Origin of the sequence: Herbaspirillum sp. SJZ107 (assembly GCF_006715485.1) — a bacterium.
In the GTDB taxonomy this organism is placed as follows: domain Bacteria; phylum Pseudomonadota; class Gammaproteobacteria; order Burkholderiales; family Burkholderiaceae_D; genus Telluria.
Map to the genome: position 1 here is coordinate 115,344 of NZ_VFNH01000005.1, position 350,424 is coordinate 465,767.

Here is a 350,424-nt window from a genome sequence, read left to right on the forward strand (position 1 = left end):
GATGGAACGGAGCATGTTGACCTCGCGGCAGGGATGATCATGAATACTAGCGACATCGTTGATCGACGTAAACATATGCATTGATGATTATTCAACAGTCACGACGCGTGGGTGCACTCATGCCGCGCCTGCGCTTCACGGATGCACACTGGACATACCGCCAAAGCTCACTCTGATATGACTGCTTATCCAGCTGCACAACCACTCATCCTGCATTTGGCGCAGTCCGTCGGAAGAGACTAGTCCGTTCGGCGCCAAGGATTTACAGTGATCCCATCGACACAGGAGGATCACATGAACAAAGCTCCCTTCCGCAGACTCGGCGCCACCCTGAAAGGCGCCGCCCACGACATCGCCGTCATGCCCTGGCCGACCCTGCTGGTGTACTGCATCGCCCTGGCGATCATCCTGACGCTGCTGGTCAGCATCCTGCCGCTGGCATTGTTCCTGTTCGCCGCCTTCATGGCCATCAAACTGGTGGTCGTCGCCTTCGTCGTCCATACCCGCCGCGGCCGCCGCGAGCACTACGAACTCTGATAGCCAAGACTGCCATGCGAGCCAGCCAGATCAACCACGTCCTCGACTTTCTGCGCCAAGCCATCAATGAAGCCAGCAAGTGGTGGTGGCGCTTCTTCGACTGGGTGGCGGTGGTCGAATGGCGGCGCCTGTTCCTGACCTGGTTCGTGGTGCTGATGTGCTTCGGCGTACTGAACACGCCGCAGCCGGCGGTCTGGTACATCTTCATTTCCTTCGCCGTGAAAGTGCTGGCGGGCGGCAAGCGAAAAGCCGAGCTGGTGGCGCGCGATGCGACCCTGCAGGCCAACGTCGCCACGCTCGAGCGGCGCCTGATGGAAGCGCAAATGGCGGCGCTGCAGGCCCAGGTCGAGCCGCACTTCCTGTTCAACACGCTGGCGCTGATCGGCCAGCTGATCGAGACCGACGCCAGGGAAGCGGCGCGCGTGCATGCCCACCTGATCGACTACCTGCGCTCGACCCTGCCGCAGATGCGCGCGCGCGACGGCGGCACCCTCGGCAAGCAGGTCGAGCTGTCGCGCGCCTACCTCGCCATCATGCAGGCGCGCATGAAGGAACGCCTCGGCATCAAGTTCGAGGTGCCGCTGTTCCTGCACAGCGCGCCCTTCCCGCCGATGATGCTGCAGACCCTGATCGAAAACAGTATCAAGCACGGCCTGGAACCGAAGATCGAAGGCGGCACCGTCACCGTGCGCGCCCAGGTGGTGGGGTCGACGCTGCAGGTCGAGGTGTGCGACGATGGCGTCGGCATCGATCCGCATGCGGACGACGGCGTCGGCCTGGCGAATATCCGCGAACGGCTGCAGCTGCTGTATGGCGCGCAGGCCGAACTGGCGATCGCCACCCCGCCCGGCGGCGGCGCCTGCGCCACGATCCGCCTGCCCTACAAGATGATGATGGAGGATGCATGAGCAATCCGGTCACCGCCCTGATCGCCGACGACGAAGCGCCGATGCGCGACCTGCTGCGCGCACGCCTGCACGCCGTCTGGCCGGAACTGCAGATCGTGGCCGAAGCCGCCAACGGCGTGCAGGCCGTGGAGCTCGGCAGCCAGCACAAGCCCGACATCGCCTTCCTCGACATCCGCATGCCCGGCCTGTCCGGCATCGAGGCGGCGCGCCAGCTCTACACCCACTCGCACATCGTGTTCGCCACCGCCTACGACCAGTACGCGCTGGACGCCTTCCAGCAAGGGGCGCTCGACTACCTGCTCAAGCCGGTGTCGGCGGACCGCCTGGCGACCACCTGCGCGCGCCTGCGCACGCGGCTGGAGACGCGCCGCGGTGCCAGTCGGGAACCACAAGCTCCGGAGATCGGCCAGCAACTGGCCCGGCTGACGGCGCTGCTGGAAAACAAGGGGCAAGCCAAGCCGAAGAGCGGCTACCTGCGCTGGATCCAGGCCCAGGTCGGCGCCAGCCTGCGCATGGTGAGCACGCGCGAAGTGCTGTTCTTCCAGGCCGACGACAAGTACACGCGGGTGCAGACCGCCACCTCGGAATTCCTGATCCGGAAGACGCTGAAGGAGTTATTGGACGAGCTCGACCCGGACGAATTCTGGCGTATCCACCGCTCGACCCTGGTGCGGGTCGATGCCATCGCCGAAGTGTCGCGCGACGTGCGCGGGCGCCAGATGCTGCGGCTGAAGAATTTCGACGGCGAGCAACTTGAAGTGAGCCGCAACCACAGCTACCTGTTCCAACAGATGTGAAGCGCGCCGGGTGCTGGTAGCATGAGGCCATCCATCCACATCGACAGGAGCCGCCATGCCATCCATCGTCGTACCCTGCCTGCGCTACCGCGACACGCCCGCCGCCATTAATTGGCTGTGCGAGGTCTTCGGTTTCGAATGCCAGCTCGCCATCCCCGGCACCGGCGATGCCGTCGCCCATGCGCAATTGACGCTGGGCGAAGGCATGATCATGCTGGGGTCGGTCAACGACGAAGGCGAATACGGCCGCCTGCTGGCCCAGCCCGACGAGATCGGCGGCCGCGAGACCCAGACCGTCTACCTCCAGGTCGACGATGCCGACCGCGTGTGCGAGCGCGCGCGCAATGCCGGCGCCACCATCCTGCAGGAGCCGGCCGATACCGAGTTCGGCACGCGCGGCTTCCTGTGCCGCGATCCCGAGGGGCATGTCTGGAATATCGGGACCTACAACCCCTGGGATACGGACGCGCTCTTCAAATAAGCGCTTTTACGGGCTTCGTTCGTTAGCCGAAAAGACCCTCGTCCGAGCCGTCGCCATCAAAGAAGCCGCCGCTGCCTTCGTCGGCGCCGCTGTCGAACAGACTCTGCCCGCCGCCGTCACCGCCGCCGAGCGACTGGTCGACGTCGCCCAGGCCGGCCTGGTCGGCCAGGCCGCTGCCCGACTGGTCGCTGAACAGGTTGTTACTGGTATCGTCGCTGTTCAGCAGGTGATTCGCCCCGCCACCGCTCTCATGGTGGCCGAACATGTTTTCCAGGCCCTGGAACAGGAAGCCGCCGGCTGCGACGCCGGCCGCGGTGGCCGCGATCGAGCCGAGCGTGCCGCCGAAGCCGCCACGCAGGAAACCGCCCTGCGGCGGTTGCTGGTATTGCGGCTGATACTGGGGCTGGTATTGCGGCTGGTATGGGTCACGCTGGTACTGCTGCCCCCCGTTCGGATAGGAGGCCGGACGGGAACCGCCGCTGTTGCCCCACTCGTTGGCGTCCAGGAAGCGGCCGTCGCGATCTTGCTGGCCAGAACGCTGACGGTTTACCTGGCTTTCCAGCTCGGCGATCTGGGTCTTGGCATTCTTCAGCGCGGTTTCCACCAGCAGTGCGCGCTGCACCAGCAGGTAAGCGGCGTCGGGCTGCTGGGCGACCGCGCGCTGGATGATGGCGTCGGCTTCGGGATCTTTCTGGATGCCCCGCGCCTGGATCAGCTGGGACAGGAAATCGTGCAACATCTGTGATTCTTGCGGGCTCATGGCATGGCCTCCTCATTAATATCCGGATAAGAGTTATGTTGAGGGCATGATCAGGATTTCAAGGCCAGCCGCATGCGCAACAGTTCAGGTTCCATCAAAAAACCCTGCTTTTCGGCCGGCTCGCCGCCGTGCACGGTCGCCACCGACACGATTTCGAAGCTGTCGAGCAACATCGTCATCGCCACCTTGATTTCCAGCATCGCCAGATACCGGCCGGGACAGGTGCGCGGCCCACCGCCGAAGGGCATCGACACCTTCTTGTCGATGCGCTCGTCGAGCCAGCGCTGCGGGTCGAATTGGGCCGCGTTGGCGACCCGGGCTTCGTCGACGCTGCTGCTGCGCATCACGCACCAGACCAGCGTGCCCTGCCCGATCTGCACGTCGCCGACCGTGGTATCGGCCAGCGCCTCGAACGGCAGGAAGGCGGCGGGCGGCTTCAGGCGCAGCGCTTCGCTGGCGCAGGCCTCGATGAAATCGAGGCTGTCCATCTGCTCGATCGTCAGGGCGTCCAGGTCCGGGGCCACGGCCTGCACTTCCGCGCGCGCCCGCGCCTGCACCTGCGGGTGGGTGTGCAGCAGCCAGATCAGCCAGGCCAGGCTGTTGGAAGTGGTGTCCTCGCCGGCCAGCAGCGTGGTCAGGACGTTGCCCGCGACCTCGCGTGCGCTGACGCCGCTGCCGGCCTGCGCGGCGGCGGCCAGCATCGCTTCCAGCATGTTGCGCGGCTGTTCGGCCCGCGACGGGTCGGCGCGCATGCGCTCGCGGGCGCGTTCGACCAGTTCCGCCGCCGCGCTGCGCACCATCGCCACGCTGCGCTCCAGCCGGTAGTCGCGCGGCAGTTTCAGGTAGCGCCAGTAGGGAAACGGCGCCAGGGTGCGCCGCGCCACCGCCGGCAGGATGGCGTCGAGATTGCGCTGGATGGCGTTGTCGCCGGTTTCGATGGTGTTGACGTCGGTGCCGAAGGCGAGGCCGGCGATGATGTCGATGGTGTACAGGCGCAGCTCGGCGCCGAGGTCGAGGGCGCGTCCGGCCCGTGCCGCCGCTGCCCAGCGCCGCTGCAGGCGCCGCGCCACCTGCACCAGCGATGGAAAATAGGCTTTGACGGCGTGCGGCGCAAAGGCTTGCATGACCATGCGGCGCTGGTTGCGCCAGTCGCTGCCTTCGGCTTCGAACAGCCCGTCGATGCCGCCCAGCTCCTCGGCCACCCGGGCGGTGGCGCTGGGACGGCGGAAGGTGGCGGGCCGCTCGCGCAGCACCTGGGCGATCAGCGTGTGGTCGGCCACCACCAGCATCGGTGTGCGGCCCAGCGCCACCCGGAACAGCGGGCCGTATGCGCGCGCCCAGTGTTCCATGTCCTGGTGCAGGCGCGCGCGGTGCAGCTGGTGCAGGTTGCCCAGCAGCGGCAGCGGACGCGGTCCCGGCAGGTCTGCCAGGCGGCGGCAGGGCCTGGCCAGCGCATCGACGTGGTCTTGCATGGGCATCTCCAGCGAGTGGGATGCCGCTAGTCTAGCAATAAATACAACGGGTAAATACGCGGCTGCCACGCGGGCAGCCTCTACGCTCGACTAGTTTACTTTTGCGATCGACTTCTGCCGAATCACTTTTGCAGATCACGGCCGCCGAAGGCGTTCGGCAGCTGGGCGGCGGCGGTGGTTTCCATCAGGTCGCCCTTCAGGTTGGTCAGCACGACCGGCAGGTCGTTGCCGCCCAGTTCCAGCACCACCTGGCGGCAGGCGCCGCACGGGGCGATCGGGCCTTCGGTGTCGCCGATCACGGCCAGCGCCGTGAAGTCGCCCGGCTGGTAGCCGTGGGCGATGGCCGAGAAGAAGGCGGTGCGCTCGGCGCAGTTGCACAGGCCGTAGGAAGCGTTTTCGACGTTACAGCCGCGGAAGATGCGGCCGTCCCGGCATGCGAGGGCGGCGCCGACCTTGAAGTTGGAGTATGGGGTGTAGGCAAGGTCGCGGGCGGCGCGGGCTTCTTCGATCAGTTTTTGGTAGTTCATGAGTTATCCTAAACGTCGCCCCTGCGAAGGCAGGGGTCCAATTTTGCATGCGTTTCGACAGCACCCAAAACTTGGACCGCTGCCTTCGCAGGGGCGACGCAGTGGTTATTCGAGCGTGAGGGTTGCTACGGACGGATCGTTTTATAGATCATCGGCTGCGCCGCCGGCTTGTCGAGCGCAATGCGATACGCCGCCTGCACCTCGCGCACCGCGCGCTCGGCCGCATCCTGCGTGCGCGCATGCACCAGCGCCAGCGGCTGGCCGGCTTCGATCTTGTCGCCCAGCTCCACCAGCCCGGTCAGGCCGACCGCATAGTCGATCGGATCCTGCGGACGCACGCGGCCGCCGCCCAGGCCGACCACGGCCAGGCCCAGGCTGCGGCAATCGGTCGACGCGGCATAACCCGTTTCGAGCGCCGGCACCGGCACCACGATCGGCGCCCTGGCCAGGTAGGCGTCCGGATTCTCCATCAGGTCGGCCGGGCCGCCCAGTGCGCTCACCATGCGCGCGAAGCGCTCGGCGGCTTCGCCGGCGTCCAGCGCGCGCTGCAGCTTGGCCAGCGCTTCCCCGGTGCCGGCGGCCAGGCCCGAGATCACCAGCATCTCGGCGCACAGCGCCATCGTCACTTCGTGCAGGCGTGCCGGACGCGACTTGCCGGTCAGGTAGTCGATCGCGACGCGTACTTCGACCGCGTTGCCGGCCGCCGGGCACAGCGACTCGTTCATGCCGGTCAGGATCGCCGAGGTGCGCGTGCCGGCACCGTTGCCGACCTGGACGATCGACTCGGCCAGCTCCACCGATTTCTCGTAGGTCGGCATGAAGGCGCCGCTGCCGGCCTTGACGTCCATGACCAGCGCGTCGAGGCCCGCCGCCAGCTTCTTCGACAGGATCGAGCCGGTGATCATCGCCACCGATTCCACGGTCGCCGTGGTGTCGCGGATGCTGTAGAAGCGCTTGTCGGCCGGCGCCAGCTGGGCGGTCTGGCCGATGATGGCAACGCCGACTTCCTTCACCACTTTCTTGAACAGCTCGGGGTCGGGGACGGTCGAGTAACCCGGGATCGAATCGAATTTGTCCAGCGTGCCGCCGGTGTGGCCCAAGCCGCGGCCCGAGATCATCGGCACGAAGCCGCCGCAGGCTGCGATCATCGGACCCAGCATCAGCGAGACCACGTCGCCGACGCCGCCGGTCGAGTGCTTGTCGACGACCGGCCCCGGCAGGTTCAGCGACTTCCACTCCATGACCTGGCCGGAATCGCGCATCGCCAGCGTGAAGGCGACGCGTTCGTCCATGTTCATGTCGTTGAAGTAGACGGCCATGGCGAGGGCCGCGATCTGGCCTTCGGTGACGTCACCGTTGGGGATGCCGCGCACGAAGAACTGGATTTCTTCCTTGGTGAGCGTGCCGCCGTCGCGCTTTTTGCGGACGATTTCTTGGGGTAAAAACATGATCTTGCTCGCTTCAGTGTTATCGCTTAAAACGTCATTCCCGCGGAGGCGGGAATCCAAGTTCTGCTAGCGTAACGCAAACAAAATTGGATTCCCGCCTCCGCGGGAATGACGGTTTTGAGGGTGCGGGTGCTGTCGACGTATCGACAGTGCCCACCCAGTCATACCTTTAGACGCCGTATGGGATCCAGATATTCTTCACCTGGCTCGCATGCTGCAACACCGCACGTCCGCAAGCCTGCTTGGCATCGAACCAGTCGCGGCCCTTGGCGCCGCCGACCCAGGTGCGCTTCAGCGATTCCGACGACAGGCGCTCGACTTCGGCGCAGCCCTCTTCCGAACCGTCGTGGCGCCACACGGCATCGACGTCGAAGTGCGTCGCCAGCGTGCGCGCCAGTTCGTCGCTCGATCCGGTGACGATGTTCAGCGCGCCGCCCGGCAGGTCGGAGGTGTCCAGCACCTGGTACAGGTCCAGCGCCGACAGCGGATACGCCTCGGAAGGCACCGCCACCACGCGGTTGCCCAGCGCCAGCGCCGGTGCCACCAGCGAGATGAAGCCCAGCAGCGGGTTCTCGTTCGGGCAGACGATGCCGATCACGCCGACCGGTTCGTTCAGGGCGACGGCGATGCCGTGCATCGGCGGCTGGTGCGCCAGGCCGTCGTACTTGTCGGCCCAAGCAGCCCAGTAGAACAGGCGCTCGATCGAGGCCTGCACTTCGCGCTCGGCGTTCTTGCTGCCGGTCTGCGCGGCGATGCGGGCGACGAATTCGTCGGCGCGCGCGGCCAGGTTCTCGGCAATGTAGTACAGCACCTGGGCGCGGTTGTGCGCGGTGGCCTTGGCCCAGCCGGACGCCTTGTGCGCTGCCTCGACGGCATTGCGGATGTCCTTGCGGCTGCCCTCGCCCACGTCGGCCAGGAAGCTGCCGTTGGCGCCATTGACCGCGCGGCTGTAGCCGCTGTCCGGGCGTGCCTGCTTGCCGCCGATGTAGAGCTTGGCGGTGCGGTCGATCTGGAACGGGTTGGCGCTGCCATTGCCGGCTTCGACCGGTTTGGACTTGGCCTTGTCGGCGCGGCCCTTGTCGGCCAGCAGCGGTGCTGCCGGACGTGCATCTTCGGCGCGCAGCGTCAGGTACTCGTACATGCCTTCCTTGCCGCCTTCGCGGCCGAAGCCCGATTCCTTGTAGCCGCCGAAGCCGCAGGCCGCGTCGAACTGGTTGGCGCTGTTGATCCAGACCACGCCGGCCTTGATCTGCGGCGCCACGTCCAGCGCCAGGCTGATCGACTCGGTCCAGACGCAGGCGGCCAGGCCGTACACGGTGTTGTTGGCCAGCTGGACCGCTTCGCCCGGGGTGCGGAAGCTCGAGGCCACCAGCACCGGCCCGAAGATCTCGGTCTGGGCCACAGTGGCAGTGGTCGAGGCGCCGGTGATCAGGGTCGGCAGGTACCACGAGCCGGCGGCCGGGGTTGCATGGGCCGGCTGCCAGACTTCGCAGCCCTCGGCGCGCGCCGATTCCACCAGGCCGTGAATGCGCTGCTGCTGCACCGGATCGACCAGGGCGCCGATGTCGGTGGACTTGTCCAGCGGCGAGCCGACGCGCAGGGTCTGCATGCGCGCCTTCACCTTGGCGATGAAGCGCGGGTAAACCGATTCCTGCACCAGCAGGCGCGAGCCGGCGCAGCAGACCTGGCCCTGGTTGAACCAGATCGAATCGACCAGGCCTTCGACGGCCGCGTCCAGGTCGGCGTTGTCGAACACGATGAACGGCGATTTGCCGCCCAGTTCCAGCGACAGCTTCTTGCCGCTGCCGGCAGTCGCCTTGCGGATCAAACGGCCGACTTCGGTCGAGCCGGTGAAGGCGATCTTGCTGATGGTCGGGTGCTTGACGATGGCTTCGCCCACGCGGCCGTCGCCGGTGACGACGTTGAACACGCCCGGCGGCACGCCGGCCATCTGGCACATCTCGGCGAACAGCAGCGTGGTGAGCGAGGTGTACTCGGCCGGCTTGAACACGATGGTGTTGCCGGCGGCCAGGGCCGGAGCCACTTTCCAGGCCAGCATCAGGAGCGGGAAGTTCCACGGCACGATCTGGCCGACCACGCCGACGGCGCGGTAATCGGCGAATTCTTCCGCCTGCAGCTGGGCCCAGCCGGCATGGTGGTAGAAGTGGCGCGCGGCCAGCGGGATGTCGGCGTCGCGCGTTTCGCGGATGGTCTTGCCGTTGTCCAGGGTCTCGAGCACCGCGAACAGGCGCGCATGCTTTTGCAGCAGGCGGGCCAGCGTGTACAGCACGGTGGCGCGGCCATGGCCGCCCATGGCAACCCAGGCCGGATGGGCGCTGCGCGCCGCTTCCACGGCGCGCTCGACGTCTTCATTGGTCGCCTGCGTCACCTGCGCCAGCTCGCTGCCGTCGGCCGGGTTGAAGGTGCCGAAGGTCTCGGCAGGTTCGGTCCACTTGTTGTCGATGAACAGGCCGAAACGGCGGCCATGCTGGTCCAGCCACGCTTGCGCTTCCTTGGTGCTCTCTGGAGCAGGACCGTAATCCATAGTTTGCAGAATCTCTTTAATTGTTGGCATGACGTGTCCGTGTGCTTAAGGTTGCGCGTGGCGGTGAACGGCCGAATAGGAGCCGGTGACGTAGTGCTCCAGCTGGCGCTCGATGTCGGTCAGCAGGCTGGAGGCGCCGATGCGGAACAGGTGCGGCTGCAGCCATTCGTTGCCCAGTTCTTCCTTCATCACGGTCAGGTACTGCAGCGCGGCCTTGGCCGTGCTCACGCCGCCGGCCGGCTTGTAGCCGACCTGGAAACCGGTACGCTCGTAGTAGTCGCGGATGGCGCGCACCATCGTCAGCGACACCGGAATGGTCGCGTTCACGCCTTCCTTGCCGGTCGAGGTCTTGATGAAATCGGCGCCGGCCATCATGCACACCCACGAGGCCTTGGCCACGTTGTCCAGCGTGACCAGTTCGCCGGTGGCGAGAATCGCTTTCACGTGGGCGTCGCCGCACGCCTGGCGGTAAGCCACCATCTCGTCGTACAGCGCCTGCCAGTTACCGGTCAGGACGTGCTGGCGCGTGATCACGATGTCGATCTCGGTCGCGCCCGCGGCCACCGACAGCTGGATCTCGCGCAGCTTGGTCTCGAGGCTCGAGAGACCTGCCGGGAAGGCGGTCGACACCGCGGCGATCGGCAGGCGGCCCTGCAGGATCTCGCCGGCCGGCTTGATCATCTCGTGGTACACGCAGACGGCGCCGGTGGTGAGATTGTCCAGGCCCAGCGCCTGCATCAGGTCGGAACGCAGCGGACGCATCGCCTTGCGGCACAGGCGCTCCACGCGGCCCGGGGTATCGTCGCCCGACAGCGTGGTCAGGTCGATGCACTCGATGGCGCGCACCAGCCAGGCCGCCTGGTATTCCTTCTTGACCGTGCGGCGGTTCGCCAGGCTGGCGGCGCGGCGGTCGGCGGCGGCACGGTTGACCGTCAGGTGGTTGATCCAGCCCAGGTCGAGACCCATGGCCGTGTTGCGTTTGAAATCCAGGTTCTGGGTCATAGCAGTGCGGTTCCGTTAGCGAGGGGTTTGACGCCAAGGTGCTTGGCCAGCGTGGCGCCGATGTCGGAGAAGGTGTCGGCGACCGGCAATTCCTTGGCTTGTGCGGCCGGACCGAAGAACAGCACCGGGATGTGTTCGCGGGTATGGTCGGAGCCGGCCCAGGTCGGGTCGCAGCCGTGGTCGGCGGTGATCACGACCAGGTCGCCTTCCTTGAGCCTGGCGACGAATTCCGGCAGGCGCGCGTCCAGTTCGTGCAGCGCGTTCGAGTAGCCGGCGACGTCGCGGCGGTGGCCGAAGTGCATGTCGAAGTCGACGAAGTTCACGAAGGTCAGCGATTTGTCGGGCGCCGCATTGGGACCATCAGCCGCCACTTCCAGCAGGCGGTCGAACAGGGCCATGTTGTCGGCGCCCTTGATCAATTGGGTCACGCCCTGGCCTGCGAAGATGTCGCTGATCTTGCCGAGGGCGATGACGTCGCCGCCGGCATCTTTCACATGGTCCAGCAGGGTCGGCGCGACCGGCGGCACGGCATAGTCGTGGCGGTTGCTGGTGCGCTTGTAGTTGCCGTTTTCGCCGGTGAACGGGCGGGCGATCACGCGGCCGATGTTGTAGGGCTTGACCAGCTCGTAGGCCGCCTCGCACACCTGGTACAGCCGCTCCAGGCCGAAGTGCTCTTCGTGGGCGGCGATCTGCATCACCGAGTCGGCCGAGGTGTAGATGATGACCTTGCCGGTCTTGACGTGTTCGTCGCCCAGCTCGTTGATGATGGTGGTGCCCGATGCGTGGCAGTTGCCGAGCCAGCCGGCGACGCCGGTGATCTCCTGCAGTTTATCCGTCAGTTCTTGGGGGAACGAGGGCACGGTCTTCGGGAAGTAGCCCCAGTCGAACAGCACCGGCACGCCGGCGATTTCCCAGTGGCCGCTCTGCGTGTCCTTGCCGGTCGACTGCTCGCGCGCGACGCCCCAGGCGCCGGTAAAGCCTTCGCGTTTCTGGAAGCCGGCCGGCCATTCTCCGCTGGCCTTGTGGGCGGCGGCGCCGAGGCCGATGGTTTCCAGGTTGGGCAGAACCATCGGGCGGCCGCTGTCGGCTGCCCACTTGGCGATGTGGCCGAGGGTGTTGGCACCTGCGTCGCCGTATTTGTCGGCGTCGGGCAGTGCGCCGAGGCCGAAGGAGTCAAGCAGGAGGATGAATGCGCGTGACATATAGAGTGATCTCCAGTGTCGCCCCAGCGAAGGCAGGGGCGACGACTCAAAATTAAGCGGTGGTGGTTGCAGGCGTGGTACCGAGACGCTCGACGAACCCATGAATCAGCGTCACCAGGTCCTTGGCCGCAATCGCCGCATACTTCAAGGTCTGCTCATGCGACAGCGGGAACGGCGACAAGCCCTCGGCCAGGTTGGTGATGGCCGACACGCCCGCCACCTTCAGGCCGCAGTGGCGTGCCGCGATCACTTCCGGCACCACCGACATGCCGACCACGTCGGCACCCATGGTCTTGAAGGCGCGGATTTCGGCCGGGGTCTCGAAGTGCGGACCCGGGGTCGCCAGGTAGACGCCTTCGGCCACGGTGATGCCTTTTTCTGCAGCCACGGCGTTCAGCATCGCGCGCAGGTCGGCGTCGTAGGCATTGGCCATGCTGAAGAAGCGCGGGCCGAAGCGTTCGTCGTTCGGGCCGGCCATCGGGCTGCCCGGCAGCAGGTTGATGTGGTCGTTCAGGACGACGACGCTGCCGGCATCGACTTCAGGACGCAGCGAGCCGGCAGCATTGGTCACCAGCAGCAGTTCGCAGCCCAGCAGCTTGAAAGTGCGGACGGCTGAGGTCATTACGCCGGCGCCGTAGCCTTCATAGAAGTGGCCGCGCCCCTTCATGCACACCACCGGCACGCCGGCCAAGGTACCCAGCACCAGTTCGCCCGCATGGCCATGCACGGTGCTGATCGGGAAGCCCGGCAGCTCGGCATAGCCGATCGAGACGGCGTCCGTCATCTGCTCGGCGAGCACGCCGAGGCCCGAACCGAGGATCAGGGCAGCGCGCGGCGTGAAACCCGGCTTGCGTGCACGGATGACCTCGAGGGCTTCGAATGGAGTATTGCTGGACATGGTGTTCCTTGTCGAATGGTTCAATATGGAGGGAAAGTCGGTTGGTGACAGCCGGCGGAAGAGTAAAGCGGAGCAGCGGCTCGCACGCTTTCCGGGAAGCTGGCGCACCAAAATGTTCTAACTATGCATTATCGTGGATTGGTATGGCAAATACCATTTTTCTGGCCGATTTATATGACGAATGTATAAATCAGGGGTAGACTGCATTTATATATGGATAGGACGCGTGTCCAATAATCTTCAGGCAAAAAATTGCTGCGTTGACGCTCACTAAACATATGTTTAACATTATAAACAAATGTTTGAGCCAAAAACTGCCTCCCTGACGCCGTGACAGAACAACCAAAAAAACAACAATTGCTGCAGCTGATCCGCGCGAATCCTTTCATTTCGCAGCAGGAGCTGGCGACCGAACTCGGCCTGTCGCGCTCGGCGGTGGCCGGCTATATCGCCGGCCTGATCCGTGAGCGCAAGCTGCTCGGACGCGCCTACGTATTGCCGGATCACCGCCCGGTGGTCTGCATGGGCGCAGCCAACCTCGACCGCAAACTGCGCTCGCTGGCACCGCTCTCGCTGCATACTTCGAATCCGGCCAGCCAGGCCGAATCCTTCGGCGGCGTGGCGCGCAACATCGCCGAAAACCTGGCGCGCCTGGGCACGCCGGTTGCTTTGTTAACGGCCGTAGGCAGCGATAGCTCGGGCGCCGCCCTGCTGGCCCACGCCGAGTCGGCCGGCATCGCAACCCACGGCGCGCTGCGCCTCGACGATGCCGCCAGCGGCACCTATACCGCGGTGCTGGATGCGAACGGCGACATGGTGGTGGCGCTGGCCGACATGGCCCTGTACGACCGCATGACGCCGGCCTTCGTGGCGGCGCGCGAAGCGCAGCTGGCTGCAAGCGCGCTGGTGGTGGCCGACCTCAACCTGCCACTGGACACGGTCGAGGCCCTGCTGGCCCAGGCGCGCCGCAGCGCGGTGGCGCTGGTGCTGGTGGCGGTGTCGGAGCCGAAGATGGCGCGCCTGCCGCCTGCGCTGGCCGGCGTGCGCCTGCTGATCCTGAATGCCGGCGAACTGGCGGCGCGGGTCGGACGGCCTCTGGAGGACGAAGCGGCCATGGAAGCGGCGATGCGCGAAGTACAGGCGCAGGGCGCGCGCGACGTGGTAGTGACGCGTGGCGCGGCCGGGGTGCTGCTCACCCAGGCGGACGGCGCCATCGCCCGCCTGGAGGCGCCGCAAGCCGAGGTGGTCGACGTCACCGGCGCCGGCGACGCCTTTGCGGCAGCGGTGTGCTGGTCGCTGGTACAGGACGGCAGCGACGACCTGATGCTGGCCTGCCGCCGCGGCCTGCACCTGTCGAAGCTGACCGTCGGCACGCTCGACACCGTCCACTCGGGACTCGGACCGGACAGCCTGGCCGATGCCGATACGATGAACACGAATTTTTTGGAACAAACCTGACCATGCAAGCCTTTCTCCAGTTTTCCCCCGAAGTGCAGGCCGCCCGCGCCGCCGGCAAGCCCATCGTCGCCCTCGAGTCGACCATCATCTCGCACGGCATGCCCTACCCGCAGAACGTGCAGACCGCGCGCGAAGTCGAGCAGGTGATCCGCGACGCCGGGGCCGTCCCCGCCACCATCGCCATCATCGACGGCAAGATCTGCATCGGCCTGTCCGATGAGCAGCTCGAGGTGCTCGGTAACGCCGGCGATGCGCTGAAAGTGAGCCGGCGCGACCTGGCCTACGTGCTGGCGCAAAAGAAGCTGGGCGCGACCACCGTGGCCGCGACCATGATCTGCGCGCAGCTGGCCGGCATCGAGGTCTTCGTCACCGGCGGCATCGGCGGCGTGCACCGCGGCGCCGAGACCAGCTTCGACATCTCCGCCGACCTGCAGGAACTGGCGCGCACGAGCGTCGCCGTGGTCTGCGCCGGCGTCAAGTCGATCCTCGACATCGGCCTGACGCTGGAATACCTGGAAACCCACGGCGTGCCGGTGCTGAGCGTCGGCCAGCCCGGCTTCCCGGCCTTTTTCACGCGCGACAGCGGTTACCAGGCCGACTTCCAGATCGACTCGGCCGACGAGCAGGCCCGCTTCATCCGCACCAAGTGGCAGCTCGGCCTGGATGGCGGCGTGGTGGTCAGCAATCCGGTGCCGGCAGAGATGGCGATGCAGAACGGCGAGATCGACGGCATCATCGCCCAGGCCCTCGGCGACGCCGATGCGCAGGGCGTCAAAGGCAAGGCGGTCACGCCTTTCCTGCTGGCGCGCATCAAGGAACTCACGGGCGGGCGCAGCCTGGCGACCAACATCGCGCTGGTCAAGCACAACGCGCTGGTCGGCGCCCGGCTGGCCGTCGCGCTCAACTAAAAAATATCATGTCGATCGACCTGAAGCAGCTGAAATACTTCCTGGCAGTGGCCGAAGAAAAGAGCTTCAGCCGCGCCGCCGAGCGCCTGCATATCTCGCAGCCGCCGCTGTCGCAGCAGATCATGAAGCTCGAAAGCGAGCTGGGGGTGCGCCTGTTCGCGCGCACCACCCGCACCTTCGAGCTGACGGTGGCCGGCAAGGCGCTGATGCAGGAAGCGGCCGACCTGCTCGGCCGCATGCGCATGACGATCGACACCATCCGCCAGATCGACCGCGGCGAGGTCGGACGCCTGCGCGTCGGCATCGTCGGCTCGGCGATGTGGGGCCCGATCCCGGGCCTGCTCGAACAGTTCCAGAGCCAGTTCCCGCGCGTGACCTGGACCATCCACGAGCTGGGGCCGAACGACCAGTGGGAAGCGCTGCGCGCGCGCCAGATCGACGTCGGCTTCTGGCGCGAGCCGCGGCTCGACGAGGACGTGCTGAAGCACGCCAACCTGCGCCAGGACCTGGCCTTCCGCGAGAACGTGTGCGTGGCGATCAATGCGCGCCATCCGCTGGCGCAGCGCACCAGCATCGAGCTGATCGACATCGCCACCGAACCGATGCTCAGCCTGCACCTGGACCAGTCGGCCGAGCCGCGCTACCTGATCCAGTGCTGCGTGAACGCCGGCTTCCAGCCGACCATCTTCCAGGAAGCGGCCGAGCCGCAGACCCTGCTGGCCATGGTCGGCGCCGGACTGGGCGTGGCGCTGATGCCGGAGACCACCAGCCGCATCGGCTGGCCGGGAGTGCGCTTCCTGCCGATCCGGGAGAATGCGCCGTCGGCCAACCTGTACATCACCTACCCGTCGCAGGACGATGCGCCGGTGGTGCGGGCGTTCCTGAAGATCCTGCACCCGCCCGGCGAATAAGCATCAATGCGTGGCGCCGCCGGCCTCCGCCACGTCGGTTTCCACGCCTACCGCCACCTCGACCGCGATCCGCAGGCCGTCGATGATGTCGTTCAGCGCCATCGACGGCGCCACATCGGCGCGGTCGGCTACCTGCTGCGGCAGGAAGGGCACGTGGATGAAGCCGGCTTTCAGTCCCCTGCCCTGCGCATGCTGCATCAGGCCGTAGAACACGTGGTTGCACACAAAAGTGCCGGCGGTCTGCGAGACCCCGGCCGGGAAGCCGCGCAGGCGCAACGCGCGCACGATGGCCTTGATCGGCAGCGTGCTGAAATACGCGGCCGGGCCGCCGTCGGCGATGGTGGCGTCGACCGGCTGCTGGCCGGCGTTGTCGGGAATGGTCGCATCGTCGACGTTGAGCGCGACCCGCTCGACCGAGATCTCGTGGCGGCCGCCGGCCTGGCCGACCGCGATCACGATGTCCGGCTGCAGCGCGTCGATGGCGTCGAACAGGGCCAGGTTGGCGCGGCCGAACACGCAGGGCAGTTCGCGTGCCGCGACCTGGAAGCCGGGGCCGCTCCAGCCGTCGAGCGCGCGCGCCGCTTCCCAGGAAGGGTTGACGTCGGCCCCGTTGAAAGGTTCGAATCCGGTGAGCAGTACGGTCTTGGTCATTCTTGGCCTCATTGATACATCACATCAGGAAATACAACAGCAGGATATTCACGCCCAGCAGCGGCAACGCGGTCGGCAGCTGGGCCTTGATCACGGCATTCTTGTCCGGCAGGTCGAGCAGCGCCACCGGCACCACGTTGAAGTTGGCCGCCATCGGCGTCATCAGGGTGCCGCAATAGGCACTGAACATGCCGATCGCCGCCATCACGGCCGGATTCGCATGATACACCCCGACCAGCACCGGAATCCCGATGCCGCCCGCGATCACGGGAAAGGCGGCAAAGCCGTTGCCCATGACGACCGTGAACAGTGCCATGGCGCCGCAGAATGCGGCGCACGCGACCAGGCGCGAGTCCATCGGAATGGCGCTGGTCGTGACCGCGGCCACCGCCTTGCCGACGCCGGCTTCGGCGAACAGCAGGCCGAGCACGGCCAGCATGTGCGGCAGCACCACTGCCCAGCCCATGGCATCGATCAGGCGCCGCGCCTCGCGCACGCCCTGCAGCGGCGTCGCGCGGGTGATGCCGCAGGCCAGCGCCAGCGCGGCGATGGCGCCGCAGCCCATGCTGACCAGGGTCAGGTTTTTCGGGTCCAGCAGCGGCTCGGCACCGATGCGCACGTCCTTCAGCAGCGTCGAACCGATCATGGTCACCACCGGGATCGCCAGCGCCGGCACCAGGAGCCGGTGCCCCAGCCGCGCGGCACTGGCGCGGCGCGCTTCCTCCGGCACGGCCCGCGGCTTGCCCGGCCTGACCAGGTTACATCCGGCCAGCAGCGCCATCGCCACCATCAGCACGCCCGCCACCAGCGGCGGCAGGCGCTCGCCGGCCAGGTAGACCAGCGCGTACAGGCCCCAGAACGCGGCCGTCGTGAAGCGCCGCGGATTGCTGCGGTCGCGCAGGTTCATCACCGCGGTGGCGGCGAACAGCAGCCCGACCAGCACACAGAAAAAGTCGAGCGCGATCACGTGCGCATCCCCGCTTCACGGAAGATGCGGCGGTCGAGCCGGCGCAGGTTCCAGGCATGGATGACAAACGCGCTGAGCGCGGTCGGGATACCCCACAGCGCCATGTGCAGCGGATCGACTTCCAGCCCCTCAGCGCGCAAGATCGTCTGCATCAGCACGATCGCGCCGAAGGCCACGAACACGTCTTCGCCGAAGAACAAGCCGACGTTGTCGGTGGCCGCGCTCATCGCCCGGATGCGCTGGCGCAGCGCGTCGGGCAGGCTGCCCACGCGCGCCTCCGCCGCCGCTTCGGCCATCGGCGCGATCAGCGGGCGCACCATGTTCGGATGGCCGCCGACGCTGGTCAGGCCGAAGGCGGCCGCCAGTTCGCGCACGAACAGGTACACGGTCAGCAGGCGCCCCGTGGTGGCCGACTGGATGCGCGCGATGCTGGCCTGCGCATGTTCCTTCAGGCCGGCGCGCTCGAGCAGCCCGATCGCGGCCACCGGCAACAGCAGGATCAGCGGCAGGTTGCGGGTTTTCAGGAAGGCGGTGCCGAGCGATTCCAGGATATGGGTCACCGGGAAGGAAGCCGCCAGCCCGGTGACGGCGCAGGCGGCCATCGTCACCAGTACCGGATGGGCGCGCAGCAGGAAGCCGGCGACGACGACGGCGATGCCGAGCAGCGGCCACAGGTTGATGGCGTTGTGCATGGGGTTCCTGTCATGTTTCAAGTTGAACAATTGTTGTGGAGATATTACCTCAGCATTAGACGTGGGAAGGCCCTCGTTGCGCGCACTCCGCTCAGCCGGCGCCGGCGTCGCTTTGCTGCGCCGTGATCGCCGACATGCACAAGCGCTGCCGGTGCGTTTTGCGTGTGCGCATGACGCCGAATGGGTGCGCTCGCTAAGCTGCGAACGGATTCCCACGCGAGGCTTTGCCATGAAACCGATCACCTCACGCACACCCACCTGGGCCCGGCGCCTGTGCACCCTGCCGCTGCTGCTGACACTCGCGCTCGCCGGCTGCAACGGCGACGTCGGCGTCGGCATCGGCTTCGGCTTCGGCTGGCATTCCGGCCCCGATTACTGGCCGGATCACCCCGACTGGCCCAGCTGGCCGGACCGGCCGCAGGGCGCGACCGGGCTGTTCCCGATCGCCGGCGACATTTGCGGCGTGTGCAGCGTCTCGCGCGACGGCACCGGTTCGCAGGCGCGCTTCGACGGTCCGCAGGGCATTGCCGCCGACGGCGCCGGCAACCTGTACGTGGCCGAGCCGGCCAGCGCCACCATCCGCAAGATCACGCCGCAGGGCGCGGTCACCACGCTGGCGGGGAGCGCCGGCGCGCCGGGCTATGCCGACGGCAGCGGCGGCGCGGCGCGCTTCAACGCCCCGAGCCGGCTGGAAACCGACGCCAACGGCAACCTGTACGTCACCGACACCGGCAACTCGGCCATCCGCAGCATCACGCCGGCTGGCGCCGTCGTCACACTGGCCGGCAACGGAAGTTGCGGCAGCAGCGACGGCAGCGGCGTCCAGGCCACCTTCTGCAATCCGAAGGGCGTCGCGCTCGACCGCTGGGGCAACCTGTGGGTGGCCGACAGCGGCAACCACACGGTGCGCCGCATCGACCGCGACGGCCGGGTCAGCACGGTGGCCGGGGCGCCGGGCGTGTGCGGCAGTGCCGACGGCGATGGCCGCAGTTCGACCGGTAGTGGCGGGGCGCGCTTCTGCGATCCGCAGGACGTGGCCGTGGATTACTGGGGCAATGTGTACGTGGCGGACACCGGCAATTCGACGGTGCGCATGATCTCGCCCGAAGGCAGGGTGTCGACGCTGGCCGGCTTGCCTGGCCAGTGCGCCGCCAACGACGGCAGCCCCGGCGTCTCGCGCCTGTGCTCGCCTTCCGGCATCGACGTCGAGGGCAACGATCTCTATGTGGCCGACACCGGCAACGCGACCATCCGCCGCATCAACCTCGACAACGTGACCAGCACCATCGCCGGCGTGGCCGGGCGCAACGGCATCGTATTGGGCGCCCTGCCCGGCGGCCTCGACCGGCCGATCGGCGTGACGCTGGCGCCGGACGGCTCGATGGCCGTCACCACCCACAATGTGGTACTGAAGCTGCTGGCGGCAAAATAAGCGGCACGGCGCGTACGTCGTTCCCGCGCAGGCGGGAACAACGGGGTGTGTCAGGGACGAACCGGGTTGGCGGCGTCGCTACCGATCACCGTGTTCCACTGGCGCACGCGCCAGCTCGTCACCAGGCCCTGGGCCACATAGGGATCGGCTTTGGCGAAGCGTTCGGCCGCTTCTGGCGAGTCGCCGCTGAACAGCAGGATCGCCTGGTCGGCCGGATCGGCCAGGGCGCCGGCGATCACGATCTCGCCGCGCTCCTGGGCATCCCAGGCCAGCTGCAGGTGTTCGTCGCGGAATTCGCCGCGGCGCGCCAGGTAGTCGGGCGCCAGTTCATAGATCAGCAGGTAATGCATGTGTTAACTCTCCTCAGAATACTCGACCTCGAGCGAGCGCTCATGGTAGCCGAATCCGGCGCACTGCTCCGAGAAGCGTCGACTTCACATTATTGGCAATAATGTTGCTTTTAAGCCACCTTTTGCGCATTCGGGCAGCCTTCGTCGCCCATTTGCGAAGGAACGCACAGAATTATGCAAGATGCAGAGTTAAACTCGTTCCATGGAGACTAGAAACAAAATCGCGGCGGGAATGGCGGGCTTTGCCAGCATGTTGTGGCTGGGCCTGACGGCTGCGGTCGCGGCCAACCAGCGCCGCCTGGTGTTCAACCCGACCGTCGAGCGTGAAGTCAAAAGTCCGCGCAGCAGCGGTCACCGCACCCGTCCTGTGGTGCTGCGTGCCAAGGACGGCACCCGCCTCTGCGGCTGGCTGATGACGCCGCTGGCGCCGGGCCAGCATCCGGCCGTGATCTATTTCGGCGGTCGTTCCGAGGAAGTGTCGTGGGTAGTGCGCGATGCCGGCAAGCTGTTCCCCAACATGGCGGTGCTGGCCGTGAATTACCGCGGCTATGGCGAATCGCACGGCGTGCCGGCCGAGATCCACATGATCGAGGATGGCTGCATGCTGTTCGACTGGATGGCCGGGCGCGTCCACGTCGATCCGCGCCGCATCGCCGTGGTCGGGCGCAGCCTCGGCTCCGGCGTGGCGGTGCAGGTGGCCAAGGAGCGGCCGGCGCACTCGGTGGTCCTGATCACGCCCTACGATTCTATCCTGGCCATCGCCAAGCGCAAGTTCCGCGTGATGCCGATCGAGTACATGCTGCGCCACCGCTTCGAGTCGATCAAGTATGCCCCTTCGCTCAAGGCGCCGACCTATGTGCTGCGGGCCGCCAGCGACGACGTGGTGCCGCACTCGCACACCGACCAGCTGGTCGCCAAGCTGGCGCGGCTGTGCGGCGACGACGTCGTGCCCGACTCGGACCACATGAACATCCCCTACCTGGAAGCGACCCAGAGCCGCATCGCCGGCTTCCTCACCACGCAGTTCGCGATGCCGATCGCGGTGCCGTCGGTGGCCGACGCCATGCTGGCGGCCGCCTCAGCCGACACTGCCGTGCCGGTGCTCAGTGCGCCGGTACTGTCCGCCGCCGTCGCGGCTGCCGTCCTGCCCGTTCTGCCTGTCCTGCCCCTCGCCACCAAATAAACCACGCCCCCCACCACATTCCGCTGTGGTTTTCTGTGAGAAATTGCAGAAAGTTGTCGCCATTTATATTTCAAGTAAATAAATTGCGAAGTAAAATCATATTTGCCACAAATAAACTGGGTAATGCATAGTTGCCAAGTTTGGCTGCGAACGTCTCCGTCATCCGGGTCTGCAGCATGTGGTCGGCATCCCCGGGCTGACACAGTCCGCCGGTAGCGTGCCATGCCCCCACGGTCTTTGCTTTCTTCCAGCTCGACCGTTGCGCCGGGTAGAATAGAGGATTCAGGAGCAATTGATGAGATTCAAGCGGAGTTTGAAGCAACTTGGTATGGCGATTGCGGCGCTCTGCGTGAGCGCCGGCGCGTCGGCCGACATGGCCGGTGCCAAGCTCGCGATCGTCTACGACGCCGGCGGCAAGTTCGACAAGTCATTCAACCAGTCGGCAGCCGAAGGCGTGACCCGCTTCACGAAGGAAACCGGGGTCAAGGTATTTGAAGCCCAGGCCAACTACGATACCCAGGCCGAGCAGGTGCTGCGCGCGCTCGCGCGCAAGAAGCTCAAGCTGATCATCTCGATCGGCTTTTCCCAGACCCAGCCGGTGCAGCGGATCGCGGCCGAATACCCGAACGTGCACTTCGTGATCATCGACGGCAATGCCCAGGGCAAGAACGTCAACTCGGTGCTGTTCAAGGAACAGGAAGGCTCCTACCTGGTCGGCGTCGCCGCCGCCATGGCCTCCAAGACCAGGACCATCAGCTTCGTCGGCGGCATGGACATCCCGCTGATCCGCGCCTTCGCCTGCGGCTATGCCCAGGGCGCGAAAGCCATCGTCCCGAAGATCCAGATCATGCAGAACATGGTCGGCACCACCAGCGCGGCCTGGAACGACCCGGCCAAGGGCGGCGAACTGGCACGTGCCCAGTTCGACCGCGGCTCGGACGTCGTGTTCGCGGTGGCCGGCGGTTCGGGCATGGGCGCCCTGCAGATGGCCAAGGAAAAGGGCAAGCTGGCGATCGGCGTCGACTCCAACCAGAACTACCTGTACCCGGGCACCATGCTGAGCTCGATGGTCAAGCGGGTCGACAACGCCACCTACGAAGCCCTGGTCAAGGCGAACCAGAACCAGTTCACGCCGGGCATCACCTACGAAGGCCTGAAGGAAGGCGGCGTCGACTGGGCGCTCGACAAGTACAACCGCAGCGTCGTCACGCCCGAGATCGAGAAGCGTGTGCTGGCGGCCCGCGAGGACATCGTCAGCGGCAAGATCAAGGTGGTGGACTATCGCGCCGCCGGCTCCTGCCCGCAATAAAGCCCGCAACAAGCCTCACCGTATTTAGTTAGTGACCAAGCGCGCCGCGCCGGAACCCCACCGGCGCGGCGCGCTTTTGAATGAATGACTCCTTTGAATACTCTGTCTACTGAAAACGGAGCGCTATGCAGCCAGCCGTAGAATTCCGCAACATCAGCAAAGCCTTCGGGGCGGTGCAGGCCAACGCCGACGTCAGCTTCTCGATCGCCAGCGGCTCGATCCATGGCGTGATCGGCGAGAACGGCGCCGGCAAGTCGACCCTGATGAGCATCCTGTACGGCTATTACAACGCCGACAGCGGCCAGGTCCTGGTCGACGGCCAGCCGCAGGACATCCGCACCAGCCACGAGGCGATCGCGCTCGGCATCGGCATGGTCCACCAGCACTTCATGCTGGTCGAGAACATGACGGTGCTGGACAACGTCATGCTCGGCAATGAAGGCGGCTTCAAGCTGGCCAGCCAGCGCGGCGAGGTCGAGGCCAAACTGCGCGAGATCTGCGCGCGCTACCGCCTGGAAGTCGACCCGCTGGCCACCGTGCACGACCTCTCGGTCGGCGCCCAGCAGCGCGTCGAGATCCTGAAGCAGATCTACCGCAGCGCCAACATCCTGATCCTGGACGAGCCCACCGCGGTGCTGACCGCCCAGGAAACGGCGTCGCTGTTCGAGATCCTGCGGCTGTTCAAGGAACAGGGCAAGACCATCATCCTGATCACCCACAAGCTGCAGGAGATCATGGACATCACCGACGAGGTGACCGTGATGCGCGCCGGCCGCGTGGTCGGCGCCGTGCGGACGCGCGACACCTCGAAGGAGCAGCTGGCCAACATGATGGTCGGCCGTCCGCTGCAGAGCGAACTGCCGCGCGCCCCGTATAACCCTGGCGCCGAAGTGCTGAAGGTCGCGAACCTGCAGCTGCAGGACGCCAACGGCGTCAAGCTGCTGTCGGATATCGACTTCACGCTGCGCGCCGGCGAAGTGGTCGCGATTGCCGGCGTGTCCGGCAACGGCCAGAGCGAACTACTCGAGATCCTGTCCGGCATGCGCCTGCCGACGTCCGGCAGCGTCGACTTCCTCGGCCAGGCCCTGCCCTACGGCGGCCGCGCGAATGCCGACGGCCTGCCGGCGACCTTCCGCAACCTCGGCATCGGCCACGTCCCGGAAGACCGCCTGCGCGACGGCGTGATCAAGGATTTCTCGGTCATGCAGAACACCGTGTTCGGCTACCAGGATCACGTCAAGAATCGCTGGGGCCTGTTCGACTTCCGGCGCATCGCCCAGCGCTGCGCGCAGCTGATGCAGACCTTCGACGTGCGTCCCAACAACCCGGACCTGCGCATCGGCCTGCTCTCGGGCGGCAACCAGCAGAAGGTCGTGATCGCGCGTGAAGTCGCGGCCAAGCCCAAGCTGATGCTGATCGGCCAGCCGACCCGCGGCGTCGACATCGGTACCATCGAAAGCATCCACACCCAGCTGCTGCGCCTGCGCGACGAAGGCGTGGCGATCCTGCTGTCTTCGGTGGAGCTGGAAGAAGTGCGCGCCCTGGCCGACCGCATCATCGTGATGTCGGGCGGCCGCATTACCGGCATCCTGCCGGTCGACGAATTCGACACCACCCGCATCGGCCTGTTGATGGGCGGCCTGCACAAGTCATAACCGAGCTCACATGAAAAAGACTGAACTCCCACGCTGGGCCACGGGTTTCGTCCTGCCCATCCTGAACCTGCTGTCGGCGCTGATCGTCGCCGGCGTGGTCATCCACCTGCTCGGCGAAAGCCCGCTTGACTCGCTGCGCATCCTGATCGAAAGCGCCATCCTCGATCCGGAAGGCCTGGGCTACACGCTGTTCTACGCCAGCACCTTCATCTTTGCCGGCCTCGCCGTGTCGATCGCGATGCAGGCCGGCCTGTTCAACATCGGTGCCGAAGGCCAGATGTACGTCGGCGGTTTGGGCCTGACGCTGGCCGTGCTGGCCTTCGACGCCAGCCTGCCCGGCTGGCTCCTGATCCCGATGGCGATGGTCGGCGCCGCGCTGTTCGGCGCGCTGTGGTCCTTCATTCCGGGCTACCTGCAGGCCAGGCGCGGCAGCCACGTGGTGGTCACGACCATCATGTTCAACTTCATCGCCGCCAGCCTGATGAACTACGCGATCCTGAAGCTGATCCCGGAAGGCCAGCAGAACCCGGCGTCGCGCGTGTTCGCCGACAGCGCCGCACTGCCGCTGCTGAACAAGGTGCTGCCGGTGTTCGGCGATACCCCGCTGAACATCAGCCTGCTGCTGGCGATCGCCGCCCTGGTCATCTACGGCATCGCCGTATGGCGCTCGTCGTGGGGCTACAAGCTGCGCGCCACCGGCCTGAATCCGCACGCGGCGCACTACGCCGGCGTGAAGATCAGCCGCACCATCGTCGTCACCATGCTGGTGTCGGGCGCGCTGGCCGGCCTCGGCGCCGTCAACTCGGTGATGGGTTCGACGCACTACTTATCCTTGAATTTCCCGGCCGGCGCCGGTTTCGTCGGCATCGCGATCGCGCTGATGGGCCGCCAGCACCCGGTCGGCATCTTCCTGTCGTCGGTGCTGTTCGGCGCGCTGATCCAGGGCGGTTTCGATCTGTCGCTGGAAAAGCCGAACATCCCGCAGGAGACTTTCGTCTTCATCCAGGGCCTGATCATCCTGTTCTGCGGCGCGATGGAGAACTTCTATGCACCGGCGATCATGAAGCTGCTCAACCTGACCCGCACCAGCACTACCAAGGAAGCATAATGGAAGACTTTCACATCGCCAGTATCGTGGTCTCCACGATCCGCAACGCACCGGTGCTGATGTTCGCCGCGATGGCCGGCCTGTTCGCCGAACGTTCCGGCGTGGTCGACATCGGCCTGGAAGGCAAGATCCTGGCCTCGGCTTTCGCTTCGGCTTCGGTGGCGTATGCCACGCAGAACCCGTGGCTGGGCATCCTGGCCGGCGTCGGCGTGTCGGTGGTCCTGGCCATGATCCAGGCTTTTGTTTCGATCACCCAGAAGGGCAACCAGCTGGTGTGCGGCATCGCGATCAACATCGCGATGAGCGGCCTGACCTTCGTGCTGGCCCAGTTCTTCTTCCATGAAGGCGGCCGCACCCCGGACCTGCGCGAAGCGCGCCTGTTCGACGTCAATCTGCCCGGCACGGCTGCCCTGGACAACATCCCCTTCGTCGGCTGGCTGTACGGCCACGTGATCGGCGGCCAGTCGGCGCTGGTCTACCTGGCGTTCCTCCTGATCCCGATCGTGCACTGGGTGATCTACCACAGCCGCTTCGGCCTGCGCCTGCGCGCCTGCGGCGAGAACCCGCATGCGGCCGACGCCGCCGGCGTGTCGGTCGAGCGCACCCGCTACCTGGCGATGCTGGTGGCCGGCGTGCTGTGCTCGTTCTCGGGCGCCTACCTCGCCATCGTCCAGAGCGGCTTCTTCCTGCGCGACATGTCGGCCGGCGCCGGCTACCTGGCGCTGACCACCCTGGTGTTCGGCAACTGGCGTCCGCTGCACACCGTGCTGGGCTGCCTGATGTTCGGCCTGTTCGGCGCGATCCAGATCCAGCTCGAAGGCGTCGACCTGCCGGTGGTGGGCCAGGTGTCGGGTTCGCTGATCCAGATGATTCCGTATGTGGTTACCGTGATCGTGCTGGCCGGTTTCATGGCCAAGTCGGTGGCGCCGAAGGCGGCTGGCAAGCCGTTCGTGAAGTCGCGCTGATCGACCGCCGGTTGGACGCGTGGACGGGAAACCCGTCCACCCTACCCGTAATGCCGGCATCATCGTAGGGTGGACGGCTGCGCCGTCCACGCGTTCAACCTACTCCTGAATACTTCTATCTATTCCGCCGCGCGAGCCCGCGCCGCCGAACGCGCAAACGTCCACGCAAATCCGAGGCCGGCCGAGGTCCCGGTCGACTTCTTCATCAGCGGACTGTCCTGGTTCGCCGCGCCCGAATAGCTTTCGTAACGCACGAACCCGAACACACGCACGTCCGGATTCATGCGCCAGGTCCCGAACAAGCCGGTACGCACCAGCAGCAGCCCGCCATCCGCGCGGTATGCAGGGCGGTCAGCGGTAGCGTACTGCGGCGCGACTTCATAGAAATAGCGGTTGATGCGGCGGTCGCCGAACACGGCGCCGAGCTGGCCCTCCAGGGTCCAGCGCGCGCCTTCGCCGCGCTTTTCCCACACCAGCCGCGGTTCCATGGTCCAGCCCTGGCGGCGCAGGCCCCCACGCCCCTCGATCACCGCGCGCAGCGGCAGCTCGAAACGCATCCTGCCCTGCTCGCCCATGTCGGCGAACTTGTATTTCACGCGCGGACCGAATTCGACCAGCGTGCCCAGGTCCGGCATGCCGCGGCGCGCCTCGACATCCTTGGACCGGGCCGGCAGCGAGCCGGAAAAACCGATGTCGAATTCGACCTTGTCGGTGTTCAGCAGGCGCGCGCCGACGCCGTTCTGGTCGGCGCGGAAGGTCTTGCCGCGGTAGATCACGAAAGGCAGCACCAGGCCGCGGTTGGAGCGGTCGTCGGCGCCGGGATAGGCCGGCGTGCTGAAGCCGGCCGCGCCGATGCCGGCTTCCCACAGCGGCAGGTTGCGCTCCGCCGGCTGGGCGCTCTCGACGGGTTCGGCGGCCTGGACCAGGCAGGCGGGAAGCAGGAAGGTGGCCGCAAGGGCGGCAGGAAGACAGGTTCGCATTGGTGGCGGCGTCAATAACAGGATGGTATGTAAACGCGCCATTCTAACGATGCAGGTCGGCGCACGCCACGCGATGTTGCAAAAAAAGAACCGCCACCGGCTTTGGCGGCCTGTGGCGGTCCTGGCGGAGCGACGAAGCAATCAGGAATTCGGCCAGATCGCCTGCAACACCTGCGCCAGGTGGTAGCCGCCCTTGATCAGCTGGGTCTTGGCGATCGCCGAGCTCGGCACCGGGTAATCGTTCGGCACTTCCAGGTTCCAGGTGTAATAGGTCTCGCCCTTCTTGCTGGTCTGCTGGGTCAACTTGCCGACGGTGACGCCCTTATACGCTTCCTTCGACACGGCCAGCGCGTCGTCGGCCCACTGGTAGGGCCAGGTGGCCAGGTCGCCAGTGGCCGACACGATCGCAGGCTTGCCGTCGATCGCCGCCTGCGCGAACTGGTCCGGGGTCTTGGTGCGGATGCGGCGGAACGCGTAGTTGACGGTGGTGCTGTCCCAGTACGAGTGGAAGGGTTTGGTCAGCGCCTTGGGCACGCCCGGCTTCACCACCGGTGGCGTGTCCGCCGGCGGAATCACGCCGGCGCTGATGCGCTCCAGGTTGGCGTCGTCCAGCAGCAGGTTGTTGCCGCCGCGCGAATCGAAGATCGCGGTCTCGTCGATCTCGGCCGGGCTGGTCGGCACCACGAACTTGCCTTCCTTCGACACGAAAGCGGCGCCCACGTGCAGCGGCTGGTGGATGTCGCCGGTCATGTGGGTGATCAGGATCAGGGCCTGGCGCTTGGTGAACTTGTGCGGGTTGGTGGCCGGGGTGTCCTTGCCCTGCAGGACGGCGATCGCCTGCTTCAGCGTCTGCACGATGTCGTCGTCGGCGGTGCCGACCGCGTGGTCATGGTAGTGATCCAGCTGGAACGGCACGTCGGTATAGTGGTACTCGCTGTGCTTTGGGTTCGCGTTCACGTACTCGACCATGTCCGGGGTCTGCGGGCCGCAGTAGGTGCCCTTCACGCAGTCCGGCCAGTTGGCGATCGATTCCAGGGTTTCGCCCGGCAGCAGGATCGATTTGATCATCTTTTCTGCGGCGCTGCCCTTGAGCAGCTTGTCGGCGATGCTGCCGACGGCGCGATGGCCGTCGTTGCCCCAGGCCGATGCGTCCATTGACGCGAATGCGCTTGCCAGCGCGATGACGAATGCCAGTTTTTTCATTGTCTTTCCTTGATGGGACAGCTGATTATCCAATACTCGCGCGCTCAGCGCACCTTCTTGATGCGCGGCTGTGGCGCCGCCAGCGACGCCTCGCCTGCGCCCTGTTTCAGGTGCGCGATCAATGCATCCAGGTCGCGCATGCCGGTATCCACGCGGCGCGTTCCCGCCGCCAGCGCCGGGAAGTTGTCGCCGCCGTCGGCCAGGAAGTTGTTGGCCGTCACGCGGTAGGTCCTGCCGTCCTCGAGCGGCTTGCCGTCGACCCTGACGCTGCCCGGCACCACGCGCTGGCCCGGCGGACGGGTGCTGTCCCATTGATAGGACAGGCTGCTCGAGACCTGCAGCATGTAGCCGCGCGACCCCTCGCGCTTCCACTGCTGCTCGAGCAGGTCGCGCAGCTGGGCGCCGCGCAGGTCCAGCACCACCAGGGTATTGCCGAACGGGAGCACGGCCTGGGCCTGGCCGAAGCTGACCACGCCGCCCTCGCCCACCTCCAGGTCCTTGCGGATGCCGCCCGGGTTCATGAAGGCGACCTGCGCGCCCTGGCTGCGGGTCGCGGCCAGCGCGGCGTCGGCGATCATGCCGCCCAGCGCCGATTCGCCGTCGTCGTTTTCCTTGCGCGCCACGGCGCCCTTGATGTGCGCCACCGGCTTGGCCAGCGCGGCCTGGCTGCGCGCGCGCACATCTTGAAGATAGAGCGATAGCTGCGGATCGGGTGCAAAAGCGCCCGGCGCCATCACCACGTTGCGCACCTGGATGTCCTCGACCTTGCCCGATACCGGATCGACCGTCATCTTGATGCGCGACAGCAGGTGGCCCATGGCGTCGGCCTGGGTCACCACGCGGCCGTCGACCTTGCACAGGTAGCCTTTATGGGAGTGGCCGGTGAGGACCAGGCGGATCGCCGGGTCCAGCTTTTTCACGATGCCGACGATCGGACCTTCGAGGCCGTCGCAGTTGACCTTGTCGAAAGGTTCGCCGGTGTGGCCGCCCTCGTGGATCAGCACCACGAACACCTGGGCGCCTTGGGCGCGCATGGCCGGCAGCACCTTGTTGATCGAGTCGGCTTCGTCGAGGAAGGACAGGCCCTTGATCGCGGAACCGACCGCCACCGAGGGCACGTCCTGCAGCACCGCGCCGATCAGGCCGACCTTGACGCCCTTGACGTCGACGATGCGCCAGCCCGGCACCAGGTTCTTGCCGCTGGCCTGGTCGACCACGTTGGTGGCGAGATAGGTGAAGCCGGCGCCTTCGAAGCTTGTCGAGATCTGGCACGCCTTGCTCGGGCGCGGCGAATCGCAGCCGCCGTGCTGCTGGCGCAGCAGTTCCTTGCTGCCCTGGTCGAATTCGTGGTTGCCGAGCGCGCTGGCGACGAGGCCCATGCGGTTCATCGCGATGATGCTCGGCTCGTCGGCCCACATCGAGGACAGCGCCGGGCTGGCGCCGACCAGGTCGCCGGCGCCGACGAACAGCAGGTCCTTGTCTTCCTTGCGGAAGGCGGCCAGCGCGCCGCCCAGCACGTCGATGCCGCCCGCCTTGACGGTCTCGGTGCCTGGCTTGCCCTGCGGCGCCAGCTTATAGGCGCTCGCTTCGAGGTTGCCGTGGAAGTCGTTGATGGAGACCAGGTTGAGTTCGACCGGCTTGCCGGCGCGGGATGCGCCGGGTGGCGTGGTACAGCCGGCCAGCGTCAGGGCCAGCGCCAGCGCGCTCAAACCGGCGCGGGCGGGACGGAGATGGATCATGAAGTAGTACACCTTATCTTGTTGCGGACGTGCGCGGTACGTGGTTTGGCGCCCGCGATTATTGCATGTAAGCCCGGGCTGGCGGTCTTTACGGGCCCGCGATTCCGGCCTTCCATAAAAAGAAAAACGGCCGGTGTCGCCACCGGCCGTTCTGCGCATCAAACCAACGCGTTCAGAAGGATCAGAACTCGTAGTTCAGGGTCACTTGCGCGGCCCACTGCGATTCGCCCTTCACCTGGCGGACGTTGTAGTCGTCCACCTGGGTGCGCACGTTGTACACGTACTTGCCGTTTTCGGTACCGGCGTAGTCGACGAAGCCACGGGTGTAGCCGCCCGACGACGAGAACGGCACTTCGTTGATGTGGCCCCACTTCTTGTTCAGCAGGTTACCGACGTTCAGGATGTCCAGCGACAGGCGAGCCTTGTTACGCGAGAACATGCCCGGGATTTCCTGGCTGATCTTGATGTCGAAGCTGTTGGTCCACGGTGCGAAGTCGTTGTTGCGGCCGACGACGCCACCCTTGGCATTGCTCAGCGCCTTGTTGCCGTTGACGACATCCCAGAAACGCTGTTCGTTGGCGTGGCTGGTCGCGGTATCGCCTGCAAAGACCACCTCGCCCGAACCGAAGGCGCTCGGGATGTACATCAGGTCATTGGTGTTGACGTTATCGCCGTTCATGTCGTTCTTGAAGGTCCAGCTGTACGGCTTGCCGGTGCGGCCTTCGTAGAACAGACCGAAGCGGGTCTTCAGGTTCGAGAAGAAGGCCTTCTCGAAGTTGACCACGGCATTGATACGGTTCTTCACCAGGTACGACGAGTTCGCAGCGATGTCTTCGTTCGGGTTGAACGAAGCGCGGGCGCCGTAGTTCGAGCTCGAGGTCGACGAGCTCAGGTTCGAGACTTCGGTCGCGTAGGTGTGGGTGGCGGACACCGACCAGCTCAGGCCCTTGGTCATCGGGTAGCTCAGCGACAGGGTTTCCAGGCGGCTTTCGCCCTTGTCCGTGTTGGTGGCCAGCAGAACGTTACCGTACGACACGTTGCTCAGTGCCTTGGCGGTGTTGGTGCAGCCGGTGGCAACCGAGACCGAGTTGTTGCCCGGGTTCCAGCAGTTACGCGACAGGCCGTTGGCATTCCAGAACAGCGGACGGCCATCGATGCCGGTGGCGCTGGCATTGCCCAGGTTCAGGTTCTGGTAATAGATACCGTCCTTGGTCTTGATGTACAGCGCTTCGGCGCTGGCCACCAGGCCGTACCACGGCAGTTCCATCTCGAAGGCCAGGTTGGCTTTCCAGTTCGACGGCTGGCGCAGGCTGGAATCCAGCAGGTCGACGTTGGCGGTTGCCGGTGCGCCGGTCACGACCTTCTGGGTGTCCGGATTCGGGCTGAAGGTGCCGTCGGCGTTCGGGCAGCGGGTCGCGCCCGAGCCCGAGCAGGTGCTGGTACGGGTTGCGATACCGGCGTTCTGGTACGGGTTGGCCAGCCAGACGTTGGCGGCCGCACCCTGGAACAGGCCGGCGCCGCCGCGCACTTGCATCATGCGCTTGCTGTCGAAGCGGTAGTTGAAGCCGAAACGCGGCTGGAACAGCTTCTGGCCGTCAGGCGTGACGGTGTTGTCGCGGCCGAAACCGCCGGTCTGGCGTGCGGTCGCAGTGGCGCCCGGGACGACGGCGGCAGCCACTGCGGCGTTACGCGGCGGGTTGCGGTCCAGGCCCAGCTGGTCGACACGGAAACCGTAGTTCAGGGTCAGCTGCTTGTTGACGCTCCAGGTGTCCTGCAGGAACAGGCCGGTGTTGTTCATCTCGAAGGCGGCGACGGCGTCGTTCAGCGTGAAGCCGTTGGCAGCCTGCTGCAGCGTGTACGAGGTCGGACGGCCGCGGCGGAAGTTTTCCAGCACGGCGGCTTCGACCTGGGCCAGCGTTGCCGAACCGCAGTTGATGCGGCCACCGGTAATAGCCGGGGAGCTGTAGGTGAAGTTATTGTCGCAGGCAAAGGTGTAGTTGCCGTAGACGTTCTGCAGGAAGGCGTTGTAGATCTTGTTGTTCTGGTAGTCGGCACCGAACTTGATCTCGTGATCGCCCACGGTCCAGTTGGCACCGCCGTAGTAATCCTTGGTGCGGGTGCCCAGCACGTTCTGCTGGCGCGAGTTCTCGGTACCGGCATTGATGAAGCGGTTGCCGGTGCGGGTGCCGCTCGGCGCATCGGTCGGCAGCGGGCCGCTGAACTGGAAGCCCATGGTCGGCAGGCGCGCATTGTTCTTCGGCACCGAATCATAGTCGCGCGAGGACGCCTTGAATTCGGTCGAGAAGGTCGGGGTCCAGTCGGAGAACACCTGGGCGACGACGGTCTCGATCTGCTTTTCCTGGTTGTACAGGAAGGAGTTCAGCGAGATGCCGGTGGCCGAGAAGCTCGGGAATTGCGGTTCGGACTGGCTGGTGCGCTGGTAGCGCAGGTTGGCACGGTGGTTGTCGCTGATGTTCCAGTCGGCCTTGATCATCTGCTCGCGCGAGACCAGCTGGCCGCCGCCGCTGACGGTATTGCCGAGGTCGATGCCATACTGGCTCTTGGCGATGTCCTGCACCGCGGCGATCTCGGCCGGGGTGATGCCGACGGTGGTGCCGGTGCCCTGGCCGATGTAGCCGAAGTCCGGCGAGCTGCGGCTCGACTTGGTCTCTTCGCTCAAGGCGTAGAAGAACAGCTTGTCCTGGACGACCGGACCGCTGGCCCACACGCCCTTGGTGGTTTCCTTCGACTCCGGCGGCTCGGTGTAGTCGCCGCTGGCGATGTTGTAGCGCTTGCCCGACAGGCGGTCGTCGCGGTAGACGTAGTACACGCCGCCGCGCAGGGTGTTGGTACCGGACTTGGTCACGGCGTTGATGTTGCCGCCGGTGTAGCCCTTCTGGGTCACGTCATAGTTGGCGACGTTCACCTGCACCGACTGGATCGCTTCGATCGAGATCGGCTGGCGCGCGGTCGGGCTGCCGTTGGCTTCTAGGCCGAAGGTGTCGTTGATGGCGACGCCGTCGACGGTCATCGAGTTGAAGCGCGAGTTCTGGCCTGCGACCGAGATCTCGCCGCGTTCCTTGTCGGTCTGCGACACGCGGGGGTCAGCACGTGCGAAGTCCTGCAGGTTGCGGTTGATCGATGCCTGGGTCTGCAGCTGGGCATTGCTGATCGAGGTGCCGGCACCCATGTTGTTGCGGCTGAAGATTTCGGCGCGGGCGCGGTTGCCGGCGACGTTCACGGTCTGGATTGCCGGGGCGCCGATGGTGGCGTCCACCGAGGCGGTTTCCGCCAGCGTCAGGAACACACCTTCGCGGCGTTCGGTCTGGCCGTTCTTGGTGATGATGATCGTGTACGGACCGCCGGTACGCAGGCCGCGTGCCAGGTAGCGGCCCTGGGCGTCGGTGGTGACGGTGCTGACCGAACCGGATTCGGTGTGGATGATCTGCACCGAAGCGCCGGCGGTCGGCGCGCCGTCCGGACCGGAGATACGGCCGCCGACTGCCGAAGTCGTGTTCTGCGCGAGGGCCGGAGCGCCCGCCAGAGCAATCGACAGAGCCAGCGCCAGCTTGGTCAGCTGGATCCGTTTTTGATAGACCATTGTGTAAACCCCAAAAAGACTATTAATTGTGTTTAGAAACCGAAGTTTCCCTCTCAGTACTGCAACCCTAGTCCGGCGGCCCTGAGGCGCCGATCTTCTTATCCTGTCAGCCCGCCATTTTTCGGTGCATTTTCATCCGCATATGCACCAGTCAAAAGCAGCGCACGCGATTCTAAATGCCGTATATTTCACCGCCGTTACAAGCACGTTCCCGCTAATTCCGTCTTGTCTTTACTTAACAAAAGTCCAATATGCAGGAAGGCTCTGGGCGTGACAAATACGTTTTCTTTCAAAAATTTATAGCTTGCGCGAATAAGTTGATGAAAAAATAGGCAGTTGACGCATGCAAAGTGCGTTTCCCCTAGGGAAATGGCACGGCGGGATTATAAGCGGTGCATACTTCCTGAAAATCTTTTCGCTTGTTTTTTAGGCAAAGCGTGAGAGAAAGTGTGGGATTTGTAGCGGGAAGGCGACAACGGCCTTATAAGCATATGCAGTACGGGCACAGTCGACAGGTTTTCGGCGTGCAGAAATGACGAGGCCGGCGGCATCGCTGCCGCCGGCCTGGCGAAAAACGGGGCGCCCTGCCCCGCTCGTCAGCGCTTCACGCTGGTGCGTTCGAGTGCTGCCATGCCGGCTTCGAAGCGCGCAAAACGTGCATCGAGCTGGCGCGTCAGGCGGGTCTTGTCGCTTGGGGCCAGGAAGCTGTAGCGGATGCTGTTGTACGACGCCTTCTTCAATTCCGCATAGCTCGGCTTGTAGCGGCTGGCGAACAGCACGTATTCGCCCGCCAGGTTATGCCGCGTCACGCCGGCATCGTCGGTCGAGATCACGTAGGGCACGCCGTATTTGCGGTACAGGGTGACCGGGTGGTTCGCGCCCTGCACGCCATTGATGAAGGCATTCGAGGTCAGGTTGATCTCGACCGGAATGTCCTTGTCGTGCATTGTCTTCATGATCGCCGGCGCGTTCGCTTCATGCGCCAGGTCGATGCCGTGGCCGATGCGCTGGGCGCCGGCGATGTTCAGGGCCTGGTCGATGTGGAATTCCAGTCCTTCCGGCGGCACGTCGCCCAGCGCCAGCTCGCCGGCGTGCAGCGCGATCTTGACGTCCGGGTAGACCGATTTCAGGAAGCGGAACATCTTCATGTGCAGCGTGTAGTCGCGCATCGACACCAGGTTGCTTTCCTGGCCGACGATATTCACGCCGACGATCTTGCCGCCCTTGGCAGCCGACTTGAAACCGGCCAGCATCGAGGAAAACACTTGCGACGGGTTCAGCAGGCGCAGCACGTAGGTCTGGTAGCGCATGGTGAAGTTGTCGTCGTCGATGCCGGCGGCGGCTTCATCGATCCTGGCGACGAAGTCGGCGATCCTGCCATTGAAACCGTCGTCGGCATCGAGCGCATTCATCCAGGCACGCATCTGGGCATCCAGCGCGGCGTCCTTGTCGGCATTCTTCCAGGCCTGGTCGTCGAATTCCTTGTTGACGACGAACGGCGACATCTTGAGCATGGTCTCGATGTAGCTGACGTTTTCCCCGATCGCGCGGTTCTTGATCTCGACCAGGCCTTCGTGGAAGTTGGCGTTCGAGACCGGGCCGAAGTAGCCGAAGGTCTGGAAGAACTGGCGGTCCGGTGGCGGCTGCAGCGCACCGTGGTTGGCGAAGTCCTTGCTCGACCAGCGCTGCAGCAGTTCGCGCCAGGTGGCGTCGTCGGCGTACACCTCGGCCGTCGACAGGCAGTTGCGCGCCGCCGGCGCCTTGGCGCGCTCGGCCTCGATCACGGCCTTGTCGGTCTCGACCCGGTAGGTATGCTTGTTGACGCAGACGCCCTGCTTGTCGAGGAAGTCGACATAGGTCTCGGCGTAGATCGCGCCCGAATAATGGTGATGCAGGTCGCCGCCCTTCGGCATCTGCGAGAAGAACAGGGTCAGCTCGGCCGTCTTCGGTTCGCCGGCAACCAGCGCGGCATAGTGGCGCGCGGTGGCGGCTTCGTTGGCTGCCGGTGCATTGCTGCGTGCGCCGGCATGGGCACTTGCCAGTGCGGCGAAAGCAATCAGCAAACTGCTGCTCAGGGTCTTCTGCATCATGGGGTGTTCTCGACTAGGTCAGTTGGACGGCGTAAAGGCAGGCGACCTCTCGTGTACGCACGCGCCGGCGGCATAGGTGGCGCGGATCGCGCGGTCGTCGCCCAGCAGGGCCAGCGCGAACAGCGTTTCCTCGAGCGACCCGGCATGCGCGGTGCGGCGCGCCAGCAACGGCGTCGCCTTGCGGTCGAGGACGATGAAGTCGGCTTCCGCGCCCGGCGCCAGCGTGCCGATCGTGCCTTCGAGTCCCATGCTGCGGGCTGCACCCAGCGTCGCCAGGTAAAACATGCGCAAAGCCGGGAGGTAGCTGCCTTTCAATCGCGCAACTTTATACGCTTCATTCATGGTTTGCAACATCGAGAACGATGTACCGGCCCCGACGTCGGTACCCAGCGCAACCATCGCCCCGGCGTCGTCGGCGCGTTTCATGTCGAACAGGCCGCTGCCCAGGAACAGGTTCGAGGTCGGGCAGTGGGCGATCGCCGAGCCGGTCTGGGCCAGGCGCGAGAAATCGGTATCGTCGAGCCAGATGCAGTGGCCGAACATCGCGCGCGGACGCATCAGGCCATAGTGTTCGTAGACGTCGAGGTAGCTGCGGCGCTGCGGGAACAGCTGGCCGACCCAGGCGCATTCGTCCTGGTTTTCCGAGACGTGGGTCTGGATGAAGGTGTCCGGATAGGCGCGCGCCAGTTCGCCGGTGGCGGCCAGCTGGGCTTCGGTCGAGGTCGGGGCGAAGCGCGGGGTGATCGCGTACATCGAGCGGCCCTTGTTGTGCCAGCGCCTGATCAGGTCTTCGCTGTCGCGCAGGTCGGCGCTGTCCTGCAGGAAGTCCGGGCAGTTGCGGTCCATCAGTACCTTGCCGCCGGCCATGCGCAGCTTGCGGGCGGCGCTGGCCTCGAAGAAGGCCTCGGCCGATTCCTTGTGCACGCTGCAGTAGACCATGGCCGTGGTGGTGCCGTTGCGCAGCAGTTCGTCGAGGAAGAACTCGGCGCCGGCGCGCGCGTGCGCCGGGTCGCCGAACTGGCGCTCGGTCGGGAAGGTGTAAGTGTCCAGCCACGGCAGCAGGCCCGGCGCCGGCGAGGCGATCATGTCGGTCTGCGGGAAATGCAGGTGGGTGTCGATGAAGCCGGGGGTGATGATATGGCCGCGGTAGTCGGTCACCGGGGTGCCGGGCGCCAGCGTCGGCGCCAGCGTGGCGTAGTCGCCGGCAGCCTGGATGCGGCCGTCCGCGACGAGCAGCAGGCCGTCCTCGATCCAGGTGTGGGCGTCGTCGGCAAAGGCCGGATCGGCGTGGAAGGTCAGCAGGCTCGCACGGTAGGCCTGCAGGGTAGGCGTTGGATTCGACATCAGATTCTTTCTTGTAAAGCGGCGGCTTCCCAGACCATCAGCAGCTGGGCGGCGACGGCGACGGCGATCACGGCCGGCAGCTTGCCTTCGATGCCGGGCACGCCGATCGGGCAGACCATGGCGTCCAGGCGCGCGCGGTCGACGCCGCGTTCGAGCAGGCGGCGTTCGAACTGGATGCGCTTGGTGGCGGAGCCAATCAGGCCGAACCAGTCGTGGCCGGGCCGCTTGAGGATGGTTTCGGCCAGGCGCTGGTCGAGCGCGTGGCTGTGGGTCATGACGAGGAAGCTGGTCCCGGCGGGCGCGTGCTGCGCCAGCGCTTCCGGGGTATCGGTCGCCTCGACCGCGACATTATGCGGTATTTGTGCCGGAAACAGGTCGTCGCGCTCGTCGACCCAGGTCACGCGGCACGGCAAGTCGGCCAGCGCGCGCACGATGGCGGCGCCGACGTGGCCGGCGCCGAACAGCATCAGGTGGGCACGCGGGGCGGCGGCCAGGTCGGCCAGCCAGCGCCGGCCGGTCTCGTCGCGCAGCACGTGGGTGCCCCCGGTGCGGTCGAATGCGGGCACTGCCGGCGCACTGCCGTGGACGACATGGCCGTCGGCATCCAGCAGCGCCGCATCCGGTGTGCCGTCCAGGGCGACCAAACGCCAGCTGTCCTCGCGGCGGCGCGCCGCCAGCGCGGCCAGGTGGGCGCGGTCGGCCAGCTCGAAGGCCAGGTGCACGACGCCGCCGCAGCACTGGCCCAGGCCCGGGCCGAGCGGGAAGCGTTCCAGGCGGCGCCGTTCGCCAGAGGCCAGCATCGCGCGCGCGGTCTCGGCGCCGCGCAGCTCGAGGTGGCCGCCGCCGACCGTGCCCCACTGGCGCACGGCATCGACCAGCATCCTGGCACCGGGTTCGCGCGGCACCGAGCCTTCGACGATGGCGACGGTGACCAGCACGGCAGGCGCCGGCGTCGCGTCGACTGCGCCGTGGCCGGCGCCGGTGGACAGCCAGTCTTCCATTTCAGTTGCCCGTCGCTACGGGGGCCTGCAAGGTGGCAGCTTCGACCGCCGCCACCGCCTTCAGGATTTCCTCGCAGGTCGCCGGCGCATTCAGCGGCGGGTTGACCTTGTGCCCGCCCACACTGGAGACGGCGTCGCGGATCGCGAAGAACACCGAGAACGGCAGCAGCAGCGGCGGCTCGCCCACGGCCTTGGAGCGGTGGATCGAGTCTTCGACGTTGCTGTTCTCGAACAGGCACACGCGGAAGTCTTGCGGGCAGTCCGACACGCCCGGGATTTTATAGGTCGACGGCGCGTGGGTCGTCAGCTTGCCGGCCTCGTTCCAGCGCAGTTCCTCGGTGGTCAGCCAGCCCATGCCCTGCAAAAAGGCGCCTTCGACCTGGCCGATGTCGAGTGCCGGATTGAGCGAGCGGCCGGCGTCGTACAGCGCGTCGGCGCGCAGCAGCTTCCATTCGCCGGTGAGCGTATCCACCACCACTTCGGCCACCGCTGCGCCGTAGGCGAAGTAGGAAAACGGGCGGCCGGTCATGGTCTTGGCATCCCAGGACAGGCCCGGGGTCGCGTAATAGCCGTCCGACCACAACTGGGTGCGCGCCAGGTAGGCTTTCGCCACCAGTTCGCCGAACGGGATTTCATGGCTGCCCACGAATACCGTGTCGGCCGCGAAGCGCACGTCCCTGGCCGCGCCGCCATACTGCTTGACGGCGAAGTCGGCCAGCCGCTCGCGGATCTGGCGCGCCGCATCCTGGGCCGCCTTGCCGTTCAGGTCGGCGCCGGTCGATGCCGCCGTGGCCGAGGTGTTGGCGACCTTGCTGGTGTTGGTGGCGGTGATGCGCACGCGTTGCAAGTCCACGCCCAGCTCATGCGCCACCACCTGCATCACCTTGGTGTTGACACCCTGCCCCATCTCGGTACCGCCGTGGTTCACCAGGATCGAACCGTCCACGTACACGTGCACCAGCGCGCCGGCCTGGTTCAGGTGGGTGACGTTGAAGGCGATGCCGAATTTCACGGGGGTCAGCGCCAGCCCTTTTTTCAGCACCGGGCTGGTACGGTTGTAGGCGTCGATGGCGGCGCGGCGCACGCGATACTCGCTGGTCATCTCCAGCTCGTCCACCAGTTCGTGGATCACGTTGTCGACGATGACCTGGCCGTAGGGCGTGACGTTGCGCTCGCTACCGTCGCCACTGCGGCCGTAGAAATTCAGCTTGCGGATGTCGAGCGCGTCGCGGCCGAGATTGCGCGCGATCTCGTCGAGCACGTATTCCATGGCGATCGCACCCTGCGGTCCGCCGAAGCCGCGGAAGGCGGTGTTCGACTGGGTGTTGGTCTTGCCGCAGGCGGCGCGGATGTCGACGTCGGACAAATAATAGGTGTTGTCGAAGTGGCAGACCGCGCGCGTGGCGACCGGCCCGGACAAATCGGCCGAATAGCCGGCGCGCGACACCATGTCGACTTTCGCCGCGACGATGCGGCCGTCGTCGCTGTAGCCGACTTCGTATTCGTAATGGAAGCAGTGGCGCTTGCCGGTGACCAGCATGTCGTCGTCGCGGTCGGCACGCAGCTTGACCGGACGGCCGCTGCGCCTGGCCGCCACGCTGGCGGCGGCCGCCCACAGCGCCGACTGCGATTCCTTGCCGCCGAAGCCGCCGCCCATGCGCCGGCACTCGACCGTCACATGGTGCGAATGCAGGCCGAGCGCGTGCGCCACCACGTGCTGCATCTCGCTCGGGTGCTGGGTCGAGCACAGCACCAGCATGCCGTCGTTTTCCTGCGGGATGGCGTAGGCGATCTGGCCTTCCAGGTAGAACTGTTCCTGGCCGCCGACATACAGCTCGCCTTTTACGCGGTGCGGCGCCGCTGCGAACGCGGCTTCGGCATCGCCGCGCGCCAGGCGCATCGGCGGCAGCACGTACGATTGCGCGGCGCGCGCCGCCTGCGGGGTCAGGATCGCCGGCAGCTCGTCGTAGCTGACGCTTGCCTTGCGCGCGGCGCGGCGGGCGTTGTCGTGGGTGTCGGCGACCACGATGAAGATCGGCTGGCCGACGTACTGGACCAGGCCGTCGGCCAGGATCGGATCGTCGTGGATGATCGGGCCGCAATCGTTGGTGCCGGGGATGTCGCGCGCGGTGTAGACGTGCTTCACGCCGCGGCTGGCACGGACCGCCGCCAGGTCGATGTCGAGGATGCGCGCATGCGCTTTGCTGGAGAGGCCGAGCGCCGCGTGCAGCGTGCCGCGCACCTCGTCGATGTCGTCGGTGTAGTCGGCCTGGCCGAGCACGTGCAGCCGGGCCGATTCGTGCGGCTTCGATGTGCCGACCGCGGCCCAGGAAGCAGCCAGGTCGGCGGTTTTCAAAACGGGCGTGCCTGCGTCGTTCATCGTCGTCTCCTCAAGCCGCAGTTGCTGCATGTGCAGCGAATGCGTTGACCGCCTCGGGCGGCAGCGGATTGTCCAGGCGCATCTCCAGCCAGAAGCGGCGCAGCAGGTTCTGCGCGGTCTGCATGCGGTAGGTGCTGGACGCGCGCATGTCGGACAGCGGCGCGTAGTCGCCGGCCAGCGCCGCCATCGCGGCCCTGACGGCGGCCTCGTCCCAAACGCGGCCGAGCAGGGCCGCTTCCGCCGCGGCGGCGCGTTGCGGCGTCGCGGCCATGCCGCCGAAGGCGATGCGGGCCTTGGCGACGCGCCCGTCGGCGCCGAGTTCGAGCGCGAAGGCGGCGCACACCGCCGAGATGTCCTGGTCGAAGCGCTTCGCCAGTTTATAGGTGCGGAAGGCCAGCCCCGACTTGGGTAGCGGCACCCGCACCGCGCGCACGAACTCGCCGGCGCGCAGGTCCTTCTGCTGGTAGCCGAGATAGAAATCCTCGAGCGGCATGGCGCGCTCGCCGTCCGGCCCGCGCAGCACCAGTTCGCTCCCCAAAGCGATCAGCCAGGGCATCGAATCGCCGATCGGTGAGCCGTTGGCGACGTTGCCGCCCAGCGTGCCGGCGTTGCGGATCGGCAGCGAGGCGAAGCGCTGCCACAGTTCGGTCAATTCGCGCGGGTAGTGGCGGCACACGGCCGCGTAGGCATCCTGCAGCGTGACGCCGGCGCCGATCTCGATCGCACCATCAACCTCGTCCACGGTTTTCAGCTCGGCCACGTGGCCGAGGTAGATGATGTCCTGCAGCTCGCGCATCTGCTTGGTGACCCACAGGCCGACGTCGGTCGACCCTGCCAGCAGCACCGCCGCAGGATGCGCGGCGCGCGCGGCGGCGAGTTCGTCCAGCGTGCGCGGCGCGTAAAAGGTCTGGCCGTGCGCGCTGTAGGCGGTGCCCCCTTCGCGTTGCAGCGCGCGCAGCTGGTCGGCCAAGGCGGCGCGGTCGAAGCCGACGCGCGGCAGCTCGGTCATGCGGCGGGCGGCGTCGATGATCGGGCGGTAGCCGGTGCAGCGGCACAGGTTGCCGGACAGGGCGTCGTCGATCTCGGCGCGCGCCGGTGGGCATGTGCCCTCCTGTTTCAGGTACATGCCCCACAGCGACATCGCGAAGCCCGGCGTGCAGAAGCCGCACTGCGAACCGTGGCATTCGACCAGCGCCTGCTGTACCGGATGCAGCGCGCCGTCGGCCTGCTGCAGGTCTTCGACCGTGAACAGGGCCTTGCCGTCCAGCGTGGGCGTGAACTGGATACAGGCGTTGACTGCCTTCAGCTGCAGCCCGTCCGCTTCCAGCGACCCGACCACCACGGTGCAGGCGCCGCAATCGCCCTCGGCGCAGCCTTCCTTGGTGCCGGTGCAGTGCAGGTCTTCGCGTAGGTGCTGCAGGACGGTCTGGGTCGGCGCCGCACCGCTCACTTCGTGGACGGCCCCGCGGTAGAAGAATCGGATCGGTGTGGACATGGGGTGCCTCGGGTGGAAACCAGCCTCTGAGATTAACATCGGGGTATCGTTCAATTATAAGACTTTAATGATTTTAAATATCTAAAATTGAATATAAACAAGCTGTGGCCGCCATGTCATTTCTGGTAGGGATGCACGCTTTGCCAGTGGCGTGCGATATCGATCCGGCGCGTGATCCAGACGTGCTGGTGGGTCTGCACGTAATCCAGGAAGCGCGCCAGCGCCGCCGCCCGCGCCGGCCGCCCCACCAGCCGGCAATGCAGGCCGATCGACAGCATCTTCGGCTGGTTCAGCCCGTTCGGGTCGCCTTCGGCATACAGCACGTCGAAGGCATCCTTCAGGTAGTCGAAGAACTGGGTGCCGGAATTGAAGCCCTGCATGGCGGCGAAGCGCATGTCGTTGGTGTCCAGCGTGTAGGGCACGACCAGGTGCGGACGGCGCGCGTGCCAGCCGTTGGCGTCGGTGAAGTCGACTTCGGTCCAGAACGGCAGATCGTCGCCATAGTGGTCGGCGTCGTAGACGAAGCCGCCGTGTTCCAGCACCAGCCTGCGCGTGTTGGGCGAATCGCGCCCGGTGTACCAGCCCTGCGGCGCCTCCCCCGTCAGGTCGCGGATGATGTCGACCGCTTCCTTCATGTGGGCGCGTTCGGTCGCTTCGTCGACGTGCTGGTAGGAGATCCAGCGCAGGCCGTGGCAGGCGATCTCGTGGCCCAGCTCGCGGAAGGCGGCCACCGCTTCCGGGTTGCGCTGCAGCGCCATCGCCACGCCGAACACCGTCAGCGGCAGCCCGCGTTCCTCGAACATGCGCAGGATGCGCCACAGGCCGGCGCGCGAACCGTATTCGTACAGCGATTCCATGCTCATGTGGCGCATGTTGAAGGCCTGGGCGCCGACGATCTCGGACAGGAAGGTTTCCGAGGCCGGGTCGCCGTGCAACACGCTGTTTTCGGCGCCCTCCTCGTAGTTCAGCACGAACTGCAGGGCAACGCGCGCGCCGCCGGGCCATTGCGGATGGGGCGGCGTGCGGCCGTAGCCGACCAGGTCGCGCGGATAGTTGCTCGGTTTACCATCATCGGTATCGTTCATGGGCAGTCCCTGAAAGCGGATATATGCCTCATCATATATTGCAAGATGGACATCGGTATATCATCGGCGACATACGCACCTTCATCCCCCACATATAGGATCTTCCACGATGGGAAAACTCAGCACCCACGTCCTCGATACCGCCCAGGGCAAGCCGGGCGCCGGTGTCCAGCTCGAACTGTACGCGGTCGAGGACGGCCAGCGCCGCCTGCTCAAGCGCGACGCCACCAATCACGACGGCCGCTGCGCCACGCCGCTGCTCGAAGGCGAAGGCTTGCAGGCGGGCCAGTACGAACTGGTGTTCGCCGCCGGCGATTATTTTGCCGCCCAGGGGGTGGCCATGCCCAGCCCGCGCTTCATCGACCGGGTGACGATTGCCTTCGGGGTGGCCGACGCGGCACAGAACTACCATGTGCCGCTGGTGGTGACGCCATGGTCGTACTCGACCTATCGGGGTAGCTGATAGCCGCAGCCCCATGGATTTGCTAATCTGGCTTCGACCGCCAGGAGCAGACCATGTCACTGCACATCGTTCATTTCATCGGCCCCATCAACGCCACCTCGGCCTGCACCGTGCGCAACCTGTGCCTGCAGGCGCTGCAAAGCGGCGCGACCGGCATCGAACTGCACATGTCGACCGAGGGCGGCAACATGACCGCCGGCTTCGCCCTGTCTTTCTTCCTCAAGTCACTGCCGCTGCCGCTCACCACCTGGAACGTCGGCAGCGTCGAGTCGGTCGGGGTGGCGATCTTCCTGGCCGGACAGAAGCGCTATGCCTGCCCCGGCACGCGCTTCCTGATCCATCCGCTGCACTGGGGCTTCGGCAACCTGGTCGCGGCCGACCATGCGCGCATTTCCGAGTGGCGCGATTGCCTGGATTTCGATGCCGAACACTATGCGGCCATCTTCGAAGAGGCGACCCGCGGCGCGCGCGATACGCATGACATCCGTCCCTATCTCACCGGCAGCTCGCGCATCTACACGGCGGAACAGGCGGTCGAGGCCGGCCTGGTGGATGCGGCGCGCCAGGCCCGCCTCCCCGAAGCGGGGGTCACCTCGCACTGGTGGAACTGAGCGCAAGCGGATACGCCGCAGGCTGGCGCAAGCCGGCCGGTCGCCACCAGGACCTGCCTGCGCCCATCGTCAATAATTGTTAATTTGACGATTCATAAATCAACACTGTGTCGATATGACACAACAGAATGTCACTTTTCAGCAGTGGAGGGTGAATATTCACACTTTTTCATTGCTGCAATAGTTTCCGTATGGATACAATCATTTTCAGCAATTCATCGCGCGGCCCAATCCACCGCCGCCATCTTGCCTCACGCAACAATAACTAATTATTCCATCTAGGAACCCAATGAAGACACGTTTCATCGTGGCGGCCCTCGCCTTGCCCCTGGCCGTCTCGTCCGCTTACGCCCAGGACACTTCCGCCGTCCGCATCAGCGGCTTCGGCACCGCCGCCCTGACCTGGACCGATACCGACCAGGCCGAATTCGCACGCCCGAACCAGGCGCGCGGCGTCAAGAAAAGCCCGCGCACCGGCGTCGATTCCAACCTCGGCCTGCAGGCCGACTACGCGATCAACGATTGGCTGTCGGTCACCGGCCAGGGCCTGGTGCGCAAGGATGGCGAGGACGACTACGGCGCCGAACTGACCTGGGCTTTCGTCAAGGCCAAGGTGTCGAACGACCTCAGCGTGCGCGCCGGCCGCCTGGTGCTGCCGACCTTCATGATTTCCGAATACCGCAACGTCGGCTACGCCAATACCTTCCTGCGTCCGCCGTCGGAAGTGTATTCGCAGGTGCCGCTGAACAGCGTCGACGGTGCCGACCTGACCTGGCAGCATGCCTACGGCGACACCACGATCACCGCCCAGCTCGCGTTCGGCCGTGCCAAGACCCTGCTGAGCAGCGGCGTCGATGCCGAACTGCGCCGCGTGCACGGCATCAACCTGACCGCCGAACATGGCCCGTTCACGCTGCGTGTCGGCCGCACCGAAGCCAAGCTGACCGTCGACCAGGCCTCGCTGAATACGCTGGTGGCGACGCTGAACACCGCCGGCAACGCCTACAAGATCAGCCAGCTGAACGACATGGCGCGTGTCGTGGACAACCACAACAAGAAAGGCAGCTTCACCTCGGTTGGCCTGAGCATGGACTGGAACAACATCGTTGCCCAGACCGAGTATGCCAAGCGCAAGATCGATTCCGCCTCGGGCTCGACCGATTCCTGGTACGTGCTGGGCGGCTACCGCTTCGGCAAGTTCCTGCCCTACTACAGCCATGCCGACCTGAAGCCGAAGAGCGACTTCGCCAACACCATCCCGACCAGCTGCGCCGCCGGCGCGCCGGCCGCCTGCACCCAGACCGTCCGCACCCTGAACGCCACCCTGGAAGGCCTGCGCACCAGCACCAACAACGGCGCCCAGAGCACCGACACCATCGGCCTGCGCTGGGACTTCTCGAGCTCGGCCGACCTGAAATTCCAGATCGACCGCGTCAAGCCCGATCCGAAGGGCCTGCTGCTGCGCGCCGCCCCTGGCTTCAAGGGCCCGGTCACCGTCGGTGCCGTCGCCGTCGACTTCGTTTTCTAAGGAGAGCCGCGATGAAACAACTGATCAAAGCAAGCATCGGTGCTGCTGTCCTGGCCCTGTCCCTGCCGGCCATGGCCGAAATCGTCGTGGTCGTGAACCCGAAGGCAGCCGAGTCCTCGCTGACCAAGGACCAGGTGGCCCAGTTCTTCCTGGGTAAATCCACCGCGATGACCCCGGTCGACCAGCCGGACGGCACGCCGGCACGCGCCGAGTTCTACAAGAAAGTGACCGACAAGGATGCTTCGCAGGTCAAGGCCGTGTGGTCCAAGCTGGTGTTCACCGGCAAGGCCACGATGCCGAAGGAAGTCGGCGACAGCGCCGCCGTCAAGAAGGCGGTCGCGGCCGATCCGAAGGGCATCGGCTACATCGAGAAGAGCGCGGTCGATGCGTCGGTCAAGGTGGTCTACTCCGCTTCCTGACCCGTCATCGGTTTTGTGCCCGCCGCCATCGTTCACGATGCCGCGGCGGGTTTGTTCATATTAGGAGTTGGCACCATGAGCATCAAGCGCAGGATCTGGGCACTTCCGGTCGTTTCGACCATCATCTTCGGACTCGGGGTCGCGATCAGCGCCGGCATCGCGAACACTGCCCTGGATTCGATCCGCACCACCGAGCGCGTCGACTACCCGGCGCTGGGCGCCTCGAAAGCACTGGCGGCCGAGATCGAAGGCGTGACCAACGGCTTGCGCGATGCCGTGTCCGAAGGCGACAAGACGCGTATCGCCCAGGTTGGCGAGCAGGCCGCCAAGGTGCGCACGCGCGTGGCCGAGATCGGCAAGATCCCCGGCATGCAGGAATCCGGCAAGCGCCTGGGCAAGGAATTCGAAGATTATTATGCGCCGGCCGTCTCCGCCGCGAAGATCATGCTCGAAATCGAGCAGGGCGATCCGCAGACAGTCGTCACGCGCATGCAGACCGCATTGGGCACGCTGAACGCCGACGTCGCCAAGGTCAACGAACAAGCGCAGCAGAACTTCAAGGACGGCATCGCGCGCAGCGAATCGAGCGTGCGCCGCGCCCTGTCCGCCACCATCATCGCCGCCCTGGTCGTGATCGCGACCCTGATCGCCGTGTCGTGGTTCGTGGTGCGCACCATCTGGCAGCAGCTCGGCGGCGAACCCGAATATGCGCGCGAGATCGCGCGCGCGGTCGCCGACGGCAACCTGTCGATGGACATCCGCGTCGAGGCCGGCGACGGGGCCAGCCTGCTGGCGGCGCTGAAGGACATGCGCGACCGCCTGGCCAACATGGTGGCCGGCATCAAGACCTCGGCCGAGACCATCGCCCTGGCCAGCTCGGAAATCGCCAGCGGCAACGCCGACCTCGCCAGCCGCACCGAATCCCAGGCCAGCCGCCTCGAAAACACGGCGCGTGCGATGGAATCGCTGACCGATACCGTGCGCGCGAATGCCGCCAACGCCAGCCAGGCCAACCAGCTGGTGGTCTCGGCCACCGACATCGCCACCCGCGGTGGCGAAGTGGTGGGCAACGTGGTCTCGACCATGGGCGCCATCAACAGCTCGGCCAACAAGATCGTCGAGATCATTGCGGTGATCGACGGCATCGCCTTCCAGACCAATATCCTGGCCCTGAATGCGGCGGTGGAAGCGGCGCGTGCCGGCGAACAGGGCCGCGGCTTCGCGGTCGTCGCCTCTGAAGTGCGTTCGCTGGCCCAGCGTTCGGCCACGGCCGCCAAGGAGATCAAGGAACTGATCGGCGACTCGGTGGCCAAGGTGAATGCCGGCACCGCGCTGGTCGACCAGGCCGGCGTGACGATGGAACAGATCGTGACCTCGGTGCGCAAGGTGCACGACATCATGGCCGAGATCAGCGAAGCCGGCCAGCGCCAGAGCGAGGGCATCGAGCAGATCGGCGTGGCGATCGACGACATGGACCAGATGACGCAGCAGAACTCGGCACTGGTGGAACAGGCGTCGGCGGCGGCGGAATCGCTGACCGACCAGACCGGGCAGCTGTCGGGGGCGCTGGCGGTGTTCAAGCTGGACGATGGGCGGGTGCTGGACGCGCCGGCCGGCCGTGCCAGACCGACGCTTGCTCTGGCCCGCAACTGAAAAACCGTCGCCACTAATATAAATACATCGCCGGCACACGCCGGTTCTGTACAAACTTGCAAGCCACCTCCCCATGTCATAGAATCGGCCTGATGCGGCGTACCTCTGCCGCACCAGCGCTGGCCCCGCCGCCAGTCCGATGCACGATTCCTCACGGTGAGATTTGGAAACCGTACCGCTCTGGGTGCTCGTCCTGGCACTCGCGCTCCTGATCCTTTGCTCGGCCTTCTTCGCCATGGCCGAAACCGCCCTGATGGCGGCCAACAAATACCGGTTGCGCCACCTTGCCAAGCGCGGCAACCGCGGCGCCGTCACCACGCTGTGGCTGCTCGAACGCACCGATAAACTGCTGGCCCTGGTCCTGATCGCGAATACCCTGATCAACGCCATGGCCACCGCGCTGGTCACCGCGATCGCCATCCTGTTCTTCGGCCACGAGGAAACCGTGATCACCGTGGCCACCGCCGTGGTGGCCTTCCTGCTGATCGTGTTTGCCGAGATTTCGCCCAAGGTCATCGGCGCCAGCTTCCCGGAACGCATATCGCTCGGCTCCAGCCTGGTGCTCAAGCCCCTGATGAAAGTCGGGCGGCCGGTGATCTGGTTCGTCAACCTGTTCGTCAACGCTTTCCTCAAGCTGCTGCGCATCCGCGGCATCGGCAGCCTGCACAGCGATCCGGCGCAAAACCGGCTGTCGATCGACGAATTGCGCTACGTGGTCCTGGAAAGCGGCCAGTACATCCAGCAAAAGCACAAGAGCATCCTGCTGAACCTGTTCGACCTGGAAAAGATCTCGATCGAAGACATCATGACCCCGCGCAGCCAGATCGAGGCCCTGAACCTGTCGCTGCCGGTCGAGACCATCAAGGCCGAGCTGACCACCTGCTACCACAACAAGCTGCCGGTGTATGAAGGCGAGATCAACAAGATCATCGGCATCCTGCACGTGCGCAAGGCGATCGGCCTGCTCAACCAGGAAGACGACCTGAGCGTCGAGCACTTCCGCGCACTGTTGACCGAACCCTACTTCATTCCGCAGGACACCGGGGTGCTGGCCCAGCTCCAGTATTTCCAGGAAAACAAGGAAAGGCTGGGCATCATCGTCGACGAGTACGGCGAGGTGCAGGGCCTGGTCACGCTCGAGGACATCATCGAAGAAATGATCGGCGACTTCACCACCTCGACGCCGGGCGCGGCGCGCACCGATGCCATGGCCTGGAGCGCGAATGGCGAATGCCTGCTGGAAGGCTCGGCGCCGCTGCGCGACATCAACAAGAAACTGGGCCTGGACTTGCCGCTGGACGGCCCGAAAACCGTCAATGGCTTGTTGCTCGAGCAATTGCAGGAAATCCCGGAATTCCCCATCGCCCTCAAGATCGGCCAGACCGTGATCGAAGTTGTGCAGGTTCAAAACCAGGCCATCAAGGTAGTGAAACTGTTGCGTCCGGCAGCGGTCAAACGCTGGCTGGCAGCCTGATCGGGCATTGCCGGCATCCTTCCCGGGAGCGCCGAATGCCTTTCGTAATTCGCAACAAAGCAGGTGCATGCCATTTTGCCTACGTGGTATGTATACCTCTCACCCCATGCCAAACGCTTGACCAATTTGATGCCTACGGGCATCATTTGGAGCATCCACCGAGCTCGTCCGTCCTGCACTGCTCTCCTCCATCGACCGTATCCTCTACCCGTCCCTGACCTTATGGCAGCAGTCCTCCCCAACACCACGACTGGCAGCACGCTGCCCGGGTTGGCGCGCGCCCTGGTCCAGTCGGGACGCCTCAGCCTGCCGCAAGCGGACACTTTCCAAAAGAAGGCGTCCGCCGACAAGGTAGGCTTCATCGATACCTTGCTCGGCTCCGGCACCATCGATGCACGCAGTCTGGCCGTGTTCTGCGCCGAAACCTTCGGCTACCCGATGCTCGATCTGTCGGCCCTCAGCACCGACATGCTGCCGGCCAACGCCATCGACGCCAAGCTGATGCAGACGCTGCGCGTGGTGCCGCTGTCCAAGCGCGGCAACAAGATGTCGGTGGCGCTGTCGGACCCGACCAATTCGCAGGCCCTGGACCAGATCAAGTTCCAGAGCGAAGCGACGGTCGAGCCGGTGATCGTCGCCCACGACGCCCTGCAGGCGCTGCTGGCCAGCCTGGCCAGCAACAACGACCAGACCCTCAACGAACTGGCCGGCGACGACGGCGACATCGAATTCGCCGAGGAAGACACCCAGGCCGCGGCGGCGGCCGAGGCGGCCACGTCGGAGGTCGAGGATGCGCCGATCGTGCGCTTCCTCAACAAGATCCTAATGGACGCGATCACGCTGGGCGCGTCCGACATCCACTTCGAGCCCTACGAAAAGCAGTACCGCATCCGCATGCGCGTGGACGGCGTGCTGCGCGACCACGCGGCGCCGCCGCTGGCGATCCGCGACAAGCTGGTCTCGCGCATCAAGGTGCTGGCCAAGCTCGACATTTCGGAAAAGCGCGTGCCGCAGGACGGCCGCATGCGCCTGGTGCTGTCGGCAACGCGCACCATCGACTTTCGCGTCAGCACCCTGCCCACGCTGTTCGGCGAAAAGACCGTCATGCGTATCCTCGACGCCACCCAGGCGCAGATGGGCATCGACGCGCTCGGCTACGATCCCGATCAAAAGGCCTTATTGATCGACGCCATCACGCGCCCCTACGGCATGGTGCTGGTGACCGGGCCGACCGGTTCCGGCAAGACGGTGTCGCTGTACAGCTGCCTGAACCTGCTGAACAAGCCCGGCATCAACATCTCGACCGCGGAAGACCCGGCCGAGATCAATTTGCCGGGCGTGAACCAGGTCAACGTCAACGAGCGCGCCGGCCTGACCTTCCCGGTGGCCCTGAAAGCCTTCCTGCGCCAGGACCCGGACATCATCATGGTCGGCGAGATCCGCGACCTGGAAACCGCCGACATCGCGATCAAGGCCGCCCAGACCGGCCACATGGTGTTTTCGACCCTGCACACCAACGATGCGCCGTCCACCCTGACCCGCCTCATGAACATGGGCGTGGCGCCGTTCAACATCGCCTCGTCGGTGATCCTGATCACGGCCCAGCGCCTGGCGCGCCGCCTGTGCACCTGCAAGCAGCCGCTCGACGTCGGACGCGACGTGCTGAAGGCGGCCGGTTTCCGCGACGGCGACCTCGACGGCGACTGGAAACCCTACGGCCCGGTCGGCTGCGAACGCTGCCTCGGCTCCGGCTACAAGGGGCGCGTCGGCATCTACCAGCTCATGCCGATCACGCCGGCCATCGAAGAATTGATCCTGACCCACGGCAACGCGATGCAGATCGCGGCCCAGGCCGAGCGCGAGGGCGTGAATTCGCTGCGCCGCTCGGGCTTGATGAAAGTGAAACAGGGGCTGACCAGCCTCGAGGAAGTCCTCGGCTGCACCAACGAATAGGATAGATCATGGCAACTTCTACAGCGCGCATGCGCAGCGGCGCCGGCGCCCAGGTCAAGGAACACGTGTTCGCCTGGGAAGGCAAGGACAAGACCGGCAAGATCGTGCGCGGCGAAATGCGCGCCGGCGGCGAAACCATCGTCAACGTGACCCTGCGGCGCCAGGGCATCATGGTGACCAAGGTCAAGAAGAAGGTCTACCGCAGCGGCAAGAAGATCAAGGACAAGGACCTGAGCCTGTTCACGCGCCAGCTGGCCACGATGATGAAGGCCGGCGTGCCCTTGCTGCAATCCTTCGACATCGTCGGCAAGGGCCACGCCAACCCGTCGATGTCCAAGCTGATCATGGACCTGCGCGCCGACATCGAGACCGGCACCAGCCTGAACAACGCCTTCCGCAAATACCCGCTCTACTTCGACCCGCTGTTCTGCAACCTGGTCGGCGCCGGCGAGCAGGCCGGTATCCTGGAAGACCTGCTGACGCGCCTGGCGATCTACAAGGAAAAGACGCTGGCGATCAAGGCCAAGATCAAGTCGGCGCTGATGTACCCGGTGTCGATCCTGGCGATCGCCTTCATCGTCACCGCCATCATCATGATCTGGGTGGTGCCGGCCTTCAAGTCGGTGTTTTCCAGCTTCGGCGCCGACCTGCCGGCCCCGACCCTGATCGTGATGAGCATCTCGGACTTCGTGGTCCAGTGGTGGTACATCATCTTCGGTTCGATCTTCGGCGCGATGTACTTCTTCTTCCAGTCCTGGCGCCGCTCGCTCAAGATGCAGCAGGCCATGGACCGCCTGCTGCTGCGCCTGCCGATCTTCGGCGACGTGATCCGCAAGGCCACCATGGCGCGCTGGACCCGCACCCTGTCGACCATGTTCGCGGCCGGCGTGCCGCTGGTGGAAGCGCTCGACTCGGTCGGCGGCGCCTCCGGCAATGCGGTGTACCTGGAAGCGACCAAAAAGATCCAGACGGAAGTGAGCACCGGCACCAGCCTGACGGTGGCGATGCAGAATGCCAACGTGTTCCCCAACATGGTGACGCAGATGGTCTCGATTGGCGAAGAATCCGGCGCCCTCGACAACATGCTGGGCAAGGTCGCCGACTTCTACGAAGAAGAAGTCGACGAGGCCGTAGGCGCGCTGTCCTCGCTGATGGAACCGCTGATCATGGTGATCCTGGGCGTGCTGATCGGCGGCCTGGTGATTGCGATGTATCTGCCGATCTTCAAGCTGGGTTCGGTGGTGTAAATCCGGCCGGTTCGGCCGGCCTCTGTCCTTCGAACACCCCGGTAGCGGACTCTCCGCTACCGGGGTGTTGTCATTTTTGCGACCCATTTCGGGTCATTTCTGTGTTGTTTTAGTGCAAGCCGCACCCTTATTGATCGGAATCTAAAAAACAACATTCTTAAGTTAAATTTTTATATACGAGAATTATTTCCGAGGCTATATTTATTTACAACTTGAAGCAATTTCAAGTCTTGCCGGCTGCGAGATGCGGCCGAGACCCACTCTACGAAAGGCCTTCTCCATGCTTCGGAAATTCCCTTCCCCTCGACGCGGCTTCGGCCGGCTGTTCAACGCCATGGCCGTCGCCGCTGCCCTGTGTGCAGCAGCGCCCGCGTCGCAGGCCGGCGTCCTCGATTTCGAAACGCCGCTCGACATGCCGTTCGTCTTCTCCGGCGACGTCATCCAGATGGGTAACTACTACGTCGAGGGTGCGGGGACCGCCGGCTTCGTCGGCGCCATCGGCGGCAACGACAGCTGCCTCGGCCTGCAGTGCCCGGCCAACAACGCCACCAACTACTACAGCGCGGTCGACGACGGCTACCTGTTCTTCGGCATGGTCGACGGTTCGGCCTTCACCCTGAGCAGCCTGCAGGCCAGCTTCATCGGCACCGGCCTGCCGAGCTATCCGTCGATCGCCGCGATCCTGGAAGTCACCGCCTTCGACGCCAGCGGCATCGTCGACGACATCTACCTGTACCTGAACGGCCCGACCGCCGGCGTCTTCAATTTCGCCAATTACGACCTGAGCGGCTTCGGCAAGGGCAAGACCTTCACCGACGTGCGCCTGGTGTCGTTCGCCTGCACCGCAGGCAGCACCACCTGCGACCGCACCAACAACCAGGCCCAGTTCGCCGTCGACAACATCGTCACCGTCAGCGCCACCGACGTGCCCGAGCCGGCCAGCTTCGCCCTGCTCGGCCTCGGCCTGCTGGGCCTGGGCGCCGCCCGCCGCCGCGCCGCCTGAGCGCACGCCACCATCACGACCATCGAGACCACAACATGAATTTCAAAGCTCGTCCCATCGCGATCGCCGCTGCCCTGCTGCTGTCCGGCGCCATCGGCCTGGTCCATGCCCAGGCACAGGAGGTGCGCCGCCCCTACATCGTCCAGCTGCAGGCCGAACCGGCCGCCAGCTACAAGGGCGACATCGCCGGCCTGGCCGCGACCCAGCCGGCCCCCGGCGTGGCGTTCGACTACCACTCGGCGCCGGTACAGGATTACGTGCGCTACCTGAGCGTCAAGAAAAGCGAAGTGCTGGCCACCATCGCCAATGCGCCTATCGTCGCCGACTATGACGTCGTGCTCAACGGCTTCACCGTGATGCTGACCGACGCCGAAGTGCTGGCGCTGAAAAACAATGCCGCCGTCGCCGACATCCAGGCCGACCAGCCGCGCTCCTACGACACCGTCACCACCAGCGCCTTCCTCGGCCTGTCCAAGCCGGGCGGCCTGTGGTCGCAATATGCCGGCGGCTCGCTGGTCAAGGGCGAAGACATGGTGGTCGGCATCATCGACGGCGGCATCTGGCCGGAAAATCCGGCCTTCGCCGACCGCGTCGATGCCGACGGCAAGCCGACCTTCGACAGCAGCGGCACCCTGGCCTATTCGGCGCCGCCGTCCACCTTCACCGGCGGCTGCGTCGCCGGCGAAGGCTTCGACCCGCTCAAGCACTGCAACAACAAGCTGGTCGGCGCCAAGTTCTTCAACGCCGGCTTCCTGGCGTCGGGCCGCACCCGCAACTGGAGCGAATTCGTGTCGCCGCGCGACTCGAACATCGGCAGCAACGGCGTCAGCAGCGGCCACGGCGGCCATGGCGACCACACCGCGTCGACCGCCGCCGGCAATGCCAACGTCCCGGTGACGATGGGCGGTGCCTTCATGGGCCTGGCCAGCGGCATGGCGCCGCGCGCGCGCGTGGCCGCCTACAAGATCTGCTGGACCTATGACAACCCGGCCGAGCCGGACGGCACCAACGCCACCAACAGCTGCTACAACAGCGATTCGATCTCGGCGATCGATGCGGCGGTGCGCGACGGCGTGAACGTCATCAACTACTCGATCAGCGGCTCCCAGACCTCGTCCTCGGACCCGGTCGAGCAGGCGTTCTACCGCGCCTCGCTGGCCAACGTGTTCGTGGCGGCGTCGGCCGGCAACTCCGGCCCGGCGAATGCGGTCGCCCACATCAGCCCGTGGCTGGCCACGGTCGCGGCCTCGACCCACGACCGCTTCTACGTCGCCGATGCCACGCTGGGCAACGGCGCCAAGTACACGGGTGCCTCGACCAACTCGACCCCGGTGCCGAGCACGCCGCTGATCCGCGCGGAAGACGCCGGCGTCGGCGGCGGCAACGCCAACCTGTGCTTCAGCGGCTCGCCGGCCACCGGCCAGGTCATGCTCGATCCGGCCAAGGTCGCCGGCAAGATCGTCATCTGCACCCGCGGCAACAACGCCCGTGTCGACAAGAGCCTGGCCGTGCTGAACGCCGGCGGCGTCGGCATGATCATGGCCGACAACGGCAGCGGCCTGGTCTCGGAAGCGCACTCGGTGCCGACCGTGCACATCAACCAGGCCGACGGCAATGCCGTGAAAGCCTATGCGGTGGCCCAGGGCGCCGCGGCGCGCGCTTCGATCGGCACCTTCTACAACCAGCCGAAACCGGCCCCGGTCATGGCCAGCTTCTCGTCGCGCGGCCCGAACATGGGCGACGCCAACGTGCTCAAGCCCGACATGACCGCGCCGGGCGTGGACGTCATCGCCAGCGTCACGCCGGCGCTGACCCAGGCCCAGCACACCGCCGTCGCCAACGGTTCGCTGGTGCCGCCGCCGGCCTACGAGTCCTACCAGGGCACCTCGATGTCGAGCCCGCACGTGGCCGGCGTCGCCCTGCTGCTGCGCCAGGCGCACCCGAGCTGGTCGCCGGCCGCCGTCAAGTCGGCGCTGATGACCACCGCCTATTCGACCCTCGACGACGGCGTCGCAGGCGCATCCAACGGCCTGCTGCCATGGTCGCAGGGCGCCGGCCACATCGACCCGAACAAGGCCACCGATCCGGGCCTGGTGTACGACGCCGGCAAGGCCGACTACATCCAGTACAACTGCAAGGTCAACAAGGCAACGGTAACGCCGGCGTCCGACTGCACCACCTACGGCACGCTCGACGAAACCTATAACCTGAACCTGCCGTCGATCACGGTCGCCGCGGTCCAGGGTCCGACCACGATCCGCCGCAAGGTCACCAACGTCGGCAGCAGCGGCGCAACCTACCAGGGCACGGTCTCGGTGCCGGGCTTCACCGCCGAGGTCAGCCCGGCGACCCTGACCCTGGCACCGGGCGCGACCGGCAGCTTCACGGTGCGCCTGACGGCCCTGGCCAGCACCGCCGTCAACGTCTGGCGCTTCGGCAGCCTGAGCTGGACCGACGGTGCCCACACCGTCAAGATCCCGGTGCAGGCGCGCGTCGGCCAGGCCGTCACGGCCCCGGCCGAGATCACCAGCGACAAGGTCAGCGGCAGCAAGCTGTTCACCGTGAAAACCGGCTACACCGGCACCATGGCCTACGCCAAGGGCGGCCTGAAGGAAGCCACGGTCGGCCAGCAGGTCAGCCTGACGGCGTCGCCGCTGTCCTCGGCACAGCTGCAAACCGCCTGCGCCGCCGGCAACAACACCGCGTCGGTGCGCGTCTACCCGGTCACGGTACCGGCCAATACCCTGGTCGCCCGTTTCGCGCTGTTCCAGCAGGACAGCAATGCCGGCGACGACCACGACATGGGCGTGCTGGCGCCGAACGGCACCTGGACCTACTCGGGTAACGACGGCAGCGTCGAAGCCGTGCAGCTGCTCAGCCCGGCCGCCGGCAACTACAAGGTCTGCGTGGTCGCCTACGGCAGCAACGTGCCGAACATGGTGCACCGCCTGAATTCGTGGGTGGTGAGCCGTGCCGACGTCAATCCGCGCTTCGTCGTCGCCGTGCCGGGCAAGGTCGTTGCCGGTACCAATACCACGATCGGCATGAGCTGGTCCGGCCTGACCGAAGGCAAGCGCTACGTCGGCGCCGCCCAGTTCATGGACGCGACCGGTGTGGTCAGCGCCACCACCGTGCTGCGCGTCGATACCGGTGTGGCCGCCATCCCGGCGGTGACGGCCGAGAAGGCGGGTATCAAGGAGGCTTCCGTCCAGTAAGCCGTGGGGGCGGCAGCCGCCGCCTGCAGCCAGAAAAACAGCCCACTCGCGTGGGCTGTTTTTTTATGCCGCATCCGGGCCAGGCTGGTTCAAGCGGCAGGTCCCCGCGCGGCACACGGCCCCGGGATCGGGCAGGAAGCGGCAGTCCGACAGTTCGCCGGAAGCGGCAATCTCCGCCAGGCGCTCCTGCCGGAACTGTTCGGCGAGCAGCGCCAGCGCGGCGCCATCGGTACACGCGCTCGACCAGGCCAGGTAAGCCTGCGGTCCGCCGCCCGGGCGCGCGCCGAGCGCCAGCGTGTGGCACTGGGCGGCGTCGGTGCAGGCGGCGTCGCCGACCAGGGCGCGGATGCGGGACAGCGTATCGCTGCTGGGCGGCTCAGGCGTCATCGAACCCGCCCAGCTTGTCGAGCGTGATCGGCAAATCGCGCACGCGCACGCCACAGGCATTGTAGATGGCGTTCGCGACCGCCGCGCTGGTGCCGGTGATCCCGATCTCTCCGATCCCGCGCGCGCCGACCGGGGCATGCGGATCGGGAATATCGGTCCACATGATGTCGATCTCCGGCACGTCCAGGTGCACCGGCACGTGGTACTCGGCCAGGCTCGGATTCATGATGCGGCCGTTGCGCTCGTCGAACTGGGTTTCCTCCATCAGCGCCATGCCCATCCCCATGATCATGCCGCCGCGGAACTGGCTGGTTGCCGTCTTCGGATTGATGACGCGGCCGCAGTCGAAGGCGCCCAGCAAGCGGGTGACGCGCGGCTCGCCAGTCACGACGTTGACGCGGGCTTCGCAGAAGATCGCGCCGAAGGAATGCATCGACCAGTGCATGTACTCCAGCGGCGGCGGCGCGCTGCCCTCGGCGCTGACGGCGTCGCGGCCGGCCTGCTCGAGCAGCGTGGCGTAGCTGGCGAAGCGGCCCGGCTCGTCCGCCTTGCACAGCCCGCTGTTGTGCGCGGCCACCTGTTCCGGCTTCAGGCCGTGCAGCGGCGATTCCTTGCCGGCCAGTGTCAGGAGTTCGTGGACCAGGGCGCGCTGCGCCTCGATGATGGCATGGCCGACAGAGGCCGTCTGCTGCGAGCCGCCGGCCAGGATCACACCCGGCAGGGTCGAGTCGCCATAGGCCACGCTGACGTTTTCGAGCGGCAGGCCGAGGCGCTCGGCCGCCACCATCGCATGCGTGGTCGAGGTGCCCATGCCCATCTCGTGCGCCGCGAATTCCACGCGCGCCCGTCCCTCCTTCGTGAGCGTGATGCGCGCGGCGCCGCCGGGCATGCGGTGGTACGGATAGGTGGCGGTGGCGCAGCCCATGCCGACCAGCCATTCGCCTTCGCGGCGCATGCGCGGCTTCGGCTGGCGCTCCAGCCAGCCGAAGCGCTCGGCGCCCATGCGCCAGGCCTCGACGATGTGGCGCGACGAGAACGGCGTGCCTTCGATCGGGTCTTTCGCGGGTTCGTTGGTGATGCGCAGCTCGACCGGATCGCGTTCCATCAGGGCGGCCAGTTCGTCTACCGCGCATTCGAGCGCAAAGGTGCCGACCGCCTCCCCCGGCGCGCGCATGAAGGTATTGGCCAGGCCGTCCATGCGCACGGTTTCGACGTCGAGCTTGAAGCTGGCGGCCCCATACAGGCATTTGGTCGCCAGGATGAAGGGTTCGGGGAAGTTGTTATGCGCCGCCATCGGCACCACGCCGGTGTGGATGATGGCGTCGAAATTGCCATCGCCATCGGCGCCGATGGCGACCCGCTGCTCGGTCAGCGTGCGGCCGCCCACGACGCGGTACACGCCCTCGCGCGACAGCATGATGCGCACCGGCCGTCCGGCCAGCTTCGACGCCGCCGCGGCCAGCACCTGGTGGCGCCACATCGCCTTGCCGCCGAAGCCGCCGCCGACAAATGGCGAGCTGACGTGCACCTGTTCCTCCTTCAGGCCGAAAACCTGCGCCATCGACCATGCCGTGTGCGCCACGGCCTGGGTCGCATCGTGGATACGCAGGGTGTCGCCCTCCCACGCCACCGTCGCCGCGTGCAGCTCGATCGCGTTGTGGTTGTAGCGCGGCGTCGTGTAGGTCGCGTCGACCTTGTACAGGGCATCGGCCAGCGCCCGCTCGGCATCGCCGACTTCCTTCTTGAGCGGTTCACCCATGAACGCGCCCGGCGCCGAACCCCTGGCCTTGGCCGCGTCCAGCGAGGTGACCGCGGCCTCGGTGAGCCAGGTCACGCGGATCAGCGACTTGGCATGGTCGGCCTGTTCCTGGGTCTCGGCCAGCACCAGCGCCACCGGCTGGCCGTTGTAGTGCACCCGGTCGTCCTGGAACACCGGCAAGCCTTCGCCGGCCGCCGCCTTTTCCGCCGTCAGGAACAGCGGCATCGGTTTCATCGTCGGCGCGTTCTTGTGGGTCATCACCAGCACCACGCCGGGCGCGCTTTCGGCGGCGGTGGTATCGAGCGTGGCGATGCGGCCTTTGGGCACCGTGCTGTAGACCAGGGCCGCATACGCCAGCCCCTCGAGCGGGAATTCGGCCGCGAACGGCGCCCTGCCCTGCACTTTATCCGCACCGTCCAGGCGCGAGACCGGCATGCCGATGTAGCCCTCGCGGTGCTCCAGCAGCGGGTCGGATTTCCCGCCCGGCATCCAGGCATCCGGCGCCAGCTCGACCGCCTTCTTCATGACCTGCTGCGCGGCTTCCTTGATGATGTTCATGGCTGTCTCCCGGTGAGGCTTTCCAGCACGGCGACAATGGTGCGCTGCGCGAGTGCGATCTTGAAGGCGTTGTCACGCAGCGGCCTGGCCGCGGCCAGTTCGGCCGCGGCGGCGGCGCGGAAGCTGTCGGTGCTGGCCGGCTGGCCCTTCAGGGCGTTTTCCGCAGTCCAGGCGCGCCAGGGTTTATGGGCGACGCCGCCCAGCGCCAGGCGCACGTCGCGCACCACGCCGCCGTCGACGTCGATGGCGGCCGCCACCGACACCAGCGCGAACGCATAGCTGGAACGGTCGCGCACCTTGCGGTAACTGGAATGGGCCGCGAACGGCAGCGCCGGCAATTCGACCGCGGTGACGAGTTCGCCCGGCGCCAGCACCGTGTCGAGTTCCGGGTGGTCTTCGGGCAGGCGGTGCAGGTCGGTCAGCGCCAGGCTGCGCGTGCCCTGCGGCCCGTCCAGGTGCACGATGGCGCCGAGCGCGGCCAGCGCCACGCACATGTCGGACGGGTGGGTGGCCACGCAGGCATCCGACGCACCGAGCACCGCATGGATGCGGTTGAAGCCGTCGATCGCGTCGCAGCCCTGGCCCGGCGCGCGCTTGTTGCAGCGCGCGCCGTCGTCGTCATAAAAATAGGTGCAGCGGGTGCGCTGCAGCAGGTTGCCGCCGACGGTCGCCATGTTGCGGATCTGGGCCGAAGCCCCGGCCACGATGGCGCGCGACAGCAGCGGATAGCGGGTGCGCACCGCCGGATGCTCGGCCAGCGCCGTGTTCCTGGCGGCGGCGCCGATCAGCAGGCTGCCGTCGGCGCGCTCCTCGATGGCGGTGGCGAGGCCGGTGACGTCGACCAGCGCCGCCGGGCGCTCGATCGTCTCGCGCATCAGGTCGACCAGATTGGTGCCGCCGCCGAGGTAGCGGGCGCCGGGCGCCGCGCCCAGCCGGATCGCCTCGGGTGCGTCGGCGGCGCGGGCAAAGGTGAAGGGGGTCATGGCGCCTCCCCGACGGTCTCGGTGATGGCGGCGACGATGCCGTTGTAGGCGCCGCAGCGGCACAGGTTGCCGCTCATGCGCTCGCGCACTTCGTCGTGGCTGAAGTCGATCGACGCGGCGGCGATGTCGGCGGTGACGTAGCTCGGCACGCCGCGCCGCAGTTCGGCCGCCATGCCGATCGCCGAACAGATCTGGCCGGGCGTGCAATAGCCGCACTGGAAGCCGTCGTGCTCGACGAAGGCCTGCTGCAGCGGGTGCAGGCCTTCGCTGCCGGCCAGGCCCTCGATCGAGGTGACCGAGCGGCCCGCATACTGCACCGCCAGCGCCAGGCAGGACAGGATGCGTTCGCCGTCGACCAGCACGGTGCAGGCGCCGCAGGCGCCCTGGTTGCAGCCCTTCTTGGTGCCGGACAGCTGCAGGTGCTCGCGCAGCAGGTCCAGCAGGGAAACGCGGGGGTCGTCGGGCAACGGCGTGGCGACGCCATTGATGGTGATGCTCGCGGGCAGGGGCATGACGTACGTCCTTTCGCTAGGGAAAAGCAGGAAACTTCGTGCTTTGACCGGACAGACACCCGGATTACCCTGGGGTTTTACGCAGTCCTTGACCCAGATCGGATGGACATCCTGTTATCAGAACCTGCAGCGCAAGCTCACGCCGACAGCCGGTTACGGCTGGGCGCCGCCTCATGGTAGCGCTTGTTGCCCCGCGCGACAATCAGAACGCCACCAGCGTCTTCAGGCCGAGCACCACCGCATCCGCGTTCTGCGCGCTGCCACCCGGATGCTTGATGAACTGCAGGTTCGGACGCACGCTCAGGGAAGGCAGCGGCGACCAGCTGTAGAACGCCTCGGCTGCCACTTCGTAGCCGTCGCTGACCACCACCGTCGCATTCGGATAAATGCGGTTATGGTTACGCTGGTAGCCGGCGTAGCGGCCATTGCCATGGGTGGCGCCGATGGCCAGACCGACCATGTCGCGCGCACGCTCGCCCACGCCCTTGAGTTCCATGCCGAGTGCCACCTGGCTGTCGGTGGCGGCCGTGAACTTGTCGGCCTGCGACGCATTCAGGAACACGGTGACGCCCCTGCCCCCGGCGGTGCCCGTCACCTGCTGCTGGAAGTTGATGTAGCCGCCGTAGGCGCCGCCGCGCTGCAGGGCGCCTACGTCGGTCGTGCCCAGTGGCCGGCGGTCCTGGTCCAGCATCAGGTCGGCGCTGTCCGAGGTGTTGTACCAGACCCCGACCTTGTAGCTGCCCGGCAGGCCCTTGACGCTCGGCAGCCAGTCGAATTCGACCGGGACCAGGGCGCCGGTGGTGCCGCGCGGATTGTTCGGGTACAGGCCCTGGTGCACGGCGTGGTCGTCGTCGAAATAGGCCGGATTGACCTGGTACACGCCGCCCGCCAGGTAGGTGTGCGCCGAGGTGTTCAGCCTGGCCACGCCGGCCCAGACGCTGACCGGCCAGTTGCCCCAGTAGCTGCCGACGATGTTGCCCGGCTGCGAACCGCAGAACGTCAGGTTCTGGAAGTCGCACGAGAAGCCGGCGAAGTCGCTGCCGATCGGCATGCGGCCGAATTTCAGCCGCAGCCGGTCGTCCAGCAGCGATTGCTGCAGGTAGAAATTGGTCAGGCGCCAGGTCTGGCCGCGGCCGTAGACTTCCTGCACCTGCTGGAAGGTGCCGAGGCCGGCGTCGCTGCTCAGATTGTGGCCGTTACGGTTGGTGATGTCGACGCGGAACCTGGCGCCCTGCCAGCCCCACAGCTTGCCCAGGTCCAGTGTGGAGCCGAACAGCCATTGGTCGCTGTTGCGGATTTTCTTGTCGTCGCCGCCCGACGTGTTGCCTGCGATTTCGGACACGTAGCCGAGGCGGAAGGTGACACCCTGTTCGGCCAGGCGGGTACGCTGGCCGTTCCAGTCGCCGAGCAGGTAGGGACTGCCGTCGAGGTCGGCCGCGGCGGCGGTGTGCGGCGCCAGCATGGCGGTCAGGACGGGGAAGAGAACGGCGACGGCCGAGGCCATCGGGGTGAGGCGCGAATGGATGTTCATGGTGCTTTCGATGCAGTAATGCGGCGGCCCTGCCGGTGTTGCGCAGGGCCGCCTTGATAACGAGGTGGGGTTGTTACTCGATGGGTGCTTATTTGTCCGGCAGGGCGAAGGCCACGACCTCGTCGCCCATGCTGGTGCCGAGCGAGCCGTGGCCGCCGGCCATCACCACCACGTATTGCTTGCCGGTCTTGTCGGACACGTAGCTCATCGGGGTGGCCTGGCCGCCGGCCGGCAGGCGCGCTTTCCACACCACCTTGCCGTTGCTGACGTCATAGCCGCGGATGTAGTAGTCGAGTGCGCTGCTGAGGAAGGTCACGCCGCCGCCGGTGGTCATCATGCCGCCCAGGCTGGGCACGCCCAGCGGCAGCGCGATCGGGACCGGTGCGCTGTCGCGGGTGGTGCCGTTCTTGTGCATCCAGACTTTCTTCATGGTCTTCAGGTCGACCGCGGCCACGTAGCCCCACGGCGGTGCCTGGCAAGGGAAGCCCAGTGGCGACAGGAAGGGCTTGATCTCGACCGCGAACGGGACGCCGCTCTGCGGCTGCAGGCCCATTTCGCCGCCGGTGCCGCCCTTGGCGTTGGCGAGTGCGCGCGGCACCAGGCGTTCCTGGAAGCCCATGTAGTCCGGATTGACGATCAGGATCTGGCGCACCGGATCGACGGTGGCGCCGCCCCATTCGAAGATGCCGAGCGGGCCCGGGGAAATGATCGCGCCCTTGCCCGGTTCGCCGACGGTCTGCGGCGTGAACGGACCCTGGTAGCGGTGGTTCTTGAAGATGATGCGGCAAGCCATCTGGTCGAACGGCGTGGTGCCCCACATGTCGGTTTCGCTGATGTTACGCTCGGGCAGGAAGCTCAGGGCCGAGAACGGCTGGGTCGGCGACACGTGGTCGCCGGCGGCGACGTGATCGGTCGGTACCGGCTTTTCCGGGGCCGGCACCACCAGCGAACCGTCGCGGCGGTCGATCACGAAGATGTTGCCGGTCTTGGTGGTCGCCACCAGCGACGGCACCTTGCCCTTCGGGGTATCGATGTCGACCAGGGTCGGCTGGCCGCCGATGTCCATGTCCCAGATGTCGTGGTGCACGGTCTGGTAGACCCACTTCAGCTTGCCGGTGGCCAGGTCCAGCGCCACGATGGCGCTGTTGAAGCGCTCGCCGTTCTTGTTGCGGCGGCCGCCCCAGGTGTCCGGCGTCTCGTTGCCCATCGGGATATAGACCATGCCCAGCTTTTCGTCGATGCTCGACACGCCCCAGGAATTGGGCGAGTTGCGGACGTAGGTTTCGCCTTCGGTCAGCGGATTGGTCTCGTCCGGACGGGCCGGGTCCCAGTTCCACACCAGCTTGCCGCTTACCGGGTCGTAGCCGCGGATCACGCCAGAAGGTTCGTCGGTCGACTCGTTGTCGGTCACGCTGGCCGCCATCACGACCATGTTCCGGGCGACCGCCGGCGGCGAGGTCGGCATCAGCATGCCGCGCCGTTTCACCGGATGGCCCTTGTACAGGTCGACGACGCCGTTGTCGCCGAAGGATTTGCAGGTCTCGCCGGTATCGGCATTGACGGCGATCAAGGTACCGTCCATGGTCGGCGCCAGGATGCGGCGCGGGCATTCCATGGTGGCGGCGTCAGCGCGCGGCGTGCTGCCCGGCGCCGGCGCGTTCGCGTCCCAGTAGGAGACGCCGCGGCAGATCATGTGCTGGTAGCCGGCGGCGTCGCGGTTGATCTTGGGATCGTGGCGCCAGATTTCCTTGCCGGTGTCCGGGTTCAGCGCGATCACGATATTGTGCGGCGTGCACATGTACAGCATGCCGTTCACCTTGATCGGCGTGACTTCGTTGGCGATTTCGCCCGGATCGGTGGGACCCTTGAAGTCGCCGGTATGGTAGCTCCACGCCTGCGTCAGGCGGCCGGCATTGGCCGGGGTGATCTGGGCGGCGGGCGTGTAGCGGTCGCCGTGGCCCGAGTGGCCGTAGGCGGACCAGTCGCCCGCCGCGACGCCGGCGGTGTCGGCCGCGCCGGTGGCGGCCATGTTCTGCTGCGGCATCTCGCCATGCAGGTCATGGTAATCCTGGCCCAGTGCGATCGCGCCGACCACCAGCGTGGCCGCGACCGATGCGAACAGGGCCTTGCGGCCGGCGTCGGCCCCTGCCGCTTCCTTGCCGAGACGGCGGTCGACGAAGGGCAGCAGCAGCCAGACGGCGGCGGCGAACCAGATATCCAGGCGCGGCAGCAGCTGCCACCAGTCGAATCTGACTTCGACGACGGACCAGACGATGGTGACGATCAGGACCAGGGACAGCAGGCCGAGCGCCGCGCGGCGTCCCCGGAACACCAGCACGCCCGTCGCGGCCAGGCCGAGACCGGCCAGCAGGTAGTACAGCGAGCCACCCAGGCTCGCGAGATAGGCGCCACCGCACAGCAGCACGACGCCGAGAACAACGAAAACCGATCCGGTAACAGCCAGTAACGGCCCGGACCTTGATGAAGTAGACACGGAATTCCTATGGGAAGCTTATTACGGTTGCTATCATAGGCCGCTGGACATAATATGTAAACCGCACGGTTTCGTAAATATATTGAAACACGCGCCTTGCCAGACTCTGCATAGGGGAGACCATGAACAACACAGAACGGCCCAAAGTAGGCCGTCCCATCAGTAATACACCTGAACAATTGCTGGACCGCTTGGTCCAGGCGGCGGTCGACATCCTGAACGAACAGGCCGCCGACGCCGACCTCAGCGTGGCCCAGGTGGCGCAGCGCGCCAAGGTGTCCAAGAAAACCGTGTACACCGTCGTGCCCAGCAAGGAGCAGCTGATCGGCCACGTGATCCGCCACGGTGCCCAGGTCGCCACCACCATGCTGGATGCCCCCGTGGCCGACACGGCCGGTGCGCGCGCGGTGCTCGCATCCTTCCTGAACGAGTGGGTCAGCTTCGCCTGCGGCCCCCAGGCGGTGGGGGCGTATGTGATCGCCATCCGCGAGCGCAGCCGCTACCCGGCGATCGGCGAAGCCTATTACCGCAGCCGCAACGAACACGGGTTGCAGCAGCTCGCCGCCTGGCTGAAGCGGATGCAGGACAAGGACTTCTGCCCGGCCGCCGATCCCGTCATGACGGCCGACCTGGTGCTGACCATGGCCTCGGCCGAGCGCCAACGCGTGCTCGCGCTCGGCATGGACGAGCCGTTCACGCCCGAGGAGCAGGCGCGGCGCATCGAGGCGATCCTGCGCTTCATCTTTTGCGAACGCACCAAGTGAACCGGGACGCTGGCGGGCACGTTTTCGGACGAGGCGGCATAATCGCCGGGTCGCGCCACCCCGGCGCCTGTCTCGAAAGCACATGATGATCAAGCTCAGCGTAATGTATCCCTACCGTCCGGATGCCCACTTCAACCACGCGTATTACCGCGACGTGCACATGCCCCTGCTCAAGGAACGCATGGGCGGCTACTGCAATTCCTACAGCATCGATAAAGGCGTGAGCGGCGTCGCTCCCGGCAGCGCGCCCGCCTATATCGCCATGTGCCACGTGTATTGCGATTCGATCGACGCGCTCATGACCGGCATCGGGCCGCATGCGGCGGAACTCGCCGCCGACATCGCCAATTTCACCAACGTGACGCCGGTGCAGCAGATCAGCGAAGTCGTGGCCTAAGAGCGCCTAACAAGACCTCCAGGGCAAGGCGCAGCGTCGAAGACAGTACGCTAGTACGGCGAGACGATGCAACGCCGCCATGGAGGTTTTGTTTGGCGCTCTAAAAGGTGAGGCTGGCTTTCAGGCCGATGATGAAGGCATTGCTGTTGCGGGTCGTCCCGCCGGGATGCAGGATGTATTGCAGGTTCGGACGCAGGTAGATCGAGGTCGCCGGCACCCACGAGTAATACACCTCGCCCACGTATTCGTAGCTGCGGCCCGCGACCACATCCTGGCCGGTGCGGCCATTGTCCTGCGCCACGGCATCTGCGAAGCGCGGGTTGCTGTGGGTGGCACCGATGGCCACGCCGACCGTGTCCTTCACCCTGCCCTCGAACGGTTCGCGCAGCAGCACCCCCAGCGTCAGCTGGCGGTCCAGGCGCGCCGTCTTGCGGTCGGCCTGGGTAAAGTTGAGGAACAGCGTCGCGCCGCGGCCGTCGGCGACGCCGCTCACCTGCTGCTGCAGGCTGAAGTAGCCGCCGTACTGCCCCTTGCGCTGGAGCGCGTCGAGGCCGGTGAGGCCGCGCGGGTTGCGGTTCACGTCCAGGTACAAATCGTCGCCGTCCGAGGTGTTGTACCAGAGGCCGGCCATGTAGACGCCGGGCAGGCCGTGCCAGCGCGGCTGCCAGCCCGCCTCCAGCGGCATCAGCGCGCCGGTGGTGCCGCCCGGGATATTGGGTGCCCAGCCGTTGCGGCGCTGATACCGGTCGTCCACATACTTCGGGCTGACCTGGTAGGCACCGAACTGGACGTAGCTGTCCACCGTCGGGTGGTACTTGAGGCGCACGCCCCAGCGGCTGGTCGGCCAGTTGACCCAGTAGTCGCCCACCAGGTTGCCCGGCTGCGCGCCGCAGAAGCTCAGGTTCTGGAAGAAACAGGAAAAACTGAAGAAATCCTCGCCCATGGTCAGGCGGCCGAACTTGACCTGGAGGCGGTCGTCGAGCAGCTTCTGGTCCAGCCATAGCTGCGTCAGGTGCCAGGTCTGGCCGCGGCCCCAGACTTCCTGGATCAGCTGGCTGTTGCCGATGCCGGCGTCGGCGCCGAGGTCCTTGCCGTTGCGGTCGGTCATGGTGAACTGGAAGGTGCCGCCATGCCAGCCCCAGCCCTTGTCGAGATCCAGCGTGGTGCCGAAGGTCCATTGGTCGTATAGCGCGTCAGGTGGCGGGTGCCGCCGCTGGCGTTATGGGCCAGTTCGGTGCCGTAACCGAAATTGAAGTCGATGCCGCGCTCGGCCAGCCGGGTGCGCTCGCCGCCCCAGTCGCCCAGCAGCCAGGGCCGGGTTGCGAGGTCCTGCGCGTGGGCGTGGGTGGCGCCCAGCGACGCCGCGGCAAGGATACCGAGCCTGGCCAGTAGATGTCTGGCCAATGCGTGCCTGTCATGCGTAGCCATGGTCGGAAGCTGGTGCCAGCGGGTCTTCACATGACAGGTTGGAGTGCCTCGCAGCCCGAGAGTTCAGATTCAGGGCAGCGCGTAGGCAATCACATAGTCGCCCATCCTGGTGCCGAAGGAGCCGTGTCCGCCCGCGGCGATCACGACATACTGCTTGCCGTCCACCGCATAGCTCATCGGCGTGGCCTGGCCGCCGGCCGGCAGGCGTGCCTGCCACAGCAGCCTGCCGTTGTTGACGTCGAAGGCGCGCAGGTAGTAATCCGCGGTCGCGCTGATGAAGGCGACGCCGCCGGCCGTCACGATCGGGCCGCCCAGCATCGGCATGCCCATCCTGAACGGCAGCGGGACCGGCGCGCTGTCGCGCACCGTGCCGATGCGCTGTTTCCAGACGATGCGATTGGTCTTCAGGTCGATCGCCGCCATGTAGCCCCAGGCCGGCTGCTTGCATGGCAGGCCGATGGGCGAAAGAAAAGGATTCAGCGTCACGCCGAACGGCACCCCGTATTGCGTCTGCAGGCCCAGTTCGGAGCCGCCGCTTTTCGTGCCCGGCTTTGGCTCCACCGGATTGTCGGGGCCGCGCGGCACCAGGGTCGAGACGAACGGCAGCGCGATCGGGTTGGCGATGGCGATGTGGCGGTCGGTGTCGACGGCGAGGCCGCCCCATTCGAACATGCCGAGGTTGCCGGGGAAGACCAGCGTGCCCTGGGTCGAGGGCGGCGTGAAGATGCCTTCGTAGCGCAGCCGGTGGAAGATGATGCGGCACACCAGCTGGTCGTAGATGGTGGCGCCCCACATGTCGGCGCCGCTGAGCGGCTGCGACGGACGGAAGGTAAGCTCGGAAAACGGCTGGGTCGGCGAAGTACGGTCGCCGGGTGCGGCGCCCTGCGGCACCGGCCGTTCGGGCGCGGGCACGACCAGGGCGCCGTTGCGGCGGTCGAGCACGAACAGGTTGCCGGTCTTGGTCGGCGCGTACACGACCGGCACGATGGCACCGTCCTTGGCGGGAATATCGGCCAGCGTCGGCTGCGACGGCAGGTCCATGTCCCACAGGTCATGGTGGACGGTCTGGTAGAACCAGGCCAGCTTGCCGGTCGTGGCGTGCAGTGCCAGCAGGCCGTTGGCGTAGCGCTCCTGCACCGGCGTGCGGTTGCCGCCCCAGATGTCCGGCGTGCCCACGCCCATCGGCACGTAGACGATGTCGAGCGCCTTGTCGTAGGCGGCCGGCGCCCAGGCGTTCGGCGAATTCCAGGTGTAGTGCTCGCCCGGACCCGGAATCCGGTTCGGGTCCGGCGCCGCCGGATCGAAGGCCCACAGCAAGGCGCCGCTGCGAACGTCGTAGCCGCGGATCACGCCCGAGGGTTCGCGCGTCGAGTAGTTGTCTTCGACCGAGCCGGCCACCACGATCACCCTGTCGGTCACGATCGGCGGCGAGGTGGGCATGTACATGTTGCGTGGCTGGTTACTCACCGGCATACCAAGCTGCAGGTCGAGTTCGCCGCGGTCGGCAAAATCGCTGCAGCGGGCGCCGGTGAGCGCATCGAGCGCGTACAGGTGGCCGTTGTTGACCGGCAGGATGATGCGGCGCGTGCAGGCGGCAGCGGCGCCGTCGCTGGCGGGGGCGCCGGCCCCGAGATCGACGTAGGAGACGCCGCGGCAGGTAACGTGCTGGAAGGTCGGATCGGTCTTCAGGCCGGGATCGAATTTCCATTTCAGCGTCCCGGTCCGGGCATCGAGCGCGAACACGATCTGGTGCGGCGAACACAGGTACAGCAGGTTGCCGACCTTGATCGGCGTGACCTCGTCGGTGATCTCGACCGGATCGTTCGGCCCCTTCATGTCGCCGGTGCGGAAGGTCCAGGCCACCTGCAGGTTCTTCACGTTGTCGGGCGTGATCTGCGGCAGCGGCGCATAGCGCGTGCCTCCCTGCGTGCGGCCGTAGGCCGGCCATTCGGAAGCGGCGATGCCGTCCGCCGCCACCGCGCCGGTACGCATGCCGGCGGCCGCCGGCGCGGCAAAGCCGCCGTTCACGGTTTGCGGGTCGTTGAAGCCTGCATACACCAGCACGCCGGCCCACAGCACGAGCGCGCCCAGCAGCGGGAACCGGTCCAGCCCCGGCGCCGCGCGGCGCCAGTATGCGAGCAGCAGCCACACGCCGAACATGACCAGCACACCCGAGCGCGGCGCCAGCGCCCAGAAGTCGGGGCCGGCTTCCCACAGCGACCAGATCGCCGTACCGGCCAGCAGCAGCGCATACAGCCCCAGTGCGCCCGGCCTGCGGCGCACCAGCAGCCACGCCACGCCCAGCAGGACGACGCCGGCCACGACGTAATATACCGATCCGCCCAGCGCCAGCAGCCATGCGCCGCCGGCCAGCAGATACAGTCCCGTCAGCGCGGCGAACCATAGGCTGACCACGCCGACCCACCCCATCGAATCCGTTTCCCTGGACATGCTGACCTCGAACTGTCGTTGCGTCGCGGACGGTTGCTGGCACGGTCGGGCATGGTTTCGGCGGCGCGCGAAGCATGCGAATCGGGTCAGAATATACGGCGTACGCAAAATCCAGCGCGCCGCACGCGGACCGGACCCGGCACAAGACCGCCAGCCGCGCCCGACAATAGTGCGCCGGCGTTCGGCGATATGCGGCAGAATGCCCGATTGAATACGCCTGCATTCCATGTTGAACGATCCGATCTTCGCCGCTGCCTTCGATCATTCTCCGATCGGCCAGTACCTGCTGGCGCCGACGGCCAGGCTCGACATCCTTGCGGTCAACGACGCCTTTTTGCGCTCGGTATCGCGCCGCCGCGAAGATGTGCTCGGCCGTCCCCTGTTCGAGGTGTTTCCCAACAATCCCGACGACCCCAACGACGTCGGCGTGCAGTCGCTGGCCGCGTCGATCGCCACCGCCATCGCCACCCGCAGCAGCCAGAGCATGGCCGCGCAGTACTATCCGATCGAGATGCACAAGGACGGTCGCAGCTGGTTCCAGGACATGTACTGGAGCGCCACCAACACGCCGGTGTACGGCGCCGACGGCACCCTGCTGTGCATTTCGCACACGACGATCGACATCACCGCCCAGGTGCTGGCCGAACAGGCGCTCGAGACGAGCCGCCAGGAAGCCCTGGTGAGCGCACGCAAGGCAGAGGCGGCGCGCGCCTACCTGGCGGGCGTGCTGAGCGCGGCGCCGGTAGGCGTGCTGGTGGTCGCCCGCGACCACACCGTCCTGCACCGGAATCCCGCGCACGAAGCCTTGTTCGGCGCCGGCTACTTTTACGACGACGGCCGCATCGATTTCCCCGCCATGCACGGCTGGTTCATCGACGATACGCAGGAGGGCCGGCGCATCGGCCCCGGCGAATGGCCGCTGGCCCGCGCGCTGGCCGGCGACACCGTCGACCGCTGCCTGTTGAAGGTACTGGTGCCCGGCTCGGCATCCGACTGCAGGATACTGCTGGTGTCGTCGGCGCCCATCCTCGACGATGCCGGCCAGCTGGTCGGCGCGGTGGCGGTGTCGATGGACATCGAAGCGCGCGTCCGTGCCGAGGAGAGCCTCAGGGAAGCGGACCGCCGCAAGGACGAATTCCTGGCCATGCTGGCCCACGAACTGCGCAATCCGCTGGCACCGATCGGCGCCGCCGCCCTGCTGCGCAGCCGCGGCGAGGACGAGCAGCTGCGCAGCATCGGCACCGTCATCTCGCGCCAGGTGGTGCACATGAGCGGCCTGATCGACGAGTTGCTCGACGTCGCCCGCGTGACGCGCGGCCTGATCACGCTCGACCGGGTGACGCTTGACGCCAGCCAGGTCGTGGCCGAAGCGCTGGAACAGGCCCGTCCCGGCATCGAGGCGCGCCGCCACGCCCTGCGCCTCAGCCAGCCGGCGCAGCCGGCGTATGTGTCGGGCGACCACAAGCGCCTGGTGCAGGTGCTGGCCAACCTGCTGCACAATGCCGCCAAGTTCACGCCCGAAGGCGGCACCATCGAGGTCGACCTGGCGGCCGAAGCGGATGCGGTCACGCTCACCATCGCCGACGACGGCCTCGGCATGACGCCCGAACTGCTGGCGCGGGCCTTCGAGCTGTTTGCCCAGGGCGACCATACCCTCGACCGTTCGCAGGGCGGCCTCGGTATCGGCCTGGCGCTGGTCCAGAGCCTGGTGACGCTGCACGGCGGCAGCGTGCGCGCCGACAGCGACGGGCCGGGCCGGGGATCGCGCTTCACGATCCGCCTGCCGCGCATCGAGGCGGCGGCTGCCGTGCCGCCCGGCGAAGCGCAGCCGCTGCTGGACGAGGCAACCGGCACGCTGTCGATCCTGCTGGTCGACGACAACGAGGATGCGGTGATGATGCTGGACATGCTGCTGTCCGCGCTCGGGTACCGGGTCGCCAGCACCTCGAGCGCGCGCGACGGCCTGCGCCGCGCCGAGGCCGAGGCGCCGGACGTCTGCATCCTGGATATCGGCCTGCCCGACCTCGACGGCTTCGCGCTGGCGCGCGCCCTGCGCGCCGGCGAGCGCACCCGGCACGCGACCCTGATCGGCCTCTCGGGCTACGGCCAGGATGCGGACCGGGCCAAGGCCTTCGAGGCCGGTTTCGACCAGTACTACGTGAAACCGGTGGATGCCGAAGCCCTGGCCGCCGCGCTGGCCAGGCTGGCTGCCAAGGCAGGCTAGAGCAGGAAACCGCCGTCCGCGGACGCCGGCGCCAGCCCCTCGTCCGCCGATTCGTCCTTCAGCGCGACCCCGGTCAGGCCGCGCCGGCATGCCTGCGCCAGCAGGTAGTGCAGCTTTGCCGCCGCCGCCTCGTGTCCGAGCCCGGCCGCGCGCACGTTCGAGACGCAGTTGCGGCTCTCGTCGGTCAGCCCCACGCGCGGCGCCCAGGTCAGGTACAGGCCCATGCTGTCGGGCGAACTGAGGCCGGGACGCTCGCCGATCAGCACCAGCACCGCGCGCGCACCGAGCACCTCGCCGGCCTCGTCGCCGACCGCCACCCGCCCCTGCTCGACGATGACCACCGGCGCCAGCGTCCAGCCTTCCTGTTGCACACGCGGCAGCAAGGCGCGCAGGAAGGGCAGCGCATTGCGTTCGATCGCCAGCGCCGACAGGCCGTCGGCCACCACGATGGCCAGGTCGCAGCCGGATGCCCCACCGTGCTGCGCCTGCAGGGCCGCGCGCGCCGCCGGATCCAGCCGGCGGCCGAGGTCGGGGCGCTGCAGGTAGACCTGGCGGCTGCCTGCAGCGCTGTGCAGGGCGATATCGGTTAGTTGCAATTTGGCGAGCCCCCGACGCAGTGCTGCCACATCCAGTGCCTGGTGCACGGCGTCGCGCGCCTGGGCGTGGGCCAGCTGGAAGTCGAGCTGGGATGCGGTCGGCTGGCTGACGCCGGCGCGCCCCAGGGCGATGCGGGCGGCGGTGAAGCGGCGCAGCCCCTGCCAGGGGTTGTCGATGACGGTCGGGTCGGTCATGGCATCTCCTCGATTCAGGAAAGACGCAGGCGCTGCAGCGCCGGCTGGAAGGCCGGCGGCACGCCCTGCCCCGGCCGGTCGTAGCGTTCGGCGATCTGCATCGTGCGCAGCCAGTCCTCGAATTCCGGCGCCGGCCGCAAGCCGAGTACGCGGCGCGCGTACAGGGCATCGTGGAAGGACGTGGTCTGGTAATTCAGCATGATGTCGTCGGCGCCCGGCACGCCCATCACATAGGTGCAGCCGGCCACGCCCAGCATGGTCAGGAGCACGTCCATGTCGTCCTGGTCGGCCTCGGCGTGGTTGGTGTAGCAGACGTCGACGCCCATCGGCAGGCCGAGCAGCTTGCCGCAGAAATGGTCTTCCAGGCCGGCGCGCGCGATCTGCTTGCCGTCGTACAGGTATTCCGGCCCGATGAAGCCGACCACGCTGTTCACCAGCAGCGGCTTGTATGCCCGCGCCACCGCGTAGGCGCGCGCCTCGCAGGTCTGCTGGTCGACGCCGTGGTGGGCGCCTGCCGACAGCGCGCTGCCCTGGCCGGTCTCGAAGTACATCACGTTGTCGCCCACGGTGCCGCGCCCGAGCGCCAGCGCCGCCTCATGGGCCTCGGCCAGCAGCGCCAGGTCGATGCCGAAACTGCGGTTGGCCGCCTCGGTGCCGGCGATCGACTGGAACACCAGGTCGACCGGCGCCCCGCGCTCGATCGCGGCCAGCGTGTTGGTGACGTGGGTCAGCACGCAGCTCTGGGTCGGGATGCGGTAGCGGGCGATGACTTCGTCCAGCATGCCCAGGATGCGCACCACCTGCGGCACATTGTCTGTGGCGGGATTGATGCCGATGACGGCGTCGCCGCTGCCGTACAGCAGGCCGTCGAGCAGGCTGGCGGCGATGCCGGACGCGTCGTCCAGCGGGTGGTTCGGCTGCAGCCGGGTCGACAGCGTGCCGGCCAGGCCGATCGTGTTGCGAAAGCGCGTGACGACGCGGCATTTTCTCGCCACCAGCACCAGGTCCTGGATGCGCATGATCTTGGACACGGCCGCCGCCATCTCCGGCGTGATGCCGGGTGCCAGCGCGGCCAGCGTCGCCTCGTCGGCGGCGTCGCCCAGCAGCCAGTTGCGGAAGTCGCCGACGGTGAGATGGGCGACCGGCTGGAAGGCCGCCGCGTCGTGGCCGTCGACGATCAGGCGCGTGACCTCGTCGTCCTCGTAGGGCACCACGGCTTCGTTCAGGAAGGTGCGCAAGGGCAGCGCGGCCAGCGCCATCTGGGCCGCCACGCGCTCTTCGCTGCTGCCGGCCGCCAGGCCGGCCAGGTGGTCGCCCGAGCGCGCCGGACTGGCCTTGGCCAGCAGCGTGCGCAGGTCGGCGAAGGCGTAGGTGCGGCTGCCTATCGTATGGGTGGTTCGGCTCATGGCATTCCCCTTTTCCTCATTGTAGGCCGCCGCGGCCGCCGGTGCCCGTCCGTTGCGTTGCCGGGTCAGGCGGTCTCGGCCCCGGCCTGCGCCGCCCGCTTGCCGCGCCCGAGCAGGAACACCAGGTAGCCGAGCGCCAGCAGCGCCGCGTACACGCAAAAGATCAGGAAGTTGTAATAGACCATGGTGACCAGGCAGACCACGGCCGCGAACAGCGCGAACCCCGGCAGCCACGGATACAGCGGCGTACGGAACGGGCGCGCCATGCCAGGTGCCGTGCGGCGCAGCTTGAACAGGCTCAGCATGCTGACGATGTACATCGTGATGGCGCCGAACACCGACAGGGTGACGATGTTCGCGGTCAGGGTCTGGCCGCCGAACCGGACCAGGCCGTCGCTGAAGATGGCGGCGATGCCGACCGCGCCGCCGGCCAGGATGGCGCGGTGCGGGGTGCGGAAGCGCGGATGGATGCGCGCCAGGAAGCGCGGCAGGAAGCCTTCGCGCGCCAGGGCGAAGATCTGGCGCGAATAGCCGAGGATGATGCCGTGGAAGGACGCCACCAGGCCGAACAGGCCCAGCCACACCAGCATGTGCAGCCAGTTGCTGTCGGCGCCGACGATGCCCTTCATGGCCTGCGGCAGCGGGTCGTTGATGTTGGCCAGCCGGGTCCAGTCGCCGGCCCCGCCCGCGAACACCATCACGCCGATCGCCAGCGCCACCAGGGTCAGGATGCCGCTGACGTAGGCGATCGGAATCGAGCGCCGTGGATTTTTCGCTTCCTCCGCCGCCATCGCCACGCCCTCGATCGCGAGGAAGAACCAGATCGCGAACGGGACCGCCGCCAGCATGCCCGGGATCGCCGCCGCCCCGAAGCGGTCCTGGCCGGCCCAGCCGCCGCGCACGAAGTTGGCTATCGAGAAGCCCGGCGCCACCACGCCCATGAACACCAGCAGCTCGCCGATCGCCAGCACCGTCATCAACAGCTCGAACGAGGCCGCCAGCTGCACGCCGACGATATTCAGCGTCATGAAGACCAGGTAGGCACCGACCGCAGCCAGCTTGGGGTCGAGGGCCGGGAACTGGACGTTCAGGTAGGCACCGATGGCCAGGGCGATGGCGGGCGGCGCGAACACGAATTCGAACAGGGTGGCGGCCCCGGCCAGGTAAGCGCCGCCGGGACCGAAGGCGGCCTTGCTGTACGCGAAAGGACCGCCGGCCTGGGGAATGGCGGTGGTCAGTTCCGTAAAGCTGAAGATGAAGCAGGTGTACATCAGCGCGATGAAAAGCGCGGTCACGGTAAACCCGAGCGTGCCGGCCGAGGCCCAGCCATAACTCCAGCCGAAATACTCGCCGGAGATGACCAGGCCGACCGCGATGCCCCAGAGCTGCAGGGTCCCGAGCGTCTGCTTCAGTGCCGGCGCCGTCGCCGCCGTGGTGGGTGTCGTCATGTCGCGTTGTCCTCTCGGGTCGGGCCTGCGCTGCGCTGCGTGGTATGTAACCTGCTGCAATGCCAGTGTAAGGAGACGCGGCGGGTTGCGTTAGTGGAAAGTGGCAATCGTGGCCCAACCCTGTGGTACCGCTGCCTCATCCGGGTGCCCAAAGCGGCGAAAACACCCTAGAATAGTTGACTCACGGAATCACACTCACCTTCAGAACCTTATGCTCCCGGAAACCTTTCTCTTTGCAGCCCCCGGCGTCGTCGCCGCGACCCTCGTCGCCGCCCTGTTCGGCTTGCTGATCGGCAGCTTCCTGAACGTGGTGGTGTACCGCCTGCCGATCATGCGCCAGCGCGAATTCGACAACTACATCGCGCACGAGGCCGGCAAGGAATTGCCGCACCAGGACCGCTTCAACCTGATGGTGCCGCGCTCGCGCTGCCCGCACTGCGGCCACCAGATCGGCGCGCTGGAAAACATCCCGGTGATCAGCTGGCTGGTCTTGCGCGGCAAGTGCAGCCAGTGCAAGGCGCCGATTTCGCCGCGTTACCCGGTCGTCGAGGCGGTGACGGGCGCGCTGTCGGCGGCCGTGGTCTGGCATTTTGGCAGCGGCTGGGTCGGCCTGGCGGGCCTGGTATTCACTTACCTGTTGATCGCGATGACGCTGATCGACTACGACCACAAGGAATTGCCGGACGAGCTGACCCTGCCGCTGCTGTGGATCGGCCTGCTGCTGAACCTGAACGGCGACGGCATCGTGCCGCTGCGCGACGCCGTGATCGGCGCCGTGGCCGGCTACCTGGCGCTGTGGTCGGTGTACTGGCTGTTCAAACTGGTCACCGGCAAGGAAGGCATGGGCTACGGCGACTTCAAGCTGCTGGCCGCGCTGGGCGCCTGGATGGGCTGGGCGATGCTGCCGACCATCATCATCCTGTCGTCGGTGGTCGGCGCCGTGGTCGGCCTGAGCCTGATCGTGTTCCGCGGCCGATCGCGTGACAATCCGATTCCTTTCGGACCCTACCTGGCGGGGGCTGGTATGATCGCACTCTTCTACGGCACCCCGCTCACGCGCTTCGCGCAGGGCTACCTGCAGCCCTGACCTTGCGCCGGGCCGGACACACATGACACCAGGCCCAGTTTCCCCCACCTTCACGGTCGGTCTCACCGGCGGCATCGGCTGCGGCAAGACCACGGTCGCCGACCTGTTCGCCGCGCGCGGCGCGTCCATCGTCGACACCGACCAGATCGCCCACGCCCTCACCGCGCCGCACGGCGCCGCCATGCCGGCCCTGCTGGACGAATTCGGCGCCGGCTTCGCCACGCCGGAGGGCGCGCTCGACCGCGCCAAGATGCGCGCCCTGGTATTCGCCGACCCCGGCGCCCGCGCGCGCCTGGAAGCCATCCTGCACCCGCGCATCCGTGCAGCGACCGCCGCCGCCGCCCTGGTGGCGACCGGACCCTACGTCATCTTCGTGGTGCCGCTCCTGATCGAATCGGGCAGCTGGCGCGAGCGCGTGACGCGCATCCTCGCGATCGACTGCCCGGAAGCCACCCAGGTGGCGCGCGTGATGGCCAGGAACGGCCTGGACGAAGCCCAGGTGCGCGCCATCATGGCGGCCCAGGTCTCGCACCCCGAGCGCCTGGCGGCCGCCGACGACGTCATCCTGAACGATGCCGGGGTCGAGGCCCTGCTGCCCCAGGTCGAACGCCTGCATGCCGAATATCTTGCCGAAGCGGCAAGATTGAACGGTTTGCCGAACGGACGTTTGTAATTTTGGCCACGATGGTTCAGAATCATGGGGTTGCCTGCCAGCCTATATTCAAAGGAATGTCATTTTGATCGTCTACGAATACCCATTCAACGAGCGGATTCGCACGTTGTTGCGGCTGGAGGACCTGTACGATAAATTCAAATTCTTTGTCGCCCAGGAGCATCCGCTGCAGCACCACGTGGCGCTCGCGACGATCTTCGACATGCTGGAAGTGGCCGGCCGCGCCGACCTCAAGTCCGACCTGCTGCAGGAACTGGAGCGCCAGAAGCAAAGCCTGCTGAACTATCGCAGCAATCCCAACGTCGCCACCGACATGCTGGATGCCGTGCTGGCCGAACTCGACGCCGTCAGCACGGCGCTGGTCGGCGCCCAGGGCAAGACCGGCCAGAACGTGCGCGACAACGAATGGCTGATGAGCATCCGCGGCCGTACCATCATCCCCGGCGGGGCCTGCGAATTCGACCTGCCCTCCTATTACGCCTGGCAAAAGCGCCCGGCCGCGCAGCGCCATGCCGACATCATCGGCTGGTTCGCGCCGCTGGCGCCGCTGTTCGACGCGCTGTCGCTGGTGCTGCGCCTGTTGCGCAATTCGGGCGGCCCGGTCAAGATGATCGCGGTGTCCGGCAGCTACCAGCAGATGTTGCAGGGCAAGGTCTACCAGATGCTGCGCCTGTCGATGGACGACAGCATGGGGGCGATTCCCGAAATCTCGGCCAACAAGTATATGCTGTGGGTACGCTTCACCACCCAGGGCGGCGACCTGAAACCGAAGCCGCTGGAAGAAGACGTGCCCTTCGAGCTCACGCTCTGCAATTTCTGAACCTTACTTTTTACGTAATTCATTGTCATGACCGTCGTATCCTGTCCAACCTGCGGCAACCAAGTGGAATGGACGCCCGCAAACAAATACCGTCCGTTCTGCTCGGAGCGCTGCAAGCAAATCGACCTGGGCGCCTGGGCCGAAGAGAAATACACGATCCCGGGCACCGCGCCGGGCGAATCCAAGGACGACTCCGTCCCCGACCAGTAAGCCTTCCCTTGCAGGAGGTTTGAAATGCCTCTCGTCACCCTCACCGTGCGCAAGCCGAAAAGCGCCGAGTTCAAATCCAAGGTGCTCGACGCCGTGCACGCCAGCCTGGTCTCGACCGGCATCCCCGATACCGACAAGTTCCAGCGCGTGCTGGAACTCGATGCCGACGATTTCCGCTTCGATCCCGGCTACCCGGACGTGGCCGGCGCGCGCAACGACGATTTCGTCCTGATCGAGATCCTGTGGTCGGTCGGGCGCAGCGTGAAGATCAAGAAGAAGCTGCTGCTCGAATTGATGGACCGGCTGCGCGCGGCGGGGCTGGATCCGGAGAACGTGATGGTGGCATTCAAGGAAACCGCCTGGGAGAACTGGGCATTCGCGGGCGGGCGGATCCTGCATACGTGAAAAGGCTGGCCCTGGCCGCGATCCGCGCTTACCAGCGCTGGCTGTCGCCCTTGAAGGGCTTTTCCTGTGCTTTCCGCGTGTGGAGCGGGGCCGAGAGCTGCTCGGCCTATGGCTACCGCGTGATCGAGCGTTTCGGGCTGCGTTGCGGCCTCGGGCTGCTGGACCGGCGGCTGGCGCTGTGCGGGCACATGCACCGGCGTACACAGGCGGCCCGGGTACCGGCACCGCCCCATCCGCTGCGGCACCGGCAGCAGGGTTTCTGCGACGCGCCCTGCGACGTGCCGGCCTGCGACCTGCCTTCCTGCCATCTGCCGTCCTGCCACGGATCGTCCGCGGCCTGCGACACGGCCGGCAACGTGCTGGATGTGCTGGACGTATGCAATTGCGGTTGCGACACGGGCAATTGCGGGCGCTCGCGCCGCAACGAGGTAACACCGGGCCGCAGTGCGCAGATGGATGCGATTGCCGAGCGTACGCGCGAACAGCAGGCGCGCCGGCGGCGGGAGATGCAGGAACGGCGCGAGTGATGCCCGCTAGGCTTCGTAGCGCACCTGATCCAGCCAGGCCAGCAAAGGAATCGTCGCCGGCAGCAGCGGACTCACCGAATAGGCCCCCTGCCAGGCGAACGCCTGCCCTTCCAGGCTCTGCGGCTCGCCTTCCCAGCTGCGGCTGATATAGAAATACAGGCGCACGTGCGCGTGCTCGTACACGTGCTCGACGCAGCACCAGGGTTCGCCGTCGAGCACCCGGATGCCCAGCTCTTCGAGGAATTCGCGCTGCAGCGCGTGGAAGATGTCTTCCCCGGCTTCGACCTTCCCGCCCGGGAATTCCCAATAGCCGGCGTAGGGCTTGCCTTCGGGCCGCTGGCCCAGCAGCACGTCGCCGTTGGGACGCATCAGGATGCCGACCGCGACGTCGACCGGCTTCTTCAACACCTCGGTCATGCTCAAGCGCCTTCCTGCAGCTTGCCGGCGTAATCCTTGGCGAACTGCCAGGCCACGCGGCCCGAGCGCGAGCCGCGGCCCAGCGCCCATTGCAGCGCTTCCGGACGCGCCGCCTCGATCTGCGCCGGGGTGCAGCCGAAGCCCGCCAGCCAGTGGCCGACGATGTCGAGGTAGTCGTCCTGGCGGAACGGGTAGAACGACAGCCACAGGCCGAAGCGCTCGGACAGCGAGATCTTTTCCTCGACCGTCTCGCCCGGGTGCAGGTCGCCGTCCTCGCCATGCCGGTAGCCGGCGTTATCCGACATCTTTTCCGGCATCAGGTGGCGCCGGTTGGAGGTCGCATAAATCAGCACGTTGTCCGACTGCGCGGCCACGCTGCCGTCCAGCGCCACTTTCAGCGCCTTGTAGCCGGCCTCGCCCTCTTCGAAACTGAGGTCGTCGCAAAAGATCACGAAGCGTTCCGGGCGCCCGGCCACCAGATCGACGATGTCCGGCAGGTCGGCCAGGTCGGCCTTGTCCACTTCGATCAGGCGCAGGCCCTGGCCGGCGAAGCCGTTCAGGCAGGCCTTGATCAGCGAGGATTTGCCGGTGCCGCGCGCGCCGGTCAGCAGCACGTTGTTGGCCGGGCGCTGCTGCACGAACTGGCGCGTGTTCTGCTCGATCTGCGCCTTCTGGCGCTCGACGTGCTGCAGGTCGTCCAGGCTGATGTTCGACGCATGCGTCACCGGCTGCAGATAGTGGCCCCCGCCGGGACCCGAACGGCGGCGCCAGCGGAAGGCGTGGCAATGCTTGAAGTCCGGCTCGCGCGGTACCGCCGGCGGCAACAGGCTTTCCACCCGCGCCAGCAGCGCCTCGGCCCGGTGCAGGAACTGTTCCAGCTGGTTCATGCGCACACCGCCTTACGAACGATAGTCGGCATTGATCGAGACGTAGTCGTGCGACAGGTCGCAGGTCCAGACGGTGGCCTCGGCGCTGCCGCGTCCCAGCAGCACGCGCACCACGATCTCTTCCTTCTTCATCACGCGCTGGCCGTCCTCTTCCTTGTATTCGGGATTGCGGCCGCCGGCCTTGGCCACCAGCACGTCGTCCAGGTACAGGTCCAGCTTGGCCGGGTCGAGGTCGTCCACGCCGGCGTAGCCGATCGCAGCCAGGATGCGGCCCAGGTTCGGGTCGGACGCAAAGAAGGCGGTCTTGACCAGCGGCGAGTGGGCGATCGAATAGGCGACCTTGCGGCACTCCTCGATGTCGGTGCCCTGCTCGACGCTGACGGTGATGAACTTGGTCGCGCCTTCGCCGTCGCGGATGATCTGCTGCGCCAGGTGGCGCGCGATGCCGGTGACGGCGTCGCGCAGCGCTTCGTAGTCCGGGTGCTGCGTCGAATCGACCTGCAGGTCGCCGGCACCCGTCGCCACCAGGATGAAGGAATCGTTGGTCGAGGTGTCGCCGTCGATGGTGATCGAATTGAACGAGCGGTCGGCCGCGTATTTCACCAGTTCGTCCAGCACCGGCTGCGCCACTTTGGCGTCGATCGCCAGGTAGCCCAGCATGGTCGCCATGTTCGGCTTGATCATGCCGGCGCCCTTGCTGATGCCGGTCATGGTGACCATATGGCCGCCGATGCCGGTGGTGAGCGAGGCCGCCTTCGGCTGGGTATCGGTGGTCATGATGCTTTCCGCCGCGTTGAACCAGTTGTCCTGCTTCAGGTTGGCGATGGCGGCCGGCAGGCCGGCGACGATCTTCTGCACCGGCAGCGGTTCCAGGATCACGCCGGTGGAGAACGGCAGCACCTGGCCGGCGTCGATGCCGAGCAGGCGCGCGACTTCGTCGCAGGTGGCGCGGGCGTTGGCCAGGCCCGGCTCGCCGGTGCCGGCGTTGGCGTTGCCGGTATTGACCACCAGCGCGCGGATCGGCTTGGCGCCGCCGGTCACTGCGGCCAGGTTGGCCTTGCAGATCTGGACCGGCGCGGCGCAGAAACGGTTCTTGGTGAAGACGCCGGCGACGGTCGCCCCCTCGGCGAGCTTCATCACGAGCAGGTCCTTGCGGTTCGGCTTCTTGATGCCGGCTTCGGCAAAGCCGAGTTCGATCCCGTTGACGGGTTTCAGTTCGGCGGCAACGGGCAGAGGGGAATTGACGGCCATGGCGTTCTCAAAAGGAAAGATTGTCGAATCCGGTATTGTACCGCCAGCGGCGCACAACGCGCGGACGCACCGACCTGGTCGTGAGCGCCGCAAGGTTGCATTGATTTGGTGACTTTTCCTCAGCCGTCCTTAATAATAAGAAACATTACATTTTGGAATGGCCATCATGATGTCTCCGGTCTTGCGTTCCACTCTGGCGGCAACGCTGCTGGCGGCCCTCCCCGCGCTCGCCGATCCGGCTCCGGCACCGTCCGCGCCGCCGGTACCCACGCCGCCGGCTACCCTGCAGGCGGTACAGGCTGCATTGGCCGACCTGCAGCGCGGCATCGATCCCGGGCTGCCGCTGGCGCAGCAGTTCGAGCACCTGGCGGCGGCGCGGCCGTCGCCGCAGACCGCGGACAAGCTGCGCGCCGCCTTCGGCACCGACCGCCTGTACGCCATCGAGCGCCGTCCGCCGGCGGCCGGCAGGCAGGCCTGGCGCGCCACCCTGTTCCCCTTGAAATACACCTCGCCGCAGGGCACGGGCGTCGACTGGAGCGAAGGCTTGCTCGACATGGCCGTGGAACCCGACGGCAAGACCGTGCGCGGCCATGGCAGCATCGAACGCGTCGCCGTCGAAGACGCCGCCACGCGCATGCACTGGCGCGGCATCGTCTTCGACAGCCGGCAGCAGCGCGGCTATGCCGGCCTGTGGTTCGGCAGCGTCGACGCGCAGATCGCCGCCGCGCAGTTCCAGGACCGCAAGGATGGCGTCGGCATGGACATGAACGCGCTGCGCTTGTCCGCGCGCATGACCGAAAAGCCGAAGACCGTCGACATCGCCTACGACGCCCGCATCGGTTCGGTCGCCGTGGCCGGCGAACAGGTGGACGACATCCGCTTCGCGCTGCGCGTGACCGGCATCGACAAGAAGGCGATGGCCGAACTCAAGGCGCTGCAGGAACGGCAGCAGGCCAGGCAGGAAACTCTGGCCGCGCTGACGCCGCAGCAGCAACTCGCCGTCCTCAAGCCGCTGCTGCGCAGCTTCGGCCAGGCCGCGATGGCGCGCGGCACCGCGATCGAGGTCGACCAGATCGGCGCCAGCTACCATGGCGTGCGGGCCGCCATCAAGGGCCGTATCGCGCTGCAGGGCGCCACGCCGGCCGACCTGGACGATGCCGGGCGCCTGCTGAAAAAACTGGTGGGACGCTTCGAGGTCCGGGTGCCGATGGCGCTGGTGAGCGAGATCGCCGGCACCATCGCCACAAGGCAGGTCGCGGCCCAGGCCGCGCAGCGCGGCGGCAGCGCCGATCCGCAGGCCGCCGCCCAGCTGCGCCAGAACATCACCGATCTCATGGTCGGCAAGCTGGTCGGGCCGGGCTTCGCGCGCCTCGAGAACGACATGCTGGTATCGACGCTGGAGTGGAAGACCGGCGTCCTTACCGCCAACGGCAAGCCGGTCCAGCTGCCGAAGCCGGATCAAGATACGGCCGCTGTCCCGGGCGCCGTGGCGCCCGGCCGGGGCAACTTCCTGCAGGCGCGCCTGGTCGATGGCAGCTGCACCCTGCCCGGCTTCCCGGACGAGGTCACGCGCGCCGACCGCGCGCTGCGCCAGCGCATCGAGTTCACCATCGGCGTCGACGGCCGCGTGAAGGATGCCCAGGTCACGCAGCCGAGCGGCTTCCCGGACTACGACCGCGCCATGCTGCAGGCGCAGGGCCAGTGCACCTACATTCCTGCCCTGCGCGACGGCAAGCCGATCGAACTGCGCTCGGCGCGCGAAACGGTGCGCAGCGCGGGCACCGGCGGCACCGGGCACTGAGGCCCGGTTTGCTAAGATGCGACCACTGACCGGAGGGATTCCATGACCGACAACCAACGCGATGTCGTGAGCGCCTGCTTTTCGCTGGCGATCATCGCCTTCGCCCTGTTCGTGACGCAGCGCTTCGTGCTGCCCCTGCTGTGGGCCGCCATCCTGTGCATCGCCACCTGGCCGCTGTACCGGCGCATGCTGGCGGCCCTCGGCAACCGCGGGATCCTGGCCGCGGCCCTGGTCACCGTGCTCGGCGCGGTCGTCTTCATCACTCCGCTGGCGGTCGGCGTGAGCCAGGCCGCGCACCAGGCGCCGGCGCTGGCCCAGCTGGTCGCCAGCGCCAACACCGACGGCCTGGCGCCGCCTGCCTGGCTGCTGCGCATCCCGTTCGCCGGCAACGAGATCCACGACTGGTGGAGCGCGACGCTCGGCCAGCCGCACGGCCTGGCGCACCTGCTGCAGGACAGCTCGGTCGGGCGCATGCAGTCGGCCAGCGAAGTGCTCAAGCGGGTCGGCAGCAACGTGATGCACCGCCTGATCGACGTGGTGTTCGCCTTCGTCTGCCTGTTTTTCTTCTACAAGGACGGCGCGGCGCTGCAGCGCCAGCTCGATGCCATCGGCGCCCACCTGATCGGGCCGTCGCGCTGGACCCTGTACGCGCTCAAGGTGCCGGTCGCGGTGCGCGCCACCGTCAACGGCCTGGTGCTGGTCGGGCTGGCCGAAGGCGTCCTGCTCGGCATCGGCTACCAGATCGCCGGCGTGCCCTCGGCGGTGCTGTGGGCGGCCGCCACCGGGGTGCTGGCCATCATCCCGTTCGGCGCGCCGCTGGCCTTCGGCGCCGTGGCCGCCCTGCTGCTGTACCAGGGCAATCCGGCTGCCGCCATCGCCATCGCCGTGTGGGGCGCCATCGTCCTGTTCGTCGCCGACCACTTCGTACGCCCGCAGATGATCGGCAGCGCCACCCAGCTGCCTTTCCTGGCGGTCCTGCTGGGCATCCTGGGCGGGGTCGAGACGCTGGGGCTGATCGGCCTGTTCGTCGGCCCGGTGGTCATGACGCTGTTCGTCACGCTGTGGCACGAGGAGAAGCGCTTCCGCGGCGCGCGTTGAAAGTGCTTGACCCTGACGCAGCGTGAGGTTCGAGACTGGTACCACGCTGAAGAAAAGGAGAAGCCGATGCTGAAAGTAGGTGAACTTGCCGCCGCCGCGGGACTGACGGTGCGCACGCTGCATCATTACGACAGCATCGGGCTGCTCCGCCCTTCGGCGCGTTCCGATGCCGGCTACCGGCTCTACGACCGCGATGACGTGGCGCGCCTGCACCGGATCCAGGCCCTGCGCGCATTCGGCATGAGCCTGTCCGACATCGGCCTTTACCTGGACAGCCCGGCCGGCTCGCCGCTGCTGGTCGTCGAACGCCAGCTGGCGGCGCTCGACCGGCAGATCAGCGAAGCTGCGCACATGCGCAGGCAGTTGCTGCGACTGCATACCGAACTGGCGGATGGCGGCCAGCCGGACCTGTCCACGTGGTTGAGCACACTGGAGCAGATGATGGTCTACGAAAAATACTTCACCCAGGACGAGCTGGCACAGCTCCCCATGTACCACGACGACGGCGCCAAGGCGCAGTGGAAGGCGCTGGTCGACGAAGCCGCCGCCCTGATGGGCACGGCAGCGCCCGACTCGCCCGCTGCCGCCGACCTCGCGCGGCGCTGGCTCGACGCCTTCGAGAGCGGCACCGGCGGCAACCGCGCCATGGCCTCGCGCGTGAACGCGATGGCGGCGCGCGAACCGGAAGCGATGCACACCCAGTTCGGCATGTCGCCCGAACTGATGGGCTACGTGATGGCGGCGATCGCCGAACTCAAATATGGCGTATGGAGCAAGTACCTGGCGCCGGACGTGATCGCGCAGATGCGCCGGCACCACGCCGGCCGCGGCAAGGAGTGGGCGCTGCTGGTCGAGCAGGCGCGCGAGGCGATGCAGGCCGATCCCAAGGCCGCCGGCACCCGTGCGCGCGAGCTGGCACGTGCATGGCTGGCGCTGTTCCACGACATGGTCGGCACCGAGCCGGCCACGGTGGATGCCTTCCGCCATGCCAGCGCGACCGAACCGGTGCTGCGCATGGGGAACGGGATCAGCGAGGCGATGCTCGAGTGGCTGCGGCAGGCGATGCCGAAACCGGCAACGCAATGACAATGCAGGAACAAAAAACAATGAAGAAATAAAAAACAATGAAGAAAAAAAAGCGCCCCGCGGGGCGCTTTTTTCTTTGGCTGGTATTACGCCAGCTTGCCGTGGCAAGCCTTGAACTTCTTGCCGCTGCCGCACGGGCAGGGATCGTTGCGGCCGACCTTCATGCCCATGTAGGTGGTGGACGGATCGTCCGGCACCGCGGTGGCGGTCGCGGTGGCCGCCTGCGGGGCCAGCAGCTCTTCCGGCTCGGCCGACGGGTCGAAGTCGGCGTGCTGGTAGTTGACGTTTTCCAGGTGCGCCGCGGCAGCCTGCATCGCCGCTTCCGCCGCCTCGACTTCCTCGCGGGTCTGGATGCGCACGGTCATGATGGTGCGGATCACTTCGTTCTTGATCGCGTCCAGCATGCTCGAGAACAGCTCGAAGGCTTCGCGCTTGTACTCCTGCTTCGGGTTCTTCTGGGCGTAGCCGCGCAGGTGGATACCCTGGCGCAGGTGGTCCAGCGCCGCCAGGTGCTCGCGCCACTGGGTGTCGATGTTCTGCAGCATGACGTTGCGCTCGAAGCCGCCGAAGGCTTCGGCGCCGACGATGCCGACCTTGGCGTTGTACGACGCGTCGGCGGCGGCCAGCACGCGCTCGAGGATGTCGTCGTCGTTCAGGTTCGGCTCGTCCTCCAGCATCTGGGCCAGCGGCACGTCCAGCGCCCATTCCTCGGCCAGCACGTTCTGCAGCGCCGGCACGTCCCACTGCTCTTCGACCGATTCGGCCGGCACGTGGGCGCGCACCACGTCGGTGAACACGCCGGTGCGCAGCGAGGCGATCAGTTCCGAGATGTCGGCCGCTTCCAGGAGTTCGTTACGCTGGGTGTAGATCACCTTGCGCTGGTCGTTGGCGACGTCGTCGTATTCGAGCAGCTGCTTGCGGATATCGAAGTTGCGGGCCTCGACCTTGCGCTGGGCCGACTCGATCGAGCGGGTCACGATGCCGGCCTCGATCGGTTCGCCTTCCGGCATCTTGAGGCGGTCCATGATCGCGCGCACGCGGTCGCCGGCGAAGATGCGCAGGAGCGGATCGTCGAGCGACAGGTAGAAGCGCGAGGAGCCCGGGTCGCCCTGGCGGCCGGAACGTCCGCGCAGCTGGTTGTCGACGCGGCGCGACTCGTGGCGCTCGGTGCCGATGATGTGCAGGCCGCCCTGGGCGACCACGTGGTCGTGCAGCGACTGCCATTCGTCGCGCAGCGTCTGCGACTGGGCGGCCTTGTCGGCATCGCCCAGCGCGGCGTCGGCGTCGATGAACTGGATCTGCTTCTCGACGTTGCCGCCGAGGACGATGTCGGTACCGCGGCCCGCCATGTTGGTGGCGATGGTGATCATCTTCGGACGGCCGGCCTGGGCCACGATCTCCGCTTCGCGGGCGTGCTGCTTCGCGTTCAGCACGTTGTGCGGCAGCTTGGCCTGGTTCAGGATGCCGGACAGCAGTTCCGAGTTCTCGATCGAGGTGGTGCCGACCAGCACCGGCTGGCCGCGCTCGTAGCAGTCGCGGATGTCGTTGACCATCGCGCCGTACTTTTCCTGGGCCGACTTGTACACCTGGTCCTGGCGGTCCTTGCGCTGCGACGGACGGTTCGGCGGAACGACCACGGTCTCGAGGCCGTAGATTTCCTGGAATTCGTAGGCTTCGGTATCCGCCGTACCGGTCATGCCGGACAGCTTGGCGTACATGCGGAAGTAGTTCTGGAAGGTGATCGAGGCCAGGGTCTGGTTCTCGTTCTGGATGCGCACGCCTTCCTTGGCTTCCACCGCCTGGTGCAGGCCTTCGGACCAGCGGCGGCCGGTCATCAGGCGGCCGGTGAATTCGTCGACGATGACGACTTCGCCGTTCTGCACGACGTAATGCTGGTCCTTGTGGTACAGCACGTGCGCGCGCAGGGCGGCGTACAGGTGGTGCACCAGCGTGATGTTGGCGGAGTCGTACAGCGAGGCGCCTTCCGGCAGCAGGCCCATCTGGGTCAGGATCGATTCCGCCTTTTCGTGGCCGGCCTCGGTCAGCAGCACGGTGTGCGCCTTTTCGTCCTTGGTGTAGTCGCCCGGGACTTCGACCTTGCCCTTGCCGTCCGGGGTTTCTTCGCCGACCTGCAGGGTCAGCAGCGGCGGCAGTTCATTGATCTTGTGATACAGGTCGGTGTGGTTCTCGGCCTGGCCGGAAATGATCAGCGGGGTACGCGCTTCGTCGATCAGGATCGAGTCGACCTCGTCGACCACGGCGAAGTTCAGGGCGCGCTGCACGCGTTCCTTGGCGTCGTACACCATGTTGTCGCGCAGGTAGTCGAAGCCGTATTCGTTGTTGGTGCCGTAGGTGATGTCGGAACCGTAGGCCTGCTGCTTGGTGTCGTGGTCCATCTGCGACAAGTTGACGCCGGTCGTGAGGCCGAGCCAGCCGTACAGGCGGCCCATCTGCTCGGCGTCGCGCTGCGCCAGGTAATCGTTGACGGTCACCACGTGCACGCCCTTGCCGGACAGCGCGTTCAGGTACACCGGCAGGGTTGCCATCAGGGTTTTACCTTCGCCGGTGCCCATCTCGGCGATCTTGCCGTAGTGCAGCACCATGCCGCCGATCAGCTGCACGTCGAAGTGGCGCATCTTCATGACGCGCTTGGCAGCTTCGCGGCAGACCGCAAAGGCTTCGACCAGGATGTCGTCGAGGGTGGTTCCACCAGCGACGCGTTCCTTGAATTCCGCGGTTTTCGCTTTCAGTTCGGCATCCGACAGCTTTTCCATCTGCGGCTCGAGCGCGTTGATCTCACGCACGGTTTTTTGGTATTGCTTGATCAGCCTCTGGTTACGGCTGCCGAAAATCTTGGTCAGGAATGACATGCTGTGTTCTTAATAAGTACGCCGCGAGAAGTAAGCTCGAAAAGGCCGGGGATGATATCAAAAGAATATCCCCCGAAGACCGCCTGTGGCAAAAAGCTACCGATTTTATCATGCGATCTGGCCACACTTGGGGTCCACGCCACAGTTCACAAGTGCGTTTCACTAAAAAATATTATCAAATTGCATCGATTTGCGCATCGGCCGGTGCATTTCGCCAACATCGCTTTCCGGGGCCGGCTGTGGTATGTTCGGCGCATGCAGTCCTCTTCCAACCAGCGTCCCTACACCATCTTCGGCACGCGCGATCGCCGCACGGCGTTCGGCGCCACCGACTTCCTGCGCTCCAACGAACGCCTGGCGGCCCTGCTGCCGGCGGCGATGCGTATCGGCAACCTGCAAAAAGACCTGCGCGTGATCCTGCCGCCGATGTATGGCGGCTGTGACGTATTGTCCTTCCAGGACAGCGTGCTGGTACTGGCGGTGCCCTCCTCGGCCGTGGCGGCCAAGCTCAAGCAGCAGTTGCCGAAGCTGCAGGCAGGGCTGCAAAAGAAGGGCTGGCAGGTGGAATCGGTGCGTATCAAGATCCAGGTCGGCCGCGCGGTGGCGGCGGCGCAGCCGCAGGCCGTGAAACGGGTGCTGGAATTGCCACCGACGGCGGTGCAGGCGTTCGAGGAACTGGGGGAGGCGTTGCCGGCGACGGCGCAGAATGCACCCTTGATTGCGGCCTTGCGGCGCTTGGCGGAGAAGCGGAAGTAGATTGTCTTGCCGAAGCCGCGGGATTCGATAACAGCCTGCAGTAAACAACCTCGCCCCTGCGCAGGCAGGGGTCCAAGTTGTTTGGTGTGCCTCGAACTTGGATCCCTGCCTGCGCAGGGACGACGTTGTCTTAATGCGCGTAGATACCGACTTTAACGGCTTGTTCGCCGCCGGGTGAAGACCTCAGGTCAGCGCCCACTCCCGCTCCATCTGCGCCCCGTACGACTGCGGCGCCCGCGATTGCTCGGCAAAGGTCACGACCTCGTAGGCGTCCGGATGCGCCAGCAGTTCGCGCAGCAGCAGGTTGTTGAGGCCGTGTCCGGACTTGTGCGCCTCGTAGCTGGCCAGCAGCGGGTTGCCGACCAGGTACAGGTCGCCGATCGCATCAAGGATCTTGTGGCGCACGAATTCGTCTTCGTAGCGCAGGCCGTCCGCATTCAGGATGCGGTATTCGTCCATCACGATCGCGTTTTCCAGCGAGCCGCCACGGGCCAGGCCCATGCCGCGCAGGCTTTCCACGTCCTGCATGAAGCCGAAGGTGCGGGCGCGCGCCACGTCGTGCACGTACGAGACCTTGCCGAAATCGACGCTCGCGCGCTGCATGGTGCCGTCGACGGCCGGGTGGTTGAATTCGATGAAGAAGTCGAGCTTGAAGCCGTCGTAGGGCGTGAGGCGGGCCCACTTCTCGTTGTTGCCGCTGCCCTGGCGCACTTCCACGGGCTTCAGCACGCGGATGAATTTCTTCGCCGCGGCCTGCTCTTCGACCCCGGCCTGCTGAAGCAGGAACACGAAGGACGAGGCCGAGCCGTCCATGATCGGGATTTCCTCGGCGGTGACGTCGACGTACAGGTTGTCGATGCCGAGGCCGGCGCAAGCCGACATCAGGTGCTCGACGGTCGAGACGCGCGCGTTGCCCTTCGTCAGCACCGACGCCATGCGGGTATCGCCCACGATGTCGGCATTCGAGGGGAACTCGACGATGGGGTCGAGATCGACGCGGCGGAACACGATTCCGGTATTGGCGGCGGCCGGGCGCAGGGTCAGTTCGACCTTGGTGCCCGAGTGCAGGCCGACGCCGGTCGTGCGCACCAGCTGTTTGACGGTTCTTTGTTTAAGCATGGGCCGATTATATAGTGGTGTGCCCGCGTTCGCTGGCGACCGCTCTTTTCGACTTGGCTGAAAAACCACGTTCTCAGGGATGCTCGGCTTCCACGTGTGCGGTTTCGTGGCGAATCAGGTACAAGCCGCTGCCGACGATGATTGCCGCACCGATCAAAGTGGTTTGATCGGGCAAGGTTTGCCACATCAGCCAGTCGATGCCGATGCCCCAGGCCAGCGCCGTGTACTCGAAGGGCGCGACTACCGAGGCTTCGCCGTGGTTGAAGGCTTCGGTGATGGCCAGCTGGGCCAGGAAGCCGCTGACCGACAGCACCGCCAGCAGGGCCAGGTCGCCGGCCTGCACCGGCACCCAGCCGGGCGCCGCCAATGCGCCGGCACCGATCGACATCATCAGCATCAGCCAGAACACCATGTGCTCGCTGCGGTCGGAGCGTGCCAGGATGCGGCCGCTGACGGCCGACACCGCATAGCACACGGCCGACGCCAGGATGGCGAGGCCGCCGAGGGTCAGCATGCCGTCGCCGCTGGGACGCAGGATGACCAGCACGCCGGCCATGCCGACCGCGATCGCGATCCAGCGCGCCGCATTCACCCGCTCCTTCAGGACGAACACCGACAGCGCGGTGATCAGGATCGGGCCGATGAAGAAGATCGAATAGGCCTCGGCCAGCGACAGTTCGCGCACGCCGTAGGCGAACAGCGCCAGCATCACGATGCCGATCGCGGCGCGCAGCAGGTGCAGCGGCCAGCGCACCTGCAGGGCCGACCGCAAGCCGCCGCGCCACAGCAGCCAGGCGCACACCAGCGGCAGCGAGGACAGCGAACGCAAGGCCGCGACCTGCATCGCCGGATAATGGGCGGACAGCAGCTTCATCGTCGTGTCCATGATCGAGAACATGACGACGCCGGCCAGCATCGCCTGGATGCTGCGCAGGTTGCCGCTCAGTTTGCTGCCGGCCTTGACGCTGCCCTTCCCCGTCACGCTCAGCCCAGCTGTTCGAGCAGCTTTTCGGCCGACGACACGTCGAAGCCGCCGGCTTCCAGGTTCAGCTGCTTGACCACGCCGTCCTGCACCAGCATCGAATAGCGCTTCGAGCGGATGCCCATGCCCTTGGCGACCAGGTCGAATTCGAGGCCGAGTGCCCTGGTGAAGACGGCGCTGCCGTCGGCCATCATGCGCACGATCCCGGTCGCCTTCTGCTCGCGGCCCCAGGCGCCCATCACGAAGGCGTCGTTGACCGACACGCACCAGATCTCGTCGACGCCCTTGGCCTTGAGCTGGTCGGCCAGCTTGACGTAACCCGGCAGGTGCTGCGCCGAGCAGGTCGGGGTGAAGGCGCCCGGCAGGCCGAAGATGGCAATCGTCTTGCCTTTCACGAGGTCGGCCACGTTGAAGGTATTCGGGCCGAGCGAGCAGCCTTCGGTTTCGGTCTCGATGAATTCCGCGAGGGTCGCTTCCGGCAGGCGGTCGCCGATCTGGATGGTCATGGTGGAGATTCCTGTGTTGTCGTTATAGGAACCCGCAAGTATGCACTAAAAAAACGAAGGGCCGGTACTGCTTGGTTCAGTACCGGCCCCCGGATCATGGAGTGTGCCGGGTGGTCAGCCCGGCAGGAGTGTTATTGCTTAGTCGGCTTGCTTGCGCAGGAAAGCCGGGATGTCATAGGTCTCGACACCGTTGCGCTGCATGGCCTGCACCTGCTCCGATGCCTGCTCGCGGCGCCACACGGCCGGCTGCTTCATGCCGACGTCGGCAGTACCGGCGATCGAACCCATGTTCACGCCGGCCGCGACCGGCGCGGTGCCGGCCATCATCGGCTGGTTGTAGGTGCCGGTGCGCAGGACCTGCTGCGGCTGGACCAGCGAGATGTTGGCCTTGTTCTTGCCCAGGCCGGTCGCGACCACGGTCACGCGCAGCTCGTCGCCCATCTCGTCGTCGTAGGCGATGCCCTGGGCGATCGCGGCGTCGGGCGCAGCGAAGGCGCGCACGGCGGCCATGACTTCCTTGATTTCCTTACCCTTCAGGCCGCGCGATGCGGTGACGTTCACCAGCACGCCCTTGGCGCCCGACAGGTCGATACCGTCCAGCAGCGGCGACGCCACGGCCTGCTCGGCGGCGATGCGCGCGCGGTCCACGCCCGATGCGGTCGCGGTGCCCATCATGGCCTTGCCCTGCTCGCTCATGATGGTCTTGACGTCGTTGAAGTCGACGTTGATGTGGCCCGGCACGTTGATGATCTCGGCGATACCGGCGACGGCGTTGTTCAGCACGTCGTCCGCATGCTTCATCCAGTCCAGCATCGATTCGTCTTCGTAGATGTCTTCCAGCTTTTCGTTCAGGATGACGATCAGCGAGTCGACGTGCTTGGTCAGCTCTTCGAGGCCGGTCTCGGCCACCTGCATGCACTTGTCGCCCTCGTACGAGAACGGCTTGGAGACCACGGCCACGGTCAGCGCACCCATGTTCTTGGCCACTTCGGCCACGATCGGGGCGGCGCCGGTACCGGTACCGCCGCCCATGCCGGCCGCGATGAAGACCATGTGCGCGCCGCGCAGCGCATCTTCGATGCGGCCGCGCGATTGTTCGGCCAGCTGGCGGCCGATTTCCGGACGCATGCCGGCACCCAGGCCGGAATCGCCGATCTGGATGATGTTGTGGGCGCTCGACGCATTCAGCGCCTGGGCGTCGGTGTTTGCGGCGATGAACTCGACACCGGAAACACCTTTGTTGATCATGTGCTGCACCGCGTTGCCACCCGCACCGCCGACGCCGACCACCTTGATCACGGTGCCCAGTGCTGCGTTATCGACCATATCAAACTCCATGATGAACTCCTAATCTCAAAATGCCGTTCCCAAGCCAAAAACCTCATCGTTCTCAATCAGGCCTGAAGATTGGAAACGCGCCTATATTTTAAAAATATTTACGATCGTTACCAAGAAAAACCGTTACCAAGTGTTTCCATCAACGTAAAAAAATCGACTTTGCGTTGCATTTTGGATGGGACCGCCATCATGGCCTGCCAAACTGTTGCCGCTCATCAGGTTTCTTTCCGCTGCCGCTATCAGAAATTCCCCAAGAACCACTCTTTCATGCGCTGCCACACCGCCTTCACCGAACCATCCTGGCGCGTCACGATATGGCCGCGCAGGTACTGCTTTTTCGCTTCCAACAGCAAGCCGAGGACGGTAGCGTAGCGCGGGCTGCGCACCACGTCCGCCAGTTGGCCCCGGTACTCCGGCGTGCCGAGGCGCGCCGGTTTGAGAAAAATGTCTTCCGCCATTTCGATCATGCCCGGCATGATCGAGGAACCGCCGGTCAGCACGATGCCCGACGACAGCACCCCTTCGTAGCCCGACTCGCGCACCACTTGGTGCACCATCGCGAACAGCTCTTCGACGCGCGGTTCGATCACCGCCGCCAGCGCCTGGCGCGACAGCGAGCGCGGACCGCGGTCGCCCAGGCCCGGCACCTCGAGCGTCTCGCCCGGGTCGGCCAGCACCTGCTTGGCCACGCCGTAGCGGATCTTGATTTCCTCGGCTTCGCCGGTCGGGGTGCGCAGCGCCATCGCGATGTCGCTGGTGATCTGGTCGCCTGCGATCGGCAGGACGGCGGTATGGCGGATCGCGCCATCCGAGAACACGGCGATGTCGGTGGTACCGCCGCCGATGTCGATCAAGACCACGCCGAGTTCCTTCTCGTCGCCGGTCAGGACCGAGTCGGCCGATGCCATCGGCTGCAGGATCAGGTCCGAGACTTCCAGGCCGCAACGGCGAACGCACTTTACAATATTTTGCACTGCGGACACCGCACCGGTGACGATGTGCACGCGCACCTCGAGACGGATGCCGCTCATGCCGATCGGCTCGCGCACGTCTTCCTGGTTGTCGACGATGAATTCTTGGGGCACCGTGTGCAGCAGCTGCTGGTCGGTCGGGATATTCACGGCCTTGGCGGTCTCGATCACGCGGGCGACGTCGGTGGCGGTGACTTCCTTGTCCTTGATCGCCACCATGCCGCTCGAGTTGAACGAGCGGATATGGCTGCCGGCGATGCCCGCGTACACGTTGCGGATCTTGCAATCGGCCATCAGCTCGGCTTCCTCGAGCGCGCGCTGGATCGACTCGACGGTCGCTTCGATGTTCACGACAACGCCCTTCTTCAAGCCCCTCGACTCGTGCTGGCCGAGTCCGATCACTTCGTGGCGTCCATCGGCCATCACCTCGGCCACCACCGCCACCACTTTCGAGGTGCCGATGTCGAGGCCGACGATCAGGTTCTTCGCGTCTTTAGTCATGTTAGCTGTGCCTGCTTAAATTAAATGTGCTTTGTTGTTTTGGTTGGTGCTTTTTTTTGCTTCGCCGCCTTCACCGGCTTGGTGGCGTCGGCGGGTACGCTGAGTGCCGCCGAAGACAGCGCCAGGCCGTTCGGATAACGCATGTCGATGGTGTCGATACGCCCTTCCTGCAGGCGCGCCACCAGCTGCGGATAGATGCTCACCAGCCGCTGCACGCGCCCCTTCAGGGTCGCATTGTCCTTTTCCCGCCCCAGCTCGACGTTCATGCCGTTGTCCAGCTTGACCGTCCAGGCGTAGCGGTTCGACAGGCTGATCGACTCGGGCACCAGCGCCACCTGCGCGAACCAGCCGCGCAGTTCGGCGAAGCGCGCCAGCACTTCCTTTTCGCTGCCGGCCGGACCATCGAACGCAGGCAGTGCGTGGTCCTCGTCGGCCTCGGCCAGGTTGGCGGTGAACACTTCACCCTTCACCGACAGCAGGCGTCCATCCTCGCCCCAGGTGCCGAGCGCCTCGTGCTCTTCCACCGCGACGATCAGCTGGTTCGGCCATTCGCGGCGTACGCTGGCCTTGCGGACCCAGGGCACGGCCTCGAAGGTGGCGCGCACCTGTTCCAGGTCGGAGGTGAAGAAGTTCCCCTTGATCTTCCCCATCACCCCGTTGCGCACCGTCAGTTCGTTCACGTGCTGCAGGTCCAGCCCATACATGCTTTCGACGCGCACCGCGCGCAGCGTGAACATCGGACGCTGCGACAGCCACCACACGCCCGAGGAAATGCAGGCGAGCGCCACCAGCGCGGTGATCGCGCCGGAGGTTGCATTCAGGGCTCGCACGTCATGCCACATCTTGGTTTTTCCTTACTTCTTTCCGTTCGCGGCGACGCCGGTCTTCAGGCTGGCCGAGCGCAGGATCTGCACGCACAGGTCTTCGTAGCTGGTGCCCTCGGCACGCGCCGCCATCGGCACCAGCGAGTGGCCGGTCATGCCCGGCGAGGTGTTCACTTCCAGCAGGAAGTGGCGCCCGTCCGATTCGCGCAGCAGCACGTCGATGCGGCTCCAGCCTTCGCAGCCGAGCGCGCGGTAGGCCTTTTCCACGTCGGCCTGGATGGCGGCGGTGGTGGCGGCATCCAGCGGCGCCGGGCAGTGATACTGGGTGTCGTCGGTGAAGTACTTGTTCTGGTAGTCGTAGTTGCCCTCGGGCGCCACGATCTCGACGATCGGCAGCGCGCGCGCCTGCGCGCCCGTGCCCAGCAGCGGCACCGAGAATTCGCGGCCTTCGATGAACTGCTCGGCCAGCACCAGCTTGTCGTACTTGTGGGCCAGGTCGACCGCCGCCTTGAAGTCTTCCGCGCGGGTGACCTTGGTGATGCCGATGGTCGAGCCTTCCAGCGGCGGCTTGACGATCAGCGGCAAGCCGAGGTCGGCCACCACCTTGTCCAGGTCCGTGTTCTCGTCGATCACCGCGTAAGTCGGGGTCGGCACGCCGGCCGCCAGCCAGACGATCTTGGTGGTGATCTTGTCCATGCCGACCGACGAGGCCATCACGCCGCTGCCGGTGTACGGGATGCCGAGCAGTTCGAGCGCGCCCTGCAGGCTGCCGTCTTCGCCGTAGCGGCCGTGCAGCGCGATGAACACGCGGTCGAATTTTTCCGCTTCGAGTTCGCCGAGCGAACGTTCGGCCGGGTCGAAGGCGTGGGCGTCGATGCCCTTCGACTTCAGTGCCTGCAGCACGCCGTTGCCGGACATGAGCGAGACTTCGCGCTCGGCGGAACGGCCGCCGAACAGGACGCCGACCTTGCCCAGTTCGGCGATTTCGGAAGGAGTCAGAGTATTCAAGATGCGACCTTTTGATTCGAAATCAGTTGTTGCGGAATGCCGCCGATGGAACCGGCGCCCATGGTCAGCACGACGTCGCCGTCGCGCGCCACCTTCAGGATCGTCGCCGGCATGTCGGCGATCGACTCCACGAAAATCGGTTCGATCTGGCTGCCGGTGCGCAGCGCGCGCGTCAGCGCACGGCCGTCGGCGGCCACGATCGGGGATTCGCCGGCAGCGTACACCTCGGCCAGCAGCAGCAGGTCGGGCACCGCCAGCACCTTGACGAAGTCCTCGAACAGGTCGCGCGTGCGGGTGTAGCGGTGCGGCTGGAAGGCCAGCACCAGGCGCCGGCCCGGGTAGGCGGCGCGCGCCGCGGCCAGCGTCACCTGGGCTTCGACCGGGTGGTGGCCGTAGTCGTCGACCAGCGTGAAGCTGCCGCCGTCCGGCAGCGCGACCTCGCCGTAGCGGGTGAAGCGGCGGCCGACGCCGCGGAAGCCGGCCAGGCCGCGCGCGGTGGCCTCGTCCGGGATGCCGATCTCGCGCGCGATGGCGATCGCCGAGCAGGCGTTCAGCACGTTGTGCATGCCGGGCTGGTTCAGCACGAATTTCGTGTCCGGGTAGCCTTCCTGGCGCACCGTGAAGTGCATCTGGATGCCTTCGGCGTGGGCGTCGAGCGCGCGCACTTCGGCGTCTTCCGAGAAGCCGTAGGTAGTGACCGGCTTGGTCACCTGCGGCAGGATCGAGCGCACGTTGGCGTCGTCGATGCACATCATCGCGCGGCCGTAGAACGGCAGGCGGTGAGTGAAGTTCACGAACGCGGCCTTCAGCTTCTCGAAGTCGTGCTCGTAGGTGTCCATATGGTCGGCGTCGATGTTGGTGATCACCTCGATCATCGGCGACAGGTTCAGGAAGGACGCATCCGACTCGTCGGCCTCGGCCACGATGTATTCGCCGGTGCCCAGCTTGGCGTTGGCGCCGGCGCTGGTCAGCCGGCCGCCGATCACGAAGGTCGGGTCCAGTCCGCCCTCGTACAGCACGGACGCCACCAGGCTGGTGGTGGTGGTCTTGCCATGGGTGCCGGCGATGGCGATGCCGCGCTTCAGGCGCATCAGTTCGCCCAGCATGATGGCGCGCGGCACCACCGGGATCTTGGCGGCGCGCGCCGCGATCACTTCCGGATTCGCTTCGTTGACGGCGGTCGAGGTCACGACCGCGTCGGCGCCGCGGATGTGTTCCGCGGCGTGGCCGATCGACACGATGGCGCCGGCATCCTGCAGGCGCTGGCTGGCCGCGTTGGACGCCAGGTCCGAGCCCGACACTTTATAGCCGAGGTTGAGCAGCACCTCGGCGATGCCGCTCATGCCGCTGCCGCCGATGCCGACGAAGTGAATGTGTTTGATCTTGTGTTTCATCTTGCCTTGGTTCCTCGACCTGCCAATTTCTCTAATACGTTCGCGATCGCCTCGTTGGCATCGCGCTTGCCCACCGCCTGCGCCGCCTCGGCCATCGCCAGGCAATCGTCGCGGGTGGTGGTTTGCAGCAGCTGCGCCAAGCGCTGCGGATTCAGTTCGCCCTGCGGCAGGTGCAGGGCCGCTTTCTGCTTGTCCATCCAGATCGCGTTGTCGCGCTGGTGGCTGGTGGTGCTGGCGACGAACGGCACCAGCACGCTGGCGACGCCGGCCGCGGTCAGCTCGGACACCGTGATCGCGCCGGCACGGCAGATCACCAGGTCGGCGTTCGCGTACTCCGCCGCCATGTCGTCGATGAAGTCGACCACGTTCGCCTGCACACCGGCCTGGGCATAGGCCGCGCGCAGGGCGTCGATGTTCTTCTTGCCCGACTGGTGGGTCACGCTTGGCCTCTGGCCTTCCGGAATCAGGGCCAGCGCTGCCGGCACCGCATCGTTCAGCACTTTCGCGCCCAGGCTGCCGCCCACCACCAGGATGTTGAGTACGCCGCTGCGGCTGGCGAAACGGTGGCCCGGGGCCGGCATCGCCAGGATCTCCTTGCGCACCGGGTTGCCGGTGACGACGGCTTTATCGGCAGCTTTGCCGAAATCCGCAGGGAAGCCGAACAGCACGAGCTGCGCGATCGGCGTCAGGGTCTTGTTCGACAGCAGCAGCGCGGCATCCGCATTCACCAGCGCCAGCGGCACGCCGCGCGAGCGCGCCATCATCCCGCCCGGCACGGTCACGTAGCCGCCCATGCCCAGCACCACGTCCGGCTTGCGCTCGCCGATGATGCGGCGGCAGGCGGCAAAGGCGCCCACCATCTTGAAGGCGCCGGTGACGGTGTGGCCCAGGCCCTTGCCGCGCAGGCCGGCGAAGTCGATGCTGTCCATCGCGATGCCGTGCTTCGGCACGATCTCGCGTTCCATGCCGTGGGCGGTGCCCAGCCAGCTGACTTCCCAGCCGCGTTCGCGCATCGACTGGGCGATGGCGATGCCCGGGAAGATATGGCCGCCGGTGCCGGCCGCCATGATCATCAAACGCTTGGTCATTATTGGCGTCCTCCACGCATGCGCACGCGGTTTTCGTAATCGATGCGCAGCAAAATCGCCAGGCCGACGCAGTTGAACAGGATGCCGGAGCCGCCATAGCTCATCAGCGGCAGGGTCAGGCCCTTGGTCGGCAGCAGGCCGAGGTTCACGCCCATGTTGATGAACACCTGCACGCCGAGCCAGATGCCGATGCCCTTCGCGGCCAGGCCGGCGAAATGCTGCTCCAGCGCGATCGCCTGGCGGCCGATGTCGAAGGCGCGCTTCACCAGCCAGTAGAACAGGCCGATCACCGCCAGCACGCCCACCAGGCCGAGTTCTTCGCCGATCACGGCCATGATGAAGTCGGTATGCGCTTCCGGCAGGTAGTGCAGCTTCTCGACGCTGCCGCCCAGGCCGACGCCGAAGAACTCGCCGCGTCCGAAGGCGATCAGCGAGTGCGTCAGCTGGTATGCCTTGTCCAGCGCATTGCCCTCTTCCCACGGGTTCATGTAGGCGAACATGCGCGCGCGGCGGAACGGCGACAGCGCGATGATGCTCGAGAACACCAGCACCAGCACGGCGCCGATGCCGCCGAACCAGACCATGTTGAAGCCGCCCAGGAACAGGATGCCCATCGAGATGCAGACCACCACGCCGAAGGCGCCGAGGTCGGGCTCCAGCATCAGCAAGCCGCCGACCAGGCCCATCGCGGCGGCCATCGGCATGAAGCCCTTGGTCAGCTTGTGCATGTACTGCTGCTTGCGCACCGTGAAGTCGGCCGCGTACAGCACGGCCACGACCTTCATGATCTCGGACGGCTGCATCTGCATGATTTTCAAAGGCAGCCAGCGCCGTGCGCCGTTGACCGACACGCCGACGCCGGGCACCAGCACCAGGGCCAGCAGCACCAGCGTGCCGACGAACATCAGCGGCGCGAAGCGCTGCCACACCACTACCGGCACCCGGAACACGAACAGGCCGGCCACCAGCGAGACCACGATGAACATCGCCTGGCGCACCAGGAAATAACTGTTCTTGCCGCCCAGGTAGGCGAACTTGGGCGAATCCGGCAGCGCGATCGAGGCCGAATACACCATCACCATCCCGAACAGCATCAGCAGGACGACGACCCAGACCAGCGGCTGGTCGTATTCCATCATGCGCGAGGGCCGCGCACGCGTGGCGATGGTCGCATCGTTGGAGGAGCCGCCAAATTTAAAAGGGATCTGGAAGGCCATCAGATGTCCTGCCCCTTCTCGAGCGCGATGTCGCGCACGGCATCCACGAACACCTGGGCGCGGTGGGCGTAATTGGTGAACATGTCCATGCTGGCGCAGGCCGGCGACAGCAGCACCACGTCGTGGCTACGCGCCAGGCCGGATGCGCGGCGCACCGCCGCCGGCAAATCGTCGAGGTCGAAGCACGGCACGCCGGTCGGCTCGATCGCCGCCTTGACCGCCGGCGCGTCGCGTCCGATGAGGAGAACGGCGCGCACGTAGCGCGAGCACGGGCCGGCGAGCGGCGCGAAGTCCTGGCCCTTGCCGTCGCCGCCGGCGATCAGGAGGATCTGGCGGTCGGCTTCGCCGAAGGATTTGCCGAGGCCTTCCAGCGCGGCCACGGTGGCGCCGACGTTGGTGCCCTTGCTGTCGTCGTAGTATTCGACGTCGTCGATGCTGGCGACCAGTTCGACGCGGTGCGGCTCGCCCTGGTATTCGCGCAGGCCGTGCAGCAGCGGCGCCAGCGGCAGGCCGGCGGCGCGGCACAGGGCCAGCGCGGCCAGCGCGTTGGACGCGTTGTGCAGGCCGCGGATGCGCAGCGCGTCGGCCGGCATCAGGCGGTTGATGACCAGTTCGGCCGGTTCTTCCTGCTCATTCAGGGAAGGAGAACGGCGACGCTTCTTCTCCGGCTCTTCCGCCGGATTCGCGTTCGCCAGCCACAGTACGCCGCGCTCGTTCAGCAAGCCGAAGCTGCCCGGGGCATCCGGTTCGCCGGTGCCGAAGGTGTTGACGGCGGCGCCGCTGCCGGCCATGCCCATCACGATCGCGTCGTCGCGGTTCAGCACGCGGACGGTGTCGGCGCCGAAGATGCGTGCCTTGTCGGCGGCGTAGGCCGCCATGCTGCCGTGCCAGTCGAGGTGGTCCTGGGTGATGTTCAGGACCGTGGCGGCGTCGGCGTTCAGGCTGAAGGTGGTGTGCAGCTGGAAGCTGGACAGTTCCAGTACCCACGCCTGCGGCAGGTCGTCGCCGTCGATCACTTCGCGCAGCACGTCCAGCGCGGCCGGGCTGATGTTGCCGGCCACGCGCGTGCTGAAACCGGCGCGGCGGCACAGCAGGCCGGTCATGCTGGTGACGGTGGTCTTGCCGTTGGTGCCGGTGATGGCGATGACTTTCGGCGCATAGCCGCGTTCCGCCTTCAGGGCGGCCAGCGCCTGGGCGAACAGTTCGATTTCGCCCCAGACCGGGATGCCGCGGTCGCTCGCCGCCGGCAGCAGCGCGGCCAGTTCGCGCGACGGTGCCAGGCCCGGGCTGACGGCGACGAAGTCGGCGCCGTCCAGCAGTGCCGGGCCGAAGTCGCCAGCGACGAATTCCACCTCCGCCACAGCGGCGCGCAAGGCCGGCAGGCGCTGCGGCTCGGCGCGGGTGTCGGCCACGCGCACGCGCGCGCCGCAGCGCGCGAGCCACTGCGCCATCGCCAGGCCCGATTCGCCGAGTCCCAACACCAGTGCGGTTTTGCCGTCGTAGTTCATATCAGCGCAGTTTGAGAGTGGACAGGCCGATCAGTACCAGCACCATGGTGATGATCCAGAAACGCACCACGACCTTGGTTTCCTTCCACCCCTTCTGTTCGAAGTGGTGGTGCAGCGGCGCCATCAGGAACACGCGGCGGCCGGTGCCGTAGCGCTTCTTGGTGTATTTGAACCAGCTCACCTGGATGATCACCGACAGCGTCTCGGCCACGAACACGCCACCCATGATAAACAGGACGATTTCCTGGCGCACGATCACGGCGATGGTGCCGAGCGCGCCGCCCAGCGCCAGCGCGCCGACGTCGCCCATGAACATCTGGGCCGGGTGCGCGTTAAACCACAGGAAAGCCAGGCCGGCGCCGGCCATCGCGCCGCAGAAGATCAGCAGTTCGCCGGCACCCGGGATGTGCGGGATGAACAGGTAGCGCGAATAGGTCGCGTTACCGGTCAGGTAGGCGAACAGGCCGAGCGCGGCACCGACCATGATGGTGGGCATGATGGCCAGGCCATCCAGGCCGTCGGTGAAGTTGACGGCGTTGGACGAACCGACGATCACGCAATAGGTCAGCGCGATGAAGCCCCACACGCCGAGCGGATAGCTGATGGTCTTGAAGAAGGGAACGATCAGGTCGGACTTGGGCGGCAGCGACATCGAGAAGCCGGACTGCACCCAGGCCAGGAACAGCTGCCAGACTTCCCACGGCGTCTTGGCCGACACCGAGAACGCCAGGTACAGCGACGAGGCGATACCGATCAGCGACATCCAGAAGTATTTTTCGCCCGAGCGCATGCCTTCCGGGTCTTTGTAGACCACCTTGCGGTAGTCGTCGACCCAGCCGATGGCGCCGAAACCGAGCGTGACCACCAGCACCGGCCAGATCAGGCGGTTCGACAGGTCGCACCACAGCAGCGTCGAGAAGCCGATCGCGATCAGTACCAGCACGCCGCCCATGGTCGGGGTGCCGTGCTTGGCCAGGTGGGTCTGCGGGCCGTAGGTGCGCACTGCCTGGCCGACCTTCAGCGCGGTCAGCTTGGCGATCACCGCCGGGCCGCAGCCGAGGCCGATGGCGATCGCGGTAATGGTCGCGAACACCGCCCGGAAGGTGATGTAGTTAAAGATACGCATCGGACCGACATAGTCCTGGAAATATTGTGCGAGCCAGAGAAGCATGGTGTTAGTGGGCGTCCTTGCCGAGGTTGTGTGGGGTGATCAGGTGTTGGACCACGCGCTCCATCTTCATGAAACGCGAGCCCTTCACCAACACAGTTGCGTCGGATTTGCTGCCCAGTTGCTTGTCCAGTGCTGCCAATAAATCGTCGAACTGCTCGTAGTGTTGCGCTCCCGATCCGGTCATGTGACGCGCAAGGTCACCGGTCGCGAGCACGGTGTCGATGCCGCGCTGCGCGGCATAGGCACCGATTTCTTCATGAAATTCAGGTCCCTGGGTCCCGACTTCGCCCATGTCGCCCAGCACCAGGATGCGCGGGGATGGCGCTTGCGCCAGCACGTCGATGGCGGCGCGCACGGAGTCGGGGTTGGCATTGTAGCTGTCGTCGATCACGACCGCGCCGTTGGCCGCCTGCTTGCGCTGCAGGCGGCCGTTGACCGGCGCAAAGGCTTCCAGGCCGCGCACGATGGCCTCGACCGGGATGCCGGCGGCCAGCGCGCAGGCGCAGGCGGCCAGGGCGTTGCGGACGTTGTGGGTGCCGGCGGCGGCCAGCTTGATCGCGAAGGCTTGGTCGCCGTGGACGATGGCCAGGTCGCTGCCGAAGCTGTTCGCCGTGTACGTGGCCGACACATCGCAGTCATCGCTCAAGCCGAAAGTGAGCACCTGACGGTCCCCAGCCAGCTCGCGCCACAGCGCGGTGTACTCGTCATCGCCCGGGAATACGGCCACGCCATCGGCCGGCAAGGCGGCCAGCACCGAACCGTTCTCGCGCGCCACCGCTTCCACCGTGTGCATGAACTCCTGGTGCTCGCGCTGGGCATTGTTCACCAGCGCCACGGTCGGCGCGGCGATCGCCGCCAGGCGCGCGATTTCGCCCGGATGGTTCATGCCCAGTTCGACCACCGCGGCGTGGTGCATGCCGGTCAGGCGCATCACGGTCAGCGGCACGCCGATCTCGTTGTTCAGGTTGCCCTGGGTGGCCAGGCGCGCATCGACGCCGAAGGCGGCAGCCAGGATAGCCGCGATCATTTCCTTGACCGTGGTCTTGCCGTTGCTGCCGGTGACGCCGATGAGCGGGATGTCGAACTGGCGGCGCCATCCGTTGCCGATGCGGCCCAGGGCCACCAGCGTGTCCGGCACCACCAGGGCCGGCAGCGGGAAACCGGCCGGCAGTGTTTCCACGACCACCGCAGCCACGCCGCGGCCCGCGACCTGGTCGAGGAAATCGTGGGCGTCGAAGGTCTCGCCGCGCAACGCGACGAACAGCGCGCCGGGTGCTGCCTGGCGGCTGTCGGTCGAGACGCTGTCGAAGGAAGCGTCGCGGGTCATCTGCGCGCCATCGATCGATGCAGTCAGTTGTGCGAGCGAGCCGCGCATATCAATTCGTCCTCATCATCGTGAGCCGCGCGGTGAGGGCCAGCGCGGCATGGTCGGCATCGGAAAACGGATTCTTCCGGCCTTTGATTTCCTGGTAGGGCTCATGCCCCTTCCCGGCCAGCAGGATCACGTCCGCCTTGGCCGCATGCTTCACCGCCGACAGGATGGCGGCGGCGCGGTCTTCGATCGCCTGCCACGGCGCGCCCTGCGGGTCCATGCCGGCCTCGACCTGCGCGATGATCGCGCGCGGCTCTTCCGAGCGCGGGTTGTCGCTGGTGACCACCACCTGGTCGGCCATCTGGGCGATGCGGCCCATCTGCGGACGCTTGCCCGGATCGCGGTCGCCGCCGCAGCCGAACACGCACCACAAATGGCCGCCGCGTTCCTGGGCCACCTGGCGCAGCGCGACCAGGGTCTTTTCCAGCGCGTCCGGCGTGTGGGCGTAATCGATCACCACCAGCGGCGCATCCTGGCCGCCGACCTGCTGCATGCGGCCCGGGGCCGGCACCAGCGTTTCGATGGCGTCGACCGCGGCGCGCAGGCTGACGCCCTTGGCCAGCAGCGTGCCCAGCACCGCCAGCGCATTGCTGACGTTGAAGTGGCCGACCAGGCGCGTGCGCGCCAGCGCAGACTCTGCGCCCGACTGCACCTGGAACTCGACCCCGGCCGCGCGGCTGCGCAGGTTGGCGGCGCGCAGCATCTGCACGCCGTCCAGCGCCGCCAACTCGGCTTCCGCGCGCAGCGTGTAGCCGGTCACCGCCACGGCGGGGAAACCGGTGCGCAGGTGCCGGACGATACGAACGCCGGCCGGGTCGTCCAGGTTGACAACCGCGGTCTTCAAACCCGGCCACTCGAACAGCTTCAGCTTGGCCGCTTCGTAGCTGTCCATGTCGCCGTGATAATCGAGGTGGTCGCGCGTCAGGTTGGTGAATACGGCGACGTCGAAGTGCATGCCGGCGGTACGGTTCTCGACCAGGCCGATCGACGACACCTCGATTGCCAGCGCGCCGGCGCCGGCCTGCTTCAGCTTGGCCAGCTCGCCGGCCAGCAGCACCGCGTCCGGCGTGGTGTAGCCAGTGACGTCGAATTCCGGCTCGGCGCGGCCCTGCTTGTCCTGTTTTACCAGGCCCACGCCCAGGGTGCCGATCACGGCCGCCGTTTCATTCAGGCTGGCCAGCGCCTGCGCGGTCCACAGCGCGCACGAGGTCTTGCCGTTGGTGCCGGTGACGCCGACCGTGAACATGGCGGCGTCGGGCTGGCCGTAATACGCATGCGCGATCGGGCCGGCGCCGGCTTTCAGGTCGGCCACCGCCAGGTGCGGCAGCGTCAAGTCGGCCGGCCAGGCGAAATCGCGTTCTTCGTATACCACCGCCGCCGCGCCGTTCTCGATGGCGGAGGCGATGAACTTGCGGCCGTCGGCCGCTTCGCCCGGATAGGCGAAGAACACGTCGCCGCGGCGCACCCGGCGCGAATCGGAAGTGAGGCGGGCGCCGGGCGCGGCGGCGCGCATCCAGTCGCAGATGGCGTTCAGGTCATGGGCCATCAATTACTCTCCTCGAGTGGATGCTCGGGAATGATGATGTCGGTGACGGTCGAATCCGGCGGTACGTTGGCGGCGCGCAGCGCATTGGCCGCCAGCGCGGCGAAGGTCGGTGCGGCGACGGCGCCGCCGGTGTGGAGCGGACCGCTCGCATCGTCGATCATCACCGCGATCACGAAGCGCGGATTCGACATCGGCACCATGCCGGCGAAGTTGCCGACATAGTGGGTCTGCGAGTAGCGGCCGTCGATGACCTTTTGCGCGGTACCGGTCTTGCCGCCGGCGCGGTAGCCGGCGATCTGGGCCATGGAGGCGGTGCCGCCCGGACCGACCACCGATTCCACCATGGTGCGCATCTGCGCCGCGGTCTTCGGCGAAATGATCTGCTGGCCGACCGGCTTTTCCTGCACTTTCTGGAACGACAGCGGGATGATGTCGCCTTCGCGCGCGAAGATCAGCCAGGCGTGCGCCAGCTGCAGCAGCGACATCGAGATACCCTGGCCGAAGGACATGTTGGCCTTGGCCACGATCGGCCACGATTTGTACGGACGCACGCGGCCGGCCGTCGCACCCGGGAAGCCGTAGCGCGGCGCCTGGCCGAAGCCGACCTTGGTGAACATCTCCCACATCTCCTGGGACGACAGCATCTCCGAGATCTTGGTGGTGCCGATGTTCGACGACTTCTGGATGATGGTGCTGACGTCGATCACGCCGTGCGGGTGGGTGTCGCGGATGATGTGGCCGCCGGTCGAATAGCGGCCGTTGCCGGTGTCGAACAGCGTGCCCGGCTTGATCAGGCCCTTGTCCAGCGCCAGCGCCACGGTGAAGGGCTTGAGCGTCGAACCCGGCTCGAAGGCGTCGGTAATGACGCGGTTGCGCAGCTGCTCGCCGGTCAGGTGGGCACGGTTGTTCGGGTTGTAGGTCGGCCAGTTGGCCAGCGCCAGCACCTCGCCGGTGTGGACGTCGATCACCACGGCGGCGCCGGCCTTGGCGTGGAACTTCTCGACCGCGTCCTTGACGCTGTTGAAGGCGATGTACTGCAGCTTGCTGTCGACCGACAGGGTCAGGTCGCGGCCGTCGTGCGGCTCGCGCTGCATGCCGACGTCCTCGACGATGCGGCCCAAACGGTCCTTGATCACGCGGCGGCTGCCCGGCTGGCCGGCCAGCGCCTTCTGCTGCGCCAGTTCCATCGCTTCCTGGCCCATGTCCTCGACGTTGGTGAAGCCGACCATGTGCGCCATCACTTCGCCCTGCGGGTAGAAGCGCTTGTATTCCTTGCGGGTGTCGATGCCGTCGATGTCGAGCTTCTCGATCCTGGCGACGACGTCCATCTCGACCTGGCGTTTCAGGTAGACGTAGCTGCGGCTGGAGCTGAGCTTTTTCAGCAGCTCGGCTTCGGGCATCTCGAGCAGGCGCGCCAGTTCGCGCAGCTTTTCCGGCGGCGTGCCCTTGATGTCTTCGGTGAAGGCCGAGACCGACTTCACCGGCAGCGACGACGCCAGCACCAGGCCGTTGCGGTCGAAGATCTTGCCGCGCGTGGCCGGCAGTTCCTCGGTGCGCATGTAGCGGCTGGCGCCCTTCTTCTGCAGGAACTGGTTGTCCATCGCCTGCACCCACAGGGCGCGGCCGGCCAGCGCGGCGAAGGCCGCGAACAGCACGAACAGGACGACGCGCGAGCGCCAGTCCGGCAGGCGCACCGCCAGCACCGGGCTCTTGGAAAATGCGACGCCCTTGCCGGCGGCGACGCGGGATCCGTTGACGCCGGCTTTCATTTGACGCCTTCCGTCAGGTATTGGGTACGTGCGGGACTCAGGGGAGCCATGTTCAATTCGGTGCGCGCGATCTGTTCGATGCGCTCGTTCTTGCCGAGGGTGGATTGGTCGAGCTGGAGCTGGGCCCAGTCGATGTCGAGCTGGCGCTGCTGGGACGCCAGCTTCTCGATGTCGTTGACCAGGTGGTTACGCTGGTAGCGGGCGTTGACGACCGACAGCGCGCAGCCGACCAGCAGCGTGGTCAGCACGACGTTCAGCTTGCCGCTCATCGCGCGCCCCCGCTGGCGCCCAGGCGTTCGGCCACGCGCAGCACCGCCGAGCGGGCACGCGGGTTGGCCTCGACCTCGGGGCCGGAGGGCTTGGTCTTGGTGACCAGTTTCATAAAGGGCTGCGGCAGGTCGACGGCGCGGATCGGCAGCCGGCGGTCCGGCTGCTCGACGTTCGCCTTCGACGCCAGGAACTGCTTGACCATGCGGTCTTCCAGCGAGTGGAAGCTGATGACCGACATGCGCGCCCCGGGCGCCAGCAGTTCGTAGGCGGCGTTCAGACCTGCTTCAAGGTCCTCAAGCTCTTTATTGACGAAAATCCGGACAGCCTGAAAGGTGCGGGTTGCCGGGTCCTTGCCCTTCTCCCGGGTTTTGACCGCGTTTGCCACGATTGCGGCAAGCTGTCGTGTGCTTGAAATTGGCTCGACTGCCCGGCGAGCAACAATCGCCTTTGCAATCTGAAAAGCAAACCGTTCTTCCCCATAATCCCGAATCACCTTTTCCAGTTGTCGTTCATCCACCCCGGCCAGCCATTCGGCGGCCGAGATGCCCCGTGTCGTATCCATCCGCATGTCCAGAGGACCGTCGTTGCGGAAGCTGAACCCGCGGCTCGCATCGTCGACCTGGGGCGAGGAGATGCCGAGGTCGAGCAGGATGCCGTCGACCTGGGCCACACCGCGTGCCGCCAGCGCCTCGCGCATCGTCGCGAAGCTGTCGTGCACGATCGCAAAGCGCGGATCGCTTATCTGTTCCGCCGTGGCGATCGCCTGCGGATCCTTGTCGAAAGCGATCAAGCGCCCTTGCGGCGCCAGCTTCGACAGGATCAGCCGGCTGTGACCACCGCGGCCGAACGTACCATCTATATACGTACCTGCAGCACGCTCTCCGCTCAGTTCGAGCGCATCGACTGCTTCATCGAGCAGCACCGTTTTGTGCTGCAATGCATGTTGCAATCCGGGCACCGGCATCGAATTCATACGGCGCCTTATTAAAAGGAGAAATTGGAAAGGACATCGGGCATGCCACCGGCAACGGCGTCGGCCTCGTTTTCGGCCAGTTTGGCAGCATCCCAGATCTCGAAATGGGTCCCCATCCCGAGCATCATGACCTCTTTCTCCAGTCCTACCGCAGTGCGCAATTCGGGCGAAATGAGTACCCGGCCACTGCCATCCATCTCGACATCGCAAGCGTTACCGAGGAAAATGCGCTGCCATGCCCGTGCCGACATCGGCCAGGCGGCAATTTGTTCGCGATGTTCTTCCCACACAGGGCGCGGAAAGAACAGCAAGCAACCATGCGGGTGTTTCGTGAGCGTCATACGGCCTTCGCACTGCTGGATCAAGGCGTCCCTATGCTTGGCCGGGATGGACATCCGACCCTTGGCATCGAGATTGATCGCTGACGCGCCCTGAAACACGTATTTACCTAGTTTTGGAGAGTTATCAGTCTGATTATTTTTTAGGGGGCGGAAGACCGGTCGATCTCCCACAAAACTGCACTTTTTGCCACCGTTTCCCACTTTAAGTGAAGCGTTGTCCGTGGTCAAGCGAATTCACGCTTGGAAAACTCGGAAATTGCCAATGAAACCAATGACTTAGCGCACTTACTTGAGACTGGCTCATGTAAAAATGTTGAGCAAAATTAGGTACTTAGGTAATTAAGTGCATGTGCCACCTCATCTACACACATGGGTTTCATGGTTGATTACGCGCAAGCATCTACCGTTGGTTAGCCAGTTTTGCCGTGACAGACCTGTAGCGCACTGTACGGTCGAAAATTGCGGATCGATGCGCTGCGGGTTAGGATGAAACTGTGCCGGCAGAAGAATGCCTCTTCCCGGCATGTGCAAGCAAGCACGCACCAACCCGCAGGAGAACACCGTGAGCATTGCTCTGGCCCGGACCCGCCCCGTCTACGACCTTCACGAGGTCCAGGATGCGCTCGAACGCAACCGCGGCCGCTCGCCCGAGCTCGACGTTTTCTACGAACGCATGCTCGAGACCGGCGCCGAACGCTTCGTCACCACCCCCTCTTCCATCGACGCCCTCGATCCGCTGTTCGAGGAATGCCCGAACTTCGACGAAGTGCTGGACGACCTCGCACGCTACCTGCGCCTGGCCTATGCCGGCAACAAGGCCTTCGGCGGCGCCGGCGTGATGCCGATCCTGCTGCTGGGCGGCCCCGGCGTCGGCAAGACCCATTTCGCCAAGCGCCTGGCGCGCGCCATGCAAACCGATTGCGAACTGATCAGCATGAACGCGCTGTCGGCCGGCTTCGTCATCACCGGCAGCTCGGCCAGCTGGCGCGGCGCCAAGTGCGGCAAGGTGGCCGAGCGCCTGGTGCGCGGCGAGTACGCCAACCCGGTGATCGTGCTCGACGAAGTCGAAAAGGCCAGCGGCTCCACCCAATCCGATCCGCTGGCCGCGCTGTACCAGCTGCTCGAACCCGAGACCGCCTGCGCCTTCCGCGACGAATTCATCGATGTCGACATCGACGCCTCGCAGATCTTCTGGGTGCTGACCGCGAACTCGGTCGAAGGGATTCCGCATCCGCTGCTGAACCGCATGGCCATCTATGAAGTGCCGGCTCCCACGCCGGAACAGGCGGCCGCGATCGCGCAGCGCATGTATACAGGCTTGCTGGGGGAATTGAACCTGGCGGCCTTCGATCCGCGCTTGGGCGATGTGGTGCTGGACAGGCTGGCGGGGGTGTCGCCGCGCGATCTGCGCAAGACTTTACTGGATGCGCTGGGCTATGCGGTGGCTGCCGGGCGCGGGCACGTGACGGCGGCCGACGTGCGGATCAAGGCGACGCCGGGCAAGGGGCGGATCGGGTTTTAAGAGGGCGCGCTGCTAATCCGAGGTCGATCCGATGCAAATGCCTCTTTCGTAATCCCCTGCCGCTCAACTCATCAGCGGAGACGCATCATGTTCGGCACCAGCCATCCCCAGCCCCCGCATCGCAAGGAAGTCGCGATGCAGATCGTGCAGCAGCAGCGCAAGTCCTTCGCCTCCACCGAACTGACGGTCGACATGCCGGACGCCAGCCGCGTTGCGCCGCCGCCGGACGATCTGCCGATCCGCTTCAGCGTCGCCTACACCCTGGGAGAGTATCTGAGCATGGTGCGCGAGCACACCGGCTTCCTGCTGCGCCATGCCGTGCCGGAAGTACGCCGCCGCCGCGTGCTGGTGCCGCTGGCATTGGGGACGGCGGCCTGCGTGCTGGCGCTGGCCGCCCTGCTGGCCGGCGCATCCGGCTGGATGAGCGGGCTGCTGCTGGCGGCCGCGGCACTGGCCTTCGGCAGCCTGCCCGGCACCGTCGGTTTCTGGGTCGTGCTGCTGGCCACGCCCTTTTTCCTGCTGAAAAAGCGGCGCATGCAGGTGTGCGATTTCACGATCGACCGGGCGGCCATCGCGCGCAGCTCGAAAGCCGGGGAATTCCGGCGCGGCTGGAATGAGGTCAAAGGCGTACGCAGCTACAGCCGCGGCTACCTGGTGCTGTTCGAGCGCGGCGCGGTGCCGATTCGGTTCCGCTGCCTGGACGGCGTCCAGCTGGAGCGGCTGCGCGCGTTTGCGCTGGGCCGCTCCGCCGCGGACGGCATCACTCTTCCAGCTTGACGTCCTCGCTCTTGGCATCCTTCATCGCTTCCGGCTCCAGCAGCTCGGCTTCCTTGTTGAAGCGGATGAACACACCCCAGCCGGCCAGCAGCAGGCCGGCCGAGACCAGCACCGCCGCGGCGTGCGGCAGCAGCTCCGGCTCTTCGTGCAGGGCCTTGAAGATGCCGACCAGGCCTTCGATCGACAGCGCCACCACGACCACGACCATGAAGCGCGACAGGTAGCGGCGTACCCGCGTCGGCGCGCTGATGTGGGCGTCCCGCACCACCTCTTCCTCGGTGATGGTCTGGGCGATCTGCAGGGAGACCACGGCGATGGCCAGCAGGCCGATCGCTTCGATGGCCTGCTCGGCGCCCTCTGACGGATCAACGCCGACGCCTTGCCAGCCGGTGTGGATGCCGAGCCAGGTGAGCAGGATCGAGATCAGGACGAACAGCACGGCAAGCAAACCGTGTGCGAATGCAAAAAAACCCTTCAGCAGTTTCAAAGGCAGCTCCAATCCAACGTGCAATATTGTCAATATTGACGATTGTGCCCGATTCTCGCCATGGATAGCCGCACGGCTGAACGGTAGGTGCTTCTTAGTGCTGTTCCGGCACCGCCCACGCGCGCGCATGCGCCACGGCGCGCGCCCAGCGTGCCATCAGTTCCTGGCGCCGCGCAGCCGGCATGCGCGGCTCAAAGAGGCGCTCGGCCCGCCACTGCGCGGCGATTTCCGCGCCCGATGCCCAGAACCCGACCGCCAGCCCGGCCAGGTAGGCCGCGCCCAGCGCCGTGGTCTCGGTCACCTGCGGCCGCACCACCGGCACGCCGAGCAGGTCGGCCTGGAACTGCATCAAGAGGTCGTTGCGGGCGGCGCCGCCGTCGGCACGCACTTCGTGCACGGCGCACTCGGCATCCTTCTGCATCGCCGCCAGCAGTTCGGCGCTCTGGTAGGCGATGGCCTCGACCGCGGCGCGCGCGATGTGGGCGGCGCTGGTCCCGCGCGTCATGCCGACGATGGTGCCGCGCGCGTAGGCATCCCAGTGCGGCGCGCCGAGGCCCGTAAAGGCCGGCACCAGCATCACCCCGCCGCTGTCGGGCACGGACAGGGCCAGCGCTTCGACGTCGGCGGACTGCTTGATGATGCCGAGGCCGTCGCGCAGCCACTGGACAGTGGCGCCGCCCATGAACACGCTGCCTTCGAGCAGGTAATCTGTTTGCCGGCCGAGGTTCCAGCCAACGGTGGCCAGCAGGCGGTTGTGCGAGCGCGGCGGCGCGTCGCCGGCATGCATCAGCATGAAACAGCCGGTGCCGTAGGTATTCTTGACCATGCCGCGCCGGTGGCAGGCCTGGCCGAAGGTGGCGGCCTGCTGGTCGCCGGCGATCCCCGCGATCGGGATCGGGCCGCCGAACCAGGCGGCGTCGGTGACGCCGACCTCGCCGCTGCTGGCCACGACTTCGGGCAGCATCGAGGCCGGGATGCCGAACAGGTCGAGCAGTTCGTCGTCCCAGCGCAGGCTGTTGATATTGAAGAGCATGGTGCGGGCGGCGTTGCCGGCGTCGGTGACGTGGCGCCCGCACAGTTTATAAGCGAGCCAGCTGTCGACGGTGCCGAAGGCGAGTTCGCCGCGCTCGGCGCGCACGCGGGCGCCGGGCACGTTGGTGAGCAGCCATTCGAGCTTGGTCGCGGAAAAATAAGCGTCGAGTTCGAGGCCTGTCTTGCGCTGGATGAGGGTGGCATGGCCGGCGGCGCGCAACGCGTCGCAGCGTTCGGCGGTGCGGCGGTCCTGCCAGACGATGGCGTGACACAGCGGCTCGCCGCTGCGGCGGTCCCACACCACCGTCGTTTCGCGCTGGTTGGCGATGCCGATGGCGGCGACCTCGCCGGCATCGGTGCCGCTCTGCTGCAGCACTTCGCGCGCGCAGGCGAGCTGGGTGTTCCAGATGTCGAGCGGATCGTGCTCGACCCAGCCGGGCTGGGGGAAATGCTGGGGATATTCCTGCTGGGCGAGCGCGACGACCTGGCCCTGGCGGTCGAACAGGATGGCACGCGAGCTGGTGGTGCCCTGGTCGAGGGCAAGGATGTAAAGGCTCATCATCGTCTCCGACCGCTATGAATTATGTGTAAAGCAGGCCGATAGGCCGGATTCTGTGTAGTGGTCTCCCTTGCGGGACGCCCCTATGACAGCCATTCCTCTAGGCGCCGAATTACTCCGGCGCTCAAGCTTCCTACCCGCACGCTCCGCGAGCAACCTCAACGCGTGCCTATTTGGAATTGCTCCAGGTGGAGGTTACCGCGTTTCACCGTAACTGAATACGCTCGTCTCTGTGGCCCTATTCCTCGCCTTATACCGGGCTTGCGCCCGGCTTTCGGCGGACGGCCGTTAACCGTCACCCTGCTCTATGGAGTCCGGACCTTCCTCCCGCCCACGACCTTGCGGCGTGGACCAGCGGCTGTCTGGCCTGCTTCACGGGCAGTATTGTAACCGATCACCGCTGCAAACTTAAGCAACATCAAACCGGGGTCGGCGCGCGGTGGTGAGCTTTGCTGCCATTTCTGACATTTTGTGTCGCCATTTCAAAAGCCGCCGCCGCGGCGCTCGCATAGAATGCCGCATGCCTCTTCGATAAGGATGACCTCACCATGACGCACCCCTCCCGCAGCGGCGGCCAGATCCTGGTCGACGCGCTCCAGGTCCACGGCGTGGACACCGCCTTCGGCGTCCCCGGCGAAAGCTATCTCGACGTGCTCGACGCGCTGCACGATTCGGACATCCGCTTCGTCATCAACCGCCAGGAGGGTGGCGCGGCGTTCATGGCCGAGGCCTACGGCAAGCTGACCGGCAAGCCCGGCATCTGCTTCGTCACGCGCGGGCCGGGTGCGACCAATGCCTCGATCGGCGTACACACCGCATTCCAGGACTCGACGCCAATGATCCTGTTCATCGGCCAGGTCGGCGGCGACTTCATGGACCGTGAAGCCTTCCAGGAAGTGGATTACCGCCGCATGTACGGCCAGATGGCCAAGTGGGTGGCGCAGATCGACCGCGCCGAGCGCGTCCCCGAATACATCGCGCGCGCCTTCCAGATTGCCACCAGCGGCCGCCCGGGACCGGTGGTGCTGGCCCTGCCCGAAGACATGCTGGTGACCCAGGCGCAAGTCGCCGATACCCGCGCCTACCAGCCGGTGCAGGCCGCGCCCGCCGCCGCCCAGATCGCGCAGTTGCGCACCATGCTGGCCGGCGCGAAAAAACCGCTGGTGCTGCTCGGCGGCGGCACCTGGAACGCGCAAGCCTGCGCCGACCTGGTCGCCTTTGCCGAAGCCAATGCGCTGCCGGTGGCCTGCGCCTTCCGCTTCCAGGACCTGCTGGACAACGCGCATCCGCACTACGCCGGCGACGTCGGCATCGGCATCAACCCGACACTGGCCGCGCGCGTGAAGGAAGCCGACGTCCTGATCGCGATCGGCCCGCGCCTGGGAGAGATGACTACCAGCGGCTATTCGCTCTTGAACTCGCCGGTGCCGCGACAGCGCCTGGTGCACATCCACCCGGATCCGGAAGAACTGGGCAGCGTCTACCAGGCCGAGCTGATGATCGCCAGCGGCGCCGCGCAAGCCTGTGCGATGCTGGCGGCGATGGAACCGGTCGACGCATCGGCATGGCGCCACACGGTCGCCGAAGCGAAGGCCGAGCTGAACGCATGGCAGCAGCAGCCGCCGATCTTCAAGGATGGGCAGGCGCCGCTCGACCTGTGGCAAGTGGTGCAGGACCTGCAAACCGCCCTGCCGCGCGACACCATCATCACCAACGGCGCCGGCAACTACGCCACCTGGGCGCACCGCTTCTGGCGCTACGGCCCGATGCGCAGCCAATTGGCCCCGACCAGCGGCGCGATGGGCTACGCGGTGCCGTCCGCCGTCGGCGCCAAGATCGTCGCGCCCGAGCGCACCGTGGTCGCCTTTGCCGGCGACGGCGAATTCATGATGACCGGACAGGAACTGGCGACCGCCGTCCAGTACGGCGCCGGCGTGATCCTGATCGTCTTCAATAACGGCATGTTCGGTACCATCCGCATGCACCAGGAGCGCACGTATCCGGGCCGGGTGTCGGGCACGCAGCTGCACAATCCGGACTTCGCGGCGCTGGCGCAGGCCTATGGCGGCCAGGGCGAGGTCGTGGACGCGACCGCGGACTTCGCGCCGGCGCTGGCGCGGGCGGTCGAGTTCACGACGGCGCGCAAGCTGCCGTTCGTGATCGAGTTGCGCTATGACGGCAACCTGATCACGCCGGGAGCGACGCTGGAGACGATCCGGAAGAATGCGGAAGCGGCGAAGGCAACGTAAAACTCATTGTCGACCCGGCAACCCGCCATCCAATCCCAACTCCGCCGGCCACGGCACCTGCATCCCCGGCGCGCTGAACGGCCCGCCCGACGGCTGCGTCAGGAACAGCGCCACCAGCGCAATAAAGAGCCAGCCGACGATCTTGCCCAGCAGCGCCCCGCTGCCTTTCAGGGCATTGTCGCCGGCCAGCAGGCGCTTGAGAATTCGGGAAATCATCATGGTCACTCCCTGGATGAAGCATCCTTCTTGTGCACGCTCACAAGCTAGCGCAGTCGCCGGCGTTTTGCCAGACCTGCTCCAGCCTGCAAACTGCTGAGCAGCATCCGCGCTACGGATTGCTTCGCTCCGCACAGCCCAGCTGACCATTTTGTGAGCACTGAGCTTGCCTTCCAGTCAGCACGTACGAAGCAACACTTGCTCGCTCTGGTAGAATACGCGCGACCCTTTTCCACATGCCCGCCGCGCGGGCATGGCATGCAGTTCCCTCCCAACACCACACATGTTTAGTTTCTTCAAAAAGAAAAAGCCTGAAGCAGAGAGCGCGGCGCCGCTCGAGTCCGCCGCGCCCGCCGCCGAGCCGGCCGAGGCCGCGGAACAGCCGGGCTTCCTGAGCCGCCTGTTCGGCAACCGCGACGCCGTCCCGGTGCCGGTGCCCGAAGCTGTGCCGGAAGTGCCGCCCGAGCCGGAATCGCCGCCGGCGCGCGACGCCACCAACGTCGACCCGATCGCCGCAAAGATCGCCCAGGACGCCGCTGCTCTCAGCAACGCCTACGAAGGCCAGCTGTTCCCCGAGACCGCCGAGCGGCCGGGCAACGAGGCGGAAAAGAAAAAATCCTGGATGACGCGCCTGAAGGCGGGCCTGGCCAAGACCTCGAACAACCTGTCGCTGCTGTTCGTCGGCGCGCGCATCGACGAAGACCTGTACGAAGAGCTGGAATCGGCGCTGCTGATGTCGGACGCCGGCATGGATGCCACCCAGTACCTGCTGGACAACCTGCGCCGCAAGGTCAAGGAAGACAAGTTGCTGGACCCCGCCGCCGTCAAGGGCGCGCTGAAGGAACTCCTGGTCGACCTGATGCGTCCGCTCGAAAAGCCGCTGGAACTGGGCCGCCACGAGCCGCTGGTGATGATGATCGCGGGCGTCAACGGCGCCGGCAAGACCACCACCATCGGCAAGCTGGCCAAGCACATGCAAAGCTTCGAGCAGTCGGTGCTGCTGGCCGCCGGCGACACCTTCCGCGCCGCCGCCCGCGAGCAGCTGATGGTCTGGGGGCAGCGCAACAACGTCACCGTGATTTCGCAGCAGTCGGGCGATCCGGCCGCGGTCGCCTTCGATGCGGTGCAGTCGGGCAAGGCGCGCGGCGTCGACGTCGTCATGGTCGACACCGCCGGCCGCCTGCCGACCCAGCTGCACCTGATGGAAGAGTTGAAGAAGATCAAGCGCGTCATCGGCAAGGGTATGGAAGACGCCCCGCACGAGGTGCTACTGGTGATCGACGGCAACACCGGCCAGAACGCGCTGGCGCAAGTGAAAGCCTTCGACGATGCGCTGCAGCTGACCGGCCTCGTGATCACCAAGCTGGACGGCACCGCCAAGGGCGGCATCCTGGCCGCGATCGCGCGCACCCGTCCGGTGCCGGTGTACTTCATCGGCGTCGGCGAGAAGCTGGAGGACCTGCAGCCCTTCAGCGCCGACGAATTCGCCGAGGCGCTGCTGGGGTAAGCTCGAGAATGATTGAATTCCTGTCCGTCTCCAAGAAATATTCGGCCGACGCCCTGGCCCTGTCCGACGTCACGCTGAACATCGCCAGGGGCGAGCTGGTCTATCTGGCCGGCCCGTCCGGCGCGGGTAAATCGACCCTGATGAAGATGGTGGCCGCGATCGAGCGCCCGACCTCGGGCCGCGTGACCGTCAACGGCCAGGACATCGGCAAGCTGAAAAAGGCCGGTGTGCCCTTCCTGCGGCGCAACCTGGGCCTGATCTTCCAGCACCAGCGCCTGCTCAACGACCGCAACCTGCTGGCCAACGTGATGCTGCCGCTGATCGTCACCGGCGCGCCCAAGGCGCAGGCGGCGGAACGCGCGCGTGCTGCCCTGGACAAGGTCGGCCTGTTAGAGCGCGCCCGGGCGCTGCCAATGGAACTGTCGGGCGGCGAACAGCAGCGCGTGGCAATCGCGCGCGCGATCGTCAACCGCCCGCAGATCATCCTGGCCGACGAGCCCACCGCCAACCTCGACCGCGCCGCGGCCGACAAGGTGATCGACGCCCTGCACGCCTTTCACTCTGCCGGCGTGACCTGCGTGATCTCGAGCCATGACGAGCAGATCCTCGACAGCGGCGCGCGCGTGATCCGCCTCGAGCATGGCCACGTGATGGACGGCATCGGAGGTGGTGCATGAACATCTGGTTCCGCCAGCATCGCTTCGCCTTCGTCGCGGCGCTCGCCACCGTGCGCAAGTCGCCCGGCAGTTTCCTGTTCAACGTGCTGGTGGTGGCGGTGGCGCTGGCCCTGCCCTTTGCCGGCGTGACCCTGCTCGACAACGTGCGTCCGCTGTCCGAACAGCTGGCGGTCGATCCCGAGATCAGCCTGTTCATGAAGCCCGGCGTGCCGCGCGAAGATGCCCAGGCACTGGCGCCGCAGCTGCAGCAGCTGCTGGCAGGCAACCATGCGAAGATCAGCTTCGTGCCGCGCGAACAGGCACTGGACACGCTAAAGGAAAAGAGCGGCCTGGACGACGTCATCGACACACTGGGCGACAATCCCTTGCCCGACAGCTACGTGATGAAGCTGGACGGTTTTGCCGCAACCAGTACCGCCGAGGCGGCGCGCGTCGACCTGCTGGCCGACCACATGCGCCAGTTGCCGGGCGTCGATTCGGTGCAGGTCGATTCGGCCTGGGTCAAGCGCCTGGCCGCCCTGCTCGGCGTGCTGCGCCTGGCGCTGCTGCTGCTGGCCCTGACGCTGGGCGTGGTGGTGATCGCGGTGGTATTCAACACCGTCCGCCTGCAGGTGCTGACCCAGCGCGAAGAGATCGCGGTCTCGAAGCTGCTCGGCGCCACCGACAATTTCATCCACCGCCCGTTCTACTACACCGGCGCCCTGCTTGGCGTCTGTGCCGGCGCCGTGGCCCTGGGTGCGGTGGCGCTGGCGCTGCGCCCGCTCAACACGGCGGTCGGCGAGTTTGCGCGCCTGTACGCGTCGGACTTCCAGCTGACGGCGCTGCCGGCGCTGGGCATCGTCGGCTTGCTGGCGATCAGCGCCGCACTGGGACTGGTCGGAGCGATGCTGTCGGTACAGCGCCACCTTGCACGCCTGAAATAACGCTTCCTGCAAGCTCGGCCGAGCTTGCTCTTCTGCTAACTCGTCCGCTGCTGGCCAGTCAAACCTGCGGCGGACGCGAGGCATCCGCCTACACCCCTAAGTGCGCCATCCAACAGAACGCCAAGCACTGGTCGCCTAACCTGTCTTCAACGGAATTCAAACGATATATGGGTCACGTTTGAGTTAAATCAACTGCACCGCTCAACTCTGCCCTACAGTTGAAACGCACCTCAATTAGATTCCTAAAAGCAACACTTTAGTGAAACTTAAAGGCGTCATCGGGAACATGGAGGCTTCTAGCACTCACTTCAAGAGAGTGCTAATATAGTGTCCGTACATGACGTTTGGTGGCTCGATAGCACAACGTCTCGCATCCCGTAACAAGCCATACTGTTACGCCTTCGGGGTACGGTGTATGGCAGATTGATGATGCAGTACAGCTCACTCTAAAGGGAAATGACTATGTCCGCACAATCCGCATTGGTTCCTGCTGGCAGCCGTGCTCTGGGACTCGGTTTTAACGGCAACCTCGGCAATATCGACGCTTACATCTCGGCGGTGAACCGTCTGCCAATGCTGACCCATGAGGAAGAGGTCTCGCTGGCCAAAAGTCTGCGCGATGCCAATGATCTGGATGCCGCGCAGAAGCTGGTGATGTCTCACCTGCGCCTGGTGGTGTCGATCGCGCGCGGCTACCTGGGCTACGGCCTCCCGCACGCCGACCTGATCCAGGAAGGCAACATCGGCCTGATGAAAGCAGTCAAACGTTTCGATCCGAACCAGGGCGTGCGCCTCGTGTCTTACGCGATGCACTGGATCAAGGCCGAGATGCACGAATACATCTTGAAGAACTGGCGCCTGGTGAAGGTCGCGACGACCAAGGCACAGCGTAAACTGTTCTTCAACCTGCGCAGCAACAAGCAGGGCCTCGACGCCATGTCGCCGCAGCAAGTTGCCGACCTGGCCAAGATGCTCGACGTGAAGCGCGAAGAAGTGGTCGAAATGGAAACCCGCCTGTCGGGCCGCGACATCGCGCTGGAAGCGCCGACCGACGACGAAGACGACAAGTTCTCGCCGATCGCCTACCTGTCGTCGGACCAGCAGGAACCGACCAAGGTGCTCGAAGCCGAAGAGGTGGTGCGCCTGCAGTCGGAAGGCCTGGAAACGGCACTGGGTAAACTGGATCCGCGTTCGCGCCGCATCGTGGAAGCACGCTGGCTCGCCAACGACGACGGTTCCGGTGCAACCCTGCACACGCTGGCCGAAGAGTTCGGCGTGTCGGCCGAGCGTATCCGCCAGATCGAGACCGCCGCGCTGAAAAAGATGAAAACGGCCCTCGCCGCTTACGTCTGACCCGGCTCCGCAGCAAGCAAGAAGGCACCCAAGGGTGCCTTTTATTTTTTCAGGCCAGCTTGTCCTTGAAGAAGGCGACGGTGCGGCTCCAGGCCAGCTTGGCGGCGGCTTCGTCGTAGCGCGGCGTGGTGTCGTTGTTGAAGCCGTGCTCGGTCCCTGCGTAGACGAAGTGCTGGTAGGCGATGTTGCTGGCCTTCAGCGCGGCTTCGTAGGCGGGCCAGCCGGCCAGGATGCGCTCGTCCTTGGCGGCGTCGTGGATCAGCAGCGGCGCCTTGATGCGCGGGACGTCGGCCGCGGCCGGCTGGGCGCCGTAGAACGGCACTGCGGCCGCCAGCGCCGGTAGTTGGGTGGCCAGGTAGTTGGCCATGCCGCCGCCCCAGCAGAAACCGACCACGCCGACCTTGCCCGTGGCTTGAGGCAATTTACTCAGCATGTCAAAGGCGGCCACGAAATCGGCACGGGTCTTGGCCTGGTCCAGTTTCGGGAACAGCGCGCGCGCCTTGTCCTCGTCGCCTGGATAGCCTCCTAATGGAAACAGCGCATCCGGCGCAAAGGCGATGAAACCCTCGAGCGCCAGGCGGCGCGTGACGTCCTCGATGTGCGGGTTCAGGCCGCGGTTCTCGTGCACCACCAGCACTGCGGGCAACTTGCCCTTGGCCTCCGCCGGCATGGCCAGGTAGCCGCGCAGCTTGCCGTAGCCCTGCGGCGACGGGTATTCCTGGTAGCTGGTCTTCAGGCGCGCGTCAAGCGGCGCCACCAGCGGCGCCGCGAACGAAGGCGACAATTGCGCCAGCAGGGTGGCGGCGGTGGCGCCGCCGACGGCGTAGCGGCCGGCGCGCGACAGGAAATCGCGGCGCGACAATTGGCCGTGCACATAGCCGTCGAAAAGTTTCAGGACTTCGGGGTCGAAGTCGTCTGCAGTCAGTCGGGTCATCGTGGGCTCCGTTGTTTGTTCGACAGCATACGCTCTCTTGCCGGGTCAGGCCATCCTGATCTAATATAGTTAGGTAGCCTACCTAACTCATACATATGATCACCAACCCGGACCCCGCGCAGCTCTCCGAAGACCTGCGCAGCGCCTTGAAAGGCCTGATGCGCGCCATGCGCCGCGACGCCGAGCGCCAGGACAGCGGCCTGTCGCTGCTGCAAACGATGCTGCTGCACAGCGTCGGCGAGCGTCCCGGCATCGGCGTGGCCGAACTGGCGCGCATGCAGCAGGTGCGCAACCCGACCATGAGCGCCCAGGTCAAGGCACTGGAACAGGCCGGCCTGCTGGCGCGCGCTGCGCCCGATTCCCAGGACCGGCGCCGCAGCGGCCTCCAGCTTACCCAGGAGGGCCAGGACCGTCTCGACCAGATGCATGCCCAGCGCATGGACTGGCTGTCGCAGCGCGTCGCCCGCCTTTCTCCGGACCAGATGCGGCAGCTCGCCGCCGCCATCGAACCGCTCACCCTCATCGCCAACACCCAGCCATGACACAGAACGCGCAACTCGACACCCCCGCCGTCCCGGTCACCGAGCGCGAAATCCGCGCCGTCTACTTCGCCCTGATGGCCGTGCTCGGCCTCGGCGCGCTCGACCAGAGCATCGTCGCCACCGCCCTGCCCCGCATCGTCGGCGACCTCGGCGGCATGGCCCATTTGTCCTGGGTCGTGACCGCCTACGTGCTGGCCTCGACCGCCACCATGCCGCTGTACGGCAAGCTGGCCGACCAGTACGGCCGGCGGCCGATGATCTTCACCGCGCTGGCTACCTTCCTGGTGGGCTCGGTGCTGTGCGGCCTGGCCCAGGACATGACGCAGCTGATCGTGTTCCGCGCGATCCAGGGCCTCGGCTCGGGCGGCTTCATGCCGCTGGCCCAGATCATCATCGGCGACCTGGTGCCGCCGCAGGAGCGCGCCAAGCGCCAGGGCTCGATCGCGATCGTGTTCGCGATCACCAGCATCCTGGGGCCGGTGCTGGGCGGCGTGATGACCGATCTGCTGTCCTGGCACTGGATCTTCTTCATCAACCTCCCGGTCGGCGCCTTCGCGTTCTGGTCGATCGCGCGTTCGCTGAGAAAGCCGGTGCGCACCCATGCGCAGCGCATCGATTACTTGGGCTCGGTCCTGCTGACCGGCACCATCGTCTCGCTGCTGCTGGTGCTGGCACTGGGCGGCACCGAATGGCCGTGGGACGCGCCCCAGATCAAGGTCTGCGCCGCCCTCGCCGTGGTGCTGGGCACCTGGCTGGTGTTCCACCTGCGCCGCGCGGCCGAGCCGGTGCTGCCGCCCGACCTGTTCGCCAACCGCGTGTTCAACATCGCCAGCCTGGTGATGGCGCTGACCTTCATGGGCCTGATGGGCGCCAGCGTGTTCTTCCCGCTGTTCTTCCAGCTGGTCATGAACAGCAGCCCGGCCCATTCCGGCATGCTGACCGTGCCGATGATGGTCGGGATGATCATCGCCTCCACCCTCAACGGCAGGGTGCTGGCGAAATCCAACAAGTACAAACAGGTGCAGATCGGGGGCCTGGTGGTGGCGGTGCTCTCGTTCGGCCTGCTGGCATGGGGCATGGACAGCGGCCAGGGCTACCCGGTGATCGAACCGGCGATCTTCATGCTGGGCGCCGGCCTCGGCCTGGTGATGCCGAACATGACCATCGTGGTGCAGTATGCGCTGCCCCCGGCGCGGCGCGGCGTCGGCACCGCGATGCTGACCTTCTTCCGGTCGCTCGGCGGCCTGCTGGGCGTGACCGGCTCGGGCGCGATTTTGGCGCACCAGCTGCATGCGCACGGCATCGCGGCGGCAGCCAGCGCCGGCACCGGCGTGACGCTCGATCCGGCCATGCAGGCGGTCTACCGCCATGCGATCGCCAACATCTTCGGCGCCGGCACCGTGATCGTGCTGGTGGGCCTGGTGGCGCTGCTGTTCCTGCCCGAGGTAAAACTGCCGCCGTCCGAAAAGAAATAAGCCGTCCAGCCGGATGCCGGGCCGGCTGACGACTTTGCTATCATGAACGGACGCAATCATATGGATGGTCCGATGACGCCGTACCGGTTTTTAGCGCAGGGTTGGATGCAGATGCTGGGCGCCGCCGCCGTGCTGGCCCTGGCCGGCTGCGCGGCGGCGCCGGTCCACGATGCCACCTACGTGCTGCAGCCACGCGAGAGTCTCGACCTGGCGCGCGGCGTGACGCTGACCTACGACAGCTTCAGCGACAGCCGCTGTCCCGCCAACGTGCGCTGCATCTGGGCCGGCCGCCTGGCCTTCCGCTTCATCCTGCAAGACCGCGACGGCAGCGAAGAATTCACCCTCGGTCCCGACCAGCCGGTCGCCACGCCGGCCGCCCTGCACGGCGCGCAGGTCGCCCTCGACCTCGGCAGCGTCCCGGCGGCGCGCGCCGGCTCGGCCAGGACGGCCGACCTGATGCCGGTGACGCTGAAAATCACTGCCCCGACGAATCCCCACTCACCTCCCCGCCCATGACCACATCCACCAAAGCGCTCGCCGGCGCCCTGATCCTGTCGATCGTACTGCCGCCTCCCCTTGCCTTCGCCAAGACCCCGGTCTCGACCGGTAGCGGCGGCGCCGTCGCCACCATCAGCGAAAAAGCCTCGGAATCGGCGATCGCCATCCTCAACAAGGGCGGCAATGCGATCGACGCCGCGGTGGCCGCCGCCGCGACGCTCGGCGTCACCGATCCGTTCAGCTGCGGCATCGGCGGCGGCGGCTTCATGGTGATCTACCTGGCGAAAGACAAGCGCGTGGTCACGGTCGACCACCGCGAGACCGCGCCGGCCGCCTTCAGCCCGTCGGTGTTCATGGAGAACGGCAAGCCGATCGACTTCGACACCGCGGTCGCTAGCGGCGCCTCGGTCGGCGTGCCGGGCACGGTGCGCGGCTGGCACGAAGCGCTGGAACGCTACGGCACCATGTCCTTCAAACAGGTGCTGGCGCCGGCCATCAACGTCGCCACCAAGGGCTTTACGGTCAGCGACACCTTCAATCATCTGGTGGCCGACAATGAAAAGAAATTCCAGCAGTTCACCAGCACCAGCCAGCTCTACCTGAGGAACGGCAAGGCGGTCCCAGCCAGCACCCTGCTGAAGAACCCGGACCTGGCCAAGACCTACCGCGAACTCGGCGCCAAGGGCTATAAAGCCTTCTACCAGGGGCCGCTGGCACAGGCCATCGTCGACGCCGTCAACCGGCCGCCGCTCGCCGCCGGCGTCTCGGTACGCACCGGGAACATGACGCTGGCGGACCTCGCCAACTACGAGGCGCGCATCCGCCAGCCGATCCGCTCGACCTACCGCGGCTACGACATCTACGGCATGCCCCTGCCCAGCAGCGGCGGCATCGCGGTGGCCGAGGCGCTCAACATCCTCGAAGGCTATGACCTGAAAGCGATGCCGCGTGCGAACGTCGAACACCTGTACCTGGAAGCGTCGCGCCTGGCCTTTGCCGACCGCAACGCCTACCTGGCCGACCCGGAATACGTGGACGCGCCCGTCGACGGCCTGCTGTCGAAGCAGTTCGCGGCCCAGCGCCGGTCGCTGATCCGTGTCGACAAGGCCGCCGCCGTGGCCGCGGCCGGCGACGCCTTTTTATATGAGAACGACCAGAGCTTCCCGCTGCGCCCACGCCAGGGCGTGATCCAGCAAGAAGGCCTGCACACCACCCACTTCACCGTGTCGGACAAGGAAGGCAACGTCGTCTCCTACACCTTCACCATCGAATCCTGGGGCGGCAGCGGCATCGTGGTGCCGGGCTACGGCTTCCTGCTGAACAACGAGATGACCGACTTCGACTTCACCGGCCCGGCGCCGAACATCCCCGAAGCCGGCAAGCGTCCGCGCAGCAGCATGGCGCCGACCATCGTGCTGAAGGACGGCAAGCCGGCCTTCACCATCGGCAGCCCGGGCGGCGCGACCATCATCACCACCGTGCTGCAGACCATCGTCAACTACATCGACCTCGGCATGCCGATGGACCAGGCCATCGACGCGCCGCGCCTGTCGCAGAGGAACGCCAAGGAAACCTCGGTCGAGCCGGGCTTCACGGGCAGCGTCCAGGCGAAGGCACTGGAAGCGTTCGGCCACAAGTGGGAAGCCAGCCCGCCACCCGAGGAGATCGGGGCGGCGAATGCGATCGTGTTCAACCCGGACGGCACGGTGACGGCGGTGAGCGAGGTGCGCCGCCATGGGATCGGGACCGGGCTGGTGCAGAAACGGGCGCACTGAGCCCATCCGCGGCTTAGCCCAGGCGCCGCGCCGGAAACGCCACCGGCGCGGCCAGCATGCCTTGCCACGAACGGCGCAGCAGGAAGCCGGCCACGGCGAGGGCAACCGCCGCCATCCATGCCCAGACCGGCATGCCGCTGACCCAGGCCAGGCCCGCCGCGGCCATTAGTTCCAGCAGCGCCAGGCCGGCCGCGCGCCAGGCCAGCGCCGGACGCCAGCCACCCTGGCCGGCATGGTCGCCCAGCAGACCCATCATGGCTACCTGGCCGGCCAGGCAGCACAGGCCGAACTGGATCGGCAGCACACCGGGGCCCGCGGCCAGCATGCTGACGCACAGGATCGCCAGCGTCAGCCCGGCCCACAAGCCCAGCCCTCGCCGCAGCAGCTGCCCGGCCAGGCGGCGGTTCAGCAAGGCCGTGTCGCCGGCCAGCGGCGTCAAGCGCAGCAGCGCCTGTTCGCCGCGGGTACGGTCGATCGCCTGGCTGAACGCAGCGGTGCTGAACAGGATCGCCAGCATCAGCATGCCCAGGCCCGCCCCCACGCCATGGGCGGCGGCCCCCTGCTGGGGCGCGCTGCCGGCCTGCCACACCAGCAGGCGGATGGCGATGCCCACCGCCAGCATCACGGCGACCAGGCCGGCCCAGGAACTCCAATGCACGGACGGACCCAGCGCATGCATCAGCATGCGCCCGGGGTTGGCGCGCCGGCGCCCATCCCTGCAATCGCGGCGCAGGGCCGCAGCGTAGGCACGCAGCGTGGCGCCGCCGCCTTCGAGGGAGCGGGTCCCGCCACCGATGCCCTCGAAGCGCGCGAAGTTGCTGCGCAACGCGTCCTGGCGCGCGAAGTGGGCGTCACCCCCGGCCGGATACATCCAGCGCAGCGTCCAGGCGGCAACCGGCACCAGCAACACCGTATATACCGCCATGGCGGGTTCGCCGGCCAGGGTCTCACCCAGCCCCGGCGGCAGCACGCGGCGCGACAGCCAGCCCCAGTTCCCCATGACGATGATCGGCAGCAGCGCGCGCGGGTTGCCGCTCGCGAGCGCCACCGCGAACGACAGCAGATAGGCGCCGGCCAGCGGCAACACGGTCCAGTCGGCAGCCACCGCCGTCAACGCCAGCGTCAGCAGCAGCCAGCCGCCGCCGCTCATCTGCATCAGGCGGCGGCGCTGGCGCGGCACCAGCCGCGCGTGGCTCGCCATATTCATCAGCGCGGATCCGGGCACGAACAACAAGGCCCAGACCAGCGCCACCCAGGCCGTGCCGAGGCCCAGCAGCAGGCGCGCGGCGATCCAGCCATCCAGCCCGCCGCGCACGATGGCGAGCGCCAGGAAGCCGGCGCCGCCGAGCAGCAGCAGGATGGCCAGGCGGCGCATCAGCCGGGGCGCGCCCTCGACCCGCTGCACCGTGGCGGCACGCCACAGGGCGCGGTAGTCTCGCAAGGCACGGGTCATCATCTTCATTGCGCTTCCTTCAGGATGGCTGCAAACAAATCCAGGGCGGTCCTGGGGTCGAGTTCCAACTCGCGCGCCTCGCGCGCGGCGCGTTCCAGCGTCGGGCGCAGCAGCGCCGCGCGCTCGGCCGGCTTGCCGGCGCCGGCGGTGCCGGCCACGATCATGCCGAGCCCGCGGCGGCGCGCCAGCACCCCGTCCATCTCCAGCAGGCCATAGGCCTTGGACACGGTCATCGGGTTCAGTGCCAGCGCCTGGGCGATCTCGCGCACCGAGGGCATCTCGTCGCCGGGCGCCAGCTGGCCGGACACGACCAGGCGGCGTACCTGCTCGACGAGCTGGCGGTAGATCGGATCGGCGGAGCCGGTCGCGATCGAGAACAGGGAGGCGGTATGGGTCGTCATCATCGCCGCTATGATAAGGCCAGGCGGCGCGCCGGGAAGGCCGGCGGCGCCGCCATCATGCGGCGCCAGCCATGGCGCAGCTGCAGGGCCGTGACCACGACGGCGATCGCGATCACCCAGACCGCGAACGGCGTATGCGTCAGCCAGCCTGCGCCGAAGGCGAGGCCGGCCTCCAGCAGCGCCAGCAGGCCGGCCAGCAGCAAGTGGCCCAGGTGCCGTCCGCCCTCGCGCGCATGGTCGCCAAGCACGCTTGTCAGGGCCACCTGGCCGGCCAGGCAGGACAAGCCGGCCTGGAGCAGCAAGGCGGCGCTGCCGCCGATCATGAAGCTCGCCAGCAGGATCGTCGCCGTCAGCATGATCCAGACCGACAGCACGTAGCGCAGGATCTGCGTGGCCAGGCGCCGGTTCAGCAATCCGTGGTCGCCGGCCAGCGGCGTCAGGCGCAGCAGGGCCTGCTCGCCCGGCGTCCTGTTCATCGCCTGGATGAGCTGGGATGTGCTCATCACGATCATCGACACCATGCCGCCCAGCGATCCGGAGGTGATGTAGCCGAGGGCCGAGGCGCCGGCGCGCCAGCCGATGATGAAACGCATGACGGCAGCGATGGCCAGGATGATGCCGATGCTGGCGACCCAGTAGCTCCAGTGCACCCCCGGCCCGAATGCGTGCATCAGCATCTTGCCCGGGTCGGCCCTTTTGCGCCCTTGCGATGCCCCGCCGCAGTCGCGGCGCAGCGCGAAGGCGTACAGGCGCAGGACGCTGGCGCCGGACATCGTGCCGCTTTCCAGGTACTGGGGCCAGTTGCCGCCGTTGCGGACCCACTGCATGCGCTCGATTTGCCGGGCGCGCCGGTCCAGGTGGCCGTCGCCGCCTCGCGGGAACATCCAGCGCATGCACACCGCGGCACCCGCCAGCATCGCTGCCGATGCGGCCAGCAGCCCCGTCGTGCCGGTAAGCGCCTCGACCGCCGCCGGCGGCAAGAGCGTCGAGGTCAGCGGCCAGTTGGCGGCCAGGATGACCGGCACGATTCCTGCCATGTTCCCGGCAAGGATCACGGCGATGCCGAGCACGGCCGTACCCACCAGCGGAAACGCCGCCCAGATCCCCAGGGCGGCCGTGATCAGGCCGGTGTTCAACAGCCAGCCGGCGGCCGCCATCCCCATCAGGCGGCGGCGCTGGCGCGGTATCAGGCGGGCGTTGACCGCGGAATGCAGCATGATCGCCCTGGGCACGAACACCGCGGACCAGGCCAGCATCAGCCACACCGAGGCGATGCCGCCCAGCATGCGCAGTCCGAGGGCGAGGTCCATCTTGTGGCGCGCGATCTGGATGCCCGAGATCACGACGAGGCTCACCGTATTCAGCAGTCCCACCAGGGTCATGCCCTTGATCACCCTGTCGGCGGTGCGCACCATCGTTACCCGCAGGATGGCGCGGTAATCGCCAAGCGCCGCCGTCATTTGGTGACCTCGATGAACAGATCTTCCAGCGTCAGCGCTTCCACCCGCACGCCCGGCTCGCGCGCCAGGCGCTCGACGTCGGCGTTGGGCGCCTGCACGATCACGCTGGCCATGGCGCCGTCCTGGTGGCGCCGCACCTCGCCTGCCAGCGGCGCGGCCGGCAGGTTCGACACCGGGACCAGGATGCGGCGCGCGCCTTCCAGCAGCGCATCGGTCTGGCCCTGCAGCGCGATCTTGCCGTTCTTCAGGAACGCCAGGTCGAAGGCGACGCGCTCCAGGTCGGACAGGATATGGGTCGAGAACACCACCGTGGTGCCGCGCTCGATCACCTGCTCGACCAGTTCACGCAGGAACTCGCGCCGCCCCACCGGGTCCAGCGCCGAGACGGGTTCGTCGAGAATCAACAGGTCCGGGTCGTGCGCCAGCGCGCGGATGATTGCCAGGCGCTGCTGCTCGCCGCCGGACAGCTTCTTGATCTGCTTGCTGCGCATGGCCGCATCGAAGCCCCAGCGCGACAGCAGGCCCTCGACCTTGCCCGTGTTCCAGCGCGGGTACATGGCCTTGAAGTAATCCAGCATCTGCAGCGGCGTCAGCCAGTCGAACAGGTCCGGTTTCTGCGGCACGTAGCCGATCCGCGCCAATACCTTTTCCGACAGGCGGCCGGCATCCTCGCCCAGCACCGCCACGCTGCCGCCGTCGAGCTCGCGCAGGCCGAGCATGCATTCGAGCAGGGTCGACTTGCCGGCGCCGTTGCGGCCCAGCAGTCCGACTACCTGGCCGCGCGCGACCTGCCAGTCGAGGCCGTCCAGCACGCGCTGGCTGCCGAAGTGTTTCGATACCGAAGACATCTCGATGCTGGGGAAACCGGATTGCGAGTTCATGTGCGTCCTTCAGGAGGGTTGCAAACAATATCGACGGTGTAGATGATCATCTAATCTACTGTATTAATTGAGTGATACAGTAAGACAGAGTTACGCTGAGGTCAACAAATATTTACGAACCTGGAGTGACGCCCGTCCGGACAAAAAAAGACGGCTCTGCAAGCAGAGCCGTTAAAGTTTGGGTCCCAAGCACCCAATCGCGCGGACCGGGGAGTCCGCGTGATCTGTCGTCAGGCGCGCTTCATGGGGCACGCGCTGTCATTCTGTAGAGCGATTACAGATGCGGCACGATCTGCGGCATCAGGTCGTCGAAGGTGCGGCCGCTGCCGTTCTCGCCGATCGCATGCATCTTCCATTCGCCGTTGTGGCGGTACAGCTTGGCCATGATCTGGGCCGTGTGCGTGCCCTGCACCGACAGGTCGTAGCGCGCGATTTCCTGCTGGTTGCCGGCATTGATGATGCGGCAGAAGGCGTTGGCGACGGTCGAGAAATTCTGGCCGGTAAAGCTGTTCACGGTGAACACCAGCGATTTCACGCTCGGCGGTACCGCGTTCAGGTCGACCACGATCTGCTCGTCGTCGCCGTCGCCGGCGCCGGTGCGGTTGTCGCCGGTGTGCGTGATGCTGCCGTCACGGCTTTTCAGCTGGCGGAACCAGACCACGTCGACCGGGCGGTTGCTCTCGTCGAACAGCACGACGGACGCGTCGAGGTCGACCGCTTCGCCCTTGCCGCCGCCGAAGCCGAAGAAGCCCTTGCTCTTGGCGACGTCCCAGCCCAGGCCCATCGTCACGCGCGACAGCGCGCCGCCGGCTTCCTTCTCCAGCGAGATTTTCTGACCCTTCTGTAAATTGACGCTCATGATTGTTGACTCCTATATTCGTTGTGCCTGCTTCAGCGCGCCGGCGTCTGCATCCATGCCTTGAATGCATTGCGGTTGCGCGAACAGACGTAAATCTTGCCGCGACCCGAGAAGCGCAGGACGATGCCTTCGCCGCTGGTCTGGCTGTTGATCAGGTTGCCGAGGAAGCCGCTACTCTGGCCGGTCGTTACCGACACCTCGTACTGCAGGGTCGAATCCCAGGCCACCACGTGCGAGTTGTCGATGATCGCGTCCTTGCCGGGTTCGACTTCCAGCTCGTTCATCGAACCGAAGCCGGACACCACCACCTGGCCCGAACCCTGGGTCTCGGTGACGAAGAAGCCGCCGCTCTGGGCGAACAGCGCATTGCCCACGCTCTGGGTGCGCACCTTCAGGTCGACGCCGGAGGCGGCCGCCACGAAGGCGCCGTCGCTGATGATGTACTGCTTCATGCCGCAATCGACCACCTGCATCGCGCCCGGCAGGGTCGGCGACAGCAGGCAGTCGCCGTCGCCGCGGGTCGCCTCGATGTGCTGCTGGAAGAAGGATTCGCCGTTGGCGAAGGTGCGCATCAGCGCGCTGCCCAGTCCTCCCTTCATCTTGCCCTTGAGGTCGAGCGTCGATTCCATCATGACCATCGCATCCGATTCGCAGTAGATGGTCTCGCCGCGCTTCATCGATACGTGCAGGAAGGGATCGACATCCCCGGTTACGGTAAATACTGGCATTTTGAATTCCTTGGTCGTGACCGCCCGCGCAACGGCTGCACGGGCGGCATCGTGGGTCTTAACGTTAGACGTTCACGCCATAGTTCTTGGCGAGGGGGCCGAGGCCGCCGTTGAAGCCCTGGCCGACTGCACGGAACTTCCAGTCCGCGCCGTTACGATACACCTCGCCGAAGACCATGGCCGACTCGGTCGAGCCGTCTTCCGACAGGTCGTAGCGGGCGATCTCGCTGTTGTTGGCGGCGTTGATGCAGCGGATGAACGCCTTGCCGACCATGCCGAAGTTCTGGCGGCGGGTGTCGCCTTCGTGGATGGTCACTGCCAGCACCACGCGGTCGACGTCGGCCGGGACCTTGCTCAGGTCGATGCTCAGGGTCTCGTCGTCGCCTTCGCCGGCGCCGGTGCGGTTGTCGCCCGAGTGGACCACCGAGCCGTCCGAGGACTTGGCGTTGTTGTAGAAGATGAAGTCGGCATCCGAACGCACCTTGCCCGACTGGTTCAGCAGGAAGGCGACGCCGTCGAGGTCGAATGCGGCGCCGTCGGTGGCGCGGACGTCCCAGCCCAGGCCCAGCTTCAGGCTCGACAGGCCCGGCGCTTCTTTCGACAGGTTGACGTTACCGCCTTTTTGCAGACTGATTGCCATGATGGTTTCTCCTTCAGTTATTGTGAACACCTTGGTACTGCTGCAGCGAACTGGTGTTCTGCCATTCGCCGCAGGTTCTTTACATGCTCACGTCACTCGACGTGTGCAACAGCTTTCTTGTCCAGGCCCAGCGCTGCCTGCTTCTTGCGGTAGCGGATCGAGGACCACACCGAGGCGCCGATGAAGGCCACGCCTGCCAGGCCGGTGATCATTTCAGGCACATGGAACTTCATGCTTGCCAGCATGATCAGCGCCAGGATGCCGATCGCATAATGGGCACCATGCTCGAGGAACACGTACTGGTCGAGCGTGCCCTTGTCCACCAGGTACACCGTCAGCGAACGCACGAACATTGCACCGATCGCCAGGCCCAGCATGATGATCACGACGTCGTTGGTGATGGCGAACGCGCCGATCACGCCGTCGAAGCTGAACGATGCATCCAGCACTTCCAGGTACAGGAAGCCGCCGATACCGCCGCGCTTGACCATCTCGCCGACCTCGCCGCCGCCCTCTTCCGAGCCTTCCAGCAGGTTGCTCAGCACATCCACGCCGACGTAGATCAGGATGCCCCACAGGCCCGACATCAGCACCACCATCTTCTGCGCCTCGGTCACCAGCGACAGGCTGGCCATCAGGGCGCCGATCGCGATCATCACCGAGATCGAGGACACCTTGCCCAGCGCGCCGAGTTTGGCTTCGAAGTGGCCCAGCCAGTGGTGTTCCTTCTCGTCGTCGAACAGGAAGTTCAGGAACACCAGCAGCAGGAACATGCCGCCGAATGCCGCCACTTCAGCGTGGTGGTTGGTCAGGTGCTGCGAGTACGCTTTCGGGTTTTCCAGCGCCAGGTTCCAGACGTCCATCAGGCCCAGGTCGGCCGCCACCGCGACGATCACCAGCGGGAACAGCAGGCGCATACCGAACACGGCGATGATGATGCCGACGCCGAGGAACAGTTTTTTCCAGAACTCATCCCAGGTCTTCAGCACCGAGGCGTTGACCACCGCGTTGTCGAAGGACAGCGAGACTTCCATCACGGCCAGGATCGCGGCGATACCCACCGCCGTGACCAGCCCCCCCATGCCGCCATGTTCGTAACCCCACCAGCCGGCCACCGCCAGGCATAGCGCCGTCACGATGAATGAAATTCTGAAATGCTTCATGTTTGATTCACCCCTGCTCTTGTTTTTTATTGACAAGACGCAGTGTAAAGATCAGCATCAAAAGGAAAAAGCGAAGATACTGTGAGTATTACTTCGAAAAAACCTGCTAGCTGAAGAATTCGAGCCTATTTCATGAAGAACGACATCAATTTTCGCCACCTGTATTACTTCTGGGTCGTGGCCAAGGAAGGCGGCATCACGCGCGCCGCCGAGCGCCTCGGCCTGGCCGTGCAGACCATCAGTTCGCAGCTGACCCTGCTCGAACAGGCCTTGGGCAAGGCCATGTTCACGCAGCAGGGCCGGCGCCTGGTCCTGACCGAGGCCGGCCGCGTGGCGATGAACTACGCCGACCAGATTTTCCTGTTGGGCGAGCAGCTGCAGGAAGCACTGAACGAGGCCGACAGCGGACGCATCCGCCTGACGGTGGGCATCTCGGATTCGCTGCCCAAGCTGTCGGCCTACCGCATGCTGGAAGCGGCGACCCAGATGGACCGGGCCGTGAGGCTGGTCTGCTACGAAGACCAGTTCGAGGCGCTGCTGGCCGACCTCGCCCTGCACAAGCTGGACGTGGTGCTGACCGACCGCGAGGTGCGCGCCAGCAGCGCCCTGAAAGTGTTCAGCCACCAGTTGTTCGAAAGCGAGATGGAAGTGGTCGGGACGCCCGCCCTGGCCGAGCGCTACCACGACGGCGACGGCTTCCCCGGGAATTTGAACGGCGCGCCCTTTTTACTACCGGCACGTAATAATGCCCTGCGCGGCAAGATCGACGAATGGTTCGTCCAGCACCACGTGCGGCCGGACGTGGTCGGCGAATTCGAGGACAATGCCCTCCTGAATACCTTCGGCCGGCGCGGCCTGGGCCTGTTCTTCGCACCGGCGGCCCTGGCCACCGAGGTCGAGCAACAGTTCGGCGCGGTCCGGATCGGCAAGGTGCCGAGCGTGCGCGAACAGTTCTACGTGATCTCCAACGACCGCAAGATCAAGCATCCGGCGGTCGAGGCCATCCTCGCGGCGGCCCAGACAGGTGAACTTGGAGCGGGGTAAACGGTAAGCTGTACAATGCCTGCACAGGGATTGCCTTTTAGTTAATTATTAATCTATGCAAAACGTATTATTCGTCGTTCTGGCGCTGGTGTTGGTGGCGCTGAACGGCTTCTTCGTGGCGGCCGAATTCGGTATCGTCACCCTGCGCAAGACGCGCGTCCGCGCGATCGCAAAAACCGGCGGCCTGCGCGGCCGCATCCTGTACAAGGTTCACAGCCAGCTCGACGCCTACCTGTCCGCCTGCCAGCTCGGCATCACCCTGGCCTCGCTCGGCCTGGGCTGGGTCGGCGAACCGGCGTTTGCGCGCATCCTGGAACCGCTGTTCGCGCTGGCCGGCGTCACCAACGAACAGCTGATCCACGGCGTCTCCTTCGTGATCGCCTTCGGCGTGATCTCGTTCCTGCATATCGTGGTCGGCGAGCTGGCGCCGAAGTCGCTGGCGATCCGCATTCCCGAAAAGGTCGGCCTGTGGAGCGCGCTGCCGCTGTACGGCTTTTATTGGGCGATGTACCCGGCCATCTGGCTGCTGAACGCCAGCGCCAACCTGGTGCTGCGCATCGCGGGTCTCTCCGGCGCGGGCGGGCACGAAACGCATTATTCGAACGAAGAACTGAAACTGATCCTGCGCACCGGCACCAGCATGCCGGGCGAAAAATTTACTCACGACGAGCGCCACATCCTGGCCCAGTCGCTCGAGTTCAGCCAGCACTCGGTGGCCGACCTGATGCGGCCGATCAACGAAGTCAGCGCCCTGTACGCCAGCCGTTCGCTCGAGGACAACCTCGACACCATGCGCCGCAACCGCTTCTCGCGCTACCCCTACTTCGACGAGGAAGGCGAGGAAGTGCTGGGCGTGATCCACCTGAAGGACCTGTTCTTCGCCGAACAGGCCGGCAAGGACACCACCGACCTCACCGAATACCTGCGCCCGGTCGAGATGATCTCGGCGCGCACCCCGGCCATCGAACTGTTCCGCCGCTTCCGCACCGGCGCCCCGCACTTCGCGCTGATCGGCGAAAAGGGCAAGCGCCCGGTCGGCTTCATCACGCTCGACAACCTGCTGGGCGCCATCGTCGGCGAGATCCGCGACGAATTCCGCCTCAACGAAAACGACTGGCTCAAGCAGGGCGACGGCACCTACATCGGCAAGGCCAGCCTGCCGATCGTCTCGCTCGAACGCGTGCTCGGCATCGACATCGACAACGAGGCGATGGGCCTGGACGAGGTGGAATCGGTGGGCGGCCTCTTGATGGCGAAGCTGGGCGACATTCCGAAGCAGGGCCAGCGCATCGAGTTTCCGAAGTTCGACGTGGTGGTCAAGAAGACCAACGGGCCGCGGATTCTGCTGGTGAAGGTGATTCCGCAGCTGGCGCGCGGGGCCGATGAGGATGATCTGGATTGATCCGGAGACGTTGGCCCAAGAATTGTAATGACATAACCAACGTCGCCCCTGCGCAGGCAGGGGCCCAAGGTTGCATGAACAGCCGTAGCACATGCCGCTGGCCTGCAACGAACTTGGGGCCCTGCCTGCGCAGGGGCGACGGTTCAAAATGCGCAGGTAACGCGAGGTCAAGCACCATGCACCTGTACCAGGAATTCCCCCCGCATCCCGCCCTGGCCGCCCACGTCGCCTGCCTCTGGACCAGCCGTGCCCTCCCCGCCGCCGCCCCGGTCCGCCACCGCATCCTCCCCGACAACTGCATCGACATCCTGTGGCAAGACCGCGCCCCGCTCGGCTTCGTGGCCGGCATGATGTCGCGCGCGCACCGGGTCGAGATGGCGCAGCCGACGCTGACGCTGGCGGTGCGCTTCCTGCCCGGCGCGGCGCGCGCCTTCTTCGGCCTGCCGCTGCATGCGCTGCAGGACGGCCATCCCGCGCTGGACGACCTGTGGCCGCGTGCCGACGCCGAGGCGCTGGCCGCCGCCCTGTGGGAACGCGAGCGGACAGTGGCGCAGCGGCTGGCCATTCTCCAGCGCGCCCTGCTGGCGCGCCTGCGCGCCGTGGAACCCGGTCCGACCGATCGCCTGGCGCGTGCCGCGGTCGGCCTGATCGACCAGGCCGGCGGCGCCGTCCGCATCGACGACCTGGCGCGCACGCTGGGCGTCTCGCGCCAGCACCTGGCGCTGCAGTTCCGCGAACGCGTGGGCCTGGCACCCAAGACCTTCGCCATGGTCAGCCGCTTCCGCCGCGCCGGCGCCGTACTGCGCCGGCAAACCGGCGCCGTCGACTGGCCCCGGCTGGCCCTCGATTGCGGCTACTACGACCAGTCGCACCTGATCCACGAATTCCGCCTGTTCGCGGACGAGACGCCGGAGCGCTTCGCCCGCCCGCGCGCCTGAATCGGCTTCCATTTTTCCAATACGCCGCGCCGGCGCGATGGCATCATGGGGTTTTACCCGTCAACCGGAGACCGTCATGATCCATGGATTGCGCACCGTGAAATACCCCGTCGCCGACCTCGCCCGGGCCAAGGCCTGGTTCACCGAAGTGCTCGGCGCGGCGCCCTATTTCGACCAGCCCTTCTACGTCGGCTTCAGCGTCGCCGGCTTCGAACTCGGCCTGGTCCCGGATGGCACGCCCGGCACCGCGGGTTCGGTGGTGTACTGGGGCGTGGACGACATCGAAGCCGAAGTCGCGCGCATCGTCGGGCTCGGAGCGAGCGTGCACGAGGAGGTGCAGGAAGTCGGCGAAGGCATCAAGGTGGCGGAGCTGAAGGATCCGTTCGGGAATGTGCTGGGCTTGATCTTGAATCCGCTGTTCGATCCGGCGGCGGTGCGCTGACTGCCTGCGCGTCGTCCCGATACCGGCCCGGCGCCTGCCCCACCAGCCTGCGGAAATCCGACGTGAAGTGCGCCTGGTCGACGTAGCCCAGGTCCAGCGCCAGCGCGCTCAGGTCGAGGTCGCCGCCCTGCGCCAGCCGGTCGGCCGCCTCGTGCAGCCGGTAACGCCGGATCACCCATTTCGGGCTGACCCCGACGTACTCGCTGAACAGCTGCTGCAGGCTGCGCACACCCATTCCGGCCGCGGCGGCCAGCGCCTCGACCCGGGTCAGCCCGGGCGTGCTCTCGGCCGTGCGCAGGATCGCGCCAATGCGCTCCACCTGCGGGTCGGCGGCCGGCAGCCGGGCGCGCAGCAGCGTGCCGGCGGCATCGATCATGGCCATGTCGTCGGGGGCAGCCAGCACCGCGTCCAAGGCGGCCGCATCGTCCCAGCCGAATACCGACGACAGCGGCAGTACCCGGTCGCTGATCGTGTGCAGCGGCCGTCCGAGGAAGGCGCGGAAGGCGCCGGGGCGGAACTTCAGGCCGCATAGCTTGCCGGCGGCCTGCAGCGTGTAATCGAAGGCTCCCGTCACCACGCCGAACACCCCGCTGCGCACGCGGTCGAACACCACATGCACGCTCGGATAAGGCAGCGTGCGCTGCACGAAGGGCGGCTGGCCGCGCAAGTCCCATTCGACGATCCAGACATGCTCGATGAAGGGCGCCAGGTCGGGTGGCGGCAGGTAGCGCTCCATGCGGAACATCCTGCCGGCGAGCGCAGGTGCGACCACGCCCTTGGCGCGGTCCGGGACGGTGGCGGGCGTCGTCATCGATGTCCTCATGCGGTAAGGAATACGGCAGATTCTAGCATTCGCGTTTTTGCAAGACGGCGCCGCCGCCCGCCCCTACCCTGAAGCCTCGCATCCACCGAGGACATCATGAAACCCACCCTGTACCACGCCCCGCATTCGCGCGCCGGTGCCGTCCGCATCCTGCTCGAAGAACTCGGCATCGACTACCACCTGCACCTGCTGGACCTGACACGCAACCAGCAGCGCGCCCCCGCCTACCTGGCCGTCAACCCGATGGGCAAGGTGCCGGCCATCCTGCACGACGGCACGCTGGTCACCGAGCAGCCGGCGATCTTCATCTACCTGGCCGACCGCTACCTGCAGTCCGGACTCGCCCCAGGACTGGACGACCCGCTGCGCGGCCCGTACCTGCGCTGGCTGGCCTTCTATGGATCGGTGTTCGAGCCGGCCATCATCGACCGCGCCCTCGAGCGCGCGCCGGCGCCGCCGTCGCTGTGCCCGTACGGCGACTACGACACCATGCTGGCCACCTTCACGGCCCCGCTGCGTGCCGGTCCCTGGCTGCTGGGCGAACGCTTCTCGGCGGCCGACATCCTGTGGGCCAGCGCGCTGGGCTGGATGACCGGCTTCGGCCTGGTGCCGAAGCTGCCCGAGATCATGGCCTACGTCGAGCGCCTGCGCGACCGTCCGGCAGCACGCAAGGCCATCGCCGCCGATGCTGCGCTGGCGGCGGCGCAGGCGTGACCGGCGCTCGGTAGCTCAGCTGGCATTCTCCTGAACCACCAGCGCCAACTGTACGTCATCGCCGACCTTCACACCCATGCGCTCGCCGAGCGGGCCGACCAGCACCGGCGCGGCGACGGTGCGCGCGCCGATCCGGCAGTCCTCGTCCACGCGCCGCAAGGCACCGAGCGCCCGCGTGAAAGCGCTGTTTCAAGCAGAGCAGCAATGCGCTGGCGCCGGCCCCTGCCAACCAGACGCAAAGCAGGCGCATGGTCAGCTGCGGGGCGGTGGAAGGCGCCTGCCCCAGCGCAGCAGGCAGGCCGGGACTCGCGGCCACGGCTGCCATCTCCATCGGCACCATGTGCCGGTATACCGGCCAGCAGCATAGCGCCACCCCGAGCGCCCTGCGACTTGTCCTGTCAGCGTCGAGCTCGTACACTGAACCATAACGACCCGTCCGCTATTGGCCAAGCGCTCTCCTTCGCCAACCGAACGGTAACTTCATTCAGACACGCAGGCGTCAAATGCTCTCCTTCCGTAATTTCAACAACTCCTTTGTTCACGGAGCAGCAGCCTATTCTGCATATGCGCTAGGGCCATTTATGCACAGCATATCGAGCCTGATATTGGCTGGCCTCATCTGTGTATATGCCGGGTGGTTTCGTCAGGCATATCTCGCGTCGTTCCTGGGTGGCGTGATTGTCGCTGTCGTCAGCTGGACATTTGTGGGAATGTTGAGCTTGCCTGAACCCGGTTTTGGCATATTTTTCATGGTCCCGTTCGCGTTGCTGGTGATCTTGCCAACCGTACTCGCAGGATACGTCATCGGAAAATTTATATTTGCGATAGCGCATCGAAGAGACAAAGGTGGTGAAAGCCATCCTTGATCTACCGCCGCCTTGGCGCTGTAAGAAAAACATGTTCAGTCTGCAGAGTATCAAGGCATGGTTTCTCGCCAGACGGCCAAAGCCGTTGAGTGAACTACTGGCCGTTGAATTCGACGACGCACGCGTCAGGGTGCTTGTCCTTGCGAGACTTGATCCTGTCTGGAATCAGGAATTCTTCTGGGCCGACATCTTGCGCGTTTGCTTCAAGGATGAGGGCCTCTACGCATCGGATTCAATCATTATCCAATTGCACGGACGAGAGAGGCCGGTGGTCGTGCCGAGCGAGGCCAGGGGCGGCTCTGAATTTCTTGGCGCGTTAACGGAGCGCGGCTATTTCCCCCAGGATGTTTGGCGACGTGCACTAGGAGAGACGAGTGGCGCCATGCATTGCTGGCCGCCGCTCGACAGCAAAAAGGGCTGAGCGTCCCACCGCTCTCACGAACCACCGGCTCGCCGCAACCCATGCACGGTCCGGCGCACGGTACTGGACCGGCGCCGCCGGCCTCGCCTATCGTGGCTGCTCCATCACTCCATATACCGTGTCATGCGCTCCCTCCGCTCCCTCATCCTCGCCGCCGCCACCGCCGCCTGCTTCTGCACCCCGGTCCACGCTGCCGACAGCGGCCCGGCAGCCGACGTCGCCGGGATCCGCCAGGTCGTCCAGCAATTCCAGGCCGCGATCATCGCCCACGACGGCAAGACCCTCGGCAGCCTGTTCCTGCAGGAGCACGGCAGCTGGCTGGAGGTATTCGACACAGCGACCTACGAGGACGTCAAAAAACGCCACCCGGACGCAAAGAAGGTCATGCACTCGAGCTGGAAGGAGTTTGCCGACGACATCCAGAAGAGCACGAAAGCTGTCGAGGAACGCTTCTACAACGTGCGCATCGATACCAACGGCGCCGTGGGCTCGGTGTACTTCGATTTCGACTTCATCCAGGACGGCAAGGTCAGCAACCGTGGCAGCGAGACCTGGCAGATGGTGCGCGCCGAGGATGGCTGGAAAATCGGTTCGATGCTGTTTTCGATTGGGCGCTGAGCGATTAAAATTGTCCAGTTGCCAATACACCGGACCTGCCCCGTGAAAGAACAAGCGCCGCCGCTCGTGCCCGTCCTCGCCGCCCTGCCGGTATGCGCCTGCATGGCGATCCTGGGCCTGCCGGCGCTCGGCAACAGCAACGCGACCGCGTTCCGCGCGCTGTTCTTCGCAGCCTGCATGCTGTGGATCTTGCCGCTGGCCCTGATGCAGCGCGCGCTGTGGCGGCGCGAAGTGTCTTGGCGGGTCGCCGCGCCGCTACTGCTGGCAGCCAGCTATGCGATGTCGGTCGTGAACGCCGTGCTCGGGCAGCGCCTGGCGATCGGCCTCGGGCTGGAAAAGGGCTATCACTGGAACGAGCTGGTGCGAGGATTGGACGGCTGCTGGCTGGCCCTGATCGCGTTCTGCGCCATCCACGCGCTCGCCGTCTATTACCTGTCGCTGCAGCGCACCCAGCTGCGCCTGGCCCAAGCCCTCGCGCATGCGCGCGACGCCGAGCTGCGCGCCCTGCGTCTGCAGGTGAATCCGCACTTCCTGTTCAACAGCCTGAATGCGGTGTCGGCGCTGGTGGCGGCCGGCGCCAACCGCGATGCCAACTGCATGCTGTCCAGCGTCTCCGACTTCCTGCGCGCGACGCTGTCCCACGACGGCCGCCACGAACATGCGCTGGCCGAGGAACTGGCGCTGACCGAAGCCTACCTCGACATCGAAAAGGCGCGCCTCGGCGAGCGCCTGCAGCTGGCCATGAAGGCCGGTCCCGACCTGCTCGACGCCGCCGTGCCCTACCTGGTGCTGCAGCCGCTTGCCGAGAATGCGATCCGCCACGGGATAGCGCCCTTGAGCACGCCGGGCCGGCTCGACATCCGGGTCGAACGCGCCGGCGCCGGCCTGCTGGTCGAAGTGGTCAACGACGGCGTGCCGCCGAAGGACACTGCCGCGAGCAAAGGCGGCGGCATCGGCCTGGCCAACGTGGCCGAGCGCCTGCGCCACCTGTACGGCGCCGACCAGCAGCTCGAGGCCGGCTGGCGCGCCGACGGCCGCTTCCAGGTGCGCCTGACGCTGCCGCTGCGCCCCGTGGCGCCCGCGGCCGGCGTGGCCGCACCTGCCGAAAGGATGGCGGCATGAGCCGGCCGATCCGCGTCGCCATCCTCGACGACGAACCGCTGGCCCGGCTGGCGCTCAGGACGCGGCTGGCGCAGCGCCCGGGCTTCGAACTGGTGGCAGAATACGGCGACGGCGACAGCGCCGCCAGCGGTCTCGCAGCCGTGCGGCCCGACCTCGTGTTCGTCGACATCGACATGCCTGGCAAGACCGGCATCGACGTGCTGGCCGGGCTGCCGCGCGCCGAGCGGCCGATGGCGATCCTGCTCACGGCCTACGACGGTTTCGCGCTGCAGGCCTTCGAGCTGGCGGCCATCGACTACCTGCTCAAGCCGGTCGACGACGAGCGTTTCGAGGAAGCGCTGGAGCGTGCGCAGCGCGCCTTTCCCTACCGCTGCACCGGCGTTGCCCAACCCGCGTCCGCCCCCGCCGCCGAATGGACGCGCACTTTCACAGTCCGCGTCGGCAATCGCATCGTGCTGGTCGACAGCGTCGACATCGAACGCATCGAAGCCGACGGCGACTACGCGACCCTGCATGCGCAAGGCAAGACCTACCTGGTGCGCGAGCGCCTGCAGGCGCTCGCGCTGCGGCTCGACCCATCCATGTTCCAGCGCGTGCACCGCTCCAGCATCGTGCGCCTGGACAGGGTGGTCGAGCTGCGCGCCCTGACCAACCGCGACGCCCTGCTGCGCCTGCGCGACGGCACCCTGCTGCGCGCCAGCCGCACCTACATGCCGGCCCTGGTCCAGGCGCTGGAACGCCGCCAGCGGGCCGACACGGCCGTGCCGGCCTGACGCCGCCGGCTGCGCCGACCGTTCATCCAGCCGAATCGACCACTCGTCATATATGGCTCGCCCGGCGCGACCGGCATGGCTAGAGTAGGCGCATCGCCACTCCCCGGAGCCCCGCCATGCTGGACCTGCAGAACGTCACCAAATCCTTCGGCAAGCAGCTGACCGCCGTGTCCGACCTGTCGCTACGCCTGGCGCCCGGGGTGGTCGGCCTGATCGGCCACAACGGCGCCGGCAAGAGCACGCTGATGCAGATGATCGCCACCCTCACCCGGCCGACCGGCGGCCGCATCCTGTTCGACGGCGTCGACATCGCGGCAAAGCCGGAAGCGATCCGCCGCCGCCTCGGCTACCTGCCGCAGGATTTCGGCGTTTACCGCAACGTCAGCGCGCTCGAATTCATGCAGTACTTCGCGGCGTTGAAGGGCGTGCGCGACCCGGCGCGCATCCGCCGCCTGCTGGAACTGGTCAACCTGCACGAGCAGGCCGGGCGCATGGCCAGCACCTTCTCGGGCGGCATGCTGCGCCGCCTCGGCATCGCCCAGGCGCTGCTGAACGACCCCGACGTGCTGGTGGTCGACGAACCGACCGCCGGCCTCGATCCGGAAGAGCGGCTGCGCTTCCGCAACCTGCTGGCGGAGCTGGGTTTCAATAAACTGGTGATCATCTCGACCCACATCGTGTCCGACGTCGAGACCATCGCCGGGCGCCTGGCCATCATGAAGAGCGGCCGCCTGGTGGCCTGCGACACGCCCGACGCGGTCCTCGGCCGCGCGCGCGGCCAGGTGTGGTCGGCCAGCGTCGACGCCGCAGAATACGACGTGCTGCGCGCCACCACCCACGTGCTGCAGGCGCTGCGCCAGGGCGAGCGGATCGCGCTGCGCATCGCCCATCCGACCCTGCCCTGCGCTGGTGCCCTGCCCTCGGAACCCAGCCTGGAAGAAGCGCTCATGGCGCAGCGCTATGCAGTCAATGACACCGTACGGGAGGCGGCATGAATGCCGGCCTGGTATGCACGCTGGCGCTGCTGGAAGCGCGGGTGCGCCTGCGCCGCACGTCGACGCTGGTGACGATGCTGGCGGTGGTGGCCCTCAGCTGGCTGATCGTCTCCGACCCGGCCGGCGGCCAGACCCTGATGGCAATCGGCGGCGCGCGCGTGCGCTATACCAGTGCGATGCTGGCATTGGGCAGCGCGGCCCAGGCCTCGCTGCTGTTCGCGCTGGCCGGCTTCTACCTGCTGCGCGGGCGCATGGCGGAAGACCTGCGCAGCGGCATGGGCGGCGTGATCGGCGCCAGCGCGCTGGGCGGCCGCGCCTTCGTGCTGGGCCGCTGGTGCGGCGGCGTGCTCTACCTGCTGGCGCTGATCGGCGCCTCGATGGCGACCGTGCTGGCCTGCCACCTGGTGCGCGGCGAAGGCCCGATCGAACTGGGGGTCTACCTGTCGACCTACCTGCTGGTGCTGGGGCCGATGGCGCTGTTCACCGCCAGCTGCGCGGTGCTGTGGGACAGCTGGGCACCGCTGATGGGCAAGCGCGGCGACATCCTGTACTTTGCCGTGTGGGCCGGCCAGATGGGCATGCTGCCGGCGCTGATGGCGGGGTCGACCGCGACCACCGTCCCCTTCGACTTCAGCGGCATGAGCGCCGTGATCGCGGCGCTGTCGGCGCAGGTCGACATCACGAACATGTCGCTCGGGATTGCCGACTTCGACCCGAAGCTGGCCCCGCTGACGCTGCCGGCATCGCTGTGGCGGGCCGACATCGTGGGCGTGCGCGCCTTCAGTGCGCTGCTGGCCTGCCTGCCGCTGTGGCTCGCGCTGCCCCTGTTCCACCGCTTCTCGCCGGACCGCGTCAAGCCGGCGCGCAGCCAGGCCCGCCGTTCGCCGCTGGCGCTGCTGAATGGCTGGCTGCGTCCTTTGTCCCGGCTGGCGCAGCCGCTATTCGGGCTGGCCGCGCGCCTGCCCGGCATCCCGGGACAAGCCATGGCCGACGTCGCGCTGACCCTGGGCACGGCCCCCACGGCGATCGCCCTGCTGCTGGCGGCGCAGGTGCTGGCCCTGGTGCTGCCCGCGGCCATGCTGGCGCCGCTGGTGCTCGCTTGTGTCGCCGGCTGGGGCGTGCTGGTGAGCGACCTGGCCACGCGCGACGGTGACGCCGGCTGCGCTGTGCTGGGCGCCGCAGTGCCGGGCGGCGCGGCGCGCCGCTACTGGCGCCAGCTGGGCGCAACCTGCATGCTGGGCCTGATGTTCACCGGCGTGGCGGCGCTGCGCCTGGCCGGCTTCGCACCGCTGCGTGCGCTGGCGCTGCTGTCCGGCCTGTTCGCCCTGGCCGCGTTCGCGACCATGCTGGGCCGCACCAGCGGCAGCGCCCGCACCTTCCTGGTGCTGTTCCTGTTCGGGCTGTACATGGGCGTCCAGATCCACGACGTGCCGATGGCCGACGTGGTCGGCTTCCACGGCACGGCAACGCCGGTGTCGGTGCTGGCCTGGAGCGCGATGGGCGCCGTGGCGGCATGCGCCGGGCACCTGTGGAACCGGCGCCCGGCGCAACTGGCCTAGGCCCTTGTCGTCATCGGCTGCGGCTGCGGCGGCGGCGCAGCAGGCCCAGGCCGCCGAGGCCCGCCAGCAGCAGCGCGGCGCTGGCCGGCTCCGGCACGTCGGCACCGGCGTCGGCCGCGCCGATGGTGGCGGTGATATCGCGGCCGAAGTACAGGTAGGTCTGGTCGGTCGCGAACTGGAAGTCGTTGCCGAAGCCGTTCACGTAGATATAGAAGTCGTTCGTGAGCGCTTCGACGCTGCCGATGGCCCCCGCTTTGCCGCCGAATGCATAATTGCTGCCCCACAGTTCGGCGCCGATCTCGTCGGCCGTGTACACGTGGCTGTCGATGACCAGGTCGACGGCGTCGATCGAATCCACGGCCGCGCCCATGGCAGCGGCCGAGAACAGGATCGAGCCGGTGATCGGTGCGTGCTCGAGGGTGACGAAGTTGTTGGTGAAGCTGCCTACGTTGAAATCCAGTCTGAATTGCGTGGCATGCGCAGCGGTCGAGAGCAGGACGCAGGCGGCACCGGCCAGTGCGGCGGCGATTTTCTTCATTGAGGTCTCCAGTTTTTATCCATTTTTGAAAAAAAACTACGCCAAAAATATTATCTGAAGATCAATTACAAGTCGCGGATTCGTGTGGCGAACGCAGGCTACCTATCAGATCTGATCGGTGCAGGCGGCGCGTCAAGCGTCGAGAGGACGCGCACCCAGCGCTGCCGCCACGTAATCCACGAAACTGGTGATGCGGGCTGCCAGCACCGTGTTGCGGTAGTAGACCGCATTGATCGGCTGGAGCACCTCCAGCGTCCGCTCGGGGAACAGCTGCACCAGGCGGCCGCTGGCGCGGTCCTCGCGCGTCATGAAATCCGACAGGCACACGATGCCGAGGTTGGCCAGCGCCATCTGCCGCAGCGTCTCGCCGCTCGACGACGCGATGGTGGGCCGGATGCGCATGGCGCTGCCGTCGACGTCGTGCAGCGGCCAGTCGTTCAAGGTCTCCGGTTCGCTGAAACCGAGCAGCACATGCCGTCCGAGCTCGCCTGGCGAGGCAGGCATGCCGTGCCGCGCGAGATAGGTCGGACTGGCCAGCACGCGGATGCGGCTGGTGCCGAGCAGGCGCGCGTGCAGCGTCGAATCCTTCAGGATACCGATGCGCAGGGCGACGTCGGTGCGCTTTTCGATCAGGTCGGTGATCCCTTCGTTCGATGCCAGTTCCAGCTCCACGTCCGGGTAGCGGGCACGGAATCCCTCGATCAGCGGCACCAGCACGTGCAGCATGAAAGGCGTGGCGGCATCGACCCGCAGCCGTCCCGCCGGGCGCATGCGCCGTGCCAGCATCTGCTCTTCCGCCGCATCGACCGAATCCAGGATGGCGCGTCCGTGCGCCAGGAAGAGCGCGCCTTCCTCGGTCAATTCCAAGCGCCGGGTGGTCCGGCGCAGCAGGGTCGTCTGCAGCTTCTGCTCGAGCCGGCTCAAGGTACGGCTGGCCGCCGATACCGTCAGTCCGAGCGCTTGCGCCGCGGCCGTGAGCGATCCCGTGTCCACCACGGCCACGAACACCTGCATGTCTTCGAGAGTCGTCTTCATTCTTGATTCAAACGCAAAAGTCTTTGCGTGCAACTGGCCTTAATCTGCAAATATAAATCATGGACAATGGTGCTTTCGAAAAATTGCTAGCAAGCGCTTCAAGGATCCAATGAAATCTTCCACTGCACTACTGGCCCTGGCAACGGGTGCCTTTGCCATCGGCACCACCGAATTCACGCCGATGGGCCTGCTGCCCGTGATCGCCCACGGCGTCGATGTCAGTATCCCGACTGCCGGGATGCTGGTCTCTGCCTACGCGATCGGCGTGATGGTCGGCGCGCCGGTGATGACCCTGCTGTTCAGCCGCTTCGGCAAACGGGCCGCACTGATCTCGCTGATGCTCATCTTTACGGTTGGCAACCTGCTGTCGGCATGTGCGCCGGGCTATACGACCTTGCTCTTGTCGCGCCTGATCACCAGCCTCAACCACGGCGCCTTCTTCGGCATCGGCGCCGTGGTGGCCGCCAGCGTGGTCCCGAAGGAAAAACAGGCCAGCGCGATCGCAGCGATGTTCATGGGCCTGACGGTGGCCAACGTCGGCGGCGTGCCGGCGGCCACCTGGATCGGCCAGCAAGTCGGCTGGCGCATGACCTTCGCCGGCACTGCCCTGCTGGGCCTGGTGACCATCGGCGCGCTGTGGCTGGCCTTGCCCAAGGGTGAGCCGGGTACGCGCCCGGACGTGCGCCGCGAACTGCGGGTGCTGACAAGCCGCGACGTGCTGCTGGCCATGGGCACCACCGTGCTCGGCTCGGGCGCCATGTTCGCGCTGTACACCTACGTTGCGCCGATGCTGGCCGAGGTCACCCATGCCAGCCCGGGCTTCGTGGCGCTGGCGCTGATGCTGATCGGCGTCGGTTTCACCGTCGGTAACAGCCTGGGCGGCCGCCTGGCCGACTGGTCGCTGGACGGTGCCACCAAACTGATCCTGGCCTCGCTCGCGGTCATCATGGTGCTGCTGCCGTTGCTGATGAAAACCCACGTCGGCGCGGCCATCGGCCTGCTGGTCTGGGGCGCCGCCGCGTTCGGCATCGTGCCCCCGGTGCAAATGCGCGTGATGCAGGCGGCGGCCCAGGCGCCGGGCCTGGCCTCGTCGGTGAACGTGGGCGCGTTCAACCTCGGCAATGCGCTTGGCGCCGCGCTCGGCGGTGTCGTCATCAGCCAGGGTCTCGGCTACACGGCGGTGCCGTTCGTGGGTGCCGCGCTGGCGGCTGGTGGCCTGGTGCTGGTCTGGATCGGGAATGCCGGCCAGCGCGATGCGGCCGGCAAGTCGGCAGCTTCGATGTAATTGCGGTATGGCGTGTTCCCGTCGCCGGCCCGGCGCGGGAACCTGGCCGGAAAGCTGCTTGCCGATCTCGGCCGTTCAGGGTATGGCAACTGTCGACCCATTGCAGACTGTCGCGACTGCGAGGTCAAACCGTTTGTTCGTACCGGGCTTTGAGCTCGGCAATCAATAATGGGTTTCCTTCAACTGAAAGTCCAACATAGGTTTCGCTCTCGATCTTGAGTTGCCCTTCATGCCCCGACACCGTCCAGTGCTGTATGTCCTGGGAGCCTGCTAGCCCGCTCCATTGATCTCGAGCGGCGTACTGCAGATCACTCAATGCGCGCTTTAACCGTGCAAAGACGACTTCGTCGTATTCATCGCCAACTACCCATTTTTCTACTTGCATAACTCTCATTTCATGAGGGGTTAGCAGAGTTGCGAACTTCCGCTTCTGGCCGAAAGCGGCCTCAGCGGATAGACCGCGCCCAATGAAAAATTGGCTTGCGAATTTGTCAAATGCTTCACAGCTGCTCCTTCTGCTTCACGATCGGATCCCGGGTATGCGTCCAGCCGCTCATCAGCGAATACCCCACCGCCAGCAGCGTCGGTCCGATGAACAGGCCGACGAAGCCGAACGCGATCACGCCGCCCAGCACGCCCAGTAAGGTCAGCAGGAACGGCAGGCTCGATCCGCGGCTGATCAGCATCGGCCGCACCACGTTGTCGACGCCGCTGATCACGAAGAAGCCCCACACCAGCATGAACACGCCCCAGCCGGTGCTGCCCTGGTAGAACAGCCAGAGCGCCGCCCCGCCCCAGATCACCGGCGGCCCGAGCGGGATCAGCGAGGACACGAACACCAGCACCGACAGCAGGAGTATCGCCGGCACCCCGGCGATGGCGAAGCCGAGCGCCGCCACCAGGCCCTGGGCCAGCGCGGTGCCGAGCAGGCCGTACATCACGCCGCGCACGGTCTGGCTGACGATGCCGCTGACCGCTTCGGCTTCCTCGCCCATGATGCGGCGGGTGGCCGCGGCGATGACGGCGTTCAGGGCGGCGCCGTCGCGGTAGAAGAAGAAGCTGACGAAGGCGGCAAGGCTCAGCTGCACGACGCCGGTACCGAGCATCAGGCCGCCGGCCAGCAGCGCGCGGCGCGCCGGTTCGACCAAGCGCTGGGCCAGTTCCATCATGCTGTCGCGGCTGGCGACCAGCTGGCGCAGGTAGGCGTCGATCTGCTCGCCCAGCAGCGGGATGTCGCGCACCCATTGCGGCGGCAGCAGTTCGCCGTGGTTGAGCGCCGCCTTGACCTGCTCGAAGGCGCCGGCGATGTTGTCGGCCAGGTTCCAGGCGACCAGCGCCAGCGGGATGATCACCAGCAGCGTCAGGCTCAGCGTCATGGTGAGGGCGGCCGGCGTGCGGCGGCCGCGCATGTGCTGCAGCAGCCTCAGATACAGCGGCCAGGACGAGATGACGACGGCGGCCGCGAACAGGATCGCGGCCAGGAAGGGGCGCAGCACGTACAGGCAGCCGAGCGTCAGCAGCAGGATGGCGGCGGCGCGGGCGTAGTTGCGTCCTCGGGCAGGGTGCGGTCGTGGGTCCATGCGGCGCGGATCGTTCCGATCGATGCGCCGGATGGCGCCCTGTCAGGATAATAACTGACGAATGTCGTGGACGATAGGCTCGGCGCCGCCGGCATGGCGGATGAACAGGCGCGGACGGCCTTCGCGGTCGAACACGTAGCTGCCGGCGGTGTGGTCGATGGTGTAGCTGCCGGGCTCCTTGCCCGGCACCTTGGCGTAGAACACCTTGAAGTCCTTGGCCACCTTGGCCGTCTGGTCAGGCGTGCCGCGCAGGCCAATGAAGCGCTTGTCGAAGGCCGGCACGTAGGACGCCAGCAGTTCCTGGGTGTCGCGCTCGGGGTCGAGGGTGACGAACAGGACCTGCACCTGGTCGGCCTGCGGCCCCAGTTTCTGCATCACGCCGGCCATCTCGGCCATCGTGGTCGGGCACACGTCCGGGCACTGGGTATAGCCGAAGAACATGAGCACCACCTTGCCCTTGAAGTCGGCCAGGGTGCGCGGCTTGCCGGTGTGGTCCGTCAGCGTGAAGCCTTTGGCGTAGTCGATGCCGGTGATGTCGGTGTTCTGGAAGCCCTGCTGCGCGGCCGAGGCGGCCGCCTTCCCCGGCGGCTTGCCCGGCATCTTGTCGCACGCCGTGAGGGACACGCCGAGGGTGCAGGCGACAAGCAGGGACGGCAGCAGTTTTTTCATGTCAGAAGCTCAGATATTGTTTCAGGTAGTGGTCGACCAGCAGCGCCGCGAACAGCAGCGACAGGTAGACGATCGACCAGGCGAAGGCCTTGCGCGCGATCTGGTCGCTGTAGTGCTTGTGGATCAGCCAGCCGTAGCGCAGGAACACGGCATTCAGCGCGACCGCCGCCACCAGGTAGAACAGGCCGCTCATGCCCACCGCAAACGGCAGCAGCGTGCAGGCGGCCAGCGCGATCGAGTACAGCCAGACCTGCAGGCCGGTGTAGGCCATGCCGTGCGTGACCGGCATCATCGGCAGGCCGGAGCGCACGTAGTCGTCGCGCCGGTACATTGCCAGCGCCCAGAAGTGCGGCGGGGTCCAGACGAAGATGATCAGGACCAGCAGCCAGGCTTCCATCGGCACCTCGCCCGCGACCGCGGCCCAGCCCAGCGCCGGCGGCATGGCGCCAGACAGGCCGCCGATGACAATGTTCTGCGGCGTATTCGGCTTGAGCAGGATCGTGTAGATCAGCGCATAGCCGACGAAGGTGACGAAGGTCAGCCACATCGTCAGCGGGTTGACCATGGTGTACAGCACGCCCATGCCGAGGCCGCCGATGATGGCGGAGAAGATCAGTGTCTGGGTGGTGCTGAGTTCCCCCATGGCGGTCGCGCGGCGCGCGGTCCGGGCCATGCGGGCGTCGATCTCGGCTTCGATCAGGCAGTTGACGGCGAAGGCGGCGCCGGCCAGCAGCCAGATGCCGATCGTGCCCCAGACCAGCACGTGCCAGCCGGGGAAGCCGTCGGTGGCGAGGAACATGCCGATCACGGCGCAGAAGACGGCCAGCTGGGTGACGCGCGGCTTGGTCAGCGCCCAGTACTGTGCAATCCGGTTGGGTGGTTTGTGGGTGGCGGTCTGGGTAATCATGAATGGCTCGCAGGCGCCGGGGTTTGTCGTCGGGACAAGCGGGGCGCCAGGTCGAGTTGATGCTGTACCTTGTAGTTTAACATGGTCACCAGCAGGACGAGGAGCGCGGCCCCGGCGTTGTGCAACACCGCGATCACCAGCGGGAAGTTCAGGAACACGGTGGCGATGCCGGTCAGCGCTTGGGCGATCACGACCAGCACCAGGTTGCGCGCGGTCTTGTGCAGGCCGGGGATGCGCCAGGCGCGCCAGGCCGTGAAGCACAGCACCAGCACCACCACCGCCGCGAAATTGCGGTGCACCCAGTGGATCGCGGTCAGGGCCGCGAACGGGATGTAGTGGCCGGCGGCGGTCTTGCCGAGCTCGCGCCACAGCGTGAAGCCGTGCTCGAAGTCCATCTCCGGCACCAGCTGGCCGTTACACAGTGGGAAATCGTTGCAAGCCAGCGTGGCGTAATTGGTGCTGACCCAGCCACCCAGCGCCAGCTGCACCAGCAGCACCGCGCCCGACAGCCAGGCCAGCGGACGCAGGCGGCGCAGCGCCTGCAGCGCGCGCGGGTCGGCGGCGGCCGGCGGCGCCAGCAGCTTGTCTTCGCGGCCCCCGAGCCAGACCGCCATCGCCAGCATGGTCATGCCGAACAGCAGGTGCAGGGTGACGATCACCGGCTGCAGCTTCAGGGTCACGGTCCAGGCGCCGAATGCGCCCTGCACGCAGACCCACAGCAGCAGCAGGGTCGGCAGTGCCGGACCGTGGATCGGTCCCTGCATCGGCGGATGCGCCGCCCTGCCCTTGCGCGCGCGCGACCACTGGCGCCAGGACGCCGCCACCAGCACGATGATCAGGAAGCCGATGCCCATCGCCAGGAAGCGGTGGACCATCTCGATCCAGGCTTTCATCTTCGTCACCGGGCCGGTCGGCATCAGGGCTTCGGCGGCGGCGATGTGCGCGTGCGCCAGGAACGGATTGGCTTCGCCGTAGCAGCCCGGCCAGTCCGGGCAGCCGAGGCCCGAATCGGTGAGACGGGTAAAACCGCCGAACACGATCAGGTCGAAGGTGATGAAGGCGATCACCCAGGCCAGCTTGCGGTACTTGTTGACACCGGTCGCGGTCCAGACGAGGGCCAGCGGCACCGAGGCCGCCAGGAAGCCGGTCAGCGCCAGCAATACGAAATTGGATACTTGCATGTTGCTTGTTACAGTGAGTGACTCAGCCGACGGCGGATGCCTTCAGCAGTTTATAGATATCCTTGTACACCTTGCGCGGCTCGGGATCGGCCGGGAAGCGCATCATCAGGTGGCCGAGCGGGTCGATCATGTAGATGTGGCGCTCGGTGCTGTCGCCGGCGTCGACCGGCAGCCAGGCCTTCACTGCCGCCGCGTCCGCACGCAGCATGTGGGTACCGTCGAATTCGCGGATGACGATGGTGTCGAGCGGCTCGCGGTCGAGGATCAGCCAGACCCGCTCGACACGGTTCATCTCCTTGCCCTGCATCAGGCGTAGCTGGCGCATCGTGAACAGCTGCTGCTGGCAGGCCTGGGCGCAGGCACCGGAACCGGTCATCAGCATCACCCACTTGCCCTTGAACCCCTGCAGCGGCATCGGGCGGCCGTCCAGCGTGGTGGTAGTCATGCTCGGTAGGGGATGGGCGCGCTGGTCGATCAGCGTGCCGTAGTTGTTGCGGCGCTCCGGCTTGATCCAGTAATAGCTGATATACGAGGCGATCAGCGGCGCGGCGCACACCAGCAGCACCAGCCACAGCATCCTGCGCCCGCGCCTGGTCCGTTCAGCGCCCGGTTCGCGTGTCAGGTTCGGTTCCACTCTTGCTTCCACGTCGGTACCCCGTTATCACAAAAAATCCAAAGGCCATGGCGGCCAGCGCGTACCACTGGAAGGCATAGCCCTTGTGGCGGTCGACGTCGATGCCCGGCGCCGGCCATTTGCGCACCAGGGGTTCGCCGGCCACATTCGGACCGGTCTGCTCCAGCAGGAAAGGCTGCAGGGACAGGCCGGTGGCACGCGCAAAGCCATCGACTTCCAGGTTCTGCACGATGGCGCCCGGCGCCAGCGCCGGCGGCGTCCCCAGCTGCATTACGCGCGCCGGATGCAGCACGGCGACGCCCTCGATGGTGACGGTGCCGGCCGGCGTGTCGAATTTGGGCATGTGCGCGTAGCCGGCCGGATCGCGCGCCAGCCAGCCGCGCGCCACCAGCACCTGCCGGCGCGAACCCGCTATTGTAAACGGCATCAGCAAAACGAACCCGCTGCGGCCGCCCTGCGGGCGGTTGTCGAGGAATACCGGCCAGTTGGGGTCGAATCGGCCGGTCACAATGACACGCCGGTATTCGATGGCCGCCGGATCCTGCAGTGCCTCGCCCAGCACCAGCGGCGGCGCGGCGGTGCGCTGTGCCAGCTTGTGCTGGAGTGCGGTTTTCTCGAGCGCGCGCCGCGTCTGCCAGTTGCCGAGCGCGATACCGAGGGCCACCAGCACCAGCATCGCCAGGAAAGGGATAGTCCTAAAACGGAAGCGCAATCGCATTACAATTAAATCTTGATAATTCCATATCAGGGCTCGCCATGAAGATCGTCGTCGCCGTCGCTTTCGTGCTCATCATCGGCAGCCTGGCCTCTGCCCTGTTCTTCCTCATGCGCGACAAGGGACGCAGCAACCGCACGGTGCAGGCGCTGGCGATGCGGGTGGGGTTGTCGATTACGCTGTTTTTACTGGTGCTGTTTTCGTACAAGATGGGGTGGATTCAGCCGACGGGCCTGCGCTAGCGTTTCGATAACTCGTACAACTTGGGTCCCTGCCTTCGCAGGGACGACGTGTCAGCTCTTATAACCAATACACGACAACATAAAGCCCCAACCACACCACATCCACGAAGTGCCAGTACCAGGCCGCCCCTTCGAACCCGAAGTGGTTCTCGGCCGTGAAATGCCCGCGCAGCACGCGGTACAGCACCACCGACAGCATGATCGCCCCCATGGTCACGTGGAAGCCGTGGAAGCCGGTCAGCATGAAGAAGGTCGAACCGTAGATGCCCGAAGTGAGTTTCAGGTTCAGCTCGGTGTAGGCATGGTGGTACTCGTAGGCCTGGAAGCCCATGAAGACGGCGCCCAGCAGGATGGTGCAGAACAGCCAGAACGCGGTCTTGCTGCGATGGCCGAGGCGCAGGGCGTGGTGGGCGATGGTCAGCGTCACGCCCGAGGTCAGCAGCAGCGCAGTGTTGATGGTCGGGATCGGGAACGGGCCCATGGTGTTGAAGCCTTCCACGGTGCCGGCCGGGCCGACGTTGCCCCAGTGGCCGGCGAAGTCGGGCCAGATCACCTTGTGGTCGAGGTCGGACAGCCAGGGCATGCTCACCGCGCGCGCGTAGAACAGCGCGCCGAAGAAGGCGCCGAAGAACATCACTTCCGAGAAGATGAACCAGCTCATCGACCAGCGGTAGGACAAATCGATGCGCGCGCTGTACTTGCCGGATTCCGATTCACCGATGGCGTCGCCGAACCAGAAGTACAGCACCACCAGCATCGCCAGGATACCGGCGCCGCACACGCCCGGCCCCCAGCCGGCGCCGTTGACCCAGCCCGAGGCGCCCGCCATCGTGGTCAGCATCGAGATGCCGGCGATCATCGGCCAGCGCGAGGGACCGGGGACGAAGTAATAAGGCGCGCTGTGCGCCGCGCCGTGTGCGGTGGCGGGCGCCGTGCTGTGTGTGGCATTCTGTGGCGAACTCATCCTGCTCTCCTCCATCAAACCTGTTGATATTGTCGAATCCTGTTTTGTTCATGCCCTGGCGACGGCCAGCCGCACCACCAGCATCAGGATGCCGATGAACACCAGCGCCCCGATCAGGCCGCCCACGATCACATAGACCGGGTTCAGGTTGGCCGCGTCGCGTTCGTAATCCTTGCGCTTGCGTACGCCGAAAAAGGACCAGAACACCGCCTTCATCGTGGCGCCGAACGATGCCGGGCGCCGCTCTCCATCGTCCATCGTTCCGGTTCCGTCCTCTATTCCTTGTTTGCCACCTTTTGCGCCGCCACCGCCCCGCCGATCTCGAAGAAGGTGTACGACAGCGTGATGTTCTTCACTTCGCGCGGCAGCGCCGGGTCGATGAAGAATACCACCGGCATCTGGCGCGCCTCGTTCGGTCCCAGCACCTGCTCCTGGAAGCAGAAGCACTCGACCTTCTTAAAATGCGGCATCGCCGACTGCGGCGCATAGCTCGGGATGGCCTGCGCCTTGACCGTGCGCGCCTGCGTGTTCACGACTTCGTACACCACCGTCGCCATCTCGCCCGGATGCACGTCGACGCTGCGCTGGGTCGGGCGGAAGCGCCACGGTCCCTGGGCATTGCCGTCCAGTTCGACGGTGACGGTGCGCGCCAGGTCGACCTGGGTGTTCACCGGCGCCGCCACCGTGCCGTCCTTCTGCGTCAGCACGTTGATGCCGAGCGCCTCGCACACCTGGCGGTAGACCGGCACCAGCGCATAGGCGAACCCGAACATGACGACGGCGATCACCACCAGCTTGACCAGCACGGTGCGGTTGAGAACGCGTTCCTCCTGGCCGGCGTGGGCGTGCATGCGCTATCAGCCCAGCCAGAGCCGCTTGACGAACAGCAGCACGAAGAAGAACAGTGCCAGGCCGCCTACCCAGAAGGCGGTACGCAGGTTCCTTTTGCGGTCGATCATGCCCGACTCCTTACTTGATTGCTCACTTCACCAGCGGCGGATTCTCGAAGGTGTGGAACGGGGCCGGGCTCGGCACGGTCCACTCCAGCCCTTCCGCGCCTTCCCATGGTTTGGCGTCGGCCGGCTGGCCGCCGCGGATGGTCGGCAGCACCACGAACAGCAGGAAGTACACCTGGCTCAGGCCGAAGCCGAAGGCGCCGATCGAGACCACCATGTTCCAGTCGGTGAACACGCCGTTGTAGTCGGCATAGCGGCGCGGCATGCCGGACAGGCCCAGGAAGTGCATCGGGAAGAAGGTGATGTTGAACCAGATCAGCGAGTTCCAGAAGTGGATCTTGCCGCGCAGTTCAGGGTACATGTGGCCGGTCCATTTCGGCGCCCAGTAATAGAAGCCGGCAAACAGCGCGAACAGCGAGCCGGCCACCAGCACGTAGTGGAAGTGGGCCACCACGTAATAAGTGTCCTGCACCTGGATGTCGATCGGGGTCACAGCCAGGATCAGGCCGGTGAAGCCGCCCATCGTGAACACGAAGATGAAGCCGACCGCGAACAGCATCGGCGTCTCGAAGGTCATCGAACCCTTCCACATCGTCGCCACCCAGTTGAACACCTTCACGCCGGTCGGCACCGCGATCAGCATGGTGGCGTACATGAAGAACAGCTGGCTGGTCACCGGCATGCCGGTGGTGAACATGTGGTGGGCCCAGACGATGAAGGAGAGGATCGCGATCGAGGCGGTCGCGTACACCATCGAGGCATAGCCGAACAGCGGCTTGCGGGCAAAGGCCGGGATGATCTGCGAGATGATGCCGAAGGCCGGCAGGATCATGATGTAGACCTCGGGGTGGCCGAAGAACCAGAAGATGTGCTGGTACATGACCGGGTCGCCGCCGCCGGCCGCGTTGAAGAAGGAGGTGCCGAAGTGGCGGTCGGTCAGGGTCATGGTGATGGCGCCTGCCAGCACCGGCATCACGGCGATCAGGAGGTAGGCGGTGATCAGCCAGGTCCAGCAGAACATCGGCATCTTCATCAGCGTCAGGCCGGGCGCGCGCATGTTGAGGATGGTGACGATGATGTTGATCGAGCCCATGATCGACGAGGCGCCCATGATGTGCAGCGCAAAGATCGCCATGTCCATGCCCGGTCCCATCTGGGTCGACAGCGGCGCATACAGGGTCCAGCCGGCTGCGGTGGCGCCGCCCGGTGCGAAGAAGGACCCGGCCAGCAGCAGCGCCGCCGGCGGCAGCAGCCAGAACGAGAAGTTGTTCATGCGCGCGAACGCCATGTCCGAAGCCCCGATCTGCAGCGGGATCATCCAGTTGGCGAAGCCCACGAAGGCCGGCATGATCGCGCCGAACACCATCACCACGCCGTGCATGGTGGTGAGCTGGTTGAAGAATTCGGGACGGAAGAACTGCAGCCCAGGCTGGAACAGCTCGGTGCGGATCATGAGGGCCAGCACGCCGCCCGAGAGCAGCATGACGAAGGCGAACCACAGGTACAGGGTCCCGATGTCCTTGTGGTTGGTGGCGAACAGCCAGCGGCGGTAGCCGTGCGGATGATCGTGGGCGTGGTCGTGACCGTGTTGGTGTTCGTGTGCGTTGTCGAGCGTGCTGGAAGTCATGTCAATGTCCTAAGCGAGCTGAACTTCATGAGCCACCCGATGCAGCAAGGTGACCCTGTCTCCTTGAATCCGAACTGTATGCGTACCGTTTTTTTTGAACCGCTTATTTGCCGCGTGCCGCCAGCACCTCGGCCGGTTGTACGATATTCTCCTCGGCCTTGTTCGTCCAGTTATTACGCGTGTAGGTGATCACCGATGCGATGTCGGTGTCGGACAGCTGCTTCCAGGCCGGCATCGCGCTCGGGTACTTGCCGCTGTGCTTGCCGTTCAGCAGGACGGCGATCTGTTCCGCCTTGTGGCCGAGCACCACCGGCGAACCGACCAGCGAGGCAAACGCGTTCGGCACGCCCTGGCCGCCGGCCTGGTGGCAGGCCACGCAGTTGGCGGCGTAGACCTTTTCGCCCTTGGTCTTGAGTTCGTCGATGGTCCAGACCTTGTTCGGGTCGTCGGCCAGCGCCGCCATCCGTTTCTTCTCGCCGCTGACCCAGGCCGAATAGTCGGCGGCCGACATCACTTCGACGACGATCGGCATGAAAGCGTGCTCCTTGCCGCACAGTTCGACGCAATTCCCGCGGTAGGTGCCGACCTTTTCGGCGCGGAACCAGGTGTCGCGCACGAAGCCCGGAATCGCATCCTGCTTGACCGCAAAGGCGGGAATCGTCCACGAGTGGATCACGTCGTTGGCGGTCAGTACCAGGCGGATCTTCTTGTTCACCGGGACGCGCACCGGATTGTCGACTTCGAGCAGGTAGTTGTCGGTGCGCTGGGCGGTCGGCGCCACGCCCGGTTCGCCGACCTGGGTGCGCGGGGTGGCCAGGTTGGACAGGAAGGAAATGCCCTCGCCCTCGCCTTTCAGGTAGTCGTAACCCCATTTCCACTGCATGCCGGTGACCTTGATGGTCAGGTCGGGGTTCGAGGTGTCCTTCATGGCGACCACGGCGTGGGTAGCGGGCAGCGCCATGCCGATCACGATCAGGAACGGGATGACGGTCCAGGCGATTTCGACGGAGGTGGATTCGTGGAAGGTGGCCGCCTTGTGGCCGCGCGATTTGCGGTGCTTGAACACCGAGTAGAACATGACGCCGAACACGCCGAGGAAGATGATCAGGCAGACCAGCAGCATCCAGTTGTGCAGGCTGTAGATGTATTCGCCGATCCCGGTGACCGGCGGCTGCATGCCGAACTGGAGTTCCACCGGCCGTCCGGTGACCTCGGGTTCGGGCCGCGCCAGGGCCCAGGCCGGCAGGCTGGCCGCAAGCGCAAGACCGGACATCGACACTGTGAATCGCTTTGCATAAGTCATGTCGTCTCCAACCACCTAAAAAAATTTATTGAATTTTCTTAAAACGGTCAGCAATTCCATGAACGAACCGCCGCCGCTCCGAAATCCTTTAGGCAAGCGGCCGCTCCACAGGTCGTACTTGCTTGACTTGCCATGCTTGCAACCAGTTCGACTCGTCGCGTTTATGCTTAAATTTTTAGCGCGTTGACCCTGCCAGTCGAAAAAAGTGTCATTGATTATATCTAAATGGCTAATTTTTATTCAAGGAAAATTACCTCCCCGGCATGGGATGCGCCTGCACGGCCATTCAGGCCTTGGGAGGCCGGTTCTGTGGCTGAAAACGCACGATCGATTCCCCGGCCGCCGTTGTTTTCGGCGCCGGACGGAAAGCGTGGCCATAGATGACCTCGAACGTCAGGCCCAGCTTGCCGTCGCTGCGGCGTCCGGCCTCGAGTGCATCCAGCATGCGCTGCCAGGCCGCCCGTCCGACCAGGCCGCGCCGGCGCGTGGCCAGCGGGTTGCCGCCGAAGGCGCGCACGTCGGCCAGCAGCGCCTGGGCGCTGTCGTAGGTGACCGTGATCTTTTCCATGTCCATCACCGGCGTCGTGAAACCGGCTTCCACCAGCTGGTCGCCGAAATCGTGCATGTCGACGAAAGGCAGCGTGTGCGGCGTCTCGTCCATCGCGGCGAAGGCGGCGCGCAGTTCGATGAAGGTGTCCGGGCCAAAATTGGAAAACATCAGCAGGCCATCCACGCGCAGCACGCGGCGCCACTCCTGGAACACGCGGTCGGGCTGGGAATGCCAGTGCAAGGCCAGGTTGGACCAGACGAGGTCGACCGAGTTCGGCCCCAGCGGCAGCTGGCCGAAGTCGCCAGCGACAAGGTCAATACCGGCTTTGGCCGGCAGCAAACGGCTGAGGAATGAACGCGGCGACTGGGTCGCGCCGGACGCCACCGCCAGCATGGCCGGCACTGCATCCAGGCCCAGCACCTGGGCCGCAGGATATTGTTTTTGCAGTTGGGCGATGTCGACGCCGCTGCCGCAACCGGCGTCCAGTACGCGCTGCGGCGCGGTCTTGACCAGCGACAGGCGGTCGAACATGCGCGAAGCGATCTCGCGGCGCAGGAAATCCGAGGACGCGATACGGGCCGGATCGGCGAACAGCTGGCGCACGCGCGCCATATCGATTGGCGCGCTCATCTTGGAAGGAGTTTGGGGTGAAGCCATGGTCGACTGCAGTCAAATGAGATAATGGCGGCAGTGTACCTGTTTGTCGACAAACAAGCCGATGACCGACCGCCTGCATTTGCCGCCGAGCTTGCCGATAAGTTTGCCAATGAGGCTGCGCCGCCTGCCGATGGCGGTCGTGCGGCGGCTGCTGCCGTCCACCTGCGCGCTGTGCGGCGACGGCTGCGACGGCGTGGTGTGCCCACCCTGCTGCGCCCAGTTCGCGCCGCCGCGCGGCCCGTGCTGCGCGCGTTGTGCGAATCCGCTGCCCGTTTCGCCGCCCCCGCGCAAGCGGGAGCCCGTGGCGAGCGTGCAAGGACAGGACGTGGAGAATTCATTGGCGACAGAGCCGGTCTGCGGCAGCTGCCTGGCCGACCCGCCTGCCTTCGACGCCACCGTCGCCGCGGTCGATTACGCCGCCCCGCTCGACCAGCTGGTGCTGCAGCTGAAATTCGGCGCGCGCCTGCCGCTGGCGCCCTGGTTCGCCGAACGCCTGCGCGACGCCGTGCTGGCACGCCCCGCCATGGCGCTACCGGATGTGCTGTGTCCTGTTCCGCTGGGCCGCCGGCGGCTGGTGGAACGCGGCTTCAACCAGGCACTGGAAATCGCGCGCCCGCTGGCGGCCTCGCTCGGGGTAGCATTGCACCCGAAGCTGGCCGAGCGGACCACGGAAACGACGGCCCAGTCCGGCGTCACGCCGGCCGAGCGCGCCGGCAACGTGCGCGGCGCCTTTGCGGCGGCCGATCCGGACCGCATCGCCGGGCGCCACGTCGGCCTGGTCGACGACGTCATGACCAGCGGCCATACGCTGGCCGAGCTGGCGGCGACGTTCAAGCGCTTCGGCGCGGCGCGGGTGACGAATTTCGTGTTCGCGCGCACGCCACCCCATTTTTAAGGAGAGAGTTTTGTTTCATGTAGTGCTGGTCGAACCGGAAATCCCGCCCAACACGGGCAATATCATTCGCCTGTGCGCCAACACCGGCGCGCAACTGCACCTGGTCGAGCCGCTCGGCTTTCCGCTGGACGACGCCAAGATGCGCCGCGCCGGCCTCGACTACCACGATTACGCGACCATGAAGGTGCACAAGAACTGGGATGCCTTCCTGGCTGATGCGAAACCGGACACGACCCGCATGTTCGCCATGACCACCCACGGCTCCTCGCCGTTCGGCGACGCGGCCTTCCGTCCGGGCGACGTGTTCGTGTTCGGTGCCGAGTCGCGCGGCCTGGACCCGGCTCTGCGTGAATCCTTCCCGCCGGCACAGCGCATCCGCCTGCCGATGATGCCGGGCAATCGCAGCCTGAACCTGTCGAACACGGTGGCGGTGGTGGTGTACGAAGCCTGGCGCCAGAACGGGTACGCCGGCGGCGCCTGAAAAGGCAGCTTCTCAGGGACAGCTCTGCTGCATCATCTGCAGCTGCTCCTCGCGCGCTTCGTGCGAAATGTTCGGCATGGCCTGCTCGGCGATCGCCTGCCGCTCCTGCGGCGTGCGTGCACCCATGAGCTTCCGGTTCAGCTCGCACATGCCGTACCAGCTGCCGGTGCCCGCCCGTTCTCCTGCACCGGACGCGGTGGCCGCGCCCGCGCTGCTCGATCCGGCGCTGGCACCCGCGCCGCGAACAGGCATGGGCCGCTTCTGGCTGGCCATGCCCGGCTGCGACGCCTGGCAGGCCGTCAGCAAGCCCGCAAACATGAGGATGATGGCTTTCATGTGACGTTCGACTTCGCGGCCGCTGGATCGGTTCCACGCAGCGCAGCGCTACGCTAGTCCGCCAGCGCCAGCGGCAATCGCACCTCGGCCACGAAACGGTCGCCCTGCAGGCCGGCCTGCAGCGAGGCCGACGGATGCATCAGGCGCAGCCGGTCGCGCGTGTTCGCCAGGCCGAGGCCGGCCCCCGGGTTGGCCGGCGTGCCGGGGCCGGCCGGATTGGCGACGCGGATGCACAAGGTATCGCCGTCGCGCTCGAAGGCCAGGCGGATGTCGCCGGGCCCCTCGCGGCAGTCGAGGTCGTGGCGCAGCGCGTTTTCGATCAGCGGCTGCAGCAGCAGCGACGGACAGGCCACCTGCTCCAGCAGTTCGCTGACGCCGTCGATGTGGACGCGCAGGCGCTCGCCATAGCGCAGGCGCTGCAGGTCGAGGTAATCGCGCACGAAGCCCAGCTCGTCGGCGACGGTGGCGGTGTTGCGCACGCTGGCCGTGAGCGCATAGCGCAGCAGGTCGCTCAGGCGCCCGATGCCGCCCAGCGCCAGCGTCTTGTCGCCGTCGCGCACCAGCGCGCTGATCGCGTTCAGCGCATTGAACAGGAAATGCGGCTCGAGCTGGGCACGCAGCGCCAGCAGGCGCTGCTCCTCGAGCGCCAGGCGCAGGCCGAGCATGTCTGTCTGCGAGCGCTGCCAGGCCAGCTCGCGTGCCCGCGCCTGGCGCCAGTAGTGAATCGCCAGGATGGCGGCAAAGGTGCCGGTGGTCGAGAACCAGCCGACCAGCAGCATCTTCATCAGCAACTGCCACAGGGCGCCGGCGCTGTCGATCGGCAGGTAGCCGCGCAGCCAGGCCATGTACAGCCACTGGGCCGGCTGGAACACCAGCACCAGGCCAAAGAACAAGCCCACCACGTTGCGCGGCCGTTCGAGCAGCACCGGCCAGCGCCCCAGCGCCAGGCTCAGCCCCGCGCTGAGGACGATCAGCGGCACCGCATATTCGAGGAACCATTTTACGAACAGCGACGGATAGTGGCTGGCGGCGCCCCCGCGCAGGTTGTCGCTGTAGGTCTGCAGCGCGCCGAGGGCGGTGATTGCCGTCCACAGCAGCACCGTGACGGCGATGGTCCGGACGGCGGGCTTGAGGGTGGGCAGGGGGCGATTCATTGCCAAAAGTATAGCAGTGGCGGTCGGCGCCGGGACAGTGGATTGCCCCGGGGCCGTCACATGGATGCGGCGTTTCGTCACGCTGCGGCTGCCTGTCCATGCGGGGCGCTGCAGAATCGGCGCACCGCATCCCAAGGAGCCTGCATGCATCGCCTTCTCACCCTGGTTTTACTCCATATCCTGTGCGGCTGCGCCACGGCGGCCGCTGCTCTCCCTTACGCACTCGACGCCACCGAGGTGCGCGACGTCCACGCCCGGGCGCTCGATCGCGATTACCAGCTGTTCGTCGCCCTGCCCGACTCCTACCGCGCCTCCAGCAAGCGTTATCCGGTGCTGTTCGTCACCGACGCCGCTTATGCCTTCCCGGTGGCACGCAGCATCGCCCAGCGCCTGGCCAGGCACGCCGGGCTGGAAGAAGCGATCGTGGTCGGCCTGTCGTACGCCAAAGGCGACAGTCCCGCGTACAGCCGCCGCCGCGACTATACGCCGACGGTGCCGGCAGCCGGCGGCTACACCTCGGACATGGCGGGCCGCGCACCGGCCTTCGGGGAGGCGGACGGCTACGGGCGCTTCATCGCGAACGAAGTCTTCCCGCTGATCGCCACGCTGTACCGCGCCGACATGCAGCGCAAGATCTTCGTCGGTCACTCGTATGGCAGCCTGCTGGGCGTGCACCTGCTGCTGACCCGCCCCGCCACCTTCGAGCACTACATCCTTGGCAGCCCGTCGCTGTGGTTCGACCGCGGCGTGCTGTTCGGCCGCGAGCAGGCCTACGCCAGCGCACACCATGACATGCGGGCCTCGGTGTATTTCGGCATCGGCGGGCGCGAGACGCTCGCGCCAGGCCAGAAACGTTCACGTTCGGAAGAGGATGCGGACATGGTGGCCGACCTGCGCGAATTCGACGCCGCGCTCAGGGCGCACCGTTATCCGGGCCTGGAAACCCGACTCGAGGTATTCGCGGGGGAGGACCATGCGAGCGTATTTCCGTTTCTGTTCACGCATGGCTTGCGGGCGTATCTGAAGAAGGAACGCTAGGTAAAGCGGCGCCGGGAACGCATCGCCTGTTTACTAAAACAACGTAAACTGCGGCGCTTTTCATTCGGTTGCGCAACCTGGATGCCGGAACATGATTACTCTATTCCGAGCGCCATCCTGTCCAGAGCCCATCCACATGAAAAAAATCCTCTCTCCCGTCGCGCACCTGTTTGCGTATGCGCTGCTCCTTTGCATGGTGTCGGCGCCCGCATCGGCAGCGTCCAATCCGGCTGCGCCGATCAACGTCGCGACCTATAACCTGCGCTACAACAATCCGGGCGACGGCCCCAACGCCTGGCCGGCCCGCAAGGACATGGTCAAGGCGCTGGTCCGCTACCACGAGTTCGACATCCTCGGCACCCAGGAAGGCCTGGCCGACCAGATCGCCGACCTGGCGCAGATGGACGAATACGACCACGTCGGCGTCGGCCGCGACGACGGCAAGGACGCCGGCGAGCATTCCGCGATCTTCTTCCGCAAAAGCCGTTTCGCGCTGCTCGGCAAGGGCGATTTCTGGCTCAGCGAAACCCCGGACCGCCCCTCGTTCGGCTGGGACGCCAAGTGCTGCCACCGCATCGCCTCGTGGGCGCGCCTGCGCGACCGCAGCACGGCACGCGTGTTCTACGTGTTCTCGGTCCACTTCGACCATGAAGGCGAACAGGCGCGCCGCCAGTCGGCCGACCTGATGCTGCGCAAGATCGCGGAGATCACGCGCGGCGAACCGGCCATCTGCGTGGGCGACTTCAATTCGACGCCGGACACCGTGCAGATCCAGACCATGTCGACAACCCTGCGCGACGCCGCCCGGGTCAGCAAGACGCCGCCGTACGGCCCGCAAGGCACCTTCAACGGCTTCCACCTGGATGCGCCGATGCGCGATCGTATCGACTACATCTTCGTCGACGGCCGTTTCGACGTCCTCAAATACGCGGTCTTGAGCGATACTTTCGACCGCCGCTATCCGTCCGACCACGATCCGGTCGTGGCGCGCGTGGTCCTCAAGTAAGGCGTGGCACGGCCGGCGTCATGGATTGGCCGGGATCCGGTTGCGCAGGGGCTGTCCGCGTTCGAAATCGGAGATGCTCTCGATCGTCGTGCGCATGATCTGCCCGATCGCCTCGACCGTGAAGAAGGCCTGGTGCCCGGTAACGATCACGTTCGGAAAGGACACCAGGCGCTGGATCACATCGTCGGTGATGATGGTCGACGACAGGTCCTGGAAGAACAGGCTGGCTTCCTGCTCGTAGACGTCGATCGCCAGGCCGCCGAGCTGGCCGGATTTCAGCGCGGCGATGGCGCATTCGGTATCGATCAGGCCACCGCGGCTGGTGTTCACCAGGATGCAGCCGCGTTTGACGCGCGCCAGCGAAGCGGCATCGACGATGTGATGGGTTTCCGGCGTGAGCGGACAATGCAGCGACACCACGTCGCTGCATTGCAGCAGTTCGTCGATGCCGACGTAACGTCCACCGAGCGTCTCGAAGGCCGGGGACGGGAATTTGTCGTACCCGACCACCGTGCAGCCGAAACCGGCCATGATGCGCGCGAAAATGACGCCGATCTTGCCGGTGCCGATCACGCCGACCGTCTTGCCGTGCAGGTCGAACCCCATCAGGCCATCGAGGTCGAAATTGCCGTCGCGCGTGCGGGTGCTCGCGCGCGCGATCTTGCGGTTCACCGCCAGCAGCAGGCCGACCGCGAATTCGGCCACCGAATGCGGCGAGTAATCGGTGACGCGCACGACCGCGATGCCCAGGCGCTCTGCGGCCTGGGCGTCGATATGGTTGTAGCCGGTCGAGCGGGTCGCGACCAGGCGCGTGCCCTGCGCCGCCAATATGCCGAGCACCTCGGCATCGACGTTATCGTTGACGAATACGCAAACCGCCTCGCAACCCTCGGCCAGCGGGGCGGTGGCGGCCGTCAGGCGGTCTTCCAGAAAGCGCAGTGCATGGCCGGCGCCGGCATTGGCTTCGGCCAGCATCGTTTTGTCGTAGCGGCGTGCGCTGAATACGGCGATCTTCATTTCGGCCTCCGGCTTACGTGCGATGGTTTGCACGCATTTTATGCGATCGTTCCGCCCAGCTGCGGCTGCCGGACAAGGCGTGACAAAGCACGTATTTTCAGCTGCCCTGCTCTGGTAGCCTGACGGCTTCCGGATTTCACCCGAAAGGAACACTATGAAGTTTGTCGTCCAGGCCGCACTGGGCCTGTCGCTGGCCTTCGCCGCCCCCGCATTCGCCGCACCCGCCCCCGCTTCCGCCCCTGCCGCACAGGCTGCGGTCTCCGGCCCCGCGCACGTCAAGGCCGTGCAGGACCTGCTCGGCGCGATGCAGGTCGAAAAGGTGCTGAAGGGTGTCGCCGCGCGCAGCCGCTATTCGAACGACGCCCAGCGGCAGGCCGTGTACGCCAAGATCGACAAGACGCCGCCCGCGGAGGTCTACCAGCGCCTGGCGCCGCAAGTGGCCCCCTTCATTTCGGCCGACACCGCGACCGAGATGACGCGCTTCTATAACACGCCCTACGGCAAGCAGGTCATCCACAGGAAGTACAACGGTAGTTCGCAGATCATGATGCCGGGCATGACGGCGGCCGTGCCGCCGGAAGAAAAGAAGGAGCGCAAGCGCGCCGCCTACGTCCAGGCAAGCAAGGAACTGGCGGCTGCGGAGCCGATGATCGACCGCGAAGCGTTCAAGCTGCTGCAGAAGATCGACAAGGAAAAGCGCTGAGACCGAGGTGCGCTTAACCGAACTGGCGGATCTTGGCGACCAGCTTGCTGGTCGAGCGGTCATGCTGGAAGTCGATCGCGACCGCCTTGCCGCCCTGGGCGATGACTTCCTTCCCTTCCGGGATTTCGTTCATCACGTAATCACCGCCCTTGGCGTAGATGTCGGGGCGGGCTTCCTGCACCACTTCGAGGGCGGTGTCTTCGTCGAATTCGACCACCAGGCTGACCGATTCCAGTGCGGCCAGCACCGCCATGCGGTCGAGCATGGTGTTCAGCGGGCGGTCGTCGCCCTTGCCGAGACGCTTGACCGAGGCGTCGGTGTTGACGGCGACCACCAGCGAGGCACCGAGTTCGCGGGCCTGGGCGAGATAGGTGACGTGGCCGCGGTGCAGGATGTCGAAGACGCCGTTGGTGAGGACCACGGGTTTCGGCAGTTGGGCGATGCGGTCCTTGAGGGTGGCGCGGGTGGTGAGTTTTTGTTCGAAGGTGGGCATGGGATTTCGGTTCGCGGAGCGGGTACGTAAGCGTAGCGGTATCTGGCGCTCAGTATGGGTTCCCGCTTTCGCGGGAACGACGTTGAGGGGCCACGCGCCAATATCAACGTGGTGGCGAATTTTAACCCGCCCCCGGCGCCCCCGGCTCCGGTTCTTCCTCGACCAGCATCGACAGCTCGGCCGGCTTCGACGCGGCAGCGCCCTCGCCCGGCGCCTTGCGGTCGCCCGACAGCTTGATCTGCAGGCGCAGGCCGTTGGCGGAGTCGGCATTGCGCAGGGCTTCCTCGTAGCTGATGTAGCCCTTGTTGTACAGCTCGTACAAGGCCTGGTCGAAGGTGCACATGCCGAGTTCGCGCGACTTGGCCATGATTTCCTTGATGCCGTGGAAGTTCCCTTTGAAAATCAGCTCGCTGATGGTCGGGGTGTTCAGCAGGATCTCGATGGCGGCCTTGCGGCCCTTGCCGTCCTCGGTGCGCACCAGGCGCTGCGAGACGATGGCGCGCAGGTTCGACGACAGGTCCATCAGCAACTGGTTCCTTCTCTCTTCCGGGAAGAAGTTGATGATGCGGTCCATGGTCTGGTTGGCATTGTTGGCGTGCAGCGTGCCCAGGCACAGGTGGCCGGTTTCGGCGAAGGCGATCGCGTGTTCCATCGTTTCGGTGTCGCGGATCTCGCCGATCAGGATCACGTCCGGCGCCTGGCGCAGCGTGTTCTTCAGCGCGTTGTGCCAGGAATGGGTGTCGACGCCGACCTCGCGGTGCGTGATCAGGCAGTTCTTGTTCTTGTGGACGTATTCGACCGGGTCCTCGACCGTGATGATGTGTCCGGCCGAGTTGGCGTTGCGGTAGTCGATCATCGCCGCCAGCGTGGTCGACTTGCCGGACCCGGTGCCGCCGACGACCAGCACCAGGCCGCGCTTGGTCATGACGACGTCCTTCAGCACCTCGGGCAGGTCGAGCTTCTCGAAATTCGGGATTTCAGAGGCGATCGTGCGCACCACCATGCCGACGCTTTGCTGCTGCACGTAGACGTTGACGCGAAAACGACAGACGCCCGGCAGCGAAATGGCAAAATTGCATTCCATCTCGGCTTCGAATTCGGCGCGCTGGCGCTCGTTCATCAGCGACAGGGCCAGCGCGCGGGTGACGTCGCCGCTCAGGCGCTGGTTGCTCAGGGGCTTCATCGCACCCTGGTATTTCATGCTGGGTGGGAAATCGGCGGAGATGAACAAATCGGAACCGCCCTGCTGGTGCATGACGGCCAGCAGCTTGTGCATGTAGGCCTGGGCTTCGGCCGGCCCGAAGGTCGAGGACATGAGGATGCCTTTATGGTAACAAATAAATTCCACCCAGCAACATTACTGGCCCGGCCATTATATCGACTGCTTTAACGGTAAAATACCTTGATGTACCTGTAGTGCGGCAAATGTGTCGTCCCCAACACGTTTTTCCGTATTCCGACCCGATACGTCCATGACCCTGACCGAACTGAAATACATCGTTGCCGTTGCCCGTGCCAAGCACTTCGGCCATGCCGCCGAAGCCTGTTTCGTTGCCCAGCCAACCCTGTCCGTCGCCATCAAGAAGCTGGAGGACGAGCTCGGCGTGACGCTGTTCGAGCGCGGCGGATCGGAAGTGTCCGTCACGCCGCTGGGCGCCCAGATCGTGGCCCAGGCCGAGCGCGTGCTCGAACAGACCGCCGCCATCAAGGAGCTGGCCAAGCAGAACAAGGACCCGCTGTCGGGGCCGCTGCGCCTGGGTGTGATCTACACGGTCGGCCCTTACCTGCTGCCGCCGCTGGTCAGGAACCTGATCGACAACGTGCCCCAGATGCCGCTGGTGCTGCAGGAGAACTTCACCGTCAAGCTGCTCGACCTGCTGCGCCAGGGCGAACTGGACGCCGCCATCATGGCGCTGCCGCTGCCGGAACACGGCATGTCGGTGCAGGCGCTGTACGACGAGCCTTTCGTGGTGGCGATGCCGACAGCGCACCCCTGGGCCGGCCGCGCCGAGATCTCGGCCGAAGACCTGAAGAGCGAAACCATGCTGCTGCTGGGCACCGGCCACTGCTTCCGCGACCAGGTGCTGGAAGTCTGCCCCGAGATGGCGCGCTTCTCGTCCAACCCGAACAACGGCATGCAGCGCACCTTCGAGGGTTCGTCGCTGGAGACGATCCGCCACATGGTCGCCAGCGGCATCGGCCTGACCGTGCTGCCGCGCGCCTCGGTGCCGAGCATGAAGGACCCGAACGGACTGCTGACCTTCGTGCCCTTCAAGGAACCGGCGCCATCGCGCCGCGTGGTGATCGTCTGGCGCAAGAGCTTTACGCGCAAGGCGGCGATCGATGCGGTGGTGAATGCGGTGGCCGATTGCGGATTGCCGGGGGTGGAGATGGTCAAGTTGCAGGCTGCGGCTTGATTCGATAGCGCCAGCACGTCGGATACAATTCGGCTTTGCAATTTTTTCACGCCGAATCCGCCCATGAACAAGCTGGCGCTCTACTTCCGCCTGATCCGTGCCGACAAACCGATCGGCATCCTGCTCCTGCTGTGGCCCACCCTGTGGGCCTTGTGGATGGCGTCCGGCGGCCATCCCGATCCGATGATCGTCGCGATCTTCGTGCTCGGCACCGCCCTCATGCGCTCCGCCGGCTGCGCCATCAACGACTATGCCGACCGCGACTTCGACCGCCACGTCAAGCGCACCGTCGACCGTCCGCTGACCAGCGGCCGCATCAAGGGCTGGGAAGCCGTCATGGTCGCGGCGGTGCTGGCGCTGGTGTCCTTCCTGCTGATCCTGCCGCTGAATGCGCTGACCAAGCAGCTGTCCGTGGTGGCGGTGATCGTGGCCGGCAGCTACCCCTATTTCAAGCGCTTCTTCGCGATTCCCCAGGCCTACCTCGGCATCGCTTTCGGCTTCGGCATCCCGATGGCCTTCGCCGCCGTGCAGAACACGGTGCCGGCGGTCGCCTGGTGGCTGCTGGTGGCGAACATCTTCTGGGCCGTGGCCTACGACACCGAATACGCGATGGTCGACCGCGACGACGACATCAAGATCGGCATGCGCACCTCGGCCATCACCTTCGGCAAATACGATGTGTTCGCCGTCATGCTGTGCTACACGGTGGCGCTCGGCATCGACCTGGTGTGCGGCTGGATGCTCGGGCTGCGTGGGTGGTTCGTGGCCGGCGTCGTCGTCGCGGCCGGCATGGCGGTCTACCACTACACGCTGATCCGCGGCCGCGACCGCATGCGCTGTTTTGCCGCCTTCCGCCATAACAACTGGCTGGGGGCCGCACTGTTCGTTGGCGTCGCACTGGATTATGCTTTACGATAACATTGTCCGAAACACAAACAATGAAGAGGCTCCCACCATGATCGAAAAAATCCCGACCCAATCCGGCACCCGCGACCAACTGCTGTCCGACCTGAAATCCTTTGTCCAGGACGCCGAAGCCTGGCTGCGCAACAGCGGCCAGCTGACCGGCGACGAACTGAAGGCGGCCAAGGCCAAGTTCGAGCGTACCGTCGTCAAGGCCAAGGATGACATCATTCGCCTCGAAGAAGCCGCCGTCGAAAAAGCCAAGGTCGCCTACAAGGCCACCGACGAGTACGTGCACGAAAACCCGTGGAAAGCCGTCGGTGTCGGCGTCGCCGTCGGCGCCGTGATCGGCCTGCTGCTCGGCCGTAAGTAATGGGCATCCTGGCGGCTGCGGGCCGCATCGCCGCGAACGTGGTTGCCATGATCGGCACCCGGCTCGAGCTGGCCGCCGTCGAATTCCAGGAAGACGCGCGCCGCCTGCTTGGCTACCTCGCGTGGACGCTGCTGGCGGTCTTCCTCGCGGGCGGTGCCTTCCTGCTGGTGGCGCTGTTCGTGATCGTGCTGTTCTGGGACGACTACCGTCTGCAGGCGATCGGCGGCATGGCGATCCTGTTCGCGGCCGTGGCGGGCCTGATCGTGATGAAGGTGAAGTCCGGGCTGAACAGCCAGGCCACGCCGTTCTCGACCACGCTGGCCGAACTGCGCAACGACGTCGCCTACATCCGCGGCCACGCCGCCGCCGTGCAATCCGCGCCCGAGGAGGCCACCCATGGCTGATGCAAGCACCAAGCCCAAGCTGGCCGAACGCCGCCGCCAGCTGGTCGAACGCTGCGCCGAGCAGCGTACCGGCCTCGCCTTCGAACTGCAGGCGCTGCGCCCCTCCGCCATCATCGACAACCCGGTGGCCGGCTACGTCGCCAACCATCGCAAGCTGGTGCTGGGCGGCCTGGCCGCCGTGATCGGCCTGGCCTTCACCCGCAAGAAGCGCCTGGGCGGGATCGTCGCCTCGGCGATGTCGGCCTGGCGCGTGGCCCAGGCCGCGCTGGCCACGCTGGCGCATTACCGCCGCTGATTCTCTTCCCTTAGCGTTTCGTCCCGGGCCGCCGCGCTGGTATCGCTCAGCGCGGCAAGCGCCATCGGGACCGCCGACAAGCCCAGGATGAGGCCGCGCTGCCCGCGCGACAGTCCCGGCACCAGGCAGGCCGCGGCGGCGATGAACACGCCGTGCACCACGGCCATGCGGTTATGTTCGCGAAAATCCATCCATCCAAACGCCACCGGCGGCGGGTAGTCCGTCGTGAACTGGGCGCTGCCCTCGGCGATTGCCGCGGCGCCGATCACTGCCGCGGCGCGCGGATTTTTCCTGCGCATCCAGAGTGCCAGCGTGACCATGCCCGGCAGGGCCAGCTGGTCGAAGCGCCGGTGCGCGCGCGGCGAAATCGGCTTGGGAAGATGGGTTGTCATGGGAACAGCCTAGGACAAAAGGCCCGCCGCCGTCGCACGGCTATGAATTAACAATAAAATCAGGCACATCCGTCGAACCAGCGTACATCCAACTCTGCCGTATTCAATCTTCAATGAAGTTTGAAACCGCTTCGTGAGCTGTGTGGCTACGTTGCGTACCCGCTCTGGCCGAACTCGTTTACGTGTACGCTGAGGCAAATCGCAAGCGTACGCGACTACTGTACATTTATACAGTATCATAGCTCCTGTTCGGTTATTGAAGAGAAGCAGCATGACGCAACAGCGCGCAGCCAGAACTGATTACACCGCTGTTCCATTCGATTTTCCATACGAGGCCGGTGGGTCGCACTGGAATCGCTGCATGACCTGGAATATATGCGAGGAACTTGCACTCCACCTCGCAAGCGAGTGTGCCCAAGTCCAACTGGAGTCGGACCGGTCTGTCAGGCCGATCGACATCCTGTTGAAATCATATCGTCTGGTCGAGGCGCTTGGATGGGGCGAACCACCATTATTACGGTGGGTAATCCAGCGCGTCGCGGCCTTGTTGAACTGGCCGACGCCAGACATTGCCCGACAACCATGAGCAGTGCACCAACTTGGTAACAAGTTTTATTCAAAGGAGATTAACGATGAACTTCGAACTGAATTTTCTGGAACACGACGTCTCGATTGCCGAGGACACCTGGACCGCTTTAGTCACGACTGGGAGCGATACGTCGCTTGCGAATGTCCGGGCTACCATCCTGGGCGTTCTGGAGCGGAACGGTACGTTTACCATCGAGGACAGCAATGACCAGGCCGTGCGCCGCATCGAGACGGCTGCTGAATTTGAAGGATTCATGCAGGAAGTCGAGATGCAGCGCACGCAGTTTCAACAGGATCAGGCTCAATAAGATCCAGTTTGGATATGGTGGTTTGCCCGCTTCGTCTACGATTTCTTCATCTATCGCATTTTGGCTAGTGCATGGGCGACGACCGCCATTCCATACGCTGCAAACAGCGCAAGCGAGGCAAGCATCAGATGGAATACCAAGTCGGACCGGGGATTCTGTTTAATCTGACTTGCCGCCACTTCAGGACCATAGTGGATATGCGCCTGCGGACAATCGAGATCCCAGACCTGGATTCTCCTTCCAAACGCGCTAAGTACCGACCTTATCTTGGCGGTGGCCATGCAGCCTTTGAGCTGTTGCCTGGCATCGTCCGTAATCTGCGGCATATTCAGGCCGCCTTTGGGATTGCCGCCCAGAAGGTCCGGAAACGACAACCACGCGGTTTCGCCGTCGCCAAATCGGACTTTGAAATTTGGCGTTCGACTGGATATTTCCGTGATGCTGAAAGTGGCGGTTTTCAGATCGTCCGGCTGCCGCGTAGTCGAATAGTTGAACACGACAACTGAATCGAAACAGGAACCCACAGACATCCAAAGCAACAGGGCCGACAAAAACCAGCAAATGCGCGCAAGCGGCGGCGACAATGGCAAATACTGATCGCCTTGGGTTTTCAAATTTGTTGTTGGCATGGTGGTCGACCCATTGAATGCGCAGCCGATACCGGACGGTCGGTATGGGCTGGTGTGCCGGCTTATCGACCCAATTCGTCGCCCAGCTCGCGTCCGCGCGCCTGCGCCGCCTTCATCGCCTCGATGATCGCCTGTTTCACACCGGCCGCCTCCATGCTGGTGATGGCGGCATGCGTGGTGCCGCCCTTCGAAGTCACGCGCTGGCGCAGCACGGCGAGTTCTTCGTCCGACTGCGCCGCCAGCCGGGCCGCGCCCATGAAGGTGGCCAGCGCCAGCTGCTTGCCTTCTTCCGGCGCCAGGCCCATCTCGGTGGCGGCCTGCTGCATCGCTTCCAGGAAGTAGAACACGTAGGCCGGACCGCTGCCCGACACCGCCGTCACCGCGTCGATCTGGCTTTCGTCTTCCAGCCACAGCGTGTCGCCGACCGCGCGCATGACCTCGTCGGCGAGTTCCTTCTGCTCCGCGTTCACGTCCGCCATCGCCACCATGCCGGTGACACCCTTCTTGATCAGCGCCGGCGTGTTCGGCATCGCGCGCACGATGGCGCCATAGCCGTCCAGCCAGCGCGACAGGTCCGCGCTGCGGATGCCGGCCGCGATCGACAGCAGCAGCGGCTGCCCGGCCAGATGCGGTAGCAAGCTGGCTGCCACTTCGCGCATCTGCTGCGGCTTCACGGCCAGCACGATGACGCTGCTGGCAGCGACCGCGTCGCCGATGGCGGGCGCCGTGTCCACGCCGTACTGGGTGTGCAGCTTGTTCAGGGCCTCCGGGTTCGGATCGACGACGTGGATGTCGCCGGGTTGCGGCACCTTGCCGACCAGGCCGGCGATGAGCGCGGTGGCCATGTTGCCGCCGCCGATGAAACTGATCTTCATGAGATGTCCTGTCTGTTTATTCGTAAGTGCGCGAACCGAAGATCGCGCTGCCGACGCGCACGATGGTCGAGCCTTCCAGCACCGCCGCGCGCAGGTCGCCCGACATGCCCATCGACAGTGTGTCGATGAAGATGCCGGCGTCGATGACCTGCTGGGCCAGCGCGCGCAGCTGCGCAAATGGGGCGCGCTGCAATTCCGGGTCGTCTTCCGGCTCGGGAATCGCCATCAGGCCGCGCAGGCGCAGGTTGGGCAGCTGGGAAACCTCGCGCGCCAGCGCCAGCAGTTCGGATGGATGGGCGCCGCTCTTGGTCGCTTCGCCGCTGATGTTCACCTGCAGGCAGATGTTCAGCAGGCCACGCTCGGCCGGCCGCTGCTCGGACAGGCGCTGGGCGATCTTCAGGCGCTCGACCGTGTGCACCCAGTCGAAATGGGTCGCGATCGGGCGCGTTTTGTTGGACTGGATCGGCCCGATGAAATGCCATTCCAGGGGCGTATCCGGTCGCGCTTTTGCGACAGCGGCGATTTTATCGACGCCTTCCTGCAAATAATTTTCGCCGAAGGCACGCTGGCCGGCATCGACCGCTTCCAGCACCGCTTCAGGGGGAAACGTCTTGGAAACGGCCAGCAGCTGGACGGTGGAACGGGGCCGCGCGGCGGCCTGGCAGGCAGTCTGGATTGTCGCTTCGACAGCTTGCAAGTTCCCGGCGATTGTGGACATAATGGTTTTCTATAGGAAATATTTTTCTACGCCGCAACAACCCGGAATGGGTCTTTCGCAGCACAGGGATTATAAATGGACATCTCGGAATTACTCGCCTTCTCGGTAAAGAACAAAGCCTCGGACTTGCACCTGTCGGCCGGCCTGCCGCCGATGATCCGCGTGCACGGCGACGTGCGCCGCATCAACCTGCCGCCGCTCGAGCACAAGGACGTGCACGGCATGATCTATGACATCATGAACGACGGCCAGCGCAAGCAGTACGAGGAAGTGCTGGAGTGCGACTTCTCGTTCGCGATCCCGGGCCTGGCGCGTTTCCGCGTCAACGCCTTCAACCAGGAACGCGGCGCCTCGGCCGTGATGCGGACGATTCCCTCCAAGATCCTGACGCTGGAAGAGCTGAACGCGCCGAAGATCTTTGCCGAACTGGCGATGAAGCCGCGCGGCCTGGTGCTGGTGACGGGGCCGACCGGCTCCGGCAAGTCGACCACGCTGGCGGCGATGGTGAATCACCTCAACGAAAACGAGTACGGCCACATCCTGACGATCGAAGACCCGATCGAGTTCGTGCACGATTCCAAGAAGTGCCTGATCAACCAGCGCGAAGTCGGCCCGCACACCCTCTCCTTCAACAACGCGCTGCGTTCGGCGCTGCGCGAAGACCCGGACGCGATCCTGGTCGGCGAATTGCGCGACCTCGAGACCATCCGCCTGGCGCTGTCGGCCGCCGAGACCGGCCACCTGGTGTTCGGCACCCTGCACACCTCGTCGGCCGCCAAGACCATCGACCGTATCGTCGACGTGTTCCCGGCCGAAGAAAAGGAGATGGTGCGCGCGATGCTGTCGGAATCGCTGCAGGCCGTGATCTCGCAGACCCTGCTGAAGACCAAGGACGGCAGCGGGCGCGTGGCCGCCCACGAGATCATGATCGGCACCCCGGCGATCCGCAACCTGATCCGCGAAGCCAAGATCGCGCAGATGTATTCGGCGATCCAGACCGGCTCCAGCGTCGGCATGCAGACCCTGGACCAGAACCTGACCGACCTGGTGCGCCGTAACGTGATCTCGTCCGCGGCCGCGCGCTCGGCCGCAAAGATCCCCGAAAACTTCCCAGGTTAATCGAGGAATACGATGGAACGCGACCAGGCCTCCAAATTCATGTTCGACCTGCTGCGCCTGATGGTCAGCAAGGGCGGCTCCGACTTGTTCATTACCTCGGGCTTCCCGCCGGCGATCAAGATCGACGGCAAGATGACGCCGGTGTCGAGCCAGGCGCTCAGCGGCGGCCACACGGCCGACCTGGCGCGCGCCATCATGAACGACAAGCAGGCTGCCGGGTTCGAGCTCTCGAAAGAAGCCAACTTCGCGATCAGCCCGGGCGACCTCGGACGCTTCCGCGTCTCGGCCTTCATGCAGATGGGCTGCGTCGGCATGGTGCTGCGCGTGATCACGACCACCATCCCGAAGTTCGAAGACCTGCAGCTGCCCGAGGTGCTGAAGGACGTGATCATGACCAAGCGCGGCCTGGTGATCATGGTCGGCGCCACCGGCTCCGGCAAATCGACCTCGCTGGCGGCGATGGTCGGCTACCGCAACGAGAACAGCTACGGCCACATCATCACGATCGAAGACCCGGTCGAATTCGTCCACCCGCACAAGAACTGCGTGATAACGCAGCGCGAAGTCGGCGTCGACACCGACAGCTTCGAAGCCGCGCTGAAGAACTCCCTGCGCCAGGCGCCGGACGTGATCCAGATCGGCGAGATCCGCGACCGCGAAACGATGGAACACGCGATCGCCTTTGCCGAAACCGGCCACCTGTGCCTGGCCACGCTACACGCCAACAGCAGCAACCAGGCGCTCGACCGCATCATCAACTTCTTCCCCGAGGAACGCCGCCAGCAGTTATTGATGGACCTGTCGCTGAACCTGAAGGGCCTGATTTCGCAGCGCCTGGTCCCGAAGAAGGAAACCAAGGGCCGCGTGGTGGCAATGGAAATCCTGCTCAACTCCCCGCTCATCTCCGACCTGATCTTCAAGGGCGACGTCCACGAGATCAAGGAGATCATGAAGAAGTCGCGCGAGCTGGGCATGCAGACCTTCGATCAGGCGCTGTTCGACCTGTACGAGCTTGACAAGATTTCGTATGAAGATGCGCTGCGCAATGCGGATTCGGTGAACGATCTGCGCCTGAACATCAAGCTCAACAGCAAGCACGCGAAAAACCGCGATTTCTCGGCCGGGACCGAGAGCCTGGGCCTCGTCTGAGGCAAACGCTGCGCGACGGTGGGCAGGCATCCCGCCCTGCTTTGCCGTACACTCTTGCATTCGTATTAATACAGGATGCAGGAGACACCCATGAACGTTTACGACTTCCAGGCCACCGCCCTCGACGGCAAGCCGGTCGACCTCGCGCAATACCGCGGCAAGGTGCTGCTCATCGTGAACACCGCCAGCAAATGCGGCTTCACGCCGCAGTACCAGGGACTGGAAACCCTGTACCGCGAACTGCATGCACGCGGCCACGGCTTCGCCGTGCTGGGCTTTCCCTGCGACCAGTTCGGCCACCAGGAACCGGGCACGGAAGCGGAGATCGGCGCCTTCTGCGAACAGAACTACGGCGTCACCTTCCCGATGTTCGCCAAGGTCGAAGTCAACGGCGACAATGCGCATCCGCTGTGGAAGCATTTGAAGGGCGAGGCGCCCGGCGTGCTGGGGACCGAAGCGATCAAGTGGAACTTCACCAAGTTCCTGGTCGGCCCCGACGGCAAGGTGGTGCACCGCTACGCACCCCAGACCAAGCCCGAGGACATCGCCGACGAGATCGAGCAGGTATTACAGCAATAAGCGGTAGCGCCTAGCGCAGGAACGGCCCCGCCTTGGCTTGCAGCAGCCGCACCAGCTCCGGCTGCATGTAATCGTAATCGTCCGGAATATCCAGGCAGATCACGCGCTTGCCGTTCAGGTGGTGCCTGAACTTTTTCGACAGCAGGTTGCGGTGCCGCTTTTCCATCACGAAGATCATCGTCGCCCAGGCGATCTGCTCGGGCGACAGCGGCACGTCGGCATCGTTGCCCAGGCCGGCGGAGTCGGTCTCGACGTCCGGCCAGGTCGAGAACACCTGCTCCGCGGTCGGGCTGCGCAGGCGGTTCTGGGTGCAGATGAAGAGTACGCGTTTCATGGAAGTCGTCCTTGCAGGTTCAGCGTTGCTCGAACCAGCGCATGATGCCATCGTATTCCTTCTGCACGTCCGGGAACGGCTGTCCCTGCGCCTGCAGGCTGTGGTTGGCGCCCGGCACGCGGCGGAAAGTCACGTCCCTGCCCTGCGCGCGCAACTGGGCGTACATCGCTTCGGTCGACAGGATCGGCACGCTGTCGTCCTGCATCCCGCTGGCGAGGTAGATGCGGGCCTTGGCGTGCGACAGGTTGTCGCTCGAGGACTGGGCGAAGAAGCTGCTCCAGCGCAGGTAGGTGTGGCCCCAGGCGAATTTGGCGGTGCTGGCCGGATCGGCCTTGATGTCGCTGACGGTGGCATCGAGTTCCTGCAGGCGGCGCAGCTTTTCCGCGTCGGCGGCGTCCGCGCGGTAGATATTGACAGCGAAGTCGAACATCTGCGTCGGCCCGCTGCCGCCCACCAGGGCCACGTCGGTCACCTCGGGCAGCGCGCGTGCCAGGCCGGCCGCCATGGTCGCGCCTTCGGAGATGCCGATCACGAGCACGCGCCGGGCATCGACATACGGCAGCGTCGCCGCATGGTGCACCGCCTGCACCAGCGTGGCAAGCCAGCGGTCGTACGAAAAGTGATCGTTGAAGGCCTTGGGGCAGTCCAGCGCGCCGCCCTGCTGCCCTTGGAGCGGCGCTTCCGGCTGATACGGCTTGTCGACCGCCATCACCGCGTAGCGCCCCTGCTGCGCCAGCGGGACCCAGGAAAAGATGGTCGATGCACGGTTGGGCGTGCCGAGACCGATGAAAGGCGGGATGCAGCCCGATCCCTGGACATACAGCACCAGCGGCGCGCGCTGCGCCGGGCGCGAAATGACGTAGCGGATGTCGGGCGCGCCGTCGCGCTGCAGGGTGAAGCGCGCGCCCTGGGTCTTGCCGAAGTCGATGGCCTCTTCGCGCGCTGCCGGGGCGGCGCAGGCGCCGCCGCAGACCACGGCCAGGACCAGGGCGGCGATGCCTGTCATCGTACGGCGCTGCGTGGTGCTTGGCATGCTTGCTTTCGTGTTCGTGGAAGCCTTCGATAGTGCCATGGAATGGTGCTATCGAAGCTATCGAAAACTCACTGCTCTCAACACAGCTTACTTCTGCGGCGAGAACCGGATCGCCTGTCCGCCACCCGGCGCCAGCCTGACCTGCAGCGCATCCTTGGCCGTCACGGTCTTCTTCTCGATGACGAGGTCGAAGCGGTGCGCGTTGCGGTAGTCGGCCGCATCGCCGTCGCGGTAGATCTCGGCGACGTACTGCTTGCCCGGATCCAGGAACGCCAGCGGCACCGAGACGGTGCGCGCCTGGCCGTCGGTCACCGCTCCCAGGTACCAGTCGTCCGACTTGCGGTCCTTGCGCGCGATGGTCACGTACTCGCCCACCGCGCCGTTCAGCACACGCGTGTCGGCCCAGTCGGTCGGCACGTCGCGGATGAACTTGAAGGCGGCCGGGTACTTGGCGTAGTTTTCCGGGATGTCGGCCGCCATCGCGATCGGCGAATAGATCACGACGAAGTTGGCCAGCTGCTTGGCCTGGGTCGAGTTGAACACCTTGTTGTCGGCGCCGACCAGGCTCAGGACGCCCGGCGTGTAATCCATCGGGCCGCTCAGCATGCGCGTGAACACCAGCTTGACTTCGTGGTCGACCGGGTTCACCGGGTTGCCCCAGGCGTTGTACTCGACGCCGCGCGCGCCTTCGCGCGACAGCCAGTTCGGGTAGGTGCGGCGCAGGCCGGTGTCCTTGACCGGCTCGTGGGTGTCGACGGCGATCCTGTAGCGCGCGGCTTCCGTCACGGCTTTCACGAAGTGGCGCACGCCTTCCTGGGAATCGTAGTTCCCGTAGTGGATGCCGCCGCCCGCACTCGGGAACTGCATGGTGCCCGCTTCGTGCACGTAGCCCGACTTGACGCTGTCCACGCCCAGCTGCGCATACAGCTTGTACGCCGCATCCATCTGCTTTTCGTAGGCCGCGACGTTGCCGCCGGTCTCGTGGTGGCCGATCAGGCGCACGCCCTTCTGCTGGGCGTATTTCGACAGGGCCGGCAGGTCGAAGTCGGGGTAAGCCTGGGTGAAGCTGAAGTCGGCGCCGCCATGGCCCCAGTCGCTTTCCCAGCCCTTGTTCCAGCCTTCGACCAGCACGCCGCGGAAGCCGTTCTGGGCGGCGAAATCGATGTAGCGCTCCGTATTCGCGGTGGTCGCCCCATGCTTCGGTCCCGCGTTCCAGGTGGTCTGCTGCAGGTGCATGCCCCACCACACGCCGACGAACTTGGACGGCTTCACCCACGACACGTCGCCCAGCTTGTTCGGCTCGTTCAGGTTCAGTTCCAGGTCCGACATGTACAGGCCGGCCGCATCGTCGGCGATGCGCATCGTGCGCCACGGGGTCGTGAACGGGCCCTTGCGCACCACGCTCGGGCCGGTGGCCGACGGCGCCAGCTGGGCGCGCAGCTTCTGGCCTTCGACCTTGCGGATCCACATCGAGGCGTAATCGACCAGCGCGGCTTCGTGAAAGGCGATGTGGGTGCCGTCCTCCAGGCGCACGGTCAGCGGGCTGTTGGCGGTGCCGATCTCCTTCAGGGGCGCCTTTTGCACCAGCTCTTCCAGGCCGGGCAGCTCGCCGGCCGGGATCCACCAGGCGGTGGCCGGCTGGGCCACCGCGAATTCGGTCAGCTCGTCGGTGATGGCGACGTCGCGGCCATCCGGTTGCGCCGGGAATTCGTAGCGGAAGCCGACGCCGTCGTCGTAGATGCGGAAGACGATGCTCAAGCCGCGCTTGAGGCGCTTGCTCTGCTCGGCCGTGTCCTGCGCAACCTCGACGCGCAGTTCGCGGTAATGGTTGCGCACATAGCGGCGCTCGCCCCATGGCTGCTCCCAGGTGTCGTCATGGTCGCTGACGCCCTTGTTCACCAGCTTGAAATTGCCGTCCAGCTTGGGGGCGTTGGCCAGGTTGAAACCCAGGCGCGACAGGCCGATGACCTCCTTGCCCTTGCGTTTGACGTCATACGCCAGCTTGCCCATCGGGTCGATCTGCACCTCGACGCTCAGCACATTGCCGGGCGAGGCGGCCGTTGCCACGATTTGCTGGGCCCAGGCGGGCATGGCGATGTAACTTGAAAACATTGCCGCAGCGGCAATCAGGCGTAAACGCATCGGTGTCCCCTATAGCGCCGGAAGTCATGGCAATCCAGCATGATGAAAGAGATGTAATATTACTACAGCTGAGTGTGCTGCCGATGCGTAATCCGATGAAAAATCAGCCGACGTTCAAGCCCATCGCGCGTACCAGTTCGGCCGCCTGGCGCGGCGAGATTGTGGCTCCCGCAAACAGCTTGGCGTTCGACAGTTTCAGGCCACCGAGATCGGCTTCGCGCAGGTCGGCCTGCTCGAAGCGCGCGTCCTTGATGTGGGCGTCGCGCAGGCTGCCGCCTTCGAACACGGCGTCGCGGAAGTCGCAGCCGGCCAGGTCGGCCTCCGAAAAATCCAGGCCGTTCAGCCTGGCCTTGCGGAAGGACATGCGGCGCAGGTCGGCGCCGACCAGCAGGCAATCCTCGAAGCTCAGGCCGAGCTGGCCGACTTCCTCGAAGCGGGCACCGGTCAGCTTGCAGCCGCGGAAGGTGGCGGACGCCAGCTTGGTGCGGCGCCAGCTCGCATTGTTCAGGTCGCAGCCTTCGAAGCGCGCGTCGACCAGGTCGCTCGACTCGAAATCGGCATGGCCGCCGCGGCAGCGCTGCCAGCGCGTGCGCGCCAGGTTGGCGGCATAAAAGGACGCCCCGGCCACTGCGCAATGCTGGAACACGCACTCCTGCAGGTTCAGGCGCGACAGGTCGGCGCCTTCCAGGTCGCAGGCGTCGAACACCAATAAGGCGTCATCCGCCAGCAGCTGTTCGATGCGGTCGCGGGTAATGGTGTCGTTCGAGAGGGTGACGGTCGGGCGGGGCATGGTACGGAATGGCTGAAATCGGAAGGCCACAGCATACACGGCCAGTGCGAAAGGAATGCGCCAATCGTCCGGACTTTCAGGCAAGTCCGCCCCTGCCCCGCTCCCTAGAATGTGCTTCATCCGCTGCCCGACCGGGCGGCTTACCCAAGGAGAAGCACATGAGTCAAGTCTGGTTCATCACCGGCGCCGGCCGCGGTATCGGCGCCCACACCGTCAAGGCGGCGCTGCAGGCCGGCCACCGCGTCGTCGCCACTGCGCGCAGCCTCGAACAGCTGCGCAGCGCCCACGCCGACGCGCCGCAGGAGCGCCTGGCGCTGGCCGCGCTGGACCTCACCAATCCGGCCCAGATCGACGCCGCGGTGGGGGTCGCGCTCGAGCGTTTCGGCCGCATCGACGTGCTGGTCAACAATGCCGGCTACGGCCTGCTCGGGAACTTCGAGGAAGTGCAGGAAGAGGCGATCGAACGCCAGTTCGCCACCAACGTGTTCGGCCTGATGCACGTGATGCGCGCCGTGCTGCCGGTGATGCGGCGCCAGCGCAGCGGCCGCGTGTTCAACCTGTCGTCGATCGGCGGCCTGATCGGCTTCCAGGGCGCGTCGGTGTACTGCGCCAGCAAGTTCGCGGTGGAGGGCCTGTCGGCATCGATCGCGATGGAGGTCGAGCGCTTCGGCATCACGGTCACCGTGGTCGAGCCGGGCTTCTTCCGCACCGACTTCCTCGAGCCGACCTCGGTCAGCTATGCCGCCGCGACCATCGGCGACTATGCGGACGGCGACGCCAAGGATATCTACGGGGCCTACAATGGCCGCCAGCTGGGCGATCCGGCCCGCCTGGGGACCGTGCTGGTGGAACTGGCCGCGATGCCGTCGCCGCCGAAGCAGTTCCTGGCCGGCAGCGACGCCGTCGGCATGGCCACCGGGTCGCTGCAGGGCCGCCTGGACGAGATCCGCGCCTTCGAGGCGCTGTCCAAATCGACCGACCACGCGGCCTGAGTAGGCAAGTGATGAAAGAGGCGTTATGCTGGCTTACATGAACAAGCTCGCCGATGCGATCCCCGCCTCTGGTCCGCCAGCCAGCCCATCTCTTTCCCGGCTGGCGGACCTGCTGCGTGCCCACGCGCCGGTCGACGGCAGCGTCGAGCAGTGCGTGCCCGGCGTCCATGCGATCCGCGCATCGCGTCCCAACGCGGACCTGGTGCACGGCGTGCAGGGCTCGTCCGTGTGCATCGTCGCCCAGGGCGCCAAGACCGTGCTGCTGGGCGGCGAAGCGTATACCTACGACGCGGCGCGCATGCTGGTGTTCTCGGTCGACCTGCCGGTCGCGGCCCAGGTGCTGCAGGCGACGCCCGCCCGCCCCTACCTGTGCTTCCGGCTCGATCTCGATGCGCAGCGCATCGCCGCGCTGACGCTGAAGGTGTATCCGGACGGGCCGCCGCGCGAGCGCGAAGGCCGCGCGCTGTACCTGGCCCAGGCCGGCGATGCGATCGTCGACGCCGCCGCGCGGCTGATGGCGCTGATGGACGACCCGCCAGAGGCTGCCCTGCTGGCGCCGCTGGTGACCGACGAACTGCTGATCCGCCTGCTGCGCAGTCCGATCGGCGGGCGCCTGGCCCAGATCGGGCAGGCCGACTCCGGCACCCACCGCATCGGCCGCGCGGTGGCCTGGCTGCGCGACCATTACGACCAGCCGGTCAGCATCGACGACCTGGCCGGCATGGTGCACATGAGCGCGTCGACGCTGCACCAGCATTTCAAGTCGGTGACCTCGATGAGTCCCTTGCAGTACCAGAAGATCCTGCGCCTGCACGAAGCGCGCCGGCTGATGTCGACGGGGATGGGCGCGAGCGCCGCGGGCGGGCGCGTCGGTTACGTGAGCGCGTCGCAATTCAGCCGCGAGTACGCGCGCCTGTTCGGCAATGCGCCGAGCCGGGACCGGCCGCGCCAGCAGAACGCCGTCTAGCGGGTTTCGATGACGGCGGAAGCGTGGGTGACGCAGCCGCGGTGCACGTTTTCCAGGAAGCGGATCGCCTCGCCCAGGCGGCAGGTGGGCGGCAGCATGCGGCCCAGCGATTCGTCCTCGACCAGCTGGTCGATGCCGTAGGCGACCGCGCGCGAGACGTCGCGCCCGCGCCGGCCGTCGCTGTTGTACAGGGCATCGTAGACGCCGACCTTTTCCCACAGCGGGACGTAGCCGGGACTGATCGAATCCTGGAACGCGACCGATGGCGCCGCATCCTCATCCTGGGAAATCAGCCGAAACACGAAACTCACGGGAAACTCCAACCAACATGAATAGGGGCGCCGATGCTACCACGGCGCCGCACTTCACGTGGTCCGCGTGAAGCCGTCCGCACTCCATGCCTCGCTCCCCACCCCGTGATGCACGAAGAACAAGCCGGCCGGATCGACTGCCTGTTTCACCCTGGCCAGCCGCGCATAGTTGGCGCCCCAGTAGGCATCCTGCCAGCGCTGCTGGAAATAATCGCTTTCCGATACATAAGCCCCGGCATCCGGCGCCGCCTTCAGCAGCGCATCCATCGCGTTGCGGATGCCGGCCGCGCGCTTGCGCGCCCGCGCCGGATCGGCCTTGGCGCCCGGCATGCCGGGAAACGCCGGCTCGCCGCCGCCGGCGATGATGGCCAGCGCGAATGCGTCGAGCACGGCCGGGTTCATCGCGGTGTCGCGCGTGGCGTCCAGCGCATCCCTGGGGGCGCCGGCAATGCCCTTGTTGAAGTGCAGCTCGACCCACCACTGGTCGGCCGCGGCGCACAGTGCATCGACCAGCCTGGCCCTGCTCTCCTTGCCGAGCAGCCCGGCCGGCAGCCAGGCCGACTGGTAGCCGTGGATGAACCAGCCGGCCTGGCCGCGGTCGCCGCTCCAGACGAAATGGTCTTGCGAGGCTTGCGGGCGGTCGTCCATGGTGACGATCCCGGGCGCATATTTCTGGAACAGCTGGGGATCCCAGAAGCGGCGCGCCGGGATCGCGATGACGCGCGGCGCTTCCGAGAAGCTGTACTCCTTGCGCTCCCTCACCCAGGCGAAGAACGGCGCCCACACGGCCTCGGCCTGCGCCTGGGTCAAGTCCTGGAACACCATCGACAGTTTCAGGCGCCGGCCGTCGCGCAGCGAAACCTGTTCGCCCCAGTGTTCGTTGAACAGGCCGTCACCGTAAAAATCGACGAAGCGGGCCACCAGCGCGCGCCAGGCTCCATCGTTGGCGGCAGTGATCTCGCCGGACACGGCGCCGAAGAATGCGGGCAGCGCGTGGGTGCGCAGCGTCAGCCGGGTGACCACGCCGAAGCTGCCGCCACCGCCGCCCTTCAGTGCCCAGAACAGGTCCGGGTTGGTGCAGGCATTGGCGATGCGGACGGCGCCGTCGGCGGTGACGACTTCGGCTTCGATCAGGCTGGCCGCGGCGGTGCCGAAGCGCTTGGAAAAGTTGCCGAAGCCGCCGCCCTGCACCAGCCCGGCCACGCCGACGGTGGTGCAGCCGCCGCCCTGCACGTAGCGGCCGCCGCGCGTGGTGACTTCGGCATAGGCGTCGGCCCACATCGCGCCGGCGCCGACGCTCACCGCCGGCTGGGCGCTGCCCGGCGCGCAGCCCTGGGCGACGAAGGCGTCGTGCATCTGCACCCGGTTCATGGCGCGGGTCCAGACCAGCAGCGAATCGGGCGCGTTGGACGCGCCCATGTAGCTGTGGCCGCCGCCCTTGACCACCAGCCGCAGGTGATGGCGGCGCGCGAAGTTCACCGCCGCCGCGACGTCGCCGGCATCGCGCGCCGCCACCGCGTAGACGCTGGCCTGCGAGGTCCAGGCATCCTGCCAGCCGCTGGTCTGGGTCAGTGCCGGATGGTCGCCGATGAAGTACGGGTTCTTGATGCCTTCCAGCGCCTCGGCGCGCACGGCATCGGCCTGGCCGCGGGCAAAGGGCGAGGCCGGCGCCAGCAGGCGGTCGCCGACTTGCGCGCGCAGGGTCTGCCACTGGCTGGGGCCCGGCCACTGCGGCGTGCCGGGCCGTGCCCGGCTGAAGCCTGCTTGCGCTTCCCGTGCCGCCACCGGGCGCGGCAGGGCCTGCAGCACGCCGGCAGACAGTGAAGCCTTCAACAGATCACGTCGTTTCATCGCATCCTCGTCGTTGGTATGTCAGGCAAGGATGCCGTTCCGGCGCACCGGGAACAACCGGTTTGTGGCGAAGCGGGCGTCAGGCGGGGCGAGCCGGCACCGCCGCGCCGGCCTGCAGGTTCGCATGGGTCCAGAGGTCGCGTGCCAGGCGGCCGAGGAAGACGCCGTTGAACAGGCCGAACAGGACGCAGACCGCGCCCGCGGCCAGCGTGTTCTGGTGCGCCTGCGGGAACACCGCCAGCAGCACCGAGGCGGCGTACTTGGTGAAGAACACCGCCATCATCAGCGCCAGCGGCATCCAGCTGCCGCGCACGCGCACGGTGCCGGCTTGCTCACCCGCCGCGATACGGTCGGCACCGAAGAGCAGCACCGGCGCCAGGGCCAGCGCCACGCCGGCTATCCAGGCGGCCAGCGGGATGCCGTCGAGGCCGAACTTGGCCGAGATGTCCTGCAGCGACAGCACCAGCATCACGACCGGGATGATGCACAGCTTGCGCAGCTCGACCTCGCGGTCGCGGCTGGCGGCCATGCCGCGGTAGACCAGAAAGGCGAGGATGGCCCAGACGTGGATCGGGGTGTGGGACACGATTTGAATCAGCATGGCAGGCTCCGCAAAGTCGGTTGAGGTGGCACGACTTTGCCAGCGGCTGCCGGCCGGCAGACGGAAATGCGACGAAGCGCCCGCCGGCGGCGCGAGATGCAGCCGGCAGGCGCCAGATGCGGGCCGGTGTCAGGCCAGGAAGGAGCGCAGGACTTCCGCGCTGTGGTCCATGCCGTATTTCAGGCGCTTTTCCGCATGCGCCGCAAATTCGGCCGGTGCGCCATTGGCCTGGCTGGCCGCCTTGACGGCGATCGCCTTGCTCGCCACCCCGAAGGCCATTACGGCCTGGTCCCAGGTCAGGCCCGAGGCCAGCGCGTCTTCGACGGCCTTGGCGGCGAGCACGCCGAGCTTGTCGACCAGTCGATTGTCCATGTTCCCCAATGTCAGCATGCCGCTTCTCCTGTCGTTTGCATCACGCCCCGATAGTAAAGCAAAGCCGGCCGAAGGGCCGGCACGCATGCCGCAGGGCTTATTTCTTGCCCGGCTCGCCGACGATCGCCACCGAACCCACGGCCTGGCGCCCGGCCTTGTCCGAGGCTGCCGTGGTGACCATGAACTGCATCCGGCGCTCGGCGCCCGGCTGGACCCAGGTGGCGGACAGCGTGCGCAGCTTGCCGGCCGCGCCGCCCGGATGCTCCTGGCTCTTGCCGCGCTTGGCGACCAGCGGCGCCGGCGCCTTTTCGACCACCTTCGCGAAGGCGCGTTCGACGCTGGCCGGATCGGCGTGGCGCGCATGCAGCGTACACATGCTGTTCCCTGCCGGCAGCGCCACCACGTAATTCCCCAGCTGGCCCTTGTAGGGCACCGGCCAGGCGTCGCCCGGCTGCCCGTTCAGGAAACGCGCCGCGCTCTCGGGCGGCAGCTTGGGCGCCTCGCCGCGCAGCAGGTTGGTGCGCAGGGCCTGGAGGTCGCTCAGGTGGTTCATGCACAGGCCGATATACAGGGTCATGAACCCTTCGGCATTCGGTTCGAGTGCCTTGGAAGCGGGCTTGGGGGCGGCCTGCGCGTTGGCGCCGAGGCCGAGGGCGATACAGGCGGCGAGGATGGAATGCGTTACCTTGATCAAACAGTTGCTCCAGTAAGTGATGGAAGGCACGTGGCTTTATAGCTTGCGCGACGTGCCGGACCGGCGTCAGCCGATGAGGTCATGCGCCGATTCTAAGCACAATCAGATTATTTTGGCGTATGCTCCGGCTATCTTTTTTTACAGGCAGGGCACAAGCATGGGCAATCGCTTATCGAAGATCGCGACCCGCACCGGCGACGACGGCAGCACCGGACTGGGTGACGGCAGCCGCACCGGGAAGGACAGCGCACGCGTCCACGCGCTGGGCGACGTCGACGAACTGAACTCCTTCGTCGGCCTGCTGCTGTGCGAAGACATGCCCCCTGCCCTGCGCGAAGAGCTGGTGTCGATCCAGCACGACCTGTTCGACCTCGGCGGCGAGCTGTGCATCCCCGGCTACCAGATGATCAAGGACGAGCACGTGGCGCGCCTGGACGGCCTGCTGGAAAAATACAATGCCGACCTGCCGGTGCTGAAGGAATTCATCCTGCCGGCCGGCTCGCGCGCGGCGTCTCTCGCCCACGTCTGCCGCACCGTGTGCCGCCGCGCCGAGCGCAGCATCGTGGCGCTGTCGCACACGGACACCATCAACGCCCAGCCGCGCCAGTACGTCAACCGGCTGTCCGACCTGATGTTCGTACTGGCGCGCGTGCTGAACCGCCACGCCGGCGGCAACGACGTGCTGTGGCAGCACGAGCGCAAGCGCGGCTGATGGGGAACGCATGACCGGCAGCACGACCTACGACGTCCGTTTCTACCGCGGTGGCCAGAACTGGCCGATGAACCCCTTCATGTTCCAGGGTGCGGGCCAGGTCGCGATCGAACCCGACTTCGTCACCGTCCGCGGCTGCAGCCACCGCTCGTTCCGCTTTTCGAAGCGCGAGCAGCACCGCCTGCGCATGGCCGACATCATCAACGTGCGGGTCGAGGGCGAGGACGTGATCTTCGACGTGCTCGGCGTGGAGCAGGCGCAGGTACAGGAGCGCGAAGTCGGCTTCAGCGCCGGCAGCCGCGAAGCCGCCCAGCGCCTCGCCGCCGCCCTGCCCACCCGCCGCACGGCCCGGTTCGAGGTCGAGTACGCCGAACGCAACGTGTTCCACGACCGCATCGATTACTGGAGCCCGTCGACGCCGGTGATCTGGTGCCTGCTGGTGGCGAACATCGGCATCTTCTTCCTCATGTGGTTCGTGCGCCAGGGCCATACCGCCTTCAATGCGCAGTCGCTGCTGGCCTGGGGTGCCGGCAAGGATGCCGTGCGCCGCTCGATCCAGCTGGTGTACTGGGGGTCGAACGTCGGCCGCCTGACCCTCGGCGGCCAGTGGTGGCGCCTGTTCACCTCGATGTTCCTGCACGGCAGCCTGCTGCACCTGGCGTTCAACATGTTCGCGCTGTGGCAGGTCGGGCGCCTGGTCGAACGCATCTTCGGCAGCCTGCGCTTTTGCGGACTGTATCTGCTGGCCGGCCTGGCCGGCAGCCTGGCCAGCGTGCTGTGGAACCCGCACGTGAACAGCGTCGGCGCCTCCGGCGCCATCTTCGGCATCATCGGCGGCCTGCTGGCCTTCATCGGACGCCAGAACAGCGGCGTGCCGCCGACCGTGGTCAGCGACCTGCGCGGGTCGATCCTGCCGTTCCTGCTGTTTAACCTGTCGGCGGGCTTCCTGTATCCGCATACGGACAATGCGGCGCATATCGGCGGGCTGGCCGGCGGCTGGCTGGCCGGGCATCTGCTGGCGCGCTCGCTGCACGTGCCGGGCCAGAGCAAGGCACAGTGACATCCTCACCCGGCGTCCTACATCTCGCCGAACAGGGCAACGGCGATCCTGGCCTGCTCCGACTGCTGCATGTCCGTATTGTTCAGGAGGACGACGGCCCGCCCGTTGCCGGGGTCGTAGGCCAACAGGGTCTTGTACCCGCCCATGACGCCCGATTCCCAGGCAAGGGTGCGGGCACCCTGCCTGGTGGCCACCGTCTTGACGCGGCCGCCGAGCGCATAGTCTTCGGACGCGACCTGGATCGCCGACAGCGCCTGGCGTGATTTGTCCGACAGCAGCTTGGGACCATACACGGCGTCGGCCAGCGCGACCAGGTCGCGCGCGGTGCTGACCAGGGTGCCGCTGGCCGCCACCATCGGCGGGGCCGGCGACAGCTTGCGTGCGCCCGAGGCGCCGTAGGCCACCGCCATGCCCACCGCGTCTTCCTCGTCGGGACTCGCAAAGCTCGTATCGCGCACACCGGCCGGCGCCAGCACCAGTTCTTCCACGGTTTCGGTGAACGGTTTCTTGCTGGCCCGTTCGACGACGGCAGCGACAAGAATCCAGTTGGTGACCGAGTAATCCCATTTTTCGCCGGGCGCCGCCTCGAGCGCCCCGGTGCCGAAGCGCAGTGCCGCCGCCACCGGTCCGATGTCCAGCTTGCCGAGCGACGCGTCCTTGCGCAGCGCCGCCGACAAGCCGTTCGGGATGCCGCTGCGGTTCGTCAGCAGCTGGCGCAGCGTCACCGCCCCCGTCGCGGCCGGCAATTCGGGGAGCTGGCGTGCGATCGGCGCATCCAGGTCCAGCTTGCCCATGTCGGCCAGGCGCAGCACGGTGACGGCGCTGATCCATTTCGTGATGGAGCCGATCATGAAGCGCGTGTCCTGGGTGTGCGCCTGCGCCACCTCGCGCACGGCGAGGCCGCTTGCCCGCGTCACCAGCGTGGCGCCGGCATGCTCGCGCACGGCGACCACGCCGCTGTAATCCTTGGGCACATGGCGGTCGATCAGAGGACCGGTTGTCATGCCGCTCAAGGCGGCGCAACCGGACAGCAGCAATACCATCGACGCGAAGAAGACCGGAACAAGCCGGGACGAACGGAAACGCATGCGGACTCCATGAATACTGGGCGAGCCGCCATTGTAGTCACGAATCGTATTGACGGCAGGCGTTTTCAGGCCAGGCACGCCGCCGTTTGCCGTTTGCCGCCGCGCTTGGACTCGTACATGCTCTGGTCGGCCAGATGCAGGAGTTCCTCGGCGCTGCCGCCGTCCCGGCAGCGGATCGCCATCCCGATGCTTGCCGTCACCCGCAGGCTGCATCCGCTGTAGTCGATCGGCTCGGCGATCGCCCTGCACAGCGCGGCGCGGGTGCATTCGACGATGGCGGCATCCTCCTGGCCGGCGAGCGGCAAGGCGACCACGAACTCGTCGCCGCCGATGCGTGCCGCCACGTCCTCGGGACGGATCGTCTTGCGGATGCGCTGGGCGACGACCCCGAGCACGTGGTCCCCGGCAGCATGCCCGTGCTGGTCGTTGACCGGCTTGAAACCGTCCAGGTCGAGGAACAGCACCCCCACCGTGTCGTCCCTGGCGCGGGTGGCCATCAGCTCACCGAGGCAGCGCACGAAGGAGACCCTGTTGGGCAGTCCGGTCAGGGCATCGTGCCCGGCCAGGTGTTCGCTGCGGCGCTTGGCTTCCTCCTTCAGCCGCAAATCGCGCACCAGGGCGTCCTTCAGCAGGAAGGCCTGGCGCGCAAACCGTTCGCGCGTCGTCAGCGCAACGATGCCGACCACGTTGGTCCCGATCAGAAAGCAGACATTCTGCACCAGGGGCACCCAATGTCCGCGTTCCCCCATGCGCTGGAAGCACAGGCCCACCACCACGTAGCTGGCCACCACCGCCAGTCCGGCGATTGCCGCATGCCGCGGACGCAGATAGGACCAGGTGTACAGGCACATCGATACCAGCATCAGGCCGGCGTAGTAGCTGCTCCACGCCAGATCGTCCGGCTGCGACAGCATGAGCAGCGCCTCGACCCCGACGCTCCAGCCCAGATAGACCACGCAGATGACGGCGGGATAATGGCGCTGGAAGGCGTCGCGCCGCAGGTAGGCAAACATGGCGGCCGCCCCGGTCGCCAGCATCACGCCGGCGCGCACCATCCAGGCGCCCGTCAGGTCGCTCGGCAGCGCAACCACGTCGAGGGGAGCAAAGCCCAGGTAGAGCAAGGAGCTCAATCCGCAGGCGATGTAGAAGATGCGAAGTTTTTCGCCCGCCATATCGGCCTGGTAGACCTCTTCCAGCGACGGCGGGAAGTGGCGGGAGATGTTCGGTAATTGTGAAATGAAAGGCACGGACGGAGCGGCAATCGTCAAGACAGGCTGAAGACGTAAGCGTAACCGATGTTGAATTTACAAACTATGTTGCTTTGCATAAATACGACATATGTGACACAAATAATTTGCAGTTTCGGAACAGGCGCCGGTAGTACGGCCAAAAAAAACGCCACCCGGACTTGCCGGTATGGCGTTCAGCGCTGGATCACGATGCCCGAGCCGGTCATGCCGCCCGATCAGGACAGGCCGGCATCCTCGCGATTCACAAGCGCGTCATACTCCTCGGCATACACATAGTCGCCAGCACATACCGCATCGACATAGGTTTTGAACCACGTACCGAAGTCCGGTGCCAGCAAGGTGCGTTCCGCCGCGTCATGCCACATGCTGATGACTTGTCCTGCCTGTCCGGTGGCAGCAGGCGCCAGGTCGATGCAGAAATGGTCGCCGCCACCATTGTGGGTAAAGGGAATCCAGCACGCATTCCACCAGTCGTTGCGGATACCGGGTGCAGGTTCGGACTCGGCGCCGTCGAAATCATCGTCGTCCAGCAGTTCTTTCCACACGCTCCATTGGTCCTGGACCTGATCGCTCGACAGAAACTCGCAACCGTCGAACAGGCCACCCCCGGAATTCGTGCGCTGTCCGTTATGGATCTTGAGACAGGCAACGTAATCCTCAGGCAACTTGACGCCGAGCGCTCGTTCAAGTGAGGCAATCTCTTCGTCGCTGGCCGGCGGATTGAGACATCCCAGGCCTTCTGGCCAGTTCTCTGCCAGCCACGCTTCGAATCGGTCCCATAAATTCTTCATGCAGATTCCATTGAGGTTGTCGAAATGAAAACGCCACCCTCGGCAAGCCGGGGGTGGCGCTCTTGTCGCACATGAAAACGACGCAGATCAGGTGTTGTTCACCACAAGGCGCGGCTCGCCGATCCCGAAGCGCTCGCGGATCGACTTGCCGATGCCGTGCGCGTCCAGGCCCACGGACGCCAGCAGCAGCGCCGGATCGCCATGGTCGATGAACTTGTCCGGCAGGCCCAGCATCAGCAGCGGTTTGACGATACCTTCGGTGGCCAGCGCCTCGGCCACGGCCGAACCGGCACCGCCCATGATGCAGCCCTCTTCCACCGTCACCAGGTAGTCGTGGTCCCTGGCCAGGCGCTTGACCAGTTCGACGTCGAGCGGCTTCACGAAGCGCATGTCGGCGACCGTGGCGTTGAGGTCGTCGGCCGCCTTCAGGCTGTGTGCCACCATCGAACCGAAGGCCAGGATGGCGACGCTCTTGCCCTGGCGTTTCACCAGGCCCTTGCCGATCTCGATCGACGTCAGTTCCTGCTGGATGGCGGCGCCGACGCCGGCGCCGCGCGGGTAGCGCACCGCCGCCGGCCCCGGATAGTGATAGGCCGTGGTCAGCATGGTGCGGCATTCGTTTTCGTCCGACGGCGCCATCACGACCATGTTCGGGATGCAGCGCAGGTAGGCGATGTCGTAGTTGCCCGCGTGGGTCGCGCCGTCGGCGCCGACCAGGCCGGCGCGGTCCAGCGCGAAAGTCACGTCCAGGTTCTGCAGGGCCACATCGTGGATCAGCTGGTCGTAGCCGCGCTGCAGGAAGGTCGAGTAGATCGCGACCACCGGCTTCATGCCTTCGGTGGCCAGGCCGGCGCCGAAGGTGACGGAATGCTGCTCGGCGATGCCGACGTCGAAGTAGCGCTCCGGGTATTGCTGGTGGAAGCGCACCATGCCCGAGCCTTCGCGCATCGCCGGCGTGATGCCGACCAGGCGTTTATCCGCGGCGGCCATGTCGCACAGCCAGTTGCCGAACACTTCGGTGTAGGTGATCTTGGCCGGCGCCGTGGCCGGCTTGATGCCTTCGACGGGGTTGAACTTGCCGGTGCCATGGTACAGGATCGGCTCGGCCTCGGCCAGCTTGTAGCCCTGCCCCTTCTTGGTCACCACGTGCAGGAACTGCGGGCCCTTGAGCTTGCGGATGTTCTGCAGCGTCGGGATCAGCGAGTCGAGGTCGTGGCCGTCGATCGGGCCGACGTAGTTGAAGCCGAATTCCTCGAACATCGTGGCCGGGACCACCATGCCCTTGGCGTGTTCTTCGAGCTTTTTCGCCAGCTCCAGCATCGGGGCCGGCAGCACGCTTTTGCCGACGTTCTTGGCGGCGGCGTAGAACTGGCCGCTCATCAAACGCGCCAGGTAGCGGTTCAATGCGCCCACCGGCGGCGAGATCGACATGTCGTTGTCGTTCAGGACCACCAGCAGGTTGACGTCGTCCTCGACGCCGGCGTTGTTGAGTGCTTCGAAGGCCATGCCGGCGGTCATCGAGCCGTCGCCGATGACGGCGATTGCATGGCGCTTCTCGCCCTTGATCTTGGCTGCCGTCGCCATGCCCAGCGCCGCCGAGATCGAGGTCGACGAGTGCGCGGTGCCGAAGGTGTCGTATTCGCTTTCGTCGCGCTTCGGGAAGCCGGACAGGCCGTTGTGCTGGCGCAGCGTCGGCATGCGGTCGCGGCGGCCGGTCAGGATCTTGTGCGAGTAGGTCTGGTGGCCGACGTCCCACACGATGCGGTCTTCCGGCGTGTTGAACACGTAGTGCAGCGCGATCGTCAGCTCGACGGTGCCGAGGTTGGACGACAGGTGGCCGCCGGTTTTCGATACCGAATCCAGCAGGTAGTCGCGCAGCTCCGTGGCCAGCGGGGTGAGCTGGGTACGCGCCAGTTTGCGCAGGTCGGCCGGGTCGTTGATGGTCTCTAGCAGTTTCATTTATGCCTTCCGCTGCACGATCAGGTCCGCGAGTTCGCGCAGCCGCAGTGCTTGGTCTCCGAACGGCGCCAGCGCCTCATGCGCCTGCTGCCGCAATTGTTCCGCCAGTGCCTTGGATGGCTCCAGCCCCAGAATCGATACGTATGTCGGTTTGTTGGCCGCCGCATCCTTGCCCGCGGTCTTGCCCAGTGTCGCCGAATCGGCGGTGGCGTCAAGCACGTCGTCGACCACCTGGAAGGCCAGGCCGATCGCGCGCGCGTAGGCCGCCAGCGCTTCCTGTTCGTGCGCGGCCAGGTCGCGGCCGGCCAGTGCGCCGAGCAGTACCGACACGCGCAGCATGGCGCCGGTCTTCAGCTGGTGCATGCGCTCCAGCTGTTCCAGGCTCAGCTTGAAACCCACACTATCCAGGTCGATCGCCTGGCCGCCGCACATGCCGGCCGAACCGGCGGCTTCGGCCAGCAGGCGCAGCATCGTTACCAGGCGGGCGGGCGGCACACTGCCGGCGCCGGCCAGCACCTCGAAGGCTTGCGCCTGCAGCGCGTCGCCGACCAGCAGCGCGGTCGCTTCGTCGTAGGCCACGTGCACCGTCGGCTTGCCGCGGCGCAGGGCGTCGTCGTCCATGCACGGCATGTCGTCGTGCACCAGCGAATAGGCGTGGATCATTTCGACCGCACTGGCCGCGCGTGCCGTCGCATCCGGGTCGGCGCCGAACAGCGCGCCGCTGGCATACGCCAGCAGCGGCCGCACGCGCTTGCCGCCGCCCAGTACCGTGTAGCGCATCGCTTCGTGGAGCTTGGCCGGTTCACGGCCGGCCGGCGGCAGGAAGGCGCCGAGGGCGGCCTCGGTCTGCGCCTGGACGTCCTTCATCCAGTCGCCGAAGCCGGCGCGGGATGCCGATACAACGCCGCTCATGCGTCGTCTCCGCCGTCGCTGAAGGGCTTGAGCATCTCCCCTTCCAGCACCTTGACCTGCGCTTCGACCTTTTCCAGCTGGGCCGCGCAATAGCGCACCAGTTCGGAACCGCGCGCGTAGGCAGCGACCGAGGCTTCCAGCGGCAGCGCGCCGCCTTCCATCTGGCTCACCAGCTGGGCCAGTTCGGCCATCGCCTGTTCGAAAGACTCCGGAGCTTGCGTGCCGGCTACGGCGCTCTCCGCGGTTGTTTTATTTGGCATAATGACTTTGATTGTTTCGGGTCCTGGGCAACTTTGCGCGCAGCACGCCAGTCTAATCGCTTATTTTAAACAATCCTACTCGTGCATGACGGTGCAGCAGTCGCCGCAAGCTTGCAAGCAAAGATACATTTTATCGCAAAGCGCCCCCGGATTCATGAAAACGATGCCATTCAGGCAATTTTTGAGCACGCTAGGACCACAACCGCGAGCGGGCCCGAGACTAGTGCCTCTTTACAGGCTATAATCTCCGGTTCTGTCTCCGAATTACCGCATTCCGTTCCTTAAAAGAGCGTAAAAAACCGTAAAGGTTCTACGCTCTGTAATGCTGGTTCTCGGATTCTTTCTCTTCTTTGACTGATTTCTAAAGGGGGGTTGGGATGTCCGATCTGGCTACCCACGCCAAGCTGGCGCGATCAATCGCGCAGCTGCCGGTAAATGTTTACTTCGACCAAGCGCTGCTGCAGCGCGAAATGCAGCAATTGTTCCTGAATGGGCCGCGCTACGTCGGCCACGAACTGATGGTGCCCGAACTGGGCGACTTTGCGACCCTGAAATCGGAGAACGAGGGCCGCATGCTGGTGCGCAACCAGGGCGGCATCGAAGTGCTGTCGAACGTCTGCCGCCACCGCCAGGCGCTGATGTTCAATGGCCGCGGCAATGCCAACAACATCGTGTGCCCGCTGCACCGCTGGACCTACGACCTCAAGGGCGAGCTGATCGGCGCACCGCATTTTGCCGACACGCCCTGCCTGAACCTGTCGAAGACGCCGCTGCAGAACTGGAACGGCCTGCTGTTCGAACAGAACGGCTACCACGTCATGGACAAGCTCAAGAACATGTCGGTGACGAAGGACCTCGACTTTTCGGGCTACATGTTCGACCACGTCGAGGTGCACGAGTGCGACTACAACTGGAAGACTTTCATTGAAGTCTACCTGGAGGATTACCACGTCGAGCCCTTCCACCCGGGCCTGGGCAACTTCGTCAGCTGCGACGACCTGCGCTGGGAATTCGGTCCGGACTACAGCGTACAGACCGTGGGCGTGCACCGCGGCCTGCAGAAATCCGGGTCGGCTGCCTATAAAAAGTGGCAGGAACACATCCTGAGGCTGAACAACGGCCAGCCGCCGAAGTACGGTGCGATCTGGCTGACGCTGTATCCGAACATCATGGTCGAGTGGTATCCGAACGTGCTGGTGGTGTCGACGCTGTGGCCAATGGGTCCGCAAAAGACGCGCAACGTGGTCGAGTTCTACTACCCCGAGGAATTCGTGCTGTTCGAGCGCGGCTTCGTCGAAGCCGAACGCGCCGCCTATATGGAAACCTGCGTCGAGGACGACGAGATCGCCCTGCGCATGGATGCCGGCCGCAAGATCCTGATGGAACGCGGCGTCAGCGAGGTCGGACCTTACCAGTCGCCGATGGAAGACGGCATGCAGCACTTCCACGAGTGGTACCGCAGCCGCCTGCAGGATATCGGGCCGGGTGCCTCGGGAGTTTAATGGTCACCTCGCAAAACCGTAGCGAGCGGCCGCAGGGGTGGCTGAGAAGCGCAGTCGTACGAAAGTACGGCGAGCATCGCAAGCCGGCCCTGCAACGCGCAGTAGGTTTGGCGAGGTGACCATCTGATGCCTGCTTTATGGATGTTGTTCGCCAGCTTCTCGTTCGCCGCCATGGGCGCGGCGGTGAAGCTGGCCTCCCTCACCTACTCCACCTCCGAAATCGTGATGTACCGCGGGATCATCGGCAGCCTGTTGCTGCTGCCGATGATCCACCAACAGCGCGGTACGCTGCGCACACCCTTCCCCAGGGCCCACCTGTGGCGCAGCATCGTCGGCGTGGTCTCGCTGTGGCTGTGGTTCTATGCGATCGCCAAGCTGCCGCTGGCCACCGCCATCACGCTGAACTACATGGCGCCGATCTGGCTCTCCGCCTGGATGTTCTTCAAGGGCTGGTGGCAGGGCAAAGGCTTGAGCGAATGGCCGCTGATCCTGGCCGTGGGCGCGAGCTTCGTCGGCGTCACCCAGGTGCTGCGCCCGGCGGCCGAGACCGACCAGTGGCTGGGCGGCGCCGTCGCCGTGGCCTCCTCCGTCATTGCGGCGATGGCCTACCTGCAGGTACGCCGCCTGGGCCAGATGGGCGAGCCCGAATACCGCGTGGTGTTCTATTTTTCGCTGACCATGGCGATTGCCGGCCTGCTGGGCACCCCGTTCGAGAACGGATTCGCTACCCCACTGCACGCGCATACCTGGCACAGCGCCGGCCTGCTGCTGGCGGTCGGCTTCCCGGCCCTGCTGGCCCAGATGGCGATGACGCGCGCCTACCGCCTCGGCAAGGTGCTGGTGGTGGCCAACCTGCAGTACACCGGCATCATCTTTTCCAGCCTGTGGGGCATGCTGCTGTGGGGCGACGTGTTCGACTGGCACGTGTGGCTGGGCATGGCCGTGATCCTGGCCTCCGGCATCGCCGCGACGTTCTACAATACGCAGAAAACGGCGCGCGGCGCCGTCGTCAAGGACACCGATCCCATCGCCAGCGAATAAGGAGCCCCATATGTATACGACCCTGATCGACCCTGCCACCCTGGCCGCCCACATCATTGACCCGGCCTGGGTCGTGCTCGACTGCCGGCACGACCTGGTGAACCTGGCCGCGGGCCGCGACGCCTATGCGGCCGGGCACCTGCCGCAGGCGCAGTTCGCCGACGTCGAGACCGCGCTGTCGGGCGCGAAGCGCGCTGAAGACGGCGCCTTCCGCGGCCGCCATCCGCTGCCCCAGCGCGAAGCATTCATCGAGCAGCTGCGCGATTGGGGCATCAACGACGACACGCAAGTCGTCGCCTACGACGCCCACGGCGGCATGTTCGCGGCGCGCGTGTGGTGGATGCTGCGCTGGGTCGGCCACGATGCGGTGGCGGTGCTGGATGGCGGCCTGCCGGCCTGGCAAGCTGCGGGCAATGCGCTGTCGACCGAGGTCCCCGCCCCGCGTGCGCGCGGCACGATCGCGCTGCGCGATGCGCTGGTAGCCAGCGTCGACGTGAATGAGGTCTTGCAGAACGTGCAGGACGGCAGCCGTACGGTCGTCGATGCGCGCGCGCCGGACCGCTTCCGCGGCGAGAACGAGACCATCGACCCGGTCGGCGGCCACATTCCGGGCGCGAAGAACCGCTTCTTCAAGGACAACCTGCAGGCCGACGGCCGCTTCAAGGCGCCGGCACAGCTGCAGGCGGAACTGGGGAGCGTCGTGGGCGATCCGGCCCGGGCGATCATGCAGTGCGGCTCGGGCGTGACCGCCTGCCACAACCTGCTGGCGCTGGAAGTGGCCGGCATGAAGGGCGCGGCGCTGTATCCGGGATCGTGGAGCGAGTGGAGCGCCGATCCTTCAAGGCCGGTGGCCACCGGCAGCTGAATCAGCGGCTGTAGTCGTACGGGGCGGGCAGGAAGTCCGCCATCGTGAACAGCACGACCGAGACCACCAGTGCGCCGAGCACGTAACCGAAACGCCACGGTTTTTCGCGCAGCGCCGCGACGCATTGGGCCGCAAGTTGACTGACCAGGCTTGCCATGCTTTTCTCCATTGAACTCAAGTCGGGCTAACGACTCAGCATAAAATGGAAGAAATTAGGCTGTCAATCTTGCGGCGCAATATCCGGCCTGCATGCGGTTAATGCGCCTCAGTGGTCCTCAGTGGCCCTCAGTGGCCATGCGTCAGGAACAGCACGATCACCACCCCCAACCCGATCAGCAGCACCTGCGGAATCGATTCGCGCAGCGTGGCACGGCGCTGCATCTGCGGCATCAGGTCGCTCACGGCGATGTAGATGAAGCCCGAGGACGCGAACACCAGCACGTAGGGCACCAGGTCGCTGGCGTTTTCCAGGGTGTAGTAGCCGAGCAGGCCGCCGGCCACCGCCAGCAGGCTGCACAACAGGTTGAAAATGTAGGCGCGCACGCGCGAAAAGCCGGCGTTCAGCAGCACGATGAAGTCGCCGATCTCCTGCGGGATCTCGTGGGCGATGATGGCCACGCCGGTGACGATGCCCAGTTGCGGATTGGCGAGGAAGGCGGCGGCGATCAGGATGCCGTCGGTGAAGTTGTGCATGCCGTCGCCGATCAGGATCATCCAGCCGGCCTTGCCGGCCTGCTGCGCGTCGTGGCCGTGATGATGGTGGTGGCCGTCGCCTTCGTGGTGGTGCGAGTGGCGCATCAGGGCCACTTTCTCCAGCAGGAAGAAGGCCAGCAGGCCACCGAGCAGGGTCGCGAACAGCTTGTGCGGATCCGCCTTCGACTCGAACGCCTCCGGCAGCGCGTGCAGCAATGAGGTGGACAGCATGATGCCGACCGACAGGCTGACCATGCGCTCGACCACGCGCGAGAGCAGGGTAAATGAAAACACCGCGGCAGCCGTGATGCTGACAACGCCCGCCAGCCCGGTGGCCAGCAGGATGGAGATGAGGACGGGATCGATTTAAGAGCCTCTTCTTATTGATCGTATGCGAGCCGGGCATTGTACCCTCCCCGGCCCGCGTCCGTGCAACTCGGCAGTACTCCCGGCTTCAGGCGACGCCGTGCTGGCGGAACCAGTCCAGGGTACGGTTCCAGCCGTCCTGCGCATCCCGCGCGTTGTAGCTCGGGCGGTAGTCGGCATAGAAGGCGTGGCCGGCATCCGGATAGACCACGAACTCGGAACCGCTGCTGCCTTGCGCCAGCGCGGCCTTCATCCGTTCCACGGTATCGAGCGGGATGCCGGTGTCCTGGGCAGCGTACAGGCCCAGCACGGGCACGCGCAGCGTCGGCGCGACGTCGACCGGGTGGCTGGTCTGCTTGTCGTTGGTGTCGCCGGCGAGGCGGCCATACCAGGCCACGCCCGCCTTCACTTGCGGGTTATGGCTCGAGTACAGCCAGGTCACGCGTCCGCCCCAGCAGAAGCCGGTGATGCCCAGCTTGTCGACGTTGCCGCCGTTCTGCGCAGCCCAGGCGACGCAGGCATCGAGGTCGCCGTTCACCTGGGCGTCCGGCGCCTGCGAGACGATGTCGCGGAACAGCGTCGGAATGTCGGCGATGGCGGACGGGTCGCCCTGGCGCACGAACAGCTGCGGCGCCAGCGCCAGGTAACCCTGCTTGGCGAAGCGGCGCGCGACGTCGGCGATGTGTTCATGGACACCGAAGATTTCCGAAATCACCAGGACCACGGGCAGGTCCGACTTGCCTTCGGGCTGGGCGCGATAGACGGGCACGGCCTGGCCATTCACGGCCAGGTCGATCCAGCCGGCGGTCAGGCCCTCGGTGTCGGTCGTGATCACGTTGGCCGTCGGTGGCGTGGCGGCAGCGAAGCCGGTGCCGCTTTTCTGGGAGTTATCTGTCATGGGGTCGTTTTTCGGTCGGGATAGCAAGGGGGGCTATCTTAGCAGCGGGGCCGGCGCGCTGCTGGCGCACACCTTGTTTCCTGAATGCATGCCAACCGGGTATTGACGCCTCATAAAGTCTTTGGCGGACGCTGCCTTACAGTGCGGCCTGACCTTATTTCTGGAGACACCATGCAACTGAAGCACGTCCTCGCAGCCTGCGCCATCGCCCTTCTGGCTGCCACCGCCACCGCCCCCGCACTGGCCCAGCAAGCGGCCGGCGTCACCCTCGGCCAACTCGGCTATCGCCTGCTCGACCTGGCGCCGGACGATGGCATCGACCCGTGGATCGGCTTCAACAGCCAGGCCGCCCACGGCTACGCGCACCTGTATGACCAGGAAGGAAACGAGATCGCGGGCACGGACATCGACCGTTTCGGCAGCACCGGCTTCGACAATCCTTACGCCAGCCTGCACGCCCGAACCAGTGCCGATGCCGCCAACGTGCTGCTGACGCTGTACAGCGGCTGGGGCTACGTGAGCGCCAACCGCAGTCTGCACTTTTTGCTGTCGCCACATACGCAGGTGACATTCAGCGTGGATGCCGACCTGTGGGCGCGGCCGGAAGCGCCCGGCGTGTCGTGGCCGACCGCGATGGCCGAGCTGTATGGTTCGCTCGATGGATTCAATGACGGGGAGCGCTTTACCGACACCTTCCGGCTCGAGGATGGCGTGCAGCACGGCACGCTGTCGGTGATGGCGGCTTCGCAGGGGGAATGGGCGGAAGGTCGGCTGGCGTTCGACGCGTATGCAGTGGCGGAGTCGCATGGGGTGCCGGTGCCGGAGCCGGAGACGTCGGCGCTGCTGCTGCTGGGTAGTAGTTTGACGGTGCTGGCGCCTGTCGGCAAGCGCAGGAAACGATAGAACGATCATATGCACGTCGTCCCCGCGAAGGCGGGGAACCATGCTGAATAACCGGATTCGGCACCTTGGAAGCAATACATCGCATCACAGCTACTTACTTCTGAAGCGCAGTACGGGTTCCCGCCGACGAGGGGACGATGTGGTTTCTTGCTCTGTGCGTGAAAGCGTTAGAGCGCTTGCTCCCAATTCCGCCCAACGCCCGTGTCGGCCACTAGTGGCACCTTCAGAGTCGCCACGCTTGCCATCAATTCCGGCACCTTCGGCTTGACCAGCTCCAAATCGGCCTCCAGCACTCTTAGTTTCGCCATATATAGCATATAGATGACTATACATCTGCCACGCCATTCACACTCAGTCTAATTCCAGCACCGAATTTTAGATGCACTTTAGGTGACCGGTGTCAGATTATGCAGTTCTCATAAAATGCTTACAGCATAATTTCTAGTAATTTTTTTTCACGCATTGCATAATCTATACACCTTCTGTGCTTAAGGCACTTACATGAAGCAAGCTACCCTAACTATCTTTCTTAATTTTTGATGAGCGCGATGACGACAATTTCCAGACTACCTGAGGTAAGAAGTTTATCTCAAATATTACCTTCCGGAACTGAAGGGGGCAAAGAGTTCGCGCGGATAGTAGATCTACTATTATTCTACGCGGCCAATCGAAATGGCAACTCTGTTAACTTATTTAGTGATCGGGCTGGAGATTATTATGGACTTGATAGCGTTTTAGAAAACCCTCTTAGAAAAGATCGCACTACAGGCTATCAGTACAAATTCTTTCCCTCTCCATTGTCAGCGTCACATCGCGCTGAAATTACAGCCTCACTTAAAAAAGCTATACAAAATCAAAAGTCTCTTAAATTGAAAAGATGGATCTTAGTAACTCCTGACGATTTGACAGAATCAGCAACAAGAAAGGATGGCGGCGATGTAAGCTGGTTCGCCTCATTAAAAGCCTCGTTAGGAGCAAAATTTGAAGTCGAGCATTGGGGCCATCGAAAATTACAAGCACTCTTTATTGATACACCACGTCTATGCCTGTACTACTATCCAGAAATTGTAAACGGCGGAATTGCGCAGCGCAAAAATTTCGTTGAAGTGAGAAAGATTTATGACAACAATATAATTGATGCAAACAGTCGAATAGAATTTATCGGAATGTCAGTCTACAAACCAGAAGCAACGCATGGTGTTCCAATTGAAGATATTTACATTCCAGTTTCAGTGCTCCCTTATTTAGATTCTGGCATTTCGCTAAAGACTGCTAGAACAAATCCGCTATCATTACTTGCGCCAGGCGCACGACATGTAATTCTAGGCGATCCAGGCTCGGGTAAATCGACATTATTGAAATTTTTACTTATGGTTGGGCAGTCAGAAAGACTACAAGGAAGATATCAAGCGAGCACAGATTGTCGTCTCCCTTTACTTGTGACCTTAAGGAAATACGGTGACGAACTAAAGAACAACAAAAATTTACCTCTGCTCGATTATATCTGCCAAACCATTCAAGCGGATCTTAGCATCGCAGACGCGGACAAAGAATTTGTACAATATTATTTGGAGGCAGGGCAGGCAATCGTATTATTCGATGGCATGGATGAACTCCCAGATTCAAGCTTCAAGCAATTAGTTCGCGACCGCATCTCATCATTTTTAAATGCGTATCCTCTGGCAACAGCGATTATTACCTCTAGAATAGTGGGTTATAGCCCTGCCTTCGGATTTAATCAAAACCGCTTTACCCACCACCAGGTGGCACCGTTATTGATTAAAGAAATAGAGTGTTTTGTTCGGGATTGGTACACTGCGCGAGTAGAAAACCGTCAAGCACGAGAAGCTAACATATCTGACTTACTTCGCATTCTCCAAAACCCAAATGCCACGGCAATCCGAACATTATCAGAAAATCCGCTACTCTTGACAATTGTTGCACTTGTTCATCGAATTGATGCCGTATTACCAGATGAACGAGTTGTGCTTTACCAAAAATGTACAGAGACCCTATTAAATACGTGGCACGTTTGGAAATACAAAGCTGGAGAAGATCTTTCTAGAAGAGGCAGAATCGAACGCACTAATCGTCGTAGAATTGAAACTCTTGCACTCTACATGCATAGAAAGTCTGGAGAGACAAAAACAGTATCTAGAGCCATCTTGCCGGAAATGGAAGTTCTTTCCATTCTCACCGAGGATATACTACGTCACGACGATGTGTTAGACATAGAAGAAGCAAAGGATGTGGCAGCAGACTTCCTAAACTTCATCAAACAAAAAGCCGGCTTATTAATCGAAGTTGGGAATAGTGCGTATAGTTTCATTCATCTGACCTTTCAAGAATATCTTGCTGCAACTGCACTGTCAGTTTCATTAGAAATGGATGGCGTTAAAAATTTATGGGAAGCATTATCGCTCCATATCTTTGATCCACGATGGCATGAAGTAATCAGACTGCTTATTGCTGGTTTGAAATCCGATGAAAGCCAAGCGTATATTGTTGAGCAAATATTAAAAATCGAAAAATCAAGTGCCAACTTACATACGGCAGTTTTATTGGGCGGACTCCTCATTGATAGTGTCAAAAGCGCAGAACAAAGCGCAGTTGAGATAACCGCCATTCTCTTTAAATATCTTAACGATTCGACCTCAAAAGAAGTTGGCTCCAACATAGTAACGTTGTTACAAACACTTTCAACAAAATATGTGAGCGAATGGAATGATGCATTTGTTCAAGTATGGCAAAGCGAGCTAAGGCTTAGAAGAGAAATGCTTCTATTGGTTATTGGAATGGGGCTTCCAGACCAACGCTGGCATTTTTTAACCGAGCCTAAACACCTGCCCGTCAGAAGCGATGAATTACAAACATTTTCCTTACTCCTTGGATCAGAGAATTTAACAAGCTCAATCGAGCGCTCATTAAAATTAAGGCTTAACGCCTATCATCAAAGCCTTGCTCAAGCATCACGTAGAGACAGATATGGGAATTTCACCAGCTATGTTGGACAAATAGTTTTTACTCTATGTGGACCTATACTGCGCCAGAAATATTGGCTCGATCTTCAAATAGGAGTTTTCCTAACAATGGGAGGACCATTTCAAGATCTATATTATAACGCCACGCTTTTTAGCTTAGGAACATCAGCTCCCACCTCGCCATTAAAAGAAGCACAACGGAATGCAGTAAGAAATTATTTATCATACTCAGATCCCAAAAGCCGCAGAATTAGCAGCTCACAGGCACACCGTCGCAATTCTAGAGAACACCTTAATGCTCTCCATAAAAAAATTCGGCTCTCTGTAGAAGAATTGAAAGCAGCACTACAAATAAATGTAGAAAGTAAGAGGAAAGAACAACTAGATAAGAGTGAAATCGAGCATAAAAGCCTTCGGACTTTGCGCGAGTCAGATAACCTCTCCGAAATTTCGATTCATGATTTTGTTCGCGAAACAGCCAAGGAACTCTCGGAAGACTCATCTAGACCAATAATCAATTTCACTCAAAAATGGGCATCAGTTGTTAATAATCACAATCTAATAACACGCTATCTAAACTTTTTAACCGACATATTAAAACTAGAGCCAGTAGGGCTGTGGAAGCAGGCTCTCCAATCCAAACTAATGCCTAGCTCTCTTTCTCGATTGCCATATTTTAACAATTTCAATCTATCCGAGTTGATGAGCAATTTTGAAAATCAAATTTTCACCGAAGCTGATATCTTAGAGGCATCCAGCTATCACCTTTACGATGTTTGGCTATACTATTTTGATGGCTATACAAATCCAGATGATAGCCCCATCAAGTCTTTAATACTTACTACCGATAGTATCAATCACCCTATTTTAAAAGCCGTCAAAGAAATTAGATCCGTAGCAATTTTCAGCCCGGCAAAACAGGAAATCCCAATTCTGTTAAACCTAGGTGTCCAATCGTAAGTAGAAGTGCGAATAATTCATTTATTCGCACCTGACGTTTTTCATTCAGATCAAAATCTTATTTAATATCTCATCCGAATTTATTACAGAGATCCTACCTCTAATGAGCCTCTTCCCAATTCCGCCCAACGCCCGTCTCGGCCACCAGCGGCACCTTCAGCGTCGCCACGCCCGCCATCAGCTCCGGCAGCCTCGTTTTGACCAGCTCCAGCTCGCCTTCCGGCACTTCCAGCACCAGTTCATCGTGCACCTGCATCACCATGCGCGTGCCCAGCCCGTCGGCCTCGATCCAGTCCTGCACCGCCACCATGGCCAGCTTGATCAGGTCGGCCGCCGTGCCCTGCATCGGCGCGTTGATCGCCGCGCGTTCGGCGCCGGCGCGGCGCGGGCCGTTCGGCGAATTGATCTCCGGGAGCCACAGGCGGCGGCCGAACACCGTTTCGACGTAGCCCTTGGCCTTGGCCGACAGGCGCGTCTCGTCCATGTACTGCTTGACGCCGGCGAAGCGCGCGAAGTAGCGGTCGATGTAGTTGCTGGCGGCGCCGCGCTCGATGCCCAGGTTCTGGGCCAGGCCGAACGCGCTCATGCCGTAGATCAGGCCGAAGTTGATGACCTTGGCGTAGCGGCGCTGCTCGCTGTTCACCTCTTCCGGCGCCACGCCGAAGACTTCGGCGGCGGTGGCGCGGTGGATGTCCTCGCCGGAGGCGAACGCGCGCAGCATCGCCTCGTCGCCCGAGATGTGCGCCATGATGCGCAGTTCGATCTGCGAATAGTCGGCCGACACGATCACGCTGCCCGGCGGCGCCACGAAGGCTTCGCGGATACGGCGGCCTTCGGCGTTCTTCACGGGGATGTTCTGCAGGTTCGGATCGCTCGACGCCAGGCGACCCGTGATCGCCACCGCCTGCGCATAGTTGGTGTGCACGCGGCCGGTGTTCGGGTTGACCATCTTCGGCAGTTTATCCGTGTAGGTCGACTTCAGCTTCGACAGGCCGCGATGCTCCAGCAGCACCTTCGGCAGCGGGTAATCCTCGGCCAGCTTCTGCAGCACCTCTTCGTCGGTCGACGGCGCGCCGGTGGCGGTCTTCTTGATCACCGGGAGCTTCAGCTTGCCAAAGAAGATTTCGCCGATCTGCTTGGGCGAACCGAGATTGAACGGACCTTCGGCCAGCTCATAGGCCTGCTTTTCCAGTTCCAGGATGCGCGCCGCCAGTTCGTTCGACTGCACGGCCAGCAGGTCCGCATCGATCAGCACGCCGTTGCGCTCGATCTTCTGCAGCACGACCGAGGTCGGCAGCTCGATCTTGCGGTAGATGTAATCCAGGCCCTTGTCGCTTTCCACATGGCCGATCATGGCCTGGTGCAGGCGCAGCGTGATGTCGGAATCCTCGGCCGCGTACTCGGTGGCGCGCCCCAGTTCGACCTGGTCGAAGCAGATCATGTTGGCGCCCTTGCCGCACACGTCGACGAAGGGGATCGTGGTGTAGCCGAGGTGGCGCAGCGCCATGGTGTCCATGTCGTGCGGCTTGTGCGACTCGAACACGTAGGATTGCAGCAGCGTGTCGTGCACGATGCCGCGCAACTTGATGCCGTGGTTTTCGAAGATGTGGGTGTCGTACTTCAGGTTCTGGCCGAGCTTGGGCTTGTCCGGGTTTTCCAGCCACGGCTTCATGCGCGCCAGCACCTCCTCGCGGTTCAGCTGCTCGGGCACGCCGGCGTAGCGGTGCGCCAGCGGGATGTAGGCGCCCTTGCCCGCTTCGACCGACAGCGAGATGCCGACCATCTCGGCCGTCATCGGATCGAGCGAGGTGGTTTCGGTATCGACCGAGGTCAGCTCGGCCCTGTCGATCAGGTCGAGCCAGCGCGCCAGCTGCTCCTCGGTGGTGACGGTCTCGTACTCGCCCTTGATGATCGGCATGCCGGGCTGGACGCCGGCCGCGCTGCCGGCCGCGCCTTCCGGCGAATTCAATGCGCCGTTGGCGTCGACATTCGCGCCCGGCGACAGGTATTTGCCCGGGTTGGCGCCGCCCGCGCCCAGTTCGCGCAGCATGGTCTTGAAGCCGTAGCGCTGGAAGAAATCGCGCAGGGCGTCCTTGTCTTCCGGACGGCCAACCAGGGATTCCTCGATCGAGACCAGGTGGCTGGTCAGGTCGCAGTCGGTCTTCACCGTGATCAGCTCGCGCCCTTTCGGCAGCCATTCCAGGGCCGCCTGCAGGTTGGCGCCGACGGCGCCGCCGATGCTGTGGGCGTTCTCGATCACGCCATCCAGCGAGCCGTGCAGGGACAGCCACTTGACCGCGGTCTTGGGGCCGCACTTGGTCACGCCCGGGACGTTGTCGACGGTGTCGCCGATCAGGGTCAGGTAATCGATGATGCGGTTCGGCGGCACGCCGAACTTGGCCACGACGCCGGCTTCGTCCAGCTTTTCGTTGCTCATCGTATTGATCAGCGTGACCTTGTCGTTGACCAGCTGGGCCAGGTCTTTATCTCCGGTCGAGACCACGGTGTTCATGCCGCGCGCGGTCGCCTGGGCCGCCAGGGTGCCGATCACGTCGTCCGCCTCGACGCCTTCGACCATCAGGATCGGCCAGCCCATGTGGCGCACCACTTCGTGGATCGGCTCGATCTGCTTGGCCAGGTCTTCCGGCATCGAGGCGCGCGTGGCCTTGTACTCGGGATACAGATCGTCACGGAAGGTCTTGCCCTTGGCGTCGAACACGCAGGCGATGTAGGCGGCCGGGAAGTCGGTGCGCAGGCGGCGCAGCATGTTGACCATGCCGTGCATGGCGCCGGTCGGATGGCCGTCGCCGCTGCGCAGGTCGGGCAGTGCGTGGAAGGCGCGGTACAGGTAGCTGGAACCGTCGACGAGAAGGAGAGTATTGTCCATGGAAACTGAAATCGGGTGGGCCGCGGCGGACGCGGCGAATCGGTGCCATTATCGCAGAATCGGCCATCGGAAAAGCACGGCCCGGGTTGCACTCGGTATGCACTACAGATGGGGACGCTTCGACACTTTCACAGGGAGCGGGCGTGTTTGTTACAATGGCCAAATCGACAAAGGTGACCCTTATGCTGCGCTCATTTTCCACCCTGAAACTCTCCATGCCGCTGTCGGCAGCCCTGCTGGTGCTTGCCGCCGGCCAGGCCGCAGCCCAGCAAGGCAGCTCGCAACCGGCCCAGAACCAGACGCCGCCGGCCAACGTGCAGCGCATCGAACCGGGCAGCGACGTGCCGGCCACCAATATCCCGCCGAAGCGCGGTACCGAGATCACCGAACACCGCAACAACAGTGGCCAGGTCACCGAAGTCGAAGTCACCGCCGGCGGCAGCCACTATTACATGCGGCCGAACAACCAGCCGGGCAACGCGCAGACCACCGCGATCCGCGCGCCGCAGTGGAAAGTGGGCGAGTTCGACCTGAGCGGCAAGCGCCGCGCCGGCAACGAAGCCGGCCAGAACACCCCGACCACAGCCGATGCACCGCCGCCGCCGCCGATGCCCGCCGGTCCGGGACCCGACACCAAGTAAGCCATCGCCTCGATCGGCTGCCCGATGCGCGGCCGATTTTTCGAGCCTTTCATTGCCCCCACTTCACCACGACAATGGCAGTATTCACCTCGGTCACACTGGACGATCTGTCCCAGTGGATCAAGCAGTTTCCCCTTGGCCAAGCCCTCAACCTGCAGGGCATTGCAAGCGGCATTGAAAACACCAATTTCTTCCTGACCACCGAACGCGGCGAGTTCGTCCTCACGATTTTCGAAAACCTCAGCTTCGAGCAGCTGCCCTTCTATGTGCAGCTGATGCGCCACCTGGCCGAGCGCGGCGTGCCGGTCCCGGATCCGGTGGCCAACGAACGCGGCGAACTGGTGGTGCCCCTGCACGGCAAGCCTTCGATCATCGTCAGCAAGCTCGACGGCGCGTCGCAGATGGACCCGCAACCGGTGCACTGCGCCGAAGTCGGCGCCATGCTGGCGCGCATGCACCTGGCCGGGCGCGATTTCACGCTGCAGCAGCCGAACCTGCGCGGCCTCGACTGGTGGACCGAGACCGTGCCCGGCGTCCTGGCCCACCTCGATGCGGACACGGCCGCCCTGCTGTCGTCGGAACTCGCGTTCCAGCAAGAATTTGCTGCCACCGACACCTACCGTGCGCTGGCGCGCGGCCCGGTGCATGCCGACCTGTTCCGCAATAACGTGATGTTCGTCGGCGACAAGCTGAGCGGCTGCTTCGATTTTTATTTCGCGGGCTGGGACAGCTGGCTGTTCGACATCGCCGTCACCGTCAACGACTGGTGCATCGACCTGGCCACCGGCGCGCTCGACCCGGCGCGCGTGCAGGCGCTGACCCATGCCTACCACGCGGCGCGCCCGTTCACCGCGGCCGAGCAGGAAGCCTGGCAGCCGATGCTGCGCGCCGCCGCGCTGCGCTTCTGGGTGTCGCGCCTGCATGACTTTTACAAGCCGCGCGCGGCCGAGATGCTGACGCCGCACGATCCGACCCACTTCGAGCGCGTACTGCGCCAACGCCTCCAGACGCCCGCACCCCGGCTGACCGCATGAACAAGCTCCCCGCAAGTACCGGCTGGGATTGGCTGAAGCAAGGCATCGGCCTGTTTCGCAAGCAGCCGGCCGCCCTGACCACGCTCCTGTTCGCCACCATCCTGTTCAGTCTGCTCCTGGGCCTGGTGCCGCTGTTCGGCCCCCTGCTCGGACCGGTGCTGGTGCCGTCGCTGTCGATGGCCGTCATGCAGGCCTGCCTGATGATCGAGAACGGCGAGCGCGTCACGCTGTCCGTGCTGCTGACCGGCTTCCGCAAGCCGGCACTGGCGGCCCTGTGCAAGGTCGGCCTGGTGTACCTGGGCGTCTGGCTGGTCGAAATGGGGATCGTGGCACTGACCCTGGGGCCGGAATTCTTCCAGAAGGTGGCCGAGAGCCGGCAGTCGGCCAAGGACGAAGCGCAGATCATGGCGGCGGCGCCGCTGTTCATGACCTTCTTCTGCATCATGATCGTCAACATGCTGATCATGATCACGCTGTATTTTGCCGGACCGCTGACCTACTGGAAGCACATGAGCACCGGCAAGGCGCTGTTCTACAGCTTCTTCGCGGTGGTGCGCTCGGCGCGCGTGTTCCTGGTGCTGCTGCTGGCCTGGTTCGGGCTGTTCTTCGTGCTGGTCTGGATCGCGCAGCTGCTGTTCCGCGAAATCTGGATCGGGCAGGTAGTGGTGATGTGGGTGGTGTTCCTGTTCGTGCTGCTGCTGCAGTGCGCGATGTATGCGGGTTATCGCACCATTTTCGGCAAGCCCGAGGGGTCAGCCACATACGCTGCATGAACGCGTGGACGGGTTCTCCGTCCACCGCGTCCAACGTACGCCGGCACAAACGGCTTACCGCCCCACCCGCTCCAGCTTGGCCACCGATAGGTCCAGCACCTTCATCCCCGCCGCGCCGAAATTGATCTGCGCGCGCGCACTGCCCGCTCCGCCCTCGATGTTGACGATCACGCCCTCGCCGAAACGCGCGTGCGCCACGGTCTCGCCGATGCGCCAGCCGGTGCCGTTCCCAAGAGCACTCGTCGACTTCTGCGTGATCTGCTTGGCGATCTGGTTGTCGACGCCGCCTTCGCGGAAGTTGGCGTCGTCCCAGGCCGTGGTCGACTTGCGGCCGGCGAACCAGTTGGTCTGCACGCGCGGCGACAGCCACTTCAGCGATTCCTCCGGCAGTTCGTCGAAGAAGCGCGACTTCATGTTGAAGCGGGTCTGGCCGTGCAGCATGCGCTGCTGGGTGAAACTCATGTACAGGCGGCGCCGCGCGCGCGTGATCGCCACGTACATCAGGCGCCGTTCCTCGTCGACGCCATCCATCTCGCGTGCACTGCTCTCGTGCGGGAACAGGCCCTCTTCGATACCGGTGATGAAGACGGCATCGAATTCCAGGCCCTTGGCCGAGTGCACCGTCATCAGCTGCATCGCTTCCTGGCCGGCCTGGGCCTGGGCGTCGCCCGCTTCCAGGGAAGCGTGCGCCAGGAAGGCCGACAGGGGCGACATCACGGTCGCCAGCGGCGCATCGGCGTCGATGATCTCGACCCCGTCGGCATTCACGATGGCTTCGCCGCTGGCAGCGATGGCCTGCGGGCCGAGGTGGGCCGGCGTGTGGGTACCGAAGCCCTCTTCCTGCACGAACTGGGTGGCGGCGTTGACCATCTGCTGCAGGTTCTCGATGCGCTCCTGGCCCTCTTTTTCCTTTTCGTAGTGCGCCAGCAGCGTGCTGCGCTCCAGCACCACGCGCACCATTTCCGGCAGCGGCAGCTGCTGGGTCTCGAAGCGCGCGCTTTCGATCAGCTTGACGAAATTGCCCAGCGACGAACCGGCCTTGCCGGTCATGTGGGGCACCGCCGCGTACAGCGACACGCGGTGGGCGTCGGCCGCCATCTGCAGCTGCTCGATCGAGCGCGCTCCGATGCCGCGTGTCGGGAAGTTCACCACGCGCAGGAAGGCCGAATCGTTGTGCGGGTTGTCCATCAGCTGCAGGTAGGCGATCGCGTGCTTGACCTCGGCGCGCTGGAAGTAGCGCAGGCCGCCGTAGACGGTGTACGGCAGGCCGGCCGCGAACAGCGCGTGCTCGATGACGCGGCTCTGGGCGTTGGAACGGTACAGGATCGCGATCTCGTTGCGCGACATGCCCTCGGCCATCAGGCTCTTGGCTTCCTCGATGATCCACTGGGCTTCCTCGAGGTCGGACGAGGCTTCGTACACGCGCACCAGTTCGCCCTGGCCGGCGTCGGTGCGCAGATTTTTACCCAGGCGCTTGGCGTTGTTGGCGATCAGCAGGTTGGCGCTGTCGAGGATGTGGCCGTGCGAGCGGTAGTTCTGCTCCAGCTTGATCAGGTTCTTGACTTCGAAGTCGCGCTCGAAGGCCTGCATGTTGCCGACGTTGGCGCCGCGGAAGGCATAGATGCTCTGGTCGTCGTCGCCGACGGCGAAGATGGCGCCGCCGGCCGGCTCGTTGTGCCCCGCCAGCAGCTTCAGCAGGTTGTACTGCAGGTCATTGGTATCCTGGAACTCATCGACCAGGATGTGGCGGAAGCGCATCTGGTAATGCTGGCGCAGCGGGTGGTTGCGCTGCAGCAGCTCATAGGCGCGCAGCAGCAGTTCCGCAAAGTCGACCACGCCTTCGCGCTGGCACTGGTTGTCGTAGGCTTCGTACAGCTCGACCATGCGGCGCTGCACGTGGTCGTAGGCTTCGACGTCGTGCGCGCGCAGGCCCTGGTCCTTGTTGTTGTTGATGAAGTACATCAAGTCCTTGGCCGGGTACTTCTCGTCGTCGACGTTCATCGCCTTCAGCATGCGCTTGATCATCGACAGCTGGTCCTGGCTGTCCAGGATCTGGAAAGTCTGGGGCAGCGCGGCGTCGCGGTGATGCGTACGCAGCAGGCGGTTGCACAGGCCGTGGAAGGTACCGATCCACATGCCGCGGGTATTGATCGGCAACATCGTCGACAGGCGGGTCAGCATCTCCTTAGCCGCCTTGTTGGTAAACGTCACCGCCATGATGCCCGCCGGCGACACCTGCCCGGTCGTGATCAGCCACGCGATCCGGGTGGTCAGGACACGGGTCTTGCCCGAGCCGGCGCCGGCCAGGATCAGGGCACTTTGGGACGGCAGCGTGACGGATGCCAGCTGTTCGGGATTCAGGTTGTCGAGGAGATTCATGCGGGCATTATACCGTCGGACCATGCCACCGGCGTCGCGGGGATGGGTTTTTACTGATCATATATACAGTATCACAACAGGCGATATTGATGTTTTCGCGACGCCATTTAGCGGTTTGCAATCTTTCCGCACGGCTCGCTGGCGACATGGTGCGCACGGATACCGTACTTTTGGCAGCAGATGTGTTCTTCAGACCGCCCGCCCCGCCAAGCTGCGGGATTGCGGGCTGCGAACTTTATTGCCATAAGGAGGCTGAATATGCTGAACCGTGTCGTTACCGTCGCCGCCCTCGCCGTGGGTGGTGCACTGCTGTCGAAACAATTGAAGAAAAACAAGGGCTCCGGCCTGGACTCCGCGATCGTTGAAACGATCGAGGTCAATGTCCCGGTGAACACGGCCTATAACCAGTGGACCCAGTTCGAGGAATTCCCGCAGTTCATGGCCAGCGTCCAGGAAATTCGCCAGCTCGACGACAAGCACCTGCACTGGAAAGCCAATGTCGCCGGCGAAGTCAAGGAATGGGATGTCGAGATCACCGAACAGATTCCGGACAAGCGCATCGCCTGGCGCAGCACCAGCGGCGTGCCGAACGGCGGCGTCGTTACCTTCCACAAGATTTCCGATGACGTGACCCGCATCGCCCTGCAGATGGATTACCAGCCGGAAGGTCCGCTGGAAAAACTGGGTGACGCCTTCGGTGCCGTGCGCATGGAAACGCGTGGCAACTTACAAAAATTCAAGGAAATGCTGGAAAAACGCGGCCGCGAAACCGGTGGCTGGCGCGGCAGTATTTCCCAGCATTAAGCGGTCATCCGCTGCCAAAACGCCGCCTTGTGCGGCGTTTTTACATTTTGTGACCAAACATCCCGGCGCTGCGCTCATTTCGGGACTACCATGGTTTTAAGACAATCAGGAGAAACCATGGCCAGCATCCACCACCCCAATGCCCGGCGTCCGCGCGATGCGTTCGCAGAAAGCCCGATCAAGACCTTGCGCCGCGACCACGACTTGATCCGCAAGCTGGCCGATAAATATCTCAACGGCCATAGCCTGGATGTGCGGCGCCAGGCCGCGATCCAGCTGGTGCAGGCCATCCACACCCACTCGCGCCTGGAAGAAGCGGTGTTCTATCCCGGCGTGCGCAAGATCGAACCTAACCTGGTTGCCCACTTCGAGGAAGAACACCTGAACGTCGACGACATGCTGGCGGCGCTGCAGGGCATGCATATCGACGAACGGCGTGCCGACATGTTGATGCGCGACATGATCCAGTCGACCCTGGCGCACATCCGCGAAGAAGAAGAGGAACTGTTCCCCATGCTGGAACTGGCCCAGCTGGACCTGAGCGCGGTTGCGCTGGAAATGCAGGTGTTCGAAGCGAACCTGGTGCACATGCAGGCCCAGTTCGGCAAACTGGGAGTGCGCCATTGAAGCCTGTTCACTCCGTGCAAAAAACGACAACGCCACCCTCGGGTGGCGTTGTTATTCATAAGGCTACCAAGGCAATTACCACACGCGGCAGCGCTTTTCCTTGACCATCGGCTGGCCCGCCTTGCACTGGAAGGCTTGCTGGAACTGTGGCATGTTCACCACCAGCCCGTTCACGCGGAAGCGGCCCGGCGAGTGCGGGTCGGTCATGGCGGTCACGCGCAGGTTTTCCGGGCGGTCGTTTTCGCAGGCCCACTGGGCGTTGCCGATGAAGAAGCGCTGCTCCGGCGTGAAACCGTCGCGCGGCTGCGCTTTCGCCGGCATGTTCGCCATTTCTTCTTTCCACGCCATCCAGCCCAGGATCAGGCCGCCCAGGTCGGCGATATCCTCGCCCAGCGTCAGCTTGCTGTTGATCTTGATGTCGTCCACCACCGTGTATTGCGCATACTGGTCGACGATGCACTGGGCGCGCTCTTCGTAGGCCTTGGCATCCTTCTTGGTCCACCAGTCCTTCAGGTTGCCGTTGGCGTCGAACTGGCGGCCTTCGTCGTCGAAGGCGTGGGTCAGTTCATGGCCGATGGTGCCGCCGGTGTTGCCGTAGTTCGGCGCGTCATCCATCTTCGGGTCGAACAGCGGCGGCTGCAGCACACCGGCCGGGAAGTTGATGTCGTTCATCTGCGGATTGAAATAGGCGTTCACCGTCGGCGGCGTCATGCCCCACTCGCTGCGGTCGAGCGGCTTGCCGATCTTGGCCAGGTCACGCCGCTGTTCGAAGATGTTGCCGCGCACGACGTTGCCGGCGAAATCGCCCGCCTTCACGTCATAGGCACTGTAGTCGCGCCATTTGTCCGGGTAGCCGATCTTGTTGACGATCGCGGCCAGCTTTTCCTGCGCCTTCTTCTTGGTGTCCGCGCTCATCCAGTCGAGCGACTCGATGTCCTTCTTCATCGCGTCTTCGATCTGGCGCGTCATGTGCAGCGACTTGGCCTTGAGTTCCGGCGAGAAGGCGCGGCTGACGAATTCCTGGCCCAGCGCTTCGCCCAGCTGGCGGTCGACCAGCGCCACGCAGCGCTTCCAGCGCGGCGGCTGTTGCTGCACGCCGCGCAGGGTCTTGCTGAAGAAGTCGAAGTGCTCGTTGTCGAAATTCGAGGCCAGTGCCGGCGACAGGGTGCGCGCGACGTGCCAGCGCAAATAGGTACGGGTCGACGCGATGTCGCCGGTCTTCCACATCTGGCCCAGCGCCTTGAAGAAGGCCGGCTCGGTGACGTTGAAGGTCTTTTGCTTGCCCTGGCCCAGTTCATCCAGGTAAGCCTGCCAGTCGAAGCCCGGGGTCAGCGCCTGCAAGCCTTTCGCGTCGACCTTGTGGAACAGTTTATAGGGATCGCGCTTGTCGACGCGCGACAGCGACGCCTTGGCCAGCGCGGTCTCGATGGCCATCACGCGCGCGGCTTCGCGCTGCGCCTGCTCCGGGGTATCGCCCAGCAGCTTGAAGGTGTTGGCGATGTGGGCCACGTAGTTGGCGCGGATCTCCTTGGAGCGCGCGTCCGTCTTGAGGTAGGAGTCGCGGTCCGGCAGCCCCAGGCCGCCGGCAACGGCAAACGCGATCACGCGCGAGGAATCGCCGTAGTCCTGGCTCGAGCCGAAACCGAAGTACAGGCCCTGGTCGGCCAGCGCCAGCTGCAGTTTCGCCAGCACGCGCGGCAGGTCGCGCTGGGAGCGCAGGCCGGCGATCTGGTCGAAGTAGGGTTTCAAGGGCTCGGCCCCGCGCGCCTCGATCGCGCGCTCGTCCATGCAGGCGCCGAAGTAGTCGCCGATTTTTTGCTGGCTCACGCTGCGCCCGTCCTGGCGCTTGGCCAGGTCTTCCAGGATGCCCCACAGGTAGCGGCGGTTGTCCTGGGCCAGCTTGCCGTACACCGACCAGCGCGCCTGGTCGGCCGGGATCGGATTGTTCTTCATCCAGCCGCCGCAGGCATACTGGTAGAAGTCGACGCAGGGATCGGCGCTGCGGTCCATCGCATTCACGTCGAGGCCCGGCGTGTAGGGGAATTCGGTGGCCGGACGTTCCGCCCTGGCCGCAGGGGCAGCGGGGGTGGCGGGCGCAGGCGTGGTGGTCTGGGCAGTGGCAAGGGCGCCAAGTCCGGCCAAAGTGGCGGACACGGCAAGGCGAACGAACTGGCGCATGGGCAGGTTCCTGGTGGGATGCTTGAAATGAGAACGCGCCGCTTGGTGAGCGGCGCGTTGACATGCTGCCATATAAATACCAGCCGGACAATATTTACCAGGTGGCAAACAACACCGGCCAAAGTGAAAACGGCGGCTGCTCCGTCAGGAACAGCCGCCGTTTCGGTCAGCTTCTTGCTACGAGAAGCCGATTAGAACTTCCAGACCACGCCGACGCTGTAGTTGGTCGAATCGCTCGATGGCTTCTGGACTTCGAAACGGCCCGACAGCTGCGGGTTGAAGTTGTAGTTCAGGCCGATACCGTACAGGCCGCCGTCGGTGTCGTCGCCGTAGGTGATGCCGCCCGCCTTGGCTTCAGCGCGCAGGTTGTTGTAGCCCAGACGGCCGTACACGTCGAACTGGGCGTTCAGCGGGTAGGAGCCGACCAGCGACAGGTGGGTCTGCTTGGCCTTGACGTCGGTACCGAACACGTCGAACTTGCCCAGGTAGCGGTAGCCCAGTTCGACTGCGAAGAACTGGTTGAAGCCGTAGCCCAGGAAGCCGCCAAAGCTGGTCTTGTCCTGGTCGAAATCGTCGATCTTGGTCGAACCGACGTCCAGGCCGCCGTAGAAGGCGGTCGGGGCGGCAGCGAACGAGGAGGAAGCCACCAGGGCCAGGGCTGCAGCGGCAACAATTTTCTTCAACATGGTAATGTCCTGATCAATAAATATGTATTGAGCAATTGAGTTAATTTGTCAATTGCAGAGAAGCAATTATAACCATTCAATGACAGGCTTGCACGCCGCTGGTGCAATCGTGCCCTGGTTTGTGGCGAAAATGATACTCTGCAGTTAAGGGAGCGTATTGACAGCCGGTCACAACAAGCGGCTCATCCTTGCGGCGCCGGCCGCGCCAGGCCGCGGGCCATGGCGTCGCGGATCAGGGCGCGCACCGCCGCGTTGGCACGTTCCCCTTCCCGCTCCATCTGCTGGCCCAGCGCATCCATCTGCTTGCCGAGCGCATCCATGGGTTTGCCGGCTTCGTCCATGCGGCGGCCGATCTCGTCCATCTTCTGGCGGGCAGCGTGCTGGGCGGCAGTATCCGCGGCTTCGCCCATTTGGGTACCCAGGGTGTTCATTTGCGCACTCAGGCGGTTCATCCGGGTTTGCAGGCGCTGGCGTTCGCCGTCGTCCTGGGCTTGCGCGATCTGCCGGCCGAGGTCGCCCATCTGGCGGCCCAGGTCGTTCATCCGGCTTTGCAGGTCGTGCAGGCGGGCCTGGTCGGGACGGATGTCGGCCGCCGAATGCGACATGTCCTTGCCGAGTGCATCCATGGCCTTGCCGTGACGGCCCATCTCCTTGCCATACCCCTCCATCTGCCGGCCCAGGCGCTCCATCGGCTCGTAGGCAGCATGCACCTGGGCCAGTACCTTGGGATCCTGCACGACCCAGGACTTGCCGTCCGCGCGGAACCACAGGAATTCGCCGTCGATGCTGCGGCGCAGTTGCCTGATATTGGCCCAGTCGCCGACGTCGCCGCTGGCGCTCAGGTTGTGCTCGGTGCCGCTGACCAGCGCAAAGCGCTCGTCATGGCGGCGGCCGGCGCTGCGCTCGGCATCGCGCGCAGCGGCCCTGGCCTGGCCGGCGGCTGTTTGCGCTTGTGCCTGCGCCCGGCTTGCCGCGGCTTGCGCCTGCGCTGCTGCGGCCTCGGCTTGCGCTGCCGCGGCCTCGGCTTGCGCTTGCTGGGGCGCGGCGTTGGCGCTGCCGATCCGGGTCGATGCCGCGGCCGACAGCACCAGGGCCAGCAGCGGCAGCGCCAGCTTCCAGTGCGGTTTTCCATTGAGGGTGTCCGATTGCGGACGAACCAGGCGTTTGATACGGGACATGAGATTTCCTCCGTGCGCCGCAGGGGCGAGCGAGTGGGTGGACAGCTGGAACTGGTCCAGCTCGGACAGGGCAAGCGCCAGGCGCCGCGGTTCGCCCAGCAGGCTTGCGGCAAGATCGTCGGCGATCAGTTCGCGCTCGATCCGGATGCGGTGCGACAGCCACCACACCGCCGGGTGATAGAACAGCAGGACCTCCACTGCGCTCTGCATCAGGTTGATGAGGTAATCGTGGCGGCGCACGTGGGCCAGTTCGTGCGCCAGCAAGGCTTCCAGCAGCGGCGGCGCCATGCCGGTGGCCAGCGCCGCCGGCACCAGCACCAGCGGACGCCACCAGCCCGCCGTGACCGGCCCGCCGATGAGCGCGCCCGGCGCCGCGCCATCGTCGACCAGGCCCAGCAGCACGCGACGGCCGATGCCCAGGCACGCCGCCATGCGGTCGAGCACGGCCTGCCAGGCCGGATCGGGACGCCAGGCTCCGGGACGGCTGCGCCGCCGCACCCAGGCCAGGCCCAGCAGCAGGCGCAGGGCCAGCATCCCTGCCCCGCCCGCCCAGCACAGGATCACCAGTGGCAGGCGCGGCTGCAGCCCCAGCCGCATGGCTTCCAGCCAGCCATGCGCGCCGGCGCCGGCGCCCAGGCCCTGCGCCAAGCCGGCGGCCGATGCCGGACCCGCCGCATGCGGCAGCAGCACGCCCGGCAGTGCAACGCTGGCACCGATCGCCTCGACGCCGCCGAGGCGCGCCAGCACCCCGGCCAGCGGCAAGGCCGCACACAGCAGCAAGGCGGCGCAGGCAAGCGCATAGCGCGCCTGCGGCCGCGCCCGGTCCATCAGCGCCAGCACGGCGGCGGCGGCGCAGCCCAGCAGCGCGCCTTGCCAGACGAAATCGAGCAGTGCCCAGGCCAGGGCGTTCATGGCAGCGCCTTGCGCTTGTGGATGCGTTGCGGATTCATGCCGTTTCCTTTTGTCCAGGGCAGTATGGAATGACTAGAAAATTTTGTCTAGAACCTTTTTTCTAGATGTGCGCGTGGGTGGATGGCTGCACGATAGCGGGACGTGCGCGGCCGGGCCAGCAGGCTGCGACAGGCTGCAGGATCGGCGGAACAGGCGGGAGAAAAGCAGGAGAAACGAGAAAGAATGACGTCGCCCCCCCCGCGAAGGCGGGGGCGACGTATCGGCAGATCAGTAGACGACGACCGAGCGGATCGACTCGCCCGACTTCATCAGGTCGAAACCTTCGTTGATGCGGTCCAGCGGCAGGTGATGGGTGATCAAATCGTCGATGTTGATCTTGTTCTCCATGTACCAGTCGACGATCTTCGGCACGTCGGTGCGGCCGCGGGCGCCGCCGAAGGCCGAGCCTTTCCATTCGCGGCCGGTGACCAGCTGGAACGGACGGGTCGAGATTTCGGCGCCGGCTTCGGCCACGCCGATGATGATCGACTGGCCCCAGCCCTTGTGGCAGCACTCCAGCGCCTGGCGCATGGTGGTGGTGTTGCCGATGCACTCGAACGAGTAGTCGGCGCCGCCGTCGGTCAGCTGGACGATGGCGTCGACCACGTTGCCGACTTCCTTCGGATTGACGAAGTGGGTCATGCCGAACTTGCGCGCCATGCTTTCCCTCGCCGGGTTGATGTCGACGCCGATGATCTTGTCGGCGCCGACCATGCGCGCCGCCTGGATCACGTTCAGGCCGATGCCGCCCAGGCCGAACACGACCACGTTGGCGCCCGCTTCCACTTTCGCCGTGAAGATCACGGCGCCGATGCCGGTGGTGACGCCGCAGCCGATGTAGCAGATCTTGTCGAACGGGGCGTCGCTGCGCACCTTGGCCAGCGCGATTTCCGGAACCACGATGTAGTTCGAGAAGGTCGAGGTGCCCATGTAGTGATAGATCGGCTTGCCGTCGAGCGAGAAGCGCGAGGTCGCATCCGGCATCAGGCCGCGGCCTTGCGTCGAGCGGATGGCCTGGCACAGGTTGGTCTTTTGCGACAGGCAGAATTTGCACTGGCGGCATTCCGGGGTGTACAGCGGGATGACGTGGTCGTCCTTGCGCACGCTGGTCACGCCCGGGCCCACGTCGACCACCACGCCGGCGCCCTCATGGCCCAGGATGGCCGGGAACAGGCCTTCCGGATCGGCGCCGGACAGCGTGTAGTAGTCGGTATGGCAGATACCGGTCGCCTTGACTTCGACCAGTACCTCGCCCGCCTTCGGGCCTTCGAGTTCGACTTCCTCGATCGTCAGCGGCTTACCCGCCTGCCATGCAATCGCTGCCTTGGTTTTCATGTTCGCTACTTTCCTGGTTGGTTATGCGATCCGGTCATTATCCGCACAAGCCCGGCCGCGGCCAAGAGGCGCACCATTCGATGGCAGGAAATGGTGCAATAATGACCGGATTTGCCAGCCCTCAACATCTTCAAAGGAACCATGCAAGACAGGCCAGCCAGCGCACCGATCACCATCGACATCATCGTCTACCCCGGCTTCAAGGCGATGGAAGCCATCGGCCCGATGTCGGTGTTCGAATATGCCAACGTGCATCTGCGGCGCGCCGGCAAAGCGGCCGCCTACGCTGTCCAGGTCGTGTCCATACGCGAAGGCAACATCCCTTCCGATACGCTGATGTCGCTGCAGGCCACGCGGGCGCTCGATCCGCAAGCCTTGCCGCATACCGCCATCGTGGTCGGCGCGCGCGACATCCGGGGGGCACTGGCCGAGGGCGGCGCCATCGTCGATTGGGTGGCGCGTGCCTGTACCCGCCTGCAGCGCCTGGCGGCGCTGTGTTCCGGCGCCTTCTTCCTGAGCGCCGCCGGCGTCCTGGACGGCAAGGCCGCCGCTACCCACTGGAGCGTGGCCGCGGCCCTGCAGGCCGACTACCCCGGCGTGACGGTCGATGCCGACGCCATCTTCGTGCGCGACGGCCACCTGTGGACCTCTGCCGGCGTCACCGCCGGCATCGACCTGGCGCTGGCGCTGGTCGAGGAAGACCTCGGCAAGGAAGTGGCGCTGCAGGTCGCCACCGACATGGTCGTGTACCTGAAACGCCCCGGCGGCCAGTCGCAGTTCAGCTCGCACCTGCTGAGCGAACGGACCGCACGGCCCGGCATCCGCGACATTCAGAAATGGATTCTGGATAACCTGCACGAACGGCTGTCGGTGGCCCAGCTGGCGCAAAAGGCAATGATGAGCGAGCGCCACTTCGCCCGCGTGTTCCTGCAGGAAGTCGGACTGAGCACCCAGGAATTCATCGCCACCTGCCGCTTCGAGCGCGCCAAGCAATTGCTGTCCGACCTGGCACTGCCGCTGAAGACGGTGGCGGCGCGCGCCGGCTTCAACGGCGAAGCGCAGATGCGGCGCGTGTTCCAGAAACGGATGGGCATCGCGCCCACCCTGTACCGCGAGCGCTTCGCCACCACCGGCGTGTCCGCGGCCAGGTAGCTTATTTACCGCGCAGGCGCCCGGCAAACGCCCCATGCAGGCTGTTGAGCAGCTCCTCGGCCGCGATCAATTGCTCGGCCACTTCGTTGACCTTGCGCCGGTTCGAGCGCGCGTGGTCGCGCAGGACTTCGAAGGCGGTATTGCGGTCGGTCTGGAAGCGCGCCATCAGCAGGCCGACGGCCAGGCTGGTTTCGCGGCCGGCGGCCAGCGCCGCGTTCAGGTTGGCCTCGGTGCGGCGCAGCTGGCGGATCTCGTCGGCGCGCGCCAGCGCCGATTCGAAGGCCGGCAACAGGCGCGCGGCGTCGACCGGCTTGACCAGGAAGCCGACCGCGCCATGGCTGGCGGCCTGGCGCGCGGTTTCGGCATCGTCGACCGAGGACAGGAACATGAAGGCGACCTGGGTATGGTCCCTCAGGCGGCGCGCCAGGTCGAGGCCGGACATGCCGGGCATGTTGATGTCGAGCAGCGCCAGCGCGATGTCTGCTTCGCGCTCGGCGATGCGCTGCAGCGCCTCGGGCGCGGAAGCGGCTTCCAGCGTGTCGTAGCCGGCATGCTCCAGGACGGTGGACAGGTATTCCAGCAGGACGGCATCGTCGTCGACCAGCAGGACCAGGCGGCGGGGAGAAAGGGGCGCGCTCATTGTTATCGTTCTCGCGTGAAGAAGGAAGTGAATCGATCATTGTGGCCGCAATGCCACATGACCGAAATCCGACGGCCAAAAATATAGCATGCCGGCAAGCCGCTTCGTCAATCAAATTGCATATTCCAGCGATAACGCAACACCCCCGCGCACGATTGAAAATCAATTTTGTATGTATAAGTTCCCACAATAAACTGGATTCTGCTGCCCATCACGTGGCACGCGGTGCACGCAGTCCCATGAGGCCTGCGGCGATAACGATATGCTTTTAGACGGAGAAAACACCGATGAATCAAAAGAAATCTCGCGTATCCACGGCCATTCCGGCCCTGGGCCTGTGCGTAACGGCGCTCGCAGCTGCCTTCGCAATGCCGGCCTCGGCCGCCCCCGCCACGACCCGCGTCATCGTCGCCTTCAAACCCGGCGCCGCAGCGGCCGTGAAGTCGGCGGTCGTCTCGGCCAAGGGCGCGGTCAAGCATGAGATCTTCAACATGAACGCGATGGCGATCGAAGTGCCGACTGCCGCGCTCCAGGGCCTGCAGCACAATCCGAACGTCGACTACGTCGAAGAAGACGTGCTGCGCAAGGCGTTCGCGCTGACCACGCCGTCCACCGGCACGCCGTATGCCACCGGCCAGCTGGTCCCGTACGGCATCAAGCTGGTCCAGGCCGACCAGCTGGCGGACACCAATGCCGCCAACCGCAAGGTCTGCATCATCGACTCCGGCGTCGACTTCAGCCACGAAGACCTGCTGGCCAACGGCAGCAACGTCACCGGCGAATACGATGCCGGCACCGGCAACTGGAACACCGACGAGAACCACCACGGCACCCACGTGTTCGGCACCATCGCCGCCGTCAACCAGAGCGGTACCGGCGTGGTCGGCGTCAATCCGAACCGCCAGCTCAAGCTGCACATCGTGAAGGTGTTCGGCAAGGACGGCTGGGCCTACTCCTCGACGCTGGCCTCGGCCGCCAACAAGTGCGGCGCCGCCGGTGCCAACGTGATCAGCATGTCGCTGGGCGGCGGCGCCAGGAGCGTCACCGAACAGCGCGCCTTCGACAGCCTGCAGACCAAGGGCGTGCTGAGCATTGCCGCCGCCGGCAACGACGGCAACACCGTGACCTCCTACCCGGCCGGCTACGACAGCGTGATGTCGGTGGCGGCGGTGGACCAGAACAAGGCCTGGGCCAGCTTCTCGCAGTACAACAAGGACGTCGAGATCGCAGGCCCCGGCGTGTCGGTGCTGTCGACGGTCCCGATGGGTGCCGGCATCGATACCGCGCTGAGCGTCGGCACGGTCAACTATGCCTCGGCGGCGATGGAAGGCTCGCCGGTCAAGAGCGCGACCGCAGCGCTGGCCGACTTCGGCATCGGCGACCAGGTCAACACCGCGGTCTCGGGCAAGGTCTGCCTGATCCAGCGCGGCACGGTCGACTTCGCGACCAAGGTCAACAACTGCCAGAGCAGCGGCGGCGTCGGCGCCATCGTCTACAACAACGCCGCGGGCGGCTTCGGCGGCACGCTCGGCACCACCGTGACGGCGATCCCGTCGGTCACGGCGTCCGACACCGACGGCGCCGCGATGAAGGCCCAGCTGGGCCAGAGCGCGACGGTGGCGGTCAAGGCTTCCAACTACGCCTACTTCGACGGCACCTCGATGGCCACCCCGCACGTGTCGGCGGTTGCCGCCCTGGTGTGGAGCTACTTCCCGACCTGCACCGGCACCCAGATCCGTACCTCGCTGGACAACAGCGCGCTCGACCTGGGTACGTCCGGACGCGACACCAAGTACGGCTACGGCCTGGTGCAGGCCAAGGCCGCCTACGACCGCATCAAGTCGCTCGGCTGCGGCAAGTAAGCGCCGCTATTCGCCGCCGCGCAGGAAGGCCGCTTCCTCGTAGCCGCTCAGGACCTGCGCATCCATCGGCATGTGATTGGTGCGCAGGATCCTGCCTTCGCGGGCGTACACCAGGTAGACCTCCCCTGCCCCGTTTTCCTTCGGCAGGGTGCGGAATTCCGGACCGCAGCCGACCACGACCCGGTTCTTGTCGGTGGTGTAGTCGAGCACCTGGCCGTCGCGGTATTCGCCCTTGATCTGCTCCCACGGCTGGAACACCGCGTGGTGGTGCTGCAGCACCCGGGTCTGTCCCGACGCTGCCGTCACGGTTTCCGGGGTCGAGGCCAGCGTGCTCAGCGAACCCATGAAGATCAGGTCGGCTTCCTCCTTGACCGCCGCCACCTCGGCCTTGTAGGCCGCAAGCTGTTTCGCATGTATCTCGGCCTGCTTCCCGGGCGGGACGATGGCGCAGGCGAAGCTGGCTGCGGAGTGCAGGACCAGGAGCGGGAACAGGAGGCGTGTCGTCGGCGTGCGCATCGTGGCGTCCAGGAGGTTCGTGAAAGCGCATGGTACCCCGCGCAGCCCGCCGAAAATGCACCAAAACTCACACCCAGGCGGACGAGGCCATCGACGGCCTTTGCGTATAGTGGCCCCATGCCCAGCCCCGCCAAATACCCCAGCACCCCGGACGGCCGCTACTTCGTCGTCAAAGGCCGCCTCTGGCGCATGAGCAATCCGCATCTCCCGCCCGAGCAGCGCCAGGCCCTGGTCAACCGGCTGATGGCGGCGCGGCGCCAGGTCGGCCTGGCGCTCAAGGCCGGCGATGCCGGCGCCGAACGCGCCGCGCGCGCCGCGGTGGACGAGGCCAAGCGCGCACTCGGCGAACGCGGCCCGGTATGGTGGGACGACGGCGCACCGGACTTCAACCGCAAGCTGGTCGCCAACACGCCGTATGCGGACTGGCATGCCGGGCTTTGAAGGGCCCGGATGGACGTCAACTATAATTACACTGCTTGGTGCCCGCGCGCTTGTCGCAAGCGCGCAGTTAAACGGGAAACACATGGCCGCGCCGGCTACCGCATCGACCGCGCGGCGCTCAAGGCGTCGGAAAACGGGGCCCTGCCGCCGGCGAATGCGGATTGGCAGGGTGCCATCGCCGGCAAATAAAGGTAGGTGCCCGCCCCGTTCACCTGTATATTGGCTGGTCCCACTCCTGCAGCCGTATTATTGTCGGTCTTCTCCCCAGCCTTGTGTCCGCCCGCGCGAACCATCCCTGAATGAATCACCTTCGGTGAGTTCCTTCGGTTGTATGACCTTCATACAAGGCTCCCATGCTCCACCACACCGCTCCCGTAGGCCTCTCCGATTTCATACTCGTCAACATGGAACCGATCATGCAGGCATGGGAGGATTTTGCCCGCACCATCGAACCGCCGGCGCTGACCATGGACGACACCGAACTGCGCGACCATGCCAAGCTGATGCTGAGGGCGATCGCCCTCGATCTCACGACGCCGCAGACCGGATTCGAACGCCAGGAAAAAGCGCAGGGCCGGGCGCCGTCGGCCAAGGAAGACACGGCGGCGGAAACCCATGCCGAAGCGCGCCTGCTGTCCGGCTACAGCATCGAGCAGCTGGTCTCCGAATACCGGGCACTGCGCGCCAGCGTGCTGAGCATGTGGACCGCGGAGGCGAAGCCCGGACTGGCCAGCGACATGGACGACGTGATGCGCTTCAACGAAGGCATCGACCAGGCGCTGGCGGAGTCGGTAGCGCGCTACGCCCAGATGGTCAAGCAGTCGGAAAACATGTTCCTGGCCATCCTCGGGCATGACCTGCGCAATCCGCTGGGCACCGTCACGACCGGCGCCACCTACATGATGCGCGCGACCGACCTGCCCGGCAAATACGTGCTCGCCGCCACCCGCATCTTCAACAGCGGCCAGCGCATGGGCAAGCTGATCGCCGACCTGATCGACTTTACCCGCACCCACCTGGGGGCCGGTATCCCGATCCGGCCCAAGCGCATGAACCTGGCCGAGGTGTGCCTGAACGTGATCGACGAGCTGCGCACCTCGCATCCGGAGCGCATCATCGACTTCGATCCCGCCATGCGCGAAGACATCCATGGCGACGACAGCCGACTTGCACAGGTGCTGTCGAACATGATCGGCAACGCACTGCAGTACGGGACGCGCGACCAGCCGATCCGGGTACGGCTGTCGCCGAAGCCAGATGACGTGTGCATCTCGGTGAACAACATGGGCCCGGTGATTCCCGCCAAGACCATCGGCAGCGTGTTCGACCCGCTGGTGCGCCTCGCCATGCCGGACAGGCAGGACGGCCCCGCCGACACCAGCCTGGGCATCGGCATGTTCATTGCGCGCCAGATCGTCATTGCCCATGCCGGCACCATGCATGTCGAGTCGAACGACACCGACGGCACCACCTTCAGCATCCGCCTGCCGCGCAAGCCGCCGCAGCGCCTGCGCAGGGAGGATGCGCAATGAACATCCCACGACTCGTCCCCGAGGAAGGCGCCGCGCTGCCGAGCCGCCGCGTCCTGCTGATCGACGACAATGACGATGCGCGCGACCTGATGGGCATGGTGCTGGAGCTGCACGGCCACCAGGTCGCGATGGCGCACAACGGCCTCGCCGGCCTGGACCGGGCACGCGACTTCATGCCGGAAGTCGTGTTCCTCGACCTCGGCATGCCGGTCATGGACGGCTACGAGACCGCGGTGGGCCTGCGCGGCATTCCCGGGCTGGAACGGGTCTGGATCGTGGCGCTCAGCGGCTGGAACGACCAGGCGACGCTGGCGCGCACGCGCCTGGCGGGCTTCGACTACCACCTGACCAAGCCGGCCAACTTCGAGATCATCGACAACTTCCTGTACGGCGACTGGACACGCCTGCGGCAATGATCCTTGCACGTTCATCGGGCCGGCTGCGTTGCGGGCGCGCGCCAGTCCTCTATAATGATTCTTTTCGCAAATTCAACGCCACTACGCCATCATGGAACTAGCCAAGTCTTTCGAGCCAGCCGACATCGAACAATTCTGGCGCAGCGAATGGGAACAGCGCGGCTACTTCGCCGCCACCATGGACGCCGGCAAGCCGTCGTTCAGCATCCAGCTGCCGCCCCCGAACGTGACGGGCACCCTGCACATGGGCCACGCCTTCAACCAGACCGTCATGGATGGCCTGACCCGCTACTACCGCATGCGTGGCTTTAACACCGCCTGGATCCCGGGCACCGACCACGCCGGCATCGCGACCCAGATCGTGGTCGAGCGCCAGCTGGACGCCCAGAAGATCTCGCGCCACGACCTCGGCCGCGAAGCCTTCGTCGAGAAGGTCTGGGAGTGGAAGGAAAAGTCGGGCAGCACCATCACCGGCCAGATGCGCCGCCTGGGCGCGTCCGCCGACTGGAACCGCGAATACTTCACGATGGACGAGCCGCGCTCGAAAACCGTGGCCGAAGTCTTCGTGCGCCTGTACGAGCAGGGCCTGATCTACCGCGGCAAGCGCCTGGTCAACTGGGACCCGGTGCTGGGCACCGCGGTGTCGGACCTGGAAGTCGACTCGCAGGAAGAAGACGGCTCGATGTGGTACATCCAGTACCCCTTGGCCGACGGCAGCGGCCACCTGACGGTCGCCACCACCCGTCCGGAAACCATGCTGGGCGACGTCGCCGTCGCGGTCGACCCGACCGACGAGCGCTACACCGCCCTGGTCGGCAAGATGCTGAAGCTGCCGCTGGTCGGCCGCGAGATCCCGATCATCGCCGACGAGTATGTGGACAAGGCCTTCGGCACCGGCTGCGTGAAGATCACGCCGGCGCACGACTTCAACGACTACGCGGTCGGCCAGCGCCACAAGCTGCCGATGCTGTCGATCATGACGCTGGAAGCCAAGATCGTCGACGACGCGCCGGAAGCCTACCGCGGCCTGGACCGCTTTGCCGCGCGCAAGAAGATCGTCGCCGACCTCGAAGCGCAGGGCCTGCTGGAACAGGTCAAGCCGCACAAGCTGATGGTGCCGCGCGGCGACCGCACCGGCGTCGTCATCGAGCCGATGCTGACCGACCAGTGGTTCGTCGCCATGAGCAAGCCGGCGCCGGAAGGCACTTTCAATCCGGGCAAGTCGATCACCGAAGTCGCCCTCGAAAAAGTGGCGAACGGCGAGATCAAGTTCGTGCCCGAGAACTGGTCCACCACCTACAACCAGTGGCTGGGCAATATCCAGGACTGGTGCATCTCGCGCCAGCTGTGGTGGGGCCACCGCATCCCGGCCTGGTATGCCGAAGACGGCCAGATCGTGGTCGCCCGTTCGGAAGAAGAAGCGCAGGCCAAGGCCGAGGCCGCCGGCATCACCGGCGCGCTGCGCCGTGACGACGACGTGCTCGACACCTGGTTCTCGTCGGCGCTGGTGCCCTTCTCGACCATGGGCTGGCCCGAAGAGACGCCGGACATGAAGATGTTCCTGCCGTCGTCGGTGCTGGTGACCGGCTTCGACATCATCTTCTTCTGGGTCGCGCGCATGGTCATGATGACCGCGCACTTCACCGGCAAGGTGCCGTTCGAGACCGTGTACGTGCACGGCCTGGTGCGCGACTCGTCGGGCCAGAAGATGTCGAAATCGAAGGGCAACACGCTCGACCCGATCGACCTGATCGACGGCATCGACGTCGAGTCGCTGGTGACCAAGCGCACCACCGGCCTGATGGACCCGCGCGCCGCCGAGAAGATCGCCAAGGCCACCCGCAAGGAATTCCCGGACGGGATCCCGGCCTTCGGCACCGACGCCGTGCGCTTCACGATGGCCAGCTACGCCTCGCTGGGCCGCAACATCAACTTCGACCTCGGCCGCGCCGAAGGCTACCGCAACTTCTGCAACAAGCTGTGGAACGCCACCCGCTTCGTGCTGATGAACACCGAGGGCAAGGATTGCGGCAAGCCTGACCCGGCAGACCTGTCGCAGGCCGACCGCTGGATCATCTCGCTGATGAACCGCGTCGAGCTCGACGTGGCGAAGGGTTTCGAAGACTACCGCTTCGACAACATCGCCAACGCGATCTACAAGTTCGTGTGGGACGAGTACTGCGACTGGTACCTGGAACTGGCCAAGGTCCAGGTCCAGCAGGGCACCGAGGCGCAGCAGCGCGCCACCCGCCACACCCTGCTGCGCGTGCTGGAAGTGATCCTGCGCCTGGCGCACCCGATCATCCCGTTCGTGACCGAGCAGCTGTGGCATGCGGTGGCGCCGCTGGCCGGCAAAGGATCGGGCACAAGCAGCGACACCATCATGCTGCAGCCCTACCCGATCGCCGACGAAGCGATGATCGACGAAGGTGCCGAAGCCTGGATGGACCAGTTCAAGAAGCTGACCGACGCCACCCGCAACCTGCGCGGCGAAATGAAGCTGTCGCCGTCGGTGCGCGTGCCGCTGATCGTGGAGCCGGGCTCCGACGCCGACCGCATCGCGGCGCAGGGTTTCGCACCCTACGTCCAGCTGCTGGGCAAGCTGTCGGAAGTGCAGATCGTGGACGCCCTGCCGGAATCGCCGGCAGCCGTGTCGATCGTCGGCACCACCAAGCTGATGCTGAAGGTCGAGATCGACGTCGCCGCCGAGCGCGAGCGCCTGTCCAAGGAAATCGCGCGCGTCGAAGGCGAGATCGCCAAGGCCAACGGCAAGCTGTCCAGCGAAAGCTTCGTGGCGCGCGCCCCGGCCGCCGTCGTGGCCCAGGAACGCGAGCGCGTGGCCAACTTCAGCGCCACGCTGGACAAGATGCGCGAGCAGCTGGCCAAGCTGCCGCCGGCCTGAGTGGCTATCGCCGACAGTCGCATCCGGTAATTCCCCGGGGCCTGGTTCCAGGCCCCGTCATGGGCCCACATGCCGCTGCATGTGGGCCTTTCTCTTTGTCTCGTTCAATTTGCAACACTGCGCCGGTGCTTGCTCTCCCGATCTTGTTTTAGGCCTACAATAAATCACACAGCGGTTCGTCATTTCGCTCTGCGAAACATGTAGCGCACAACAACGATCATGGAGACCCGAATGAACAAGCAGCCCCGCACTGTCATCCCCTGCATCCTCCCCTTGTTCGCCGCGCTGGCCCTCAGCGCCTGCGGCAGCGACGACAACCCGGTCGTGTCGGTGCCGCCTTCGCCGGCGCCGGTACAGCAGGTACCAATACAGCCGGAACCGGCACGGCCGCAGGATGCGCGCATCTACACCGTGAACGAAGCCAGCCTCCCCCTCGCCGCCCTGAGCGGCGCGCCCGACGCCGACCGCTGGTGGGGCGTGCTGAACAACGCCGGCTACCAGATCGAGGTGCCGAAAAACTGGAACGGCATGCTCGTCATGTATGCCCACGGCTACGCCGGTACCGGGGCGGCGCTGTCGGTATCGCCGCCGGCCATCCGCCGCCACCTGCTCGAGCAGGGCTATGCCTGGGCCGCGTCGAGCTACAGCCGCAATTACTACGACGTGCGCGCCGGCGTCGAGGACACCAATGCGCTGGCGCTGGCCTTCCGCGACATCGCCGGCAAGAACGGCCGCACGCTGGCGGCGCCGAGCAAGACCTACATCATCGGCATATCGATGGGCGGCCACGTCACGGCGGCCGCCGTGGACGAGGAAAACATCGCCGCCGCCAACAACAAGATCCGCTACAACGGCGCCGTCCCGATGTGCGGCGTACTGGGCGACACCGAGCTGTACGACTACTTCGCCGCCTACCAGACCGCGGCGATGCAGGAAGCCGGCATGCCGGCCACCAGCTGGCCGGCCCAGGACTGGGCCACGATCGGCCCGCAGGTACAGGCGAAGATGTTCTCCAGCTTCCCGGGCGGCAGCACGCCGACCGCGCCGGCGGTGCCGACCGAACAGGGCATGCGCCTGAAGCAGATCGTCGCCAACCTCAGCGGCGGCCCGCGTCCGCTGTTCGATTACGCCTACGCCAGCCCGCTGCAGGCGACCGTGTGGGGCACCTTCGGCCGCGACGGCAAGATGCTGGGCATCCTGAACGAGGACGTCATCACCACCAGGGACATCGTGTTCCAGCTCGACGCCGACCCGGCCCTGAGCACCGAAGAACAGGCCTACAACGCAGCGATCTACCGCGTCCAGGCCACGCCGGACGCCAACCGCCTGCGCCGCGATGGCCTGCGCTGGGTGCCCAAGACCAATGCCCAGATCAAGGTGCCGGTGGTGACGATCCACACCCTGGGCGACCTGTACGTACCGTTCAAGATGGAGCAGATCTACAAGCGCCGCGCCGACGCGCTCGGCACGTCTGGCATGCTGGTGCAGCGCGCGATCCGCGGCATCAGCCACTGTGACTTCACCATCGCCGAGCAGGCGGCCGCCTTCGACGCGATGATCAAGTGGGAACAGCAGGGCGTGAAGCCGGCCGGCGACGACGTCCTGACACCGTCCGTGGTGGCCGATCCGCAGTACGGCTGCAAGTTCACCGACAACACCCGCTCCCAGGACGACAGTGCCGCGGTGATCGCGACCCGGGGCACGCTGCCGCAATGCACGCGCTGACGCGGCGGGCGCCGTGAACCGGGATGGCTAGGCGCCCCTGGCCTGCGCCGGCCCGGCCAGCGGCGCCTCCAGCATGACCAGGCCGGCCAGGATCGCCACCGGCACCGCCAGCGCGGCAAAGCCGAACCAGCGGAAACCGAAGGCAGCGGCGACACAGCCCACCGCGAACGCCAGCAGGGGCCAGAGAAACTTGGCGAAGCGGCTGCGCAGGCCGGGGTCGTCGGCGCCGCGCAGCACGTCGACCGTGTCGATCACGATCTGGGTCACGTTCCCGGTCATGATCGAGGTCGGCGCCAGGTGCCCGAGGCAGAGGCGGCTGGTGGCGCTGTGCGCGCCCATCGCCGCCGTCCCCAGCAGGCCGGCCGTCATGGCCAGCGCTCCGGCCTCGCTCCCGATCGGCGCAGCGGCGATACCGAAGCCCATGAAGCCGGCCAGCAGCACCAGCTCGAGCAGGTAAGCCAGCCGCAGCACGGCGCCGCCGCGCTTCTCGGCCACCACCGCCAGGATGCGCGCCGCCGCCACGCCGCCGACAAAGGCCGGAAAGGCGAGAAGTTTCAGCAGGACCGAACTGTGGTCCGGATCGGCCAGCGCGGCGCCGATCAGGATGAAGTTGCCGGTGACGTGGGCGGTGAACAGGCCGAACAGCGCCAGAAAAGCCAGCGCATCGACGTAACCCGCCAGGAAGGCCAGTGCGGCGCCCAGGGTGCGGCTATCCATGCGGCCAGAGTTGGACCCGTTCATCGCGTTCTCCTCGATATGCCTGTGTTCATGCTAGTCCGATCCGCCCCGCCGTGCACAGCCCATTTGCCCCCTGCCGCCCCCCATTGACGTCGCTTATTGGCAACATGTTTCCGAACAGTCATTCAGTTTGCTACACTGACTCAACAACTTCCATCGGAGACTGCCATGCGCCCCCTGCTCACCCTGTCCCTGCTTGCCGCCATCGCCGCCACCCCGCTCGCCATGGCGCAGGACGGCTCGCCGGTCGGCTTGTGGAAGACCATCGACGATGCCTCCGGCAAGCCGACCGCCCTGATCCGCATCACCGAGCAGCAGGGCGAACTGCAGGGCAAGATCGAAAAACTGTTCCGCGCGCCGAACGAAGACCAGAACCCGAAATGCGTGCAATGCACCGACGCGCGCAAGGACCAGCCGATCGTCGGCATGACCATCGTGTCCGGCCTGAAGAAGACCGGCGACGAATACACCGGCGGCGAGATTCTCGATCCGAAGAACGGCAAGGTCTACAAGAGCAAGCTGACCGTGCGCGAAGGCGGCAAGAAAGTCGAGGTGCGCGGCTTCGTCGGCATGCCGATGTTCGGCCGTTCGCAGGTGTGGTTGCGCCAGGAATAAGCTGAGCGGCACATGCGGTCAAGCATGCATCCCCGGCCATCGTCCATCGCCTGCGCCGGCCTGCTGGTGCTGCCGATGCTGCTGGCCGGCTGCTCGGCGCGGCATGGCGCGGACCAGGGCAACGCGCAAGTCGCGCAACGGGCGGCCGGGCCGGCACGCCAGCTCGCCTATGAGCACGAGGTCGACATCGATACCGCGCCGGAACGGGTGGCCACCACCCAGGCGGCCGGCTTGCGCGCCTGCCGCGACGCCACGGCGGCCGCATGCACCCTGCTCGCGTCGAGCATCGAGGGCGAGCCCAACGCCGCGGCCACGCTGAAATTCCGCGCCCGGCCAGACGTCATCCCGAAACTGGTGGCGGCAATGGGACAACACGCCGAGCTGGCCCGCCAGGCCACACGCGCCGAAGACCTGTCCGCCCCGATCGTGGACGCGGCCCGCCAGGTGGCCATGCTGGACGACTACCGCACCCGCCTCGAAGCCCTGCGCACCCGGGCGGGCAACGACATCGAGGCGCTGATCAAGGTGAACCACGAGCTGGCCGAGGTGCAGGCCAACTACGAAGCCGCGGCCGGCAAGCGCGCCCTGCTCGCCCAGCGCGTCGAAACAGAGATTCTCGACGTGTCGATCCGCTCCGAGCGGCACCGCTCGTTCTGGACGCCGATCGGGCGCGCGCTGCGGGAATTCGGTGGGCACCTGGCGGAGGGGATCTCGACGGCCATTACCGGGCTGGCTTACTTGATTCCGTGGCTGTTGCTGATGTCGGTGCTGGGCTGGGGCGGGCGCCGGTTGTGGCGCCGGCGCCGGGGTGGGAAGATTTCTGCTGGCTAGGTCTGGCTGGCATCCCATTGCCAGAACGTTTGACCATATTCGGTATCGAAGGTCGGTGCGAGCTCGTCCTTGGCAAAGTATCGACGCGAACCCGGCCGAGACGGCGAGAAATAAAATCCCGGCTCTATACACCGCGTTCCACCGATGATGCGCGGCCCTGATTTGACCGTTTCCACCGCATTGAGATCGGCCAGCCTGTCGAATTCGCCTTCAATGCATTCAACCAGGTACCACTCCGAATCCTGCTTAGTGAATGCTCTTCTTGCGACAGCTGACGGTGCGAGATTGGGATGCGGCCCATCTTTCCAGATGACGTCGTCGTGAAAGAGTTTAGCGTAAGGAGGCGATGTCGTGAACTTGAACATCTTCTCGTCGCTGAACCAGAGATCCTGGCGGCCTACTGCGGCGAAGGCTGCCAGCCCCAGTTCGTTGAAGGTGGTCGCCTGGCGCAGCTCGCGTCCGTGTTTGCCGGACCAAACGAACTGCAGAGCGGCATGAGGATCGTCTTTCGCTATATAGATACCGGTTTGTTTAGGAATGACGCCAGTCGGGTAAGCAATATCGGTAAGGATGCGGAACCTGGGTATCCGGTCAAAGCGGCAAGCAAATTCAGGATAATGACACGCAAAATAAAAGTCGTTCCACGCTTTCGACATCCGGTCAGCCATCGTGTGATTAATCGGCGATGCCCAATCACTGATTTTCTGCCTTTCTTCATCAAAGGCGTCTTCCTCGTCCGGCGTCATCCATCCCAGGGAAAACTGATCCATGCCGCGAAAAGATTCGTTGACCGGCGCCATGGCATATTTTCCAAGCGGCCGTTCGGCTATTTGCCTGGCAAGTAAATCCTGCAGGCCCTTCAGGTAAGGCCATCCATTGTTGGACCAATTTTGTGAGGTGTCGCGGGTCCCCCAGCGCACGTCAACCAGCACGGCATCGCGACCCTGCGATTTCGCTTGGTCCAAAACTGGATCAATGTTCCCGTCGATCAAACGGGTCACAAGCGTATGCAAGCTGATCAGGTATTCCAGCGACGAGAAATAGGTGAGCATTGCTGCCTGCTTTTGTTGCCAAGGGCTGAGTGCAAGCTTGCTGTTGATGCCATCAGAATCCATGTGATTTACCTATTGACTGTGGTGAGTTGACCCGGAAGTTCGGGTAATCCAATTTTTGCCGCTCGAAGCACGCCATCGAACTCGGTATATCCCCATCCGGTTTCGAACGGACCACTGATATTCGGGTGATTGATTTTTTGACGCAAGCACAGATGAGAATCGTCGAATGCTTTCCTTTGTGCGGCTGTCATGTCCCGCTTGAGAGCATTCACCTGATCTTGCGTCATTGGTTTTACCTGTGACAGCGGCTTTCCAGACATGTTTTTGTAGTACAGAACCGTATCGTTACGCACATCGGTGCGCTCGATATTGAAGACGATCTGTTCCTCTCCTCCTCGCAAGAAATGATCGGGCAGACTGGCCTTCCTCTGGCTTGCTGCCTTTCCGCGCCACACATTCAGTGTTTCGCCGGCCTTGATGTCATAGATGACGAACTGCCCGTCCGGGTTCCAATCCGGCCACACCGCCAAATGTTCGCGCCATGCGGCCTTCGGGTCCGGGGCACTCTGCAGCTTTTTAAAAATGGCTTCCGTGACCCAGCAATCGCTCATGGCACGGCTGGATGGGCCGATCACCCGGTACAGGCGAGCAGGCCCCCGGATCACATGTTGTGCCAGCGTATGGAAGGACTCGATACTTTGGTCGGAAAGATTAGGAAAGCGGTCTTTTTCAGGTATCAGTCGACCATTGGCATCAGTATTGGCACTGGCATTTCTAACCATAGTGCGGCGATCTTTAGCCACCAAACTCTCAAAGAGTTCCTCGCCGTCTTTGCTCAGCCATTTAGGCGGATACTTTCTCATCAGGGCCACTGCAGACGCCTCAGGCAAGTTGCCACGAAAGTGAATGTTCGCGACGTCGACAATTCCTCTTTGTTTGGCCAGCGCCTCCTTTTCCAGCCGCAGCACGATACTATCCAGCAAATCCTGAACCGGCCTGATCGCGCCTGCGAAGTGCTCATTCGCCATCATGCGGATACGCCTGACATCTTCCAGCGTGGCGGTCGCCTTCTTGCCGACCACAGGTATGATCTCGACCTTGCCCACCAGCCCCTCGATGACACCGATTCCCCGGTCGAACGCACGCATGAGCTCCCCGACATTCACCTTGGCGCGCACGGCCCGGATTTCGGTCGCCAACCATTTGAAGATCTCGTCAATCTTGCTCACACTGATATAGCGCTGCACGTCCCTGCGCCGCAAAAAGGTAATTACCCATGTCATCCCCGCATCGACGGCTTTGGCCGCAGCCGTGCCGCCATGGTGCCGAATGAAGGCAAAGAAAATCTTGAGTACACCTTTGACCAGTGAACCCAGGGTTGGGAACAGGCCAATCAGGGTGAGCACGAGCGCGACCCAATTCCACATGTCGCGTGCGTCGCGCGACAGCTTCCTGACATTGGCAACCAGGTCGCGCATGTCGCACAACTGGTCCACCAGAGGAATCATCGATACGGCGGTATCGAAGAGAATCTGCGCCGTCGAGCGCTCGTCGTTGAAGTCGCCTTCGATCGCTTCCCACAGCCACACGAAAGGATTGGTACTCGGTTCCTTGGCCTTGCTGGTGTCGTTCGTCGCCCAGGCCAGGGCGTCGCGCATCGGTGTCGTCGCTACGTCGCTCATGCCGGCCCCCTATCCTTTGAGAATCTCTTCGAGCCGGGGCGCCAACACCGGCGGCACCGGCTTGCGCGGCTTGTACACGATTTTCTTGACGGGCTTGTTCAGCACGTTTTCATGGCGCGCCTTGCCGTCCTGGTCCAGGGTCCCGGTCAGCATCGGACCGCCCGCAAAGTGGATCTCGTAGTCAGCGCCGGCAATGCTTTCGTTCGTCTCGGGGTCCAGATAGTGCAGCGCGATCCAGTGCTGCGCCTCTTGCGCAAGCTCGCCTGGCAGCTTCGGGATATTGGCGGTCTGGCTCGCACCGCCGTCGAACACATGCTGCCCACCCTTCACACTGAACGTCCCTGGGCAGGCAAACGTGATATCCCCACCCTCCAGCGTCACCGCCGACTGTCCCGCCTGCAGCACGATCTTCTTGCTCGCCTTGATCTCGATCCCGTCGTTGACCGACATCACCACCACTTCCTTGTCCGCCAGGATCTCCAACTGATCGGTATGCGCCTGCAATGACACCGGTCCGTTCGCGGCAATCGCCTGGATACCGCCGCCGTGGATGAAAAAACTGGCCGCCTGCCCCGCCACCGACGACACCGTGTGTGCCGCCGCGATGTGCAGGTCCGACTGCGTGGTCCAGTGCAGTTGCCGGCCCGCGTACAACACCGTGGATGCCGGTGTGGCCCAGTTGATACCGGCCGCCGATTCCATCAGCACAATGGCGGCGCCGAATTTCTCGACCGGCTGGCCGGCGTCCGGCGTGCGCGTTCCGGGCTGGGGTTTCAGGGCCGCCTGGCCGTTGACGGCGCCCGTGTACTTGCCCTGCTGCTGCGGATCGAGCTGGGCGATGAAGGCGCGCTGTGCTTCGGCCGCGGCGCTGCTGTAGAGCGCCCCCTGCTGCGCCGCGGCGCCGGCCAGTGCCTGGCCAAGCGCGTGCGCGCCCTTGAACATCGACAGCGCTTCGGCCACGTCCATCTGGGTCGAGGTGATGCCGCTGCCGAGCGCCGGGCGGCGGCTGGTCGACAGCAGCACGCCTTCGGCGCCGCGCACCACGGCCCAGGCGTCGGTGCGCAGTTCGAAGCCGCTGCCGCGGTAGGCGCCGCGCACGGCCGAGGCAGGCGGCTGGTCGACCAGGTAGCCGAGGTTCAGTTGGCTGGCGGCGCTGCTGGTCGCCAGCCGGGTGCGCAGCTGGCCCGGGGTGTCGTCCAGCTGCCATTGATTGAAGCCGCTGCCGTCGAAGTTGTGCGTGTGGATACCGGACAGGACGCCCGCGTGCCCGGCATCGGCGTCGACGCCGGCGGCGAACGGCGGCGTATCGGTGCCGTTGTAGAGCTGGGCCACGATCACCGGGCGGTCGATGTCGCCTTCGATGAAATCGACCAGCACTTCGGTGCCGATGCGTGGCGTGAACAGCGTGCCCCAGTTGGGTCCCGCCAGCGCTTCGGCCACGCGCACCCAGGTGCCGGAAGTCTCGTTGCCGGGGGCGTTGCCGCGGGCGTCGGTGTCGTGGGACATGCCGCCCGGGTTCGGCGCGGCGCCGCGCTGCCATGGAAACTGGATGCGCACCTGGTGGTCGCGGGTGCTGGTGGCGATGCCTTGCGCCAGGCCGACCACCAGCGCCGTCTGCGGGCCGGGTGCGCTGCGCGGACGCGGCGCCGCGGCGGCGCCGGGCACGATCGGGACGGTGTCGCGCACGCAGGCAAAGCGGTTGCGGTAAGTCCCGCCGTCGATGCCGTCCTGGGTGGCGCGCCGGATGCCGGTCCGGAAGTTGTTGCGCGCCTCGTGCTCGACCCACAGCACCGTGAACGCGTTGGCGCCGGCCGGATAGCGCTCATGCTGGGTCAGCTGGAAGGTGCAGCCGGCTGCCAGGCGGCGCACCGCGCCGGCGCCCTCGAAGTCCTTGTTGTCCAGCTCCAGCGCCTGCAGCATCAGGCGGCTGCGCAGGTCGGCGGCCTCGCGGCCGGCCACCATGCGCTCGCCGCTGCCGTCATAGACCGGCATCGACGGCAGCGCGCCCGCATCCAGGCCGGAATGCCGTTCGGCGGCGGGCGCCAGCAGTTGCGCCGGATCCCAGCTGCTGATACCGGCGGCATTGGCGGCGAGCCGGCGCCGCGCGCCGAAGGCGTCGATGGTGTCGTCGCGCTCGGTGGCGCGCACGCCGTGAAAGCGCAGCACGTCGCCGTCCGGCGTAGGCGGGAGCGCGGCGCGGCTGTCGAAGACGATGAGCCGATGGCGCGCCTGGCCGTGGTCATCGAGGTCCGCGTCCTGCGCCTGTTCGTGCTCGAAGCGCCAGCTCAGGCCTTCCGAAGCCAGCACGCGCATGAAAAAGGCGAGATCGCTTTCGCGGTACTGGGTACACACCGGGCGCACTGCCAGCGGCTGGGTGAGGTCGAAGTCGAAGCGGACCTGCGGATAATCGCGCAGCAGTTCGGTGACGATGGCGCGCGCATCCTGGTCCTGGAAGATGTAGCTGTCGCGGCGCAGTGCCAGCAGACACAGGGCCGGTTCCAGGCGCAGGCGGTAGCGCGCCACGCCGCCGTCGGCGCCCAGCCAGCCTGCGCCGGTGCAGATGCCGTGCCAGGCACGCCGGCTGCCGTCCGGCTGCAGCAGGCCGATCGTGAGTTCTTCGCCGAGGAATTGCGCCAGGTCGAGATCGGCCGAGGTGCTCAGCGCGTCGACGTCGAAGCAGAACAGGGCATTGACGGCCTCGAAGCCGCGGATGGCTTCGACGGCCAGCGATTCGGACAGGCCGCTGTCGTGGGCGCTGGCCAGGGTGAGCAGGCGCGCATGCTGGCTCAGGCCGGCGCCGGACAGCGCGGCGGTGTCGAACGGGACATTCATCGGGTGACCGCCATGGCGCAGGCTCCTTCACGATCGCAAAAGCCGATCTTATGAAGGGACACCCTCCCCCGGAATGCGCGATCTCAATACCTCAAGGAAATTTCCTTACCACAATCAATCGCCCGTCCGGACTGGAGCGGACTTACAACAGTAGATGTAACAGTCAGCAAAACAGACACCCGTCAAATTGCATCCATGATAATCTACAATACCAATCTACAATATCCATACGACAACATGACTTACCCTTCCGTTTCCCTTCATTCAGCACACCGGGGGCAGCCATGAGTGGTGGCATGCGTTTGCTTTCCCTGCTCGCCGGTGGCCTGGTGCTGGTCGTACCGCCGATGCTGATGCCGATGGCCACTGACGTGCCGCTCGGGACCGTCATGGCCGGCATCCTCGGCATCGTCATGGTCGCCTCGACCTTCTTTTATGTGGGTGCGGCCGGCAGGAAAATGCGCCGCGGCGGCCAGGCGCGCATCGTGGGCGCCGCCCTCCTGATGGTGCCGGCGATCGCCGCACTGGCGACGATTGCCACGCGCCGCGACGAGCCGCTGCTCTGGGGCAGCGGTGCCTTGCTGGTATTTACGATCGTCCTGTTCCTGCACTTCGTGATCATGCCGACGCTGGACCCGCGCCAGCGCCCGATGCGCGAGCATGAACGCGAACGCCTGGAACCGTCGGCCATCTGATGCCGGTGCCGGCAGCAGACTGAGCGTCCTTACTGCGGCTTGCGCGGCAAGTGGCGCGCAAGATGGCGGTCGAGCGCATTCGCGAATTGCTGGCGGTCGGCCTGGCTGAAGGCGGACGGGCCGCCGGTGTCGACGCCGCCGCTCCTCAACTCTTCCATGAAGGCACGCATCGTCAGCTGTTGGGCGATATTGTCCTTGGTGTAAAACTCGCCGCGCGGATTCAATGCAAATCCGCCCTTCTCCAGCACCCGCGCCGCCAGCGGAATATCGCCGGTGACGACCAGGTCGCCCGGCGCCAGGCGTTCCACGATTTCGGTATCGGCCACGTCCAGGCCGCTCGGCACCTGCAGCGCGCGGATGAAGCGCGAGCCAGGCACCCGGATCAGCTGGTTGGCGACCAGGGTCACCTGCAACTGCAGGCGATCGGCCACCCGGAACAGGATCTCCTTGATCACGCCCGGGCAGGCGTCGGCGTCGACCCAGATCTCCATCAGCGCACAGACCTCATGCGGTAGGCAGGTTGTCCCACAGGTCACCCGTGGGGCTGATGCGCGGCGCGGACACGCCGAAGTGTTTATATGCCAGCGGCGTGGCGATGCGCCCGCGCGGGGTACGCTGCAGGTAGCCCTGCTGGATCAGGTAGGGTTCGAGCACGTCTTCGATGGTGTCGGCCGCTTCGCCGATCGCTGCCGCCAGGTTGCCGATGCCGACCGGGCCGCCGGCAAACTTGAACAGCACCGCTTCCAGGAGTTTACGGTCCATCACGTCGAAGCCGACCGTGTCGACGTCGAGCATCTTCAGCGCGCGGTCGGCCATGTCCTTGGTGATCTCGCCGTTGCCCTTCACTTCCGCGTAGTCGCGTACGCGGCGCAGCAGGCGGTTGGCGATACGCGGCGTGCCGCGGGCGCGCTTGGCGACTTCGCAGGCGCCCTCCTCGTTGATCGGAGCTTCCAGCAAGGCCGCGCTGCGGGTGACGATCTTGGTCAGCTCTTCGACGTTGTAGAACTCGAGGCGGGCGACGATGCCGAAGCGGTCGCGCAGCGGGTTGGTCAGCATGCCGGCGCGGGTGGTGGCGCCGACCAGCGTGAACGGCTGCAGGTCGAGCTTGACCGAGCGCGCGGCCGGGCCTTCGCCGATCATGATGTCGATCTGGTAGTCTTCCAGCGCCGGATACAGGATCTCCTCGACCACCGGCGACAGGCGGTGGATCTCGTCGATGAACAGGACGTCGTTGGCTTCCAGGTTGGTCAGCAGCGCCGCCAGGTCGCCCGGGCGCTCGAGCACCGGGCCCGAAGTCTGGCGCAGGTTCACGCCCATCTCGCGCGCGATGATGTGGGCCAGCGTGGTCTTGCCCAGGCCCGGCGGACCGAACAGCAGCGTGTGATCCAGCGCTTCACGGCGCTTGCGGGCGGCGTGGATGAAGATTTCGAGCTGGTCGCGGATCTTGGATTGGCCGACGTATTCGTCCAGGTGCTTCGGGCGCAAGGCGCGCTCGATCGCCTCCTCGTTGGGCGAGGCCGGTTCCGCATCGATGATGCGCTGCTCGGTGAAGTTGTCGGTCTGGATACTCATTGTTGCTCTCTAGTTTACGCTTTTGACAGGGCCTTCAGCGCCAGCTTGATGCCGTCGGACACGCTGGTGCCGGCCGGCATGGTCTTGAGCGCAGCCAGCGCTTCCTTGTCAGAATACCCCAGTGCCAGCAGCGCGTTCATCACGTCCGCCTGGGCGTCGTCGCGTGCGACCACGCCGATGTCGGCGCCCAGCTTGCCCTTCAGTTCCAGCAACAGGCGTTCGGCGGTCTTCTTGCCGATGCCGGGTACCTTCACCAGGCGGCCGGCTTCCTGCAGCGTGACCGCCTGCGACAGCTCGGCCACCGGCATGGCGGACAGGATCGACAGCGCGGTGCGGGCACCGATGCCGGTGATCTTGATCAGCTGGCGGAACACGGCGCGGTCGCTGGCGGTGCCGAAGCCGAACAGCAGGTGGGCATCCTCGCGCACCACGTAATGGATGTGCAGGACGACCTTCTCGCCGGTGTGCGGCAGGTTGTAGAAGGTACTCATCGGTACGTCGACTTCGTAGCCGACGCCCTGGCAATCGACCAGCACTTGCGGCGGATTTTTTTCCAGGAGGATTCCAGACAGACGACCGATCATCGGTGACCTTTCAATAATGGGGGCGGTTTAGACCAGGCGGCCGTTCTTCATGTGCAGGCTTGACGCGCCCGGCGACAGCGAACCGATCAGCGACAGCGCATCATGGCTGTGCGCATGGCAGATCGCCACCGCCAGCGCGTCGGCCGCATCGCTGCCGGGCAGGCCGGGCAGCTTGAGCAGGCGCGCGACCATGTCCTGCACCTGCGCCTTGGTGGCCTTGCCGGTGCCGACGACGGCCTGCTTGATCTGGGTCGGCGTGAATTCGGCGACGTCGAGGTCGGCCCCGACCAGCGCGGTGATCGCCGCCCCGCGCGCCTGGCCCAGCAGCAGCGTGGATTGCGGATTGACGTTGACGAAGACTTTTTCGATGGCGGCGCACGCCGGCCGGTAAGTGGCGACGACTTCGCCGATGCTGGCGAGGATCACCTTCAGGCGCGGCGGCAAGGCGGTTTCGCTGCCGGTCTTGATGGTGCCGGACGCGATGTAGCGCAGCCGGCTGCCCTGCTTTTCAATAACCCCGAACCCTGTGGTGCGCAGGGCCGGGTCGATGCCGAGAATAATCATCTTCGAATGTTATACCGGCCAGGGTGTTTCGTGGGAAAAATACTGTGTAAAAATACAGGTCGTGGCGACAACGCCGCCACGACGTAGGGTAGATAGGGCGCCTCACCGGCGACCTATCTACCCTACCAAATATCAGTGGCGGAAGTGACGGGTACCAGTGTACAGCATGACCACGCCACGCTCGTCCGCCGCGTCGATCACTTCCTGGTCGCGCATCGAGCCGCCCGGGTGGATCACGCAGGTCGCGCCGGCGTCGACCACCACGTCCAGGCCGTCGCGGAACGGGAAGAAGGCGTCCGAGGCCACTGCCGAACCGCTCAGCGACAGGCCGGCGTTCTGGGCCTTGATCGAGGCGATGCGGGCGGAGTCGATGCGGCTCATCTGGCCGGCGCCGACGCCGAGGGTCATGCCGCCGGCGCAGAACACGATCGCGTTCGACTTGACGTACTTGGCCACGCGCCAGGCGAACAGCAGGTCCTGCAGCTGCTGCGGGGTCGGCTGCAGCTTGCTGACCACGCGCAGGTCGGCCAGGCCGACGTCGCGCGCATCCGGCGATTGCACCAGCAGGCCGCCGCCGACGCGCTTGACGTCGAAGGCATTCTGGCCGTTACCCAGGGCGATCTCGAGCAGGCGCACGTTCTGCTTGGCCGCCAGGGTCGAGAGCGCTTCCGGGGTAAAGACCGGGGCGATGATCACTTCCACGAACAGCTTGGCGATCGCTTCCGCGGCACGGCCGTCGACCGGCACGTTGAAGGCGATGATGCCGCCGAAGGCCGAGGTCGGGTCGGTCTTGAGGGCGCGCTGGTAGGCGTCCAGCGCATCGGCGCCGATCGCCACGCCGCACGGGTTGGCGTGCTTGATGATCACGCAGCCGGCCGGCTGCTCGAAGCCGCCAAGCGACTTCACGCATTCCCAGGCCGCGTCGGCGTCGGCGATGTTGTTGTACGACAGTTCCTTGCCCTGCAGCTGACGGTAGTTGGCCAGGCTGCCGGCCGCCGGCTGCAGATCGCGGTAGAAGGCGGCGCTCTGGTGCGGGTTTTCGCCGTAGCGCATGTCCTGGACTTTTTCGAAGTGCAGGTTCAGCGTCTGCGGGTAGGCGGCGCGGGTGGTGTGCTGCTTATCTTCGCCCAGGCTGGTCAGGTAGTTGGTGATCGCGCTGTCGTACTGGGCGGTGTGGGCGAAGACTTTCTTGGCCAGGCGGAACCTGGTGTCGTAGTCAATCTCGGCGCCCGCTTTCATTTCAGCCAGGATGACGTCGTAATCGGCCGGATCGACCACCACCACCACGTCGCGGTGGTTCTTGGCTGCCGAACGCAGCATGGTCGGGCCGCCGATGTCGATGTTCTCGATAGCTTCTTCCAGCGAGCACTGTTCTTTGGCCACGGTCTGCTGGAAGGGGTACAGGTTGACCACCACCATGTCGATCTGCGGAATGCCGTGCTCTTCCAGCTTGGCGACGTGTTCTGGAAAATCGCGACGGGCCAGGATGCCGCCGTGCACCTTCGGGTGCAGGGTTTTCACGCGGCCATCGAGCATTTCCGGGAAACCGGTGTAGTCGGCAACTTCGGTCACGGCGACGCCATTGTCCTGCAGCAACTTGGCAGTGCCGCCGGTGGACAGGATGTTCACGCCGAGCGCGGACAGCGCGCGCGCGAAATCGAGCACGCCGGTTTTGTCGGAAACGGAAATGAGGGCTTGTTTGATCATGGGGAAGGCCTGTTGATGAAAGATGGTGCGGTGCTGTTGTTGCTCCGTACATCGGACCACGGCCGACGCGGCAGGTTTCAACAACTGCACCGCCCCGGCCCTCCGTCGGCGGATTACAGCAACCCGTGCTCCTGCAACTTCTTGCGCAAGGTATTGCGGTTGATGCCCAGCATCTGGGCCGCGTGCGACTGATTGCCTTCGGCACGTGTCATCACGACTTGCAAGATCGGTTTTTCGACGGTCAGGAGCATCATGTCATAGATATTCGACGGTTTTTGCTCGCCCAGGTCGTTGAAATAGTCTTCGAGGCTTTTCTGTACGACTTCCTGGATACTTTCTTTGCTCATATCTGCTGCTGTGTCCTGGTTAATATGCTGCTTTTGGCAACAACGTCTCCGAATCTCTTTTTCTTGTTATTTATTAAGCGGCAATCGCATCCTCGGTCGAATGCGCGGGCCGGTATTGTAACCGCTCCCCGTACCGATGTTGTGATTTGAAAAATTCATCGACGGCGGCCAGCTGGTCGGCGGTCGATTCCAGCAGGTTCATGCGCTGGCGGAATTCCTCGCCACCCGGCAAATCCTCGACATACCAGCCGATATGCTTGCGCGCGGTGCGCACGCCCAGGTATTCGCCATAGAACGCGTAGTGGGCCGGCAGGTGCTCGTTCATCAGTTCACGCACTTCGTCGACCCGTGGCGCCGGCAGCAGCGCGCCGGTGCGCAGGTAATGATCGACTTCGCGGCAGATCCACGGGCGGCCCTGGGCGGCGCGGCCGATCATCACGGCATCGGCGCCGGTGTAGTCGAGCACGAATTTCGCCTTTTCCGGGCTGGTGATGTCGCCGTTGGCCACCACCGGAATCGACACCGCCGCCTTCACCGCTGCGATGGTGTCGTATTCGGCATCGCCCTTGTAGCCGTCGGCACGGGTGCGGCCGTGCAGGGTCAGCATCGCGATGCCGGCCTGCTCGGCCATGCGGGCGATGGTCAGGGCGTTCTTGTTTTCGCGATCCCAGCCGGTACGGAACTTCAGCGTGACCGGCACGTCGACCGCGTTCACCACGGCGTCGAGGATGCGCTGTACCAAGTCTTCGTGCTGCAGCAGGGCCGAGCCGCACCAGTTGTTGCACACCTTCTTGACCGGGCAGCCCATGTTGATGTCGATGATCTGGGCGCCGCGCTCGACGTTGAACCGGGCGCAATCGGCCAGGTCCTGCGGATCGGCGCCGGCGATCTGCACCGCCTTCGGCTCCATCTCGCCGGCGTGGTCGGTGCGGCGCGCGCTCTTTTCGCTGGCCCACAGGCGCGGGTTCGAGGCCGCCATCTCCGACACCGCATAGCCGGCGCCGAGTTGCTTGCACAGCTGGCGGAACGGACGGTCGGTCACGCCGGCCATCGGGGCGACGAAGACATTGTTGCGAAGGAGATAAGGACCAATTTGCACGGCAGAAAACCACAAGCGTCGACGGGAACTCGCTATTTTACCCGAAGCTCTGCCTAATTTCTCAGCACATTTTTTTGGCGGATTGTTGCGTACGCGATATAAATCGCTTGCAAAACCGGCCGCGTCTCTAATAACGGCGTGGATGGGCTTCAGGTCAGCTCATCCAGCACCGCCGGCCGCAAATGCTCGACCTCGCCCCAGCTGGTCGAGCGCAACACCCCCTCCTCCAGCACGAACCGGTTGACGCTCGCATTGAACACCTTGAAATCGCGCGGCGTCTCCAGCGGCAGCCCGCGCGCCAGCCGGTAGGCGCACTCGAGCACGCCGCCATGCGCCACCAGCGCGATCGTTTTGCCGGAATGCTCAGCCCCCAGCGCCAGGATGGCGGCAGTAGCGCGCTCGAAAAAGGCGCGGAAGGTTTCGCCGCAATTCGCGCCCGGCGGCAGTTCGGCATCGACGTCGCGTGCCTGCCAGGCCGCGAACTCGCGTGGGTAACGCGCTTCGATCTCGGCATACAGCAAGCCCTCGAAACCGCCGTAGCAGCGTTCGCGCAAGCCGGGATCGATGTGCAGCGGCATGCCGCGCAGGCCGGCGATCGCCTGCGCGGTCTGGCGTGCGCGCATCAGATCGCTGGAGACGAGGACGTCGAGCGGCTCGGTTGCCAGCGCCGCCGCCAGCAGCCGCGCCTGGCGTTCGCCTTCGGGATTCAGCGGAATGTCGAGATGGCCCTGCAGCCGGCGCTCGGCGTTCCATGCGGTTTCGCCGTGCCGGATCAGGAGGATGGTGGTGGGTGCGGTAGTCGGCAATAGGTGCATCGGATGGATTATTCTTGGGGCAGGATGGCCGCAATCTCGGGATTCAATGAATACACGCCGAAGATGCTGGCCTCGTCGAGGATGTGGCCCTTGATCGCCAGGCGCGCTTCCTTGCCGGTGAAGCGGCCGTCGAGCGGCAGGCGCGGGATGTCGAGCGCATACAGGGTGAGCACGTAGGTGTGCGCGCGCTCGTCGTTCCAGGGCGGGCATGGACCGTCGTAGCCATAGTATTCGCCGGCCATGTCGGGGTCGCTCGCGAACCAGCCGGTGTAGTCGTTGACGCCATGGCGCAGCTGGTGCTCGGTGCCGTTCTTGATCGTGAACGGCACCAGCGGGCCGCTCTTGCCGCCGGGCGTGACCATGTCCGAGAACAGGCCTTCGGCGAAGGCATGCAGGCTGACCGGGATGTCGACCAGGGCCCAATGATAGAAGTCGGTGCGCGGCAGCGCGTCGGCCACCACGCGGCCTTCCTGGTTGACGTCGGTGCCGACGGTGGGCACGTCCAGGTCGTGGCACAGCAGCACCAGCGACTCGGTGCCGGCCGGGACGTCGTCCCAGGCGACGTGCGGGCTGCGGTTGCTCGACAGCCTGATGTGGCTGGCGGGATCGATGGCGGCAAACGCGCAGCGCGATGGAATCGTGCCGCCTTCGGTAAAGGAATCACTCCAGATCTTCATTGTCGCCCCCTGCTCGCTCTCCGCTGGCCGCGTTCCTCTTATTGACTACGGCGGCCCGCCCTGGTTTCAAGTTTTCAAGCCGATGTCCTGGGTGGATCAATCCGAAGCCAGAAGGTCACCGGTCCGTCGTTGGTGAGCGTTACCTGCATGTCGGCGCCGAACTGGCCTGTCTCGACGATAGCGTGGCGTGCGCGCGCCTGGCGCACGGCATGGTCGAACAGGCGCCGCCCGTCCGCCGGCGCCGCGGCCGGCGAAAACGAGGGGCGCGTGCCGGAGCGGGTATCGGCCGCCAGCGTGAACTGGGGCACCAGCAACAGGCCGCCTTCGACATCGGCCACGCTGCGGTTCATCTTGCCGGCCTCGTCCGAAAACACGCGGTAGCCCAGCAGCTTGCCCAGCAGCGCATCGGCTTCGCGCTCGGTGTCGCCCTTTTCGGCGCACACCAGCACCATCAGGCCGTGGCCAATGGCGCCGATGACGGCACCGTCGACGCTGACGCTGGCGGCACTGACGCGCTGGAGCAGGCCGATCATGCCGCGCCGAGGATCACGCGCGCGAACTTGCGCTTGCCGACCTGCAGCACGAAGGTACCGGCCTGGACCTGCAAACCCTTGTCCGACACCACCGTGCCGTCGATGCGCACGCCGCCCTGGTCGATCATGCGCATGGCTTCCGACGACGAGGCGCACAGGTTGGTCTGGCGCAGCAGTTGCGGCAGCCCCAGCGGCGCACCGCCGACACTGACTTCCGGCACGTCGTCCGGGATGCCGCCTTTCGAGCGGTTGACGAAGTCGGCCAGCGCATCCTCGGCCGCCTGCTGCGAGTGGAAGCGCGCCACGATTTCCTGGGCCAGTGCCACCTTGGCGTCGCGCGGGTTCTTGCCGCCCTCGACCTCGGCGCGCAGCGCGGCCAGGTCCTGGATCGAGCGGAACGACAGCAGCTCGTAGTACTTCCACATCATGACGTCGGAAATGCTCATCAGCTTGCCGAACATGGTGTTGGCCGGCTCAGTGATGCCGATGTAGTTGTTCTTCGACTTCGACATCTTGTCAACGCCATCCAGGCCTTCCAGCAACGGCATGGTCAGGACGCACTGCTGCTCCTGTCCGTAGTCTTTCTGCAACTCACGGCCGACGAGGAGGTTGAATTTCTGATCCGTTCCACCTAGCTCAAGGTCTGATTTCAAAGCCACTGAATCATAACCTTGCATCAGCGGGTAAAGGAACTCATGCACCGCGATCGGGGTCCCACTCTTGTAGCGTTTGGTGAAGTCGTCGCGCTCCATCATGCGCGCCACGGTGTAGCGCGAGGCCAGCTGGATCATGCCGCGCGCGCCGAGCGGGTCGCACCACTCGGAGTTGTAGCGGATTTCGGTGCGGGCCGGGTCGAGCACGAGGGAAGCCTGCTTGAAATAGGTCATCGCATTGGCTTCGACCTGCTCCTTGGTCAGCGGCGGACGGGTGGCATTGCGGCCCGACGGATCGCCGATCATCGAGGTGAAGTCGCCGATCAGGAAAATCACCTGGTGACCCAGGTCTTGCAACTGGCGCATCTTGTTCAGCACGACAGTGTGGCCAAGGTGCAAATCGGGGGCGGTCGGATCCAGGCCCAGCTTGATGCGCAGCGGGGTGCCGGTTTTTTCGGAGCGTGCCAGTTTCTGGGCGAATTCGCTTTCGATCAGCAGCTCGTCGACGCCGCGCTTGGTAATGGCAAGGGCTTCCTGGACCGCGTCGCTGAGAGGAAGAAGCGCAGGGCTGGCAGCAGATGTTGTTGTTTTGGCATTACCAGAAAGCTCTTGGGAAGTCATATATTTCGTGTAGGAATTTGGCTAAAACGGTTGTAGGACGCCGTATTTTGATATAATTCGCGATCCCGTCAATCTTGCCGCATGAAAAGTTTCAAAGACGACTAGACTAAGAAAAACAATAAAAGAGAGTTGGGCTTGGACCTTGAAGCGGTAAATTTTAACTGATTGCATGAATCCAATACAGAAAATCACCGGTAAGCTCTGGTTCGGCCTGGTCAACACCAGCCGTAAAACCCGTATCGTCGCCGGCGGCGCCACTGCCCTGGCCCTGGCTGCCTTCGGTGCGACCGCAGTTGCGCCGATCTCCCAGGACCCGGCCGACATGCCGACCAAGTCGGTTGCGGAAGACCTCCAGCTGCCCAACCTCTCCGACCAGATCGCTGCCCTGCAACAGAACGAGCAGCAATTCATCCACGAAGAACGCATCCGTGCCGGCGACTCCCTCGGCTCCGTGTTCACCCGCCTCGGCATCGAAGACCAGCAAGCCCAGGCCTTCGTGCGCAAGGACAAGCTGGCACGCAGCATCCTCAGCCTGAAGACCGGCAAGCGCATCCAGGCGGAAACCGACGAGAACGGCCTGCTGCTGACCCTGCGCGCCACGATCGCCGTCGGCAAGGACAGCTTCAACACCGTCACCATCACCCGCAAGGGCGAACAATTCGTCTCGGCCAAGACTCCGGCCGAACTCGAGCGCCGCGTCGAAATGCGTTCGCGCGAAATCACCAACGGTTCGCTGTACTCCGCTACCGACGCCAACGTCGACGGCGGCCAGATCCCGGACCAGGTGGTCAACCAGATCGTCGAGATGTTCTCGACCAACATCGACTTCCGCGGCGACCTCAAGAAGGGCGATCGTTTCAACGTCGTCTATGAAAACTTCTACCAGGACGGCGAACTGGTCCGCACCGGCCGCGTGCTGGCCGGCGAGTTCATCAACCGCGGTGTCGCCTACCAGTCGGTCTGGTACGAAGACCCGGTCACCCACCAGGGCGGTTACTACAGCCTGGACGGCAAGGCGCTGAAAAAAGCCTTCCTCAAGTCCCCGGTCGCCTTCACCCGCATCTCGTCGGGCTTCTCGATGCGCGTGCACCCGGTCTTCAACGTCTGGAAAGCGCACAAGGGCATCGACATGGCTGCCCCGATGGGCACCCCGATCCGCGCCTCCGGCGACGGCACCGTCGACTTCGCCGGCACCTCGAACGGCTACGGCAACCTGGTCGTCCTGAAGCACTGGTCGAACTACAGCACCGCCTACGGCCACATGAGCCGTTTCGCCAGCGGCCTGCGCCGCGGCCAGCAGATCCACCAGGGCGACATCATCGGCTACGTCGGCGCCACCGGCTGGGCCACCGGCCCGCACCTGCACTATGAATTCCGCATCGGTGGCCAGGCAGTCGATCCGATGGGCCTGAAGAACCTGCAGCAACAGCCGCTGACCACCGGCGAACTGTCGCGCTTCAAGATGGCTGCCGCCGACATGTCGCACCGCTTCTCGCTGCTGACCCCGGCCGGCAACACGATGGCTGCACGCTGATCGTCAGCGGCTAACGAGCTGAAACAAGGGAGCGCCTTGCACTGCTGACAGTGCAAGGCGCTTTTGCTTTGGACCGCCAGCTTGTACCCTCTATTTATATATTAGACGAGACCGCATCATGGCCGCCTCTTCCCTCTACATCGGACTGATGTCCGGCACCAGCCTGGACGGCGTCGACGGCGTGCTGGCCGATTTCCACGGCCGCGGCATCCGAACGCTCCAGGCCGCCTTCACACCCTTCCCGCCCGCGCTGCGCGCCGAACTCATGGCGCTGCAGGCAGCCAGCCACAACGAACTCGAACGCGAGGCACTCGCCGCGAATGCGCTGGCGCGCTGCTACGCCGATTGCGTGCAGCAACTCGTCGCCCTGGCGCCGGGACCGGTGCGCGCCGTCGCCGTGCACGGCCAGACCATCCGCCACCGTCCGGAACGCGGCTTTACGCGCCAGACCAACAACCCGGCACTGCTGGCCGAGCTGACCGGCCTCGACGTCATCGCCGACTTCCGCTCGCGCGACGTCGCCGCCGGCGGCCAGGGCGCACCGCTGGTGCCGGCCTTCCACGAAGCGCGCTTCGGCAAGCGTAACCAAGTGCGCGTGGTGGTGAATATCGGCGGCATCGGCAACATCAGCGTGCTGCACGGCGACGGCCGGGTCAGCGGCTTCGACACCGGCCCGGGCAATGTGCTGATGGACTTGTGGATCGCGCGCCACCGGGGCCAGGCCTACGACGCCGACGGCGCCTGGGCGGCGACCGGGTCGGTCAACGATGCGCTGCTCGCAAGCCTGCTGGACGAGCCCTATTTCCGCCAGCCACCGCCCAAGTCGACCGGGCGCGACCTGTTCCATGGAGAATGGCTCGACGCCAAGCTGGCCATGTACCCGGGCCTGGCGCCGGCCGACGTACAGGCCACGCTGACGCGGCTGACGGCGGTGTCGATCGCGCAGGCGATCCGGGAAGCCATCCGCCATTGGGCGCCGGCAGCCGTGTATGTGTGCGGCGGCGGCGCCTACAACGGCGTGCTGCTGGACGGGATCCGGCAAGCACTGGGCGGCGCCATCCCGGTCGAATCGACGGACACGCTGGGCGTGGCGCCGAACCGGGTCGAGGCGCTCGCCTTTGCCTGGCTGGGCTACCGTTTCATGCGGCGCCAGCCGGGCAACTTGCCGGCCGTGACCGGCGCGGCGGGCTTGCGGGTGCTGGGGGCGCTGTATCCCGCTTAGCGCAGGCTGATGGCGACCCGCGCGCCTGCAACTTCCCGATTGCGGTTCAATCAGCCTCGTGCCATTCCTGGCACCCGTTGACTGGTTCGGTGGAGGGCGTGATGGCGGGATGGATCGAGCAACTGGCGGGCGCACTGGTGATCCTTTGCACCCTCCTCGACATTTTTCTCACTGCCCTGTACGCCAAGATCGGCGCGCACGGCGCCAGCCGTGCCGGCGCCGGCATCATCAGCCTGCGGGTCGCGCGCGCGACCTGGTGGCTATTCCGGCACATCACAGGCCGCCTGCCGGTCAACCGCGACGCCGCCTGGTCGTTTTGCGGGGCGGTGACCGTGGTCTGCCTGGTGCTGGTGTGGTCGGCGCTGCTGGCGCTCGGCGCGGCCCTGATGCTCCACCCGGCGCTCGGCGAAGGCGTGCGTTCGAGCAGCAGCCCGCATGTGCGCGACTTTCTCTCGGCCCTGTACGTCGGCGGCTCCAGCCTGTCGATCGCTTCCAGCAGCGACTTTTATCCGCAGACGGGCTTTTATCGCCTGCTGTACCTCGTCAACGCACTGATCGGCACGGCCAGTATCTCGGTGACGATCACCTATGTCCTGCAGATCTATAGCGCAGTACTGCAGCGCAATGCCCTCGGCCTGAGCCTGTACGTGATGACAAAAAGCACGGCCGACCCCGCCGTGCTGCTTTGCGGCCTGGGGCCGCAAGGCCGGTTCGACGCCGGTTATACCATCGTGGCCAACCTCGGCTCCCAGCTGACAGCCGTCAAGGAGGCGCACCACCTGTATCCCCTGCTGTTCTTTTACCGGCCCTACCAGCCGGCCAACTCGATCCCGCAGATCGCCTTCATCGCACTCGATATGGTCGCGCTGCTGCGCAGCGCGCTCAACGACGACGAATACCGCTGGCTCAAGGAATCGGCTGCGGTGGAGAACCTTGGCGGCATGGCGTCAATCCTGGTCAGGACCCTGGAAGGCACCTTTCTCCCCGGCGCCGCACCGGATACCCACGACGGCGAGGCGCAGGCGGGCCAGCCCGATGCGTGGGACGCGCGCTACCGGGCGGCGCTGCGCCAGCTCGAACAGGCAGGCATCCGCGTACGCGCCGACCGGGACGCCGGCGCCCAGCAGTACGCACGGATGCGCCAGGCATGGCATCCCTACGTCGAGCGCCTGGCACGCTACATGGACTACGACATGGCGGTGATCGACCCGGCCACCGCCAGCGCATGCAATGTCCGGAAATGATCGAAACCGGTCCGCCGGCGAGCAGCGCGCAGCATGCCCCACGGGGAAAATAGGGCTCTATACTTCACCAGAGAAGGAAAGCGCCCATGAAAACATGTCTGATTGTGATCGATGTCCAGGAATCGTTCCGCCACCGCCCTTATTTCACCGAAAACGGCTTTGAGGCCTATCTGCAGGCCCAGAATGCCTTGATTGCCGGCTGCGACGAGCGCGCCATCCCCATCGTCCGCGTCCTGCACAGCGACGGCCCGGCGCAGGCGGATAATCCGTTCGCGCTCGAGTCCGGCCACGTGGTGCCGATGCGCGGCCTGCGCGCATTCGCCCCGGCCACCAGCTTCCTGAAGCGCCGCCACAGCGCGCTGGTGGGGACGGGACTCGAGGTCTGGCTCACCGGACAGGGTATCGGGCGCCTGATCGTCAGCGGCATCCGCACCGAGCAGTGCTGCGAGACGACGACGCGCCATGCGTCCGATCTCGGCTGGCATATCGATTTCGTCACCGATGCCACCCATACCTTCGACATGCGCCAGCCGGATGGCAGCCCCTTGCGCGCGGCCGACATCAAGTCGCGCACGGCCACGGTCCTGAGCGGGCGTTTCGCCACCTTGTGCACGGTGCAACAAGCCCTGGCGCGGGCCGCATGATCGACGTGCTCTTCCTGCTGTTGCCGGACAGCCTGATCCTGGATTGGGCGGGTCCGGCCGAGGCCCTGCGCACGGCCAATGGACTGATGCGCAAGCAAGGCAAGGCCCCACTGTTTTCGCTGCGCTTTGCGTCGCCGCGGCCGGAATCGACCACCTCGGTCGGCGTGCAGCTGGCCGGGCTCGAAGCGCTGCCGGTAGCGCTCGGGCCGCACGCCAGCTGGGTGGTGCTGGTAGGGCAGACCGGCGCGCGCATCGGCATCGACGCCCCCGACACGCGCGCCCTGCTCGACTGGCTGCGCCCGCTGCAGCTGGCGCAGGGCCGCCTGGAACTGGTCACCATTTGCGCCGGCGCCGTCCTGGCCGCCCATGCGGGTTTGCTGGCGGGACGGCGCGCCACCACCCATCACCATCACCTCGACGAATTGCAAAGCGTGGCGCCGGCCTGTGACGTGGTGCGCAACCGGGTCTTCGTGGAAGACAGCCCCGTCTACAGCAGCGCAGGCGTCACCACCGGCATCGACCTGATGCTGCACCGCATCGGCGCCGTGTGCGGTCCGGCGCTGGCGGCCCAGGTGGCGCAGACGATGGTGGTGGCGCTGCGGCGCGGTCCGCACGATCCCGAGCTGTCGCCGTTTCTCAGCTATCGCCACCATATGCACCCGGCGCTGCACCGGGTGCAGGATGCCGTCAGCCAGTCTCCGGGAACGGACTGGTCGGTGTCCGCCATGGCGGCGGTCGCCCATACGTCGCCACGCCACCTGACGCGCTTGTTCGTCGAGTATGCGCAGATCGCGCCGCTGCAATACCTGCGCCGGATCCGCCTGGCGGTGGCGCAGACGGCGCTGGCGTCAGGCGACAGCGTGACGCAGGCGGCAGCGGCGGCCGGATTCAGTTCGGATACCCAGCTGCGCCGCGCATGGCACCATTTCGCGCTGCCCGGTACGCCCTCTGACCCTGGGGACCCGCTTGCGGGCTAAGGTGCCGGCGGCCGGTCGATGATCCGGAACTCCCCGCCCAGGTGCATCATGCTCATCAAGTACAGCATGCCGTCGAAATAGCGCTGCTCGCCGGCCGGCACCGGCGTGTCCCACAGCGCTTTCAGGAAGGCGTCGGGTACCTGGCCTGGCGTCGCCGCCAGGCCGCCCACCGCGGCCGCCGCCAGCATGCCGGTCGAATGCCGGGTCGACATCGGCTTGCCGTCCAGCGTGTAGCGATCGGCAAAGCGGGCGATGCCCTGCCCGGCCAGGAAGGTTTGCACGCGGTCGCTGAGTGCCGTCTGTCTCGCATCCTTGCCCCACCAGCTGTAATCGACCGACCAGTTGCTGATGGTGCGCCAGCTGTCGTAGCTGAAGGCGCCGGGCGTGCCGTCCCACATCGGCAGCGGCGTGCCGTCGAAGTCGGCGCGGTCCGGCCCCAGTCCGGTCTGCGCGTGGGCGGTCTTGACGAAATAGTCGCGGCTCACGGCGGCGGCGCGCGCCCAGAACGCGCGTTCCTCGGGCGGCGCCCAGCGCGCCCACAGCTCGTAGAAGGCCGGCAGGTGGTAGGACGGGTCGCTGCCCGGGATGCTGGTCTCGGGCACGAAGCGCACCATCGCATGGGTTTCGTCGACCATCGGACCGACCGTCACCTGGCGCGGCGCGTGGTTCGGACGGTGCGGCGGCCATGGCTTGCCCTCTTTCGCCGCCTGCGCCTGCTCGTTGCGGTTGTTCGGGCTGGGCCAGGGCATGTCGGGCTCGACGAAGGGCGGATCCTGCGGGTGGATGCGGAAAGGCGTGGTGGCGCTGACGAGCGGGTGATGGCGCATGCCGCGCAGGATGGCGTCGGCTTCCTTCTGGTAGTTGTAGATGCCCTTGCCGTTGCCCCAGCGTTTCGCTGCGAAGTACAGGGCCATCACATAATATTCCTCGCCGTCGGGCGCGGCGCCGACCGCACGCGCGCTGCCGTCGGTGCCCATCGACCAGGCGAAATAGCCGAGCGACGGATTGGCCGGATCGGTCGTCTGCATATAGGTCTTGGACCAGTTCCACAGCGCATCGAACTCGCGCTTTTTCCCCAACTGGACCGCGATCATCATGCCGTAGCTCATGCCCTCCGAGCGGGCGTCGTTGTTGGCCCAGTCGGTGACGTAGGCCAGCGGACCGTCGGCGTTGGCGCCGGTCTCGAAATAGATGCGCTGCTCCTGGCCGTCACCATGGAACAGCTGCTGGAAGGCGCTTTCGATCTTGCGGTGGGTGTCCTGCGGGCTGACGCCGAGGCGCTCGGCCAGCAGGTTGCGGTAGCGGCGGGTGCGATAGGCGCCGCTACCATCGTCCAGCTTGGCGGCCTGGGCGGTGGCTAAGGCGGGTGCGGCGGGAACCGCAGGCGCGGCGAACAGGGTGATTGCGGTAACACCGAAGATCAGGAGCGACTTGGCAGGCATGGGCGTTTTCAGGTTGAGGGCATGGATGCCAGTCTAACCTTGACGCATTTCATTGTCATTCAATAATTGTTTGCGCAAACACCCAACAGTCCGATGATGAAAACAAAAAGGCCGCGCCGGCAATGCCGGGGCGGCCTTTTAAGGCAGCAAGTGCTGGACGGTCTTACATCGAGAACGAGGAACCGCAACCGCAGGTCGAGGTGGCGTTCGGGTTCTTGATGACGAACTGGGCGCCTTCGAGGTCGTCCTTGTAGTCGATCTCGGCGCCGACCAGGTACTGGTAGCTCATCGAGTCGATCAACAGGGTGACGCCGTTCTTTTCCATCGCGGTGTCGTCTTCGTTGGTGATTTCATCGAAGGTGAAACCGTACTGGAAACCCGAGCAGCCGCCGCCCTGCACGAACACGCGCAGTTTCAGGTCGGGATTGCCTTCTTCTTCGATCAGTTGGGCGACCTTTTGCGCTGCGCTGTCCGAGAAGTTGATGGGAGCCGGGGGGGCGTCTTGCGGCTCTTGCGAGCGGTGCAATTCGGCGATTGCGGTCATGGATAAGCTCCTGATGAATTTCGGAATTCGTCCATTATAGACCCTTGTCGCCGGTCATGCTGAAGCCCCTGCTTCGGCCGCTCCAAAATGAAACACCGGTTCGGCACCGCCGGCAAGCGGTGCCGGCTGATGGGTCAGCTTGCCCGTGACGAGGGCACCGCCGTGCATTTCCAGCAGGCGGTAATGGACATCCCCATGTATGCGGCCTTTCGGCTGTAATTCAAGAAGTTCCGTTGAATAAACAGTCCCGGCGATATAACCATTCACCACCAGGCTGGCACAACGGACCTCGCCCTCGATGCGCGCATGCTCGGATACGATCAGCACGCTCTCGGCGCCCTCGCTGGCGATCACGTTGCCGTGCACCTCGCCGTCGATGCGCAGGCCGCCAGTGAAGATCAGGTCTCCTTCGATGCGTGCGGAAATACCGATCAGGCTATCGATTTCGCTCTTGGCGTTACGACCGAACATGGCAGACCCCTGGCAAAGTGAGCAACACGAAAAATGACTGAGTGCAACATAGTCAATTTACCGTGCCCACCGCCCGAGGCCTTGATCTGCGTCTGCTCGACAATTCCGAGCAGATCCCGGCAGGTTCTTACGGCAACAGCGCGATCTGCTTCAGGCCGGTGCCTTCCGACAGGCCGAACATCAGGTTCATGCACTGCACGGCCTGGCCGGACGCGCCCTTGACCAGGTTGTCCTGCACCACCAGTACCACCACGGTGTTGCCGTTGTCCGGACGGTGCAGCGCGATGCGCAGCATGTTCGAGCCGCGCGTCGAGCGGGTTTCCGGATGCGAGCCGAACGGCATCACGTCGACGAATTCCGCATCGCGGTACTGGTCTTCGAACAGCGCCTGCAGGGCTTCGTTGCTGATGTCCTGGGTCAGGCGCGCGTACAGCGTCGCGTGCATGCCGCGGATCATCGGCACCAGGTGCGGCGTGAAGATCAGGCCAACCTTGTCGCCGGTGAAGCGCTGCAGCTGGGCCGAGGTTTCCGGGGTGTGGCGGTGGCCGTGGACGCCGTAGGCCTTGAAGTTGTCGCTGGCTTCCGAGAACAGCGTGCCGATCTCGGCCTTGCGGCCGGCGCCGGAGACGCCCGACTTGCAGTCGGCGATCAGGTTGCCGGCGTCGACGATGCCGGCCTTCAGCAGCGGGTAGTAGCCCAGCTGCATCGTGGTCGGGTAGCAGCCCGGGTTGGCGATCAGGCGCGCGTTCTTGATCTCATCGCGGTTCAGCTCGGCCAGGCCATAGGCAGCCTCTTCCAGCAGTTGCGGGGCGGTGTGCGGGATCTTGTACCACTTTTCGAACGTGGCCTGGTCCTTCAGGCGGAAGTCGGCGGCCAGGTCGATCACCTTGACGCCGGCGGCCAGCAGTTCCGGCGCCTGCGCCATGGCGACGCCGTGCGGGGTGGCGAAGAACACCACGTCGCACTGCTTCAGGTCGGCCTTGTCCGGGCTCGAGAAGGCGATGTCGACATGGCCGCGCAGCGACGGGAACATGTCGGCGACCGGCAGGCCGTCTTCCTTGCGCGAAGTGATGGCGGTCAGCTGCGCTTCCGGATGGGCTGCGAGCAGCCGCAGCAGTTCCACGCCGGTATAGCCGGTGCCGCCAACGATGCCAACTTTGATCATGTTCTTTCCTTCCCGAGTAATAAGTAAGCGCTATCCATCGCGTATTGGGCGCAATTTTAACAGCCTGACAGGCACAGTGCGCCAGCCTCGCGCTGCGCCAGACGCGGCAATGCTAGGATTTCTGCTGCGATGCACAAACGATTTTCCTGGAGATCCAATGAAACCGATAGCTGAACAAGTGGTTGTGATTACCGGCGCGTCCAGCGGGATCGGCCGTGCCAGCGCCCTCGCCTTCGGCGCACGCGGGGCCAGCGTGGTGCTGGCGGCGCGCAACCGCGAGGCGCTGGAGCATGTCGCCGCGCAGATCGAGGCCAGCGGCGGCAAGGCGCACGTGGTCGTGACCGACGTCGCCGTCTGGGCCCAGGTCGAGCACCTGGCCGCGGAAACGGTGCGCCGTTTCGGCCGCATCGACACCTGGCTCAACAACGCCGCGGTGAACGAACATGCCTCGGTGGTCGACATGACGGTCGAGGAACTGGAACGCATCATCCAGGTCAACCTGATGGGCCAGATCTATGGCGTGAAGGCGGCGCTGGGTCCGATGCGGCGCCAGCGCAGCGGCACCATCATCAACATGGGTTCGGCCGCATCGGATCGGGCGGTGCCGCTGCACTCGGCCTACGTGGCCTCGAAGCACGGCATCGCCGGCTTCACCGACAGCATCCGGCTCGACCTGGCGCACGAAAAGATGCCGATCACCGTCACCCTGATCCAGCCCGGCTTCCTCGACACGCCCTTCTTCCACAATGCGCGCGCCAAGCTCGGCGGGCACCAGTCGCGGCCGATTCCGCCGATCTATGCGCCGGAAGTGGTAGCCGACACCATCCTGTTCGCCGCGACCCACCCGCGCCGCAACCTGGTCGTCGGCGGCCAGGCGGCGCTGGCGATCTTCCTCGAGAAGCTCAGCCCGGGCCTGGTCGACCGGCTGATGCTGGCCCGCGGCGCCGGTTTCCGGCTGCAGACCGAAAGCAAGCCGGACGACCGCTACGACAACCTGTTCGAACCGACCCGCGGCATCGGTGCGGTGCGCGGCACCTGGGGGGAGGAAGCCATCGAATCGAGCTTTTATACGCGCCACATCGAGTACTACCCGAACCGCAAGCGCATGCTATGGGCGGCGCTGGGGATCGGGCTGGTGGCGCTGGCGCGGCGCCGCTGAATATATTCGGGCAACAAAAAAGCCGCCGGCTTTGCAGCGGGCGGCTTTTCGTGGGAAGCAGCACATGTGTGCTGCGATTCCGCGAGGTGAAGCTGAATTAACGCTTCGAGAACTGCTTTGCGCGACGTGCTTTGCGCAGACCAACTTTCTTACGCTCGACTTCACGGGCGTCACGGGTGACGAAACCGGCACGTGCCAGGTCGCCCTTCAGGCCTGCGTCGTAGTCGATCAGTGCACGGGTGATACCGTGGCGCACTGCACCTGCCTGGCCGGACTCGCCGCCGCCATGCACGTTGACTTTGATGTCGAAACGCTCGACGTTGCCGGTCAGTTCCAGCGGCTGACGGATGACCATCAGGCCGGTTTCGCGCGAGAAGTACTCGGCGGCCGGTTTGCCGTTGACAACGATCTGGCCGGTGCCGGCCTTGATGAAGACGCGGGCGACTGCACTCTTGCGACGGCCGGTGCCGTAGTTGTAGTTACCGATCATGTCAGTTCCTTAGATGTCGAGTGCTTGCGGTTGCTGGGCAGCGTGCGGGTGGGTGGCTTCCGCGTACACTTTCAGCTTCTTGATCATTGCGTAGCCCAGCGGGCCCTTCGGCAGCATGCCTTTGACGGCTTTTTCCAGGGCGCGGCCCGGGAAACGCTGTTGCATTTTCAGGAAGTTGGTTTCGTAGATACCGCCCGGGTAGCCCGAGTGACGGTAGTAGGTCTTCTGGGTGGCTTTGGTGCCGGTCACGCGCAGCTTGCCTGCGTTGACGACGACGATGAAGTCACCGGTATCGACGTGCGGAGTGAATTCAGGCTTGTGTTTGCCGCGCAGTCGGAGTGCCACTTCGCTGGCAACACGTCCGAGGACTTTGTCCGTCGCGTCAATCACGTACCAATCGCGCTGGACTTCATGGCCCTTAGCGGAAAAAGTTTTCATGTTGACTTCCTATATCTAGGTATTGAATGCTCAAATGGTGGTTCCGCGCGTCATTAGCGGCGGACTCGGCCTTATTGTCTTTTCCTGAGCAAATGGAAAGCCTGCGATCATAGCCGATTCCGCACACTTCAGTCAAGCCAGCCTTCGTCTTGCGCCAGGTTTAGTTTTCCTTTGCAAAGACAGGCATAGTAGGACGTTTCTTAATGCATATGCGCAACTTTTCATTGACCATGAAAAGAATGCCAATCTAGTATGACCCCACCTTACAAGGAGGTGTCTTGAAACCCAGCCTGAATTTCGGCACGCTGTTCGGCACGCTGCTGCTGGCCGCCATCCTGCCCGGCGCCGCCCAGGCGCAGCACGCTTCTGCCAGGGCGCAGACGCACGGCTGCCACCTGCCCGGCGTCGAAGACGCGCTGCGCTGCCTGAAGCTGCCCGTTCCCCTCGACCCGGCCCGGCCTGGCGCGGCCCATCCCGGCCAGACCATCCAGCTGCACGTGACGATCGCCCCGGCGCTGCGCGAAGGCGCCCGCCCCGATCCGCTGTTCGTGCTGGCCGGCGGCCCCGGCGAAGCCGGCAGCGAAGTGCTGCCGATCCTGAACACCGCCATGCGCCGCGTGCGGCCGACGCGCGACATCGTCTTCATCGACCAGCGCGGCACCGGCCTGTCCGGCAAGCTCGAATGCGAATCCGGCCTGGACGAGGACAGCAGCCTGAGCGACGACGAGATCGACGCCGCCCTGGTCCGCTGCATCCGGGCCAGCAAGGCGCCGTTCGCCGCCTACACCACCGCCAACGCCGCGCGCGACATCGAACAGGTAAGGCGCGCGCTCGGCTACGGCAAGATCAACCTGTGGGGCGGCTCCTACGGCACGCGCCTGGGCCAGGCCTATGCGCGCGCCTATCCGGGCAACGTGCGCACGCTGATCCTGGACGCGGTCGCCGCGCCCGACCAGGTGATCCCGGCCGGCGGCCGCGACAGCCAGGCCGCGCTCGACAAGCTGTTCGGCCAGTGCGATGCCGACCCGGCCTGCCGCAAGGCCTATCCCGGCCTGCGCGCCGAGTTCGACGGCCTGGTCGCCAAGGTCGGCAAGGGCCTGACGATCTCGCTGCCCGATCCGCGCACCGCGCGCCAGGTCGACGTCAAGATGACGGGCGCGCGCCTGCTCGGCACCGTGCACGGCATGCTGTACTCGCCGGCCGACGCGCGCCGCCTGCCCTTCCTGGTGCACAGCGCGGCCCAGGGCCGCTGGCAGCCCTTCGTGGCGCGCCGCAACCTGGGCGCCGACTCCACCCCGGAGGGTTCGTCCGCCACCCTGCTCTACCTGGCGGTGATCTGCGCCGAAGACATGCCGCGCTTCACGCCGGCACTGATCGCCAGCGACGACGCCCCGCTGACGCGCGACTTCGCGCGCCGCCTGCCGGGCCTGTGCCGCGCCATGAACGTGCCGGCCGTGGCGCTGCCGGCGCCCACCACGATCGAAGCGCCAGTACTGCTGCTGTCCGGCGCCCTCGATCCGGTCACGGCGCCGCATCGCGCCGCCAGTGCGGCACAATACATGGCGCATGCCCAGCTCCTGAGCGCCCCCAACGTCGGCCACGGCGTATCGCAACTGGGCTGCGCGCCGCGCCTGCTGCGCGCCTTCCTCGACCATCCGGAGCGGAAAGTCGACGGCAGCTGCCTGAACGAGATTCCCGCACCCACCTTCCAGCTCGGCAGCGCCGGCCCCCAACCCTGATCGAGATCCGGAACATGATCGAAGCACATGAAGTCCGCAAACAATTCGGCCCGGTCCAGGCGCTCGGCGGCGTCAGTTTCACTGCCCGCGATGGCCACATCACGGCCCTGCTCGGCCCCAACGGCGCCGGCAAGACCACCCTGCTGCGCACCCTGGTCGGCATGCTGAAACGCGACCACGGCACCATCGCCGTCGACGGCGTCGACCCGGAACGCGATCCGTTCAAGGTGCGCAGCAACATCGGCTTCCTGACCGACCAGTTCGGCCTGTACGAGCGCCTGTCGACGCGCGAGTACCTGACCTATTTCGGTGAGCTGAACGGCATGAAGAAGGCCGACCTGCGGCGGCGCATCGACGAGGTGTCCGCGATGCTGGCGATGGACGACATCCTGGAACGCCGCAGCAAGGGCTTTTCCCAGGGCCAGCGCATCAAGGTGGCGCTGGCGCGCGCGCTGCTGCACCGCCCGCGCCACCTGCTGCTGGACGAGCCGACGCGCGGCCTCGACGTGATGAGCACGCGCGCGGTGCGCCATGCGCTGGCGAGCCTGCGCGCGGAGGGCTGCTGCGTGGTGATGGCGACCCACGTGATGCAGGAAGTCAGCCACCTGTGCGACGACGTGATCGTGATCGCCAAGGGCCATACCGTGGCCCAGGGCTCGCCCGAGCAGCTGTGCCAGCGCACCGGCATCGCCAACCTGGAAGACGCCTTCGTCAGCCTGGTCGGCACCGATGAAGGGATCGTGGCATGAGGCCGAAACTGCTGGTCGTCTTCCTGAAGGAAGTGCGCGAGACGCTGCGCGACAAGCGCGTGCTCGGCCTGCTCGTCATGTTCACGCTGATGTACCCGATCATGTTCGGCTACATCCTGAACCAGAACATCGAGCGCGCCACCCGCGCCGAGCGCGAAGGCATCGAACTGGCCGTGATCGGCGGGGGCCAGGCGCCGACCCTGATGTCGCAGCTGCGCCAGAAGAACATCACGGTGCGCGACATCCCGGACGCCGGCGAAGAGGCGATCGGCGAGATGCTGCGCGCGAAAAAAGTGGTGGCGGTGCTGCGCCTGCCGCCCAGATTCACCGACAACTACCAGGCCATGCGCCCGGCCCGCATCGAACTGTGGTTCGATTCGGCGACCGAGCAGGACCGGCGCCGGCGCGACGTCGAGGACGTGCTGCGCGCCTACAACGCCAACATCGCCAGCGCGCGCCTGCTGGCGCACGGCGTGTCGCCGGTCACGCTGGGGCCGATCGACCTGCAGCGCTACGACACCGGCACCAACGCCGCGCGCTCGGCCGGCTTCATCGGCAGCCTGATGGGCTTCCTGTTCTTCCCGGCCTTTTTCTGCGGCATGGCGGCCGCGGTCGACAGCACCGCCGGCGAGCGCGAACGCCGTTCGCTCGAGGTGCTGATGGCCCAGCCGGTGCGCACCTGGGAACTGGTTGGCGGCAAGTGGCTGGCCGCGGCCTCGCTGGCGATCGTCGGCATCACGTTTGAATTGATCGTGGCGCACATCGGCCTGTCCTGGCTGCCGCTGGAAGAGATCGGGATGAGCTGGCGCCTGGGCTGGGGCGACCTGGCCAAGCTGTGCCTGGCCTCGGCCCCGCTGCCGCTGTTCGCCGCGGCGGCCCAGATCGCGGTCGCGATGAACGCGCGCTCGTTCAAGGAGGCGCAGAGCACGGTGTCCATCCTCACCTTCGTGCCGATGCTGCCGGGGCTGATCGTGTCGATGATGGACCTGAAAACGGCGACCTGGATGTATGCGGTGCCGATGCTGTCGAACCAGACCCTGATGCGCGAGATCTCGAAAGGCGGCGAGCTCGGCCCGCTGCCCTACGTGCTGACCTTCGCCTGCTCGGCGGTCGCGGCGCTGGCGCTGTTCGCCTTTGCCAGCTGGCGCATGAAGAGCGAGCGCTACGTGCTGGCCGTCTGAACGCCTTGCGATATCAGCTTACAATACAGGCCTCACAAAAAAAGCGGAGAACGCAATGGAAGTCAAAGTCAGCTGGAACGGCCCTTCCGGCATGAGTTTCCGGGCCGAGACCGGCTCGGGCCACCTGGTCAGCATGGATGGCGCACCCGAAGGCGGTGGCCACAACCTGGCGCCGCGTCCGATGGAAATGGTGTTGCTCGGTACCGGCGGCTGCACCGCCTACGACGTGGTCCTGATCCTGAAGCGCGGGCGCGAAGACGTGCGCGGCTGCGACGTGACGCTCAAGGCCGAGCGTGCCGAGGTCGACCCGAAGGTGTTCACCAAGGTGCACTTCCACTTCACGGTCACCGGCCGCAACCTGAAGCCGGCGGCGGTGGAGCGCGCGGTGAACCTGTCGCACGACAAGTACTGCTCGGCGTCGATCATGCTGGCCAAGACGGCCGAGATCACGCACTCCTTCGAGATCGTCGAGGGCTGATCAGATGTAGTACGCGGTGGTGGTCATGACCTTGGCCATCGCCCGCATCGCCATTTTCACCGGCAGCGGCATCTCGGCCGCCCCCATCGCCTGCGCCTTGCCGCCGTGCTCGATCTCGTCGTCGCGCATCTGGGTGACGATGGCGCGCGACTTGGCGTCCTGCGGCGGCAGCTCGTCGAGGTGGCTGTTCAGGTGCGCCTCGACCTGGCGCTCGGTCTCGACCACGAAGCCGAGGCTGACCGCGTCGCCCATGCGCGCCGCCACCGAACCGAGGGCGTAGGCGCCGGCATACCACAGTGGATTCAGCAGGCTCGGCTGCGAACCCAGCTCCGCCAGGCGCTCGGCAGTCCAGGCCAGGTGGTCTTCTTCCTCGCGGCCCGATTCCGCCATCTGGGCGCGCATCGCCGGGGTCGAGGCGTGCTTGCCCTGGGCGTCGTAGAGCGCCTGGGCGCACACTTCGCCGACGTGGTTGACGCGCATCAGGCCGGCGCTGTGGCGCGCTTCCTGGTTGTTGAGTTCGCAGTCGCTGGCCAGCGTGCCCGGATTCGCACGCGCCGCCTTGGCCACGCCGCCCACCACGCGCAGCGCCTTGTCGAAGCCGACGATCAGGTTATCGAAAGGGTTGATGGCTCGTTGAAGGTTGTCCATAGCTTGCAATTTAAGTACGCCTGAAAGCGCCATTATATGCCTTCGCCGGGAGCGTCCTCGCCGCGCTGGGCTTTGTGCGCCTGCAGCCAGTCGTGCAGCGGGCCTGCGACCTCGAGTTTCGAGATGTTCTTGGCCACGCCCAGGTTCAGTTCGAGCAGGAAGGGAATCGAATCGACCGGCACTTCCGGACAGGTCTCGGCGAACAGCGCCATGAAGCGCGCCGAGCGCAGCGTCGGCAGCACGTTCTCGCCGCTCATGAACTGCAGCACGCTGGTGATCGTGTGGCCGCCGCCGAGGCTGTGGTAGATGAAGCGGTTCCAGTCGCGGTCGACCGTCTTGAAGTCGATCGATTCGCGCGTCATCAGCCCGGCCAGGTAATGCAGGCCGGCGGCGACGCGGAACCAGTCGGTCGCTTCGAGCCGGGTACGGCCCTGGCGCGTGATCGCCAGGATTTTTTCCTCGGGAATGGGGATGTCCATGGCCCCATTATGCCCATGCGCGAGATATACACGCAAATGTTGACAAAGTAGACATTCTCTTTTGTCGAGCGTATGCTCGGGCATCGGGCCATTGCGCTCTGACCCCGATTTTTTGCACTCTGGGCGAATGAAAGCGCCGTGTATCGCAACGGCACTCCGGTCGGCGTTCCTTTTTAATACAATGCAACAATCGTGAAAATACACACATTTTCACGTCGTTAAATCGATCGTGCCGGGAGTGTTCATGAAATTAAGCATCCGCAACCTGTCCAAGACCTACGCCAACGGCGTGGTGGCCCTAGACCGGGTGTCGCTGAGCATCCCGCCGGGGATGTTCGGGCTGCTGGGGCCGAACGGCGCCGGCAAGTCGACCCTGATGCGGATCCTGGCGACGCTGCAGGAATGCGACAGCGGCTCGGTCTTCCTCGAAGACATCGACCTGCTCGACGAAAAGGACGAGGTGCGCCGCCTGCTCGGCTACCTGCCGCAGGATTTCGGGGTCTACCCGAAAGTGAGCGCTTATGAATTGCTCGACCATTTCGCGCAGTTGAAAGGCCTGTCGCAGCGCGGCCCGCGGCGCGAAGTCGTCGACGGCCTGCTCCAGCAGACCAATCTGTTCGAGGTGCGCCACCAGAAGCTCGGCACCTTTTCGGGCGGCATGCGCCAGCGCTTCGGCATCGCCCAGGCGCTGCTGGGCGACCCGCAGCTGATCATCGTCGACGAGCCCACCGCCGGCCTCGATCCGCAGGAACGGGTACGCTTCCACAACCTGTTGTCCGACATCGGCGACGACAAGACCGTGATCCTGTCGACCCATATCGTGTCCGACGTGGCCGATTTGTGCGCCAACATGGCGATCATCAACAAGGGTCACGTGCTGCTGTGCGGCGAACCGGCGCGCCTGATCGAAGGCATCGAGGGGCGCATCTGGGCACGCTTCGTCACCAAGCAGGACCTGCCCGACTTCCAGAAGCGCCACACCGTGATCTCGACCCGCCTGCTGACCGGCCGCCCGCTGGTCCACGTGTATGCCGAGCGCTACCCGGGCGACGATTTCGAGCCGATCCACCCGACCCTCGAGGACGTGTACTTCGCCACCATCGCCGGCCGCCACAACGCCCTGCCGGGCAACTGCTGACGCCATGCGTGCCCTGTTCGCCATCGCCGCCTTCGAAGCGCGCCAGCGCCTCAAGCTGCTCTCCACCTGGGTCTATTTCCTGGTCTTCCTGGCGCTGGCGATGCTGTGGATGGGCGCGGCCGGCGGCGCCTTCCGCGACGCCAGCATCTCGTTCGGCGGCCGGGTCCTGATCAACGCCCCGCGCCAGATCGCGATCTGCGCCTCCGTCCTCGGCTGCCTGGGCGTGGTGGTGGCGGCCGCCCTGATGGGGCGCTCGGTGCAGCAGGACTTCGAGCACGAGATGCACCACTTCTTCTTCAGCGCGCCGATTCCCAAGCACGCCTACGTGTTCGGACGCTTCCTCGGCGCACTGGCGACGCTGGCCGTGATCTTCTCGGCGATCCTGCTCGGCCACCTGCTGGGCAGCCTGCTGCCGGCGATCGACCCGGCCCGGGTCGGGCCGTTCTCGCTGGCCGGCTACCTGCGCCCCTACCTGTTCACGCTGCTGCCCAACCTGTTCATCTTCGGCGCCATCTTCTTCATGCTGGCGGCGCTGACGCGGCGCATGCTGCCGGTGTACGTGGCCAGCGTGGTCATGATGATCGGCTACATCGTCGCGCCTTCGCTGGCGCGCGACCTCGACTACAAGACGCTGGCCGCCCTGATCGACCCGTTCGGCACCACCGCCCTGCTGCGCCTGACCGAGTACTGGAGCGTGGCCGAGCGCAACGCCGCCCAGATCCCGCTGGAGGGCGTGTTCCTGGTCAACCGCCTGGTGTGGTCGCTGTTCGCGCTGGTGGTGCTGGTGCTGGGCTACTGGCGCTTCTCCTTCGTCTCAACGCCCTCCGGACGGCGCCAGGTGCGCCCCGAGGGCAACGGTACCGTACCGGCGCCCACGATCGCCGACATCCGCCTGCGTCCCGACTTCGCCGCCCGCAGCCTGGGCCTGCTGCTGGCCAGGAGCAGCTGGCTGAATTTCCGCGAAGCGGTCAAGAACGTGTACTTCGCCGTGATCGCGCTGGCCGGCGTGCTGGTACTGGTGGCCAGTTCCTTCGGCCTGGGCGCCATCTACGGCACCAGGACCTATCCGGTCACCTACATGCTGCTGGAGCTGATCCGCGACGTGTTCGCGCTGTTCGTGCTGGTGGTCACCGCGCTGTATGCGGGCGAGATGGTATGGCGCGAACGCGAGGCGCGCATGGGCCAGATGATCGATGCGCTGCCGGTGCCGAGCTGGCTGCCGCTGGCGGCCAAGACCATCGCGCTGGTCGGCCTGCAGGCGCTGCTGCTGGGGGTGGCGATGCTGTGCGGGATGGCGATCCAGCTGGCCCACGGCTACCTGGCGCTGGAACCCGGGCTGTACCTGCACACCCTGTTCGGCATCCTGCTGCCACAGTATGCGCTGCTGGCGGTGCTGGCGATCGCGCTGCAGGCCATCATCAACCAGCGCTACATGGCGTATTTCGCGCTGGTGCTGTACTACGTCGCCACCCTCACCCTGTCCGGCTTCGGATTCGGGCATCCGATGCTGCTGTACGCGAACCTGCCGGACATCACCTATTCGGCGATGAACGGCTTCGGCAACGCGCTGCCGCTGCGGCGCGCGCTGCTGGCCTACTGGGGCGGCGCGGCGCTGATGCTGGCGACGCTGGCGCTGGTGCTGTGGCCGCGCGGCGTCAGCGACAGTGTCAAGGAGCGCCTGCACCTGGCGCGGCGCCGCCTGCGCCTGCCGGTGCTGGCGGCGTTCGGCATCGGCGCCCTGCTGTTCGGCGGCAGCGGCGCCCTGCTGTGGTACAACCTCGAACACCTGGGCGCCTATCAGACGGCATGGCGCCAGGATGCGCTGCGCGCCGAGTACGAGCAGCGCTACAGGAAAAGCCTGGCCACGCTGGCGCAGCCGCGCATCGCCGAAGTGCGCCTGCAGGTCGACATCGTGCCCGAGACGCGCACGCTGAAAATCCGCGGCTTCTACCAGCTGGACAACCGCAGCGGCCGCCCGATCCGCGACATCGTCGTGACGATGCAGCCGGGGCCGAAGCTGCAGCCGCGCCTGTCGCAGCCGGCACGGCTGGTAGCCGCCGACCCGGAGCACGGCGTCTGGCGCTACGTGCTGGACGCGCCGCTGCCGCCGGGCGTGCGCATGGGTCTCGATTTCGAGATGGAAGACGCGCCCGGCGGCATCCTCGGCCTCGGCCGCGACACCGCGGTGGTCGGCAACGGCACCTATTTTTCGAACGCGATCCTGCCTCACATCGGCTACCAGCCATTCATGGAGTTGCAGGACGACCGCGACCGCCGCCGCCACGGCCTCGGTCCGCGCCCGCGCATGGCGGCGCGCGAAGACGGCGCCGCGCGCGCCAACAACTACCTCGGCAACGATGCCGACTGGATCGGCTTCGGCGCCGTGGTCAGCACCAGCCCGGACCAGACCGTGGTGGCACCGGGCACGCTCGAGCAGGAGTGGATGGACAAGGGACGCCGCTACTTCCACTTCCGCATGGACAAGCCGATCCTGAACGTCTACACCTTCCAGTCGGCGCGCTACGAAGTGCGCCACGACCGCTGGCAGGACACGACCATCGACGTCTACTACCATCCGGGCCACGAATTCAACGTCGACCGCATGATCCGCGGCGCCAAGGCGGCGCTGGCCTACGGCGCCAGGCATTTCAGCCCCTACCAGCAGCGCGAGCTGCGCATCGCCGAATTCCCGCGCTACGCTTCCTTCGCCCAGGCCGCGCCGGGCACCATCCCGTTCTCGGAAAGCGCCGGCTTCATCGCCAGGGTCGACCCGGATTCGCGCAAGGACATCGACTATCCGTATTACGTCAGCGCGCACGAGGTCGGTCACCAGTGGTGGGGCCACCAGATCGTCGGCGCCGCTGCGCGCGGCTCCACCGTGCTGTCGGAGAGCCTGGCCGAGTACACCGCGCTGATGACGATGAAGAACACGGTCGGCGCCGGCAGGATGCGGCGCTTCCTGCGCTACGACCTGGACGAATACCTGATGGGACGCGCCACCGAGAACAAGAAGGAATTGCCGCTGGCGCAGAACGAAAACCAGGGCTACATCCACTACCGCAAGGGCAGCCTGGCGATGTACCTGCTGCAGGACCTGCTGGGCGAGGACGTGGTCAATGGCGTGCTGCACGGGCTGCTGGCCGATTTCGCCTTCCGGGCGGCGCCCTACCCCACGGTGTCGACGCTGGTCGAGCGCCTGCGCGCCGTCACCCCGCCCGACAAGGCTTACCTGATCGACGACCTGTTCGAATCGATCGTCCTGTATGAGAACCGTGCCGACAGCGTCGCCGCGCGGCGCCTGCCGGACGGCCGCTATGCGGTCACGATCCACGCCAGCGCGGGCAAGGTGCGCGCCGGCGAACTGGGCGAGGAAAAGCCGGCCGCGCTGGCCGACTACATCGAATTCGGCGTCGACGACGGCGACGGCAACCCGCTGGCGCGCGCGCGGCACCGGGTGACGGCGGCGTCGCAAACCGTGACGTTTACCGTGACGGGGAGGCCCGCGCGGGCCGGGATTGACCCCGACAATAAATTGATTGACAGAAAGCCCACAGACAACATGTTACCTGTCGACATGCCCTAGAGTTCCAGATATTATTCAACCATATTTGTGTCAGGAGTATTACGAATGTCTACCGTTGCCGAACTGGCTGTCCAGATCCAGCAACTGTCCGCTGCGGACAAGCACGACCTGCTGCGCTTGCTGTTGACGGACAGCGACGAGCCCGAGCAGGATGCCGACGAAGCCTGGCGCGCCGAGATCGTGCGCCGTGTGAAAGCCATCCACAATGGCGAGGCGGCGCTGCGTGCGTTGCAGGAAGACTGACACCGGCAGGATGCGTGCCGCGCCCTTCTTGGCGCCGGGCGTAAAAAAACCGCGACGCCGGATGGGTCGCGGTTTTTTTTATTGTCCGTCAGATTGAACACGTCGTCCGCGCAGGCGGGGATCCAAGTTTGCTCGCGTAACGGCTGCGCATGAAACTTGGGTTCCCGCCTTCGCGGGAACGACGTGTTTGGAAGCGGGCCGAAATCAGGCAGTGACTTTTTTCACCGCCGCCGCCTTCTTGGCCGGCGCCTTCTTCGCGGCTACGGTCTTGGCCGCCGCAGTCTTGGTTGCCGCCTTGGCAGTTGCCTTGGTGGCGATCGGCTTGGCGGCAGGCTTGCGCGCCGTCGTCTTCGCCGCCACTGCAACGCCGCCGCCCTCTTCGCCCTCGCCCGCGTCGGTCTTGGCCTTCGCACCCAGCTTGGCCTTGCGCTCCTCGAACTCGAAGCTGATCTTGCCGTCCTTGCCGCGCACCAGGTAAGCCTTGAATGGACGGCGCGTACGCTGCGAGATGAAGCCCGGCAGCAGGTCGGTCTTGCCCTCGTTCAGCAGCTTGGCCATCTGCTCGGGCAGGATTTCCTGCTGCAGGATGATGCGGCCGCTGCGGAAATCGCAGGTCTTCGGCTTGGCGACCTGGTGTTCGCACACGTAGGCCAGGCCCATCTCGTAGACGCCGCCGTTGCACTTCGGGCACGGGCCGAGCGCGGTCTGGCCGGTGAAGTCGACGCCTTCGCCCTCTTCGCCCTCGTCCTGGTCCTGGCCGAAGTCGAATTCCAGCTTGAAGTTGCGGATCTCTTCGTCGCGCACGATGCGCAGGATGGCGGCGAACGGACGGCCCATCTTCGAGCGGAAGCCCTGCAGCGGACCGATGGTGCGGTTCTGCAGGAGTTCCTCGACTTCCTCGATCTCGAACTGGCGCCCGCCGGGTACCTTGGTCATCGAGAAATCGCACTGGGTGCAGGCGAAGCGGCGGTAGTTTTCCTTGACCACGCCGGCGCAGTTCGGGCACGGCGTCTTGAGGGTCGCGTACTCGCCCGGGATGGTGTCGTTGCTGTACTCCTTGGCACGCTTGACGATAATTTCCGTCATCTCGGCGATCTCGCGCATAAATTCTTCGCGCGAAATCTTGCCTTTTTCCATCTGCGACAGCTTGTATTCCCAGTCGCCGGTCAGTTCCGGTGCGGTCAGCTCGTTCACGCCCAGGCCGCGCAGCAGCGTCATCAGCTGGAACGCCTTGGCGGTCGGGATCATCTCGCGGCCTTCGCGGATCAGGTATTTCTCGGTCAGCAGGCCTTCGATGATGGCGGCGCGCGTGGCCGGCGTGCCCAGGCCCTTGCCGGCCATGGCGTCGCGCAGCTCGTCGGAATCGACCAGCTTGCCCGCGCCTTCCATTGCCGACAGCAGGGTCGCTTCGTTGTAGCGTGCCGGCGGCTTGGTGACCAGGGCGTTCGGCGTGACCTTGTCCGTGCTGACCTGCTCGCCCTTGGCGACCGGGACCAGGCTGGCGCCGTCCTTGTCGTCGCCGGTGGTGTCCTTGCCGTACACCGCCAGCCAGCCGGGGTTGGTCATTACCTTGCCCTCGGTCTTGAACTGGTGGCCAGCGACTTCGGTGAAGCGGGTCGTGACCAGGAACTCGGCGGCCGGGAAGAACACCGCCATGAAGCGGCGCGTGACCAGGTCGTACAGCTTCTGTTCCGGCTCGGACAGGTTCTTCGGCACCACGCCGGTCGGGATGATCGCGAAGTGGTCCGAGATCTTGCTGTTGTCGAAGATACGCTTGTTCGGCTTGACCCAGCCCTTATCGAGGATCTGCTTGGCGAACTGGTGATAGTTCGCATTGCCCTTCAGCACCTCGAGCGTGGTCTTGACGGTGCCGATGTAGTCTTCCGGCAGCGCGCGCGCATCGGTACGCGGGTAGGTCAGCACCTTGTGTTTTTCGTACAGCGCCTGGGCCAGGCCCAGCGTGTTCTTGGCCGAGAAGCCGAAGCGGCCGTTGGCTTCGCGCTGGAGCGAGGTCAGGTCGAACAGGGCCGGCGCCATCGAGGTGGTCGGCTTCGATTCCTCGGTGACGACACCCGGCTTGCCCAGGCAGGCGGCGACGATGGCCTCGGCCTCGGCCTTCGACCACAGGCGCTCGGGGCGCTTTTCCGGATCGTTCTCGTCCTTCTTGAACTTGGTGTCGAGCCAGCGCCCTTCGTACATGCCGGCGGCGGCGCCGAACTCGGCGCGCACTTCCCAGTAGTCGCGCGGTACGAAGCGGCGGATCTTTTCTTCGCGCTCGACCACGATCGACAGGGTCGGCGTCTGCACCCGGCCGACGGTGGTCAGGAAGAAGCCGCCTTCCTTCGAGTTGAAGGCAGTCATGGCGCGGGTGCCGTTGATGCCGATCAGCCAGTCCGCTTCGGAACGGCAGCGCGCGGCGTCCGCCAGCGGCAGCATTTCCTGGTCGCTGCGCAGGTGGGCGAAACCGTCGCGGATCGCGGTCGGGGTCATCGACTGCAGCCACAGGCGCTTGACCGATTGCTTGGCCTTGGCGTTCTGGGCGATCAGGCGGAAGATCAGTTCACCTTCGCGGCCCGCGTCGCATGCGTTGATCAGGGTGTCGACGTCCTTGCGCTTGATCAGCTTGTTCAACACCTTGAGGCGCGATTCGGTCTTGGCGATCGGATTCAGCGCGAAATACGGCGGGATCATCGGCAGGTGGGTGAAGCTCCACTTGCCGCGCTTGACGTCATACTCTTCCGGCACCGCGATTTCCAGCAGGTGGCCGACGGCCGACGACAGCACGTAATCGTCGGATTCGAAATACTCATCGTGCTTGGTAAAGCCGCCGAGCGCCTTGGCGATATCGTTCGCCACGGAAGGCTTTTCGGCAATGATGAGGGCTTTAGTCATAGGGTTGTCTCGTACGTGTTCGGTGGCGGCGGCTCGCGCATCATACAGCAGTCGCTGGATGCGGCCTGACGGGAATCTTGTCCCGCTGATATCTTATTAGTAACAATTGGCAGATAGCGGCAAATGATAAGCGCGTTGACGCGCTGTCCGCAAGTAGACTGTGCCTGTCTTACTTTTTGGCAAAATACGCTTCATCTTGCCTCAATGCAAGAAAAAACGGGGCCGCAGCCCCGTTTTGTCCATCCACAGCATGGGAATTCAATGCAACAAGCGCGGCTCGGCGTCTTCGTCGTCGGAGCCGAACAGGTCGTCGAACATCAGTGCGTCCGGCTCCTTGCCCTGGCTCCACAGGAGCATCAGGACGATGATCTTCAGCTTGCCGAGGGTGACCGGCGATTCGTCCAGCGCCAGTGCGCGTTCGATGACGATTTCGCGCTGCATGGCACTCAGCAGGCCGGCCAGTTCCAGGAACTGGATGAAGCCGACGGCGGCGCTACCGAGGGTATCGGTTTCCTGTGCAATATAAAAACGGGTGCCGCTCGATTCGAGGAAAGGATCGACGGCGCTGGCCATTTCGGTCAGTCCGTTCAACCAGTCCAGCGCCTCGGTGATCTCGACATCGTCGAAACCGACGGCAGACAGCTTGCGCGCCAGGGCTGCCGGCTCGGGGCAGGCATCGGGACGATAATACGTCTCGTAGAGGTAGACTAGGATGTCGAACATAGTGACGCTACTGTAGCAGTTAAGCTCGGCGCGGCACAAGTGTGGCACGCGGACAGTTGCCAGCCGGAAAACATCAACGTTGTTTATCGGCCTTATTCACTTCGCTATGTAGTTTCGACATTTTGTGTTGGAATCCCGTTTTACTACCCCTGCCGCATATTCTTCGTTTTCACACTTTTATTCAGCGCGTACGATTCTTTGAAATTGCCCACCCGGCAGCCGCTCGACCGTGCCGGCCAGTTCCAGCAACAGCAGCCGCGTACTGAGTTCGCCCGGCGTGCCGCCGACCAGCGCCAGCAGGGTGTCGGCTTCGACCGGGTCGTGGCCGATGGCGGCCAGCAGGCTGTCGTCTTCTGCAGATGAAACCGCTTCCGCTTCCGCCTCCGCCGCCGGCAACCGCGGCAAGGGCCGCCGTCCGGCCAGCGGCGACCAGGCCATCGCTTCCAGCACGTCGCCGGCGCCGTCGACCAGCTTGGCGCCTTCGCGGATCAGCAGGTGGCAGCCCTTGGACAATGCCGCATGGATCGAGCCCGGAATCGCGAACACTTCCCTGCCCTGCTCGGCGGCCTGGCGCGCCGTGATCAAGGAGCCGGACTGGGCCGCGGCTTCGACCACCAGCACGCCGGCTGCCAGCCCGCTGATGATCCGGTTACGTTTTGGGAAATTGCCCGGCAAGGGTGGCGTACCGACCGGGTATTCGCTGACGATGCAGCCATCGGCGGCGATGCGCTCGCACAGCGCGCGGTTGCGTGCCGGGTAGACCAGGTCGGGGCCGGTGCCGATCACGGCGACCGTGCTGCCCGCGCCCTTGAGCGCGCCTTCGTGCGCGGCCGCGTCGACGCCCAGCGCCAGGCCGGACACGATCGCCAGGCCGGCCCGCGACAAGGCTTCGGCGAAGGCCAGCGCATTCGCCTTGCCCTGGGTGCTGGCATTGCGGCTGCCGACGATGGCCAGCGCAGGGCCGGCCAGCAAGTCCGGACATCCTTTTATATAGAGCAGCAGCGGTGGATCGGGGATGGCCGCCAGCAAGTCGGGGTAGCCGGGCTGGCCCAGCGCCAGCACCGTGTGGCCGGGCTGCTCCATCCAGCGCAGCGTGGCGTCGACCAGGCGCAGGGTATCGGCGGAAGCGGGCTGCCGGATGGCGCGCACCTGCGCCGGGCTCAGGTGCGCGGCCAGTAGCGCGTGATCGGCGGCGAAGATGGCGTCGGGGCTGCCGAATGCGGCCAGCAAGGCCGGCGCGGTGCGCGGACCGACGCCGTGCGTGCGTTCGAACCGCATCCAGGCCGCCAGCTCGGCTGGCGACATCGACACGGACACATCGGTGAAGGAGTCCGTGTCCTGCACGGTAGGGTTACTCCGGTGATTTCGCCACGTCGCCGATTCGCACCGGTCCCGTCACTTGCATGATCAGGCCGTACGACACGTGCCCGAAGACCCGGAAGATGAACAGTTCGCCAATTTGTTCGTCCGGGAGCCGCAACTTGTCCTTGCCGAAGCCGAGGAAGCCTTTGCTGCCCGGGTCCGTTACGGTCTGGCCCAGATGATAGAGCTGCAGCACGGCGCCGACATCGAGTCCGTCAAGCGAACCCCGATTGACAGCCACGACCTGGTTCTGGCTGGCGTTGATCATCTCGTCCGGCACCGCCATCACGCGCCCTGCCACCGGCTGCGCCGGCGCATGCGGCACGTAGTTGCGCACCGGGGCCGGCGGCATCGGCAGCAGGCGGTCGCCGACGCCCATTTCCTGCAGCGAACGGGTGACTTCCACGGTATGCACGTCGACGCCCGGCTTGGCCACGCTCACCACGCGCACGGTGCCGACGAAAGCGGCCTCCCAGGCGGCGACCTTGCCGGTGTCGGGGTCGATCATCTGCTTGCCCGGACGGAACACCTGGAAGCTGGTGGCGCCGCGCAGGTCGCCGCGCACGTAGGCGCGGTTGCCTTCGCCCAGCCAGACCCGCTCTTCCTGGGTGGCGGCGATGCGCGGGGTGGCGTCCAGGGCGCCGGCCTCGACCACGAGCGGCTGGGTCAGGAAGGGTTCGATCGCGGCCGCCGGAATCGACGGCACCGCGCCGTCCGGGCCCATGCCCTCGGTGCGCAGCTGCGGCGACAGGCGCGTCAGCGGCGGCTGGCCGGCATTCGCGTCGGGTGCGCCGGGGCGGGTCAGCGTCAAGCGGCCGTGGGCACGGTCGAAATAAATGATCTGGCCCGGATAGATCCAGTGCGGGTTGCGGATCTCGTCGCGGTTCATGCCCCACACTTGCGGCCAGCACCACGGATGCTCGAGGAAGGTGCCGGAAATGTCCCACAGGGTATCGCCCTTGACCACGCGATGCTGGTCGGGCGCGTTCGGACGGAAGGTGCAATTGGTGGCGGCCTGGGCCGGCGCGAGCGTTGCGCAGACGAGCGCGGCAACGGCGGCGCTGCGGACCAGGAGCGAGGAGGCAGCGCGTGTGCTAAAATTTTTCATCAGAGAGTCCGAAAAGTGCGGCATTGACGGAATGGCTGCCACAGCGCGAGACACGGCAAAGGTTGCCGCACTGAATCAAATTCTGCCGAGAAATCCTTGAACTAGCAAGACAAACCGCGTTCCATCCCCGGAACGGGGTGCCGCCTGTATGTTTTAAACGAATAGAAAAAAGCCATGGCCTTACTGAATATCCTCCGCTATCCCGACCCGCGCCTGCACAAAGTGGCCAAGCCGGTCACCGAATTCGGCGAGCGCCTCGACAAGCTGGTCGCGGACATGGCCGAAACCATGTACGAAGCCCCCGGCGTGGGTCTGGCCGCCACCCAGATCGACGTGCACGAGCGCCTGATCACCATCGACATCACCGAGACCAAGGATGACCTGATGGTCTTCGTGAATCCGGAAATCGTCTGGGCCAGCGAAGAAAAGCAGGTCTACGACGAAGGCTGCCTGTCGGTGCCGGGCGTGTACGACGGCGTCGAGCGTCCGGCGCGCATCAAGGTGCGTGCGGTCGACCAGCACAACAAGCCGTTCGAGATCGAAGCCGACGGCCTGCTGGCGGTCTGCATCCAGCACGAGATGGACCACCTGATGGGCAAGGTATTCGTGGAATACCTGTCGCCGCTGAAGCGCAACCGCATCAAGACCAAGCTGCTCAAGGAAGAACGCAGCGGACGCCGCGCGTGATGGCGGGCCTGAAAGTCGTCTTTGCCGGCACGCCGGAATTTGCGGCGGTCGCCCTGCGCGAGCTGCTGGCGGCCGGCTTCGAGGTCCCGCTGGTGCTGACCCAGCCCGACCGTCCGGCCGGGCGCGGCATGCAGTTGCAGGCGTCCGCCGTCAAGCAGGTGGCGCTGGCGCACGGCATCGCCGTGCTGCAGCCGCTGTCGCTGCGCATGGATGCGAAGGATCCGCAGCGCGCCGAGGAAGCACGCGCTGCGCATGCGCGCCTGCTGGCAACGGATTATGACGTGATGGTGGTGGCCGCCTATGGCCTGATCCTGCCGCGCGCCACCCTCGACATCAAGCCTTGCATCAATATCCACGGCTCGCTGCTGCCGCGCTGGCGCGGCGCCGCGCCGATCCACCGCGCGATCGAAAGCGGGGATCCGGAAACCGGCGTGACCATCATGGAGATGGAAGAAGGCCTGGACACCGGCCCCATGCTGTCGATGGAACGCATCGCCATCGAGGATGGCGACACCACCGGCAGCCTGCACGACAAGCTGGCCGCGCTGGGCGGATGCATGATCGTCGACGCCTTGCGCCGGATGGCGGCCGGGCCGCTGGAGGCGGTGCCGCAGCCGGAACAAGGCGTGACCTATGCCGCCAAGATCAGCAAGGAAGAAGCGAAGCTGGATTTCAGCCTGCCGGCCGTGGGGCTGGCGCGCAAGGTGCGCGCCTTCAACCCCTTCCCCGGCGCGCACGGGCAGGCGGGCGGCGTGACGGTCAAGATCTGGAACGCCCAGCCGGCGGATGGCCAGGGTGCGCCGGGCCAGGTGCTGGCGGCGGATGCGCAGGGCATCGTGGTGGCCTGCGGTGAAGGCGCCTTGCGGCTGACCGAACTGCAGAAGCCCGGCGGCAAGCGCCTGGCGGCCGCGGAATTCCTGAAAGGCTTTTCGTTCGAGGGATTGGCGTTCGAATAGAACCCAGCATCCATAACGACAGCGGGCGGTGGGTTTGATGTTAGCGCATCAAGCCCACCGCCCGATTTTTTACCTGCTGCAGCTTATTCGCCGTGCGCACGCACGCGATTGGCTTCCATGTACTCGCGCAGCACCTGGTTGATGCGGGTCTGGTAACCCGGGCCTGCCGACTTGAACCATTCCAGCATGTCCACATCCAGGCGGATCGTGACGATCTGCTTCACGCCTGCGGCAGCATGCTGCTTGGCCGGCGCGGTGTCTTCAGTGCGTGCAGCAGCGTGGTCCCACTCGGGCACATATTCTTTGTTCATGGCAATCTTCCCATTGAGGCGGCGGAGCGACGGGTCCGCCCATTCCGTTAACTTGGACTAGGGACCGCACGCAGTGGCGGTTCCATGGTGCTTATTGTCGTCGCTGTATGTATCCAGGAAATTGCTGTTTTGCCGCAATTTGTATCTCACTGTAACAAAGGTAACTATGAAACAATACGTTACAAATGTCTTTACGTAGCACGGGCTTGATGCGTATTGCATCGGCCGCCACCGGCGGGAACAAACTCGGCCAGGAACGGTATAATCGTAGACCGCCTAATATATAGACACTGCGTCCCAGCCGCCGAGGCTGCCGCAGGAAAGCATACCGATGACCACTGCCCTCCCCGCCTTCTCCCCCGTCGACGCCCAGCTGCGCGCCATCCTGGCGCGCCGCATCATGATCCTCGATGGCGCAATGGGTACGATCATCCAGCAGTACAAGCTTGACGAAGCCGCCTACCGTGGCGAGCGCTTCGCGGATTTCTCGGCACCCGCCAACAGCGGTGCGCGCGAGCTGTTTGTAAAAGGCAACAACGAACTGCTGAATCTGACTCAGCCCCATATCATCCAGGAAATCCACGAGCGCTACCTTGCTGCCGGCGCCGACATCATCGAGACCAACACCTTCGGTGCCACCGGCATCGCCCAGGACGACTACCACATGGCGTCCCTGGTCTACGAAATGAACGTGGAAGCCGCCAAGCTGGCGCGCGCCGCCTGCATCAAATATTCGACCGCCGACAAGCCGCGCTTCGCGGCCGGCGCCCTCGGCCCGACCCCGAAGACCGCCTCGATCTCGCCGGACGTCAACGACCCGGCCGCGCGCAACGTCACCTTCGACCAATTGGTCACCTCGTATTACGAGCAGCTGCGCGGCCTGGTCGACGGCGGCGTCGACCTGCTGCTGGTCGAGACCATCTTCGACACGCTCAACTGCAAGGCCGCCCTGTTCGCGATCGACCAGTACTTCGACGAACATCCGGATACGCCGCGCCTGCCGCTGATGATCTCCGGCACTGTCACGGACGCGTCCGGCCGCATCCTGTCGGGCCAGACCGTGCCCGCCTTCTGGAATTCGGTGCGCCATGCGAAGCCGCTGACCGTCGGCCTGAACTGCGCGCTCGGTGCCGCCCTGATGCGCCCGTATGCGCAGGAACTTTCCAGGATCGCCGACACCTACGTCTGCATCTACCCGAACGCCGGCCTGCCCAACCCGATGAGCGACACCGGCTTCGACGAACTGCCGGCCGATACGTCGAGCCTGCTGAAGGAGTTCGCCGAGTCCGGCTTCATCAACGTCGCCGGCGGCTGCTGCGGCACCACGCCCGAGCACATCCAGGCCATCGCCGAGACGATGTCGAAAGCGGCCCCGCGTGCCGTGCCGGAGGTGCCGACCGCGCTGCGCCTGTCGGGCCTCGAGCCCTTCACCATCGACGACAGCTCGCTGTTCGTCAACGTCGGCGAGCGTACCAACGTGACGGGCTCGAAGGCCTTCGCGCGCATGATCCTGAACGAGCAGTTCGACGAGGCGCTGTCGGTCGCCCGCCAGCAGGTCGAAAATGGCGCCCAGGTCATCGACATCAACATGGACGAGGCGATGCTGGACTCGCAGGCGGCAATGACGCGCTTCCTGAACCTGATCGCGTCCGAGCCGGACATCTCGCGCGTGCCGATCATGATCGACTCCTCGAAATGGAGCGTGATCGAGGCCGGCCTGAAATGCGTGCAAGGCAAAGCCATCGTCAACTCGATCTCGATGAAGGAAGGCGAAGCCGAGTTCCTGCGCCAAGCCGCCCTGTGCCGCCGCTACGGCGCCGCCGTGATCGTGATGGCCTTCGACGAGAAGGGCCAGGCCGACACCTTCGAGCGCAAGACCGAGATCTGCAAGCGCGCCTACGACACCCTGGTCGAGAAGGTCGGCTTCCCGCCGGAAGACATCATCTTCGACCCCAACATCTTCGCGATCGCCACCGGCATCGAAGAGCACGACAACTACGCGGTCGACTTCATCAACGCCACCCGCTGGATCCGCGAGAACCTGCCGCATGCCAAGGTGTCGGGCGGCGTCTCCAACGTCTCGTTCTCGTTCCGCGGCAACGACCCGGCGCGCGAAGCGATCCACACCGTGTTCCTGTACCACGCGATCAAGGCCGGCATGACCATGGGTATCGTGAATGCCGGCATGGTCGGCGTCTACGACGAGCTGGCGCCGGAACTGCGCGAGCGCGTCGAGGACGTGGTGCTGAACCGCCGTCCGGACGCCACCGAGCGCATGATCGAGTTCGCCGGCACGCTGAAGGCCGGCGGCGCCAAACAGGAACAGAACCTCGAATGGCGCAACGCACCGGTGGATAAACGCCTGGCGCATGCGCTGGTGCACGGCATCACCCAGTGGATCGTCGAAGACACCGAGGAAGCGCGCCAGAAGGTGGACAACGAAGGCGGCCGTCCGATCCACGTGATCGAAGGCCCGCTGATGGATGGCATGAACATCGTCGGCGACCTGTTTGGTCAGGGCAAGATGTTCCTGCCGCAGGTGGTCAAGTCGGCGCGCGTCATGAAGCAGGCCGTGGCTCACCTGGTGCCCTACATCGAAGAAGAGAAAGCCGAAGAAGAACGCCGCACCGGCGTGGTCGCCAAGCCGAAGGGCAAGATGGTGATCGCGACCGTCAAGGGCGACGTGCACGACATCGGCAAGAACATCGTGTCGGTGGTCTTGCAGTGCAATAACTTCGAGATCGTCAACATGGGCGTGATGGTGCCGGCCGCCGAGATCCTGGCCAAGGCCAAGGAAGAGAATGCCGACATCATCGGCCTGTCCGGCCTGATCACGCCGTCGCTGGAAGAAATGGCCTATGTGGCGCGCGAAATGCAGCGCGACCCCTGGTTCCGCGAGCGCCAGACGCCGCTGCTGATCGGCGGCGCCACCACCAGCCGCGCCCACACCGCCGTGAAGATCGCGCCGCACTACGACGGCCCGGTGGTGTACGTGCCGGATGCCTCGCGTTCGGTGTCGGTCGGCCAGTCGCTGGTCACCGCCGATACCCGCGATGCCTATGTCGCCGAGATCGCGCAGGACTACGACCGCATCCGCGAACAGCATGCCAACAAGAAGGCGCTGCCGATGGTGTCGCTGGCGCAGGCGCGCGCCAACAAGGCCCGGCTGGACTATGCGCCGGTGAAACCGAAGTTCATCGGACGGCGCCTGTTCAAGAACGTCGACCTGGGGCTGCTGGCACGCTACATCGACTGGGGTCCGTTCTTCCAGACCTGGGACCTGGCCGGCCCCTACCCGGCCATCCTGACCGACGAGATCGTCGGCGAAGCAGCCACCAAGGTGTTCGAGGAAGGCCAGGCGATGCTGAAGAAGATCATCGAAGGGCGCTGGCTGACGGCGAATGGCGTGGTCGGCCTGCTGCCGGCCAACACCGTCAACGACGACGACATCGAGGTGTATACCGACGACTCGCGCAAAGAGGTCGCCTTCACCTGGTACGGCCTGCGCCAGCAGGGCGTGAAGCCGGTGGTGGATGGCGTGCAGCGTCCGAACCAGTGCCTGTCCGACTTCATCGCGCCGAAAGCGTCCGGCATCGCCGACTACATCGGCATGTTCGCCGTGACCGGCGGCCTGGGCGCCGAGAAGATCGAAAAGCGCTTCGAAGCGGCCGGCGACGATTACTCGTCGATCATGGTCAAGGCCCTGGCCGACCGCCTGGCCGAAGCCTTTGCCGAGTACATGCACGAGCGCGTGCGTACCGACCTGTGGGGCTATGCCGCCGGCGAAGATTTGTCGGCCGAGGCGCTGATCAAGGAAGAATACGTCGGCATCCGCCCGGCGCCGGGCTACCCGGCCTGCCCCGAGCACACGGTCAAGGCCGAGCTGTTCAAGACCCTGCAGGCCGAGGAAATCGGCATGGGCCTGACCGAGTCCTTCGCCATGACCCCGGGCGCGGCGGTGTCCGGCTTCTACTTCTCGCATCCGGCATCGAAGTATTTCGTGGTCGGCAAGATCGGCCAGGACCAGCTCGACGACATGGCGCAGCGCCGCGGCATGCCGAAGGATGAGCTGGAGCGTCACCTGGCGCCGAACTTGTAAGCAACTGAGCTGTCAATACTGAGGCCGGCATTCGCCGGCCTTTTTTTTCGCTCCCAGGCAGGCTCCGCACGGTTGGAGAGAGTTAATGAATGGCTAAGATTGTTTCCGGTATCATTCACTAAATTCGTCATTTCGATTATTCAGCGCGGCGGGGATGCAATGGGCACACAGACACGGCGGTACGATGGATTCGATGGCATCAAAACGTTCGAGGCCTTCGATGGCTTTGCCATGGAAACACGGATCGATCCTGCGGCCGAGCTGCGCGCCATGCGCGAAGCCGTCGAGGAGCGCATCGCCTACTGGCTGGCGGAAGGCGGTGCGCGCGACGACCTGCTGAGCGCGGCCATGCGCGCCGGCGCCCTCAGCAGCGGCAAGCGCATGCGCCCGCTGCTGACCATGCTGGTCGCGCGCGACCTCGGCTGCGTCTCGCCGGCGCTGGTCGACGTCGCCTGCGCGGTCGAGCTGGTGCACGCGTCCTCGCTAATCCTGGACGACATGCCCTGCATGGACAACGCCCAGCTGCGCCGCGGCCAGCCGACCGTGCACGTGCAGTTCGGCGAGGACGTCGCCATCCTGGCCGCCATCGCCCTGCTCAGCCGCGCCTTCGGCATCCTGGCGGCGGCGCCGGACATTCCGCCCGCAGTGCGCGCGCGCCTGGTCGGCAAGCTGTCCGAGACCATCGGCGCGCAGGGCCTGGTCAAGGGCCAGTTCCTCGACCTGCACGGCAAGCGCGCCACGGTCGACGACATCGCCACCACCAACGAACTGAAAACCGGCGTGCTGCTGGGCGTCGCGGTCGACATGGCCGCCATCATCGCCCAGGCCGACGACAAGGTGGCGGCCTCGCTGCGCGCCTTTGCGCTGGCCGCCGGCCATGCCTTCCAGCTGCGCGACGACTTCCAGGACGTGCCCGGCAACGACAGCGCCGTCACCGGCAAGGACACCGGCAAGGACGCCGGCAAGCCCACGCTGATCAATACCGTCGGCCTCGACGAAGCGCGGCGCCAGCTGGCCGGCCACCTGGCCGACGCCGAGCGCTGCCTGGGCGCCGCCCTCGGCAGCCGCCAGCGCACGCGCCGCTTCGTCGAAGGCCTGTTCGGCGGCACCGCCGCAGCGGCTTTTTCGGCGGCGGCGGCGCCGTCCTACGCGCCCAACTGAGCCACGAGGACACCGTATGGCACACTTCGGTGTGGTCGGCCCTGCGTTCCTGAGCCATTTCACGACGCTGGGCGCGCTCGCCGGCGCCCTGGCCGAGCGTGGCCACCGCGTCACCTTCCTCCATCGTCCCGATGCCGCCGCCTACGTGCGCGACCCGCGCCTGGCGTTCCACGCGGTCGGCCTCGATTCGCACCCGGCCGGCACGCTGGCGGCTTCGCTGCGCCTGGCCGCCAATCCCGGCAGCCCGCTGGGCCTGCGCCGCGTGATCGACGACATGGCGCACTCCACCACGATGCTGTGCGAGACCCTGCCTGCCGCCATCGAAGAACTCGGCATCGATGCGATCCTGGCCGACCAGATGGAAGCGGCCGGCGGCATGGTGGCGGAAGCGCTCGGCCTCCCGTTTATCTCCGTCGCCTGTGCGCTGCCGGTCAACCGCGAACCGGGCGTGCCGCTGCCGGTCATGCCCTTCGGCTACGGCACCGACGAGCGCTCATTGAAGATGGTCGAGGGCAGCACCCGCGTCTACGACTGGATGATGGGACCGCACCGGCGCGCGATCGAGGCGCAGGCGCGCCGGCTCGGCATCCCGGTGCGCGGCATGCTGCACGAATGCCTGTCGCCGCTGGCCCAGGTCAGCCAGACCGTGGCCGAGTTCGAATTCCCGCGCAAGCAACTGCCACCGCACTTCCACCATGTGGGGCCGCTGCGGCCGCTGCACAAAACCGGCGCCACCATTGCCGGCGCGGCGCTGTCTCCCCTGCCCGCCATCGCCGCCGACCGCCCCTTCGTATTCGCCTCGCTCGGCACCATGCAGGGCGGCCGCATCGATTTGTTCAAGCGCATCGCGCGCGCCTGCCGCCAGGCCGACGTGCAGCTGCTGCTCGCCCATTGCGGCGCGCTGGATGGGGCGCAGGAACGCGCACTGGAACGCGCCGGCGCCGACTGGGTGGTGGCCTTTGCGCCGCAGCTGGCCGCGCTGGAACGGGCCGACGCCGTGATCTCGCACGCCGGCTGGAACACGATCATGGATGCGATCGCGGCGCAGACGCCGATGCTGGCGCTGCCGATCGCCTTCGATCACCCGGGCGGCGCCGCGCGCGTGCGCCATGCCGGCATCGGCATCCAGGCCTCGGCGCGCTTTGCGGGCGCGGGCACGCTGGCCAGGCACCTGCGGCGCCTGCTCGCCGAGCCATCGTTCAAACAGCGCCTGGCGCCGCTGGCGGCCAGCGTGGCGCGCGCCGGCGGTACCGCGCGCGCGGCCGACATCGTCGAATCCGCGCTCGGCCTGGGGCAGAGGCCGCATCCTGCCCACGCTGACACGGCCCCGGCATGAGCACACCCACCTACGACCTGATCCTGGCCGGCGGCGGCCTGGCCAACGGCCTGATCGCCTGGCGCCTGCGCACCCGGCGCCCCGACCTGCGCATCCTGCTGCTGGAACAGGACACGCACCTCGGCGGCAACCACACCTGGTCCTTCCACGCCAGCGACCTGAGCGCCGCCGAGCGCGCCTGGATCGCGCCGCTGGTGTCGTGGCGCTGGCCCGGCTACCAGGTGATTTTCCCGGACCTGACGCGCACGCTGGAAGGCGACTACTGCAGCATCCTGTCCGACGATTTCGCACGCGTGCTGGAGCCGGCGCTGGGCGCGTGCCTGCGCAGCGGCGCGCGCGTCGCCCGGGTGCACCCGACCCGGGTCGAACTGGCCGGCGGCGAAATCCTGCATGCGCGCGCCGTGATCGACGGCCGCGGCCCGGCCCCGACGCCCGACCTGGCGCTGGGCTACCAGACCTTCCTCGGCCAGGAGCTGCAGCTGAAGGCGCCGCACGGGCTGGCTGCGCCCATCATCATGGATGCCGGCGTGGCCCAGCAGGGCGGCTACCGCTTCGTCTACGTGCTGCCCTTCGGGCCGGACCGGCTGCTGGTCGAGGACACCCACTACATCGACGATGCCGGCCGCGACCCCGCACAGCTGCGCGCCAACATCGCGGCCTACGTGCAGGCGCGCGGCTGGCAGGTGAAAGCGGTGCTGCGCGAAGAACAGGGCGCGCTGCCGATCGTGCTGGCCGGCGATATCGAACGCTTCTGGGACCGGCAGGACGGCCAGCCCTGCGCCGGCCTGCGCGCCGGGCTGTTCCACTTCACCACCGGCTATTCGCTGCCGCATGCGGTACGCCTGGCCGATGCCATCGCCGCCCTGCCCTCGCTCGACGCGCCGGCGCTGTTCGCGGCCATCCGCGCCGAGGCCAGCGCCGAGTGGGACAAGCAGGGCTTTTTCCGCCTGCTCAACCGCATGCTGTTCCTGGCCGGCAGCCCGGATGCGCGCTGGCGCGTGATGCAGAAGTTCTACCAGTTGCCGGCGCCCTTGATTGCGCATTTCTATGCCGGGCGCCTGAGCCTGGCCGACAAGGCGCGCATCCTGAGCGGCAAACCTCCCGTACCCGTGCTGCAGGCGCTGTCCGCGGCACGCAAGACTCACCCTCACCAGATCAGGACTCCCGCATGAACGCATCGAAGACCGCCGTGGTCGTGGGCGCCGGTTTCGGCGGCCTGGCACTGGCCATCCGCCTGCAAGCCCAGGGCGTGCAGACCACCTTGCTCGAAAAACGCGACAAGCCGGGCGGCCGCGCCTACGTCTACGAAGACCAGGGATTCACCTTCGACGCCGGCCCCACGGTCATCACCGACCCGTCGGCGCTGGAAGAGCTGTTCGCCGCCGCCGGCAAGCGCATGAGCGACTACGTCGAGATGCTGCCGGTCTCGCCCTTCTACCGCCTGTGCTGGGAAGACGGGCGCCACTTCGACTACGCCAACGACCAGGAGGCGCTGGACCGCCAGATCCACGCGCGCAACCCGGCCGACGTCGCCGGCTACCAGCGCTTCCTGGCATATTCGAAGGCCGTGTTCGAGGAAGGCTACATCAAGCTGGGCGCCGTGCCCTTCCTGTCCTTCCGCGACATGATCGCGGCCGGCCCGCAGCTGGCGCGCCTGCAGGCCTGGCGCAGCGTGTACGGCATTGTCTCGCGCTTCATCCAGGACGAACAGCTGCGCCAGGCGTTTTCCTTCCACTCGCTGCTGGTGGGCGGCAATCCGTTCGCGACGTCCTCGATCTACACGCTGATCCATGCGCTCGAGCGCAAATGGGGCGTGTGGTTCCCGCGCGGCGGCACCGGGGCACTGGTGAAGGGCATGGTCAAGCTGTTCACCGACATCGGCGGACGGATCGAGCTGAATGCGCCGGTGGCCGCCATCGAGACCAGCGGCGGGCGCGCCAGCGGCGTGCGCCTGCAGGACGGGCGCGTGTTCGCCGCCGACGCGGTGGCTTCGAATGCCGACGTGGTCCACACCTATGCGTCGCTGCTGGGCCAGCACCCGCGCGGCGTGGCCGAGGGCGAGGCACTCGGCAAGAAGCGCTTCAGCAATTCGCTGTTCGTGCTGTACTTCGGGCTCGACCACCACCACAGCCAGCTGCAGCACCACACCGTGTGCTTCGGACCGCGCTACCGCGAGCTGATCAAGGACATCTTCAACGGCGAAGCGCTGGCCGAGGATTTTTCGCTGTACCTGCACGCGCCCTGCGTCACCGACCCGTCGCTGGCGCCGCCCGGCTGCGGCAGCCACTACGTGCTGGCGCCGGTGCCGCACCTGGGCAATGCGCCGATCGACTGGGAGGTCGAGGGGCCGCTGTACCGCGAGCGCATCTTCGACTACCTGGAACAGCGCTACATGCCGGGCCTGCGCAGCCAGCTGGTCACCAGCCGCATCTTCACGCCGGTCGACTTCCGCGACCAGCTCAACGCCCACCTCGGCTCGGCGTTCTCGCTGGAGCCGATCCTGACGCAAAGCGCCTGGTTCCGCCCGCACAACCGCGACGCCGACCTGCCGAACCTGTACCTGGTCGGCGCCGGCACCCATCCGGGCGCGGGCGTGCCGGGCGTGATCGGTTCGGCCAAGGCCACCGCCGGGCTGATGCTGGAGGGAATGCACGCATGAGCGCGCAGTCGGATGGATCCTTGCTGGATCACGCCACCCAGACCATCGAGGTCGGCTCCAAGAGCTTTGCCGCGGCCGCCAAACTGTTCGACCCGGAAACCCGGCGCGGCGTGCTGATGCTGTATGCATGGTGCCGCCATTGCGACGACGTGGTCGACGGCCAGGAACTCGGCATCAATCACGCGGATGCGGGAAGCGCGCAGACGCCGCAGGAAGCCCGGCGCCAACTCGAACTCCTGCGCGAGCAGACCCGCCGCGCCTATGCCGGCGAACCGATGCAGGACCGCGCCTTTGCCGCCTTCCAGGACGTCGCCCGGCGCCACGCGATCGCACCGCGCTACGCCTACGACCACCTGGCCGGCTTCGCCATGGACGTCGACGAGGTGCGCTACGAAACCATCGAGGACACGCTGCGCTACTGCTACCACGTGGCCGGCGTGGTCGGCCTGATGATGGCCTCGATTATGGGCGCTCACGACGAGGCCACGCTGGACCGCGCCTGCGACCTCGGCCTGGCCTTCCAGCTGACCAATATCGCGCGCGACATCGTCGAGGATGCGCGCGTCGGCCGCTGCTACCTGCCGGCGGCCTGGCTGCGCGAGGCCGGCATTCCGCGCGACGAGATCGCACTGGAACGCCATCGCGCGGCGCTGGCGCGGCTGGCGGCGCGCCTGGTCGATCATGCCGAGCCGTACTACGATTCGGCGCTGGACGGCATCGCAGCGCTGCCGCTGCGCTCGGCCTGGGCGATCGCCAGCGCGCGCAACGTCTATCGCGAGATCGGGATCGTGGTCAAGCGGCGCGGCGCGCGCGCCTGGGACGAGCGCGCCGGCACCTCGAAAGCCACCAAGCTGTGGCTGCTGGCGAAGGGCGGCGCGGGCGCGCTCAGTTCCCGCTGGGCTCGAACGGGGCCGCGTCCGGCGCAGCTGTGGCGCCGTCCGGGTGCGGAGCCTGCGGCTTCTTCAGGGGGCCGGCATGCAATGCATGCAGCCGGCGCTTGAGGGTATCGACCGGCGGCGCGTACAGGAAACCGAAGGACACCGCGCCGTCCTTGCCGGCCACCGCGTGATGCATGCGGTGCGCCTGGTACAGGCGCTTCAGGTAGCCGCGCCGCGGCACGTACTGGAAGGGCCAGCGCCGGTGCACCAGGCCGTCGTGGGCGACGAAGTACAGCAGGCCGTAGGCCGTCATGCCGGCGCCGATCCATTCCAGCGGATGGTGGCCGATGCTGCCCGCATAGATCAGGGCGATGGCCACGCCGGCGAACACGACCGCAAACAGGTCGTTTTTCTCGAACCAGCCCTGGCGCGGCTCGTGGTGCGAGCGGTGCCAGCCCCAGCCGAAGCCATGCATCACATACTTGTGCGCGACGATGGAGAACACTTCCATGAAAGCGACGGTGAGTACGACGATGAAGGCATTCCACAGCATGGCGGTCGGGGGATTCTGTTAAAAATATGATCACAGCCTACCATAACATGAGGATTTCACTTTTATGATTGCAGCTTTCCGCAACACGGTACTGGGCGCCCTGCTTTCCTGTCTGCCCTTCCTGGCAGCCGCCGCCACCGTCGAGGTGCACGTGACCGGCGTCGCCGCCGGCAAGGGCAGCGTCAAGGTCGCCGTGTGCGACCAGGCGCGCTTCCTGAAACAGTGCCTGTATTCGGGATCGGCGCCCGCGCGCGAGGGCGACAACACGATCGCGGTGCGCGACGTCCCGGCCGGCAACTGGGCGGTGCTGGCCTTCCAGGACGTCAACGGCAACGGCGAACTGGACCGCAACTTCATCGGCATCCCGAGCGAGAACTACGGCTTCAGCCGCGATGCGCGCGGCAAGTTCGGGCCGCCGTCGTTCGAGGATGCCGTGATCACGGTACGCGACGAACCGACTGTCGCCAACGTCAGGCTGCACTGATCAAGTCCGCGCCTTCTGGAAGCGCCATATGGCGAGCGCCATGAACAGCGCGGCAAAGCCGAGCAGCGCCGCCATCGCCGGCATCGCCTCCGGCAAGCCCAGGCCGCGCCAGGTGACGGCATCCAGGCCGGTGATCGCCCAGCGCGTCGGCACGATCATGGTTGCCTGCTGCACCCAGGCCGGGAACACGAAGGTCGGCACCCAGGCGCCGCCCAGCATCACCATGATCAGGGTCGCGAACATGGCGATGCCGCGCGCCGCTTCCGGGGTCTTGCCGAAGGCCGCGACCAGCAGGCCGAAGCCGGCCGTCAGCGCGCCGAAGCACAGGGCGATGCCGAGGAAACCCGGTATGCTGCTGACCGTCACGCCGAAGGCCAGCACCGCCACCGCGAACACGATGCACAGCAGGCAGAAGGCGATGATGGTGGCCGACACGGCGCGCGCCAGCACCACCAGCGCCAGCGACACCGGCGCCGCCAGCAGCCGGTTCCAGATGCCGTCGCGGCGCGCCGCCAGCATGGCGATCCCCATGTTCATGCCCATGAACAGGATGAATTGCACGCCCATGCCGGAAAAGGCGTGGGCATACGGGTTGTAGCCCTGCAGCGCCGGGGCATTGCTGAGGCCCTGGTCGCGGGTGGTGAACGGCATCGACAGGCCGCGCGGCGCGCCGCTGCCGCCGGCCTGCTGCGGCTGCGCCTGGAAGGTACGCACCGCCGCCAGCATGTCGCGCAGCGCCGGATCGGCGATGGTGCCGGCATCCAGCTGCTGCAGGCTGCGCTCGGTCAGCTTGCGGCCCATCGGCCCGCCGAACATCTCGGCGCTGACGACCGACATCACCTGCTGGGTCAGCATGCCCTTCACCATCCCCAGCACCGCCGTCTGCGACGGATCGTACAGCAGTTCGATCACCGGCTTGGGACCGGGCGTGAACATGGCGCTGCCCGCCGCTTCGGCAAAGCCGGGCGGCAGCACCACCGCCACCGCCTGGCTGCCCTTGCGCACCGCCTGCTCGGCCTGGGCGCGGTCCATGACCGTCACATGCAGGTTGGAATCGGCCTGCAGGCCGGCGCCGATGCGGCGCCCGACCTCGCTGGCGTCCTGCTGCACCAGCGCGACGTCGATCGCGCCGCTTTTGGCACTGCCGCCGAACACCGAACCGAAGAAGGCCGCGATCACGATCGGCAGCACCAGGTGCATCAGCAGCGCGCGGCGGTCGGACACGTACAGGATGAGGTCCTTGCGGACCAGGGCGAAAAAGGCGTTCATTTTCAGTCCCCTTCGTTCAATCTCTCAAGGTGCGGCCGGTGAGGTTCAGGAAGATGTCTTCGAGCGAGGCGCGTGCGGTGGAAAAGTGCAGCGGACGCTGGCCGTTCTGCTGCAGCCAGCCCAGCACCGGCACGGCGTCGGCATTGTCGACCAGGGCGATGTCGAGCGTGGCGTTGTCCTGCGCCAGCGCGGTCACGCCCGCGTGCGCGCGCAGTGCCGCCAGCACGCCCTCGGCGGCCGGTTCGGCCAGGTCGACGCGCAGCACGGCGCGCGCCGGCAGACGCCGGTGCAGCGCGGCCGGGGTGTCGTCGGCCAGCACCTTGCCATGGTCGATGATCACGATGTGGTCAGCCAGGCGCTCCACCTCTTCCATGTAGTGGCTGGTGTAGATCAGCGCACGGCCCTGGGCCTGCAGCGCTTCCAGGGTGTCGAAGATGGCGTTGCGGCTCTGCGGATCGACGCCGACGGTCGGCTCGTCGAGGATCAGGAGGTCGGGTTCGTGCAGCAGCGCGGCGGCGATGTTCAGGCGCCGCTTCATCCCGCCCGAGAACGTCGCCGGCTTGTCGCGCGCGCGGTCCTGCAGGTTGACCAGCCCCAGCACGTGCTCGATGCGCGCCGCCAGCTGCCCGCCCTTCAAGCCATACAGCGCACCGAACAGGCGCAGGTTTTCGCGCGCCGACAGGTCCTCGTACAGCGCCAGGTCCTGCGGCACCATGCCGATGCGCTTGACGGCGGCGGCGCCGGCGGCAACCGGCTGGCCGTCCAGCAGGATCTCGCCGGCGTCGGGCCGCAGCAGGCCGCACAGCATGGCGACAGTGGTGGATTTGCCGGCGCCGTTGGGGCCGAGCAGGCCGACGGTCTGGCCGGCGAGCACCCGGAACGAGACGCCATCGACGGCACGGCGGGTGCCGTAGGATCTGACGAGATCGGTGACGCTTAACAGCACGGAGGACATGGCGCTCCTACTCGGGGTGAGTTGCTTGGTCGGCTTGAACTGCTCGTGCGCTTATTCCTCGTTGGCTTTTGCCCGTCGTGCTGACGTTCCAGGCCGTGTTTAAATTGCGTAGCGGACCACGCTGTCACTCCACTGAAACGCCGACATCTCCAGCTCGACCATGTCGTCACCCGAAATCTGCAGCTCCTTCAGCGAAGGCAGCACGTCGTCATCCGACTGCTCGATGCTTTCCGCCAGCTTGAGCAGCTGGCCGAAGAAATCCTGGCGCTTCAGCAGCGCCAACCGGATCTCGTCGCTGACCGGGATCTGGTCGAGGATGTCCTGCATCGGAATGCCGAACAGCACGTCCATCAGCGACATGATGCCGACCGTGAACGCGGTGTCGCCGGGGTAGCGCTGGCCCGGGCGCAGGCGCTTGGCCAGCAGTTCCATCAGGCGGCCGCGCGTGGTGGCCAGCATCAGCAGCGGGGTCTGGTTGTGGCCGCGGTTGCCCGGCTCGGCGTACAGCATGATCTGCAGCCAGCGCTGCAGCTGGCGCCGGCCCAGCACGATCAGCGCCTGGCTGAGGGAATCGATGCGCTGGGGGGCGCCGACGGCCGGCGTGTTCACCAGGCGCAGCAGGTTCAGGGCCAGCGTCACGTCCTTCTTCACGGCGCGCTCGATGTCGGCGTTGTCGACGTCCGACATGACCTGGTTCATCAGCGACAGCACGGTCGCCTGCGACGGCGACAGCTTGCGGCCGCCGAGCACCGCCGGCCGCGCGAAATAGAAGCCCTGGAAGTAATCGAAGCCGGCGTCCAGGCAGACGTGGTATTCGTCGCGGGTCTCGACTTTCTCGGCGATCACGGTCTTGCCCAGGCCCTGCAGGCGCGAGACCAGTCCCGCCAGGGTGTCGCGGCGCGTGCTGCGCAGGTCGAGCTTGACGAAGGCGGCCAGCGGCAGCAGGCGCTGCAGGCGCGCGCTGTCGCCGCCGACGCCGTCCAGCGCGAAGCGGAAGCCGTGGCGCGCCAGTTCCTGCATGCGTGCCAGCACGGCATCGTCGGGGTCCATCGTGGCGACGATCTCGAGCACGGTGCGTTCGCGCGGCAGGAAGGCAAAGATGTCGCTGAACAGGACGTCGCGGTCGACGTTCAGGAAGCAGGCGGCGTCGCCGATGGCGCGCGCCAGGCCGAGCTGGGCAGTGTGGGCAATGACGGTGGCGGTGGCCGGCAAGCCGGCGCCCGATGCGCCCTCGTCCTGGCCAGCACTGCGGAACAGCAGTTCGTAGCCGTACAGCGCCTGGTTGCGGTCGAGCACAGGCTGCCGGCCCAGGTAAAAGTCACGCACGCGCAGGGGCAGGTCGGCGTGGTCCAGGCTCACGGTATCGGTCATGTCGGCTCTCTGATTCACTGATGGAACGCAACGAAGTGCTATGAAGCTACTTTACCGCATTCCGCCTTAATAGTGACTAGCCGAAATTAATTTCCTGTATAAAACGTGTCACGCCGTTCACGTTTGCGGCAGACCGTCGACAAAGACTTTCAGTTCGCCCGGTGCGAATTCGGTCCATTGCTCGTTCGTGGTCAGCGGCGTGGTGACGATGATGGCAACCCGGTCGTCGGGCGTGGTGACCTGCGAAAAGTCGACCGACAAGTCTTCGTCGGCCAGGCTGGCGGCAGTGAACGGGTAGCGCCGCACGACATAGCACAGCTTGGTCGAGCAGTGCGCGAACATGGCGGTGCCGTCCGACAGCATCATGTTGAAGGTGCCGTGGCGGGCAATGACCGCAACCAGGTCGGCGATGGCGGCGCGCAAGGCCGGCAAGCCGGGATGCTGGTTACCGAAGCGGTCGCGCAGCTGTTGCAGCAGGAAGCAGAAGGCGCGTTCGCTGTCGGTGTTGCCGACCGGGCGGAACGGGCCGTCGAGGACCGGGTCGAACTCCTTCAAGTCGCCGTTATGGGCGAACACCCAGTAGCGGCCCCACATCTCGCGCACGAAGGGGTGGCAGTTTTCCAGCGCCACCTGGCCCTGGGTCGCCTTGCGGATGTGGGCGATGACGTTCAGGGACTTGATCGGGTAGCGCTTGATCAGCTCGGCAATCGGCGAGGCGACGGCCGCCTGGTGATCGACGAAATGACGCACGCCGGCGCCTTCGAAAAAGGCGATGCCCCAGCCGTCATGGTGGGTATCGGTGCGGCCGCCGCGGTGGGCAAAGCCTGTAAAGCTGAAGACAATGTCGGTAGGGACATTGCAATTCATGGCGAGTAGCTGACACATGGGTCAAGCTTACCATGCGCGGACGATAAAACAGGGGAGCGTGCGAAATGAAACGGACTGCGGAAACGGACAGGGGAAACGGGACAACGGCCGGGCCGGTCGCGAAGACAGGCCCGGGGGCTGGAAGATCAATGCAGTACGACCGGCTGGCTCATCAGGGTATCGTAGGAACCCAGGAAGTCGTCGATCTCTTCCATCGTCGGTTCACTTGCGATCAAGGTGTTCACGTCGCGACGGAACGATTGCGCAAGTTTGCCGCCGATGAATGCTTCGCGCCGGCCGGATTTGTCGACAATCTCATAGCCGCCGAAGCGCAGCGCTTCGAGGTTATGGTCGACGCCAAACTCGACGACGCTGTACTGTTCGCTGTTATAGATCATGTTCATGATAATTCCCTCACTCGATCAGATTTGCGAAGTGCCGCCCGGCGGCGGACGGCTGGCATTCCATACTCAATAGTTTTGACTTCAACTATGAGGTGGGGCTGACCCAGGCGATTTCAAGTATTCGAAATGGTTAAACTGAACCGTTTTCTACGCTTGAATATCCGGCGTCAGCATCAACAGCTGATCGTATGGCTCGGCTTGCAGCCACGATCGCAACTGATCAAGATGCTCGCTGCGCGCAAGCCCGATGAAGAGACGCTCGGGACGCTGGCGCAGCATGCGATTCAATGTTACACGCAAAACCAGATTGCCGGTGCAGCACAGGCAACCGGGCGCGATCCGCGCAAGTTGCGGTGCCGGGGAGAAGGTATCGAGGGGAGAATCGCCGGAGGGCAGCCCCTCCAGGATGATGGCCTGGTGCGCCGCAGCGCCGGCGCTGCCGGCGCGCTGCAGTTCGATCAGGATGGCCTGCTCGCGCGCCCGCGCGCCCGGCCCCGTGACCAGGGTGGTGGCGACGCGCGCCGGGCTTGCAGCAGGATCGCTCAAGGCTTATTGCGCGTTTTTCTTGCCCAGCTTGCCCGGCTCCACGCCCAGCTGCTTCAGCTTGCGGTACAGGTGGGTACGCTCGAGGCCGGTTTTTTCGGCGACGCGCGTCATCGAGCCGCCTTCGCGCCCCAGGTGGTGCTCGAAGTACATGCGTTCGAAGGCGTCGCGCGCTTCGCGCAGCGGCAGGTCGAAGGACAGCGTATAGCCGTGCGCGTGCGCCTCGCCGTTGCCGGGCGTGCGCGCCAGGCCCATCGACGCCCCCATGGTGCCGCCCTGCGGCTGCGGCGCGTACATCTGCGGCGGCGGCATGCTCGCTTCCGGCAGCGGCGCGGCGCTCGGCGAGACCGCCATCGGGCGCGGCGCGACCGCCGGGGCGCGCGCCACTTCCTGGCCACGCGCCAGGCCCTGCTGCACCGCCTTCAGCAGCTTCTGCAGCGCGATCGGCTTTTCCAGGAAATTCAGGGCGCCGATGCGGGTTGCCTCGACCGCGGTATCGATGGTGGCGTGGCCGGACATCATGATCACGGGCATGGTGAGCAAGCCGTCGCGCTGCCATTCCTTGAGCAGGGTCACGCCGTCGGTGTCCGGCATCCAGATATCGAGCAGCACCAGATCGGGCGCGCCCTGCTGGCGTGCCTGGCGCGCCTGTTGCGCATTTTCCGCGAGTTGGACCGCGTGCCCTTCGTCGCCCAGGATTTCCGAGAGCAGCTCGCGGATGCCCATTTCATCGTCAACTACGAGTATGTTTGCCATCTCTTATTTTGCCTTCCTGATCTGACCCGTTCCGTTCACGCGTTTTGCTTCCATTACAGCGAGATTCTATGCGCGATTCAGGCATCGGCCAAGTTCGCGGCCAAGTTCGCCTCTGGGGCTAACTTTAACAGCAAAATCGATACCGAAGCGCCAGATCCATCCGAACGGTTGGCAACATCGATCCGGCCCCCGTGCTCGTCGACGATCTTCTTGACCATCGGCAGGCCGAGACCGGTCCCGCGCGCCTTCGAAGTGACGTAGGGTTCGAAGGCGCGCGACAGGATTTTGGGGGCGAAACCGGGACCGTTGTCGACGATCGCCAGGCGCACCGCGGTCCCGGTGCCGCCGTCGGCGCCGACATAGTGGATGGCTTCGGTGACCACGTCGATGCGCGGCAGCGCGTGCTCCGGCGGGCGGTCGGCCAGCGCATCCTGGGCGTTCTGCAGCAGGTTGTGGATCACCTGGCGCAGCTGGGTGGCGTCGCCCATCACGTGCGGCAGCTTCGGCGCCAGCGCGGTGTGGATCACGTCCGAATCGTCTTCGGCCAGGTACAGATTCAGGATCTGGGCGATCAGGTCGTTCAGGTCGAGCGGCGACAGCACCGCCGGCGGCGCCTTGGCATAGTCGCGGAAGTCGTCGACCATGCGCTTCATGGCGTCGACCTGGTTGACGATGGTGTCGGTGCCTTTCTTCAGCAGCTCGGCGCCCTGCGGATCGAGGCGGTCGGCCAGCTTCATCTGCATGCGCTCGGCCGACAGCTGGATCGGCGTCAGCGGGTTCTTGATCTCGTGCGCCAGGCGCCGCGCGACTTCGCCCCAGGCCACCGAACGCTGCGCCGAAATCACGTCGGAAATGTCGTCGAAGACCACGATGTAGCCGCTGCCCGCCCCCACCGGCAGGCGCGAGCCGCGCGCCAGCACGGTGATGTCGTGGTCGTCGTCGCTGCCGGCGCGGCGCGGAATCTCGATCTGCTGCTGCCAGTGCGAACGCAGCGGTCCGCGCCGGCTGGCGCCGCCATGCGGGTTCTGGGCGGCGCTCTGGGCCGCACTCTGCACCGAGAACGCGCGCGACACCGCGCCGGCAAAGCTTTCCAGGCCCTCGATCGCATCCAGCGGCTGGCCGGCCAGCGAGGCGATGTCGACCTGCAGGATGCGGTGCACGGCGTCGTTCGAGTTGACCACGATGCCGTCGGCATCGAGCACGATCACGCCGGCCGACATGTTGGCCAGCACCGATTCCAGGTGGGCCTTGGCGCTTTCCAGCGCGGCGCGGTTGCGCTCCACCGCGGACCTGGCCTCGAACAGCTGGCCGGTCATGGCGTTGAACGATTGCGTCAGCGTGCCGAGTTCGTCATTGGTCTCGACGATCGGCCGCGGCGACAGGTCGCCCTCGGCCACCGCGCGCGTGCCCTCGGCCAGCACCAGCAGCGGCTGCGCCAGGTTACCGGCGATCACGAAGGCAGTGCCGATGGCGCCGAAGGTGGCCAGCAGCAGGGTCAGGGTCAGCGTACCCTTGTACATCTTGCGCAGGCCGGTGCGGCCGACCTTGCGGTCCTGGTATTCGCGGTAGGCGGTGCTCAGCACCTCGGCATTCGAGGCCAGGTTGACCGGCACCGACTGCAGCAGCTGCAGGTAGCGCGGCGCCACCCCGGGCGGCTCGGGCACCGCGATCACCACGCGCAGGCGGCGGTTGGTGGCGGCGTCCAGGCCGTTGTGCTCGGCGCCGCTGTCGCGGAACTCGGTGTCCATGCTGCCTTCGATGCGCGCATAGCCGCCCGGCATGGCCGCCTGCTTCAGCATCTGCTCGGTCGGCATGTCTTCGGACAGGTCGGCGCGCCGGTCTTCGGCGGCGGACGCCAGCAGCTTGCCCTCGCTCGAGAGCAGCATGCCGCTCTGCATGCCGTCGTCGACGGTGCGCATCAGCACGATGCGGGCGCTGTCGTCGCTCTGCCCGGCCAGGGTGACGGCGGTGGTGCCGGCGGTGGCGCCGAGGTCGCTCAAGGCTTCGTCGAGCGCGGCCTGCCCCAGCTTCAGGCCGGAATCGAGCGCGGCCTCGATCTTGACGTCGAACCAGGAATCGATCGAGTGCGACACGAACTGGTAGGAGACCATGAAGATGACCAGCCCGGGCAGGATGCCGATGCCGGCGAACAGCAGCACCAGCCTGGCCATCAGGCGCGAACCGAAGCGGCCGGCCTTGTAGCGCGAATACAGGCGCACCAGGTAGACGATCACCAGCAGCGCCAGCACGCCCGCCACCGCGGCGTTCAGGCCGACCAGCCAGGAGAAATTACGTGCCAGGAAACCGGTATTGTCGGAGGCCGACGCCAGGACGAACAGCAGGATGGTGGCCAGCGCACTGCCGACCACGAGGGCATATCTCAGGGCCTTGGTCATCGTCGAGAACCGCGGTTCTTTACTCAGCACGATAGGTAAACGTTTTCTTGTGCGAGGTCAGGCGCCAGTCGGAATTGTTCAGGGCGTCCACCTGCAATGGCTTGGCCAGGTAATCGCGGTCCATGAACATGCGCAGCGTTACATTATAGGATTCGCCGGGCTTGAGCGCCCCTTTCGGCCCGATCAGCCAGCGCCCCGGGCGCCGGATCGCCAGCAGCGCCTGGTCGAGCGTGTCGTAGGTCTGCTGCACGCTGCCGATGACCAGCACGTGATAGACCCGGGCCAGCACGTCGTAGTCGAGGCGCACCGTGCGGCGCGCGGCCACGGCGCGGTCGTCGTACCAGTACCAGCGCGGGCGCGTCAGCTCGATCTCGGTGGTGAAGTACACGGGCATGCCACCCTGCAGTGCCTGCTGCAGGCTGGTGGTCAGATCGAAGGAGTACGAAGCCGACAGCCGGTAGCCGTCGTCGGAGGCTTCGATGCTGGCGCGCGTGATGTCGATCCCGTCGGCCGCCTGCGCCGTGACGCACGCGAATACCAGCATCAGCTGGCAGGCGAGGAGGCGGAAAAATCGTACAGTCACTAGGGGGCCTTACAAAAGCGTTATCGGAGAAGTCAAGCGCGCTGATAGGCGCTTGTGTGGCGCTCTACGCCCCGACTTTTTGAAACAGGGCATAGAAAAGACCATCATGATCCTGCCCGGTACCGCTTCGTGGAAGCAACTGACCCGGCGCATCGAGACGGACCGCACCGTGGCGCACCGCAAAGGCGGCGGCCTGCGCTTCCGATTCCTGCGGCCAGAGCGAACATGTCACGAACAGCAATTTACCATCGGGCCGAAGCATCTGCCAAAGATTGTCGAGTATTTTCGCGGAAAGTGTTGCAAGTTGGTGGGTATCGCTCTTCCTACGCAACCAACGGATATCCGGGTGGCGCCGGACGATACCGGAGGCGGTGCAAGGCACGTCGGCCAGGATGCGATCGTACTGGCGTCCGTCCCACCAGCCACGCTCTTCGGCTGGACCGGATGTCACATTTGCGTGCAAACCGAGACGCTGCAGATTCTGCTCGACCCGGGCCAGGCGGCGCGCGTCGACGTCGAGCGCGGTCAGCTCGACCTCGGCCAGTTCCAGGATGTGGCCGCTCTTGCCGCCCGGGGCCGCGCAAGCGTCGAGCACGCGCATGCCATCCTGCAGGTCGAGCAGCGGCGCCGCCAGTTGGGCACCGGCATCCTGCACCGAGACCAGGCCGTCGGCGAAGCCCGGAATCTGGCCGACGTTCACCGGCACCGCCAGGCGCACGGCAAACGGCCCGACCTGGTGCGCATCCATGCCGGCGGCGGCCAGCGTGGCCAGGTAGGCCTCGACGCCGGTTTTACGGGTGTTGACGCGCAGCGTCAGCGGCGGCTGCTTGTTGCCGGCCGCGAGCACCTGTTCCCAGTCGTCCGGATAGGCGCTGCGTACCGAGTCGATCCACCATTGCGGATAATTCCAGCGCGCCAGCGGTTCGCGCAGGGCGGTTGCGGTCAAGGCGTCGCGCTCGCGCAGGAAACGGCGCAGCACGGCATTCACCATTGCCTTGGCATGGGCGAAATCCGGATGCGCCGCCGCGGCGCCGACCGCCTGGTCGACCACGGTGAAGGCTTCGTAGGGCGGCGCGCCGTCCTGCGGCGGGTCCAGCAGCGCCAGTGCCGCGCACAGCAGGCCGGCCAGCATCGGCGGTTCCGGCGCCTTGGCCGTCATCAGGTGCAGCAGGGTTTCGCTGCGGCCCAGCTGGCGCATGCTGCGGTAGGCGATGTCCTGCATCGCGCCGCGCGCCTGCGGGGTGGCGTCATACGCCTGGAATACCTCGGCCAGCGCCTGCGGCAGCGCGGTGCCGGTACGCACCCGCGCCAGGCTGCTGGCGGCGCCGAGCAGGGCAAAGGCGAGCGAGTCGGGTTTCAGGTCGGGACGGTAATCGAGCTGGACCGGATTCTTGACTTCGTGGCTATGGCGCAGGCGGGTATCGTCGGCGCGCGGCGCCGGACGGCTTTCCACCGGCCGCGTTTCCACTGCGCGGGGCTGCGGCGCCGGGGCGCGCTGGGGTGCCGGACGCGTTTCGCCGGTACGCTCCGCGGATGCCGGACGCGCTGCCGGCGCCCTCCCCTGTCCCTGGGCATTACCCGGCCGCGGCTGGCCCGGGCGGACGCCTGCGGGCTTGGCCGGCTTGCCGGACTTCGCGGCCTGGGCCTTGGGTTTGAGGGTGAGCGTCGGGCGCTTTTCGGTCATGGCAATCGATCAATGCGTAAAGGCGCACATTGTAGCGGGTCGGCGTTGCGCAGGCTTAAAAGGAGCTTTATGAAGCCGTGGGGCAAGCCGGGGAACATATTCCGCGTTGCGTCAAACCAGTATAATGACTGCTGTTTGTCCACTTTCTCACCACAGCCCATGCTCGCCCAACAAAAACAAGATATCGCCGCCCTGTTCCAGGCCGCGCTGGCACCGATCGTCGCCGGCACCGAACTGACGCCCAATATTGTGTTGGAGCGCCCGCGCGATCCCAGCCACGGCGATATCGCCTGCAACATCGCCATGCAGCTGGCCAAGCCGCTGAAGACGAATCCGCGCGAACTGGCCACCCGCCTGGTCGCCGCCCTGCTGGCCGATCCGAACGCCGCCGGCCTGGTCGAGGCGGCCGACGTCGCCGGTCCGGGCTTCATCAACCTGCGCCTGGCGGCCTCCGCCAAGCAGTCGGTGGCGCGCACCATCCTGCAGCAGGGCGAGAACTATGGCCGCGGCAATAGCGGCGCCGGCCATCATGCGATCATCGAATTCGTGTCGGCCAACCCGACCGGCCCGCTGCACGTCGGCCATGGCCGCCAGGCGGCACTGGGCGATGCCCTCTCGTCCCTGTTCGAGTCGCAGGGACACCAGGTCACGCGCGAGTTCTACTACAACGACGCCGGCGTCCAGATCGCGACCCTGGCCAACTCGGTGCAGGCGCGCGCGCGCGGCTTCAAGCCGGGCGACGCCGAATGGCCGGAGTCGGCCTACAACGGCGACTACATCGCCGACATCGCCGCCGACTTCATGGCGAAGAAAACCGTGTCCGCCAGCGATGGCGCGCCGGCCACCGGTTCCGGCGACGTCGACGACATCGAATCGATCCGCCGCTTCGCCGTCGCCTACCTGCGCAACGAGCAGGACCAGGACTTGCAGGCCTTCGGTGTCAAGTTCGACAACTATTACCTGGAATCGTCGCTGTACGCCGACGGCAAGGTGGAAGCCGCCGTGCAGGCGCTGGTCGATGCCGGCGTCACCTACGAGCAGGACGGCGCGCTGTGGCTGAAGACCACCGACTACGGCGACGACAAGGACCGCGTGATGCGCAAGTCCGACGGCACCTACACGTATTTCGTGCCGGACGTGGCCTACCACATCCAGAAGTTCAAGCGCGGCTTCGACCAGGCCATCAACATCCAGGGCAGCGACCACCACGGCACCATCGCGCGCGTGCGCGCCGGCCTGCAGGCGGTGAACATCGGCATCCCGAAGGGCTACCCCGACTACATCCTGCACAAGATGGTCACCGTCATGAAGAACGGCGAAGAGGTCAAGATCTCGAAGCGCGCCGGTTCCTACGTCACGGTGCGCGACCTGATCGAATGGTCGGGCAACGGCGACGTCACCCGCGGCCGCGACGCCGTGCGCTTCTTCCTGATCTCGCGCAAGGCCGACACCGAATTCGTGTTCGACGTCGACGTGGCGCTGGCGACCAACGACGAAAATCCGGTCTACTACGTGCAGTACGCCCACGCGCGCATCTGCTCGGCGCTGGCCAACTGGGGCGGCGACGTCGCTTCGCTGGCAAATGTCGACCTGTCGCCGCTGACCCAGCCGCACGAAGCGGGCCTGCTGGCCAAGCTGGCCGCCTATCCGGAGATGCTGCAGCGCGCCCAGAGCGAACTCGGCCCGCACCAGGTCGCGTTCTACCTGCGCGAACTGGCCGGCGAACTGCACAGCTACTACTTCGCGCACAAGTGGCTGCTCGACGACGACGAGGCGCTCAAGCTGGCGCGCCTGGCGCTGGCGACGGCGACGCGCCAGGTGCTGCGCAACGGCCTGGCCCTGATCGGCGTCTCGGCGCCGGACAAGATGTAAGCGTTCATACCGTTTAGATAACCAACAACCCGTACCACATGACCGGCCTTCACGCTCCCCTCCGTTCGTTCAAGCTGCGTTCGTTCACCCGCCAGCGCGGCAGCACGCTTACCGGCATCATCATCGGCCTGGTCATCGGCCTCGGCATCGCGGTGGCGGTGGCGCTCACCATCACCAAGGGGGCGTCCCCGTTCACGGAGAAGACCGCGAAGGCCGGCCGTCCGGCCGATCCGGCGCCGGGCCAGGCGCTCGATCCGAACAAGCCGATGTACGGCAACCGCGACGCCGCGCGCACCGCGAGCAAGGAAGTCGCGGAAAAGGCAGCGGCGCGCAGTGCCCGTCCGGCCGAGATGCCGGCGCCGGCACGCACACCGGCACCGGCAGCGGCGCCGTCGGACGATCCGCTGGGCGCGGCGATCGCCGGCCTGAAGGAACCGGCCGAGGCGCGTCCGGAACCGGCCCGCAGCGAGAGCCGCCAGGTGGCGATGAATACGCGACCATCGGCACCAGTGGCGGCGCCAACGACGGCACCGGCTTCGCCCTCTTCCTCTGCGTCGTCGGGCAGCGACAGGACCATCTATTACCTGCAGTTCGGCGCCTTCCGCAACATGTCGGACGCCGAAGCGACGCGCGCCAAGCTGGCCCTGCTCGGTTTCGAAACCACGATCAGCGACCACACCAACGACAGCGGCGTGCTGCACCGCGTGCGCCTCGGCCCGTTCAACCAGGTCGAAGCCATGAACAAGGCGCGCGCCAAGCTGCTCGACAGCGGCGTCGACGTCGCCATCGTGCGCAACCAGCGCTAACCAGGCATCCACCACGAGGAGTCTTCATGCGCCCACTGCGCCGCCTGTTCTGCATCGCCCTGTTCGGCCTGGCCGCCGTCCAGCCTTTCGCTTCCGCCGCCGAGCCGCAGAACGGCAGCCAGTACCTGACGCTACCGACGCCGCAACCGACCGACACGGGCAAGAAAGTCGAGGTCATCGAATTCTTCGCCTATTACTGCCCGCACTGCTACGCCTTCGAGCCGCAGCTGGCGGCCTGGGTGAAGAAACAGGGCGACAACATCGTGTTCAAGCGCGTGCACGTGACTCCCGGCGCGTCCGCCCTGCCGCAGCAGCGCCTGTTCTACACGCTGGATGCGATGGGCCTGCTCGAGCAGTACCACCAGAAGGTGTTCGACGCCATGCACGTGCAGCGCCTGCGCCTCGGCAGCGACGACCAGGTCATGGAATGGGCGGCCCAGAACGGCATCGACCGCGCCAGATTCGCCGATACCTGGCGCTCGTTCGGCATCCAGGCCAAGCTGCGCCGCGCCGGCGCCATGATGGAGGCCTATAACGTCGACCACTGGCCGATGCTGGTGGTCGACGGCCGCTACGTCACCTCGCCGTCGCGCGTGCACCAGGGCGACACCGAGATGCAGCAACAGCAGGCCACGCTGCAGGTGATGGACTGGCTGGTCGACAAGGCCAAAGCCGAGAAGCGATGACGGACCGCGCCCAGCGCGTATTCATCACCGGCGCATCGGGCGGCATCGGCGCCGCGCTGGCACGCGACTATGCGGCGCGAGGCGCCACCCTCGGCCTGCTGGGCCGGCGCCGCGAGGCGCTCGACAGCCTCGCCGCCGCCTTGCCCGGCACCCATCATGTGTATGCGGCGGACGTCACCGACCACGCGGCCGTGGCCGCCGCCGCGCATGACTTCATCGAGCGCGAAGGCGGCGCCGACATCGTGATCGCCTCGAGCGGCATCTCCTGCGGCACCCTCACCGAACGCCCGGAAGACCTGCCGCTGTTCGAGGAAATCCTGGCCGTGAACCTGACCGGCACCATCGCCACCTTCGCCCCGTTCATCGAATCGATGAAGAACGGCAGCGGCGCGCGCCGCCTGGTCGCGATCGGCAGCATGGCCGGCATCAGGGGCATGAAAGGCGCCGGTGCCTACTGCGCCTCCAAGGCCGCCGTGCACAGCTATGCCGAAGCGCTGCGCCTCGAAATGAAACGATACGGCATCCGGGTGGTGACCATCGCCCCCGGCTACATCGCCACCCCAATGACCCGCAACAACCGTTTTCCCATGCCTTTCCTGATGTCCGCCGAGCGCTTTGCCGCCCGCGCCGTGTCCACCATTGCGCGCGGCCGCAGCTTCCGTGTGATTCCCTGGCAGATGGGCGTCGCCGCTGCCCTGCTGCGCCTGCTGCCGAACGCCGTGTTCGACGCCCTGTTCTCGCGCGCGCCGCAAAAGGCGCGCAAGCTGCCGTCGGGAGCCGCATGATGGATGCGCAACGCATTGCTGCCCTGTCGTCCGCCGGCGTGGCGGTCGACGTCGTAGCGGAAACCGGCTCGACCAATGCCGACCTGCTGGCGCGCGCCGCCACGCTGTCCGCACCGCTGCTGCTGATCGCCGAACACCAGACCGCCGGCCGCGGCCGTGCCGGACGCAGCTGGCTGTCGGCGCCGGGCCATTCGCTGACCTTTTCGCTGGCCTGGCGTTTCGAGGGCGGCCTGCCGGCCCTGGCCGGCCTGCCGCTGGCGGTCGGCACGGCGCTGGCCGAAACCCTCGGCCGGCTCGGCCAGCCGGTCCAGCTGAAGTGGCCGAACGACCTGCTCAAGGACGGCGACAAGCTGGCCGGGATCCTGGTCGAGACCCAGGCGGCGGCGGCCGGCACCTGGGCCATCGTCGGCATCGGATTGAACCTCGCGATGCCCGACGAACTCGAAGAAAGGATCGGACGCCCGGTCGCCGCCGTGCCCTGGCTGGCACGGATGGACCGCGACGCCCTGATGGCCGCCCTGCTCGACGGTTTGGCGCAGGCGCTGCAGGCATTCGCCGCCAAGGGCTTCGCCGCCTTCAGCGCGCGCTGGAACCTGCTGCATGCGTACCAGGGCCAGCCGGTGACCATCGTCGACCGCGGCGAAGTGCTGCACGAAGGCCTGGCCGCCGGCGTCGACGATGGCGGCCGCCTGCTGCTCGACACCGAGGACGGCCGCATCGCGATCGTGGCCGGCGACGTGTCGCTGCGCGTCAAAACCTGAAGGAGACTGACATGCTGCTGCTGGTCGATGCAGGCAATACCCGGGTCAAATGGGCACTGGCTGCGGACGCGCCCGGCAAGGGGATCGATGCGGGTGACTGGGTGACCCACGGCGCCGTGCTGCACGCGGAACTGGAACGTCTGCCGGCGGCATGGCTGGGACAAGGTATCACCCGCGCCATCGTCTCCAACGTGGCCGGCGCCGCCATGCGCGCCGAGCTGGAAGCCCTGCTGGTGGCCTTATTGCCGGATCTCGCACCGGAATGGTTCGTGGCGGTGCCGGAACTGGCGGGCTTGCGCAACGGCTACCGCAATCCCGGCCAGCTCGGCAGCGACCGTTTCGCCGCCGCGCTCGGCGCACGCACGCTGGCGCCGGGGCAGGCGCTGGTGGTGGCCACCTGCGGCACCGCGACCACGGTGGATGCGGTCAGTGCCGACGGCGTCTTCATCGGCGGCATGATCCTGCCCGGTGTCGGCCTGATGCTGGGCGCGCTGGCGCGCGGCACCGCCCAATTGCCGCAGGTGGCCACCGGCGACCTCCCTGCCGTCTTCGCCGACAATACCCAGGACGCCATCCTGTCCGGCTGCCTGTCGGCCCAGGCCGGCGCCATCGAGCGCGCCTGCGCCGCCCACGGCGCCGCGCTGTGCATCGTTTCCGGCGGCGCCGCCGGCCACGTCGCTCCCTTGCTGTCGGTGCCCTACCGTTTGCTGGATAATATCGTTCTGGTCGGCTTGCACGCCGCCGCTTCCGTCATGGGGAATCCGCCTTGCTGAGATTTGCTTTCTGGTCGCTGCTGTTCCTGAATGCCGCCCTGTTCGCCTACGGCCAGGGCTATCTCGGCACGGGCAACGGCGACGACCACGAACCGGCGCGCCTGAAGCGCCAGTTCAATACACCCAAGCTGGTGGTGCTGACCGCCGAGCAGGCGGAAGCTGCGGCCAAGGCGGCGCCGGCACCGACCGCGCCGGGCGACAGCGGGAACGACAGCGCGAATGACAGCACCGCAGCGGACGGCAAACCGGCCGCACCCGCCGTAGCGCCGCCGCAACTGGCAACGCCGGCGCGGCCGCCGGCAGCCGACCTGGCCTGCCTCGACATCGGCACCTTCAGCGCCAACGGGGCGAAGCGTTTCGAGGCGCGCATGGCCGCGCTCGACCTGGGCGAGCGCGCCGCCGCGGGCCGCCAGACCGTGCAGGCGCAGGACGTCGGCAGCTGGCTGGTCAACATCCCGTCGCAGGGCAGCAAGGAAGCGGCCGACCGCAAGGCGAACGAACTGCGCAACCTGGGCGTGACCAATTTCTTCATCATCCGCGACGAGTCGCCGCTGAAGTTCGGCATCTCGCTCGGCCTGTTCAAGACCGAGAGCGGCGCCCAGAACCTGCTCGCCCAGCTCGGCAAGCAGGGCGTGCACACGGCCCGCATCACCCCGCGCGGCCCGCAGACCACGCGCTACATGTACCGCCTGCGCGGCCTCGACGAAGCCACGCGCAAGCGCGTCGTCGGCTATGCCGAGCGCTACGATGCGGAAGCGAAGCGCTGCAGCTGATCAGCGCTTGATGACGATCGGCTTGAGTCCCAGCGACGACGGCAATGCGCGCGCCGCATCCTGCGCCATGGCGCGGGTTTCATAGGGTCCGCTGACCAGGCGATTCACGCTGCCCGAGCGCACCACTTCCAATGCCTGCGCGACGCCCGATTTCTTCAGCATCTCGCTCATCTCTTCCGCCTTGCCTTCGCGCCCGAAGGCGCCCAGCTGCAGGTAGAAACCCGACGCCGCATTCGGGGCCGCAGCGGCCGGAGCGGACGCAGCGGACGATATGGCCCGGGACGCAGGCTGCGGCTTGGCCACCGCGGCGCTGTCCAGGTTGACGCGGTCTTCCAGCATCAGCGCAGCGATGTCCGGCGGCGGCAGCGCCTGGGCGGCCGAGGTGGCGGCGCGGCGCGTGGTGGCGATGCGGGTGCCGTCGTCCGGGAACAGGCGCTCGACCTCGACCTGGTGGCTGCCCTTGCCCAGCAGGCCGAGCTTGAGCGCGGCCGTGTAGGAGACGTCGATCAGGCGGTCCGAGTGGAAGGGACCGCGGTCGTTGATGCGCACCACCACCGACTTGCCGGTTTCGGTGCTGGTGATGCGCGCGTAGGACGGGATCGGCAGCGTCGGGTGCGCGGCCGTCATCTTGTACATGTCGTAGGGCTCGCCCGACGAGGTGCGCTGGCCATGGAACTTGACGCCGTACCAGCTGGCGATACCCTGCTGCACGTAGGGTTCGCTGCCCAGCAGCGGCGTGTAGGTGGTGCCGAATACCGCGTACGGCCGGTTGGCGAACTTGGCGTAGGGTTCGTACTTGACCACCGCATCCGGCACGTCGGCCAGGCCGGGCGGCGGGTTGTCGCCGGGGCCGTCGTCCTGGTAGTAGCCGCCGCGCCCGGAGCCGGCCGCGGGGAGCTTCGGCAGGTCCGGGTTGAGCTTGCCGTGGTTGGCCGTCACCTTGTGCTTCCAGGGCAAGGGGATCAGGCTTTTGTGTTCGCCGTTTTCGCTGGTGGTGCCGCAGCCGGTCATCATTGCCAATAACGCAACGACGGCCGACAGGCGCACCGGAATGGCCTGTGCTTTGTCTTTCATGTCAGGTCTGCACCAGTTTGCGGTGTTTTTGAATGCTCATCAATATACCAGAGCATAGTCCCAGCGTAATCAACGCGGTACCGCCATAGCTCATGAACGGCAGGGGCACGCCGACCACGGGCAGGATGCCGCTGACCATGCCCATGTTGACGAACGCATAGGTAAAAAACATCATCGACACCGAGCCGGCGACGAGACGCGTGAACAGGTTCGGCGCATTCGCCGCGATCATCATGCTGCGCCCGATCAGCAGCAGGTACAGGAACAGCAGCAGCAGGTTGCCGACCAGGCCGAATTCTTCCGAATACACCGAGAAGATGAAGTCGGTGGTGCGCTCGGGGATGAATTCCAGGTAGGCCTGGGTCCCCTTCATGTAGCCCTTGCCGGACACGCCGCCGGAGCCGATCGCGATCACCGACTGGATGATGTGGAAGCCCTTGCCGAGCGGGTCGGAGGTGGGGTCGATCAGCGTCATGATGCGTTCGCGCTGGTAGTCGTGCATCATCGACCAGGCCACCGGCAAGCTGGCGCCGCCCGCCACCGCCAGGCCGGCCAGCGCCTTCCACGACAGCCCGGCCAGGAAGATCACGTAGAAGCCGGAGGCGCCGACCAGCAGCGCGGTGCCGAGGTCGGGCTGGCGTGCGATCAGGCCGAACGGGATCAGCAGCAGCAGCGCCGCCACCAGGAAGGATTTCCAGTTCAGCAGCCCGGCGCGCGTCTGGAAATACCAGGCCAGCATCAGCGGCGTGGCGATCTTGAGGATTTCGGAGGGCTGGATGTCGACCCCCACGTGCAGCCAGCGCCGTGCCCCCTTCTTGATGATGCCGAACAGCGCCACCGCGATCAGCAGCGTCACCCCGAAAGTGTAGATCGGCACCGCGATGCGCAGCAGGGTCTGGGGCGGCACGTTGGCCGCGACCCACATCACGATGAAGGAGAGCAGGATGTTGCGCATCTGCCCTTCCATGCGCCCAGGGAAGTCGTGGCCGGCCGAACTCATGGTCAGGGTGCCGACCGAGAACAGCAGGAACAGGATCAGCGCCAGCGGGCCGTCGAAGACGGTGAAATACGGTTTCAGGCGCCGGCTCAGCGAGCGCCTTTCCGGGATGTGGGCCATCGCTCAGTCTTCCTTGTTACCGGGCGTCTCGCCGCCCGGCGGCTTCGGCTGGCCGGCGTTCGGACCGAAGGATTCTTCGGGGATCGCCATGTCTTCCTTCTGGATTGCCGCCGCCGGCGCCGGCTTGGCCTTGTCGCCGGGACGCTTGCCCAGCAGGTAGTAGTCGAGCGCCTTGCGGACGATCGGCGCCGCATAGGTGGAGCCGAAGCCGGCATTCTCGACCACCATCGCGATCGCGATCTTCGGCTTGTCGGCCGGGGCAAAAGCGGTGAACAGCGCGTTGTCGCGCAGGCGCTCGGGCGTCATGTTGTGGTTGTACTTGGCACCCTTCAGGCCCACCACCTGGGCGGTACCGGTCTTGCCGCCGACCGTGTAGCCGGCGTTGCGGAAGGCCATGTAGCCGGTGCCGGGCGCCTTGCCGTCGGTGGTGACGCCCACCATCGCGTTCTTGATGACGTCGATGTTCTGCTGCTTGAGCGGAATGCGGCCCGATTCCTTGGCCACCGTCAGCGTACGCTGCTTGGTACCGCCGTCTTCCAGGATCTTGACCAGGTGCGGCTTCATGACCACGCCGTTATTGGCCAGCGTCGATACCGCATGCGCCAGCTGCAGCATGGTGTAGCTGTTGAAGCCCTGGCCGATGCTGATCGAGATGGTGTCGCCGCCGACCCACTTCTGGGCCGCCCGGTTGCGCTTGAAGCGTTCGCGCTTCCACTCCTGCGACGGCAGCACGCCCGCTTTCTCGTGGTCGAGGTCGATGCCGGTCGGCGAACCGAAGCCGAACTGCTTCATGAAGCCGCTGATGGCGTCGATCCCCATCTCGTTGCCGAGCTGGTAGTAATAGGTGTCGCAGGACACCACGATCGAGCGGTACATGTCGATGTAGCCGTGGCCGCCCGGCTTGTCGTCGTTGAAGCGGTGCCCGCCCAGCATGAAGAAGCCGGCGTCGCTGATGCCCTGCTCCGGGCGGCGCTTGCCGAGTTCCAGCGCGGCCAGCGCCATGAAGGGCTTGAAGGTGGAGCCCGGCGGATAGGTGCCCGACAGCGGACGGTTCATCAGCGGGCGGTCGAGCGAGGTATTCAGCTCGTTCCAGCTCTGGCTGTCGATACCGTCGACGAACAGGTTGGGGTCGAAGCCGGGGCGCGACACGTAGGCCAGCACGTCGCCGGTCTCGGGCTCGATCGCCACCAGGGCGCCGCGGAAGTCGCCGAAGGCTTCCTCGATCACCTTCTGCAGCTCGATGTCGAGCGACAGGATCAGGTTGGTGCCCGGCACTGGCGGCGTGCGCGACAGCGTGCGGATCGCGCGGCCGCCGGCTGAACGCTCGACTTCCTCGTAGCCGGTCTGGCCGTGCAGCTGCTTTTCGTAGCTCTTCTCGACGCCTTCCTTGCCGATGTGGTCGGTGCCGGTGTAGTTGGCAGCATCGTCGCCGGCCTCGATGACCTTGGCGTCGTTCTGGCTGATGCGGCCGATGTAGCCCAGTACGTGCGAGGCGATCTCGCCCAGCGGGTACTGGCGGAACAGGCGCGCCTGCACTTCGACGCCGGGGAAGCGGAAACGCTGGGCGGTGAAGCGCGCGACCTCGTCGTCGGTCAGGCGGGTGCGGATCGGGACGCTGGCAAAATTCTTCGACTCTTCCAGCAGGCGCTTGAAGCGCTTCTTGTCCTTGGCTTCGATCGTGACCAGCTTGCCCAGTTCGTCGATCACGGAATCCAGGTTGGCTTCCAGCTTGGACGGGGTGATCTCGAGCGTGTAGGCCGAGTAGTTGCTGGCCAGGACCACGCCGTTGCGGTCCAGGATCAGGCCGCGGTTGGGGACGATCGGCACCAGCGCGATGCGGTTGTCCTCGGCCTGCGCCATGTACTGGTTGTGCTTGACGACCTGCAGCCACACCCAGCGGGTGACCAGCAGGCCGAAGCAGATGAACACGAACACCACCATCGCCGTCAGGCGCATACGGAACAGGTGGATCTCGCGATCGCTGTCTTTAATTTCGGTCATGCGATAAGGTTGAAGTGCCCTTTAGATCGGGCGCGTATGGTCTTTGTCGACCGCGCGGCGCTGCGGCGCCAGCAGCAGCCAGGTGATCACCGGCCACAGGGCCACCGCGATCAGGCTCTCGATGAAATGCAGCCAGCCGGGAAAGCGGCCGGTCACGAAGAAGCGCACCAGCACCTGGATCGCCTGGGTCAGCAACAGCAGCGGGAACACGTGCATCGCCTGCGTCATCAGCGGGAACCACAGGACCCGGCGGTGGATCATGATCGCCAGGTAGGAAAGCAGAGTATACGCCAGCGCGTTCTCGCCGAGCAGGGTCGCGTCGTGCACGTCCATCAGCAATCCCATGCAGAAGGCGATGCCGATGCCGACCTTGCGCGGCTGGTGGATACCCCAGAACACCAGCACCAGCGCGACGAAATCGGGCGCGCCGATCCAGCGGCCCCACGGCAGCAGGTTGAGCATGAAGGCGCACACCAGGCTGAAGGCGATGAACAGCGGGCTGGCCGGCAGCAGGATGTAATGCGGACGGGTCGTCGTGGGCATCAGGTGCCTTCCTTCGGTGTGGGTGCGGCAGGCGACCCTGCGGCAGGCGACCGCGCGGCCGGGGCGGCGGCCGCGGGCGCACGTGCTGCCGGTACCGTGGCCGGCGCAGCGCCGCTGCGTGCCGGCGGCGTGGCCGCGGCCGGTCTGGCGCCAGGGGCCGTGCCGGCCGCTGCCGGCGCGGCCCCGTTGCTGGTCCCGTTAGCGCTCCCGTTGGCAGCAGGCGCTGCCGCCGGCAGCGGCTGCGCCGGCAGGGGCAGCGGCGGCACCGGCGCCATCTTCGGCAGGTTGCGTTTCGAGGTGGTGTTGCCGTTGGCCTTGGGCGCTTCTTCGGGCGGACGCGGCGCCGCCGGCTGGTCGGACATCACGACCAGCAGCTGGCGGTGGCGGTCGATGCCGGCCAGCGGCTGGCAGACCACGCGCCCGAAGGCGCCCTGGGCCACGTTCTCGACCTGCACCACCTTGGCCACGGCCAGGCCGGCCGGGTACATGCCGTCCAGGCCCGAGGTCACCAGCACGTCGCCGACCTGGATATCGGCGTTCGGCGCCACGAAGCGCAGGTCGAGCAGGCCGGAGTGGCCGCGCCCGTAGGCGACGCTGCGCAGGCCGCTCCTCAGCACCTGCACCGGGATCGCCTGCTCTTTATCGGTCAGCAGCGTGACTTCGGACGTGAACGGGAACACGCGCGTCACCTGCCCCACCACGCCGGCATTGTCGATCACCGGCAGGCCGAGCTTGACGCCGGCACGGGCGCCGCGGTCGAGCACCACGCGCCGCGTCGACGGGTCGCGCGCGTCGTACAGGATCTCGCTCATCATCGAATGCACCGGCAGGTGCTCGCGCGCCTCCATCAGGCGCCGCAGGTGGGCGTTCTCGGCCATCTGGAGCTGGGCCTGCTGCATGGCCTGGGCCTGCGCCACCTGCTGGCTCTTGAGGTCGCGCACTTCCTTCTGCAGGGCCGAGACCGAGGAAAAATAGTCGCCCATGTTGGACATGGCGTCGCGCGGCACCAGCGCCGCCATCTGCAGCGGGTACAGGACCGTGGCCGCGACCTGGCGTACCGCGTCGAGCGCATGCAGGCGCGCGTCGACCACCAGCAGCGCGATCGAGACCAGGGCAAACACCGTCACCTTCACCCTCGCAGGGGCGCCTTGCTTGAAAAGCGGCGGAGGACTGTATTCCATGACTTTCAATAATGCGGGCGCGATGCGCCGGCAGCATCAATAATAGGAAGCAGCGCGGACAGGCGCCGTGGCTCGGCCACGCACCCTGTCCGCGCTGCCCTCATCGACGAGGTATCTTACTCGTACGAGAAGATCGAACCCAGCTTGTCCATGCGCTCCAGCGCCATGCCCGAGCCGCGCACCACGCAGGTCAGCGGGTCTTCGGCGACCAGCACCGGCAGGCCGGTTTCTTCCATCAGCAGGCGGTCCAGGTCGCGCAGCAGCGCGCCGCCGCCGGTCAGCATCATGCCCTTCTCGGCGATGTCGGCGCCCAGTTCCGGCGGAGTCTGCTCGAGGGCGTTCTTGACGGCCGAGACGATGTTGTTCAGCGGGTCGGTCAGGGCTTCCAGGATCTCGTTGCTCGAAATCGTGAACGAGCGCGGGATGCCTTCGGACAAATTGCGGCCCTTGACTTCCATTTCCTTGACTTCGGAACCCGGGAAGGCGGAACCGATGGCCTTCTTGATCGACTCGGCGGTCTGCTCGCCGATCAGCATGCCGTAGTTGCGGCGGATGTAGTTGACGATCGCTTCGTCGAACTTGTCGCCGCCGACGCGCACCGAACCCTTGTAGACCATGCCGCCCAGCGAGATGATGCCGACTTCGGTGGTGCCGCCGCCGATGTCGACCACCATCGAGCCGGTCGCTTCCGAGACCGGCAGGCCGGCACCGATCGCGGCCGCCATCGGCTCTTCGATCAGGTAGACCTGCGAGGCGCCGGCGCCCAGCGCCGATTCGCGGATCGCACGGCGCTCGACCTGGGTCGAACCGCAAGGCACGCAGATGATGATGCGCGGCGACGGGCGGAAGAACTTGGAGTCGTGGACCATGCGGATGAACTGCTTGAGCATCTGCTCGGTGACGGTGAAGTCGGCGATCACGCCATCCTTCATCGGGCGGATCGCCTCTATGTTGCCGGGCACCTTGCCGAGCATCTGCTTCGCTTCCTTGCCCACTGCCTGGATCGTTTTCTTGCCGTTCGGACCGCCTTCCTGGCGGATCGCGACGACCGAAGGCTCATCCAGCACGATGCCCAGGCCGCGCACATAGATCAGGGTGTTGGCGGTACCCAGGTCGATTGCCAGGTCGTTCGAGAAGTAGCTGCGTAGAAAACCAAACATGTGTGTCCTGATGCGCACCTGATAGCGCTTGAATCGAACTTCGATTTTTCGAAGTCCCTAACATTAATCGGGGAATCCTCGCCGCGACGGTTGAATCCGCATCGCGGGCTTGCATGCGCGGGAAGGCCGCTTTCACCCTCGAGAACGCATTAGCCCGCCATTCTACCTTATAATTTGGCGTTTAAATGCTGAAAAACGGGCGGTATCACCCCGATATCAGCCAGCGAGATCAGCGGTATTAGAAAGCTTTTATCAGCTTTAACGCGCCGTTATCCAAATTTCATCATCCGCACAACCATCTCCTGTTGCCCTCATTTGCCATGTCTCTGACACTTTCAGACGTAAAACGGATCGCCAACCTGGCCCAGCTCGATATGGACGACGCCCATGCCGAGATCGCACTGAGCGAACTGAACGGGATTTTCGCCCTGGCCGAACAAATGCAGGCGGTCGACACCACCGGTGTTGCGCCATTGTCGCAACCGCTGGCCGCCGTGCTCGCATTGCCGCTGCGTCTGCGCGACGACGTGGTGAGCGAAGAGAATCGCCGCGAAGACTACCAGGCGCCGGCGCCGAAAGCGCAAGACGGCCTTTATCTCGTGCCGAAGGTTATCGAATAAATATCAGCCAGGGATCGCCGTAAATCATCATGCATAATAAAACCATCAAGGAGCTGTCCACGCTCCTGCATTCCAAACAGGTGTCCGCGACCGAACTGGCCCGGCATTATCTGGACCGCATCGCGGCCAGCCAGCACAACGCCTTCCTGGACGTGAATCCGGAACTGACGCTGGCCCAGGCCGCGGCTGCCGATGCGCGCCTGGCCGAAGGCAGCGCCGGTCTGCTGACCGGTATCCCGATCGCGCACAAGGACATCTTCGTCACCAAGGGCTGGCGCTCGACCGCCGCCTCGAAGATGCTCGGCAACTATGTCAGCCCCTTCGATGCCACCGTGGTCGAAAAATTCGGCGACGCCGGCATGGTCACGCTGGGCAAGCTCAATTGCGACGAATTCGCGATGGGCTCGGCCAACGAGAACTCAAGCTTCGGCGCCGTGAAGAACCCGTGGGACGCATTGGCCGTGCCGGGCGGTTCGTCGGGCGGCTCGGCCGCCGCGATCGCCGCGCGCCTGGCCCCGGCCGCCACCGGCACCGACACCGGCGGCTCGATCCGCCAGCCGGCCGCCTTCTGCGGCATCACCGGCATCAAGCCGACCTACGGCCGCGTGTCGCGCTACGGCATGATCGCCTTCGCCTCCTCGCTCGACCAGGGCGGCCCGATGGCGCGCACCGCCGAGGATTGCGCCCTGCTGCTGAACGAGATGGTCGGCTTCGACGGCCGCGACTCGACCAGCCTCACGGCTGACCAGGGCAACGCCCGCGAAGATTTCACGCGCGAGCTGAACGCCCCGCTGGCCGGCCTGCGCATCGGCGTGCCGAAGGAGTACTTCGGCGAAGGCCTGGCCGCGGACGTGGAGCAGGCCGTGCGCGCCGCGCTCGACGAATTCGTGAAACAGGGCGCGACCCTGGTCGAGATCTCGCTGCCGAAGACCTCGCTGTCGATCCCGGTGTACTACATCATCGCCCCGGCCGAAGCCTCGTCCAACCTGTCGCGCTTCGACGGCGTGCGCTACGGCTACCGCGCCCCGGAGTACACCGACCTGCAGGACATGTACAAGAAGACCCGCGCGCAGGGCTTCGGCAAGGAAGTCCAGCGCCGCATCATGGTCGGCACCTACGTGCTGTGCCACGGCTACTACGACGCCTACTACGTGCAGGCACAGAAGATCCGCCGCCTGATCGCCGACGATTTCCAGGCCGCGTTCAAGGACAAGTGCGACGTGATCATGGGCCCAGTGGCCCCGACCGTCGCCTGGGACCTCGGCGCGAAATCCGACGACCCGGTCGCCAACTACCTGGCCGACATCTTCACGCTGTCGACCAGCCTGGCGGGCCTGCCCGGGATGTCGATCCCGGTCGGCTTCGGACAAGGCGAAAAGAACGCCAAGCGTCCGGTCGGCCTGCAGATCATCGGCAACTACTTCAGCGAAGCCAAGCTGCTGAACATCGCGCACCAGTACCAGCAGGCTACGAACTGGCACCAACAGGCGCCTGAAGGTGTCTAACGCCTGACGCACGAAAGAGAGAATAATATGCAATGGGAAGTCGTCATCGGTCTTGAGAACCACGTCCAGCTCACGACCAACTCGAAAATCTTCAGCGGCAGCTCGATCCGCTTCGGCGCCGAGCCCAACACCCAGGCCAGCCCGGTCGACCTGGCGCTGCCGGGCGTGCTGCCGGTGCTGAACCACGGCGCCGTCGAGCGCGCGATCCGCTTCGGCCTGGCGGTCGGCGCGAAAATCGCGCCGCAGTCGATCTTCGCGCGCAAGAACTATTTTTATCCGGACCTGCCGAAGGGCTACCAGATCAGCCAGATGGACGATCCGGTGGTCCAGGGCGGCACCATCAGCTTCGCCTATGAGAAAGACGGCAAGCTGGAGACGAAAACCGTCAACCTGACCCGTGCCCACCTGGAAGAGGATGCCGGTAAATCGCTGCACGAGGATTACGCCGGCATGAGCGGCATCGACCTCAACCGCGCCGGCACGCCGCTGCTCGAGATCGTGTCCGAGCCGGAAATGCGCAGCGCCGCCGAAGCGGTCGCCTATGCGAAAGCGCTGCACGCACTGGTGATGTGGCTGGGCGTCTGCGACGGCAACATGCAGGAAGGCTCGTTCCGCTGCGACGTCAACGTCTCGGTGCGCCCGGTCGGCCAGAAGGAATTCGGTACCCGCTGCGAGATCAAGAACCTGAACTCCTTCCGCTTCATGGAAGAAGCGATCCACTACGAAGTGCGGCGCCAGATCGAGCTGATCGAGGACGGCGGCAAGGTCATCCAGGCGACCCGCCTGTGGGACCCGGACCGCAAGGAAACCCGTTCCATGCGCACCAAGGAAGACGCCCAGGATTACCGCTACTTCCCGGACCCGGACCTGCCGCCGCTCGTCATCCAGCAGGACTGGATCGAGCGCATCAAGGCCAGCATGCCGGAACTGCCGGCCGCCATGCGCGACCGCTTCATCAAGGACTACGGCCTGCCCGAGTACGACGCCCTGATCCTGACCGGTTCGCAGGTCATGGCCACCTACTACGAAGCGGTGGTGGCCAAGGCCGGCAAGGACAACGCCAAGGCCGCCGCCAACTGGATGATGGGCGACGTGTCGTCGACCCTGAACCGCGAGGGCGTCGACCTGGCCGAGTCGCCGGTCGAAGCCTCGCAGCTGGCGCTGCTGCTCAAGCGCATCGCCGACGGCACCATCTCGAACAAGGCGGCCAAGGAAGTGTTCGCCGCGATGTGGGAAGCGAAATCGGAAGACGAGCACCTGGCCGACATCGTAATCGAACAGAAGGGCCTGAAGCAGATCTCGGACACCGGCGCGCTGGAAGCGATCGTCGACGAGGTCCTGGCTGCCAACGCCAAGTCGGTCGAGCAGTACCGCGCCGGCAAGGAAGCGGCGATCAATGCGCTGATCGGCCAGACCATGAAGGCCTCCAAGGGCAAGGCCAATCCGGCGCAGGTGACGGAGCTGCTGAAGAAGAAGCTGGCGGGTTGATTCTTTCCGTGTTGTATCGAAAAACCGGGCTTGCCCGGTTTTTTTATGCTGGTGTTCATACTGGTGTTTATTCCGCTGCGTCCCGCTGAAATCGAAAGACAAGCCGGATCGTTATAATCCGGCGATATCCTTTCGAGGAATGGTCCGATGCGCAAAGCTGCCCTGTCCTGTCTCCTCCCCCTGCTGTTCGGCGTGGCCGGCGCCCGCGCCGATGGCGGCAGCGAAGAACCCACCCAAGTGTATGTCGCCGACGGCGAACTGGTGTACGTCGGCCTGCTCGAGCCCCACGCCAACGCGCGCCTGTTCGCGCTGTACGACAGCCTCGCCGACAAGCCGGCCGTGCTGTCGATCCGCAGCCGCGGCGGCACCACCAGCTACGGGCTGGCGCTGGGCCGCTGGGTGCGCGACCACAAGCTCGACGTGAAGGTGATGGAATACTGCATGTCGTCCTGCGCCAACTACGTGTTCCCGGCCGGGATCCACAAGCTGGTCAGCAACTTCGCCGTGATCGGCTTCCACGGTGGCCTCAGCAGCAAGACCTTCCAGTTCGACCCCGCCACGCAACAGATGCTGGACGCCCTGCCGCCCGACAAACGCAAGGCGATGCTGGACCAGATCGCTTCCACCATCAAGGACGACGCACGGCAGGAACAGGCGTATTTCAGGACGCTCGGCGTGCGCGCCGACTACGTCACGCTGGGCCAGGAAGAGCGCTACCAGCGGCGCCAGCGCAGCGATCCGAACGCGGTCGGCTGGACGTATTCGCTGGACGATTTCGCGCGCCTGGGCGTGCGCGACATCACGGTCATCAATCCGCCCTGGCGGCCCGGCAGTGCCCTGAAAAACATGTCGTTCGAGGTGCTCAGGCTGGACGAGTCAGGCCGCGATTGAGGCTGGCCCGCCCTCCAGCAAGGCCAGCGCCTGCTGCCGCGCCGCGGCGCGCAGGGAGGCACGCAGCGCCGCGTCGTCGGTGGTGCGTGCCAGCACCATGCCGCCGACGCACAGCGCCACGATCGCCTGCGCCCGCTGCGCGCCGTCGGGTCTATCCTCCAGCGCCCGGGCATACACGTCGGTCAGGTTGCGGATCAGCTGCGTATAAGCCTTTTGCGGCGACAGTCCGGCACGCGCCACGTCGCCCGGCAAGGCGTACAGCGGACAGTGGTGGTCGACGTTGTCGAACACCTCGTCGCACAGGTAGACGTCGAGCAGCATGCGCGCCAGCTGCATCGGCGCCGGCGCCGGCGTGGCGGCGGCGTCGGGGCGGAACGGATTGCAGGTCGTGAAACTGGCGACGGCGGCCGCATACAGCGCGTCCTTGCTGTCGAAATGATGGTAGAAGCCGCCGCGCGTCAGCCCCGCTTCAAGCATGATGCGGTCGATCGACACCTGCTCGAAGCCGTGGCGGTTGAACAGGCGCCGCGCCGCGCCGACGATGCGCGCCCGCGTCTGCGCCTTGTGTTCGCTGCTGTAGGGCATGTCGCGCCTCCTTCGGCACCATTATCCGCCGATCCAGAATATGTTCTTGAACATATTATGCGTCTGCGTATCCTCGCCCTTGTTCACCACGAGGAGACACCATGATCACGTTGACCACCTTCCGCATGGTCCCGCCGTTCGCCGCGGGCTACGTGCGCGACCTGCGCGTGCGCTGGGCGCTGGAGGAAGCCGGCCTGCCCTATATGCTGCGCCTGATCGACTTCGACGACAGGAATACGCCTGCCTACCGCCGCGAACAGCCGTTCGGCCAGATCCCGCTCCTGCAGGACGGCGCTGTGCAGGTGTTCGAATCCGGCGCCATCCTGATGCACCTGGGCGAGCGCTGCACGGCGCTGATGCCGCCCGAGCCGGCCGCGCGCACGCGCGTGGCGACGTGGATGTTCGCGGCGCTGAATTCGGTAGAACCTTATTTCGCCAGGCTGGCCGAGCTCGACGTATTCTTCGCCGACGCCCCATGGGCCGCCGGCAGCCGCCCGGTGCTGGAAGAGATGGCGCTCACGCGCCTGCACGACTTGGACCGGGTGCTGGCCGGCCGCGACTGGCTGGCCGGCGATTTCAGTGCCGCCGACATCCTGATGACCACGGTGCTGCGCCTGCTCGACGGCTGCGGCCTGGCGGCGCGCTTCGGGAACGTGAGCGCCTACATGGCGCGCTGCATGGCGCGGCCCGCCTTCCGCAAGGCGCTGGCCGCCCAGCTGGCGCTGTATGCGCCAGCGCGCGAGATGGCCTGAAGCGCCGCCAGGCGGGGTCAGGCCACTTCCGGATTACACCCCGTACTGCGCGCGATACGCCGCCACCGCCGCCTTGTGCTCGCCCAGCGACGGATCCGCCTCCAGGTAGCCGAACAGATCGGCCAGGTTGGCGATCGAGATCACCGGGATGCCGTAGTTCTGGCTGACTTCCTGCACCGCCGACAGTGGCGACAGCACGCCATCCTTGCCGCCGCGTTCCATGCGGTCGAGCGCAATCAGCACGGCGGCCGGTTCGGCGCCGGCGGCGCGGATCATGGCCACCGATTCGCGCACCGAGGTGCCGGCCGAGATCACGTCGTCGATGATGACGACCTTGCCTTTGAGACCGGCGCCGACGATGGTGCCGCCTTCGCCGTGGTCCTTGGCTTCCTTGCGGTTGTAGGCGAACGAAGTATTGTGGCCCTTGGCCGCCAGCGCCACCGCGGTCGCGGAGGCCAGCGTGATGCCCTTGTAGGCCGGACCGAACAGCATGTCGAACTCGACGCCGGAGTCGATCAGGGTCTGGGCGTAGAACTGGGCCAGCTGGCCCAGGGTGGCGCCGTCGTGGAACAGGCCGGCGTTGAAGAAGTACGGCGACAGGCGCCCCGCCTTGGTCGTGAATTGACCGAATTTCAAGACCCCGGCCTCGACCGAAAACGCGATAAATTGTTGGCGCAGATTGCTCATGACTTCCCCTGGATTCGAAAGCCCGTATTGTAATGCGCGCCGCACCATCCGGGTGCCAGCCGCCGCCGCGGTGTCAGCGCAGGCTCACCAGCTCGGTCACCTGCTCCGGCATGATCGGCTTGACCAGGTGCCGCTCGAAGCCGGCCGCTGCGCTCTTGGCCATGTCGGCATCCTGGCCGTAGCCGGTCAGCGCGAACAGGCGGCAGGGATGGCCGGCGAGCAGCGTGCGCATGCGCGCGGCGAGCTGGTAGCCGTCCAGCACCGGCAGCCCGATGTCGAGCACGGCAATGTCGGGACGCAGGCGCGCCACCGCGGCCAGCGCGCTGACCGGATCGTTGAACACCTCGACCTCGTGGCCGTGCGCGCGCAGCAGCATGCCGAGCGTCTCGGCGGCGTCGGCATTGTCGTCGACCACCATGATGCGCTTGCGTGCCGCCGGCTGCGCCGCCACCGCCGCCGGCCGGGCCGCGGCCGGGGTGGCCCAGGTGGCCACGCTCACGGCCGGCAGCAGCACGATGAATTCGCTGCCGCGGCCCGGGCCGCCGCTGCGCGCCTCGACCCTGCCGCCGTGCAGCTCGACGATGTTCTTGACCAGCGCCAGGCCGATGCCGAGGCCGCCCTGGCTGCGCTCGACGCTGCGCTTGGCCTGGAAGAACAGGCCGAACACCTGCACCAGCATCTCGGGCGCCAGCCCGATGCCGTTGTCCTGCACGCTGATGCGCAGCCAGCCGGCATGCCGGCCCGACGTCTCGCGGCATGCGCGCAAGGCCACCTGGCCGCCCGGCTCGGTGTAGCGCGCGGCATTCGTCAGCAGGTTGGAGACCACCTGCGCCAGCCGCATCGGATCGCCCTGCCACTCCAGGCCAGGATCGACCTCGACGTCGAGGCGGTGGCGGCGCCGCTCCAGCAGCACGCTCGCCATCTCGACCGCCTTGGCCAGCGGCTGCGCGATGTCCACCTGCTCGAACTTCAGCTCGATCTGGCCGCGGGTGGCGCGCGCCACGTCCAGCAGGTCGTCCACCAGGCGCACCAGATGCTCGACCTGGCGCTGGATGATCTCGCGTTCGCGCAGGCCGCCGGTCTCGCCACGCATGCGCATCAGTTGCAGCGCGGTGACGATCGGCGACAGCGGATTGCGCAGCTCGTGCCCGAGCATCGCCAGGAATTCGTCCTTGGTGCGGTTGGCGGTGGTCAGTTCGTCCAGCAGCCGTTCGCGCTCGGCGTGGGCGCGCTCCAGGCTGCGGCGGTTGTGGACATCGGCGGTGACGTCCACCGCCACCAGGATCACGCCCTGCTCTTCGCCCGTCGCCTGGTCCGGACTGCTGCTCAGCGGCTCCAGGCTCAGTTGCAGGAAGCGCTCCTCGATGCGGCCGTCGGCGCGCGCCAGTTCCACGCGCAGCTCGTCGATCTCGAGCGCGGCTTTGCTGCCCTGCTCGAGCAGGCGCATCGCTTCGCCGTCGCGCAGTTCCGGGAAGGCGGCGCCGAAGGCCTGGCCTTCGAGGCCGTCGCGGTCCATCAGTGCGCAAAAGCGGCGGTTGGCGAGGCGGAAGGTGAAGTCGGGGCCGACCAGCAGGGCCGCCGCGACCGGCGCGCCGCGCAGCATGCGGTCGCGCTGGGCCAGCGCTTCGTCGCGCTGGTGGCGCTCGGTGGCGTCGCGCGTGAAGCAGCGCGTGTAGCGCAGCTGGCCGTCTTCGAAATAGCCGTTCGAATGGATCACGACGTGCTTGATCGAGCCGTCCTTGCAGCGCAGCCGGGCCGGCTGGTCGAGCAGCGTGCCGCCCGAGGACAGCGTGGCCAGGATGTGGCCGATGACGTCGGGGTCGACGTGGAATTCGGCGATGTGGCGGCCGACGTATTCTTCCCAGGCATAGCCCAGCATCTGCAGTTCGGCGCGGTTGGCCCACAGGATGGTGCCGTCGCCGGCGACGCGGTGCAGGCCTTCCGCCGCGTTCTCGACGAAATCGGCGAATTCCTGTTCGCGCCGGCGCAGGGTCAGTGCCAGCGATACGGCTTGGTCGGGATGGTCGGGGCTAGGCAACACGTCGGAAACTCCAGTCAGGGCGGATGCCGGCGCATCGTGGACAGCGGTGTGGCCGCTTCGCCGGCGTGACAGTGTAACAGATGGGTTTGACGTTCCTGCCGAGCAAAAAAAGCGTTACACTATTCGGCTGTCATCCTGTTGCGGCATTGTCACATCGGCAGCCAACAGCAGCGTCCTGCTCTCATCTCCGTATTATTTTCATAACCATGCCACGAATTATTTCCGCCAACCTGAACGGCATCCGCTCCGCTCACAAGAAGGGTTTCTTCAACTGGATGGCCACGCAGGATGCCGATTTCATCTGCGTCCAGGAGCTGAAGGCCCAGCAGGCCGACATGACCGAGGAATTCCTCGCGCCGCACGGCTACCACGGCCATTTCCACTACGCCGAGAAGAAGGGCTATTCGGGCACCGGGGTGTACAGCCGCATCAAGCCGGACATGACCTCGACCGGGTTCGGCTGCGTCGAATTCGACGACGAAGGCCGCTACACCCGCGCCGACGTCGGCAACCTGACCGTGATCTCGGTGTACTGCCCGTCCGGCTCGTCTTCGCCCGAGCGCCAGCTGGCCAAGTTCCGCTTCATGGAAGTCTTCCTGCCGCACTTGGAACAGTTGAAGGCCGAAGGCCGCGAAGTCGTGATCTGCGGCGACTGGAACATCGCGCACAAGGAAATCGACCTCAAGAACTGGAAAGGGAACAGGAAGAATTCCGGCTTCCTTCCGGAAGAGCGCGCCTGGATGACGCGCATCTTCGACGAACTGGGCCTGGTGGACGTGCACCGCGTGGTCAACCAGGAACCCGAGCAGTACACCTGGTGGAGCAACCGCGGCCAGGCCTGGGCCAAGAACGTCGGCTGGCGCATCGACTACCACGTCGCTACCCCGGGCATCGCCGCCAAGGCGCATGCGGTGTCGATCTACAAGGAAGAGCGCTTTTCCGACCACGCGCCGCTGATCATCGATTACGCCCTTTGATCCAGCGCTCTGGTCAGAGCAGGAACGCCGCCATGTCGGCAGCGGCATGGGCCAGCACCACGGGAAAAAGCTGGCCCTTGCGCTGGTAATAGACGCCGAGGACGATGCCGAACAGCACGATCGCCAGGGCGCCCGCCGCCCCTTGGTACATGTGATAGAGCATGCGCACCAGCACCATGATGCCGATCGCGGTCGAGGCGCCATAGCGGCGCATGCCGCGCATCAGGTAACCCAGCAGGAAGACTTCCTCATAGGCGCCGTTGATGATCGACATCGGAATCACGCTGGACCAGGACACGCTGGTCCTCGTCATGATGTCCTCGATCGGCCAGCCCGCCTCCGGCGGCATCAGCAGCCGGCTCACCTGACACAGGGCCAGGAAGCACGCGAACAGACCCAGGCCGTCGACCGTGCCACGCCAGGATACGCGCGGCCACAGGGTATGCAGCGGGTAGCGGCGCGAAGCCAACACGGCCAGGGCCGTGGCGCCGACGATCAGCTCGAGCACGAGCGTGGCGTCGAGCGCGGCGTTGCTGAACCTGAGCTGCCCGGCGCCCCTGGCCAGCACCGCCTCTACCGAGGCAAGTATGGGCCAGCCGAAGCAGATCAGCACGATGCCGAGCGCCTCGCGCGGATCGGCATGGGGCGGCATGCTCTCGAGTTCGCGTACTTTATGCATGGTGATGGGCCTGTCATGACCGTTGATTTATGGAAATCTCGGGTCAGGATAGCATCACGAATCCTGCAAAGATGCGCGGAATGTCACGCTGCCGGCCAGTCCAGCACGCGCCGGCTTTCGAAGCTGCGCGCCTCGCCGGTCAGCGGATCGTCGAAGCCGATGCGGCGCGCCAGCAGTTGCAGCGGCGCCGAATAATCGTCGCCCTTGCACGGCAGGGCTACCGGATAGAAAGCATCGTTCAGGATCGGCACGCCCAGGGACGCCAGGTGCAGGCGCAGCTGGTGCTTGCGGCCGGTGTGCGGATGCAGGCGGTAGCGCGCGATGCCGCCGCGGCGCTCGATCAGTTCCACCAGCGTTTCCGAGTTCGGTTCGCCCTCTTCTTCCTTCATCACGAAGAACTTTTCGCCGTCGACCATGCGGCTGCGGTAGGTGAACGGGAATTCGCGGCCAGTCAACACCGGCGCCAGCGCTTCGTACACCTTGCGGATGCTGCGCTTCTGGAACATCGACTGGTAAGTGCCGCGCGTGGCCAGGTTGTGCGAGAAGATGACCACGCCGGCGGTCTCGCGGTCGAGGCGGTGGATCGGCGTCAGGTGCGGCAGGTCGAGCTTGCGCTTCAGGCGCACCAGCAGGGTCTCGCGCAGGAAGCGCCCGGTCGGGATCATCGGCACGAAGTGCGGCTTGTCGACCACCAGCAGGTGGTCATCCTGGAACAGGATGGCTTCTTCGAACGGGATCGGCGTTTCTTCTTCGAGCTCGCGGTAATACCAGATGCGCATGCCCTGGCGCACGTGGCTGTCCGGCTGCAGGCGCTGGCCGCTCGCGTCGACCACGTCGCCGCGCGCCAGCCGCGCGGCCCAGGACGGGCCGCCGACCTCGCCGAAATGCGCCTCGAGAAAGGCCAGCATGCCCCCGGTGCGGGTCTCGTTGATCCACAGGTAGCTGGGGGCCACGCCGTCGCGCACCGGCAGCGGCACCTGGGCATTGGCTTCGGCCTGGTGGCCCTTCCTGACGAAACGTGCCATGCAGTCCTTCAGCGCGATGCAAGATTGGTGCGGTATGGCGGCAGCCGGTCCACCGGCACGCCCTTGCTGCGGGCGTACAGCGGCAGCAGCACGTTCATGTGGGACTGTATCTGCTCGATGCGATGCGTGCCGCCGGGGTGGGTCGACAGCAGCTCGATCGGCGCGCCGCGTCCGTCCAGTGCCGCCATCTTGTTCCACAGGGCGATACCGGCGCGCGGGTCGTAGCCGGCGCGCGCGGCGATATCGAGGCCGACCAGGTCGGCTTCGCGTTCCTCGTCGCGCGAGAATTTCAGCACCACCATCTGGCCGGCCGCATTCGCCGCGCCGCGCACGTCGTAGCCCGACCAGGCCGACAGGATGGCGCCGCCGATGCCGGTAACCAGGCTGGTCGTGGTCGACTTGCTCATGCGCTCGCGCCCGTGCTCGCGCAGCGCGTGCGCGATCTCGTGGCCCATCACGGCGGCGATCTCGTCGTCGGTGAGTTTCAGCTTGTCGATGATGCCGGTGAAGAAGGCGATGCGTCCACCCGGCATGCAGAAGGCATTCACCTGGTTCGAGCGCAGCAGGTTGACCTGCCAGTTCCACTGGTTCGCCTTGGGATTCCAGCGCGCCGTCTGCGGAATGATGCGCTGGGCGATGGCGCGCAGGCGCTTGACCTGCGGATCGGCCGGCGCCACCAGCGCGCCCTTCTCGCGCGCCTGGCCCATCAGCGCCGTGTACTGCTGGGCCGACTGCTCGTTGATGGCCTGCTCGGGCGCGGTCATGCGCCGCCACATGCCATCCTTGAGCGGCTCGACGGCGATCCCGTCCTGCACTACTTGCCCCTTGCCATCCTGTGCCGCTTCGCGTGCCGCGCCCGGTACGCCCTGCATGGCGGCACACAATGCCGCCAGGATAAATAACTTTTTCATGGTCGTGCTCACCTGCAATCGATGTCAATACTGCACATCATATCAAGTGACGACCAAGTCCTTCTTGCGCAACCGGAACACGGCCAGGCTGCCGCGCAGGTTGGGTAGGAAGGACACCGGCTTGCCATCGGCCAGCGCCACGTATTCCAGCACTTCCAGCCCGCACTTCTCGGCCAGCTCCTTGAAATCGTTGATCGTGGCGTAGCGCACGTTGGGCGTGTCGAACCACTGGTAAGGCAGCGAGCGCGACACCGGCATGCGGCCCTTCAGCAGCGAGATGCGGTGCGGCCAGTGCGCGAAGTTCGGGAACGAGACGATGGCTTCCTTGCCGACGCGGACGATGTCGCGCAGGCGCGCCTCCACGTGCTGCATCATCTGCAGCGAGGACAGGCACAGCACCATGTCGAAGGCATTGTCGCCGAACAGGTCGAGGCCCTGCTCCATGTCGTGCTGGATCACGTCGATGCCGCGGCGCGTAGATTCCAGGACCTTGTCGTCGGCGATCTCGACGCCGTAGCCGGTGCAATGCTTGCCGGTCTCCAGGTAGCGCAGCATGGCGCCGTCGCCGCAGCCCACGTCCAGCACGTGCGAACCGTTGCGGACCCAGTGCGCGATGAACGCGAGGTCGGGGCGCAGGGTGCTCAGGTCTTCGAATTTCATGCGGCCTCCTTTGCCTTGGCGTCGACACATTCTTCCCAGATGCGGCCGTAGTAGGCACGCACGATGCTCATGTAGCGCGCATCGTCCAGCAGGAAGGCATCGTGGCCGTGCGGCGCGTCGATCTCGGCATAGGTCACCTTGCGGCGGTTGGCCAGCAGCGCCTGCACGATCTCGCGGCTGCGCTCCGGCGAGAAGCGCCAGTCGGTGCTGAAGGAGGCGATCAGGTACTGCGCCCGGGTGTTTTCCAGCGCCTTCTCCAGGCTGCCCCCATGCTCGCGCGCCGGGTCGAAGTAATCGAGCGCCTTGGTGATCAGGAGGTAGGTGTTGGCATCGAAGTATTCCGAGAACTTGTCGCCCTGGTAGCGCAGGTAGGACTCGATCTCGAAGTCGACCCCGAAGCCGAACTTGTAGTCGTCGTTCTCGGACGCGTTGCGCAGCTTGCGGCCGAACTTTTCCGCCATGTCGTCGTTCGACAGGTAAGTGATGTGGCCGACCATCCGTGCCACTTTCAAACCGTTCTTCGGCACCACGCCGTGTTCGTAGAAGTCGCCGCCGCGGTAGTCGGGGTCGGTCAGGATGGCTTGGCGCGCGACGTCGTTGAAGGCGATGTTCTGGGCCGACAGCTTGGGCGTCGACGCGATCACGATGCAGTGGCGCAGGCGCTGCGGGAACATGATCGACCAGGCCAGTGCCTGCATGCCGCCCAGCGAGCCGCCCATCACGGCCGCAAAACAATCGATGCCGAGCCGGTCGGCCAGGCGCGCCTGGGCCGCGACCCAGTCTTCCACCGTCACCACCGGGAAGGCGGCGCCGTAGGGCTTGCCGGTGTCCGGATTGATGTGCATCGGCCCCGTGGAACCGAAGCAGGAGCCGAGGTTGTTGATGCCGATGACGAAGAAGCGGTCGGTGTCCACGGGCTTGCCGGGACCGACCATGTTGTCCCACCAGCCGGCGCTTTTCGGTTCGTTGGCGTAGTGGCCGGCCACGTGGTGCGATGCGTTCAGCGCGTGGCAGATCAGCACCGCATTCGATTTGTCGGCATTCAGGGTGCCGTAGGTTTCGTACATCAGCGTGTAGTCGCCGAGGGCGGCGCCGCTTTGCAGGCGCAGCGGTTCGGCGAAATGCATCGCCTGGGGTGAGACTGTTCCGAGAGAAGCCATGGATTCGTTATTCTGGTATTACAGTGACTGCAGTTGCTCCACGGCCTCGGCGATGTCGCCGGGTTCCATCGCACGCAGGATGCGGCGGGTGCGCGTGGTCAGGGTTTTGAGGTCGCTCGCCAGGATTTCCTGCTTGACCGCCAGCAGCTGGGCCGGGTGCATCGAGAATTCGCGCAAGCCCATGCCGAGCAGCAGGCGCGTCAGCTTGACGTCGCCCGCCATCTCGCCGCACACGGCGACGTCGATGCCGGCCTTGGCACCGGCGGCGATCGTCATCGCGATCAGGTTCAGCACCGCCGGGTGGAGCGGATTGTACAGGTGCGCCACCTCGTAGTCGACGCGGTCGATCGCCAGCGTATATTGGATCAGGTCGTTCGTGCCGATCGACAGGAAATCCATGCGCTTGACGAACATCGGCAGCGCCAATGCGGCGGCCGGGATCTCGATCATGGCGCCGACCTCGATGCTCTCGTCGAACTTGATGTTCTGCTCGCGCAGCTGGGCCTTGGCCTGGGCGATCATGTTCAGCGACTGGTCGATCTCGAAGGCGTGCGCCAGCATCGGGATCAGGATGCGCACCTTGCCGAAGGCGGACGCGCGCAGGATCGCGCGCAGCTGGGTCAGGAACAGCTGCGGCTCGGCCAGGCAATAGCGGATCGCGCGCAGGCCCAGCGCCGGGTTCAGCGCCGTGTGCTCGGTCTGGTCCAGCGGTTTGTCGGCGCCGACGTCGAGGGTGCGGATGGTGACCGCACGGCCCTTCATCGCCAGCACCGCCTTGCGGTACTGCTCGAACTGCTCGTCCTCGCTCGGCACCCGCAGCGCCTGGGCGCCGCGACCCATGAACAGGAATTCGGAGCGGAACAGGCCGACGCCGTGGGCACCGGCATCCAGCGCCGCCGGACAATCGTCGGGCAGCTCGATGTTGGCCAGCAGCGTGATGGACGTGCCGTCCCTGGTGACCGCCGGCGTCTTTTTCAGCTTGAGCAGGCGCTTGCGCGCCTTGATCAGGGCAGCCTGGCGCGCGCGGTACTGCTCCAGCACCAGCGCGCTCGGATTGCAGATCACCACGCCGGCATCGCCGTCGACGATCACCCAGTCGTCCTGCTCGACCAGGCGCGAAGCCTGGCTCATGCCGACCGCGGCCGGGATGTCGAGGCTGCGCGCGACGATCGCGGTGTGCGAGTTCTGGCCGCCGACGTCGGTCACGAAGCCGACGAACGAGCGGTCGCGGAAGGCCAGCATGTCGGCCGGCGAGATGTCGTGGGCGACCACGATCATCTGCGGCTGGAAGTGGTCCTCGCCAGTCGGCACCGGCGGCGCCGACAGCTCGGTGCCCATCAGGACCTTCAGCACGCGCTCGGCAACCTGCTGGATGTCCTGCTTGCGCTCGCGCAGGTAGGCATCCTCGATCTCGTCGAACTGTGCCGACAGCTCGTCGATCTGGGTCACCAGCGCCCACTCGGCGTTGTAATGGCGCGAGCGGATGATGTCGAGCGGCGCCTCGGATATCATCGGGTCGGACAGGATCAGCACGTGGACGTCGATGAACGCGCCCAGTTCGGTCGGCGCATCCTTCGGCAGGTCGGTCCAGAGATCCTGCAGGGTGCGGTGCACCTGGGCGATGGCTTCCTGCAGGCGTTTGACCTCGGCCTCGACCTGCTCTTCCGCCACCAGGTAATGCTTGACGTCGAGCGCGGCCGGCGTCAGCAGGTGCGCGCGGCCGATCGAGATGCCGCGCGAGACCGGAATGCCATGCAGGGTGAACGATGCCATCGATTTTCCCGGGTGCCCGCGGCCGGCTCGTGATTCCGGCATCGTTACTCGCCTTCGCCGAATTTATCGTTGATCAAGGCAGTCAATGCCGCGATGCATGCTTCCTCGTCCGGACCGTCGGCTTCCAGCGTCACCTTGGCGCCCTTGCCGGCGGCCAGCATCATCACGCCCATGATCGACTTGGCGTTGATGCGGCGTGCATTGCGGGTGAGCCAGACGTCGCTCTGGTAGCGGGCGGCCAGCTGGGTGAATTTGGCGGAGGCGCGGGCGTGCAGGCCCAGCTTGTTGATAATCTCGAGTTCCTGTTGAATCATGTTTTTTTATCGTCTCGCCAATTGAAAAGACCGGTCAGGTGCCGACCCGGATCCTGTTGTCGACCCTGACCGCGCCGTTCTGCGCGCCCGCCAGTGCCATCTCGACCACCACGTCGAGGGTGTCGCGCCGATACGTGATCGCGCGCAGCAGCATCGGCAGGCTGATGCCCGCGATGACTTCCACGTGTCCGGCTTGCGCCAGCGCGTTGCAGCAATTGGACGGCGTGCCGCCCTTGATGTCGGTGATGACCAGCACGCCGTCGCCATCGTCGAGGCGCTTGATCGCCTGGCGCGCCAGTTCGTTGACCTCATTGGTGTCCTGGTCCGCCGTCACGTCGATCGCTTCGAACAACTCCGTGGGACCGCGGAACACGTGTGCTACCGCGGCGATGAATGCCTGACCCAGCGGTGCGTGGGTCATCAGCAGAATGCCTACCATGTCAGTTTCCTGTGACCGCCTGTTCCAGTGCGTCGATGAACATCCCGGCCACATTGAAGCCGGTCTGGTCGGTGATCTCCTGGAAACAGGTCGGGCTGGTAACGTTCACTTCCGTCAGGAAATCACCGATCACATCCAATCCTACCAGCAACAGGCCACGCGCCGCCAGCACCGGACCCAGGGCTTCGGCGATTTCGCGCTCGCGTTCCGTGATCGGCTGGGCCACGCCCAGGCCGCCAGCAGCCAGGTTGCCGCGCACTTCCCCGCCCTGCGGAATGCGCGCCAGCGCGAACGGCACCGGCTTGCCGCCGATGACCAGCACCCGCTTGTCGCCCTTGACGATGGCCGGGATGTATTTCTGGGCCATGATGGTACGCGCGCCGTTGTCGGTCAGCGTTTCGATGATCGAGCCGAGGTTCAGGCCGTCGTCCTTGACGCGGAAGATGCCGGCGCCGCCCATGCCGTCCAGCGGCTTGAAGATGACGTCGCCGTGCTCGGCGTGGAAGGCGCGCAGCTGGGTGCCGGACGAGGTCACCAGCGTCGGCGAGGTGTACTGGCTGAACTGGGCGATCGACAGCTTTTCGTTGTGGTCGCGGATGGCGGCCGGCTTGTTGAACACGCGCGCGCCCTGGCGCTCGGCCAGCTCCAGCAGGTAGGTGCCGTAGATGTATTCCATGTCGAACGGCGGGTCCTTGCGCTGCAGGACGGCGTCGAATTCGGACAGGCGCACGCTGTCGGTGCCGAGCACGCGGTACCAGTCGTCGGCGTCGCCGGTCAGCGCGATCTCGCTGACGTCGGCGCTGACCACGCCCTGGTCCAGCACCATGTGGCGCTGTTCGAAGGCATAGATCCGGTGGCCGCGGGCGGCCGCTTCGCGCATCATGGCGAAGGTCGAATCCTTGTAGGTCTTGAAGCCGGACAGCGGATCGGCGAGGAAAGCGATTTTCATGAGGGTTCCAATCGGGGCAATGCCCTGATTTTAGCCGGAAACACGGATTCTCGCGGAAAGCGCCCGCAAGCGACTGTCGCGTCAACCCAGCCGATGCCTATTGGCAAAAAGTTATCTATTCAGGTCGTGTTTGCGGTCTCTCAAGCGCGCATGCGGGGTGCTTGGCGAAGATGACGGCTTGGGAGGAACCGATGACGAACCAGGCCGAGCACGAACGCATCAACCACGTCTATCGCCAGTGGCATGGCGGCGCCGCGCTGGCGCGCTATGCCTGGCACCGCCCGGAAATCGTGCACCAGTCGTCGCAGCGGGCGCGCGTACTGTCCAGGTTGCTGGCGGCGACGGTCGGCCCCGATCTGTCGACGCTGCGCGCGCTCGACGTCGGCTGCGGCGACGGCCTGTTCCTGCGCCAGCTGATCGACTGGGGCGCCACGCCCAGCGGCCTGGCCGGTACCGAATTGCAGCCGGACCGGCTCGACCGCGCCCGGGTGCAAACGGCGCCCGGCGTGCGCTGGCACCTCGGCCTGCTCGACGCCTTCCCCGACGACAGCGTCGACCTGGTCAGCGCCCACACCGTGTTTTCATCGATCCTCGACGAAGACATGCGGCGCGCACTCGCGGCCGAGATGTGGCGCGTGCTGCGTCCCGGCGGCTGGACCATGATCTTCGATTTCCGCTACAACAACCCGCGCAACCCCAACGTGCGCAAGGTCAGCGACGTCGAACTGCTGCGCTTCTGGCCGGCCGAAAAGCGCCATTACCGCACGCTGATGCTGGTGCCGCCGCTGAGCCGCGCGATCGCGCGCCTGCCGTGGCTGGTGCCCGAGCTGCTGACGGCGCTGGTGCCGCCGCTGCGCTCGCATTTCGTCTACATGGCGCGCAAGGAGTAAGAGCGCCTAACAAACCTTCAGGGCAAGGCGCATCGTCGAAGACAGTACGCTAGTACGGCGAGACGATGCAACGCCGCCATGGAGGTTTTGTTAGGCGCTCTAAGCCGGGCTAAATGCCCGGCGAACAATCAGTAGATCTCCGGATCCGGATCGGTACGCTCCAGCTCCAGCGATGCCGCCAGCAGTGCCAGCCTTGCCACCACGCCGTACACATAGAAACGGTTCGGCGCCGCCGTACCCGGCTTGGCCTTCAGGTCCGGCATCGCATGCTGCTGGGCAAACGCCAGCGGCACGAACTGCGAGCCCGGCGCATTCAGGTTCTGGTCGATGCCGCGCTCGGCGTGCACGCGGTAGAAGCCGCCGACCACGTAGCGGTCGATCATGTACACCACCGGCTCGGCCACCGCGTCGTTGATCGATTCGAAGGTCGGCACGCCTTCCTGGATCATGACGTCGGTCACCGCCACGCCGTCCTTGATCACCGACATCTTGTTGCGCTGCTTGCGGTTCAGGTCCTTGACCTCGCTGGCATCCTTCACCGTCATGATGCCCATGCCGTAGGTGCCGGCGTCGGGCTTGACGATGACGAAGGGCTTCTGGTCCTTCATGCCGTATTCCTTGTACTTCTTCTTGATCTTGGACAGCAGCGCCGACACGTTGTCGGCCAGCGCTTCCATGCCCACGTCTTCCTGGAAGTTCACTTCGCCGAGCTTGCTGTGCAGCGGGTTGACCATCCACGGATCGATGTCGATCAGCTTGCCGAACTTCTTGGCGACTTCGTCGAAGGCCTTGAAGTGGTTGCTCTTGCGGCGCATGGCCCAGCCGGCGTGCACCGGCGGCAGCAGCGACTGCTCGTGGATGTTTTCCAGGATCGACGGGATGCCGGCCGACAGATCGTTATTCAGCAGGATGGTGCACGGGTCGAAATCCTGCAAACCGACGCGGCGGCCGTTGGCCGAGCGTACCAGCGGTTCGACCACCAGCATGTTACCGTCCGGCAGCGCCAGCGGCGTCGGCTGGGTGACGTCCGGCGACAGCGAACCGAGGCGCACGTGCAGGCCGGTCTGGCGGAAGATCTGCATCAGGCGCTGCACGTTCTGCAGGTAGAACGGGTTGCGCGTATGGCTTTCCGGGATCAGCAGCAGGTTGCGCGCGTCCGGACAATACTTGTCGATCGCCGCCATCGCCGCCTGCACGGTCAGCGGCAGCATTTCGGTCGACAGGTTGTTGAAGCCGCCCGGGAACAGGTTGGTGTCCACCGGCGCCAGCTTGTAGCCGGCATTGCGCAAGTCCACCGAGCAATAGAACGGCGGCGTGTGCTCCTGCCACTCGAGGCGGAACCAGCGCTCGATGGCGGGGGTGGCTTCGAGAATTTTCTTCTCCAGGTCCATCAGGGGACCGGTCAGGGCGGTAGCGAGGTGGGGAACCATAGTATTAACGTCCTTGGGGCTTCTTAGCGGTATGGGTTGGTTCAAATTGGGGTGATGCCACACATTTTAAAGGCCGGATACCCGCAGGACATAAAAAAAGCACCCCACAGGGTGCTTTTCTTATATGCAATGCAACAGCCGATCAGGAGTGATAAGCCTGCTCGCCATGGCTGGTGATGTCCAGGCCTTCGCGCTCGGCATCCTCGGCCACGCGCAGGCCGATGACGACGTCGACGATCTTATAGGCGATGAAGGACACGACCGCCGACCAGATGATGGTGGTGCCGATCGCTTCCGCCTGCACCAGCACCTGGCTGCCGATCGAGTACGCATCGGCCGACATCTTGTTGGTGGTGTAGTCGAAGATGCCCTGGCCGCCCAGCTGCGGCGCCGCGAACACGCCGGTCAGCAGGGCACCCAGGATGCCGCCCACGCCGTGCACGCCGAAGACGTCGAGCGAGTCGTCGGCGCCGATCAGGCGCTTCAGGCCGTTCACGCCCCACAGGCAGACGATGCCGGCCACCAGGCCGATGATCAGGCCGCCCATCGGGCCGACGAAACCGCAGGCCGGGGTGATGGCCACCAGGCCGGCGACGGCGCCCGAAGCGGCACCCAGCATCGACGGCTTGCCTTTGGTGATCCATTCGCCGAACAGCCAGGACAGGGTGGCAGCGGCAGTGGCCAGCAGGGTGTTGACGAAAGCCAGGGCAGCGACGTCGCCCGCTTCCAGGGCCGAACCGGCGTTGAAGCCGAACCAGCCCACCCACAGCAGCGAGGCGCCGATCATGGTCATGGTCAGCGAGTGCGGGGCCATCGATTCGCGGCCGTAGCCGACGCGCTTGCCGATCAGGATTGCACCGACCAGGCCGGCGACGGCGGCATTGATGTGCACCACGGTACCGCCCGCGAAGTCGAGCGCGCCCTTCTGCCACAGCCAGCCGGCCTTGGCGGATTCGGTGGCCAGGGTGGCGGCATCCTTGATCGCGTCCGGACCGGTCCAGAACCAGACCATGTGGGCGACCGGCAGGTAGCCGAAGGTGAACCACAGGACCATGAACACCAGCACGGCAGCGAATTTGGCGCGCTCGGCGAAGGCGCCGACGATCAGGCCGCAGGTGATGGCGGCGAAAGTGCCCTGGAAGGCCACGTAGATGAACTCAGGAATCACCACGCCCTTGCTGAAGGTGGCGGCGGTCGTGAAGGTGGCCGCGACCGGATCCCAGATGCCCTTCAGGAAGGCGCGGTCGAAGCCGCCGATGAAGGCCGTGTTCTCGGTGAACGCCAGCGAGTAGCCGTACAGGCACCACAGGACGATGATCAGCGAGAAGATCGTGAACACCTGCAGCAGCACCGACAGCATGTTCTTGGCGCGCACCAGGCCGCCGTAGAACAGGGCCAGGCCCGGAATGGTCATCATGATGACCAGCAGGGTGGCGACGAACATCCAGGCGGTATCGCCCTTCTGCGCGGTCGGTGCGGCAGCCGGGGCTGCGGCAGCCGGCGCTGCGGCAGCCGGGGCCGCAGGCGCGGCGGTGGTGGATGCGGCAGCCGGTGCTGCAGCGGCCGGCGAGGCTGCGGCGGCAGCAGCCGGTGCGCCCGAGGTCGGCCCTGCGGTCCCTTGCGCTTCCACGGCCGGCGCGGCAGCGGCCGGCTTGGCATCCTGGGCCAGTACCGGCAACGCACTGCCGAGTGCCAGCGCCATCGTGACGCCGGCGATCAGTTTTGTCATGGTGTGAGTCATCGGTTTCCCCTTACAGCGCATCGTTGCCGGTCTCGCCGGTACGGATACGGATTACCTGCTCCAGATTGGAGACGAAAATTTTGCCGTCACCGATCTTGCCGGTGCGTGCCGCGCTCTGAATCGTGTCGATCACCTGGTCGACGATGGCGTCGTCCACCGCCGCCTCGATCTTGGTCTTCGGCAGGAAGTCGACCACGTATTCCGCGCCGCGGTACAGTTCGGTATGACCCTTCTGGCGGCCGAAACCCTTCACTTCGGTCACCGTGATGCCCTGCACGTTAATCTCGGACAAGGCTTCACGCACCTCGTCGAGCTTGAAGGGTTTGATGATGGCGGTGATCATTTTCATACGATTGCCTCTTTCAGAAAGTTTTTGAAACAGTCAGCAAAGCCGCTGACTTGCCGAGGTTTTCCCCCGACGGGCTCAGGTAGCCATCGGTATTGGCCTTGATATATGCCAGCGCCACCGAGGCAATACCGAAGTCCTTGGTGACGCCGACCTTGTAGTCGCTATAAGAGTAGAGACCGTTGTGGCGGACTTCCTGGTGGCCGGCATGCAGGTTCAGGGTGAAGCCGCTGCCGAGATCCACATTGGCGCCGATATCGACGTAACCGCTCTGTTTGCTGTTGGCGGTGCCGAACAGGTTGGTCAGCGAATGCGAATACTTGATGTAAGCCGGGCCATAGCCCAGCTGGCCGTAGAGTTCGAAAGTGTTGGCGTTGGGCGTCAGGCTGTTATTCGGATAGAAGTAGTAGAGTCCGCCGACGTCATAGGTAATGTCGTCGCTCAGGTTGCCACGTTTGCCGCCGTAGATGTCCCATTCAATATTGCCGTCACCACCCAGGTCTTTGGTCCACTTGATGGTGGACAGCCAGGTGCCTACGTACAGACCGGTCGGGTTGTGCACGTAGTCGGCGCCGCCCTGCAGTGCAGGGTCGAGGCGGGATTGGGACAAGCCGCGGTAGCGGTAATCGCTGGTTACCGCGGCGTTGTAGCTCACTTGATGTTCGGGCGGTTGTTCTTGGGCGCCCGCCACACCGATCGTGAGTGTCCACAGGCTTGCGCCTAGAAAAGATGCTTTAAACCACTTGCTGCTCAGACGCTTCATTACATATTCCCCTTGTTGTTGAACGGATTCTGTAAAGGCGGTTTACAATTGAATCTGCACCTTTTTATGTTTTATGTATGCTTTAGCAGGATGCGTGCCACCCTGAACCCAAGGAGGCGCGCCTTGTTTTTCGAGGGCCAGGCCCCCACATTCAGGTTTCAAAAAAACAAACGATGTGTTGTGGATGTGCGCCAAACCAGTGCGCGCACCAATTCAGGCACGCTCGCACCGCGCCGGTGCGCACCACATCGGACATGAGGAATAGAGTCAAATGAACAACTTTTTTAACGATCTGCAGGGCAAGATCAATCAGGCGATCGACAGTTCGCCGGCCAAGGACATCGAGCGCAATGTGAAGGCGATGATGACCCAGGGCTTCTCGAAGCTGGATCTGGTCACGCGTGAAGAATTCGATATCCAGGCCCAGGTGCTGGCCAAGACGCGCGCCAAGCTGGAAGCGCTGGAATCGCGCGTGGCCCAGCTGGAAGCGAAGCTGGCCGCTTCCGAATCCAAGATCTGAGTGAAGACACGAGCGTCTAACAACGCCTTCAGGAGGTGTTGTTAGACGCTCAGCGCCCTATTAACGTGCGATGAACCCCAGCAGCAGGCGCCATGCCGCGAATGCCGCCGCACCCGCCAGGCTCACGCCGACGATGATCGCAATGCTGTAGGCGGCCGGGTTGGTGAAGCCGGCGGCATCGGCCGCAAAGATCAGTCCGCCCGCCAGCACCAGCTGGAGCGGGCACAGCACCTTCAGCGCGCGCAGCGCGCCCCAGTCCCCCTTGCGCCAGAAATGGCGCGCCACGAAGAACGCAGGTGTCCACAGCGTGCAGAACAGCACGCCCAGGATGACGCAGGTGAGGATCAGTCTCGGCATGGCCGCCATGATAGCCGCCGCCGAGCACGTTTGGTCACCCTCAAGGCCGGATTCGACGTAAAGCGCACCATCTCGCGAGTCCAGCACTCACGAGGAAACCCATGAGCCTTGCCGTCTTACGCAGCCGCGCCCTGGCGGGCATGCAGGCGCCGGCCGTCAGCGTCGAGGTCCACCTGGCCAACGGCCTGCCCGGCATCCACCTGATCGGCCTGCCCGATACCGAAGTGCGCGAAGCCAAGGACCGGGTCCGCGCCGCGCTCCAGAATTCCGGCTTCGAGATGCCTAACCGGCGCATCACGATCAACCTGGCGCCGGCCGAGCTGCCCAAGGAATCCGGCCGCTTCGACCTGCCGATCGCGCTCGGTATCCTGGCCGCGTCCGAACAGATCCCCATCAAGGAACTCGACCGCTACGAATTCGCCGGCGAACTGTCGCTGTCCGGCGAACTGCGCCCGGTGCGCGGTGCGCTGGCGATGAGTTTTGCCATGCACCGCAGCGGCGGCCAGGCCCGCGCCTTCGTCCTGCCGCAGGCGAATGCCGACGAAGCGTCGCTGGTCACCGATGCCGCCATCTATCCGGCGCGCACGCTGCTGGAGGTCTGCGCCCACTTCGCCGCCAAGGGCGAGGATGGCCGCCTGGTGCGCTACCGCCCCGCCCTGCTGGATGGCGCACCGGTGTACCCGGACTTTGCCGAGGTCAAGGGCCAGCAGCTGGTCAAGCGCGCGCTCGAAGTGGCGGCGGCCGGCCTGCATTCGGCCCTGCTGATCGGTCCGCCGGGGGCCGGCAAGAGCATGCTGGCCTCGCGCTTTCCCGGCCTGCTGCCGCCGATGCATGAGAACGAGGCACTGGAAACGGCCGCGATCCAGTCGCTGGCCGGCAGTTTTTCGATTGCGCAGTGGCGGCGCCGGCCGTTCCGCAGCCCGCACCACACCAGCTCGGGCGTGGCGCTGGTCGGTGGCGGTTCTAATCCGCGCCCTGGAGAAATATCTCTAGCGCACCATGGCGTACTCTTCCTCGACGAATTGCCCGAATTCGACCGCAAGGTGCTGGAAGTGCTGCGCGAACCGCTCGAGTCCGGCGAAATCACGATTTCGCGCGCGGCGCGCCAGGCCGACTTTCCCGCCAGTTTCCAGCTTATCGCGGCCATGAATCCCTGCCCCTGCGGCTGGCTCGGGCATCCCTCCGGCAAATGCCGCTGCACGCCCGACGCGGTGCAGCGCTACCAGGACCGTATCTCGGGTCCCCTGCTCGACCGCATCGACATCCAGATCCCGGTTGCAGCGATGGCGCCCGATGGCATGGCCGGCCTGGCCGACGGCGAACCCAGCAGCGAGGTTGCCGCGCGTGTCGGCCGCGCCCATGCCCTGCAGCTGGCGCGCCAGGGCAAGGCCAACCGCAGGCTGGGTACGCGCGAGATCGACGAGCATTGCCGGCTCGACCCGGCAGCAAGCCGCCTGCTGGGCGAGGCGATGCAGCGCCTGCACTGGTCGGCGCGCGCCTATCACCGGGTGCTGCGGGTGGCGCGCACCATTGCCGACCTGGCGGACGTCGAGCGGGTGCAAGCTGCGCATGTGGCCGAGGCGATCCAGTACCGGCGCGGCCTGAGCGAGCGCTGAGCCGTGCCCTCCAATGCCGGTCATTTCCATGTCACATTTGTCGAAGACTATTCCACTCAATATCCAGGGTGAATTTTTTATATCGATTTTGTGTTTGATAGCGTACAGACGTCGTTCATACGCTATTTTTGTAAATATAAAGAAATTAAAAGTTGAGTACAGAAATAAATGATGCAATAAATGTGAAAATTCTCACGGAAATATTTACGTAGGGAATCAAAAAATGGGGTTACTGTCAGAATTTTTTACAATTTAATGACAGAATATTCCTACTTTTAAAATTTCCTTTGGAAATCATATTGTTACCGCACTGGCACGTTTCATGCGATGGCGATCGATACTGGCTGCAAGTTGGACGGGACACTGCCCGACCGTAGCGCCATTACCCGGGAACACAAGATGGTCCCGTCATCCAAAACTCAGGAGTGCATGACAACATGATGAAGAAAGCGTTTGCCGCGGCAGTGCTTGCAGCGATGACGATGTCGGCCCAAGCCGGCGTGCTGATCAACGAAGGGTTCGACAATGTCGCGAGCCTCGCATCGAATGGCTGGGTTTTTGTCAGCGCCGGTACGCCGGGCGGCCTCACCAACGGCTGGTTCCAGGGCGCCGGCATTTTCAACGCACAATCGGGCAATGCCGCCTCGTATGCGCAAGCCAATTACAACAATGCACCGGCTGGCGGCTTCATCGATAGCTGGCTGATCACCCCGACCTTCGACGCCAGCCTGGGCGCCACGATCTCCTTCTACCTGCGCGCCGCCGGCGAAGGTTATGCCGACCAGGTCAACTTCGGTTTCATCAATGCCGACGGCAGCCTGACCGGTACCGGCCTGACGACCGTCAATCCGGTCCCGGACAGCGGCTGGACCCAATACACCGCCTGGGTCGGTGCGAATGTGCTGGGATCGACCCGCTTCGCTTTCGAATACACCGGTGCCGCGGACACCAGCAACGCCGTCGCTCTCGACAGCGTGATCGTGGACGTGCCGGAACCGGCCAGCCTGGCCCTGATCGCCGGTGGCCTGCTCGGCCTGGGCGCCATGCGCCGCCGCGCACGCCGCTGATCCAATCGTCCCTATCCGGAGAATCTCATGTCGAACCTGAATACCATCCAGCGCCTGCTGGGCGCTGCTGCCGCCCTGGCCCTGTGCGCATACGCCCTGCCCGCCGCTGCTCAGCAAGCGCAGCAGGAAGCCGTCGAGTCCGTTGACGCCCAGACCATCGCCCGCGATGCAGAAACCGGCAAGCTGCGCGCCGCCACGCCCGAAGAGCAGGCTGCACTGGCCGCCGCCAAGGCGGCCCGGCAGTCGCGCATTGCGGCCAAGCCGACGCTGCAGAAATTCCACCGCAGCGGTGCCACCGGCGCGCGCCTGACCGACGAATTCCTGTCGTCGTCGACCGCCGTCCGCACCCCCGACGGCAAGATCCAGATGATCTGCAACGAAGCGCATGGCGACCAGGCCGCTGCCGCCCACGTCCACGCAACCGCCGCCAACACCCCAGTCACGGAGTAACCGATGCGCACCCTCGCCATTTCGCGTTCGCTGATCGCAGCCGCCTGCGCCCTCACCTGCCTGGCCAGCCAGGCCGCCACCATCAACATCACCAGCCGCGACCCGGCCGGCGTCGGCTTCAACGACACGACCCCGGTAGCCCCGGTCGGCGGCAACCCCGGCACCACGCTCGGCCAGCAGCGCATGAACGTTTACCGTTATGTCGCCGACATCTGGGAACGCAACCTGCAGAGCAACGTCACCATCAACGTCAGCGCCGGCTGGGAAGCCCTGAGCTGCACCGCCACCTCGGCCACCCTCGGCAGCGCCGGCGCCTGGAACATCTGGCACGATTTTCCGAATTCCAAGCCGGGCACCTGGTATCCGCAGGCGCTGGCCAACAAGCTGGCCGGCACCGACCTGAGCGCCGGCACGCCCGACGACGGCAGCGGCTACGGCAACGTCGACATCAAGACCCAGTTCAACGTCAACCTCGGCAACGCCAATTGCCTGAGCGGCTCGCCGTTCTACCTGGGCCTGGACGGCAATGCCGGCACCAAGGTCAACTTCGTCGAAACCCTGCTGCACGAACTGGGCCACGGCCTGGGCTTCTCGGTGCTGAGCGTGCAGACCTCGACCGGCAACCGCCTGAACGCTGCCGGCACCGGCTATGTCGCCACCGGCGGTCTCCCGAGCGTCTGGGAACAGTACATGTACGACAACACGGCCCGCAAGACCTGGCTGGCCATGACCTCGGCGGAGCGCAAGGCGTCGGCCATCAACCCGCTGCAATTGGCGTGGATCGGCCCGAACGTCAAGGCCGGCTCGGGCATCCTGCGCCATATCCCGCTGGTCAAGACCAGCTCGCCGGTGGCAAGCGGCAACCGCAATATCGACTTCAGCCCGTCCGCCTTCGGCCCGGCGATGCCGGCCAGCGGCACCCTCGGCGCCCTGGCCACGCTGACCCCGCAGGCCGGCGAAACCGGTCCGGGCTGCGAGCCGTTCGACAACACCAACACGATGGCAGTCCGCGGCAAGGTCGTGGTCATCAGCCGCGGTACCTGCGGTTTCGCGGTCAAGGTGAAGAATGCGCAGAATGCGGGCGCCGTCGCCGTCCTGCTGGCCAACAACGTCGCCGGCGCCATCGCACCGGGCGGCAGCGACCCGACCGTCACCATTCCTTCGGCCGGCATCACCCAGGCCGACGGCGATGCGCTGAAGGCGGCCGTGGCTGCAGCCGTGCCGTATGGCACCCGCGCCAAGCCGGGCACCGTCACCGTCTCGCTGGGCGTGGATCCGGTCCGTATCGCCGGTGCGGACGCCAACGGCAACCCACTGCTGTACACCCCGAACCCGCTGGTGTCCGGCTCGTCGGTGTCGCACTGGGATGTGACCGCGGTGCCGAACCTGCTGATGGAGCCGAACATCAACGCCGACCTGACCACCACCCTGGTGCCGCCGGTCGATCTGACCGTGCCGCTGCTGAAGGACCTGGGCTGGTAATCGGCCGCCAGTCCGCATAGCAGAAGCCGGAAAGGCCGCCAGTCGCAGGACTGGCGGCCTTTTTTCATGCCTGCCTAGGCCGGCGCCGCCTGCTCGCGCGCGGCGCGCTTGATCGCCTGCGGCGGCTGGCCGAAGGCACGCAGGAAGGCGCGCCGCATGCGCTCGGGATCGGAAAACCCGGTTTCGCGGGCGATCGCGTCGATCGAGTGGTTGCTGCCCTCGATCATGGCGCGCGCCGCTTCCACCCGCAGCACCTCGATCGCGCGCGCCGGCGACTGCCCGGTCTCGATGCGGAAGGTGCGGCTGAACTGGCGCGTGCTCAGGTGGGCGGCTTCGGCCAGTTCGTCGACCGACAGCGGCTTGCGCAGATGGCGCTTGGCGTAGTCGAGCGCGCGCTGGATGCGGTCGGATTTCGGTTCCAGCGCCAGCAGTGCCGAAAACTGCGACTGGCCGCCGCTGCGGCGGTAATGCACCACCATCCGGCGCGCGATGCCGCGCGCCAGTGCCGCGCCGTGGTCGCTTTCCACCAGTGCCAGGCACAGGTCGACGCAGGCCGTCATGCCGGCCGAGGTCCAGATGCGCCCCTCGTTGATGACGATGCGGTCTTCCTCCACCCGTACGCGCGGATAGCTGCGCTGCAGCTCGCGCGCCAGTGCCCAATGCGTGGTGACGCGCTTGCCGTCGAGCAGGCCGGCCTCGGCCAGCAGGAAAGCGCCGGTACACAGGCTGGCGACGCGGCGCGCCTCGACGCCGGCGCGGCGCAGGATGGCGAGCAGGCCGGGCGCCGACGGCGTGGTCGGCACCGTCTGGCCGGCAACCAGCAAGGTGTCGTAGTCGACACGGGCGCAGGCCTGGGTCAGCACGCCGGTTCCCGAGGAACTGGCGACCACGCCGCCGTGTTCCGACAGCAGGCTCACGGTATAACAGTTTTCGCCGGCGAGGCTGTTCGCCAGTTCATAGACGGTGCCGGCCATCAGGTGCAGGACCTGAAAACCCGGGGGAAGCAGGAAACCGATACGTTTCATCATGGTCGCGGACCGATTGCGTACGTACATGGCAGAATGATACGGCACCAGCTTGGGGCGCCTGGATGCAACTCCCAGTTCAGATAGGGTCTTGCATATATGCATGTGCCACGGCCACGTCAGCCCTGCTACCATGGCACCATGACAACCCGACTCCTGCCGCCGCGCGCGGCCCATGCGTTGGCTTTCGTGTGTGCCCTGGCCGCCTGCAGCCCGACCTACAACTGGCGCGATTACACGAGTCCGGATGCGCGCTACCGCGTCACCTTCCCGGCCAAGCCGAGCAGCGCCACCCGCACCATCGACCTCGACGGCCTGCGGGTCAGCATGACCATGACCGCGGCCGAGGTCGAGGGTGCCACCTTCGCGGTCGGCGCGGCCGAGGCCCCGGATGCCGGACGCGCGCAGGCCGCGCTGGCGGCGATGAAGCTGGCGCTGCTGCGCAATATCGGTGCGCCGCTGCCGCATGCACAGGCGGCGCCCGCAGCGGCAGGCGCCGCCCAGGTCGACGCCACCGGTACCGGCCAGGGCCGGCCGATGCGACTGGTCGGCCGCTTCGAGGCGCGCGGCACCCGCTTCTACCAGGTGATCGTGATCGGCCGCGACAAGACCGTGCCGCCCGAACAGATCGAGCAATTCCTCACTTCCTTCACCCTGCTTTGAGCCCGGTGCATCCATGACCGCAGACACCCCCGCCCTTGAACTGCGCGCCCTGCGCAAGCATTTCGGCCGTCCCGCCGTCGACGGCCTCGACCTCAGCGTGCGCCGCGGCGAACTGTATGCCCTGCTCGGCCCGAACGGCGCCGGCAAGACCACCACCCTGCGCATGGTCACCGGCCTGCTGGCGCCGGACAGCGGCTCGGTCGAGGTGCTCGGCATCGACCTGGCGCGCGACCCGGCCGCCGCCAAGCGCCGCATGGCTTACCTGCCCGACGACCCGATGCTGTACGGGAAGCTGAAACCGCCCGAGTACCTGGAATTCGTCGCCGGCCTTTGGGGCCTGCGGCCGGAGCAGGCCGAGCCGCGCGGCCGCTACCTGCTCGACTGGCTCGACCTGTCGAAGCACGCGCACGAGGTGACCGAAGGATTTTCGCGCGGGATGAAGCAGAAGCTGGCGCTGGCCGGCGCCCTGATCCATGAGCCGCAGCTGCTCATCCTCGACGAACCGCTGACCGGGCTGGATGCGGCGGCGGCGCGCCAGGTCAAGGACCTGCTGCTGTCGCACGTGGCCGGCGGCGGCACCGTCATCCTCACCACCCATATCCTGGAGGTGGCGGAAAAGCTGGCCCAGCGCATCGGCATCATCCGCCAGGGCCGCCTGATCGCCGAAGGCACGCTGGCCGAGCTGCGCGAACGCACGCTGGGCGGCAGCCTCGAAGACATGTTCCTGCAGCTGACGGAGCAGGCGTGAAGGCGGCGCCCGGAAGCACGCTGTGGCTGCTCGGCCACGAGCTGCGCCTGGCCTGGTACAACTCGGCCGTCAGCGGCGGCAAGCGCCGCCCCGGCATCCTCAGCATCATCGTCTGGATCGTCGGCTGGTCGGTGATGCACGGTGTCGCCTTTGCGCTGCTCGATGCGCTCGGCAGGAATCCGGTCGATCCGGCGCTGCTGGGCATACTGGCCGGGGCCGTGCTGCTGGTGCTGTCGACCTTCATGCTGTCGAACGCGCTCAAGGCATGCACGCTGGCGCTGTTCGAGCGCGGCGACCTCGACCTGCTGCTGTCCTCGCCGCTGCCCTCGCGCAGCATCTTCTCCGTGCGCCTGCTGGGCGTGGCCGCCAGCAGTGCCGCGCTGTTCCTGTTCCTGTTCACGCCCTTCGCCCACGTCGCGCTGTTCCTGGGCCGGCCGGGCTGGCTCGCCATCTATCCGACCGTGGCCGCGCTCGCGCTCGTGATTGCCTGCGCGGCCATGCTGCTGACCCTGGCGCTGGTGCGCGTGTTCGGGGCGCGCCGCACACGCGTACTGGCGCAGGTACTGGCCGCGGTTGCCGGCGCGCTGCTGTTCCTGCTGTCGCAATCCTTCAATTTCATCTTCCGCGGCGACGACCGCGCGCTGGCGCAGTCGGCCCAAAACATGATCGAGAACGGCATCCTGGCGCCGGACAGCCCGCTGTGGCTGCCCGGACGGGCCGCGCTGGGCGAGGCCGTGCCGCTGCTGGTACTGGTGGCGCTGGCGGCCACCGCCTGCCTGCTGACGATCGCACGCACCCATCGCTTCTTCGTGAAAGGCCTGCAGCAGGCGGCCGGCATCGGGCATGCGGCGCCACGGGCGGCGGGCGGCGTGCGCTTCCGCTTCCGGCGCAGCCTGTTCGACACCATCGTGGTCAAGGAATGGCGCCTGATCGCACGCGATCCGCACCTGATCTCGCAGGTGCTGCTGCAGCTCGTCTACCTGGTGCCGCTGCTCTTCCTCATCCTGCGTGACAGCAGCGTGTCCGGGCCGGCAATCGCTGCCGGCCTGACCCTGCTGTGCAGCTCCCTGACCGGCGCCCTGGCCTGGATCGTCATCTCGGCCGAGGATGCGCCCGACCTGCTGCTGTCCTCCCCCGCCGCCATGCGCACGATCCGCCTGGCCAAGCTGGCGGCGGCCACCATGCTGCCGCTGCTGGTGGCGGCACTGCCCCTGCTGTGGATGATCGTACACGGAGCGCTGGCCGGGCTGATGATCGCCTTCACCGTCACCGGCGCGGTGCTGAGCGCGGGGCTGGTCGTGCAGTGGGTCGGACGCCCGGCCCTGCGCAGCAATTTCAAGGCGCGCGGCAAGGAAAACTTCCTGTGTTCGATGCTGGAACTGGCCGTCACGCTGTCATGGGGCGGGCTTGCATGGACCATGGTGTCGCTGCTGGGGGCAGCGGCCGACTGGATGGTGGCCGCGGCTGCCGCTGCCCTCGCGCTGGCGCTGCTCACGCTCGCGCTGGCCTGGCTGTTCCGGCGCCGACCCGCCTGACCGGTGCGGCGGCGCACCGACGGCGCCCGGCGAGACGTGTTATCGTTTAGTTACTGATCGTTTGACGAGAACACTATGCTGATTACCTTTAAAACCAAAGCCTACCCCAACGTCATGATGTACCAGGAGCACGCGAAGCGTATCCTCGACCTGCTCAACAAGGATGCGGAGGCTGAACGCGGCGTCATCACGTCCCAGGAAGCGACCCAGGCCGTTACCGTGCTCGAGCGCGAAATCGAGGAAAGCCGCAAGCACCAGGCCACCGACGAGATGGAACAGGACGTCAAGGCCCACCATGGCGACAACGAGGACGCCGAACACGAAGCGATCGAGGCCGTGAGCTTCTCGACGCGCGCGTATCCGCTGCTGGAAATGCTGCGTGCGGCACGCGACCAGGGCACCGACATCCTGTGGGGCGTCTGAGCGCGGCCTGCATCCGATCCTGAAGCCGATCCCTGCGGGGATCGCTTACGATATCTCGGCGCTGTCGCGGTCCAGCGCGCACACCGCGACGCGGTTCTTGCCATTGCGCTTGGCCTCGTACATCGCCTGGTCGGCCCGGGTCAGCAACCCGGTCGGGTCCTGCGCCTGGTGCGGCCGCTGCAGGGCCAGGCCGATGCTGGCCCCGACCCGCACGTCTCCGCCTTTCAGCGCAAACGGCCGCTCCAGCTGGGCCAGCAGATAGCGCGCCTTGTGCTCGGCCTCCTCGAGGTCGTTCACCATGTCCAGGATGACCACGAATTCGTCGCCGGCCAGGCGCACCGCCAGGTCGGTCTCGCGGATGCTGGCCTGGATGCGTGCGCCGAACTGGCGCAGCAATGCGTCGCCTTCGTCATGGCCGCGGGTATCGTTGATCGCCTTGAAACCATCCATGTCGAGGAATATCACCGCGCACGGACGCGCCATCTGTGCCGCGCGTGCCATCACCCGCGGCAGCGTCTGCATCAGCGCACGGCGGTTGGGCAACCCGGTCAGCGCATCGCGCATCAGCAGTTGCTGCAGCTCGGCGGTGCGCTCCGCTACCGTTTCTTCCAGCTGCGCGTTCATCCGTTCCAGTTCTTCGTGGTGGTCGCGCTCGCTACGCACCAGGTGGGACAAGGCTTCCGACAGCACCCGGGCCTCGTGGAAGCTGTGGACCTGGGGCACCGAGTCCGGCGTTGCCGTCGCCGGCGCATGGGCGAGGTCTTCGATCGCCCGGCTCAGCACATTCAGGGGCTCGACCAGGCGGCGCGCCAGCAATGCCATCGCGGCGGCCAGGATCACGGCCAGGGCGAGGCTGAACAGGAACACGCGCCGTTCGAACGCATTGGCCGAGGCCATCGCCGCGCGTTCGGTCTGGCGCACCAGGATCGCCCAGTGCAGGGTGGCCGGATCGCCGCCGCGGCCGGTCAGGCTGTAGCCAGTCATGTAGGTCTGGCCATCCGCCCAGCGTTCGGAAATGGCGCCGGTCTTGCCTTGCAGGGCAAGGCGCAGGCTGTCGGTGGCGATCTGTTTTTCCAGCATGCCGCCGGGACCAAGCAGGACCACGCCGTCGCTGCGCACCACAAAAATCTCGACGCCGTAATCGCGCAGCGCAGGTGTCAAGAGGTTGCGCGCCAGGCTGCGGGCCCAGTCCCAGCTGAGGTGGATCGCCAGCACGCCGAGCAGCTTGCCGTCTTCATCGCGGACCGGGCCGGCGACGTCGACGAAGCGCCAGGGTTCGGCCGCTTTCGGCAGCAGCTTGCCAAGCAGCACGGCCGGGTGATAATCCTCGGCGACCACGCCCTGCCGGCCTCGATGGAACCAGGGGCGCACCGTGACATCGCCGTTTTCGAACAAGCCGCCGGTCGACGCCCGCACCTTGCCGTCGGGCGTTGCCACGCCGATCCAGGTGTAGTCGCGGTACTGGCTCTGCAGTTGTTCGACGACGCGCCGTGCCGTGGCCGCTTTGTCGATATGGAGGATGGTCGGCAGCGCCGACAGCAGTTGTACATCACGTACGGTCTGGTCGAGCGTGTGGTTGAGCGAGTCGCGCATCTGCCAGGACAGTTGCTCCAGCCGCAGCTGCGCTTCCTGGGTAGCATGGCGGACTGCAAAATGATCGACCAGTAGCAACAGCAGAATCACCGTGACAGCGACCGTCAATCCGGCATACGACACCATCAGCGTGGTGAGGCGAAGCGGTTTTGCGCGGCTTGACGGCGCGGGCGTGTCGCTGTCGGCAGTCATGGCGTGCTCAAAATAAGAAAGAACAGGATGCTACCTGACAAAAATATTTTGCTCTACAGAAAAGCTCAGTTGATACGACAGTTTAGTGAAAGATCACGTAAAAACAACTAATTAAATTGTATGTGCAATGTATCCGAAAATTCACGGCTTGAAAAGCAAAAAACCCCACTCAGCAAGCTGAGTGGGGTTTTGCATTACTACTTTACTTACTGCTATTAATTAGCCTGACGATAACCTACTTTCACACTGGTTGCAGCACTATCATCGGCGC

Annotated in this window: 328 protein-coding genes, 1 other RNA gene and 1 pseudogene (1 of these 330 cut by a window edge); 145 read left to right on the forward strand and 185 right to left on the reverse strand. The window is 65.7% G+C overall.

Translation table 11 applies throughout. The features are described from left to right. Positions 1-15, reverse strand: the 5' portion of a protein-coding gene (locus tag FBX97_RS26215; RefSeq protein WP_141838323.1) for a S9 family peptidase. Its footprint begins 2,025 nt before the window's first position; the window shows 15 of its 2,040 coding nt (coding positions 1-15); its start codon is at positions 13-15; its stop codon lies off the left edge, out of view. 279 nt (positions 16-294) lie between these two features. On the opposite strand from FBX97_RS26215, the gene FBX97_RS26220 reads away from it, so the two are divergent. Genes FBX97_RS26220 through FBX97_RS26235 form a run of 4 tightly spaced genes read left to right on the forward strand, consistent with a single transcriptional unit; the run spans position 295 to position 2,723 of the window. Then, entirely contained in the window at positions 295-537 is a 243-nt protein-coding gene (locus FBX97_RS26220; RefSeq protein ID WP_141838325.1) for a hypothetical protein, read from the forward strand. A 14-nt stretch (positions 538-551) separates the two neighbouring features. After that, positions 552-1,445, forward strand: a complete 894-nt coding sequence (locus tag FBX97_RS26225) for a sensor histidine kinase (protein ID WP_141838327.1) — start codon at positions 552-554, stop codon at positions 1,443-1,445. Next, a complete protein-coding gene (locus FBX97_RS26230) occupies positions 1,442-2,242 on the forward strand; it encodes a LytTR family DNA-binding domain-containing protein (protein ID WP_141838331.1) in 801 nt (266 codons plus the stop codon). The genes FBX97_RS26225 and FBX97_RS26230 overlap by 4 nt, the downstream gene beginning before the upstream one ends. 55 nt (positions 2,243-2,297) lie before the next feature. Continuing rightward, the gene (locus FBX97_RS26235; RefSeq protein ID WP_141838333.1) at positions 2,298-2,723 is read left to right on the forward strand and encodes a VOC family protein; all 426 of its coding nucleotides are present in this window, start codon (positions 2,298-2,300) and stop codon (positions 2,721-2,723) included. Between the two features lie 22 nt (positions 2,724-2,745). On the opposite strand, the gene FBX97_RS26240 is transcribed toward FBX97_RS26235, so the two are convergent. From FBX97_RS26240 to xapA, 8 genes are all read right to left on the reverse strand, one after another. Then, the gene (locus tag FBX97_RS26240) at positions 2,746-3,483 is read right to left on the reverse strand and encodes a DUF2076 family protein (protein ID WP_141838336.1); all 738 of its coding nucleotides are present in this window, start codon (positions 3,481-3,483) and stop codon (positions 2,746-2,748) included. Positions 3,484-3,533: 50 nt separating this feature from the next. Beyond that, positions 3,534-4,955 (reverse strand): cytochrome P450, encoded by a 1,422-nt coding sequence (locus FBX97_RS26245; protein WP_141838338.1) that lies wholly within the window; start codon positions 4,953-4,955, stop codon positions 3,534-3,536. Positions 4,956-5,077: 122 nt separating this feature from the next. Further along, entirely contained in the window at positions 5,078-5,482 is a 405-nt protein-coding gene (locus FBX97_RS26250; RefSeq protein ID WP_141838340.1) for a cytidine deaminase, read from the reverse strand. A 125-nt stretch (positions 5,483-5,607) separates the two neighbouring features. Beyond that, on the reverse strand, positions 5,608-6,930 hold the full coding sequence (gene deoA / locus FBX97_RS26255) for a thymidine phosphorylase (protein WP_141838342.1): 1,323 nt from the start codon (positions 6,928-6,930) through the stop codon (positions 5,608-5,610). 169 nt (positions 6,931-7,099) lie between these two features. Beyond that, on the reverse strand, positions 7,100-9,505 hold the full coding sequence (locus FBX97_RS26260; RefSeq protein WP_370457369.1) for an aldehyde dehydrogenase family protein: 2,406 nt from the start codon (positions 9,503-9,505) through the stop codon (positions 7,100-7,102). A 15-nt stretch (positions 9,506-9,520) separates the two neighbouring features. Beyond that, positions 9,521-10,477: a deoxyribose-phosphate aldolase gene (deoC, locus tag FBX97_RS26265; RefSeq protein WP_141838344.1), complete on the reverse strand. Its 957-nt coding sequence runs from the start codon at positions 10,475-10,477 to the stop codon at positions 9,521-9,523. After that, positions 10,474-11,679, reverse strand: coding sequence for a phosphopentomutase (locus FBX97_RS26270; protein WP_141838346.1), 1,206 nt, complete (start codon positions 11,677-11,679; stop codon positions 10,474-10,476). Before FBX97_RS26270 ends, deoC begins: the two co-directional genes overlap by 4 nt. Before the next feature lie 52 nt (positions 11,680-11,731). Beyond that, positions 11,732-12,577, reverse strand: coding sequence for a xanthosine phosphorylase (gene xapA / locus FBX97_RS26275; RefSeq protein ID WP_141838348.1), 846 nt, complete (start codon positions 12,575-12,577; stop codon positions 11,732-11,734). A 357-nt stretch (positions 12,578-12,934) separates the two neighbouring features. Between xapA and FBX97_RS26280 the strand changes: the two genes are divergently transcribed. The 3 genes from FBX97_RS26280 to FBX97_RS26290 are packed head-to-tail and all read left to right on the forward strand — an operon-like array spanning position 12,935 to position 15,854. Then, positions 12,935-14,035, forward strand: coding sequence for a carbohydrate kinase (locus FBX97_RS26280; protein ID WP_370457370.1), 1,101 nt, complete (start codon positions 12,935-12,937; stop codon positions 14,033-14,035). A 2-nt stretch (positions 14,036-14,037) separates the two neighbouring features. Continuing rightward, the gene (locus FBX97_RS26285) at positions 14,038-14,943 is read left to right on the forward strand and encodes a pseudouridine-5'-phosphate glycosidase (protein WP_141838353.1); all 906 of its coding nucleotides are present in this window, start codon (positions 14,038-14,040) and stop codon (positions 14,941-14,943) included. A gap of 8 nt (positions 14,944-14,951) precedes the next feature. Continuing rightward, positions 14,952-15,854, forward strand: a complete 903-nt coding sequence (locus tag FBX97_RS26290; protein WP_141838355.1) for a LysR family transcriptional regulator — start codon at positions 14,952-14,954, stop codon at positions 15,852-15,854. 3 nt (positions 15,855-15,857) lie between these two features. Here the strand turns inward: FBX97_RS26290 and pcp are convergent, their stop codons facing one another. Genes pcp through FBX97_RS26305 form a run of 3 tightly spaced genes read right to left on the reverse strand, consistent with a single transcriptional unit; the run spans position 15,858 to position 18,164 of the window. After that, the gene (pcp, locus tag FBX97_RS26295) at positions 15,858-16,505 is read right to left on the reverse strand and encodes a pyroglutamyl-peptidase I (RefSeq protein ID WP_141838357.1); all 648 of its coding nucleotides are present in this window, start codon (positions 16,503-16,505) and stop codon (positions 15,858-15,860) included. Between the two features lie 19 nt (positions 16,506-16,524). Beyond that, positions 16,525-17,472, reverse strand: a complete 948-nt coding sequence (locus FBX97_RS26300) for a DUF979 domain-containing protein (protein ID WP_141838359.1) — start codon at positions 17,470-17,472, stop codon at positions 16,525-16,527. After that, on the reverse strand, positions 17,469-18,164 hold the full coding sequence (locus tag FBX97_RS26305; RefSeq protein WP_141838361.1) for a DUF969 domain-containing protein: 696 nt from the start codon (positions 18,162-18,164) through the stop codon (positions 17,469-17,471). Before FBX97_RS26305 ends, FBX97_RS26300 begins: the two co-directional genes overlap by 4 nt. 229 nt (positions 18,165-18,393) lie before the next feature. On the opposite strand from FBX97_RS26305, the gene FBX97_RS26310 reads away from it, so the two are divergent. Beyond that, entirely contained in the window at positions 18,394-19,596 is a 1,203-nt protein-coding gene (locus FBX97_RS26310; RefSeq protein WP_185748764.1) for a hypothetical protein, read from the forward strand. 50 nt (positions 19,597-19,646) lie between these two features. On the opposite strand, the gene FBX97_RS26315 is transcribed toward FBX97_RS26310, so the two are convergent. Then, a complete protein-coding gene (locus tag FBX97_RS26315; protein WP_141838364.1) occupies positions 19,647-19,946 on the reverse strand; it encodes a YciI-like protein in 300 nt (99 codons plus the stop codon). A gap of 232 nt (positions 19,947-20,178) precedes the next feature. Here FBX97_RS26315 and FBX97_RS26320 point away from each other — a divergent pair, with 232 nt between their 5' ends. The 5 genes from FBX97_RS26320 (at position 20,179) to FBX97_RS26340 (ending at position 26,166) form a co-directional block, all read left to right on the forward strand. Further along, positions 20,179-21,129: an alpha/beta hydrolase gene (locus tag FBX97_RS26320; protein ID WP_255517648.1), complete on the forward strand. Its 951-nt coding sequence runs from the start codon at positions 20,179-20,181 to the stop codon at positions 21,127-21,129. 295 nt (positions 21,130-21,424) lie between these two features. Beyond that, positions 21,425-22,438 (forward strand): BMP family protein, encoded by a 1,014-nt coding sequence (locus FBX97_RS26325; protein ID WP_370457371.1) that lies wholly within the window; start codon positions 21,425-21,427, stop codon positions 22,436-22,438. 125 nt (positions 22,439-22,563) lie between these two features. Beyond that, the gene (locus tag FBX97_RS26330; RefSeq protein WP_141838369.1) at positions 22,564-24,093 is read left to right on the forward strand and encodes an ABC transporter ATP-binding protein; all 1,530 of its coding nucleotides are present in this window, start codon (positions 22,564-22,566) and stop codon (positions 24,091-24,093) included. Between the two features lie 10 nt (positions 24,094-24,103). Beyond that, positions 24,104-25,201, forward strand: a complete 1,098-nt coding sequence (locus tag FBX97_RS26335) for an ABC transporter permease (protein WP_141838371.1) — start codon at positions 24,104-24,106, stop codon at positions 25,199-25,201. Beyond that, a complete protein-coding gene (locus FBX97_RS26340; RefSeq protein WP_141838373.1) occupies positions 25,201-26,166 on the forward strand; it encodes an ABC transporter permease in 966 nt (321 codons plus the stop codon). Before FBX97_RS26335 ends, FBX97_RS26340 begins: the two co-directional genes overlap by 1 nt. 119 nt (positions 26,167-26,285) lie before the next feature. Here FBX97_RS26340 and FBX97_RS26345 read toward each other — a convergent pair whose 3' ends face one another. From FBX97_RS26345 to puuE, 10 genes are all read right to left on the reverse strand, one after another. Next, on the reverse strand, positions 26,286-27,146 hold the full coding sequence (locus FBX97_RS26345) for a MipA/OmpV family protein (RefSeq protein ID WP_141838375.1): 861 nt from the start codon (positions 27,144-27,146) through the stop codon (positions 26,286-26,288). A 141-nt stretch (positions 27,147-27,287) separates the two neighbouring features. Then, complete coding sequence (locus FBX97_RS26350; protein WP_141838377.1) at positions 27,288-28,349, reverse strand: S1/P1 nuclease; 1,062 nt, start codon at positions 28,347-28,349, stop codon at positions 27,288-27,290. 44 nt (positions 28,350-28,393) lie between these two features. Further along, positions 28,394-30,088 (reverse strand): bifunctional UDP-sugar hydrolase/5'-nucleotidase, encoded by a 1,695-nt coding sequence (locus tag FBX97_RS26355; RefSeq protein ID WP_141838379.1) that lies wholly within the window; start codon positions 30,086-30,088, stop codon positions 28,394-28,396. A gap of 181 nt (positions 30,089-30,269) precedes the next feature. Next, the gene (locus FBX97_RS26360; protein WP_141838382.1) at positions 30,270-33,689 is read right to left on the reverse strand and encodes a TonB-dependent receptor; all 3,420 of its coding nucleotides are present in this window, start codon (positions 33,687-33,689) and stop codon (positions 30,270-30,272) included. A gap of 596 nt (positions 33,690-34,285) precedes the next feature. Then, the gene (locus FBX97_RS26365; protein WP_141838965.1) at positions 34,286-35,776 is read right to left on the reverse strand and encodes an adenosine deaminase; all 1,491 of its coding nucleotides are present in this window, start codon (positions 35,774-35,776) and stop codon (positions 34,286-34,288) included. Between the two features lie 21 nt (positions 35,777-35,797). Continuing rightward, a complete protein-coding gene (gene guaD, locus FBX97_RS26370; RefSeq protein ID WP_141838383.1) occupies positions 35,798-37,123 on the reverse strand; it encodes a guanine deaminase in 1,326 nt (441 codons plus the stop codon). Next, positions 37,123-38,124, reverse strand: coding sequence for a xanthine dehydrogenase accessory protein XdhC (gene xdhC, locus FBX97_RS26375; protein WP_141838385.1), 1,002 nt, complete (start codon positions 38,122-38,124; stop codon positions 37,123-37,125). Before xdhC ends, guaD begins: the two co-directional genes overlap by 1 nt. Position 38,125: 1 nt before the next feature. Then, positions 38,126-40,504, reverse strand: a complete 2,379-nt coding sequence (gene xdhB / locus FBX97_RS26380; RefSeq protein ID WP_141838388.1) for a xanthine dehydrogenase molybdopterin binding subunit — start codon at positions 40,502-40,504, stop codon at positions 38,126-38,128. Positions 40,505-40,514: 10 nt separating this feature from the next. Further along, a complete protein-coding gene (xdhA, locus tag FBX97_RS26385) occupies positions 40,515-41,999 on the reverse strand; it encodes a xanthine dehydrogenase small subunit (protein WP_141838390.1) in 1,485 nt (494 codons plus the stop codon). Between the two features lie 116 nt (positions 42,000-42,115). Next, positions 42,116-43,084: an allantoinase PuuE gene (puuE, locus tag FBX97_RS26390; RefSeq protein ID WP_141838392.1), complete on the reverse strand. Its 969-nt coding sequence runs from the start codon at positions 43,082-43,084 to the stop codon at positions 42,116-42,118. Between the two features lie 109 nt (positions 43,085-43,193). Between puuE and uraH the strand changes: the two genes are divergently transcribed. The 10 genes from uraH to FBX97_RS26440 all read left to right on the forward strand — a co-directional run bounded on the left by uraH (position 43,194) and on the right by FBX97_RS26440 (position 56,650). Further along, positions 43,194-43,547 (forward strand): hydroxyisourate hydrolase, encoded by a 354-nt coding sequence (gene uraH, locus FBX97_RS26395; RefSeq protein ID WP_141838394.1) that lies wholly within the window; start codon positions 43,194-43,196, stop codon positions 43,545-43,547. A 53-nt stretch (positions 43,548-43,600) separates the two neighbouring features. Beyond that, complete coding sequence (locus tag FBX97_RS26400; RefSeq protein WP_141838396.1) at positions 43,601-44,158, forward strand: ClpP family protease; 558 nt, start codon at positions 43,601-43,603, stop codon at positions 44,156-44,158. A 289-nt stretch (positions 44,159-44,447) separates the two neighbouring features. Next, positions 44,448-45,686: a hypothetical protein gene (locus tag FBX97_RS26405; RefSeq protein WP_141838398.1), complete on the forward strand. Its 1,239-nt coding sequence runs from the start codon at positions 44,448-44,450 to the stop codon at positions 45,684-45,686. A gap of 11 nt (positions 45,687-45,697) precedes the next feature. Then, positions 45,698-46,105 (forward strand): hypothetical protein, encoded by a 408-nt coding sequence (locus FBX97_RS26410; protein ID WP_141838400.1) that lies wholly within the window; start codon positions 45,698-45,700, stop codon positions 46,103-46,105. Positions 46,106-46,180: 75 nt separating this feature from the next. After that, on the forward strand, positions 46,181-47,758 hold the full coding sequence (locus tag FBX97_RS30435) for a methyl-accepting chemotaxis protein (RefSeq protein WP_141838402.1): 1,578 nt from the start codon (positions 46,181-46,183) through the stop codon (positions 47,756-47,758). 163 nt (positions 47,759-47,921) lie between these two features. Beyond that, on the forward strand, positions 47,922-49,232 hold the full coding sequence (locus tag FBX97_RS26420; protein ID WP_141838404.1) for an HlyC/CorC family transporter: 1,311 nt from the start codon (positions 47,922-47,924) through the stop codon (positions 49,230-49,232). A gap of 222 nt (positions 49,233-49,454) precedes the next feature. Continuing rightward, positions 49,455-51,185 carry a type IV-A pilus assembly ATPase PilB gene (pilB, locus tag FBX97_RS26425; protein WP_141838405.1) on the forward strand — a complete coding sequence of 577 codons (1,731 nt, stop codon included), beginning with the start codon at positions 49,455-49,457 and terminating at the stop codon, positions 51,183-51,185. Between the two features lie 8 nt (positions 51,186-51,193). Beyond that, the gene (locus FBX97_RS26430; RefSeq protein WP_185748765.1) at positions 51,194-52,432 is read left to right on the forward strand and encodes a type II secretion system F family protein; all 1,239 of its coding nucleotides are present in this window, start codon (positions 51,194-51,196) and stop codon (positions 52,430-52,432) included. 280 nt (positions 52,433-52,712) lie between these two features. Beyond that, positions 52,713-53,435 (forward strand): NF038120 family PEP-CTERM protein, encoded by a 723-nt coding sequence (locus FBX97_RS26435; protein ID WP_255517649.1) that lies wholly within the window; start codon positions 52,713-52,715, stop codon positions 53,433-53,435. 35 nt (positions 53,436-53,470) lie between these two features. Beyond that, positions 53,471-56,650: a S8 family serine peptidase gene (locus tag FBX97_RS26440; RefSeq protein WP_141838410.1), complete on the forward strand. Its 3,180-nt coding sequence runs from the start codon at positions 53,471-53,473 to the stop codon at positions 56,648-56,650. A 63-nt stretch (positions 56,651-56,713) separates the two neighbouring features. On the opposite strand, the gene FBX97_RS26445 is transcribed toward FBX97_RS26440, so the two are convergent. The 6 genes from FBX97_RS26445 to FBX97_RS26470 all read right to left on the reverse strand — a co-directional run bounded on the left by FBX97_RS26445 (position 56,714) and on the right by FBX97_RS26470 (position 64,874). After that, positions 56,714-57,037: a hypothetical protein gene (locus FBX97_RS26445; protein ID WP_141838412.1), complete on the reverse strand. Its 324-nt coding sequence runs from the start codon at positions 57,035-57,037 to the stop codon at positions 56,714-56,716. After that, entirely contained in the window at positions 57,027-59,354 is a 2,328-nt protein-coding gene (locus tag FBX97_RS26450; protein WP_141838414.1) for a xanthine dehydrogenase family protein molybdopterin-binding subunit, read from the reverse strand. The genes FBX97_RS26445 and FBX97_RS26450 overlap by 11 nt, the downstream gene beginning before the upstream one ends. Beyond that, entirely contained in the window at positions 59,351-60,337 is a 987-nt protein-coding gene (locus tag FBX97_RS26455; protein ID WP_141838416.1) for a xanthine dehydrogenase family protein subunit M, read from the reverse strand. Before FBX97_RS26455 ends, FBX97_RS26450 begins: the two co-directional genes overlap by 4 nt. Further along, positions 60,334-60,849 (reverse strand): 2Fe-2S iron-sulfur cluster-binding protein, encoded by a 516-nt coding sequence (locus tag FBX97_RS26460; protein WP_141838418.1) that lies wholly within the window; start codon positions 60,847-60,849, stop codon positions 60,334-60,336. The genes FBX97_RS26455 and FBX97_RS26460 overlap by 4 nt, the downstream gene beginning before the upstream one ends. A 202-nt stretch (positions 60,850-61,051) precedes the next feature. Beyond that, the gene (locus tag FBX97_RS26465) at positions 61,052-62,380 is read right to left on the reverse strand and encodes a carbohydrate porin (protein ID WP_255517650.1); all 1,329 of its coding nucleotides are present in this window, start codon (positions 62,378-62,380) and stop codon (positions 61,052-61,054) included. Between the two features lie 88 nt (positions 62,381-62,468). Next, positions 62,469-64,874, reverse strand: a complete 2,406-nt coding sequence (locus FBX97_RS26470) for a membrane-bound PQQ-dependent dehydrogenase, glucose/quinate/shikimate family (RefSeq protein WP_141838420.1) — start codon at positions 64,872-64,874, stop codon at positions 62,469-62,471. A 179-nt stretch (positions 64,875-65,053) separates the two neighbouring features. Here FBX97_RS26470 and FBX97_RS26475 point away from each other — a divergent pair, with 179 nt between their 5' ends. After that, positions 65,054-65,638, forward strand: a complete 585-nt coding sequence (locus tag FBX97_RS26475; protein WP_185748766.1) for a TetR/AcrR family transcriptional regulator — start codon at positions 65,054-65,056, stop codon at positions 65,636-65,638. An 85-nt stretch (positions 65,639-65,723) separates the two neighbouring features. Next, positions 65,724-66,035 carry an EthD family reductase gene (locus FBX97_RS26480; RefSeq protein ID WP_141838971.1) on the forward strand — a complete coding sequence of 104 codons (312 nt, stop codon included), beginning with the start codon at positions 65,724-65,726 and terminating at the stop codon, positions 66,033-66,035. A 100-nt stretch (positions 66,036-66,135) separates the two neighbouring features. Here FBX97_RS26480 and FBX97_RS26485 read toward each other — a convergent pair. Together FBX97_RS26485 and FBX97_RS26490 are read right to left on the reverse strand one after the other, a co-directional pair. Continuing rightward, positions 66,136-67,463, reverse strand: a pseudogene (locus FBX97_RS26485) (carbohydrate porin). A gap of 69 nt (positions 67,464-67,532) precedes the next feature. Continuing rightward, complete coding sequence (locus tag FBX97_RS26490) at positions 67,533-69,914, reverse strand: membrane-bound PQQ-dependent dehydrogenase, glucose/quinate/shikimate family (protein WP_141838424.1); 2,382 nt, start codon at positions 69,912-69,914, stop codon at positions 67,533-67,535. A 226-nt stretch (positions 69,915-70,140) separates the two neighbouring features. On the opposite strand from FBX97_RS26490, the gene FBX97_RS26495 reads away from it, so the two are divergent. Then, positions 70,141-72,138, forward strand: coding sequence for an ATP-binding protein (locus FBX97_RS26495; protein WP_141838426.1), 1,998 nt, complete (start codon positions 70,141-70,143; stop codon positions 72,136-72,138). On the opposite strand, the gene eutC is transcribed toward FBX97_RS26495, so the two are convergent. From eutC to eat, 3 genes are all read right to left on the reverse strand, one after another. Next, positions 72,135-72,929 carry an ethanolamine ammonia-lyase subunit EutC gene (gene eutC / locus FBX97_RS26500; RefSeq protein ID WP_141838428.1) on the reverse strand — a complete coding sequence of 265 codons (795 nt, stop codon included), beginning with the start codon at positions 72,927-72,929 and terminating at the stop codon, positions 72,135-72,137. The genes FBX97_RS26495 and eutC overlap by 4 nt on opposite strands. Before the next feature lie 14 nt (positions 72,930-72,943). Beyond that, positions 72,944-74,335 carry an ethanolamine ammonia-lyase subunit EutB gene (locus FBX97_RS26505; RefSeq protein WP_141838430.1) on the reverse strand — a complete coding sequence of 464 codons (1,392 nt, stop codon included), beginning with the start codon at positions 74,333-74,335 and terminating at the stop codon, positions 72,944-72,946. Positions 74,336-74,400: 65 nt separating this feature from the next. Then, positions 74,401-75,783 carry an ethanolamine permease gene (eat, locus tag FBX97_RS26510; RefSeq protein WP_141838432.1) on the reverse strand — a complete coding sequence of 461 codons (1,383 nt, stop codon included), beginning with the start codon at positions 75,781-75,783 and terminating at the stop codon, positions 74,401-74,403. A 211-nt stretch (positions 75,784-75,994) separates the two neighbouring features. Here eat and FBX97_RS26515 point away from each other — a divergent pair, with 211 nt between their 5' ends. The 6 genes from FBX97_RS26515 to yidD all read left to right on the forward strand — a co-directional run bounded on the left by FBX97_RS26515 (position 75,995) and on the right by yidD (position 79,505). After that, positions 75,995-76,870: an A24 family peptidase gene (locus FBX97_RS26515; protein ID WP_141838434.1), complete on the forward strand. Its 876-nt coding sequence runs from the start codon at positions 75,995-75,997 to the stop codon at positions 76,868-76,870. Positions 76,871-76,892: 22 nt separating this feature from the next. Then, complete coding sequence (coaE, locus tag FBX97_RS26520) at positions 76,893-77,543, forward strand: dephospho-CoA kinase (protein WP_141838436.1); 651 nt, start codon at positions 76,893-76,895, stop codon at positions 77,541-77,543. Positions 77,544-77,607: 64 nt separating this feature from the next. Further along, positions 77,608-78,363, forward strand: coding sequence for a cell division protein ZapD (gene zapD / locus FBX97_RS26525; protein ID WP_141838438.1), 756 nt, complete (start codon positions 77,608-77,610; stop codon positions 78,361-78,363). Positions 78,364-78,390: 27 nt separating this feature from the next. Then, entirely contained in the window at positions 78,391-78,573 is a 183-nt protein-coding gene (gene yacG, locus FBX97_RS26530; protein ID WP_141838440.1) for a DNA gyrase inhibitor YacG, read from the forward strand. 24 nt (positions 78,574-78,597) lie between these two features. Further along, entirely contained in the window at positions 78,598-78,978 is a 381-nt protein-coding gene (locus tag FBX97_RS26535; protein ID WP_141838442.1) for a tautomerase family protein, read from the forward strand. Continuing rightward, positions 78,975-79,505 carry a membrane protein insertion efficiency factor YidD gene (gene yidD, locus FBX97_RS26540; RefSeq protein ID WP_141838444.1) on the forward strand — a complete coding sequence of 177 codons (531 nt, stop codon included), beginning with the start codon at positions 78,975-78,977 and terminating at the stop codon, positions 79,503-79,505. Before FBX97_RS26535 ends, yidD begins: the two co-directional genes overlap by 4 nt. 6 nt (positions 79,506-79,511) lie before the next feature. Here the strand turns inward: yidD and FBX97_RS26545 are convergent, their stop codons facing one another. The 3 genes from FBX97_RS26545 to argJ are packed head-to-tail and all read right to left on the reverse strand — an operon-like array spanning position 79,512 to position 82,060. After that, a complete protein-coding gene (locus FBX97_RS26545) occupies positions 79,512-79,922 on the reverse strand; it encodes an NUDIX domain-containing protein (RefSeq protein WP_141838446.1) in 411 nt (136 codons plus the stop codon). Positions 79,923-79,924: 2 nt separating this feature from the next. Beyond that, on the reverse strand, positions 79,925-80,809 hold the full coding sequence (locus FBX97_RS26550; protein WP_141838448.1) for an ATP-binding protein: 885 nt from the start codon (positions 80,807-80,809) through the stop codon (positions 79,925-79,927). 12 nt (positions 80,810-80,821) lie between these two features. Next, positions 80,822-82,060: a bifunctional glutamate N-acetyltransferase/amino-acid acetyltransferase ArgJ gene (gene argJ / locus FBX97_RS26555; protein ID WP_141838450.1), complete on the reverse strand. Its 1,239-nt coding sequence runs from the start codon at positions 82,058-82,060 to the stop codon at positions 80,822-80,824. 166 nt (positions 82,061-82,226) lie between these two features. Between argJ and FBX97_RS26560 the strand changes: the two genes are divergently transcribed. From FBX97_RS26560 to FBX97_RS26570, 3 genes are all read left to right on the forward strand, one after another. Continuing rightward, positions 82,227-83,861: a DUF945 family protein gene (locus FBX97_RS26560; protein WP_185748767.1), complete on the forward strand. Its 1,635-nt coding sequence runs from the start codon at positions 82,227-82,229 to the stop codon at positions 83,859-83,861. Positions 83,862-83,903: 42 nt separating this feature from the next. After that, entirely contained in the window at positions 83,904-84,959 is a 1,056-nt protein-coding gene (locus FBX97_RS26565; RefSeq protein ID WP_141838454.1) for an AI-2E family transporter, read from the forward strand. A 66-nt stretch (positions 84,960-85,025) separates the two neighbouring features. After that, positions 85,026-86,045 (forward strand): MerR family transcriptional regulator, encoded by a 1,020-nt coding sequence (locus tag FBX97_RS26570; RefSeq protein WP_141838457.1) that lies wholly within the window; start codon positions 85,026-85,028, stop codon positions 86,043-86,045. An 86-nt stretch (positions 86,046-86,131) separates the two neighbouring features. Here FBX97_RS26570 and secA read toward each other — a convergent pair whose 3' ends face one another. After that, positions 86,132-88,915 carry a preprotein translocase subunit SecA gene (gene secA, locus FBX97_RS26575; protein WP_141838459.1) on the reverse strand — a complete coding sequence of 928 codons (2,784 nt, stop codon included), beginning with the start codon at positions 88,913-88,915 and terminating at the stop codon, positions 86,132-86,134. Between the two features lie 255 nt (positions 88,916-89,170). On the opposite strand from secA, the gene FBX97_RS26580 reads away from it, so the two are divergent. Next, a complete protein-coding gene (locus FBX97_RS26580; protein WP_141838461.1) occupies positions 89,171-89,671 on the forward strand; it encodes a DciA family protein in 501 nt (166 codons plus the stop codon). 183 nt (positions 89,672-89,854) lie between these two features. On the opposite strand, the gene lpxC is transcribed toward FBX97_RS26580, so the two are convergent. From lpxC to mraZ, 18 genes are all read right to left on the reverse strand, one after another. Beyond that, the gene (gene lpxC, locus FBX97_RS26585; RefSeq protein WP_141838463.1) at positions 89,855-90,790 is read right to left on the reverse strand and encodes a UDP-3-O-acyl-N-acetylglucosamine deacetylase; all 936 of its coding nucleotides are present in this window, start codon (positions 90,788-90,790) and stop codon (positions 89,855-89,857) included. A gap of 73 nt (positions 90,791-90,863) precedes the next feature. Further along, positions 90,864-91,706, reverse strand: coding sequence for a DMT family transporter (locus tag FBX97_RS26590; protein ID WP_141838973.1), 843 nt, complete (start codon positions 91,704-91,706; stop codon positions 90,864-90,866). 68 nt (positions 91,707-91,774) lie between these two features. Continuing rightward, positions 91,775-92,278 carry a peroxiredoxin gene (locus FBX97_RS26595; RefSeq protein ID WP_141838465.1) on the reverse strand — a complete coding sequence of 168 codons (504 nt, stop codon included), beginning with the start codon at positions 92,276-92,278 and terminating at the stop codon, positions 91,775-91,777. A 138-nt stretch (positions 92,279-92,416) separates the two neighbouring features. Then, positions 92,417-93,616, reverse strand: coding sequence for a cell division protein FtsZ (gene ftsZ / locus FBX97_RS26600; protein ID WP_141838466.1), 1,200 nt, complete (start codon positions 93,614-93,616; stop codon positions 92,417-92,419). A 239-nt stretch (positions 93,617-93,855) separates the two neighbouring features. Further along, positions 93,856-95,088, reverse strand: coding sequence for a cell division protein FtsA (gene ftsA, locus FBX97_RS26605; protein ID WP_141838468.1), 1,233 nt, complete (start codon positions 95,086-95,088; stop codon positions 93,856-93,858). Between the two features lie 20 nt (positions 95,089-95,108). Next, positions 95,109-95,930 (reverse strand): cell division protein FtsQ/DivIB, encoded by an 822-nt coding sequence (locus FBX97_RS26610; protein ID WP_141838470.1) that lies wholly within the window; start codon positions 95,928-95,930, stop codon positions 95,109-95,111. 12 nt (positions 95,931-95,942) lie between these two features. After that, positions 95,943-96,920 (reverse strand): D-alanine--D-alanine ligase, encoded by a 978-nt coding sequence (locus FBX97_RS26615; RefSeq protein WP_141838473.1) that lies wholly within the window; start codon positions 96,918-96,920, stop codon positions 95,943-95,945. Further along, positions 96,917-98,314, reverse strand: coding sequence for a UDP-N-acetylmuramate--L-alanine ligase (murC, locus tag FBX97_RS26620; protein ID WP_141838475.1), 1,398 nt, complete (start codon positions 98,312-98,314; stop codon positions 96,917-96,919). Before murC ends, FBX97_RS26615 begins: the two co-directional genes overlap by 4 nt. Next, positions 98,311-99,402 carry an undecaprenyldiphospho-muramoylpentapeptide beta-N-acetylglucosaminyltransferase gene (gene murG, locus FBX97_RS26625; RefSeq protein WP_255517651.1) on the reverse strand — a complete coding sequence of 364 codons (1,092 nt, stop codon included), beginning with the start codon at positions 99,400-99,402 and terminating at the stop codon, positions 98,311-98,313. The genes murC and murG overlap by 4 nt, the downstream gene beginning before the upstream one ends. Further along, complete coding sequence (gene ftsW, locus FBX97_RS26630) at positions 99,402-100,619, reverse strand: putative lipid II flippase FtsW (RefSeq protein ID WP_141838477.1); 1,218 nt, start codon at positions 100,617-100,619, stop codon at positions 99,402-99,404. Before ftsW ends, murG begins: the two co-directional genes overlap by 1 nt. Then, complete coding sequence (gene murD, locus FBX97_RS26635) at positions 100,619-102,127, reverse strand: UDP-N-acetylmuramoyl-L-alanine--D-glutamate ligase (RefSeq protein WP_141838479.1); 1,509 nt, start codon at positions 102,125-102,127, stop codon at positions 100,619-100,621. Before murD ends, ftsW begins: the two co-directional genes overlap by 1 nt. 1 nt (position 102,128) lies before the next feature. Further along, entirely contained in the window at positions 102,129-103,298 is a 1,170-nt protein-coding gene (gene mraY / locus FBX97_RS26640) for a phospho-N-acetylmuramoyl-pentapeptide-transferase (protein WP_141838481.1), read from the reverse strand. Positions 103,299-103,302: 4 nt separating this feature from the next. After that, positions 103,303-104,673, reverse strand: a complete 1,371-nt coding sequence (gene murF / locus FBX97_RS26645) for a UDP-N-acetylmuramoyl-tripeptide--D-alanyl-D-alanine ligase (protein WP_141838483.1) — start codon at positions 104,671-104,673, stop codon at positions 103,303-103,305. 1 nt (position 104,674) lies between these two features. After that, positions 104,675-106,216 carry a UDP-N-acetylmuramoyl-L-alanyl-D-glutamate--2,6-diaminopimelate ligase gene (locus FBX97_RS26650; protein WP_141838485.1) on the reverse strand — a complete coding sequence of 514 codons (1,542 nt, stop codon included), beginning with the start codon at positions 106,214-106,216 and terminating at the stop codon, positions 104,675-104,677. After that, the gene (locus FBX97_RS26655) at positions 106,216-107,985 is read right to left on the reverse strand and encodes a penicillin-binding protein 2 (protein WP_141838487.1); all 1,770 of its coding nucleotides are present in this window, start codon (positions 107,983-107,985) and stop codon (positions 106,216-106,218) included. The genes FBX97_RS26650 and FBX97_RS26655 overlap by 1 nt, the downstream gene beginning before the upstream one ends. Beyond that, on the reverse strand, positions 107,982-108,254 hold the full coding sequence (ftsL, locus tag FBX97_RS26660; RefSeq protein WP_141838489.1) for a cell division protein FtsL: 273 nt from the start codon (positions 108,252-108,254) through the stop codon (positions 107,982-107,984). The genes FBX97_RS26655 and ftsL overlap by 4 nt, the downstream gene beginning before the upstream one ends. Beyond that, entirely contained in the window at positions 108,251-109,228 is a 978-nt protein-coding gene (rsmH, locus tag FBX97_RS26665; RefSeq protein WP_141838491.1) for a 16S rRNA (cytosine(1402)-N(4))-methyltransferase RsmH, read from the reverse strand. The genes ftsL and rsmH overlap by 4 nt, the downstream gene beginning before the upstream one ends. Before the next feature lie 11 nt (positions 109,229-109,239). Continuing rightward, the gene (mraZ, locus tag FBX97_RS26670; RefSeq protein ID WP_141838977.1) at positions 109,240-109,668 is read right to left on the reverse strand and encodes a division/cell wall cluster transcriptional repressor MraZ; all 429 of its coding nucleotides are present in this window, start codon (positions 109,666-109,668) and stop codon (positions 109,240-109,242) included. A 463-nt stretch (positions 109,669-110,131) separates the two neighbouring features. On the opposite strand from mraZ, the gene FBX97_RS26675 reads away from it, so the two are divergent. Continuing rightward, positions 110,132-111,091: an AAA family ATPase gene (locus FBX97_RS26675; RefSeq protein ID WP_185748768.1), complete on the forward strand. Its 960-nt coding sequence runs from the start codon at positions 110,132-110,134 to the stop codon at positions 111,089-111,091. An 87-nt stretch (positions 111,092-111,178) separates the two neighbouring features. Next, positions 111,179-111,868: a YcxB family protein gene (locus FBX97_RS26680; protein ID WP_141838495.1), complete on the forward strand. Its 690-nt coding sequence runs from the start codon at positions 111,179-111,181 to the stop codon at positions 111,866-111,868. Here the strand turns inward: FBX97_RS26680 and FBX97_RS26685 are convergent. From FBX97_RS26685 to rnpB, 3 genes are all read right to left on the reverse strand, one after another. Beyond that, positions 111,852-112,355, reverse strand: coding sequence for a hypothetical protein (locus tag FBX97_RS26685; protein WP_141838497.1), 504 nt, complete (start codon positions 112,353-112,355; stop codon positions 111,852-111,854). The genes FBX97_RS26680 and FBX97_RS26685 overlap by 17 nt on opposite strands. Before the next feature lie 94 nt (positions 112,356-112,449). Further along, on the reverse strand, positions 112,450-113,946 hold the full coding sequence (gene glpK / locus FBX97_RS26690; protein ID WP_141838499.1) for a glycerol kinase GlpK: 1,497 nt from the start codon (positions 113,944-113,946) through the stop codon (positions 112,450-112,452). A gap of 26 nt (positions 113,947-113,972) precedes the next feature. After that, positions 113,973-114,320: RNase P RNA component class A (rnpB, locus tag FBX97_RS26695), an RNA gene on the reverse strand. Between the two features lie 174 nt (positions 114,321-114,494). On the opposite strand from rnpB, the gene FBX97_RS26700 reads away from it, so the two are divergent. Beyond that, complete coding sequence (locus tag FBX97_RS26700; protein WP_141838501.1) at positions 114,495-116,195, forward strand: thiamine pyrophosphate-binding protein; 1,701 nt, start codon at positions 114,495-114,497, stop codon at positions 116,193-116,195. A gap of 3 nt (positions 116,196-116,198) precedes the next feature. Here the strand turns inward: FBX97_RS26700 and FBX97_RS26705 are convergent, their stop codons facing one another. Beyond that, positions 116,199-116,414 (reverse strand): hypothetical protein, encoded by a 216-nt coding sequence (locus FBX97_RS26705; protein WP_141838503.1) that lies wholly within the window; start codon positions 116,412-116,414, stop codon positions 116,199-116,201. 280 nt (positions 116,415-116,694) lie between these two features. On the opposite strand from FBX97_RS26705, the gene ftsY reads away from it, so the two are divergent. The 4 genes from ftsY to rpoH all read left to right on the forward strand — a co-directional run bounded on the left by ftsY (position 116,695) and on the right by rpoH (position 120,871). Continuing rightward, entirely contained in the window at positions 116,695-117,918 is a 1,224-nt protein-coding gene (gene ftsY / locus FBX97_RS26710; RefSeq protein WP_221631883.1) for a signal recognition particle-docking protein FtsY, read from the forward strand. An 8-nt stretch (positions 117,919-117,926) separates the two neighbouring features. Continuing rightward, positions 117,927-118,595, forward strand: a complete 669-nt coding sequence (locus tag FBX97_RS26715) for a cell division ATP-binding protein FtsE (RefSeq protein WP_141838505.1) — start codon at positions 117,927-117,929, stop codon at positions 118,593-118,595. Then, the gene (gene ftsX, locus FBX97_RS26720; protein WP_141838507.1) at positions 118,592-119,518 is read left to right on the forward strand and encodes a permease-like cell division protein FtsX; all 927 of its coding nucleotides are present in this window, start codon (positions 118,592-118,594) and stop codon (positions 119,516-119,518) included. Before FBX97_RS26715 ends, ftsX begins: the two co-directional genes overlap by 4 nt. 462 nt (positions 119,519-119,980) lie before the next feature. Beyond that, positions 119,981-120,871, forward strand: a complete 891-nt coding sequence (rpoH, locus tag FBX97_RS26725) for an RNA polymerase sigma factor RpoH (RefSeq protein WP_141838509.1) — start codon at positions 119,981-119,983, stop codon at positions 120,869-120,871. Between the two features lie 49 nt (positions 120,872-120,920). Here the strand turns inward: rpoH and FBX97_RS26730 are convergent, their stop codons facing one another. Beyond that, positions 120,921-121,805 (reverse strand): dienelactone hydrolase family protein, encoded by an 885-nt coding sequence (locus FBX97_RS26730; protein ID WP_141838511.1) that lies wholly within the window; start codon positions 121,803-121,805, stop codon positions 120,921-120,923. A gap of 95 nt (positions 121,806-121,900) precedes the next feature. Between FBX97_RS26730 and FBX97_RS26735 the strand changes: the two genes are divergently transcribed. The 4 genes from FBX97_RS26735 to ggt are packed head-to-tail and all read left to right on the forward strand — an operon-like array spanning position 121,901 to position 126,095. Continuing rightward, the gene (locus FBX97_RS26735) at positions 121,901-122,347 is read left to right on the forward strand and encodes a MarR family winged helix-turn-helix transcriptional regulator (protein ID WP_141838513.1); all 447 of its coding nucleotides are present in this window, start codon (positions 121,901-121,903) and stop codon (positions 122,345-122,347) included. Further along, positions 122,344-123,822 (forward strand): MDR family MFS transporter, encoded by a 1,479-nt coding sequence (locus FBX97_RS26740; RefSeq protein WP_255517652.1) that lies wholly within the window; start codon positions 122,344-122,346, stop codon positions 123,820-123,822. Before FBX97_RS26735 ends, FBX97_RS26740 begins: the two co-directional genes overlap by 4 nt. 42 nt (positions 123,823-123,864) lie before the next feature. After that, on the forward strand, positions 123,865-124,338 hold the full coding sequence (locus tag FBX97_RS26745; protein WP_141838514.1) for a hypothetical protein: 474 nt from the start codon (positions 123,865-123,867) through the stop codon (positions 124,336-124,338). Further along, positions 124,335-126,095, forward strand: coding sequence for a gamma-glutamyltransferase (ggt, locus tag FBX97_RS26750; RefSeq protein WP_141838516.1), 1,761 nt, complete (start codon positions 124,335-124,337; stop codon positions 126,093-126,095). The genes FBX97_RS26745 and ggt overlap by 4 nt, the downstream gene beginning before the upstream one ends. A 13-nt stretch (positions 126,096-126,108) precedes the next feature. Here ggt and FBX97_RS26755 read toward each other — a convergent pair whose 3' ends face one another. The 8 genes from FBX97_RS26755 to FBX97_RS26790 all read right to left on the reverse strand — a co-directional run bounded on the left by FBX97_RS26755 (position 126,109) and on the right by FBX97_RS26790 (position 133,680). After that, on the reverse strand, positions 126,109-127,557 hold the full coding sequence (locus FBX97_RS26755) for a hypothetical protein (RefSeq protein WP_141838519.1): 1,449 nt from the start codon (positions 127,555-127,557) through the stop codon (positions 126,109-126,111). Beyond that, positions 127,554-127,952 carry a GntR family transcriptional regulator gene (locus tag FBX97_RS26760; RefSeq protein ID WP_255517653.1) on the reverse strand — a complete coding sequence of 133 codons (399 nt, stop codon included), beginning with the start codon at positions 127,950-127,952 and terminating at the stop codon, positions 127,554-127,556. The genes FBX97_RS26755 and FBX97_RS26760 overlap by 4 nt, the downstream gene beginning before the upstream one ends. A 5-nt stretch (positions 127,953-127,957) precedes the next feature. Then, complete coding sequence (locus tag FBX97_RS26765; protein WP_141838521.1) at positions 127,958-129,409, reverse strand: hypothetical protein; 1,452 nt, start codon at positions 129,407-129,409, stop codon at positions 127,958-127,960. Continuing rightward, entirely contained in the window at positions 129,406-130,290 is an 885-nt protein-coding gene (locus FBX97_RS26770) for an ABC transporter ATP-binding protein (protein ID WP_141838524.1), read from the reverse strand. Before FBX97_RS26770 ends, FBX97_RS26765 begins: the two co-directional genes overlap by 4 nt. Before the next feature lie 274 nt (positions 130,291-130,564). Beyond that, positions 130,565-131,149 carry a TerD family protein gene (locus FBX97_RS26775; RefSeq protein ID WP_141838526.1) on the reverse strand — a complete coding sequence of 195 codons (585 nt, stop codon included), beginning with the start codon at positions 131,147-131,149 and terminating at the stop codon, positions 130,565-130,567. A 32-nt stretch (positions 131,150-131,181) separates the two neighbouring features. Beyond that, entirely contained in the window at positions 131,182-131,877 is a 696-nt protein-coding gene (locus FBX97_RS26780) for a TIGR00266 family protein (protein WP_141838528.1), read from the reverse strand. A 64-nt stretch (positions 131,878-131,941) separates the two neighbouring features. Beyond that, on the reverse strand, positions 131,942-132,517 hold the full coding sequence (locus tag FBX97_RS26785; RefSeq protein WP_141838531.1) for a TerD family protein: 576 nt from the start codon (positions 132,515-132,517) through the stop codon (positions 131,942-131,944). A gap of 92 nt (positions 132,518-132,609) precedes the next feature. Then, positions 132,610-133,680, reverse strand: a complete 1,071-nt coding sequence (locus FBX97_RS26790; protein ID WP_141838533.1) for a DUF475 domain-containing protein — start codon at positions 133,678-133,680, stop codon at positions 132,610-132,612. A 132-nt stretch (positions 133,681-133,812) separates the two neighbouring features. Here FBX97_RS26790 and nhaR point away from each other — a divergent pair, with 132 nt between their 5' ends. The 4 genes from nhaR to FBX97_RS26810 all read left to right on the forward strand — a co-directional run bounded on the left by nhaR (position 133,813) and on the right by FBX97_RS26810 (position 137,506). Beyond that, positions 133,813-134,724, forward strand: a complete 912-nt coding sequence (nhaR, locus tag FBX97_RS26795) for a transcriptional activator NhaR (RefSeq protein WP_141838535.1) — start codon at positions 133,813-133,815, stop codon at positions 134,722-134,724. A 55-nt stretch (positions 134,725-134,779) separates the two neighbouring features. Next, a complete protein-coding gene (locus FBX97_RS26800) occupies positions 134,780-136,126 on the forward strand; it encodes a hemolysin family protein (RefSeq protein WP_141838537.1) in 1,347 nt (448 codons plus the stop codon). Between the two features lie 176 nt (positions 136,127-136,302). Beyond that, on the forward strand, positions 136,303-137,064 hold the full coding sequence (locus tag FBX97_RS26805) for a DUF6597 domain-containing transcriptional factor (protein ID WP_141838539.1): 762 nt from the start codon (positions 136,303-136,305) through the stop codon (positions 137,062-137,064). Between the two features lie 76 nt (positions 137,065-137,140). Further along, positions 137,141-137,506 (forward strand): VOC family protein, encoded by a 366-nt coding sequence (locus FBX97_RS26810; protein ID WP_141838541.1) that lies wholly within the window; start codon positions 137,141-137,143, stop codon positions 137,504-137,506. Here the strand turns inward: FBX97_RS26810 and FBX97_RS26815 are convergent. Further along, the gene (locus FBX97_RS26815) at positions 137,421-138,317 is read right to left on the reverse strand and encodes a helix-turn-helix domain-containing protein (protein WP_141838543.1); all 897 of its coding nucleotides are present in this window, start codon (positions 138,315-138,317) and stop codon (positions 137,421-137,423) included. The two genes, FBX97_RS26810 and FBX97_RS26815, sit on opposite strands and share 86 nt — an antisense overlap. Positions 138,318-138,425: 108 nt before the next feature. Here FBX97_RS26815 and FBX97_RS26820 point away from each other — a divergent pair, with 108 nt between their 5' ends. Further along, positions 138,426-139,043: a glutathione S-transferase family protein gene (locus tag FBX97_RS26820; RefSeq protein ID WP_141838545.1), complete on the forward strand. Its 618-nt coding sequence runs from the start codon at positions 138,426-138,428 to the stop codon at positions 139,041-139,043. A 15-nt stretch (positions 139,044-139,058) separates the two neighbouring features. Here FBX97_RS26820 and FBX97_RS29755 read toward each other — a convergent pair whose 3' ends face one another. After that, positions 139,059-139,202 carry a hypothetical protein gene (locus FBX97_RS29755; protein WP_185748769.1) on the reverse strand — a complete coding sequence of 48 codons (144 nt, stop codon included), beginning with the start codon at positions 139,200-139,202 and terminating at the stop codon, positions 139,059-139,061. A 344-nt stretch (positions 139,203-139,546) separates the two neighbouring features. Between FBX97_RS29755 and FBX97_RS26825 the strand changes: the two genes are divergently transcribed. The 7 genes from FBX97_RS26825 (at position 139,547) to FBX97_RS26855 (ending at position 145,397) form a co-directional block, all read left to right on the forward strand. Then, positions 139,547-139,909 (forward strand): hypothetical protein, encoded by a 363-nt coding sequence (locus tag FBX97_RS26825; RefSeq protein WP_141838547.1) that lies wholly within the window; start codon positions 139,547-139,549, stop codon positions 139,907-139,909. Beyond that, positions 139,890-140,330 carry a hypothetical protein gene (locus FBX97_RS26830; protein ID WP_185748770.1) on the forward strand — a complete coding sequence of 147 codons (441 nt, stop codon included), beginning with the start codon at positions 139,890-139,892 and terminating at the stop codon, positions 140,328-140,330. The genes FBX97_RS26825 and FBX97_RS26830 overlap by 20 nt, the downstream gene beginning before the upstream one ends. A gap of 123 nt (positions 140,331-140,453) precedes the next feature. Further along, complete coding sequence (locus FBX97_RS26835) at positions 140,454-140,948, forward strand: nuclear transport factor 2 family protein (protein ID WP_141838551.1); 495 nt, start codon at positions 140,454-140,456, stop codon at positions 140,946-140,948. 42 nt (positions 140,949-140,990) lie between these two features. Continuing rightward, entirely contained in the window at positions 140,991-142,070 is a 1,080-nt protein-coding gene (locus FBX97_RS26840; RefSeq protein ID WP_255517654.1) for a sensor histidine kinase, read from the forward strand. Next, entirely contained in the window at positions 142,067-142,843 is a 777-nt protein-coding gene (locus FBX97_RS26845; protein WP_141838552.1) for a LytTR family DNA-binding domain-containing protein, read from the forward strand. Before FBX97_RS26840 ends, FBX97_RS26845 begins: the two co-directional genes overlap by 4 nt. 116 nt (positions 142,844-142,959) lie before the next feature. Further along, complete coding sequence (locus FBX97_RS26850) at positions 142,960-143,838, forward strand: ABC transporter ATP-binding protein (protein WP_141838554.1); 879 nt, start codon at positions 142,960-142,962, stop codon at positions 143,836-143,838. Continuing rightward, on the forward strand, positions 143,835-145,397 hold the full coding sequence (locus FBX97_RS26855; RefSeq protein ID WP_141838556.1) for a hypothetical protein: 1,563 nt from the start codon (positions 143,835-143,837) through the stop codon (positions 145,395-145,397). The genes FBX97_RS26850 and FBX97_RS26855 overlap by 4 nt, the downstream gene beginning before the upstream one ends. Positions 145,398-145,407: 10 nt before the next feature. On the opposite strand, the gene FBX97_RS26860 is transcribed toward FBX97_RS26855, so the two are convergent. Further along, complete coding sequence (locus FBX97_RS26860) at positions 145,408-145,935, reverse strand: VPLPA-CTERM sorting domain-containing protein (protein WP_141838558.1); 528 nt, start codon at positions 145,933-145,935, stop codon at positions 145,408-145,410. A gap of 132 nt (positions 145,936-146,067) precedes the next feature. Next, positions 146,068-146,970 carry a LysR substrate-binding domain-containing protein gene (locus tag FBX97_RS26865; RefSeq protein ID WP_141838560.1) on the reverse strand — a complete coding sequence of 301 codons (903 nt, stop codon included), beginning with the start codon at positions 146,968-146,970 and terminating at the stop codon, positions 146,068-146,070. 109 nt (positions 146,971-147,079) lie between these two features. On the opposite strand from FBX97_RS26865, the gene FBX97_RS26870 reads away from it, so the two are divergent. Further along, positions 147,080-148,255, forward strand: a complete 1,176-nt coding sequence (locus tag FBX97_RS26870; RefSeq protein WP_141838562.1) for an MFS transporter — start codon at positions 147,080-147,082, stop codon at positions 148,253-148,255. Positions 148,256-148,379: 124 nt separating this feature from the next. Here the strand turns inward: FBX97_RS26870 and FBX97_RS26875 are convergent, their stop codons facing one another. From FBX97_RS26875 to FBX97_RS26905, 7 genes are all read right to left on the reverse strand, one after another. Beyond that, positions 148,380-148,640, reverse strand: coding sequence for a hypothetical protein (locus tag FBX97_RS26875; protein ID WP_141838564.1), 261 nt, complete (start codon positions 148,638-148,640; stop codon positions 148,380-148,382). A 115-nt stretch (positions 148,641-148,755) separates the two neighbouring features. Further along, positions 148,756-149,835: an AI-2E family transporter gene (locus tag FBX97_RS26880; RefSeq protein ID WP_141838566.1), complete on the reverse strand. Its 1,080-nt coding sequence runs from the start codon at positions 149,833-149,835 to the stop codon at positions 148,756-148,758. A gap of 42 nt (positions 149,836-149,877) precedes the next feature. Continuing rightward, positions 149,878-150,504: an SCO family protein gene (locus FBX97_RS26885; RefSeq protein WP_141838568.1), complete on the reverse strand. Its 627-nt coding sequence runs from the start codon at positions 150,502-150,504 to the stop codon at positions 149,878-149,880. A gap of 1 nt (position 150,505) precedes the next feature. Beyond that, the gene (gene cyoE, locus FBX97_RS26890) at positions 150,506-151,411 is read right to left on the reverse strand and encodes a heme o synthase (RefSeq protein ID WP_141838570.1); all 906 of its coding nucleotides are present in this window, start codon (positions 151,409-151,411) and stop codon (positions 150,506-150,508) included. Continuing rightward, complete coding sequence (locus FBX97_RS26895) at positions 151,408-152,592, reverse strand: heme A synthase (RefSeq protein WP_141838572.1); 1,185 nt, start codon at positions 152,590-152,592, stop codon at positions 151,408-151,410. Before FBX97_RS26895 ends, cyoE begins: the two co-directional genes overlap by 4 nt. Before the next feature lie 22 nt (positions 152,593-152,614). Further along, entirely contained in the window at positions 152,615-153,169 is a 555-nt protein-coding gene (locus FBX97_RS26900; RefSeq protein ID WP_185748780.1) for a cytochrome C oxidase subunit I, read from the reverse strand. Positions 153,170-153,191: 22 nt separating this feature from the next. Next, positions 153,192-153,944 (reverse strand): SURF1 family protein, encoded by a 753-nt coding sequence (locus FBX97_RS26905; protein ID WP_141838576.1) that lies wholly within the window; start codon positions 153,942-153,944, stop codon positions 153,192-153,194. 38 nt (positions 153,945-153,982) lie between these two features. Here FBX97_RS26905 and FBX97_RS26910 point away from each other — a divergent pair, with 38 nt between their 5' ends. Further along, positions 153,983-154,183: a twin transmembrane helix small protein gene (locus tag FBX97_RS26910; protein ID WP_141838578.1), complete on the forward strand. Its 201-nt coding sequence runs from the start codon at positions 153,983-153,985 to the stop codon at positions 154,181-154,183. A gap of 58 nt (positions 154,184-154,241) precedes the next feature. Here the strand turns inward: FBX97_RS26910 and FBX97_RS26915 are convergent, their stop codons facing one another. From FBX97_RS26915 to FBX97_RS26940, 6 genes are all read right to left on the reverse strand, one after another. Further along, positions 154,242-155,042: a cytochrome c oxidase subunit 3 gene (locus tag FBX97_RS26915; protein WP_370457376.1), complete on the reverse strand. Its 801-nt coding sequence runs from the start codon at positions 155,040-155,042 to the stop codon at positions 154,242-154,244. 153 nt (positions 155,043-155,195) lie between these two features. Then, the gene (locus tag FBX97_RS26920) at positions 155,196-155,405 is read right to left on the reverse strand and encodes a DUF2970 domain-containing protein (protein ID WP_141838582.1); all 210 of its coding nucleotides are present in this window, start codon (positions 155,403-155,405) and stop codon (positions 155,196-155,198) included. 17 nt (positions 155,406-155,422) lie between these two features. Continuing rightward, complete coding sequence (locus FBX97_RS26925) at positions 155,423-155,998, reverse strand: cytochrome c oxidase assembly protein (RefSeq protein WP_141838584.1); 576 nt, start codon at positions 155,996-155,998, stop codon at positions 155,423-155,425. A 130-nt stretch (positions 155,999-156,128) separates the two neighbouring features. After that, complete coding sequence (gene ctaD, locus FBX97_RS26930; protein ID WP_141838586.1) at positions 156,129-157,730, reverse strand: cytochrome c oxidase subunit I; 1,602 nt, start codon at positions 157,728-157,730, stop codon at positions 156,129-156,131. A gap of 103 nt (positions 157,731-157,833) precedes the next feature. Beyond that, a complete protein-coding gene (coxB, locus tag FBX97_RS26935) occupies positions 157,834-159,033 on the reverse strand; it encodes a cytochrome c oxidase subunit II (protein ID WP_141838588.1) in 1,200 nt (399 codons plus the stop codon). Positions 159,034-159,319: 286 nt separating this feature from the next. Beyond that, positions 159,320-160,240, reverse strand: coding sequence for a methyltransferase domain-containing protein (locus tag FBX97_RS26940; protein ID WP_255517655.1), 921 nt, complete (start codon positions 160,238-160,240; stop codon positions 159,320-159,322). Positions 160,241-160,349: 109 nt separating this feature from the next. Here FBX97_RS26940 and FBX97_RS26945 point away from each other — a divergent pair, with 109 nt between their 5' ends. Beyond that, positions 160,350-161,135 carry a ComF family protein gene (locus FBX97_RS26945; RefSeq protein WP_141838589.1) on the forward strand — a complete coding sequence of 262 codons (786 nt, stop codon included), beginning with the start codon at positions 160,350-160,352 and terminating at the stop codon, positions 161,133-161,135. Positions 161,136-161,145: 10 nt separating this feature from the next. Beyond that, positions 161,146-161,616, forward strand: a complete 471-nt coding sequence (gene trmL, locus FBX97_RS26950; RefSeq protein ID WP_141838590.1) for a tRNA (uridine(34)/cytosine(34)/5-carboxymethylaminomethyluridine(34)-2'-O)-methyltransferase TrmL — start codon at positions 161,146-161,148, stop codon at positions 161,614-161,616. 12 nt (positions 161,617-161,628) lie between these two features. On the opposite strand, the gene FBX97_RS26955 is transcribed toward trmL, so the two are convergent. Further along, on the reverse strand, positions 161,629-161,952 hold the full coding sequence (locus FBX97_RS26955) for a hypothetical protein (RefSeq protein ID WP_141838591.1): 324 nt from the start codon (positions 161,950-161,952) through the stop codon (positions 161,629-161,631). 53 nt (positions 161,953-162,005) lie between these two features. After that, a complete protein-coding gene (locus FBX97_RS26960) occupies positions 162,006-163,106 on the reverse strand; it encodes a sensor histidine kinase (RefSeq protein ID WP_141838593.1) in 1,101 nt (366 codons plus the stop codon). A 144-nt stretch (positions 163,107-163,250) separates the two neighbouring features. Here FBX97_RS26960 and FBX97_RS26965 point away from each other — a divergent pair, with 144 nt between their 5' ends. Continuing rightward, a complete protein-coding gene (locus FBX97_RS26965) occupies positions 163,251-164,144 on the forward strand; it encodes an alpha/beta hydrolase (protein ID WP_141838595.1) in 894 nt (297 codons plus the stop codon). A gap of 136 nt (positions 164,145-164,280) precedes the next feature. Then, positions 164,281-165,150 carry an endonuclease/exonuclease/phosphatase family protein gene (locus FBX97_RS26970; protein WP_141838598.1) on the forward strand — a complete coding sequence of 290 codons (870 nt, stop codon included), beginning with the start codon at positions 164,281-164,283 and terminating at the stop codon, positions 165,148-165,150. Between the two features lie 18 nt (positions 165,151-165,168). Here the strand turns inward: FBX97_RS26970 and FBX97_RS26975 are convergent, their stop codons facing one another. Continuing rightward, a complete protein-coding gene (locus FBX97_RS26975; protein WP_141838601.1) occupies positions 165,169-166,167 on the reverse strand; it encodes a 2-hydroxyacid dehydrogenase in 999 nt (332 codons plus the stop codon). Positions 166,168-166,321: 154 nt separating this feature from the next. Here FBX97_RS26975 and FBX97_RS26980 point away from each other — a divergent pair, with 154 nt between their 5' ends. After that, positions 166,322-166,870: a hypothetical protein gene (locus tag FBX97_RS26980; RefSeq protein WP_141838603.1), complete on the forward strand. Its 549-nt coding sequence runs from the start codon at positions 166,322-166,324 to the stop codon at positions 166,868-166,870. A gap of 13 nt (positions 166,871-166,883) precedes the next feature. On the opposite strand, the gene rfaE2 is transcribed toward FBX97_RS26980, so the two are convergent. Both rfaE2 and FBX97_RS26990 read right to left on the reverse strand, forming a co-directional pair. After that, positions 166,884-167,363, reverse strand: a complete 480-nt coding sequence (rfaE2, locus tag FBX97_RS26985; RefSeq protein ID WP_141838605.1) for a D-glycero-beta-D-manno-heptose 1-phosphate adenylyltransferase — start codon at positions 167,361-167,363, stop codon at positions 166,884-166,886. A 121-nt stretch (positions 167,364-167,484) separates the two neighbouring features. Beyond that, complete coding sequence (locus tag FBX97_RS26990; RefSeq protein ID WP_141838608.1) at positions 167,485-168,678, reverse strand: PilT/PilU family type 4a pilus ATPase; 1,194 nt, start codon at positions 168,676-168,678, stop codon at positions 167,485-167,487. A 157-nt stretch (positions 168,679-168,835) separates the two neighbouring features. On the opposite strand from FBX97_RS26990, the gene FBX97_RS26995 reads away from it, so the two are divergent. From FBX97_RS26995 to FBX97_RS27015, 5 genes are all read left to right on the forward strand, one after another. Continuing rightward, a complete protein-coding gene (locus FBX97_RS26995) occupies positions 168,836-169,780 on the forward strand; it encodes a hydrogen peroxide-inducible genes activator (RefSeq protein ID WP_141838610.1) in 945 nt (314 codons plus the stop codon). Positions 169,781-169,843: 63 nt separating this feature from the next. Further along, entirely contained in the window at positions 169,844-170,698 is an 855-nt protein-coding gene (ubiA, locus tag FBX97_RS27000) for a 4-hydroxybenzoate octaprenyltransferase (RefSeq protein WP_141838613.1), read from the forward strand. Between the two features lie 37 nt (positions 170,699-170,735). Continuing rightward, complete coding sequence (locus tag FBX97_RS27005) at positions 170,736-171,056, forward strand: YqjD family protein (protein ID WP_141838615.1); 321 nt, start codon at positions 170,736-170,738, stop codon at positions 171,054-171,056. Continuing rightward, a complete protein-coding gene (locus FBX97_RS27010; RefSeq protein ID WP_141838618.1) occupies positions 171,056-171,460 on the forward strand; it encodes a phage holin family protein in 405 nt (134 codons plus the stop codon). The genes FBX97_RS27005 and FBX97_RS27010 overlap by 1 nt, the downstream gene beginning before the upstream one ends. Then, on the forward strand, positions 171,453-171,755 hold the full coding sequence (locus FBX97_RS27015) for a hypothetical protein (RefSeq protein ID WP_141838621.1): 303 nt from the start codon (positions 171,453-171,455) through the stop codon (positions 171,753-171,755). Before FBX97_RS27010 ends, FBX97_RS27015 begins: the two co-directional genes overlap by 8 nt. Here FBX97_RS27015 and FBX97_RS27020 read toward each other — a convergent pair. After that, positions 171,743-172,147, reverse strand: coding sequence for a hypothetical protein (locus FBX97_RS27020; RefSeq protein ID WP_141838623.1), 405 nt, complete (start codon positions 172,145-172,147; stop codon positions 171,743-171,745). The two genes, FBX97_RS27015 and FBX97_RS27020, sit on opposite strands and share 13 nt — an antisense overlap. A gap of 632 nt (positions 172,148-172,779) precedes the next feature. Here FBX97_RS27020 and FBX97_RS27025 point away from each other — a divergent pair. After that, positions 172,780-173,043 carry a hypothetical protein gene (locus tag FBX97_RS27025; RefSeq protein WP_141838625.1) on the forward strand — a complete coding sequence of 88 codons (264 nt, stop codon included), beginning with the start codon at positions 172,780-172,782 and terminating at the stop codon, positions 173,041-173,043. Between the two features lie 50 nt (positions 173,044-173,093). Here the strand turns inward: FBX97_RS27025 and FBX97_RS27030 are convergent, their stop codons facing one another. From FBX97_RS27030 to FBX97_RS27040, 3 genes are all read right to left on the reverse strand, one after another. Beyond that, on the reverse strand, positions 173,094-173,672 hold the full coding sequence (locus FBX97_RS27030) for a hypothetical protein (RefSeq protein ID WP_141838627.1): 579 nt from the start codon (positions 173,670-173,672) through the stop codon (positions 173,094-173,096). A gap of 62 nt (positions 173,673-173,734) precedes the next feature. Then, positions 173,735-174,547: a pyrroline-5-carboxylate reductase gene (gene proC, locus FBX97_RS27035; RefSeq protein ID WP_141838629.1), complete on the reverse strand. Its 813-nt coding sequence runs from the start codon at positions 174,545-174,547 to the stop codon at positions 173,735-173,737. Positions 174,548-174,563: 16 nt separating this feature from the next. Further along, positions 174,564-175,265, reverse strand: coding sequence for a YggS family pyridoxal phosphate-dependent enzyme (locus tag FBX97_RS27040; RefSeq protein ID WP_141838631.1), 702 nt, complete (start codon positions 175,263-175,265; stop codon positions 174,564-174,566). Positions 175,266-175,340: 75 nt separating this feature from the next. On the opposite strand from FBX97_RS27040, the gene FBX97_RS27045 reads away from it, so the two are divergent. From FBX97_RS27045 to FBX97_RS27055, 3 genes are all read left to right on the forward strand, one after another. After that, positions 175,341-176,384, forward strand: coding sequence for a type IV pilus twitching motility protein PilT (locus tag FBX97_RS27045; protein ID WP_141838633.1), 1,044 nt, complete (start codon positions 175,341-175,343; stop codon positions 176,382-176,384). A gap of 12 nt (positions 176,385-176,396) precedes the next feature. Next, the gene (locus FBX97_RS27050) at positions 176,397-177,533 is read left to right on the forward strand and encodes a PilT/PilU family type 4a pilus ATPase (RefSeq protein ID WP_141838635.1); all 1,137 of its coding nucleotides are present in this window, start codon (positions 176,397-176,399) and stop codon (positions 177,531-177,533) included. Positions 177,534-177,623: 90 nt separating this feature from the next. Further along, positions 177,624-178,112, forward strand: coding sequence for a glutathione peroxidase (locus FBX97_RS27055; protein ID WP_141838637.1), 489 nt, complete (start codon positions 177,624-177,626; stop codon positions 178,110-178,112). A 10-nt stretch (positions 178,113-178,122) separates the two neighbouring features. On the opposite strand, the gene FBX97_RS27060 is transcribed toward FBX97_RS27055, so the two are convergent. From FBX97_RS27060 to FBX97_RS27075, 4 genes are all read right to left on the reverse strand, one after another. Continuing rightward, on the reverse strand, positions 178,123-178,446 hold the full coding sequence (locus FBX97_RS27060; protein ID WP_141838638.1) for a low molecular weight protein tyrosine phosphatase family protein: 324 nt from the start codon (positions 178,444-178,446) through the stop codon (positions 178,123-178,125). Between the two features lie 19 nt (positions 178,447-178,465). Continuing rightward, positions 178,466-179,479 carry a S9 family peptidase gene (locus tag FBX97_RS27065; RefSeq protein ID WP_255517656.1) on the reverse strand — a complete coding sequence of 338 codons (1,014 nt, stop codon included), beginning with the start codon at positions 179,477-179,479 and terminating at the stop codon, positions 178,466-178,468. A gap of 87 nt (positions 179,480-179,566) precedes the next feature. Further along, entirely contained in the window at positions 179,567-181,591 is a 2,025-nt protein-coding gene (locus tag FBX97_RS27070; protein ID WP_255517657.1) for a glycoside hydrolase family 97 protein, read from the reverse strand. A 133-nt stretch (positions 181,592-181,724) separates the two neighbouring features. Next, positions 181,725-182,411, reverse strand: coding sequence for a pentapeptide repeat-containing protein (locus FBX97_RS27075; protein WP_141838642.1), 687 nt, complete (start codon positions 182,409-182,411; stop codon positions 181,725-181,727). A gap of 158 nt (positions 182,412-182,569) precedes the next feature. On the opposite strand from FBX97_RS27075, the gene FBX97_RS27080 reads away from it, so the two are divergent. Next, entirely contained in the window at positions 182,570-183,403 is an 834-nt protein-coding gene (locus tag FBX97_RS27080) for an SDR family NAD(P)-dependent oxidoreductase (RefSeq protein ID WP_141838644.1), read from the forward strand. A gap of 37 nt (positions 183,404-183,440) precedes the next feature. Then, complete coding sequence (locus FBX97_RS27085; RefSeq protein ID WP_141838646.1) at positions 183,441-184,370, forward strand: AraC family transcriptional regulator; 930 nt, start codon at positions 183,441-183,443, stop codon at positions 184,368-184,370. Here FBX97_RS27085 and FBX97_RS27090 read toward each other — a convergent pair. From FBX97_RS27090 to FBX97_RS27110, 5 genes are all read right to left on the reverse strand, one after another. After that, complete coding sequence (locus FBX97_RS27090; protein ID WP_141838649.1) at positions 184,367-184,681, reverse strand: hypothetical protein; 315 nt, start codon at positions 184,679-184,681, stop codon at positions 184,367-184,369. The two genes, FBX97_RS27085 and FBX97_RS27090, sit on opposite strands and share 4 nt — an antisense overlap. A gap of 54 nt (positions 184,682-184,735) precedes the next feature. After that, complete coding sequence (locus FBX97_RS27095; protein ID WP_141838651.1) at positions 184,736-186,532, reverse strand: FAD-binding oxidoreductase; 1,797 nt, start codon at positions 186,530-186,532, stop codon at positions 184,736-184,738. A 79-nt stretch (positions 186,533-186,611) separates the two neighbouring features. Beyond that, a complete protein-coding gene (locus tag FBX97_RS27100; RefSeq protein WP_141838653.1) occupies positions 186,612-187,133 on the reverse strand; it encodes a DUF6622 family protein in 522 nt (173 codons plus the stop codon). A 129-nt stretch (positions 187,134-187,262) separates the two neighbouring features. Beyond that, the gene (locus FBX97_RS27105) at positions 187,263-187,523 is read right to left on the reverse strand and encodes a hypothetical protein (protein WP_141838655.1); all 261 of its coding nucleotides are present in this window, start codon (positions 187,521-187,523) and stop codon (positions 187,263-187,265) included. A 79-nt stretch (positions 187,524-187,602) separates the two neighbouring features. Next, entirely contained in the window at positions 187,603-188,199 is a 597-nt protein-coding gene (locus FBX97_RS27110; protein ID WP_141838657.1) for a hypothetical protein, read from the reverse strand. Between the two features lie 157 nt (positions 188,200-188,356). On the opposite strand from FBX97_RS27110, the gene FBX97_RS27115 reads away from it, so the two are divergent. Then, entirely contained in the window at positions 188,357-188,911 is a 555-nt protein-coding gene (locus FBX97_RS27115; protein WP_141838659.1) for a cob(I)yrinic acid a,c-diamide adenosyltransferase, read from the forward strand. 10 nt (positions 188,912-188,921) lie between these two features. Then, positions 188,922-189,971 carry a rhomboid family intramembrane serine protease gene (locus FBX97_RS27120; RefSeq protein WP_141838661.1) on the forward strand — a complete coding sequence of 350 codons (1,050 nt, stop codon included), beginning with the start codon at positions 188,922-188,924 and terminating at the stop codon, positions 189,969-189,971. A 17-nt stretch (positions 189,972-189,988) separates the two neighbouring features. Here FBX97_RS27120 and FBX97_RS27125 read toward each other — a convergent pair whose 3' ends face one another. The 6 genes from FBX97_RS27125 to FBX97_RS27150 all read right to left on the reverse strand — a co-directional run bounded on the left by FBX97_RS27125 (position 189,989) and on the right by FBX97_RS27150 (position 196,231). Next, a complete protein-coding gene (locus FBX97_RS27125) occupies positions 189,989-190,975 on the reverse strand; it encodes a serine hydrolase (RefSeq protein ID WP_185748771.1) in 987 nt (328 codons plus the stop codon). A 149-nt stretch (positions 190,976-191,124) separates the two neighbouring features. Further along, positions 191,125-192,306 carry a diguanylate cyclase gene (locus FBX97_RS27130; protein ID WP_141838665.1) on the reverse strand — a complete coding sequence of 394 codons (1,182 nt, stop codon included), beginning with the start codon at positions 192,304-192,306 and terminating at the stop codon, positions 191,125-191,127. Positions 192,307-192,524: 218 nt separating this feature from the next. Then, on the reverse strand, positions 192,525-193,100 hold the full coding sequence (locus FBX97_RS27135; RefSeq protein WP_141838667.1) for an SMI1/KNR4 family protein: 576 nt from the start codon (positions 193,098-193,100) through the stop codon (positions 192,525-192,527). Positions 193,101-193,187: 87 nt separating this feature from the next. Beyond that, positions 193,188-195,059, reverse strand: coding sequence for a 1-deoxy-D-xylulose-5-phosphate synthase (dxs, locus tag FBX97_RS27140; RefSeq protein WP_141838669.1), 1,872 nt, complete (start codon positions 195,057-195,059; stop codon positions 193,188-193,190). Beyond that, on the reverse strand, positions 195,060-195,971 hold the full coding sequence (locus FBX97_RS27145) for a polyprenyl synthetase family protein (RefSeq protein ID WP_141838671.1): 912 nt from the start codon (positions 195,969-195,971) through the stop codon (positions 195,060-195,062). After that, the gene (locus FBX97_RS27150) at positions 195,968-196,231 is read right to left on the reverse strand and encodes an exodeoxyribonuclease VII small subunit (RefSeq protein ID WP_141838673.1); all 264 of its coding nucleotides are present in this window, start codon (positions 196,229-196,231) and stop codon (positions 195,968-195,970) included. Before FBX97_RS27150 ends, FBX97_RS27145 begins: the two co-directional genes overlap by 4 nt. 377 nt (positions 196,232-196,608) lie before the next feature. Between FBX97_RS27150 and FBX97_RS27155 the strand changes: the two genes are divergently transcribed. From FBX97_RS27155 to FBX97_RS27165, 3 genes are all read left to right on the forward strand, one after another. Continuing rightward, positions 196,609-197,733: an aromatic ring-hydroxylating dioxygenase subunit alpha gene (locus FBX97_RS27155; RefSeq protein WP_141838675.1), complete on the forward strand. Its 1,125-nt coding sequence runs from the start codon at positions 196,609-196,611 to the stop codon at positions 197,731-197,733. A 126-nt stretch (positions 197,734-197,859) separates the two neighbouring features. Beyond that, positions 197,860-198,774: a DMT family transporter gene (locus tag FBX97_RS27160; protein WP_141838677.1), complete on the forward strand. Its 915-nt coding sequence runs from the start codon at positions 197,860-197,862 to the stop codon at positions 198,772-198,774. A 10-nt stretch (positions 198,775-198,784) separates the two neighbouring features. After that, a complete protein-coding gene (locus FBX97_RS27165) occupies positions 198,785-199,639 on the forward strand; it encodes a sulfurtransferase (protein ID WP_141838678.1) in 855 nt (284 codons plus the stop codon). Between the two features lies 1 nt (position 199,640). On the opposite strand, the gene FBX97_RS29760 is transcribed toward FBX97_RS27165, so the two are convergent. The 3 genes from FBX97_RS29760 to FBX97_RS27175 form a co-directional block, all read right to left on the reverse strand. Beyond that, a complete protein-coding gene (locus FBX97_RS29760; protein WP_185748772.1) occupies positions 199,641-199,796 on the reverse strand; it encodes a hypothetical protein in 156 nt (51 codons plus the stop codon). Between the two features lie 128 nt (positions 199,797-199,924). Further along, positions 199,925-200,674, reverse strand: coding sequence for a ZIP family metal transporter (locus tag FBX97_RS27170; protein WP_141838680.1), 750 nt, complete (start codon positions 200,672-200,674; stop codon positions 199,925-199,927). Between the two features lie 112 nt (positions 200,675-200,786). After that, positions 200,787-201,596, reverse strand: coding sequence for a dienelactone hydrolase family protein (locus FBX97_RS27175; RefSeq protein ID WP_141838682.1), 810 nt, complete (start codon positions 201,594-201,596; stop codon positions 200,787-200,789). A 171-nt stretch (positions 201,597-201,767) separates the two neighbouring features. On the opposite strand from FBX97_RS27175, the gene FBX97_RS27180 reads away from it, so the two are divergent. Then, on the forward strand, positions 201,768-202,499 hold the full coding sequence (locus FBX97_RS27180) for a hypothetical protein (protein ID WP_141838684.1): 732 nt from the start codon (positions 201,768-201,770) through the stop codon (positions 202,497-202,499). A 548-nt stretch (positions 202,500-203,047) separates the two neighbouring features. Further along, positions 203,048-206,440, forward strand: a complete 3,393-nt coding sequence (locus tag FBX97_RS27185) for an NACHT domain-containing NTPase (RefSeq protein WP_185748773.1) — start codon at positions 203,048-203,050, stop codon at positions 206,438-206,440. Positions 206,441-206,540: 100 nt separating this feature from the next. Here the strand turns inward: FBX97_RS27185 and polA are convergent, their stop codons facing one another. Then, positions 206,541-209,327: a DNA polymerase I gene (gene polA / locus FBX97_RS27190; protein ID WP_141838688.1), complete on the reverse strand. Its 2,787-nt coding sequence runs from the start codon at positions 209,325-209,327 to the stop codon at positions 206,541-206,543. A 182-nt stretch (positions 209,328-209,509) separates the two neighbouring features. On the opposite strand from polA, the gene FBX97_RS27195 reads away from it, so the two are divergent. The 3 genes from FBX97_RS27195 (at position 209,510) to FBX97_RS27205 (ending at position 211,775) form a co-directional block, all read left to right on the forward strand. Further along, on the forward strand, positions 209,510-209,968 hold the full coding sequence (locus FBX97_RS27195; RefSeq protein ID WP_141838690.1) for a hypothetical protein: 459 nt from the start codon (positions 209,510-209,512) through the stop codon (positions 209,966-209,968). 74 nt (positions 209,969-210,042) lie between these two features. Beyond that, on the forward strand, positions 210,043-211,002 hold the full coding sequence (locus tag FBX97_RS27200) for a homoserine kinase (protein ID WP_141838692.1): 960 nt from the start codon (positions 210,043-210,045) through the stop codon (positions 211,000-211,002). Beyond that, on the forward strand, positions 210,999-211,775 hold the full coding sequence (locus FBX97_RS27205) for a BPSS1780 family membrane protein (protein WP_141838694.1): 777 nt from the start codon (positions 210,999-211,001) through the stop codon (positions 211,773-211,775). The genes FBX97_RS27200 and FBX97_RS27205 overlap by 4 nt, the downstream gene beginning before the upstream one ends. Before the next feature lie 54 nt (positions 211,776-211,829). Here FBX97_RS27205 and FBX97_RS27210 read toward each other — a convergent pair whose 3' ends face one another. Next, positions 211,830-214,154 carry a UvrD-helicase domain-containing protein gene (locus FBX97_RS27210; RefSeq protein WP_141838696.1) on the reverse strand — a complete coding sequence of 775 codons (2,325 nt, stop codon included), beginning with the start codon at positions 214,152-214,154 and terminating at the stop codon, positions 211,830-211,832. Between the two features lie 258 nt (positions 214,155-214,412). Between FBX97_RS27210 and FBX97_RS27215 the strand changes: the two genes are divergently transcribed. Next, positions 214,413-214,958, forward strand: coding sequence for an SRPBCC family protein (locus FBX97_RS27215; RefSeq protein WP_141838698.1), 546 nt, complete (start codon positions 214,413-214,415; stop codon positions 214,956-214,958). Between the two features lie 117 nt (positions 214,959-215,075). Next, a complete protein-coding gene (locus tag FBX97_RS27220; protein WP_185748774.1) occupies positions 215,076-215,585 on the forward strand; it encodes a hemerythrin domain-containing protein in 510 nt (169 codons plus the stop codon). 75 nt (positions 215,586-215,660) lie between these two features. Here FBX97_RS27220 and FBX97_RS27225 read toward each other — a convergent pair whose 3' ends face one another. From FBX97_RS27225 to FBX97_RS27240, 4 genes are all read right to left on the reverse strand, one after another. Further along, the gene (locus FBX97_RS27225; protein ID WP_141838702.1) at positions 215,661-217,763 is read right to left on the reverse strand and encodes a M13 family metallopeptidase; all 2,103 of its coding nucleotides are present in this window, start codon (positions 217,761-217,763) and stop codon (positions 215,661-215,663) included. A gap of 191 nt (positions 217,764-217,954) precedes the next feature. After that, positions 217,955-218,449, reverse strand: a complete 495-nt coding sequence (locus FBX97_RS27230) for an outer membrane beta-barrel protein (RefSeq protein WP_141838704.1) — start codon at positions 218,447-218,449, stop codon at positions 217,955-217,957. A gap of 182 nt (positions 218,450-218,631) precedes the next feature. Beyond that, on the reverse strand, positions 218,632-220,539 hold the full coding sequence (locus FBX97_RS27235) for a M56 family metallopeptidase (protein ID WP_141838706.1): 1,908 nt from the start codon (positions 220,537-220,539) through the stop codon (positions 218,632-218,634). A gap of 267 nt (positions 220,540-220,806) precedes the next feature. Further along, positions 220,807-221,913 carry an S-(hydroxymethyl)glutathione dehydrogenase/class III alcohol dehydrogenase gene (locus FBX97_RS27240; protein ID WP_141838708.1) on the reverse strand — a complete coding sequence of 369 codons (1,107 nt, stop codon included), beginning with the start codon at positions 221,911-221,913 and terminating at the stop codon, positions 220,807-220,809. 141 nt (positions 221,914-222,054) lie between these two features. Here FBX97_RS27240 and FBX97_RS27245 point away from each other — a divergent pair, with 141 nt between their 5' ends. Continuing rightward, positions 222,055-223,065, forward strand: coding sequence for a GlxA family transcriptional regulator (locus tag FBX97_RS27245; protein ID WP_141838710.1), 1,011 nt, complete (start codon positions 222,055-222,057; stop codon positions 223,063-223,065). A 1-nt stretch (position 223,066) separates the two neighbouring features. Here the strand turns inward: FBX97_RS27245 and FBX97_RS27250 are convergent, their stop codons facing one another. Further along, the gene (locus tag FBX97_RS27250; protein WP_141838712.1) at positions 223,067-223,705 is read right to left on the reverse strand and encodes an ANTAR domain-containing response regulator; all 639 of its coding nucleotides are present in this window, start codon (positions 223,703-223,705) and stop codon (positions 223,067-223,069) included. A 287-nt stretch (positions 223,706-223,992) separates the two neighbouring features. Here FBX97_RS27250 and FBX97_RS27255 point away from each other — a divergent pair, with 287 nt between their 5' ends. Then, entirely contained in the window at positions 223,993-225,567 is a 1,575-nt protein-coding gene (locus FBX97_RS27255) for a S8 family serine peptidase (protein WP_185748775.1), read from the forward strand. A 6-nt stretch (positions 225,568-225,573) separates the two neighbouring features. Here FBX97_RS27255 and FBX97_RS27260 read toward each other — a convergent pair whose 3' ends face one another. Continuing rightward, complete coding sequence (locus tag FBX97_RS27260; RefSeq protein ID WP_141838714.1) at positions 225,574-226,083, reverse strand: hypothetical protein; 510 nt, start codon at positions 226,081-226,083, stop codon at positions 225,574-225,576. Between the two features lie 117 nt (positions 226,084-226,200). On the opposite strand from FBX97_RS27260, the gene FBX97_RS27265 reads away from it, so the two are divergent. The 6 genes from FBX97_RS27265 (at position 226,201) to FBX97_RS27290 (ending at position 233,099) form a co-directional block, all read left to right on the forward strand. Then, on the forward strand, positions 226,201-226,524 hold the full coding sequence (locus FBX97_RS27265; RefSeq protein ID WP_141838716.1) for a hypothetical protein: 324 nt from the start codon (positions 226,201-226,203) through the stop codon (positions 226,522-226,524). Positions 226,525-226,533: 9 nt separating this feature from the next. Next, positions 226,534-226,713: a hypothetical protein gene (locus FBX97_RS27270; RefSeq protein WP_141838718.1), complete on the forward strand. Its 180-nt coding sequence runs from the start codon at positions 226,534-226,536 to the stop codon at positions 226,711-226,713. Between the two features lie 227 nt (positions 226,714-226,940). After that, positions 226,941-228,056, forward strand: coding sequence for a sensor histidine kinase KdpD (locus FBX97_RS27275; protein WP_255517658.1), 1,116 nt, complete (start codon positions 226,941-226,943; stop codon positions 228,054-228,056). Then, a complete protein-coding gene (locus tag FBX97_RS27280) occupies positions 228,053-228,472 on the forward strand; it encodes a response regulator (RefSeq protein ID WP_141838722.1) in 420 nt (139 codons plus the stop codon). Before FBX97_RS27275 ends, FBX97_RS27280 begins: the two co-directional genes overlap by 4 nt. A 91-nt stretch (positions 228,473-228,563) precedes the next feature. After that, positions 228,564-231,374, forward strand: a complete 2,811-nt coding sequence (locus FBX97_RS27285; RefSeq protein WP_141838724.1) for a valine--tRNA ligase — start codon at positions 228,564-228,566, stop codon at positions 231,372-231,374. 231 nt (positions 231,375-231,605) lie between these two features. Then, entirely contained in the window at positions 231,606-233,099 is a 1,494-nt protein-coding gene (locus tag FBX97_RS27290; RefSeq protein ID WP_185748776.1) for a S9 family peptidase, read from the forward strand. Between the two features lie 27 nt (positions 233,100-233,126). Here the strand turns inward: FBX97_RS27290 and FBX97_RS27295 are convergent, their stop codons facing one another. Continuing rightward, positions 233,127-233,840 carry a YoaK family protein gene (locus FBX97_RS27295; protein ID WP_141838726.1) on the reverse strand — a complete coding sequence of 238 codons (714 nt, stop codon included), beginning with the start codon at positions 233,838-233,840 and terminating at the stop codon, positions 233,127-233,129. Positions 233,841-234,005: 165 nt separating this feature from the next. On the opposite strand from FBX97_RS27295, the gene FBX97_RS27300 reads away from it, so the two are divergent. Further along, on the forward strand, positions 234,006-234,452 hold the full coding sequence (locus tag FBX97_RS27300; RefSeq protein ID WP_141838728.1) for a DUF2147 domain-containing protein: 447 nt from the start codon (positions 234,006-234,008) through the stop codon (positions 234,450-234,452). Positions 234,453-234,476: 24 nt separating this feature from the next. After that, positions 234,477-235,283 carry a DUF4349 domain-containing protein gene (locus FBX97_RS27305; protein WP_185748777.1) on the forward strand — a complete coding sequence of 269 codons (807 nt, stop codon included), beginning with the start codon at positions 234,477-234,479 and terminating at the stop codon, positions 235,281-235,283. On the opposite strand, the gene FBX97_RS27310 is transcribed toward FBX97_RS27305, so the two are convergent. The 3 genes from FBX97_RS27310 to FBX97_RS27320 are packed head-to-tail and all read right to left on the reverse strand — an operon-like array spanning position 235,280 to position 240,852. Further along, the gene (locus tag FBX97_RS27310) at positions 235,280-236,398 is read right to left on the reverse strand and encodes a hypothetical protein (protein ID WP_141838732.1); all 1,119 of its coding nucleotides are present in this window, start codon (positions 236,396-236,398) and stop codon (positions 235,280-235,282) included. The genes FBX97_RS27305 and FBX97_RS27310 overlap by 4 nt on opposite strands. Before the next feature lie 5 nt (positions 236,399-236,403). Further along, entirely contained in the window at positions 236,404-238,020 is a 1,617-nt protein-coding gene (locus FBX97_RS27315; protein WP_141838734.1) for a hypothetical protein, read from the reverse strand. Positions 238,021-238,029: 9 nt separating this feature from the next. Further along, the gene (locus FBX97_RS27320; RefSeq protein ID WP_141838736.1) at positions 238,030-240,852 is read right to left on the reverse strand and encodes a type VI secretion system Vgr family protein; all 2,823 of its coding nucleotides are present in this window, start codon (positions 240,850-240,852) and stop codon (positions 238,030-238,032) included. Between the two features lie 296 nt (positions 240,853-241,148). Here FBX97_RS27320 and FBX97_RS27325 point away from each other — a divergent pair, with 296 nt between their 5' ends. Beyond that, the gene (locus FBX97_RS27325) at positions 241,149-241,547 is read left to right on the forward strand and encodes a hypothetical protein (protein ID WP_141838738.1); all 399 of its coding nucleotides are present in this window, start codon (positions 241,149-241,151) and stop codon (positions 241,545-241,547) included. Positions 241,548-241,576: 29 nt separating this feature from the next. Here the strand turns inward: FBX97_RS27325 and FBX97_RS27330 are convergent, their stop codons facing one another. From FBX97_RS27330 to tyrS, 11 genes are all read right to left on the reverse strand, one after another. Then, a complete protein-coding gene (locus FBX97_RS27330; protein WP_141838740.1) occupies positions 241,577-242,038 on the reverse strand; it encodes a YaiI/YqxD family protein in 462 nt (153 codons plus the stop codon). A 13-nt stretch (positions 242,039-242,051) separates the two neighbouring features. Continuing rightward, positions 242,052-243,119 carry a Holliday junction branch migration DNA helicase RuvB gene (gene ruvB, locus FBX97_RS27335; protein WP_141838742.1) on the reverse strand — a complete coding sequence of 356 codons (1,068 nt, stop codon included), beginning with the start codon at positions 243,117-243,119 and terminating at the stop codon, positions 242,052-242,054. A gap of 14 nt (positions 243,120-243,133) precedes the next feature. Beyond that, a complete protein-coding gene (gene ruvA / locus FBX97_RS27340; RefSeq protein ID WP_141838745.1) occupies positions 243,134-243,703 on the reverse strand; it encodes a Holliday junction branch migration protein RuvA in 570 nt (189 codons plus the stop codon). Between the two features lie 27 nt (positions 243,704-243,730). Continuing rightward, a complete protein-coding gene (gene ruvC / locus FBX97_RS27345) occupies positions 243,731-244,267 on the reverse strand; it encodes a crossover junction endodeoxyribonuclease RuvC (RefSeq protein WP_141838748.1) in 537 nt (178 codons plus the stop codon). A gap of 132 nt (positions 244,268-244,399) precedes the next feature. Continuing rightward, positions 244,400-245,974 (reverse strand): bifunctional phosphoribosylaminoimidazolecarboxamide formyltransferase/IMP cyclohydrolase, encoded by a 1,575-nt coding sequence (gene purH / locus FBX97_RS27350; protein WP_141838751.1) that lies wholly within the window; start codon positions 245,972-245,974, stop codon positions 244,400-244,402. Positions 245,975-246,087: 113 nt separating this feature from the next. After that, positions 246,088-246,321 (reverse strand): helix-turn-helix domain-containing protein, encoded by a 234-nt coding sequence (locus FBX97_RS27355; RefSeq protein WP_056447956.1) that lies wholly within the window; start codon positions 246,319-246,321, stop codon positions 246,088-246,090. Between the two features lie 73 nt (positions 246,322-246,394). After that, positions 246,395-247,420: a tRNA dihydrouridine synthase DusB gene (dusB, locus tag FBX97_RS27360; RefSeq protein WP_141838753.1), complete on the reverse strand. Its 1,026-nt coding sequence runs from the start codon at positions 247,418-247,420 to the stop codon at positions 246,395-246,397. A gap of 149 nt (positions 247,421-247,569) precedes the next feature. Next, positions 247,570-248,235, reverse strand: coding sequence for a histidine phosphatase family protein (locus tag FBX97_RS27365; RefSeq protein WP_141838755.1), 666 nt, complete (start codon positions 248,233-248,235; stop codon positions 247,570-247,572). 8 nt (positions 248,236-248,243) lie between these two features. After that, on the reverse strand, positions 248,244-248,912 hold the full coding sequence (locus FBX97_RS27370) for a YbhB/YbcL family Raf kinase inhibitor-like protein (RefSeq protein ID WP_141838758.1): 669 nt from the start codon (positions 248,910-248,912) through the stop codon (positions 248,244-248,246). A gap of 74 nt (positions 248,913-248,986) precedes the next feature. Further along, positions 248,987-249,445 (reverse strand): D-aminoacyl-tRNA deacylase, encoded by a 459-nt coding sequence (gene dtd / locus FBX97_RS27375; protein ID WP_141838760.1) that lies wholly within the window; start codon positions 249,443-249,445, stop codon positions 248,987-248,989. After that, a complete protein-coding gene (gene tyrS, locus FBX97_RS27380) occupies positions 249,442-250,719 on the reverse strand; it encodes a tyrosine--tRNA ligase (RefSeq protein ID WP_141838762.1) in 1,278 nt (425 codons plus the stop codon). The genes dtd and tyrS overlap by 4 nt, the downstream gene beginning before the upstream one ends. Before the next feature lie 169 nt (positions 250,720-250,888). Between tyrS and FBX97_RS27385 the strand changes: the two genes are divergently transcribed. The 5 genes from FBX97_RS27385 (at position 250,889) to FBX97_RS27405 (ending at position 256,340) form a co-directional block, all read left to right on the forward strand. Then, positions 250,889-252,253 carry a peptidoglycan DD-metalloendopeptidase family protein gene (locus tag FBX97_RS27385; protein ID WP_141838764.1) on the forward strand — a complete coding sequence of 455 codons (1,365 nt, stop codon included), beginning with the start codon at positions 250,889-250,891 and terminating at the stop codon, positions 252,251-252,253. Between the two features lie 118 nt (positions 252,254-252,371). After that, the gene (locus FBX97_RS27390; protein ID WP_141838766.1) at positions 252,372-253,475 is read left to right on the forward strand and encodes an anhydro-N-acetylmuramic acid kinase; all 1,104 of its coding nucleotides are present in this window, start codon (positions 252,372-252,374) and stop codon (positions 253,473-253,475) included. Between the two features lie 101 nt (positions 253,476-253,576). Next, positions 253,577-254,719: a two pore domain potassium channel family protein gene (locus FBX97_RS27395; RefSeq protein ID WP_141838768.1), complete on the forward strand. Its 1,143-nt coding sequence runs from the start codon at positions 253,577-253,579 to the stop codon at positions 254,717-254,719. Positions 254,720-254,805: 86 nt separating this feature from the next. After that, complete coding sequence (locus tag FBX97_RS27400) at positions 254,806-255,363, forward strand: isochorismatase family protein (RefSeq protein WP_141838770.1); 558 nt, start codon at positions 254,806-254,808, stop codon at positions 255,361-255,363. Beyond that, entirely contained in the window at positions 255,360-256,340 is a 981-nt protein-coding gene (locus tag FBX97_RS27405) for a GlxA family transcriptional regulator (protein ID WP_141838772.1), read from the forward strand. Before FBX97_RS27400 ends, FBX97_RS27405 begins: the two co-directional genes overlap by 4 nt. Here the strand turns inward: FBX97_RS27405 and FBX97_RS27410 are convergent. The 4 genes from FBX97_RS27410 to argC form a co-directional block, all read right to left on the reverse strand. Further along, positions 256,337-257,782: a glycosyl hydrolase family 8 gene (locus tag FBX97_RS27410; protein WP_141838774.1), complete on the reverse strand. Its 1,446-nt coding sequence runs from the start codon at positions 257,780-257,782 to the stop codon at positions 256,337-256,339. The genes FBX97_RS27405 and FBX97_RS27410 overlap by 4 nt on opposite strands. 163 nt (positions 257,783-257,945) lie before the next feature. After that, on the reverse strand, positions 257,946-258,326 hold the full coding sequence (erpA, locus tag FBX97_RS27415) for an iron-sulfur cluster insertion protein ErpA (protein WP_141838777.1): 381 nt from the start codon (positions 258,324-258,326) through the stop codon (positions 257,946-257,948). Between the two features lie 54 nt (positions 258,327-258,380). Further along, positions 258,381-258,797 (reverse strand): polymer-forming cytoskeletal protein, encoded by a 417-nt coding sequence (locus tag FBX97_RS27420; protein WP_141838778.1) that lies wholly within the window; start codon positions 258,795-258,797, stop codon positions 258,381-258,383. A gap of 127 nt (positions 258,798-258,924) precedes the next feature. Next, entirely contained in the window at positions 258,925-259,962 is a 1,038-nt protein-coding gene (argC, locus tag FBX97_RS27425) for an N-acetyl-gamma-glutamyl-phosphate reductase (RefSeq protein WP_141838781.1), read from the reverse strand. 157 nt (positions 259,963-260,119) lie between these two features. On the opposite strand from argC, the gene FBX97_RS27430 reads away from it, so the two are divergent. Then, positions 260,120-261,121 (forward strand): SDR family oxidoreductase, encoded by a 1,002-nt coding sequence (locus FBX97_RS27430; RefSeq protein WP_141838782.1) that lies wholly within the window; start codon positions 260,120-260,122, stop codon positions 261,119-261,121. 97 nt (positions 261,122-261,218) lie between these two features. Here the strand turns inward: FBX97_RS27430 and rpsI are convergent, their stop codons facing one another. Continuing rightward, positions 261,219-261,611, reverse strand: coding sequence for a 30S ribosomal protein S9 (gene rpsI / locus FBX97_RS27435; RefSeq protein WP_141838785.1), 393 nt, complete (start codon positions 261,609-261,611; stop codon positions 261,219-261,221). Between the two features lie 9 nt (positions 261,612-261,620). After that, positions 261,621-262,049: a 50S ribosomal protein L13 gene (gene rplM, locus FBX97_RS27440; protein WP_141838788.1), complete on the reverse strand. Its 429-nt coding sequence runs from the start codon at positions 262,047-262,049 to the stop codon at positions 261,621-261,623. Between the two features lie 278 nt (positions 262,050-262,327). On the opposite strand from rplM, the gene FBX97_RS27445 reads away from it, so the two are divergent. From FBX97_RS27445 to FBX97_RS27460, 4 genes are read left to right on the forward strand one after another with little or no spacing between them, the layout of a single operon-like run. Continuing rightward, positions 262,328-263,788 (forward strand): alpha/beta fold hydrolase, encoded by a 1,461-nt coding sequence (locus FBX97_RS27445; RefSeq protein ID WP_255517659.1) that lies wholly within the window; start codon positions 262,328-262,330, stop codon positions 263,786-263,788. Between the two features lie 14 nt (positions 263,789-263,802). Then, positions 263,803-264,537: an ATP-binding cassette domain-containing protein gene (locus FBX97_RS27450; RefSeq protein WP_141838790.1), complete on the forward strand. Its 735-nt coding sequence runs from the start codon at positions 263,803-263,805 to the stop codon at positions 264,535-264,537. Beyond that, entirely contained in the window at positions 264,534-265,718 is a 1,185-nt protein-coding gene (locus FBX97_RS27455) for an ABC transporter permease (protein ID WP_141838792.1), read from the forward strand. The genes FBX97_RS27450 and FBX97_RS27455 overlap by 4 nt, the downstream gene beginning before the upstream one ends. A 55-nt stretch (positions 265,719-265,773) precedes the next feature. Next, complete coding sequence (locus FBX97_RS27460; protein ID WP_141838794.1) at positions 265,774-266,196, forward strand: OsmC family protein; 423 nt, start codon at positions 265,774-265,776, stop codon at positions 266,194-266,196. On the opposite strand, the gene coq7 is transcribed toward FBX97_RS27460, so the two are convergent. Continuing rightward, a complete protein-coding gene (gene coq7 / locus FBX97_RS27465; protein WP_141838796.1) occupies positions 266,197-266,844 on the reverse strand; it encodes a 2-polyprenyl-3-methyl-6-methoxy-1,4-benzoquinone monooxygenase in 648 nt (215 codons plus the stop codon). A 32-nt stretch (positions 266,845-266,876) separates the two neighbouring features. Then, entirely contained in the window at positions 266,877-267,323 is a 447-nt protein-coding gene (locus FBX97_RS27470; protein WP_141838798.1) for a hypothetical protein, read from the reverse strand. A 244-nt stretch (positions 267,324-267,567) separates the two neighbouring features. On the opposite strand from FBX97_RS27470, the gene FBX97_RS27475 reads away from it, so the two are divergent. The 3 genes from FBX97_RS27475 to FBX97_RS27485 are packed head-to-tail and all read left to right on the forward strand — an operon-like array spanning position 267,568 to position 272,287. Continuing rightward, positions 267,568-268,461, forward strand: a complete 894-nt coding sequence (locus FBX97_RS27475) for an ABC transporter ATP-binding protein (protein ID WP_141838800.1) — start codon at positions 267,568-267,570, stop codon at positions 268,459-268,461. Positions 268,462-268,465: 4 nt separating this feature from the next. Next, positions 268,466-272,044 carry a M1 family aminopeptidase gene (locus tag FBX97_RS27480; protein WP_141838802.1) on the forward strand — a complete coding sequence of 1,193 codons (3,579 nt, stop codon included), beginning with the start codon at positions 268,466-268,468 and terminating at the stop codon, positions 272,042-272,044. Between the two features lie 45 nt (positions 272,045-272,089). After that, the gene (locus FBX97_RS27485; protein WP_141838804.1) at positions 272,090-272,287 is read left to right on the forward strand and encodes an addiction module protein; all 198 of its coding nucleotides are present in this window, start codon (positions 272,090-272,092) and stop codon (positions 272,285-272,287) included. 204 nt (positions 272,288-272,491) lie between these two features. Here FBX97_RS27485 and FBX97_RS27490 read toward each other — a convergent pair whose 3' ends face one another. From FBX97_RS27490 to FBX97_RS27505, 4 genes are all read right to left on the reverse strand, one after another. Further along, positions 272,492-275,179, reverse strand: a complete 2,688-nt coding sequence (locus tag FBX97_RS27490) for a DNA topoisomerase III (RefSeq protein ID WP_141838806.1) — start codon at positions 275,177-275,179, stop codon at positions 272,492-272,494. 258 nt (positions 275,180-275,437) lie between these two features. Further along, entirely contained in the window at positions 275,438-275,902 is a 465-nt protein-coding gene (locus FBX97_RS27495; RefSeq protein WP_141838808.1) for a DUF494 family protein, read from the reverse strand. Positions 275,903-276,079: 177 nt separating this feature from the next. Continuing rightward, positions 276,080-277,207, reverse strand: coding sequence for a DNA-processing protein DprA (gene dprA, locus FBX97_RS27500; RefSeq protein WP_141838996.1), 1,128 nt, complete (start codon positions 277,205-277,207; stop codon positions 276,080-276,082). 46 nt (positions 277,208-277,253) lie between these two features. Further along, complete coding sequence (locus tag FBX97_RS27505) at positions 277,254-278,372, reverse strand: LysM peptidoglycan-binding domain-containing protein (RefSeq protein WP_141838810.1); 1,119 nt, start codon at positions 278,370-278,372, stop codon at positions 277,254-277,256. A gap of 174 nt (positions 278,373-278,546) precedes the next feature. Here FBX97_RS27505 and def point away from each other — a divergent pair, with 174 nt between their 5' ends. Beyond that, complete coding sequence (gene def, locus FBX97_RS27510) at positions 278,547-279,059, forward strand: peptide deformylase (protein WP_141838812.1); 513 nt, start codon at positions 278,547-278,549, stop codon at positions 279,057-279,059. An 8-nt stretch (positions 279,060-279,067) separates the two neighbouring features. After that, positions 279,068-280,015 (forward strand): methionyl-tRNA formyltransferase, encoded by a 948-nt coding sequence (gene fmt, locus FBX97_RS27515; protein ID WP_141838998.1) that lies wholly within the window; start codon positions 279,068-279,070, stop codon positions 280,013-280,015. A gap of 83 nt (positions 280,016-280,098) precedes the next feature. On the opposite strand, the gene FBX97_RS27520 is transcribed toward fmt, so the two are convergent. Continuing rightward, positions 280,099-280,326 (reverse strand): BrnA antitoxin family protein, encoded by a 228-nt coding sequence (locus tag FBX97_RS27520; RefSeq protein WP_141838814.1) that lies wholly within the window; start codon positions 280,324-280,326, stop codon positions 280,099-280,101. 331 nt (positions 280,327-280,657) lie between these two features. Between FBX97_RS27520 and metH the strand changes: the two genes are divergently transcribed. The 6 genes from metH (at position 280,658) to crtB (ending at position 290,582) form a co-directional block, all read left to right on the forward strand. Then, the gene (metH, locus tag FBX97_RS27525) at positions 280,658-284,425 is read left to right on the forward strand and encodes a methionine synthase (protein WP_141838816.1); all 3,768 of its coding nucleotides are present in this window, start codon (positions 280,658-280,660) and stop codon (positions 284,423-284,425) included. Positions 284,426-284,656: 231 nt separating this feature from the next. Further along, complete coding sequence (locus FBX97_RS27530; protein WP_255517660.1) at positions 284,657-285,586, forward strand: polyprenyl synthetase family protein; 930 nt, start codon at positions 284,657-284,659, stop codon at positions 285,584-285,586. Between the two features lie 16 nt (positions 285,587-285,602). After that, on the forward strand, positions 285,603-286,922 hold the full coding sequence (locus tag FBX97_RS27535) for a glycosyltransferase (RefSeq protein ID WP_141838820.1): 1,320 nt from the start codon (positions 285,603-285,605) through the stop codon (positions 286,920-286,922). Continuing rightward, on the forward strand, positions 286,919-288,094 hold the full coding sequence (crtY, locus tag FBX97_RS27540; protein ID WP_141838821.1) for a lycopene beta-cyclase CrtY: 1,176 nt from the start codon (positions 286,919-286,921) through the stop codon (positions 288,092-288,094). Before FBX97_RS27535 ends, crtY begins: the two co-directional genes overlap by 4 nt. Further along, on the forward strand, positions 288,091-289,581 hold the full coding sequence (locus FBX97_RS27545; protein WP_141838823.1) for a phytoene desaturase: 1,491 nt from the start codon (positions 288,091-288,093) through the stop codon (positions 289,579-289,581). Before crtY ends, FBX97_RS27545 begins: the two co-directional genes overlap by 4 nt. Beyond that, positions 289,578-290,582 carry a 15-cis-phytoene synthase CrtB gene (gene crtB / locus FBX97_RS27550; RefSeq protein ID WP_141838825.1) on the forward strand — a complete coding sequence of 335 codons (1,005 nt, stop codon included), beginning with the start codon at positions 289,578-289,580 and terminating at the stop codon, positions 290,580-290,582. The genes FBX97_RS27545 and crtB overlap by 4 nt, the downstream gene beginning before the upstream one ends. On the opposite strand, the gene FBX97_RS27555 is transcribed toward crtB, so the two are convergent. Then, the gene (locus FBX97_RS27555) at positions 290,467-291,012 is read right to left on the reverse strand and encodes a sterol desaturase family protein (RefSeq protein WP_141838827.1); all 546 of its coding nucleotides are present in this window, start codon (positions 291,010-291,012) and stop codon (positions 290,467-290,469) included. The genes crtB and FBX97_RS27555 overlap by 116 nt on opposite strands. 64 nt (positions 291,013-291,076) lie before the next feature. On the opposite strand from FBX97_RS27555, the gene FBX97_RS27560 reads away from it, so the two are divergent. Beyond that, positions 291,077-291,496, forward strand: a complete 420-nt coding sequence (locus FBX97_RS27560; protein ID WP_141838829.1) for a DUF2141 domain-containing protein — start codon at positions 291,077-291,079, stop codon at positions 291,494-291,496. Here the strand turns inward: FBX97_RS27560 and FBX97_RS27565 are convergent, their stop codons facing one another. From FBX97_RS27565 to rsmB, 10 genes are all read right to left on the reverse strand, one after another. After that, positions 291,497-292,765 carry an ABC transporter permease gene (locus tag FBX97_RS27565; RefSeq protein WP_141838831.1) on the reverse strand — a complete coding sequence of 423 codons (1,269 nt, stop codon included), beginning with the start codon at positions 292,763-292,765 and terminating at the stop codon, positions 291,497-291,499. 16 nt (positions 292,766-292,781) lie between these two features. Beyond that, positions 292,782-293,720 carry an ABC transporter ATP-binding protein gene (locus FBX97_RS27570; protein ID WP_141838833.1) on the reverse strand — a complete coding sequence of 313 codons (939 nt, stop codon included), beginning with the start codon at positions 293,718-293,720 and terminating at the stop codon, positions 292,782-292,784. Between the two features lie 99 nt (positions 293,721-293,819). Next, entirely contained in the window at positions 293,820-295,091 is a 1,272-nt protein-coding gene (locus tag FBX97_RS27575) for an EAL and HDOD domain-containing protein (RefSeq protein WP_141838835.1), read from the reverse strand. Between the two features lie 117 nt (positions 295,092-295,208). Next, positions 295,209-295,976 (reverse strand): class II glutamine amidotransferase, encoded by a 768-nt coding sequence (locus FBX97_RS27580; protein ID WP_141838837.1) that lies wholly within the window; start codon positions 295,974-295,976, stop codon positions 295,209-295,211. Positions 295,977-296,104: 128 nt separating this feature from the next. Further along, the gene (locus FBX97_RS27585) at positions 296,105-296,362 is read right to left on the reverse strand and encodes a DUF3567 domain-containing protein (RefSeq protein ID WP_141838839.1); all 258 of its coding nucleotides are present in this window, start codon (positions 296,360-296,362) and stop codon (positions 296,105-296,107) included. A gap of 147 nt (positions 296,363-296,509) precedes the next feature. After that, positions 296,510-296,908 (reverse strand): GTPase, encoded by a 399-nt coding sequence (locus tag FBX97_RS27590; protein ID WP_141838841.1) that lies wholly within the window; start codon positions 296,906-296,908, stop codon positions 296,510-296,512. A 3-nt stretch (positions 296,909-296,911) separates the two neighbouring features. Continuing rightward, a complete protein-coding gene (locus FBX97_RS27595; protein WP_141838844.1) occupies positions 296,912-297,661 on the reverse strand; it encodes a response regulator in 750 nt (249 codons plus the stop codon). A 77-nt stretch (positions 297,662-297,738) separates the two neighbouring features. After that, positions 297,739-300,057: an ATP-binding protein gene (locus FBX97_RS27600; protein WP_141838846.1), complete on the reverse strand. Its 2,319-nt coding sequence runs from the start codon at positions 300,055-300,057 to the stop codon at positions 297,739-297,741. A gap of 19 nt (positions 300,058-300,076) precedes the next feature. Continuing rightward, entirely contained in the window at positions 300,077-300,640 is a 564-nt protein-coding gene (locus FBX97_RS27605; RefSeq protein WP_141838848.1) for a DUF4390 domain-containing protein, read from the reverse strand. Between the two features lie 64 nt (positions 300,641-300,704). Continuing rightward, a complete protein-coding gene (rsmB, locus tag FBX97_RS27610) occupies positions 300,705-302,324 on the reverse strand; it encodes a 16S rRNA (cytosine(967)-C(5))-methyltransferase RsmB (protein ID WP_141838850.1) in 1,620 nt (539 codons plus the stop codon). A 159-nt stretch (positions 302,325-302,483) separates the two neighbouring features. Here rsmB and argS point away from each other — a divergent pair, with 159 nt between their 5' ends. The 7 genes from argS to FBX97_RS27645 are packed head-to-tail and all read left to right on the forward strand — an operon-like array spanning position 302,484 to position 308,780. Beyond that, positions 302,484-304,196, forward strand: coding sequence for an arginine--tRNA ligase (argS, locus tag FBX97_RS27615; RefSeq protein ID WP_141838851.1), 1,713 nt, complete (start codon positions 302,484-302,486; stop codon positions 304,194-304,196). Positions 304,197-304,234: 38 nt separating this feature from the next. Next, positions 304,235-305,002, forward strand: a complete 768-nt coding sequence (locus FBX97_RS27620) for an SPOR domain-containing protein (protein WP_141838853.1) — start codon at positions 304,235-304,237, stop codon at positions 305,000-305,002. 26 nt (positions 305,003-305,028) lie between these two features. Continuing rightward, positions 305,029-305,688 (forward strand): thiol:disulfide interchange protein DsbA/DsbL, encoded by a 660-nt coding sequence (locus FBX97_RS27625; RefSeq protein WP_141838855.1) that lies wholly within the window; start codon positions 305,029-305,031, stop codon positions 305,686-305,688. Further along, the gene (locus FBX97_RS27630) at positions 305,685-306,473 is read left to right on the forward strand and encodes an SDR family oxidoreductase (protein ID WP_141838857.1); all 789 of its coding nucleotides are present in this window, start codon (positions 305,685-305,687) and stop codon (positions 306,471-306,473) included. The genes FBX97_RS27625 and FBX97_RS27630 overlap by 4 nt, the downstream gene beginning before the upstream one ends. Then, a complete protein-coding gene (locus FBX97_RS27635; protein WP_141839000.1) occupies positions 306,473-307,234 on the forward strand; it encodes a biotin--[acetyl-CoA-carboxylase] ligase in 762 nt (253 codons plus the stop codon). The genes FBX97_RS27630 and FBX97_RS27635 overlap by 1 nt, the downstream gene beginning before the upstream one ends. Positions 307,235-307,245: 11 nt before the next feature. Continuing rightward, positions 307,246-308,007, forward strand: a complete 762-nt coding sequence (locus FBX97_RS27640) for a type III pantothenate kinase (protein WP_141838859.1) — start codon at positions 307,246-307,248, stop codon at positions 308,005-308,007. Then, positions 308,001-308,780, forward strand: a complete 780-nt coding sequence (locus tag FBX97_RS27645) for an SPOR domain-containing protein (protein WP_141838861.1) — start codon at positions 308,001-308,003, stop codon at positions 308,778-308,780. Before FBX97_RS27640 ends, FBX97_RS27645 begins: the two co-directional genes overlap by 7 nt. On the opposite strand, the gene FBX97_RS27650 is transcribed toward FBX97_RS27645, so the two are convergent. The 6 genes from FBX97_RS27650 to FBX97_RS27675 form a co-directional block, all read right to left on the reverse strand. Next, positions 308,781-309,854, reverse strand: coding sequence for a septal ring lytic transglycosylase RlpA family protein (locus FBX97_RS27650; RefSeq protein ID WP_141838863.1), 1,074 nt, complete (start codon positions 309,852-309,854; stop codon positions 308,781-308,783). It lies immediately after the preceding gene. A 1-nt stretch (position 309,855) separates the two neighbouring features. After that, positions 309,856-310,971 (reverse strand): rod shape-determining protein RodA, encoded by a 1,116-nt coding sequence (gene rodA / locus FBX97_RS27655; protein WP_141838865.1) that lies wholly within the window; start codon positions 310,969-310,971, stop codon positions 309,856-309,858. A 3-nt stretch (positions 310,972-310,974) separates the two neighbouring features. Next, positions 310,975-312,972, reverse strand: a complete 1,998-nt coding sequence (mrdA, locus tag FBX97_RS27660) for a penicillin-binding protein 2 (RefSeq protein ID WP_141838867.1) — start codon at positions 312,970-312,972, stop codon at positions 310,975-310,977. A gap of 21 nt (positions 312,973-312,993) precedes the next feature. Then, entirely contained in the window at positions 312,994-313,515 is a 522-nt protein-coding gene (gene mreD, locus FBX97_RS27665; protein WP_141838869.1) for a rod shape-determining protein MreD, read from the reverse strand. Further along, positions 313,515-314,696: a rod shape-determining protein MreC gene (gene mreC / locus FBX97_RS27670; protein ID WP_141838871.1), complete on the reverse strand. Its 1,182-nt coding sequence runs from the start codon at positions 314,694-314,696 to the stop codon at positions 313,515-313,517. Before mreC ends, mreD begins: the two co-directional genes overlap by 1 nt. Before the next feature lie 116 nt (positions 314,697-314,812). Next, positions 314,813-315,856 (reverse strand): rod shape-determining protein, encoded by a 1,044-nt coding sequence (locus FBX97_RS27675; RefSeq protein WP_025511657.1) that lies wholly within the window; start codon positions 315,854-315,856, stop codon positions 314,813-314,815. Positions 315,857-316,176: 320 nt separating this feature from the next. Here FBX97_RS27675 and gatC point away from each other — a divergent pair, with 320 nt between their 5' ends. The 4 genes from gatC to FBX97_RS27695 all read left to right on the forward strand — a co-directional run bounded on the left by gatC (position 316,177) and on the right by FBX97_RS27695 (position 320,360). Continuing rightward, entirely contained in the window at positions 316,177-316,476 is a 300-nt protein-coding gene (gene gatC, locus FBX97_RS27680; protein ID WP_141838873.1) for an Asp-tRNA(Asn)/Glu-tRNA(Gln) amidotransferase subunit GatC, read from the forward strand. 29 nt (positions 316,477-316,505) lie between these two features. Continuing rightward, positions 316,506-317,981, forward strand: a complete 1,476-nt coding sequence (gatA, locus tag FBX97_RS27685) for an Asp-tRNA(Asn)/Glu-tRNA(Gln) amidotransferase subunit GatA (RefSeq protein ID WP_141838875.1) — start codon at positions 316,506-316,508, stop codon at positions 317,979-317,981. A gap of 27 nt (positions 317,982-318,008) precedes the next feature. Continuing rightward, entirely contained in the window at positions 318,009-319,469 is a 1,461-nt protein-coding gene (gatB, locus tag FBX97_RS27690; protein ID WP_141838877.1) for an Asp-tRNA(Asn)/Glu-tRNA(Gln) amidotransferase subunit GatB, read from the forward strand. 147 nt (positions 319,470-319,616) lie between these two features. Further along, complete coding sequence (locus FBX97_RS27695; protein ID WP_141838879.1) at positions 319,617-320,360, forward strand: peptidase; 744 nt, start codon at positions 319,617-319,619, stop codon at positions 320,358-320,360. On the opposite strand, the gene FBX97_RS27700 is transcribed toward FBX97_RS27695, so the two are convergent. Next, positions 320,346-320,945 (reverse strand): TetR/AcrR family transcriptional regulator, encoded by a 600-nt coding sequence (locus FBX97_RS27700; RefSeq protein ID WP_141838881.1) that lies wholly within the window; start codon positions 320,943-320,945, stop codon positions 320,346-320,348. The two genes, FBX97_RS27695 and FBX97_RS27700, sit on opposite strands and share 15 nt — an antisense overlap. Positions 320,946-321,046: 101 nt before the next feature. Here FBX97_RS27700 and FBX97_RS27705 point away from each other — a divergent pair, with 101 nt between their 5' ends. Continuing rightward, a complete protein-coding gene (locus tag FBX97_RS27705) occupies positions 321,047-321,697 on the forward strand; it encodes a glutathione S-transferase family protein (RefSeq protein ID WP_141838882.1) in 651 nt (216 codons plus the stop codon). 33 nt (positions 321,698-321,730) lie between these two features. Here FBX97_RS27705 and pyrE read toward each other — a convergent pair whose 3' ends face one another. Beyond that, complete coding sequence (pyrE, locus tag FBX97_RS27710; RefSeq protein WP_141838884.1) at positions 321,731-322,384, reverse strand: orotate phosphoribosyltransferase; 654 nt, start codon at positions 322,382-322,384, stop codon at positions 321,731-321,733. Between the two features lie 73 nt (positions 322,385-322,457). Beyond that, entirely contained in the window at positions 322,458-324,425 is a 1,968-nt protein-coding gene (locus FBX97_RS27715) for an ATP-binding protein (protein ID WP_255517661.1), read from the reverse strand. A 206-nt stretch (positions 324,426-324,631) separates the two neighbouring features. Here FBX97_RS27715 and FBX97_RS27720 point away from each other — a divergent pair, with 206 nt between their 5' ends. After that, the gene (locus tag FBX97_RS27720; RefSeq protein ID WP_141838888.1) at positions 324,632-325,402 is read left to right on the forward strand and encodes an exodeoxyribonuclease III; all 771 of its coding nucleotides are present in this window, start codon (positions 324,632-324,634) and stop codon (positions 325,400-325,402) included. Positions 325,403-325,415: 13 nt separating this feature from the next. Here FBX97_RS27720 and FBX97_RS27725 read toward each other — a convergent pair whose 3' ends face one another. The 9 genes from FBX97_RS27725 to gshB all read right to left on the reverse strand — a co-directional run bounded on the left by FBX97_RS27725 (position 325,416) and on the right by gshB (position 333,312). Beyond that, on the reverse strand, positions 325,416-326,081 hold the full coding sequence (locus tag FBX97_RS27725; RefSeq protein ID WP_141838890.1) for a CPBP family intramembrane glutamic endopeptidase: 666 nt from the start codon (positions 326,079-326,081) through the stop codon (positions 325,416-325,418). Between the two features lie 83 nt (positions 326,082-326,164). Further along, a complete protein-coding gene (locus FBX97_RS27730) occupies positions 326,165-327,106 on the reverse strand; it encodes an RluA family pseudouridine synthase (protein ID WP_141838891.1) in 942 nt (313 codons plus the stop codon). Positions 327,107-327,114: 8 nt separating this feature from the next. Next, positions 327,115-328,017 (reverse strand): M48 family metallopeptidase, encoded by a 903-nt coding sequence (locus FBX97_RS27735; RefSeq protein WP_141838893.1) that lies wholly within the window; start codon positions 328,015-328,017, stop codon positions 327,115-327,117. Positions 328,018-328,059: 42 nt separating this feature from the next. Next, positions 328,060-328,677: a methionine biosynthesis protein MetW gene (gene metW, locus FBX97_RS27740; protein WP_141838895.1), complete on the reverse strand. Its 618-nt coding sequence runs from the start codon at positions 328,675-328,677 to the stop codon at positions 328,060-328,062. Next, positions 328,674-329,804: a homoserine O-acetyltransferase gene (locus FBX97_RS27745; protein ID WP_370457377.1), complete on the reverse strand. Its 1,131-nt coding sequence runs from the start codon at positions 329,802-329,804 to the stop codon at positions 328,674-328,676. Before FBX97_RS27745 ends, metW begins: the two co-directional genes overlap by 4 nt. 51 nt (positions 329,805-329,855) lie before the next feature. Continuing rightward, complete coding sequence (gene ptsP, locus FBX97_RS27750) at positions 329,856-331,610, reverse strand: phosphoenolpyruvate--protein phosphotransferase (RefSeq protein WP_141838899.1); 1,755 nt, start codon at positions 331,608-331,610, stop codon at positions 329,856-329,858. Positions 331,611-331,654: 44 nt separating this feature from the next. Continuing rightward, positions 331,655-331,924, reverse strand: coding sequence for an HPr family phosphocarrier protein (locus FBX97_RS27755; RefSeq protein ID WP_141838901.1), 270 nt, complete (start codon positions 331,922-331,924; stop codon positions 331,655-331,657). A gap of 34 nt (positions 331,925-331,958) precedes the next feature. Then, positions 331,959-332,363: a PTS sugar transporter subunit IIA gene (locus FBX97_RS27760; protein ID WP_141838903.1), complete on the reverse strand. Its 405-nt coding sequence runs from the start codon at positions 332,361-332,363 to the stop codon at positions 331,959-331,961. A gap of 1 nt (position 332,364) precedes the next feature. Further along, a complete protein-coding gene (gene gshB / locus FBX97_RS27765) occupies positions 332,365-333,312 on the reverse strand; it encodes a glutathione synthase (protein ID WP_141838905.1) in 948 nt (315 codons plus the stop codon). 191 nt (positions 333,313-333,503) lie between these two features. Here gshB and FBX97_RS27770 point away from each other — a divergent pair, with 191 nt between their 5' ends. Then, positions 333,504-334,202: a class I SAM-dependent methyltransferase gene (locus FBX97_RS27770; protein WP_141838907.1), complete on the forward strand. Its 699-nt coding sequence runs from the start codon at positions 333,504-333,506 to the stop codon at positions 334,200-334,202. A 128-nt stretch (positions 334,203-334,330) separates the two neighbouring features. Here FBX97_RS27770 and gshA read toward each other — a convergent pair whose 3' ends face one another. The 4 genes from gshA to FBX97_RS27790 all read right to left on the reverse strand — a co-directional run bounded on the left by gshA (position 334,331) and on the right by FBX97_RS27790 (position 338,482). After that, complete coding sequence (gene gshA, locus FBX97_RS27775; RefSeq protein WP_141838909.1) at positions 334,331-335,632, reverse strand: glutamate--cysteine ligase; 1,302 nt, start codon at positions 335,630-335,632, stop codon at positions 334,331-334,333. A gap of 142 nt (positions 335,633-335,774) precedes the next feature. Then, a complete protein-coding gene (locus FBX97_RS27780; protein WP_370457375.1) occupies positions 335,775-337,361 on the reverse strand; it encodes an ammonium transporter in 1,587 nt (528 codons plus the stop codon). A 22-nt stretch (positions 337,362-337,383) separates the two neighbouring features. Continuing rightward, positions 337,384-337,722 carry a P-II family nitrogen regulator gene (locus FBX97_RS27785; RefSeq protein ID WP_141838913.1) on the reverse strand — a complete coding sequence of 113 codons (339 nt, stop codon included), beginning with the start codon at positions 337,720-337,722 and terminating at the stop codon, positions 337,384-337,386. 13 nt (positions 337,723-337,735) lie between these two features. After that, positions 337,736-338,482, reverse strand: coding sequence for a TorF family putative porin (locus FBX97_RS27790; protein WP_141838914.1), 747 nt, complete (start codon positions 338,480-338,482; stop codon positions 337,736-337,738). A 271-nt stretch (positions 338,483-338,753) separates the two neighbouring features. On the opposite strand from FBX97_RS27790, the gene FBX97_RS27795 reads away from it, so the two are divergent. Next, positions 338,754-339,002, forward strand: a complete 249-nt coding sequence (locus FBX97_RS27795) for an accessory factor UbiK family protein (RefSeq protein WP_141838916.1) — start codon at positions 338,754-338,756, stop codon at positions 339,000-339,002. A 60-nt stretch (positions 339,003-339,062) separates the two neighbouring features. Here FBX97_RS27795 and FBX97_RS27800 read toward each other — a convergent pair whose 3' ends face one another. Further along, positions 339,063-339,359, reverse strand: coding sequence for a hypothetical protein (locus tag FBX97_RS27800; protein WP_141838918.1), 297 nt, complete (start codon positions 339,357-339,359; stop codon positions 339,063-339,065). 101 nt (positions 339,360-339,460) lie between these two features. On the opposite strand from FBX97_RS27800, the gene FBX97_RS27805 reads away from it, so the two are divergent. The 4 genes from FBX97_RS27805 to FBX97_RS29765 all read left to right on the forward strand — a co-directional run bounded on the left by FBX97_RS27805 (position 339,461) and on the right by FBX97_RS29765 (position 343,974). Then, a complete protein-coding gene (locus FBX97_RS27805; protein WP_141838920.1) occupies positions 339,461-340,975 on the forward strand; it encodes a YifB family Mg chelatase-like AAA ATPase in 1,515 nt (504 codons plus the stop codon). A 437-nt stretch (positions 340,976-341,412) separates the two neighbouring features. Then, positions 341,413-342,042 carry a choice-of-anchor J family PEP-CTERM protein gene (locus tag FBX97_RS27810; RefSeq protein ID WP_141838922.1) on the forward strand — a complete coding sequence of 210 codons (630 nt, stop codon included), beginning with the start codon at positions 341,413-341,415 and terminating at the stop codon, positions 342,040-342,042. A 27-nt stretch (positions 342,043-342,069) separates the two neighbouring features. Further along, on the forward strand, positions 342,070-342,492 hold the full coding sequence (locus FBX97_RS27815; RefSeq protein WP_141838924.1) for a hypothetical protein: 423 nt from the start codon (positions 342,070-342,072) through the stop codon (positions 342,490-342,492). A gap of 3 nt (positions 342,493-342,495) precedes the next feature. Then, positions 342,496-343,974: a PA domain-containing protein gene (locus FBX97_RS29765; protein ID WP_185748778.1), complete on the forward strand. Its 1,479-nt coding sequence runs from the start codon at positions 342,496-342,498 to the stop codon at positions 343,972-343,974. A 74-nt stretch (positions 343,975-344,048) separates the two neighbouring features. On the opposite strand, the gene FBX97_RS27825 is transcribed toward FBX97_RS29765, so the two are convergent. Then, positions 344,049-344,999, reverse strand: coding sequence for a GlxA family transcriptional regulator (locus tag FBX97_RS27825; RefSeq protein WP_141839002.1), 951 nt, complete (start codon positions 344,997-344,999; stop codon positions 344,049-344,051). A gap of 141 nt (positions 345,000-345,140) precedes the next feature. Here FBX97_RS27825 and FBX97_RS27830 point away from each other — a divergent pair, with 141 nt between their 5' ends. The 4 genes from FBX97_RS27830 (at position 345,141) to FBX97_RS27845 (ending at position 348,368) form a co-directional block, all read left to right on the forward strand. Further along, positions 345,141-345,662 (forward strand): hypothetical protein, encoded by a 522-nt coding sequence (locus FBX97_RS27830; RefSeq protein WP_141838926.1) that lies wholly within the window; start codon positions 345,141-345,143, stop codon positions 345,660-345,662. Between the two features lie 13 nt (positions 345,663-345,675). Beyond that, positions 345,676-346,410 carry an ABC transporter ATP-binding protein gene (locus FBX97_RS27835; RefSeq protein WP_141838928.1) on the forward strand — a complete coding sequence of 245 codons (735 nt, stop codon included), beginning with the start codon at positions 345,676-345,678 and terminating at the stop codon, positions 346,408-346,410. Further along, positions 346,407-347,945, forward strand: a complete 1,539-nt coding sequence (locus FBX97_RS27840; protein WP_141838930.1) for a hypothetical protein — start codon at positions 346,407-346,409, stop codon at positions 347,943-347,945. The genes FBX97_RS27835 and FBX97_RS27840 overlap by 4 nt, the downstream gene beginning before the upstream one ends. Before the next feature lie 75 nt (positions 347,946-348,020). Further along, complete coding sequence (locus FBX97_RS27845) at positions 348,021-348,368, forward strand: DUF1840 domain-containing protein (RefSeq protein ID WP_141838932.1); 348 nt, start codon at positions 348,021-348,023, stop codon at positions 348,366-348,368. Positions 348,369-348,413: 45 nt separating this feature from the next. On the opposite strand, the gene FBX97_RS27850 is transcribed toward FBX97_RS27845, so the two are convergent. Then, positions 348,414-350,153 (reverse strand): sensor domain-containing diguanylate cyclase, encoded by a 1,740-nt coding sequence (locus tag FBX97_RS27850; RefSeq protein WP_141838934.1) that lies wholly within the window; start codon positions 350,151-350,153, stop codon positions 348,414-348,416. Positions 350,154-350,424 lie beyond the last annotated feature (271 nt).

Coding starts and splice junctions, on each gene's coding strand:
- FBX97_RS26330 (WP_141838369.1), top strand. CDS start 22,564: ATGCAGCCAGCCGTAGAATTCCGCAACATCAGCAAAGCCTTCGGGGCG.
- FBX97_RS27810 (WP_141838922.1), top strand. CDS start 341,413: ATGATGAAGAAAGCGTTTGCCGCGGCAGTGCTTGCAGCGATGACGATG.
- murC (WP_141838475.1), bottom strand. CDS start 98,314: ATGAAACACAAGATCAAACACATTCACTTCGTCGGCATCGGCGGCAGC.
- ubiA (WP_141838613.1), top strand. CDS start 169,844: ATGAACAAGCTGGCGCTCTACTTCCGCCTGATCCGTGCCGACAAACCG.
- FBX97_RS26440 (WP_141838410.1), top strand. CDS start 53,471: ATGAATTTCAAAGCTCGTCCCATCGCGATCGCCGCTGCCCTGCTGCTG.
- polA (WP_141838688.1), bottom strand. CDS start 209,327: ATGGACAATACTCTCCTTCTCGTCGACGGTTCCAGCTACCTGTACCGC.
- FBX97_RS27405 (WP_141838772.1), top strand. CDS start 255,360: ATGATCGACGTGCTCTTCCTGCTGTTGCCGGACAGCCTGATCCTGGAT.
- FBX97_RS26965 (WP_141838595.1), top strand. CDS start 163,251: ATGCATCGCCTTCTCACCCTGGTTTTACTCCATATCCTGTGCGGCTGC.
- FBX97_RS26895 (WP_141838572.1), bottom strand. CDS start 152,592: ATGCAAGTATCCAATTTCGTATTGCTGGCGCTGACCGGCTTCCTGGCG.
- FBX97_RS26405 (WP_141838398.1), top strand. CDS start 44,448: ATGAAGACACGTTTCATCGTGGCGGCCCTCGCCTTGCCCCTGGCCGTC.
- FBX97_RS27020 (WP_141838623.1), bottom strand. CDS start 172,147: ATGACAACCCATCTTCCCAAGCCGATTTCGCCGCGCGCGCACCGGCGC.
- coxB (WP_141838588.1), bottom strand. CDS start 159,033: ATGACTTATGCAAAGCGATTCACAGTGTCGATGTCCGGTCTTGCGCTT.
- metH (WP_141838816.1), top strand. CDS start 280,658: ATGACCACTGCCCTCCCCGCCTTCTCCCCCGTCGACGCCCAGCTGCGC.
- FBX97_RS27165 (WP_141838678.1), top strand. CDS start 198,785: ATGTATACGACCCTGATCGACCCTGCCACCCTGGCCGCCCACATCATT.
- FBX97_RS26940 (WP_255517655.1), bottom strand. CDS start 160,240: ATGGCTTCACCCCAAACTCCTTCCAAGATGAGCGCGCCAATCGATATG.
- FBX97_RS27105 (WP_141838655.1), bottom strand. CDS start 187,523: ATGCTGACATTGGGGAACATGGACAATCGACTGGTCGACAAGCTCGGC.
- nhaR (WP_141838535.1), top strand. CDS start 133,813: ATGAAGAACGACATCAATTTTCGCCACCTGTATTACTTCTGGGTCGTG.
- FBX97_RS27640 (WP_141838859.1), top strand. CDS start 307,246: ATGCTGCTGCTGGTCGATGCAGGCAATACCCGGGTCAAATGGGCACTG.
- guaD (WP_141838383.1), bottom strand. CDS start 37,123: ATGTCGAATCCAACGCCTACCCTGCAGGCCTACCGTGCGAGCCTGCTG.
- FBX97_RS26595 (WP_141838465.1), bottom strand. CDS start 92,278: ATGACCATCCAGATCGGCGACCGCCTGCCGGAAGCGACCCTCGCGGAA.
- FBX97_RS26430 (WP_185748765.1), top strand. CDS start 51,194: ATGGCAACTTCTACAGCGCGCATGCGCAGCGGCGCCGGCGCCCAGGTC.
- FBX97_RS29765 (WP_185748778.1), top strand. CDS start 342,496: ATGCGCACCCTCGCCATTTCGCGTTCGCTGATCGCAGCCGCCTGCGCC.
- FBX97_RS30435 (WP_141838402.1), top strand. CDS start 46,181: ATGAGCATCAAGCGCAGGATCTGGGCACTTCCGGTCGTTTCGACCATC.
- FBX97_RS27255 (WP_185748775.1), top strand. CDS start 223,993: ATGAATCAAAAGAAATCTCGCGTATCCACGGCCATTCCGGCCCTGGGC.
- FBX97_RS27215 (WP_141838698.1), top strand. CDS start 214,413: ATGCTGAACCGTGTCGTTACCGTCGCCGCCCTCGCCGTGGGTGGTGCA.
- secA (WP_141838459.1), bottom strand. CDS start 88,915: ATGTCATTCCTGACCAAGATTTTCGGCAGCCGTAACCAGAGGCTGATC.
- ctaD (WP_141838586.1), bottom strand. CDS start 157,730: ATGACTTCCAGCACGCTCGACAACGCACACGAACACCAACACGGTCAC.
- FBX97_RS26860 (WP_141838558.1), bottom strand. CDS start 145,935: ATGAAGAAAATCGCCGCCGCACTGGCCGGTGCCGCCTGCGTCCTGCTC.
- FBX97_RS26515 (WP_141838434.1), top strand. CDS start 75,995: ATGCTCCCGGAAACCTTTCTCTTTGCAGCCCCCGGCGTCGTCGCCGCG.
- FBX97_RS26970 (WP_141838598.1), top strand. CDS start 164,281: ATGAAAAAAATCCTCTCTCCCGTCGCGCACCTGTTTGCGTATGCGCTG.
- FBX97_RS26560 (WP_185748767.1), top strand. CDS start 82,227: ATGATGTCTCCGGTCTTGCGTTCCACTCTGGCGGCAACGCTGCTGGCG.
- FBX97_RS26900 (WP_185748780.1), bottom strand. CDS start 153,169: ATGCTGTGGCTGGTGCTGCTGGTGTGCGCCGCGCCGCTGATCGCCTCG.
- FBX97_RS26235 (WP_141838333.1), top strand. CDS start 2,298: ATGCCATCCATCGTCGTACCCTGCCTGCGCTACCGCGACACGCCCGCC.
- FBX97_RS27290 (WP_185748776.1), top strand. CDS start 231,606: ATGAACAAGCAGCCCCGCACTGTCATCCCCTGCATCCTCCCCTTGTTC.
- FBX97_RS26450 (WP_141838414.1), bottom strand. CDS start 59,354: ATGAACATCATCAAGGAAGCCGCGCAGCAGGTCATGAAGAAGGCGGTC.
- FBX97_RS27040 (WP_141838631.1), bottom strand. CDS start 175,265: ATGTCCACAATCGCCGGGAACTTGCAAGCTGTCGAAGCGACAATCCAG.
- mreC (WP_141838871.1), bottom strand. CDS start 314,696: ATGGAATACAGTCCTCCGCCGCTTTTCAAGCAAGGCGCCCCTGCGAGG.
- FBX97_RS27220 (WP_185748774.1), top strand. CDS start 215,076: ATGGCCAGCATCCACCACCCCAATGCCCGGCGTCCGCGCGATGCGTTC.
- FBX97_RS27015 (WP_141838621.1), top strand. CDS start 171,453: ATGGCTGATGCAAGCACCAAGCCCAAGCTGGCCGAACGCCGCCGCCAG.
- FBX97_RS27600 (WP_141838846.1), bottom strand. CDS start 300,057: ATGACCAAGGCCCTGAGATATGCCCTCGTGGTCGGCAGTGCGCTGGCC.
- FBX97_RS27420 (WP_141838778.1), bottom strand. CDS start 258,797: ATGTTCGGTCGTAACGCCAAGAGCGAAATCGATAGCCTGATCGGTATT.
- FBX97_RS27115 (WP_141838659.1), top strand. CDS start 188,357: ATGGGCAATCGCTTATCGAAGATCGCGACCCGCACCGGCGACGACGGC.
- FBX97_RS27385 (WP_141838764.1), top strand. CDS start 250,889: ATGAATCCAATACAGAAAATCACCGGTAAGCTCTGGTTCGGCCTGGTC.
- FBX97_RS27150 (WP_141838673.1), bottom strand. CDS start 196,231: ATGCCAAATAAAACAACCGCGGAGAGCGCCGTAGCCGGCACGCAAGCT.
- FBX97_RS26865 (WP_141838560.1), bottom strand. CDS start 146,970: ATGAAGACGACTCTCGAAGACATGCAGGTGTTCGTGGCCGTGGTGGAC.
- ggt (WP_141838516.1), top strand. CDS start 124,335: ATGACCACATCCACCAAAGCGCTCGCCGGCGCCCTGATCCTGTCGATC.
- FBX97_RS27315 (WP_141838734.1), bottom strand. CDS start 238,020: ATGAGCGACGTAGCGACGACACCGATGCGCGACGCCCTGGCCTGGGCG.
- FBX97_RS26945 (WP_141838589.1), top strand. CDS start 160,350: ATGAGGCTGCGCCGCCTGCCGATGGCGGTCGTGCGGCGGCTGCTGCCG.
- FBX97_RS27160 (WP_141838677.1), top strand. CDS start 197,860: ATGCCTGCTTTATGGATGTTGTTCGCCAGCTTCTCGTTCGCCGCCATG.
- FBX97_RS27300 (WP_141838728.1), top strand. CDS start 234,006: ATGCGCCCCCTGCTCACCCTGTCCCTGCTTGCCGCCATCGCCGCCACC.
- xdhA (WP_141838390.1), bottom strand. CDS start 41,999: ATGTCCACACCGATCCGATTCTTCTACCGCGGGGCCGTCCACGAAGTG.
- dxs (WP_141838669.1), bottom strand. CDS start 195,059: ATGAAACTGCTAGAGACCATCAACGACCCGGCCGACCTGCGCAAACTG.
- FBX97_RS27485 (WP_141838804.1), top strand. CDS start 272,090: ATGTCTACCGTTGCCGAACTGGCTGTCCAGATCCAGCAACTGTCCGCT.
- yacG (WP_141838440.1), top strand. CDS start 78,391: ATGACCGTCGTATCCTGTCCAACCTGCGGCAACCAAGTGGAATGGACG.
- argC (WP_141838781.1), bottom strand. CDS start 259,962: ATGATCAAAGTTGGCATCGTTGGCGGCACCGGCTATACCGGCGTGGAA.
- dtd (WP_141838760.1), bottom strand. CDS start 249,445: ATGATCGGCCTGCTCCAGCGCGTCAGTGCCGCCAGCGTCAGCGTCGAC.
- FBX97_RS26355 (WP_141838379.1), bottom strand. CDS start 30,088: ATGATCCATCTCCGTCCCGCCCGCGCCGGTTTGAGCGCGCTGGCGCTG.
- FBX97_RS26410 (WP_141838400.1), top strand. CDS start 45,698: ATGAAACAACTGATCAAAGCAAGCATCGGTGCTGCTGTCCTGGCCCTG.
- FBX97_RS26535 (WP_141838442.1), top strand. CDS start 78,598: ATGCCTCTCGTCACCCTCACCGTGCGCAAGCCGAAAAGCGCCGAGTTC.
- FBX97_RS27235 (WP_141838706.1), bottom strand. CDS start 220,539: ATGAACGCCCTGGCCTGGGCACTGCTCGATTTCGTCTGGCAAGGCGCG.
- FBX97_RS26655 (WP_141838487.1), bottom strand. CDS start 107,985: ATGAAAGCCGGCGTCAACGGATCCCGCGTCGCCGCCGGCAAGGGCGTC.
- FBX97_RS26305 (WP_141838361.1), bottom strand. CDS start 18,164: ATGCACAACGCCATCAACCTGTGGCCGCTGCTCGGCATCGCCGTCGTC.
- FBX97_RS26730 (WP_141838511.1), bottom strand. CDS start 121,805: ATGACCCGACTGACTGCAGACGACTTCGACCCCGAAGTCCTGAAACTT.
- FBX97_RS27520 (WP_141838814.1), bottom strand. CDS start 280,326: ATGAACAAAGAATATGTGCCCGAGTGGGACCACGCTGCTGCACGCACT.
- FBX97_RS27785 (WP_141838913.1), bottom strand. CDS start 337,722: ATGAAAATGATCACCGCCATCATCAAACCCTTCAAGCTCGACGAGGTG.
- FBX97_RS27230 (WP_141838704.1), bottom strand. CDS start 218,449: ATGTTGAAGAAAATTGTTGCCGCTGCAGCCCTGGCCCTGGTGGCTTCC.
- FBX97_RS26755 (WP_141838519.1), bottom strand. CDS start 127,557: ATGAAGATGATGACCCGTGCCTTGCGAGACTACCGCGCCCTGTGGCGT.
- FBX97_RS27695 (WP_141838879.1), top strand. CDS start 319,617: ATGCGCAAAGCTGCCCTGTCCTGTCTCCTCCCCCTGCTGTTCGGCGTG.
- FBX97_RS27065 (WP_255517656.1), bottom strand. CDS start 179,479: ATGCCAAGCACCACGCAGCGCCGTACGATGACAGGCATCGCCGCCCTG.
- FBX97_RS27225 (WP_141838702.1), bottom strand. CDS start 217,763: ATGCGCCAGTTCGTTCGCCTTGCCGTGTCCGCCACTTTGGCCGGACTT.
- purH (WP_141838751.1), bottom strand. CDS start 245,974: ATGATCAAACAAGCCCTCATTTCCGTTTCCGACAAAACCGGCGTGCTC.
- FBX97_RS26780 (WP_141838528.1), bottom strand. CDS start 131,877: ATGCCAGTATTTACCGTAACCGGGGATGTCGATCCCTTCCTGCACGTA.
- FBX97_RS26365 (WP_141838965.1), bottom strand. CDS start 35,776: ATGCAGAAGACCCTGAGCAGCAGTTTGCTGATTGCTTTCGCCGCACTG.
- FBX97_RS26770 (WP_141838524.1), bottom strand. CDS start 130,290: ATGAACTCGCAATCCGGTTTCCCCAGCATCGAGATGTCTTCGGTATCG.
- FBX97_RS27390 (WP_141838766.1), top strand. CDS start 252,372: ATGGCCGCCTCTTCCCTCTACATCGGACTGATGTCCGGCACCAGCCTG.
- FBX97_RS26850 (WP_141838554.1), top strand. CDS start 142,960: ATGCTGGACCTGCAGAACGTCACCAAATCCTTCGGCAAGCAGCTGACC.
- FBX97_RS27055 (WP_141838637.1), top strand. CDS start 177,624: ATGAACGTTTACGACTTCCAGGCCACCGCCCTCGACGGCAAGCCGGTC.
- gshB (WP_141838905.1), bottom strand. CDS start 333,312: ATGAAAATCGCTTTCCTCGCCGATCCGCTGTCCGGCTTCAAGACCTAC.
- FBX97_RS26700 (WP_141838501.1), top strand. CDS start 114,495: ATGACGCACCCCTCCCGCAGCGGCGGCCAGATCCTGGTCGACGCGCTC.
- FBX97_RS26740 (WP_255517652.1), top strand. CDS start 122,344: ATGACACAGAACGCGCAACTCGACACCCCCGCCGTCCCGGTCACCGAG.
- FBX97_RS27705 (WP_141838882.1), top strand. CDS start 321,047: ATGATCACGTTGACCACCTTCCGCATGGTCCCGCCGTTCGCCGCGGGC.
- FBX97_RS27555 (WP_141838827.1), bottom strand. CDS start 291,012: ATGCTGTGGAATGCCTTCATCGTCGTACTCACCGTCGCTTTCATGGAA.
- pyrE (WP_141838884.1), bottom strand. CDS start 322,384: ATGAGCAATCTGCGCCAACAATTTATCGCGTTTTCGGTCGAGGCCGGG.
- FBX97_RS26590 (WP_141838973.1), bottom strand. CDS start 91,706: ATGCTGGCCGGCGTCGTCATGTTCTCGATCATGGACACGACGATGAAG.
- FBX97_RS29760 (WP_185748772.1), bottom strand. CDS start 199,796: ATGGCAAGCCTGGTCAGTCAACTTGCGGCCCAATGCGTCGCGGCGCTG.
- FBX97_RS26225 (WP_141838327.1), top strand. CDS start 552: ATGCGAGCCAGCCAGATCAACCACGTCCTCGACTTTCTGCGCCAAGCC.
- FBX97_RS27760 (WP_141838903.1), bottom strand. CDS start 332,363: ATGGTAGGCATTCTGCTGATGACCCACGCACCGCTGGGTCAGGCATTC.
- FBX97_RS26465 (WP_255517650.1), bottom strand. CDS start 62,380: ATGAACATCCATTCGCGCCTCACCCCGATGGCCTCGGCCGTCGCCGTT.
- FBX97_RS26285 (WP_141838353.1), top strand. CDS start 14,038: ATGCAAGCCTTTCTCCAGTTTTCCCCCGAAGTGCAGGCCGCCCGCGCC.
- FBX97_RS27575 (WP_141838835.1), bottom strand. CDS start 295,091: ATGACCGATACCGTGAGCCTGGACCACGCCGACCTGCCCCTGCGCGTG.
- FBX97_RS26230 (WP_141838331.1), top strand. CDS start 1,442: ATGAGCAATCCGGTCACCGCCCTGATCGCCGACGACGAAGCGCCGATG.
- FBX97_RS27570 (WP_141838833.1), bottom strand. CDS start 293,720: ATGTCCTCCGTGCTGTTAAGCGTCACCGATCTCGTCAGATCCTACGGC.
- murF (WP_141838483.1), bottom strand. CDS start 104,673: ATGCGCGGCTCGCTCGCACAACTGACTGCATCGATCGATGGCGCGCAG.
- FBX97_RS27455 (WP_141838792.1), top strand. CDS start 264,534: ATGAGGCCGAAACTGCTGGTCGTCTTCCTGAAGGAAGTGCGCGAGACG.
- FBX97_RS26565 (WP_141838454.1), top strand. CDS start 83,904: ATGACCGACAACCAACGCGATGTCGTGAGCGCCTGCTTTTCGCTGGCG.
- FBX97_RS26995 (WP_141838610.1), top strand. CDS start 168,836: ATGACCCTGACCGAACTGAAATACATCGTTGCCGTTGCCCGTGCCAAG.
- ruvC (WP_141838748.1), bottom strand. CDS start 244,267: ATGATTATTCTCGGCATCGACCCGGCCCTGCGCACCACAGGGTTCGGG.
- FBX97_RS26290 (WP_141838355.1), top strand. CDS start 14,952: ATGTCGATCGACCTGAAGCAGCTGAAATACTTCCTGGCAGTGGCCGAA.
- FBX97_RS27430 (WP_141838782.1), top strand. CDS start 260,120: ATGAAACCGATAGCTGAACAAGTGGTTGTGATTACCGGCGCGTCCAGC.
- FBX97_RS27620 (WP_141838853.1), top strand. CDS start 304,235: ATGACCGGCCTTCACGCTCCCCTCCGTTCGTTCAAGCTGCGTTCGTTC.
- FBX97_RS26705 (WP_141838503.1), bottom strand. CDS start 116,414: ATGATGATTTCCCGAATTCTCAAGCGCCTGCTGGCCGGCGACAATGCC.
- FBX97_RS27565 (WP_141838831.1), bottom strand. CDS start 292,765: ATGAACGCCTTTTTCGCCCTGGTCCGCAAGGACCTCATCCTGTACGTG.
- erpA (WP_141838777.1), bottom strand. CDS start 258,326: ATGACCGCAATCGCCGAATTGCACCGCTCGCAAGAGCCGCAAGACGCC.
- FBX97_RS26960 (WP_141838593.1), bottom strand. CDS start 163,106: ATGAATCGCCCCCTGCCCACCCTCAAGCCCGCCGTCCGGACCATCGCC.
- pilB (WP_141838405.1), top strand. CDS start 49,455: ATGGCAGCAGTCCTCCCCAACACCACGACTGGCAGCACGCTGCCCGGG.
- gshA (WP_141838909.1), bottom strand. CDS start 335,632: ATGGTTCCCCACCTCGCTACCGCCCTGACCGGTCCCCTGATGGACCTG.
- FBX97_RS27720 (WP_141838888.1), top strand. CDS start 324,632: ATGCCACGAATTATTTCCGCCAACCTGAACGGCATCCGCTCCGCTCAC.
- FBX97_RS26610 (WP_141838470.1), bottom strand. CDS start 95,930: ATGTGGCATGACGTGCGAGCCCTGAATGCAACCTCCGGCGCGATCACC.
- FBX97_RS27825 (WP_141839002.1), bottom strand. CDS start 344,999: ATGAAACGTATCGGTTTCCTGCTTCCCCCGGGTTTTCAGGTCCTGCAC.
- FBX97_RS26445 (WP_141838412.1), bottom strand. CDS start 57,037: ATGACGCCTGAGCCGCCCAGCAGCGATACGCTGTCCCGCATCCGCGCC.
- FBX97_RS26505 (WP_141838430.1), bottom strand. CDS start 74,335: ATGAGCCGAACCACCCATACGATAGGCAGCCGCACCTACGCCTTCGCC.
- FBX97_RS27310 (WP_141838732.1), bottom strand. CDS start 236,398: ATGGATTCTGATGGCATCAACAGCAAGCTTGCACTCAGCCCTTGGCAA.
- FBX97_RS27120 (WP_141838661.1), top strand. CDS start 188,922: ATGACCGGCAGCACGACCTACGACGTCCGTTTCTACCGCGGTGGCCAG.
- FBX97_RS26715 (WP_141838505.1), top strand. CDS start 117,927: ATGATTGAATTCCTGTCCGTCTCCAAGAAATATTCGGCCGACGCCCTG.
- FBX97_RS26480 (WP_141838971.1), top strand. CDS start 65,724: ATGATCAAGCTCAGCGTAATGTATCCCTACCGTCCGGATGCCCACTTC.
- deoA (WP_141838342.1), bottom strand. CDS start 6,930: ATGTTTTTACCCCAAGAAATCGTCCGCAAAAAGCGCGACGGCGGCACG.
- FBX97_RS27505 (WP_141838810.1), bottom strand. CDS start 278,372: ATGAAAAATTTTAGCACACGCGCTGCCTCCTCGCTCCTGGTCCGCAGC.
- FBX97_RS27180 (WP_141838684.1), top strand. CDS start 201,768: ATGCAACTGAAGCACGTCCTCGCAGCCTGCGCCATCGCCCTTCTGGCT.
- FBX97_RS27075 (WP_141838642.1), bottom strand. CDS start 182,411: ATGCCCCGCCCGACCGTCACCCTCTCGAACGACACCATTACCCGCGAC.
- ftsX (WP_141838507.1), top strand. CDS start 118,592: ATGAACATCTGGTTCCGCCAGCATCGCTTCGCCTTCGTCGCGGCGCTC.
- FBX97_RS27185 (WP_185748773.1), top strand. CDS start 203,048: ATGACGACAATTTCCAGACTACCTGAGGTAAGAAGTTTATCTCAAATA.
- FBX97_RS27245 (WP_141838710.1), top strand. CDS start 222,055: ATGCAAGACAGGCCAGCCAGCGCACCGATCACCATCGACATCATCGTC.
- FBX97_RS26760 (WP_255517653.1), bottom strand. CDS start 127,952: ATGATGACGACCCATACCGCCTCCCTGTTCTCGATCGCGACCGGCTCC.
- FBX97_RS27145 (WP_141838671.1), bottom strand. CDS start 195,971: ATGAGCGGCGTTGTATCGGCATCCCGCGCCGGCTTCGGCGACTGGATG.
- FBX97_RS27045 (WP_141838633.1), top strand. CDS start 175,341: ATGGACATCTCGGAATTACTCGCCTTCTCGGTAAAGAACAAAGCCTCG.
- eutC (WP_141838428.1), bottom strand. CDS start 72,929: ATGACCGACCCGACCGTCATCGACAACCCCTGGCAGGGGCTGCGCCGC.
- rsmB (WP_141838850.1), bottom strand. CDS start 302,324: ATGACCGAAAAGCGCCCGACGCTCACCCTCAAACCCAAGGCCCAGGCC.
- dprA (WP_141838996.1), bottom strand. CDS start 277,207: ATGTCGCCAGCCGAGCTGGCGGCCTGGATGCGGTTCGAACGCACGCAC.
- FBX97_RS27585 (WP_141838839.1), bottom strand. CDS start 296,362: ATGAACATGATCTATAACAGCGAACAGTACAGCGTCGTCGAGTTTGGC.
- FBX97_RS27280 (WP_141838722.1), top strand. CDS start 228,053: ATGAACATCCCACGACTCGTCCCCGAGGAAGGCGCCGCGCTGCCGAGC.
- FBX97_RS27060 (WP_141838638.1), bottom strand. CDS start 178,446: ATGAAACGCGTACTCTTCATCTGCACCCAGAACCGCCTGCGCAGCCCG.
- puuE (WP_141838392.1), bottom strand. CDS start 43,084: ATGAACGATACCGATGATGGTAAACCGAGCAACTATCCGCGCGACCTG.
- FBX97_RS27325 (WP_141838738.1), top strand. CDS start 241,149: ATGCGTTTGCTTTCCCTGCTCGCCGGTGGCCTGGTGCTGGTCGTACCG.
- FBX97_RS26310 (WP_185748764.1), top strand. CDS start 18,394: ATGAAACCGATCACCTCACGCACACCCACCTGGGCCCGGCGCCTGTGC.
- xdhC (WP_141838385.1), bottom strand. CDS start 38,124: ATGGAAGACTGGCTGTCCACCGGCGCCGGCCACGGCGCAGTCGACGCG.
- eat (WP_141838432.1), bottom strand. CDS start 75,783: ATGACGACACCCACCACGGCGGCGACGGCGCCGGCACTGAAGCAGACG.
- FBX97_RS26220 (WP_141838325.1), top strand. CDS start 295: ATGAACAAAGCTCCCTTCCGCAGACTCGGCGCCACCCTGAAAGGCGCC.
- rplM (WP_141838788.1), bottom strand. CDS start 262,049: ATGAAAACTTTTTCCGCTAAGGGCCATGAAGTCCAGCGCGATTGGTAC.
- FBX97_RS27770 (WP_141838907.1), top strand. CDS start 333,504: ATGACGAACCAGGCCGAGCACGAACGCATCAACCACGTCTATCGCCAG.
- FBX97_RS27070 (WP_255517657.1), bottom strand. CDS start 181,591: ATGTTTTCAAGTTACATCGCCATGCCCGCCTGGGCCCAGCAAATCGTG.
- FBX97_RS26325 (WP_370457371.1), top strand. CDS start 21,425: ATGAGATTCAAGCGGAGTTTGAAGCAACTTGGTATGGCGATTGCGGCG.
- FBX97_RS27745 (WP_370457377.1), bottom strand. CDS start 329,804: ATGCATTTCGCCGAACCGCTGCGCCTGCAAAGCGGCGCCGCCCTCGGC.
- FBX97_RS27305 (WP_185748777.1), top strand. CDS start 234,477: ATGCATCCCCGGCCATCGTCCATCGCCTGCGCCGGCCTGCTGGTGCTG.
- FBX97_RS27240 (WP_141838708.1), bottom strand. CDS start 221,913: ATGAAAACCAAGGCAGCGATTGCATGGCAGGCGGGTAAGCCGCTGACG.
- mrdA (WP_141838867.1), bottom strand. CDS start 312,972: ATGACCGAAATTAAAGACAGCGATCGCGAGATCCACCTGTTCCGTATG.
- ftsA (WP_141838468.1), bottom strand. CDS start 95,088: ATGACTAAAGACGCGAAGAACCTGATCGTCGGCCTCGACATCGGCACC.
- FBX97_RS27330 (WP_141838740.1), bottom strand. CDS start 242,038: ATGGAGATCTGGGTCGACGCCGACGCCTGCCCGGGCGTGATCAAGGAG.
- murD (WP_141838479.1), bottom strand. CDS start 102,127: ATGAACTACGACGGCAAAACCGCACTGGTGTTGGGACTCGGCGAATCG.
- FBX97_RS27195 (WP_141838690.1), top strand. CDS start 209,510: ATGCTGCGCTCATTTTCCACCCTGAAACTCTCCATGCCGCTGTCGGCA.
- rodA (WP_141838865.1), bottom strand. CDS start 310,971: ATGGCCCACATCCCGGAAAGGCGCTCGCTGAGCCGGCGCCTGAAACCG.
- FBX97_RS26885 (WP_141838568.1), bottom strand. CDS start 150,504: ATGAAAAAACTGCTGCCGTCCCTGCTTGTCGCCTGCACCCTCGGCGTG.
- FBX97_RS27175 (WP_141838682.1), bottom strand. CDS start 201,596: ATGACAGATAACTCCCAGAAAAGCGGCACCGGCTTCGCTGCCGCCACG.
- FBX97_RS26360 (WP_141838382.1), bottom strand. CDS start 33,689: ATGGTCTATCAAAAACGGATCCAGCTGACCAAGCTGGCGCTGGCTCTG.
- FBX97_RS26570 (WP_141838457.1), top strand. CDS start 85,026: ATGCTGAAAGTAGGTGAACTTGCCGCCGCCGCGGGACTGACGGTGCGC.
- FBX97_RS26790 (WP_141838533.1), bottom strand. CDS start 133,680: ATGAAGCATTTCAGAATTTCATTCATCGTGACGGCGCTATGCCTGGCG.
- FBX97_RS26815 (WP_141838543.1), bottom strand. CDS start 138,317: ATGACGACGCCCGCCACCGTCCCGGACCGCGCCAAGGGCGTGGTCGCA.
- FBX97_RS27675 (WP_025511657.1), bottom strand. CDS start 315,856: ATGTTTGGTTTTCTACGCAGCTACTTCTCGAACGACCTGGCAATCGAC.
- FBX97_RS27630 (WP_141838857.1), top strand. CDS start 305,685: ATGACGGACCGCGCCCAGCGCGTATTCATCACCGGCGCATCGGGCGGC.
- metW (WP_141838895.1), bottom strand. CDS start 328,677: ATGAAATTCGAAGACCTGAGCACCCTGCGCCCCGACCTCGCGTTCATC.
- FBX97_RS26250 (WP_141838340.1), bottom strand. CDS start 5,482: ATGAACTACCAAAAACTGATCGAAGAAGCCCGCGCCGCCCGCGACCTT.
- FBX97_RS27275 (WP_255517658.1), top strand. CDS start 226,941: ATGCAGGCATGGGAGGATTTTGCCCGCACCATCGAACCGCCGGCGCTG.
- FBX97_RS27850 (WP_141838934.1), bottom strand. CDS start 350,153: ATGACTGCCGACAGCGACACGCCCGCGCCGTCAAGCCGCGCAAAACCG.
- FBX97_RS27250 (WP_141838712.1), bottom strand. CDS start 223,705: ATGAGCGCGCCCCTTTCTCCCCGCCGCCTGGTCCTGCTGGTCGACGAC.
- FBX97_RS26745 (WP_141838514.1), top strand. CDS start 123,865: ATGAACGGACGCAATCATATGGATGGTCCGATGACGCCGTACCGGTTT.
- FBX97_RS27830 (WP_141838926.1), top strand. CDS start 345,141: ATGACAACCCGACTCCTGCCGCCGCGCGCGGCCCATGCGTTGGCTTTC.
- FBX97_RS27700 (WP_141838881.1), bottom strand. CDS start 320,945: ATGCCCTACAGCAGCGAACACAAGGCGCAGACGCGGGCGCGCATCGTC.
- FBX97_RS27580 (WP_141838837.1), bottom strand. CDS start 295,976: ATGTGTCAGCTACTCGCCATGAATTGCAATGTCCCTACCGACATTGTC.
- FBX97_RS26490 (WP_141838424.1), bottom strand. CDS start 69,914: ATGTCCAGGGAAACGGATTCGATGGGGTGGGTCGGCGTGGTCAGCCTA.
- FBX97_RS27800 (WP_141838918.1), bottom strand. CDS start 339,359: ATGCCGAGACTGATCCTCACCTGCGTCATCCTGGGCGTGCTGTTCTGC.
- FBX97_RS26990 (WP_141838608.1), bottom strand. CDS start 168,678: ATGTCCTCGACCTTCGGGCCGGCCGAAGCCCAGGCCTACATGCACAAG.
- coq7 (WP_141838796.1), bottom strand. CDS start 266,844: ATGGACAACCTTCAACGAGCCATCAACCCTTTCGATAACCTGATCGTC.
- FBX97_RS26650 (WP_141838485.1), bottom strand. CDS start 106,216: ATGGCCCATGACCTGAACGCCATCTGCGACTGGATGCGCGCCGCCGCG.
- FBX97_RS27490 (WP_141838806.1), bottom strand. CDS start 275,179: ATGACTAAAGCCCTCATCATTGCCGAAAAGCCTTCCGTGGCGAACGAT.
- argJ (WP_141838450.1), bottom strand. CDS start 82,060: ATGGCCGTCAATTCCCCTCTGCCCGTTGCCGCCGAACTGAAACCCGTC.
- FBX97_RS26785 (WP_141838531.1), bottom strand. CDS start 132,517: ATGGCAATCAGTCTGCAAAAAGGCGGTAACGTCAACCTGTCGAAAGAA.
- FBX97_RS27650 (WP_141838863.1), bottom strand. CDS start 309,854: ATGAAAGACAAAGCACAGGCCATTCCGGTGCGCCTGTCGGCCGTCGTT.
- FBX97_RS26980 (WP_141838603.1), top strand. CDS start 166,322: ATGAAGTTTGTCGTCCAGGCCGCACTGGGCCTGTCGCTGGCCTTCGCC.
- xapA (WP_141838348.1), bottom strand. CDS start 12,577: ATGTCCAGCAATACTCCATTCGAAGCCCTCGAGGTCATCCGTGCACGC.
- FBX97_RS27270 (WP_141838718.1), top strand. CDS start 226,534: ATGGACGTCAACTATAATTACACTGCTTGGTGCCCGCGCGCTTGTCGC.
- rsmH (WP_141838491.1), bottom strand. CDS start 109,228: ATGAATTCGATGCCGGTGCCCGGATTGCAACATGCATTGCAGCACAAA.
- crtB (WP_141838825.1), top strand. CDS start 289,578: ATGAGCGCGCAGTCGGATGGATCCTTGCTGGATCACGCCACCCAGACC.
- FBX97_RS26835 (WP_141838551.1), top strand. CDS start 140,454: ATGCGCTCCCTCCGCTCCCTCATCCTCGCCGCCGCCACCGCCGCCTGC.
- FBX97_RS27080 (WP_141838644.1), top strand. CDS start 182,570: ATGAGTCAAGTCTGGTTCATCACCGGCGCCGGCCGCGGTATCGGCGCC.
- tyrS (WP_141838762.1), bottom strand. CDS start 250,719: ATGACTTCCCAAGAGCTTTCTGGTAATGCCAAAACAACAACATCTGCT.
- FBX97_RS27155 (WP_141838675.1), top strand. CDS start 196,609: ATGTCCGATCTGGCTACCCACGCCAAGCTGGCGCGATCAATCGCGCAG.
- FBX97_RS26345 (WP_141838375.1), bottom strand. CDS start 27,146: ATGCGAACCTGTCTTCCTGCCGCCCTTGCGGCCACCTTCCTGCTTCCC.
- coaE (WP_141838436.1), top strand. CDS start 76,893: ATGACACCAGGCCCAGTTTCCCCCACCTTCACGGTCGGTCTCACCGGC.
- argS (WP_141838851.1), top strand. CDS start 302,484: ATGCTCGCCCAACAAAAACAAGATATCGCCGCCCTGTTCCAGGCCGCG.
- gatB (WP_141838877.1), top strand. CDS start 318,009: ATGCAATGGGAAGTCGTCATCGGTCTTGAGAACCACGTCCAGCTCACG.
- FBX97_RS26240 (WP_141838336.1), bottom strand. CDS start 3,483: ATGAGCCCGCAAGAATCACAGATGTTGCACGATTTCCTGTCCCAGCTG.
- ruvA (WP_141838745.1), bottom strand. CDS start 243,703: ATGATCGGTCGTCTGTCTGGAATCCTCCTGGAAAAAAATCCGCCGCAA.
- FBX97_RS27725 (WP_141838890.1), bottom strand. CDS start 326,081: ATGCATAAAGTACGCGAACTCGAGAGCATGCCGCCCCATGCCGATCCG.
- FBX97_RS26955 (WP_141838591.1), bottom strand. CDS start 161,952: ATGAAAGCCATCATCCTCATGTTTGCGGGCTTGCTGACGGCCTGCCAG.
- FBX97_RS26880 (WP_141838566.1), bottom strand. CDS start 149,835: ATGGACCCACGACCGCACCCTGCCCGAGGACGCAACTACGCCCGCGCC.
- lpxC (WP_141838463.1), bottom strand. CDS start 90,790: ATGCTTAAACAAAGAACCGTCAAACAGCTGGTGCGCACGACCGGCGTC.
- FBX97_RS27295 (WP_141838726.1), bottom strand. CDS start 233,840: ATGAACGGGTCCAACTCTGGCCGCATGGATAGCCGCACCCTGGGCGCC.
- FBX97_RS26320 (WP_255517648.1), top strand. CDS start 20,179: ATGGCGGGCTTTGCCAGCATGTTGTGGCTGGGCCTGACGGCTGCGGTC.
- FBX97_RS27095 (WP_141838651.1), bottom strand. CDS start 186,532: ATGAAACGACGTGATCTGTTGAAGGCTTCACTGTCTGCCGGCGTGCTG.
- FBX97_RS27735 (WP_141838893.1), bottom strand. CDS start 328,017: ATGAAAAAGTTATTTATCCTGGCGGCATTGTGTGCCGCCATGCAGGGC.
- FBX97_RS27835 (WP_141838928.1), top strand. CDS start 345,676: ATGACCGCAGACACCCCCGCCCTTGAACTGCGCGCCCTGCGCAAGCAT.
- def (WP_141838812.1), top strand. CDS start 278,547: ATGGCCTTACTGAATATCCTCCGCTATCCCGACCCGCGCCTGCACAAA.
- FBX97_RS27100 (WP_141838653.1), bottom strand. CDS start 187,133: ATGCTGATTCAAATCGTGTCCCACACCCCGATCCACGTCTGGGCCATC.
- FBX97_RS26580 (WP_141838461.1), top strand. CDS start 89,171: ATGCAGTCCTCTTCCAACCAGCGTCCCTACACCATCTTCGGCACGCGC.
- FBX97_RS26435 (WP_255517649.1), top strand. CDS start 52,713: ATGCTTCGGAAATTCCCTTCCCCTCGACGCGGCTTCGGCCGGCTGTTC.
- glpK (WP_141838499.1), bottom strand. CDS start 113,946: ATGAGCCTTTACATCCTTGCCCTCGACCAGGGCACCACCAGCTCGCGT.
- FBX97_RS27400 (WP_141838770.1), top strand. CDS start 254,806: ATGAAAACATGTCTGATTGTGATCGATGTCCAGGAATCGTTCCGCCAC.
- cyoE (WP_141838570.1), bottom strand. CDS start 151,411: ATGATTACCCAGACCGCCACCCACAAACCACCCAACCGGATTGCACAG.
- ruvB (WP_141838742.1), bottom strand. CDS start 243,119: ATGAGTATCCAGACCGACAACTTCACCGAGCAGCGCATCATCGATGCG.
- FBX97_RS27320 (WP_141838736.1), bottom strand. CDS start 240,852: ATGAATGTCCCGTTCGACACCGCCGCGCTGTCCGGCGCCGGCCTGAGC.
- deoC (WP_141838344.1), bottom strand. CDS start 10,477: ATGACCCAGAACCTGGATTTCAAACGCAACACGGCCATGGGTCTCGAC.
- mraY (WP_141838481.1), bottom strand. CDS start 103,298: ATGCTTCTCTGGCTCGCACAATATTTCCAGGACTATGTCGGTCCGATG.
- FBX97_RS26810 (WP_141838541.1), top strand. CDS start 137,141: ATGATCCATGGATTGCGCACCGTGAAATACCCCGTCGCCGACCTCGCC.
- FBX97_RS26870 (WP_141838562.1), top strand. CDS start 147,080: ATGAAATCTTCCACTGCACTACTGGCCCTGGCAACGGGTGCCTTTGCC.
- FBX97_RS27050 (WP_141838635.1), top strand. CDS start 176,397: ATGGAACGCGACCAGGCCTCCAAATTCATGTTCGACCTGCTGCGCCTG.
- FBX97_RS27790 (WP_141838914.1), bottom strand. CDS start 338,482: ATGAAGCGTCTGAGCAGCAAGTGGTTTAAAGCATCTTTTCTAGGCGCA.
- FBX97_RS27795 (WP_141838916.1), top strand. CDS start 338,754: ATGAACAACTTTTTTAACGATCTGCAGGGCAAGATCAATCAGGCGATC.
- ftsW (WP_141838477.1), bottom strand. CDS start 100,619: ATGGCCTTCCAGATCCCTTTTAAATTTGGCGGCTCCTCCAACGATGCG.
- FBX97_RS26800 (WP_141838537.1), top strand. CDS start 134,780: ATGCAAAACGTATTATTCGTCGTTCTGGCGCTGGTGTTGGTGGCGCTG.
- FBX97_RS27450 (WP_141838790.1), top strand. CDS start 263,803: ATGATCGAAGCACATGAAGTCCGCAAACAATTCGGCCCGGTCCAGGCG.
- FBX97_RS26455 (WP_141838416.1), bottom strand. CDS start 60,337: ATGACCCCCTTCACCTTTGCCCGCGCCGCCGACGCACCCGAGGCGATC.
- FBX97_RS26340 (WP_141838373.1), top strand. CDS start 25,201: ATGGAAGACTTTCACATCGCCAGTATCGTGGTCTCCACGATCCGCAAC.
- FBX97_RS26495 (WP_141838426.1), top strand. CDS start 70,141: ATGTTGAACGATCCGATCTTCGCCGCTGCCTTCGATCATTCTCCGATC.
- FBX97_RS26915 (WP_370457376.1), bottom strand. CDS start 155,042: ATGATCGCCGGCATCTCGATGCTGACCACGATGGCGGGCGCCTCGGGC.
- FBX97_RS27085 (WP_141838646.1), top strand. CDS start 183,441: ATGAACAAGCTCGCCGATGCGATCCCCGCCTCTGGTCCGCCAGCCAGC.
- pcp (WP_141838357.1), bottom strand. CDS start 16,505: ATGACCAAGACCGTACTGCTCACCGGATTCGAACCTTTCAACGGGGCC.
- FBX97_RS27025 (WP_141838625.1), top strand. CDS start 172,780: ATGAACTTCGAACTGAATTTTCTGGAACACGACGTCTCGATTGCCGAG.
- FBX97_RS27410 (WP_141838774.1), bottom strand. CDS start 257,782: ATGCCTGCCAAGTCGCTCCTGATCTTCGGTGTTACCGCAATCACCCTG.
- rpsI (WP_141838785.1), bottom strand. CDS start 261,611: ATGATCGGTAACTACAACTACGGCACCGGCCGTCGCAAGAGTGCAGTC.
- FBX97_RS26825 (WP_141838547.1), top strand. CDS start 139,547: ATGCTCTCCTTCCGTAATTTCAACAACTCCTTTGTTCACGGAGCAGCA.
- ftsY (WP_221631883.1), top strand. CDS start 116,695: ATGTTTAGTTTCTTCAAAAAGAAAAAGCCTGAAGCAGAGAGCGCGGCG.
- ftsL (WP_141838489.1), bottom strand. CDS start 108,254: ATGAGCGGCAAGCTGAACGTCGTGCTGACCACGCTGCTGGTCGGCTGC.
- FBX97_RS26350 (WP_141838377.1), bottom strand. CDS start 28,349: ATGAAAAAACTGGCATTCGTCATCGCGCTGGCAAGCGCATTCGCGTCA.
- FBX97_RS26400 (WP_141838396.1), top strand. CDS start 43,601: ATGTCACTGCACATCGTTCATTTCATCGGCCCCATCAACGCCACCTCG.
- FBX97_RS27200 (WP_141838692.1), top strand. CDS start 210,043: ATGGCAGTATTCACCTCGGTCACACTGGACGATCTGTCCCAGTGGATC.
- FBX97_RS27815 (WP_141838924.1), top strand. CDS start 342,070: ATGTCGAACCTGAATACCATCCAGCGCCTGCTGGGCGCTGCTGCCGCC.
- FBX97_RS27805 (WP_141838920.1), top strand. CDS start 339,461: ATGAGCCTTGCCGTCTTACGCAGCCGCGCCCTGGCGGGCATGCAGGCG.
- FBX97_RS27635 (WP_141839000.1), top strand. CDS start 306,473: ATGGATGCGCAACGCATTGCTGCCCTGTCGTCCGCCGGCGTGGCGGTC.
- gatA (WP_141838875.1), top strand. CDS start 316,506: ATGCATAATAAAACCATCAAGGAGCTGTCCACGCTCCTGCATTCCAAA.
- FBX97_RS26925 (WP_141838584.1), bottom strand. CDS start 155,998: ATGCACGCCCACGCCGGCCAGGAGGAACGCGTTCTCAACCGCACCGTG.
- crtY (WP_141838821.1), top strand. CDS start 286,919: ATGAGCACACCCACCTACGACCTGATCCTGGCCGGCGGCGGCCTGGCC.
- FBX97_RS27395 (WP_141838768.1), top strand. CDS start 253,577: ATGGCGGGATGGATCGAGCAACTGGCGGGCGCACTGGTGATCCTTTGC.
- FBX97_RS26905 (WP_141838576.1), bottom strand. CDS start 153,944: ATGCGATTGCGCTTCCGTTTTAGGACTATCCCTTTCCTGGCGATGCTG.
- rfaE2 (WP_141838605.1), bottom strand. CDS start 167,363: ATGCCCACCTTCGAACAAAAACTCACCACCCGCGCCACCCTCAAGGAC.
- FBX97_RS27460 (WP_141838794.1), top strand. CDS start 265,774: ATGGAAGTCAAAGTCAGCTGGAACGGCCCTTCCGGCATGAGTTTCCGG.
- murG (WP_255517651.1), bottom strand. CDS start 99,402: ATGACCAAGCGTTTGATGATCATGGCGGCCGGCACCGGCGGCCATATC.
- FBX97_RS27260 (WP_141838714.1), bottom strand. CDS start 226,083: ATGCGCACGCCGACGACACGCCTCCTGTTCCCGCTCCTGGTCCTGCAC.
- FBX97_RS26550 (WP_141838448.1), bottom strand. CDS start 80,809: ATGAACCAGCTGGAACAGTTCCTGCACCGGGCCGAGGCGCTGCTGGCG.
- FBX97_RS27535 (WP_141838820.1), top strand. CDS start 285,603: ATGGCACACTTCGGTGTGGTCGGCCCTGCGTTCCTGAGCCATTTCACG.
- FBX97_RS26735 (WP_141838513.1), top strand. CDS start 121,901: ATGATCACCAACCCGGACCCCGCGCAGCTCTCCGAAGACCTGCGCAGC.
- FBX97_RS27595 (WP_141838844.1), bottom strand. CDS start 297,661: ATGGCAAACATACTCGTAGTTGACGATGAAATGGGCATCCGCGAGCTG.
- FBX97_RS27210 (WP_141838696.1), bottom strand. CDS start 214,154: ATGAATCTCCTCGACAACCTGAATCCCGAACAGCTGGCATCCGTCACG.
- FBX97_RS27370 (WP_141838758.1), bottom strand. CDS start 248,912: ATGAAGATCTGGAGTGATTCCTTTACCGAAGGCGGCACGATTCCATCG.
- FBX97_RS26765 (WP_141838521.1), bottom strand. CDS start 129,409: ATGACGGCGGCGCTTGGCGATTACCGCGCCATCCTGCGGGTAACGATG.
- FBX97_RS26805 (WP_141838539.1), top strand. CDS start 136,303: ATGCACCTGTACCAGGAATTCCCCCCGCATCCCGCCCTGGCCGCCCAC.
- FBX97_RS27205 (WP_141838694.1), top strand. CDS start 210,999: ATGAACAAGCTCCCCGCAAGTACCGGCTGGGATTGGCTGAAGCAAGGC.
- gatC (WP_141838873.1), top strand. CDS start 316,177: ATGTCTCTGACACTTTCAGACGTAAAACGGATCGCCAACCTGGCCCAG.
- FBX97_RS27530 (WP_255517660.1), top strand. CDS start 284,657: ATGGAAACACGGATCGATCCTGCGGCCGAGCTGCGCGCCATGCGCGAA.
- FBX97_RS26315 (WP_141838364.1), bottom strand. CDS start 19,946: ATGCATTACCTGCTGATCTATGAACTGGCGCCCGACTACCTGGCGCGC.
- FBX97_RS27030 (WP_141838627.1), bottom strand. CDS start 173,672: ATGCCAACAACAAATTTGAAAACCCAAGGCGATCAGTATTTGCCATTG.
- FBX97_RS26270 (WP_141838346.1), bottom strand. CDS start 11,679: ATGTCACGCGCATTCATCCTCCTGCTTGACTCCTTCGGCCTCGGCGCA.
- FBX97_RS27010 (WP_141838618.1), top strand. CDS start 171,056: ATGGGCATCCTGGCGGCTGCGGGCCGCATCGCCGCGAACGTGGTTGCC.
- FBX97_RS26335 (WP_141838371.1), top strand. CDS start 24,104: ATGAAAAAGACTGAACTCCCACGCTGGGCCACGGGTTTCGTCCTGCCC.
- FBX97_RS26975 (WP_141838601.1), bottom strand. CDS start 166,167: ATGAAGATCGCCGTATTCAGCGCACGCCGCTACGACAAAACGATGCTG.
- FBX97_RS27470 (WP_141838798.1), bottom strand. CDS start 267,323: ATGGACATCCCCATTCCCGAGGAAAAAATCCTGGCGATCACGCGCCAG.
- proC (WP_141838629.1), bottom strand. CDS start 174,547: ATGAAGATCAGTTTCATCGGCGGCGGCAACATGGCCACCGCGCTCATC.
- FBX97_RS26245 (WP_141838338.1), bottom strand. CDS start 4,955: ATGCAAGACCACGTCGATGCGCTGGCCAGGCCCTGCCGCCGCCTGGCA.
- ptsP (WP_141838899.1), bottom strand. CDS start 331,610: ATGGCATCGTTCACCCTGCATGGCATTCCGGTCTCGCGCGGCATCTCG.
- uraH (WP_141838394.1), top strand. CDS start 43,194: ATGGGAAAACTCAGCACCCACGTCCTCGATACCGCCCAGGGCAAGCCG.
- FBX97_RS26910 (WP_141838578.1), top strand. CDS start 153,983: ATGAAGATCGTCGTCGCCGTCGCTTTCGTGCTCATCATCGGCAGCCTG.
- FBX97_RS27125 (WP_185748771.1), bottom strand. CDS start 190,975: ATGACAACCGGTCCTCTGATCGACCGCCATGTGCCCAAGGATTACAGC.
- xdhB (WP_141838388.1), bottom strand. CDS start 40,504: ATGAACGACGCAGGCACGCCCGTTTTGAAAACCGCCGACCTGGCTGCT.
- FBX97_RS27495 (WP_141838808.1), bottom strand. CDS start 275,902: ATGTTCGACATCCTAGTCTACCTCTACGAGACGTATTATCGTCCCGAT.
- FBX97_RS27730 (WP_141838891.1), bottom strand. CDS start 327,106: ATGGCACGTTTCGTCAGGAAGGGCCACCAGGCCGAAGCCAATGCCCAG.
- FBX97_RS27780 (WP_370457375.1), bottom strand. CDS start 337,361: ATGACAAAACTGATCGCCGGCGTCACGATGGCGCTGGCACTCGGCAGT.
- FBX97_RS27475 (WP_141838800.1), top strand. CDS start 267,568: ATGAAATTAAGCATCCGCAACCTGTCCAAGACCTACGCCAACGGCGTG.
- FBX97_RS26775 (WP_141838526.1), bottom strand. CDS start 131,149: ATGAGCGTCAATTTACAGAAGGGTCAGAAAATCTCGCTGGAGAAGGAA.
- FBX97_RS27755 (WP_141838901.1), bottom strand. CDS start 331,924: ATGATTCAACAGGAACTCGAGATTATCAACAAGCTGGGCCTGCACGCC.
- rpoH (WP_141838509.1), top strand. CDS start 119,981: ATGTCCGCACAATCCGCATTGGTTCCTGCTGGCAGCCGTGCTCTGGGA.
- FBX97_RS26820 (WP_141838545.1), top strand. CDS start 138,426: ATGAAACCCACCCTGTACCACGCCCCGCATTCGCGCGCCGGTGCCGTC.
- FBX97_RS27355 (WP_056447956.1), bottom strand. CDS start 246,321: ATGAGCAAAGAAAGTATCCAGGAAGTCGTACAGAAAAGCCTCGAAGAC.
- FBX97_RS27365 (WP_141838755.1), bottom strand. CDS start 248,235: ATGCACCTATTGCCGACTACCGCACCCACCACCATCCTCCTGATCCGG.
- FBX97_RS26545 (WP_141838446.1), bottom strand. CDS start 79,922: ATGACCGAGGTGTTGAAGAAGCCGGTCGACGTCGCGGTCGGCATCCTG.
- FBX97_RS27560 (WP_141838829.1), top strand. CDS start 291,077: ATGATTGCAGCTTTCCGCAACACGGTACTGGGCGCCCTGCTTTCCTGT.
- FBX97_RS27265 (WP_141838716.1), top strand. CDS start 226,201: ATGCCCAGCCCCGCCAAATACCCCAGCACCCCGGACGGCCGCTACTTC.
- FBX97_RS26920 (WP_141838582.1), bottom strand. CDS start 155,405: ATGGACGATGGAGAGCGGCGCCCGGCATCGTTCGGCGCCACGATGAAG.
- FBX97_RS27625 (WP_141838855.1), top strand. CDS start 305,029: ATGCGCCCACTGCGCCGCCTGTTCTGCATCGCCCTGTTCGGCCTGGCC.
- ftsZ (WP_141838466.1), bottom strand. CDS start 93,616: ATGGAGTTTGATATGGTCGATAACGCAGCACTGGGCACCGTGATCAAG.
- FBX97_RS26260 (WP_370457369.1), bottom strand. CDS start 9,505: ATGCCAACAATTAAAGAGATTCTGCAAACTATGGATTACGGTCCTGCT.
- FBX97_RS27545 (WP_141838823.1), top strand. CDS start 288,091: ATGAACGCATCGAAGACCGCCGTGGTCGTGGGCGCCGGTTTCGGCGGC.
- FBX97_RS26460 (WP_141838418.1), bottom strand. CDS start 60,849: ATGCCCCTGCCCGCGAGCATCACCATCAATGGCGTCGCCACGCCGTTG.
- FBX97_RS27285 (WP_141838724.1), top strand. CDS start 228,564: ATGGAACTAGCCAAGTCTTTCGAGCCAGCCGACATCGAACAATTCTGG.
- FBX97_RS27005 (WP_141838615.1), top strand. CDS start 170,736: ATGATCGAAAAAATCCCGACCCAATCCGGCACCCGCGACCAACTGCTG.
- FBX97_RS26845 (WP_141838552.1), top strand. CDS start 142,067: ATGAGCCGGCCGATCCGCGTCGCCATCCTCGACGACGAACCGCTGGCC.
- FBX97_RS26875 (WP_141838564.1), bottom strand. CDS start 148,640: ATGCAAGTAGAAAAATGGGTAGTTGGCGATGAATACGACGAAGTCGTC.
- FBX97_RS27480 (WP_141838802.1), top strand. CDS start 268,466: ATGCGTGCCCTGTTCGCCATCGCCGCCTTCGAAGCGCGCCAGCGCCTC.
- FBX97_RS27135 (WP_141838667.1), bottom strand. CDS start 193,100: ATGAAGAATTTATGGGACCGATTCGAAGCGTGGCTGGCAGAGAACTGG.
- mreD (WP_141838869.1), bottom strand. CDS start 313,515: ATGCCCACGACGACCCGTCCGCATTACATCCTGCTGCCGGCCAGCCCG.
- FBX97_RS27845 (WP_141838932.1), top strand. CDS start 348,021: ATGCTGATTACCTTTAAAACCAAAGCCTACCCCAACGTCATGATGTAC.
- FBX97_RS26855 (WP_141838556.1), top strand. CDS start 143,835: ATGAATGCCGGCCTGGTATGCACGCTGGCGCTGCTGGAAGCGCGGGTG.
- FBX97_RS26680 (WP_141838495.1), top strand. CDS start 111,179: ATGTTCGGCACCAGCCATCCCCAGCCCCCGCATCGCAAGGAAGTCGCG.